This is a genomic window from Pseudoduganella danionis, from assembly GCF_009720775.1.
Taxonomy (GTDB): domain Bacteria; phylum Pseudomonadota; class Gammaproteobacteria; order Burkholderiales; family Burkholderiaceae_D; genus Rugamonas; species Rugamonas danionis.
On record NZ_WNKW01000004.1, the window covers coordinates 1 to 461,373 of the forward strand.

Sequence of the window (461,373 nt, forward strand, 5' to 3'; positions counted from 1 at the left end):
GCAGTTTGCGGAACATTTCCACGCCGGTGCAGGTGGTTTTCACGGTGTCTTTGATACCGACGATTTCGATCTCTTCGCCGACTTTGATGATACCGCGCTCAACACGACCGGTTACCACGGTACCGCGACCCGAGATCGAGAACACGTCTTCTACTGGCATCAGGAAGGCGCCGTCCACTGCGCGCTCTGGCGTAGGGATGTAGCTGTCCAGTGCTTCGGCCAGTTGCATGATAGCCTGTTCGCCCAGAGGACCGGTGTCGCCGTCCAGAGCCATACGAGCCGAACCTTTAACGATAGGCAGGTCGTCGCCTGGGAAGTCATACTTCGACAGCAGCTCGCGCACTTCCATTTCAACCAGTTCCAGCAGTTCTGCGTCGTCAACCAGATCGCACTTGTTCAGGAACACGATGATGTATGGAACGCCAACCTGACGGGCCAGCAGGATGTGCTCGCGGGTCTGTGGCATTGGGCCGTCAGCTGCGGAGCAAACCAGGATTGCGCCGTCCATCTGAGCAGCACCGGTAATCATGTTTTTGATGTAGTCGGCGTGGCCTGGGCAGTCAACGTGAGCGTAGTGACGGCCAGCGGTTTCGTACTCAACGTGAGCGGTGTTAATGGTAATACCACGTGCTTTCTCTTCTGGAGCAGCATCGATCTGGTCGTATGCTTTAGCTTCGCCGCCGAATTTTTTCGACAGAACAGTAGCGATTGCAGCGGTCAGGGTGGTCTTGCCGTGGTCAACGTGGCCGATGGTGCCGACGTTAACGTGCGGCTTGGTCCGCTCGAATTTCTCTTTTGCCATTTTAGACTCCTAACGATTTGGTGTGATTACCTGGGCTGACGCCCGACTGTCTTGATAATACTGGGTAGTTTCTGTGACGCCAGCCTTCGGCGCCTTGGCCGCTGCAAGTGCAACGACCGGACCTGCGGGATACTGCGAATTCTGGTGCCCTTGACGTGGATTGAACACGTGGCCTCTCCCTTACCAAGGGAGTGCTCTACCACTGAGCTACAAGGGCTTATGGGATACTGCTGCGATGCCTACGCATCAGACTGCAAACCAACTGGAGCGGGTGAAGGGAATCGAACCCTCGTCGTAAGCTTGGAAGGCTTCTGCTCTACCATTGAGCTACACCCGCGAGGATTTCAATTCAACTTCTTTTACTGCATCACTCAGTTTTTTTGCAAAAACTTGGTGGAGGGGGCTGGATTCGAACCAGCGTACTCGAAAGAACAGATTTACAGTCTGTCGCCTTTAACCACTCGGCCACCCCTCCGCAATGAGCCGCAGAGTATGAAGCAACTACTTTGACTTGTCAACCCCGTTTTGCGTTCGTCTTTTTATTTACGCCGCACTGTTGTGATCAACTGTCTGCTTCGGGGCGAAATTGTAAACGACCCTTATGCAAATGTGCAAGTGTTGTTTTTGCGATGAACAATTTACTATACAATCTTTCATCTACCCGAGCCCCGGAGCCCTGCAGTTGAAGCCGCGACCACGTCACTGGTACAGCACGATTTTGGCCAATCTGGTCCTGTGGACCTGTTACTTCATTGTTGGCCGGCTGGGCTTGCTACTAGCCCTGCCCCCCCGGCTATGCCGCACCGATCTTCCTGCCTGCCGGTATCGCGCTGGCCGCTGTCGTAGTGGGCGGCATGCGGCTACTGCCGGCCGTCTGGCTGGGCTCGCTCAGCATCAATCTGGTTTATCCGGCCCTTGCGCCCGAAGGCATTAGCGCCAGCGCCTTGCACGGCGCCAGCGCTGCCGCACTGGGCGCCCTGCTGCAGGCCTGGGCCGGCAGCCAGCTATTCCGCCGCTACATCGATCCGGCCATCGCGTCGGGCCGCGACGTGGTGCGCTTCATTCTGCTGGCCTGCGGCATTACCCTGATCAGCAGCACCGTATCGGTCTGGGGCAAGGCGCTGGTAGGCGTGGTCCAGCCCCAGACCGTGCTGGCCGACTGGCTGGCCTGGTGGATGGGCGACACCATCGGCATTCTGCTGGCAGCACCTCTGAGCTGGATCGTGATCGGCCGCCCGCGCGCACTGTGGTCGCGCCGGCGCCTGCTGGTGGGCCTGCCGCTGCTGCTGTCGACCGCGGCCTTCATCGCCATCTACCTGCAGGCCGACCGCTGGGAAAACATCCAGCAACTGCAAACTTTCCGCCTCAAAGCCCAGCAGACGGGCGACCTGCTGCAGGAACAGTTCAGCGAACACGAACGCTTCATCTATGCCATCGGCAAGGCGCTCAACGACCCCCAGCGCAGCCTCAACACCGAGCACTTCGCGTCACTGGCCCATGGCTATCTGGACCAGCGCCCCGAACTGCTGTCGATGGCCTGGCTGACGCCGATCAAGGATAGCGAGCGGGCCGGTTTTGAAGCGTGGGGCAGACGCCACATCGCGCCGAATTTCGAAGTGCGCCAGCGTGGTGCGCAAGGCCAGCTAGTGCGCGCCGAGCGGGCCGAGCGCTATGTCGTCTCGACCTATATCGAACCGAAAGAACGGCACGTGCTGCTGGGCTACGATCTGCTCACCGAACCCTTGCGCCGCGCCGCCATGGAACGCGCGCTGGCTTCGGGCCAGCCCACTGCCACGGCGCCGTTGGCCATCATCCAGGGCAGCGCCGTGCCGGGCATGCTGCTGTTGCAGACTGTCTATCCCAACAAACAGCACAGCGAACCGGTGGGCGCACTGTTGATCGCCATGCAGTATCAAGCCCTGCTGGAACAGACGCTCAAACGTTCCGAATTCCCCCACTTCCTGCTGCGCTTCGAAGATGGCGATGACGACGGCCCTGGCCACGTCATCCACGACACCCTGCTGCGCAGCGCCCACGAAGGCGACTTCCAGCGCCAGCTACATTTCGGCGGCCGCATCTACCAGCTCACGCTGGCGCCCACGCCGGCCTATGTGCTGCAGCAGCGCGGCTGGCAAAGCTGGACCGTGCTGACCTGCGGCCTGCTGCTCTCGGGCCTGCTGGGCACACTGATGCTGCTGATCAGCGGCGAACGGGCCCGCATCCAGGCGCAAGTCACGGACAGCACGGCGCGCCCGCGCGAACGCGAAGCGCGCCTGCAGGCTATCCTCAACAAGGCAGCCGACGCCATCCTCACCATCGATAGCGACGGCGTGCTGATGTCGGCCAATGCGGCAGCGGGCCGGCTGTTCGGCTACAACGCCAGCCATATGACGGCGCTGCCCCTGTGCCAGCTAATCCCCATAGGCGTGGGCGAAGCGGCCGGGCTCGATGCGCCAGGCTTGCTGCGCATGATAGCCTGCGGCGTCACCCATGAATACGAACTGACCGGCTGGCGCAGCGACGGCAGCGAATTCCCGCTGGCGATGTCGGTCAGCGAAGTGGAGCTGCCGGACGAACACCTGTTCGTCACCATCCTGCACGATCTGACGGAACAGCAGATGGCGCAGGAGCGCATCCACCATCTGGCCCATCACGATACGCTGACGGGCCTGTCCAACCGGCTGTCGCTGAATTTGCGGCTGGACCAGTTGCTGGCGCAGACGCGCCGCAGCAACGGCCGCTGTGCGTTGCTGTTCATCGATCTGGACCACTTCAAGAAAATCAATGATACGCACGGCCATCAGGTGGGTGATCTGCTGCTGGTGGCGGTAGCCCAGCGCCTGAAAGAGCTGCTGCGCGATGTCGATACCATCGCCCGGCTGGGTGGCGACGAATTCATCGTCGTCACAGCCGGTGATGTGACGCCGGCGGCCACCTCCAACATCGCCGTGCGCATCGTCGAAGCGCTCAACGCGCCCTATCAACTGCAGGGTGTGTCGGTACACAGCGGCGCCAGCGTGGGTGTGGCCATGTTCCCCGATGACGGTAGCGATGCCAGCACCCTGCTGCGTCATGCCGACACCGCCATGTATGCGGCCAAAGGCCGCGGACGTGGCAACTTCCAGTTCTTCTCGGCCGAGATGAACCGCGCCACACACGAACGCCTGATGCTGGAAAACCGCCTGTGGCTGGCGCTCGAGCAGAATGAATTCGAGCTGTATCTGCAGCCGCAGGTAGATCTGGCCAGCCAGCGCATCATCGGCGCCGAAGCGCTGCTACGCTGGCACCATCCGGAACTGGGGCTGGTGCGGCCCGACCGCTTCATCCCGATCGCGGAAGAATCGACGCTGATCGTCAGTCTGGGCGAATGGGTCTTGCAGCGCGCCTTTGCCATACTGGCCGGCTGGCGCGGCAGCGAACTGGCGCACTTGCGGCTGGCCGTCAACCTGTCGGCGCGCCAGTGCCACAGCCCGGCCCTGCTGCCTTATCTCGACAGCCTGCTGGCCAGCAGCGGCATCGACCCTACCCGGCTGGAACTGGAGATTACTGAATCGGCCGCCATGCAGGACCCGGAACGCAGCCGCGCCCTGCTGGTGGAACTGCGTTCGCGCGGCATCCGCGTGGCCATCGACGATTTCGGCACCGGCTATTCTTCGCTCAGCTATCTGAAGCTGTTCGAGATCGACCGCATCAAGATCGACCGCAGCTTCGTCAAGGATATCGAGACCGATCCGGACGATGCCGTGATCGTGGCCGCGACTATCGGTCTGGCCCATGCACTGGGTCTGGCCGTGGTGGGCGAAGGCGTGGAAACGACAGCCCAGCGCGACTTCCTGCGCGCCAAACAGTGCGATGAAGGTCAGGGCTATCTGTGGTCGCAAGCCGTGCCGCTGGCGCAGTTCGAAACCCTGCTGCAGCACAGCTACAGCGACGCCGCCTGAGCGGCATCAGCCCGATAAAAAAGCCGCTGCACGGGCAGCGGCTTGTTGATGATACGACCCGGCTTAATCGGGCGTATGGCCGATTTGCGGATCGCGCTCGATCAGGTCGAGCAGCGCGGCCACCACTTCCGGATCGAACTGCTTGCCGGCACGCTCGGTGATGTAGCTCATCACCTGGGTATGCGGCCACGGCTCCTTGTACGGACGCTCGTGCAGCAGCGAATCGAACACATCGACCACGGCCACGATACGGGCCGATATCGGTATCTCCTGCCCCTTGAGCTGATTCGGATAGCCATTGCCATCGAAGTGCTCGTGGTGGCCGCCTGCAATCTCGGCACCATAGGTCAGATAGCTGACGCCATCGACCATATTTGCTGCGCGCTCCAGTATCGACTTGCCGACAGCCGCATGGGTCTGCATCTGGCTGCGTTCGTCCGGCGTATGCTGGCCCGGCTTGAGCAGGATGTGATCGGGCGTGGCCACCTTGCCCACATCGTGCAAGATGCTGGCCAGACCTATCATGTCCAGTAGCTGCGGGGTCAACTGCTCAGGATAGACGCCGCGTTCGGCCATGCGCTGCGCCAGCGCGGACGACAGATTCTGCACGCGCCGCACATGGCCACCCGTGCCGCTATCGCGGAATTCGGCCAGATCGGCCAGCGCCACCACGGTCGCTTCCTGTGCCTTGCGCAGTTGACCGAACATGTAGAGATTGTCGAAGGCTGCAGCGATACGCTGGCAGAACACTTCCAGCAGATCGCGCTGGATCTGCGCCAGCGGCCATGGCGGCGTGACGGAGATCGCCACTTCGCGGTTTTCCTGGGTGTGGATGAACAGCACATTGGCCGGATGATCGAACTGGCTTTTCTTTTCCGCGAAGGCCTTGGCTATCGTAGGCCACAGCGGGTGCTCGTGCGGCATCAGTTCGTGCTCGCTGAGCGGAGTGTAGTTGCCGGTGGCAGCCACCACGGTGGTCATGCCGGTATCGCCCTGCATCAGGCACAGCACACCATCCGCACCCACATCAAGAATCGCGCTGACCTGATTCAGCACGCCCGACGCAAATTCGCGCAGCGAATGGATCTGGTACAGATTGGTCGCGCCAGCCAGTATCTTGCCCAGCCCGATGCGGCTGCGCTCGAGCATGTTCAGGCTTTCATAGGCCCGCAAGGCCGAGATCACGGTGGTAAACAGCTTCTGCGTGGTCAGCTCGGTCTTGGCCTTGTAGTCGTTGATATCGTATTCGATGATCACACGCTGCTCGGGCGCCTGGCCGGGCTGGCCCGTGCGCAGCACCACCCGCACGATGCCGTTATGCAGCTCTTCGCGGATGCGGCGCGCCAGCAGCAGGCCGGCGTCATCGGTTTCCATCACCACGTCCAGCAGCACCAGCGCGATATCGGGCGTGGTGCGCAGGAATTCGTAGGCTTCCTTGCCGCTATAGGCCGAGTACAGCTCCAGCTCGCGCCCTTTGAAAGAGACATTGCGTAGCGCCAGCCGGGTTACGGCATGGACATCGACATCGTCGTCGACGATCAGCACACGCCACAGCCGCTGTTCTGGCGATTCCTGTCCGGCGGCGGGCGCTTCGTCCTCATCCTCCTGAATCAGCCAGTTGTCGTCTGCGTTGGAATCGGTCATACACATCTCCAGAGGTGCGTTGTCGTTCTAGCATAAACAGATTCCCCCCCTATGACAACCTTTTTGCAAGGGCGGGCCGACTCTGTTACGCTGCCGTTATGGACAGCCGTGACAGCAGCGTGCGCGCATTGCCGCCGGCCCACAACCATTCAAGGAACCCCATCATGCAAGAGACAGCAAGCGATATCACGGGCCGCGAATTCCTCGCCTTCACGCTGGGCGCAGAGGAATATGGCATCGATATCCTCAAAGTGCAGGAAATCCGTGGCTATGAAACAGTGACGCGTATTGCCAACGCACCAGCCTTCATCAAGGGCGTGATCAATCTGCGCGGCATCATCATCCCGGTGGTGGACATGCGCATCAAGTTCAATCTCGGTGAGCCCGTGTATGACCAGTTCACTGTGGTCATCATTCTCAACATCGGTGGACGCGTGGTCGGCATGGTGGTCGACTCCGTATCGGACGTGACCACGCTGATGCCGGAACAACTGAAACCGGCGCCCGATATGGGCAATGCCTTCAGCCATGAGTACATGATAGGCCTGGGCACCATCGACGAGCGCATGCTGATACTGGTCGATATCGACCGTCTGATGGCGAGCGAGGAAATGGGCTTGTCCGACGTCGAAGCGTAAAGCCCCAACAGTCCGGCGCCAGTGCGCCCTGCCTGCGGCAGCCGGACTAGTTGCTGACCGGTGGCGTCAGTGCCGCGGGTGTGGCCGCCGCCGTGCGGCTATTCGCGGCACAGCCGCTGCGGTTGGCGCCCTGATCGAGATTCTGGTAGCGCACTTCGTATTTGCCGTTGGCCAGCTTATCCACCACCAGCTTGTCATGCGCCTGCACATAGGCGTAGCGCACATTCGAGTGCCGCTCGGTATCGTAAATCTTGATGAACACGGCCGAGGCATTGGCGCCGTTATCGAGCAGTAGCTGCATATCGTCGCCCTTGTTGGCGACCGGGAAGCCCGTCATATAGCCCGACTGTTCCGGCCACGGTTCGCCATTCGGCGCCACCAGTGACTGCGGCTCGACTTCGCATTCGGGTGCGGCATTTGGCAACTGCACCTGCGACAACGCCTGCACCTTGATGGGCGCCGCCTTGCTGCTATTCGCTTCCGGATAATACGGCTGGGCTGCAGCCCAGGCTTCGCGCATTTCCGCCTTGGGATCGCGCGGTGCAGCACGGGCTGCCGCGCGCGCTGCCCGTTCCGGATTTTCGGCCTTGTTGCCCCAGGCCGCAGCCAGTGCGCTCGACAGCAGATGCGGCTCGTTGACCATGGTCACACCGGCTACCCAGCCCAGCACCAGACAGGCGGCCATGCCACCCCACCAGCGCCACGCACTGCGACGGAACGGCCGCGGCGAGTCATCCACCGGCTCCGGACTCCAGGCCCGCTCGGGCGCATCGTGACGCGGCTTGTCGCCGCTACGCTGGTCTTCGTTACGGGTACTTTCCAGCCATTCGATTTCCCACTCTTCGGCCGCAATCCACTCGTCATGCTCTTTGCGCCGCTGCGGATCGGACAGGGTGTTATACGCCCCGTTCAATATGGCCATGATGCGCGCAGCCTTCTCATCACCCGGATTCTTATCAGGGTGGTATTTTTGACTGAGTGCCTTGTAGGCAGCACGTATGACCTCCTGCGGTGCCATACGGGACACCTTCAGATTGTCATAGTGAGTGTGTATCTTTGCCATCGTTCCAATTATTGTCCGGCTAGCGCGCGTCCTTCATGATAGCCGATCTGGCGTGGTGCAACGCAATGATCTGGCATGGAAAGGCCTTGCTATTCTAACCACTGTGCTTTTCTGTCTACAGGCGGTGGCTACGGTCCTGCGCCAGCAGCGTTTCCGGCAGGCTCACGGCATGACCAATCAGCAGTACTTTGAACAATTCTCCCATTTCGGCCGGCGACAGCAGCTTCTGCAACGCCCTAGCCTGCGGCAGATAGCGCAGGCTATCGGCCGGGTCTGTACGCAACAGCAATTCGCTGGCACCCGCCGCAAGCAGGAAGCCCGCTTGATTCAGATAGCCTAGTACTTCTGCGCCGGCATCCTGCGCGGCCAGGGCCATCGCCGTGAAATCCACGTGGGCCGTAATATCCTGCAAGCCCGGATAATAGAACGGGTCCGGATGGGCATGGTGGCGGTAGTGGCACATCAGCGTGCCCGTGGCGCGCTGGAAGAAATAGTATTCGTGGCCGGGGAAGCCGTAATCGAACAGCAGGGCCGCGCCGCCGCGCCCGCGCGTCAGCATCTGGCTCAGCGTGGTCATGAAGGCGCAGGCCACGCTGTGCACTTCCGTCACATAGCCCACGGGCAGGCTGTCGTGCTCGGGGATCTGGCGCGCGATCTGGGCCAGCACGGCCGCGCTGGCCGGCACTGGCAGATAGTCGAAGCGGCCATCCTTGATGGTGACCTTGAGCTCCTGCCAGCCTTCCGGATGGCGGATCACCAGCTCCACCGGCATGGCATCGAGTACTTCATTGCCCAGCACCACCCCTTCGAACGATGCCGGCAGCGCATCGAGCCACTCCACCTGCGGGAAGTCCCGCAGCTTGTCCTGCTGGCGGCCACGCAGCTCGCCCGACAGTTCGACGATCACATAGCGTTCGATGGCAATGCCCAGCACAGCCATCTCGCTCAGCACATCGAACGCCAGTTGCCCCGTGCCGGCGCCGAATTCGAGGATCTGCGGCGCAGTTTGGGCGATAATAGCGGCTGCCGCATGGGCTAGCGCCGCACCGAACAAGGGTGTGAGCTCGGGCGCAGTTGTAAAATCGCCATCTTTTCCCAGCTTGGCCGAGCCGCCGCTGTAATACCCCAGACCGGGGGCGTACAGCGCCAGTTCCATATAGCGGGCAAAGGAAATAGCACCATCGTGGGCCGCAATCTCGGCGGCGATCTGCTGCTGCAGGGCGTGGGACGCGGCCAGCGCGTCACTGGTAGGGACAGGTAAGGACATAGGCGGCATTGTAACGAATCGGCAGGCCGCGCCGCCATTTTAAGCATCACAACAGCTATGAATCATCCACAACACAGCGCGCCAGCGGCTTCGGCCGGCACATCGGGCGTACCAGCGTCAGCACCGGTGGCATTAGTCACTGGCGCGGGCCGCCGCATCGGCCGCGTAATCGCTCTGGCGCTAGCGCGCGCCGGCTGGGATATTGCCGTGCACTACCGCAGTTCGGCCGGCGAAGCGCAGCAACTGGTGGAGGAAATCACCGCGCTGGGCCGCCGCGCCGTGGCGCTGCAGGCCGATCTGGCCGACGAAGCAGCCGTGCGCACGCTGGTACCGGCCTGCGTGGCCGCGCTGGGCAGCCTGCGCTGCGTGGTCAACAACGCTTCGCTATTCGAATATGACAGCGCGGCTGATTTCTCGATCCGCATGCTGGACGCCCATATGCACGCCAATCTGGCCGCCCCGATACTGCTGGCGCAGGCCCTGCACGGTGTCACGGACGCCGGCCAGCAGGCCGTGGTGATCAACCTGCTGGACCAGAAACTGTACAATCTCAATCCGGATTTCCTGTCCTACACCCTGTCCAAGGCAGCGCTGCACACGGCCACCACCATGCTGGCCCAGCAACTGGCGCCCAAAGTACGGGTGGTGGGCGTGGCGCCCGGCATCACCATGGTATCGGGCGATCAGACCGAAGCCGGTTTTGCCAGCGCCCACCAGCAAACCCCGCTGGGCCGTTCCAGCACCCCGGAAGATATCGCCGACAGCGTGGTCTACGCTGCTTCGGCCCGTGCCCTCACCGGCACGACCCTGCTGGTCGACGGTGGCCAGCACCTGATGCCACTGCCGCGCGATGTGATGTTTATGGCGCAGTAAGCGCCCGCGCTGACCCGATAATTTAAACGAAAGAAGGTATACCCCATGCTGTCCGCCCTGTACCACCCGCAACTGAGCGACTGCCGTCGCCTGTTCCTGCGCAACTATGAAGTGCTGATCAATATCGGCGTGTACGAATTCGAGAAAAAGGGCGAACAGCGGCTGCTGATCAATGTGGACCTGTACATTCCGCTGGCCGTCTCCACCCCGACCCACGACCAGCTCGATGAAGTAGTCGACTACGACTTCATGCGCGACACCATCGCCAAGCTGATGGCACGCGGCCATATCCAGCTGCAGGAAAGCCTGTGCGACGACATCGTCCAAGCCATGCTGGCGCACCCGCATGTGCGCGCCGCCCGCGTTTCCACCATGAAGCCGGATGTATATCCCGACTGCGAAGGCGTGGGCGTGGAAGTCTTCAACATCAAGGAGGGCGTATGAGCGTCGCCAGCATCACGCCGGACAGCAACGTCAGCACCAAGGCCGCGGAAAAGATCGCGCTGGAGAATAACAAGCTGCACAAACGCCTGTGCCGTCTGGTCGGTCAGGCCATCGGCGACTTCAACATGATAGAAGACGGCGATAAAGTGATGGTCTGCCTGTCGGGCGGCAAGGACAGCTACGCCCTGCTCGACATACTGCTCACGCTGCGCGAGCGCGCACCCATCCACTTCGACGTAGTGGCCGTGAATCTGGACCAGAAGCAGCCGGGCTTCCCGGAAGATGTGCTGCCGACCTATCTGACCAGTCTGGGCATCCCCTTCCACATCGAAAATCAGGATACCTATAGCATCGTCAAGCGCCTGATCCCGGAAGGCAAAACCACCTGCTCGCTGTGCTCGCGCCTGCGCCGCGGCATCCTGTACCGCGTGGCCGATGAACTGGGCTGCAACAAGATCGCGCTGGGCCACCACCGCGACGACATCCTCGAAACCTTCTTCCTGAATATGTTCTTCGGCGGGAAGCTGAAAGGCATGCCGGCCAAGCTGGTGTCCGACGACGGCAAACACATGGTGATCCGCCCGATGGCCTACGTGAAGGAAGAAGACACCGAGCGCTATGCAGAAGTGAAAAACTTCCCCATCATCCCGTGCAATCTGTGCGGCTCGCAGGAAAACCTGCAGCGCAAGCATATCAAGGCCATGCTGCGCGAATGGGAGAAGAAGCATCCGGGCCGGGTAGAGAACATCTACTCCTCGCTGTCGACCGTAGTGCCGTCGCACCTGATGGACCGCAATCTGTTCAGCTTCACCGATCTGCAGATCGACGGCGTGGCCAATCCGCTCGGCGATATCGCGTTCGACGAAGATCCATGCTCGACGCCGAGCACCGTACCGGGCATCATTCCCCTGCAGCGCGACCTGTAAGCGCTTCCTGCTCCCCCGGCATCAGCGTGGTGGCGCAGCAGCCTGCGCCACCACCACTAATCAGGGATAAGGAATACACATGAACCTCAAAATACAGAGCGATGCCTTGCAAGCGTCCATGCAGGCGAATTTTTCCGCCAACCGCAAAAGCGGCGACAGCAGTTTTCAAGCTGCGCTGGAAAAAGCCAAGAAGCCCAGCGCAGCACAGGAGCTGGACGAGTACATGAAAAAATCGTCGACCGAACGCATGGTCGACATGATCCTGAAAGGCATGGGGCTCACGCGCGAGGACCTAGCCACCAAATCGCCGCAGGAACAGGCGGCCATCATGCAGAAGGTCACTCAGATACTCAAACAGAAGATGGAAGAAGCCGCTGCCAAACAAAACAGCGGCACTCCGGCGCTGTAGCGGGCAGCGGCTAGCCGCGCTCAGTAGGTCTGCGCAGTGCGCAGCACCGGATACAGATTGAAGCGCTCGTCCCACGAAGCGTGGCGGCGAGCGAAGAACTCCAGCCGCTTGGCCGGGCTCTGGTTGAACTCTGCATCGCTGTCGCGCTTCTTCTGGAACTCTTCGCGCAGGGCAGGATCGGCTTCCAGTTGTTCACGCGCCACCTGCTCGGCCACGTACTCCTCCATATACTCTTTGCGCTCGAAGGCGTTATTGAACTCGCCCCATGCCAGCAGCGAATCGGCACCGCGCGGCTCCAACATGGTCATCACCAGCCGCGCCTTGGGCTGGGCGATCGGCACAAACAGCGAACCTTTGAGCACGCTGCGGCGCTCGCGGGACCAGTTGCCCTCCACCGCCAGGCCCTGATGGCCTTCGAATGACTGCTTGGCAAACGTGGCTTTGCTAGCACGGAAGCTTTCCACTTCAGCCGCCATCTGATCGGCACCGAGCACCTTGTACTGTATGCCATGCAGCTTCAGGCGCGCAGCCACGCGCGCCGCTTCGGCCAGCGGTACCAGATACCCGCCCTGGGGCGCTGTCACGCGCAAATCCGGCACGACTTCATCGCGCAGCGGCACAGTCCAGACCTGCGGCTTGCTTTCGTCGTACACCGTCATGGTGCCGCCCGAAACATCGGAATAGCCGCGGGTATATTCATAACCGGGGAACTCGATAGTCTTGCTGTTGAAGGTAGTGCGATAGCTGAGCGGGAATTCGGCGCCGCCCAGTGTCGTTGCACGCTGGTCGGCCTGCTGCACCAGCTTCTGCCACGCCTTGCCATGCTGGGCCACTTGCGACAGCAGCGAGACGATGGTGTTACGGGTGATGCGCACGCGGGTCGGATAGTCTTTCCACGAATGGGTTTCCACCAGCATGGCGAAGCGGTTACGCATAGGGAAATAGCCAGTCGAGAAGCGCGGCGTGGACATCGAATCGACGAAGCCCGACATCGGATCATCTTCCTTGGCAAACGAGATGTAATACGGCTTGGGATCGGAACCCTGCTGCTTCAGATCAGCCATCACGGCAGTCTGCAGGGCCAGGCCGGCGCGCTTGAGTTCTTCGTCGCCGCCATGCACAGGTTCCACCTGTATCGACACGTCGGGCTGGAACTTGGCGCCATCGGTCACGTGCAGATCGACGTAGGCCAGCGGATCCCACGCGTTTACCAGCGCCAGCATGGCCTGCATTTCCGGCGCATCGGCTTTGACGTAATCACGATTCAGGTTGTAGTTCTGCGCCGTGGTGCGCCAGCCCATTTCCACCGGACCGCGCTGGTTGGGACGGTTCCACTTGCCGAAGCGTTCGTGGCCGTCGACGTTAAATACCGGCACGAACAGCAGCACCTGCTTATCCAGCGCGCCGGCCGCCGCCTTGTTCTCCAGCGCTTCGCGCAGCGCGAGGAAACCGGCATCCTTGCCATCGATTTCGCCAGCATGAATACCACCCTGCACCAGCATCACGGGCAGGCCGCGTTGCTTGGCCTGCTGCGGCGTCAATGCGCCCGTGCGCGAAACGGCCATGGCCAGCATAGGGCGGCCTTCGGGCGTGCGGCCGAATTCGAAACAGCGCACGGCTTGCGGATAGGCCTTCTGGAAACTGGCGCACAGGGCGATGACTTCGTCATAGCGGCCCGTGTGCTGGAATCCGGAACGCTCGGATATGGTACTCAGCGCAGCACCTGCGCTATTGGCTGCATGGCTTGCGCTCAGCGGCGCAGCAGCAAGGGCAATGGAAAGAGATAGTAACAATTCAGAACGTCGCATCGGCATGGCTCCGGTTAAATGCCGGTGTACTCATAGGCACCGGTCAGAGCGAAAATTATAATCGCGTTTACCGTAGCGCGCCGCAGTAGCGACCACGCCAGCCCCAGTCCGGACCAGCGGCCCTGTTCGGAACGCAGCTCCTTGCTCCCCGTTTGCACATAGTCTGCACCGCACGACTGGTTGGCCGCCACCTTAACGAACGCCTGGCCGAAACAGAACGAATGATTCCGTACTTGGTTATGCCAAAAAAGACGGGGCCAGTTGCGGCAGCTTGCCGGAACTGGCCCCGTCGCGGGATTGCCGATTAAGCGGCGTGCGGTGCCGCTTGTTTATCCGCTTTGGCGAAATCAGCCAGCAGCGCGGCCTCCTTGCGTTTGGCGGCAGCGAAGTGACGCTCCTTGACGTGGCCATAACCGCGGATATCTTCCGGAATGCTGGCGATCGCCACGGCTTGCGCCAGATTCTCGGCCGTCAGCTTGGGCAGCAGGCCAGCCACCGTCTGGCGGTAATCCACGATCAACTGGCGCTCCATGCGACGCTCCGCCGTGTAGCCGAAGATATCCAGTGCCGTCCCACGCAGGCCTTTGAAGCGCGCCATCACGGAAAACGCTTTCATCAGCCACGGACCGTATTCCTTCTTCACCAGATGACCTTGCGCATCGTGCTTGGCAAACATCGGCGGCGCCAGATGGAACTTCAGCTTGATATCGCCATCGAACATGCCGGCGATCTTCTGCTGGAACGCGCCATCGCTGTACAGACGTGCCACTTCATACTCGTCCTTGTAGGCCAGTAGCTTGTAGTAATAGCGTGCTACGGCTTCGGTCAGGCGGGTAGTCTTGCCCAGCTTGGCTTCTTCGGCACGTACCTGATCGACAAACGATTTATACTGTTTAGCATAATTCGCATCCTGATAGGCCGTCAGCAGTTCCACCCGCTTGCTGATGATGTCGTCCAGCGTCTGGATACGTTTGAACTCGATCACCTTGGCCGGCGTGGTCATACGGGTAACAGCGGCCAGATCCTGCGCCGCCGTACGGCCCCAGTTGAAGGCCGCCTTGTTGAAGCCGACCGACACGCCGTTCAGTTCGATGGCTTTCAGCAGCGATGCTTCGCTGAGTGGCACATGGCCTTTCTGGAACGCGTAGCCCAGCATGAACATATTGGTCGCAATCGAGTCGCCCATCAGAGCGGTGGCGATCTGGCCCGCATCGACGAAGTCCACCTGATTGCTGCCGCAGGCACGGGTGATCTCGTTGCGCGACGGTTCGTCAGGGAACTGCCAGTTCGGGTTCTTGACGAACGCCGCCGTGGAAGAGCCGGTCGAGTTGATCATCGCGTGGGTACGGCCTTCACCCATGCGCGACAGCGCATCACGCGAAGCCGTCACGATCAGGTCGCAGCCGATTACCAGATCAGCACTGCCAGTGCCGACGCGGGTCGAATGCAGGTCGCTCTGCTGGTCGGCCAGACGCACGTGCGACATCACCGGGCCGCCCTTCTGGGCCAGCCCGCTCATATCGAGCACAATCGCGCCCTTGCCTTCCACGTGGGCCGCCACAGCCAGTATCTGCCCCACCGTCACCACACCCGTGCCACCGATACCGGTGATCAGGATGCCGTAAGGCTGGGCCGTCGATGGCAGCACCGGTGTCGGTAGCGCCACTTGCGGCGCTTCACCCGTTGCAGCCTTTTTCGGTTTCTTCAGCGCACCGCCTTCCACCGTCACAAAGCTCGGGCAGAAACCGGTCACGCAGGAGAAGTCCTTGTTGCAGGAGGACTGGTTGATCTGGCGCTTGCGCCCCAGTTCCGTTTCCAGCGGCTCCACCGACAGGCAGTTCGACTGCACCGAGCAGTCACCGCAGCCTTCGCACACGGCTTCGTTGATCACGGCGCGTTTGGCCGGATCAGGGTATTCATTGCGTTTGCGGCGGCGACGCTTCTCCGAAGCGCAGGTCTGATCGTAGATCATGGCCGACACACCGGGTTTATCACGCAGCTCGCGCTGCACATCCATCAGCTCCGAGCGGTGGCGTACGGTGACACCGGACGCCCAGTTGTAATCGGATGGATATTTTTCCGGCTCGTCGGTGACAACGATAATCGGGCTCACCCCTTCGGCCGCAATCTGGCGCGAAATCATGCCGGGATCGAGCGGACCGTCGAAGTTCTGGCCGCCCGTCATGGCCACGGCGTCGTTGAACAGGATCTTGTAGGTGATGTTGACCTTGGCCGCTACCGCAGCGCGGATCGCCAGTATGCCGGAGTGGAAGTAGGTACCGTCACCGAGGTTGGTGAACACATGCTTCTCGTTGGTGAACGGCGCCTGTCCTACCCACGTCACGCCTTCTGCCCCCATGTGGGTGAAGGTGGAAGTTTCGCGGTCCATCCACAGCACCATGTAGTGGCAGCCGATACCGGCCAGCGCACGCGAGCCTTCCGGCACTTTGGTGGACGAATTGTGCGGACAACCCGAGCAGAAGTAAGGCGTGCGGTCGGTTTCCGGATTCGATTTGAGCGGCAGCGACTTCAGCGCCAGCTCTTTCGCTTCGAGGAAGGCCACGCGTTCGCGCACACGCTCGGCCACCGGATGGCCGTCGCAATAGTGGGCGATACGCGAAGCAATGGCGCGCGCGATCTGGGCCGGATTGAGTTCGTAGGTAGCCGGCAGCAGCCAGTCGCCGTGACCAGTCTTGCTGTTCTTGCTCCACTCGCCAGTATCATCGAACTTGCCCACCACGCGAGGACGCTTACCGTCCGGCAGGTTGTACAGCTCTTCTTTCAGCGCGTATTCGAGGATCTGGCGCTTCTCTTCCACCACCAGAATCTCGTCCAGACCTTCGGCGAATTCCTGCACGCCTTCCGCTTCCAGCGGCCAGGTCATGCCGATCTTGTACAGACGGATACCGATATCGGCCGCGGCCTGCTCGTCTATGCCCAGATCGGCCAGCGCCTGACGGGTATCGAGATAGGACTTACCGGCCGTGATAATGCCGATCTTCGGCTTCGGGCTATCCCAGATGATCTTGTTGAGTTTATTCGCGCGGCAGTAGGCCAGCGCGGCATACCACTTGTAGCTGTTCATCCGCACTTCCATATCCAGTACGGTGTCGGGCCAGCGGATATTCAGGCCGCCTTCAGGCAGTTCGAAATCTTCCGGAATCTTGATCTGTACGCGATCCGGATCGAAATCGATCACGGCGCCAGATTCGATGATGTCGGTCACGCACTTCATCGACACCCACAGCCCCGTGTAGCGGCTCATGGCCCATGCGTGCAGGCCGTAGTCGATGTATTCCTGCACCGAGGATGGATACAGCACAGGGATGCCGCAGGCATTCAGGATATGGTCGGACTGGTGCGCCGTCGAAGACGACTTGGCCGCGTGGTCATCACCGGCCAGCACCAGCACGCCGCCATGTTTGGCCGAACCGGCATTATTGGCATGTTTGAATACGTCGCCGCAGCGGTCCACGCCGGGGCCTTTGCCGTACCACATGGAGAACACGCCATCGTACTTGGCGTCTTCGAACAGATTGGTCTGCTGCGTGCCCCATACGGCGGTGGCAGCCAGATCTTCGTTCATCCCGGGGTGGAATTTAACGTGGTGCGCGTCCAGATATTTTTTGGCCTTCACGGCCGTCATATCCACACTGGTCACCGGGGAACCACGGTAGCCGGTGATGTAGCCGGCCGTATTCAGGCCAGCTTTGAGGTCGCGTTCGCGCTGCATCATGGGCAGGCGGATCAGCGCCTGCGTGCCCGTCATAAAGGCACGGCCGCGCTCCAGCGTCCACTTATCGTCGAGGGAAATTTCTTGGTCCGAGTGCGAGCCCGGCTCCAGTTGCGAGCCCTTGTGAGGTGCGTTCATATTGTCTCCATTATTGTTTTGACCATGCACTGCAGGGCCGTGTTCGGCCCGTTCGTGCGCGCCGTGCGAACTCTTGTGAAGCTCTCCCGGCGGTTATGTATGTGGTTTAGTTTAGGGTACCACAGGCCGCTGCCCCGTTCTGTGCGGGACTCGCGGCTTTTCACCCTTGTTGTTTAAGCGGCTGCAGGATCTTTCAGCACGCCACGACGGATCTGATCGAGCTCGATCGATTCGAACAGCGCGCGGAAATTACCTTCGCCGAAACCTTCATCGCCTTTACGCTGGATGATCTCGAAGAAGATCGGGCCGATCACGTTCTGGCTGAAGATCTGCAGCAGCAGTTCGCGCGAGTGCTCGCTGCTACGGCCATCGATGAGGATGCGCAGACGGCGCAGCTCATCCAGATTCTCGCCATGCTCGGGCAAGCGGCGGTTGACCAGATCGTAGTAAGTCTCGATGGTGTCCTGGAAGATGATGCCCGCGTTTTTCAGCGACTGCACGGTCTTGTAGATGTCATCGGTACCGAGTGCGATGTGCTGAATGCCTTCGCCGTGGTATTCGTCGAGGTACTCGGCGATCTGGGATTTGTCATCCGACGATTCGTTGATCGGAATGCGGATTTTGCCGCATGGCGAAGTCATGGCTTTCGACTTCAGACCGGTCAGCTTGCCTTCGATGTCGAAGTAGCGCACTTCGCGGAAGTTGAACATCTTCTCGTAGAAGTCGGCCCATTCTTTCATGCGGCCACGGTAAACGTTGTTGGTCAGGTGGTCGATATAAGTCAGGCCATGGCCGACCGGATTGGCCACGGTGCCCGGGATGGCCACGAAGTCCACATCGTAGATACTGATATCGCCGATCGCACCTTCGGTGCCACCGTTCTTGCCGCGCCAGCGGTCGACCAGATACACCAGCGAATCGCCCACGCCCTTGATGGCAGGGATATTCAGTTCCATCGGACCGGTCTTGTTATCAAAGCCCCAGGCGCCCTGCTCGAGTGCGCGGTTATAGGCAAATGCGGCATCCTTGACGCGCAGTGCGATCGCGCAGACGGACGGCCCGTGGGTGCGGGCGAAACGCTGAGCGAAGGAATCCTGCTCGGCGTTGATGAGGAAATTGATATCGCCCTGACGGTACAAGGTGACGTTTTTATGGCGGTGGCGGGCGATGGCGGTGAAGCCCATGCTCTCGAACAGCTTGCCCAGCGCGACAGGATCAGGGGCAGCGTACTCGACGAACTCGAAGCCATCCGTGCCCATCGGGTTATCCCAGGGGGTAAATTGCATGCTAGTCTCCTTGTTTGAATGACGCACAGTATAGTGGCCTTCCGACGGCATTAAATTGCAAACAATTCCCCAAGTTCGCGCTTATGCGCAATAATATTGCATGTTTTTCCGAATTCAGAGGGTTTTATGACCAAAATTACGCTAGACAAAACTGACCGCAAAATTTTGGGGATCTTGCAGGCCGATGGACGCCTGTCGAACCAGGACGTGGCCGAGCTGGTGGCGCTGTCACCCTCGCCTTGCCTGCGCCGCATCAAGCGGCTGGAAGAAGCGGGCGTGATCCGCCAGTACGTCGCCCTGCTCGACCCCGACAAGATAGGCCTGGGCCTGCTGGCCTATGTCAACGTACGGCTCGAAAAGCACAGCGAAGCAGGCGCGCACAGCAATGCCCGTGCGCTGGGCGCGCAGAACGCCCCCGCCTCGCCGCGTGCCGACTTCGCAGTTTCTGTTGAACAATGGCCAGAAGTAGTAGCCTGCTACGCCATGACAGGCGAAATGGATTATTTATTGCGCGTCCATGTAGAAGACATGGACCACTTCTCGCGCTTCATGATGGCCACGCTGCTGCGCCATCCGGCCGTGCTCGACGTCAAATCCAGCTTTGCCCTGCAGCGCATCAAAGACACCACCGCCCTACCCCTCGTCTAAAACTCGGGGGTAACTTCGGGGTCAGGTCTGTCATTCGGACATCCAAAGCACACTTTTGAGACCACTCAACGTGTGCTTTTTTTCGTTTATCCGGTTTCGCGCTTAAAATCTGCTGATAGGCAAATCGCTAATATATAGACGCGGTAATGGGTTGATACAGGTATTGAGCTAACTCAAAGGTGTAGCGGCAATGTCCTAATGACAGACCTGACCCCGAACTTATTTACGGCCCCGCAGGCGGTCCAGCCATTTGAGGGCGAAACGCTTGTTGGCTTTGAGGGTGTAATCGAGCGTGGCGAATTGCTCGTCCAGCGCTTCCTGCAGCACGCTGGCCGGATTGGCCGGCGGCAGTTTCAGATAGGCGTCCGCTTCGCCGTAATCACGGTGGATTTCCATGCCGGCCTTGCGGGCGATATGCATCATGGTCTTGTTCGACGACAGGCAGTGCATGTATAAGGTGTCCACGTCGTCGTTGCGGCAGTGGATGGCGGCCCGCTCGAACAGCTTGGAACCCACGCCCTTGCCGCGCGCCGAACGGCTAACGGACACGCCAAATTCGGCCACCCGTTCTTTTTCCGTCGCGCCGCCGCGGCTTTCGTCGCGCGGGGCAAACGCCAGATGCCCGACCGCCACCAGTTTGAACATGCGGTTATATACGCCGAAGACCATGTCGCGCGCGAAATCGATGCCCTTGGCATAGTTCTCTACCTGCTCGTCCGGCAGCATGCTGCCAAAGCGTAGCAGTCGGTCGCTGGCTTCCAGCCCGAGGAAATGCTGGACCACACGGCGGCGGTCGCGCTCGTGCAACTCCTTGACCAGCACCGTAGGCCGGCGCTTGCCAGCGCGCCAGCGGCGCAGCGGGTTCTGAAACAGATCAGGCGATTCCATAGGCGTTCAAGTGGTTTGTGCGATGCAGCATATGTGGCATTGTACCCTGCTTTCAGGACGTGGCCGCGTCGTCCACCCCGGCCGATGGCAGCGCTGCCGCTACCGCATGCACGCGCGCCTGATGCACGCGCTGCGGAATCTGTGCCGGCTGTTCGCTGCAGCTGCGCGCAATCGCCCCCGCATCCACGGCACGGGCCGCCGCAAGGGCCTGTTCCAGATGGGCGCGCTGCGGGAACGGCGTATCGCGGTAGCTAGCCTGTGCACCGATGCGGCCGCGCGAATCGCATTCGGTGGCCGCCAGCATCTGGATGAAGCGCGCCGGCTTGCGGAATGCGTCGCAGCGCTCCAGCAGTTTCACCATGGTGTTGGCACGCAGTTGCAGGGCTCGCCCCACATTGCCATGTTCGCGCGTGGTCATCACGGCCAGATCGCGGCATTCGGTCGGCACACGTAGACGCTGGCACACGGCCTCCACCAGCGGCACGCCCAGATCTTCATGGCCATGGTGGGCCGGCCAGTTGGCCGCCGGCGTGACGCCCTTGCCCAGATCGTGCAGCAGGCAGGCTACCCGCACGGGCAGTTCCATGCCCAATTCGGCCGCACAGTCCAGCACCTGCAGCACATGGCTACCCGTGTCGATTTCAGGATGCCACTTCTCTGGCTGCGGCACGCCCCACAGCGCGTCGAGTTCGGGCACGATGCGCGCCAGCGCGCCACAGGCGCGCAGCACTTCCAGCATGCGCGAAGGCTTAGCTTCCATCAGTCCGCGCGACAGTTCCTGCCACACCCGCTCCGGCACCAGCGCATCGACTTCGCCTTTGGCTACCATCTGCTGCATCAGTGTCAGGGTTTCCGGCGCTATCGTGAAATCGGTAAAGCGGGCCGCAAAGCGCGCCACCCGCAGTATGCGCACCGGGTCTTCTTCGAATGCGGGCGAGACATGGCGGAACAGCCGCAGTTCCAGATCGCGCACGCCGCCATACGGGTCGGTCAGCGTACCGTCTTCGGCACGGGCGATCGCATTGATAGTGAGGTCACGCCGGATCAGGTCTTGTTCCAGCGTCACATCGGGCGAAGTGTGAAATACAAAGCCTTTGTAGCCGGGCGCGGTTTTGCGCTCGGTACGGGCCAGCGCATATTCTTCCTGCGTTTTCGGGTGCAGGAATACGGGGAAGTCCTTGCCGACAGGGCGGAAGCCTTGCGCCAGCATGTCTTCCGGCGTGGCGCCGACGACCACGTGATCGTGATCCTGCACGTCCAGCCCCAGCAGGCGATCGCGCACGGCGCCACCGACAACATAAATCTGCATGGGCTTAGTCCGGCATGTCGGCGTCGTGCTTGGAAGCGCGCTCGGTTTCGGCCAGCGCTTCGCTGACCCAGCGCGCCACGGCCGGATGGGCAATCACGCGCTGGCAATAGGCTTCCAGCGCGGGCGCGAGTGCCACGCCATAGGTGCGGAAGCGCATCACCACGGGCGCGTAGAAAGCGTCGGCCAGCGAGAAATCGCCGAAAAGGAACTGGCGGTGACCGAAGCGCGACAGGCATTCTTCCCAGATTTCGCAGATACGGCCGATGTCGGCCTGCGAGCCGTTGGTGCGGCCCTTGCCCGGATAGCTGGCGCGGATGTTCATCGACATGGCGTTACGCAGATCGCTGAAACCGGCGTGCATTTCGGCGCAGATGGAGCGGGCCATGGCGCGCGCTGCCACGTCCTGCGGCCACAGATGCAGCTCGGGGAACTGCTCGGCCAGATATTCGCAGATGGCCAGACTATCCCAGATGGTCATCTCGCCGGCCAGCAGCACGGGCACGCGGCCACTGGCCGTGTATTCGCAGATGCGGTTGGCCGTGTCGGGCTGGTCCAGCAGCACGCGCACCTCCTGGAACGGAATGCCGAATGCCGTCATGGCCACCCATGGCCGCATCGACCACGAGGAGTAGTTCTTGTTACCGATGACCAGCGTCAGGCCGGGAGCACGTGCGGCGGCCAGAGTCTGGGTCAGGCTAGGATCGAGTTTGGTAGTCTGCATGGCGGTTCCGTATGAGTGGTGCTTCAGCGTGCGCCGAAGCTGCTTTCCTGCTGTTCCTGTTCGCTATAGCCTTTGGGCGCGACATTCCCCAGCCGCAGCTTGAGCGACTGTGGCCGGCCTTCAAACAGGGCGGCGTAATAGGCGGTATTCGACATCACGTTTTTCACATACACGCGCGTTTCGAAGAAGGGGATCGATTCGATGAACACGGCGCCCTCCATCGGTTTGCTCAGTGTGCTGCGCCAGCTGCGCAGACGGCCCGGCCCTGCATTGTAGGCGGCCGTGGCCAGCACCTGCGAGCCATCCATATTCCCGAGCACCATATTCATGTAGTTGGCACCGAGCAGAATATTGGTACGCACATCGCTGAGCATTTCCTGGGCAAAGTCGGTCAGGCCGATTTTCTTGGCCACCCAGCGCCCCGTCGATGGCATCACCTGCATCAGACCGGACGCGCCCACGTGCGACTGCGCATCCATGATGAAGCGCGATTCCTGCCGGATCAGGCCATACACCCAGGCTTTGTCCAGTCCCAGTGTCTGGGTGGTCGGATGCATGATGTCGTTATGCGGCGCCGGGAAGCGCTGGGTGTAATCCACCTGCAAGCGGGTACGGTCCGAGGTGTTGACCATGCGGTCGAGGATGTTGTTCTGACGCGCGAATTCGGCGGCTGCCAGATGTTCGCGTTCGCTCAGGCCGCGCAGGCCCCAGTTCCATTCGCGCGTGCCTTCGAAGCGCAACCGCATGGAGAAGAATTTGAGCGCGCGCTGGAAGTTGGGATTGCTGGCAAACGGCGCCACCTCGGCCTGACTGATGGGTAGACCCGGTAGCGGAATGGTGACCAGCTTGCCCAGTTCTTCACCGGCTAACTGGCCATAGAAGCTCGGCAGTTCGGCGATGCCGCGCAACAGTTGGGCTGCTTCGCCGCTAGGCTGGCTGCTGCCATTCTCGGCCATCTGGGCGCGTGCCAGCCAGTACACCCATACCGGTTCGCTGCGCAGCGAAGCAGGCATCGCACGTATGGTCTGACGTACAGTTTTCCAGTCGCCGTTACGCAGCGCGATACGGGTTTTCCATTGCTGCTGATCGATGGACAAGGCCGCGCCCTGTGATTTGTGCCAGTAGTCGCCAGTCTCCGGCGCCAACGTGTAGGACGATTGCAGCGCAATCGCGGCCCAGGCTTCCTGCTGTTCCAGCGCGCTCAGCTTGGGCGCGGCACGGTGCAGCGCAATGGTCGCCAGTTTGACACTGGTCTTGGCCATGCGGCCCAGCGCGACGATGAAGATTTCATGTTCGGTGCGGCCGCTGCCCACGCCCTTAGTCAGGGCAATGGCTGGCAAATCCACGGCCTGTACGGCGCGCTTCTCGTTGCCGTTGAGGAGAGCGACGATGCGGCGCGCCTGCCCGGTGGCGTTGTATTCGCCGGACAAACGCAACTGTACGTACAGGTCGTCGGTATTGAACTGGCCGGCCGCATACAGCGTGGCGATCAGGCCCGCGCACGGCTCGCCATAGCCATTCGGCGCCGTCAGCACTTCGCGCGCATCGCTGGCGACTTTGTGGCCTTTGAGCGCACGCGATTGCAGCGCATAGCATTTCACCTGCACGTCGTCGTTGAGCACAAACAGCGGCAGTTGTTCGTCGAAAGTAGCCCAGTCGCGCTTGCGCCCCAGTTCCAGCAGCCAGTCGTTACGCAGACGGTCGACAATGGCCTGGCCTTCGTAGCGCTTGAGAAAATCGCGGATTTCGGCGTTGCCGGCATCTTTCAGCCGCGGTTTCAGCCGATAATAATCAACGTAGGACGGAATGGAATAACTGGCCAGACGATTGGCATAGAAATCAGCCTTGGCCGCATCATCCTGCCGCACCGCGTCGCGCAGCAGCAGGAAGGCATCATCGGCGCGACGGCCGTCATCACCGATGTCGTCGGCGTGGGCCGTCAGGGTCAGCGCCAGCAGGGCTGCGCTGGCGATCCATTTCAATGCATAACTCAATGTACAACTCTCTAAAGTCTGAAAAACCACAGCGATGACCAGCGACCCTAGAATACCATGCGCCACGACGGAACTACCAGCCCTGCCGGCAGAGCAGAAGGCGCTATTACGCAAGCAACTGCGCCTGCGCCGCCGCGCCATCGATGCGGCCAGCAAGGTGGAGTGGGATCAGGCCATAGGCCAGCACCTGCTTGCATGGTGGCAGCAGGTGCAGCCAGCCTCGCTGGGGGTGTACTGGCCACTCAAGGATGAGCCTGATCTGCATGCAGCGTATGCGGAGCTGGCCGCGCGCGGCGCGCGCCTGCTGCTGCCCGTGGTGCTGGAAAAAGATGCGCCGCTGGCCTTTACGGAATGGCGTATCGGCGAAGCGATGGTGCAGGATGCGATGGGCGTGGCAGTGCCGCAGGACTTGCGCCTGCAGGCCGTCTATCCGGCCGCCTTGCTGGTGCCCTGTCTGGGCTTTAATGAGGGGAGATACCGTATGGGTTACGGCGGTGGCTATTACGATCGCACGCTAGCCGCTACGCCACGGCCACAGACACTGGGCATAGCCTACCAGTGCCTGCGCGCCGATTTTGCTGCGGACAGCCATGATGTGGCGCTCGACCACATCATCACTGAATAGCGGCGCCAGTCGCCGGCCGCGGGCCATCATGGCGCGGGCCAGCGGCTAGCTAGCGCAGTTACTTCACCAGACGCTGCCACAGCGCCGTGGTGGCCGCTGCCTGATTCATGCTGTAGAAGTGCAGCCCCGGTGCGCCGCCTGCCAGCAGGCGTTCGCACAGCGCGCTGACCACGTCCAGACCGAAAGCCTTGATGGACGCGCTATCGTCGCCGAAGCTGGCCAGCTTCAGACGTACCCAGCGTGGAATCTCGGCACCGCACATATCCGAGAAGCGCATCAGCTGGGTGTAGTTGGTGATCGGCATGATGCCGGCCACGACAGGTACATCGATCCCCAGCTTCTGGGTCTGCTCGACGAACTGGAAGTAGGCGTCGGCATTGTAGAAATACTGGGTGATGGCGGAATTGGCGCCGGCTTTCACCTTGCGCTCGAAGGCCAGCAGATCATCCTGCGGCGAACGGGCTTGCGGGTGGACTTCCGGATAGGCCGCCACTTCGATGTGGAACCAGTCGCCCGTTTCGGCCCGGATGAATTCCACCAGCTCATTGGCGTAACGGAATTCACCGGCCGCACCGTAACCGCTGGGCAGGTCGCCGCGCAAGGCCACCAGACGGCGGATATTGTGCGACTTGTACTCGTTAAGAATCTGACGGATCGATTCGCGCGTGCCGCCCACGCAGGACAGGTGGGGTGCAGCGTCTTCGCCGGCCGCCAGAATTTCCACCACGGTATCGAGCGTACCGCGCTGGGTGGTGCCGCCAGCACCAAACGTCACCGAAAAATACTTGGGATGCAGCTCGGACAGCTTGGCGCGCGTGACGCGCAGCTTTTCCGCACCTTCCGCCGTCTTGGGCGGAAAGAATTCAATACTGAAATTATGATTAGCCATCGGAGTTCTTCAAGAAAAGAGTCGTAAGAGCCCAGGAAATCACGCTATACAGCAAAGCACCGCCTATGGCCGACAGGAAGCTGTCGACATGGAAGCCGTCCACCCACTGGGCAACCAGCCAGAACATGAAGCCATTGATGATGAAGATGAACAGGCCCAGCGACACCAAGGTCACGGGCAAGGTCAGCAGCAGCAAGACGGGGCGGATCAGCGTATTCACCAGACCCAGAACCAAAGCCGCGACGAGGGCTGCACCGAGGCTTGTGACCTCGACGGAATGCATCAGGTAGGGAATCGCCAGCAAGGCAATTGCATTGATTAACCAGGTAAGGACCAAACGCATAATAGAGACTCGCTGCAAGTGGGAACGCTGTGGCAGCGCCCGCCATTGCGGGCGGGCGGCAGCACAGCGCCGGCCTAAGCCGGATTACGGATTAATAACGGTAGTGCTCAGGCTTGTACGGACCTTCCTGCGACACGCCGATGTAGGCGGCCTGTTCGGCGGTCAGCACGGTCAGCTGGGCATTCAGTTTCTTCAGCTGCAGACGCGCTACTTTTTCGTCCAGATGCTTAGGCAGCACGTACACGCCGACCGGATATTTATCGGTGTTAGCGTACAGCTCGATCTGGGCGATGGTCTGATTGGCGAACGACGACGACATCACGTACGAAGGGTGACCCGTACCGCAACCGAGATTCACCAGACGGCCTTCGGCCAGCAGGATGATGCGTTTGCCCGATGGGAAGATCACGTGATCGACTTGCGGCTTGATGTTTTCCCAGGTGTACTTCTTCAGCGCAGCAACGTCGATCTCGTTGTCGAAGTGACCGATGTTGCAGACGATGGCCTGATCCTTCATCTTCAGCATGTGCTCTTCGGTCAGGATGTGATAGTTGCCGGTGCAGGTGACGAAGATGTCGCCGTGTTCGGCAGCGTAGTCCATGGTCACAACGCGGTAGCCTTCCATCGCGGCCTGCAATGCGCAGATCGGATCGATCTCGGTGACCCAGACTTGTGCCGACAGCGCGCGCATGGCTTGAGCCGAACCTTTGCCCACGTCACCGTAACCGGCGATCACGGCGATCTTGCCGGCCACCATCACGTCGGTCGCGCGCTTGATGCCGTCGACCAGCGATTCGCGGCAGCCGTACAGGTTGTCGAACTTGGATTTGGTCACGGAGTCGTTGACGTTGATCGCAGGGAAGTGCAGCTTGCCTTCCTTGTGCATCTGGTACAGGCGGTGCACGCCGGTGGTGGTTTCTTCCGTCACGCCCAGAATGTGCGGCAGACGCTTGGAGTACCACTGCGGATCTTGGGCCAGATGGGCTTTGATGGCGTTGAACAGGCAGATTTCTTCTTCCGAACCGGGGTTGGCCAGCACCGAGATATCGGTTTCGGCACGGGCACCCAGATGCAGCAGCAGCGTTGCGTCGCCACCATCGTCCAGAATCATGTTGGAATACACGGCATTGCCGGCGGCGTCGGCTGGCCATTCGAAGATGCGGTGGGTGTAGTCCCAGTATTCGTCCAGGGTTTCGCCCTTGATGGCGAACACCGGCGTGCCGTTGGCAGCGATAGCGGCAGCAGCGTGATCCTGGGTCGAGTAGATATTGCAGGAAGCCCAGCGCACTTGCGCGCCCAGCGCTTCCAGCGTCTGGATCAGCACGGCGGTCTGGATGGTCATGTGCAGCGAACCGGTGATGCGCGCGCCTTTCAGCGGCTGGCTGGCGGCGTATTCCTCGCGGATCGCCATCAGGCCCGGCATTTCGGTTTCTGCAATCTTGATTTCTTTATTGCCCCAGCCTGCCAGCGAAATATCGGCAACGAGGTAGTCCTGGGAAGATTTGAGTACGGCGTTCATCACGCCCTCCTTTCATGTTTAGAAAAAAGTAACGTGAGCGCGGTTTGAGACTCCGAGCCTGGCGCATCAAGCGGCTGATTCAGCACTTATTGACGCGTCGCAACGCTCCTCGGAATGCGGATTTTACCATCAAATGCAGCAAAAATCAGCAAGACGGTGCTGCGACGGGAGCGAAAACCATGGTAACCGATCCACGTGATGCAATCTGGGCAGAAGCCTACCAACTGCACTATCAGGTGCACTACGCCGTGCAAATCGAACATCAACTACTCTCCCGCTGGGTGAAGCTGGATAGCACGACACGTATCATGCTGGCCATTGCATCGGCAGGCTCTGCGCTTGCCGGACTGATATTCTGGAATAACGCGAGCTACACTGTCCTGTGGCCGTTGCTAACATCGGCCAGTACGCTGCTCGCCATCATTTCGAAGCAACTTAATGTCATCGAACGAGTCAAACAGCACACTGCTTCGGCATCTGGTATGAAGACACTAAAGATCGACGTAGAAACACTCATGGTACGAATGCGCATCAATACACGCTTTCCCATCGTGCTGTTTGAGCGTCGCTTACTGGCACTGCGCGAACGTTTTCGCGCCGAATTGCAAAGTACGGATTTCGACCTGTTGCTGACTCGTGGCATACGGCAAGCCGCTCAGAGCGCCGTCGATGCAGAAATCAAAAACCGGAGTACTTTATGAATCGCGATGAATATCTGCGGCGCTATCTGCCGCTTAAACCACCGCCACCGCCGCCACCACGTCCCAAATAAAACGCCCCGCTGGCGCAGGGCGAGCGGGGCGTTGTTATGGCAGGCGGCGGGCCGCCGCGCTGGGCAGGATTACTTCAGGCCGGCGGCGTCGCGCAGGATGGCAGCCTTGTCGGTGCGCTCCCAGGTGAACTCTGGCTCTTCGCGGCCGAAGTGGCCGTAAGCCGCGGTCTTGCCGTAAATAGGACGCAGCAGGTCCAGCATCTGCACGATGCCTTTCGGACGCAGGTCGAAGTGGGCCATCACCAGTTCGGCGATTTTCTCGTCCGGAATCACGCCCGTACCTTCGGTGTACACGGTGATGTTGATCGGACGGGCCACGCCGATCGCGTAGCTGACCTGTACCTGGCACTGGCGCGCCAGACCGGCAGCCACCACGTTTTTGGCCACGTAACGGGCTGCGTAAGCCGCCGAACGGTCGACTTTCGATGGGTCTTTACCGGAGAACGCACCGCCGCCGTGCGGGCTGGCGCCACCGTAGGTATCGACGATGATCTTGCGGCCGGTCAGACCGCAATCGCCCTGAGGGCCACCGATCACGAAACGGCCGGTCGGATTGACCAGGAAGCGCGTGTTGGTCAGCCATTCACGTGGCAGCACCGGCTTGATGATCTCTTCGATCACGGCTTCTTCGATCTGCTTGTGTTCCATTTCCGGCGCGTGCTGGGTCGACAGCACGACAGTGTCGACCGCCACCGGACGGCCATTGACGTAGCGCAACGTCACCTGCGATTTGGCATCCGGACGCAGCCATGGCAGACGGCCATCTTTGCGCAGTTGCGACTGGCGCTCGACCAGACGGTGCGAGTAGTGGATGGCGGCTGGCATCAGCTCGGCCGTTTCATCGCAGGCGTAGCCGAACATCAGGCCTTGGTCGCCCGCGCCTTGATCGAGATCAATGCCTGCGCCTTCATCCACGCCTTGCGCGATGTCGGGCGACTGCTTGTCGTAGGCCACCAGCACGGCGCAGCCTTTGTAATCGATACCGTATTCGGTGTTGTCGTAACCGATACGTTTGATGGTTTCGCGCGCAACTTGAATATAATCAACATTGGCGTGGGTGGTAATTTCACCGGCCAGTACGACCAGACCGGTATTGCACAGAGTTTCTGCAGCAACACGGGCTTTCGGGTCCTGGGTCAGAATCGCGTCCAGAATCGCATCGGAAATCTGGTCGGCAACTTTATCGGGATGGCCTTCCGAGACGGATTCGGAAGTGAAAAGATAATCATTAGACATCGCAAGCTCCTGTAGATTGGTTAAGAATAACGGTCGCTTACCAATACGGCTTGCGACGCTTTAGCGACATTTATATTCCGCTTCGCAAGTTGTCTGTTAACTCAGCGGTTACTGCTACGTGGTATTTTACGCTTCTTTGAAATTTTTGGCACAGCAACACCGGCCCGCAGCACCGTTACCTAGATGAATTTCTCATGTTAGTTCCCATATTTCGCGCTCTTTCCATCTTACCTTTGCCAATATTGCATGCTCTGGGCAGCGTGCTCGGCTGGCTGGTGTACCTGAGCTCGGCCTCCTACCGGCGCCGCATGCGCGACAATCTGCGTCAGGCCGGCTATGGCCAGCACCTGTCCGCCGCCATCGCCGAAGCGGGCAAATCCATTGTCGAACTGCCCTTCATCTGGTGCGCGAAGCCTGAGCGGGTTTCGCGCCATGCCAGCGACGAAGGCTGGTCGCTGGTGCAGACGGAACTTGATGCAGGTCGTGGTATTGTGTTTTTAACACCCCATCTGGGCTGCTTCGAAATCGTCGCGCAGGAGATCGCCCTGCGCACGGAACTGATGGTGATGTACCGCCCGCCCAAAAAAGCTGCGCTCAAGCCGCTGATCGAAGGCGCCCGCGCGCGCGACAACCTGCTGCTGGCCCCGGCCAATATGTCGGGCGTGCGCATGCTGGCCAAGACGCTCAAAAAAGGCAAGCCTATCGGCCTGCTGCCCGATCAGGTGCCGCAGGAAGGCGAAGGCGTGTGGGCCACTTTCTTTGGCCGCCAGGCTTACACCATGACGCTGCCGGCCAAGCTAGCGCAACTGGGCGACGCCACCATCATCGTCACCTATGCGGAGCGTCTGCCGGGCGGACGCGGTTATGTGATCCGCTTCGTGCCATTCGAGGGTACGCTGGACGGCAGCGCGGCCGAACAGGCCCAAACCATCAACCATGCGATGGAACGCCTGATCGCGCGCTGCCCGACGCAATACTTCTGGAGCTATAACCGCTACAAGGTGCCGGCCGGTATCAGCGCTCCGGCAGAAGGAGCGTCGGCATGAAGCTGCTACTCGGTTTTATGTGGCTGCTGCACTGGCTGCCGCTGCCTGTACTGGGCCGCTTCGGTAATCTGATCGGCAGCCTGCTGTTCATCCTGCTGCCATCACGCCGCCACATCACCCTGACCAATCTGCGCTTGTGCATGCCGGAATTGACGGAAGCGGAACGCGTGATACTGGCGCGCCAGCATTTTCAAGCTTATTCACGCAGCGTGTGGGAACGCGGCATCCTGTGGTGGGCTTCGGAGGCGCGCCTGCGCCGTCTGATCCAGCTCGATCCGGGCAGCGTGCCGGTAGAACAGATGACGGCCCAGCCGACCATCCTGCTGTGCCCGCACTTCGTCTGCCTCGACGTGGCCGGTGCAGCCGTGGCAATGGAAACCAGTGCGTCCTCGATGTATGTGCAGCAAAAGAATCTGGCCTTCGACCGCGTGCTGCGTGCGGGCCGCTCGCGCTTCAAGCCCGTCAAGCTGTTTACGCGTCAGGATGGCATCAAGCCCATCATGCGCGCGCTGCGCGACAAGCTGCCCTACTTCATGCTGCCCGATATGGACTTCGGCGAAAAAGATGCCGAGTTCGTACCCTTCTTCGGCGTCGATGCCGCTACCCTGACGGCTACGGCACGCATTGCCGCCACCACCGGTGCGCAGGTGCTGCCCGTGATTGCGACCTTCCTGCCGAATTTCCAGGGCTGGCGTGTGAAATTCTATCCGGTGTGGGACAATTACCCAGGCACCGACATGGTGGCCGCCACCCGCCGCATGAATGCCTTTATCGAGGACCGCGTGCGCGAAGCCCCGGCAGAATATTTCTGGACCCATAAGCGCTTCAAAACCCGTCCGAATGGTGAACCGTCGCTATACCAGCGCGCACCGAAACCGTAAGCACAGACTATTGCGATGAAACTCAAATTCACCAAAATGCATGGCGCCGGCAATGACTTCGTCGTCATCGATGGCATTAATCAGGATATCCGCTTCACGCCCGAACAATGGAAGCTGCTCGGCGACCGCCGCTTCGGCGTCGGTGCCGACCAGATACTGCTGGTGGAAAAGCCGACCGCAGCAGGCTGCGATTTCCGCTATCGGATTTTCAATGCGGACGGTGGCGAAGTGGAACAGTGCGGCAATGGTTCGCGTGCCTTCGTGAAATTCGTCGCTGAGAAGGGCTTGACCAGCCAGCGCAGCATCACGGTCCAGACCAAGGCCGGCATCATCGCGCCGCGTCTGGAAGACGATGGCAGCATTACCGTGGACATGGGCGCGCCCGTGCTGGAACCGGCCCGCGTACCGTTTGATGCAGAAAACCTGCAAGGCCAGCCGCAAGGCGGCGACCTGCTATGGCCGCTGATGCTGGAACTGGGCGGCGCGCGCGAAGAAGTGCTGATCTCGGTAGTTTCGATGGGCAACCCGCACGCCGTGCAGGTAGTCGACGACGTGGATACCGCACCCGTCGAACTGAGCGGCCCGCTGATCGAGCGCCATGCGCGCTTCCCTAACCGCGTCAATGCGGGCTTCATGCAGATCGTCGACCGCCATCATATCCGCCTGCGTGTATTCGAACGGGGGGTGGGTGAAACGCTGGCTTGCGGCACGGGCGCTTGCGCTGCAGCCGTGGCCGGCATTCGCCGCGGCCTGCTCGATAGCCCCGTGCAAGTCGATGCGCGCGGTGGCCAGTTGTCCATCAGCTGGGCTGGTCCGGGCCAGCCCGTATTCCTCACCGGTCCCGCCGTGACCGTCTTCGAAGGCGAAATCGAGATTTAAGCGCGCAGTTTAAGCAGCCAGCAGGTCATCCACATGGGCCGCTACCGGCGCCCAGGTTTTCAGACGGTACAGACGCTGGCGGTAATTGCCTTCAATCCCATCGGCACTGTTATTGAACGGTTCGAACAGCCGCACCAGCCGGTCCAGTGCCTGCCGCTCGCGCGCCGTGCGCAGCAGCACCAGCCGGCGCTTGCTGCGGCCGTAAGTCGCACGGATATCGATCACCAGACAATGGCCCTGATCGGCCGCGGGAATATCGAGCAGCAGCGCTTCCGGCCGGCTCAGGCCGAACAAACAAGCCAATTCCAGCCGCGCCGTCAGCAAAGGCTGGCATTCCAGCGATTCACGGCTCAGGCTATTGAGTATGGTTTCTGCCCACAGCGCAGGTTTGGGTGCGGCGGCCACGCGCGCCAGCGCCGCTTCGGCGGCACGACAGCCTTGCGCTACGGCCTTCTGCAGCCAGTAGGCCGCGCGCACATCGCTCTGCTCGTCCGTACGGCGGTTACGCCAGGCATACATGCCGCATTCGAGCTGGGCACCGCTGTGTCCCATCTCTGCCGCCCGTTCCAGATAGCGCTGGGCCTCGGCCACACAGCGCTGGGAAAATTCCGGTTTCAGATAGATGCGCGACAGCGCAAACCATGCTTCGGCCAAGCCCTGCTCGCCGGCCAGCGTGAGCCAGCGGATGGCGCGCTTGAAATTGGCGGCGGCAATGCCGTGCGTCTGGCGCCGTCCTTCGCCATCCATGCGGGCATACCAAAGCCCTAGCGCCAGCTGGGCCTGGCGGTCGCCGCCATAGGCTGCCAGCTCGCGGTATTGCAGCAATTCGGCCTGCACTTCGTCGCGCTCGTCGGCACGCGCTTCGAGCAACTCGGCGCAGCGCGACAGCATGATCAGTTGCACAGGCAACACAGCCCAGTCCATATTGCGCGCCGCTTCCGCATCGATGGGTGCGCCGGCCAGCAACTGGCGCGATAAGGGCAGTGCCCGCTCCAGATACGCGTCCGGATCACTATTCCAGGCCTGCTCCAGCACAGCATACTGGGCCGCCGCCAGTCCGCTATCCGCGGCCCGTGCCAGCCACTGCTGACCACTTGCCGCCGCCAGCGTCGCGCTCTCTAGTCCGCCATCCTCGCACTCGCTATCGGCTGCCGTCAGCACTGCCCGCGCAGCCGGCTGCTGGGCCAGCAGCCACTGGGCTTCAGCGCAACCGCTACGGGCCGACACTTCGAGCAGTTGCAGCGCTTTGTCCTGCAAAGCCTGCACGGCCGGCGCCGCCCCGCCGTTCAATACCAACTGGGCCAGCACCAGTCCGGCCTGCTCAATACCGGCTTCATAAGCACGTTCATACCAGGCCAGCACTTCCGGCATTTTGTGCTGTGCGTGATCATAAGGAATGTAACTGCCAATCAACATCCAGGCTTCATCTTGCTGCTGGGCCGCAGCACGATCGAGCCAGTGCAGTGCCGTCGGCAGGCTGCACGGCAGGCTGGCACCACCAAACAAATATAGCTTGCCAAGTGCCAACTGGCACGCTGCATCCCCTGCGCGCGCGCCACGTATGATCCCTAGTTCTTCTCGATTCGCCATCGTCTCTCTATTACTCCGATTCATAGAAGCGGATGGTGCTCCCCGCCTGTCTGCTCAGGTCTATGGCAACCATTGGTAACGGAGAGTGTAGCGTGCCATTGGCGCCACACAGCAAACAATATGCTGAACATTTTGATATCGCTCAAAGGCGCTTTGCAGCGGAACGGGGTACGCTAGAGGCAAATAGATGCCTGTGTGAAAGGAATTGATACCTTGAACAGGGCAAGTCGGTAGACAGGGGCGCGTTTCATTAATACAACAGGAACTCCGTTTTAACGGGCTTTCGACCAAAATTAAGCGTCCTAATCGACCATTTCGACGATTTAAAGGCGGCAGCAGATTAAGGTTTCAGCATCCGCGGGGCTGCAACCACGCCCTTCAGCTTCAGAAGTATTGATGTTCACTCTTAAAGGAATAGCTAAAATGAAAAAATCTTTAGTGGCTCTGGCGCTCATGGGCGCATTTACGGGCGCAGCGTATGCCCAATCGTCCGTGACCATCTATGGCACTCTGGATGCAGGTATCTCCAAGCTGACTGGCGGCACCACCTCGGTCGGCAAGCGCGATAACAACAAACTCGGCTTCAAAGGCGTAGAAGATCTGGGCAGCGGCCTGAGCGCTCTGTTCCAGCTGGAAATTCGCTACGAACCAGACACCGGCACCATCGAGAACACTTCGGGCGCCAACAGCCGTCCACTGTTCCAGGGCCAGAGCCGCGTTGGTCTGCAAGGTGACTTCGGTACCGTACGTCTGGGCCGCGGTCTGACCGCCTTCCAGGAAACCAGCACCCAGTTCGAACCATGGAGCGGCATGCCTGCCGTGGCTGGTTACCAGACCGACCTGCAAGTAGCCGGCTACACCACCGACCCGATGAGCCCAGTAGGCAACTCGCGTAACCGTTTCTCCAACGCAGTGTTCTATAACAGCCCTGTGGTAGGCGGCATCTTCCAGGTCAACCTGACCGTGCAAGCTAAAGAAGCCAACAACAACCCTGCCATCGTCGGCAAAGGTACGGCTGCCGCCCCGCAATTCCCGGCCAACTCCGCACCAACCACCACTCCTTACTCGCTGAGCGCAACGGCCATCAACGGCCCGCTGGGTGTGTACGGTGCGTATGAAAAGAATGCCATCCAGAGCAAGATCTGGTCGGTCGGCGCGTTCTACAAGGCTATGCCTGAGCTGAAACTGATGGGTTCCTACCAGTCGCAAGACCAGACGGAAAACGTCACCATCAATCCTAAGACCAAAGCTTGGCTGGTCGGTGCTAACTACACCGTGGGCGCCGGTCTGGTACGTCTGGGCTACGGTCAGAAAGATCCGGACAATGTCCTGAACAGCCCAGCCATCGCCAAAACCAAACAGGTTTCGATCGGCTACGACTACAACCTGTCGCCACGTACCTATCTGTACATCGATGCCTCGAACAAGAAGGCAACTACCACGGCTAACTTCTACAGCCTGGGTATCCACCACAACTTCTAAGCAAATTACCGGCCCTACGGGGCCGGTTGCGGGCGAAGGGAAGCACGGACATGGGTGACCATGTCCGTTTTTTTCGTTTAGAATGAAGCTCGATCTTTCACCTAGTAAATAAAGCACCACCATGACTGTCCCACTGGATTCCACCCTCGTCGCCCAGTACCTGAGCGACAATCCGAAGTTTTTCGAAGAACACGCTGACCTGCTGGCGGAAATCAAGCTGTCCAGCCCGGTAACTGGCCGCGCAGTCTCGCTGCAGGAGCGCCAGATGGAAGTCATGCGCGACAAATACAAGACGCTGGAATTGCGCATGGGCAACCTCATGCGTCTGGCCTCGGAAAATGAAGCCATCGCCAACAAGTTCCACCGCTGGACCAAAACCCTGCTGGAATCGGAAGATGTGGGTTCCATACCACACGCTGTCACCAGCGGTCTGAAGAGCGCTTTTGATGTGCCGCAAGTGACTTTGCGCATCTGGGGTGCCGAGGCGGACTATCTGGACGAATGGTTTGTGCGCGGCGTTTCCGACGATGCGCGCATCTTCGCCAACAGCCTGCAAGCACCGTATTGCGGCACCAACAAGGACTTCGAAGCCGTGCGCTGGCTGGACGATCCGACCGGCATCACCTCGACCGTGATCATCCCGCTGCGCAAGCCCGGCAACAAGGACGCCTTCGGCCTGCTGATCCTCGGCTCGGAAGACCCGGCCCGCTTCACCTCGCTGATGGCGACTGATTTCCTGGTCCACATCGGCGAAACCAGCAGCACGGCACTGGCCTGGCTGCTGGCCTGATCTGACCATCATGAGCGACTATCCAGACCCACGGCTGGGCTGGATAGACGGCTATCTGGCGCAGCTACGCTCGCAGCGCCAGCTTTCCCCCCACACCGTCAGTGCCTACGGGCGCGACCTGCACGAACTGGCCAGCCTCACGCCGGGGCAGGACTGGCCCGCCATTGAACACACACAGATCCGCCGGCTCGCTGCCACCCTGCACGCACGCGGGCTCGATCCGCGCTCGATCGCCCGCAAACTGTCGAGCTGGCGCGGCTTTTTCGACTGGCTGGGCGAACAGCAACAAGTCTCCAGCAATCCGGTACACAACGTGCGCCCGCCAAAACGCGCCAAGACCCTGCCGCGCGCGCTGTCCGTCGACGATGCCGTGGCCCTCGTCAGCGGCGCCGCAGTGCACGCCGGCACCAGCCCCGAACCGGCCCAGTTGTGCAACCGCGCCATGTTCGAACTGCTGTACTCAAGCGGCTTGCGGGTATCCGAACTGACGGCGCTCGACCTGCAGGCCAGCCCGGGCGCCAAAGGCTGGCTACTGCCCGACAGCGGCGAAGTCATCGTCACCGGCAAGGGCAACAAGCAGCGCGTGGTGCCCGTCGGGCAGGCCGCGCTGGACGCGCTGCACGCCTGGCTGGCCGTGCGCCCGGCTCCCAGCGATGGCAGCAATGCCCTGTTCCTCAGCACGCGAGGCAGCCGCATCAGCCCGCGCGTGCTGCAGCAGCGCCTGCAGGCACAGGGACTGGCGCAGGGCCTGCCCGTGCATGTGCACCCGCACATGCTGCGCCACTCGTTCGCCTCCCATGTGCTGCAATCCTCGGGCGATCTGCGTGCCGTGCAGGAAATGCTCGGTCATACCAGCATCAGCTCGACACAGGTCTACACGGCCCTCGATTTCCAGCATCTGGCAGCCGTCTACGATCAGGCCCATCCGCGCGCCAAAGTAAAGTAGCCGCAACTGGCAGCGCCCTGCGCTGGCTCAATCGTGCGGTTTGCTCGCTTCGGCAGAATTCCGGCATAATCAGGCGCTTGCATTTTCGCACTTCACCCCCATCTAGCTTCCCCCTAGACCAGACTGGTACGCACCATGGCACTGATACCCACCACCATCCTCACCGGCTTCCTCGGCGCCGGCAAAACCACCCTGCTCAACCGCATCCTGCAGGAGCAGCATGGCATGCGCATCGCCGTGATCGAAAACGAGTTTGGTCAGGAAAATATCGACAATGAAATTCTGGTGCAGGACAGCAGCGAACAGATCATCGAAATGAATAACGGCTGCATCTGCTGCACCGTGCGCGGCGATCTGATCGTGGCTCTCAGCAAGCTGGCCCAGCAGCGCGAAGCCGGTACCCTGCAGTTCGATCGCGTCGTCATCGAAACCACCGGCCTGGCCAATCCGGGCCCGGTCGCCCAGACCTTCTTCGTCGACGAAGAAGTGGGCACTTACTACATGCTCGATGCCGTGGTCACGGTGGTGGATGCCCGTCATGCCATGGATCAACTCGACCAGCATGAAGAAGCCCAGCGCCAGGTGGGCTTTGCCGACAAGCTGCTGCTGTCCAAGACTGATCTGGTGACGCCCGAGCAACTGGCCACCCTGACGGAACGCCTGAAACGCATCAATCCGCGTGCTGCCATCAGCACCAGCGACTTCGGCCGCGCGCCGCTGTCGGAAGTGCTGGACCTGAAAGGCTTCATGCTCAACGACAAGCTGGAACTCGATCCGGACTTCCTGCGCACCGAACAGACCCATGAAGAAGGCCATGTGCACGACGAGCACTGCGGCCACCACCACCACGAGCACGAACACTGCGATCACCACGAGCATGGGCATAACCACCACCATGCCCACCACAGCGACGATATCGCCGCGTTTGTGTTCAAAAGCAACCGTCCGTTCGATCCCGCCAAGCTCGACGATTTCCTCGGCGGGCTGGTGAATGCCTACGGTCCGCGCATGCTGCGCTACAAAGGCGTATTGTGGATGCGTGAGGCCGACCGCAAGGTGGTATTCCAGGGCGTGCATCAAATCATGGGCAGTGATCTCGGTGCCAAATGGGGAGAAAACGACGTTCGTGGCAGCAAAATGGTATTTATCGGTAAAAATCTGCCGAAAGACATCTTTATTAGCGGTTTAGAACAATGTCTGGTATAAACTATCGGGGTTTTGTGGGGATGGCTAAAAAGCCACAAAATTCGGGCTGATTAAATGTAAACTCTGTCGTATCGAAGGTAAGCGAAGTTATGACCAAAACTAATAAATCGACCCCCGCCGCCGAAGCCGAACGCATCCTGACTGAAGAAGAAATTCTGAAGATGGATGAAAAGGATTATATGAATCCGGCACAAATGGCCTTTTTCAAAGCCAAGCTGCAAGCGCTGGAAAAAGAGCTGCTGAAGAACGCTGGCGAAACCACCGAACACCTGCGCGAAACCGTGCTGGTGCCGGATCCGGCCGACCGTGCGACCATCGAAGAAGAGCATGCGCTGGAATTGCGTACGCGCGACCGCGAACGCAAACTGCTGAAAAAAGTCCAGCAATCCATCGTAGCCATTGATGGCGGCGACTATGGCTGGTGCGAAGAAACCGGCGAACCGATCGGCATTCCACGCCTGATCGCCCGTCCGACGGCCACGCTGTCGCTGGAAGCCCAGCAACGCCGCGAACTGAAACAGAAGCTGTACGGCGATTAAGGCCGCGCTTCCCGAAAAAAGCACGCAGCCGCGTGCTTTTTTTTACTCTGCGTCACGAGGATCACTGTGGGACTGTTTTCCCGTTTCGGCAAGAACTCCAACCCGCCCGCCGCCGGCGAAGGCAGCGCCACGCCCCTGACGGCGGAACAGCAGCAGCAACGCCAGCGCGAACTGGCACGCGAAGCCGCGCGCAAGATCGACGAAATCGAAGCGGCCATGGCGGCCGACCTCTTCCCATCGGCGACACCAGCGGCTCCGGTTTCTGCCCCGGCATCGGCCCAGCCCGCCGCGCCGGCAGCGGAAGAAGACCTGCCGCACGCGGCCGCAGCGCCGGAAACAGCCGCCGTGGTCGACGAAGTGGCCATCCTGTATGCCCAGGGCCAGCTCGAGCTGGCCGCCGAACTCTTGCGCAACAACCTGCAAGGCAGCGCCGGGCGCGATTTCTGGTGGCTGCTATTCGACCTGTATCAGCTGGACGGCCAGCGCGATGCTTTCGACGCGCTCTCGCTCGACTATGCGCGCCGCTTCGAAACGTCGCCACCCGGCTGGACCGGCGCAGCGCCGGCGGCCCAGCCCTTGCCGCGCCTGACACTGGGCAGCCAGCACATCGCCAGCGCCGAAGAACAGGCCAGCCTGCTGGCCACGCTGCGCGCCAGCCCGCCCGAACTGCGCCTGAGCGGCGCCGAAGCACTGCTGGCACCGCTGCGCAGCAATCTGGCAGCCGACACGGAAACCCCGTGGCTGCTAGTGCTGGAACTGCTGCAAAGGCTGGGGCGGGAAGAGGAATTCGACCAGCTCGCGCTCGACTATTGCATCACTTTCGAAGTTTCACCGCCAGCCTTCCGGCCCGTGCCAACCAAGCCGGCAACCGGCGCGGGCACGGCTGTCTCTACGGCAAGCAGCGATAGCTTCGAACTGCCGGCCGCCATGCACGCCCCGCTGGCAGGGCTGCAAAGCCGCATCATCGTCTACGCGGCGCAACACCCGCGCCTGATCTTCGATGCTAGCCGTTTGCAAACGCTGGATTACCTGTGCGCCCAGCAACTGCTAGCCTGTCTGGGCAATCTGTCCTGTACCAGCATCGAGTTCCGCAACGTCAACCATCTGGTGGCGGCCCTGCTGCATCTGCTCGGCTTTGCTACGCTGGCGCGCATCGTGCCGCGGCAATACTGAAGCTTGCAATCGGCGTTTCCTGCCCCATATTGAACACTACGGCAGTTCGCTTATTCTTAGAGGTCACTATGGAACAATTTCACGGCACCACCATCCTGTGCGTGCGACGCGGCAACGATGTCGCGCTGGGCGGTGATGGTCAGGTAACGCTGGGCAACATCGTCATGAAGGGCACGGCCCGCAAAGTCCGCAAAGTCTACGGCGGCAAGGTGCTGGTCGGCTTCGCCGGCGGCACGGCCGACGCCTTTACGCTGCTGGACCGCTTTGAAGGCAAGCTGGACAAGCATCAGGGCAATCTGCTGCGCGCCTCCGTGGAACTGGCCAAGGACTGGCGTACCGACCGCGTGCTGCGCCGGCTGGAAGCCATGCTGCTGGTGGCCGATGCCAGCTCGACGCTGGTGATCACCGGCAATGGCGATGTGCTGGAACCGGAAGGCGGCGTAGGCGCCATCGGCTCGGGCGGCACCTATGCCCAGTCGGCTGCCAAGGCGCTGGTGGAAAACACGCAACTAAGTCCCGCCGAAATCGTCAAAAAGTCGCTGACCATCGCCGGCGAACTATGCATCTACACCAATCTGAACCACATCATCGAAACACTGGATCCAGCATGAACATGACTCCGCAAGAAATCGTCGGCGAACTCGACAAGCATGTGGTCGGTCAGGCCAAGGCCAAGAAGGCCGTCGCCATCGCCCTGCGCAACCGCTGGCGCCGGCAACAGGTGGCCGAGCCGCTGCGCCACGAAATCACGCCCAAGAACATCCTCATGATAGGCCCGACCGGCGTGGGTAAAACGGAAATTGCACGCCGCCTGGCCAAGCTGGCCGACGCGCCCTTCATCAAGATCGAAGCCACCAAGTTCACCGAGGTCGGCTACGTGGGCCGCGATGTGGATACCATCATCCGCGACCTGATCGATATCGGCGTCAAACAGACGCGCTCGGCGGAAATGGCCAAGGTGCGCGCGCGCGCCGAAGATGCGGCGGAAGACCGCATCCTCGACATCCTGCTGCCGCCGGCACGCGACTTCGGCTTCAATGCGGCCAGCGAAGCGCCGAAAGAAGGCGACAGCACGCGCCAGACCTTCCGCAAGCGTTTGCGTCAGGGCGAGCTCGACGATAAAGAAATCGAAATCGAACTGGCCGAACCGGGTGCGCAGATGGAAATCATGGCGCCACCGGGCATGGAAGAAATGACGGAGCAGATCAAGAGTATGTTCTCGGGCATGGGCAATGCGCGCAAAAAAGCCCGCAAGGTGAAAATCCGCGAAGCCATGAAAGTGCTGGTGGATGAAGAAGCCGCCAAACTGGTCAACGACGAGGAAATGAAGCAGAAGGCCATCCAGAACGTCGAACAGAACGGCATCGTCTTCCTCGACGAGATCGACAAGATCGCGTCGCGTTCGGAAGTGGGCGGCGCCGACGTGTCGCGCGCCGGCGTTCAGCGCGACCTGCTGCCGCTGGTGGAAGGCACCACCGTCAACACCAAGTACGGCATGATACGCACCGACCACATTCTGTTCATCGCGTCCGGCGCCTTTCATCTGGCCAAGCCGTCCGACCTGATCCCCGAACTGCAGGGCCGCTTCCCGATCCGGGTGGAACTGGAGTCGCTGTCGATTGCCGATTTCGAACGCATCCTGACCAGCACCGATGCCTGCCTGACGCGTCAGTATGCGGCCCTGCTGGCGACGGAAGAAGTTCAGGTGGAATTCGCGCCGGACGGCATTACCCGTCTGGCCGAAATTGCCCACTCAGTCAACGAGCGCACGGAAAACATCGGCGCGCGCCGGCTCTACACGGTGATGGAAAAACTGCTGGAAGAGCTGTCCTTCAGCGCCAGCGAAACCAGCGGCAGCACCATCACCATCGACGCGGCGTATGTGAATGCCCGCCTCGATGCGCTGGCCGTCAACGAAGACCTGTCGCGCTACGTGCTGTAAGCTTGGGGGGCAGACATGGCCAACAAGGCACTGGCAACACGGCAGAAAATGCGCATACGGGTGGAACCGTCGCAGCAGCCGCCACGTAACCCCGTGGCGCTGGCTGCCAAGGCCCGCTCGGGCGGTGCCGGCCCCCATGCCAAACCCCACGCCAACGAACGCCAGGCCGCCAAGCGCCTGCTGGCACGGCTGACCCAGAAGCTCGATCCCGATCCGGACGCCTGAGAGCTTGCACGGCAATGCTCCGGCAAAGTCCTTCCTTACGGAACTGTCCGCTGCTGCCGGTAGCGTGATACGATACCTTTTGTTCTTTTCACAAGGGTCTTCATGAGCTCACCGGAAATCATCCTGCAAGTGCTGCGCAGCCATCTGCGCGCGGCCAATGTCACCTACAAGATGCTGGCCGAGCGCATCGATATGAGCGAATCTAGCGTCAAACGCATGTTCGGCCAGGCCGATATGCCGCTATCGCGGCTGGCGCAGATCTGCAAGGCAGCCGGGGTGGCCATGGAAGACGTGCTACGCGCCGCCGCCGACGCCACGCCGCAGGCCGACACGCTCACGCTGACGCAGGAAAAATCACTGCTGGCCCAGCCCCATCTGCTGCTGATGGCGATCTGCTGCCTGGGTCACTGGACGCTGGAACAGGTGCTGGAAACCTATAACTTGACGGAACCCGAATGCATCTTGCTGCTGGCTGAACTGGACCGGCTAGGCTTGATTGAACTAAAACCGTTGAACCGCTACCGCCTGCGCGTCTCCAACGCGTTCCGCTGGCTGCCGGACGGCCCTGTGCAACAATTCTTCCGCGCCCACGTGGTGGACGACTATTTTGCGGGCAGCTTCAACGGCGCCGGCGAAACCCTGCTGTGCCTGCCCGCGCGGCTGTCGCTGCCCAGCGCGCAGGAACTGGTGGGCCGCATCCAGCAACTGGCGGGAGAACTTGCACGGCTACACCAGAGCGACCGCCGGCTCGCCGCGCAGGAACGCGACGGCTTCACGCTGCTGATCGGCTTCCGCTCGTGGGAGTTTTCCGCCTTTACGGCGCTACGCCGCAGCCCCGCTGCGGCGCCCGCTACCAGATAGGACCGAGGAACAGATAGCCGCTGCTATTGCCGCCCTTGGTAGTGCCGGCACCAAAATACAGCGGACCGAAACGGGTATCCACCGCCACGAAAGCACTCGCGGCTTGATGCAACGCGCCCCAGCGCAGCGGACTATCCGGGCTGTAGGCGCCGCCCGCCTCCAGCGAAAAGCCCAGCCGCACATCGCCGCCCAGCGCAGCCGGCATGGCCCCCACGCTGCGCGCCATCACCAGCCGTCCCAACACGGTCCGGCTGCCCATGACCGAACCCGGGGTCGATCCCGACAGGCGCAGGAAGCCACCCAGCGTATTCGCATTGATGTTGCCAAGGCTGCGCGACCACTCGGCGTACAGATGGCCGGCCCAGCGATTCATGTGGAAAGCTTGCAGGCCCTGTACCGACTGGCGGGCCAGCACGGGACCTTCAGTCTTGGCATGCATCAGGCGCTGCCAGTTCAGCGAGAACAGCGTGCCGCGTGTGGGAAAAGCCACTGTATCGAGGCTATCCACATTGAACGACAGCTCCTGCACCGTGCGCACTTCGCTCAGTTCCGCTGGGTTTTCCGGTATCGACTGGCTCAGCACCTGCTTGAGCCGCCCGACCGAATAGCGCAGATCGCCCCAGCGTCCAAGCTGGCGTCCCAGCGCCGCCAGCGCCATGCCAGACTTGACACGATAACGGGCCTGACGGAAGCCGCTGTTATCGAACACGTCGCCGCCTGTCGAGCTATAGCTGAGTTCCGGCGCGATATACCACGGCGACCCTATGCCCAGCGGCTGCCAGAACTGGGTGCCCAGCGCACGCTCCGTGCCCACCCGCGCGACGGTGCGTAACTCGCCGCCCCAGTCGTTAATCGAGGTCAGCACATGCATGCCTTTGAGCTCGAAGGAATTATTGTCGGCAAAGTCGCTGGTCAGTTCCAAGCCCACGCGCAAGCGGCTATGCGTCCAGTCAGCCTCGGTCGGTTTGATCAGCACCGTGCGGCCATCGCGATTGTCGCGGATTTCCGTTTCCACGCGCGCCAGATCGCCGCGTCCGAACAGGTAGTTGGCGGCCTGCTGCGCCTGTTCGCTGGTGACCTCGGTGCCCACTTTCAGGCCGGACTGCACCAACAGTTCCTGCGGATTGATGCGGCCACTGGGTGCTACTTCCACCTTGGTCAGCATCACCGGGTGGTCTATGCCCACCGGTGCCGACAGGCGCTTGATTTCATATGCGGCATACTGCGCTTCCGGCAGCGCCAGTTGCAGCAGGCGGGCGCTCATGGCGCGCACGGCCGCTTCGCCCGACTTCATGGCGCGATCATGGCGGGCGAAGTCGAGGAAGCCGATGCCTCCCAGATCGGGCTGCACCAGCACATCGCCGGGGCGCAGCTCCTTGAGCGAACGCTGCACATTCTGTTCAGTCAGGATCTGCAGCATCTGCTGCGCCACGCTGACTGCGCTGACCAGTTCCTTCTCCTGCGCCAGCGGCGTGCCCACATTGACGGCGATGATGATGTCGGCGCCCATTTCACGTGCCACATCGACCGGCAGGTTGCGTACCAGACCGCCATCGACCAGCAGGCGCTGGTTCACCCGCACCGGCGCAAACACGCCCGGCACGGCCAGCGATGCACGCATGGCCAGAAACAACGGGGTGTCGCTCAGCTCTACCAGCTCGCCAGTCACCAGGTCAGACGCCACGGAACGGAACGGCAACTGCAGCAGATTCACCGGCTTGTCGCGCGCACCATGAGGCAGCACCCGCGTCAGCGCCAGTTCCAGCGCCTCATTGCCGGCTGCCGCGGGTGGCAGCGAAACCCCATCCATGCGCGCACCGAACTCGATGCGCGAAGGCAGCAGCAAATCTTCTTCACGGCGGCGGTACACCAGCTCATCGCGCGGCGGCCGGTCGGCCACCACCGCACTCCAGTCGGTGCGCCGCACCAGCCGCTCCATCTGGTCAAGCGAACTGCCGGCCGCATAAGCGCCGCCCACCACGCTGCCCATACTGGTGCCGACTACGATATCGACCGGCACCCGCAGCTCCTGTAAAGCACGCAGCACGCCGATATGCGCGAAACCGCGCGCGCCGCCGCCGGACAGCACCAGCGCTACTTTCGGGCGCGGCTTGAGCGCTGCATCGGGAGCTACCGAGCTGGCAGCAGGCATATGGTCCTGCGCCACGGCAGGCTTGAGCGGACTGGAAAGCAAAAGGCCGCAGCAGAAAGCTGCGGCCAAAATACGGGAGATCAGCATAGAGGGCCTATTGCAGACGGTCGAAGCCGGGTACGGGGGCTATCGGAGCGGGAGTACTGGCCGGGTGTACGGCCGGTGCCGGTACGGCCGGCGTTGTTGGGGCGCCTGATACTGGCGGCTGCGGCATCGGCGTAGCCTGCAGCGGCGATGGTGCCGGCGTCGTGCTGGCAGTAGCATCACTGGCCAGTTCGATGCGCTTCAGGGCACCGCCTTCGGACAGCACCACATATTTGGCCTGCACTTCCTTGATGGTGACGCCGGGGGCGATTTCGCGGCCCTGCCCGTATGCCATCGCCGGCTGGCCATCGACCGAAATGATGGCGGCACTGTCGCTGCCATGCGCCGCCACCACACCTTTGAGCTGGTAGTTGCTGGCCGCAACCACGCTGATCTGGCCGCCGAACAGGCCCTTGGCCGCTTCCAGATTGAGCGGCACAGCCAGCGGCTGCGGTGCTGCCGCCAATGGGCGCTGGGCCGGCTTGAATAGCTGCAGCGCCCAGTAGGCCAGCGATGCCGACAGCAGCACCACGGCGAAAACAGTGAGGATTAAGGGCAAACGCTTCATGGTCTAAAGTTTTCCGGTTTAGCGAACCAGCTGGTTAATTTCGATAATAGGCATCAGCACTGCCAGCACGATCAGCAGTACCACCACACCCATGGCCAGAATCAGGGCCGGCTCCAGCAGGCCGGCAATGGTCAGGGTGCGGCGTTCCAGATCGGATTCCTGTGCCGCCGCGGCGCGGTTCAGCATGGCGGGTAGCTCGCCCGTGATTTCGCCGGCCCGTATCATGTGGATCAACATGGGCGGGAAGTGCTTCTGCGCCGACAGGGCACGCGCCAGACTGACGCCTTCGCGCACCGCATCGCTGGCCTGTTCGACCAGTTCGCGCATGGCCACGTTGGACAGGGTATCGCGGCTGGTTTCCAGCGCGCGCAAGATCGGCACACCGGAACCGGTGGTAATCGCCAGCGTGCTGGCAAAACGGGCCGTATTCAGGCTGCGCTCGAATTTGCCATACAGCGGCGCCGTCAGCAGCCAGGTATGCCAGCGCCGCTTGAGCACGGGATTCTGCAGCGCACGGCGCCAGCCTACCCACGCGCCCACCAGTGCGATCGCCACCACGATGCCGTAGTGGCGGACGAAATCGGAGATCGCCAGCATCACGATGGTCAGCAACGGCAGCTTCTGTTTGGTGTTGGCGAACACGGAAACGATCTGCGGCACCACATAGGTGAGCAGGAAAATCACGATGGCAAACGCCACCACCGTGACGATGGCCGGATAGGTGAACGCCAGCCGTACTTTCTGGATCAGCGCATTGCGCCGTTCGATGTAGTCGGCCAGCCGCGATAGCACGCGCGACAGCTGGCCTATCTGTTCGCCCGAGGCCACCAGCGCACGGTAGATTTCGGCGAAGTCGCGCGGGTGGCGCGACAGCGTATCGGACAGTGCTGCACCGCCTATCACTTCGGAACGGATAGAGGCGATCAGGTCGCGCACATAATTGCGCTCGGCCTGTTCCAGCAGCGCCGTAAAGGCTTGCTCGAGCGGCAGCCCGGCTTCCAGCAGGCTGGCCAGCTGGCGCGTGAACAGGGCCAGCTCGTTGGCCGACAGGCGCTCGCCCAGACCGTGGCTGCGTGCTGCGCCGCTGGCATCGACCTGCGCGGCGATGACATCGACTGCGAGCGGCACCAGTCCCTGCGCGCGCAGCTCGGCGCGGGCCGAACGGGCGCTATCGGCATTGAGGACGCCTTTCTTGCTGGCGCCACCGGCATCGACGGCTTCATAACGGAATGCTGGCATGGTCGCTCGTCTAGTCCTTGGTCACACGCAGCAGTTCGGCCGGCGTAGTTACACCCTGCTCGAGCCAGCGTTCGCCATCGGCGCGCATGGTCTGCATGCCGCCCGCAATCGCGCTGGCGCGCACTTCCGCTTCCGAGGCACGGTTGTGGATCTGGGCCCGGATCTGCTCCGTGGTCTGCAGCAGTTCGTATATCCCCACCCGGCCCTGATAGCCCGTGTGGCCGCAGTGCTCGCAGCCGACCGCATGCCACACACCCTGCTCGTGACGCTTGCAGCTACCGCACAGTTTGCGCACCAGCCGCTGCGCCAGTACGCCCAGCAGCGATGACGATAGCAGGAAGGGTTCTATGCCCATGTCCAGCAAGCGCGTCACGGCCGCAGCGGCATCGTTGGTGTGCAGCGTGGCCAGCACCAGATGGCCCGTCAGCGAAGCCTGCACGGCAATCTGCGCCGTTTCCAGATCGCGGATCTCGCCTATCATGATCACGTCCGGGTCCTGACGCAGAATCGCGCGCAGGGCCTTGGCAAAAGTCATGTCGATACGCGGGTTGACCTGGGTCTGGCCCACGCCATTCAGGTCGTACTCGATCGGGTCTTCCACCGTCATGATGTTGGTGCTGGTGGCGTTCAGCATGGACAGCGCCGCATACAGCGTGGTGGTTTTACCGGAACCGGTAGGCCCGGTCACCAGCACGATGCCGTGCGGCTGCTTGATCAGCGCATCGAAATCAGCGAGCATCTCGCGGCCCATGCCCAGATGCTGCAGATCGAGCCGGCCCGCTTCCTTGTCCAGCAGACGCAGCACGGCGCGTTCGCCATGGCCGGTCGGCAAAGTAGAGACCCGTACATCGACCGGCTTGCCGCCTATGCGCAGGGTGATACGGCCATCCTGCGGCAGACGTTTTTCGGCGATGTCGAGCTGCGCCATGATCTTGATACGCGAAATCAGCGAACCGTGGATGGCCTTGCGCGGCCGCACGATGTCGCGCAGCGCGCCGTCGATGCGGAAGCGCACCACCGAGGTCTGCTCGAACGGTTCGATGTGAATGTCCGAGGCGCTATCGCGCAGCGCCTGCGTCAGCAGCGCATTGATCATGCGGATTACGGGCGCATCGTCGGACGATTCCAGCAAGTCCTCGATGGCCGGTACGTCCTGCAGCAAACGGGTCAGATCGAGGTCGGCATCGAATTCTTCCGCCACCACCGAGGCATTGCCGCCCGAGCTGGCGTAAGCGGCGGCGATGGCAGCATCGAGATCGGCCCGCGCCAGACTGGTGAGCTGGATGCGGCCAAACCGGCGCGACACTTCGGCGATGGCTGCTGGCGCCGTGGCACCGCACACGCGTACTTCGACCGTACCTTCGGCCGTGTCGCTGGGTTGGGCCAGCAGCAGAAAATCGCGTGCAAACGCGTAAGGTAACAGGTTGCTCATGTTACTGCTGCTTGCCAGTTTCGCCTGCACCCGGTGCGCGCGCCGGCACTGGCGCCGGCGGTACGGGGCGCGCTACCGCACCGCTACCGACAGGCACACCATCCTGCAACTGCGGCAGCAGCGGCTGGCCCAGATCCTTGACCAGTATGCTATCGGCCGGTTTGACGGCTTCCTGCGCCGCACGCATGTAATCATAACGGTCAGTGGCCAGCGAAGTGCTCTGCTCCTTGTTGCGGATGACTACAGGGCGCAGGAACACCATCAGGTTGGTCTTCTTGCGGGTGCGGCTCTGGTACTTGAACAGATTGCCCAGCACAGGAATATCACCGAGGCCGCGCACCTTGTCCGTGCCATCGCCTTCAGTATCTTCAATCAGGCCGCCCAGCACAATGATCTGGCCATCGTCGGCAATCACATTATTCTCGATCACGCGCTTATTCAGAGTAATGCCGGAGGCTGCCGTCAGCGTCGATTTATCAACGCTCGAAGTCTCGTGATAGATCGCCATCTTGATGGTGCCGCCTTCGGAAATTTGCGGCCGCACTTTCAGCGTCAGACCCACTTCGCGCCGCTCTATGGTCTGGAACGGATTGCTGGCGGTGCCGGAGGTGGTGGTGAACTGGCCGCTCAGGATAGGCACGTTCTGGCCTACCTGTATCGATGCCAGCTCGTTATCCAGCGTGATCATGTTCGGCGTGGACAGAATATTGGCATTGCCGTCCGATTCCAGCGAGTGCGCCAGCGCACCCAGTCCGAGACCGCCCGCCACCTGCTTGAACACGCCGATCGACAGGCCGTTGCCGGGTAGCGTGGAACTGCTGGAGGTACTGCTGGTCGAGGTCTTGCCGCGCAGCGTGCTGGCGATAGTGGCGATATTGTTGTTGGTACCGCCCGTCGAATACGACTGCAGGCCACCCACGCGGTAGGTGCTGTTTTCGTTGCCGGTTGCGCCTACCCACTGTACGCCGAATTCGGAAGCCTTGTCCGACGAAACTTCGACGATCAGCGATTCGATATACACCTGGGCGCGGCGCACGTCGAGCTGGTCGATCACGGCACGCAGATTGCGGTACACCGATTCCGGCGCCGTGATGATCAGGGTGTTGGTGGTGGAATCGGCCTGAATGTAGCCGGCAGTGCCGCCACCGGCCTGTTGCTGCTGCGAGCTATTGCTCAGCAGCGGATTGGTAGGACCACCGGACGAGCTGCCGCTGCTGCCGCTGTTCTGGCTATTCATGCTGCTCTGGTTCTGGCCCGACTGGCCGCTGCTCTGCAAGCCGGTGGCCGTGGCGGCCGAGGTATCGCCCGACATTACGGAGCGCAGCGTCTGCGCCAGCTTGGCCGCTTCCGCATTCTTCAGGTAGACCACGTGCACATTGCCCAGTTCTGCGGTGGGCTGATCGAGTTTCGCGATCAGCGACTTGGCCAGATTGGCACGTGCAGCCGATGGCGCGCGCAGCACCAGCGAATTGGTACGAGGGTCGGCCAGCACACTGGTCTTGCCTGCATCGCCAGCACTCGCGCCGCCTTCGAGCAGCTTGTTGACCATGGTGGCCAGATCGCTGGCGATGGCATAACGCACCGGGATCACATCGAGATCGGCCACGGCCGGTACATCGAGCGCCGCCACAATCTTGGCCAGACGCTTGACGTTGTCGGCGTAATCCGTCACCACCACGCTGTTGTTGCCGGGGTTGGCGTTAATCGTGTTATTCGGCGAAATCAGCGGACGCAGCACCGTCACCACGTTGGCGGCTGATTCGTAATTGAGCTGGAAAATCTGGCTTACCACCTGATCGCCTTTGGCGGCGGCCTGTCCAGCCCCCACCTGGGTAGGACCGGCCTGCAGCTTGGCGTCGGCTTCCGGCACCACCTTGGCATAGCCGTCGCCGCTGACCACGGCGAAGCCCTGCAGGCGCAGTGCGGAAGTGAGCAGATTGAAGGCCTGCGCCTTGCTGATGGATTTTTCCGACACCAGCGTCAGCGTGCCTTTCACGCGCGGGTCGATCACGAAGGTGATATTGGTGTAATGGCCCACGGCCTTGATCACGGATTCGATATCGGCGCCGACAAAGTTCAGAGCCGCTTCTTCCGCTGCCTGCGCGCGCAATGGCAGCAGCATGAGGGCGGTGGGCAGCGTGCCGAGTGCGCAGCACAGCATCGCACCAGCGCTCAGGCGACGCAGCGCAGGAAGGTGGGTTCGTTGCAGGGACGGTGTTTTCATTGTCTGAACTTTTTCTGAACTTAGTGGAACTCTAAAGCGATGATGTTGCGCTCACTATTCGGCTTGCGCTGGCCCAGCAGATTAAGCAGGTTGGCCAGTGCTTCTTCACTTCCTCGTGCTGCTTCGGCCTGGCCGGAAAACTGCAACCGGCCATGATCGAGACTACCTTTGCCGCTTAACAGCAAAGGCCCGCTGGTCGAAGCCAGCGTCAGCGCCGCCGACTGGCCCTGCCAGTCCAGCGCCAACTGGTAACTACCAAGCGGCCGCACGGACGACAGGCGCGAAGCCATCTCGCGCATCTCCAGCGTGGTGCGGCCCTGCACTGTTAGCTGACGCTGTTCCAGCGCCAGCTCCAGCGTGGTCCACGACAGCCGCATCACGCCACTGGGCGCAATCGTATTCAGCGGCGCGCCCAGTCCGGACAGGCTGGTGGCCGGCAGCAGCAGCGCCGAAGGACTCAGTTGCCAGTGCGTCCAGCCACCTTTGACGGTCAGCGGCTGCGCCAGCGATACACTGTTCACTAGCTGTACTTCCACCATGCCCAGCAAGGCCAGCGGCGATATCGACCAGCTAAAACGTCCGGGCAGCAGCGGCGTCACGGCACTGTTATTGCCCGGTGCTCCGCCGATAAACGCCGAACCGCGCCACAGCGTACCCTGCGCATCCCCCAGCGTCAAACGGCCGCCGCTCTGCTGCTCCACCAGCACCCCCAGCCAGCTAGCCGGCAGAAACACGGCCAGCGTCAGCAGCCCGCTCAGGAGCACGGTCAGCAACCATAACATGCTACGCTTCATAAACCCGCTTTCCGCCTAGCGACCGGCACTGCTCTGGCGCAGCGTCAGCGTGGCATTCACCATGCCCGCGGCGTCCTGCGCGCTGATGCTGGCATCCTGCAGCTGGATCTTGCTTTCCACCCGCACCGCATCGAGCCATACCACCAGCGCGGCAAACGGCACACCATTCAGCTGCACCTTGGCGTATTCCCCCGTAATCGCCAGCGACTGGGGATTCAGGCCACGCGTCGTCAGGCTGCTGTTCAGCGTATCGCGCGACATGGGCGAAGGCGCAATGCTGTTCTGGTTGCGCAGTGCTGCCGCCTGCGCGGCCAGCGCCTGCAGCTCGGCCGCCTGCTGGCGCAGTTCCGGCAGTGCCTTGCGCAGCTTGTCGCGTCCTTCCAGCGCTGGTCCCACCAGCACGGAATAGAACAGGGCCGCCCCCAATACCAGGCCACCGACGCGCAGGAAAGTGCGTTCCTGTTCCGTGCGCGCACTCCAGAATGCCGCTGCGCGGGCCCGGTAGTCACTGATCTGCTGATTCATCTGCTGCGTCATAGCGCTCATGATTTTCCTCCGGCGGCACCACGCAATACCCGGATCTGCCAGCTACCGGCAGAACTTTCCACCAGATCGAGCTGGCGCGCCGTCAGCGCGGCCCGCAATTGCCCCAGCGCGGCCGCATCCACCATATTCGGTTTCACTTTCAGCAACAGCGCACGTTCGCGATACTCCAGCGTGGCGATAATGTCTTTACGGGGCAGCACGGCCAGTGCCTCGCCCAGCGCCGCACTGAGGGTGGTAAATTCGTCGGCACCCGCTTCGCCACCATCGGCCTTGGCCAGCGCGATATTCTTGCGCATCTGTTCAAGCGGATAGATCGCCGGTTCATTCGGATAGGCCGCTTTGAACGTCTGCAGCATGGTCTGGCGTACACTTTCGGCATCACGCCGCAAACCCAGCCACTCGACATTCAGCCCGATCACATTCACCAGTATCGCCAGCACACCTATGCGCAGCGGCCAGCGCCAGCGCTGCCACTGGCGGCCGGCATTGCCGGTAGTGCCCAGCGCAGGCGCCAGATCAAGTGCGCTGGCACGGGCCGCAGCGATCCAGTGCACCCACTGGTCTTCCAGTACGCTGATGCCATGCACAGCGTCACTGCCCGCCTGCAGGGCGGCAAACTGGGGCAGCAGGCCGGCCGGCAGATACAGCGTGACCGGATCGCTGCCGGCCAGTGCGCGCAAGGTCTGTAATGCCGCCTGCGGCTGGGCCGGCAGGGTCATGCCGAAACCGGCCGACTGCGCTGCGCGCACGGCCAGCTCGTAGCCGGCGTCGCTGACGCCCAGCGCCGCCGTTACCGTGCCCGGTTGATAGGGCAGGCAGAGTTGCGCAGGCAGCAGCGCAATGCTGTGCGCGCCCTGCGCCAGCAAAGCTTGCGCCAACCGCTCCAGCCAGACACGCTGCGCCACCGCCACCGTACGCAAGCCCTGCGCATCCGCCGCGCTGGCCGCCAGCACGCATTCGGCCGGATCGCCCAGCACCTGTTCTTCCACCAGACCGGGCAAGGCCGCTTTCAGACGGGCCGGCGACAGCGGTGGTGCCGTCACTTGCAGCAGCGTGACATCGGCCGCAGCCAGCAGCAGCACCACGCGACGCGCTGCAGCCACCAGATCAGCCAGATTGCCCAGCGGCGCAGCGCCTTGCTGCATCAAATTGCCGGCATCGCCCACCAGCGCAAACGCGCAGCTCTGGGCCGCGCCGTTTTCGACGCTGGCCTTGGCCGGATAGCGGATAAAAAGTGTACTCAAAGGGTCTCGCTTTCGTTCTTGCCTGTTCTAGTTTTCCCGTATCCACAGCACCGTGGTCGCACCATTATTACCGGCACGCTTGAGCAATGACACCGTATCGAGCGTGGCACGATCAAGTTTCACCTTGCTCAGCGCCAGAAAATAATTACTTTTTACATCAACGGGGATGCTCGCCTTCAGAGCGCCGTTCTGAAACATCTGCATCTGTTCCTCGAAATTCTGCCGGTTCTGGAACGGCGTACGGCGACGCACATTCACCAGCGTGGCAGCATCCGCCAGCGACAGCCGGTCCACTGCGGCCGCCAGCAATTCTGCCGGTGCGGTGTTCACGTTCAGATCGGTCCGTTCCGGCAGCACGATCACCAGCTCGCGCAAGCGCTCGATGGCCGCCGGCGTGAAACCGCTGATTGCCAGCAGATCCTCCACCCGCAACATGCCCAGCGGCTGCGGCCCGTTAGCCTGCTGGCCAGTCTGCTGCGGGTTGGCAGTGCCGCCCGTTGGCAAGTTAGGCGGCGTTAGCGGCGCCGTCACGCCGGTGTTGGCCGCGCTTCCCGCAGCATTACTCGCCGCATCCTGTGCCAGCGTCTGCAGCGACTGTGCATTCACCACCGTCGTGGCCACCGTCTGTGCCAGCGCGGGATCAAGCTGCACATGCTTGAGCAAGCGCTGGAATGCCGCCACCTGCTGCGGATCGGGTGCGCGCTGCCCGAGCTTCACCAGATTAGCCAGATTGTAGCGCGACTGGGCATCCATCATGCGGCCGGACAGCGTGGCATTGAAATTTTCTGCCTGCGCGCGCTCCCGTTCGATGTAGTCATCCAGCCGGGTCTCTTCCAGCGGGGTGGCCCACACGCCGTTCAGCCGGGTTTGGCTGGAAGAGTCGATAAAGTCCTGATACAGCACCAGCCGGCTCAGATCGAGCGCACCGCGTACGATCCAGCGTGTCTGCAACTGCAGCCGCTGGTTCTCCATCGAGCGCACCTGCACCTGCTGCTGCCAGAACAGGCTGGCGACGATGGTCACCGCCAGAGTGGTCAGCAGCAGCGCTGTCACCACTGCCACCCCGCTTTCACGCCGGCGCATCATAAAGCCCCCAGCAGGAATGATTTCACCAGCGGCAGGCCGCCGTCCTGCAGGGTCAGCGCCACTTCCATCCCGGTTGGCTCATTGGCGGGCTTCAGATTGCCGGCGGTGGAAATGCCGGCCGCAGACACCCAGCCCGTGCCTATCCAATAGCGTACGCTCAAGCCCTGCACACCGCTCTGCAGCGCCACACTGCCCTGCGGTTCCTGATCGTCATTGCCCAGCGCCGCCTGCCACAGCGCGTCGAGCTGCTGCAGCTCGCGCGTGGCGACCGATTCGCGCCGCAGCAGTTCGCCGTTGCGCAAACGGTAGGACACCACCTGCAAGCGGGTCGGCTGCATATCGTTGAGTACCAGCCGCACCAGCGTCAGGCGCTGATTTTCCGCCTGCAGATAGGCCCGTCCCTGCAGCAGCGTGGCCGGTGCCAGGTTGGCAGCATCGCTTTGCAGCTGGGCGAAAGCCAGCTGCATGCCGCGCGTCTGGTTCATCTGCTGCGTCAGCGCGCTGCGCGAGCGGATGATGCCATCAAGGCCGCGCCAGCCCAGCACGGCGACGATGGCCAGTATCGAAATCGCCACCAGCAGTTCGATCAGCGTGAAGCCGCGTGCACGCGGCTTTGCACAGGCAGGCTGGGGGGGCAGACGGGTAGGCATCATTGATTGAGCACCAGTTGCACCAGCTTGACGATGCGCCGCTCTGGCGCGGCCTGATCGTAGACGCTCACTTCCACGCGGCGGAAACGGGGATTCGGGCTGGCGATGACTTCTTCTTCGCACATCAGCTTCAGATCGGCCTGCGGGCATTCGTAGGTCTGCTTGCCCACGGCGGGGAACTGTTTACTCAGGCGCATCTGCACCATGCGGTTCTCCGCCGACCACGTCGCCATCATGGAACTGCGCAAGCCATCGCTATTGGCCGTCAGGCTGCCCACCGCGCGCAAGGAAGCGCCCAGCGCCGTGCCGACGATCACCAGCGCCACCAGCACCTCCAGCAGGGTAAAGCCGTTCTGTTTGGTCGCGCCCATGCTAGTCCACCGTGAAATGGCCGACGCCATCGGCGTGGATGGCAACGCTGGCCTCGCCGCTGCGCAGCGACAGCACGAAGGGCTTGTCCACCGGCTCGCGGCCGAACACGATGCGCAGGCCGGGATTAACATCGTTCGGCGGCGGATCGAGCACCAGCGTCAGGGGGCTGTGCTTGAAACTGCGTTCGCGCAGCATGTCGTCCTGCTGTGGCAATTCCCACTGCGTGTCGTTACGGATCATGAAGCGATAGCCTTCCGTGCCCGCTTCGAAAGCGATCTGACGGTTGCGCACAATGGCTTCATCCCGCGCCACCTGCAGCAACAGGGCGATACGCTGGGCGTCCTCGCGCATGCCCTGCTCCTTGCCCGGCAAGGCGTTCAGGCTCACCAGCCCCAGCGTGATGCCGAGGATGACCATCACCACCAGCAGCTCGATGAGCGTAAAACCGCGTGCCGGGGCGGTCTGCATGATCAGGCTTCCAGACCGGCTCAGTTATCCCACGAACCGATGTCGGCATCGTCGCCAGTACCACCGGGCGCGCCGTCAGCGCCATAGGAAAACACATCCACTTCGCCATGGATGCCGGGCGAGAGGAACTGGTAGGGATTGCCCCACGGGTCTTTCGGCATTTTTTCCAGATAGCCGCCCGCCTTCCAGCCGTTGGCAGCAGGACCGCCCGTCGGCTTGGTCAGCAGTGCCTGCAGGCCCTGCTCGGTGGTGGGAAAGCGCTGGTTATCGAGTTTGTACAATTTGAGCGCCTGCATCACGGTAGCGATATCGACCTTGGCCGCCGCGATCTTGGATTCACCCGTACGGCTCAGCAGCTTGGGCACCACCAGCGCTGCCAGCACGCCCATGATGACCACCACCACCATGATTTCGATCAGCGTGAAACCACGTGCAGCACGACGCGGGAAGGAGAATTTTTTCATAATCAGAATACGGGCAAGTACAAAAAGTGAGTGCGAAAGTATAAATGGGATTCATGACAGCTTGACTAAATACCAGCAATTTTTGCGTTGCCTGCCTTAGCTGCCACTTAAACGGGCAGCAGGGCTGCCCATTCTTTACGCCGTTTTACCTGTTAGTCGTGTTTGCGGGTGGTTGCTTCGAGGCGCTGCATGGCCCCCTCATTGCCACCGCCGGCTGCTGCCGCCACGGGCGTGGTCACCAGTTTGGGCGTGGCACCGACGAAAGGCGCAATGCCCAGTGCCGCATCGATTTCGCGCGGCGAAACCAGATAGCCGCGGGTAATCACTGCCGCCACTTTGCGCAGATCGGCGATATCCTTGGTCGGATCGCCATCGACCAGCACCAGATCGGCCAGCTTGCCCGGCGTGATGCTGCCACGATCATTGCTGGTGCGGGTATAGCGCGCACCATTACGGGTGGCCACCTGCAGCGCCTGCGCCGGTGTCAGGCCGGCTTGCACCAGCAAGGCCAGTTCGGAATGCAGGGTGAAGCCGGGGATGTCGTCCGTTCCGGCCACGATAGGCACGCCGGCGCGGTACATGATGCCGACGAATTCGATCATCTTGCCGTAGGACTTCTGATAGCGCTTCCACACCGCGTCATTCTCGATCTTCATGCCGCCCACGGAGAAGCCGCGCGCCACATCGGGCGGCATATTGGACGCAAAGCCGCGATACGGCTCATTCATGTCGCCGTCACGCTGCTGCAGGAAGGCGAAGGCCGTCAGGGTAGGATCGATGGAAATCTGCTTCTTCACCAGCCCTGCCACGAAATCCTTGTAGGGTTTGCTGTTGAAATCCATATCCGCCACTTTCTCGGCCGGCAGCACGAAGCGGTTCAGGTTACGGGTTTCCGTGTCCGGCTTGACGAGGAAGTTCAGCAGCACCTGATTGATGTGCTGGATTTCGTCGTAACCGGCATCCAGCGCTTGCTGCGCGCGCAGGCCGGCCGGAATGTGGCCGGAGACGCGCATGCCGCGGCTGTGCGCATAGGCCACCGTGTCCTTCAGGATGGCTTTGGGGAAGGAGTTATAGATTTTCAACTGCGGGTAGCCATGCTGGGCATACCAGTCTATGGCTTTTTTGGCTTCGGCCAGATCCTTGATGACAAAGCCGTTATTTGCGCTGAACGGGCTCTCGCCTTCGAGGAAGCCGGCCGGCACCACTTGCGGCGCCAGCAGCTTGCCAGCCGCCGTTTCATCGAGCATGGCCTGCAACTGGGTGTTATCGTTACCCATGTCGCGCACACTGGTCACGCCCGTCGACATATTCAGCGCACCAGACCAGCGGTCCACGTGGCCGTGCATGTCGAACAGGCCGGGCAGCACGATGCGGCCTTCCGCATCGATGCTGTTGACCACGCCCTGCGCCGGCGAACCGGCTGGCAGCACCGAAGTAATGCGGCCACGCAGCAGATAGATATCGGACAGCGCGCCGACCACGGCTTTTTCGCTATCGAACACGCGCGCATTGCGCACCACCGTCAAGCCGTTGAGCGGATGCTGCAGTCTGCTGGCCAGATCTTCCAGCATCTTGTTCTCGGCCTGCTTCTGGCGCACGGCCATCTGTGCCGCCGCGCCCTGCCAGCCCTCTTCGAGGATATTCGCAAAGCCGGGAATGATCACGCCGAACAGGCGCGGTTTGCTGCCTGTGGTGGCCCAGTAAAACGCCGGCGACAGGCCCACGCCCGTCTGCGCTACCAGTTGCACGGTCTGTTTGGCACCGCTTGCGCTGCTCACTTCCAGCGTATCGAGCACGCTCTGGCTCAGCGTACCGGAAGGCAGCAGTGCCATCTTGTGGTCCGGCGCAGCAGCCAGCACACCGATATAGGCCGACACCACTTCGAACGAACTATTCAGCGGCAGATAGCCGGCTGCGCCCTTGACGGTTTTCTGGCCCTGCTCGGAAGTGGACTTCCATTCCGCCTGATCGCCGTTGCGCTCGAAGCGCTCGTTGACCACGGCGCCGAAGGTGGAATTACCCTGCACGCTGTAGCTCGTCATGCTGCCATCGGCCGCCATGCGGAACTGTTCCGTCAGATCCGGTCCACGGCCATTGTTCTTGAACTCGAAGCGCACCTTGGTGCTGCCGTCGTCAAGATGCTCGGTGACCTGTGCGCCTATCTGCTTGGCGTTTTCGGAGATGATCAGATACTTGGTAGTACTGGCAGCATGTGCACTGAATGCGGCGGCCAGCGCCAGCGGCATAATGGCGAGTCGTTTGAGCAGCAAGATAGTCCCCTTAACTGGTTGATTATTTGGCAGCGCCGCTCGCGCAGACGGGACAATCGCCGTTGCGTGCCACGCTGATACTGGTCCACTCCATATACAGCCCGTCGAGCATCAGCAGCCGGCCGGCCAGTGAGGTCCCGACGTCCATCAACAGCTTGAGTGCTTCGGCCGCCTGCATGGCGCCGATCACTCCTACCAGAGGCGCAAACACGCCCATGGTCGAACAGGCTACGTCTTCGAATTTCTGATCCTGCGGGAACAAACAGGAATAGCAGGGCTGGGTGCCGCTGCGCGGGTCGAACACGCTGATCTGGCCGTCGAAACGGATCACGGCGCCCGAAACCAGCGGCTTGCCCAGCGCCACACAGGCGCGGTTGACGGCATGGCGGGTGGCGAAGTTGTCGGTGCAGTCCAGTACCACATCGGCTTCCGCCACCAGCGCGTGCAGGCGCGCTTCGTCGGCGCGCTCATTCAGCGCGATGACTTGAATTTCAGGATTGATCTGGCCCAGCGTCTGGCGCGCCGATTCTGCCTTGGGCTGGCCTACCCGCTCGGTAGTATGGGCGATCTGGCGCTGCAGATTGGTCAGGTCCACCGTATCGTTATCGACCAGCGTGATCTGCCCTACCCCGGCTGACGCCAGATACATGGCAGCAGGTGAACCTAGGCCGCCTGCACCAATCACCAGCGCACGCGCGGCCAGCAGCTTTTGCTGGCCTTCGATGCCGATCTGGTCGAGCAGAATATGGCGCGAATAGCGCAGCAGTTGCTGGTCGTTCATGGCCGTGGCGCTGGTGCGGACTTGGCACTGGCAGCGGAAGCCGCCTTGGCGGCAGCCGAGGCCGATGCTGCAGCGGAGGCGGAAGCCGCCGAAGCAGCCGTTGCGGCCACGGCCGGTCCGTCCGCCTTGGACAACTGCACCGGCAAGCCTTTGAAGTGGCGCAGCGCCTGCTGCAGCTGGAAGTCATCCTTGGAGCCGAATTCCACCGGCTTGGACTTCTTCGCCAGCGCGGCGGCACGCAGATCTTCTTCCAGCTCGTCGCGCTGCGGCCCTTGCTGCTGGGCGGCCGCGCCATCGCCTTCGTTATTCAGGTGCTTCTGCAGATCGGCTTCGCGTACGCGCAGGCCTTTCATGGCATCACCATCAGCGCTTTCATCCACCAGCACGTCGGGCACGATGCCGCGCGCCTGGATCGAACGGTTGAGTGGCGTGTAGTAGCGCGCCGTGGTGAGTTTGACGGCAGTATCCGCCGTCAACTGGCGCAGCGTCTGCACCGAGCCTTTGCCGAAGGTCTGCGAACCCATGATGATGGCGCGCTTGTAGTCCTGCAGCGCACCGGCGACGATTTCCGAGGCCGAGGCCGAGCCGGCATTCACCAGCACCACCATGGGCACATCTTTCAGCGCGGCGGGCAGCTTGGCCAGCGGGTCGTTCTTGCCGCGCACGATGTAATACTCGGGACGCGCATAAAAGGTCTGTTTGGAATCGGCCAACTGGCCATTGGTGGAGACCACCACCGCATCTTTCGGCAGGAAGGCGGCGGAGACGCCGATCGCGCCCGACACCACGCCCCCCGGGTCATTGCGCAGATCGAGCACCAGCCCTTTCAGGTGGGGGTCCTGTGCATACAGCGCACTGAGCTTCTTGGCCATGTCATCCACCGTCGGCTCCTGGAACTGCGAGATGCGCAGCCAGGCGTAGCCGGGCTCTATGATCTTGGCCTTGACGCTCTGCACGCGGATTTCTTCGCGCATGATGGTCAGCACCAGCGGCTTGTCTTCATCCTTGCGGCTGATGGTGACCACCACCTTGGTGCGCGGCTCGCCGCGCATTTTCTTCACGCTTTCATCGAGCGACAGGCCTTTGATGGGCGTGCTGTCGATGCGGGTGATCACGTCGCCAGCCTTGATACCGGCCTTGAAGGCAGGCGTATCTTCAATCGGCGAGACCACCTTCAGATAGCCATCTTCCATGCCCACTTCGATGCCGATGCCGACGAACTTGCCTTCGACAGTCTCGCGCATTTCCGCAAAGGCCTTCTTATCGAGGTAGACGGAATGGGGATCGAGCGAAGCCACCATGCCGGAAATGGCTTCCGTCAGCAGCTTCTTGTCATCGACGGGTTCCACATAATCGCTTTTGATCAGGCCGAACACATCGGATAACTGGCGCAGTTCTTCCAGCGGCAGCGGCGAGCCGCTGGCTTTCTGCGCTATCGCGGGATATTGCAGGGAGATGGCCACACCAGCCACCATTCCCAGTCCAACCAGGACCATGCTTTTGACTTTGTTGCCCATTTTTCCCGCAAACCTTAAAACTTGATCCAGCCAGCCGGATCGAATGCTGCGCCCTGATGGCGTAGCTCGAAGTATAGACCCGATTCTTCCTGCCCGCCGCTGTTACCGGCCGTGGCGATCTGATCGCCGGGTTTGACGATTTCGCCTATACGTTTAAGCAGCGTCTCGTTATTCCCGTAGATGCTCATGTACTGGCCACCGTGATCGACGATGATCAGGTTGCCGAAACCGCGCAGCCAGTCGGCGAACACCACCCGCCCTGCGGCGATGGCCTGTATGCCCGTGCCTTCGCTGGCGCGGATGAACACGCCCTTCCAGCTAGGCCCATCCCCGCGTTTGCTGCCGAAGCGGGCGGCGAGTTTGCCGCTCACGGGCGGGCGCAACTGCCCTTTCAGGCTGGCGAAAGCGCCGGCCGGCGCGGCAGGCGCGAGCGCAATATCGGCCGGTTTGGCCGCTGCTTCCTCGCGTGGCTGCGGCTTCGGTGCTTCCACCGGCTTCTGCACCACCACTTTCGGCTCGTCCGCCGGTTTGACGCTGCCGGCCTTGCTGCCGTTCGCGCGTGCCAACCGCTGGCGCTCGGCCTCGGCGGCGGCGGCCTTGGCCTGTGCACGCGCTTCCGCTTCGGCCTTGGCCTTGGCTTCGGCCCGTGCGGCCGCTAACTGTTCCTGACGTTTTTTCTCGGCTGCCGCGGCGATGGCCTGTTCCTGGATCAGCTTGTTGAGCTTATCCACCAGCCCGCCCAGACGCTGTTCATCGCGTTCCAGATTGCCCGCTTCCTTGCGCTGGGCCACCAGTTTTTTCGACAGATTGGCCAGCAGCGTGGCGCGCCGGCCTTTTTCCTGTTCCAGTTTCTGCTTCTGCTGCTTCTGCTCTTCGGCGATTTCCTGCAGCTCTTCCTTGGCGTTTTCCGCGTCGGCCTGATTGGTTTCCACCGCTTTCAGGTTGGCGCGCAGCGATTCCAGCAAGCGCGCCTGAGCCTGCGACACATAGGCCATCATCTGCAGATCGCGGTTGATGCGGTTGGGGTTATCGCCCGACAGCAGCAGCTTGATGCGGTCTTCGTTACCGGCCACATACTGCTCGCGCAGCAGCCTGGCTAGCTGCTGCTTCTGCTGCCCCACCACCTGTGCCAGCCGCTCATGTTCGGCCGCCAGTTGCTGTAGCCGCACATTGGTAGCGTCCTGCTCCTGCGCCAGCTCGCGCAGCGAACGGTTGGCGTCGGAAATCGCCTGCTCCGATTCGGCCAGCGTATCGGCCGCATCGTCCTTGGCACTTTCCGTCTTGCTGATGTCCTTCTTGAGCGCACTGAGCTTCTGCTGCAAGCCGGCGCGCTCGGCCTCGGCCGCCGCCTTCTGCTTGCTGCGTTCCGTGGTCTTGCCGAAGGTGACAGCGTGCGCACCCTGCAACGGCAGGGCAAGCAGCAGCGCGGCGACTAACGATGGCACTGCGGCGCGCTGCAGGGCGGCGCGCCAGCGTGGGAGAGCAGTATGAGACAAATTACTTGGCCTTACCCTGGTTAGCCACAGCAGCCTGCGCTGCAGCGATGGCTTCGGCGTCGCCCAGATAGTAGTGACGGATCGGTTTCAGGTTCTCATCCAGTTCGTACACGAGCGGCTGACCGTTAGGGATGTTGAGGCCGACGATATCGTTATCGCTAATGCCATCCAGCATCTTGATCAGCGCGCGCAGGCTGTTGCCGTGGGCCGAAATGATGATTTTCTTGCCAGCGCGGATGGCCGGGGCGATTTCTTCTTCCCAGGCCGGCATGACGCGCGCGACGGTGTCTTTCAGGCACTCGGTCAGCGGAATCTGATCCTTGGAGAGGCCGGCGTAGCGCGGGTCGTTGAACGAGGTGCGGTCGTCACCGGCTTCCAGCGCTGGCGGCGGGGTGTCGTAGCTGCGGCGCCATACCAGCACCTGATCGTCGCCATATTTGGCCGCCGTTTCAGCTTTGTCCAGACCCTGCAGCGCGCCGTAGTGACGCTCGTTCAGGCGCCAGTCGTTTTTCACTGGCAGATACATCATATCCATCTCGTCCATGGCCAGCCACAGCGTGCGGATCGCGCGCTTGAGTACCGAGGTGTAGGCCAGATCGAAGCTGTAACCGGCATCTTTGAGTACTTTGCCGGCGGCTTTGGCTTCGCTCACGCCTTTCTCGGTCAGATCAACATCGGTCCAGCCGGTGAAACGGTTCGAGAGGTTCCAGGTGGACTCGCCATGGCGCATGAATACGATTTTATACATGTGAACTATCTTCAAAAAGTGTGAACGGGACGGAAAACCGGTACTGCAAGAACTCTTCCAGCTTCTATTTTATAATGCGCGGATTAAGTTAAACCATTGGATCCCTGTGAAATTCTTCATTGATAATATTTTCGTCATCGGCATCGTGGCTCTTTCGGGCGGTGCTCTGCTCTGGCCTGTGCTCACCCAGCGCGGCAAACGCGCCACGGCACACGAAGTCACGGTCTTGATAAATGGCGGCAAAGCCACCATTGTTGATGTACGCGACGCAACGGAATTTGCTACTGGTCATTTGGCTAACGCTAAAAATATTCCGCTGGCCGATCTGGACAGCCGTATCGGCGAACTGGAAAAAGCCAAGAGCAAATGCGTGATTCTGGTCTGCCACAGCGGTGCGCGCTCCGGTGCGGCTGCGGGCAAACTGCTGAAAGCGGGCTTCACCGACGTGGTCAATCTGGATGGCGGTGTTGCTGCATGGCAAAAGGCCAACCTGCCGCTGGTGAAATAAAGGAAGGAAATCTCATGACTGCCCGTGTAATCATGTACACCACTGCCGTATGCCCATATTGCGTACGTGCCGAGCGCCTGCTGGAAGCCAAGGGCGTGACCGCGCTGGAAAAGATCCGCGTCGATCTGGACCCGGAACAGCGCATGGCCATGATGGAGAAGACTGGCCGCCGTACCGTGCCGCAGATTTATATCGGCGACACCCACGTGGGCGGTTTCGATGATCTGTATGCGCTCGATCAAGCGGGTGGCCTCACCCCCTTGTTAAATGGCTAAGCGCCACCAAATACAACGTCGGCAGGGTTGAAAAGCTTTGAAATCATAATGATTTTGATACAATTGCCCTCGCGTTTGGATGGCAGTTCAACCAAGCAAACATTCTCGGAGCGGCGCCAGCCGCTCGATTTCACTACAACGAAAGCGTTCCATGTCCGACGAAAATCAACAACCAGTTTTCCAAATCCAACGCGTCTACCTGAAGGACCTGTCGCTGGAACAACCAAATTCCCCAGCGATCTTCCTGGAACAAGAAGCTCCTAGCATCGAAGTCGCTCTGGACGTAGGCGCTACGCCACTGGCCGAAGGCATCTTCGAGTCGACCGTCACCATCACCGTGACCGCCAAAGTCAAAGACAAGGTCGCTTTCCTGGTAGAAGGCAAACAAGCCGGTATCTTCGAAGCACGCAACATTCCTGCTGAACAGCTGGATCCGCTGCTGGGCATCGGTTGCCCTAACATCGTTTACCCTTACCTGCGTGCCAACATCGCTGACGTGATCACCCGCGCTGGTTTCCCTCCAGTACATCTGGCCGAAATCAACTTCGAAGTGTTCTACCAGCAACGTCTGCAAGCAATGGCTGAAGCCGCTGCTGCTGCACCAGCTGAAGGCGCTGACGGCGCTACCACCCACTAAGCAAGTCTTAGCTGGCTGGTTCCTGCTGCCGGACGCCCGTCCGGCAGCTGCAACACCCCCGATACCGATAGTGAGCACCTGCGCTCCCATCCGTTGCTAGGCATGCCATGACCCTTCCCCGCTTTCTGATCAGTCTATCCCTGATGCTGGCCGCGACCAGCAGCCATGCGTTCGACTTCAAAACCGTGGGTGCCGCCCCTGTGATCCTGTATGACGCGCCGTCGTCCAAAGGCGGCAAGCTGTATGTCGTGCCGCGTGGCGCACCACTGGAAGTGGTGCTGGCCTATGGCGACTGGCTCAAGGTACGCGATGTGAACGGCGAACTGGCGTGGACTGAAGCCAAAGGCCTCAGTGCCAAACACAACGTCATCGTCCGCGTGGCCAATGCCAAAGTGCGCGCTACGGCCGAGGACAATGCCAGCCCTGCTTTCAGCGCCGACAAAGGCGTACTGCTCGAAGTACTGGAACCGGCCGCCAATGGCTGGATCAAGGTGCGTCATCGTGACGGCCTGAGCGGTTACGTCAAGAGCAACGAAGTCTGGGGCATATAATGTTGCCACGGCGCGCGTGCGCCGTCTGGCCAACGAGGTAGTATGCAAGATTCAACTAAACAAACGACGGGCGTCCGTCAGGTCACCGTGCTGGGCGCTGGCGCCTGGGGCACGGCCGTTGCCATGGCGCTGGCCCAGCGTCACGATGTGCTGCTGTGGGGCCGCAACAGTGCTGCCATGGCCGCCATGGCCGCAGCGCGCGTCAACCAGGATTACCTGCCCGATCAGCCCTTCCCTGCCGGCCTCAAGGTCAGCGGCGATTTCGCTGCCGCGCTGGCCCACGTGGCCAACCCTGACAGCCTGCTGATTGCGGCCTGCCCCGTGGCCGGTCTGCGCCCCCTGCTGGCGCAACTCAAGGCTTACCCGATACCGAATGTGGTGTGGCTGTGCAAAGGCTTCGAGTACGAGACGGGCCTGCTGCCGCACCAGATCGTGCGCGAGCTACTCGGCGACAGCGTGGCCGGTGGCGCCCTGTCCGGTCCTTCTTTTGCGCAGGAAGTGGCACGCGGCCTGCCTTGTGCCCTGACCATTGCATCAAATGACGCCGCTTTGCGCGAACGCGTGGTGGCCACTGTGCACGGCGGCAATCTGCGCGTCTATTCGAGTACCGATCTGGCAGGCGTGGAAGTCGGTGGCGCCGTCAAGAACGTGCTGGCCATCGCTACCGGCGTGGCCGACGGGCTGGGGCTGGGCCTGAATGCGCGTGCCGCCCTGATTACGCGCGGGCTGGCCGAAATCACCCGTCTGGGCACCACGCTGGGCGGGCAGACGGAAACCTTTATGGGCCTGACCGGCATGGGCGACCTGATCCTGACCTGCACGGGCGATCTGTCGCGCAACCGTCGCGTGGGTCTGGGGCTGGCCCAGGGCAAGGCGCTCGAGCAGATCGTGCAGGAGCTGGGACATGTGGCCGAAGGCGTGCCTTGTGCCAAGGCCGTGCGCGAACTGGCGGCCAAACTCGGCGTAGACATGCCGATTACCAATGCCGTGGCCGGCGTGCTGTTCGATGGCGACCAGCCGCAAGTGATGGTGGCGCGCCTGCTCGCGCGCGATCCGCGCGACGAAGCCGTACAGCGCTAATCTGGCACGAGTCCGGCAACACTCAGGCCAAGGCCAGCCGTGCCGGCTGGCCGCTGGCGGGGCGAGCGCCCCGCCACCCCTTATTCCTCGCTAACTTCCTCTTTCGCCGTGCGCATCCACTGCACCAGCGGATAGGCATCTTTCAGCCCGCTGACCAGCGTGGGCACCAGCAGTTCCGGCTGGTTCAGCGGCAGATCGATTTCAGTCCAGACGAAGAAACTCTTGAGCTTGATGTACTCGATGTGCTCGTGCTCGGGATCGAAGCCTTTGGGCGGGCGCTGCAGCTTGCCTTCGTTCTGGATATCGCCGAAAGTCGCGCGCAACTTCTTGTTTTTCAACACTTTAGTGAAACCGGCCGCATCGTCCACCATCAGCTGGCGCAGCGCTTTCAGGCGCGGTGGCGGCGGCATGTATTCACCGGCGCCGAACAGCAGACGGCCCGCAGCATCGATCTGCATGTAGTAGGTCGGGCCACCAGCCTTGCTCGGGCGGCGCATGTCGTTGGGCGCTACTGCCGCCGAAAAGCGCGTCTTGTACGGGCTTTTGTCGTGGGCAAAGCGCACGTCGCGGTTGATGCGGAACATGGCTTTCTTCGGATCGCAGAACTTCACGGCCGGATCGAATTTGCCGAGTTCGGCAATCATCTCCGTCACAACCTGCAGGAATTCCGCGCGCAGGATGTCGTAACGGGGCTTGTTCATGATGAACCATGGCCGGTTATTGTTCTCGGTCAGTTCGGACAGAAAATGTTTGAGATCGCGTAAATGCATGGGCTTCCTTATCGCTTGCTGCTGGGACGCTTGCCCACCTGTACGGTGAGCGTGCTTTCCTGATTCTTGCGTAACACTTTGAGGCTGGCTTTTTCGCCCGGCACCAACTGGGCGATCACGTTCAGCATCTGGTTGGTATCGGTAATCGCCTGCTCGTTCACGGTCAGCAGGATATCGCCCGGTTTCACGCCGCCATGATCGGCCGGACCATTCTTCACCACACCGGCGATGATGGCGCCGCTCTGGCGTTTGAGGCCGAAGCTGCTGGCCAGTTCCGGCGTAATTTCCTGCGTCTCCACGCCGAGCCAGCCACGCACTACCTGCCCGTTCTTGATGATGGCTTCCATCACCGATTTGGCGGTGGAAACGGGAATGGCAAAACCTATGCCTATCGAGCCGCCCGTCTGCGAATAGATGGCGGAATTGATACCGAGCAGATTGCCATTGGTATCGATCAGCGCGCCACCGGAATTACCGAAGTTGATGGCAGCGTCCGTCTGTATGAAATTCTCGAAATGGTTGATGTGCAGATTGTTGCGGCCCAGCGCGGAGATGATGCCCATGGTCACTGTCTGGCCCACGCCGAACGGATTGCCGATTGCTAACACCACATCGCCCACCTGTACCTGTTCCACCTGCCCCAGCACCATCACGGGCAGTTTTTCCAGGCTGATCTTGATGACGGCCAGATCGGTTTCCGGGTCCGTGCCCACCACCTTGGCCGCAGCTTTGCGCCCATCGGCCAGCACCACTTCGATTTCGTCGGCCGCTTCCACCACATGGTTGTTGGTGAGGATATAGCCTTCGGCCGAAACGATCACGCCCGAACCAAGACTGGACTCGTCTTCATCGGCCTCGCCGTCATGGTCGCGGTCGCCAAAGAATTTCTTGAAGAACGGATCGCGCAGCAGCGGATGCTTGCCGCGCTTGGGCTTCTTGCTGGTCAGGATGTTGACCACGGCCGGCATCGCGCGTGCCGCGGCCGCGCGATAGGAACCGGCGGCGGCAGTCGGCGCCTTGGCCGGCCGCGCTTCCAGCATCACGGCCGGATGCTCGGCATCGCCCATCTGCTGCGGACGTGCGGGCTGGCGCCGCTCCGGTCCTACGGCGGTGTACACCATATACAGTGCCAGTAACACGGTCACCGTTTGGGCAAACAATAACCAGAGTCGTCGCATCGCCGTAGGCCTTGCCGTCACACGGACGGCAGCTGGTTATTTTTTCAGGGAGTCGCGGATTTCGCGCAGCAGGGCGATGTCTTCGGGCACCGGCGCTGGTGCCGCCTCGGCGGCCTCTTCTGCCTGCTTGTGGCTGAGGTTGCGCGCCTTGTTCATCAGCCGCACCATCTGGAAGATCACGAACGCCAGAATGATGAAGTTGAGCAGGATGGTGGCGAAGTTACCGTAAGCGAATACGGCGCCCAGTTTCTTGGCTTCCACCAGACTCAGATTCGAGGCCTGGCCGTTGAGGCCGATGTAGTAGTTGGCAAAGTCCAGACCGCCGAACAGCTTACCGATAGGTGGCATGATGATATCGGCAACCAGCGAGTCCACGATCTTGCCGAAAGCTCCGCCGATGATCACACCGACGGCCAGATCGACCACGTTGCCCTTCATCGCGAATTCTTTAAATTCCTGCATCATTGCCATAGTCTTTATCCCCGCTGTGTGGTCAATTGTGAACAAAACCGCGCTTGGATCATACTATTTTTTCAATCAGATTCAAAACACCGCTATCAGATGCGCTTTTTGGTGCGGTTTTAGGCTATAAATTTGTCTTGCATCAATATCTACCGTTTGTGCGCCCCCAAGTAGGGCATCACCCTGCAGAATTCAAGCGCACAACGGCGCATTCTGCAGCAACATGCGGGGCCCGAGGAGGATTTTTTCTTTAGTTCGAAATCTGCTTACCCTATAATTTAAGGTTGCAAGAAGCTCCGTATAGGGAGTTTTCGCTTCCGATTTTGGTGTATGCGGTTTCGGATTTTGTTCGCACTTTGACTGATTGGGGTTTGTATGAGTAACGAAAAGCAGGTCGATTCCGGCCGACGCGGATTGCTCGTCGCTACTGGCGCGGCGGGTGGTGTAGTGGGGCTGGCAACCGCTGGCGCGTTGGTAAGTACGTTCCAGCCGTCCGAGCGCGCCAAGGCCGCCGGCGCACCGGTAGAAGTGGATATTGGCAGCCTCAATCCGGGCGAAATGAAGACCGTAGAATGGCGCGGTAAGCCGGTCTGGATCATCAAGCGTACGCCTGAGATGATCGCCTCGCTGAAAAACACCGACGGCAAAGTGGCCGACGCTGAATCGAAACGTAATCCGGACGAATTCACCCCGGAATATGCCCGCAATGAACACCGCTCGCGCAAACCGGAAATTCTGGTGGCCGTCGGTATCTGCACCCACCTGGGCTGCTCGCCATCGTCGAAATTCACCCCGGGCCCGCAGCCATCGCTGCCGGACGACTGGGAAGGCGGCTTCCTGTGCCCATGCCACGGTTCGACCTTCGACATGGCTGGCCGCGTGTTCAAGAACAAACCGGCACCGGACAATCTGCAGGTTCCGCGTCACATGTTCCTGAGCGACACCAAGCTGGTGATCGGTAAAGACGAGAAAGGCGAGGCATAAATCATGGCGGCTTTCAAAGAGACCAAATTCCCGGCCGACGCGCCGGCTGCACAAAAAGCCCTGGGCTGGGTCGATGACCGCTTCCCGCTGAGCAAACTGTGGAACGACCAATGGGGCAAATACTACGCTCCTAAAAACTTCAACTTCTGGTACATCTTCGGCTCGCTGGCCATGCTGGTACTGGTGCTGCAGATCGTCACCGGTATCTTCCTGACCATGCACTACAAACCGGACGCGCTGCTGGCCTTCGCTTCGGTGGAATACATCATGCGCGAAGTACCGTGGGGCTGGCTGGTGCGCTATATGCACTCGACCGGCGCTTCGTCGTTCTTCATCATCGTCTACCTGCACATGACGCGCGGTCTGCTGTACGGCTCGTACCGCAAGCCCCGTGAACTGATCTGGCTGTTCGGTTTCGCCATCTTCCTGTGCCTGATGGCCGAAGCGTTCTTCGGCTACCTGCTGCCATGGGGCCAGATGTCGTACTGGGGCGCCCAGGTGATCGTCAACCTGTTCGGTGCGATTCCTCTGATCGGCCCTGACCTGTCGCTGTGGATCCGTGGTGACTACGTGGTGTCCGACGCTACCCTGAACCGCTTCTTCGCCTTCCACGTGATCGCGATTCCGCTGGTTCTGCTGGGTCTGGTTGCAGCTCACCTGATCGCACTGCACGAAGTGGGTTCGAGCAACCCTGACGGTATCGAAGTAAAAGAAAACCTGGGCGCCGATGGCCACCCAGTGGATTCGATTCCTTCCCACCCTTACTACACCGTGCACGATCTGTTCGGCGTATCGATCTTCCTGACCATCTTCAGCGCCGTGGTGTTCTTCGCGCCGGAAATGGGCGGTTATTTCCTGGAATACAACAACTTCCTGCCGGGCGATTCGCTGAAAACCCCGCTGCACATTGCGCCTACCTGGTACTTCACGGCGTTCTACTCGGTGCTGCGTGCAACGACCGCAGACTTCATGTGGGTACTGATGTTCTTCGTCGCTGGCTACGTCAGCTTCGTGTGGCTGAAGTCGAATCTGGCCCGTACCACCAAGACCGCGATCGCCGCGATCGCTCTGGTGGCCGTGGTCGGCATGCTGCCACAGGTACTCGATGCGAAATTCTGGGGCGTGGTGTTCTTCGGTGGTTCGGTGGTGATTCTGGCCTTCCTGCCTTGGCTGGATAAATCGCCGGTCAAATCGATCCGCTATCGTCCAAGCTGGCACAAATATGTGTACGCCGTGTTCTTCCTGAGCTTCCTGACGCTGGGCTACCTGGGTACCCTGCCTCCAACGGAAGGCCGTACAATTATTTCGCAAGTCTGCACGCTGCTCTACTTTAGCTTCTTCCTGTTCATGCCTTGGTGGAGCGCCATGGGCACGTTCAAGAAAGTGCCGGACCGCGTGGTATTCCACGCGCACTGATCGACTTGGCTAAAGTATAAAAAGGACATTACATGAATTTCCCTAAAAAACTGCTCGCCATGCTGGCTCTGGTGCCGGCACTGGCACTGGCCAACGAAGGCGGCGTCGCTCTCGACAAGGCCCCGGACCGTTCCAACAACATGGCTGCCCTGCAGAATGGCGCGAAACTGTTCGTCAATTACTGCCTGAACTGCCATAATGCGTCCTCGATGCGTTACAACCGCCTCAAGGACCTCGGTCTGACGGAAGACCAGATCAAGGCTAACCTGTTGTTTACTGGTGAAAAAGTGGGCGAAATGATGACCACCACCATGCAGGCCAAAGATGCGAAAGCATGGTTCGGCGTGGTACCACCGGATCTGTCGGTGATCGCCCGTGCCAAGGCATCGAACGCCGGCAGCGGCGCCGACTACCTGTACACCTACCTGCGCACGTTCTACAAGGATGACACCCGCCCGACCGGCTGGAACAACCTGGTTCTGAACAATGCAGCGATGCCGCATGTGCTGTGGGAGCTGCAAGGTGAACAAAAGGTTAAAATGAAGGAAGTGCCGGATCCGCACGAAGCCGGTAAAATGACGCACCAGTTCGATGGCTTCGAACAAATTACTCCAGGGAAACTGAGCAAGATCGATTACGACAATGCTGTCGGCGATCTGGTCGGTTACATGGAGTGGATGGCCGAACCGGCTGCTGCTACCCGTAAGAAACTCGGTGTCGTGGTGGTCATGTTCATGGCCTTGTTCGCCTTCCTGGCATGGCGTTTGAACGCGTCCTTCTGGAAAGAAGTGAAGTAAAACCAAATCGAGAGCGCCGGTTCGCCGGCGCTTGTTTTTGCGATGCCCGCACTGGCGGGCGATCGATTCAGGATGAGCCGTTCGCGGCGTCATCCTTTTTGTTTCTAAGGAACTATAAAAAATGATGGTTCTCTACTCGGGTACGACCTGCCCATTTTCGCAACGCTGCCGTCTGGTCCTGTTTGAAAAAGGCATGGACTTCGAAGTGCGCGACGTTGACCTGTTCAACAAGCCGGAAGACATTTCGACCATGAATCCTTATGGTCAGGTGCCGATTCTGGTGGAACGTGAACTGATTCTGTACGAATCGAACATCATCAACGAGTACATCGACGAGCGTTTCCCGCACCCGCAACTGATGCCGGCCGACCCGCTGATGCGCGCGCGTGCCCGTCTGATGCTGTTCAACTTCGAAAAAGAACTGTTCGTGCACGTGCACACGCTGGAAAGCGAGCGCGCCAAGGGCAACGACAAGAGCCACGACAAGGCCCGCGCTGAAATCCGCGACCGCCTGACCACGCTGGCACCGCTGTTCCTGAAGAACAAGTACATGCTGGGCGACGAGTTCTCCATGCTGGACGTAGCCGTGGCCCCGCTGCTGTGGCGCCTCGACCACTACGGCATCGAACTGTCGAAAACCGCGGCACCGCTGATGAAGTACGCCGAGCGCATCTTCTCGCGCCCAGCCTATATCGAAGCGCTGACCCCGTCGGAAAAGGTAATGCGCCGCTAAGCGCAGCACCGCTGTTCTTGAAGTCTATCGGCGCGTTTGCTGGCTCGGTCTGGCGGCGCGCCGGGTTTTATCGCAGTCTGGAAACCCATGTCTGAAATTTCTACCAAGCCCTATATGCTGCGCGCCATTTACGAATGGTGCACCGATAGCGGCTACACGCCGTATCTGGCCGTCAAGGTCGACCGTGCTACCACGGTGCCAATGGAATACGTGAAAAACGGCGAAATCGTGCTCAACATCAGCTTCGGCGCCACTTCGGGCCTGAAGATGGACAATGATGCGATCCGCTTCCACGCCCGTTTCGGCGGTGTGTCGCGTGAAATCTTCGTACCGGTCAACAATGTGATCGCCATCTACGCCAGCGAAAACGGTCAGGGCATGGCCTTCGAAGCGATGCTGGGCATGGCCGACGCCGAGCCGGAAGAAGAGCAGGAAGATAGCGCGCCGACGCTGTCGCTGGCCCCCGCGCCCAGCCCTGCGCCGGCCACGGAAAGCGCGCCTTCCGGCACGCCGGACGACGATGGCACGCCGCCCAAAAAGGGCGGCCGCCCCACCCTTACGCGTATTAAATAGCGTATAATTCGCCCCGTACAAGTTTCGCCGACTTAGCTCATTTGGTAGAGCAGTTGATTTGTAATCATCAGGTGGCCAGTTCGAAACCGGCAGTCGGCACCAGAATTCAGCAGCAAATTCAAAGGGTTACGCGCTTCGGCATGTAACCCTTTTTTGTTCTGGGCATGTAGAAATGCTCCTTGTAACCGTTGTGTTACCTGATTGAGTGAATGCGGCGTAGGGAATGCACACCTTAATCATATTCTTTGGGGAATGAATACCATGAACGACGATATCGAGAATACCTCTCAGTTTTTGTTCTACGGCGCCAGACGGAACCGTGAAAGTGCAAGTGATACTCGGTGACGAAACCGTTTGGGCTTCGCGAAAGGGGATGGGAGAAATCTTTGGTGTAACGCCGTACTCTTCAGCCAAGGCAAGCAACACAACCAAGCATTAATAGCTCTCGCTCGGCGCCGTTGCGGCGTGATCTACGCCATGATGTGAGACGGGACATTTTATTGCCCCGCACTGTTGATTTGCACCGAACACTCACCCACTTTTCCGCATAATTTGCATCGAAAATTGACCCACGTTTAGCGCACAATCCCACTCATCAGAATGAGTAGGGGAACGGAGTGATTGACGTGGTATTACCAGGAATAATCAGACGCTGGCACCTTCGTGGCCAGGTCCCGCTTAGGGAAATCGCCAAGAGGCTCGGCATCTCCCTCTACACCGTCCGGCGCCACCTGCTGTCGGAAATCACCGAGTCCGCCTATGCGGAGCACCAATCCGCCAGCGCCATCGATCCATACGCCTTCCAGCTTTCCAGCTGGCTCAAGACCGTGACGGCCAAATCCCGGAAGCAGAGACGCAGCCTCAAGCAACTCCACGAGGAGCTTATCAATTGGGATTTTAAGGGGGCTTACGAAAAGGTCGCGGCGTTCGCCAGGCAGTGGCTGGTGGGTCAAACGGAGTAGGTCAATTCAGCGCGCAAACGAACAGTAGGGTACTTATTTTTGCAATTTCTGACTTTTGCTCTTCTATGCTAAAGCCATTTTCTGGCTCATAGTATTTACTGGCTCCTAGAGCATCCCGAACAAGATTTTCAGTCTTTTTTTCACTAATGTTCTGCCTTTATGATTATTTGACCAGCTTGGCTGCATAAGCCATATGGTATATATTTTCTAATACGCGTGCATTCTGGCGCTGATTGCCAATACATATCAATCAGTGACAGATCGACTCATTTTTGTTAAAACGGGAATTGTTTTTTGATCGAGTTGGAGGCCAAAGACTCATTGGCTACTTCTTGTATGACGTTTGAGCTATTAAACCGATCCGCTTCAGGCAGTTATCGCAACGGAGAGGAACGGGGCGTATCAATTAAAATATTTATTCATGTGAAAACAAACAACCCTGTGGTGAAAACGAAAAATTCCCATCCTGTTGCTGGGATAAGAAAACTCTAAGATTTCTTACGTAAGAGCTAGAAACGTCATCGAGCTTAACCATATCAATGTGATTAACGATATATTCCCCCAACCTCGGTGTTACTGCTAATTCGTTACTAATGGCCAACTTTATCGCTCTGCGAACCATTCCAGACGGACTAGGATTTTCTTGTAAATTAAGATCAAGCACACGGCGTTGGAGGGAATCGATGTAAGATTCAGAACAAAATAGTTGTCTTTTCCCCAGATGAAAAACAGCCGCATCTAAATTAAAAAAGGTTGTTTTGAATATATCCTGAATTGAACTTCCTTCGACTAGACCATTCTTGAAAGCCCACGTATCGTCAAAAGACCAGATATCATAAAGCTGTTTTCCTACGATAAATCTATAACCACCAAATTTATTCACGCTAGGGTGATAATTTTTTATCGCTGCGAAGATATCGTTTCTGCCCGCTCTCGATACAATATCAATATCAGAGTTGAAACTTCTTGTATTACCAAGTGCAAATTCTCGAATCATTCCGCCAAAAATTACGGCGTCTTCTAAGCAGCTTGCAATGTGCTCAAGTGTACGACGCAGATCATCGCGCTCTCTCGATTGATGTTCGAGGAAGCGACTGACACTACTTGCAACTTTTTTTCTATCTCTCACTTGCAATTCTTGATATTTCAGCATCGTATTGCTTCTTCATCGGCGCCAGCTCCTTGTATAACGTCATGGCATATGAGTCAGTCATACCTGAAACCATGTCCGTAAGTAAAACGCACTCATCGTATCGGCATGTCCTACCTGGCTGAATCGACTCGAACACGCGGCGATAATTCTCCGAAATACGACCGTAGATATAGCGAGTGAACGGGTGTCGGCGCCGGGATTTGGAACAAGTAGAATCTTCAACGTCTGTAATAGCCGCCCAGAAAATATCCATCAGCCCCCTGATCACATTATACCCATCAAGCTCTAACTCTAAGACCACACGATTCGTGTAAGCATGTTTCAAAGCAAAGTCCTTCAATGCTTTACGAAGCTGCTCTCCTTCGCTTAATGCGATCAAGCTCTTGGGTTGCGTTCCCGCCAAGAACGATGCATGGTGTGTGGCGCTAACAAACGTGCTTGTGGCCGCTCGAACCAGCGCCCCGATAGCAAACACACGGAAGCGCTGCATGGAAACATCATTGAGTTCGGCGGGTGACAAAGAAGGCGCATCCATGCGGTATTGTTGATGTTTCTCCTTACTATGCTGCACAACTTCTCGAGTCAGTTGATCATTTGACGCGTGGTGATCCAGGTAAGCACAGAGGTCGGAGAATGAAGCTAGCCCTTTTTTTATAGCGTCTTCGACATCTAAAACGACATACGCAATATCGTCGCAAGCCTCCATGACATATGCCAGAGGGTGGCGCAGTCCAATTGCTAATCCAACACGCTCCTGGACTGCTGCTGCGATTGCTTGTTCAGACGAAAAAAATCCGTGCTTTTTCGTTGCAGCCACGGTTCCCTTTGGATTTACGCCAATGGAACTTGTCGGATACTTCATCATCGCCGAAAGTGTTGCGTAAGTAAGATCTAGACCGAAATCGTCATTCAATAGTTGCAATCTAGCAACTAACCGAAAGGCCTGAGCGTTTCCTTCAAATTTCAAAAAATCTTGCTTTTGCTGTTCTGACAACGGACGGTTACTATCGTCCAGCACTTTTGCTTTGCGGTCCTTAAACCAGCTTTGAATTGCGGCTTCCCCCTGGTGTCCGAAGGGTGGATTACCCAAGTCATGGACAAGCCCGACAGCAGCCAGCAAGGCCGGAATATTCCTCTTGGCGTTGTCGTTGTCTCCGGCAATCTTGTGCTTGAACGCAAGGGCAGTTCCGATACTCCTCGCAAGATTGGAAACCTCATGCGAATGTGTCAATCTTGTTCTTACACTATCATTTTTTTCAAGCGGAAAAACTTGAGTTTTGTCGGCCAAGCGACGCACCGGCGTTGAGAACAAAATTCGATCATAGTCTCGTTCAATCTCAGTGCGAGTCTCGTCAGCATCCGTGCTGGAGGTGCTTACTTCACCTTCCTTCTTTCGGCGACCGGACGCAAGTAGTTTAGCCCAATGGTGATCAAGACTGTCCGACATGTTGTTCCCTTGTTAAGTTTTTTTACGATGGAAGCATGCGGTATACTACGTGAGGCTAATTCTTCCCACAAGAAACATCACACTGCTAACCTATCGAGAAGCCCTAGGAAGAATCCAATCTGTGGGTGCGGGAGCATCGATTTTCGCCCATCATTAAGCCGTCATCCGGCAAATTTTCTCCGAGCAACTAAAATAATTAACCACTGGAGGATAATTAACCTTGACAGGATAATTTCGTTAACCTATGATGGTTACGTGGCTGAGGCTGCTAAACCTGAGGGGGTATATATGATTACGGAATTTGGGAGATTTTTGCGGGACTTGAGGCACTCACACACGGAGTTACTGAAAGACATGGCCCAGAATTTGGGTGTTTCACCCGCATTTTTATCGGCGGTAGAATCCGGAAAAAAAAGCATTCCCATAGAAATGCAAAAGTCTGTCGAGCGATTCTATGCATTGCCACAAGTGAAGATTTTGGAGATGCGAAAGGCAGTTGATGAGTCGCAGCGGTCAGTAACTATTGACTTGGATAAGATGGATCACGCGGCCAGAGGAGTTGCAGTGGCTTTCGCACGGCAGTTTGACCAACTGAATCAAGCAGAGTTGGATGCATTAAGGAAGACTATGGATGCAGTTCGAAATCGAGTGAAGGATGAATAATGCACAGCTTCAAAGCGACACCGATTAAGCGATCAGCAATTCGCGAGCTGGCTCTGAACCTGAGGAAGACCTTTGGGTTCGAGCAGGATTTGAGGTTTCCTATCTTGGAGGTGGCAGAGCTACTTCTTCCTCAGCTTGATCGACACTACTCATTCGAGGTCGTTGAAGCTGATGTACTTGGGTCATCCCATGGATTGACTGAAAGAGAAGGGGAGCACGTCACGATCAAAATTAGAGACGACGTGTACGAGCTGGCGTATCAAGGCGCAGGCCGGGACAGGGGGACGGTGGCCCACGAAATTGGGCACTACTTGATGCACGCCCGGTCTACGACGCTGCACCGCCATTTTGGTGGGAAATTGGACACCTGTGAGGACCCCGAATGGCAAGCAAAATGTTTTCAGGGCGAACTGCTAGTGCCTAAACATCTGGTCCAGGGTATGACTGCTGCCAGGGCTGCGGAAATATGTGGAGTATCCGTCTGCGCTGCAGAATACCAGCTGAGATTATATGAATCAGGGAAGTAAAAAGCACCTAAGGAGTGGGGACTCCAAAGGTGCTCAGGTAAAAGGAAACTAAATCGATCTCTAGTTTTCTCTTGAAATGCTTGCTCGTCGAGAGCAGCGGAAGTTTAGTCTGGAAACCGCTGTTTTGCAAGCGTCAAGTCGTGATTGAGATCAATACATCACGAAGGGAGGATTGCGATGAAATCTTGTCACTATCCCAAGTCCGTGCATGTGAACACGTACAAACGTTTCCGCAAAGGGAAGTTTGAGACCGTACGTGAACACTGCCGATCCGCACGTAGCTAAGCAAACAGCGGGGAGCGGCCACGCCGCTCCCTCACGAAGTTCTTTTTTTGAGGCTTTCAGAATGAACAAAAAATCACCACGCGTCATCACAAACCATCGCAGTGCTGTGACTGGAAAATTTGTCACCGAGCACTTTGTGAAGACTCACCCCGCAACCACTGTAACTGAGCGCAATCGTTTACCTACCAAAGGGAAGCCTAATAGATCGTAGGCACCTGGAGGAATTCGCCACGGCGCAAAAGTGTCGTGGTCTAGCGTGCGATCGCTCAGGCTGTTTGACAGTGGATGCACAAATTCAGTACAGTAATCGGTTATCGTCATTTTTGGAAAACTACGGTAAGTTACTGATTTTAAAATACTTTTAACTTCGCGTGTTTACGGTACGAGTCGTCTAATAATCAAAGACATACAGTTTTCTTTACTAATTTGTAATCATCAGGTGGCCAGTTCGAAACCGGCAGTCGGCACCAGCATGTCAAGAAAGCCCAGCCCTCACCGGCTGGGCTTTTTGTTTTCCCGGCCGGGAAATCGCTAGCGCACGATTTAAGCTAGTGCAAGTTGCATTGTATTTTTCTAAAGTATCACCGCGTCCTGACGTAAATAGAACACGAGCGTCTTTTTGCCAAATCCGCCATCTTGGTAAAAATGCACTTCGCTTCGGAACCACGTACAGGCCGCTATCCCATGTCTACCATCGCCGCGCTCGCTCCCGTCGCCGCGCCATCAGCGCCGGCTGTGACGAACACCAGCCGCACTACCACTACCAGCGCAGCTCCGGTCTCCGGCGCGGCCAGCTCGACGGTGGTGCGTCTGGGCGAACAAGGCGAAGCCAGCTCCAGAGCACTGGTCTGGGAGAACCGCACGCACAGCACCTCGGCCACGCTGATGGCCCGCAATATGGGCAATGACGAACTCTCCACCCGCCTGAGCGGACTTGGTAGTGAGCTACTCAAACAGGTTGCCTACGATGGCGCCGACTTTTCCCAGTCCGTGCAGCAACTGCCGGCAGGGGCGGCGTCCGACACTTATGCCTTGCAGGTGTCACCCGCGAAAATATCCCAGCACGGGGTGGGTGACAACCAGATCAGCCTAAGCATCACTACCACCAGCGGCATCAAGGTGGACTTGAAACTCGATGCCAGCGATGGCAGCATCGCCGTCGAGGCGCACAGCAGTGGCAAGCTCAATGAAGTGGAGCGTAAAGCACTGGGCAAGTTATCCGAAGCGTTCCAGAAATCCATCGATGGCCTGACCGAGAACCCGCCCCGCATCGACCTTGCCGGACTCACCCAGTTCGATAGCAATGTGCTGGCTTCAGTGGACCTGAAAGGCCAGATCAAGATCGATGCCAAGGATACCCAGCGGCTGGAATTTCATGCCGATAGCATGGGGCGCAGCCTGAGTTTCAGCGGCCCTGCGGGCGTGGCCAACATCGCCGTCGATCTGAGCAAACCGGCTAGCTGGGGCAGCAAGGAACAGCAGGCGGGCGCGCTCGAACATTATCTGCAGCAGGTCGATCAGGCCGCCACGCGCGGTCAGGGCCGTGGCGCCATCATCGGCATGTTTAAACAAGGCTTCAGCGCCCTCAACAGCGATTACGGCAGCCGCCTCGTGGCACAGCAAGCCAACGCGCTGAACCAGCAGGACCATGCACTGACGACAGGGCTGGCCGACTTCAATGCGTCGTTCGCACAGACCGAGGAGTTTCCCAATCCTGCCCGCAGTACGGAGAAGGATAGCTTTGCCTACGAGCTGGCGCAGAAGACCAGCATCAGCGGCAGCTCGCAACTCGATCGCAGCATCTCGCAAGAACAAAGCTCGCATCTCAAGGCACGCTACCATGCGCCCATCAAGGCCGATGCCAGACTGGCACTGGATCTGTCGCCTAATTCGCAGAACTACAACTATGTGACGATAGACGATGCCGCTTCCAGCACTACCGAGATCGCCTATAGCAAGGGTGTGCTGGCCAAAGCCACGCTCGATATGCAGGCCAGCCAGTCGACCCGCACTTTGCGCTACTCGCTGGGCAAGCTGCAGGACGACCACACCACGCCGCTGGGCAAGCACAGCACACGCGATCTGCTGGCGACGCTGGAACCCGAGCGCACAGGGCGCGATCCGCTTTCCGCTAGCGAGCAAGCGCAAATGCTGGCAACCCTGCATCAGCAGATACTGCTGCAGCAGAATCCGGACGCGCTTTCCGCCAGCCCTCTTCCCGAGTACCTGCGCACTGGCCGCTAACCCGCAGGAAGGCGCACACGGTCGCCTCTCCGGTAGCAGCACACGCTACCCCTCAAGAAATTCCGGCCGCGTGAGAATGTACGTATTTCGTTCCAGCCTGATCTGATAGGCTTGCTTGCTTTCGGACTTGCATAGGTGCCGAGTCTAGCTCGGGCCAGCGCAGGCATGCGTCTGCTACACCTCAGTCCTCATTACAGCCTCAGCAGGAGTTTAAACATGCAATTCATCAAAGGCGTGCTGATCGCGCTGCTCGTCACCAGTTTATCGGGCTGCGCCTTCTGGGGCTCCGGCCACCGCGTGCAGCAGAACGGCAGCGTGGTCGATTACCTTTATCCCAATGCCAAGCAGCCCACTGCCATGGTGCCTGGCGTGACCCAGCTGCGCCCGCCGGTGCGGGTAGGCATCGCTTTCGTGCCGGGTGGCGGCTGGGGCAACGGGCCTTCGGAACAGCAGAAGATGAAGCTGCTCGAGCGGGTCAAAGCTTCGTTCTCCAAACATGCTTACATCGGCAGCATAGAAATCATCCCGTCGGCCTATATGCAGGCGCGCGGCGGCTTCGATAATCTGGATCAGGTGGCGCGCATGTTCAACGTGGAAGTGATCACGCTGCTGTCCTACGATCAGGTGCAGTTCAATGATAGCAACCGCCTGTCGCTGCTTTACTGGACCATCATCGGTGCCTACGTCATCAACGGTAATCAGTACGATATCCAGACCATGCTCGATGCCTCCGTGTTCGATGTGAAGAGCCGCAAACTGCTGTTCCGCGCACCGGGCACCAGCCGTGTGGGCGGCAATGCCACCATGGCCGGCTTCAGCGAGAAATCGCGCGCGGCCCAGATCGATGGCTACAACCAGGCCGTCGATCAGCTGATCCCCAATCTGCAGACGGAACTCGACAGTTTCCGCGAGCGGCTGAAATCCGACAGCACTATTCAGGTGAGCAACAAAGAAGGCTACCACGGCGGCGGCGCCGCTGACTGGAGCCTGCTGGCACTGGCTGCCGCACTGGCCGCTCTGTACTATGGTCAGCGCCGCCGCGCCCGCTAAGTGGCCTAGCGCCAGCGCCGCGCTGGCACTGGCCGCGCTGGTACTGGTGTATGCCCCGCCCGAGTTGATCGAACTGCTAGCCTACGACCGGCAGGCCATCCTGTCCGGCCAGTGGTGGCGGCTGTGGAGTGGCCACCTCGTGCATTACTCGGCATGGCATGCGCTGATCGATACCGGCGTACTGCTGCTGTGCGGCGCGGTGCTGGAACCGCTAATCGGCACCCGGCGCCTGTGCCGGACGCTGGGCTGGTCCGCCGCAGTGGTCGCGCTGGCACTGCTGCTGGGTTTGCCTGCACTGCAGGAATACCGCGGCCTGTCCGCGCTCGATGTATTGCTCGTCACCATGACACTGACAGCATTCTGGCGCCAGCAGCGCCTGCCACGCCGCTGGCTGGTACTGGGAGCAGCCATGCTGGTGCTGAAAACCGCTGCCGAAGCGCTCGGCTTGAGCGGCAGCAGCACGCTGCCGCAAGGCGTGCACGTCATGTGGCAAGCCCATGCACTGGGCCTGCTGTGCGGACTGCTCGATGCTGTCTTCGTGTCGGCCCGGCCTCAAGCCGGCTCAGACTTGGCGATATAAAAATATTTTCAGCTTTTCATTAAATTTAGCTTGCTATTAAATAGCGTGCGATCTATTATTCCATCCAGTCGCAACTTGCTCAGTTCCGCAGCCTAACAAGCTACCGGGCCTCAGCAATATGCCCAAGCAAGGCCGGCCCTACAGCTCCGCCATCATGCGGCGGAACCGCTTAAGTGCCGTTTTTTTAAACCATTTATATAGCACGCTATTTAATAGTCGACTATCAACATCGCACAAGGACAACATCATGCAACGCACTCCAAAACTCATCGCCGCTCTGGCACTGGCATTCAGCACGCAACTCGGCATGGCCGCCGGCGCTCCGGGCGTGGAACAGCATACTCAGGCCTTCCTCGACGTACTGGCCCATAGCGGCGGCCAGCCACTGGAAACTCTCAGCCCCGTTGCTGCGCGCCAGGTTCTGGTTGGAGCGCAAGCCGGTGCCGCCCTGCCACCTGCTGAGGTCAGCGAAAAGACCATCAGCGTGGACGGCAAGGCGCTCAAACTGCATATCGTGCGACCGCATGGGGCGCAAGGCGTGCTGCCCGTATTCATGTTCGTGCACGGTGGCGGCTGGATACTGGGCGACTTCCCTACTCATGAACGCCTGGTACGCGATCTGGTCGCCGACTCGGGCGCTGTAGCGGTCTTCGTCGATTACACCGCTGCGCCGGAAGCACGCTATCCGGTCGCCATCAAGGAGATCTATGGCGCTACCAAATGGGTGGCCGAACATGGCGCGGAAATCGGCGTGGACGGCCAACGTCTGGCCGTGGTCGGCAATAGCGTAGGCGGCAATATGGCGACCGTCACAGCGCTGATGGCAAAGGATCAAGGCGGCCCGCAAATCCGCTCGCAAGTGCTGCTCTGGCCTGTCACCAACGCCAGCTTTGAAAATGCATCCTATGATGAATTCGAACAGGGCTATTTCCTGACCCGTCCCATGATGAAATGGTTCTGGGATGCCTACACCACGGACGCCAGCCAGCGCCGCGAGATCTACGCCGCACCGTTGCTGGCCACACCGGCCCAGCTCAAAGGCCTGCCACCGGCACTGGTTATCACGGCCGAGAAGGATGTGCTGCGCGACGAGGGCGAAGCCTATGCCCGCAAGCTTGATGCTGCGGGTGTGCCGGTGGTCGCTACCCGCTACAACGGCATGATCCACGACTTCGGCTTGCTCAATGTGCTGTCGGATGTTGCTGCCACCCGTAGTGCGCTGCATCAGGCCGCAGAAGAGCTGAAAACCCGGCTCAAATAAACGCCAGCACTATTCTTCCATGCGCCAGTGCGAGCGCTTGGTACGCAAGGTATGCAGCTTGCGGTATTCGCCGGGACTCATGCCCATGGACCGGCGAAACAGCTTGCTGAAGGTACTGGCATTCGCATAGCCGCAGGCATGGGCAATGGTCTGCAGGCTGTTGATGCTGATTTCCAGCATCACCTTGGCGCGCTGGATACGCAGCTCATGCAAAAACTCCAGCGGCGTCATCCCCAGCACACTTTGAAAGTGGCGTAGCAGCGTACGCTCGCTGGCCGAGGCGACGGCTGCCAGTTGCGGCAGGTCATATGGCTGCTCCACATGCATCTCCAGCCACTGCTTGGCGCGGTACACGGGACTATCGGCCGTGCGCGACAGCCATTGCTGCGTCAGTTGCTGGCTGTGCATCTGCTGGCGCTCGGGCTGGAACAGCAGCAGGCGCGCACAGCTCTGCGCCACTTCTTCATCGAAGCAGTCATGCAGCACGCGGATCAGCATTTCGCTCTGCGACGGCGGTACCACGCAGCTATACAGCCGGCCATTCACGCTGATCGCTTCGCTGGCCGAAAAATCAGCCTGCGGCACGATACGCATGAAGAAGGACTTGAAGGCCCAGTGTGCATCGAGCCGCGCCTGCTGCAGCAGCCCTGTCTCGGCGGCGAAGATCAGCCCGGTAGCACACACAGCCAGCGCACCGCCGCGCTGCACATGACTGCTTATGCGTGCCAGCACATCGGGATATTTCTGCGCCAGCGCTGGCAATTCCAGCGCGTTGGCCGCATACACGGCCGGCACCACCAGCAGCGTGCGCTCCGGCACCGGTGCCAGCAAGGGCGGTTCGCTCGACAGTTGCGCCAGTGCGGCAGGCGTCAGCATCGCGGCACTGCCGTGCGGCAGCCAGACCGACCACGTCAGCGCCGGTCCGGCGTGGCGATTACGCAACTTCAACACGAGCGCGGCCAGTTGCAACACGTCGATGGCGCTGAACACGGTTCCCGGCATGGCCTCGGGCAAAGACAGCACTTCGACGTGCAAAGGCGCGGCAGTGGTGGCGGCATCAGTCATCATTATGGCGATATTGCACCTATTTTAATCAGATGGCAAATCCTAGAATCGGCCTCAGCGGGCAAGTGCCGGCGTGATGAAGAACTGATAAACGGGAGATTGCAGTGAACTTGAAACAGCAACGCGCGCAGGTCTGTACCAGCGCAGTCAGTCTGGCGCTGGCCAGCATGGCGGCACCCGCCGCTTTTGGTCAGGATACCCAGGTGGTGGTGGTGACGGCACAGAGCCGTAGCCAGCAGATTCAGAACGTACCGATTTCCGTCCAGACCATGTCCGGTGCGGCCCTGAAAGATCAGGGCGCCGCCAGCCTGGCTGACATCGACGCGTTTGTGCCCGGCCTCGCCATCGATACGGCACAATCGACCCGCCCTTCCGTGTTCCTGCGCGGCGTAGGCACGGAAGATTTCGGCATCGGTACGGATTCACCTGTGGGCATCTACACGGACGGCGTGTACACGGGCAAGACGGGCGGCTCCATGCTCAACTTCAATGACGTGAAACGCATCGAAGTACTGAAAGGCCCGCAAGGCACGCTATTCGGCCGCAACGCGGCGGCCGGCGCCATTTCCATCGTCACCAACGAACCCGTCAACCGTACCGAAGCGAGCGGACTGGTACGGCTGGGCAGCTACGGCAGCCAGCACGTGGAAGCGTTGGTCAACACGCCGCTCAGCGATGCTGTGGCACTGCGGGTTTCCGCCATCAGCCAGCAGGACCGTGGCTGGGCCTACAACCAGTGGAACGTCAGCCACATGGGCGACTCCGGCGACCGTGGTCTGCGCGCCGCAGTGCGCTGGCAGGGCAACGGCAGCAGCGCCATCCTGGGCTTCGAGCATGAAGTGATGCGTGAAGCGGGACCGGCCGTATTCTCGGTCACTGGCGGCAAGATCAACTTCGGCGCGCCCACTACGTGGACTGATCCGCTCAAGCAGCCGCTGATCAACGATGCCACGCCGAATATGCAGTCGCGTACCTTCGATGGCGTCAATCTGCGCATCGAGCATCCGCTCTCATTTGCCACCCTGAGCAGCACCACGGCCTACCGCCATTTCAATTCGCAAAACTGGCAGGACAACGATGCATCGGCCAATCCGGCCGCCTACCTTGCCACGGGCAATGTGGAAAGCAACGCGACATGGCAGCAGGAATTCAAGCTCAGTGGCCAGAGCGGCGCGCTGGACTGGGTCAGCGGCATCAGCGCTTTCCGCGAACGCGCCACTGAAACGGAAAGCGTGGATGCCACCACCACCTCGCTCGACACCATCATCAAGGCCGCTTCCGGTCTGGCACCGTATGCCACCCTGACCCAGCTGGCACAAGGCGTGGGCAAGGCCACCGGCAACAGCACGCTGCAAGGCTTCAGCCTGATGGGCCAGCCATGGCGCGAGGCCGTGATCGACCGTGGCGATTACCGCGCCTACGCCATCTACGGCGACGTGATCTGGCACGCCACGCCCAGCACCAATCTGACGCTGGGCGGGCGCTACACGCATGACCAGAAGTCCTTTAGCTGGTACAACCCCGTGCGTACGGCCGCAACGCTTGATGCGCAACTGGCCGCGCTCAAGCAGCTAAACTTCTTCAACACGCTGGTAGCACTCAAGCAGCTCACGGCACAGCAGGCCGCCCTGCTGCAAAAAGTCACCAGCAGCAATGTGGAATTCAACAACCCCGGTTCGACCAGCGCGCCCTACGCTTCTTCGCGCAGCTGGAACAACTTCAGTCCGCGCGTGGTGCTCGATCACCACCTGAACGCCGACACCATGCTGTTCGCTTCATGGAGCAAAGGCTATCAGGCGGGCGGCTTCGATGCAGTGGGCGTCAACGGCCACTACGACGAAGAACTGGTAACCAATCTGGAACTGGGTATCAAGGGTCAGCTCAAGGCCATCGGCCTGACCTACGGCGCTTCCGTATTCCGCTACAAATTCACCAACCTGCAAAGCCTGACGCTGGTGCCAGCCAGCGCTACGAGCGGCATCCCCAGCTATCAGGTGGTGAATAGCGACCAGAAGGCCACCGGCATCGATCTGGAAGCGCAGTGGAAAATCGACCGCATCTGGCGCCTGACCGGTTCGCTCGAATACCTCGACCAGACCTACGACCACTACCTCGCGCCCACCGGCGTCACGCTGGACGGCCAGCCCGCAGGCGCGCCCTTCCTCAGCGCCGCAGCAGGCGTTGCGGCACGCTGGCCGGTACTCAGCGGCAAAGCCGATTTCAGCCTGCAGTACGGCTACATGGGCAACAAGCGCTGCAACGACGACACCCGCAAACTGGGCACCTGCCTGTTCAGCAATGATGTAGGCGCCGGCAAGCCGCGTGAAAAAATCGATCTGCGACTGGGCTGGACGGCCGCTTCCGGTCACTGGGGCGTAGCGCTGATTGCCAACAACCTGAGTAACAAGCAATATGTCTCCATCAGTACGCTGGGCGCTGCGACGGGCTCGCCCTATGCCTACGTCAGCAAGCCGCGCGTAGTCGCGCTGGAACTGCGTGGCGATCTGTAAGCTCGGGGAGATATAGCAATGCAAAAAACCACACTACTGGGCAAGGCAGGCAAGGCGCTGTCCGTAGGCGTACTGCTGCTGGGCGGCAGCCTGCTGGTCAACACGCTGCGCCTGCCGGCGCTGCCGGCCAGCGACGGCAAAGCACCTGCGGCGCCGGCCGATCTGACCGAAGCCGTGGCACGGCTGGCTACCGCCATCCGTATGCCCACCGTCTCGCACGGGCCGGAGGCGGGCGCCATCGCCAACCCCTTCCCGGCTTTCCACCAGCTACTGGCCAGCAGCTTCCCGCTCACTCATGCGCGCCTGACGCGCGAAGTGATCAGCGAAGCCAGCCTGCTGTACACCTGGCAGGGCAGCGATGCCAGCCTGCCGCCGCTGCTGCTGACAGCGCACATGGATACCGTGCCGGTAGAACCGGGCACGGAGGGCAAGTGGCAGCACGCGCCGTTCAGTGGTGATATCGCGGATGGCTATGTGTGGGGCCGCGGCACCATGGATATGAAGCACGGCGTAATGGCCACGCTGGAAGGCGTGGAGCACTTGCTGGCGCAAGGCTACCAGCCGCGCCGTACCATCCTGATCGCGTTCGGCCACGACGAAGAAATCGGCGGCGTGCAGGGTGCGGCCAAGATCGCCGCGCTGCTCGAGCAGCGCCGCATCAAGCCGTGGTTCTCGCTCGATGAAGGGCTGGTCATCATCGATGGCTTTATTGCTGGTGCCCAGCGCCCGATCGCGCAGATCGGGCTGGCGGAGAAAGGTATGCTCAGTTTGGCCCTGACGGCCAAGGCCGATGGCGGCCATTCTTCCATGCCGCCGGCAATGACGGCAGTGGGACGGGTCAGCCGTGCCGTGGCCAAGCTGCAGGCGCAGCCCATGCCGGCCACGCTGGCCGGCCCCGGTGGCGCCGGCATCCGCGCCATGGCGCCGGCACTGCCGCTGGCCAGCCGCGTGGTGATCGCCAATAGCTGGCTGCTGGAACCACTGCTGCTGCGCCAGCTCGAAGGTGCACCGGCCACCAATGCGCTGATCCGAACCACCACGGCGCCCACCATGATCAGCGGCGGCGTGAAGGAGAACGTGCTGCCGTCCGAGGCGCGCGCGATTGTCAACTTCCGGCTGGCACCGGGCGACACGCCCGCCAGCGTGCTGGCCCATGCGCGTGGTGCGATCGACGATCCGGCCATCGACATCCGCAGTTACGACGGCGAAGGCGTCGCTGCCAGCGCCGTGGCCGACCAGAGCTCGCCCGGCTTCCGCCTGATTGCGGAAGCTGCGCGCAAGGTGGAACCGGCGGCGGTGGTGACACCGGGGCTGGTGGTGGGCGCGACGGATAGCCGCTACTACGGCCGCATCAGCGGTGCGGCCTTCCGCTTCCTGCCGGTGCACTACACACCGCAGGATGTGCCACGCGTGCACGGCACGGACGAGCGCATCAGCATTGCCGATTATGGCGGCCTGATCAATTTCTACATCGAGCTGATACGCAGCAGCACCGGCGCACCTTAAGTAGCGTGCCCGCGTGCGCGACGCGGCGCCAACCTCTTAGCCCAGACGCTACACCCCGTACTGTCTGGGCGGACGGCTGCGTCGTCAGCCGCCCGTGCTTGGCCCCAGCTACGCGCGGATACCTGCGAGCCGGTGATTGAAAATACAATATGTTGATTTTGATATTTCACTCAGCGCGGTTTCGATGCACAATCATATTTCCCCAAGGAAATTGTTACTTCGGAATTGAAAGCTTGAGCCCGACTGCTACTGCCCCGCGCACGTCCCTGCCGCTGTATCGCCGCGGCTTGAGCTATCTTGCTGCCAGCCTGATCGCGCTGCATCTCGCCCCCAGCCGGGCCGAAGACAGCCCTATGCTGGTACGCATGGAACGCGCAGGCGAAACGGATAATCCCGTCATTACCTACCGCAAGGAGCTGCTTGAAAAAGCCCTGCAGGCAGCCGGCAAGCCTTACACCATCAAGAGCTGCGATTTTCCTGCCAGCGTAAGCAGCGACGCACGCGTGCGCTACGGTGTGAACATGCAGCCTTATTGCGATGTGATTGCGACCTCGGCCGGCGGCAGAGCCAGCCGGGAACTGGCGCTAGTGCCTATGCCGCTCTATCTTGGTGGCAACGGTTACCGCGTCTTCATGGCCAGCCAGCAAGGGCTGGCCAAGGTAGGCAAAGTGCGTAGCCTGCAGCAACTGGGCCAGCTTGCCATCGGCAGCGGCAACGACTGGCCCGACAGCGACATCATGGCCGACGCCGCGTTACAGGTGGTCAGGGACGATACTGCCCTACTGTTCGAGTTGCTGGCACAAAAGCGTTTCGATCTGCTCACGCGCGCCATCTACGAAGTGGGCAGCGAATTCCGCCAGATCGGTCTGGAAGATGGCATCCTGCTCGAGTCCAAGCTGATGCTGCACTATCCCAACGATCTGTTCTTCTATGTCGCGCCCCAGCGCAAGGAACTGCAACAGGCGCTCAGCACAGGCATGAAGATTCTCTACTGCAACGGTGAACTCGATCGTCACCTGCGCGAACATGTATCCACCCGCAATATGCGCGCTATTATCCGGCCAGAGCAGCGCAAACTCTTCGAACTGCCTAACCGCCATCTGAATCAGCAAGAAGCGCGTGCATTGCAGACCTACACGCCCGCCACACCTGTGCAGGGCAACACCCGTTCCTCCGCGCGCCAGCCGGCGCCACATGCCTGCAACGGCATCCAGCACTAGACTCATACGGCCCTTTCGCGCCGTTTTTCCGCATTCTGCTCCCTGTTTTTTGCAGTTCGTCACATGCCGATGGAAGCGCCGCAGGTGCTTGTTTATAGTTCACTCATCGCAAGACAAAACGTAGTTCAACCCACCACCAAGGAGCTGAAAATGAACATCGCAAAAAACATGGAAGCCATCTTCCTCGCCGCACTCGTGATCGCTGGTGCTACCTCGTTCGCCACTGCCGCCGTACCTGAACAAGTCGTCGCGGCCAAAGCAGACACCGCCACCATGCAAGTGGTACACGTAACGGCCAAACGTCTGAGCGCTGCAGAAAAAGCTGCCATCTAAGCCGCCTACCATCACCACCACGACGGAGCATAAGATGAAAAAAATTCTGCAGGCCGCCATGCTGGCCACTCTGATCGGCAGCGGCGCACACGTAGCGCAAGCGGCCGACGTCAGCAGCGAGAACCGCAGCGTCGATGCACGGACCGTCAACGTTGATCTCGATGGCGTGATCAACCTGAAACTCAAACAAGGACCAGTCGCGTCGCTGACTCTATACGGAGAGGCTGACGCGCTGAAAAAAGTGACGGTGGAGCAAAGCGGTGACACGCTGCGCATCGGCACAGTAAAACAGCGCAGCATCAGTTTCGGTCATAACCGCGAGCTGCGCGCCGAGTTGACGCTGCCGAATCTGCGTCAACTCACTTCCGGCGGCGTGGGTGCCGCCGAAGTCAGAGGCTTTAGCGGCGACAGCCTGCGGCTCGCACTGGAAGGTGCGGGCGCCGTCAACGTCAACTCGCAGTACCGCAACGTCAACGTGCGGCTCGGTGGCGTCGGCAGCATGAACGTCAATGCAGGCAACAGCGACAACGTGGAGCTCGATCTGCACGGTGCCGGGCATATCGAAATGAGCGGCCAGACCCGGCTACTGCATGTGAGCCTGGGCGGCGTGGGTGGACTCGATGCGCAGAAGCTGCGCGCTGATACCGTCGATGTCAATCTGACGGGTCTGGGCAGCGCTTCCGTGTATGCCAAAAATAGCGCGGCCATGAGATTAACGGGACTGGGCTCGGCCACCGTGTATGGCAACCCGGCCCAGCGTAGCGCCACGACCAAAGGTATGGGCAGTATCAGCTGGCAGTAGACCGCTGATCGTAAGGAATGCGGTAGTCCGCAGCAGTAAACACATGGGTGTGTTTTTCACCGTCCGCCTGGTTTCCCCCAAGCGGACGGTTTTTTTATTTGCCCAGCATGGCAGGCAGCATGTGATACACCTGTATCCCCGCTGGTCCGATCAGCACCAGCATCAGTGTGGGGAAGATACAGAACACCAGCGGGAACAACAGCTTCAGCGCGATCTTGGCCGCCGCTTCCTCCGCGATCACACTGCGTTTGGCACGCAGATTTTCCGAATGCACGCGCAGCGACTCGCCCATGCTGGTGCCGAAGCGTTCGGACTGGATCAGCATGGCCACCAGCGTATCCACATCTTCCACTCCGCTACGCAAGGCCAGATTGCGCAAGGCTTTCTCTTTGCTGAAGCCGGCCCGCATTTCCATCAGCACCAGTTGCAGCTCCTGCGCCAGCGCCGCGCTCTTGATATGGATTTCGCCAGCCACCTTGGCCAGCGCCCGTTCCAGACTCAGGCCCGCTTCCACGCAGACGGTCAGCAGATCCAGCGCATCGGGAAAATTCTCGAAGATGTCGCGGCAGCGATGCGCAGCGCGCCGCGCCAGCACTACATTCGGCAGGTAGTAGCCGAACGCCGCACCGGCCAGCAGCAGCGGAAACAGGCCACGCGAAAGCTGTAGCTGCCATAGCGTTGCCGCGGCCAGCATCAGCAAGGCCGGTAGCACCAGTGCCAGCACGGTCTTGGTGGCGAAATACAGCGAAGGCGCCGAGGCGCCGCGCCAGCCCGCATTCATGAAGCGGGTGCGCAGCGGCGAACGATCCCAGCCATCTTCCGGCAGGGACAGACGTGACAACGGCTGCGCCACCTGGGCGACGCGCTCCACCCAGGCCTGCGGGTTCTGCGGCGACGGCGCCTGTGCTGCCAGCAGGCCTAAGCGTGTGCGCAGGGCGGCGGACGAAAACAGCAGCAAAGCCAGCAAGGCGATGCCGGCTACCACCAGAAACACGATTAGTAGAAAAACGATATGGCCAGTCTGCATGACGTCTCCTAGACACGGATGCGGATCAGCTTGCGCATCCACAGCACGCCGACAGCCGCCATGCCCAGCGCATACCAGGTCAGGCGTATGCCTATGGGATCCGTCCACAGCACACGCACGTAGACAGGATTGGTGACCATCATCAGCAACAGCGTTCCGAGCGGCAGCAGGCACAGTATCCACGCCGACATGCGCCCTTCGGCCGACATCACCCTGACCTGCGCCAGCAGGCGCAATCGCGCGCGGATCAAACGGCTGATACTGCCCAGCACTTCGGCCAGATTGCCGCCTGACTCACGCTGGATCAGCACAGCGATGACCAGATAGCGCAAGTCCGTCAGCGGCACCCGCAGCGCCAGATTGTGCAGGGCTTCGTTCATGGGCACACCATAGTTGATTTCCTCGTAGGCGAATTTGAATTCGCCCGCGATGGGCTCGGGCATTTCCTCGCCCACCATCTGCATCACATTGGCAAACGAATGGCCGGCACACAGGGCGCGGGCAAAGAAGTCTGCCACTTCCGGCAACTGCTCTTCCAGCTTGATCAGGCGGGCCTGACGCCGCTGCCATATCAGCAGCAACGGCAAACATGGCAGGCCCAGCCACAGGCCAGCACGCAGCAGCCAGGGCAGTTGCAGCAGCAAAGATGCAGCCGTACCGGCCAGCAGCAAGGCCAGCATGCTGCCCAGCGTCTGCGCTACCGACCATGGCACACCGGCCTGCAGCAGCAAGCGGTCCAGCAAAGCCGGCGTGCGGTAACGCCGCAGCAGTTGCTCGAGCAGCGCATGGCGGCTGTAGCTGCGCTGCTTGAGGATGTCGATGCGTTCGCCGTGGCGCTCGCCGTGCGCTGCCATCAGGCGCAAGCGCTTGCTGATGCGGCGCGCTGCGCTGCCATGCGCCGCCGACCACCAGATCCACAACGCTTCGAGCAGCAGGATCAGCGCAGCAAACAGCAGGACGAAAAAACCGGCCAGCAGGGCACTCATGACGCTACTCGAAGATGCGGTCAGGATCGAACACGCTGTCGGCTACGGCAGCACCGAACATGCGCAGGCGATCGGCAAAACGGGGCCGCACGCCAGTGGCGGAAAAGCGGCCCTGCACCTTGCCGTCGGCCGCCACGCCGCGCTGTTCGTAGCGGAAGATTTCGTGCATGGCGATCACGTCGCCCTCCATGCCGGTGATCTCCTGCAGGCTGACCAGCTTGCGCGTGCCATCGGTCAGGCGCGAGACCTGCATCACCACCGTCACGGCAGAGCAGATCTGCTGGCGGGTTGCGCGCGGCGTCAGGTTCAGGCCCGTCATGCCCACCATGTTTTCCAGCCGCGCCAGCGCATCGCGCGGTGTATTCGAGTGGATGGTGGCCAGCGAACCTTCATGCCCCGTATTCATGGCCTGCAGCATGTCGAGCGCCTCCGGTCCGCGCACCTCGCCGAGGATGATGCGATCCGGCCGCATACGCAAGGCGTTGCGCACCAGCGAGCGCTGATTCACTTCGCCCTTGCCTTCGATATTCGGCGGACGGGTTTCCAGCCGCACCACATGGGGCTGACGCATTTGCAGTTCGGCCGCATCCTCGATGGTGACAATGCGCTCGGCGGCCGGAATGAAGCCGGACAGTACATTGAGCATGGTGGTCTTGCCGCTGCCGGTGCCGCCCGAGATCAGGATATTCACCTTGGCCTGCCCGAGTGCCTGCAGCACTTCCATCATGGGCGGCGTCAGGCTGCGGTAATCAAGCAGATTCTGCACCGTCAGCGGCTGCACGGCAAAGCGGCGGATCGACAGGATAGGGCCATCGATGGCCAGCGGCGGAATGATGGCATTCACGCGCGAGCCGTCGGGCAGGCGCGCATCCACCATGGGGCTGGATTCGTCTACCCGCCGGCCCACCCGCGAGACGATTTTTTCGATGATCTTCATCAGGTGGGCGTTATCGTTGAAAGTGACATCGGTCAGCTCCAGCCGGCCGCCACGTTCCACATACACCCGGCTGCAGGTGTTGACCAGAATATCGGACACGCCGGGATCGGCCAGCAGCGGTTCGAGCGGGCCGAAGCCCAGCATCTCGTGCTGGATATCGAGCACCAGACTATGCCGCTCGTGCTGGTTCAGTACGATGCGCTCGTCTTCAATGATGCGCTGGACCAGCAGCGCCAGCTCGTGCTTGAACTGTTCCGGCGTGAGGCGCTTCAGGCGTTCCAGATCGATGCGATCGAGTATGGTCTGATGCATACTCTTCTTCAGTTCCTGATAGGCGGCAGCGGCCAGTGCCGGCGCATCCTGCGCCGGCTGGCGCGCCTCCTCCGTCACGCTCAGGCGTTCACGCAAGCTCATACTTCCTCCCTCAAGGTAGCGCTACGGTGGCGATGCCTATTCCGCCTCGTGACGGCCGAACAGGCGGTCAAACAGGCCTTTGCTTTCCGGCGCACGGCGCGCCGTCACCAGCTCTACCAGTTCACCCAGACTGCGCGCCACCGCACTGCTGCGCGAAAGCTGCAGCACCGGTATGCCCTGGTTGACGGAGTCGGTGGCGGACAGATAATCATTGGGCACGGTGTGCATCACGTCGGCGCCCAGCGCCTGTTCCAGATCGGTCAGGCGCAGCTTGCCGCCCTTCTCGTAGCGGTTGACGATCAGGCGTATGCGTTCGGCCGCATAGCCGAGCGAGCGGAAAATATCGAGCAGGCGGCGGCCATCGCGGATATCGGGCAATGCCAGCTGCAGCACGGGATGGATGGCGTCGGCCTGATCGAGCGCGCGCAGCGAAATGGCATCGATCTGGCGGCCCACATCGAGCACGATGTAGTCGTAATACTGGCGTGCCACGCGCAGTATGGTGTCCATATGCTCGGGCTTCATGTCCACTGTATGCTGGGGATCGTCGGCCGCAGCCAGCACGCCGAAGTTGGAGGCCACGTGCACCAAACAGGATTCCAGAAACGCCCCGTCCATGCGGCTGATCTGGGCGCAGATATCGGACAGCGTCATGGCCGGTTTCTGGTCCGAGACATACAGCGTGGCATCGCCGAACTGGCCATGCAGATCGATCAGCAGCACTTTTTTATCAGCCAGCGCGGCCAGCGCATAAGCGAAGTTAGTGGATAAAAACGTCGCTCCGCTACCGCCCTTGCAGGAGATGAAGGCCAGCACCTTGCCGCTGCGTAGCTGGCCACAGCCTGCGGCCAGCTCGATGCGCCCGAGCGCTTCATGAAACGCGCCATGCACCAGCGGCAGTTGCAGCACTTCGCGGATGCCGGCACGCATGGCGCGGATCAGCAGCTCGGGCGGCGGCTCGCGTGTCAGCAGCAGCACGCTGGTGGCCGGATACAGCTTGCACAGGCGTTCCACCAGCTCTGCTTCGCTGGCAGTAACGGCACTCGCATCGATGATGGCCAGTTCCGGCAGCTCTGCCAGTGGCCGCTCTACCGCTTCGCGCAAACCCTGCCGCGTGGCCACCAGCTGCAGGCCCGGCATGCGCGCCGACCCTTGCGCCGCCACTTCCGCATGGAGCAGACTATCTGCGCTGACCATCAGTGCTTTCATCGCCTATCCTCACTTGTTATTGGCACTCTGGCCGGACGCCGGCGGGGCCGCATCAGCCCCGGCTTTCTGATAGCGCTCGTAAGCGGCTCTGGCCTTGCGCCCGTCCATGCCGGCGGCCGTATCACTGCTGGCCGCCGCGGGATAGGCCACCTGCAGGGCCAGCGTGGCCCGTGCGCGGCTGCCGAAATGCTGATCCCAATCCGGTGTACTGGTCGAGAGCTGGGTGCTGCAGCCGCAGCACAGGGTTGCCAGCAGCAGTGCTGGTACGGGGAGAGAAAAGACAGCCATGGCAGTTATCCATTCAGCGCGGTGGATTGTCGGGGGCCGGCAGCGGCGCGGGTGCAGTGGCCGGCGCCGCTTCCAGCCGGCCCTGCAGGTTGAGCTGCACGCGGTCAGGCGCTTGCAGTCCGTCGGTCGGCAGGGCGTAACTGGCGGGCAGGGGCTTGACCAGATGCGGGGTCACGACAAACAGCAATTCGGTGCGATCCTGCTGGAAGTCGGTGCTGCGGAACAGCGCGCCGAGCACAGGCAGATCGCCCAGCACCGGCAGGCCACGCAGGCCGCTGCTCTGGCTGTCGCGTATCAGGCCGCCGATGGCAAAGCTCTGGCCATCGTACAGCTCCACCGTGGTGGCAGCGCGGCGCGTCGTAATCAATGGCAGCAGCGCATTGCCGCTGATGCCGTTGGCGGAGATGCCTATGCCCTCGCGCGACAGCTCCGACACTTCCGGTGCCACGCGCAGATTGATGCGCCCGCCGGCCAGCACGGTAGGCGTAAAGCGCAGCCCCACGCCGAACTCTTTTTCTTCCAGCGTCACCTTGTTGTTGTCCTGCCCGACGGGGATGAAAATCTTGCCGCCGGCCAGAAAGCTGCCTTCCTGTCCGCTCAGCGCCATCACCGTGGGTTCGGCCAGTATGCGTACCAGACCATCCTGCTTTTCTGCCGCCAGCGCCACATGGTTGCCGGCCGCGCCGCCTATGCGCAGCAGTCCGCGCAAGGTCCCGCTCAGAAAACTGGACGACAGGGCCGAACTCCAGCTGCCACCACCAAAGTTCAGCGTGCTGCCTGTTTCCAGCTTGTCCAGCAGGGATTTGGAGACTTCGGCGATTTTCACTTCCAGCATCACCTGCTGGGGCGCACGCACGGACAGCAGGTTGATGATGGCAGCACCGGCGGGCGCCGCAGCCGTCGCCACTGCACGGCTACTGCCGCCGCCTGGGCTCAGGCTGTTACTGCTGGCCGCCGCTGTGGCGGTGGGCTTGCTGCCATCGGGTGCCGGCGGCTGGCGCCGCGCGAAAGCGGTCGCCACTTCCATCACCCGCTCCACCGTAGGCGCATCATCCACCGTGCCGCTGATGACCAGCGTATCGCCCGCAGCGCTGACCCGCAGTTCCTTCTGCTCGGGCAGCAGCGTCGCCAGCGCATTCTGCACGGCGCCCGCATCCAGCCCCACCACCACTTCGATCAGCGTACACAGGCCGCTGCGCCCCTGCACCATCATATTGCTGCTGCCTATCTCCAGCCCCACCACATACAGCGCATCCGGCGCCACCAGCTTGGCATGCAGCACGGCCGGATTGCCGACACTGCGCGCTTCGACGGTTTCCGGCATCTGCATCAGTTTGGCCTTGCCCAGCGCCAGATTCAGGCTGACAGGCGCCGCCACCTGACCATTGCAGTGCAGGCGCGCCTCTGCCTTGCCGGCAGCATGCGCCGCTCCGGCCCCCACAGCCAGCACCAGCACAGCAAGATAGGGCAGTAGCTTCATGGCAGCCTCACAGACATTCCTGCACCTGCTGCGTGCCTGCGATCACGCCTATGCAGTGGCGCCGGGGCTGAACCGGAACCGCTGTCGCCCGTGCCTGCGGCACTGGATCGGCCTGCACCGGTGGCGCCTCGATATGCAGCAAGGTGTTTCTGGTCGCACCCGTGGTGACACCGGGCAGCGGATCGACCTGATTGCGCAGCACCAGCGACAGGCTGCCTACGCTGCGCGCCAGATCGATGCTCTCGGCCTGGGCCGGTGTGACTTCCAGCGTCACGGCATTCACCACCTTGGGACGGGTTTCATCACGCCCCACTTCCTGCGCCACGGCCAGCACCAGTATGCGTTCCAGCACGATGCGCGAGATGGCATGCTCGCTGCCGCTGGCACTGGCCTGCATATTCACCAGAATGTCGACGAAGTTGCCCGGCAAGGCAAAGCCGGCCACCCCTACCACATCATTCACCCGCACCGTGATGGCGCGCTTGCCCGTCGAAATCAGCGCCGACAGGCCGCCCGTGGTACCGGCCGGCGCCAGCTTGGCTAGACTCAGTGGTTCATCGCGCAGCACGCTGGTGCGCAGCACCCGGCCGACCAGCGCAGCGCTATCGTGCACGGCGCCGTACGGCATGCTCTCTGCGGGCCAGTCCAGCGTCTTGAGCAGCTCCGGCGTGAGGCGCTGGCCCAGACTGATATCGCTGGCCGCCACGATGATGTGGTTGGCGGCAGCCGGTGCAGGCCGCAGCAGCCAGCGCGCCGCCAGCAGCACTGCAGCGAGCCCGAATAGCAGGGCCAGCGCCAGCATGATCAGGGCGCGCCGCTTGTTCATATGGCACGCTGACTAACCGGCGCTGCGCCCGCCGTCGCCGGCAAGGCCGGATCGGCCGCGAACATGCTGATCCACGCCTGATCGAGCGTAGCCACAGTGACGCGTGGCGCTTCGCCGAGAAAGCCGGCAAAGTCGCGGATGCGGCCGACGATTTCGGCCGGATAGCAGGCCAGCAAAGGCAAACCGCTGCCGCCGTGCAGTTGTTCGATCAGATAGCGCAGCGCCACGTCATCGAACACCACGCCGCTATGCACGCAACGGTGACGGAACAGCGTGCGGTAGCTGGCAGCATCGAGCGCATCGATGCCTATCTTGTAACTGAGCCGGCGCAGCGCGGAAGCATCGAACAGGCTGGCCGGCTGCATGCTGGTGACGAACACCAGTTGCAATCGGCAGGCCACCGCCACCGCGCTGGCTGCGCCCATACTCAAGCTGCTGCGCCCCAGTTCCTGCGCCAGGGTCAGGCGGTTCAGCAGATCGCTGGCCGGCATGTGCTGGCGGCCCAGATCATCCACAATCAGCAAGCCATTATTCGCCTGTAGCTGGGGCGGTGCGCGATAGCAACCGGCCTGAGTATCGGCCTGCAGTTCCAGCTGCGCGCTGGTGAGCTCCGCATCCAGCGTCAGCACAGGACGCTGGCACAGCACCCAGCGCGGATCGCAGCTACGCCGCTCGCCCAGCTGGCGCAGCTGGTAGGGCTGGGGTGCACGGTGCAGCATGGCGTCATACACCTGCACGATATCGCTGCCGATCAGCAGCGCATGGGGCACGGCCACCACCCCCTGTAGCAGGCTGCCGAGACGGCGCGCCAGCGTGGATTTTCCGCTACCGGAAGGCCCGTGCAGCAACACCGTGCGCCCCGCATACAGGGCCGCGCCCAGCATGCGCTGCTGGGCCGTGGCGAGAAACACGTCGCCCAGTTCGTGGGCCAGATCTTCCGCGCTGAGCGACAGCATCTGCGCAGCCTGACGTTCCACCAGCGCCGCATAGGCAGCCAGCGGCACGGGCGCCGGCCCCACATAGGCGCAGCGTTCCAGCCATGCGGTGGCGCGCTGGCGACCGGTGGCCGTGAGCTGGTACTGCACGTCGAGGTCGGAATCGCCGCGCCACGCCACTTCCAGCACATGTTCGGCCACCAGCAAATCCAGCACTTCGCGCAGCACATTCAGCGACAGGTGCATACGGGTACTCAGCTGGGACAGCGGAGTTTTGCCGGATTGCAGTATCGCTTTGGCGATCAGCTCGGCAATCAGGGCGGCCGGCAAGCCCGCTTCGCGCACGGAGCGTGGCGCCGCCGGCCACAGTTCGGCCAGCGCCAGCGCTGGATCGGACGCGGTTTCAGTAGCAGCAGACGTAGCCAGCGCAGTCATGGTGCACTCTCCGTGTGATTAGGAAACTTAGTCTAGCGAGCCCTGCCTTGTAGACATTGACGCGGAGCAAAGCCGCGTTGCCCGCAGTGCTAGCGCTACAACACTGACGCCACAACACCAGCGCTATGCCAGCAGCACCGTGCTGGCCGTGGCCAGCGCAATCGCCACGCCATACGGTATGCCGCCCACGCTGGCCACTGCCGGCAAGGGCACGGCCTGCATGGGTACGCCAAGACAGCGCCAGCACACTGGCGCACACAGCGTCCACACATTGCGCCAGGCCTGACGCCAGCGCCCCGTCCACAGCAGCATGACCAGCGCCAGCATGCCGCCAAACAGCGTGGCCAGCGCCGCCACCTTGAGCGTGGCCAGCGGCCCCAGAAATGCGCCCACCATGGCCAGCAGCTTCACATCGCCAGCCGCCATGCCGCGCAACAGATACAACGGTAGAAAAAGAAAAAGGCCGGTGACAGCACCGGCCAGCCACTGCTGGGCGACTGCGCCGTGATGCCCGGCCAGACTGTGCAGGATCAGCGCCAGCAGCAGGCCGCTCAGGATCAGCACATTGGGAATTTTGCGTAGTGTCAAATCCGTCAACGCGGCTTGCGCCACCAGACAGACCAGTATCATTTCTAACGCTGTGAGCATGATCAATTCTCCCTGACTGGCTCTCCGGCCCGACTGCTGCCGGAGAGTGGTTTAGGCCTGATGGGCTTAGGTATGGATCTTGCTGGCGATATCGGTGAAAGCGTTGGTCAGTGCCGGCCCCAGCAGCCCGAACACGGTGGCCACCAGGCCTACCATGGTGGCGGCAATCAGACCGTATTCGATGGCGGTAATGCCGTCGTCATCGTGGGCAAAAGCTTTTACTGCGGTGATCAGTGCTTGCATGATGTGCTCCCGAGAGTAGTGTAGGAAAACCCCTGATGCAGCGGGCCGGCGGTGCCGTTTTTTCCCTGTGCTGCAGCATTGGATCCACTATACAAAAGCTGCCGTAGGGCAAGTTGACGTGACGCAAGTTTTCCGTACGGAATCCTTTTTCGCTACTGATGAAATTTATTCACCTATGCACCCGAACAGTGCTGGCTTATGTCAAACTGCGCCGTGATCAGCATGGTTATGCTGCTGGGCAGAGCTGTTGTCGGAAAAAAGTTGCACTCGTTTAGAAGAGATGTTTTTTTTCACACACATGAATTGCTTTGATTACAAAAAGCCATTATCCTGCCTAGCTGTTCTTTGGAAAGGCTCCCCGTTGCTGCTTCACTGTGCGCCTGACTATCAAAGATATGGACTTGATAGGCGCGAAGCTAGCCTGGCTCAACACAAGGTTGTGTGATTACTCTCCAAAGAAGACGATGGATTCCCTACTGAAACACATGGTGGACATGACTGGCCACCGCGATCACACGATGCTCGACATTTCGGTGATCTCGGCGGTGCAGGAGCTGGCCAATGCCAGCCAGACCCGCGTGCTCTCGCTGGTCACCATCCGTGGCAAGACCTTTGTGCGTCCGCGCGCCAGCATACGCGCCGGCGAAGTCGCGCACATGGTCGAGAACAACGATCCGCACCAGCCGGGTGAACCACTGGCAAATCTGGCGCCGCTGGCCCACTGCATCAGCCACCACGAAGCGAGTGCCGACATCGCCAACGACGTGGGCGGCCATACGCTGTGGCTGCCGATCTGGATGGGCGACAAATGCGATACCTGTCTGGAAATCATCAACCCCACGCCCTACACCAGCGATACCATCCACGTGATAGGCGGCATCGTCAGCGTGTACCGCAATTTCCAGAATCTGCTCGATTACAGCGAACGGGATTCGCTCACGGGCCTGCTCAACCGCAAGACTTTCGACGACCAACTGGCCAAGATGCTGGCTTCCAGCACGGACAGCCATTCCGTCGCCGTGCTCGGCGAACCGGAACGGCGCAGCCAGCGCGATCAGGAAAAGCAGTGGCTGGCCGTGGTCGACGTCGACCACTTCAAGCTGGTCAACGACCGTTTCGGCCACCTGTATGGCGACGAAGTACTGATTCTGATCGCCAACCTGCTGACCTCCTCGTTCCGCAGCCAGGACCGCGTGTTCCGCTTCGGCGGCGAAGAATTCGTCGTGCTGCTGCGTTCCACCACGCTGGAAAACGCCAAGAAAATCATCGAGCGCTTCCGCATGAGCGTGGCCGCGCATGATTTCCCCCAAGTGGGCAAGGTGACGGTCAGTGTGGGCTTTGTCAGCATCAGCGCGCTCGATGCGCCCGTGATGATCCTCGGCCATGCCGACCAGGCGCTGTACTACGCCAAAAGCCATGGCCGCAACATGGCCTGCCATTACGACGAGCTGGTGCAGGAAGGCTTGCTACAGGCCGTCGCTTCCAACGATACGGCGGAATTCTTCTAAAAAAAACAGCCTCGGACGAGGCTGTTTTTGATTCGGCAGGACGCTTCAGTTCAGGCTCAGGAAGCGCATCGGGTCCACATTCCACTTGCTCGGCGATTCGTGGCCGACGATCTTGTCGCCGCCGCCGAAGCCGAGCCCGCGCGACAGGTCCACGGTTTCCGGTTTGATGTACAGGTTCTGCTTGGTATTGAAGAACACATTGACCTTGGGCGCCAGCAGATTGGTTTCATGCGGTTCCACCACCACGCCCAGACGCCCCGATTCCAGCATGACCATGGTACCGACGGGGTAGATTCCCACGCAGCGCATGAATTCCTGAGCGTACTGCGGATTGAAGTGGAATTTACTCCACTCGTAAATCTTGCGCAGCGCAGCCGCTGCCGACATGCCCTTGTGATAGCAGCGGTCCGCCGTAATCGCATCGTACACATCGACAATGGCCGCCATCTGGGCCAGCTCGCTGATGCCGTCGCCGCCGAGTTTTTCCGGATAGCCGCTGCCATCGCGCCGCTCGTGGTGGTGCAGCGTGATGTCGAGCGGGATGGGACCGATTTCCGGCGACTTCAGCAGAATGTCGTAGCCATCTTTCGGATGGCGCTTGATGATGGCAAATTCTTCGTCCGTCAGCGGGCCCGGCTTGTTAAGGATTTTGTCCGGCACCAGCGCCTTGCCCGTATCATGCAACAAACCGCCCAGACCGGCCTGATGGGTACGCTCCGCTTCGAAGTTGCGCGAGCGGCAGAACGCCACCAGCAAGGTACAGACGCTGACCGAATGCAGGAAGGTGTAATCGTCTTTGGTCTTAATCCGCAGCAAACCCACCAGTGCACCCGGATTGCGCAGAATGGATTCAGTGATATTCTCCACCACCGGCGACACCTGATCGAGTTCCACCGCCTTGCCCAGACGTGCATCCTGCATCACGGTGCGCACCAGCGTCGAAGCCTGATGGCGGATCTGTACAGCACGCTGCATTTCTTCGCCGAGCGACACGCGGGTGACGATGGGAGATTTCGTGGCAATTTCGACAATTTCACGCTCGGTGGCAGCCTGTGCCTCGGCCAGCGTGGGCGCGTCCTGAACGTCCAGGCCTTTGTCGTTGTCAATGACAACGTCGTGGATACCGGCGTTGATAATCTTGCGGATTTCATCTTCGCTGCTCAGCAGAAAGCGGTTACGCACAAACGGATGGGTCATCCAGTCGCAACTCAGGTCATGTATGTACATGCCTACTTTAAGTTGGGAAGAATCGACTTTCTTTAACATGCGGAACCTGCTGAGAGTGGGGCGTAGTCTGCCGGACGGGACGATTTGAGTATAACAAATAGTTGCCTGTCGGGACTAAATTTCCAGATGCTATCATCTGTTTGTACCCTGGGAGACACTATTATCATGGAACTTCGTCAGCTTCGTTACTTTGTTGCCATTGTTGACCACGGCTCTTTGTCCAAGGCAGCCGTGGTTTTGCATATTGCGCAACCGGCGCTGACCCAGCAATTGCGCCAGCTCGAAGACGAGCTCGGCGTGCAGTTGCTGCACCGTAGCGCGCAAGGCGTGCTGAGCACCGATGCAGGCAAGGTTTTCTATGAGCACGCGCAAGCCATCCTCAAACAGGTGGCCGACGCTCGCTCGGCTGTCACCCAGTGCAGCGAGCGTCCGAGCGGGGTGGTCACGCTGGGCCTGCCGCACAGTATTTCCGGCGCGCTCGCCCTGCCCCTGCTGACGGCGGCACGGGCCCAGTATCCTGAAATCACCCTGCAACTGACCGAAGAAATCACGGGCAATCTGAGCGAGCAGCTCAAGTCCGGCCGCATCAATCTGGCCGTGCTGTTCGATGATGGCCAGCTCGGCGGCTTTGCCAGCACGGCGCTAGTGGAAGAAGAACTACGCTTTATCTGTGCCAGTCCGGCACAGGAAGGCAACGCGGATGACGATAGTGAGCAGTCACTAACACTGGCCGAGGCGGTGCAGCACACACTGATCCTGCCTAGCCCCCTGCAAGGCGTGCGCCCGCGCATCGATAGCGTAGCCCATCAGACTGGCCTGAGCCTGCAGCACGTTATCGAGATCAATTCCATCGCCATCCTCAAATCCGCCATCCTGGCCCATCTGGGTGCCACCATCCTGCCGGCCGCCCCAGTGCTGGACGAGCTGAAACGAGGCAGCATGCGCTCGCGCCGGATCGAACAACCGACCATTTCGCGCACCGTGGTGCTGTGCGCCTCGCGCAATATCCCGCTCACCAATGCGGCGGAAGCCATCCGCAAACTGGTGCAGCAAGTAAGCCAGCAACTGTGCGCCGAACAGCTGTGGCCGGGCGCGCGCATGCTGCCATAAGTTTTACTTATACCACCATCGTCAAACGCTATTTCCGTATACGTCAACTAGCGCCCATACTCCGCGCCAGAGTGGATAGTCGCGTCGTACTGCATGTCTGCAGTTCTGACCTAAACTGATCCCAGCGCCGCTAACCATGCGGCTCATGGCCTGTTCCCGGCGTGCCTACCCGGCACCACCCAGAACAGGCGCGATTCTGATACCAAACCGGAGACACGCCATGCCCGATACCACGGCAAACGGCCCAGCAACGTCGCACGACGGCGCCGCCAGCACCCCTAACCCTTCCACGCCTTCCCGCCTCACCACAGTCAGCCTCGACGACAAATATACGGCCACCAGTGGCGATATTTTCCTGTCCGGCATACAGGCACTGGTGCGCCTGCCGATGATGCAGCGTGTGCGCGATCAGGCCGCCGGCCTGAACACGGCCGGCTTCATTTCCGGCTACCGCGGTTCGCCGCTGGGTGGCCTCGATGAAAACCTGTGGAAGGCCAAAGGCCATCTGGAAGCCCACCACGTGCAGTTCGTACCGGGCGTGAACGAGGATCTGGCCGCCACCGCCGTATGGGGTTCGCAGCAGGTCGATCTAATCGGCGAAGCCAAGTACGACGGCGTGTTCGCCATGTGGTACGGCAAAGGCCCCGGTGTAGACCGCTGCGGCGACGTGTTCAAGCACATGAACCATGCCGGTACCTCGGCCAAGGGCGGCGTGCTGCTGGTGGCCGGCGACGACCACGGTGCCTATTCGTCTACGCTGCCGCACCAGTCGGACCACCTGTTCTCGGCTTCCATGATCCCGGTGCTGTACCCATGCAATGTGCAGGAATATCTGGATCTGGGCATCCACGGCTGGGCCATGTCGCGCTTCTCCGGCTGTACCGTGGCCTTCAAGGCACTGGCCGATACGGTGGAATCGTCCGCTTCGGTGGATGCCAACCCGTTCCGCGTCGACGTGAAAATCCCGCAGGACTTCGTCATGCCCGAGGGTGGCCTGAACGCCCGCCTGTCCAGCATTCCGCTCGGTCAACAGGCGCGCAATCAGGAAGCCCTGATGCAGGACTACAAAATCTACGCGGCGCTGGCCTATGCGCGCGAGAACAAGCTCAATCACACCACCATCACCAGCCCGAACGCCAAGCTGGGCATCATCGCCTCCGGCAAATCCTATCTGGACGTGCTGGAAGCGCTGGAAGAACTGGGCATCGATGAAAAACTGGCGGCCGAACTGGGCCTGCGCCTGTTCAAGGTCGCCATGCCATGGCCGCTGGAACCGGACAGCGTGCGCGAGTTCGCACAAGGTCTGGACGAAATTCTGGTGGTGGAAGAAAAACGCCAGATCGTCGAATACCAGCTCAAGGAACAGCTGTACAACTGGCGCGACGACGTGCGTCCGCGCGTGATCGGCAAATTCGATGAAAAAGGCGAATGGGTGGCACCGCGCGGCGAATGGCTGCTCACCTCCAAGGCCGACTTCTCCGTGTCGCAAGTGGCACGCGTGATCGCCAGCCGCGTCTCGCGCCTGATCAGCGATCCCGTCACCTGCGACCACATCAAAGCCCGTCTGAGCTTCCTCGATGCCAAGGATGCGGTACTGAAGAAGGCCATCAACACGCCATTCCGTCCTGCCTTCTACTGCTCCGGCTGCCCGCACAATACTTCGACCAAAGTACCGGAAGGCAGTCTGGCGCTGGCCGGTATCGGCTGCCACGTGATGGCCACCTCGATCTACCCCGAGTTCAACAAGCTGACTACCCACATGGGCGGCGAAGGCGCGCCGTGGATAGGTCAGGCTGCGTTTTCCAAGATCCCGCACGTATTCCAGAATCTGGGCGATGGCACGTACTTCCACTCCGGTTATCTGGCGATCCGCGCTGCGGTAGCGGCTAAGGTCAACATCACCTACAAGATTCTGTACAACGACGCCGTCGCCATGACAGGCGGCCAGCCGGTCGATGGCACCACCTCGGTGCCGATGATCGCCCAGCAGATGGCGGCCGAAGGCGTGAAGCGGATTGCGCTGGTCACGGAAGACCTGAGCCGCTACACCGACCGCAGCGCCCTGCCGAGCATCGTCAGCCTGCACGACCGCAAGGATATGGATGCGGTGCAGCGCGAGCTGCGCGAAATCGGCGGCACTTCGGTGCTGATCTACGACCAGACCTGCGCGGCCGAGAAACGCCGTCGTCGCAAAAAAGGCGAATTCCCCGACCCTGCCAAACGCATGGTCATCAACGAAGCCGTGTGCGAAGGCTGCGGCGATTGCGGCATCCAGTCCAACTGCGTTTCCATCCTACCTAAAGAAACGGAATTCGGCCGCAAGCGCACCATCGACCAGTCGTCCTGCAACAAGGACTACTCGTGCGTGAAAGGCTTCTGCCCGAGCTTCGTCACGGTGGAAGGCGGCAGCCTGAAAAAATCCAAAGCCGGCGTCAGCAAGGACAATAGCGACGACGGTTTCGGCGCATTGCCGGAACCGGCCCTGCCGAACTGCGACCAGCCCTACAACATCCTGATCAACGGTATCGGTGGCACCGGCGTGATCACTGTCGGTGCGCTGATGGGCATGGCCGCTCACCTCGAAGGCAAAGGCGCTTCCGTGCTGGACATGACGGGTATGTCGCAGAAAAACGGCTCGGTGACGTCGCACGTAAAAATCGCCCGCAGCCCTGCGCACCTGCGCGCCCAGCGTATCGCTACCGGCGAAGCCGACGTGATCCTCGGCTGCGACATGCTGACGGCCGGTGCTGCCGACGCAGTCTCGAAAATGCGTCCGGGCCGCACGCTGGCCGTGGTCAATCTGCACCAGCAGCCACCGGGCACCTTTGCCCAGAAGCCGGACTGGCAGTATCCGGTGGAAGAGGTGCGCGCGCTGATCGAGGAATCGGTCGGTGCCGGCGCTGCGGACTTCATCGACGCCACCAAACTGGCTACCGCGCTGATGGGCGATTCGATCGCCGCCAACCTGTTCATGCTCGGTTACGCATGGCAGAAAGGCCGCATCCCGCTGGCCGAAGCCTCGCTGCTGCGCGCGATTGAACTGAATGGCGTGGGCATCGCTTCCAACAAGAAGAGCTTCCTGTGGGGCCGCCGTGCCGCCGTCGATCTGGCCAAGGTACAGCGCGTGGCCGCACCGGCCCAGCCGGTGCTGATGCAGATGCCGCAAAGTCTGGACACCATCATCAGCAAGCGAGTGGAATTCCTCACCGCCTACCAGAACGCGGCCTACGCTGCCAGCTACCAGCAACTGGTAGAGCAGGTGCGCGCGCGCGAAAGCACTCTGGGTCTGGGCAACAAGCTGTCGACCGCTGTCGCCAAGTACGCCTTCAAGCTGATGGCCTACAAGGATGAATACGAAGTGGCACGCCTGTACACGGATGGCCGCTTTGTCGAACAGCTGCAGCAGCAGTTCGAAGGCAATTTCTCGCTCAAGTTCAATCTGGCGCCGCCGCTGTTCGCCAAGAAGGATGCCAAAGGCCACTTGGTCAAGGCGGAATTCGGCTCGTGGATGTGGCAGGCCATGAAGCTGATGGCCAAACTCAAAGGCTTGCGCGGCGGTGCTTTCGACCTGTTCGGCCATACTGCGGAACGCAAAATGGAACGTGCGCTGATCGTGGAATACCGCGAACTGGTGCAGCACCTGCTGGCCGCGCTGTCGCCGGAAAACCACGCGCAAGCGGTGGAACTGGCCAGCCTGCCCGAAAAAGTACGCGGTTTCGGCCACGTCAAAGAGCAGGCTGTGGCTACCTTCCGTAGCGAAAAAGCGCGCCTGCTGGGTCAATTCGGCCTGCAACGCGCCGCTTAATGCAGCTAAATAACTGATAAACACCGTATAGGGGCCGGATTTCACCATCCGGCCCGGTGCTTTGTGCTTGCCGGTCATCACAATTGACGTTTACGTAAAGGGAAACGTAAACGGCATATAATGGCCAAACGACGCAGATCGCCACCAGCATTCAAGGGACATCATGACTGACCTCTCCACACCGAATATGGCTGCCGTACCAGACCAGCCACGCCTGAATAACAAAATCCGCTTCGTCACGGCGGCCTCGCTGTTCGATGGCCACGACGCTTCCATCAACATCATGCGCCGCATCCTGCAATCGAACGGCGTGGAAGTGGTGCACCTCGGTCACAACCGCTCGGTCGACGAAGTCGTCACCGCAGCGCTGGCCGAAGACGTGCAGGGGATTGCCATCTCCAGCTATCAGGGTGGCCACGTCGAATACTTCAAATACATGATAGACCTGCTGCGCCAGCGCGGCGGCGCCCACATCAAGGTGTTCGGTGGCGGCGGCGGCGTGATCGTGCCCGATGAAATCGCCGACCTGCATGCCTATGGCGTAAGCAAAATCTTCAGCCCCGAAGATGGTCAGCGTATGGGTCTGGTGGGGATGATCCAGTGGATGGTGCAGCAGTGCGACATCGACCTGTCCGACTATTCGCCGACCACGCTGGAACCACTGCGCGCGGGCAGCATCGAAAGCCGCCACCGCCCGCTGGCCCAGCTGATCACCGCACTGGAAAACGACAAGGCCGCACCAGCCCTGCGCGCCGAACTGCTGGCCGCTGCCGAAGGACTGGCCGTGCCGACGCTGGGTATTACGGGCACGGGCGGTGCCGGTAAATCCTCGCTGACGGATGAACTGATACGCCGTATCCGCCTCGATCAGGGCGACGCGCTGAACATCGCCGTGATCTCGATCGACCCGTCGCGCCGCAAATCGGGCGGCGCTCTGCTGGGCGACCGTATCCGCATGAACGCCATCAACCCGTGGGGCGGTCAGGCACGCGTGTTCATGCGCTCGCTGGCTACCCGTGAAGCGGGTTCCGAAATTTCGCAGGCGCTGCCGGATGTGATCGCTGCGTGCAAGGTGGCCGGTTTCGATCTGGTGATCGTGGAAACCTCCGGCATCGGTCAGGGCGATGCGGCCATCGTGCAGCACGTCGATGTGTCGATGTACGTGATGACGCCAGAATTCGGCGCCGCCTCGCAGCTGGAAAAAATCGACATGCTCGATTTCGCCGACTTCATCGCCATCAACAAGTTCGACCGCAAAGGCGCACAGGATGCGCTGCGCGATGTGGCCAAGCAGTACCAGCGCAACCGCGAACTGTGGAGCAAGCGTCCGGAAGAAATGCCCGTGTTCGGCACGCAGGCATCGCGCTTCAACGATGATGGCGTGACCGCGCTGTATCAGGGTCTGCTGCCCAAGCTGGCCGAATTCGGCCTGCAGGCCAAGGCCGGCAAACTGGCAGCTATCGATGTACGCTATTCGAGCGGCAAAAACGTCATCGTGCCGCCAGCCCGTGCGCGCTATCTGGCCGAAATCGCCGACACCGTGCGCGGCTACCACCGCAACACCAGCAAGCAGGTCACGCTGGCACGCGAACGCCAGCAACTGAGCGAAGCCAAGCGCATGCTGGCCGCCGCGCATAAAAACGCCGACTTCGATGAGCTGATCGCCGAGCGTGACAGCAGCATGGATGCGGGCGCCAAGAAACTGCTGGCGCAATGGCCGGATCTGCAGGCTGCCTACGCCGGTGACGACTATGTGGTGAAAATCCGCGACAAGGAAATCCGTACGCGATTGATCCACCACACCCTGTCCGGCAACAAGATCCGCAAGGTGGCGCTGCCGCGCTATGAAGACCACGGCGAAATCCTGCGCTTCCTGATGGCGGAAAACGTCCCGGGTTCGTTCCCGTTCACGGCCGGCGTGTTTGCCTTCAAACGCGAAGGCGAAGACCCGACCCGTATGTTTGCCGGTGAAGGCGATGCCTTCCGTACCAACCGCCGCTTCAAGCTGGTTTCCACCGGCATGGACGCCAAGCGTCTGTCCACCGCGTTCGACTCGGTCACCCTGTACGGCGCCGATCCGGCGCTGCGTCCCGACATCTACGGCAAAGTGGGTAACTCGGGCGTGTCGATCGCCACGCTGGACGACATGAAAGTGCTGTACGACGGCTTCAATCTGTGCAGCCCGAGCACCTCCGTGTCGATGACCATCAACGGCCCGGCGCCGACGATTCTGGCGATGTTCATGAACACCGCTATCGACCAGCAGGTAGAAAAATTCAAGGCCGAGAACCAGCGCGATCCTAGCGCCGACGAAGCCGCCAAGATCAAGGCCTGGGTGCTGCAGAACGTGCGCGGCACGGTGCAGGCCGACATCCTCAAGGAAGATCAGGGTCAGAACACCTGCATCTTCTCCACCGAGTTCTCGCTCAAAGTCATGGGCGACATACAGGAATACTTCGTGCACCATCAGGTGCGCAACTTCTACTCGGTGTCGATCTCGGGCTATCACATCGCCGAAGCGGGTGCGAATCCGATTTCGCAGCTGGCCTTCACGCTGTCCAACGGCTTCACGTTTGTGGAAGCCTATCTGGCGCGCGGCATGCACATCGACGACTTCGCACCGAATCTGTCGTTCTTCTTCTCCAACGGCATGGACCCCGAATACACGGTGCTGGGCCGCGTGGCACGCCGCCTGTGGGCCGTCGCCATGCGCGACAAATACGGCGCCAACGACCGTTCGCAGAAGCTCAAGTACCACATCCAGACTTCGGGCCGCTCGCTGCACGCGCAGGAGATCGACTTCAACGATATCCGCACCACGCTGCAGGCGCTGATCGCCATCTACGACAACTGCAACTCGCTGCACACCAACGCCTACGATGAAGCCATCACCACGCCAACCGACGAATCGGTACGCCGTGCGCTGGCGATCCAGCTCATCATCAACCGCGAATGGGGTCTGGCCAAGAACGAGAACCCGAATCAGGGCTCGTTCATACTGGAAGAGCTGACCGATCTGGTGGAAGAAGCCGTGCTGCAGGAATTCGAGCGCATCGCCGAACGTGGCGGCGTGCTGGGTGCGATGGAAACCGGCTACCAGCGCGGCAAGATACAGGAAGAGTCCATGCTGTACGAGCACCAGAAGCATGACGGCACGCTGCCTATCATCGGCGTCAACACCTTCCGCAATCCGAAAGCCGGCAGCGAAGCGCCGCAGACCATCGAGCTGGCCCGTTCCACCGACGACGAGAAGCAATCGCAACTCACCCGTCTGGAGGACTTCCACGCCCGTAACGCCGCTGCTGCGCCGCAGGCGCTGGCAGCGCTGCAGCAGGCCGCCATCGACAACGCCAACGTGTTCGACAAGCTGATGGACGCCGTGCGCGTCTGCTCGCTGGGCCAGATCACCACGGCGCTGTTCGAAGTGGGTGGCCAGTACCGCCGCAATATGTAATCGGCCCCTCTGCCAGTACCCGCAAGGGTACTGGCTAGCCTGCCGCTAGCCTCGCTGCGCTGAGCCCGCTTCTTGCCTTTTTCGGGATTCTGTCCTACTCTTGGATTGATCGTATAGCACGCGATTCTGCGTCTATACGCCTGGAAATATTGCCTAGAGGTTAATCGTGCCTTCCGTCTCTTCCGTCAACGCGCTGCAAGCTTCGATTGCACAAGCCGAAAGGCAGGTGCAGCAGGATCAGGTGCGCGTGAATCAGGATGCCAGCCGGCTCGAACAGAGCCGCCAGCAACTGGCGGACGACAAGCAGACGCTCGATGACACCAAACGCCAGAGCGTACAGGCCAGCAATGCAGCGCCAGCACGGCCCGCTGCCGCACCCAATCTGACGCAGGCTATCGAAAAGCCTAGCCGCGCCGAGCAGATACTGCCGGCCGAGCTGAGCGCCCAGCCCAAAGCGCAGATCAATGCGCAGGGTCAGACCATCGGCAAACTGATCAACATCACAGCGTAAGCACAGGCTAAGCCTCGCTGGCCGCACCTCGTCGGCCGCACCTGCCCTACACGGGGCTGGCGCGCGTCTCGCTCGCCAAGGTGGCAGCCGGTACGCTAGTGCCCAGCCCTTCCTGCTGCTTGACGGCTTCCCACCATGCTTCCCCGCGCGCCGGCTGTGCAATATCAAGCCGCTGACCTATGGCCGGTGTCGCCAGCGCCACACCTTGCGCGGCCGCCAGCTCCGTAATGCGGTCAAACGGGTCGTGCCATGCGTGCAGCGCCAGATCGAAAGTGCCGTTATGGATGGGCAGCATGACCTTGCCGCGCAGATCCAGATGGGCCTGCAACGATTCGGCCGGCTGCATGTGCACATCGGGCCACTGCGGATCGTAAGCACCCGTTTCCACCATGGTCAGATCGAACGGCCCGTATTTCTGGCCGATTTCCTTGAAGCCGGAAAAATAGCCACTGTCGCCGCTGAAAAAGATGCGCAGTTCGCGCTGCTCGATCACAAACGATGCCCACAGCGTGCTGTTGCGGTCATTCAGGCCGCGGCCCGAGAAGTGCTGGGCCGGGGTGGCCACCAGCTTCACGCCATCCACATGGGTGGCTTCCCACCAGCCTAGCTGACGTACTTTGGCCGCATCGATGCCCCACGCAATCAAACGGTCGCCCACGCCCAGCGGCGTAATGAAATGCTCGACCTTGGGTGCCAGTTGCAGCACGGCCGCATGGTCCAGATGGTCATAATGGTCGTGCGACAAGATCACGCCCTTGATGGGCGGCAGCTCATCTATGCTCAGTGGCGGCGCATGGAAGCGCTGCGGCCCCATCCACTGGAACGGCGAAGCACGCTCGGAAAACACGGGGTCGGTCAGCCAGAAGCTGCCGTCGAGTTTGAGCAGCATGGTGGAGTGACCAAGGCGGAACAGGCTGCGATCCGGAGCAGCCAGCAATTGCTGCTGCGTGATCGCGTGAACGGGAATGGGCTGGCGCGGCACCGTGTTGCGCGGCTTATCGAACAGAAAACGCAGCATCAGGCCCAGCGTCTTTTTCAGCCCCATCTTATGCATGGCGACGGGATTGCGGTAGCGCCCCTGATGACGGCGCGGCTGGCTGGCCGCCGCCCAGCTATCGAAACTGTTGGCTGCGTCTGCAGCAATAACGGATGGATGATTCATATTCGGCAACCCCGTGGCTAGGCCACAAAGTTGTGGCTACCCTGTGTAGACGGGGCTGGCCGCGCCATATTGCATGGCGCGGCAAAAAATTTCTACGCCGTGGCGCTAGCCGAAGCTGACGGCATACACGGGCGGCAGATGGGCAGCGATGGTCTGCCATTGGCCGCCGCCATCTTCAGACAGCCAGACCCCGCCCGTGGTCGAGCCCATCAGCAGCACGCGGCCATCGGCGCTCACATCGAGGCCATGGCGGTACACCAAATCGTAGCAATGCTGCTGCGGCAGGCCGCCGCGCCACGCAGTGAAACTCTGGCCGCCATCTCTGGTATGGGTCACGGCGAGGCCCGCCTTCGGTGGGATGCGCTGGCTATCGGTGCTGGCCGGCACAAACCATGCCGTTTCGCCATCCCGCGGGTGTACGGCGGTGACGAACCCAAAGTTGGAAACCTGCTGCGGACGCACTTCCTGCCAGTGCGCGCCATTGTCGGTCGAGCGCCAGATGCCGTTATGGTGCTGGCACCACAGCTTGTCGGGCTCGGCGGCGCAGCGGACGATGCGGTGCGGGTCCTGCACAGCCTGCACACCGGCCAGCTCGGGCGGCATATAAGTAGCGCGCATGCCTTCGGCGCGCATTTGCCAGCTAGCGCCACCATCAGTCGTCAGCCAGACACCGCCGCAGGAAATGCCGACCAGTACGGCATTGCTGTCGCGCGGATCGACACAGATGCTGTGTATGCCCGGCACATCGTAGCCGCCACCCATCCACTGGGCCCGCTCCGGCACCTGCCATAAAGCTTCCACCAGTTGCCAGCTCTCGCCATAATCGTCCGAACGGAACAGGCCACCGGGCAAGGTGCCGGCCCACAACACGCCGGGCTGGTCCGGCCCACCAGCCGCCAGCGACCAGATCTGCTGCACTTTCCACTCCACGGGATCCTCGGACTCGGCCGGCTTGACGGGGAAGGCCGGTACTGCCACTTCCGTCCACTGTTCGCTGCCGGACCGGCGCCGGTGCAGCTTGGGGCCGAAATGGCCCAGATGCAGGGCAGCGTAGAGCGTGCCATCGCGCTGGTCGGCCAGCAGCATGGACACGGGGTCGCCAAGAAAATGGCACTCGCCCAGTTGCCAGGCTACTGCAGTGCGGTGCAGTTCGAATAAACCTTTACGTGTCGCCAGATAGGCGCGATCGGACATATCAGCCTCCTGAAAGGGCTTGCAGAATATACACCTGGGAATCTGGCCGCAATGCATCGTCGAGCCGTTGGCGCTCGCGCGTACGCTGACCATCGATGAAAATCACCACATTGGCGCGCAGATGGCCCTGTTCGTCGAGCACATAGCTGCGCAAGCGCGGCTGGCCCGTAAACGCTTGCTCCAGCGCCGTGCGCAGCTCGCGTGCGTCGCTGGCCACCTGCGGCACCGGCAGAAAACGCGCCAGTTGCTGGGTAAAGATGAGTTGCGCCATGAATGCCGTATTCCTGTTGCGAACACCGATAGGGGATTCTATGCCTATTCCTCTACAATGAAAACGCCACATTCAAGGGAGTGCACCATGTCAATTACCCCGCAGGAATTACAGCAACTGATGGTGGAGGTAGAACGCGAAGATCCTATCGATTTTGCCGATCTGCCATTCGAGGAAGACGAATTGCGTGCACTCATCGCCAGCCATCTGTGCGACATGGCCGATGCCATGGAAGGCTTTAGCGAAGCCGACCGACAGCTGACGTTGCTGGCCGTGGCCGCCAAACTGGTGCTGGAAAATATGGTGCTGAACATCCAGCTACTGCGCCGCCATGGCCTGCCCATGACGGAATCGGCTGCAGCCTTGCTGAGCCGGCTACGCCAAGGGGGCAACTAAAGCAGTTTGAAACAAATTATTACGTTTATTGCATGCAAAAAATATAATAATAACGTTCTCGATAAAAATTCAGGAGACTGGCGTGGCAACCATCAATATCAATCTGGGTAGCAGCACGATCCAGAATATATTCAATACTCAGGGCAGCCCGGAATCGTTCAATCTGGCGGATCTGGTCGACCCGTTTTTCGTAGCAAACTACAGCTTTACGGCCTTGCATCCGCGCTATTTTGGCCGTGGCTATAGCGCAACCGAAGTCCAGCTCGACTATCTGGACGGGGCCAGCAGCGATTTCACGGGTGTGGTACTGGCCAATCCGACGGCCAACGAAGGCGATGCCACGCTGACCCAGCTGGTGCACAACATGCCCAATTACTTCCGCCTGAGTGCCAGCGGCAAGCTTAACTTCCATTACAACAACGATGCGGGTCTGTTCTATGGCACTTCCGCCATCCTCAACGATGCCGAACTGAAGTCCCAGTTGCCGGAAAGTGCAGCGGAATACAACAAGGTTTCTGGCAATGCCACGCTGGGGCTGCATGGCGCCGTTACGCTGCTGCAGTCGGATAACTTCAGCGGCACGCTCAACTCCATCACCCTGAGTACCGAGAAAACCATCGCCAGCGCCGCCATCAACGGCAGTTTCACCATAGGCGGCAATAGCACCTCCATTGCCTATGAACGCAGCACCACGGCCCTCAAGGGCCAGCTCGATAGCGTACTCATCAACTATCGCGACGGTAGCCAGATCAAGCTCGATCAACTGAATATGGCTGTCGACAGCCATAGCGAAATCAACGAAGCCATGCTCACCAATGCTGCGAATTTCAGCGGCAACGATACCTTCAATGTCACGCTGGCCAGCCGCCTCGATCATACCGTGCAGCTAGCCACCGGCAGCGGCAACGACCGTGTCACGCTCAAAGGGGGGGCTGAATCGCTGGCCGTGAATGCCGGCAGCGGCAACGATGTGATCACCCTGCTAGATCACTTCCACCTCGTCGATGGTGGTAGCGGTAGCGATACGGTGGTGCTGCCCGGGCCCCGTGACAGCTACCAGATCAACCAGAATGGCAGCAGTCTGCTAGTCCAGTCGAAAGCTTTTGCCGGCGGCACCGATACGCTGACCAATGTGGAGCGGCTACTGTTCGATGACGGTGCCGTGGCCTACGATATTGCCGGCATCGGCGGCCAGGTCTACCGCCTGTATCAGGCCGCCTTCGACCGCGCGCCTGACGCGGGCGGACTGGGCTTCTGGATGCACCAGATGGATGAAGGCATGTCGCTTGACGCCATCGCCGGCTTCTTCGCCAGCAGCCTGGAATTCCAGTCCCTGTATGGCAGCAATCTAAGCAATGCCGCACTGGTGGACAAGCTGTACCAGAACGTGCTGCACCGTGCCGGCGATGAAGCTGGCATCAAATTCTGGAATAACTATCTGGATCACCAGGGTGGCACGCTGGCCCAGACGCTGGCCTATTTCGGCGAGAGTCCGGAAAATCAGGCGGCGCTGGCCACCATCATCGGCAACGGCTTCAGCTATACGCCTTACGGCTGAAGCTGGGCAGCGGGAACCACCAGCGTGAGGTCGGTTTCCGCTTCGGCCACGCAAGGCAGGATGTAGCCATCGCGCTTTTCTTCCTTGCTCAAGCCGGGCCACTCCACGTGGTAACGCACTTTGCCACGCGTGCTCAGACACATGCAGGTGCGGCACGCGCCCGTGCGGCAGGAACTGGGCAGGATCACCCCCGACCATTCCGCCGCCTCCAGTATGGTCTCGCCCGCACGCGCCTCAAACACCCAGTTCTGTCCCGACAAGGTTACCTGTACCGACCTGCTCATACTGCCACTCCGCTCTATCGTTGGAACCGCATGATAGCGCGTTCACGGGCTGGCCGGTCAGACCAGCAACTTCACTTTCTTTTGCTCCACGGCCGCGCTCTGGGCCCGGTGTTCGTCCGCCGCCGTCTGGGTTGCCACGGCCACCGAGGTGCGCGCACCATGGCGCTCGTGCAGTTTGAACACGGCTATGGCCTGCGACACGCAGCGCGTCTGCAAGGCCAGATTGCCTGCTGCTGCCGCCGCTTCTTCCACCAGTGCCGCATTGCGCTGGGTGATGTCATCGATCTGGATTACGGCCAGATTGACCTGGCCTATGCCATCGCTCTGTTCCTGGGTAGCGTTGGAAATCTCGTCCATGACCTGGGTCACGCGGCTGACGGCTTCGATCACCTGATTCATGGTGGTACCCGCGCTACTGGTCAACTGTGTACCCGCCTGTACTTTTTCCATAGAAGCGTTGATCAATTCCTTGATCTCCTTGGCCGCTGCTGCCGAGCGCTGCGCCAGCGCGCGCACTTCGCTGGCCACGACGGCAAAGCCGCGCCCTTCTTCTCCGGCACGGGCCGCTTCCACCGCAGCATTCAGCGCCAGAATATTGGTCTGGAATGCAATGCCATCTATCATGCCGATGATATCGAGGATCTTGCTCGACGAAGAATTGATCGCGTCCATCGTGGCCACTACCTGCGCCACAATGTCGCCACCCTGGGCCGCCACCTGGGCCGCCCGCTCGGCCAATTGGTTGGCACTGGCCACATTGCTGGCACTTTGCTGCACGGTGGACGTAAGCTGCTCCATGCTGGCCGCCGTCTGCTGCAGGCTGGAACCCTGCGATTCCGTGCGCCCCGACAGGTCCATATTACCGTCGGCAATTTCATCGGTCGCCATGGAAATCTGGTCGAAGTTGGCACGCACATCGCCGATGATGCTGCGCAAATTCACATTGGTCTGGCGCAGCGCTGCCAGCAACTGGGCCATTTCATCTTCGCCCTGTACCTTGATGGTAGAGGTCAGATCGCCGCCGGCCATCATGCGCGCCGCGTAAGTAGCACGCTTGAGCGGCATGGCCACCTTGAAGTACAGGCTGCGGCCCAGACACAACATGCCCAGCGCGGCGACCAGGGCCAGCATGCCCAGCCAGCCTTGCATCACCGCCAGCCGGCTCGGATCGACGCTGAACAGCAGTCCCGTCAGCACCAGCATGGCGCCGGCCAGCAAGGTCGTGGCGCTGATCACCTGTTTATCGAGCGACATGCGCACGGCTTCGCGCGCACGGGTCCACCAAAAACTGCGCAAGGCCCGGCCATGCACGATGCGCAGACGACGCGGATTGCCTTCGCGGATTTCACGGTAGAGTTTTTCGGCCCCCAACACCTGTTCGCGGTCCGGCTTGGTACGCACAGACAGATAGCCGACAGGCTTGCCGCTTTCGATGACGGGCGTCACATTCGCCAGCACCCAGTAAAAATCGCCATTCTTGCGGCGGTTCTTGACCATGCCCGTCCACGGCGTGCCACTCTGTATGGTCTGCCACATGTCGGCAAAAGCTTCCGGTGGCATATCGGGGTGGCGCAGGATGTTCTGCGGCGCCCCTATCAGTTCCTGCTCCGTGTAACCGCTGACCTGGATGAAGTACTGATTCGCGTAGTTGATATTGCCTCGCAAGTCAGTGCTGGAGACGATGGTCTTACCATCCTCCATCACGTATTCGTGCTGTGTTACAGGATGATTGACCCGCATCGCCGCTTCCTTTCCAGAGAAAATAGAAGAAACACGGAAACCAGATTACTGGAACTACGCCTACAGAATAATCACCAATTGTCTCAGTTCGAGTTAAGTAAAAAAATATACCGATCGTTATTATTCTAAACAACAATGTTTCTGTGCTTACGCAGCAACAAACTCAGTCCGGTTTGAAGTTTTGCCCCAAAGAAACCGGCTTGTTGAGCAAAATCGTCTGCGGATTGCGGCAGATAATCATCAGCACCACGATGGTAGCCAGATAAGGCAGCATGGACAGGAACTCGGCCGGAATCGCCAGCCCCATGCCCTGGCCGTGGAATTGCAGCACCGTCACGCCGCCGAACAGATAAGCACCGACCACCACGCCACGCGGTTTCCAGGTAGCAAATACCACCTGTGCCAGTGCAATCCAGCCGCGGCCTGCCGTCATGCCTTCCACCCACATGGGCGTCAGTGCCAGCGATAGATAGGCGCCGCCGAGGCCGGCCAGCGCGCCGCCGAACAGCACCGTGCCGTAGCGCAGACCGATCACGGGGTAGCCGATGGCATGGGCGGCCTGAGGTGATTCGCCGACCGCGCGGATCAGCAGACCCAGCCGGGTGCGCGCCAGCACATACGCCACCAACAGCACCAGCACCAGCGAGGCATACACCATGGCGTCGAAACGGAACAGCAACGGCCCGACGAAGGGCAGTTGCGACAGCACGGGAAATTCCAGATGCGGCATCGGCGTCACCGTCTGTCCCGCCAAGCCGCGTCCCAAATAAGCCGACAGGCCGATGCCAAACAAGGTCAGGGCCAGCCCCGTGGCCACCTGATTGGTCTGCAGTGTCAGCACCAGAAAACCGAAGATCAGCGCCATCGCCATGCCGGCCAGCATGGCCGCCAGCAAGCCCAGGCTCATCTGGCCCGTACTCAGGGTGACGCCGAAGCCCACCACGGCACCCACCAGCATCATGCCTTCCATGCCCAGATTCAGCACGCCGGAGCGCTCGGTCACCAGCTCGCCCATCGAGGCCACCACCAGCGGCGTGGCCGCACCGGCCGTACTGGCGAGGAAAGCGATTAATAATTCGGTAGTCATCAGGCTTGCTCTCCGGAGGTAACAGGCAGGCGGCGCATGCGCGGCTTGAAGCGGTAATGGATAAACAGGTCGGCGGCCAGCAGATAGAACAGCAGCAGGCCCTGGAACATGCCGGTAATCGCAGATGGCACTTGCAGCTCGATCTGCGCTGTTTCACCGCCGATGTAAAGCAGCGACATCAGCAGGGCCGACAGCACCACGCCGAGCGGATGCAAACGCCCGACATAGGCCACGATGATGGCAGCAAAGCCGTAGCCGGCCGAAACGGAAGGCTGCATCTGCCCGAGCGGGCCGGCCACTTCGCCCACCCCGGCAATGCCGGACAGCGCGCCGCTGACCATGAAGGCCAGCCAGACATTGCGCGGCTCGCTGAAGCCCGCATACAGCGCGGCAGCCGGCGCCATGCCGCTGACCTGCATGCGGTAGCCGGCAAAGCTATGTTTGCAGAAGAACCACGCGCCCAGCGCGGCCAGCAGCGACAGGATGAAAGCGCCATTCACGCGCAAGCCTTCCACCAGCAGCGGCAAGGTGGCCGAATCGCTGAACATTTTCGACTGCGGGAAATTGAAGCCGGCCGGATCACGCATGGGACCATGCACCAGATAGCTGAGCAGGTGGTAGGACACATACACCAGCATCAGGCTGACCAGAATCTCGTTGGTGTTGAAGCGCGTGCGCAGCAGCGCGGGAATGGCGGCCCACAGCATGCCGCCCAGCGCACCGGCCAGCAGCATTAGCGGCAGCACCCACCACGCTTGCACCTCATCGAAATACAGCGCCACGGCGCCCGCAGCAATCGCGCCTACGGTCAGTTGGCCATCGGCGCCGATGTTGTTGACATTGGCACGGAAACCCAGCGCCAGCCCCACGCCGCACAGGATCAGCGGGGTGGCCTTGAGCAGCAGCTCGCCCACGCCATACAGCGTGGTCCACGGTTTAATGAAATACACATAGAAGGCATACAGCGGTTCCTGCCCCATCAGGAAGAACAGCACGGAGCCGCTCAGCAGCATGGCCACAGCGGCCAGCAGCGGTGACGCCAGCATCATGCGGCGTGAAGGTTCGGGGCGGCGTTCAAGCCTGGACATGGTGGGCTACTCCTTGCTGGGAACTGAAATCGCCGCTCATCCACACGCCGATCTGGTTGATACTGGTGGACGCCGCGGGCACGGCTTCCGATAAACGGCCATCGGCCAGCACGGCGATGCGGTCGCTCAGCATGAACAGTTCGTCCAGCTCTTCCGACAGCACCAGCACGGCCACGCCCTGATCGCGCATATCGATGATGGCCTGACGGATCAGCATGGCCGCTCCGATATCCACGCCCCACGTGGGCTGGGCAAACACCATCATTTTCGGCGCCAGCGCGATCTCGCGGCCGACGATGAATTTCTGCAGATTGCCGCCCGACAGACTGGTGGCGGCCGACAGCTCGTCGCCGCATTTGACCTTGAAGCGCTCGATGACCTTGCGCGCAAAGTCGCGCACCACGCCGCGCTGGATCACGCCACGGCGCACCATGCCCGTCTGCGCGGCCGGCAGATAGCCGGTCAGCAAGGCATTATCGGCCAGCGACATATCGGGCGCGGCACCGCGCCCGAGCCGCTCTTCCGGCACGAAGCCCAGTCCTAGCTGGCGGCGCTGGGCTGCATCGAGCGCGCCCACATCTTCGCCACTGAAGCGGATGGTGCCTTCGTCATAGGCCAGCAAACGCTCGCCCGAGATCACCTTGAGCAGCTCCTGCTGGCCATTGCCGGAAATGCCTGCAATGCCGACGATCTCGCCGCTGCGCAGCTTCAGGCTGATGTCTTTCAGATGCGTGCCGAACGGATCGGCGCTGCGCACGTTCAGATACTCGAGCGTCAGCAGCTCTGCGCCCGGCTCGCGCGGCGCATGCACGCACACGGGCAGCTCGCGGCCTATCATCAGTTCCGCCAGCGATTTGGCGCTTTCCTGTTTCGGATTGGCCGTGCCGGACACGCGCCCCGCGCGCAGCACGGTGGCCTTGTCGCACAGCGACTGGATTTCATCGAGCTTGTGGCTGATGTACAAAATGCTCACACCTTGCGCGGCAAGCTGGCGCAGCGAATCGAACAGGCTCAGTACCGCATCGGGCGTAAGCACGGAAGTCGGTTCATCCATGATCAGCAAACGCGGCGACTGCAGCAGGCAGCGCACGATTTCCACGCGCTGGCGCTCACCCACCGACATGCTGTGCACCAGCCGCGCGGGATCGAGCGGCAGGCCATACTGTTCGGCCACGGCGCGTATGCGCGGCGCCAGTTCGGCCGGCGTGACATGGTCGTCCAGCGCCAGCGCGATATTCTCCGCCACAGTCAACGTTTCAAATAAGGCAAAGTGCTGGAACACCATGCCTATGCCCAGCTTGCGCGCAGCTTGCGGCGAACTGATGTCCACCTGCCGGCCTTCCCACATGATCTGGCCTTCGTCGGGCTGCGTCACACCGTAAATGATCTTCATCAAGGTGCTCTTGCCGGCGCCGTTTTCGCCCAGCACGGCATGTATCTCGCCCGGCATCACGCTCAGGTTGACGCCGGCATTGGCCACCACCGACGGGTAAATCTTGGAAATGCCTAGCAATTGCAGGCGCGGCTCGCTCATCGGCGCTTCCTCTTTCGTATACAAAATGGATATCCTTTCAGAGGCAAGTAATGTGCCACAGCCGGCACAGTGCTGCCCCCTTAAATCGACGCCAGTGTGCACCAAATCTGACACTTGGGCTCACCAACAACGTGCGGCACGCCCGAAATGAGGACAAAACAAAGTCGTTTCGTACACAATAGCGGCTACCCTAACACGACAGCGTGTACACAATCTGCCTAGCATGGTTCCTGCTTTATCCAGCGTGAGCACACTCTCACGGAGAATTTCACAATGCCATCCACTGGTTCTGCAGACCGCGCAAAACGCGGCACCACGGCGGTCGACATGCGCATCTATCGTGCCGTGATCAACGCCGTCATGAGCCACCGTCTGCCGCCCGGCACCCATCTGGGGGAAGCCGACTTCTGCGAACTGTATCAGGTCAGCCGCACCACGGTGCGCAAGGCGCTGCTGCGGCTCGCGCACGAACACATCATCGAACTGCGGCCCAACCGCGGCGCCGTGGTCGCATCGCCCACGCCGGAGCAGGCGCGCGACATTTTCGCCGCACGCCGCGCCATCGAACGCGAGATCATACCCCTAGTGATACGGAATGCCACAGCTAGCTCGATCCGCCAGATCCGCAGCGCGCTCGAAGCGGAAGATCAGGCGCGCCGCAGCGGCGACCGCGCCGCGTGGATAAGGCTAGGCGGCGAATTCCATCTGCTGCTGGCCCAACTGGCCGGCAATCAGGTACTGCAGCGCTATATGGCGGAGCTGGTGTCGCGCTGCTCGCTGATTATCGCGCTGTACGAACCACCGGGCGCCAGCATGTGCGAGAACGACGAACACCAGGATCTGGCCAGCCTGATCGAACAGGGCAAGGTCCAGCAGGCTACCGACTTGATCGAACACCATCTGCTGGAAATCGAAGCGCGCCTGCGCCTGGGCGCACAGGAGAAAAAAATCCGGCTGGCCGATGCGCTGGCCGGCTGCTAGATCACACTGCCATGCAAGCTGCAACACACATGAATGCATGGCGCACTAATTGCTTTAGAACCTGGCATGAGTAATCAGCCATACCGTATAAATTGTTTTAACTTTACTATCCTTAGAATGGAGTCACACGATGTCGCAACTCGCTCGCCGTACCGCCCTTGCCCTACTCATTTGCAGCAGCTTCGCCGCCCAGGCAGCCGATTGGAGTGATACTTCCCTCAGCTACCGTTACGGCACCAAGTACGCCGAGCCCTTCAACAATCAGGACATTAGCAAAAACATCTTCAATCTGACCAGTGTCTCCGGTTACAAATACGGCAAGAACTTCTTCAGCATCGACTTCCTGCTGTCGTCGGAAACCGATCCATCGTCGGCCGGTGCCAAGGATGGCGCGCACGAAGCCTATGCCGTGTACCGCCACACACTTGATCTAGGCAAGATCAGCGGCAGCAATCTGGCCTTCGGTCCTGTACGCGGCGTAGGTGCCACCGCCGGCTTCGACTACAACACCAAAACTGACGCAGGCTACAACTCGAAAAAGCGCATGCTGGTGGCCGGCCCTACCCTGATGCTGGACGTGCCGGGCTTCCTCGATGTCAGCCTGCTGGCTCTGCGTGAAAGCAATGCACCGTACAACACCTTCAGCCACGTGCAGACCCCACGCTACACCTACAAGACCCACGCCATGCTGACCGCAGCATGGGGCATTCCGTTCGAAGTGGCCGGCGTACCGCTGTCGTTCGAAGGCTTCGCCAACTACATCGGCACCAAGGGCAAGAACGAATTCGGTGGCGACACGGCGCGCGAAACCAATATCGACATGCAGATCATGTACGACATGAGCGCAGCCGTCAGCGCACCGAAGAACACCTTCAAGGTCGGCGTCGAGTACCAGTACTGGAAAAACAAGTTTGGCAATCCGGACACCAACAACCCCGGTGCAACCGCCAAAACGCCTATGGTGCGTGCCGAGTACCATTTCTAATGGCAACCTGAATTATCTGGCCCGATACACTGCTTAACTTTAAAGGAAACCGAATAATGAAACGTCGCACTCTGCTCGCCCTGACCGCCTGCGCTGCCGCCATCGGCCTGTCCGCCTCCGCCTTCGCCGCCGAACCGCTGAAAATCGGCTTCGTCTACGTCGGCCCGGTGGGCGACGCTGGCTGGACCTATGCCCACGACCAGGGCCGTCTGGCCATGGAAAAGGAACTGGGCGCCAAAGTCAAAACCACCTTCGTCGAAAGCGTGCCGGAAGGCGCGGACGCGGAACGCGTGATCCGCAAGCTGGTTGCCGAAGGCAACAAGCTGATTTTCACCACCTCGTTCGGCTATATGAACCCGACCGAGAAAGTGGCCAAGTCGGCACCGGGCGTGGTGTTCCTGCATGCTACCGGCTTCAAGTCGGGCAAAAACATGGGCACCTATGAAACCCGGTTGTATGAAGGTGCTTATCTGAACGGCGTCATCGCCGGCAAAATGAGCAAGACCAAGACGCTGGGCTTCATCGCGTCCTTCCCTGTGCCTGAAGTAATCCGCAACATCAACGCCTTCACGCTGGGCGCGCAAAGCGTCAATCCGGCCATCAAAACCAAGGTGATCTGGGTCAATTCGTGGTACGACCCGGCCAAAGAACGCCAGGCTGCCGAAACGCTGGTGGCACAGGGCGCCGACATGATGGCGCAGAACACCGACTCGCCGGCCACGCTGCAGGTCGCACAGGAAAAAGGCGTGTACGCCTTCGGCTGGGACTCGGACATGTCCAAGTTCGCGCCTAAAGCCCACCTGACGGCAGCCACCAATAACTGGGGTCCGTACTACACCGAAGCGGCCAAGGCTGTGCTGGCCGGTACCTGGAAAACCAGCGAAGTGCACGGCGGCATGAAGGAAGGCATGGTCAAGATGTCGGGCCTGAACGCCGTCGTACCAGCCGACGCGGCCAAGATCTTCGAAGAGAAGAAAGCGGCGCTGACAGCCGGTACCCTGAGCCCGTTCACGGGTCCGATCAAGGATCAATCGGGCACCGTGCGCTACGCTGCCGGTGTGGTGGTGCCGCTGAAAGACCTGCTGACGATGAACTTCTACGTGCAAGGCGTGGAAGGCTCGATACCGAAGTAATCGCCCTGCAGGGTTGCCCGATAAATGGCTAAATTGGTCCGGCAACCCTGCAAATACAGCAATTCTGCCGAAATGACACGGTTTCAGCATTTCGATGCGGCAGAGCAACACTGCCGCATTGCAGCACCGTCTTTCGTTGCTTAATTCCTCTGAACGTTGCACAGTAGTGCTATCAGCCACGCGCCGGGCTCTAAAAAGCGGCGTTCAAAGGGGATACCATGCAACCGCTTTTCCACGCCGCAGCCGCCACCGTGCTGGCCTGCAGCGCCACCCTGGCACTGGCCCAGCCCATTGCGCCGGCCACCAATCCTGTCAGCCTGACGGACGTGCTGCCCTACAAAGGCTCGCCCGATAAGGCACTGCTGCAGTACCGTGCTATGCAGCGTCTGAAAAAACGCTTCGATGAAGCCGATACTGACGGCAGCGGCAGCCTGAGCCGAGAAGAGGCCAGCCGAGCCGGCCTGCGCTTCGTCCAGCATAATTTCGAACACATCGACACGCGCCAGCGCGGCGATATCAGTTTCGACGACCTGAAAGCCTACGTCATACAGCGGCGCGAAGAGGCGCGTTCGCGCTAGCCGGACCTCGTGCGCGCAAGCGCATCAAAAATTTCTAGACGACTGGTCTAATTGTGCTATAGTTCAGTCCATGAAAGCCGAATACACCGACGTCCGCCAGCATATCCTCGATCAGGGCAAAGCCATCATCACGCGCAAAGGGTTCGCGGGCGTAGGCCTGAACGAAATCTTGACGGCCGCCGACGTGCCCAAGGGTTCGTTCTACCACTACTTCAAATCCAAGGAGCTGTTCGGTGAAGCCATGCTGGCCGATTACGTGCAGCAGTACCGCATCGAAATGGATAGCCTGCTGGGCCAGAGCAGTAAAACGGCGGCACAGGGACTGATGGATTACTGGGCGAGCTGGTTCAGCGACAGCAGCGAACACAGCGACGGTTGCCGCTGTCTGGTGGTGAAACTCAGCAGCGAAGTGGCCGATATGTCCGAGCCCATGCGCACGGCCTTGCGCGACGGCACCAGCCGCATCATCGAACGCCTGACCCGTACCATCGAGCAAGGCATGGCCGATGGTTCGCTGGCCCATGTGGCCGATCCGGCCCGCATGGCGCAAACGCTGTACCAGATGTGGCTGGGCGCCGCCATGCTGACCAAGCTGCGGCGCGAACCCAGCGCCCTGCAGTCGGCCTGGCTCAGCACCATGGAATTATTGCAGTTACCGCCAGCGCCGCCGCCAGTGCCGGCAGCAAACTGAAACGGGCAACAGCATCACGCAACGCGAGTGTGCAAGTACTCGCGTTTTTTTGAATCGCACACTAGACGACTGGTCTAATACATGAGGAAGCTCACATGAAAAACTTCGAATTCCACAACCCCACCCGCATCGTGTTCGGCGCCGAGACCGTAGGCCGGCTCGACCAGTTGATCCCGGCCCAGGCCCGCGTACTGATTCTGTACGGCGGCGCCAGTGCCGAAAAAACCGGCACACTGGCCGAAGTACGGCAGGCGCTGGGTCAGCGCAGCGTGCAGGAATTCGGCGGCATAGAACCCAACCCGAGCTACGAAACGCTGATGCGTGCGGTCCAGCTGGTGCGGGCGGAACAGCTCGACTTTCTGCTGGCCGTGGGCGGCGGTTCCGTCATCGACGGCACGAAATTCGTCGCCGCCGCCGCGCTGTACGACGGCGAGCCCTGGGAGATTGCCGAACAGGGCGGCGCCAATATCAAGCAAGCCCTGCCGATCGGTACGGTACTCACGCTGCCCGCCACCGGCTCGGAAATGAATAGCGGCGCCGTGGTCACGCGCAAAGCCACGCAGGCCAAGCTGCCGTTCCGCAATGCGCTGCTGTATCCGCGCTTTTCCGTGCTCGACCCGAGCAAGACTTTCACCCTGCCCGCCAAGCAGATCGCCAACGGACTGGTGGACGCCTATGTGCACACCATCGAGCAATACCTGACCTATCCCGTACAGGCCCATGTACAGGACCGCTTTGCCGAAGGTCTGTTGCAGACCCTGATCGAGATCGCCCCCCAGGCCGTCGCCACGCCGGACGATTACGCCACCCGCGCCAATCTGATGTGGACCGCCACGCTGGCCCTCAACGGCCTGATCGGCGCCGGCGTGCCGCAGGACTGGGCCACCCACATGATAGGCCACGAGCTGACGGCGCTGTACGACATCGACCACGCGCGCACTCTGGCGCTGGTGCTGCCCGCCCTGCTCGACGTACAGCGCGACAGCAAGCGCGCCAAGCTGCTGCAATACGCCGCACGGGTATGGGATATCCGCAGCGGCAGCGAAGACGAGCGCATCACGGCCGCCATCGCCAGCACCCGCAACTTCTTTGAAGGACTAGGCATCCCTACCCGTCTATCGGCCTATGGCCTGGGACAGGACGCCGTGGAAGCCGTGCTGCGCCAGCTACAGGCACACGGCATGACCGCACTGGGCGAACACCGCGACATCGACCTCGCGCGTAGCCGCCGCATTCTGGAGGCGGCCCTGTAATTGGCAGGCCGCCCTATCAACCCGCACTACTTGTAAAGGAAACGACATGAACATTCTGATGGTACTCACCTCGCACGACCAGCTGGGCAACACGGGCAAGAAAACCGGCTTCTGGCTGGAAGAATTCGCCGCCCCCTACTACGCGCTGAAAGCGGCCGGCGCCCACATCACGCTGGCCTCGCCGCTGGGCGGCCAGCCACCGCTGGACCCGAAGAGCGATGCACCAGAATCGCAGACGGAAGCCACGCGCCGCTTCAAGGAAGACGCGCAGGCACAGGCGCTGCTGGCCAGCACTGCCAAGCTGGCCGACATGCAGGTGGCCGATTTCGACGCCGTGTTCTATCCGGGCGGCCACGGCCCGCTGTGGGATCTGGCCGAAGACCGCGCGTCCATCAAGCTGATCGAAGCCATGCTGGCCGCCGGCAAACCGGTAGGCGCCGTGTGCCATGCACCGGGCGTGCTGCGCCATGTTAAGGCGGCCGATGGCACGCCGCTGGTGCGCGGCAAGAAAGTCACGGGCTTCACCAACACGGAAGAAGACGCCGTGGGCCTGACCGATGTGGTGCCCTTCCTGGTCGAAGACATGCTCAAGCAGCATGGTGCCGACTACTCGAAAATCGGCGACTGGCAATCCTATGTCGTCACGGACGGCCTGCTGGTCACGGGGCAGAATCCGGCATCGTCGGAAGATGCTGCGGCCGCGCTGCTCAAGCTGCTGGCCTAAACGGGACCGGCTTCAGCAGCCATTCTGATTTAGGGTCATAATCCGGTTCCACGGTCTGCGTAGCGCAGACCGGCAGCGGCGATCAGCAGCACACTGCCGATCGCCGCACTCATAGCCCCGATTCCTATGTCCCAGAACAGCACGCCCGCGGCCAAACATCAGGCCTTTGAAGCTTTAAAAATCCCCAGTTTTCCCATCTTTGTCGCCACCTTCGTATTGACCATGATGGCCGATAACGTCGAGCACGTTATCAGCTACTGGGTGGCCTTCGAAAAATTCCAGTCGCCCACACTGGGCGGCTTTGCCGTGATCTCGCACTGGCTGCCCTATCTGCTGTTCTCGGTGGGCGTAGGTGCGCTGAATGACCGCTACGATTCGCGCCGCCTGATACAGATAGGCGGCGCGCTGTTTGCGCTGGTTTCGCTGGGCTGGGGCTATTTCTTCATCACCGATAGCCTGACCATACCGGCAGCCATGATCCTGCTGGCGCTGCACGGGCTGGCCGGTGTGTTCTGGATGACCTCGAGCCAGGTGCTGCTGTACGACATCGTCGGTGTCGACAAGCTGGCCAGCGCCGTGCGCCTGAATTCGACGGCGCGCTATTTCGGCGTGCTGGTAGGACCGGGCGTAGGCAGCCTGATCATGTCGACGCTGGGGCCCTCCAAAGGCATACTGCTAAATGCCGCGCTATATCTGCCGCTGCTGATCTGGCTGATACGGGCACCGGCACCGCATCGGGGCAAACGCCTCGAACAATCGGCCGCACGCCGCGTGAACGGTCTGGCCGATATCTGGCAGACCATCGTCGCCGTGAAAAAAGTCCCCACGCTGGGCGTGATGATTCTGCTGTCCGGTGCAGCCTCCTTCTTTGTCGGCAACAGCTATCAGGCCCAGATGCCGGGCTTTGCCAGCGCGCTGGGCGGCATCTCGCCGGGCGTGGCCTATTCCATGCTGCTGGCCGCCGATGCGGCTGGCGCCCTGTTCGCCGGCATTACGCTGGAAGCCGGCTTCCGCTTCACGCGGGTCACACCGACAGCGGCCATGGGCTTTGCCATCGCATGGGCCGTGTCGCTGGGCAGCTTCGCCATGACGCACAACTATGTGGTGGCACTGGTCTGCCTGTTTGCGGCAGGCTTCTGCGAACTGTCCTTCAGCAGCATGAACCAGACCATCGTGCAGATGAAAGCGCCGGACGCGATACGCGGCAAGGTACTCGGTCTGTTCGGCATGTCCTCCTCCGGCCTGCGCCTGTTCAGCGGGATTTTCGTCGGCCTGATCGGCAGCAAGGTCGGCATCCACTGGTCCATGCTGGGCGCTACCGTGGTATTCGTCTGCGTGACGCTGGGCCTGCTCTACCTGAACCGCGAGAACAAAGTCTGAGGCCGGCTGCCCGGATAGCAGGTCTGACCCACCCTGCGATTTTTGACGCAAGTCAAAATATTGGCGGCGCAAATTGACGGCGGGGATGGAATCTGGCTGGACGGAAAATAATTCATTTGTGAGGTATCGAATGCTGCGAAGCAGCATCGAATTGCCAGCTAGCGGCAACGGAATCCGTCATCAGCAAGCTCACTGCCGGCTGGCATCAGCGCCGTCGAATAGCCGTACGAACACTCGCTAGCCATGCGCTAAGTATTTGAAATGATGGGGATTTTCTGGTGCGGCTGGCGGGGATCGAACCCACGACCCTTGGCTTCGGAGGCCTAGCGTCTATTGAGAAAAAGTGGCTTAGTTCACCGTAACTCCTTGAGTTTTCATCATATTCCAAAGCTGCGAAGTGAGCAAGTTGAGGAAGCAATGGGAAGAAAATCGGCGATTTTCTTTCCCAAAAACTTTCCCAAGAATTTGACCAACTAGCCCACGTTGAACCTTCATTCGCATGCGCTCCTTTCTCCGAAAAACATCGTTAGCAAATGACTTCGTTTAGCTATCCATGACGTCTTGCACGACAAAATAGGGCAACTACCCGACATCTCCGGACGACATATGCAACTGTGGAGTGTTTGGTCGACGTCGTTCCAAAAAGCTTCCTTTCTGAGCGGCCTGCAATGCAGTGAGTTACATGGCCCACAATGCCCGTCACTAGCCAACGCCCTTCCCTGAACCCATTATGCTTAGACACTTGGGCAGCTCCCCCCGCCTCCTATCAAACACTTCAATCCCATACTGATGGAATGGCGGTTTATCTATATGGGTACGAGTCCTTGCTGGTAGGCCGCAAGGTCAAGGTGCTGTTGAAGGATGTAGATAGGGTGCGCTGGCGTCAGGACCTGCAAGAAGACCGCAACCGCCTTGCCACGTTACTCTCAGCCGCAGAACAAATATCGGCGGACCGCGATGCCAAGCTCGCGGCACTACGCAAGCTGATTGGCGACAAGGCCACTCAGCCTATCAATACGGGCAACAAGAAAGTCATCATCTTCACCGCCTTCGCCGACACAGCGACGTAGCCGCCCTGAAGCCCACCAACATAGGCGTTCCGTCGTTCCGGGACAGCGAGCGCGAGTATCTGGAAGTGGCCGTACTCACGGTACAGTTCCGACCTAACGCCAAAGTGCCCCGACTGCTTGAACTCATCCACAGAGCGATTCCATACCCGTTGCTACTGGTTGCGTCGTTTCATGATGAGGGAAAGGCGTCCTTGAGCGTTTCTGTCGCCCATAAGCGCTTCAATCAGGGCGAAGCAGGCAAGTTTGTGTTAGATGAGATACTAACTACCTCCGCCATTGAGCTAGATGCTCTACCTTCCGCAAGCGCGCAATGCTTTATGGCTGCGATGAGCTTATCGAACCAGCCCAATAAAGACCTGTATGCCCTGTATCAAGGTTGGGCGGACTGCATCATTGGCTTAGCGATTGCTGGGATAGTTGGGCGATTTGTACTGCCCGCTTCGCCTGAACAGACAAAGGAGATGCGAACATTCATGCAAAACCGCGCGCTCCTGCTGAGCGAGTTATCTAACTTACGCAGTCAAGCCATCAAAGAAAAGCAGATGAACCGCCTCGTCGTATTAAATCTATCTATCAAGCGGTTGGAATCCCAACTTGTCGCTAATCAATCCGTACTGTTTGCCCCATAATCAGAACCCATTTATTTGAAGAACACGACATGAAAAAAATCGAAGCGAACGACACTGAAGCCAAGTCTGCCGACATCGTTGCTGACAACCTCTCCCAACTTAAGGCGCTGTTCCCTGAAGCCTTTGCTGAAGGCAAGGTACAGTTCGAGACGCTGCGGCAATTGCTCGGGGATGCTATCGAGGAGACTAACGAGAAATTCGGACTAAATTGGCATGGAAAACGTCAAGCTAAGCAGATTGCATTGACGCAGAGTACAGGTACATTACGCCCGTGTCCCGAAGACAGTGTCAATTGGGACACTACGCAAAACATCATGATTGAGGGCGACAATTTGGAAGTGCTCAAACTCTTGCAAAAGAGCTACGCCAATAAAGTTAAACTTATTTACATCGACCCCCCTTATAACACTGGGAAAGACTTCGTCTATCCCGATAACTTCCACGACAGTATTGCAAATTATTTGGAAATTACTGGGCAAACCGAAGTCGGCGCGCGGATTATCGCAAACACTGAGGCTAGCGGTCGGTTCCATACTGACTGGCTAAACATGATTTATGAAATGGCAGTAATTGGATATGCTCGCGTCAGCACTGTCGAACAGACACTTGACTTGCAAAGGGACGCGCTCGCCAAAGCCGCGGTTGAGTGTGTATATGAGGAGAAGGCAAGCGGAAAGTCGGCCGATAGGCCTGAACTCGCACACTGCTTAAGGGCACTGCGAGATGGAGATACGCTCGTAGTATGGCGGCTAGACCGCCTAGGGCGCAATCTCAAGGACCTAGTCCAAATCGTCACCGACATTGAGATGCGCGGCGTGAAGTTCAAATCGCTGACGGAATCAATCGATACCTCCGGTCCCACCGGCAAGCTTGTCTTTCATATGTTTGCGGCACTAGCCCAGTTTGAACGAGAGCTTGTCCGAGAACGGACACTGGCAGGACTCGCAGCAGCTCGAGCTCGCGGCCGAAGAGGCGGAAGGCCGCAGCTTCTAAGTGACGGTAAACAACGTATAGCGCTGGCAATGCTCAAAAACAGAGAAATGTCGGTTGCAGCAATCGCCGAACATCTTGGCGTTTCCCGCTCCACACTTTACAACCTGCAAAACGACAATTACAAGGCGGTGGTTAGTGATTAACGCCTAGTACAGACGGCCGTCTTAACAAAGTGACTAGGCGCAGTATGGTTTGCATCTGGGATTGTCCGGTGTTCGACAAGTAAAACCAATCGAAAAATACCGTCTCTACGAACGCCTCGCGTTAGCTCGATGTCCGCGGGCCGTTTGCAGATGAATATTGAGCTCCCGAGCAACGGTGCTGATGGGCCTTGATTTGTCGGCTATCAACGCAAAACCTGCTGCGCTAATTTTACAGCGCTTATCATGTTTAGCGTCAAAATCCCGATGGTCTTCTTCGCCGGTTAGGCACAGATGGTAGGGATTCAAGCAGGTATGCTCGTTATCACACGTGTGGCTGACTATGCCATAGCGGTTATGCGGTCCTACGAACAATTCATAGATTTTTCGATGCGCGCCTACAAATTCTCCAGAATATTCCGACGCGCAGAATTGTCGGTAACCATCAAACGTCGAGGGCAGCCAATCTGCGAAGAAACACTTGTCTGGCGAAAAGCCCGCAAAGGGTTTAGCAATTCGAGATGGCTGTTGACTGAGAGCAAGTGGCTCGGGCATATGCACAGAAGGAAAACTCAATCCATGTGGCCCAAACTGTCCACGAGTATCATTATGAAGTAGCCTATCAAGATAATTCTCCGTGGGTCCAGCGACATAGAGGTGATACGGGTTACGACAGGCCGCAACGCCACAACGATGGAGCACGTAATCATCGCTGGTAATTTCTCCGACAAGCAGAGCGACAACCAACCGGTGCGCAGACATCGGCTTATTTGCCTCTTTAACTTGAATACTGCCGTATCCAGACGAAGTGTGCCATTGGGGAATAAAACACAATTTAGGATGGAAGCCAACGAAAGTTGGCACTGCCGCCGCTACATTTTGGTGCAAAGATGCTGAAGACCACATAGAAATCACCTCTCTCAGAATTTCCTTAGTTCGACTGAACTTACCGAGTTGCCATGTAGGTCGCTCCCCCAACATTGGCATCACATTGAAACCAATAATACAGCTTCACCTCGGACTCAGAAAGAGATTTTTGAAAATTTTCCTTTAAAAATCAAATATATACAATAGAATTCGCAAAACGCAAGTGAGAATTACGCCGGCAAAGTTACCATAACCAAATATTACAATTTGAGGTGTACAGTGGAGACGTTTTGGCTCACTTACAGCCAACTCATTGACTCTCGCAGGCGCACGCAAACGCAAGCGCCTAGATTGTGTTACCGTCGGCATCTCCAAACCGCTAAGAGGGTTCTCAAGCTAAATCGGAAAGCTAGGGTTGTGTCCTAGTTGGCCCCCCCCCCAAACATAGAACCCTAACTCATGCCGCAAACAGAGTCTTCCGGGGACGCCCTCGCTTAACGGGGCACCTATCACCCACTTGAGTGGCAGTGTGAGCTACGCTTCGCAGCAACTCAGCTTCATCCCACAGAAGAATTCGGCCAACTCTCTTCGGATGCGGTATTACCCCTTGCTTCATGTAAGTGGTAATCGTTCGAACTGTGACGCGCAACATTGCAGCCACTTCCTTCTTTTTCAAATACATCGCTTCTCCCTAAATTTGAGTATAGGAAGAAATTCACGATGAACATCAGATTCTAGGAAAAAGATTGATAGCGTTCGGCAGCTCCGCAAGTCGCGAGGCAGTCGTGCTTGCGTCGAGCCGAATGTAATGCTTCTCTAAAGTACGAAGGTCCTGATGCCCCGAAAACAATGCTGCCTCAGGCAAGTTCAAGCCACAATCCTGCACCAGCCGACTTAGCGCCTCACGTCGACAGTCGTGAAGCCTCACATCGAAAATATCGGCCTTATCAGCAGACTGTCTCCAGATGCTACTAAAGTTTCCGGGTGAAATTGTGAAAATGGAACCGAATTTTTGAGGCTTCAATTCTTGCAAAATTCTAATTGCTCCTGGTAGCAAAGGTACGTCGCGTGCATGTACTTTAGTTTTCGTCCCATATCCCGGGGCTTGTAAACGTACAACGCTTCTTTTGAAATCAACGTCTTCCCAACGCAATGAAACTACTTCAGAGCGACGAAGCGAAGTGAGAACTGCAAGAAGTACAGCTGCCTTAGCTTCAGGATTGCTTATGTTGCTGAGGATGTCATTCAACTCATCATTAGCAATGCGCCGGCTTCGAGGTTTGGCGGCCTCAGGGAGCTCCATGTGCATCAAATAGTGTGATTGCCATTGAGCACCAAACGACGACCAACGAGGGCTGATTCTTAAATATTTTGTAATCGCTCGTCTTAGTAAATTCAACTCATGGCGTACAGACTGCGAGCTAACAGGATGAACTTCGCTAGGAAACTCTCTGCCCTTCTTCCGACGTGCATAACGTTGATGCTTTGTAAGCGGCTTACCATTCTCGTCAACGCCTAAGGCAAGGACTCTATTGGGCGGGCGCCCCGAGCCATATTTCCCGCTCAAACGGTCAAGTTTCCAGGTGCCAATCAATTTCTCATTAAGCTGGTCAAGCGTATTCTGGCCAAAGCACTTGCGCAGTAAGGCAAGACGCGATTTCTCAGAGGCTTTACCAGCAAGTTTTGAAAGCTCGGAGCTTTCAAACTCGTCAAAAACGTCAGACAAATGGATAGATGCCAGAGGGTTTTGCGGCCCCGTTGGTAGGCGAGCTTGGCTCAAATAGTGGGCAGGACTATAAGGCTCTGAAGGTTTGGCGAGACCGGTAATTTCTTCGAGGAACTCAACTCGACGCCGACGAGCCCATGCAAGACCCTCTGCCTTTACATCACATGTGTAGCTATCTTTTAGGTGACGGACTTGGACTTTGAACCTAAACGCTCCACATCGAACTTCGAGGTAGATGTTCTTTTCGATTGTGCAGCTTTTTTGTTTTGACATAGCGTAACTCCTTAAGGTGGAGTGACGTATAGGCAGATTTGTCCTATGTCATGAACCAAGATGGCAAATATATTTGCCCAGAATCTTTCCCAAAAACTTTCCCAAATCATGAGAAGGAATCCCAGCATGCCGAAAAAGCATACTAAAAGCCCGTCATTATTGGTGCGGCTGGCTGGAATCGAACCAGCGACCCTTGGCTTCGGAGGCCAATACTCTATCCACTGAGCTACAGCCGCGCTGGAGGGGATTTCTGAAGTGAGCCGTAGGATACCGTTTTATTCGTTCTGCGTCCATGGAAAGTGTCGTTTTGCGCGCTAACTCGTTTCCTAGCAGGCATTTTTGAGTCTATAATCGCCGATCAAGTAGAGCCTTTGCTCGGCTGTTGGTTGATCTTTTCACCCCCATCCGACTCTCAAATCAGTCTGTTAAGGAAATCATGAGCGACGCACATAACGAACACGAATCCGCCATCAAAACGCCTAAGCAGCTGGTCGCTGCTGTTATCGGCTTCTTCGCCGTAGTCATCATCGGTATCGTCCTGCTGGTTCAGTATGTCACCACCGACAAGCTGACCGGCCGTGGTTCGAACAGCCAGGAACCGGATGAGATCGCTGCCCGTCTGGCACCGGTTGCCGACAACGGCTTTACGCTGAAAGATGTGAGCGGTCCTAAAGTGCTGCAAACGGGCGAAGCCATCTACACCTCCACTTGCGCAGCCTGCCACGGCAGCGGCGCAGCCGGTGCACCGAAATTCGGCGACGCAGGCGCATGGGGTGCCCGTATTGCTCAAGGTTTCGATACGCTGGTTAAACACGCTAACGAAGGTCTGCGCGCCATGCCAGCCAAAGGCGGCAATCCTGAACTGGCCGACGTGGAAATCGCCCGCGCCGTAGCCTACATGGGCAACGCTGCAGGCGGCAAGTTCAAAGAACCGGAAGCACCAGCTGCTGCCGAAGCCAAATAAGCGCTATCAGCGCGCAGAAAAAAACCGGCCAGATGGCCGGTTTTTTTTCGTCCTCACCCAGCCTTAGCTGCACAGGCCCGGCGCCTTGCGCTCGGCGAAATAGCGGTAGGTAAAGGTGCGCATCGGGTACTTGGTCAGCGCGATCTCGAACGCGGGCGGCTGCACATCGAAACGCTCGGGCAGTTTTTCCTTCACGCGCAGACGCACACGCCAGATGGTTTCATCACCCGTCGCACCGGCCACCAGCATGTCCGGCACTTTCGGGATCACGTCGACGATTTCGGCGCGCGAATTGGTGGCGCGCTGATAGAAGCTGACCAGTTCGGCCTTGGCCAGCACGGGACCATGCGGTGCTGTCACCAGATATTCGCGGCTCAGGAACATGGCGCGTTCACCGCGCGGCACCAGATACACAAAGGTGAACTCGGTGCTGCCATCGGCCTGCACCTGCGGCGAGGTGGTGGAGATGCTCACGCCACGGGGCAGGTTGTAGCGCGAGCCTTCCTGCCAGTCGCGGCATTCGGGCGTTTTCGCCATGTACAGATCGACGGGCGTAAAACTATCACCGCAACCGGACAGCAGCACAGCAGTTAAAACAGGTACGACATAACGCAGACGCATGGTTCAACAACTTCCTCGATGATCAAGCCGCTAGTGTACCGCACAATAAAAAAGGGCCGCATCGCTGCGGCCCTCTTACTCGGCTAGTACCGGCTTACCACATGATCACGCGGTCTTTCGGTGCCAGATACATCTTGTCGCCCGGCTTCACGTCGAACGCGTCGTAGAAGCCCGGCTGGTTACGCATGGTGCCGTTGGCGCGGAATTTACCCGGCGAGTGCGGATCGGTCTTGATCTGCACGATCTGCTGGGCTTCACGCATTTTCATACGCCATACCTGAGCAAAGCCCATGTAGAAGCGCTGGTCGCCCGTCAGACCGTCGATGACGGGAGCTTTCTTGCCTTTCAGCGACAGCTTGTAAGCTTTGTAGGCAATCGCCACGCCGCTGTTGTCGGCAATGTTCTCGCCCAAGGTCAGTTCGCCGTTGACGTTATAGCCAGGCAGCGGGCTGAACTGGTTGTACTGCTCGACCAGCATCTTGGTCTTGGCCGCGAAGTTCTTGTGGTCGGCAGCCGTCCACCAGTCACGCAGATTGCCGTCGCCATCGTACTGGGCGCCCTGATCGTCGAAGCCGTGGCTGATTTCATGGCCGATCACGCCGCCGATGGCGCCGTAGTTGACGGCATCATCCGCATCCGCATTGAAGAACGGTGCCTGCAGTATCGATGCAGGGAACACGATTTCATTCATTTCCGGATTGTAGTAGGCATTCACGGTCTGTGGCGTCATGCCCCACTCGTCGCGGTCGATCGGTTTGCCCAGCTTGTTCAGTTCCTTGTTGTATTCGAACTGGCGCGAACGCAGCATGTTACCGACCAGATCATCCTTGGCGATCACCAGCTTGGAGTAATCGCGCCAGTGGTTAGGGTAGCCGATCTTGGTGGTGAACTTGGCCAGCTTGGCTTGCGCCTGCTTCTTGGTGGTCGGGCTCATCCAGTCCAGCTTGTCGATGCTGGTCTTATAGGCGGCCAGCAGGTTTTTCACCAGCACTTCCATGCGGGCTTTACGCTCGGCCGGGAAGTATTTCTCGACATACAGCTTGCCCACGGATTCACCCAGTGCGCCTTCGGTGGTCGAGACGGCGCGCTTCCAGCGTGGACGCATTTCCGTGACGCCGCTCAGCACGGTGCCGTAGAAGGCAAAGTTCTCATCCACGAAGGCTTTGCTCAGGTAAGGCGCACCAGCGCGCAGCAACTGCCACTGGAAGTAGGATTTCAGCGTATCGACCGGCGTTGCGGCCAGCAGCGCGGTCATGCCCTTCAGGTAGCTAGGCTGGCCAACGATCACATAATTGACCTTGCCAGCGATGCCGGCAGCGCTCAGGTAAGCGTTCCAGTCGTAACCGGGTGCCACTTCGGCCAGCTTGGCAATGTCCACCTTGTTGTAGGCTTTGACTGGATCGCGCAGTTCCACCTTGGTCCATTGCAGCTTGGCCAGTTCGGTTTCGAACGCGACGATCTGCTTGGCGGTAGCAGCGCTGTTGGCGTCGCCGGCCAGTGCCAGCATCTTGGCTATGTGCTGTTCGTATTTGGCCAGTGCGTCCGCCAGTTTGGCGTCGTCGGCTTTCAGGTAGTAATCACGGTCCGGCAGGCCCAGACCATCCTGGCCCAGATCGACCACGTATTTGGTGGAATCCTTGTTGTCCTGATGGATGCCGAAGCCGAACGGGGCCGACACGCCGATTTCACCCATGTGGGCGATCAGCGCTGGCAACTGGCTCTTGTCCGAGAACGCAGCAATCTTGTCCATCTCGCCTTTGAGCGGGCTCAGACCCAGTTGCTCCAGACGGGCTTCATCCATGAAGCTCGCGTACAGGTCGCCGATGCGCTGGGCATCCGCACCAGCCGACGGATTGGCGGCAGCGTTTTCGATAATCGCGCGCAGTTGCGGCTGGATGTCATCGCGCAGTTTGGCGAAGCTGCCCCAGCTCGATTTGTCGGCGGGGATTTCCGTGGTCGCCAGCCATTTGCCGTTCAGGTGGGCAAACAGGTCGTCCTGTACACGGACGGCAGGGTCGATGTATTCGACGGCGATACCGGAAGCCAGGGTTTTAGGAGCAACTTTGGCACTGGCCGGAGCAACACTTTTGGTATTGTCGGCAGCACCTGCGAGACCCGCGATCAGGCTCAGGGTCAGGGCACTTACGAGATGACGTTTCACGTTTTATCCTTCTTGATAGGGAAACAAAGAGGCCGATACACAATGATGGGCCGGACTAATTTATAGCACACGGCCCACCCCGGATAAAGGCTTACCACATATTGACGCGTTCTTTCGGCGCCAAATACATTTTATCGCCGGGTTTTACCTCAAAAGCGTTGTAAAAACCGGCTTGATTACGCAGCGTGCCATTGGCGCGGAAGCGGTCCGGCGAGTGCGGATCGGCTTTCAGATAAACGATTTGCTGGGCATCGCGGATCTTGCTGCGCCATACCTGGGCAAAGCCCATGTAGAAGCGCTGGTCGCCCGTCAGGCCGTCGATCACGGGTGCGGGCTGGCCTTGCAGTGACAACTGGTAAGCTTTGTAGGCAATCGCCGCACCGGAATTGTCGGCAATGTTCTCGCCCAGCGTCAGCTCGCCATTCACGCGGTAACCGGGCAGCGGGCTGAACGCGTTGTACTGCTTGACCAGCATCTTGCTGCGCGCGGCGAAGTTTTTGTGATCGGCTGCCGTCCACCAGTCGCGCAGATTGCCGTCGCCATCATACTGGGCGCCCTGATCGTCGAAGCCGTGGCTGATTTCATGGCCGATTACGGCACCGATGGCGCCGTAGTTAACCGCATCATCGGCTTCCGCATTGAAGAACGGCGGCTGCAGGATCACGGCCGGGAACACGATTTCGTTGAGTTCAGGGTTGTAATAGGCGTTCACCGTCTGCGGTGTCATGCCCCACTCGGCACGGTCGATAGGCTTGCCCAGCTTGTTCACTTCCTTGGCATACTCGAAAGCGTGCGAACGCTGCACATTGCCCACCAGATCATCGGCCTTGACCGTCAGCGCCGAATAGTCACGCCACTTGTCGGGATAGCCTATCTTCACCATGAACTTGGACAGCTTGTCCTGCGCCTGCTGCTTGGTGGCAGGCCCCATCCAGTCCAGCGTCGTGATGCTTTGCCTGAAAGCGGCCAGCAGGTTCTGCACCAGCGCTTCCATGCGCGCCTTGCGTTCGGCCGGGAAGTACTGCTGCACATACAGCTTGCCCAGACTTTCACCGAGCGCGCCATCGGTCGCGTTGACGGCGCGCTTCCAGCGCGGCTGCTGTTCCTTCACATCGCTGAGCACCGTGCCATAGAAGGCAAAATTCTCGCGCGCAAACGGCTGCGACAGATAGGCCGCATGGGCATGGATCACCTGCCAGCGGAAATACGCCTGCCAAGTGGCCAGCGGCGTAGTTTGCAGCAGCCCGTTCACGCCCTTGATAAAGCTGGGCTGGCTCACGATCACGTAATCGACCTTGCCGCCTATGCCAGTATCGGCCAGCCAGGTGGTCCAGTCGAAACCGGGCGCCAGCTTGTTCAGCTGGGCCAGCGGCACCTTGTTGTAGGCTTTGACAGGATCGCGCAGCGCCACTTTGTCCCACTGCAGCTTGGCTAGCGCCGTTTCCAGCGCAACGATGGCGCGTGCCTCGGCATCGGGCTGGGTGCTGCCGGCCAGCGCCAGCATGCGACTCACATGCTGCTGGTATTTGGCCAGCGTGTCGGCCATCTTGCGGTCCGACTTTTTCAGATAGTAGTCGCGGTCCGGCAGGCTCAGGCCATCCTGAGCGAGATCGGCCACGTAGCGCGTGGAATCCTTGTTGTCTTGATGGATCAGGAAGCCGAACGGCGCCGTCACACCGAGTCGGTGGTAATGGGCAAACAGTGCTGGCAACTGGGCCTTGTCACGCAAGGCGGCCACCCGGTCCAGCTCTGGCTGGATGGGACTCAGGCCCAGTTGCTCCAGCCGCGCTTCATCCATATAGCTGGCGTAGAAATCGCCAATGCGCTGGGCATCGCTGCCAGCCTGCTTGTTGCTGTCATTCGCCGCCGCTTCGATCAGGGCGCGCAGCTGCGGCTTGGTGTCGTCATCGAGTTTTTCGAACGAGCCCCAGCTCGATTTATCGGCCGGGATTTCCGTCTGCGCCAGCCAGCGGCCATTCACGTGATTAAAGAAATCATCCTGCGCACGCACACTGGTATCGGCACCGGCACGGTCCACGCCGGCCAGTTTGGGCTGGGCCTGTACGCCGGCCGTGGCCAGCAGCCCCAGCATCAATGCACTCAACAGATAGGTTTTCAAAGCGGACTCCCGTGATGGACGGTGAAGGAATGGAACATAGCAAAGGCAGAACAATAACAAAAAGGCCACGGTATGTGTCATACCGTGGCCTTTTTTATTGCGTGGAAACGATTACCAGATATTTACCCGCTGTTCCGGCGCAACATACATCTTGTCGCCCGGCTGCACGCCGAACGCTTCATAGAAGCCGGCCTGATTGACCAGCGTGCCATTGGCGCGGAACTGGCCCGGCGAGTGCGGATCGGTCTTGATCAGCACGATCTGCTGCTTGTCGCGTACTTTGGCGCGCCACACTTGCGCAAAGCCCATGTAGAAGCGCTGGTCGCCCGTCAGGCCATCGATCACGGGGGCAGGTTTGCCACCCAGCGACAGCTTGTACGCCTTGTAGGCAATGGCCAGACCGGAGTTGTCGGCGATGTTCTCGCCCAGCGTCAGTGCACCGTTCACGTTATAGCCTTTGACAGGGCTGTAGGCGTCGTACTGCTTGACCAGCGCATCCGTCTTCAGCTTGAAGTTGGCGCGGTCCTGCTTGCTCCACCAGTCGCGCAGATTGCCGTCGCCATCGGACTGGCTACCCTTGTCGTCGAAACCGTGGCTGATTTCATGACCGATCACGGCACCAATGGCGCCATAGTTGACGGCATCATCAGCGCGCGCATCGAAGAATGGCGGTTGCAGTATCGCGGCCGGGAACACGATTTCATTTTTCGACGGGTTGTAATACGCATTCACCGTCTGCGGCGTCATGCCCCATTCTTCACGGTCGACCGGCTTGCCCAGTTTCTCCACCATGCGCTGGTAGGAGAAAGTCGTCGCGCGCATGGAGTTACCGATCAGGTCATTCTTCTTGACGGCCAGCGCACTGTAGTCGCGCCATTTGTTCGGGTAGCCGATTTTCGGCGTGAACTTGGCCAGCTTGGCCTGCGCTTCCGTCTTGGTTTCAGGGCTCATCCAGTCCAGCGCATCGATGCTGGTCTTGTAGGAAGCCAGCAGATTCTGCACCAGCACTTCCATGCGAGCCTTGCGCTCAGGCGGGAAATGCTGCGCCACGTACAGCTTGCCCAGCACTTCACCGAGGCTGCCCTCCACCAGACTGACGGCCGACTTCCAGCGCGGCGGCTTGACGGCCACGCCCGTCAGCACGGTGCTGAAGAAGGCGAAATGGGCATCGGCGAAATCATGCGACAGATACGGCGATGCACGGCGCAGCAGCGTCCATTCGAAGTAAGCCTTCCACGTGGCCAGTTCGGTCTTCTCCATCACGCTGTTCAGCGCCGTGAGGTAGCTAGGCTGGTTGACGATCACGTAATCGGTCTTGCCGGCCACGCCCGCTGCGGCCAAAGCGCCCTGCCAGTCATAGCCGGGCGACAGCGCGGCCAGTTCCTGCAAGCCCATCTTGTTGTAGCGTTTGACGGGATCGCGGTTCTCGACTTTGGTCCACTGCACTTCGGCCAGCGCCGTTTCCAGTGCCACGATGGCTTTCGCGCTGGCTTCCGGCTCGCTATGGCCGGCCAGCTTAAGGATGTGGGCGATGTGGGCCTGATACTTGGCCAGCACGCTGGCCATTTCGGCGTCATCTTTTTTCAGATAGTAGTCCCGGTCGGGCAGACCCAGACCGCTCTGGGAAATACCCACCGCGTACATGGTGGAGGCACGCGCGTCCTGGCTCACATAGATGCCGTAAGGCGTGCTCACGCCGATTTCGCTCAGGTGGGCGATCAGGCGCGGGAAGGCTTTCTTGTCCTTGATGCCGCGGATGTGATTGAGTTCGCCCGCGAGCGGTTTCACGCCCAGCGCATCGAGCTGCTTCTCGTCCATGAAGCTGGCATACAGATCACCGATCTTCTGCGCATCGCTGCCAGCCTTGTGTTTCTTGTCGGCGTCGGCCGCTTCGATAATGCTGCGCAGTTGCGGCAGCACGTCGTCGCGCAGCTTGGCAAACGTGCCCCAGCTGGATTTGTCTTCAGGGATTTCGGTGGTTTTCAGCCACGTACCATTCAGGTACTGGAAGAAGTCATCCTGCGCGCGTACGCTGCGGTCGATGAACTGGGTGTCGATGCCCGAAATCGGCGCCGCATCATGGGCGCTGGCAAAAGCAGCCATCAGGCTCAGGGCCAGCGTGCTCACAACAAAACGTGTTTTCAATTGAGGTCTCCGTTAGAACTTCAGTTCGTATTTGACGCTCCAGGCCACATAGGTCTGGTTGCTGGTGTAGGCTGCTTGTGACAGCCCGTTGGTGGTGACGATATTGCTACCGAGCGCGCTTTCCGCCATCAGGTTATTGGCCGAGATGCGTAGCTGCTGCAGGCTGTCGATTTTCCACAGGCCGTAGACATCGAACGAGCGCTTGCGGCTGGTGCCGATTTCCTGCGTCAGACTGCTCTGCACCAGCGTCGGTGCGGTCCAGTTCATATTCGCGCCCAGCGTCAGCGGCAGCGCCTTCATGCGGTAATCCATGCCCAGATTGGCGGTCTGCTTGGGCTGCGAGTCCAGATGGTTGTTCGGGCCGGGAATGTCGTCCACGCTGGACCAGAAGCGGCTGTAGTTGGAACGCAGATCGATGGCCGGGCCCTGCTGCAGCAATTCCTGCAGCTGGAACTTGGCTTCCAGTTCTATGCCCTTGGTGCGGGCATGGCCGATGTTCTGCGGCGTGGAGACCCAGCGTAGCCCGGTCGAGGTCTGTTCCTGCTGCACGACACGGCGGATCAGATTATCGATGTTACGGACAAAGCCCGTTGCGCTGATGATGCCGCTGCGGCCCACATAATGTTCATAGGCCAGATCGAGGCCGGTGGCCAGTTCCGGCTTCAGGTTCGGATTGCCCGTGCGGTCGGGACGGGTGGCGCTATTCAGGCGTGCGATCGATGGCAGCGCAATCAGGTCCTGCACATTGGCCGCCTTGTAGCTACGCGTCAGACTGGCGCGCAACTGGTCCTTCTCGCGGCCCGGGATGCGGTACACCGCATGCAGCAAGGGACTGAACACGCTGCTGCTGTTGTTGATATCGCCCGTAGCGCGGCTGCTGGTGGTGCGTATGCCTTCCCAGCGCAAGCCGCCATAACCCGACCATTGCGAGGAGATATCCCATTCATCCTGTGCGTACAGGGCCAGACGGCGGCTATCGGCCGTCAGGTTATCGCCCGATTCGGCAAACTGCGGCACGCCGTTCTGGTCGACCGATACCTTGGTTTCCACACGGTGGCCCAGTTCCACATCCCAGCCCGCGGCCAGACCGTGGTTGCGGCCCAGCGGCGTGGTGTATTTGCCGCCGCTATTGAAACTGTGCTCGCGCACGGACGAGGTATCGCTAAAGCTGTCCTGCAACTTGCCCGCGCCATCGTACTGGGCGCGCTGGGTATCGTTATCGCTGCTGCCATGACCGAAGCCGAACTTCACATCGAGCTTGGAGGCGCCTTCCAGCTTGTGGATCCAGTTACCGAAGCCGCGCATAAAAGTGCCCGAGTAATGGGTCTTGCTCAGCGCCGCCACATATTCGGGCGGCTGCTGCAAGGCTGGCGGCACCAGTCCCGTGTTCTGGCCCAGATCGCTGCGCGCATCGCCATGACTGCGGAAACTCATGATGAAGGGCTGGAAGTTGAGCGTATCGCCCCCCTCGAATTTATACGACAGGCGCGGCGTGAAGTGCACGCCATAGGCCGTGCGGCGGCTCTGATCAAGTACGTTCTGGTCCTTGAGCACCACGCCATCGGCGCGGGTGTCGCGGTTATAGGTCAGGGTGTTATCGTGGGGCAGATTTTCGAACAGCGATGCCGACAGCAGATAGGTGAGCTGGCCCACTTTGCCGGGCGCCGTCAGCGATACGTTCGGCGCATGGCGGCCCTGTTCTATGGTGTCGGTCAGCTTGAGCTGCTTGTCGCGCTGCTGGTAGCCATCGCGCAGCACGATGTTGATGGTGCCGGCAATCGCTTGCGCGCTGTGTTCAGCCACAGGGCCGCGCATGATTTCTACCCGCTCCACCTGATCGGGCGACAGCGATTCCATGGAAAAACCGGCCGGCGGCCGTTCGCCATTCAGCAGCACCTGGGTATAGCCATTGCCCATGCCGCGCATGCGCACATCACCGCCACGGCCGGGACGGCCACCGAGCGTCACGCCGGGCAAGCGCTTGAGCACATCGCCCAGATTGCTGTCGCCATTGCGGTCCAGCTCTTCGCGGCTAAAAATCTGTTTGCCGGCAACGGAGTTGCGGCGCTCATCGAGATCGCTCGCGCGTCCACCCGTGACATTCACCTGTTGCACGGGCTTGCCGTCCGGTCCCAGCAGGGGCTTGCTGGCGGAGCCGCCCAGTTCGTTTTGCGCGATCGCATTGGACGCGCCCAGCAGTGCCATACAGGCGTAAGGAATCAGTTTGCTCATAGGGCCGCTATTTTACTGGCAGCCCTCAGGACAAACGCATACCGTCGCAGAATGTTACTTTACGATACACAGCCGCTGGCAGCAGCCGTGCTCAGCCTTAGTTTTAGCTGTTATTTCATCAGCCACCACCACCGGGCATGTGCAGGTTCAGGCTGCTGCCACCGGGGCCGCTGATACTGGCGCCGCCACCGCCACGCCGGCCGCCGCCATGACGCCCGTCGCCGCCTTCTTCGCGGCGCGGGCCAGCACCAGCGCCACCGCCACCGCCATGCTCAGGCACGCGTAGCAACTGCTCGGCCACCAGTTGCACCACCGTCTGACGCTGGCTTTCGCTCAGCGCATCATTGACGGTCAGCCACCATTCGCGCAACAGCTTTTCCTCGTTCGCGGCCGAGGCCGCTTCTGCTTCGACGGCGCGGGCCAGATCGCGCAGTTCCACATTCGTGCCCTTCAGGCCATCCTGCAAGGCCGATTGCATCTGTTCGCGCCGGCTCTGGCGTTCGCGCAACAGGTTGCGCGTCTTGTTCTCCGTCTGCTGCCACAGGATCAGCTGGTTGCTGTTCAGGTTGAGCGACTTTTTCAGCTCGGCAGCCATGGGCAAATAATCCTCGGCGCGCATTTCCATCGCTGGCAAAGCCCAGGCAGGCGCCAGCGCAGCGCCCAGCACCAGCGCGGCCATACTACGGCGCCAGCCCCTCTTCATTCTTGCTTGCATACACACTCCATCACTTGGGGTCAGGTCGGGCAAAGGGGCCTCTGCACCAACGCCCGACCTGACCCCGCCGTAAAAAAAAAAGCCTGCGCTTGGGGCGCAGGCGGAAAACCACTTCAGGGTAGAGAGAAATACGAGTTCAGTGTAGGCCGCGTTTTCGCAGGCGGAAGGGCTTCTTACATTTGCTTACCGACCTTTACGCCATCTATACAAGCTGCAAGAAATTGCAAATTTATTAGCCGCCTAGACGCTGCTGGTGTGCCGGTTTTGTCAAGCCGGGCCGTGGTAAATCCGGGTAAAGGTATAAATCATTTCGTGACGGCTAAAACGCTTTCCGGAAATCAGGTTTATACTGAAATCCAGCACGTTGCCGCGAATACTCAAGGGCGGCCACTGCACTCTGCAACATTAGATAGGTGGCAATATGGGCAAGAAACTCAAGAATACTGGCCTGATCGGCCTCGGTGTCGTGGCCGGCATTGCCGTGTCGCTGCAATTCTCGGCCATGGCGCAAAAGCCGGTGGAACAGCCGCTGCCGCTGGAAGAATTGCGCCAACTGGCCGATGTGTACGGCCTGATCAAATCGGACTATGTGGAAAAAGTCGATGACAAGAAGCTGCTGACGGAAGCCATTTCCGGCATGGTGGCTTCGCTCGATCCCCATTCCGCCTACCTCGACAAGCGCGCCTACGCCGAACTGCGCGAAGGTTCGCAAGGCAAGTTCGTCGGCCTCGGCATCGAGATCGGCGAAAGCGAAGATGGCTATATCAAAATCGTCGCGCCCATCGAAGATTCGCCGGCCTGGCGCGCCGGCATCAAGCCGGGCGACCTGATCAGCCGGCTCGACAACAGCCCCGTCAAAGGCATGAGTCTGGAAGACTCGATCAAGAAAATGCGCGGCGAGCCCCATAGCAAAGTCAGCCTGACGGTGCTGCGCAAGGGCGAGCCGGAGCCGCTGGTATTCCAGCTCACGCGCGAAGAAATCCAGCAGAAAAGCGTGAAGGGCAAAATCGTCGAACCCGGCTATGCCTGGCTGCGCATTGCCCAGTTCCAGGATCCCACGGTAGACGATCTGGCGGCCAAGATCACCGAACTGTACAAGCAGGACCCCAATCTGAAAGGGCTGGTGCTCGATCTGCGCAACGATCCGGGCGGCGTGCTGCAAGGCGCCATCGGCGTGGCGGCGGCCTTCCTGCCCAAAGATGCGGCCATCGTCTCGACCAATGGCCAGCTATCCGACTCCAAGCAGATTTTCTATGGCCGCCCCGAATACTATGCCGTGCATAACGAGAGCGATGCATTGGCCAAGCTGCCCGCCGCCATCAAGCAGATCCCGCTGGCCGTGCTGGTCAACAGCGGTTCCGCCTCGGCGTCCGAAATCGTCGCCGGCGCACTGCAGGATTACAAACGGGCCCAGATCATCGGCAGCCAGACTTTTGGCAAGGGCAGCGTGCAGACCATACGCCAGCTCACGGCCGATACGGCCGTCAAGCTGACCACGGCGCGCTACTACACGCCGAACGGCCGCTCCATCCAGGCCAAGGGCATAGTGCCCGATCTGGCCGTGGACGAATATGCCGATGGCGACGGCCTGAATGCCCTGCGCCCGCGCGAAGCTGATCTGGACAAGCATCTGGTCAATGACCGCGATCAAGAAGGTGTGCGGGCGCGCCACGAAGAGCCGGAAGAGCAACTGCGTCTGGTGGCACAGGAGAAGAAGCGCAAGCCACTCGAATACGGCAGCGGCGAAGACTTCCAGCTACAGCAGGCGCTCAACCATCTGAAGGGCTTGCCCGTGCAGATGGCCAGACCGGAAACCAGAGTGGTGCAGGCTGGCGCAGCTTCCGCCGGCCATGGCGGCGGCAAATAAGCCGTCTGAGGCTGTGGCTAAAATGGCGGCGCCTGCGGGGCGCCGCTTTTAATTTCGCCTATCGTGCAGTCATTGTGTAGAATTTGCGTCATTAATGGTGCAAGCCATTGCCTAATTTGAAAGTTTAACTATGAAACAAGCCGTCATCAGCGGTACCGGTCTCTACACCCCAGCCCAGTCCATCTCGAATGAAGAGCTGGTGCAGTGCTTTAATACGTACGCCGAGCAATTCAATGCCGAGCATGCCGCAGCCATTGCCGACGGCAGTGTGACGGCGCTGGAACTGTCCAGCGTGGCCTTCATCGAAAAAGCTTCGGGCATCAAGTCGCGCTTCGTGATGGAGAAAAGCGGCATCCTCGATCCGCAGCGCATGGTTTCGCGCATCGCCGAACGCAGCGACGACGAACTGTCGCTGCAGGCGGAAATCTGCGTGGCCGCAGCCCGTCAGGCACTCGAGCGCGCCAACCGCACTGCGGCCGATATCGACATGGTGCTGGTGGCCTGCTCGAATATGCAGCGCGCCTATCCGGCCATGGCGGTGGAAGTGCAAGGTGCACTCGGTATCGAAGGCTATGGCTTCGACATGAACGTGGCCTGCTCCTCGGCCACCTTCGGCATCCAGCAAGCCGTTGCGGCCGTGCAGAGCGGCCAGGCGCGTGCCGTGCTGGTACTCAATCCGGAAATCACCAGCGGCCACCTGAACTGGCGCGACCGCGACAGCCACTTCATCTTCGGCGATGCCTGCACTGCCATGGTGATCGAAGCGGCCGACACGGCCACCGGCGCGCAGCGCTGGGAAATCGTCGAGAGCAAGCTGAAAACCAGCTTCTCCAACAACATCCGCAACAACTTCGGCTTCCTCAACCGCTTCGACGAGACAGGCGTGGGCCAGCCGGACAAACTGTTCCGCCAGCAGGGCCGCAAAGTGTTCAAGGATGTCTGCCCGATGGCGGCCGAAATGATCAAGGACACCATCGCCGGCGCCGGTCTGGAAGTGCCGCAGGTAAGCCGTTACTGGCTGCATCAAGCTAACCTGAACATGAACCTGCTGATCAGCCGCATGGTGCTGGGCCGCGACGCCGAACCGGGCGAAGCACCGGTGATTCTGGACACCTACGCCAACACCTCGTCGGCCGGTTCCGTGATCGCCTTCCACAAGCACTCGGACGATATGCAGCCGGGCCAGCTCGGCGTGATCTGCTCGTTCGGCGCCGGTTACTCGATCGGCTGCGTGGTCGTCAAACGCCTGTAATCAGGCTTCTTCACCACTGGCCGGCAGCCTGCCGGCCAGCACTCGGCAGGCTGGCGCAGTAGACCATGAAATTTCTCCCCCTCGATGCCAGCGCCAGCGAACCGCTCTACCGCCAGATCTACACGCGCCTGCGCAATGCCATCACGGAGGGCCTGTTGCAGGCGGGCGACCGGATTCCTGCCGCGCGTGCGCTGGCACTGGAACTGGGGCTGGCACGGGGTACGGTGGAATCGGCCTATGCCCTGCTGGTAGCGGAAGGCTATGTCGAAGCGCGTGCTCAGGCCGGCTCCTTCGTCACCAGCGCGCTGGCCCGCCGCACAGCCGTCACACCATCTCAGCCGCCACTGCCGGCGCACGATAATCTGGGCCATGCTGCCAGCTCCACCCTGCCCTTCCAGATGGGCATACCGGCGCTGGACGCGTTCCCGCGCAAGCTGTGGGCGCGGCTGGCTGCACGTGCCGTACGCGCCACCGGAGCGGACGACATGATCTACCCGGCCTGGGCCGGCCTGCCCGAACTGCGCAGCGCGATTGCAGCCTATCTGCAGCTATCACGTGGCATCAACTGCACACCGTCGCAGGTATTCATCACCAGCGGCTACCGCAACAGCATGGAGCTGGTAGCGCGCGCCCTGCTGCAGCCGACCGATCAGGTCTGGGTGGAAGACCCCGGCTATCCGCCCACGGCCGAACTGCTGCGCGCAGCCCACCTGCAGCCGGTCCCCGTGGCCGTCGATGGCGAAGGTCTGATGGTGGCGCACGGCATCGCCAGCGCGCCGCGCGCGCGTGCCGCCATCGTTACGCCGGCCCATCAGAGCCCGCTGTGCGTTGCGCTGTCGCTGCCACGCCGGCTCGCCTTGCTCGACTGGGCCGCGCAAGCCGGTGCCTGGGTAGTGGAAGACGATTACGACGGCGAATACCGCTATCAGGGCCGGCCTCTGCCCGCACTGCAAAGCCTGGACCGCAACGGCCGCGTGCTGTACTCGGGTACCTTCAGCAAGGTACTGTTCCCGGCCATACGGCTGGCCTATCTGGTGGTGCCACCGGCACAGGTGCCGCGCTTCGACGAAATCAGCCGCACCTTTGCGGCCGGCGGCGCCACGCTGATGCAGCAGATCGTGGCCGACTTCATCAACCAAGGCCATTTCGCCCGCCATATCCAGCGCATGCGCCGCCTGTACGGCGAGCGCCGCCAGTTGGCCGCCAACGCACTCACTGCCGTACTGGGCAAGCACATGCTGGTCGATCCCCAGCCGGGCGGCATGCATCTGGTGCTGCGCATGAAGGGCCGCCATACCGACCGCACGCTGGCAGCACGCATGCGCGCGCATGGCATGGCGGCACATGCGCTGTCCGAGCGCGGCATGCTGCCGCACGGCGCCTCGGCGCTGCTGCTGGCCTTCACCAACATCGATACGCCGGCCCGCGCGCGGGCACTGGGCCAGCGCATACTCAAACTTATGGACTAGACTGAATCCCACTTCTTGGCTCTACTGCACTAGGCCATCAACCCGCACAATGATTCCATCGTAACCACCCCAGGAAGGGAATCATCATGAGCAAACGTCTGGAAGTCTTCAAACTGGCAGCACAACCCTACCAGCACCTGCTGGCCATCAAGGACTACGTTTCCGCCGCGCTGCCGGCCGAGCTGCTGGAACTGGTCTATCTGCGCGTGTCGCAAATCAATCACTGCGCCTTCTGCATCGATATGCACACGCGCGATCTGCTGAAGCTGGAAGTGGACACGCAGAAGATCGCCCTCCTGCCCGTGTGGGATGAAGCGGCACCGCTGTTCAGCGCAGCGGAACGTGCTGCGCTGGCCTGGGCCGAGAGCGTCACCCGCGTCGAGCAGACCCGCGTGCCGGACGATGTGTACCAGCACGCACTGGCCGTGCTGGGCGAACAGACCCTGGCCGATCTCACCGTCGCCGTCACGCTGATGAATGCTTTCAACCGCTTCAGCGTCAGCATGCGCCGCGCACCGGCCGCGCTGGCTGCACTGGCCTGATCCTGCCAGAACCGGCCCTTGCGCCTTCTGTCATGACGCGCTGAAGGCCAATCCGGCCAGTGCGGCCCCGGCAACGCTCCAGCTTGTGCTACGCTGCGGCTTTCAGCCCGCCTTTAGCCACAGGAGCCGCGCCCGCATGCATCACAACCTCAGCCTGATCACCACCATCGCCGCAGCACTAGGAACCGGGCTGCTGTTCGGCTATATCGCCACCCGCCTCAAGCTGCCGGCACTGGTCGGCTATCTGGCGGCCGGCATCATCATCGGCCCGGCCACACCGGGCTTCGTGGCAGATACGGTGCTGGCCGGCCAGCTGGCCGAAATCGGCGTGATGCTGATGATGTTCGGGGTCGGCCTGCACTTCTCGCTGGACGACCTGTGGGCCGTACGCAAGATCGCCCTGCCCGGCGCCATTCTGCAAATCGGCTTCGCGACGGCACTCGGCATGGGGCTGGCGCTGTACTGGGGCTGGAGCGTGGGCGGCGGTCTGGTGTTCGGGCTGGCGCTATCCGTGGCCAGCACGGTGGTGCTGCTGCGCGCACTGGAAGAACGCAGCATTCTCGATAGCCTGAACGGGCGCATCGCCGTGGGCTGGCTGGTGGTGGAAGATCTGGTGACGGTACTGGTACTGGTGCTGCTGCCGGCACTGGCCGGTCCGCTCGGCGGCAGCCTGCCCGCCACAGCCCAGCATGACGCAGGCGGCAGCCTGTGGACCACGCTGGCCATCACACTGGGTCAGGTGGCGGCCTTCATCGCCCTGATGCTGGTGGTAGGCCGCAAGCTGTTCCCTTGGATACTCTGGCAGGTCGCGCGCACCGGCTCGCGCGAGCTATTCACGCTGTGCGTGATCGCCGCCGCCGTGGGCATCGCCTACGGCTCCACCCACTACTTCGGCGTATCGTTCGCACTGGGCGCCTTCTTTGCCGGCATGGTGCTGCGCGAATCGGCACTGGCCCACCGCGCGGCGGAAGAATCGCTGCCCTTGCGCGACGCCTTCGCCGTACTGTTCTTCGTCTCGGTCGGTATGCTGTTCGAACCGGCCATCATCATCGAACAACCTTTGAAACTGCTGGCCGTGGTGTTCATCATCGTGTTCGGCAAATCCATCGTGGCGTTTTTGCTGGTACTGCTGCTGCGCTATCCTGCCAAGAGCGCGCTGCTGATCTCGGCCAGTCTGGCGCAGATCGGCGAGTTCTCCTTCATTCTGGCGGCGCTGGGCCTGTCGCTGGGACTGATGCCGGCCGAAGGCCAGAGCCTGATCCTGGCTGGCGCCATCATCTCGATTGCACTCAACCCGCTGGTGTTCCATACCCTGACGCCGCTGGAGCGCCTGCTAGGCCTCAACAGCAAGCTGGCGGCACGCTTCGAACGCACCACCGACCCGCTGGCCATGCTGCCCATGTCGGTGCCGCAGGAGCAGCTCTCGGGCCATGTTGTGCTGGTGGGCTATGGCCGCGTAGGGCGGCGCATCGCCGATGCGCTGGAAGCACAAGGCATCGCCGTGGTGGTGGCGGAGCAGAACCGCGAACTGGTGGATGCACTGCGCCAGCGCGGCATCCACGCCGTGGCCGGCAATGGCGGCGAAACGTCCGTGCTGATACAGGCCCACGTGGCGCGCGCCGCCATGCTGGTGATCGCCACGCCCGACACTTTCGAAGTACGCGCCATGATAGAAACGGCGCGCACGCTGAACCCGCACATCCAGACCGTGGTGCGCACCCACAGCGACAGCGACGCGGAACTGCTGCGCAGCGAGCGCGCTGGCGAAATCTTTATGGGCGAGCAGGAGCTGGCCAAGGGCATGAGCGCCCACGTACTCGCACAGTTCGCACAGAAACAGCAACGGCCGCACTAAACTAGCTGCGGCCGTTGCGCTGACAGGTTGCCCGCAGCAGTAATGCTAGCGGGCGGCTACATTCAGAAGCGCGCGGCCAGTTCGGCACCTTCGCGGATGGCGCGCTTGGCATCGAGTTCCGCCGCCAGCGCAGCGCCGCCTATCTTGTGGAAGCGCGGCCAGCCCGGATGGCCTTTGATTTCCTCTTCGCTCGGCATCAGCTCGTTCAGGCTGTCCTGACCGGCGCACACCACCACGTTATCGACCGACAGCAAGCGCTGTTCGCCGCCCACGGTGATATGCAGGCCCTGATCGTCGATGCGGTCATACTGCACGCCGGACAGCATCACCACGCCGTTACGTGCCAGCACGGCACGGTGTACCCAGCCCGAGGTCTTGCCCAGCCCAGCACCCGGCTTGGAAGTCTTACGCTGCAGCAGATACAGCTGGCGCACCGGCTCCGGCTGTTCGGCCGGGGTCAGGCCACCGGCCGTATTGCCCTGCAAATCCACGCCCCATTCGCGCGCCCATACGTCGAGCGCCAGCGGCAGCGGGTGGCGGCTGTCATGCAGCAGGTATTCGCCCATATCGAAACCGATACCGCCCGCGCCGATGATGGCCACGCGCTTGCCCACCGGCGCCTTGTTCTGCAAGACATCCACATACGACAGCACTTTCGGATGGTCTATGCCCTCGATAGGCGGACGGCGCACCTTGATGCCGGTGGCCACCACCACTTCATCGTAGCCATCCTGTATCAACTGTTCGCGGCTGACACGCACGCCGAGGCGCAGCTTGACGCCGGTGATTGCCAGCTTGCGTTCGAAGTAGCGTATCGTCTCGCGGAATTCTTCCTTGCCCGGCACCTGCATGGCGATGCGGAACTGACCACCGATTTGTTCATTGCCATCGAATAGCGTCACGTCATGACCGCATTCGGCTGCCACCGTGGCGGCCGACAGGCCGGCAGGACCGGCACCCACCACGGCCACGCGGCGCTTCTTCTGCGCCGGCGCATATACCAGTTCCGTTTCGTGGCAGGCACGCGGGTTCACCAGGCAGCTCGCGCGCTTGTTCGAGAAAGTGTGATCGAGGCAGGCCTGATTACAGCCGATACAGGTATTGATTTCGTCGGCGCGACCTTGCGCGGCCTTGTTGACGAAGTCCGCATCGGCGAGGAAGGGACGGGCCATGGAAATCATGTCGGCATCGCCGCGGCGCAGTATGTCTTCCGCTTCGTTCGGCATATTGATGCGGTTCGAAGCCACCACAGGGATGGTCACTTCGCGCCGCAGCCGGCCGGCCAGGCTGGCAAAGGCGCCGCGCGGCACCGACGTCACGATGGTCGGTACGCGCGCTTCGTGCCAGCCGTAGCCGGAATTCAGGATGGTCACGCCGGCATGCTGCAGCGCCTTGGCTACTGTCACCACGTCTTCCCAGGTATTGCCGCCTTCGACCAGATCGAGCAGCGAATGGCGGTACATGATGATGAAATCAGGGCCCACTTCGGCGCGTATGCGCTTGACGATTTCCACCGGCAGGCGCATGCGGTTTTCGATACTGCCGCCCCAGCGGTCGGTGCGCAGATTGGTGCGCGCACACAGGAACTGGTTGAGCAGATAGCCTTCGCTGCCCATCACTTCCACGCCGTCGTAGCCGGCATCACGCGCCAGCTTGGCGCAGCGCGCGTAATCGCGGATAGTGGCTTCGATGCCGGCTTCCGTCAGTGCGCGCGGCTTGAACGGCGAGATCGGCGATTTTTTATCCGAGGCCGACACCACCAGCGGCTGATAGCCATAGCGGCCTGCATGCAGGATCTGCATCAGGATCTTGCCGCCTTCTTCGTGCACGGCTTTGGTGACGCGGCGGTGATTCAGCACGTCGCCCTTGAAATTGAGCGTGCCGCCGAACGGCAGCAGCCAGCCGGACCGGTTAGGCGAGATACCGCCCGTGACGATCAGCCCCACGCCACCACGCGCCCGTTCGCGGTAGAACGCGGCCAGTTTGCCGTAGTGGTAGAAGCGGTCTTCCAAACCGGTGTGCATCGATCCCATCATCACGCGGTTGCGCAATTTGGTGAAGCCGAGATCGAGGGGGGCCAGCAGATGAGGATAATTTGTCATTGTCGTTGTTATATCAGACCTAGGGATCACGGCATTAAAACCCAAATCTCTAGATCCGGGCTTCTAAAGTCCCCCTGCAAGAGGTGGAATAGCCGTGAGCGTGTGCTCGCGCACTTGTATTCTGCACCCCTTTCCCTTACGCTGACACGATGACGCGATTCTTTCTGTTTCTGTTGTTTTCCGTGAGCTGGGCCCCGCTGGTGCAGGCGCAGACGGCGCGCCCGGAACTGCCCAAGCTCGAAGTCTCGGTCAACCGCATCGAAATCGACGGCCAGAAAATGTATGAAGTCGATGCCACCGGCACCGTCTCGACGCCGCTGCCGCGCGTGTGGAAAACCCTGACCAACTATGAACGCATGGCCGACTTCGTGCCCGATATGGAGTCGTGCAAAGTCCTGTCGCGCAATGGCAATGAAGTGGTGATCGAACAATTCGGCGTGGCCCGCTTCCTGTTCATGACGCGTGCCATCCATCTGATCGTGCGCGCCACCGAGCAGCCCATGTCGTCTATCGACATTGCGCTGGTTTCGGGCGATATGAAGCACTACGAATCGCACTGGGAGCTGATCCCCGTGCCGGAAACGGGCGGCACCAAGGTGGTGTACAGCGGCCGCCTGATGCCGAACTTCTATGTGCCCGGCATCCTTGGGGCCAAGATGGTGCGCGGCGATATCGAGCGCATGATGGGCGCCGTGCTGGCACGGCTAGAACGGCGCGAGGACGCCCGCTGACGTGCGGGCCTAACCTGAAAATCAGGCCAGATAAGTATCGCGCTTGCGCAGCTCGGCGAAGTTTTCCAGACTGCCAACCTTGATCAGCACAGGATTGAGGCTCAGATTGGCCTGCATGGCGCGCCATGCAAACTGCCATTCCTGCTCCGGCGCTTCGGCCGCCGTCTTGCTGAAGGCTGCGCCCAGAGCCGCGCGCACGCCATATTCCACCGCACCGTCGATGCCCGCCCAGCTAGGCAAGGCACGCTGCACGGCACGGTGTACACGCTCGCCGAATTCTTCCGTGTTATGGATGATCAGGCAGCTATCGGCGGCAAACAATTCAAACAGCTTGGGCTCCCATACTTGCGAGAAGCTCAGCGTCAGGCAGTTGGCCGCCGGGGTCAGGATGAACTGGCCCTGCGTGAGCGCCAGCTCCAGATCTTCGTGGATGCCATAGCGGTACAGGGTGGGGGGGCGTTGATAGTCGTGCATAAAAACTCTTACTGGTCAGGTTATTTGAGCGGGCGGCGCACGTGGCGGTGCGAACGCATGGAAGCCGAGGCGATGAAAATCTCGCGCAGCAGATAGTAGAAGCTGCCGATCAGCGCCAGCATGGCCACGACGAACATGCCCGCAATATATTTGTCGAGCGCGATATTGGTAATATCGCCCAGGAATAGCATGGCAATCACCAGACAGATCAGCAGCCCGCAGGCAGTCGACAGGGTGATCGAAGAATTGATCAGGTGCGAACGCTGGTAGAGCACGTCCAGCTCGTTCAGATAGACGTCGCTATAGCCCACATCGAGGCGGTCTTCCAGCACACGCGAGCGGTCGATAATACGCGCCAGCCGGTTGGTCAGTACCATCAGATTGGTACATACCCCCGTCAGCAGGAACACCGGCGCAATCGCTAGCTGGATGATATGGCCTACGTCGCCAACTTGTATATTCATGGAAACAATGAGTAGTGAAGTACCGCTAGTGTAACAGCCCGCCAGCACGGCGGGCGGGGCTTCAGTCGAAGCGGCGCTGCCGCTTGAACTGCTCGGTGGCCTGCACCAGCGCCTGCGAAATGCCGTACTCCATCGCGCCATGGCCGGCGTCGGCCACCATTTTCAGCACGGAACCGGGCCAGGCCTGATGCAACTGCCATGCCGTTACGGGCGGACAGATCACGTCGTAGCGGCCCTGCACGATCACTGCCGGCAGATGGGCGATACGGTCTATCTGGCGCAGCAACTGTTCCTCCGTGAAAAAGCCCAGATTGGCCATGTAATGGGCTTCCAGCCGGCCCACGCCCAGATCGAGCGCATCGGACGACGCTTCGTCCGGCTGCGGCAGCAGGAATACGCGGCGCCCTTCGAAGCGGCTCCAGGCCCGCACGGCAGGCAGGTGCACGTGGGGATCAGGGTCCATGATGCGGGTCAGATAGGCCTGCAGCAGGTCGCCGCGCTCGGCTTCGGGTATGTGGGCGATGAATTCCTCGTGGATTTCAGGATGGAACCAGCGCGCGCCATGCAGGAACCAGTCCACTTCGCGCTCGGTGCACAGGAATATGCCGCGCAGCACGAAGCCGAGGCAGCGTTCCGGATGCGCTTCGCCGTAGGCCAGCGCCAGCGTCGAACCCCACGAGCCGCCGAACACCAGCCACTGTTCGATGCCGGCCTGCACGCGCAGGCGTTCGATATCTTCGATCAGCAACTGGGTGGTGTTGCGGCGGCATTCGCCCAGCGGCAGCGATTTGCCCGCGCCACGCTGGTCGAACAGGATCACGCGGTACTTTTGCGGATCGAAAAAGCGCCGGTGCTGGGGCGACAGGCCGGCGCCAGGGCCGCCGTGCAGAAAAATCACGGGTATGCCGGCAGGATTGCCTACTTCTTCCCAGTAAATCGTGTGCAGTTCATCCACCGCCAGCATGCCGTGACGGCTAGGCGTGATAGGTGGAAACAGCGGCGTGGTCGGCTCAGTCATGGCAGTCCTTGTTCAGTAATAGCGCGATTGTAACGGCGCCGGCGCAGCCGGACTACTGTAAAGAAGTGTAATACTTGACAATATCAAATTGCCATCACTTCACAATGGCGTCCTTACCCGGGTCCATGCCCCTGCGATTGCGACGCCACAAGCGTGTGCAAGCTTATCAACATATCACTTACCAAGGATATTTCATGAAACTCACACGCACACCGGCGACTTTATTCGTGTCGCTGCTACTGCCCATCCTGAGCGCCTGCGGTGGCGGTACAAGCAGCCCCACCAGCAACACTGCCCTGAACAAGTCCGATCCCACACCCGTCCCCGGCGCGAGCTACGATGTGCGCAAAGCCGTACTGGAACTGTATGGCAAACCCCATAGCTGGACCATGAAAGGCACGGCCTGCTGCGCCAGTGGCGACGTGCTAGCCAGCCTGACACTGCAACCACGCCCGAGCGACGGCGCCAGTGTCACCTTCGGAGGCGAAGAGGTCAGCGGCACCGATATCACGCTACAACTCCAGATTCTGCTCGGCGACACCCAACCCAGCCGCAGCACCGCCCACCTGTGGTATTCCGCCAAGGGACAGCAGATGCTGCTCAACGGTCTGGTGGAAAACCGCATGGAAGTGCTCACTAGCCAGGGCAACCTGCCCACCAGTGCCATACCCGGCGAGAGCGGCGGCAATGGCGAGACTGCCACCTTCGAAACCACGGCAACTGGTCCACGCACGATCAGCACCACCAGCTATCGCTGGGAACTGAAAAAAGATAGCAGCGCCCGGGTGCTGATGTGCCTGAACAGTGTGGAAACACCGGATCCCGCCTATGCCGGCAGCAATCCGGCACTGGCCGCCAAGACCACGCGCAGCTATTGCTACGGCCTCAATGCGGACAGCACGCTGAGCGGCTACGTTACGGCCAGCCAGCATGGTTACACTAATCTGGGCTGGGACATCGCCACCCAGTAAGGCGGCCCGGGCAAAAAAAAACCAGACCTGCGGGTCTGGTTTTTTTACGCGCGAGCGCTGTTTACGACATGTGCTGGCCGCCGTTGATGGCGATGTTGGCACCGGTCACGAACGCTGCTTCATCCGACGACAGATAGGCCACCAGACCGGCCACTTCTTCCGGCTTGCCCAGACGGGCCATAGGGATCTGCGGAATGATCTTGGAGTCGAGCACTTCCTGCGGGATCTCCATCACCATCTTGGTGCCGATATAGCCCGGCGAAATGGTGTTGACGGTCACGCCTTTGCGCGCCACTTCCAGCGCCAGCGCCTTGGTGAAACCGTGCATGCCGGCCTTGGCCGCCGAATAGTTGGTCTGACCGAAAGCACCTTTCTGGCCGTTCACGGAAGAGATGTTGATGATGCGACCCCAGCCACGCTCGACCATGCCGTCGCAGACGGGTTTGGTCATGTTGAAGACGGAATCCAGATTGGTGGCCATGACGGCGTCCCAGTTCGGTTTATCCATTTTCTTGAAAGTCATGTCGCGCGTAATACCGGCGTTGTTCACCAGTACGTCGATCGGGCCGATGTCTTTCTCGATGGCAGCAATGCACGCCTGGGCGGAGTCATAATCCGCCACGTCGCACGGGTAAGCGCGGAAGTTATAGCCCTGGTCACGGGTAGTGGCCAGCCATTGTTCTGCCTTGGTATTGCCGGGGGAATACGTCGTGACGACGGTATAGCCTAGTGCCGACAGTTTGAAACATACGGCTTCACCCAGACCACCCATGCCACCGGTTACTAATGCAACTCTTGCCATTTCTCGTCCCCTCTTAAATTGACACAAAAAATCAACACAGAAAATCCGGGCTGCGGCGTAGGGGCCGCAACCCGGTGATACCTTCTATTGCTTAAGCGCGTTCGATTGCCAGCGCCACGCCCATGCCGCCGCCTATGCACAGCGAGGCCAGACCTTTTTTGGCGTCACGACGCACCATTTCGTGGATCAGCGTGACCAGAATACGGGCGCCCGATGCACCAATCGGGTGACCGATCGCGATCGCGCCGCCATTCACGTTGATCTTGCTGGTATCCCAGCCCATTTCCTTGTTCACGGCCACAGCCTGGGCAGCGAAGGCTTCGTTAATTTCCATCAGGTCCAGATCGTCTGGCGTCCAGCCGGCTTTTTTCAGGCACAGCTTGGCAGCCGTGACAGGGCCCATGCCCATGATGGCTGGGTCGATACCGGACGAAGCATAGGCTTTGACCTTGGCCAGGATAGGCAAGCCCAGTTCTTTGGCTTTGCTTTCGGACATCATGATCACGGCGGCCGCGCCATCGTTGAGGCCCGAAGCATTACCAGCCGTAACGCTGCCATCCTTGGCGAAGGCCGGACGCAGGCCGGACAGGGCTTCGATGGTGGAACCCGGTTTGATGTATTCATCGCTATCGAACACGATGCTGCCCTTCTTCTGGACGATTTCCAGCGGCAGGATTTCATCCTTGAATTTGCCGGCTTTCTGCGCGGCTTCTGCTTTCAACTGCGACTGCAGCGCGAATTCATCCTGCTCGGCGCGCGAAATGTCGTATTTCTTGGCCACGTTTTCGGCCGTGGTACCCATGTGGTACTGGTTGTACACGTCCCACAGGCCATCGACAATCATGCTGTCGGTCATCTTGAAGTCGCCCATGCGGAAACCGTCGCGCGAACCGTTCATGATGTGCGGCGAAGCGCTCATGTTTTCCTGACCACCGGCGATGACGATCTCGGCATCACCAGCCTTGATGGCTTGTGCAGCCAGATGGGTGGCCTTCAGACCGCTACCGCATACATGGTTGATGGTGAACGCTGGCACCGAGTTCGGCAGGCCAGCCTTGATCACGGCCTGACGGGCCGGATTCTGACCCACGCCGGCCGTCAGCACCTGGCCCAGTATGGCTTCGCTGACCAGATTGCCGTCCAGACCGGTTTTGGCCAGCAGGCCCTTGATGACGTGTGCGCCGAGTTCGGCAGCCGGCGTCTTGGCCAGCGAGCCACCGAATTTACCTACGCCAGTACGGCCAGCGGCCACGATAACTACATCATTCATTTGATTCTCCAATGTGCCGGCAGCAGCCAGCGAGGTTGAGCAACATCATGAGCAAACAGCAAGAGCCAAAAACATGAACTTTTATCATACGCCCCAGCGCCACCATCGTGCAGGGTTTCGATGTTGCGGCGCCGCGAGAAATACCGGAATCTGTCTAGCTCTTCTCAAGCAGCAAGCATGCCAAGATCACCACGTCATCCATCGTAAGCGCGCGATAACGCGCATTCCTTGAGACGCATCAAGCATTTCTGAAATATTTTGAATAATCGCTAACTTTTTGTCACGATAATAATTTGATACCGTCCAGCGAGCTCGCGCACTGTTCGCGTATCACATGGACGAAATCGCGCACATAGGCCTTGTGCTGCTGGGCGGGCGGAACCGACACGAACAGGTCGCTCCACAGGCCGGCCTCGCCGATGGGGCGGGCGATCACGTAGTCGTAATCGACGTAATTCTTGATGGCCCAGTTAGGCAGTGCCGCGATGCCGCGCCGGCTGGCCACTAGTTGCAGTACGGCCACCGTCAGTTCGGCCGTGCGGCGCTCCACTTGGATACCGGCCGGTTTCAGCACTTCGCGGATCAGGTCTATACGCTGCTCGGGCACGGGATAGGTGATCAGGGTTTCACCTTTGAAATCAGCCGCCTGCAGGCGGCGCTGGGCTGCCAGCCGGTGCTTCTGCGCCATCACCACCAGAATTTCGAAACGGAACAGGGGGAAGGTGGCAAATTCGGTGCCGTAATTCGAACCTATCACCAGATCGGCGGCGCCAGTGCGCAGCAGGTCGGCCGGTTCACTGTGGAAGCCCGACACCAGATCGATTTCCACATCGGGCCAGCGGCGGCGGAATTCATCCATCACCGGCATCAGCCAGTCGAAGCAGGTATGGCATTCGAGGACCACGCGTAGCTGGCCCGTATCCCCTTGCGTCAGGCGGGCCACATCACGCTCGGCCAGTTCGATTTCGGGCAACAGCAGATCGGCCAGTTGCAACAGCCGGGCCCCCGTGGCCGTAAAGCTGATCGGTACCGATTTGCGCTCAAACAACGGTCCCTCGTAGCGATCTTCCAGCAACTTGATCTGATGTGACAAAGCAGACTGGGTCAGGTTCAGCAACTGTGCTGCACGGACCAGGCTGCCAGCCGAACGCAGCGCACTCAGGGTGCGTAAGTGTCGAAGTTCTAGCATGGTCTATTAGAAATATTCATGTTAAGCCGCAAAATCTTTCGTTTTTATTATAGACCGGAATGCCGCACACTTTAGCGCACCAATATGAAATGCTTATGACAACATTATGCAAACTACTTTCAATACCTCTACCATCCTCAGCCACGTCCCCGGCTATCCGCGCATGGGCGCCGCGCGCGAACTCAAATTTGCCCTCGAGCGCCACTGGCGCGGCGAGATCGACGAAGCGGCCCTACAGGCCGTAGGCCGCGAGCTGCGCGCGCGCCACTGGGAGGAACAGCGATTAGCCGGGCTCGATTTCGTCAGCGTGGGCGATTTCGCCTACTACGATCAAGTGGCCAACCACATCCAGCTACTCGGCTGCGAACCGGCGCGCTACGGCTTCAGTCCCCAGCAGTCTGAACTGAGCCGCTATTTCCGCATGGCGCGCGGCGCCGCGACGGCCACGACCGCAACAGCCGGTGCCGCCCAAGCCGAGGGGCACAGCAGCGGCTGTGGCCACGGCCAGTGCCAGCATGAACAGCCGGACGGCGCGCCCGCTGCCGACGCAGCGCTGGAAATGAGCAAATGGTTCGACACCAACTACCACTATCTGCTGCCCGAATTCAGCGCCGAGACGAGCTTTGCGCTGGCCAGCCAGCGCCTGTTCGATGAAGTGGAAGAAGCGCAGGCACTCGGCCATCCCGTCAAGGCTGTGCTGCTGGGTCCGCTCAGCTTCCTGTGGCTGGGCAAAGTCCGCAGCGCACAGCCATTCGAGCGGCTCGAACTGCTGGAACGCCTGCTGCCCGTATACGGTGCCCTGCTCAGCCGCCTCAAGCAGCAGGGTGTGAGCTGGGTGCAGATCGACGAACCCATCCTCGGCTTAGACCTGCCGCCGGCCTGGCGCAGTGCCTTCGAAACGGCCTACTGGCAGCTCAATCAGGCCGGCGCCCAGCTGCTGCTGGCCACCTATTTCTCGCCGCTGGAAGAAAACCTCAGTCTGGCCTGCCGCCTGCCCGTGGCCGGACTGCATGTGGACGGCGTGCGCGCGGCGCACGAACTGATCAGCATTGCCGACTGGCTGCCCGTGCATAAAGTGCTGTCGGTTGGCATCGTGGATGGCCGCAACATCTGGCGCTGCGACCTCGATGCCGCGCTGGCCCTGCTGCAACCGCTGCTGGCCAAACGCCAGGGCAAGCTGTGGCTGTCGACCTCCTGCTCGCTGCTGCACGTGCCCTACACGCTGGCTGCCGAAGCGCACCTGGACCCGGAAGTACGGCCATGGCTGGCGTTTGCCCACGAAAAACTGGCGGAACTGGCCGTGCTCAAGCAAGCTCTGCAAGGCGCTGCCGATCCGACCGCGCTGGCCGCATCACGCACCGCACAGGCCAGCCGCGCCCACAGCCTGCGCCTGCACCAGCCCGAATTGCGCGCCCGTCTGGCCGCCCTGCCGGCCAACGCCGACCAGCGCCCCTCGCCGTTTGCGCTGCGCCAGCCGCAGCAGCAAGCCAGGCTGCAACTGCCGGCCTTCCCGACCACCACCATAGGCTCCTTCCCGCAAACGCCAGCCATCCGCGCCGCCCGCGCTGCCTACAAGCGCGGCGAACTCGATGGCGCGACCTATGCGCAACGCATGCGCGCCGAAATCGCCGACGCCGTGCAGCGGCAGGAAGCGCTGGGGCTGGACGTGCTCGTGCACGGCGAAGCGGAACGCAACGATATGGTGGAATATTTCGGCGAACAACTGGAAGGTTTCCTGTTCAGCAGCCATGGCTGGGTGCAATCCTACGGTTCGCGCTGCGTCAAACCGCCCATTCTGTTCGGCGATGTGCGCCGCCCGCAAGCGATGACGGTGGACTGGACGGTGTACACCCAGAGCCTCACGGACAAGCCCGTGAAAGGCATGCTGACGGGCCCCGTCACCATCCTGCAATGGTCGTTCGTGCGCGAGGACCAGCCGCGCCGCGATACCGCGCTGCAGCTGGCACTGGCGATCCGCGACGAAGTGGCCGATCTGCAGCAGGCCGGCATTGCCATCATCCAGATCGATGAACCGGCCGTACGCGAAGGCTTGCCGCTGCGGCGCAGCCGCTGGGATGCCTATCTGGACTGGGCCACCCGCGCCTTCCGCATTGCCGCCAGCGCAGCGGCCGACGCGACCCAGATCCATACCCATATCTGCTATGCGGAGTTCAATGAAATCCTGCCCCAGATCGCTGCCATGGATGCCGATGTGATCACCATCGAAACCAGCCGTTCCGATGCAGAATTGCTGCAGGCACTGCGCCGCTTCCCCTACCCTAACCAGATCGGTCCCGGGGTGTACGACATCCACAGCCCGCGCGTACCGGCGCAAGCGGAAATGGTGAGCCTGCTGCAGCGCGCGGCCAGTGTGGTGCCCGCCGCCCAGTTGTGGGTGAATCCTGATTGCGGCCTGAAAACGCGCGGCTGGAGCGAGACGGAAAGCGCACTGCGCAACATGGTGGCGGCGGCACGCCAGCTACGCGCCGAGCTGGCGCCGGCCTGATCCGGCCTGTTCAGGCGGCGGCCACACGGCACGGCCGCGCAACGCGGCCGTCGTTACGCGGCTAGCGGCCCAGCCCGCCCGGATCGCCATCATCCGGGCGGATCGCGCTGAAAGCCGCGCATTTGCTGGCCTTGCCCTCCCCAGCGGCCGTTTTCCACAGTAGAATGCTGGAGCCCACGCGGGCTTAACCTCATCACTGTGTCGCCCATGTCCAAGAGCCAGTTTCAAAAGCCCATAGAAATCAAGATTTCCACTGTCGTCGCCGTGTCCGCCATACTGGCCACTTCCGACCGTCTGGCGCTCGACGCCGCCATGGCCGAAATGACCGGCGGTAGCACCGACTTTTTCGAAGATGATCTGGCCGTGATCGACGTCGGCGCGCTGCCGGCCGGCGGCGCAGACATCGACTGGGGCGGCCTGATCGCCCTGCTCAAGAAATACCGCCTGAATCCTGTCGCCGTGCGCAATGCTGCGCCGGAAATGGGCGGCGCGATTGCCGCCCACGGCCTGAGCCTGGAAACGGCCGCGCCCCAGCGCAGCGAAGCGGAAGCGCCTAAAAAAGTGGCAGCTGCACCGGCGCCAGCGCCAGCACCTGCGCCCGTGCCGGCCGCCAGCGAAGCCATCCCCGGCGGTGCGCGCGTGATGATTATCGACACCCCGGTACGGGCCGGCCAGCGCATCTATGCGCGCGGCTGCGATCTGGTGATTACGGCGGTGGTCAACAATGGCGCGGAAATCATTGCCGACGGCAGCATCCACGTCTACAACACTTTGAACGGTCGCGCGCTGGCCGGCGCTTCGGGCAACCCCGACGCACGTATCTTTGCTATGGGCATGGCGCCGGAGTTAGTCTCCATTGCCGGCGTTTACCGCACATTTGAAGACGGTTTCCCCGCTGAATATGCACGCACGCCTGCGCAAATTCGCCTCAACGGCGACCGAATCGATATACTATCTGTCAATTCAGCAACCCGCGCCTAAGCACGCGCTGGCGTATCCACTCTCTGAAAAGGAATTTTTGTGGCGAGAATTATTGTTGTAACGTCCGGCAAGGGCGGTGTCGGTAAAACGACTTCCAGCGCCAGCTTCTCCACCGGTCTGGCCATGCGCGGCCACAAGACTGCCGTGATCGACTTCGACGTCGGTCTGCGTAACCTCGACCTGATCATGGGCTGCGAGCGCCGTGTGGTGTACGACCTGATCAATGTGATCAATAAAGAGGCAACCCTGACCCAGGCCCTGATCAAGGACAAGCATTGCGACAACCTGTTCATCCTGCCGGCGTCGCAAACGCGCGACAAGGATGCGCTGTCGGAAGACGGCGTGGAAGCCGTACTGGCCGAACTGATCACCATGGGCTTCGAGTTCATCATCTGCGATTCGCCGGCCGGTATCGAGCACGGCGCGCTGATGGCGCTGACCTTCGCCGACGAAGCCATCATCGTGACCAATCCGGAAGTATCGTCGGTACGCGATTCGGACCGTATTCTGGGCATCATCCAGGCCAAATCGCGCCGCGCCCAGACTGGCGGCGAACCCGTCAAGGAACACCTGCTGATTACGCGCTACTCGCCAAAACGCGTCGAAGCGGACGAAATGCTGTCCTACGAAGATGTGCAGGAAATACTGCGCATACCGTTGATCGGCATCATTCCTGAATCGGAATCGGTCCTGCACGCTTCGAATCAGGGTAATCCGGCCATCCATTTCAAAGGTACTGATGTAGCGGAAGCTTATGAAGACGTGGTATCGCGCTTCCTCGGCCAGGAATTGCCGTTGCGCTTCACCACCTATGAAAAGCCCGGCCTGCTTCAGCGTATTTTCGGGAGCAAGTAATCATGGCACTGCTTTCCTTCCTGTTCCCGCAAAAACCGAAAACCGCCACGGCGGCCAAGGAGCGGTTACAGATCATCATCGCCCGTGAACGCAATGGCCGTGCCGGTCCGGACTTCCTGCCGGCCCTGCATAAAGAGCTGATCGACGTGATTTCCAAGTACACCAAGGTGAACGCGGACGACATCAAGATTTCGCTCGACCGCCAGGGCAACCTGGAAGTTCTGGACGTCAACGTGGTACTGCCGGACGCTTAAGTCCGCGCTACACCCGCTAGGGACGGCCGGCACCGGCCGTCACCAGTTGCTGCGCCACCGCCGCACAGGCTTCCACATGCTGGTTGCCGATGTGGCGGAATACGGCAAAGCCTATCCCCGCCGACGCCAGTTGCCCCGCCAGCGGCACCAGTTTGCCAGCCTGACGCGCCACCAGTTTCACTCCGCTACGCTGCAGCAGCGGCACCAGCAGTTCCCGCGTAATCAGTTTCCCGACCAGCATACCGCCCACACCGACCGCCGCTTCGTAAGCCAGCATGCGGTATTCGGGCTGCAAGCCTTCGATCTGGGCCGGGGTCAGGCCGAATGCCTGATTAATATCATCGATCAGGCGGGTGAACAGGTGCAGGTCCGAAACCACGTCCAGTCCCGGCACGGGGATGGCGGCCACGCCGGCTGAAAGCAGGGCACGCCGTTTCACCAGTCGGCGGCATTGCTGGCGCAACTGCGCCACCTGGTCCGGCGTGGCACGCGCGAGCGGCCATGTTTGCTGTTGCTGTGCTGTCATGCTGACTCCGGAGCGCTGAACTAGCAGCACCATTCTGTTTCTGATTTACAACTTTCTCATTGAAAACCATCTTTTTCCAGTGTACCTTGTATTCATCGTGTCCGCGCACGCGCTACGGCGATCACTTTCTATCAAGAAAAAAGTGATTCTCTGATGAAAAAAATTCAGCCAGTTTGACCAGTTTTTTTTTGAATCCCTGTTATATTCCGAGTGACTATCGCTCAATTTTTTCCCAACAGGCAGCCGGATGAGAATCGCCGTACTCGACAATGACCGCAGCCAGTCCGACCTGATCTGCCAGGTGCTGGGCTCGGTCGGCCATACCTGCCACGGCTACCAGAATGCCAAAGACACGCTGCTGCACCTGCGCAAGGATAGCTACGACATGCTGATTCTCGACTGGCAGGTGGTGGATCTGGGTGCGGCCGAAGTGCTGCGCCGGGCGCGCGAAAAACTGCCCGATGCAGCCCCCGTGATGTTTCTCACCACCAGCTCGGGCGAAGACGATATCGTGGCCGGCCTCGATGCGGGCGCCGACGATTACATGATCAAACCGCTGCGCCGTGGCGAACTGGTGGCGCGCGTGCAAGCTTTGCTGCGGCGCGCCTATCCGGCCCAGAACGGCGCCGAACAGCTGCAATTCGGCCAGTATCTGTTCGAAACCCGGCCCGGCCGCCTGCTCATGGAAGGTGCCGTGCTGGACGTGACGCAGAAGGAATTCGCGCTCGCGCTGTTATTTTTCCGCAACATTGGCCGGCCTTTGTCGCGCGCGTATATCCATGAAGCCGTGTGGGTCAAGGAAAGCGCCGTGCCTTCGCGCACCATGGATACCCATGTTTCGCGCGTGCGCAATAAACTGGCTCTGAAACCGGAAAACGGCTACCGCCTCGTGCCCGTCTACAGCTATGGCTACCGGCTGGAGAAACTGGGCGGCTAGTGCCGCCGGGCGCGCTAAGATCAGCTCCTAGCCACTACACGGTATAATGTCCGGTAAATCAACATTCGGATCTGCAATGCAGCTGCTTGCCGTCGGCCTCAACCACCATACCGCCCCTGTCGCCCTGCGCGAACGGCTGGCGTTCGCACCAGACCAGCTTGGTCCTGCCGTGCGTTCGGCCCGTGCGTGGTTCGAGCGGCTGGACCAGCGCGGCAGCGATGAAGCGGCGATTTTGTCGACCTGCAACCGCACCGAACTGTATGCGGCCAGCCATGCGCCCGATCCGCTCGATGCCGGTGCCCAGTTCCTGGCCGATTTCCACAAAGTTAATTACGGCGAACTGCGCCCCCACCTGTACATGCTGCCCCAGCACGATGCCGTGCGCCACACTTTCCGCGTGGCTTCGGGGCTGGACTCGATGGTACTGGGCGAAACCCAGATTCTGGGTCAAATCAAGGATGCCATCCGTACGGCCGACGAAGCCGGTGGGCTGGGCACCTATCTGCACCAGCTATTCCAGCGCAGCTTCTCGGTCGCCAAGGAAGTGCGCAGCACCACGGAAATCGGCGCCCACAGCGTGTCCATGGCGGCCGCTGCCGTACGCCTGTCCCAGCGCATCTTCGACAAGATTTCAGAACAGAATGTACTGTTCATCGGTGCCGGCGAAATGATAGAACTGTGCGCCACCCACTTTGCCGCGCAAAATCCGCGCAGCATCACGGTGGCCAACCGCACGCTCGAACGCGGTGAACAACTGGCGCACCGCTACGGCGGGCAAGCCATCCGTCTGGCCGAACTGCAGGACAAGCTGCACCTGTACGACATCGTGATTTCCTGCACGGCTTCCTCGCTACCCCTGATCGGTCTGGGCATGGTGGAACGCGCCATCAAGGCGCGGCGCCACAAGCCCATCTTCATGGTCGATCTGGCCGTGCCGCGCGATATCGAACCGGAAGTGGGCCGCCTCAACGACGCCTTCCTGTACACGGTGGACGATCTGGGCAAGGTGGTGCAGACGGGTCTGGAAAACCGTCAGGCGGCCGTGGCACAGGCCGAAGCCATCATCGAAACCCGCGTGCAATCGTTCATGCACTGGATCGATGACCGTGCGGTCGTGCCCGTGATCCAGAGCCTGCACGAAAACGGCGAAGCGCTGCGCCAGCTCGAACTCGAACGCGCGCGCCGCATGCTGGCCAAAGGCGAGGATATCGACGCCGTACTGGAAGCCCTGTCCAAAGGCCTCACGGCCAAGTTCATGCACGGCCCGCAGCAGGCGCTGCACCGTGCCCACGGCGAAGAACGCGCCCATCTGGCCGCCCTGCTGCCCCAGTTGTTCCGCGGCCGCCGTTAGCGCACCTGCGCGATCACTGTATTGCACGGCTGCCCGCTATGGCGGCACCGGGACTTCACACTGCTACCCCAACTTACGAATTCGCTATGAAACCCTCCATGCTGGCCAAGCTCGATCAACTGGCAAACCGCCTGACCGAGCTCGATGAATTGCTGATGTCCGAAGGCGCCACCAACAATATGGACGCCTACCGCAAGATGACGCGCGAACACGCGGAACTCGGTCCGCTGGTGGCGCTCTACCACGACTACCAGCAGGCGCTCGGCGATATCGCCACGGCGCAGGAAATGCTGTCCGATCCCGACATGAAAGAGTTCGCCCAGGACGAAATCGATGCGGCCAAAGCCCGTCTGGCCGAGCTGGAACTGGAACTGCAGAAAATGCTGCTGCCCAAGGATGCGAATGACGAGCGCAACATCTTCCTCGAAATCCGTGCCGGCACGGGCGGCGACGAATCGGCCCTGTTTGCGGGCGACCTGCTGCGCATGTACACGCGCTTTGCCGAACGCAACCGCTGGCAAGTGGAAGTGGTGTCCGAGTCGCCATCCGATCTGGGCGGCTACCGCGAAGTCATCGTGCGGCTGGTCGGCAACAGCGTGTATTCCAAACTCAAGTTCGAATCAGGCGGCCACCGCGTGCAGCGCGTGCCGGCCACCGAAACCCAGGGCCGCATCCACACGTCTGCCTGCACGGTGGCGGTGATGCCGGAAGCGGACGAAGTGGAAGACGTCAACATCAATCCGGCCGACCTGCGCATCGATACCTTCCGCGCTTCGGGCGCCGGTGGTCAGCACATCAACAAAACCGATTCGGCCGTGCGGATTACCCACCTGCCGACCGGCATCGTGGTGGAGTGCCAGGATGACCGCTCGCAGCACAAGAACAAGGCGCAAGCGCTCAAAGTGTTGGCTGCACGCATCAAAGACGTGCAACTGCGCGAACAGCAATCGAAGGAAGCGGCCACCCGCAAGAGCCTGATCGGCTCGGGCGACCGCAGCGAACGTATCCGCACCTACAACTACCCGCAAGGCCGCATGACGGACCACCGCATCAATCTGACAATGTACAAGCTGGATTTCATCATGGATGGCGACCTGACCGAACTGACCAATGCGCTGGCCGCAGAACATCAGGCCGAACAGCTAGCCGCGCTCGGCGACTGATCACCCAGCCTGCCAGCCGTCTATCTTCGTAAGCAAGAAATAAGGCGGAATTGGCAACTCTGTGCGAGAATCATTCATACTATATTTGAACCCTCAACCGGATTTATTTATGAACCCATCGCGTACACCGTTGCTGCTTATTTCCGCCATCAGTTTCGCCATGCTGGCCGTCGCGCTGATCCTGCAGCACGTACTGGATATGCTGCCTTGCCCGCTGTGCGTGATCCAGCGCTATCTGTTCCTCGCCATCGGCATCGTCACGCTGGTGGGCGCCTACCGCAAGCCGGTGTTCTACACGGGCCTGGGCCTGCTGGGCGCGCTCGGTGGTCTGGGCACGGCTGGCAAACATCTGTACGTGCTGGCCCATCCGGGCCTGTCCTGCGGCATCGATCCGATGGAAACCGTGCTCAATAAACTGCCGGCTGCCACCTATCTGCCTTTCCTGTTCCGCGCGGACGGCCTGTGCGAAGACGCCACCGCGCCTTTCCTCGGCCTGTCCATCCCGCAGTGGTCCTTCCTTGGCTTTGCCGCCGTCACGCTGGCACTGGGCTGGGTGTTGCTGCGCCGCCGTCACGCATGATACGCAGTACGGACGAGATAAGCGCCGGCCTCAGCCTGGCCGCTGCACAGGTTCAGGCGCTGCTCGATCCGCTCGACAACCGCATACTGCTGTGCCACGCACTCAATCTGAGCCGGGTCAGCCTGATTACTCAGTCCGAGCGCGCGCTGAACGCCGAGGAAGCGGCGCGCTATGGCGCGCTGGTGCAGCGCCGCCTGCGCGGCGAACCGGTGGCCTACATCGTCGGCCAGCGCGAATTCTTCGGCCTGCCGTTCGAAGTCAGCAGCGCCGTGCTGATCCCCCGTCCCGATACCGAACTGCTGGTGGAGTTGGCGCTCGAACGTTTGCCGCCGCAAGGCCGCGTGCTCGACATGGGCACCGGCAGCGGCGCCATCGCCGTGGCGATCGCCCATAGCCGCAAGGATGCGGCCGTGACCGCGCTGGATGTCAGCGCCGAGGCGCTGGAAGTGGCCGGCCGCAATGCGGCGCACAACCATTGCCACATCAATTTTTTGCGCAGTGACTGGTTTGCCGCTCTGGCGCACCAGCCGCGCTACGATCTGATCGTCTCCAACCCGCCGTATATCGCCAGTGGCGACCGCCATCTGGGCGAGGGCGACCTGCGTTTCGAACCGAGCGGTGCCCTGACCGATTTTGCCGATGGTCTGACGGCACTGCGCACCATCATCGCCGGTGCCACCCAGCACCTGCATGACGGTTGCTGGCTGCTGCTCGAACACGGCTACGACCAGGCCGAGGCCGTACGCGCCTGCCTGACCCAGCACGGCTATTTCGAGGTGCAGAGCTGGCAGGATCTGGCCGGCATAGCCCGCGTCAGCGGCGGCCGGCTGGCCATGCCCGCCCTTTCTGCCTGAGCCGCGCGCATTTGATACACTAGCCAGCGGATTGCGCACGACCCGCGCACTGCCCCGAAATGGGGCGCTTGCCAACACGATTTCGCGTTTTCGGTTAATCTCGCTGCGCATCGCCGATTTGCGATGCGGCCGTCACCCTGCTGCACAAACGAAAGGAAAACCGAGTGTCTCCAACCTTGACTCGCCGTCTGGCCCTGCTGGCCCAGCCTGAGCACCACGCGCTGCTGGGTGGCCTGCGCGGCATCGAACGCGAAACCCTGCGCGTGGACGACCACGGCCATCTGGCCAGCACGCCCCATCCGCTGGCACTGGGCTCGGCCCTGACGCATCCGCAGATCACCACCGATTACGCCGAGACGCTGCTGGAATTCATCACGCCGGCTGAAACCGACATCGCTAGCACGCTCGCCAAGCTCGATGGCATCCACCGCTATGCCTACAGCAAGCTGGGCCAGGAACTGCTGTGGAGCCAGTCCATGCCGGCCACGCTGCCGGCCGAGCAAGACATCGCCATCGCCTGGTATGGCACTTCGAATATGGGCATGCTCAAGCATGTGTACCGGCGCGGTCTGGCGCTGCGCTACGGCAAAGCCATGCAGTGCATCGCCGGCATCCATTACAACTACTCGCTCGACGAAGGCCTGTGGCGCCTGCTGGCCGCCAGCGAACCGTCAGCCCGTCCGCTCACCACCAAGGCTTACCAGTCGGACGCCTATCTGGCCACCATCCGCAATTTCCGCCGCTATAGCTGGCTGCTGATGTATCTGTTTGGTGCCTCGCCGGCACTGCAGAAGGGCTTCCTGCGCGGTCGCCCGCACCAGCTCGAAACTCTGTCGGATGACACGCTCTACCTGCCCTATGCCACCAGTTTGCGCATGAGCGATCTCGGCTATCAGAACGATGCCCAGTCCGGCCTGAGTCCGCACGAAAACTGTCTGGACAGCTATGTGGCAGCCCTGACCAAGGCCGTCAACCAGCCGTATGCACCGTATGCCGCGCTGGGCACCAAACGCGATGACGAATGGATACAACTGAGCACCAACGTGCTGCAGATCGAAAACGAGTACTACGCGACCATCCGGCCGAAACGCGTGATCCAGACGGGCGAGCGGCCCATCCAGGCATTGTGCTCGCGCGGCGTGCAGTACATCGAAGTGCGCTGCATGGATGTCGATCCGTTCGAACCGATAGGCATCAGCCTGACGGCCGGCCGCTTCCTCGATACCTTCCTGCTATTCTGCGCGCTCGAACACAGCGCCGCCATCACGCCCGAAGAAGGCCTGCGCCACACGGCCAACTTTGCCCGCACCGTCAAGGAAGGCCGCCGTCCGGGCCTGCTGCTGGACCGCGGCGATGCCGAAGTCACGCTGCAGGAATGGGGCCAGCAATTGCTGGCGCAGATGGCGCCTGTGGCGGCCCTGCTCGACACCCGCCATGGTGACAACGCGCACAGCGCAGCGCTGGCCGAACAGGCTGCCAAGCTGGCCGATCCTGCCCTCACACCATCGGCCAAGGTGTTGGATGCGCTGCGCACGCATGGCAATTCGTTTGCCGCTTTCGGAATGGCGCAGAGCCAGCGCCATGCCGCCTACTTCCGCAGCCATGCACCAAGCGCAGACGAGAACGCTTACTTCGACCAACTGGCCACGGCCTCGCTGGACGAACAGGCCGCCATGGAAGCAGCGCCGCGCATCGCCTTCGACGACTACGTGGCAGCCTACCGCGCCAGCAATCTCTGCCACTCCAGCGGCGAATGCGACTAAACTAGGGGCTTGATCACCGCATCTTCTGCGCGAGGCCCCTTTGCTCACCTTCTACAACGAACTGCACGCCCAGCATCGCGGCCGCCACGAATTCTTCCGTGGCGAGCTGAAACCCTGCTTCGAGAAACCGGAGCGGGTCGACAGCGTGCTGGCCGAGCTGGGGCGGCGCGGGCTGGGGCGCATCGTCACGCCGCAAGGCGTGCCACTGATGTCGCTCGAGCGCATCCACACGCCGCGCTATCTGCACTTCCTGCGCCACGCGTGGGCTGACTGGCTGGCACTCGATCCGGCCAACGCGGACAAGGATGCGTTTCCGGCCGTGTGGCCCGTGCGCTCGCTGCGCAGCGATATCGAACCCGATAATTTCTGCGCCAAATTAGGCCTGTATTCGATGGATAGCGGCACGCCGCTGACGGCCGGCACGTGGACGGCTGCCAAGACGGGCGCCGATTGCGCCGTCAATGCAGCCCATGCGCTGCGCCTTGGCGAACGCGGTGCGTTCGTACTGAGCCGCCCGCCCGGCCACCATGCCGGCGCGGATTTCTACGGCGGCTACTGCTTCCTCAACAATGCCGCGCTGGCAGCCCAGCACATGCTCGACGATGGCGCGCGCCGCGTCGCCATCCTCGATCTGGACTACCACCACGGCAACGGCACGCAGAGCATCTTCTATCACCGCAACGATGTGCTGTTCATTTCCATCCACGCTGATCCGCGCTACGAATACCCGTTCTATCTGGGTCATGCCGATGAAAAAGGTGTCGGGGCGGGCCAGGGATGCAATCTGAATCTGCCGCTGCCGGCCGGCAGCAGCGCAGCTAGCTGGTTCAGCGCGCTGGAAACCGCCTGCATCCGTCTGGGTAGCTTCGCGCCCGATGCGCTGGTGGTGTCGCTGGGGGTGGATACCTTTGCCGGCGACCCGCTGTCGCGCTTTGCACTACAGAGTGCCGATTACCTGCGTATAGGCGAGCGCCTGGCCTATCTGAACCTGCCCACTGCCTTCATTTTCGAAGGCGGCTATGCCGTCAAGGAACTGGGCACCAATGTAGTCAATGTGCTGGAAGGCTACGAGACCGCCTTGTAGTTCGCCAGAATACAGTGGGGGCCGGAGCCTAACTCAAGTAGTCCGTCTCTGGAACGAACTCCCTGCCTTCAGCAGCGACACCTCTTACACAAAAAATTTGAATTAAATCGCTTGCTATTTAGTTTTGTGCGATATATATTGTGCACATGGACGCGAGAAAACGTCCGGAACTGAAAATCAAGTAGCACACTATACAATCGCAAGCAATTTACTTTCATCTTAAAAGGAAGCCATCATGTCGATCAAACAAGTTCTGTACCGCGCCAATGCCAAATCCACCGGTGGCCGCGAAGGCCGCGCTGTCTCCTCGGACGGCGTACTGGATGTGAAACTGACCACCCCGAAAGAACTGGGCGGTGCCGGTGCCGTGGGCACCAACCCTGAACAGCTGTTCGCGGCTGGCTACTCGGCCTGCTTCATCGGTGCACTGAAATTCGTCGGCGGCCGCGACAAGATCGCCGTACCGGCTGATGTGGCTATCGACGCCACCGTCGGCATCGGCGCCATCGAAACGGGCTTCGGCATCGAAGTGGAACTGAAAATCTCGCTGCCGGGTGTGGAACGCGACGTGGCCGAGAAACTGGTGGCCGCTGCCCACATCGTCTGCCCTTATTCGAACGCGACCCGCGGCAACATCGACGTCACCCTGACCATCGTTTAAGCAGAACGGTGACAGCGCAGCAGCGCCCTGCTGCTGCCGCTTCAATCACGCCAGCCTTTGCCCTACAATCAGGCTTTCCCCTTTACAGGAAGCTGTGATGATTGAATGGCAATGGCTGGCGTTTGACGACATACCCCGCCTCGACTGGTATCAGGTGCTGCTGCAGCGCCAGCAGGTGTTCATCCTCGAACAGACCTGTCTCTATCCCGACATCGACGGATGCGATCCGCTTTGCCACCATTTGATGGCCTGGCGCGAGATCGCCGGCGTACGCACACTGGTCGCCTATCTGCGCTGCGTGCCGCCCGGTGTGAAATACGCAGAAATGTCGCTGGGCCGCGTGCTGACCACGCAGGCCGGCCGCGGCAGCGGCATAGGCCACACCTTGCTGGCCAAAGCGATTCCGCTGGCCGAAGCACTGCATCCGGGCCATGGCTTCCGCATTGGTGCCCAAGCCCATCTGGAAAAATTCTACGGCAGCTACGGCTTCCGCAAAGTCACCGAGCCGTATGACGAAGACGGCATCCTGCACATCGACATGGTGCGATAAAAAAAGGCAGCCGAAGCTGCCTTCTTTTATCCGCCAGATGGCTTACTTCACCGTCACCAGCTGGATATCGAAGATCAGCGTGGAGTTAGGCGGAATATTGTTCTGCTGAGTAGAACCATAAGCAAGGCTAGGCGGAATGGTCAAGGTACGGGTGCCGCCCGCCAGCATGCCGACCAGACCCTGCTCCCAACCCTGGATCACTTTACCGCTACCCAGCACGAAGTCGAAGGTGGCGCCGCCTACATTCGATTCGATCTTGTTACCGCGCAGACTAGGCTTGGTACCGTCATACAGGTACAGGGTGTAGTACACGCTCAGATTCTTGCCCGAGGCCGCGGCAGTGCCGCTGCCGATCACCACATCCACACTGGTGAGCGTAGTAGGCGGTGGCACAACGACAGGGATAATGCCCTTGGTCACATCCACCAGTTCGAAGTCGTACACCAGCGGGCTATTGGCCGGAATCGCCGGATAGGTGATGCCATTGGCCTTCACTTCCACGCGTGAGTTGGTGCCATAGGCCATATTGGCCGGCAGGATGGCCGTGCGCTTGCCGCCTATCTTCATGCCGATGATGGTCTGGTCCCAGCCCGTCACCACATTGCCCACGCCCAGCGTGAACGGTGCGGCCGGCTTGCCCGTATCGACCGAGCTTTCTACTTTGGCGCCTTTGAAATCGGCTTTGGTGGCGTCATACAGATAGCCCACCATATTGATGGTGACCAGATCGCCAGCGGCTGCCACAGCACCCGTGCCCACCAGCGTTTCCGTCACTTTGTAGGCAGGCTGCACAATGACTGCTGCTACCGGAGTCTTGTCCGTACCTGCACCGCCACACGCGGTCAGGGCTGCCGCGCATACCGCTGCTGCCACGATTTGAAACGTCGATTTCATGATCACCTTCGAGGAGTATTCGTTATAAGCTGTGCGCCGCTGACGGCGCAGCGGCATTACGGAGCAGAAGTGTAGCAGACGGCGCGGCTTGCGCCCCGGCCACTACATTCAGTTACATCTTTTTAACACGCCAGCGGGCTTAAATTTCCACCTGCGTGCCCAGTTCGATCACGCGGTTGGTTGGAATCTGGTAGTAGTCCGCCGCGCCGCGGGCGTTACGCGACATCGCCACGAACAGGTGTTCGCGCCACGTGGCCATGCCCGAACCCGGGGTCGAAATCACCGTCTGACGGGCGATGAAGAAAGAGGTCTCCATCATCTCGAAGGTCATGCCCAGACGTTCGCACTGCGCCAGCGCCTTCGGAATATCGGGTTCATCCTTGAAGCCATAGTGCACATTGAGCTGATAGCACTGGTGGCCCAGTTCCGTGATCTTCACCTGATCGTCAGCCGGCACCCAAGGTTCTTCCACCACGTGTACGGTGAAGAACACCACGCGCTCGTGCAGTACCTTGTTGTGCGACAGATTATGCAGCAGCGCATGCGGTACGCCATCGCTCTCGCCACGCAGGAAGATGGCGGTGCCGTACACGCGGGTAGGCGGTGCCACGAACAGCGAGGACAGGAAGTCTTCCAGCGGAATCGCGTGTTTCTGCAGATTCTGGAACACCAGCGCGCGGCCGCGTTTCCACGTCAGCATAGTCGTGAACAGCACGGCGCCCAGCAGCAGTGGGAACCAACCACCATGGAACAGTTTCAGCGTACTGGCCGAGAACAGCAGGATGTCCATGGTCAGGAAGAAGCCGGTGGCAGCCAGGCACAGGGCCAGCGGCAGATTCCAGCGGTAGCGCGTCACGAAGAAAGTCAGCACGGTGGTGCACAGCATGGTGGCCGTCACGGCGATACCGTAGGCACCGGCCAGCTTGTCGGACGAACCGAAACCTACCACGGCCAGCAACACCACGCTCAGTTGCAGCCAGTTCACGGCCGGAATATAGATCTGGCCGATTTCGCTGGCCGAGGTGTGCATGATGCGCATGCGCGGCAGCAGACCCAGTGCAATCGCCTGCTTGGTCATCGAGAAGGTGCCGGAAATCGTCGCCTGCGAAGCAATCACGGTAGCCGCAGTGGACAGGATCACCAGCGGGTACACGCTCCAAGCGCCGAGCTGCTGGAAGAACGGGTTATCGACGGCGGCCGGATTGACGATCAGCAGCGCGCCCTGGCCCAGATAGTTGAGCGCCAGCGCCGGGAACACGACCAGGAACCAGGCCGCGCGGATCGGCGACTTGCCGAAGTGGCCCATGTCGGCATACAGCGCTTCCGCACCCGTGAACGCCAGTACCACGGCGCCCAGCGCCACGAAGGCGATCATGCGGTTTTCGAACATGAAACGTAGCGCATGGAAGGGATTGAGCGCAGCCAGAATCTGCGGCGCTTCGATGATATTCACCACGCCCATGGCCGCCAGCGCAGCAAACCAGATCACCATGATGGGGCCGAACCAGCGGCCGATACCGGCCGTGCCTTGGTGCTGCAACGCGTACAGCGATACCAGCACGATGATGGTGAGCGGCACGATGTACTGCTCCAGCCCCGGCGCGGCCACTTCCAGACCTTCGATCGCACTGAGCACGGAAATCGCAGGCGTAATCACGCTATCGCCATAGAACATGGTGGCGCCGAATACGCCCAGCAGCATCAGCGGGTAATGCGCGCGCGGTGCGGCCTTGCTGACGGAATTCAGCACCAGTGCCATCAGCGCCATGATCCCGCCTTCGCCGCGGTTATCGGCGCGCAGCACCAGCGTGACATATTTGAGGGAAACGATGAAAGTCAGACCCCAGAAAATCAGGGAGATAATGCCCAGCAGATTGGCTTCGTTAAGTGCCAGTCCATGTTCGGGATCGAAAATGGTCTTCAGAGTGTACAGCGGGCTGGTACCGATGTCGCCGTAGACGATGCCCACGGCCGCCAGCGTGAGCGCGGCGAGACTACTTTTCTTGTGATGCTCGGTCAAGATTGCACCTGTTGTTGTTTTGGTGCATTGCACAATAGGCCAACTATTTGCAAAAGGCAAGGAGATTTTCGCATGACGAATGGTTCGAAATTTCGATATCGACAGTGTACGCCGCTGGCCTGCGAGTAGCGAGTTTTAGCGCGTCTTTAGCGAACTTGTGGCGCGCTCTTGCGCAGATTCTGGGCCGGCCCGCAGCGCCGATGCACCATTTCAGCGATAATGGCCGACCCGCCACATCCGCGCCCCCCGTTAGTCATGAACACCGGTATCTTATTCGCAACACTGTCCTTCTTCTGCTGGGGCATGTTCCCGCTGTATTTCCACGCGATAGGCGAAGTGCCGCCCATGGAAATCCTCGCGCACCGCATGCTGTGGTCGCTGCTCTTCCTCGCCATCGTGCTAAGCGTACGCCAGCAATGGGGCTGGCTGCCCAAAGTGCTGCGCCAGCCGCGCGTGCTGGCCAGTTTTATCGCCTCGGCCATCCTGCTGTCGGCCAACTGGTTCGTCTACATCTGGGCCGTCAATAACGGCCACATCATCGATGCCAGCCTCGGCTACTTCATCAATCCGCTGATTAATGTGCTGCTAGGGCAGCTCGTCCTCAAAGAACAACTACGCCGTGGTCAATGGCTGGCCATAGGCGTAGCGGCGACGGGCGTCATCTGGCTCACGTGGCAGGCGGGACAACTGCCGTGGATAGCCTTAATTTTAGGCATCACCTTCGGCGCCTACGGCCTGCTGCGCAAAACCGCCGCACTGGCCGCACTGGAAGGGCTGTCGCTGGAAACCATGCTGCTATTCCCGGCCGCGCTGATCTATGTGCTGTGGCTGACCAGCCAGGGCGCCAACACCTTCCTCAACACGCCGGCCGACAGCACACGCTGGCTGCTGGCCGCGGCCGGACCGATCACGGCGATTCCGCTGCTGCTGTTTGCCGCTGGTGCGCGGCGCATTCCGATGGCCGTGCTGGGTCTGCTGCAATATCTGTCGCCCAGCATGCAGGCCCTGCTGGGCGTGTGGGTATTCCACGAAGCGTTCCCGCAGCCGCGCCTGATCGGTTTCCTGATCATCTGGTCGGCCCTGCTGCTGTACGTGGCGGAAGGCCTATGGCAGAGCAAACGCGCTAAATAGTGGGCGGGCGGCAGGATTTATCGTATCCTGTCGTCCTCTCCTGCATTTGATTGCATCCCTCACACTTTATCGAGATTTACATGGCAAATTACGTCTATACCATGAACCGCGTGGGCAAAATCGTCCCGCCCAAGCGCCAGATTCTGAAAGACATCTCGCTGTCCTTCTTCCCGGGCGCGAAAATCGGCGTGCTGGGCCTGAACGGCTCCGGTAAGTCGACCTTGCTGAAAATTATGGCAGGTCTGGATACCGACATTCAGGGCGAAGCCGTGCCTATGCCGGGCCTGAACATCGGCTACCTGCCGCAGGAACCCCAGCTCGATCCCGAAAAAACCGTGCGTCAGGAAGTGGAATCGGGTCTGGGCGAAGTGTTCGAAGCACAAGCCAAGCTGGAAGCCGTGTACGCTGCCTATGCGGAAGAAGATGCCGATTTCGACGCACTGGCCACCGAACAGGCACGTCTGGAAGCCATCATCTCCACCGCCGATGGCGGCAATCTGAACCTGCAACTGGAAATGGCCGCCGACGCGCTGCGTCTGCCACCATGGGATGCCAAAATCGGCGTGCTGTCGGGCGGTGAAAAACGCCGTGTAGCGCTGTGCAAACTGCTGCTGTCCAAACCCGACATGCTGCTGCTCGACGAACCGACCAACCACCTGGATGCGGAATCGGTGGAATGGCTGGAGCAGTTCCTGCTGCGCTTCCCTGGCACCGTGGTCGGCATTACCCACGATCGCTACTTCCTCGACAATGCGGCCGAGTGGATCCTCGAACTGGACCGCGGCCATGGCATTCCATGGAAAGGTAATTACTCCTCGTGGCTGGACCAGAAATCCAACCGCCTGAAGCAGGAAGAAGCCAATGAATCGGCGCGTCAGAAAGCACTGGCCAAAGAGCTGGAATGGTCGCGCCAGAATCCTAAAGCCCGTCAGGCCAAATCGAAAGCCCGTCTGGCCCGCTTCAACGAACTGAGCGAATACGAATACCAGAAACGTAACGAAACCCAGGAGATCTTCATCCCTGTGGCCGAACGTCTGGGTAACGACGTGATCGAGTTCAAGAATGTGTCGAAAGCCTTTGGCGACCGTCTGCTGATGGAAAACGTTTCGTTCACCATTCCGCCCGGCGCCATCGTCGGTATCATCGGCCCTAACGGCGCCGGTAAATCGACGCTGTTCAAGATGATTGCCGGTCTGGATACGCCGGACAGCGGCGAAGTGGCCATCGGCCAGACCGCCCGCATCTCGCTGGTGGACCAGAGCCGCGACAAGCTCAGCGACAGCAAGACCGTGTTCGACGACGTTTCCGGCGGCGCCGACATGCTGACCGTGGGCCGCTTCGACATGCCGTCGCGCGCCTATCTGGGCCGCTTCAACTTCAAGGGTTCCGACCAGCAGAAGATCGTCGGCAATCTGTCCGGTGGTGAGCGTGGCCGTCTGCATCTGGCCAAGACCCTACTCAAAGGCGGCAACGTGCTGCTGCTGGACGAACCATCCAACGATCTGGACGTGGAAACCCTGCGTGCGCTGGAAGATGCGCTGCTGGAATTCGCCGGCTCCGTGCTGGTCATCTCGCACGATCGCTGGTTCCTTGACCGTATCGCCACCCACATTCTGGCGTTCGAAGGCAACTCGCAAGTCACCTTCTTCGACGGTAACTATCAGGAATACGAAGCCGACAAGAAGAAACGTCTGGGTGAAGAAGGCGCCAAGCCTAAGCGTATCCGCTACAAGCCGCTGACGACCTAAGCCCGCAAGCCGGAGAAAAAAAAGCGCAGCCCCGGGCTGCGCTTTCTGTTTGCAGCAGGGCCGCCTATGCTTGCAGTTGCAGCAGTATATAGGCCGACAGCAAGGCCCAGACCAGCGCCCCCACGCCAAACACCTGATAGGCCAGTGCTTGCGCCTCAAACTCCTCATCCAGTTTCAATACCACATACATGCCGTGATATAGCAGGCTGGCCGCCACCATCAGGCCGACCACCCCCAGCCCCAGCATGCTCCCCAAGTCCGGCAGCAAAAGACCGAGACTGGACAAGCACATGGGAACGGCAACGATGGCCGCCAATAAGAACGTGTCGCGGAAGCTAGCCGCGATCTTGCGTTCCGCAGCGCAGCCCCTGATCAGCCAGCCCATCAGCGGAACCGTCAGCAATTCGGCCACCAAAAACACCAGCGCAATCTCGTGCCAGCGAACTGCTGCCGAATTCAGCCGTAGTACTGAGCCCGGTTCAATACTGGCATACAGCAGGACTAGCGGCGGCAACAGCGAACATGGCAGCACCAGCAGCAGAAAAGTCTTGATGATGGGATGTTGGCCCACCACCACTTCATCCCAGCCGGCATGAAACGAAAAAGGCATCTTGCTCAGATTTACCAGGTTCATGGTTATGCTCCCAGAGAGAGTCGGACGGCTAGTCAGGGCTCACTTTGCCTGATCCGTAGCCGCGACATTTGTATCATCATATGATATAAAATCAGAAAGGCAAGGCCCGTCTGCCGAGCCGGGAAACTAACGTCAGCGCCCTTACTGCAAGCAATAGTCAACCGGCGGTGGCATGGCAGGGATATCCATTTCCCCCATCATTTCGCGCGCCGAAATTTCTATGCCATAGCTCAAGGCCGTGAGCGGCAAATCATTGGGCGTGAACCCAAACGGCTCTTCGATCTCGTCGCCGATGGCATCGAGTCCGAAGAAGGTATATGCCACCACCCCCACCACCACGGGCGTCAGCAAGCCTATCGAGTCGACCAGGCCAAATGGCAGCAAATAGCAGTACACATACACGGTACGGTGCAGCAAAACGGAATACGAAAACGGTATGGGCGTGTTCTTGATGCGCTCGCAGCCGCCCAGCGCTTCACTCATCTGGCTCAGGCTGCGGTCCATCTCCTGGGCCAGTGGCGCAGCCAGCCAGCCTCTGGCGAGAGCACGTCCGATATCGCTGCCGATAGCCTGCAATATTGCGGCCGCCGGATGTTGCAGCCGCTGCCAGTCATGGACGCGCTCGGCCGGCAACAGGCGGGCGATTTCCTCACCCCAGCGTTCCTCACGTAATTGGTGCCGCAGTGCATGGGCAAACGCGATCGCCGCGTAAGCCATGTTCTTGCGCAACTGCGATAATTGCGCCTGTTCCTGCGGGCAGTCGCTGCTCGAAGCCTGTGGGTAGGCGTAGACCTGGCGTAGCAGATTTCGGCTGGCCGTCCCGAGGCTGCCCCACAGCCTGCGGCCTTCCCAATAGCGCTCGTAACTCGCGGAATTACGAAAGCCCAGAAAAATCGCCAGCGCCAGTCCCATCAGCGTAAATGGGATGGTGGTGAGCCTGATCTTGACGTGATAAAGCGCACCATGCATGAGTGTGACGACGATGGCCATGACGATGGTGACGGCCAGCTTGCGCCAGATATTCGGCAAGATCGACCCGCGCAATAGCAAGAAGTACTCTATACCTTGGGGTCTGGGTCGGATAATCATGATCGGGCAAGGTCGGCTGGCCGCCCTGTCAATAACCGCGGCGGCAAGCTTGCGTGACAAGCAGAAAGAAATTAATTATATCATCTTGTGATATATATTTAGGTAACTGCTCACCGCGGTGCAGGCAGAAATTGTTACGCCCGGCTGGGGCAATCAGCTATGATCGTCGGCTAATCCAATCTGCCCTACGTCCATGTCCTCACCTGCTCCACAGCCGCCCCTCAGCAAACACGATTACGAACGGCTGGCCGATTTCCGCTATCGCTTGCGCAGTTTCCTGCGCTTTAGCGAGGAATTGACGCTGGCCCATGGCATCACCCATCTGCAATACCTGCTCATGTTGCAGATTAAAGGCTTTCCGGGCAGAGAATGGGCCACCATTGCAGAACTGGCTGAACGCCTGCAATCCCATCATCACGGCGTGGTCGCGCTGGTTTCGCGCTGCGAAAAAGCCGGGCTGCTCGAGCGGCGACCGGGCCGCGACGACAAACGCTGCGTGGAAGTACATCTGAAGGAAAAAGGCGAGCAACTGCTGCAGCAGATCGCCGTGCTGCATAAAAATCAGCGCGTGGAACTACAGCAAATGCTGCAGGCGCTGTTCAGCGCATGAGCGCCGGGGGGAAGCGGGACGCATGGTCTGGGCCGGCAGAGCGGCCGAGCAGGATAAAAAAATGCCGCTCAGCCTGAACTGAACGGCATTCATCGGATTTACGACAGCAATAACTTAGAAGTTGTAGCGCAGACCGGCCGTAATGGCGCCGTTTTTGCGGCCGAGATCAATGTTGTTCTTGCCGTAGTTTTCGTACTCGAGCGAGACTTTCACGTTCTTGTTGACAGCATATTCGGCACCGATGGAACCGTACAGCGCACTCTTGTTATCGCCACCGCTGACGGAGGCGATGCCCGTGGTGCTGACGGCATTGTGGTTGCGTGCCACACCGAGTTTGCCGAACAGGGAGACCTGTTCGTTCACGGCAAAGCTGCCTTTACCAGCGACATAGTAGGAATACGCATCGGTCTGGATATGGCCGGCACCCGTGCCTACCGTGTAGTCATAACCTTTCTTGCCGAAGTCGGTATAACCGCCTTCAATGGCCCAAGTCTTGTCGATGTTGTAGCCAGCGTAGATCTTGCCGGTAGCTTTGTCACCGCTACGGTCGCTGCTGGTGGTGGTGTTCGGTACGTCGAACTTGTAGTGGCTGCCCACGACGCCGAGACCGATGTAGCCGGTGCCGGCGTCATCAGGTGCAGCAAAAGCGGAAGAAGTGGCAAATACAGCAGCGCTAGCGGCTACAGCAAACAGAATTTTTTTCATGATCGTGATCTTTCAGCAAAAATGATTAAGGACTTGCTTGGGATCGCAGTTCTGCGAAGTGCGATGTAGCCACAATAGCACTGCAGGGCGGCGCTGTGCGCGCCGAATCGGTAAGAAGTGTTACACGATGTAAGCCAAATAAAACTTGGCACTAGAGGATTTATTCCAAACTTAAAGCAGGCTTAAGGCGCGTGCAGAATATTCCTGAAAGTCAGGTTGATGCGCTCGCCGCAGGGCCGGGTCTGCTTGTTGATGCCATGCTGCCAGTGCTGTTGCAAGGTACCGGCCATCAGCAGCAAAGCACCGTCGCCGAGGTCGATTTTGACGGTCTGGCCAGTGTGGCGGTGCTTGAGGATGAAGGTACGGGCCGCGCCAAAACTCAGCGACGCGATGGCCGGTTGCGGCCCCAGTTTCGGCTCGTCATCGGCATGGAAGCCCATGCTGTCGCGTTCATTGCGGTAATAGTTCAGCAGCACGCTGTTGAACTGCCGCCCCGTGGCCTGCTCGACGGCCTGTTTCAGTTGCCGTTGCAAAGGCGTGAAAGGCAGCGGGTGGAAAGTCTTGCCCGAATAGCGGTAGCTGGCCTCACCATGCCAAGCCATCAGACGCGGCTGCAGATGCAGCTTGCCCCATACCTGGATATGCTCGGCGCGCCACGCGGTTTCCTCGCGCAGGCGCTGCATGGCCTGCTCGGGCGTGATGGCCAGCGGCAGGCGCGGCGTGAACCACAGTTCGCCATCGGCAATGGGAAGCTGGCGCAAGCTGGTATCGTCGGCAAATAAGTCCATGAGCGTGATGATAGCCGTTCAGAGCCCGGGCCACGCAAGCATACACGCCAGCAGAAAAAAATACGGCGAGCCAGAACGGCTCGCCGCAATACATGTGAGATGCTGACGTAACTTAGGCGTAGGCTTCTGCCAGGCTCATCACGCGTGGCGTGATGGTGATGCCGATGCCGCTAAACAGCGCGGTAATGGCCGCCATATTGGCTTCCATTTCTTCCGCTTTCCAACCCTGGAACAGGTCGGTGCCATCTTTCTGGAAATGCAGATCCAGCACCTTGCCGCGATCCTTGTGGGTGTAGCCGCCGCTATAGGTATTCTTGAAGCCCATGGCTGCCAGCGCTGCCAGCACTTCGGCCGGCGGATTATCCGGGTCGGTTGCCATAAACACGCCGAAGGTCTTGCCTGGGGGTTTGGCAGCGATATCCACGTCATAAATTCCAGGCGCTTTTGTCACGGTGGTACTTTTCAGAAATAACATGATCTAACCCCTATCCTCGGCGCGCCGGCTCAAATATTGATTCTGTAAGAAAACATTCCAAGAGACAAGCTTATTGCTAATTACTGGATTTGTCGACTAATCCGGCCACTTATTTGTGAATTCGTACCAATAAAACTGCAAAGTTGTCAGCTAATCTTGTCCGGGACAGTGCGCATCTCAATCAGAAATATACCCGCTCAGTACTGATTTGCAAGAAGATCAGGCTGGCAGTGGTATAGAGGCATCACTCGCCGCCTACTGCGGCCTTTTTACGCAGTGCCAGTGCCGTGGTCGGCGCGATCAAAGCCTGATACAGATCACCACTGGGCCCATCCCATGCACTGACCGCCTGGAATTGACGCTCGACAGTTGCCATATCCCCCCTTGCGATCGGCCCGCTCAACGCTGTGGCCGCGCCAAGCCGGAATACATTCGCCATCGATTCGCTGGCCAGCGGCTGCACTAGCTGGCGCGCCACTGCTTCCGGTATGCCGGCCGCCTGATAAGCCCGCAGCGCTGCATCGAGCACTGTCACCAGATAATTACTCGCAAACACGGCAGCAGCGTGATACACGGTCTTGGCTGCCGCATCGATAGGCACAGGCTGGGCGCCTATCGCTTGCAGCGCCGGCGTGAGTACGGCCAGCGCTGCGACATCGCCCTCCAGGCCGCAATAGGTGCCGGCAAAAGCTTGCGCCACGGCCTGCGGGTCGGCAAAGCTGCGGATCGGGTGGACGCTGGCAACCGCACCACCGGCCGCGCGCACGGCCTGCAGGCGGTCCGAGGCCAGCGCGCCGCTGCAATGGAATACCACGCTGCCGGCCAGCGGCACGGCCTGCGCCAGCGCCTCACTGGCTGGCACGATCTGGTCATCGCCGACGGCCAGTATGAACACCCGGGCTGGGGCCAGCGCTGCGTAGGCGTCTATCGCGCTGCCGCTACCGATAAATTCCACCGCCTGTGCGGCCGATGCGGCCGAGCGGGTCAGCACCTGCTGCAACTGCCAGCCGGCCTGCGCTACCAGCAGCCGGCCCAGCACGCGGCCCACGTGGCCCGCACCTATCAGAGTAAAGGTCGTCATGACTGCGCTACGGTACCGCTCTAGTTACGGGCGTGCGACAACTGGAAGCTATCGATCCCTTCAAATACGGCCAGTTCCGCCGACAGCGTGGCCAGCGGTGCGCCACTGCGCTTGCTCAGGGCTATCGCCACAAAGCGCCATTCCTGCGTACCGCTATCGCCGCTGATCATCAGCGAACCGCCAGCAATTTCATAGCCGCGCTGCAGTGCCATGGCACGCAGCGCTTTCTCCTGCGGCATAAAGCCCTGCTTGAAGCGCATGGTGATGGCAATCGCATGGCGTGACGGCAGCCAGGCTTCCACCTTGGTCAGGAAGATCATCGCGCCTGCGCACAGCATGGCCAGCCCCATGGCACCGAGATAAAAGCCTATGCCCACCATCACGCCGATTACGGACGAGGCCCAGATCGATGCGGCCGTGGTCAGGCCGCTGATGTTGAAACCTTCGCGCATGATCACGCCCGCACCGAGGAAGCCGATGCCGGTGACGATGCCCTGCACGATACGGGTAGGGTCGGACACGGCCACCGTGGCCGTGCCGTGGCCGCCGAACCAGTCGGCCGGATAGCCGCCGATCACGGTCAGTGCGGCCGAGGCCATGCACACCAGCCCATAGGTACGCATACCGGCCGCGCGGCCATGGTAGGAGCGCTCGTAGCCGACCAGCAGCCCCAGTAGCAGGGCGCCGATCAGATTCATCAGAATCACCGCATTGGTGGCCAGCTCCTTGTGCGACCAGTAGGCAAACAGCATATCGATGGAGGGCATGGGTGCGACCTTTCTGTGCGCTTAAGGCGCTTTTTTGACTAATTGTTTTTCGAAGGCGACGTCGAGTTTGCTGACCCGTTTGGGCGCAGCCGGGGCAATGCCGTTCACAAAGGCGACGAAATCGTCGAGTTCCAGCGGTGCACACAGCGGCGGTTCGCCTGCGCCCTCGCTGAGGAAGTAATGGCCGCTGCCGGTGCGCGACATGGAATAGCGGTTATTGCCGCTGCGTTTTTTCAGGCGGTCCACGGCTGCCGTGGCGCGCGTGGCGCGGCCGCTCATACGGCCTCCGTGCGCAGTTGCAGCCATGCCAGCGCAGGGCCGGACAGCAGCGGCGCCAGACGGGCGCGCACCGTGGCGTGGTAGTTATTCAGCCACGCGCGCTCATCCTCGCGCAGCAGTGCCAGTTCCACACAGCGCGTATCGATAGGACATAGGGTCAGCGTCTCGAATTCGAGGAAGTCGCCGAACTCGGTCTGGCCGGCAGGCCGGTTATGCACCAGATTCTCTATCCGTATGCCCCACTGGCCGGTGCGGTACAGACCCGGTTCGATCGAAGTGATCATGCCCGCTTCCATGGCCGTATGCGGTTCCGGCATGGCCGATGGCGAAATCGACTGCGGTCCTTCGTGCACATTGAGGAAGTAGCCCACGCCGTGACCCGTGCCGTGGCCGAAGTCCAGACCGGCGGCCCACAGCGGTGCACGGGCGATCGCATCGAGCATGGGCGACTTGCAGCCACGCGGGAAGCGCGTGGCCGACAATGCCATCATGCCTTTCAGCACCAGCGTGAAATCGCGCTGCTGCTCGGCCGTTATCGCCCCCACCGGCACCACGCGCGTGATGTCGGTGGTCCCGCCCAGATACTGGCCACCCGAATCGATCAGCAGCAGGCCGTCACCTTCGATCACCGCATGGTGCTCAGGCGTGGCGCGGTAATGCATGCTGGCGCCGTTGGCGCGGAAACCGGCTATGGTAGAGAAACTGGGGCTGATGAAGCCGGGACGGCGCGCGCGCGCAGCCGTGATTTCACGGTCGATATCGAGTTCCGTCAGCGGCACACGGGCGCTATCGGCCAGCGTCTGTTCCAGCCAGCAGAAGAATTCGCACAGCGCAGCACCATCCTGTTCCATGGCAGCGCGCACATGCACCAGATCCGCTTCGCTCTTGCGCGACTTGGCGAAGATGGCGGGGTTGATGGCATCGATCACGTGTACGCGGGCCGGTATCCACTGGCGCGTGCCATAACTGATGCGGCGCGGATCGATCAGCAGCGTGCTATCGGCCGGCAGTTGGTCGAGCCGCGCGGCCAGCGTATCGTAGGCCACCACTTTGACGCCGTCGGCTGCCAGCGCAGCATTCAGGGCCGCGTCGATCTTGCCGGCCGTGACAAACAGCGTGGCCTGCTCCGGTTCGATCAGGGCATGGGCAAGGAATACAGGGTTGTACGAGATATCGCTGCCGCGCAGGTTGAACAGATAGGCGATATCGTCGAGCGCGGAAATCAGGTGCAGGCGTGCGCCCAGTTGCTGCATGGCCGCGCGTACCTGCGCCAGCTTGTCGGCACGGCTTTGCGTGGCATACGGCGGCAGGTGCTCGAACACAGGCGCCAGCGGCATGGCAGGACGGTCCTGCCACACTTGCTGAAGCAGATCGAGCTCGGTACGCAACGTCACATCCTTGGCCTGCAGCGCCAGTGCCAACTGGCGGCCGATGGCCAGCCCCAGCACATTGCCATCCACCGCCACCGTCTGGCCGGGCTGCATGGTGGCGGCCAGCCAGTCCACATACTGCACGCTGGCGCCCGAGGTCAGCTTCATCAGGCTGATGCCGGTACCGGCCAGTTGCTGCTCGGCCTGAGTCCAGTAGCGCGCATCGGTCCAGATGCCGGCAAACTGCGGCGTGACGATCAGGGTGCCGACCGAGCCGGTAAAACCGGACAGCCATTCGCGCCCCTGCCAGCGGCTGGGCAGATATTCGGACAGGTGGGGATCGGCAGAAGGAACCATCAGCGCATCGATCTGCTGCTGATGCATGGCCTCGCGCAAGCGCGCGATGCGCTCGACGATGGTAGCGGTATGAGTTGTAGGCATGGGTGTTTCGTTATCCGGTGCGCCGCCAGTGCGGCCTTGCTGTCTGCAATCATACCGCGATTGCCCGCCGCTGCGGCAGCCAGACTGCGGCGGCGCACGCCACGCGCGCCCGGGCATGCTGACTAAAACGCTGCTGCGCTAGCGTGTCGCCGCGCTGCTGTCGGCCTGATAGCGGCGCAGCCCTTCCAGATCGAGGATGCAGATGCCGCCGTAATCGAGCCGCAGCAGGCCCTGTTTTTCCAGCAGTTGCAGCGCCTGATTGGCGCGCTGGCGCGACGCGCCCGACAGCAGGCCCAGCTCTTCCTGCGAGATCTGGATCAGCTTATCGGGCCCCGGATCCAGTCCCGGAAACAGATGGGAATTGAACATGGAACCGAGGCAGCGCGCCACGCGCGTATCGGGATCGAGCAGGCGGTCGTTTTCCACCATGCCAATAAATTGACCCAGACGCTCATTCAACTGCATCAGCAAAAAGCGCGTGAACGGCAAACTTGATTCCAGCAGCCAATGAAAAGTGTCTATGGGCATGCGCAAGATGCGGCTATCGCGCAACGCGATGGCATCGTATTTGAGAATTTCGCGTTTTAACAACGATCCTTCGCCAAACCAGCCACCGGGCGGCACACCGGAAAAGGTCACGCTTTTGCCATTCGCCGAGAAGTTGGTCATCTTCACCATGCCGTCCATGATGCCCAGCCAGTTCTCCACCCTCTCGCCTTTGCGGCACACGTAGCCGCCTTTAGGCACAAAGGTTTCAAAGGTATCCGCTTCCACCCGCGCCATCTGTTCAGGCGTGAGCTGCTGCGCCCAGATGGCACTGCGCAAGGCTTGCTGCATGGATATACGCGGTTCGGTCATTGCTGCTTTGCACCATGAAAAGTCGGCCAATTGTCGTCGAAATGACATCTTCAGGCCCGTCATCAGGCTACTATCATCACACAAAAAGGCTGAGGCACAAAAAAAGGCGGCATGACCGCCCTGCCCGTTTGCCATACAAGCACATCGCAACAGGAGACACTGGTGCAAGCACAGAACACGACTTTTCCGCGCTGGCTGCAAACCCATGCGCAGACCCGGCCCACCCGCCCCGCATTTCGCGAGAAATATCTGGGCATCTGGCAAAGCTGGAACTGGGCACAGGTGCAGGACGAAGTCCGCGCACTCGCCTGCGGGCTGGCCGCCATCGGCTTCCAGCGCGGCATGAATCTGGCCATCATCGGCGACAACCGCCCGCGCCTGTACTGGTCCATGCTGGCCGCGCAATGTCTGGGCGGCGTGCCCGTGCCGCTATATCAGGACGCGCCAGCCGCCGACATGGCCTATGTGCTGGAAAACGCGGAAATCCATTACGCCATCGTGGAAGATCAGGAGCAGGTCGACAAGCTGCTGGAACTGAAAAGCGTGTATCCGCACATCGCCCACATCGCTTACGACGATGAACGCGGCATGCGCCATTACCGCCAGCCGGAGCTGACTTCCTTTGCGGCCTTGCAGGCACTGGGGCGCGAGTGGGACCGCCAGCATCCGGGCGCCTTCGACGCCGCCGTACAGGCAGGCAAAGGCAGCGACAACGCCATCATCCTGTACACCTCGGGCACCACCGGCAAACCCAAAGGCGTGTGCCAGACCCACGCTGCGCTGATTGCGGCCGGCACGGGTGGCGTAGGCTTCGAAAAGCTCACCGATCAGGAAGACATCCTGTCCTATCTGCCGATGGCGTGGGTGGGCGACTGCCTGTTCTCATTCGCGCAGGCCATGACAGCCGGCTTCACCGTCAACTGCCCCGAATCGGGCGATACAGTGATGACGGACATGCGCGAAATCGGCCCCACCTACTACTTTGCACCGCCGCGCGTATTCGAAAACATGCTGACCACGGTGATGATACGGATGGAAGACGCCGGTGCCATCAAGCGCCAGCTATTCCACCGCTTCATGGCCGTGGCGCGCCGCGTCGGTGCCGACATCCTCGACGGCAAACCGGTGGCGTTCGGCGACCGCATGGCGTATGCGCTAGGTCAGGTCCTCGTGTATGGCCCGCTAAAAAACGTGCTGGGACTGTCGCGCGTACGCGTCGCCTACACGGCCGGTGCTGCCATCGGCCCCGACCTGTTCCGCTTCTACCGTTCTATCGGCGTCAACCTCAAGCAGTTCTACGGCTCTACCGAAACCTGCGCCTACATCTGCCTGCAGCCCGATGGCCACATCAAGTTCGACAGCGTGGGCCTGCCCGCGCCGGGTGTGGAAGTGAAACTGGCCGATAACGGCGAAGTGCTGGTCAAGTCGCCCACGCTGATGTACTGCTACTTCAAGCGCCCTGACGCAACGGCCGAAGCGATCGACGCCAATGGCTACTTCCATACCGGCGATGCCGGCCTGTTCGACAGCGAAGGCCATCTGAAGATCATCGACCGCGCAGCCGATGTGGGCAAGATGAACAGCGGCGCCATGTTCGCGCCCAACTACATCGAGAACAAGCTCAAGTTCTTCCCCTTCATCAAGGAAGCGGTGGCCTTCGGCGACCAGCGCGATCAGGTCTGCGCCTTCATCAACATCGACATGGAAGCCGTGGGCAACTGGGCCGAGCGGCGCAGCATTGCCTATTCCGGCTATACCGATCTGGCTGCGCACCCGCAGGTATATGGCCTGATTCGCGACTGCATCGAACAGGTGAATGCCGATCTGGCGGCCGAGCCTATGATGGGCGACACCCAGATCCACCGCTATCTGGTGCTGCACAAGGAACTCGATCCCGACGACGATGAACTGACCCGCACGCGCAAAGTGCGGCGCAAATTCATCGCCGAAAAATATGCCGTGCTGATCGCCGCGCTGTATGAAGGCAAGGCATCGCAATACATCGAGACGCAGGTGAAATTCGAAGACGGCCGCACCGGCATGGTGGCCGCCGATCTGAAAATCGACGCCTGCAAAACCTATCCGGCCGTGCAGGCTGCAGCCTGAGCGCCAGCGCGCATGACCAAGGAAGCCATCATGCTGATGAATGAACCTGAAACCCGCTTCGAGGCGGCACCGGCAAACGACAGCGGCGGCCGCAAGATCGGCCCCGTGATTCTCGACATGCAGAATATCTCGCTGTCGTTCGGCGGCGTACGTGCGCTGACCGATATTTCCTTCAATGTGAAGCAGCACGAAATCCGCGCCATCATCGGCCCTAACGGCGCCGGTAAAAGCTCGATGCTGAACGTGATCAACGGCGTGTACCGCCCGCAGCAGGGCGAGATCATCTACCGCGGCCAGCACCGCAAGAATATGGACTGCTACGCGGCCGCCAAATCCGGCATCGCCCGTACCTTCCAGAATATCGCCCTGTTCAAGGGCATGACGGTACTCGACAACATCATGACGGGCCGTAACCTCAAGATGAAATCGAACTTCCTCATGCAGGCGCTGTACTGGGGCCCGGCACGGCGCGAAGAAATCGAACACCGCGTGAAGGCCGAAGAAATCATCGACTTCCTCGAAATTCAGGCCATCCGCAAAACCCCCGTCGGCCGCCTGCCTTACGGCCTGCAGAAGCGCGTGGAACTGGGCCGCGCACTGGCGGCCGAACCGGAAATCCTGCTGCTCGACGAACCCATGGCCGGCATGAACGTGGAAGAAAAGCAGGACATGTGCCGCTTCATCCTCGATGTGAACGACCAGTTCGGCACCACCATCGTGCTGATCGAACATGACATGGGCGTAGTGATGGATATCTCCGACCGCGTGGTGGTGCTCGACTACGGCAAGAAGATCGGTGACGGCACGCCAGACGAAGTGCGCACCAATCAGGACGTGATCAATGCTTACCTCGGGGTGGCCGAATGAATCTGAATTTTTTCTTTGAAGTGCTGATCGGCGGCCTGCTGTCCGGCGTGATGTATGCGCTGGTGGCCATCGGCTTTGTATTGATCTACAAGGCTTCGGGCGTATTCAACTTCGCCCAGGGTGCCATGGTGTTCTTTGCCGCCCTCACCTGCGTGGGCATGGTCGACCAATTCGGCTTTTCGCTGTGGCTGGCCGTGCCGCTCACCATCGTCGTGATGATCATCCTCGGCATCGCCATCGAACGGGTGGTACTGCGCCCGCTCGTCAACCAGCCGGAAATCACCCTGTTCATGGCCACCATCGGACTGGCCTTCTTCATCGAAGGTCTGGCGCAACTGGTGTGGGGCGCACAGGTGCACAAGCTGGAACTGCCGATCGAAGACGTGCCATCCGAATACCTGATGGAAAAGTTCAACATCCTCGTGTCCCAGTTCGACATCATGGCCGCCGGCGTGTGCGCGCTGCTGGTCACTTCGCTGGCCCTGCTGTTCTCCCAGACCAAAGTGGGCCGCGCACTACGCGCCGTGGCGGATGACCATCAGGCCGCGCTGGCGGTGGGCATACCGCTGCAGCGCATCTGGGCCGTGCTGTGGGCCGTGGCCGGTCTGGTAGCACTGGTGGCCGGCATGCTGTGGGGAGCCCGTAACGGCGTGCAGTTCGCGCTGACCTTCGTCGCACTCAAGGCGCTGCCCGTGCTGATCCTCGGTGGCTTTACCTCCATGCCGGGCGCCATCGTCGGCGGCCTGATTATCGGCGCTACGGAAAAAATGGCCGAGGTGTATATCGGCCCGCTGGTGGGCGGCGGCATCGAGGGCTGGTTCCCGTACGTGCTGGCCCTGCTGTTCCTGCTGGTACGGCCGGAAGGCCTGTTCGGCGAAAAAATCATCCGCAGAATCTGACCGGAACAAGGACACTCCCATGCTCTACCGTGAAGCAGGACAATTCAAAACCAGCTATCAGGCCGACAGCCAGATCTTCCCCATCCTGCAGGACCGCATTGCGCTGCTGTCGCTGCTGGTGGTGGCCATCGTGGTGGTGCCGCAGCTGGCTTCCGCCTATACGCTGTCTGCCATCCTGATCCCCTTCCTGATCTTTTCGCTGGCAGCGCTGGGTCTGAACATCCTCACCGGCTATGCCGGCCAGCTCTCGCTGGGTACGGCCGCCTTCATGGCCGTGGGCGCGTTCGCCTCGTATAACTTCATCGCCCGTCTGCCCGGCCTGCCGATACTGCTGGCCTTTGTTCTCGGTGGCCTGAGCGCCGCCATGGTGGGCATCGCCTTCGGCCTGCCCTCGCTGCGCATACGCGGCTTTTATCTGGCCGCTTCCACGCTGGCCACCCAGTTCTTCGTGGTGTGGTGTCTGACCAAGATTCCCTACCTGACCAACTACAGCACCTCCGGCGTGATCACGGCACAGAAGATCGTCATCTTCGGCTACAGCTTCGATACGCCGGCCAGCAAATACCTGCTGGTGCTGGCCGTGGTCGCGCTGATGGCGCTGCTGGCCAAGAACATGATCCGCTCCAACGTGGGCCGCTCATGGATGGCCGTGCGCGATATGGACGTGGCAGCAGAAGTGATCGGCTTCCGCCTGATGCGCACCAAGCTGCTGGCCTTTGCCGTCAGCTCGTTCTACTGCGGCGTGGCCGGCGCGCTGTATGCGTATGCCTATCTGGGTACGGTGGAGCCGGAAGCCTACAGCCTCGACCTGTCGTTCCGCATCCTGTTCATGGTGATTATCGGCGGCGTGGGCTCGGTGCTGGGCTCCTTCCTCGGTGCCGCCTTCATCGTGCTGCTGCCCGTGTTCCTCAACATTGTGGCGCACAGCTTCGCCCTGCCCACCAGCGTGGCTTCCAATCTGGAGCTGATGGTGTTCGGTGCGCTGATTATCTTTTTCCTGATCGTCGAGCCGCATGGCTTGGCGCGCTTGTGGCAAATCGCAAAAGAGAAACTGCGACTGTGGCCGTTCCCGCACTGATCGCGCATAACTTCAAACCAGAGGAGACAAGTATGAAATCAAATATGAAATTCATCGCAGCAGCAGTTCTCGGCCTGACCCTGGCAGCAACTGGTAGCGCCTATGCAGACGACCAGTATGTGGCCCTGCCGTCCTACCGCGTCGGCCCTTACGCCGCTGGCGGTTCCGGCTTCTACGGCGGCATCATCGACTACTTCAATCTGGTCAACCTGTCGGGCGGCGTGAACGGCGTGAAGATCAGCTGGGAAGAATGCGAAACCGAATACAACCCGTCGCGCGGCGTGGAATGCTACGAGCGCCTGAAAACCAAGAACGGCGGCGCCACCATGGTGGAACCGCTGTCCACCGGTGTGGCCTACGGCGTGCTTGATCGTCTGGCGACCGACAAGATCCCTATGACCACTATCGGCTACGGCCGTTCCGATGCGGCCAACGGCAAGGTGTTCCCGTATGTATTCCCGCTGATTACCAGCTACTGGAATCAGGCTGCCGCCATGATCAAATATCTGGGCGACAAAAACGGCGGCATGGATAAGCTCAAGGGCAAGAAGATCGTCCACCTGTACCACGACTCGGCCTTCGGCAAGGAACCTATGCCGGTACTCGACGCCCTGTCCAAACAATATGGCTTTGAACTGATCAAGATTCCTGTCACGCCACCGGGCACGGAACAGCAATCGCAATGGCTGCAGATCCGTCAGGCCAATCCCGATCACGTGATCCTGTGGGGCTGGGGCGCCATGAATGCCGTCGCCATCAAAACGGCACAGCGTAACGGCTTCCCGCGCGAGAAAATGCTGGGCGTATGGTGGGCTGGTTCGGAAGAAGATACCGTACCAACGGGTGATGCGGCCAAAGGCTATAGCGCCATGACCTTCAACACCCCCGGCAGCTACCCGCTGATGGACGACATCCACAAAAAGCTGTACGACGCCGGCAAAGGCAATCTGGCTGACCGCAGCCGCATCGGTTCGGTCTACCATATGCGCGGCGTCAGCGCCGCCATCCTGTGGGTAGAAGCCATGCGCACGGCGCAGGAAAAATTCGGCAAGGGCAAACCTGTCACGGGCGAACAGATGCGCTGGGGTCTGGAGCACCTGAACGTGGACGAAGCCCGCCAGAAAGCCATCGGTGCGCTGGGTATGCTACCAGTCGTGAAAACCAGCTGCGACGACCACGAAGGTTCGGGCGCCGTGAAAGTCCAGCAATGGGATGGCAAGAAATGGAACGCCATCACGCCGAACTGGATCATCGGCGACAAGGCGCTGACCCGCAAGCTGCTGGAAGAAAGCTCGGCTGCCTATGCGGCCGAGAAGAAAATCACTCCAGCCTGCGCCAAATGATGAACCACGCTGCCAACACTGCCAACGCCGCCGCTACGGCGGCTGCAGCGGCGCCCTATCTGTCCGTGAATAACGTGGAAGTGATCTACGACCACGTGATTCTGGTGCTGAAAGGGGTGTCGCTGCAGGTCCCGCAGGGCAAGATCGTGGCCCTGCTGGGCGCCAATGGCGCCGGCAAATCGACCACCCTGAAAACCATCTCCACCCTGCTGCGCGGTGAGCGCGGTGATGTCACCAAGGGCGAAGTGCAGTTCAAGGGTGAACGCATAGACCAGCTCACGCCGAACGAACTGGTGAAGCGGGGCCTGTCGCAAGTGATGGAGGGGCGCCACTGCTTCGGCCACCTGAGCATAGAAGAAAACCTGCTGACGGGTGCCTACACGCGCAACGCTTCGCGTGCTGAACTCAAGGAATCGCTGGAGAAGGTCTACCACTACTTCCCGCGTCTGCGCGAGCGGCGTACCAGCCAGGCTGGCTACACCTCGGGCGGCGAGCAGCAGATGTGCGCCATCGGGCGGGCACTGATGGCCAAGCCTTCCATGATTCTGCTCGATGAACCGTCGATGGGCATCGCGCCGCAGATCGTGGAAGAGATCTTCGGCATCGTCAAAGACCTCAACAGCAAGGAGAACGTGTCCTTCCTACTGGCCGAACAGAACACCAGCATCGCCCTGCGCTACGCCGATTTCGGCTACATCCTCGAAAACGGACGGGTGGTGATGGAAGGCGCGGCGGCCGAGCTGTCGGCCAACGAAGACGTCAAGGAATTCTATCTGGGCGTGTCCGGCGCGGGCCGCAAGAGCTTCCGCGACATGAAGTTCTACCGCCGCCGCAAACGCTGGCTGGCATAGTTCAAAGGATAGTTAGCATGGCCGATCACCTCGCAACGCTCGATCAACTGGAAACCCGCGCGCCGGAGCAGCGCGAGCGCGATCTGCTGGCGCGCCTGCCGCAACTGGTGGCACGCGCCAAGGCCGCCAGCGGCTGGGCGCGCATACTGGAGCACGTCAACCCGGCCGACATCACCAGCCGCGCGGCGCTGGCCACCCTGCCCGTTACGCGCAAATCCGAGCTGCACGGCCTGCAGCAGCAGAGCGCCCCGTTTGGCGGCCTGAATACCACGCCGGTAGGCCAGCTATCGCGCGTGTTCATGTCGCCTGGCCCCATCTTCGATCCGGAAGGGCGCGGTGCCGACTGGTGGCGCTTTGCCCGTCCGCTGTTTGCTACCGGCGTACGCGCCGGTGGCCTGCTGCAGAACTGCTTTGCCTACCACTTCACCCCGGCCGCCTTCATGGTGGAAGGTGGTGCTGCCAAAATCGGCAGCGCCGTGATACCGGCCGGCAGCGGCCAGACGGAAATGCAGGTGCAGGCCATCAGCAGCCTGCGGCCCGATACCTATGTGGGCACGCCCTCCTTCCTCAAGATCATCATCGAGAAGGCCGAGGAAATGGGGGCCGACATCAGCAGCATCAAGCAGGCCATGGTGGGCGCGGAAGCGCTGCCGGAATCGCTGCGCCAGTGGTTCGTGGCGCATGGCGTGCCGCGCGTGCTGCAGATGTATGCCTCGGCCGATATCGGCAACATCGCCTATGAAACCCGCAGCGGCGCGGAGCGCGATGCCGGCATGGTGCTCGACGAAGACATCATTCTGGAAATCGTCCGTCCCGGCAGCGGCGACCCTGTGGCAGCGGGCGAAATCGGCGAAGTCGTGGTCACCGTGTTCAATCCCGACTATCCGCTGATCCGCTTCGCGACGGGCGATCTGTCGGCTGTCATGCCAGATGCTCCGGCCACGGCCTGCGGCCGCACCAACACCCGCATCCGCGGCTGGCTTGGGCGGGCCGACCAGACCACCAAGGTGCGCGCCATGTTCGTCCATCCCTCGCAAGTGCATGCGATCACGCGCCGGCACCCGGAAATCGTCAAGGCGCGGCTGGTAGTATCGGGACAGATGGCGCAGGATGTGATGACTTTGCAGTGCGAAGTGGCCGATCCAGCCAACGCAGGCAACGCCGCCGCCATCGTCGACACCATCCGCGACCTGACCAAGTTACGCGGCGAGGTGGAGTTTGTTGCCATCGGCAGCCTGCCCAACGACGGCAAAGTGATCGCCGATATCCGCGATTACAGTTAAACAACCGCGCGCTGCCACTGGCGGCGCGCTGTGGTGCAAATCCAACGCCGATACAGGCTTAGAGCAGATCGCGGATAATAGAGCCTCGATTAGCCGTTTTAAAGAAGCCGGAACCTACCATGCAAGATTTTCACCACAACCGCGCCCGCGCGTTGCTGCAGAACGCCGAAGAACTGTTCACCAAAGAGCAGGTGGACAATGCCGTCAAAGCCATGGCCAGTACGCTGAACCAGCGTTACGACCGGCCTGACGCCGAGGCCTTCCCGCTGGTGCTGGGTGTGATGGGTGGCGCCGTGGTCTTCACGGGTAACCTGCTGCCGCAGCTGACCTTCCCGCTCGAATTCGATTACATCCACGTCAGCCGCTACGGTGACGAAGATCAAGGCGGACAAGTGGTGTGGAAAGTGGTGCCGCGCTCGAATGTGGCTGGCCGCACCGTGATTGTGCTGGACGATATTCTGGACGAAGGCGAAACGCTGGCCCACGTTAAACAGCGTCTGCTGGACATGGGCGCGGCGGAAGTAATCCTCGCCGTGTTTGCCGATAAAGCCATCGGCAAGGCCAAACCCGTCAAGGCCGACATCGTCGGCATCACGATCCCTAACCGCTTCGTGGTGGGCTTCGGCATGGATGCCTATGGCTACTGGCGTAACCTGCCGGGCCTGTGGGCGATCCAGACGGAAGCCTGAACGATGACGGGCTAGTCCCGCCCGATACAAAACTGCGCCGACCGGCTCCGGTCCGCGCAGTTTTTTTTGCGCTTGGCGCGCCAGCTTACAGCGCCAGACGGGCGCGCGCTGCGTCGTACTCGGCCTTCAGACGGGCTACCATCTCTGCGGTGGTCGGCACATCATCCATCAGGCCCACACCCTGACCAGCGCCCCAGATATCGCGCCACGCCTTGGCGCTGCCCGAACCGAAGTTCATCGCCGTCTTGTCGGAAGTCGGCAGCGCATCCGGATCGAGGCCGGCTGCGACGATGGACTTCTTCAGGTAGTTACCATGCACGCCGGTGAACAGGTTGGAATAGATGATGTCGGCCGCCGTCGATTCGACGATGGCGTTGCGGTAGTCTTCGCTGACATTCGATTCCTTGGTGGCCAGCCAGCGCGAGCCGATGTAGGCAAAGTCGGCGCCCATGGCCTGTGCTGCCAGAATCGCATCGCCGGTGGCGATAGAGCCGGACAGGGCGATCGGGCCCTTGAAGAATTTGCGCACTTCGCCCACCAGCGCGAACGGCGACAGATTGCCCGCGTGGCCGCCCGCCCCGGCCGCCACCAGAATCAGGCCATCGACGCCCGCTTCCAGCGCTTTTTCCGCGTGACGGATGGAGACCACGTCGTGCATCACGATGCCGCCGTAGCTGTGGATAGCGTCCAGCATCTCTTTCGGTGGCGCGCGCAGCGAGGAAATGATGATAGGCACCTGATGCTTGACGCAGACTTCCACGTCATGGGCCAGGCGGTCATTCGACTGGTGCACGATCTGGTTGACGGCGATCGGGCCAACGCGCTTATCGGGATGAGCGGCCTGATACTCGGCCAACTCTTTTTTCAGATCCGTCAGCCACACATCCAGCAATTCGGCCGGACGGGCGTTCAGCGCCGGGAAGGAACCGACGATGCCGGCCTTGCACTGGGCCGCCACCAGCGCCGGACCACTGGCGATGAACATCGGGGAAGCTATGACGGGAAGGGAAAGATTCTGCAACGCTGCTGGCAGGGCCATGGCGAACTCGCTCACAAAAGTTAATCGGGGAACAGCGGTCGATTATAGAGCAGAAAATAGTACGATCGTGCAGAAACTAGGGGTGAACCTCTACATTTCGTGATTAAGTAAGTACTCACCCTCGCGGCGAGCTGCACCGGCACGTATAAGTTGCTGTGCCACCCACTCGCCTAATTCCTGTGGCGTCTGACGCAGATGGTTGCGGTTGGCCGCTTCGAAGACGGGCATGGAGAGCAGCAGGGTGGGCACATCTCTCAGCGCGATGCGCTGGCGTTCCAGCAGCAGGAACTTGAGCAGCACCTTGAGCGCGTTCTGGGCATTGCGCACCGGATCGGCCGAGAGGTAGTCGAGACGGGTGCGGGCGCGCGCCAGCGCACCGGCCACGTCGGTGAACGGCCGGCCATGGCCGGGCACCACCAGCCGCACATCGAGGCTGGCGATCAAGTCCAGCGTGGCGGCCGCTTCGGCAAAGCCCGATTCGCCATCGAGTTCGGGGAAGATCACGCCGAAGCCGTTTTCCCACAGCGCATCGGCCGACAGCAGCAAGCGATGTTGCGGGCAATAGAAAATCACGGAACTGGGGTCATGGCCGGGCGCGCCCAGCACCTGCCACTCCATGCCGCCCAGTTGCAGCACTTCGCCGCAAGACAGCGTGCTATCGAAACTGAAGCGGTCGCAGCGCTGGCCCGTGGCCTTGAAGCTCAGCGCTTCCACATCCCAGCGCCGCACCTTGTCCGCTTCGGCCACAGGAATGGCCGTGTGACTGGCGTAATGGGCTTGCAGGATGGCATTGCCGCCGCAGTGGTCGGAATGCAGGTGGCTATTCAGGATGCGGTCCAGCGGGCGCTCGCCCAGTGCATGGCGCACCAGCGCCAGCGTCTGCTCGGCATGGCTGACATAGCCGGTATCGAACAGTGCCGTGTCGTCCGGCCCCACCAGCAGCACATTATTCGAGGAAAGCCAGCCGCGCTGGAACACCTTGATGCTGTCTGGTAGCTCGTTCATGCCGCGTCCGCCGGCTGACTAGCGCGACGTTCCGGCAACTTGGCCCAGACGGCGCGTTTGTAATCATCATCGGCCTTGGACCAGGCAATGATTTCTTCGATGGTACGCATGCAGCCCAGACAGTACTGGCGGTCCTGATCCATCTTGCACAGGCTGACGCAGGGCGAAGGCACGGGAGCAGCAAGACCGGAAACTGCGGCGTTGCTAGCTGTGGGGATGTTAGCGAATTCACTCATGATGCGTATTTTATCGTGATTGTGAATTCATGCTTGCAGCCCAGCCCGACAGTCGGCTTCCGCCCCATAGCCGTCAGTCACGACAAGCGCTTTTTCGATGCGATATGCATTTACAAAATGACTAACTAGGTGCGTCAGAGGTTGCGAAATCCGTCCTGTAGCCCTGATCTGATCAACCCACGCCAACTTCATCGTCTCCCCGTCGCTTCACGCACGGCTTCTCACACGCGCCTTCGAGAGTGCCTTCGTGCTTCCGAAGCTTAGTCAACGACTACGCGACGGTAGATGCCGATTTCCGATTGAATCGTCAGATTCATTTCGTCCAACACCAGCGTGTTGTTGAAGCGCAGTGAGGAGGGCTTTGCAGTCTGCAAAAGGTACGTGCTCAGGCGCGGAAACTCGATGGTTGCCAGCCCCCCAAAGCTGTTCTGGAAGGTGCTGGTCGGATTCAGCGTAGTGTGTACCTGTTGATACCCGCACATGCCCGTTCGTTTGACGTTGTCGCTCACGAGTTGGGCATGCTCGTGAATCCAGTACCGTTGAGCTTCCTCCCGTGTTTTGTTCCAAGGCGTACGCGTGATGACCGTCAGGTACACGGACTCGCCCATCGAGGGCGGAGAGCCCAACACGTTGTATCGACGGTCACACTCACATGTCGAGACCTCCTCGCAAAGCGACTTGAGCGTTTCGTGAGCCCAGTGAAGAGCATCGATTTGCTCTCGCGTAGGTGCGTGGTCGAACTTGACTTCGACGAATGCGTCGTAGCGCGGTGTGAGGTTCGACGTGAACTTCGGCGGCGTCGGCATGCCCCCAAGCATGGCGGGAAGTTTCAGTGCTCCGTGGCTGCGAACGGCCGCAAAAGGCAAAACCTCGAGCCCACCCTTTGTGGCTAGGTGAAAAAGCGCGACGCTTGTTTGGGTGAGCGCCGCTTGCCTACGCCAGTTGGGCAAGACGTTCTGAAGCAGGACTTGCATGAACTGCTTTCGCTTGATCGCACGCTCTCGCCTCAGCAAGAAATAGACAGTCGTTCCTGCGATCAGCTGTGGCGAAACAGGACCGGCGCTGACCTTGCTGCGCGGGAAGAACAGATCGTGGAGGACTCCGCTTGCATGGCTCATCTCAATGTCCTCCATGTTCAGCGGGTACGAATCGGGCAAGGAAGTCGAGTTGGTCCTGCACCACTTTTTCGAATGCACGGCCAACGTAGATATCGAAGTGGCCTTCGTTGTAGAGCTTGATCTCTCGATTTGGCGTTCGACGTGCATGCCTTAGGGCCGCGTCAGCCGGAGCCACTGTGTCCTTCTCGCAGATGCAGTAGAGAACCGGCGCGGCAATTCGCCTGGTAGCACGACCGGGCATATAGCGGGCGACCTGCAGAGCAACCCGCGCCGCGACACGGTTCACAAATCCACCCGCCGAATTCGACGGCACGAGCTGCATGTAGCCCGGCAATGCATCCCAGGACGTCATCAAAGCCAGTCCGCCAGGGCGGCCCGCTGTGTCGATGAGCACAGGCTTTGCGCCGAACCACGAAAGAACCTGATCCAGCAAAGCGAGGCTCGTCACCTTGAACGACGTGACGGGTGAGATGGCCAGACTTGAAGCGAGGCCGTCGGTGAAGGGGCATTGAGAGATCACCGCAGCAAGCCGGGGATCGTCCGCTGCCGTCGCAAGCACATGACCACCACCAAACGAAGTGCCCCAGATGATCACCTGATCGCCGTCCACCTCCTTGAGGCTGCGAGCAAATGCCACTGCGGCCTTCCAATCCTGCAGTTGCTTCTTCACATCCAGCAACTGCCTGGGCAGCCCTTCGCTGTCGCCAAAGTGCCGATAGTCGAAGACCAGGCAGGCGTAGCCAGCAGCCTGGAAGCGCTCGGCATAGGCAGGCAGGCGCATTGTCCGCACACTGCCCAAGCCGTGCCCCATCACGATGATCGGCGCGGGTTTCTTGGTGTCTGGCAGGTACAGCCATGCCGCGCACGAAGTGCCATCCGCAGAGCTAAAGCGCACATCTGAACTCTTGAACATTTCCATCTCCTAATGTAGAATTGATTCCAATGTTGGAAACAATTCTAATATTCACATGAGCTACGGTCAAGACATGAGTGAACGCCCGACAACACGAACACAGCGAAGAACCCTAGAGGCGCGCGAAGCGATCCTCGACGCGGCTGAATCCATCCTCAGCGAGGGAGGCATCGCGGCACTGACGACGGAGGAGGTGGCCCGGCGTACTGACATGGCGATTCAGACCGTCTACAACCGTGTGGGCGGCAAGCAAGCGCTCTTGATTGCCATCGCTGAACGAGCACTCGAAGCGACGCGGGCGTTCTTGGATGTGGCCTACGCTGAAGGTGGTCCGCCAGACAAGCAGATTCGTCGCGTCAGTCTGGCCTATGCACGGCTGGCGTTTGAGCGGCCCCACTCTTTCCGGATTTTTGCGAACCCTCCTGAAGAGCCGGAGGCCATCAAGAGGGTTGCGGAACTCGCAAACGAACAGCATGCGAAGCTGGCAAACATCATCCAGCAAGGGATCGACGCTGGATTGGTGCGCACCGTACTCAACCCAGAGGTCACGGCCACTGCGCTGTGGGCCATGATGAACGGGTTGCTCACTATCGCACTGCGCAACGACGCTATGCGCCCATCGATGGTTAGTCCTCAGGCTTTGGTCGAGATGGCGCTCCTAGTTCTGGAGAGTGGCCTCCAATATCTTAGCCCGGAGACGTCGAGCCCCAAGGAGGGGAGGCAACTCCTGCAGGGATGACCCTATTCGTGTAGCGGTGGAAGCAAATGACTGGTGGGCGCCATGTTGCCCAGATGTATGGTGATTGCCTTGGCCAACACAGGCAACGTCGGCAATTCAAAGTTCCTGCGTTCGGATGCTCAAGTCGAAGTTCTCGCAGATTGGCTGGAGCACTTTTCCACCAGCATGAGATAGTGATTGTTCATAAGACCCGCCATGAAAACCTTGGCCGCGATCAATCAACTGCTTGACTGCTGCAGCCCTGCATTCTTCCGTGCACCGATTTCCACTCAAGATGACTCTATGCATAGATTTCCTGCTCAGAAATGTCTGGTGTTATGGAGGCGATTCAAACCTCTAGAATCTCTATCAGCTATTTAGCAGCAAGTTACCTGTGACTGGCAGCTAATGGCCGGGTGCGGCCTACCCGAAGCCGCCGTTAGAGCAGACGTTATACTCCATTCTGCTTACAAAGCGACCTCGGGGACTCAGCACGCCACGCAATTCCAACTGTCAACATCACAAATACCAAGAACAACGCTTGTGCAATAAACGAAGCGATGTCAAAGCCGTACGCCACTCCAACCCAAGAATTGATGACGACATCGGACACTATAATCACGGCGGTGAGCCCCAGGCCGAGTTTGGGATTAATCATCAGTAAAAACACAGCGAGCGCGTCGACAAATGTCAATCCAGTCCAAAAAAAGCACACGAACACAGGCAACCCACCATAGTTCCAATCCAAGCCATGTTCGGCAACTGTCCTGGCATGATTATAGAAAGCACCTGCCAAACAAATGGCATATAGAAGGCGTATTAAAAACGGACGGTTTCGCAATGGCTTCAATCATTTCCTCATTCTTTCGTACCACGACGGGCTGCTTCTGGCCGACAACAGAAGCAGTGCTTCATTCATCACGCGCCGATTCCCGGCGCGCAGTTTGAAGCCGCTGTATCTCAGCTTGCAAGTCTCGGATCTGTTTTTGCATTGAGTAGGTGACCATACCTACAAAGAAGAAGCACATCGTGAGCCAAATGGCGACATACTTCCAATTGTCGAGCGATGCCGCTCCATTGCCGACATATAGATACACAATAAGCGCACAAAATGCGGCCGGCACCAAATGACGTACTACTTGCTGAGTAGACATAAACGCTCCTATATCGTTTGCACCACATTAGTCTGCCGCCGGCCGAACCCAGCCTTATGTGCAAAAGAATAGCATCTTGCACATCTGGAAAATTCACGCATTCTCACTGCTGGGGCGGCGCTAAATTGGCCGACAGTAGGCCCTTGTGCTACCCGCAACGCAGCTCCAATTTCAGCGAAGTCCGGCCTGAGTGCCGCTACAACCAAACCTGGTTTCCACGCGCAACCAAAATGCGCATACAAAGACATCGGTAAGTTAAGTACCGCACTCATGCGCGTTAGTGCTTGCTATGCAGCGTTTCAGTCCTATACTACCATCCATATAGATGGTGATTGGATGGAGATCATGGCCAGACAGGAACTCAAGGAGCGCACCGCCGAGGCGGAAAAAATCACCATCAACCTCGGCCCCATCGATCTGGGCCAGATCGACCTGCTGGTGCAGGAGGGGTTTTATGCCAATCGCAGCGATCTGATCCGCACGGCCATCCGCAACCAGCTGGGCCAGCATGCCGACGTGGTGAAACAGACGGTAGCACGGAAAAGTCTGGTGCTCGGTATGCAGCATTACTCAAGGGCCGATCTGGAAGCCCTGCAGGCCGCCGGAGAGCGGCTGCACATTCATGTACTGGGTCTGGCCAGCATCGCCAGCGATGTTTCTGTCGAACTGGCACTGGCCACCATCGAATCCATCTTCGTACTGGGCTCGCTGCATGCGAGTGCAGTCCTCAAAACGGCGCTGGCCCCGCGCATACGCTAAAGGGACATCATGAAACTACCTCTGTTTTCGCAGCTGCGCTCGAGCGCACAGAAACTGTTCAACCGCAGTACCCGTCAGGCCGTGGAGCAGGCCATGGACACGCTGCGCCAGCACCAGAGCAGCCTGCCCGTGATCGATCTGAGTTCGCTGCTGCAGCCGGCCCCCGTAGCGCGGGTGCCGCGCGATGCCCGTTTCATCGAAGGCAGCTACACCAACCATGCGGGCAGCCGCCAGTACAAGCTGTATGTGCCGGCCAGCTACCACGGCCAGCCCATGCCGCTGCTGGTGATGCTGCACGGCTGCACGCAGGACCCCGACGACTTTGCCGCCGGCACCCAGATGAACCAGCTGGCCGAGGAAAACCAGTATTTCGTGCTGTATCCGGCACAAAGTCCGGCAGCCAATCAGGCCAAGTGCTGGAACTGGTTCAACGCCATCGACCAGCAGCGCGGTCAGGGCGAACCGTCCATCATCGCCGGCATGACGGAGCAGGTGATGGCAGACTATCCCGTGATCGAAGAGCAGGTGTATGTGGCCGGGCTGTCTGCGGGCGGCGCCATGGCCGTCATCGTCGGCACGCTGTATCCCGAACTGTTTGCCGCCGTGGGCGTGCATTCGGGCCTGCCCTACGGTTCGGCGCAGGATCTGCCCTCGGCACTGTCGGCCATGAAGCGGGGCGCCAGCAGCATGGCCGTGGCGTCCTCACCGGCCAGCCAGCCCATCATCGTGTTCCATGGCGACAGCGATACCACCGTCAATCCTCGCAATGGCGAACAGCTGCTGGCCCAGCGCCAGCTGCCCCAGCATGGCAAGGCTGAAATCCGCAGCGGCGGTGTGCCCAATGGCCACCGCTACACCCGCACAACCCACATGGGCAGCAACGGCAAACCGCTGGGCGAGCACTGGCTGGTGCACGGCGCCGGCCATGCATGGTCGGGCGGCAGTGCGAACGGCAGTTATACGGATGGGCGCGGGCCGAATGCCAGCCGCGAAATGCTGCGCTTCTTCCGTACCGTACGCTAACGCTTGAGTTCAGCCGTGCTGCCGCCGGCGGTGGCCGCGCGCTGCTGGGCGGCGATTTCGGCACGCAGGCAGTCCGGGCACCAGCAACCGGCGGCACCGGCTAGCGGCACCGGCAGCAGCATGGGCAGTGCGGTACACCAGCAGGGCGCTTCCGCCACAGCAGAACTGCCGTCCTGCACGGGCGCAGCGTCGCTGGCACGCCCTGCGCCGTCAGCCATCGTACAGTGGAATTCGGCGCCGCAGCGCGTGCACAGGCTCATTTTCCGTGCTCGTCGGGGAAGCGGCGCATGGCTGTGCGCAGCAGCGCCATCTGGCCGTTGAAGCGGGTGCAGCCATCGCACACCATCAAGTGCAGGCGCAAGCGGGTACGCTCGACAAACGACAGTTCGCGATCCATGCCCTCCGATACCAGCCGGTGCGCTTCGCGGCAGGTCGGTTTCAATCCGGTTTTATCAGGCTTCGTCATATTCGGCTCGATTCATTGAGGACTGCGCTGGCCGAACCAGTTCAGGTCCAGACATTCGCGCAGGCGCAAGCGCGCCCGATAAAGCAGCACCCACGCATTAGACGAAGTAATCGCCAGTTCCTTACAGATTTCTTCCGTTTCAAGTTCCAGCCATTCGCGCATCATGAACACGCGGGCCGTCTGGGCCGGCAGTTTTTCCAGGCACAGCTCGAGCGTGCGGAAGAAATCCTTCTGCTCCAGTGCCGTATCGGGGTCGCCCCAGGCCTGCGGCGGCGCGACCGTGTGACCGTTGGCGGTGAACAGCGCATCGATCAGCTCATCGTCGCCCTGCCCCTCGTCCGTATCGAACTGGCGCTCGCGGGTGGAAGAGCGCAGGCAGTCGATGATCTTGAACTTGAGGATGCCCGTCACATAGGTGCGCAGCGAGGATGCCCCGGTAAAGCGCTCGGGCTTTTCCAGCACGGCGATCAGGGCATCCTGTACGGCATCCTCGGCCAGCGTCTGATTCCTAATTTGCAACTGTGCAAATCGGACAAGCTGGGGACGCATCTGTTCCAGTTGGCGGTGCAAAGTGTCGGGAGCGCTCATATGGCGGCCAGCGTAGCGGAGGATCTAAGAAAATACAACCGGATAGCCCTATAATGCGTGGTCTACGGTCGCTACAGGCTGTAAAATTGCACAAAATTTTTTTCCGGACTCGCCATGACCCAACTGACCAACCTGAACTTAGGCATGAATGATGACCTGACTGCGGTTTCGCCGCAGATCAAGGCGCAGATTCTGGCTGAGGCCCTGCCCTACATCCGCAATTTCCATGGCAAGACCATCGTGATCAAATACGGTGGCAATGCCATGACGGACGAGCGCCTGAAACACGGCTTCGCGCGCGATGTCATCCTGCTCAAGCTGGTGGGCATGAATCCGGTGGTGGTGCACGGCGGCGGTCCGCAGATCGACAACGCGCTGAAAAAAATCGGCAAGCAGGGCACCTTCGTGCAGGGCATGCGTATCACCGACGAAGAAACCATGGAAGTGGTGGAGTGGGTGCTGGGCGGCGAGGTGCAGCAGGACATCGTGATGCTGATCAATCACTACGGCGGTCAGGCCGTGGGTCTGACGGGTAAGGACGGTGGTCTGATCCGCGCCCGCAAAATGGCCATGCCGGACCGCGAGAATCCGGGCGAGTTCCTCGACATCGGCTTCGTGGGCGAAATCGAGGCGATCAATCCGGCCGTCGTGAAAGCCCTGCAGGACGACGCCTTCATTCCTATCATCTCGCCTATCGGCTTCGGTCAGGATGGCCAGGCCTACAACATCAATGCCGACGTAGTTGCGGGCAAGATCGCGGAAATCCTGAAAGCGGAAAAGCTGATCATGATGACCAACATCGCCGGCGTGCAAGATAAGCAGGGCAATCTGGTGACCGACCTGTCGGCCCGCGAGATCGACGAGATGTTCGCCGACGGTACAATTTCGGGTGGTATGCTGCCTAAAATTTCATCGGCACTCGACGCAGCCAAGTCCGGCGTGAACACGGTTCACATTATTGATGGCCGGATTGAGCACTCTTTATTGCTGGAAGTCTTGACCGAACAGGCTTTTGGCACTATGATCCGGTCTCACTAAAAATTTGGCGGTGCTGTTAAGCCTCAGTTTTAGCGTACCGCCACATTCAATGCCCTTGTAGCTCAGTGGTAGAGCACTCCCTTGGTAAGGGAGAGGCCACGTGTTCAATCCACGTCAAGGGCACCATCCTGCTGCACCCTCCCCGCTCTAAAATTTTTATCCGACTGCCCTGTCAGGCTTTGTCACGCCCTGCGCTAGTACGCTAGTACAGCCGTTCGACCTTCAGGCCGCGCTTGCGCAGCAGTTCCGGCACGCTGTACTGCCCCACCAGATGCAGGATGCCGACTGCGGCTACCGCATTGTCGGCCTGCTGCATCAGCCGCTGCATGCCGTCGGCCAGCCCCGGATTGCGCCCTTCCAGAAGAACCTTCTGCACGAAGCGCCCGGAATGGCTGTCATCCTGCTCGGCCTTGCTGGCGAGTTCCTCGAGCGCCGCTGCATCGGCATGGCGCCATGCATCGCCAATGGCGCGCGCCTGGCTGGCCTGTTCGCGCGATTCGATGCCGGCAATGGCTTCCTGCAAAAAGATCAACTGCTGCGACCCGCCCATGCTGTCAAACAGCGCCATCTGGCTTTCGGCCGATTCCAGCTCCACTACTTTCTGCCCGCGCTTGTGCGCCTGCTTCGACAGATAGGCATCGACCGCCAGCGCCGTGCTGTAGCCCTGATTGGAAAATTCGGAAATCGTCAGCACGCTGGCCAGTAGCCACGGCTTCATGGCGGCCACACTATTCGCCTCGATGTGATACTCGCGCAGCAAACGCTCGAGCCGCAAGCGCCACGACGCCGACAGCGTGGGCGCATTGCCTCCTCTGCCCTGCATGCCGTAACGCTGCACGACTTTGGCCAGCGCCTGCTGATCGCCCAGCGGGTCGATCTCCAGCGCCAGCACGGGCGCCTGTTCCAGCAACTGCGCCAGTTGCGGCTCGAGCGGATAGAAATCGGCAGCACCCACGTGTATGGTGCCAAACAGGTAGAGCGTGCGGCCGGACTGCTCGATCTTGAACAGCGCGCCATGACGGGTGCCGCTATTTTCAGCATGGGCTGCAACGGGCGAGAGCAGCAGCGCGAGCAAACTGCAGAACATCACTATAATCTGACGCAGCATGACACCCTTTTTCAGCAAATCCGACGTGAACAATTGAAGTGAGCATTATTACCCGCAAAGACACGGTGTGGCTATTCGATCTCGATAACACCCTGCACAACGCCTCACATGCCATCTTCCCCGCCATCATGGGGCGGATGAACGACTACATCGCCCGCGTGCTGGGTGACGGCACCACGCCGGCCACACCGGAGCAGGTGGAAGCTGCACGCACCGGCTACTGGCGCCGTTACGGCGTAACGATGCTGGGACTGGTGAAGCACCATAACGTGGATGCGGCCCATTTTCTGCACGAGACCCACAATCTGGAGCAGCTGCACAGCATGATCCGCGCCGAAACCGGCTTGCGCCAGCTACTGCGCCGCCTGCCCGGCCGCAAAATCCTGCTGACCAATGCGCCGCACCGCTATTCCACCAAGGTGGTGCGCCATCTGGGCCTGCAGCGCCAGTTCAGCCACCATGTGGCAGTGGAAGCGATGACGGTGCACGGCAAGATGCGTCCCAAGCCTTCACGCCTGCTGCTGCGTAGCCTGCTGCGACGCCAGCAACTGCGCCCCGGCCGCTGCGTGCTGGTGGAGGATACGCTGGCCAATCTGCGCACGGCCCACCAGCTAGGCATACGCACGGCATGGGTCACCCAGTACCTGACGCAGGAGGATACGGCCGGCATGGCGCACCAGCAAAAACGCTTAATTCGCCCCGCTTACGTCGATGTCAAAGTAAAATCTGTCCGACAGCTGCCGGCCCGCCTGCACCATTTGCGCTAACACCCTGCTAGCAGCCTTACCGATTCGACCACCACCACTGCGAGATCACATGGCAAGCACACCGCCGGGCCAACGCCGCATGCAGATACTGCAAGCACTGGCCGAAATGCTGGAACAGCCCAAGGGCGACCGGATTACCACCGCTGCGCTGGCGCGCAAGCTGGAGTTCTCCGAGGCGGCGCTGTACCGCCATTTCGCCAGCAAGGCGCAGATGTTCGAGGGGCTGATCGAATTTATCGAATCGACCGTGTTCGGCCTGATCAACCGGATTACCGAGCAACAGAACGACGGCCTGCTGCAGGCGCGTGATATGGTGGGCATGCTGCTGAATTTTTCAGCACAGAACCCCGGCATGACGCGCGTACTGACGGGCGAGGCGCTGGTCAACGAGGACGAACGGCTGCAACTGCGCATGAACCAGTTCTACGACCGCGTGGAACTGGCGCTGAAACAGGCCTTGCGCATCGCCGCCAGCGAAGGCCAGACGCGCGAGGCCGATGTGCCGGCGCGCGCCAGCATGCTGGTCAGCTTCGTGATCGGACGCTGGCACCGTTATGCCAAGAGTGGCTTCAAGAATAACCCCACACAGGATGCACCGCTGCAAATTGCCTTGCTGCTGACTTCAGTTTAACCATGGATGTAGATGTATTCGCGCTGCTGGACGACGCCAGCCCGCACAACGCACCGGCCGCCGCTGGTGCGCCGCACCGCTCACGCCTGTACACCGGCCATCTGGCCACGCTGCGCTGCCAGCACATAGGCCAGTGGCCGCAACTGCTGGAACAGATGCAGACGGCGCTCACGCTGGGCGCCTACGCCGTCACCGTCTGCCAGTACGAACTGGGCGAGCAACTACTGCAACTGGATGGCATCGATGCCACGCCGCCTGCAGAACTGGCGCAGATACTGCTGTTCTCGCGCTGCGACCTGCTCGATAGCGCACAAGTCGGCGCATGGCTGGCCGCCCGTAGCGGCACGCCGGAGAACGCCAGCGCTGCGACCGCGCCAGCCGGCATCGCCAATATCCGCCCGAATATCGACCAGTCCGCGTTTGGCGCCGCGCTGGCGCGCATTCACGACTACATCGCGGCGGGCGACACCTATCAGGTCAACTACACCTACCGGCTGCGCTTCGACGCCTATGGCAGCATCTACGCGCTGTACGCGCGCCTGCGCGAACGCCAGCCCGTGCCTTATGGCGCGCTGCTGCAACTGGACGATGGCAGCGCCATCCTGTCGCTGTCGCCGGAGCTGTTCGTGCGCCATCAGGATGGCGTGCTCACGGCACGCCCCATGAAAGGCACGGCGCCCGCCAGCAGCGACGACGCCGAAAACCAGCGCCGCGCGCAGGCACTGGCCGCCGACAGCAAGAACCGCGCGGAAAACCTGATGATCGTCGATCTGCTGCGCAACGACGTGGCGCGTATCGCCACCACCGGCAGCGTGCAGGTGCCGGCGCTGTTCGACGTGCAGCGCTACAGCAGCGTGCTGCAGATGACCTCTACCATCACCGCGCAACTGCGCGACGATGCCACGCTGGCTGACATCTTTGCAGCGCTCTACCCTTGCGGCTCGATCACGGGCGCACCCAAACGCCGCACCATGGAAATCATCCGCGAACTGGAACCGGACCCGCGCGGCATCTACACGGGCGCCATCGGCTGGTTCGATCCGCGCAGCGATGGCAAGGTAGGGGACTTCTGCATGTCCGTTCCCATCCGCACGCTGGCATTGCAGGCGCCAGATGCCGCGCTCGGTGTGCGCCACGGCGAAATGGGCGTGGGCGCCGGCATCGTGTTCGACAGCGACGCGACCGAGGAATATGCGGAATGCCAGCTCAAAGCCCGCTTCCTGACAGGGCTGCAAAGCCAGTTCGAAATTTTCGAAACGCTGCAGGCCAGCCATGCCGGCGCCCAGCATCAGGCGCGCCATCTGGCGCGGCTGGCTGCTTCGGCGCAGTACTTCGGCTATCCGTGGGATGAGGCAGCGGCAGCAGCAGCGATTACGCAGGCCTGCGCCAGCATGGCCGTACAACAGACCTACCGCCTGCGGCTGGCGCTGTCTGCCAGCGGCGATTTCTCCGTGCAGCAGGCTGCCATCACGCCGCTGGCGACGCCCGTCAAGCTGCTGCTGGCGGCTGATGCGACCAGCGCCAGCGAGCTATTCCTGCGCCACAAAACCAGCATCCGCACACGCTACGACGCGGCATGGCGTGCCGCCGAAGCGGCCGGCGGCTTCGATACGCTGTTCTTCAACGAACGGGGCGAACTGACGGAAGGTGGGCGCAGCAATGTGCTGGTGAAAATCGATGGCCGCTGGCTCACGCCGCCGCTGTCGTGCGGCTTGCTGCCGGGCGTCATGCGCGCCGTGCTGCTGGACGATCCGCAATGGCAGATCGAACAGGCCGTGATCACGCGCGCCATGCTGCAACAGGCCGAAGCCATCATGGTCTGCAACGCCTTGCGCGGCGTATTGCCTGCCGTGCTGGCCAGCTAGCCTCGCTGTGCCGCGCTCGCGCGGCGCAGCCTACCTTGCGGCCTTACAGATCGATCATCATTTCGAAGCCGCCGTAGATCATGCGCTTGCCATCGAAGGGCAGATTTGTCGGGTCCATGAAATGCGCCATGCGGGGATCGTTCATGGCTTTATCGTTGATGGCATCGCGCTCGGCGCGCGAGGCATAGACTATCCATGAAAACACCACCACCTCGCCCTCTTGCAAATCCACGCTGAGGGGAAACGAAGTGACTTTGCCCGGTGGTATGTCGTCACCGACACACTCACGGAACTCGCGCGCACCGTACTCTTTCCAGATCGCGCCGCACTGACGCGACATATCGAGATAGGCCTCAAGGTTTTCCTTGGGCAGCGGAATCACAAACCCATCGACATAAGCCATGCTGTTCTCCTTCCCCGTCTAGAGTTCCAGAGTAGCCAGTTTGGCGCACAACCACAAGCGCCGCACGATACGGCCAGACAAGCACGCCTCGCTACGAAACTGGTTGCGCTAGGCCGCCGCAAAGCGCTTGCGGTAGGCGCCAGGCGAGGTGGCGGCCAGACGGCGGAAATGATGGCGTAGCGATTCTTCCGAAGCAAAGCCGGTACGCTCGGCAATCTGCGCCAGCGGCACGTCGGGCACTTCCAGCATTTCCTTGACCAGCGCCACGCGCTCGCGGATCAGCCATTCCAGCGGCCCCATACCGGTCGCCTGCTGGAACTGGCGTTGCAAGGTACGCGGGCTCATGGCCGCCTGCTCGGCCATGCTGGCCACCGTATGCGGCAGCGCCGGATGGCTGCGCAGCCAGTCCATCAGGCGCGACAGCCGCCCTGCTTCGCCATGCGCCATGGGACGTGGCAGAAACTGCGCCTGTCCGCCTTCACGGTGCGGCGCCACCACCAGCCGTTGCGCCACCTGATTGCCCACTTTGGCGCCATAGTCGCGCCGCACCAGATGCAGCAGCATGTCCAGCCCTGCGGCCGAGCCTGCCGCCGTAATCAGCTGGCCGTTATCCACATACAGATCATCGGGCTGCACCTGTATCTGCGGGTAGCGCTGCGCCAGCTTGGCCGCATAGCGCCAGTGGGTGGTGGCAGGCAGACCATCGAGCAGCCCCGCCGCTGCCAGCACGAATACGCCGGAACAGATAGAGCACAGACGCGCACCGCGCTGATGGGCGGCCCGCAACTGTTCCAGCAAAGCCGCTGGCGGCACTTCGTCGGCATCGCGCCAGCCCGGAATCACGATGGTACCGGCCTGCGCCAGCAGCTCCGGCTGGTAGGGCGCTTGCACCATGATGCCGCCCGCAGCGCGGATCGGCCCGTCTTCGATGGCGCACACGGCAAAGTCGTACCAGTCCACCTCCAGTTCGGGGCGTTCCAGTGCAAACAGTTCCACCGTGCAGCCGAATTCGAAGGTGCACAGACGGTCATAGGCGAGAGCTACCACCAGATGTTTTTTCATGGCGCAATCTTAACGCATCTTGGCTGATGCGCCACTACTTTGCCGCGCTGGCCAGCGCCACAATGGCAGCATCAACCACCCCACCAGGAGATCACATGTCCCCAGCTTCGCGCGTGAGCGCCATACCCGCCGCCAGCAGCAACGCCGCCCTCAGTTATTTCGAAGACCAGTTCCGCTACGAGACGGACTGCTGGGATGTGCACGATGCCCTCAGCAACGGTCCGCACGACTTCGTGCTGCTCGATGTACGCGGTACGGAAAAATATCAGGCCGGCCATGTGGCCGGTGCGCTCGATCTGGCCCACGGCAAGATCATCGCCTCGAAACTGGCGCACTACCCGCAGGACACGCTGTTCGTGGTGTATTGCGCGGGCCCCCACTGCAATGGCGCAGCGCGCGCCGCCGTACGGCTGGCGCAACTAGGGCGGCCCGTAAAAGTGATGCCAGGCGGGATTACCGGCTGGCTCGATGAAGGATTTACGCTGGTCAGCGGCGCCTAGACGACTCTGGCCCCGCCAACCAGCAAGCCGGCTCACATGGCCAGCGCCTTTTCTACGGCGCTGACCAGTTGCTTATCGGTCGGAGTGATTTTGCTGCCATAGCTATCCACCACATTGCCCTTACGGTCGATCAGGTATTTGTGGAAGTTCCACGCTGGCGCCTTGCCCGTCGCCTTGATCAGATTGACGTACAGCGGGTTAGGTTCCTTGCCCGAGACGATGGACTTGGCAAACATGGGGAACTTCACGCCATAGGTGTTGAAGCAGAAATCGGCGATTTCCTTGCTGCTGCCGGGTTCCTGCTGGCCGAAGTCGTTGGACGGGAAGCCCAGCACCACCAGACCTTTAGCGCTGTATTTGGCATACATGGCTTCCAGCCCTTCGTACTGGCCCGTGAAACCGCAATAGCTGGCCGTATTCACCACCAGCACCACCTTACCCGCGTACTGGCACAGGTCCTGCGGCGAGTCATCCTGCAGGCGCTTGAAAGTCTGCTTCAGTATCGCCGGGCAACTGGCCGCAGGCGCGCTGGCAGCAGGCGCGGCCGCCGAGGCGGCACGGCTGGCCGCCGGCGTCTGCGCCCATGCCGAAGTACTGAGCAGCATGGTCAGAGAAGAAACCAGGCACAACTGGGCAAAGTTCTTGGACATGATAGGTCGCCAAAATATGAAAAAAAATAATTCTATTCCAAAAGTAAACACTGCGCTTTGCTTAGGCATTTTTGCTGCCCGCCGCCTGCGCACGATTGAGGCACATTAAACCTCCTCTGGTGCCAAACTACACACTGGGTAGCAGAAGCACAAGGGGAACGACTATGGAATGGTGTACCACATGGCGAAGCTGGCTAGCTGCCCTGCTGGGGCTACTGCTAGGGCTACTGACCGCTGCCGGTGCACTGGCACAGGTGGAGCTACTGCCGCCCATGGCAGCGGGACAGGTCAGCGTATCGGGGCTGTCATCGGGCGGCTACATGGCCGTGCAGTTCGAAGTCGCGTTTTCCGCCACCGTGCGCGGTGCGGGCATCATTGCTGGCGGACCATATTTCTGTGCACAGGGCAGCGTCTACACGGCCACCACCCGCTGCAGCTGCACCAGCGACGTGTTTGCCTGCCGCGTGCATCCGGGCGGCACCCGCATTGCCGACCTGATCGTGCTGACCGACTGGTTTGCCGCCGACGGCGCCATCGACCCGCCCGAAGGGCTGGCCAGCCACAAGGTCTGGATGCTGTCGGGCAGCGTGGACAGCATCGTGCCGCAACCTGTCATGACCGACCTGTACAACTACTACCGCCATTACATGGCCGCCAGCCAGATCGTCTACCGCCGCATGCTGCCGGCCGAACACGCGCTGCCCACCGACCAGTACGGCAATCCCTGCGCCCATCTGGGCAGCCCCTACCTCAACAACTGCACCTATGACGCGGCTGGCCAACTGCTGCAATGGATTTACGGTCCGCTACTGCCGCGCAACAGCGGCCCGCCCGCCGGCCGCGTGATGGCTTTTGTGCAAAGCGAGTTCCTGCCCTTCCCTACGCTGCATGGCATGGCTACCGTAGGCTATCTCTATCTGCCGAAAAGCTGCGAAGACAGTGCCGGCGCAGGCTGCCGGTTACACGTCGCCTTCCATGGCTGTCTGCAGGATATCGACAGCATAGGCACCACCTTCATCGACCATGCCGGCTACAACGCCTGGGCCGACAGCAACCGCCTGATGATCCTCTACCCGCAGGCGTCCGCCATCGCGCCCAATCCGGAAGCGTGCTGGGACTGGTTTGCCTATGACGATGCGCGCTACGCGCTCAAATCCGGCCACCAGATGGCGGCCGTAAAACGCATGGTGGACCGGCTGACAGGGGTGCAGCCAGCCGCCAGCGTGAGTCCGCCTAGATGCCGCCCAGACAGATGTATTTGATGACGAGGTAATCATCGAGGCCGTAGTGCGAACCTTCGCGACCCAGCCCTGATTGCTTGACGCCGCCGAAGGGCGCTATCTCGTTCGAGATCAGCCCCGTGTTGACGCCCACCATGCCGCTCTCCAGCCCTTCCGCCACACGCCAGATGCGGCCGATATCGCGCGAATAGAAATAGCTGGCCAGCCCGAATTCAGTGGCGTTGGCCAGCGCCAGCGCTTCCTCATCCGTATGGAAGCGGAACAACGGCGCCAGCGGGCCAAAGGTTTCCTCCGTCGCCACCAGCATGGAGTTATCCACATCGGCAATCACGGTCGGCTCGAAGAAGCCGTGACCGAGCGCGTGGCGCTGGCCGCCCAGCAGCACGCGGCCACCTTTGGCCGTGGCATCGGCTACATGCTGCTCCACTTTCTGCACGGCCTTCTCGTTGATCAGCGGCCCTTGCGTGACGCCGTCTTCCACGCCATTGCCCACTTTGAGCTTGCCGACGGCCGCCACCAGCTTGTCGGCAAACTGCTGGTACACGCCATCCTGCACATAGATGCGGTTGGCGCACACACAGGTCTGGCCCGCGTTGCGGTACTTGGAAGCCAGCGCGCCCTCGACGGCCGCATCGAGATCGGCATCGTCGAATACGATGAAGGGCGCATTGCCGCCCAGTTCCAGCGACAGCTTCTTGATGGTGGGCGCGCTCTGCGCCATCAGCAAGCGGCCTACGGCGGTGGAACCGGTAAAGGTCAGCTTGCGCACGATAGGGCTGGCACTGAGTTCGCCGCCTATGGCCAACGGGTCGCCCGTCACCACGCTGAACACGCCGGCCGGCACACCGGCGCGCTCGGCCAGTTCGGCCAGCGCCAGCGCGCAGAACGGCGTGGCTTCGGCCGGCTTCAGCACCATGGTGCAGCCAGCGGCCAGTGCCGGGCCAACTTTGCGGGTAATCATCGCGATGGGGAAGTTCCACGGCGTGATGGCCGCGCACACGCCTATCGGCTCCTTGGTCACCAGCAGGCGCCGGTCCGGCCATGGCGATGCCAGTGTTTCGCCTGCGATGCGTTTGGCTTCCTCGGCAAACCATTCGATAAACGAGGCGCCATACGCCACTTCGCCGCGTGCTTCGGCCAGCGGCTTGCCCTGCTCGGCCGTCATCAGTTGCGCCAGATCTTCGGCATTGGCCAGTATCAGATCATTCCAGCGGCGCAGGATGGCCGCGCGCTCCTTGGCAGTTTTCTTGCGCCATGCGGGCCATGCGGCTTGGGCGGCAGCGATCGCGCTGCGGGTTTCGGCAGCGCCCATCAGCGGCACGCTGCCCAGTTGTGCGCCCGTGGCGGGATTGTGCACGGCCAGCGTGGCGCCATTGTCGGCATCGCACCATGCGCCATTCACATAGGCCTGCTGGCGCAGCAGGCTGGTATCTTTGAGTTGCAGCATAGCTTCTCCTGTCAAAGAACTACTATGCCACAGACTGCGGCGCGCTGTTTTACTCCACCGTGAAGGAGGACAGGTCCGGATGGGGCGGCGGATAGTGCAGGTCCATATGCTCCAGCGTTTCCAGCAGCAGGCTGGCGATCACCAGATTGCGGTGGGTCTTGGAGTTAGCCGGCACCACATACCATGGCGCATGGGGCAGATTGGTTTCGCGGATCGCGTCTTCGTAAGCGCGCTGATAGGCTGCCCATTTTTTACGCTGCTCGATATCGGCCGGATTGAATTTCCACTGCTTGTCCGGATCATCGAGCCGCTCCTGCAGGCGCTGGCGCTGTTCCTCTTTCGAGATATGCAGGAAGACCTTGACGATCACCGTCCCCGTCTCGGCCAGCATGCGTTCAAAATCGCGGATCTGGGCATAGCGGCGCTGGCATTCTTCCATCTCTATCATGCCCTGCACGCGGGTAATCAGCACGTCTTCGTAATGGCTGCGGTTGAAAATGGCGATCTCGCCTTTCACCGGCACCTGCTGGTGCACGCGCCACAGATAATCGTGCGCCAGTTCGTTATCGGTGGGCGACTTGAAGGCCACCGCGCGCACGCCCATAGGATTGACGCGGCTGAACATGGCGCGCACCGTGCCATCCTTGCCGGCCGTATCCATGCCCTGCAACACCAGCAGCACTTTCTTGTTGTGCTGGGCGTAGAGCTTGTCCTGCAAGGCCGAAATGCGGTCTATCAGCTCGCCCGTGCGCTTGATGTCGAGCGCCTTGGCTTTGGCCTTGGTCAGCTCGGGATTGGCCGTGCGGCTGGAAAATACCGCCTTGCCTGCGTCAGCTTCACGCAGTTTCAGGCGGGACGAGGCGCGAAAGCGCTGGCGGGCATTATGGGTCATGCAGCTAGCATACCACTGGCAGCGAGCTGTGCCGCACGGCAGCCCCACCATGCCGCTTCCTCGAACACGGAAAAGCCCGACAGATCGGCATGGGCGAACAGAATACGGCCCTCGTGCTCGCGCAGCGCACGCACGCCAGCATTGCTGCGGAAATGCGGCAACGGCGCCGCCATGGCGTGGCCGCGCAGAGTGATATCGACGCGCTCCACACAGGATACGAACTCGCTGCCGTAGGCCGTATGCAGATCGGCGCTGGCCAGCGCCAACAGTTCATCGGGCCTGGCCGCCAGCAGCCATTTGCGCGCGCTGACAGGGTCGCGGTCGGACAGCGCCACATAGGCGCTGAACACGGTCTTTTCCGGTGGCCGCACGCGGATATCCTGATGGGTGGACACCACATAGCCGAGGCCCGGTTCGCTGTACACCACGTTATCCCAGCACAGCGGCTGGTCCGGCAGTTCGTGCGGGAAGCGCTTGAGCAGGAAGTTCGCCACCAGCCACGGCGCATACGCAGGGCTATGTTTGACCGGATCGAAACCGTAGGCGGCGATATTCTCCACCACGCGCGCCGCCACGTACAGCGGCATGGCGCAGATGGCTTTGCGTGCCCGCACCAGATAGCTGTGCGGCTGGCCATCCTTGAGCGTAAAGCACAGCGCTTCGATGCCCGTCGCCGTTTCCTTCAGCGACAGCACAGTGCCGCCGCGGCGCTGTATGCCGGATGCCCGTTCGAGTCCGCTGGCCAGCGGCTGCAGACCGCCCGGCCACGTCAGCCACGCACCATTGCCCGCATTGGCTGCCTGCCCCCAGCGGCTGCAGTAGTAGTGCAGCCCGGCCCATGCCGACACCTGATCGTAACGCGTGCCGTAATCATCGCGGCAGCAGTAGTTGAGATACCAGTGCAGCGTGGGCGCCGTGTAGCCGTTCTGGGTCAGCCAGTCTTTCAGGGTGATCTGATCCAGCGCCTGCCACTGCGGGTCTTCTGACGACAGCACAGTGGGAAATACGAACACACGGCGGCCATCGCTGCCACGGGTCTGGCGCAGGCGCGCCACCTCGGCGAAAAAGCGCATGTGCTGCTCGCGTTCCCATTGCGGCACGCCTTCGGTAGGAATAAAGCCTTCCTGCCAATGGCCGTCTTTGAGCAAGCGTTCTTCCGGCGCATGCAGGATGTAGCGCTCATCGTAGGTGGGCTGCTCGGCATAGGCATCCTTCTGGATGATGCCCAGATCGGCCAGTATCTCGCGCACATGCACAGATTCGGGCGACGGCAGCGGCAGATAGTGGGCGCCAGTGGGATAGGCATATTCGCCGAACGCGCCGCCGGCCGCATTGCCATATGGTTGCGGGCCATCGATCATCAGCATGTCGCGCACACCGAGCTTGTTGAGCTTCCACGCCGCTGTCAGTCCGGCCACGCCGGAGCCGAGGATGGCCACGCCCGTCTCTATCACTTCGGATGGCGGCGGCACGGCGCGGTGGTCGCGCAGATAATGGCCTTCGTCACGCCCCGGATAGTGCACGGTAGGCGTAACTTCGCGCCAGCGCAGAAAACCAGCCACGCTGCCTGCGGCCAGCGCACCGGAGGCGCCAGCCCACAGCAGAAACGAACGGCGCAGCATCAGCGTATCACCCTGCGCCAGTCCTGCTCGAATTCATGCACGAGAGACTGGGTGTTCAGGCGATTCGGTGCCATCGGCAGGCGCTGCATATCAGGCGGGAAGCTGAACATTTCGCGCGTGGTATCGGCATTCAGGTAGCGCATCGGCAGGCGGTAGCTGGTGGGCGCCTTGTATTCCGCCTGCGGCGTGGCGAGGATGAAGCCCCATTCGCCGAACGAGGGTACATAAGCGTGGTAAGGGTAGGTTTTTAGCCCCACTTCGCGCAAGGTGGCATCGATGGTCCAGTAGGCATGCGGCGCAAAGAACGGCGAAGTCGATTGCACCACCATCAGGCCATTGGCCGCCAGATGCTTTTTCACCATGCCGTAGAACGGCACGGAATACAGCTTGCCCAGTGCGAAGCTGGACGGATCGGGGAAATCGACGATCACGGCATCAAACATATCATCGTGCTGTTCCAGCCAGATCGCCGCATCGGCATTAATCACCCGCACGCGCTTGTCGCTGAACGAGCCGTGATTGAGCTTGACCAGTTCTTCGCGCTTGCTGAAAGCGCCCGTCATGGCCGGATCGAGATCGACCAGCGTCACGTGCTCGATCTGTGGATAACGCAGGATTTCGCGCAACGCGAGGCCGTCGCCGCCACCCAGCACCAGCACCCGTTTGGCCCATGGCAGCGGCTGCAGTACCGGATGCACCAGCGCTTCGTGATAGCGGTATTCGTCGCGCGAGGAAAACTGCAGATTGCCGTTGATGTACAGGCGCAGATCATCCTTCCAGTGCGTAATCACCAGCCGCTGGTAAGGCGTGGTGGTGGCAAACACGATTTCATCGCCGAACAGGCCATGCTCGCCCCAATAGGTCAGCTTGTCGGCAAAGGCAAAGCCGAACACCAGCACGCACAGCACGCTGGCTGCGCGCAGCATACGCCCTGCCACATTCTGCAGCTCTGTGCGGAACACGGTAATTGTCCACAGGGCCACGCCCACATTGAGCATGCCGAACAAAAAACCCGTACGTACCAGCCCCAGATACGGCGCCAGCACCAGCGGGAACAGCAGCGACACGGCCAGCGCACCCAGATAATCGAAAGTCAGCACACGGCTAACCAGTTCATTGAACGCGGTCTGGCGCGCATTCAGCGCACGCATCACCAGCGGCACTTCCATGCCGACGAAGGCACCGACCAGAAACACCATCACATACAGCAGCGTGCGGAACGGCGCGGCCATCCACGAAAAAGTCAGGAACAGCAGCGCCGCCGACAAGCCACCGACCAGCCCCACCGCCAGTTCGATATCGACGAAACGGGCCAGCACATCTTCATCGCGCACATATTTGGACAAGTGGGCGCCCACGCCCATAGCAAACAGATAGCAACCGATGATGGTGGAGAACTGCAGGATAGAATCGCCCAGCAGATAACTCGACAGCGCACCGGCGATCAGTTCATAGGCCAGCCCGCAGGAAGCCACTACGAAGACGGACAGGATCAGAATCTTTTTGTTCATTCGTCGATTTTGCACTATTATCAAGTCAACCACTTTAACTGAAGGTGTGCCGTGCCCGCCATCCTAAATTATCTGATCCACCTGTTACTGGCCGCCGTGCTACTGGCGGTGTTCTTCAAAGCCTACACTTCCTGGACTCCGTTTAACGAAGTACTGCTGATCCGCCAGGGTAATCTGGCAGCAGCGCTGTCGCTGGGCGGCGCGCTAATCGGCTTTTCCATCACCATCGGTTCGGCCCTCGTGCACACGGCCGACTACCGCGAATTCGTCATGTGGGCCGCCGGTGCCATGGTGGTCCAGATGCTGGCCTATGCCGTCACCACACGGCTGCTGAACATGGCCAAAGACCAGATCGAGGGCAACAACGCAGCCTTTGGCGGCCTGCTGGGCGCCATTTCCATATCCATCGGCGTCATCAACGGCGCCTGCATTTCCTAACAACGCGAGGACCATTATGGGCATCGGTAGCTTTATCAAGAAGCAGTTTATCGACGTAATTCAGTGGAACGAAAGTGCCGACGGCGTACTGGCGTGGCGCTTCCCCATGCAGGATCAGGAAATCCAGAATGGCGGCGTGCTGATCGTGCGCGAATCGCAGATGGCCGTCTTCGTCAACGAAGGCCAGATCGCCGACGTGTTCGGCCCCGGCACCCACAAGCTGAGCACCCAGACCCTGCCCCTGCTGACCAACCTGATGAACTGGGACAAGCTGTTCGAATCACCGTTCAAATCGGATGTGTACTTCTTCAGCACGCGCGTGCAGACGGCGCGCAAATGGGGCACGCCGCAACCGATCACCATCCGCGACAAGGATTTCGACATGGTGCGCGTACGCGCGTTTGGCATGTATTCCTATCGCGTGACGGACCCGCGTCTGTTCTTCAAGGAGATCAGCGGCACGCGCGAGCTGTACACGCGCGACGAGGTGGAAGAACAGCTGCGCGGCATCCTGATGGCCAGCATGGCCGGTTCGCTGGGCAGCTCGCAAGTGCCCTTCCTCGACATGGCCGCCAACCAGATGCTGATGGCGCAGCAGATCAAGGGCGATCTGGGCACGGCCTTCGCGCGCTACGGCATCGGCCTCGATGAATTCAACGTGGCCAGCGTCAGCCTGCCGGAAGAACTGCAGTCGGCACTGGACGAACGGATTTCGGCCGGTATGAAAGGCGGCATGAGTGCCGACAAGATGACCGGCTATACCCGCTACCAGACCGCCAACGCGATTCCGCTGGCCGCCCAGAACGAAGGCGGCGTGGCTGGTCTGGGCATGGGCCTCGGTGCCGGCGTCTCGCTCGGTCAGGTGATGGGTCAGGCGCTGGGTGGCGCGATCGCGCCCGCAGCAGCAGCGAGTACGGCACCTGCCACTGCAGCGGCCGAAGACAGCATCGAAGCGCGGCTGGAAAAACTCAAAGGCCTGCTCGACAAAGGCCTGATTTCGGCGACCGACTACGACAGCAGCAAAGCCGAACTGCTGAAAAAACTCATAGGTTAAGCGGGGCGCCAGCAACTACATGCAAACCGTTTCCTGTCCTAGCTGCGGTGCGGAAGTCCATTTCCGCTCGCATGCTTCGGTCATGGCTGTCTGCGAATACTGCAGCACCAGCGTACTGAAAGATGCCGATGCCGTACGCGATCTCGGCAAGATGTCGTCCGTACTGGAGGACTACTCGCCTATCCAGATCGGTACCAGCGGCGTGCTGGGCCAGCGCCCGTTCACGGTCGTGGGACGGCTGCAGCTACGCTACGATGCGGGGCTGTGGAACGAGTGGTATCTGCTGTTCGATGATGGTGCCACGTCATGGCTGGGCGATTCGTCCGGCCTGTACACCATCACCGCCGAGTACCGTGGCACGGCGGCCTTGCCGCCGTTCGACGCACTGCATCCGGGCTATACCTACGATCTGAATGGCGCGCCCTACACGGCGGCCGAAATCCGCGTGGCCGACTGCGTGGGTGGTCAGGGCGAGCTGCCGTTCAAGGTAGGCGATGGCTATCAGGCACGCGTGGCCGACTTCCGCCGCGGCAGCGAATTCATCACGCTCGATTACTCGGATGGTCCGCAGCCCGTAATCTACACGGGGCTGGCCGTCACGCTCGACAGCCTGCAATGCCAGCTACTGCGTGACGACGAGGCGATCCAGTGCGCAGCGGGACGTTATCGGGGCAAACTCAGTGCGCTCGACTGCCCTGCCTGCGGCACGCAGATCAAATACCTGCCCGGCGTGACCACCACGCTGGTGTGCCAGTCCTGCCACAGCCAGATCGATGCGGCCAGCCCCAAAGCGGCCGTGCTGGCGGCCGGCGAGCAGCTGGCCAGCGTACCGATGAGCATAGAACTGGGTGCCACGGCACGCATCAACAATCAGGATTTCACCATCATCGGCATGATGCGCCGCGCCGATGATGAAGGCACGCAGTGGAACGAGTATCTGCTGTACGGCACGCGCGCCGGTTTCTCGTGGCTGGTCGAAACGGATGAAGGCTGGTCCGGCGCCAATGTGCTGTCCGAATGGCCACTCAGCTACCAGCCCGGTGCACCGGGCGTGGTGGTGGAGCGCACCCAGTACAGCAAGCTGTATGACTACGGCTCGGTGGTCACTTTTGCCGCCGGCGCCTTCAACTGGCGCGTGGCCGTCGGCGACCGTACCCAGGTATCGGAATACAGCGCCGGCCAGCTCAGACTGGCCAGCGAAACCACCGCGCAGGAAATGACGTGGTCACGCTCAGCCCCGGTTGCGACCGACCAGCTGGCGGCCTGGTTTGGCAGCCAGTTCAAAGGCGCACCTCGCCGCGGAACAGCGACAGCGGCGGGCAGCGGGCGCGATGCGCGCTATCACCGCAGGCTGGCCCAGCGCGTCATCTGGGTGATGCTGGCTTTTAATGCGATCCCCTTGCTGATCAATTTTTCTTCCACCTGGTTCCTCAGCCTGATAGGCGCGGCGGCAATCTACCTACCTGCCTGGTTCCTCGATAACGGGGAGTCGTCATGAGCAAATATCTGCTGTACGCCATCGTGGTGGCGTTCGTGACATCGGCCAGCAGCTGGATCAGTTTTGGCAGCGGCAGCAGTGCCAGCCATGGCTATCGCGGTAGCACCTGGAGTTCGCACACGGGCGGCGGGGGCGGCAGCTATGGCGGCGGCTCCGGCGGAGGCGGCCACAAATGAAGCGCGTCGCTTTGCCCGAGCTAGCTCCAGCGGCGATCCATCAGCCAGCCGGCCAGCATCTGCTGGCGGATCTGAGCGGCATAGCACCTCAGCGCCTGAGCGATTGCGCCACGCTGGAAAGCCTGCTGCGTGAGGCCGCGCTGGCAGCCGGTGCGCATGTACTGTTCAGCCATTTCCACGGCTTCGGTACGGAGCTCGGCGTTACAGGGGTGGTGCTGCTGGCCGAGTCCCATATCACCATCCATACGTGGCCTGAAAATGGCTACGCCGCAGCGGACATTTTCATGTGCGGTGCGGCGCAGCCTGAACTGGCACTGGCCGTGATCGAACAGGCGCTGGCACCGGCCAGCCGCCAGATCAGCATCATCGAACGACGCGCTCAGCCGTCCGGCAAGTAGCCCGATACAGCCTAGTGGCGCACGCCCAGCGACACGACCGTGCTGCTCAGGTCTATGCCGCGCACTTCCACGCTGCCGAAGCTGCCGCCGCTATTGCCGCGTACGTGGACATTGTTGAAGCTGAGCGCACCGATGGAAGTGGGCATCTGCAAAGTCAGCGAACCATCGGCCTGAATGGCGGCACTGGCATTGCGCGCATCATAGACGACGTTACGGGCGCTGCTCTCCGCTTCCAGAAAACCCAGCACGGGGTTGACCAGCTTGGCCATGTCGCCGATGACGGCGATGCCGTTCACGCTGGCCGGCTGGCTGATCTGCGCCACCAGATCGGCGCTCAGGCCCTGCGCGGAACTGCCGCGCATTTCGCTTTCGCTTAGCTGCTGCATGGCTGCAGCAGGCGCACTGGCCGGCGTTTGCGGCGCGACGGGCGCAGCGAAGGCCGTCAGCGGCGACAGTAAAGCGACAGCCATGGCGGCAGCAGCGCGCATGTTGTACTGGCTATGCAGCAGCTCATCGAGATGCTGGTGGGTGATCACATCCCACTCGGTAAAGATTTCACCGAGGCGGCGCCCCGTCTCTTCCTGATGGGCGATGGCCCGGTCCAGCTGTTCCTGCGTAATCAGCCCGCGTTTGACCAGCAACTGGCCAAACCTCGATCGACGATGAAATTCGTGCAGCCATGCCATGCTCGTTCTCCGCTCAATGTCAGCAATATCAGCGCCTAAGATAGCATTAAAACAAGGCCGTACTAGCCGTCCAGAGTGGAGGCATTCATCTAGAAAAGTGCGGGGTCAGGTCGGGCAAAGTGCAAGGGTCAGGTCGGGCAGCGGTGCACTTCTTGATTTTTCTCAAAAGCCGCACCAATGCCCGACCTGACACCTGCACTTTGCCCGACCTGACCCCCAAATAAAAAAGGCAGCCGAGGCTGCCTTTTTGCTGTGCTGCTTGCGTTGCTTAGTGCTTGGCGCGCAGTTTGGCGATGGCGGCCAGTTGGCCGATCGCTGCTGCCAGTTCCGCCTGCGCTTTCGCGTAGTCGATGCCGGCAGTGTTGTTCGCCAGCGATTCTTCGGCACGTTTCTTAGCCGCTGCCGCTTTGGCTTCGTCCAGATCCTTGCCGCGAATCGCGGTATCCGCCAGCACCGTCACGGCGTTCGGTTGCACTTCCAGCAGACCGCCGGCGACGAAGACGAACTCTTCTTCTGCCTGGCCTGGGATCTGGATGCGCACTGCGCCCGGACGGATGCGGGTGATCAGCGGCGTGTGCTTGGGATAAATCCCCAGCTCGCCCTGTTCGCCCGGCAACGCGACGAATTCGGCTTCGCCCGAGTAGATCAACTCCTCGGCGGAAACCACGTCCACGTGTATAGTGTTTGCCATGTCTATCCTGTCGGTTGTGATGCGGTTCCGCGTACGGAACCGCTCAGCAATAGCTCAATGATTAGTTGAGTTTCTTGGCTTTTTCGATGGCTTCATCGATCGTGCCAACCATGTAGAACGCTTGTTCTGGCAGGTGATCGAGTTCGCCCGATGCGATCATCTTGAAGCCTTTGATCGTATCTTTCAGCGAAACGTATTTACCTGGCGAACCGGTAAACACTTCAGCAACGTGGAATGGCTGCGACAGGAAACGCTGCATCTTACGTGCACGGGCTACCAGCAGTTTGTCTTCCGGTGCCAGTTCGTCCATACCCAGAATCGCGATAATGTCGCGCAGCTCTTTGTAGCGCTGCAGGGTACCCTGAACCGCACGGGCGGTGTCGTAGTGTTCCTGACCAACGACCAGAGGATCCAGCTGACGCGAGGTCGAATCCAGTGGGTCCACAGCAGGGTAGATACCCAGCGAGGCGATGTCACGCGACAGAACCACGGTCGAATCCAGGTGACCGAAGGTGGTCGCTGGCGATGGGTCGGTCAAGTCATCCGCTGGAACGTACACGGCCTGGATCGAGGTAATCGAACCGGTTTTGGTCGAGGTAATACGCTCTTGCAGACGGCCCATTTCTTCGGCCAGGGTAGGCTGGTAACCCACTGCGGAAGGCATACGGCCCAGCAGTGCGGATACTTCGGTACCGGCCAGCGTGAAGCGGTAGATGTTGTCCACGAAGAACAGAACGTCTTTACCTTCGTCACGGAACGATTCCGCGATGGTCAGACCGGTCAGCGCAACGCGCAGACGGTTACCAGGTGGTTCGTTCATCTGACCGTACACCATCGCTACTTTCGAGTTGGCTGGGTTTTCCAGGTCAACTACTTTAGCGTCGGCCATCTCGTGGTAGAAGTCGTTACCTTCACGGGTACGCTCACCCACACCGGCGAACACGGACAGACCCGAGTGCGCTTTAGCGATGTTGTTGATCAGTTCCATCATGTTCACGGTCTTACCTACACCTGCACCGCCGAACAGACCCACTTTACCGCCTTTGGCGAATGGGCAAACCAGGTCAATCACTTTGATACCGGTTTCCAGCAGATCCTGCGATGGCGACAGCTCGTCGTATGCAGGCGGGGTACGGTGGATCGAAGCGATCTGGTCGTGAGCAACTGGACCGCACTCGTCGATCGGGTTACCCAGCACGTCCATAATACGGCCCAGGGTAGCTTTACCTACTGGAACCATGATTGGTTTGCCGGTGTTCTGGATTTGCATGCCGCGACGCAGACCGTCCGACGAACCCAGAGCAATGGTACGGACCACGCCGTCACCGAGCTGTTGTTGTACTTCCAGGGTCAGGTCGGAGCCTGCCATTTTCAAGGCATCGAATACCTTGGGCATCGCGTCGCGTGGAAACTCAACGTCCACCACAGCGCCGATACACTGAACGATTTTGCCATCAGCCATGTTCGTTCCTTCTATATTGAATGTTTTGTTTAAACCGCTGCCGCACCGGCGACGATTTCAGAGAGTTCTTTGGTAATCGCAGCTTGACGAGTCTTGTTGTAGATCAGCTTCAGTTCGCCGATCACATTACCGGCGTTATCACTTGCCGCCTTCATCGCCACCATCCGCGCCGATTGTTCCGACGCCAGATTTTCCGCAACCGACTGGTACACCAGCGCTTCTACATAGCGCTCCAGCAGTTCATTGATCACGCTGGCCGCATCAGGCTCGTAGATGTAATCCCAGTTGTGATTACCTGCATCTGCCTGTTTCTTGGCCGCTGGCAGTGGCAGCAATTGCTCCACAACCGGCTCTTGTTTCATCGTGTTAATGAACTTGGTGTAGCACAGATAGACTGCGTCGATTTCGCCGTTCTCGAACTTTTCCAACATGACCTTGACAGGTCCGATCAGTTTGTCCAGATGCGGGGTATCGCCGATCTGCGTTACTTGCGCAACGACAGGAACGCCTACGCGATTCAAAAAACCCAAACCTTTGTTACCGATAGCTACCGCAGCAATCTTGTTGCCAGCCGTTTCCAGCTCACGGGTCTTCGCCGTCACCATACGCAGCACGTTGGTGTTCATACCGCCGCACAGACCTTTATCGGTCGTCACAACGATGAAGCCAACAGCCTTGGCCGATTCCTTCTGCTCTTCAGCCAGGAACGGGTGGGTGAATTCCGGATTTGCGGTGGCCAGATTAGCGGCGATATTGCGAATCTTCTCACTGTAGGGACGGGCGGCGCGCATACGATCCTGCGCTTTGCGCATTTTCGATGCAGCGACCATTTCCATCGCCTTGGTGATCTTCTTCGTATTTTCTACGCTCTTGATCTTGCCTCGTATCTCTTTGCCTACTGCCATGAGTCCTTACTCCTTCTGCGCTGAGGGCGATCCCGCAGGATCGCCGTATCGCTTAAAATGCGCCGGATTTTTTGAAGTCAGCAATGGCAGCCGACAGCGCAGCTTCGCCGTCTTTGTCCAGTTGCTTGGTTTCTTCAATCTTCGCCAGCAGCGCAGCTTGTTTGGTCTTCAGGTAGCTGTGCAGGCCAGCTTCGAAGGACAGTACTTGTTTCACTGCTACGTCATCGAGGTAACCCTTGTTGACGGCGAACAGCGAAGCAGCCATCAGCGAGATCGACAGTGGCGAGTACTGAGCCTGCTTCAGCAGTTCGGTCACGCGCGCACCACGGTCCAGCTGTTTGCGGGTCGATTCGTCCAGATCGGAAGCGAACTGCGCGAACGCAGCCAGTTCACGGTACTGTGCCAAGTCGGTACGGATACCGCCCGACAGGTTTTTGATAACCTTGGTCTGCGCTGCACCACCCACACGCGATACGGAAATACCGGCGTTAATTGCAGGACGGATACCAGCGTTGAACAGCGAGGTTTCCAGGAAGATCTGACCGTCGGTAATCGAAATCACGTTGGTAGGCACGAAGGCCGACACGTCACCCGCTTGGGTTTCGATGATAGGCAGTGCGGTCAGCGAACCGGTTTTACCTTTGACTGCGCCGCCGGTGAAGGCTTCAACGTAGTCGGCGTTCACGCGAGCAGCACGCTCCAGCAGACGCGAGTGCAGGTAGAACACGTCACCTGGGTATGCTTCGCGGCCTGGTGGACGACGCAGCAGCAGGGAGATCTGACGGTAAGCCACAGCTTGTTTCGACAGGTCATCGTAGACGATCAGTGCATCTTCGCCACGGTCGCGGAAGTATTCGCCCATGGTGCAGCCCGAGTAGGCCGAGATGTACTGCATAGCAGCCGATTCAGCAGCCGAAGCAGCCACCACAATGGTGTACTCCAGTGCGCCGTGCTGTTCCAGCGAACGCACGATGTTCTTGATGGTCGATGCTTTTTGACCGATCGCGACGTAGATACAGGTCATGCCCTGACCTTTTTGGTTGATGATGGCATCAACGGCTACGGCGGATTTACCGGTCTGACGGTCGCCAATGATCAGCTCACGCTGGCCACGACCGATAGGTACCATCGCGTCGATCGATTTCAGGCCGGTCTGCATAGGCTGCGACACGGATTCACGAGCGATAACGCCCGGAGCGATTTTTTCGATCGGCGAGGTCAGTTTGGCATCGACAGCGCCTTTGCCATCGATAGGCTGGCCCAGAGCGTTGACCACACGGCCACGCAGTTCAGGACCAACTGGCACTTCCAGAATACGGCCGGTGCATTTCACCGTGTCGCCTTCGGAGATGTGCTCGTAAGCACCCAGAATCACGGCGCCGACGGAGTCACGCTCCAGGTTCATTGCCAGACCAAAGGTGTTACCTGGGAATTCCAGCATTTCGCCCTGCATTACTTCGGACAGACCGTGAATGCGGACGATACCGTCAGCAACGGAAATCACCGTGCCTTGGTTACGTACTTCAGCGCCACCATCAAGGCCTTGAATACGGCTCTTGATCAGCTCGCTGATTTCAGATGGGTTGAGTTGCATACTAACTCCTAAAAGTGTTTCTCTCAGCTTACGCGAGATGAAGAATCTGTTCTAAGCGACGCTTACGCCACCAGCGCAACACGCATTTGCTGCAGCTTGGCGCGTACCGAAGTGTCCAGCACTTCATCGCCGACGACCACACGCACACCACCGATCAGGGCCGGATCCACGGTAACTACCGGGTTCAGCTTGCGGCTGAATTTCTTTTCCAGCGTGGTAACCAGTTCGGTTACCTGAGCCGAGCTCAGATCGAATGCGCTAGTGATTTCCGCATCAGCTGCACCTTCCACGGCGTTTTTCAGCGCCTGGAACTGGCTGCCGATTTCCGGCAGCAGACTGACGCGGCCGTTTTCGACCAGCATGTTCAGGAAGTTTTTCGCTTCCTGATTCAATGGCGATTTCACCAGTGCCGTAATGGCGGCGCTCACATCGCTAGCCGAAGCTTTCGGATTGCGGGCGAATGCTTGTACCTCGGGGTGGGCACCGATCTGGGCCAGTTCGGCGACCAGTTCGGACCACGCCGCGAGGGTGAACGATTCCTTACCTGCTTGGGCTACGCGGAACAGAGCTTCCGCGTAGGGACGGGCGACGGTTGCGTTTTCTGCCATGATTACAGCTCGACAGACAGGCGCGACAACAGATCAGCGTGAGCCGATGCATTGACTTCGCGCTTGAGGATTTGCTCGGCGCCCTTCACAGCCAGGTCAGCCACCTGAGCGCGCAGCGCTTCACGCGCCTTGGCCAGTTGCTGATCGGCGTCGGCTTTAGCTTGCGCAATGATGCGGTCTGCTTCGGCTTGTGCATTAGCTTTGATTTCTTCTGCGACCAGTTGCGCACGCTTTTCAGCGTCTGCAACGCGTTGCGAAGCTTCTTCGCGCGCACCGGCCAGCGCTTCGCCGGCACGTTTTTCAGCCATGACCATCGCAGCCTGGCCTTGGTCGGCCGCAGCCAGACCATCAGCGATACGCTTGGCACGCTCATCCAACGCTGCATTCAGCGAAGGAAATACGAACTTCATCGAGACCCAGACCAGCACCGCGAAGGTGATCATCTGCCCGAGAAGAGACATATTGATGTCCATACCTTTGCTCCTAACTAAAAGTTTCTCCTAGAAGGGAGCGAATTACTTACCAGCAGCGGCGATGATAGCGGCCAGGAATGGGTTGCTGAAGGTGTACAGCAGAGCAACACCAACGCCGATCATCGAGATCGCGTCCAGCAGACCAGCGATAACGAACAGTTTGGTTTGCAGTTGTGGCATCAGTTCAGGTTGACGTGCCGAAGCTTCCAGGAATTTGCCGCCCAGAATTGCGAAACCGAGAGCGGTACCGATAGCGGCCAGGCCGATGATGATAGCTGCGGCCAGAACGGTCATGCCTTGTACTTGTGCGATCAGAGCTTGCATTTATTTCTCCTAAGATTTTAAAAAAGACTACAGATACTAAGAAAGTGAAAACAGATTTTTAAACTTAATGTTTCTCAACCGCGAGGCTCAGATACACCACAGTCAGCGCCATAAACACAAACGCTTGCAGGGTCACCACCAGGATGTGGAAGATAACCCATGGACCACCGAGCAGCCACTGCGCCCACCATGGCAACAGAGCGATCAGGATGAACAGCAGTTCGCCGGCGTACATATTGCCGAATAACCGCAGCGACAGCGACAGTGGCTTAGCCAGCAACTCGATCATCTGGAAGATGAAGTTGACCGGTGCCAGAACCACTGCCATGAAGCCATGAGCGTGGAATGGTGCGGTGAACAGCTCTTTACCCCAGCCGCCGAGACCTTTGGCTTTGATCGAGAAACCAATAATGCACAGCATGACGCCGAACGACATGCCGAAGGTGTGGTTGACGTCGGCGGTCGGCACAACGCGCAGCTTGTGGACGCCGAAATTGCTCAGCAGCTGAGGCAGCAGGTCGACTGGCAGGAAGTCCATGGCGTTCATCAGCCAGACCCAGCAGAAGATGGTGATGGCCAGCGGGGCGATCACGGCGCTCTTGGCGTGGAATGCGGAATTCACTACTTCATTGACCAGATCCATCACGGCTTCAACGAAGTTCTGCAGCTTGCCCGGTACGCCGGCGGTGGCGCGACGCGCTGCCAGGTAGAACACACCGAGGAAAATAAAGCCCAGAATGGCCGAAACCCAGAACGTGTCCAGGTTGAAAGTACCGTCAGCAGACTTGAGGTGGCTCAGGTGGTGCTGGATGTATTCGATGGAAGTCGGCGCGTGGTGCGCTCCCTCAACAGCATTTTCTGTGGTCATAATAGTATTAGATTTTGGTGATTAAACTGCGAGCAGTGAGAACCAGTATGCCAAGGTTGCCACCGCGAAACCTAAGATCAGCCATAACCATGCGGCCGACTGAAACAACACTAGCGCGACGATGAACAGCACTACTGTTGTAAAAATTTTCATTACTTCGGCCCGTACATGCGACCGGAACACTACTTTGGGATCGTTTGATCCGCGCGTGACGAAAATCGCGTACATCAGACTACCGATGACTGCGACTGCTCCGCCATACGCGGCCGACCATGCTTTGTTGGGTCCGGCCCAGATCCATGCCAATAAGGCAAATGCGGTGACGATCACCAGCTGCAGGGCCACAACCTTGAATATCGGTCTGGAATCACTCGTCACATCTCTCAATTTGACTAGCTCCCAAGCCGCCGATAAACCACAAAGACACGGGATTATATGTGTCTTTAATGTAGTGCGTCAAACTTTGCTGCACCGCAGCAGAGCATTTGGTGCACGAAAGCGACGCTTTTAAAACCATTTCGGACCGCTTTGCACCAAATTGGAACCAGATAGCTTGCGGACCAATTTATGTGCAAAATGACAATAAAGTGGTCCGCAAGAAAAATCAGGCACGCAAACGGGCCAGCACGCCTTCAAGAATGTCGAGGTCGGCAAAGTCGATGATCATCTGACCACGGCCTTTGCTACCCATCTTGAATACCACCGGCGTGGCCAGCGTATCGGACAGTTCTTCTTCGAGACGGACGATGTCGCCCGACTTTTCTTTCTGGCGTGCTTCGGCTGGTGCAGCCTTCTGCTCTTCCAGCGTCTTGTTGACCAGTTTTTCCGTTTCGCGTACCGACAGTCGCTTGGCGATGACCAGATTGGCCAGCGTGATCTGGGTGGCGCCATCGACGGCCAGCAGCGCACGCGCATGGCCCATATCGATATCGCCGGCCATCAGCATGGTCTGCACGGCCGAGGCCAGATTCATCAGACGCAGCAGATTTGATACTGCACTGCGAGAACGGCCGACCGCATTGGCCGCCTGTTCATGCGTGAAAGCAAAATCCGTAATCAGACGGTGGATACCTTGCGCTTCTTCCAGCGGATTGAGATCTTCGCGCTGCATGTTTTCGATCAGCGCCATGGCGGCGGCGGCCAGATCGTCCACATCGCGTACCAGCACGGGCAGTTCTTCCAGCCCTGCTAGCTGGGCGGCACGGAAGCGGCGCTCGCCGGCAATGATTTCATACTTGGTGTTGCCGCTCTTCTTGTCCGTGCCGACCGGACGTACCAGGATCGGCTGCATGATGCCCTGCGTCTTGATCGACGCGGCCAGTTCCTGCAAACCGCCCTCGTCCATGCGGGTACGCGGCTGATACTTACCTGCCTGCATCTGTGCGACAGGCAAAGTGGATGGGGTGTTCGCATCTGCCGTGTTCAGATCGCCATTTCCGCCCAACAGGGCGTCCAGGCCGCGACCGAGGCCTTTCATTTTTTTGGTTGCCATGAGATTGCCTTACATTTTCTTGATGCGTTTGACCATCTCGGCGCCGAAAGCGATATAGGCCTGCGCACCTTTCGAGCTCGGGTCGAAAGTCACGCCCGGCACACCGTAGGACGGCGCTTCAGCCAGACGTACATTACGCGGGATGATGGTTTTGAAAACCTTGTCACCGAAGTGCTGCTCGAGCTGGGCCGAGACTTGCTGCGACAGCGTCATGCGCGGATCGAACATCACGCGCAGCAGACCGATGATCTTCAGGTCGGGGTTGAGATTGGCGTGGACTTTCTTGATGGTGTTGACCAGATCGGACAGCCCTTCCAGTGCATAGTATTCGCACTGCATAGGAATGATCACGCCGTGCGCTGCGCACAGACCATTCAGCGTCAGCATGGACAGTGCCGGTGGACAGTCGATCAGCACGAAGTCGTATTCCTTGTCGACCACGGCCAGTGCATCCTTGAGGCGACGCTCGCGGTTATCCAGTTCCACCATCTCGACTTCGGCACCAGCCAGTTCGCGGTTCGAAGGCAGCACATCGAAGTGGCCCGGTTCGGAACGCTGACGCGCCGTAGCGACATCGGAGGTGCCCAGCATGACTTCATAAGTGGATGCCGACAGGCCGGCCTTGTTAATGCCAGCGCCCATCGTTGCATTGCCTTGCGGGTCCAGATCCACCAGCAGCACGCGCTGGTTCAGCTTGGCCAGGCCGGCGGCCAGATTCACCGTGGTGGTGGTCTTGCCGACGCCGCCCTTTTGATTCGCTACGCAAAAAATTTTCGCCATGTATTTCTTCTTGTTACTCTCGTGGTGTTTTTAAAAATCGCCACTAATTATTTATACTATTAAAACGGTATAAACGATTTATATTATTTATACTTAATAAACTATATAAACCGTTTATACCGTATAGATTGTTTATGCCGCTTCAGCCTGTATGAATACCAGATGGCGCTCTGCGTCCAGCCCCGGTACTGCCAGAGGCTGTAGTTTCTGCACTTTCCATGGCGCTGGCAGTCGCTCGCGCTCGTCCTCCGGTGCCGTGCCTTTCAGGGCGATGAACTGGCCGCCCTCCTGCAGCAGATGACCCGACCAGTTGACGAAGTCCGACAGGTCGGCAAAGGCACGTGAAGTAATCACATCGAACTTGGTCTTCACTTCCAGCTGCTGCACCTGCTTGGTGTACACCGTTACATTGCTCAGTTCCAGCTCGGCTTTCACCTGATTCAGGAAAGCCGTCTTCTTGTGCACCGTATCGATCATCGCCACCTTCATATCGGGCCGGCTGATGGCCAGCACCATGCCGGGCAGACCGCCACCGGCACCTACATCGAGCACGTTCTGCGCACCGGCAAACGCTGGCACGGCGGCTAGCGAATCCAGTACATGCAGGGTGACCATCTGCATCGGATCACGCACCGACGTCAGGTTGTACACCGAGTTCCACTTGTTCAGCAGGGCCAGATAATCGAGCAGTTTGGCTACCTGTGCCTCGTTCAGATTCAACTCCAGCGCGGTAATGCCCTGCTGTAAAACGTCCGCTATTGCAGCGCGGTCAAACACCTTCATTGAACAGCCTCATCCTTCTTTGCATCGGCTTCGGCGATGAAGCCGCCATAGCCCGTCTTCTTCAAATGCACCAGCAGCAGCGAGATCGCAGCCGGCGTCACGCCGGAAATGCGCGATGCCTGACCCAGCGTTTCAGGGCGCTGGGCATGCAGTTTCTGGCGTACTTCCACCGACAGCGCGGTGATGTCCAGATAGCTGAAACCTTCCGGCAGCTTGAGGTTTTCGTAGTGCTCGTGGCGCTCTACTTCGCGCAACTGACGGTCGATATAGCCCGAATATTTGAGCTGGATTTCTACCTGTTCGCGCACCGCTTCGTCGGTCACACCGGGGCCGGCCAGTTCGCGGCCATCTACGCCGGACAGGCTCATCAGCTTGTCATAGTCCACACCGGGACGGCGCAGCAGGTCGGCCAGCGAGTATTCACGCTCGATGGCTTGACCAATCACACGCTCCGATTCAGCCGCTGCGAGGATGCGCGGGTTGACCCACGTCGAGCGCAGACGCTCGAGTTCGCGCGCCACGGCTTCGCGTTTTTCTTCAAATGCCTGCCACTGGGCATCGCCCACGCAACCGAGTTTGCGACCGATTTCCGTCAGGCGCATGTCGGCATTGTCTTCGCGCAGACTCAGGCGGTACTCGGCGCGGCTGGTGAACATGCGGTACGGTTCCTGCACGCCCTGCGTAACCAGATCATCCACCAGCACGCCCAGATAGGCTTCGGAACGGGCCGGCGTCCAGGCTTCGCGGCCCTGCGTCTGCAGCGCGGCATTGATGCCGGCCAGCATACCCTGCGCCGCCGCTTCTTCGTAACCGGTGGTGCCGTTGATCTGGCCAGCGAAATACAGACCGTTGATGGCCTTGGTTTCGAGCGAAGCTTTCAAGCCACGCGGGTCGAAATAATCGTATTCGATGGCATAGCCGGGACGCAGTATGTGGGCGTTTTCCATGCCCTTCATCGAGCGCACCAGTTCGATCTGCACGTCGAATGGCAGGCTGGTAGAGATGCCGTTCGGGTAGAACTCGTTGGTGGTCAGGCCCTCCGGTTCCAGGAAAATCTGGTGCGATTCCTTGGCCGAGAAGCGGTGGATTTTGTCTTCGATGGACGGGCAGTAACGCGGGCCCACGCCTTCGATCACGCCCGTGTACATGGGGCTGCGATCGAGACCGGCACGGATGATGTCGTGCGTGCGGGTGTTGGTATGCGTCACCCAGCAAGGCATTTGCTGCGGGTGCATAGCGGCATTGCCCATCACGGAAAACACGGGCACGGGATCGAGATCACCGGGCTGCTCCGTCATGGCAGCGAAGTCGATACTGCGGCCATCGATACGCGGCGGCGTACCGGTTTTCAGACGGCCTTGCGGCAGCTTGAGTTCCTTCAGACGGGCCGACAGCGAGATGGCTGGCGGATCGCCGGCACGGCCAGCGGAGTAGTTCTGCAGGCCCACGTGGATTTTGCCGTCGAGGAAAGTACCAGCCGTCAGCACCACGGCCGGCGCGAGGAATTTCAGACCGATCTGGGTAACGGCGCCGACTACGCGGTCGCCCTCCACCATCAGGTCGTCCACAGCCTGCTGGAACAGCCACAGGTTAGGCTGGTTTTCCAGCCGCGAACGGATGGCCTGCTTGTACAGAATACGGTCGGCCTGCGCGCGCGTAGCGCGGACAGCAGGGCCTTTGGAAGAGTTCAGAATACGGAACTGGATGCCCGATTCATCGGTTGCGATGGCCATAGCGCCGCCCATGGCGTCGACTTCTTTGACCAGATGGCCCTTGCCGATACCGCCAATGGACGGGTTGCACGACATCTGGCCCAGCGTCTCGATATTGTGCGTGAGCAGCAAAGTCTTCTGTCCCATGCGGGCAGAAGCGAGCGCAGCCTCGGTACCGGCGTGACCACCGCCGACGACGATGACGTCGAATTGAGTAGGAAATAACATGTTGGAATGCTTTAAAGCGTGGGGATCAAGGTCAGATTATAGAGTCTTTTTACATCTGCGACTTTTTTAGGCACAAATTTTTCTGTTTTTGTTCCACGTGAAACAATGAAAAAGGGCACAGGATGGTGGTCCTGTGCCCTCACTCTGATGCCAATATTGTTTCACGTGGAACAGTCGGGTGCTGCCGCTACCACCTCAGCCATGCATCGTAGCCCGTTTTCAGAATCAGCAAGGACACCACGATCAGGAACAGTTGCCGGACAAAACCGCTGCCATGCTTCATGGCCAACCGCGAACCAATGAAGGCACCGGCGATCTGGCAGACCGCCATCATCAGCCCCAACTGCCAGATCAGGTGGCCGCTGTAGCCGAACCAGATCAGCGCGGCGAAATTGCAGGCCACATTGACCACCTTGGCCACGGCCGACGCGCCGAGAAAATCGAAGCCGAAGATGCGTACGAACAGGAACACCAAAAAGCTGCCAGTACCGGGACCGAAGAAGCCATCGTAAAAGCCGATGCCGGAACCAACCAGCAGCGCCAGCGTCTGTTCCTTCGTCCCGCTGTGCACGGGTGCATGGACCGAACCGAAATCCTTGCGGGCGAAGGTATAGGCCGCGACGGCAACCAGCACGACGGGCAGCAGCAGGCGCATGAACTCGGCCGACACCTGCGTCACCGTGTAGGCGCCGAGGAAGGCAAACACCAGCGCCGCAATCGCCGCCGGTGCCGCCACCGACCAGGCGATCGTTACCCGCCGTGCATAGCTGACCGCCGCAACGCTAGTACCGAAAATACTGGCCAGCTTGTTGGTCCCGATCAGTGTAGCCGGCGCCATATTGGGGAACACCGAAAACATGGTGGGCAACTGTATCAGCCCGCCGCCACCCACCACTGCATCCACCAGACCGGCACTGAATGCCGCCACGCCCAACAACAGATAATCAACCATAAGAACCTTCAGCTATCCTGCACTACCCCATCTGGGCAAAGGCTACATTGTACGGAAGAAATTTCACCGCGTTCATGCCGATCACGCATACATGGAGTAAGCTAGAACGGTCTGCCAAAACTCAGCTAAACGAGGAAATCCCATGCCCGAATTCCCCCCGTTTGCCTTCAGCACCGTCGCCCACATCGTTGCCGAACCGGGTGCTGCAGCCAACCTAGGCGCCCACCTTCGCCAGCACTTCCCACACGCCCGCCGTGCACTGTTCATCACGGATGCCGGCTTTCTCCGTACCGGCCTGGTGCAGGCGCCCGTGGCCAGCGTTAAGGCGGCAGGTCTGACCTGCGAGATCTATTCGGAAGTCATCGCCGACCCGCCAGAAAAGACCATACTCGATGCGCTGGAAGTGGCACGGGTGGCTGGCAGCGATATCATCATCGGCATAGGCGGTGGCAGTTCCATGGATGTGGCCAAGCTGATCGCCGTGCTCGCCAATAGCGATCAAGCACTTAGTGCCATCTACGGGATCGGCAATGTGGTCGGCCACCGGCTACCGCTGGTGCAGATTCCCACTACGGCCGGCACAGGTTCGGAAGTCACCAACATCGCCATCGTGACGACGGGCGCTACCACAAAAATGGGCATCGTCGCGCCGCAACTCTATGCCGATCTTGCATTGCTCGATGCCGAGCTGACGCTAGGATTGCCACCCGCCGTGACGGCGGCGACAGGTATCGATGCCATGGTGCACGCCATCGAGGCCTACACCACGCGCCATAAAAAGAATCCGCTGTCGGACATGCTGGCGAAACAGGCGCTTAGCCTGCTGTCGGCCAATCTGCTGCATGTCTGCGAACACGGGCGCGATCTGGTGGCCCGTCAGGCCATGCTGCTGGGTGCCATGCTGGCAGGGCAGGCCTTCTCGAATGCACCAGTGGCCGCCGTCCATGCGCTGGCCTATCCCATAGGCGGCAACTTCCATGTGCCGCACGGCCTGTCCAATTCACTCGTGCTACCCCACGTGCTGCGCTTCAATATGCCAGTGGCCATGCCGCTGTATGCCGAACTGGCCGAGGTGGTGGTGCCACAGGCCAGCGGCAGTACGGAAGCGCGGGCCGAAGCGCTGGTGGTTGCAATGGAGCAACTAGCGGCTTCTGCCGGTATCGAACGGCGGCTACAGCAGGTCGGTATTACGGAACAAGATCTGGACAAACTGGCCGACGACGCCATGCTGCAGACCAGGCTGCTGGGGAATAATCTGCGCAACATTGAACGCGCCGATGCGCGCGCCATCTACGCCGCAGCACTGTGAGCCTGCCCCCGCGCCAGCCGGAGACAGCACGCTAGCTCAATCCGGCACCGTCACGGTATTGCCGCTGACGATGATGGCGTCCGCCAGCGGCGGCGCCGTGGCCAGCGCGGGTACATTCAGCAACGTAATAGGCGTACTGTTATCGCTACGCACCAGCGTGCGCACCACCTGTGAAGGCGGCAGTGCCTGCGCCGGATTACGCAGATGAGCCAGCATGGCATCGAGTGCGCGGAACAGATACACGTGCAGCGGCACGATATTCGCAGGCAGCGCGTTGCTAAAGGAATCGAAGTGGTTGGCATTGAGCACTTCGACATAGCGTAGCTGGCTGCTCGCCCCTTCCACCGACGCGTTCAAACCCAGATAGGCGCGCGAAGCAAAGTTCACGGGGATCAGCGTATCGCTGCGTCCCTGCACGATGATGGCCGGCTTGCCATGCAGGTCGCCGCTCGCCTGCACCTCGGCCATGCCGGCCTTGACCCGTGCGCTCTGTGCGGCCAGTGCAGGGCTGAGCGCCGCACCGCTCACAGGGTCTACCCCCGTAGCCAGTGCGCGCAGACACAGAAAACCATCAAGCGACTGGTCAGCCAGATTGCTGCTGGGCGAAACACCGAACTGATAGGCCCGGGCGCCGCCTACAGCATCTTCGTAGACCACATTGCCGACGATACCGTTCTGGCTGGCGAAACTACTGGCGCGCTGGGCGGCTGTCAGGGCGACCGGAATCCCGCTGGCATCCGTCGCTGCGAAGGAAAAACCGCACAGCTTGTCCGTCACGGAAAACTTGCCATAAGCATAAGCGTAAGTCACGGCCACCAGCACATTGGTGCCTGCGTGGGCAGCCTGCAGGGGATCGGAATCAGCTAACCAGCCATAGGCTTTCAGACGTGCTCTGGCATCCGCCTGCTGTGCAGCCAGATCGGCACCAACCAGCAAACCTTTCGCTACCAGCGCCGTACACCGCCCGGGCGCCGCGGGCAAGGCGGCTATGCAGGGCTGATACAGCGCCGCATAGGTGGAATAATCAAACAGCGCCTTGCCATAACCGCTCACGGCAGCAGTGCCCTGCCGCACCGTGTAAGTGCCCGTGCTAGCCGGTTGCACTTGCGGCTCGCTGACCGCCACACCGCTGATCAAGCCCTTGCTATCCTGTTCGGCCGCCCGCAAAGCTGCACCGGCGCCATTGGATATGCTGGAGGCTATCGTGATGGTGTTGTTCGGAGAAAAGCGCTGCAGGTGGTGCTGGCCATCGCGCGCCAGCATGCCGTACTTTTCGTTGAGCACATAGAAAGCAAATTCCACTGCCTGCAGCGTCATCCTGCCCCAGTCCTTTTCGGGATTCTGCTGCGAATGGGCATGCTTGAACGCTATGCGCGCGGGGAAAGCCGCAGCGTAGGCGGCACGCGCCGCATCATCGAGCGCCGGTACAAAACTGGCGGCCTTGCCTGCCGACAGGCGCGTTGCCCGCACCCCGTTCTGCAGGTTCACACTGTCGTCGTCGAAGGTGTACAGCCCCGTACCGCTGCCCTTGTCGCTGTACGCCACGGCACAGCGATTCTTCAGCCCCCACTCGCCTGCGCTGCCGATGGCACCATACACGCCACGCGAACCGCTGGAGGTGGCCGTCACGATGCAGGGCTGGGCCGGATCGAAGCTGGCAGGCACTTGCACCATCAGCGTGACGTTCTGCTGGCCGCTGCCGTCATCGGCATAGGCCAGATACTCCGTTCCCGCCACCAGCCCCTGGCCGCTGCCTGCTATCCCGGCCGCATCCACATTCGGGCCGTACAGCGTGCCATAGCCGCTATTGGCGGCGATATCGAGCACGGCACGGTAGTTGGCATAGATAGCGTTACGACGCAGCTCAGAGGCCGTAGGACGCGCCGGATCGGCATAGGCAGGGGTAGGCCCTGCCAGACCGCCGGCGCCCAGCCCAGCGGTCAGCAAATCGTCGCTCTGGCCATCGTAACTGGTCGAGGTCATGGCGCCCAGAAAAACAGGCGCCAGATTCAGCGCTTCAGGTTCATCATCATGGTGGTGATGTGCACCGCAAGCGACCAGCGCACAGCCCGTCAGCGCCAGCCCAATCGTCCTGATCGACATATCTACCTCGGCAGAAAAAAGGTGGACTGCCAATGTACGCCGGACGAAAAAAAAGCGCCGGACTGTTCGTCCGGCGCCTGTGCTGCATCAAGCCTGAAGCCCTGTCCAGCTTCTCTATGCAGCTTTCTTGCTATTGCCATTCGGCAGGCGGGCAATAATTTCGCCCACTATGCCGCGGCGGAACAGCAGCACGCAGGCAATGAAGATCAGGCCCGTCACCATGCTGACCGCTTCACCGAGCGTGTTAAACCATTCGATGCCGCTGCGGCTAGCCAACGCGATGCCCAGATCGCCCAGCTTGTTTTCCAGAGCGATGATGATGATGGCGCCCAGCACGGGACCGGCCAGCGTGCCCATGCCCCCTACCAGCGTCATCAGAATCACCAGACCCGACATACTCCAGTGCACATCGGTCAGCGTTTCAAAACCCTGCACCAGCATATTCGACGCACCGGCCAGCCCGGCCAGCGCAGCGGACAGCACAAACGCCAGCAGCTTGTAACGGTCCACGTCATAGCCGAGCGAAATGGCGCGCGGCTCGTTTTCCTTGATAGCTTTCAGCACCTGCCCGAACGGCGAATGGATGGTGCGCACGATCAGCATAAACGCGAGTATGCACACGGCCAGCACGAAGAAGTACAGCGCCACATCGTTGCCCAGATCGATAGCGCCGAACAGCTTGCCACGTGGAACACCCTGCAGCCCATCTTCGCCGCCCGTGAACTCACCGGCGCGCAGTGCACCGAAGTACACCATCTGCGCCAGCGCCAGCGTGATCATGGAGAAGTAGATGCCCTGCCGGCGGATCGCCAGCGCGCCCATCACCAGACCGATCAGCGCGCCAGCGGCGACACCGGCCAGCAAACCCAGCTCGACGGGCCAGCCCCAGACTTTCATCGCATTGCCCGCCACATAGCCGGCGGCGCCGAAGAAGGCCGCGTGACCAAACGAGAGCAAGCCCGTATAGCCGATCAGCAGATTGAAGGCGCAGGCAAACAGCGAGAAGCACAACAGCTTGGCCAGAAACACGGGATAGCCGATAAACGGCGCCAGCAGCGCCACCAGTAGTGCGAGGGTATAAGCAATTTTCTTATGCATAGTCGGCCTCTTATTTTTCTTTACCGAACAGGCCAGCAGGACGGATCAGCAGCACGATCACCATCACCAGAAATACCACGGTCGAAGAAAACTCGGGATAGAACACTTTGGTCAGGCCTTCGATCACGCCCAGCCCCAGCCCCGTCAGGATGGAGCCGATAATCGAGCCCATGCCGCCGATCACCACCACGGCGAACACCACGATAATCAGGTTCTGCCCCATCAGCGGCTGCACCTGGATCACAGGCGCGGCCAGCACGCCGGCGAAACCGGCCAGTGCCACGCCGAAGCCATAGGTCAGGGTGACCATCAGCGGCACATTGATGCCGAAGGCTTCCACCAGCTTGGGGTTTTCCGTACCGGCGCGCAGATAGGCGCCCAGCTTGGTTTTTTCGATCACGAACCAGGTACCGAGACAGACGGCCAGCGAGGCCAGCACCACCCAGGCACGGTAATTGGGCAGCATCATGAAGCCGAGATCAGTTGCTCCCGCCAGTGCTTCCGGCACTTCGAAACGCTGGCCCGAAACGCCGTAGAACGAGCGGAACACGCCTTCCAGCAGCAAGGTAATGCCGAAGGTCAGCAGCAGGCCATACAGGTGATCTAGCTTGTACAGCCAGCGCAGCATGGTCTTTTCGATGATGATGCCGAACACGCCCACGATCAGCGGCGCCAGTACCAGCATCACCCAGTAATTGAGGCCGAAATACGCCATGCCCATCCACGCCAGAAACGCGCCCATCATGTACAGCGCGCCGTGGGAAAAGTTAATCACGTTCAGCAGGCCGAAAATCACGGCCAGACCGAGCGACAGCATTGCGTAGAACGAGCCATTGACGAGCCCCAGTAGTAACTGGCTCAGCATCGCAGGCAAAGGAACGCCGAAGATTTCCATGAGATCACAATATAAAGATCGCCTGCCCGGACGGGCAGGCGTGTAGCAGGGAAACGGCCGGACTCGCTCCGGCCTGTGCACAACTCAGCTTATTTCCACAGCGAGCATTTGGTTTCCGCCTTGGTGGCGTAGGCCTGATCACCCGGTATGGTGGCCACCACTTTGTAGTAGTCCCATGGGTACTTCGATTCCGACTGCTTCTTCACTTCCATCAGATACATATCGTGCACCATGCGGCCGTCCGGACGGATCACGCCGTTCTTGGCGAACATGTCGTTGATCTTGTTGGCTTTCAGGTAGGCCATGACTTTTTCCGTGTCATCCGTACCGACGGCTTTCACGGCTTTCAGGTAGTTGCAGGCGGCCGAGTAGTCGGCAGCCTGCAGCATCGAAGGCTCTTTCTTCATCTTCTCGAAATAGCGCTTCGACCAGGCGCGGGTTTCCGCATTCGCATCCCAGTACCAGCCGTCGGTCAGATACATGCCCTGGGTCATGTTCAAGCCCAGCGAGTGGATATCGTTGATGAAGATCAGCAGACCGGCCAGCTTCATTTTCTTGGTGATGCCGAATTCGTTGGCGGCCTTGATGGAATTGATGGCATCGCCACCGGCATTGGCCAGTCCCAGTATCTGCGCGCCCGAGGACTGGGCCTGCAGCAGGAAGGACGAGAAGTCGGAAGCCGACAGCGGGTGCTTGACTGAGCCCAGCACTTTACCGCCCGAGGACTTGACCACATCCGACGTATCTTTTTCCAGCGAGGCACCGAAGGCATAGTCAGCCGTCAGGAAATACCAGTTCTTGCCGCCCTGCTTCACAATCGCGCCGCCCGTACCGCGTGCCAGCGCGATGGTGTCGTAGGCGTAGTGGATGGTGTAAGGCGTGCACTCCTCATTAGTCAGACGGGCCGAACCCGCACCAATGGAAATGAAGACTTTTTTCTTCTCGGCGGCCACTTTGGCCATGGCCAGATTGGCGCCCGAGTTGGTGCCACCAACCAGCATGTCCACGCCCTGCTGGTCGAACCATTCGCGTGCTTTGGAGGCGGCGATATCAGCCTTGTTCTGGTGGTCGGCGGAAATGAACTCGACTTTTTTACCGGCAATGACGACACCTGCATCGGCTATCGCCATCTTGATGGCTTCGGCGCCACCGGCACCGTCGATATCGGCATACAGACCGGACATGTCGGTAATCAGACCGATTTTGATGGTGTCGCCCGATACCTGCGCCTGCGCGGCAAAGGACAGGCCGAAAGTGCAGGCAGCAGTCGCTGCAAGGGTGATGGCTTTGAGTTTCATGGTGTCTCCGTCTCTAAAAAAGGTGTGCTTGCTTATTGTTTTACACAGACCAGAACCTGCTTCACTTACTTAATTTGCTGAATTTACCTAGACGCCCAGTAGCTCGGTCAGTACCGGCATCTTGGCGCTCAATTCCGATGCAACAAACGTCTCGACTATCTGACCGTGTTCCATCACATAGAACCGGTCCGCCAGCGGCGCAGCAAACCGGAAATTCTGTTCCACCATCACGATGGTGTAGCCCTTGGCTTTGAGGGTGGTAATCATGCGCGCCAGCCCCTGCACAATGACGGGAGCCAGACCTTCCGAAATCTCGTCGAGCAACAGCAAACGTGCGCCCGTACGCAGGATGCGGGCCACCGCCAGCATCTGCTGTTCGCCACCGGACAATCGGGTGCCCTGGCTATGTTTGCGCTCGGCCAGATTGGGGAACATGGCGTAGATTTCGTCCACCGACATGCCTTTTTCGCCCGTCGCCAGTTGCGGCGGCAGCAGCAGGTTTTCTTCCGTCGACAGCGAGGAAAAGATGCCGCGTTCTTCGGGGCAGTAGCCCACGCCCAGATGGGCAATCTTGTGGGTAGGCAGGCCCAGCGCTTCTACGCCGTTGATCTTGATGGAACCCGTGCGGGCCCCCGTCAGACCCATGATGGCGCGCAACGTGGTGGTACGGCCGGCGCCATTGCGGCCCAGCAGCGTAACCACTTCACCGGGCTGCACCACCAGATTCACATCATGCAGAATATGCGATTCGCCATACCAGGTATGAAGCTTGGAAATTTCCAGTGCGGCCGTCATCAGTGCGCTCCTTCCAGCACTGTGGCTTCCGTACCCATATAGGCTTCCATCACCTGCGCATTGCTGGAGACTTCCGCGTAACTGCCTTCGGCCAGCATGGCGCCCCGCTGCAGTACGGAGATCTTGTCGCAGATGCCGGACACCACTTTCATATTGTGCTCCACCATCAAAATGGTGCGCCCGGCCGACACTTTCTTGATCAGTTCCGTTACGCGGTGCACATCTTCGTGGCCCATGCCCTGAGTCGGTTCATCGAGCAGCATCAGTTCCGGTTCCATCGCCAGGGTGGTGGCAATTTCGAGTGCACGCTTGCGGCCATAGGGCATATCCACCGTAATCGTGTCGGCAAACTCGCTCAGGTCTACATCGGCCAGCAACTGCATGGCGCGGTCATTGAGCGCATTCAGGGAACGTTCGCTCTGCCAGAAATTGAAACTGTTGCCGAGCTGGCGCTGCAGGCCGATGCGGACATTCTGCAGCACGGTCAGGTGAGGGAAAACGGCTGAAATCTGGAAAGAACGGATCACGCCCATGCGGGCGATCTGGGCCGGTTTGGCGGCCGTGATGTCCTTGCCGTTGAAGAGTATCTGGCCCGAAGTAGGTACCAAAAACTTAGTCAGCAGATTGAAGCACGTGGTTTTACCGGCTCCGTTGGGGCCGATCAGCGCGTGGATGTGGCCGCGCTGTACTTTCAGGTTTACATCATTGACCGCAGTGAATCCTTTGAATTCCTTGGTCAGATGCTTGGTCTCCAGAATAAAGCCAGACATCCTGTCTCCTAGTAATTTTTTCTCAAACTACTTATTTTTTTTCATCATACACAGTAACAAATTGGCTAACAATACAGTATAACTACGGTTAACTTTTGATCTAAACCTAGCGTACGCGACGATTCATTTCCGGCCCGAAATGATCAACTCCGAGGCTTTCTCGGCAATCATCACGGTAGGGGAATTGGTATTGCCCGAGGTAATAAAAGGCATGATGGAAGCGTCGGCCACGCGCAAATTCTGTACCCCGATTACACGCAAAGTGCTATCGACTACGGCCATCGGGTCATCGCGCCGCCCCATTTTGCAGGTGCCCACCGGATGAAAAATCGTTGTGCCGATATTGCCAGCGGCCTCAGCTAACTCCTGTTCCGTCTGGTATGCCACACCGGGTTTGTATTCTTCCGGCGTGTACTGCTGCATGGCGGGCGCGGCCACAATGCGGCGCGTCAGTGCCAGCGCATCGGCCGCCACTTTGCGGTCTTCCGGCGTGCTTAGATATTGTGGGGCGATTTTCGGTGCGGCATAACTATCGGCACTGGCAACGCGCACATGGCCGCGTGCCGTCGGGCGCAGATTGCACACGCTGGCCGTAAACGCAGGGAAAGCGTGCAAGGGATCACCGAATTTTTCCAGCGACAGCGGCTGCACGTGGTATTGCAGATTCGGCGTAGCCTGGCTGGCATCGGAACGGGCAAACGCGCCCAGTTGGGAAGGCGCCATAGACATCGGCCCGCTCTGGAACAGCGCATATTCGAGGCCGATGCAGAACTTGCCCCACGCCGTGGCCGCCATGGTATTGAGCGTGCGGGCTTTGCCACCAAGTTTGAATATCATGCGCAGCTGCAGATGGTCTTGCAGATTTTCACCCACGCCCGGTAGATCGAGCTGCGGTTTGATATCGAGCTCGCGCAGCATGGCCGCCGCACCGATGCCGGAACACTGGAGTATCTGCGGTGTACCGATGGCGCCAGCCGCCAGCACGGTCTCCTGTGCCGCCTGAGCACTGTAGCGGCTGCCACCCGAAGTAAAAATCACGCCGCGGCACACGGCTCCCCTCGCCTCATTTTCTATTTGCAGCCGTTCCACGTGACACGCCGTCATGATGGTCAGATTCGGCCGCCCCATGGCCGGCTTGAGGAAGGCCTTGGCCGTATTCCAGCGTATGCCGCGCCGCTGATTGACTTCGAAATAGCCGCAACCGGCATTGTCGCCACGATTGAAATCATCGACCTTGGCGATGCCCGTCTGCTCCGCCGCATCACGGAAAGCATCGAGCACCTGCCACGACAAGCGCTGTTTTTCCACCCGCCACAAACCACCAGCGCCGTGCAGTTCGGACGCTCCGCCGTGGTAATCCTCACTCTTCTTGAACAGTTCCAGCACGGACGACCAGCGCCAGCTATCGTCATCAGCCAGCTCGGCCCAGCGCTCATAGTCTTCGCGCTGACCACGCATGTAAATCATGCCATTGATGGAAGAACAGCCGCCCAGGACTTTACCGCGCGGATATAGCAAGCTGCGTCCATTCAGGCCCGCATCGGCTTCCGTGCGGTAGCGCCAGTCGGTACGCGGATTATCAATGCAGTGCAGATAGCCAACAGGAATATGGATCCACAGATAATCGTCCTTGCCACCTGCTTCCAGCAGCAGCACGCGCTTGCTACTGTCGGCGCTCAGACGGTTGGCCAGCACACAGCCGGCAGAACCGGCACCGATGATGATGTAATCGTACGTACCTGCAGAATCCAAAGCGTCTCCTTCCAGCGTCGTATTTTTTGTATTCCGGTCAGGCGGCAGCAATCTCCGCCAGTAAAGTGCTGATTAATTGTGCAGCGGGCAGGCTGCGGATGCGCGCTACGCCCGTGCCGCACCACAGCGACATCCATTCCGTCTCGCCGCGTCGGGCTGCCTCGGCACGGATCGCACCCGTCAGCGCATTCTGGATAGGGTAAGGCGGTACTTGCAGTTCATGCGACGCCATCACCTGCATGAAACGGTTGTCCAGACCGCGTGCGTAGCGGCCAGAAAAACTGCGGGTCAAACGGGTAGGATGATCACCTGCATCAAGCAGGCGCTGTTTGTAGATGGCCGGTATGGCAGATTCGCTACAGGTCAGAAACGCCGTGCCCATCTGCACCGCCTGTGCACCAGCCCGCAGTGCCCGTTGAATATCGACACCCGTCATAAAGCCGCCGGCAGCAATCACAGGAATGTTCACTGCAGCCACGACCTCAGGCAGCAACTGGTCTATGCCCAGCTGGGCATCTTCTTGCCGGCCTATGAAAGTGCCGCGATGGCCGCCCGCTTCGATGCCCGAAGCAATCACCGCATCGGCGCCGCGTTCCTGCCAAGCGAGCGCCTCGGCCACATGGGTAATGGTTCCCACCACCAAGATGCCCGCATCATGGAGCCTTTTGATCTGTTCTTCGCTCAAAATCCCGAAAGTAAAGCTTGCCACCGCAGGCCGCAAAGCCAGCAAGGTTTCAAACTGGGCGGCAAAATCTTCGCACCATTTGGCCGGAGTGGGCAATTCCGTCCAGCCCAGTGCTGACCATACGGGCCGTAAATATTCGGCGGCTTGCGCCACTTGCGCCGGATCCGGTTGCGGTGTTTCCAGCACAAAGAAATTCAGGCAAAACGGCCGGTCTGTCAGTGCACGAATCTGCTCTGTCTGACTACGGATAGCGTCGGGACTCAGTAAGGAACAGGCCAGACTGCCCAGTGCCCCCGCATTGGATACGGCAGCTACTTGCGCAGGCGTATTACAACCACCTGCAGTGGGCCCTTGGACTATGGGATGGGGAAAAACTGTTGCGAGCTTCATCAGATTTCTCACTTTTGCGGCGAAATCTTCTGTGGATAAGTGTTTGGATATCCACAGGCACCAAATGTGAGTAAACAAAATTATTTGGGACAGGCTTTTTCTTATCCCAAAACAGTTCTCTGCTCATACACGGCTTGCTCGCCTGCTTATGCAGCTCGTAAACAGCTGATTCTAATCCAAAATCAAGACTTATCCACAGAATAGTGTCTGCGTTAACAACTACTACTATTTTTTATGTATACATCTTTAAAGTAAACCATAACCGCAAAAGCCGCAGGCGACACTACCCAACAGCGAAAAAATTCCATGACTACGAAATAAGAATTCGGTATAAATAGCGTTAGTCACATTTCGTAAAGCAACAAAGCCTTTGCCGGAGATGACTTGCCTGAATTGCGCAACAATCCACGGTCGTCCGGCTATTTGAAATTCCGGCGACGCTTGCTGACTGGCCTGTTTTTGATGGCAATACTGGCTATCGCCGTCGTCATTTCCCAGTTCCGCACCAGCTACAACGAACGCGAACATGCTGTTCGCAGCCAAACTGAACACTACGCCAAGGCGATGGAAGCCCATGTGCTGTATTCCATCCAGTCGGTCGACCTCTCTCTGCTCAGTTTTTCCAGTGCCATCAAGGTACTGACACGCCAGCAAAGTCGCTCCAGCGCCACCATGTCGGAATTGCTGTCTTCCCATAACGCCAATTTCAGAGGCGACTACACCATCATTTTTCTGGATAACCACGGCAACAGCATTGCTTCTTCCGATGGCAGCAAATTGGCCCATATGCAGTACCAGGACAAAGACTTTTTTAAAGTCCATCTGGATAGCAATATGCACGGTCGTCTCTACATCGGTGAACCGATACTGACGCCGATCAAAAAAATCCCCATGTTGTTTCTGAGCCGGCGAGTGGAAAACGACCAAGGCGAGTTTCTGGGGGTGATAGTCGCTCCCATAAATATCGAACGCTTTGTGACGGTATTTGAAAATTCGCGTTTTGATACGGACATCGTGATCGCCCTGATCCATGGCCAAGGCAAAATTATCGTGCGCGTGCCCAATTTCATCTCGTCCTTTGGACGTAATCTATCGCCTAGCCGATTATTCGAATCGTTGCAGCGCAGTAGTACGGGAACCTATCGTGATGTCAGTACCATCGATGGCTTGCAACGGGTCTATAGCTATCGAGCGCTCGACGATATGCCGTTGATTATTGTGGTGGGAAGTAATGACGCGGAAGCTAACCGCATACTGCAACAGAATTATCTAATCGCCGGTGCGGGACTGACGGTTCTTTTATTGCTGATGATAGGTGCCGGTCATTTTTCTTTGCGTACTTACCGCCGGCAAGAAGAACGCGAACAGCGCTACCGCGCGCTGTACGTGGCCAGCAGTGAAATGGAGAAAAAACTTCGCGCCAACGAAGAATCCATGCGACTTGCCGCCCTGCTATTCCAGAATAGCAGCGAAGCCATGATGGTGACGGATGTGGAAGGCAAAATTCTAACCGTCAATCCAGCCTTTTCTCTGCTATACGGCTATCTGGAAAAAGACTTGATCGACCATCGCGGCTACGAGCTGGCTGCTGGCCAGCAGGAACAAAGCGTATTCGACCGCATGTATGAATCCATCCTCGAGCACGGCGAATGGGAAGGTGAAATCTGGCAACAGCACAAAGAGGGCGATACTTTCCTCGTTTCGATGCGGGTCAACACGGTATTTGATGAATTGGGAAATCCCATCCGGCATGTAGCGCTGTTAAGAGATATCACCAAGAAAAAGGCGTCAGAAGAGCTGATCTGGCGCCAGGCCAATTTCGATGCCCTGACTAGCTTGTCGAACCGACGCATGTTCCATGAGCATCTGCGCCAGGAAATGAAGAAAACTGATCGCTCTAAGCTGCCGATGGCGCTGGTATTCCTCGACGTGGACCATTTCAAGCAAGTCAATGACACGCTGGGCCACGATCAGGGTGATTTGTTGCTGAAAAAAGTAGCACAGCGTCTGACTTCCTGCGTACGTGGCACCGATATCGTTTCCCGTCTGGGTGGCGATGAATTCACCATCATCCTCAGCGAGTTGCGTAACGCCAGCGATGTAGCGCGGATAGCCCAGGAAATTCTGCGTCAGATGAGCACGCCGTTCGAACTGGACGAACATACGGCCCATGTTTCCAGCAGCATAGGCATCACGCTCTACCCTGAAGATGGCAAGGATGCTGAAACTTTAATCAAAAATGCTGATCAGGCAATGTACATCGCCAAACATGAAGGCCGTAACCGCTTCCATTATTTCGCACCCTATATGCAGGAAGCTACGCGAGTCAGGATGGAATTGATCGGCGAACTGCGAGAAACCGTGGCACGCAATGAATTGCGCATACTGTTCCAGCCCATCGTCGATCTGCAGACGGGGAAAATCTGCAAAGCGGAAGCACTGGTGCGCTGGGAACATCCGGAACGGGGCCTGCTCAATCCGGCAGAATTCATCAGCATAGCCGAAAGTAGCGGCATGATCGTCGAAATCGGTGACTGGGTTTTCCAGCAGACAGCACGCGAACTGCAGCGCCTACGACAGGCAGGCCATCAAGACTTCCAGATTGGCGTCAACAAATCAGCCTGGCAATTCCGTGAAAACGGCAGCAACTACCAGAGCTGGCTGGAGCTCTTGCGTGAACTGGAGGTTCCAGCGGAAAACATCATCATCGAAGTGACGGAAAACCTGCTGCTCGATAGTACCTATCAGGTCGCCCAGCGGCTGGCCGCCTTCCAGCAAGCCCATATGCAGATTTCTCTCGATGATTTCGGTACCGGTTATTGCTCGGTTGCCTTCCTCAAGCGTTTCAATGTCGATTACATCAAACTGGATCGGACACTGATCACGGATATCAGCCATGAACGGTCTGGCCATGCCTTGTGGGAAGCCATTATCGTGATGGCGCACAAGCTGGATATCAAAGTCATCGCCGAAGGCATAGAAACACCGGAACAACTGGCGATTTTGCAGCAGGCCGGTTGCGATCTGGGGCAGGGATATCTGTTTTCCCGCCCTATTTCAGGTACCGAACTGGAGGAAAAACTGAAAAACGGCTAAGCGTCTGTGCATAACTCGCTGAATATCCACAGGACGAGTTGTGAGTAAGGACAAAGTTTTCCAAACGGCCGCATTTTATACAGAATTGCTCCTGAAATGGTACAGCGCTTATGCAGATCCTTATCTTTCGCGTAAACAAATGATTTGTAAACGTATACAAGACTTATCCACAGCTACTTATACGTTTACTACTACTACTATTTTTATATAAAACTTTTGTAAACTACTAAACCGCGAAAACGCGAACTTTGCGTGAAATTTGGAGCCCTGCTCGCTATCGGTATCGCCACTAAGCCATAAGAAACGCCTTAAAATGCACCGTTTTAAGCACTCGACTGTGGAAAAATCGTGATTGATCCACAGTCTTTAGGGAAAAAAGTATGCGTTTAGGCATCATCAGTGCATTGGCCGAAGAACAGCATGGCTTGATAGAAGCCATGGAAAGCCCCGCCAAGCGTTTTCACGGCATGCGTGAGTACACAGCCGGAAAACTGTGGGAAATCGACGCTGTGTGCGTTTTATCGCGTATAGGCAAGGTTGCCGCAGCCATGACAGCTGCCATCCTTGTGGAAAAGTTCGAAGTTACCCACATCATCTTTACCGGCGTCGCCGGTAGCGGGGATAAAAACGTCCATGTAGGCGATATCGTTGTGGCGGAAGATCTGATCCAGCATGATTTCGATGCCAGCCCATTGTTTCCCCGCTTTGAAATCCCTTTAACGGGCTTAACCCGGTTTGCCAGCGACCGTGCGCTGACGGAGCGATTAGCCGCTGCCGCGCAAAAAACTGGCCGCGTGCATCGCGGCCTGATCGCCAGCGGTGATCAATTTATCGGCAAACGTCACCAGATCGAAGCTTTGAAAGCCGCGTTACCCGATATTCTGGCAGTGGAAATGGAAGGCGCCGCCGTGGCGCAGGTGTGTTTCGAGCTCGGTATCCCGTTTGCCGTGATCCGCACCATATCCGACAACGCCAATGATGATGCAGCCGTCGATTTCATGCGTTTTGTGAAAACCGTCGCTTCGCGCTACGCCTACGACATCATCGAAAACTTCTGCAAAGCAAGAGCATAAAAAAAAGGCCGGAATTTCTTCCGGCCTTAAGACAGCAACAGGTAATCGGTCTATTCAGCGGCGGGTTTATGCGTCCAGCGTCATCAGGCTGGCATTGCCGCCCGCTGCAGTGGTGTTGACGCACAGGGCACGCTCGGCCAGCAGACGCCACAGAGGGATGGCATCGTTAGCATTGGTGTCGATCACGCCTACCAGCGCGCCCTCACGGGCCGCCAGACGGCTGCGCAGGCTGGCCGTCAGCGCTGATTCCACCAGGGCGATCTGGAACTCGGCATCGAAGTGATCGAGCTGGGCAATCACCTGTATCCGGTCTTTGACAGCCGCTGGCAGGTCGTGAGGCAGAAATTGCGCCGTTTCCGTGCTCATCAGCGCGATATTGCCGGTCGCCAGCGTAGCGGCCAGCTGGTTGAGCAGTACGGGCTGGCTGGTAGCGGCACAGGCGATCGCGCCACGGGCCACCAGTGCCAATGTATTGCGCTCGCCCGTAGGGCCTGGCAACAGCGTTAGTTGCCCCAGTTGCGTCTGGCGGCCATAGGCTTCTGCCAGTTGGGCCAGATGGTCGTGGCCATGGGTGCTGGCCCAGGCTTTGAACGTATCGAGCGCTGGCGAATCGCTGACGCCGCTAGCGTGGCTGGCGGGGTTGGTAAAGGCATCGCGTTGCAGACGTTTCAGGTAGAGCGGACCGCCTGCTTTCGGGCCCGTGCCTGATTTGCCTTCACCACCGAAGGGCTGAACGCCGACGACGGCGCCCACAATGTTACGGTTCACGTAGATATTGCCCACATGCGCGCGGCTGGTGATGTAGTCGATGGTTTCATCGATGCGTGAATGCACGCCCAGCGTCAGGCCGAAGCCGCTGCCATTGATCTGGTCGACCAGCTTGGGCAGATCGGCGCGCTTGTAACGGATCACGTGCAGCACAGGGCCGAAAACTTCCTGCGTGAGTTCTTCCAGCGAGCGGATTTCCAGCACCGTAGGCGGCACGAAGGTGCCGGCCGACGTAACATGGGCCGGCAGATCGAGCGAGAAATAAGTGAGGGCCGTAGCTTTCAGCTTGTTGATGTGCGAAAGCAGATTCTGCTGGGCTTCCGCATCGATCACGGGGCCGATATCGGTCACCAGACGATCAGGGCTGCCCACATTCAGTTCCTGCATGGCGCCTTTGAGCATTTTGATGGTCTTGTCGGCGATATCTTCTTGCAGGAACAGCACGCGCAGCGCCGAGCAGCGCTGGCCGGCGCTATCGAAGGCCGACGAAATTGCATCTTGCACTACCTGTTCGGGCAATGCCGAGGAATCCACGATCATGGCGTTCTGGCCACCCGTTTCGGCGATCAGCGGAATGTCGATGTTTTCGCTGACGGCGCGTTTGGCCAGCGTGCGGTTGATTAGCTGAGCTACTTCGGTCGAGCCGGTGAAGATCACGCCTTTGATGCGGCTATCAGCCGTCAGCGCTGCACCAACCACTTCGCCGCGGCCGGGCAGGAATTGCAGGGCGGCGCGCGGAATGCCGGCTTCGTGCAGCAGTTCTACGGCACGGTGGGCGATCAGCGGCGTCTGTTCGGCCGGTTTGGCCAGCACCACGTTGCCGGCGGCCAGCGAAGCGGCAACCTGACCCGTGAAAATCGCCAGCGGGAAGTTCCACGGACTGATACAGGTGACGGGGCCCAGTGCCAGCGTATTCGTGCCGCCGCGCACTTCCTGCGCGTAATAACGCAGGAAATCGACCGCTTCGCGCAGTTCGGCGATGGCGTTCGGCAGCGATTTGCCTGCTTCGCGAATCGCCAGTGTCATCAGCTCCATGGCATTGGTTTCGAACAGCTCGGCGGCGCGCTCCAGTGCTGCCGCGCGGATGGCTGGTTCAGTTACCTGCCAGTCCATGGCGTACTGGCTGGCGCTGGCCAGCGCCGTTTCCACATCGGCTGCGCTGGCTTCTACCAGTTGGCCTACCACATCGCTGCGCTGGGCCGGATTGGTGACGTTCTGTACCGGCTGGCCGGCGCTGACACCGCCGGCCAGCAGCGGCGTGGCGTACCAGCTACGTGGTTCGGCCAGTTCGGCGGCAACACGGCGCAGCACATTTTCATTGGCCAGATCGAAGCCGGACGAGTTTTTACGTTCCGTGCCAAACATATCGAGTGGCAGCGGAATGCCGCGGTGCGGCTGGCCACCCTGCTCGCGTGCCAGCGCAACGGGATCCTTGATCAGCGATTCGACGGGTATTGCTTCATCGACGATCTGGTTGACGAAGGACGAGTTGGCACCGTTTTCCAGCAGACGGCGTACCAGATAGGCCAACAGCGTTTCGTGGGTGCCGACTGGCGCGTAAATACGGCAAGCCTTATCCAGATTGTCCTTGCCTACCACCTGGTCGTACAGCGATTCGCCCATGCCGTGCAGGCACTGGAATTCGTAGTCGGTCACGCCATCGCGCTTGGCCCAGGTGTAGATGGTCGACAGCGTTTGCGCATTGTGGGTAGCGAACTGCGGATAGATTACGCTGGTCGCGCCCAGCAGCTTCTGTGCGCAGACCAGATACGACACGTCGGTGTAAACCTTGCGCGTGTAGACCGGATAGCCGCTCATGCCATCCACCTGGGCGCGTTTGATTTCCGCATCCCAGTACGCGCCTTTGACCAGACGCACCATGAATTTGCGGCCGCTGCGCTTAGCCAGATCGATCAGGTAATCGATCACGAACGGGCAGCGTTTCTGGTAAGCCTGCACCACAAAGCCTATGCCTTCGAAACCGGCCAGGGCCGGATCATGTGCCAGTGCTTCCATCAGATCGAGCGAGAGTTCCAGACGATCGGCTTCTTCGGCATCGATGTTCAGGCCGATGTTGTACTGCTTGGCCAGCAGCACCAGTGCACGCACGCGCGGCAGCAGTTCTTCCATGACGCGCTGGCGCTGGGCGCGGCTGTAGCGGGGGTGCAGTGCCGACAGTTTGACGGAAATGCCGGGGCCGTTTTTGATGCCGCGCCCATTCGAGGCTTTACCGATGGCGTGGATGGCGGTTTCGTAGGAAGCGTAATAGTTTTTCGCGTCCGCTTCCGTCAGCGCCGCTTCACCCAGCATGTCGTAGGAATAGCGGTAGCCGCGCGCTTCATTGGCCTGGCCGTTCTTGATGGCTTCGTCGATGGTCTGGCCCGTGACGAACTGGTTGCCCAGCATGCGCATGGCCAGATCTACACCTTTGCGGATCAGTGGTTCGCCGCCCTTGGAAATCAGCTTGGTTAGGGCCGAGCCCAGACCGTTTTCGCTGCTGGTGCTGACCAGTTTGCCCGTGATTAGCAGACCCCAGGTGGCGGCATTGACGAACAGCGAAGGCGATTCGCCCAGATGCTTGCGCCAATCGCCCTTGCTGATCTTGTCGGCGATCAACCGGTCGGCCGTGGCATTGTCGGGAATACGCAACAGTGCTTCGGCCAGACACATCAGTGCCACGCCTTCTTCCGACGACAGCGAAAACTCGTGCATCAGCGCATCCACACCGGAGGCGCGCGTGCGCTGCGCGCGCACCGAGCTGACCAGTTTATGCGCGAGCTGTTGCGACTGCTTCAGCGTGGCATCGTCATTCTTGGTTATTTGTTCCAGCAGCCATTGCACGGCGCTGACTTCGTCGCGCCGGTAGGCAGCGGTCACAGCGGCACGCAGGGGAATTGGATCGCGCAGGATCTCGTCCTGTAGCGCGGAGAACGGGGTAAAACGGGGGCTGATGGCAGCGGACATGGAATAACTTTCAGTAAGAAATTTTGGCGCCGTACATTAGAAAAAACGCTCGACCGGCGGGTGCTGGCGAGCGTGTTTCGAAGTGAACTGCTGATGATTCGATTGTAAAGCGATTTCTTCTGGATTAATTCTGGTATTACAAGGGGCTAGCAATAGATTGTTTTTAGTGAGACAATTTAACCAAATAATATTAATTTTGGAGTCCCCGGAAATGCTAGACAAGATCAGTAAAAAAATCTTGATGGAATTGCAGAGCGATGGCCGCATCAGCAACGTAGAACTGGCTGCGCGGGTGAACTTGTCACCAGCAGCCTGCCTGGAACGTGTGCGCAAACTGCACGAATCCGGCTACATCATGGGTTACACGGCCCAGCTCAATCCCCAGTTACTGGACGTTTCCTTGCTCGTTTTCATAGAGGTAGTGCTCGATCGCACGACTCCAGAAGTCTTCGATGCCTTCAAACATAGCGTTCAGCTGATACCAGAAGTATTAGAATGCCACATGGTTGCTGGCGGTTTTGATTACTTGGTTAAAGCCCGCGTCAAGGACATGGCGGCGTACCGTGAATTCCTTGGCAAAACCCTGCTCCAGAAAGGCGTACGTGAAACCCACACTTACGCCGTTATGGAAGAGGTGAAGAATACCACCAAGTTGCCTATAAAATAGCAGCGAAGAACGAAATTTACACCGTTCTCCCGCTGTACACCTTAACGGGGGAGACAGATGAAGCTTTTACAGCAGCCTTGGCTGTTCAGGGGACTTTGGCTGGGCGCGGCAACGCTGCTCGGTACGGTGATCGCTCTTGTTGTGAGCTGGCTAGCAGATAGCCAGTTATCCCTGCTGGCCACAGCAGGGTTGAGCTTCCCTGCTGCACTCGCTGCTGCACTGCTGATCCGCTGGCAAACCACGCGCCAGCACAGCGAGGACGGCGCGCGCCGCTTTGCCCATGTGGTAGGCGATGAGATCGACGCCATCATGATAGGCGCTGCGGAAACCTCGTTCTTTGTCGACTCCGTCAAAGCCAAAGTGGCGCTCGACGTCGGCACCAGCGCCGATATTGCTGATCGCGCCACAGAAAATCTTGAAGCGTCCAGCCTGATTGCCGCCAATGCCGAACAGGCCGCCCGCATCGCAGCGCAGGTCAAGGGCGAAACGGTGGCAGGCCGCAATGAAGCGGATCTGGGCTTGCAGCGTATCAAGGCGGCACGTTCGGAAGCCCAGACCGCAGCGGCCATGATGGCCAGCCTGCAGAGTAATGCGCGCAAAATCTACAGTTTTACTGAAGCCATCAGCGAAATTTCCGCCCGTACCAATCTGCTGGCACTGAACGCGGCAATCGAAGCAGCACGCGCCGGCGAACAGGGGCGGGGATTTGCCGTGGTCGCCAATGAAGTGCGCCAGCTGGCTTTCCGGACCAAGGAAGCCACGGATGAAATCAGTGCCATGGTGCGCGAAATTAATCAGCAGGCCGAGCAGGCCGCCAGCGGCATGACTACGCTGGCCCAGAGTGTGAGCGTGGCGGCTGGCAACGTGGAAACCGTGCATGGATTGCTGAGCAATATAGAACAGTCGTCCGGCGTATCGGAGCAGCAGATAGGCCAGATCGCCCATGCCGCGCGCGAGCATGTGGATACCAGTGAAATCATTGCGCAAGGGGTGGGCAGCATCCGCGATAGTCTGCACTCGACCGAGCAGCAACTGCCGCGCGCGGCCGGTTCGGCCCAGGCTCTGGCGGAACGGGCCGAAGTGATTACCCGCGCACTCAGCGTATCGTCCATCGAAAGCTCGCACGATCCGATCCGCATAGTCGCCCAGCAGGCTGCGCGCGATATAGGACGGTTGTTTGAATCGGCCATCAGCAGTGGCCAGATCAGTCAGGAAGCCTTGTTCGACCGCCGTTACACACCCATCCCTGACACCAATCCGCAAAAACATAAGTCGCGTTTCGACGACTTTACCGACCGCGTGCTGCCGTCGCTGCAGGAAGCGGTGCTGGAAGCCATGCCGCAACTGGCATACGCGGGTGCGGTGGATAACAATGGCTATTTCCCCACCCATAACCGCAAATTCTCGCAGCCGCTGACGGGCAATTACGAGATCGATATGGTGAATAACCGTACCAAGCGGATCTTTAGCGACCGTACCGGCAAGCGTTGCGGCAGCAACACCCAGCCATTTTTGCTACAGACTTACAAACGCGATACGGGCGAAGTGATGCACGATTTGTCCGTGCCGATCTATGTGAATGGCCGCCACTGGGGCGGCTTCCGCGTGGGCTACCGCTCCAGCCACAGCTAGGACGCGGTGGCGGCCGGAGTTTAATACGTATCGCTACGCGGTGCCGTACCGGGCGCCGTGCGCTGGGCCACGCTGTTCATGCCTTCCAGGTGGCGGCGCAGCCATTTGTGGGCCGGGCTGCGCGCATCGCGCTCGTGCCACAGCATGTCGAGGTGCACGGCCGGTAGCTGGAATGGCAATTCCTTGGAAATCAGCGCATCCGTCATGCCCGTCGAGGCGATCAGATGGCGCGGCAGCACGGTAATCAGGTCGGAGTTGGCCACCACCCGTCCGGCCGTGAAGAACTGGTTCACCGTCAGCAGGATGCGGCGTTCGCGCTGGATCTGCGCCAGTGCTTCATCCACCAGGCCGTGGGCGCGGCCGGAGAAACTCACCAGCAGGTGATTCGCCGCGCAATAGTTATCCAGCGTCAGGTCGACTTTGGATAAGGGGTGGTCGCGCCGCATCACGCACACATAATGGCCCGAATACAGCCGTTCGTGGCGGATAGGCGAACCTGTTTCATACGACAGCTGGGCGGCTACGCCGGGGAAGAAACCTACTGCCAGATCGATATCGCCACGCAACAGCATGGGGCGCGGTTCACGCGTGGTCAGCGGCACCATGCGCACATTCACGCCCGGTGCTTCGTTTTCGATCGAGCGCATCAGCGCCGGCAGCCAGAAGGCTGCCGTGGCATCGGCCATGGCCATGCGGAAGGTGGCGTGGGCGGCCGAGACGTCGAAGGTTTCCGGTGCGACGGCCGCTTCCAGACTGGCCAGCGCACTGCGCACGGATGGCCACAGCGATTCGGCGCGCGGCGTGGGCTTCACGCCGTAGGCGGTGCGGATCAGTAATTCGTCGCCCAGACTTTCACGCAGGCGCTTGATGGCGTTGGAGACGGCCGGTTGCGTCATGGCCAGATGGCCGGCCGCGCGGGTCAGATTTTGCTCGGTCATCACGGCGTCAAAGACGCGTAACAGGTTCAAGTCTAGCGTCAGGAAGCTCATGGCAGCTCAGTCGTGGCTCAGGTCGTGAAATGGTAAAGAAATATCATTTTTTATCAATGATACGACATTCCATTCACCAAATGAATAATTGTTATCGGGGAAGTAAATTGGCTACTTATGTTGCACTGCACTATAGTACCGCCTGATTCTAAATGCCTTGTAACCACATGTCTACCCTGATTTCCGCTGTACAAAATATCTCCTTGATTAGCGCAGGTGAGCTGGCGCTGGTCAGCGGTGCTGTGTGCGCCGTGCTGCTGCTGTTCAAACCTCTGCTGATGGGGCTGTGCCGTGCGGCCATGCTGCTGGTGCGCCCGAAACTGAGCAAGGAAGAGCAGCTCCAGCGTCGCCAGATGCGCGACGCCATGCTGCTCAAGCGTATGCTGAATTCCATCGAAGGCGAACCCAGCCACGTGGCTGAACTGCGCGCGATTGCTTCGCGCGTCTAAGTAGGTACTTACTTCCCGCCTAACAGCGCTGGCTTCAGGTCGCTATCGACCGGATGTTCGCCCAGCCAGATGCGTAGCACAGCGTTGTAGAACGCTACGTCGGGCATCAGTTCACCGATTTTCTTCCCGTTCAGATAGCACTGGGTGCCCTCGCCCGGGGTCCAGTCCAGCGTCAGCTGGTCGCCCTTTTTCAGGGCCGGAATCTGGGCAAACACTTCACCGAACTTCATGGTTTGCGGCAGGATGCGGGTGCGCTCGTTCTTGTCGGTGTTGTTGTTCAGACCGTCCATGAAGGCTTTGCCGAAATCTTCCGAGCTGACTTCGCGCAGCATGGTAATGGCTACGCGGCGCGGCCCGCTGGTGGCCAGCACATCGGCGACACTGCTTTTCTTTTCCGTCAGATACAGGCCGGCCGCATAGACTTTGAAGATGACTTTGGTGCGCACGCCGGCGCCATTCAGTTTGAGCTCGCTGCCCGCAACCTTGATGCTGTCGTCAAACTTGACGCCCGCTACCTCGACTGCGGCCAGCGCGGGCAGGCAGAAGCTGCCGGCCAGCATGGTGGCGGCAAACAGGCTTTTCAGGATATTTCTGCGTTTCATATAAGGTCTCCGAAAGGTAGTGGGGCCGGCGCACAGGACGGGCAGGACTCGATCGGAATATACCACCGCTAAGGCGGCATCACGCAGGGAAAAGCGCACGCGGCCGCGTTTGGCCGCTGCGGCACGGTGGTCTGGCCTGTCAGGCCTTGGCAGCCTGCAGGCGCTCGAACTTGGCTTGCAGTTCTTCTTTGCTTTCCCGCATGGCAGGATTGAAGGGGATGCAGCTGACCGGACACACTTGCTGGCACTGGGGCTCGTCGAAGTGACCCACGCATTCGGTGCATTTATCGGGGTGGATCTGGTAAATCTCGGCGCCCATGAAAATCGCATCGTTCGGGCACTCGGGCTCGCAAACGTCGCAATTGATACAGTCGTCGGTAATCATTAAGGCCATGCTAGTACTCGCTGCTTACTGGTCACGGGTGGCGGCAATTTTCTTTTGCAGCCAGCGGTCGACCGAAGGGAAAACAAATTTGGACACATCGCCACCGAGCACGGCAATTTCGCGCACGATGGTGCCGGAGATAAATTGATACTGATCCGATGGGGTCAGGAACATGGTTTCGACATCGGGCAGCAGGTAGCGGTTCATGCCCGCCATCTGGAACTCGTATTCGAAGTCGGACACGGCGCGCAGGCCGCGCACGATCACGCGCGCATCATGTTCGCGCACGAAATCTTTGAGCAGGCCGGAAAAGCCCTGCACTTTCACATTCGGATAGTGGCCCAGCACTTCGTTGGCGATGGTCAGGCGTTCTTCCAGCGTAAAGAAGGGCTTTTTGCTCTGGCTATCGGCCACCCCGACCACCAGCGTGTCGAACAGACCCGATGCGCGACGCACCAGATCCTCGTGACCACGGGTCAGCGGATCAAAAGTTCCCGGATAAACAGCTACGACCATGTCGGCTCCTTGCAGTGCACCAATTTAGAACGCGCCATTATGCCTGAAAAATGCCGTCTGCCTACATTTGGGGCAGTTCGGCGGCCGGTTTATGGCAGGCGTGGCCGTTAAACCTTGCGTTTTAGTAAATGGAAATGCACCATGCCCGCTTTATCGGCGCGGATAACTTCCCAGCCGGCCATCCATTCAGGCGTGGCGTCATCGGCAAATTCCAGTGGAATGCCCGATTCAGCATACACCAGTCCATCCTGCTCCAGCAGTTTGCTGCACAGCGGCAGAGCGCGTTCGATAAAGCTCTGTTGGTAAGGCGGATCGAGGAAAATCAAATCATAGCGCTGGCCGCGGCTGGCGGCCGACTGGGCCACAGCCAGTGCATCGCCACGCATGATCTGGACATTCTCGGCCTTGAGTTTCTGCTTGATGGCTTCCAACTGCTGTATCACAGGCGTGACAGTATCGACCATGGTGACACTGTGGGCGCCGCGGCTGGCCGCTTCGAAGCCCAGTGCACCGCTGCCGGCAAACAGATCGAGCACCCTGGCGTTGGACCAATTGGCATCGCGCTGGTGGTTGATCCAGTTGAACACGGTTTCGCGCACGCGGTCCGGCGTCGGGCGCAGGCCGGAAGCACTGAGTACGGGCAAGGGTGTGCGTTTCCAGCTACCGCCAATGATGCGCACCTGATGGCTGTGCTGCGGGCCATGGACGGGGACTTTGGCTGGTTTGGCAGGTTTGCTGGTGGGCTTTCTAGGCATGATGCAGGCGCTTGCGCTGATGATACGCAGGTGATTGTTTGTCAGGCGCGACTATAACATATGGGGCTTCAGGGGCTGCCGCTCTGGCCTTCCTGCGCCAGCACCCGCAGGTCGTGTATCCAGCCCTGGATCTTGTGGTTGGCATGGGCTTTCTGTGCCGGGGTGGCGAGCTGGATCACGTTGTAGACCATTTGCGCCGTGGCTTCTTCGTAATCATCGAATTCGGGTGCGCGGGCGCCCGTCTCCATGTGCTGGAAGCTGGTGTTGATCTGCTGGCGCAGCAACTCCATGGTGCTGTCGCGGTCGGGCTTTTCTTTCTGGATTTTACGGGCCAGTGCGACGATTTCGTGCTGGCGCCGCACACGGTCTTCCAGTATCTGGGCATTGATGAGCGGACGTTGATCGGAGTAGCGGCGGATTTGCGCTTCCTGGGACCGGCTGAAGTCGCCAAACCACAGTTCGAACTGGTCCAGTGCCTGCTGGTAACGCACTTTCTGCTGGGCTTCCAGATCGCCCTTCATGTATTTCTGCCGGAATTCGGCATTGTTGGCGGTGAATTTTTTCTCCAGCGCTGTGATCTGTTCCGGCCGCAGCGAGCGTAGCAGATCGGCCAGTTGCGGCACTGCATGCAGCATCAGCACGCGGCTGCGCTGGCGTATTTCACCCCAGCTGGCGCGCAGCCGGGCCGTATCGGTGGGGTTATTCAGGTGCTGCTGCTGGCTGACTTGCAGCAGCAGCGCGTAATCCTGCAACTGGGTGCTGCGGTGCCACTGGAATAGCTGATCGATATCCTTTTTGACCCAGCTTTTCTGCTCGCGGTCCAGATCGACATAGCCGTCCAGCCACCAGTAGATCAAGGTATCGCCATGGTTGTAAGCCAGCCGCAACGAGCTGCAGGCGCCCAGCGCCAGCATCAGCAGTAATCCACAGGCATAACGCCAGAGTATTCGGGTAGCAGGAAAGGCCATGTTAAACTTTCGTATTGATTAACTCTTCTTGAACTGGCACCTATGAACGTAGTGATACTTGCAGCAGGCATGGGCAAGCGCATGCAGTCCGCTTTGCCGAAAGTTTTGCATCCGCTGGCAGGCAAGCCGCTGTTGTCGCATGTACTCGATACGGCGCGCAGCCTCGCGGCCAGCCGATTATGCGTGATTTACGGTCACGGTGGCGCAGCCGTACTGGAAATGCTGGCCAGGCAGCCGGAAAAAGTCGCGACGGCGCTGCAGGAGCCGCAACTGGGCACGGGTCATGCAGTGATGCAAGCCTTGCCGGAACTCGATGATCAAGCCCCTACCCTGATACTGTATGGCGACGTGCCGTTGACCACGGCCGCTTCGCTGCAGCGCCTGATCGATGTCGCTGGCCACGACAAACTCGGGATACTGACCGTGGTGCAGGATGATCCGTTTGGCCTGGGCCGCATCGTGCGCGAAAACGGCGAAATTAAACGCATCGTCGAGCAGAAAGATGCGACCGAAGCCGAGCGTGCCATCAAGGAAATCAACAGCGGCATCATGGTGGTGCCTACGGTCCGCCTCAAGCAATGGCTGGGTGCACTGAAAAATAACAATGCCCAGGGCGAGTACTACCTGACCGATATCGTCGCCATGGCAGTGGCCGATGGCGTGCCTGTGGTGGCGGCCCAGCCGTCGGCCCAGTGGGAAGTGGCCGGCGTGAACAGCAAAGTGCAACTGGCCGAGCTCGAGCGTATTCATCAGGGCAATATTGCCCTGCGCTTGCTGGAACAGGGCGTGACGCTGATGGATCCGGCCCGGATCGATGTCCGCGGTGAGCTGGTCTGTGGTCGTGACGTGGTGATCGATGTCGGCTGCGTATTTGAAGGCAAGGTGGAACTGGCTGATGGCGTACAGGTGGGCGCGCATAGTGTGCTGGTCAATGCCCGCATCGAAGCGGGGGCCCAGATCAAGCCTTTCTGCCATATCGAAGAAGCCGTAGTGGGCCCGGTTTCCATCATCGGCCCGTATGCGCGCCTGCGTCCTGGCACGGTGCTGGCGGAAGACGTTCATGTGGGTAACTTCGTCGAAATCAAGAATGGCCAGGTGGCCGCACATAGCAAGGCCAATCATCTGGCCTATATCGGTGATGCCACCGTGGGTTCGCGCGTGAATATCGGCGCCGGCACGATTACCTGCAACTACGATGGCGCCAATAAATTCCGTACCGTGATCGAGGATGACGCTTTCATTGGCAGCGATAGCCAGCTGATCGCGCCCGTGACGGTGGGTAAAGGCGCTACGCTGGGGGCCGGTACTACGCTGAGCAAGGATGCGCCGGCAGGAAAGCTGACCATCTCTCGTCCGCGTCAGGTGACGATAGAGAACTGGAGCCGTCCGGTGAAGAAGCCGAAATAAGCACTAGCGTGTGTAGAGCCAGGCCGGGATTAGTCCCGGCCTTTTTTTTTGCGGCGGGCCTATTGTGCATGGTGCATGTATTGTGGATAAACGTGTGGAGAAGCCTGCGTATATCAGGTGATTAGCTGGCGGATAAGCACGGGATAAGACGTGGACAAGTCATATAACGGGGATATGGAAGGGTTTCCGGAATACTGTTTCAGGCATGTTTTCAGCTTTTGTGGATAAGGCTGTTGAAAACACTGTGAGTTAAGCAGGATAAGTTTTTCCTGTGGATAAAGCTGGGTATAAGCCTCTGTATAGGGTGGGTATAAGCGGTGGGAAAAGCGGGAAAACTCTCCCCGCCTTCTATTCCCTGTGTGTAAACCTGTGGGCAAGCACGGGTATAAACAGGGGATAGACGGGGGATAAGCTGTCAGAGCAGAATGCGGGTTTCGAATTTGCTGCGTAGCGTGGAAAAATACGCTTTGACATTGCGTACATTGCGATGGGCCGTGAACAGGCGATGCGCTAGCGCATGGTAGGCCGGCATATCGCTCACCTGCACGATCAGCACGAAATCCGGTCCCGGCGCCACGCGGTAGCACTGCAGCACCGCGCTTTCATCGGCAACATGGGCTTCGAATTCGCTCATGCGTTCAGCGGCCTGATTGTCCAGCGAGATTTCGACGATGGCGGTCAGGCTGGGGCCCACCTTCTCGGGCGCAATGATGGCCACCTGTCGCTGGATCAAGCCGCTTTCGGTCAATTGCTTCACGCGGCGCAAACACGTGGGGGCGGAAACGTGGACAGCCTGTGCCAGCTCGGCATTGGTTTGCGACGCGTCAATCTGTAGCGCGTTCAATATGCGACGATCTATCTCATCCATAAAATTTTTCCATAAAAATGAAAGAATATTTCACGCATGTTGATTGGTGAAATAATATTCCACAATATACATTAAATAGAAAGCATATTTCATAACGACTGAACTAGCATGACGATTCCTTTTTCTAGTCGAGGTATTCTATGTGCGGCATCGTCGGCGCAGTTGCGCAACGTAACATCACCCCCATCCTGATCGAGGGCCTGAAGCGCCTGGAATACCGCGGCTATGACTCTTGCGGCGTGGCGCTGCATCTGGATGGTCAGCTGCAGCGTTCGCGCAGCACCTCGCGTGTGGCCGATCTGGAAAAGCAGATCGACGAAGCCGGCATGCACGGTTACACCGGCATTGCCCACACCCGCTGGGCGACTCATGGTGCGCCAGCCTCGCACAATGCGCACCCGCACTTCTCGCCGAGCACGGAACAGGCCCGCATCGCGCTGGTCCACAACGGCATTATCGAAAACCACGATGAACTGCGCGCGGAATTGATCGCTCTCGGCTATGTATTCCAGAGCCAGACCGATACGGAAGTGATCGCCCACCTGGTTGACCACATGTATAACGGCGACTTGTTCGATACCGTGCAGCAGGCCGTCAAACGTCTGCATGGCGCTTACGCCATTGCCGTGTTTGCGCGTGAAGAACCGCACCGCGTGGTAGCAGCCCGTCAGGGGTCGCCGCTGATCGTCGGTCTGGGCAAGGGCGAGAATTTTGTCGCATCGGACGCCATGGCGCTGGCCGGCACCACCGACCAGATCATCTATCTGGAAGAAGGTGATGTGGTCGACCTGCAACTGGGCCGCATCTGGGTGGTCGATAGCACCGGCAAACCGGTCGAGCGCGAAGTGAAAACCGTGCATGCCCATACGGGCGCGGCTGAACTGGGTCCTTACCGCCACTACATGCAGAAAGAAATCTTCGAGCAGCCGCGCGTGATCGGCGATACGCTGGAAGGCGTAACGGGCATCATGCCCGAGCTGTTTGGTGACGGTGCCTACCATGTCTTCAAACAGATAGACCGCGTGCTGATTCTCGCCTGCGGCACCAGCTATTACTCGGGTCTGACGGCCAAGTACTGGATCGAATCGGTTGCCAAGATACCCGTCAATGTGGAAATCGCCAGCGAATACCGCTACCGCGACAGCGTGCCGCACCCGAATACGCTGGTGGTGACGATCTCGCAAAGTGGCGAAACGGCCGATACGCTGGCCGCCCTGAAACATGCCCGCAGTCTGGGCATGGAACATACTCTGACGATTTGCAACGTGGCCACCAGCGCCATGGTGCGTGAATGCAAACTCGCCTACATCACCCGCGCAGGTGTCGAAGTGGGCGTGGCTTCTACCAAAGCGTTCACCACCCAGCTGGCCGCACTGTTCCTGCTGACCTTGTCACTGGCGCAAGTCAATGGTTTGCTCAGCGATGCGGACGAAGAAGCCCATCTGAAAGCCATGCGCCACCTGCCCGTCGCGATCTCCTCGGTGCTGGCGCTGGAACCGCAGATCATTGCATGGGCAGAAGATTTCGCCCGCAAGGAAAATGCGCTGTTCCTGGGCCGCGGCATGCACTACCCGATCGCACTGGAAGGCGCGCTCAAGCTCAAAGAGATTTCCTACATCCACGCAGAAGCCTATCCCGCTGGCGAACTGAAGCATGGCCCGCTGGCACTGGTTACGGAAGAAATGCCGGTGGTCACCATTGCGCCTAACGATACCCTGATCGAGAAGCTCAAATCGAATATGCAGGAAGTGCGTGCACGTGGCGGCCAGCTGTATGTGTTTGCCGACGTGGATTCGCGTATTACTTCGGGCGAGGGCTTGCACGTGATCCGTCTGCCGGAACACTACGGCCTGCTGTCGCCTATCCTGCACGTGGTTTCGCTGCAGTTGTTGGCTTACCATGCCGCGCTGGCACGTGGCACCGACGTGGACAAGCCGCGCAATCTGGCCAAATCCGTCACAGTAGAATAAAACTGTTCCGGTCCACAGCCGGATGTTCCGTACAATTATAGTCGGAGACATGCAATTACAGTCTGAGACATGTAATTAAAGTCTGAGACAAGCGATTTAGCGGCTCAACGACCGAAAATTCTAACATCGGTGGTTGGGTTGAGATTGGGGCGCCAGAGCATTCTTCATCATCTCAAAATCCGCATGTCTACCAGACAGTGCGGGTCTTTTATTATGTTTTGGCGCCTCATTAAGTCTCATCTCACTGGTTCGCTTCGACGGATACTCCAGCGAGAGCTTCCACGTTCAGACTTTCCAGCAGTTGTTGTTGCTACAAATTTAGCGGTATGGCGTACCCGATGCGCAGAGACTAAAGTCCTGCAAGTCGATTGAGATAAACTCGAGCGCATCATGGTAGCAATGGTAAACCTAGCTCCTTAAGGAATTCATTGTGGTGCGCGGTGGTCGCCTTGATTTTTTGGTCAAGAGAGAGCAACTCAGCGTGCACCGCCTTCAAGTCAATCTCCACCTCGCCAATGGCTGTACTGATATAGCGAGATATGTTCAGGTTGTAGTCGTTTTTTTCAATCTCGGACATGTCCACGCAACGAGCGTATCGATCCTCAGGCTCACGTGTCTGATAAGTTCTGATGATTTTGGCGATGTTCTCGTCAGTTAGCTGGTTCTGGCGCTTGCCTTTGGCGAAGTGATCGGCAGCGTTGATAAACAACACGTCGTCCGGCTTCTTGCATTTCTTGAGAACCAGAATGCATACTGGGATGCCTGTAGAATAGAACAAGTTGGACGGCAAGCCGATCACAGTGTCAATGTGGCCATCTTTGAGAAGCTTGGTACGGATTTTTTCCTCGGCGCCGCCACGAAAGAGTACCCCGTGGGGCAGGATGATGGCCATCACGCCGTCGTCTTTTAGGAAATGAAAACCGTGCAGCAAAAAGGCAAAATCCGCCGCCGATTTAGGTGCCAGTCCGTAATTCTTGAAGCGGACGTCATCAGCGAGCGTGCCGGACGACTCCCAGCGGTAACTGAACGGTGGGTTCGCAACAATTGCATCGAACGCGGGTTTTTTGGCAGGATTTAGCTCGCGCAGCATCTCCCAATCGTTGGTCAACGTGTCGCCGTGGAAAATCTCAAACTCAGTGTCCTTTACCCCGTGTAGTAGCATGTTCATGCGCGCTAAATTGTAGGTGGTGATGTTCTTTTCCTGACCATAAATCTTGCCGATGCCATGCGGTCCCATACGCTTGCGCACGTTTAGCAGCAGCGAACCCGAGCCGCAGGCGAAGTCCATCACGCGTTCTAGGCGTTGTTTTACGCCCATCTTAGGCTCTTGGCTGTCTAGTGTGACGATGGAGGAAAGAATGTCGGATATTTGCTGCGGCGTATAAAATTCGCCAGCCTTTTTCCCCGAGCCTGCGGCGAACTGGCCGATCAAGTATTCGTAAGCATCACCTAGCGAGTCTACATCGGTCGAAAACTCAGCTAGGCCTTCGGCAATCTTCTGGATGATGGTGCAGAGCTTACTATTGCGCTCAGTGTAGTTCTTGCCCAGTTTTGGTGAGGCCAGGTCAATCTCTGAAAACAAGCCCTGAAACGTACTCTGGAAGGACTCTGTCTCAATGTATTTGAACCCCGCCTGCAAGATGTGCAGCAACTCAGCGTCTTGCGTGCGTGCCATCTTGGCGATGCTGCTCCATAGATGCTGAGGTTCAATCACGTAATGCACCTTGCGGCGCATTTGCTTCTCAAACTCGGGCACATCATCCTGGTTACCCTCGTACCAGAGTTGCAAGGGTGTCGCTACAGCACTGTCGATATTTGCTGGGTAGTCGCCACCGAGCTCCTTCTTTGCTGCCGCTTCATAGTTATCAGACAGGTAGCGGAGGAATAGGAAGGACAGCATATAGTCGCGGAAATCATCCGCATCCATGGCCCCCCGCAGTTGGTCGGCAATGGCCCAAAGGGTCTTGCCCAGTTGTTTTTGGTTTTGTTCAGTCATTTTTTCGGGCAACGTTTAATCGTGTTTTCTAGAGACTTCAGATCAGCCTCGCTTTTTTGTCTGCTTACACTTCATGCAATACAAAGTTGTACTTGGCTCTAAGCCCATCCATTACCTCATCGAAAATATCCAAGTTATCTTTAACAACAATATCCGATTCATAGTAGTAGACTTTCTTGTGTGACAACGCATTGACAATGTCTGCGACACGATTAGGCTCATTGATTCCAATTTGATTCAGTACGTAGCTGAATTGTCCAACACCTAGGAACGACGCGACGTTCTCCAAAACCTGCCGGAGCAACGCAAAGTGGTATGTACGGATATCCTTTGCATCGCGAGCCAAGGACAACAACTGGAGCACGCGCAGGTGATACAGGAACACATCATTTCGGCAGTTCTCTAGTTCAAGTTCTCCCGATTTTGAACTCAAGATGTGCAACTTGTAGAGAGGTTTATTATTCCTCTTGAATTTGTCGCTCTTTTCACCCTTGGCGATCCAATCGCTTAGGATTGAAAACAATCCAAGGTGGTGCGTGGTGATGATGATCTTGCGCTTCTCAAACTGCTTCTCGATTAGATCGTACAGCGTGGCAGCTGTAATAAAAATGTTGTGGTCATCCAGGCTGGAAACGGGATCGTCGATAAAGAAGTGGCTTGACTGCTTGTCGCTCCAGCCTTCGACTTCGAACAATGCAAGGAAAAAGCACCAGACAAAAATTCGTTCTTCCCCGCGTGACACTTTGATTGGCTGTTGCGGCAAGTCTGGGTTCTGATTTGGGATGAAGAAAGTAATCGACTCAATCCCTTTCTCCGGATCGTCTTTATGCTGATTGAATGCGAACCCGAATTTTGGCTTGTATGCGTTAAGCTTGTCGCGAACGTTATCCTCAGACATCAAGGAGTGGAACTTGCTGAGGCTGCTAGGCAATACGGTTAGTCGAGCACTGGTTCCATTATTTTCTTCATCGTTGTCCCAAACAAAGAGGTCTTCGCTGTAAGCGTTGTAGTAGACCCCGGTGTGTACACCGTCTTCTTGCTTCGTGGCGTTCTTATATGCAACGCTGAGTTGCGTTTTGCCTGTTGCGTTGAAAGCGTAAATGAGTGTGGCCCGCGCGGAATCATTTCGAAGTGACTTCGCAATTTCATTAAGCGTCATGTGAATCCTCAGATGATGGGAAGAGCTGTTGCATTAGCCCTTTTTTGTGTGTTCTTAGCGTGTCAAGTTGTTGGCTTTCGCCAAGTATTACCTCATCAAGTGATGACAGAAAATTTGCAATGCGTTTCTGCTCCGGTAGTTTTGGAACAACCAAGCTGAAAGATGAAAACAGAGTTTTATTTACGATGGGAACAGCCTGCTTTCCGGCAATATTGGCAATCTTGCCCGCAATTTGGCTGAGCGCGTAGTAAACAAACCCTTCAAAATTCTCAGAATTTGGTGTAACTGCATTGATTTGTTGATTGGTTGCACATTCTTCTCGGTTCTGCGCAATTTTTCCGATGGTTGAGCCAATACAAACGAATAAGATGCTATTGGCCTTTATAGGGCGAGTTTCAAAAAAACCTAGCTCAGTCAATGTGGTCTTGGTCTTCTCGATGAATCTGCTTTCTGAGATGTCGGAGGGGGAAACAAAGTGCCTGTCGCCGCCGTAGTATTCGGACTTAGTGGTGCTGGGAGTGTTTCCGGTTACGACTTCGCCCAGTTGCCCGATTGTTTTGGGCACCCACTCCCCAGCGCTATTGAACTCAGGGAATCTCAAGCGTGGCTTGGTTTCCCCTTCGCGGGGAAAAAGCTGCTGCATCAGTCCTTTTTTATAGGTCTTTAGAGTGTCCACTTTGCGGGCTAGCGCAGCGATCAGATCATCGACCGAATTCAGGGCGTCCGCGATTTTTCGTTGCTCTGCCAGGGATGATTTCCCTTCAGGAAGCGGGATAGGCAGTGCTAACAAGTCGCTATCATTAATGCTCAATGAACCGTGGGCTCGTGCGCCGACCTGAATGAATTTTCTCAGCCAGCGACCATGCAAATTTCCTAGGAACAGGTAGTTCAGATACCGAGGATCTGTTGAATCCCCCTTAACTCGGAAACAGGTAAATATGCTGTTTGGCACGGCAGCAAGCCTATCACCAGAGTACATTGCGAGGAATCCTTCTGGGTACTCCTTGGTAGCACTCTTGTTGTAGGCAAAGTCGCTTGGTTCTAGCAACAAATAGTTCTTGTAAGAGTCCCCTGCAATAACACGTCCAAACTTGTCTTCTTGACTCACCAGTCCAACGCCGGATGTGATGCTCATGGGCACACAAACCTTGCTTCCAACCTTTTCTGTGCTGATCGACGCCAATGAGCCTAGCTTTTCTTTCGTCCATTCTCCAGCGTATTGAAATTCTGGAAAGCGAAGTTTGGGTACCAGTGTGGTCTTGGCCTTATCATTCATATGCACTCAACCCCGAAATCTCGCGTCCCTGTGCGCGCTTGTTCAACAGAGGCGCCAGCTCTTCCATTAGTGCCAGTTCAGCCTGTGCGCGGGCCTTCCAGCCCAGCGCTAGCGGCACCATTAGGTCGCTAAGCGCCTCGCCATCAAAAATCATGCGCGACAAGATGCCATCCACAAAGGCTTGCAGGCAAATCGGAACCAACTTGTGCCGGATAGCAATGGCCGCCAGCTCTGCAGTGTCTTTCTCTTTCTTGAACCGAGTGTAGCCCTCGCGGATGGCGGTTTCGCTCAAGCCCTCTCCGGCCTTTAGGGTGTTAATGTAGTCGGCAATATCCTCGCGCTCGTTGATGAATTTGGCGTCACTTTGGATGAGACCGATCAGCTGCTCGCGGCTCATCTTTTGCTTTCCGGGCCCCTGCTGCGAGTAGCGGGCCATCAAGCCCATGATGTAGTCGTAGTCAATTACGGCACTGGCGAACAGCACAAACTCAAAATCGAGTTGGTCCACGTCGGCAGTTGTGCAATCTCTCTCTTTATCGCCTTTGTCTTGCTGGGATTGTTGTTGCTTCAGGCGTTGGGCCGTTTCCAGATACGCACCACGGAAGCCCTGTAGGTCGTCCTTAGGCAAGATGTGGTCGATTGCTGCGGCGTTGTCTTTGGTCAGGTCGGTGTATTGATCGAGTTGGGTTTTAAGACGCTGTACTTCTTTGAAGTTTTTGATAAAGGCGGCACGAGCGTCATCACCCTTGAGACTGTGCACGGCTTCGGGTTTGCAAGCGAGGCCTTGGGACTGCATGAAGTCGACCAGCTTTTGTACAGCAACGTCGAGCTTCTGTATCACTACCGGGGCTTTGTCTACCAACCAAATTTCGCGGGCTTGCTCACCGGTTTTCTCGCCAGAGAACAGGGCAATCGCGGCGTCCACATTGGCTTGCTGTTGGCGAAAGTCGAGGATGTTGCCGTAGGGTTTGCTGCCGTTGAGCACGCGGTTAGTGCGAGAGAAGGCCTGTATCAAGCCGTGGTGCCTAAGGTTTTTGTCCACGTACAGAGTGTTGAGGTACTTGCTGTCAAAGCCCGTCAGCAGCATGTCCACCACGATGGTGATGTCGATCTTTTTTGTGTGCGGATGGTCGGCATTCGGCCACTGCTGGTCTTTGATGCGTTTTTGCACGTCCTGGTAGTACAGGTCGAATTCGCTGATGCTGTGATTGGTGTGATAGCGGGCGTTGTAGCTGGTCAGGATGGCTTTGAGAGCGGCTTTCTTTCCCTCAGGATCAACCTCGTTATCTTTTTTTTCCGTAGGCAAGTCTTCTTGAATCTGTTTCACATCGGCATCGCCCTCGGCTGGTGGCGAAAACACGCAGGCGATGTTGAGCGGCACGAAGCTGGGGTCGGCTTTCTGCTTCGCTTCTTGCAAGCTTTGAAAAAGGTCGTGGTATTCGATGGCGTCGTTAATGCTGGCAGTGGCCAACACGGCGTTGAAGCGCCGCCCAGCGGTAGCGATGTCGTGCTTGGCCAGGATGGCGTCGATGACAGCTTTTTTTGCCAAAGCCTCGCCCGGCTTGGGCAGGTTGTTCCCCTCGGGTTTGAAGTAGTCCACATGGAAGCGCAACACGTTGGAGTCTTCAATCGCGTGGGTGATGGTGTAGGCGTGCAACTGTTTTTGGAACAGGTCTTCCGTAGTTTTCATGGAAGCCTGCTCGTCTTCAATCTGGGTCCGGCTGGAGTTTTCTTCAAAGATGGGTGTGCCGGTGAACCCGAATAATTGTGCTTTTGGAAAGAATTCTTTGATGGTCTGATGGTTCTCGCCAAACTGCGAGCGGTGGCATTCGTCAAAGATGAAGACAATGCGCTTGTCGCTCATCGGGGCTAGTTGCTCCTTGTAGGTGGCCTTACCATCTTTCTTTTGTTGCTTGTTGCGTTTGCTATTTTCATCCAGTGCGAGGCCCAGCTTCTGGATGGTGGTGACGATTACCTTGTCGGCGTAGTCGTCGGACAGCAGGCGGCGTACCAGTGCGGCAGTGTTGGTGTTCTCCTCCACGCAACCTTCCTGGAAGCGGTTGAATTCCTCGCGGGTCTGGCGGTCCAGGTCTTTTCGATCCACCACGAACAGGCACTTTTCAATGTCGGGGTTGTCTTTCAGGAGCGTGGAGGCTTTGAAGGAAGTAAGCGTTTTGCCGCTGCCGGTGGTGTGCCAGATGTAGCCGTTGCCGCAGTTCTGATGTATGCAGTCCACGATGTGCTTGACCGCATACACCTGGTAAGGGCGCATCATCAGCAGCTTTTGCTCACTGGCCACCAGCACCATATAGCGGCTGATGGTTTGGCCCAGAGTGCATTTGACGAGGAACTTGTCGGCAAACGCATCAAGCTGGTTGATCTTGATGTTGTTCTCGTCCGCAAACTGGTAGATGGGCAAAAAACGTTCGTCTGCATTGAACGCAAAGTGACGTGCATTATTGTTGGCAAAGTAGTAGGTGTTGGTGCGGTTGCTGACGATGAAAAGCTGCAAAAAGCACAGCAGGGTTTTGCTGTATCCGTTGCCGGGGTCGTTTTTGTAGTCAACGATCTGCTCCATGGCACGGCGCGGGTTGATGCCGAGCGTCTTCAGTTCGATTTGCACACAGGGCACGCCATTGATGAGGATGAGCACGTCATAGCGGTGGTGGCTGTAGTCGGTGTTGACCCGCAGCTGGTTGACCACCTCAAAGGTATTTTTGCACCAGTCTTTGATGTTGACCAAGGTGTAGTTTAGCGGCGTGCCATCCTCGCGGGTGAAGGCGTTGATGGTGCGCAGAGTGCGCGCGGCTGTGAACACATCGGGGGTGACGATCTCGTCCAGCAATCGTGTGAACTCGCCATCCGTCAGCTTGACCCGGTTCAGCACCTCGAACTTCTCTCGGAAGTTCGTTTCGAGCGCCGCGCGGTCGTGGATATCAGAACGGTAGGTGTATTTGAGTTCGCCGAGCTTAGCAATCAGGTCGAGCTCTATTTGGTTTTCTGTCGTGGTCATGGATTGGTTCTTGTTATTTCGCTACTCTTCCGATCCAGCTTTAGGTCGTGTGTCTTTGCGTACTCAAGCACCAGAATTTCAATCATGGATGCAACCGAACGTCGCTCACGCTCGGATGCCAAACGCAAGAGCTGCTTGATCTCCGCAGAAGTTCGGATGGACAGAGTTTCGTCTTTTAGACGCGACATGATGATGCCTTGTAAGTTTTGTGATGCCAATGTACTGCCTTTGCACTTTTTTTGCAACGCAATTACAGACGACACTATAGGCTCATCACGTTGAACGATTACGAATCACCTGAGCCGCAGTAAGCTTGCAGTGATTAGGGGCTAGTAGCATTGCTCTGGTGTCCGTGGCATTGAATTGATGGCCCTGACTTTAATGCCTCCGGGCGTCTTTTGTACAATTCCAACCTCAGCCTGCGGCGCACGCTAACCTCGGATTCATTAGTCTTCAGATCTTCAAGCAACGCCTACGAAATTCCGACTATTGACGGTGGAAAGCCGGGCAAGATGATGCAAACATAAGAATTCATACGAATTCATACGAATTCAGACTAGAGGCACGCGTGTATAACGTTGACCAGGCAAGGCTAAACGAAACACGGCTGGCATTTGCGCAGCGAGGCGAATCGATTGCCGACTGGGCAATACGGCACAACTTTCGTCCACAGATGGTGTATGCCGTCTTGGCAGGACGCAACAAGGGACTGAGAGGCGAAGGCCACCGTATAGCCGTTGCGTTAGATCTAAAGCCTACCTCTGGTCCGTCTACTGCCACTGACGAGCCCCCATCACCTTAGCAGCAGACATTCCATCCTGCAGACGGAATTTTTAAGGACACAGCTATCGCATACAAAACCACACAAACAAAAAAGCACCAAGGTCGGCAAACCGTTGGCGCTTTTCGCTGGGATTGACCCAGATTTCTTCTCACACTTGAAATCTACACGCCTGTTCTAGGCGCGTCAATCCCCTTTTCTTTCCAAATTTCGAACACATAGGTGGGCGATGGATACGCTCACCCTGAAGAAAGGGACATCGTGAGACGAGGACAGAGGTTTACCACAACCAAACTGGAGAACTGGACAAGACAAGGACGGGGGACCGGCACGCTGACGGACTACTCGCCGTGGCATCAGGTAACCCGGAGTGACCCCTCAAGTCGAGGTCGATCACAGTTACTTCAATGGTCGCATACCGGAAGAAGTCATCACTTCTTATCTGACGGTGAGTCAGACGCCTTCGCATTCATCTCCATGCTACCAAATATTGTCGACGTGCGAGAGCAAGTCCCGCTTAATCTGGAAGAGCATACTGCCCAGGTCGCTGCTTATAGCGCAAAGCATCAGCACCAAACCGCTCGCGGCACCCTCGCCTGCGCAGAAATGCTGGGATTCAAACACCCAGTGTTGCGAAGCAGTGGTGAGACGGCGCCTTGGGTTATGACAACTGACTTCGTCGTCACGTTGGAGGCCGGCGCAGGCCAGTACGAACTACTGGCCATCAGCGTGAAGCCGGACAATGATTTGGTGGTTACCCTTGACGAAGTCGATTTCTTGAGATTTGCGGACCACCTAGACACCTCGGTATTCCTGACCAGTAAATTTCGACAGTATCTGAGCAAAGGTGGGAAGCGCTCTCGGGAGTCAAGGCGATGATACTTTCCTCTGCCTTTCCCTTCCTTGCCCCACTTGGCGCCGGCGAGCTAATCGGGCATTACATACTGAGAAATGCCAGGTACACGACCTCGGCGTCTTCACGGATGGTGTTCAAAGAACTGCTTGGAAGAAAGCCTGGCCTTTATGGAATGCCCAGTGGACTTGGGCATTTCCATGAAGTTGTCGGTCATGTATTTGGCTCGCTGGAAATGCTCCTTGAAGGGCATACAGAATTGAACTGGTATTGCCGTGGCTTGCCAGTAGAGAAGTATGCCCAGCAGCGCAGAAACTTGGTTGAAAATCTCAAGGGGCCTGTGCGCCTATGCCGTCCAGAAGTTACGCTCGGAGCGACCGATGAGGTTGAGCGATATTGTCCAGAATGTGAAGAGATACAACTTCGGGACAACGGGTTCCGATATGTTCACCGAGAACTATGTGCACCGTATGTTGTAGCTTGTGGTGTCCACGGTATCGAGCTTCGATGGAAAGGCAAGCAAGGACGATTGTTCGATGCTGAGTGCCACCATCCGCTCGAACCAAGTCAGTTATCAATATGTGTGGAGTTCGCGCGTCGTACTGCACACTGCTTGAATACAACGTCCGAAAACGGAGCCTTCACGAAAGCTGACACACTAAGTCACCTTATGAAAGCGGGGTATCTCAGCGAGACTGGACGATTGGCTGTCGGGGATACTGTACGGACTTTCATCAGCACGTTTGGTGAAGCATTTCCGGATGAGCGCATGAAGTATATGTGTTCCACAGAAAAAAACATCATGGACGCACTTCGCAACCTGATGAGACCGGACCGAGCAGTCTTTCCTTTGTACTGTATTTTGTTGTCGTGGATGGCTCAAGAGAGAGCTTGTTCCAAGCAGAGAAAATCCGTATCAGTGAGCTCGACTCACCGGCGTACGCTATCGCCAGTGACTGAGGACCAAGTTCGTATGGCGATGGCTGAGCACGGCTCCTTGCGAGCGGCCTCGACCGCTCTTAACGTAAATATTAAGAAGCTCACAGCTCTTTGTCTACTCCATGCCATTCCCTTTGCGCGCCGGACAAAGACGCTAGATGTGGTTCTAGTAGAAAACATCCATGCTGCTTTCGACGCTCGGCAAACACCGGCGCAGATAGTTAGACGATTCGGCGTCTCGCTTTCAACTGCTCACTGGATTCGGTCATGTCGTGCCGACTTAGCTGAGCTAAAGGAGCACCGCGTTCAACAGAGAGTGCGTGAAGACAAGGCGCTTTGGGAGCAGGTTGTCCGCGCGAGCCCGGGAGAAACGACAACTGCGTTGAAGTTGATGAACTACTCGCTCTGGGCTCGACTGCGGCGTAATTCGAAATCTTGGCTTGAGGACCATGGCGCTGTACCGGCCTTAATTCGAGGCCCGCGTCGTAGCTGTCGTTCTATGCCGTTGGAACCGACTGTCAACAGGGTGATAGCTAGGGTCGCAGCGGCTAGTGAAAAAGGCGGACGGCGGCCAGAGTGGAAGACGCTGGGCCGGCTGCAGCGGGCTACTGGTATGACGGAGTACGAATTGCACCGGCTTTATCAGTTGTCAGCATTAAAAAAATATCTGGAAACTAAAGCCAGTTTTGTTCATCGCAGGCTCATCTGGGGCAATGCGACACCTGAAAGATTTAAGTTGTGGAAAATCGCGCGGAAAGCTGGATTAAGGGAATCCACGATTAGGTTTGTCCAGCACAGCTTTATGAAAAATTATGACACAAGGAATAGTGAAGATTGAAGTCGACATCACCAGAATTATTACTTTTTTCCCCATCAATACTTCCAGAAGAATTTGTCGTTGGATACGTTTTTAGGAAGTCCTATTCAGAAGCTCGAAATTTTAATCAAGCAAAAATTATTTTTGGTAAGGGACGCAAACCGGGCTGGCTCTTTCCTTCAAATCTTAAGGCGGTTTCGAATGCCAGCAGAGTGGCTGCCATGGCAATCAGTACGGAGGACTTGTTGAAAAATCATACCTTGCTACCAGCGCTTACTGCATTTTTGCCAGAGGAAAGAAAGCAGCAGCTCATTGCACATCACTTGGGAAAGCCTGCGATTGGCATGTGGAGCGTAGCGGGATTACATGGCGCATCCCGTAGCCGCAGAGGAATTTGCACCTCTTGTTTGAAAGAACAATATATGGATAACGGATTTGGTATATGGCAGCGTCTTTTTTTTATGCCGAGTGTGTTTGCGTGCCCATGGCATAAACGTCCATTGGAGACGTTTTGTGCAGCCTGCGAAAGCGTGAGTTCACCGGCCTGGTTCTGGAAGCCTTCGCTCGAGTGCTTGTGCGGTCGCAGTCTTTGTACTATTGCAGACCTTGACGACCGCGCGCTCGAAGTTTCAGTAGAGAACGCGTCTATTCTCAGCCGTGTACTTCGCGATGGGCTTCCCGCTGAAGTGAACATAGCGACCTTCAGTCAAGTCCTGGGACGTCGATTTTTGCGGGGTGCCGCGGAAGTAGAGTCAGCGCTAAAGGATGCGGTTGGGGAGAGTTCTTTGAAGTTATATGGATTTCAAAAGCACACCTACCGGCGACTAACACAGGAGTGCAGCCTTGGCAGTTTGGCTGCGAATCCAGTACAAAATCTATTAGTTATTCAAAAAATATTAGGCGGACTCGATAACTTAAAGCTCGATATCGGGCGCCTTCAATCTTTAGATACTAGTTCTGAGAATAAAACAATAAAAGGTAAACGAATTCGTGGGCGAGAAAATTATTTAAATAGTATTAGCGGGTGGTCTGCCTCGCAGCTTGAAAACACGACTGAAAACTATAGAAAGCGTGTTATTTCCAAATTAAAACTTTTTCCAGGTGCCACTGGAAGTGAGCTACACCGTATGGGGTTATGGGATGAAGTCCGGCATTTAAGGGCTGTCGACCCTGTGTGGTCTCAGCAGCATATTGGTCAGTCGCAGTCGTACAAAAATTTTTTAGATTATATGTCGCCTGAGCGTATACGCGGCCTCGTTATTTCTATTCATACGATGTATCTCCGGTTGATTTCGAGAGAACCCGAAAAACGAATTTCGAGAAGTTACTTGCTCGAGGATACAGCCTTCAGAAATAACATGCGTTACGTGAACCAAATACCTGAAATTGCCGTCATTCTCGACGCGTCAGTTGATGATGACGAACGCTATTTCGCAAGAAAGGCTGCCGCAATTGCACTTCGTGTGGAAAAAGCTAGGCCCCACACGAAATATTCCAACCCCAAGTGGTATACCGAGGCCGCTAAACGTACCACCACTGCTGCACGCTTTAAGGAGGCATATAAATGGCTCAACGAAGCAGAGTGATTTTTGGTGATACCACGGGTCTTCAATTTGAAAATCCGAAGTTGAAAACTGCCAAGAGAACTCGTCCCTTAGTCGAATATCTTTCCTCTGATGACGAAAACACTCCTGTGCAAAGACTTCGAAATTTAGGTGGTGAAACTGTATTGGAATGGCCTCCAGTAGTTCCTGACTTTGACCCGCGCGGGCATCGAAGTGTTAGAAATAACTATCGACCAGGGAAGAATGCGAAAGCTAGTAAAACTGGACTTCCTGGTTACGTATATAGCCATAAGGCTGCCGGCAACGTGCCATTTCACTCAAACCTTGAAGAGCGATTGATTATAGCGTTGGAATTATGCCCGTACGTGGTAGAGATTCGCGTGCAATACCCTGAGTGGGACGAGGCCCGTTTGGTCCGAATTGTTGAGCAAGGCGGGCGAATGTCCAAGAGCGAAATTATGACCCTAGACATTGTGGCCACCTTGAAGTTACCTGGCTGTGCCGAGCCGAAATACCATGTCATTTCAGGAAAGCCGAGCAGTCTAGTTGAGAAACCAGAAAATCAGAGGCGACACTCTAGGGAGCGTGATGCGGTATGTAGTTGGGATGCAACGCATGAAGTTATGACTGAACTGACGGTTTCGTATAGCGAACATGGCAGTAATCTTTTGCTTCTAGCCTTTATGAGGGATGTCAAAAATATTGAGGACTGGACTGATTCCGCGAAAGCATTTGCTAATGCGTTGAAACGAACACGAATACGCGGTTCCCTTGACCGGGTATTAAATATCGTAAGTCGTAGATTTAATTGGGACATTAATACTGGTTACCGGATTTTTTCAATCGCGCACTTTTTAGGATATTTGGCTTGGGACCATAACTACAAGCTGGCAATCGATAGGCCAATGATGTTGAAAGGGATACGACGATGAATAATAATCATCTAGACGGTCTATATCCAATAGTGAGTCGAGATAACGATTTTCATATATCGGCAATTCCGGATATAGCGCGACCGGAAGGTATTGAGCAACCCGTCTATAACAGGTACTCGACCTGGGTATTAATTGACAATCGTGGACCTCAAAGTATATATCGAATTTTACTTGCAGACGAAGAGCACTTGTACTTGATAAAAGTCGGAGGAATGGATGGAGCCAAGCCAATCTATTTTTCTCCGTCTAAGCGTGCATCTGACCGTATTCGTATGGATAGGTCAAAGTGTGACCAGCTTTATTATTCACAGCGTTTTAGAGCCGTTCATGATAGTTTTATTCCAGAGCAAATGGAATCCGGCGTATGCCTTCCAAATCGTGAAGACAAATTTAAAAAGAAGAATGAGGTGGTGACTTATGCTTTGTCTCAATGGGGCGACCTTCTTCTCTTGGATAAAAATATTTATGCAGATGCGATTAAGTCGTTGGTATTGCAATTTTGCGTCTCTGATGTATCAGTTCGGCGATGGCTTGAAACATCCTATTTTTATCGTGAGCATCCAAATGCTTCGTTGGATAGAGTTTGGGAGCAAGGTCATTGCAATAAAGGCAGTGTAGAAGAGCCAAAACGAAAAATAAAAACAAAAATCCCTTTTAAGAAAGATAATTTTAATGTTGGCAGACCTATTTCAAGTAAACGTATTGGAATGCCTGGGACTCATAACAATAGAAGGTTAGCACCAAGGATAGCTACAATTATAAAAAATTTCATCTATAAAGAAGTTAAAGAGACTACTGACACATTTTTAATTATTTATCAACGAGTAAATGACATCTGTCTTGTTTCCTATAATAGAGATTCAAATGGAGATGTAAAAAAATACAAAATCGATGAAGGCAAATTACCGCCCCCAAAGCGGTTAAAAGAAATCGCTAGAAAATATTACAACGAAGCACTTGGTGAATTAGTAAAGCAGACAAAAAAAATTAGAGGTCGAAAATTTCAAAAGACTGGTGGTAGTGCTAGTGATATTGTTCATGAAGGCCTACCTATATATGACATAGATGCCACTATTGCTGATAATTATCTTTTGTATGGAGATGATATTATCGAAATTGATGGTTGCAGAAAGCCTACGGTAATTATTGCAAAAGATAGATTAAGCAAAGCCATTGTTGGGTTATATGTAACCTTCCGCTCAGAAAGGTCTGAAGGATATTTGGCGTGCATTATGTCTGCGTGTATGCGTAAGGAAACAGAACTGGATATGTGGGGTTTGGGCGAATTAGGTGGAATGGTATATGGTTGTCCTTATGCCATTTTTGTCGACCGTGGAGCTGGAAGTTCTGAAATAGTTACGAACAAAGCGGCAGAAGACCTACGTGTGACCACAATCATTGCTAAGCCAGGCACTCCTCAAACTAAAGGCGGTATAGAAAATACGATGGGAAGTTTTCAAAGATGTATTTCTCATGTTCTAAGTGGTTCTTATTATCCAAGCGGGGATATTGAGTATGACAAGCATCGAAAACGGTATGCAGAGGATGGTGCTGTTCCTGTGAAGGTTTTCATGCGAGCTTTATGGATGATGGTAAGTGAGCATAACTTAAAGCCAATTACATCGCCCGAATTATCACTTGATATGCTTAAAAATTCAAAGTTTTCGGCTAATCCGCAGGGAGTATTTAATTATTATCGAGAGCGGCGTCGAGGTGATATAGCATGGGATTGGCCATTGGAAACAGCAATTAGAAAATTTGGACTTGAAAAAAAATGTCATGCACCAAATGGTATTGTTACTAATGATTCTACGAAATATTCGTGTCCTCAATTGATTGAGCATTCGTACGCATATGAACAACAATTTAAAAAAACCTATGTGGCAACGATTTTTACTATACTTAACTGGTCTTTCGTAGTTTATTGGGACTCTCCGAGTGGTCATCTTATTGAGCTGAAGGAAAAAAAATTACCATTTTCAGATGAAATTATTGGCCCCCAATGGTACCGCGATTACATAAATATGCGAAAAAGACACGCAATTGGAAATGGGTATAAGGAGCATGCTGCTGGCAAGAAGATGATATGGGAGAAAAGTAAGAACCACGTATCTAAAGAAACCCAGAAGAATATGGTTTCAGTAGATAAACGTTCAACAAGAAAACAAGATAAAGATATGACCGTGCAAGAGCGCGAGTCAGCAAAACAGGATGGAGCTGAATATCTGGAGCGGCAACAGTATGAGGCTCTTTATGGCCAGTTGCGTCCCACGAAAGATGCTGAAAGGAATACAGACAGCATAGCTGAAGATGCTATTTTTTCGTTGGGTTTTGATAACAATCAGGTGTTACGCTTAGAGGATTAATATTCTTATCGTAAGCTTATCCAGCACCTTTAAGCGCTTATTAATTACTATGCAGCAATGCATATTCCGGCAACGCTGTTTGAATCTGAGCTGCAGGGCACGCGCATATTGAGACCAGTGATGTGACTCGTTCCCTTGGCATTAGGGATTCTCTAACGGAATGTATATCGACCATTTAAAGCAGGGTTTATAGGGACATAATCATGAACTATGTCATTGAGGAGACACCGATTTGCGTGCTCGATTTTGACGGGTGCCTGCATCATGATGAGGTTTATTATAGGCCTGGCTCGGGAGTGTACATGCGGGAACCTGGTCACCACCTCTTTGAATGGGCACATGTTCTTGTCGACCTATTAGAGCCGTATCCAAGTGTGCGCATCGCACTGAGTACGTCTTGGGTTAGGTCGCGCGGCTTTCAATTCGCGAAAACCGCACTTCCATGTCCATTACGAGAAAGAGTCATCGGCGCTACGTACCATACCCGCGAAGTTCAAAAACGTGATTTCGATTTTATGAGTCGCGGCGAACAGGTCTTAAATTACGTTGAGCGCCGCAATCTCAAACGCTGGTTTGCTATCGACGATGATGTGGCGGGCTGGCCGACTTGGTGCCTACATCGCCTAGTGCAGACGCAAGGACATAGCGGCCTGAGCGACCCAAGTGCGCAGAATGCTGTTCGTAGAATTCTCGAGGTACTTTAAATGAGTATTCTCATCAATCCGGACAGCGATTCTCGCGGTAAGTCGGAGGCATAATGACACGTCAAACCGGACACCTGTTCTCCTATCGGGACATCAAATTGCATTTTGGAGTAAGCGATGCTGAGGTCCGCTTACGCCCCAAATCCAGCAGTTCGCGGCAGCCAGGGGTACTGGCTGCCTCGCGCTGTTAACGGACTGCCCTTGGTTCATTTCACCCCTCCATCGCAGCCAACATTGACGGACAAACCTGCTCAGCCCTTAATCCGTCAATGACGCCCTGGCGGTCGACGGGCATCCGGTTCTGACTCACCTTCCATTTCCCTTCGATTGAACTGATGGGAATCTCGATTCCCACAATGGCTTTGAGTTGTGCCGCGATAAAGTCTTCCGGGGCATCGGAGACCGTCCAGGGATGTTCGCGATGACGCTCGTGGTTGTTGGTCATTTCGTCGATTTGCTCCCGAACCCAAGTCACATCGTCGAAAACTTGGGGCCTGCCGCGAACCTGGACCATTGCAAAGTTCCAAGTAGGCACGACTTTGCCGTTTTCAGCTTTGGACGGATACCACGAGGGTGTCACATAGCATTCGGGGCCTTGAAAAACCACCAAGGCCTCGGCTCCCTCACGAAGAGCATCCAGCTGCTTGTTTCTCCGCGCCAGATGCGCACGCAGTATCCCGTGTTCTCTTCCGACGTGAAGCGTGAAGGGAATCAGGTTGGCTATCAGGCCATCGCCCCCGGCGGTAATTAGTGTAGCTAAGGGGTGCGCGGTAATCAGGTCATGGAGAACATCAAGACGCTCTTCTCTAAACATCGATGGGCAGTGCATTTCGGGTCCTTTCATCGGTCAATTCGTGGGTGTATTTTTCCGGAAAACCGGACTATTATTAAGAGCCAGTTATCCAATATTTAAATGGTCCAGTTTTCTGGGTAAGGGGAGCCTGTTCATGCCGCGTCGTCAGTTGGTGATAGAGATTCCTGCCCTTGGAGCGATTGACCGCAACCGAGGCGGAATTGGTCGGCAACTTGCAGAAGCGCTGCGCAACGCTATATCTAGAGGGGAGTTGGCTGCTGGCGAGCGGCTACCATCCACCAGGGCTTTGGCCGAGTCCTTGGGCCTGTCACGAGGTACCGTGACGGAAGCCTACGAGCAGTTGATGGCCGAAGGGTGTCTGGATGCACAGCCCGGTGCAAGCACAAAGGTACCTGCCGTCCGCGCTGTATTTTCAACGGAGCTATTGGTGCTTACTCCAACGAGAACAATGCTCGATTCACCACGTGCATGAAGCCAGCGCTCAAGCCCTGTGTTAATGAAGGCATCGGGTACGTTCTTTTCTACTACATGCTCATGTGTTAATGGGGAAAATCTCGGTTGAAACTCTACGCCAGGTTGGCCAGGCCAAAACGGCGAGTTAGGCGTTCTAGAGATATGGCGTACGTGAACCACTGGCGCTTTTCGCTTCCGCCAATCCTCTAGGAGTTTAGCAATCGTATCCTCTGCTTGATGATTATTCCGAACCTCGGCCTTGGGCCAAGTCATTCCAACTTGCATGTCAATGATTAAAAGAGTCGTCATATGAATCGTCTAATTCTTAGAGTGAATCCGTTGGCTGCTTATGGCTGGAGTCAGCCGTTATCAATTGGGGTAACCGACAGCACCTTAACCTTAGACGTCGCGTCGTGAACCTCTTCATCACCATTGAGGTAATTCCAGAAATCCTCATAAGCGATTTCAACATCTCGGATGGTTGCACAGTCTTCGAAAATTCGATTCGTCGCCGTATCAATTATTTCATCGCGCGGGACTGTGAAAGTATGGGGTTCTACAGTCAAATCTACAGACAGTGCCCTAACACTATATTTCATATCTAACCCACTGTTTCTTTAGTTGCAATCGATGGTTCGCTGCTGGCCTGACTCCGGCCACGCTAGTGGCGGTTGCAGCTAAAGAGAATAGCAATTATTGATTCGACAATGTACGCGGATTGTCACCATTCCGAACATAAGGCGAGCACTCACTTTTCCAATATCGACTTGATTTCTTCAGCACTGGGTATGTCACATCAACTCAATGCTGTTAGAATTGTCGAGTCATTGGGGAGTAGCCGCTCTTCATCCACCGAAGAGGCTTACGTCAACATACTTGGTCAGCAGACCATGGCGTAAGCGGACCTCACGCTTGGCAAGACCATTGACCATTACGCTTCCGGTTGGCCGGGGAATCGTGGTGGTCAATCGTCCTTTGTCCGGCCTGGGAGTACATATGGAATCACTACTTGTTTCAACTGGAGTTGTCGCCCTTGCCGAGATTGGCGATAAGACGCAGCTCCTCGCCTTCATCCTGGCAGCGCGCTTCAAAAAACCACTCCCTATCGTTTTTGGAATATTGGCCGCTACCATCATCAATCATGGACTAGCGGGCGCGTTAGGAACATGGATTACGACCTCAGTGAGTCCAGAGATACTTCGTTGGGTCTTAGGTGCGTCCTTTATCGGAATGGCAGTTTGGACTTTAATCCCCGATAAAATCGAAGACGAAGAAACACAGGTAGCACATAAATTTGGCGTTTTCGGTGCAACGCTTATTACGTTTTTCCTTGCAGAGATGGGTGATAAGACTCAGATTGCAACGGTTGCATTAGCCGCACATTACGGTGCGCCCCTGATGGTTGTTGGCGGTACGACATTAGGAATGCTAATCGCGGATGTCCCAGCTGTTTTCATCGGTGACAAACTATCGAAAAAAATCCCCATGAAACTTGTTCATTCCATCGCAGCTGCCGTCTTTGCACTACTTGGATTTGCTACGTTAATGGGAGCAGGTTCCAAGCTGGGTTTCTAGCGGAAAACTGCCACATAATATCGCCTTGTCCGTGCAAGCAGCCGAGGCGATATCAACAAGATTTGGTCTGGGCGGCACGTACCCTCAATTTGAAACTTGCAGGCGCTGCAGCCCCACTGGCTACGCCCCAAGCCACGGCCCATCGCATTGATTTACTCTTTTCCTCACGAGTTAAGGCAGTGCCAATCCGGTCCATGGCTACGCCCATACGAAAGACTCTGTACGCCTGTTTTGTCATCTAACAATTCTCGTCCTATCCTGCAATACAAGCGTTGTGAAAAATCAATGCATTGGCGTTGACTTTGGAGGACGAGATGGTCAAAAGACTTGGTCTGGCATCTACATCTGAAACAGCGTCTCAGATAACTAATCGGGCGGTTGCATACGTTCGTATGTCCACTGAGCGTCAAGAATACTCAACAAAAAATCAATTGGATGTAATCGAGAAATATGCCACTGAACACGACTTATCAATTGTGGCAATTTACGAAGATGCTGGGAAAAGCGGGTTAACCAAAAGTGGGCGACCAGCGCTTTGTCGCTTGATTGAGGACGTACAAACACGCCACGACTTTGCCTTCATTTTGGTTTACGACGTAACTCGATGGGGACGCTTTCAAGACATTGATGAGAGCGCATACTATGAATATCAATGTCGCAGACTTGGCGTATCAATCGCATACTGTGCAGAGCCCTTCGATAACGATGGGTCGCCGTATTCGGCCATCATGAAAATGCTTAAGCGTGCCGCAGCCGCAGAGTTCAGCAGAGAGTTATCTGTAAAAGTGTTTGCGGGACAATGCAGGCTCATCCGAATGGGCTATAAGACAGGCGGTGCAGCCATTTACGGCCTAAGCAGACTACTACTTGGAAAAGATGGGATTCCTGTAGGGATACTCAAATCAGGGGAGTGGAAAGCGATACAGAATCAACGAGTAATATTCGCACCAGGCCCTGAAGAGGAAATCGAAATCGTGAACCTCATTTTCAAGTGGTATGTTGACGATGGTGTCGGCGACCGTCGCATCGCGTCCTTGTTGAACTCACAGAACGTACCTTCAAAATATGGAGGAAAATGGACCCACAATATTATTCGATGCATGCTCAAGAACGAAAAGTACATTGGGAACCTTATCTTCAATAAGGCTTCATTCAAGCTGAAAAACAAAGCCGTTAGTAACCCTCCAGAAAGCTGGGTCCGGTGCGACAACGCATTTCCGGCAATCGTTCCAATTGAACTTTATGATGCAGCCCAAAGGGAGCGTAGACGACGGAACGGTCACTACTCGACCGAAGAACTTATTGCGATTCTTAGGCGAATATATAGAGAAAAAGGGCGGATTTCGAGCAACTTGATTAATCAAGACCCCGACGCTCCCACGGCCACCTTATTCTGGTGCCGCTTTGGAGGGATGTTCGAAGCCTACAAACTGGCTGGGATTCCCTATGTCGGAAACGATGAGGAACTTGGGGTGAGAAAGAGAAACTATGCGTTTAAAGATATCGTTCAGGCCCAAGTCGAGAAGCTCGTGCGCGCAGCAGGCGGGTATAGCGAAAGACAGCTAGGCCACTGGGCCACCAATACCTATAGGATGCGACTAAATGGTTTAGTGAACATCGCAATTCGAGTGCTAAGCTGCCGGCACGAGCCTAAGTACGGCTATAACCGCTGGTGGGTAAATTCGCCCAGCAAATTAGAGGTAGATTTTCTGATTGCAGCCCAACTCGATAAATCGAACACTGAAATCGTTCGGTATTTCCTCTTTCCACGTGAGGACTTTGGAATGTCTGACATTGCATTTACTGAAGCTAGCGTAGGTCGGCTTCAGGGGTACTCAACTTCACATCTAGAGGATTTTTTTGGACCCATCGAAATTCCGGAATCTAAAGATGACTTGGGTGTCTTATGGGCCTCTTAGTCCTATCGTAAGTCACATTAGCCGACTGTCCGCTACTGGCCGAACGCTGCCTGCAGCAAGGGCATCAGCATAGCGATTCAAAATTGGGGAAAGCTCTCTAATTGTCACGTCCCCAATTCTCCCCAAACTGGTGTTGCAATAACTAGCCACTTCGGTTTCTTCGCATCAGACGTGCGACTAATACAGGCAGTAACCGGTTATGATTATGCTAAACAAATCGAGAGAGAGTATATCGGAGCGCGTCAAGGTAGTTGTAGCGCTCCGTAGTAAATATCTTTGAGTTTCTAAGTTTTTTTAGTTTTGTTTATTGCTAGCGAAATTTCTTGTTTAGACCCATAAAGCGACAAAAAATATTTTTTTATAGTCGATTCACAATATGAGGAAAATCATACGAACACCTTCAATGTGAGAGTGAAGCGCGGTCCACTTTCTGGAATAGCGACAGATGGAACTAGGCTAAATATATTGCCGGGTTTGTATACAGTACGAACGGATGGTGCTAACCTTGTTTTCGAGCGAACTGATACGCGTAACGATGGAAGTATCGTCGTGGATATGAATGATTATCCAGAAATTGGCGAATTTCCCAGCGGAATTCATACCAACACTCAAATTGAATTAGTTGACTACTAAAAAATCAGGAACATCATGCAAGGCACAATTCAGATTGGTAATGAGATTATTACATTCATGCGTGGACCAGATTATGATGATGCACATGAATTTGGCCCATCCGATACCGTTTCCTATTCAATAAATACTCTCGGCATAGGAGCAACGCAGCCTCTGACAATGCCACGAAAAGACTTCTTAAAAGTATTGATGCATTTTACGGAAAAGGCCAAGTCTTCCTTTTCATAAAGAACTCGCATTATTAACTTCCCTAGAATTTTGAATGGCTAAGGAGCCTTTGAGAAGGGCTTAAGTACGCGGAGCTCAACGTGGCGTAAGCGCTATCTCAAGAGTTATTGCCACCGTCTATGCCGGGCATCGCCGTAGACGCATATTGCCAAGTATGAAACCTTCAATTACGGCGGATTCCGTCCCAAAACGGACGCCGAAAGAATTACATAGTCATAGGTCGGCATGCAGGCCTTCCAACGACAGCACTCTAGAGGCCAGAATCTTCGCCTCATCCTCTTCCAAATCAAGTTCAGATTCAATGTAGTCCATTATTTGGGGAATGTCTGCATCCCTTTTTACAAATATATATCTCACGTCCTCTGGTGAAAACTTCAAGAGACAAAGGCTTTTACTATTATCATTGGCGCGTCGCAAAACATCAGGTTTTTCATGGTCGTCTTTTTTCAAGTATGGCTCAAGCTTCAGGTGTTTCGGAACGTATCGCCATTCCGACTCTAGATAAAATTTCTTCTTTATAGACTTCTCTCCCCGCATTGTCATACCTTCAGATGGCTTGGAATATGCAAATATATACCTCATGGTTATTTTCGCTTTTTCCTTATCTTCCTTTTCTAGCTTATTAGCATGTGAATTTAAATTCAACATCTCTTTAGTAAGCTCATTGCCAGACGATAAATATAGGATTGGATTTAGACCATTTCTTTCTGCCCAAGAACGGGTGAGCCCGAGGCCAAATTTACCGTAGTACCCAACATGGTCTTTAATTCTTGATAGTGGAATATCGCAAAAACACACCATCGGAAAACTAACGTAATCGAGCTGTTTTGCAGTGAGTTGCGACACGTCCTCACGGCAGTACCTAGGCCAGAATCCGTCTTTCAATATGGATTTGAGAATTCGCAGATTTTTCGTGAAGTGAAATATACTATCCGATTTTGAATTCATTATTTTTGGAATATTGAGAGAGTTTTGTTCGCTAAAGACAAATGATATAAGCCCTGTTGTTCTTACTGAGATGGGTGCTCTACTCACAGTTGTCGTAATATGATTTTCTTAATGGGAAATTTCAGGAATTATCACCACTCAATCGGAGTCCATTTTTAGTACAAATTAACACCTACAGATTGAAATTAATCTTGAAATTTAGGACTGAACAGCTGCTTTTGAGTAGAAGATAAGAGCAGTCCTACAGCCTCAGAAAAGACGGTAAATTTTTAATTTTTTTTAGTTGTATTTCTTTGTTGCAAAGTCTATTAAATAGTGCTCATCCAAATAACCTGTTTTAATATTTTTTTTAAAAATCTATTTGGGTTCAACGCATTCGTCGCAATTAGTTCCAATCATGTTATCAACAGACAATGAAATTTTCTTTGCGCCATTTTTTAACCAAATTACCCAGAGATAACGCTCATCCAATTCTCCTATAAAACGGCTACTTTTAGCAATTATTGCGACTCGCCCTTTAAAGTTTGCATTCAGTACAAATTTTCCTTCGGAATCTGATTTAGTCGAAAAGATAGTAGGCACAGAAGAATCAATTCCATCAAAGAACTCTTGATATGAATTGCCGAACGTCGATTTCCTTTCAAGCCTTAGAAGTTTCTCTGTTGCAACCTCAAGATTTGATTCTGAGACCCTGTAGTAATGCGCAAAGTCGCTTGTTGGCGAATGTATATCTTCCCCAGTTTTTTTTGCATCATCAACTTCCTTTTTGTATTTTAATATTTCTTGCTTTGTTTGAATTATTTCTGGAATTAATTCATTGCGTAGCTCTGTAAGTGCTGCTTTTCTGTTTTTTAAATAATTGTTTAATTGATTTTCTGAAACGACTGATATTTTCACTAATGGCAATTTGATTACCTGTTGACCACGTGTGACAATAAATATATCTCCTTCAATGGAAGTATTTTTTTGCTCACTTCTCTTACTTTGATTGATTTCATCAGAAAATGCAGGTGAAGAATACATAAGTAGAGATGCGACTAAAATAAGGAAAAATCTTGCGCTATTAATAATATTTTGTTTCATTTATTGGCCTTCGTCTATTTATGAATTACGACAATAAAGCAATTTTTCGTTAGACAGTCTAACGCGCACTTGTCATATGTGCCACAAAAAATGTAAATCATAAGTCGGGCATCTCGAAAATCCACTCTAGGTAGGTTCTCACGCACACGGCGCTGGCCAGACGTTGACTTATACTGGCACAAATTCGATTAGTGCACGGCTGCCCTCTGCATCCTTTGCAATTGCAGCCATTCGGTAGGTGGGTAGGATTTCGCGCTCAGATGCCACAGCCCAGTCCAACGCTTGCTTTTTTACGTTGCGCGTCTGGTGTAAATCTTCGGGCGCTACTTTGATAGCTTGAGCAAATACGACGATAGAACCATTCATGCTCATTTTTGTGGGAAACATGAAGGCTTTGTTCATTGGCTCTGTCTCTACAAAATAAAGCCAGATGGGAAGTCGAATTGTTGCGATGATAGGGGCCTCATTAATACCAACGTTGGCTAAGCTTCGCGATGAAAGAGCTGAAAGCTTCTAATTCCATCTTGCATTCAGCAGCGGAGGTACCGAAGAGTCTAGGCGTAACGTATGGAGATTTGTCTCCGGCGTCATCAAGGGACTGCTGAATCTCCTTGATGATACGTTCACCGTTATTGCGCCTGCTTCCATATGCGCAAGCTGGCGGAGCCGCCCAGTATGAATCAAGACTCTGTTGCGAGTGATATCCGTAGGACAGCGCTATGAGAATTTCAAGTTTGTCGAACGCCATAGTGAACTGAGCATCTGTGACAGCAATACGCTTACACCATGGTTTTAATCTGTCATGCAACCAATCGCTCAGGGGGGAAAAGCGCTCTTGCATTCCTTCAAGCCCCTTTCCACCGGAGTTACTCAGCAAACATGCCGCAGCAAACATTTTAACTGCAGCCTTGTCCTCTTTATGTTCGCGGGCTACGGTTACGCCGAACAAGTCACTCAGGAAATCGAGGCGCTCGGACAAGGCTGCACCAATTCCAAGTGCGTAGAAGAGCAACGCAGCAGGATACTGCTGTAGCTCAAGCCAAAAAACATAACCACTTCCGCCTTCATGAAGTGTTGCTAACGCAGAGAGTACGCGCAGCCAGATTGGTGTATGGGCAGCTTCGCCCCAGTGTCCGGCCTGCACCGCCATTGGGGCCAATGTTGCACATGCGGCTTCATACGCCCGCACACGCTCCGTAATCGTCTCTCCTGTTGGCACCGGTCCGCCCTGAACTGCAAAGCCAGATGCATCAATGGCTTCGATTGTTCGCTCCAATTCGCTGAACACCAAGTCTGAAAGCTGAATACGGTACTTAGACTCTGACATATACCGCTTTAAGCTGGCGACGGCCGCTTCTGTTGATAGCGGATGAGGACGGGAAAATTCCTCAAGTGATGCAACCTGTTCCTGTACGGATACAAAAAATGAGTCTGCATCTTTTATGGAAATCACTTGCGCACCACGGTGGTCAATCAGTTGTTGTGCAGATGCACTAGGCTCTCCGCGCATAGCCCAGTACGTAGTAAAGCGCCTCGATGGCGCCCTCGTTATCGCCCGCCGCAGTGCTTCATCCCAATCCGCCGACCAGCCGCAAACAATTAATCCAAACTCATCAAAGATGCGGTCAAGCAGGCGGTCAAACTCTACTGGATAAGCGCTGAGCTCTTCAGGTGTATTCAGAATCCGGGTATCAAGATAGTCGCCGTGTACCTTGAATAGACAGCACTGGGTATGGATAAGTGGAAGCGCACCATGCACTTGGTCGGCAGTGCTCAGAATGGTTGGAACGATGCCAACGTCCGCCAGTGCCGTTTCCATCAACCTATCGAAGTTCGTGGTAACGATGACCTTGATAAATCCCTTGGACACCAATTGAGCAATTGCGCGATGCGCCGCTGTTGGCTGCTTCGCACCTTCGTCCCGTTCCTCCTCTGTAGGCTCCCAATACGTCCGCAGGAGCTGCTGCCGCTCAGCTGACGTCTTCGCTACAGCATCAAGCAATTCGGAATAGTCTGGGTCGCACCCATATTTTTCTCGATACCAATCTTCCGGTTTGGCGCCGCAATCTTCGCCAACTACCTTTGCAAGTTTGCGAACTAGGTCAAGTGTAATTGCCCAGCCAGTGGGTATCTTTGCGGCGTGCGAAATTCCTGAGCCTACAAGTACAGCATAGACGCCACGGTTAGCCTGAATTGAGAAGGCAAGCGAATGGATGGGAGCAATCACTGGTGCCTCAAGAGTTGAGTGGCGTGCAATGGGTTTATAGCTTTCAATTAAGAGTTTTCCACAGCGACATTTTCCGGTATGAGGCAAACTTCTGCGCCAGCCTTCCGTAACCCCACTTCCATACCAGGAAGGATTGCATACCAACGTCCATCACCAAATTTAGCGAACATAAGTTGCTGCTTGCCGTCCGACTCATTTGTTTGCATCAATTCTTTGTTCATTATTTTCCATTTGCTCCGTGGTCACTGTTGGACGAATAATGACGAATACTTACCCGCGATGGACGATTGCGTTGTTTAAAGCTGCAATGACATCGCTCATATAGTTACGTTGATACGTTACTAACGCAGTTGTTTCACCAGCAGATGTAGCCAGCAGAATTTGGTAAATAGTCTTTTGTTGATACAAGTAATAGGCGGCAGCGGCGGTGATGAGTAATCCAGTAATCAGACTGGAATTGAACATGATGATTAACCCAATCAGCAGCACTATGACGCCGCCTGTCCGGTTGGGCTTTTTCTCATATGGTTTGACCGAAGTGACATTGTTCATCGCGTAGGTTTGTCCACCATTGATGAAACGCGAACTCGTTACCTTGACATCACCATACTCAAAGAAAATGCGTTCTTCCATATTGTCCCCTTGGAAAATAAAATTGCTGATTCACCATCTTACTTGTTTTGCCATTGGGGAAATACGCGAATTGTCACAATGATGAGCTATCCAGACGTGGTTCGAGCGCTAGAAGTTATTTGATGGGAGTCTTCATACATCAATTTGTTTGAGTTGCTAGGGTAAAGTAAGCTACAACACCCTCCTCGAAGGCGCTGAGAAGAACGGGCATTGAAATAGATGTTAGCGTAGACGCATTCTTGTGCCGAGATATTACGGGTGTTGCTGCTACGTCCAATACGAACTCGCCTTCATGAACGAACTTGCTGCGAAGGTTATACAAAAATTGGGCGACAGCTTTGATGTCAACCGCGGGATTGCCATTTGATATAAACCCTAACCGAAGTTGGGCCTGGCGGGATTCGGGAAGTCGCTGAAAAAATTGAACGCAACGGCGGATGGAACCGTACGTTGTCTTGTATTCGTCTTGCAGCGACCTGAGGTGTGTTGTATCAGTAATTGGAAAAACGGCGTGCTCTTTTTTCCTTAACCAATCGTAAAAGTCTTCATGCTTTTCGGAGGATAATGATTCAATTAAAGCAAAAATAGAGACCAATTTAAAAGAGTTCGTAAGGTAGTCGATGACTGGATTGCAATCTTTGATTTCGACATGCCAGTCGCCATTCTTCACTAAAAAAACATACTTCGACGCGACGCCTAAAAATAAATCCTTGTTCTCATCCGTTAACTTACCGTAAAAATTCGCGAACGCATCGGAACCTCCGAAGTGCCCTTCGAATACTGCTACGGCATAGGGAAGATAGATTTCTTCGCGATATAGATTGGATAATTTGAGACCGCCTTTTGTAGGATTCATACTTGCCTTTTCTTGACTCTGGTCTTGCCGAAGCTAGTCGCGCTTTGGGATAATTTTACTTGAGCTTACCAGCGTCGGAACGAGGACGGCGTTACACTAACGGGAAACGGCGTGTCTATCTATTGTGCCAATGTCAGTCTCAACTTTAGATACCTCATCCTTCCATTTGTTGAGTAAGGTTGTGCTCTGTCATCTTCCCTTTCACTGACATTCTTTAGCGGCGTAGACTAAAGGCTTCAATGGTTGGAGTTTCTTCAAGACTTCATTTAATTCCACGCCGATGTCCACAGTCAGTGGCTGGATACGGTCGTGCTCCTTGCGCATGAACTCATACGCGTCGGTTTTCTCAAAGAATTCTTTCCTGTACCAGAATGAGTCCAAAAAAAGAAGCCACTTCTCTTCCCTCGTGCCGGTAACATCTTCGTTCAGTTCTGGGCGGACTATATTGCGGTGCTTTGACGTGTTACTCAGGGCATTAAGGTACTTATAGTCGACACCAGTTGTAATCTCGCGAAACAATCTACAGAGATTTTCGTACTCGGGATGACCTGCATCGCGATGCAGCTCGAGGAGCTTTAGGACTTTGTTGAAATCGATTTCCCTTTCCTTAAGCGCGCTAGGAAGCGTATCTAACGCTAGGGAGTAATAGAGCATGTGGGAACAGGTATCCGCTATGGCATGCAGGCTCTGAATAAAGGCCACGATATTTGCCCTGATTTTCAGCATCAGATAGCTAAATTCATCGTAGTCTTCGAAGACCCCCCACAATCCAGTTAACTCCAGTTTGGATTTGATGTATTCGTTCATCATGTCCAATGCTTGGTGGTAGTAATAGCGGCAGAATTCAGGTCTGTCTGTCATGGACCTCACGCTCGGGTGCGCCTTTTCCCACTGAGCCTGACCGAATACCGCAATGACTAGGTCCCTAGTCGACTTGTTATCCCATTGGGGATGCTTCTTTACTTTGGTATTAGAATCGCCGTCCATTTCACTCCTTGTTTTGAATGAGGCCCTCACCATTTTGAGCCCGCTGGCATAGGCTAAAATGTCCTGAAAAACTTTGTGCGGGTGGTCTGCGATGGGGCGCTAGCAGCCCTTCGCTATCTTTTATGTGCTGACTGCCACCAACGCTGAGCGTTGGCGAGCCGCATGAGAATGGGTGGCGGCGATTCATACTTCAGTAAAACACATATTCTTACTAAAATGAGATTTTGTGACTAATAGGAGGCTCGTATGCTGAAAACGCTACGCAAAGCAGGTGGCTCGCGTGTCATGACTGTACCGCGAGCCTTTATTGAGCAAAATGGCCTTAGAGAAGGCTCTCAAGTAGAGATACACCTCCTCGGCAAGCAGTTGATAGTCGAGGCACCTATTCGCCCGCAGTACAAACTAGAGGACCTCCTAGCGGAAATGCCGGATGGGTTTCCCCGCGTTCAGGGCTGGGATGAGATGCCTCCGTCTGGATTTGAGAATTGCTGATGTCGTAGGAGTGGCTGATTGAATTATTCTTGGCGACTCTCCATTGGATTGTTGGTCTGGGTTTCATGACACCTCTCGTGCAACCGGGCCATTATCCAGTCTTGCTCTTCGACGGTAAAAGTCCACTTCCCTTCGGCAGCCTTTTTTATTAATGCTAGTCGGATTCGCTCTAAATTTTTCTCGTCGCTCCATTCAGGAAATTCCCGTTTCTTACGCTGGAAATAGCTAACCAGTTGCCCAACAATGTCATCTGCAATCGTATACCGGTGGAGAAGTTCTTCTGGCGAACGCTGCGGGCTTTCATACATCCCGTCAGCCCGCCTATTTAAAAGCAGCTTAGGTTGTGCGCCGCCGATGGCACCCGGGCTGCGGCCGGTAGGGAAATCTGGATGTATTTCAGGCTTCGGGGTTTCTGGTTGGGTTGGCATGGTCAGCGGCATCCTAAGGTTAGCGGTTGATGATGCTACGGTCCGCCGGCACCTATTTCGCCGACGGATGGAAGCATCACCGCAAGTCAGATTAATGCTTGCTGAGCCTACGATAACTGGTGTTTTTGGCACTGGTCAATGCTCTAAATAGCCGGGTTGGCAAAGTGAAAATTACGCAGTATATGGATTGTTGCGAGTGCACGACGTTGGCAGTTGGCGTACGAGTAAAAATGGAATCGAGCTGATGGGAGACCAACGGTAGGTCTGTGAAAGTGGTCGATGAGTTTTTACGAAAGCACTAGTTCATCGGCTCAATAGTTGTCATAGCTGGGCTAGTGGCAGCAATTGCCAAGGCTTGGCCAGTGCTGGCAGCCGCAATCTAAGTACAGAGAAAAAATGGCTACGCAATGCACTTGCAGCGGGGGTTGCACGCGACGCGAGCGGCTGAGCTTGAAAAGGCCGTCGCTGCGGCGCAGCTCGTCGCCCCGAAATTCCACACGATATTCCGGATAGCCGAAAAAATAAGATAACCGCTGCCCCTGTAACGAGAAAATATATGGATACGACAGAGGTAAAAATTTAAAGTAACCCAACCTGCATAAGGCTTCTAACCAAAATTGCGTGTCCAACCAGAATTTCACTGAAATTTCAGGGTAGAACGGGGTAAATCCGTTATATAGGTAGGTTAGGAGAAGTGAAATTTTTTAATAATATCAATTGGTTACGATGGGAAATGCAAATCCTTCTAACCTATCTATTTAGCTCTGACAGATGTAGCACCAAGCCGCCCTTCGACGGGGCGGCTGATACGCTAGCCATTGCGCTTACGCAAGAACGCTAAGTCTTGCCTGCCTAAAATCTCTCCTGATAGCAACTTTGGTAGCAGCGACCGGTACCGGCCGCGGTACTGGCAAGGGGAGCGGGATATGCGCACAATCGGACCTGGAGCAGGTTCCAGCCTGCAGGCCTATCAGCGCGGCGCGGTGGTCGTGCTGTTGGTCGCCGTGCTGATGGTACTGGTGGGGATGGCTGGCCTGGCGCTGGAGGCGGGGCAACTGTTTAACCGGCGTGCCGAAGTGCAGAGTCTGACCGAAGCGCTGGCGCTGGCAGCGGCGCGTCAGCTCAATGGCAGTGCGAGCGGTGTAAGCGCCGCGCTGACGGCGGCCAGTGAACGCTTAAGCAGCTCTGACGGGTTGCGTTACCAGTACGGCCGCACTCAGGCTAGCTGGAATGCGGCGGCACTCAGCTTTGCCGCTACCGCTCATGGGCCATGGTTGGATGCATCAACGGCCGCCAGCGCACCTCAGGGACTGGCTTACGTAAAAGTCGATCCTTTTCAGCTTGAAACGGCCCTGACCCAGCTTCCCACCGTCTTCATGCGCGCGCTTTCGGCCACGCTGGCACTGGTGCCGGTGGGCGCGCCGAGCGTGGCCGGCCCCGCTTCCATCAACGTGCTGCCATTGGGTATTTGTGCCATGTCGCCGCAGAGCGCGGCGGCACGGGGCACGGAGCTGGTGCAATATGGCTTCCGCCGCGGCGTCAGCTATGACCTGATGAAGCTCGATCCGGCCGATACGGACGGTGTGGGAGCGCACTATCTGATCGATCCTGTCGCCGCGCCCGGTACCAGCGGTATGCCGGACGACTTTATGCTCGATGCGGTTAAGCCCTTCGTCTGCAGCGGCACGCTGGCCATGGGCCGCGTGACTGGCGGTGCATTAACCGTGCAGGGGCCGTTTCCCCTCGCCGCTTTATATGCCCAGCTCAATTCCCGTTTCGGGCAATATACGGCGCCCTGTAATTCCACCAGCGCTCCACCTGACGCGAACGTCAAAGCGTATAGCGTCAGCACCTTTTTCAATACTGCGGCATCATGGATGAATGTCAGTGTACCGGCCCTTAGCGCGCAGGCGGCGGTAAGCTATCCCGTCACGCCCTCGGGCAGCAGCGAAGCGTTGTGGACGTATGCTGATCCCGCTACGCTGCCGCCCAATACGGGGCCGGACAAATATGGTCCATTGTGGAGCTATGCACGGGCAGTGCCGTTTAGCGCCTATGTGGCAGGCGACGCCGAGCCCGTCAGTGGCTATGCGACCTATAGTGCCACCCAGGCTAACTGGACCTTGCTATATCCCGTCAATAGTGGCGGCGGTGTACCCAGTCTGAAAACTGCAGCCTATCCTTCCGGCGCTGCGGCAACGCCCTACCTGGCTACTACTGGCAATTTTTTTGCAGCCCCTTCCGCTGGTGCGCCAGGCCAGCGTGGCCGACGAATACTGAATGTGGCTTTGCTGCGCTGTCCGGTACCGGCTACCGGTATCAGCACTGCAAGTGTGCTGGCGGTAGGAAAATTCTTCATGACAGTGCCGGCCAATAGCAGCCATTTGTATGCCGAATTTGCCGGCATAGCCGCTGAACAGACTTTGAGCGGGACACTGGAGATATTGCAATGAGCAGGCCTGCTGCCGGGCAAATTCAGCGTGGTATCGCTACGCTGGAAATGGTATTGATTCTGCCCCTGCTTTTGCTGTTTTTAGTGGGGATGGTGTATTTCGGCCGATATTTCACGTATTACAGTGCTGCGCGCAAGGCAGCCCACGACGCGGCGCGCTATCTGGCCACAGTGTCGCGGCGCGAAATGAAAACCCAGTTGCAGGGGGCTGCGCAAGTGCCGGCCGTATTGTTAGCGCAGAACATTGCCCAGCGGGAGATTGCAGGTTTGCATCCAGGGCCGGCCGCAGTCGCGGTGGCGGTTGATTGTCTACCGAATGTTTGCGCGGGACTGAGCTTGCCGGACAAGGTAAAAGTCTTGGTGCAGATGCAAGTGACCGATGAATTGTTTGCGCCGTTTAGTGCCGCATTTCTGGGCGATGAAGGCTTGCTATTGCAGGCAGATGTAACGATGTTGTACGTGGGGCAGTAGATGCAGCTCCGTACACAGCGGCGGCGCCATCAACGCGGAATATTGGCCGTGGAATTTGCCATCGTGCTCAGCGTGTTGCTGCTGCTGCTATTTGGTCTGATGGCGGTTGCTCAGGGCTTGTATGCGTTTAACACCGTACAGGAAGTGAGCCGGCGCGCTGCCGCGGCGGCCGCGAAAACAGACTTCAACGACGCCGCCGCGCTGCAGCAGATCCGCCAGAGTGCGGTGTTCCGTAGTAACCCCGGCGTGCTGGCGTTTGCAGCACCGATTAGTGATGCCCATGTACGCATAGACTACCTGAGTATCTCCCGGGCCGCAGACGGCAGCCTGAGCCTGCTACCGATGGCTTTGCTGCCTGCTACACCGGCGGCCAACCGCGTGGCCTGCGCGGCCGACCCCTATGATACGCAGTGTGTGCAGTTTGTGCGTGTACGTTTATGCGATGTGGCGGATGCGGTGTCGTGCCAGCCCGTCACGCTGGATAGTATTTTTCCGTGGGTGCAGCTGAATATAACCCTGACTACGGCGACCACCATCGTCAAGACAGATGGACTAGGCTATGTCGCCTCGCCACTCTAGGGCGCAGGCCCGGGCGGATTTTCCCCTGTCGGGCGGGCCAGGCTACATCTTGCTATCATCGTGGCTATCGGGCTCTGCCTGGCCACTATGAAAGCAGCGGATGGATACCAATAAATTTTCCCCTGAGTTTTTCAATCAACTGGGGCAGGCTACGCTGCCCGGTCATCTGGGCATTAGCATTACCGGCGTGAGCGAAGGTGTCGTGGTGGGCCAGTTCCAGGTAGCCCAGCAGCATTTGGCACCCAATGGTTTTCTGCATGCAGGCAGCGTGGTTACGCTGGCCGATACCGTCTGCGGTTATGCCTGTGTGGCGCATTTGCCGACCGGTGCTGAGAATTTCACCACCATAGAACTCAAGTCCAACCATCTGGGTACGGCGCGTGATGGCGTGGTGGTGGCGACGGCTAAAGTAGTACATCTGGGCCGCACCACGCAGGTGTGGGATGCTACCGTGGTGAATCAGGCGACGGGCAAAACCATGGCGCTGTTCCGCTGCACGCAGATGATACTGTATCCCAAATAAGCCTGAGGCCAGCCATGCGAGCACTGACTACTTCGCTGGCATTGGCCCAGGCTGAGCACACAGGATCACCGGCTGGGCTTAGCCGTGCAGCGATTCTTCCAGCAGCTTGTGCAGGGCGGCGAAATCCGGTTCGCCCAGATAGCGCTTGAGGATGGTGCCATCCTTGCCGATCACGAAGGTGGTTGGAGTCATGGCCACGTTGCCATAGGCGCGGGCCGCCGAGCCATCCGCATCGAGCGCCACCTTGAATGGCAGTGCGCGCGTTTCCGCGTAGTTCAGCACATAGTTAGGCGGGTCGTAGCTCATGGCCACGGCCACGAATTCCAGGCCCTGATCCTTGAACTTGTTGTAGGTCTCGACCATCTTCGGCATTTCAGCCACGCAGGTAGCACAGGAGGTGGCCCAGAAATTGACCATCACTACCTTGCCCTTCAGGCTATCCGGCGCGATCTTTTCGCCTTTGATGCTGACAAAGGCTACCTGCGGCGCGGCCGGACGTTTGTTCAGGCTGACGTAGGTGCCAGCACCGGCTAGCGCCAGTACGACGGCGGCCAGTACGGGCTTGAGCCAGCCCTTGGAAGCTTGAGAGGTGGACATGATCAGGAGTTGTTAGCAGGACGAGGCTGGAACGATTTCCATTCTTCTTCGGTGATGTACTCGAACACCTTGACCACTTTGGCCACGCCGCTGACGCCACGCGCGATATCGGCAGCAATCTGGCCTTCGCGCTGGGTCACGCGGCCTTGCAGATACACATTGCCGCGCTCCGTTACCACCTGGAAGGAGTTGGCCGAAATATCCTTGCGGTCGATCAGGCTGGCTTTGACCTTGGTGGTAATCATGGTGTCGTTCGAGCGCGAGGAGAAGCTCGAATTACCGGCGATTTCCAGTTCGTTCACCACCGATAGCACACCTTCGATACCGGCAATTTCACGCTCGGCCTGCGCGCGGGTGGCTTCATCGCGCACTTCGCCCGTCAGCAGCGCACGGCGGTTAAAGGCATTGACGTTGATGTGGCCGGCCGAGCCGATCACATTATTGAGTTTGATTTCACCTTTGACTTCAATGGCGCGGTCTTCCGTCTGGGCACCGAAAGTGCGGCGATCGGTGGCGGCCAGCGTGCCGGAGATGGCACCGCCCGCGACCAGCGCGACGCAGCCCGACAGCGAGCTGACCAGACCGGCACACAGCAGGCTCATGGCCAGCGGCCGGCGCACGGTTTGCCAGATGGCGGACGGCTTACTCATTCACATCTCCTCCGAATAGGGCGACGTCGATCCCGTCGCAAATGCAGTGTATGGTTACCAGATGCACTTCCTGGATACGTGCCGTGCGGTCGGCCGGTACGCAGATATGTACGTCGGCATCGGTCAGCATTTTGCCGATGGCGCCGCCGCCTTTGCCGGTCAGCGCCACCACGCGCATTTCGCGTTCCAGCGCAGCTTCGATGGCGGCCATCACATTGGCCGAATTGCCCGAAGTAGACAGCGCCAGCAGGATGTCGCCTGCCTGACCGAATGCCTGTACCTGCTTCGAGAAGATCTCGCGGTAGCTGTAATCATTCGCCACTGCCGTCAGGATGGACGTATCGGTGGTCAGCGCCAGTGCCGGCAGCGGGAAGCGCTCGCGTTCGAAGCGGCCCACCAGTTCGGCAGCAAAATGCTGGGCATCGGCCGCAGAACCGCCATTGCCGCAGACGAGAATCTTATTGCCATTGGATAACGCCGAGAACATCAGTTCGATCGCCTGAGCGATATGCGGCGCCAGCACGGTGGCAGACTGGATTTTGATTTCGGCACTTTCGTGGAAGTGCGAGAGGATGCGTTGATTATTCATAGTGTGCTGATTATAGTGCAGGCGTTCAGAATGCCGGACAAGTGCTGAAAAAAATGCTTACATTTCGAGCACGTTTTGCATCCAAGACAAGTTTTCCCCGTCGATAGCGAGCAGATCGAAGCGGCATGGCGGCAGTTCGGCATAGCGTAGCAGAAAGTACTGGGCCGCGCGCAACAGCCGGCGCTGCTTGGCCGGAGTGACGCTGGCGGCCGCCCCGCCATAGCGGGCACTGGCGCGCTGGCGCACTTCGACAAATACCAGCACCGCGCCATGCTGCATGATCAGATCGAGCTCGCCCACCTTGCAGCGGAAATTGCGCTCAAGCAGACGCAGCCCCTGCTGCTGCAAGTAGGCCAGCGCCCTGTCTTCGCCTTGCTGGCCCAGCCGCTGTTGCAGGGTGCTGGCCATACGCTGCCTAAGGAATCAGCACCTGCGGCTGGCCGTTGCGGAATTCGGCCGCTGCTTCATGCCGCTCGAAGCGCGCCGGACCATGGCCGAAATCCACCCTGAGCTGGCCCGTGACACCGTCCAGACGGATCACCCCGTCCGGCTGGCGGCTGATGGCGCGCGCCACGCGGTAGGCATCGATGCCCAGCGCGTACAGCCGCTCCAGATCGGGCCCGATGGTGCTGGTGGGATGGGGATAACTCATCACGGCCGCATGGTCGGGCTGCAGCGACCATGGCAGATCGAGCAGGCGCAGCCCGTTCAGGGCGGGCAGCGCGCTGCCATTATTCAGCGCCGAAGTGCCATACAGACGTAGCCGTGGCAGTACGGGATCGGCTTGTGCCGCGTCGGCATCGGCCAGTACGGCCAGCACATGACGCGTCTGTTCGGCGCCCATGGCGGAGAACAGCAGGCCCGGACGTTCGGTCCGCAGGCGGGCATACCATTGCAGGATTTCGGCTTGGCCGATTTCTCCGTCGGGGGTACCCAGCTCCTCGATATTGGCTACCTTGCCATCATCCTGCCACTGGTCGGCAAACGCGCTGGCCACGCGGCGCTGCCATGCCGTGGTGGTGCTGACTATGCTGGCGCTGGCCTTCACTCCATCCTGCAGGGCGCGGCGCGCCAGCTGGCGCGCCTCGTCTTCCAGCGACAGGCCCATGGCCAGCATCAGCGGTGGCAGCGGGCTGGCGCTGCTATGCCCTTCCGGATAATTGAGGGCGATGGTGGGTTTGGTCACCAGCACGCTTTCAGCCAGCGTGCCCACTGCCGCGCGCGACAGCGGGCCTATCACCACATCGTATTGCTGCACGGCGTGGGCATAGCTGTACAACACGTCCTGCGGCACGTCGCTGGTGGCGATGGCCGTGAGGGTGATGTTGTCGGGTTCGCGTTGCCATGCTGCCTGTACGCCGTCGCGCACGGCGGCTGCGGCCTGCGCCAGTGCTTCTGCCTGCAGCGGTAGCAGCAGGGCGATGCGCAAGGGCGGGCCTGACTTCGCACTGGCAGCGGAGGTGCCGCTGTTGTCGGCACTGGTAGCAGCGTCGGCCCGCGCGCGCGCGGCCGCATCGTTGCCGGCTGGCGGAGCCGAAATGTAGGATGGATTGGTGCCAGTGCTAGGCGCCGGTGGCGGCAACTGGACGGCGAAGACCTCGGCGGCCTGTACTTCCGGCTGCGCTTCGGTGGTTGCCGGCGGCGCCGGGGTGACCGCAGGCACACGGCTAGCTGCCACCGGCGCCGGCACAGCACTTGTATTTGCCTGGCCGGGCGCGCACAATCCACCGGGCGCGTTGCAGAACGGCGTGCTGCAGGCGCTCACCAGCGCCGCGACGATGCTGAACTGCCACCACTTCATTCTTTTCATCCGACCTCCATGACTGCTCAAGCCACCAGCTCCATTGCCAACCTGCCCGTGCTGGGCGAAATGGCACACCAGACCTATCCTAGCGCAACCCTGTACGTGGTGGCGACGCCGATCGGCAATGTGACCGATATAAGCCTGCGCGCGCTACATGTTTTGAGTCTGGTCAATGCGGTGGCCTGCGAAGACACGCGTAACACGGCCCAGCTGATGACGCGCTTCGGTTTGCACCAGCCCTTGATCGCGGCGCACCAGCACAACGAGCGCGAAGTGGCCGAGACGCTGATCGCCCGTCTGCAGGCCGGTGAACGGATCGCGCTGGTGTCCGACGCCGGCACGCCGGCCGTGTCCGATCCCGGTGCGCGCATCGTCGATGCCGTGCGTGCTGCCGGTCTGCGCGTGCTGCCCCTGCCCGGCGCTTCGGCGGCGGTCACGGCGCTGTCGGCCAGTGGTCTGGTGAATGACCAGTTCTATTTTGTCGGCTTCCTGCCCGCCAAAGCCAAGCAGCGCGAGAACTTCCTCACCACGCTGCGTTCCGTCACGGCCACCATGGTGTTCTACGAAGCGCCGCACCGCATCCTTGATTGCGCCAGCGCGCTGGCGGCCGTGTTCGAGCCGGAACGGCAGGTGGTGTTTGCGCGCGAGCTGACCAAGATGTTCGAAGAGATCCACCGCTGCCCGCTGTCCGAAGCTGCCGCGTGGCTGAAGGCGGACGGGCATCGCGAAAAAGGCGAGTTCGTCGTGCTGCTGGAAGGCGCGCCTGCGGCGGATGAGGAAAACGATGCCGAGGCCGAGCGCATCCTGAAGATTCTGCTGGCCGAATGTCCGGTCAAGCAGGCGGCCAATCTGGCCGCGCAGATTACGGGGCGCAAAAAGAATGCGCTGTATGAGCGCGCCCTGCAACTCAAGGACGAAGCCTGATCAGGCAGTGCTGGTGCTGCATAGCCGATTCGCGCGGCTATGCCAGCAATACAGATTTTCATAGAGACACTTGACGAGGGGCGCGGTAGCTTGTATTATCTTGCTTCTTCGGAGTGTGGCGCAGCCCGGTAGCGCACCTGGTTTGGGACCAGGGGGTCCAAGGTTCGAATCCTTGTACTCCGACCAAGATTCAAGAAAAAAGACTCAAGAGTTTCGGCTCCTGAGTCTTTTTTTTATTCCCGCGACAGAATCTGAACCTTGCGCGGCGCAATGGCCGCGCAAGTTATCCAATTTAGCTCACGCGTTTGGCAGCAATCGCATTGCCCGCTCTGCTATTGCCTTTACGGCCGAGGAACTGGGCAATGTACTGGCCCGCATCGACCACGATGTCGAGATCGATACCCGTTTCAATACCCAGCCCCTGCATCATGTACAGCACGTCCTCCGTGGCCACATTGCCAGTGGCGCCCTTGGCGTACGGGCAGCCGCCCAGGCCCGTGACGGACGAGTGGAAAATTGAGATGCCCACTTCCAGACTGGCATAGATATTCGCCAGCGCCTGACCGTAGGTATCGTGGAAGTGGCCGGACAGGCCATCGATACGGAAGGCGCGGATCGCCTCTTCCATCACGGCCTGCGTTTTGCGCGGTGTGGCCACGCCGATGGTATCGGCGATGTCGATTTCGTCGCAGCCCAGATCGCGCATGCGCCCCACCACATCGGCCACTGCGGACAGCGGCACCTCGCCCTGATACGGGCAGCCGAAAGCGCAGCTGATACTGCCACGCAGACGCAGACCGTGATCCTTGGCGGCCTTGGCCACGCTTTCGAAGCGGGCGATGGATTCGGCGATCGAACAGTTGATATTCTTTTGCGAAAACGCTTCCGAAGCGGAACCGAAGATCACCACTTCGTCAGCCTTGGCGGCCAGCGCTGCTTCGAAGCCCTGCATATTTGGCGTCAGCGCGGAATAGATCACGCCGGGGCGGCGTTCGATAGCGGCCATGACTTCGGCGCTGGTGGCCATCTGCGGCACCCATTTCGGCGACACGAAGGATGCCGCTTCGATATTGCGGAAGCCGGCGCTGGTGAGGCGGTTGACCAGCTCGATCTTGACTTCGGCCGGTACGTTTTCCTTCTCGTTCTGCAGGCCGTCGCGCGGCCCTACTTCGACGATTTTGACCTGCTTGGGCAGGCTAGTGTTCAAGCTCATATCAGTACCCCTTGCTACGGTCGACCACACCGGCCACGCTCTGGCCGGCACCGAGTGCGCGTATCTTGTCCGCCATCTGCGCAATGCTTACGCTGCGCAGCGTCAGCGCCGAGATATGCGGCGTGATGGTAATGCGTGGCTCCTGCCAGAACGGATGCTGCTGCGGCAGCGGTTCGTTGCGGAACACATCCAGCGTGGCAGCACTGATATGGCCGGATTTGATTAGCGTGAGCAGATCCGGTTCGGCCACGTGGGCACCGCGCGCCACGTTGATCAGGTAGGCGCCAGCAGGCAGCTTGCTCATATTGCTGCGGTCCAGCAGGTTGCTGGTTTCCGGCGTCAACGGCAGCATGCAGACCAGCACACGGCTACCGCGCAGGAAGGCGTCCAGACCATCCATGCCGTGGAAGCATTCCACACCATCCACCTGTTTCGGGCTGCGGCTCCAGCCGCGTAGCGGGAAGCCGAACGTCTTCAGCGCTTCCAGCACGCGGCTACCGAGTACGCCCATGCCCAGCACACCGACGCTGAAATCGGCACGCTCATATTGGGCCAGCGGTTGCCAGACACCGGCGCGCGACTGCGCTTCGTATTCATCCAGACGGCGGAAGTAGCGCAGCACGGCGTAGCTTACGTATTCGGCCATCTGCGCGGCCATACCGGCATCTTCCAGCCGGATCACAGGTATGTGGGCAGGGATTTCATCGTTGTAGCGCATCAGCGCATCGACACCGGCGCCGGTGAGAAAAATCGCCTTGACCTGTGCCAGCTGCGCCAGCATGGCCTGCGGCGGCGACCACACCACGGCGTAGTCATACGGCCCCTGACTATGTTCCTCGCTCCATACTTCCACCCGTGCCTCCGGCAGATGGCGGGCAAAGTCTTCTATCCATGGCCCCGTGTTGCCATCTGCGCGATGCAAAAGAATCCGCATACCTACTCCTTAAGCCGTTTTGAATGCCAGCAGCGGTGCGCCGTCGGCTACCTGATCACCCACACCGTACAATACTTCTTCCACCACGCCGTCATGCGGCGCGGCGATGGTGTGCTCCATCTTCATCGCTTCCATGATGACCAGCGCATCGCCCTTCTTCACACTCTGGCCGGCGCTGGCCATCACCGCCACCACCTTGCCCGGCATAGGCGCCGTCAGGCGGCCGCCTTCTGCTTCGCTTTCGCCCGCATGGGCCATCGGGTCGTGATAGTGCAGAGGATAGTGGGCGCCGTTGCAGAACACATGCAGCAACTCGCCATCGCGCCGCACGCTGCCATGCACGGCCAGATCACCGAGTTTGATGCTGTAATCGCAGCCCTGCTGCGACATCAGGCTCAGAACTTGCGGCTCGGCCTCGCCCACACCAAACAGCCAGTCGTGCGCGCGGTAGCGCACGCCCACGCAGTAGGGCTGCTCTGCGCTGAATTCGTCGCTGAACGACAGCTTGCGCAGATAAGCCTGATTCATGCGCCAGCCCAGCGCCTGACCCCACGGATCGGCGGCATTGGCGCCCGACTGGGCAGCCGAGACTTCCTTCTCCGCTTCGATCAGCGCCACGGCGGCCAGTGCCAGCACGCTGGCCGGCGCCGCTGCCGCAGCAGGGAACAGGCTGGCGTGGTGACGCTCGATCAGCCCCGTATCCAGATCAGCGGTGGAGAAAGCCTGCCCTTCCACCAGACGTTTGAGGAAGGCGATGTTGGTGGCCAGACCGACGATCTGGTACTGCGCCAGCGCCTGCGCCATACGGGCTAGCGCCTGCTTGCGGTCGGCACCCCAGACGATCAGCTTGGCGATCATCGGATCGTAGAACGGCGAAATCGCATCGCCGCTACGCACGCCGGAATCGACCCGCACAGCGGCCGGCTCGAACGCCGTGTCACCGAGCTCGAAGCTGACGGCAGCAGGCGTCTGCATGTGGCGCAGCGTGCCGATCGACGGCAGGAAGCCTTTTTCGGGATTCTCGGCGTAGATACGGGCTTCGATGGCGTGACCGTGGATGGTCAGCTCGTCCTGCTTCTTCGGCAGTGCTTCGCCAGCAGCCACGCGCAACTGCCATTCCACCAGATCGGTGCCGGTGATCATTTCCGTTACCGGATGCTCCACCTGCAGGCGGGTGTTCATTTCCATGAAGTAGAACGAGCCATCCTGATTGGCGATGAATTCCACCGTACCGGCGCCCACGTAGCCGACCGCCTTGGCAGCTGCCACGGCGGCTTCGCCCATAGCGGCGCGACGTTCGGCCGGCATGTTCGGCGCTGGCGCTTCTTCCAGCACCTTCTGGTGGCGGCGCTGTACCGAGCAATCGCGCTCGAACAGGTAGATGCAGTTACCGAGCGTGTCGGCAAACACCTGAATTTCGATATGGCGCGGGCGCTGCAGATACTTCTCTGCCAGCACCTTGTCGTCGCCGAAGGAGCTGATCGCTTCGCGCTTGCATGAGGCCAGCGCATCCTTGAACTGCTCCGAGCTTTCGATTACGCGCATGCCTTTGCCACCGCCGCCAGCGGAAGCTTTCAGCAGCACGGGATAACCGATGCGGTCAGCCTGCGTGTGCAGGAAATCGGCATCCTGCTGGTCGCCGTGGTAGCCGGGCACCAATGGCACATTAGCCTTTTCCATCAGCGACTTGGCGGCCGATTTGGAACCCATGGCGCGCATGGCCGAAGCCGGCGGGCCAATGAACACCAGACCTGCTTCCGCGCAGGCGTCGGCGAATTCCGCGTTCTCGGAGAGGAAACCATAGCCGGGATGGATGGCCTGAGCACCGGTGGCTTTGGCCACCTCGATGATCTTGTCGGCGCGCAGATAGCTTTCCTTGGCAGCGGCAGGGCCGATCAGCACAGCTTCGTCGCACACGGCGACGTGCTTGGCGTTGGCATCCGCTTCGGAATACACGGCGACAGTCTTGATGCCCATGCGGCGCGCAGTAGCGGCTACACGGCAGGCGATTTCACCCCGGTTTGCGATCAGTATTTTTGTGAACATGGTCTCTCTCTTTGCAGCTTATGGCTGGAAGTTTTTTTATTGTGGTGCGATAGAGGTCGGCGCGGATAGCGGCTTGGGCTACTTAGCAGCCGCACTTTTCCTTCGGTGCCGATTCCAGCACCGTACCGCGGGTTTTCAGGCCCAGTTTGGCCAGCAGCTTGCGGTCGTCGTCGGCTTCCGGATTGTCGGTGGTCAGCAGCTTGTCGCCGTAGAAGATCGAGTTGGCGCCAGCCAGGAAGCACATGGCCTGCACCGCTTCGCCCATCTGGCGGCGGCCTGCGGACAGACGCACGCGCGCTTTCGGCATGGTGATACGGGCCACGGCGATGGTACGCACGAATTCGAAGGGATCGAGCGGATCGAGACCGTGCAGCGGCGTGCCTTCGACTTGCACCAGATGGTTGACGGGCACCGATTCCGGATACGGATTCAGGTTGGCCAGCTGGGCGATCAGGCCGGCGCGCTGCAAACGGGTTTCACCCATGCCGACGATGCCACCACAGCAGACTTTCAGACCGACTTCGCGGATGCGGCCCAGCGTGTCCAGACGGTCCTTATATTCGCGGGTGGAGATGACGTTGTCGTAGAACTCCGGCGCCGTGTCCAGATTGTGGTTGTAGTAATCGAGGCCGGCGTCTTTCAGGCGCTGGGCCTGCTGTTCTTCCAGCATGCCCAGCGTGGCGCAGGTTTCCATGCCCAGTGCTTTCACTTCGCGCACCATTTCTTCGACCTTGTCCATGTCGCGGTCTTTCGGGCTACGCCATGCAGCGCCCATGCAGAAACGGGTAGCGCCGTTGTCCTTGGCCTGACGGGCTGCTTCCAGCACGGTGTCGATGTCGAGGATTTTTTTCGCTTCCACGCCCGTGTCATAGCGTGCCGCCTGCGGGCAGTAGCCGCAATCTTCTTCGCAGCCGCCCGTCTTGATCGACAGCAGGGTGGCCAGTTCCACATCGCCATCGGGGAAGTTGGCACGATGGGTATCCTGAGCGCGCGCCATCAGCTCGGTGAACGGCAGATCGAACAGGGCCATCACTTCGTCCAGTGGCCAGGTAGCTGCTTCCGGCAGCTTGATGGCGGCGGCAGGACGGTGCAGCTCGACGGTCTTAAGTTCTTGCAGGGTGTTCTGGGACATCGTGTTTCCTTCTAGTTTCAGAGTTTGGTGTGAGCTGGCCAGTTGGGCAGCTGCGTAAAATCGAGATGGGCCGCTGCTGCCTGCGCAGTCGGCTCGGCCAGACGGGGCACGCGGCCCAGCAGCGGCGCGGCGATACGCTGCTGCAGGGCTGTTACGTTTTCATCGGCAAAAGCCATATCGGCCACGGTTTCATTGGCGACCCAGCCAACCAGCTTGAGCCCGCGCGCGGCGATGGCTTCCACCGTCAGCAGCGCGTGGCTGATGCAGCCGAGGCGCAGACCGACCACCAGCACGACTGGCAGTTCCAGTTGCGCCGCCAGATCGGCTGTATCGAAATCGTCATTCAGCGGTACGCGGAAGCCGCCCACGCCTTCGACGACCGTTGCGTCAGCGGCGGCATTGATTTCCACGAATGCGGCCAGGATAGGCACAGCGGTGATGGTCTTGCCTTCCAGCGCAGCGGCGATATGCGGCGCAGCCGGTTCCTCCAGCAGGAAAGGCGTGGTGATGGACTGCGGCAGGTGCACATTGCCGGCAGCGGCCAGCTGGTCGCAATCGTCGTTATGCCATACGCCGTCGCGCAGTTCCGCACCAGCGGCAATCGGCTTCATGCCGCAGGCGCGCACGCCGCGAGCCACCAGCGCATGCAGCATGGCCGAGGAAATCAGGGTCTTGCCGATTTCCGTATCGGTGCCCGTCACGAAGCAGCTGAAACGGGGTGGCAGACCAGCAGCAGCGGGCTGGGTCTGGGTTTGTGGTTGGGCGATTAGCGGATCATCGAGACTCATCTCAAGTCCTTTCGAGCGCGTTGAGCGCGACTATCAGTTGTTCTACATCGGCGCTGGTGTGGCCGGCGCACAGCGTCGCGCGCAGCCGCGCCGTACCGGCTGGCACGGTGGGCGGGCGTATCGTGCCCAGCCACAGTCCTTGCTGGTACAGGGCGGCGCCAGCCCGCATGGTTTCAGCATTATCGCCGATCACGATGGGCTGGATGGCGGTGCTGGATGGCATACGCTGCCAGCGCTGCAGTTGCAGGCCGCTATCCAGTTGCGCGATCAGGCTTTGCAGGTGGGCGCGGCGCGCCACGCCTTCATCGCCTTCGATTAGATCGAGGCTGGTGAGTAGCGCGTGCGCCAGTGCAGGCGGCGTGGCTGTGGTGAATATGTAGGGGCGGGCTTTCTGGATCAGCGTTTCGATCACGGTTTCGTGGGCGGCGACAAAAGCACCTGAGACGCCGGCGGCCTTGCCCAGTGTACCCATGTAGACCAGATACGGCGAGCGCAGATCAAAGTGTTCGAGCGCACCATGGCCGCGCGCACCGAGCGTGCCGAAGCCGTGCGCGTCATCCACCACCAGCCATGCGCCGTACTGCTCGCACAGTGCCAGCAATTGCGGCAGCGGTGCCAGATCGCCATCCATGCTGAACACGCTGTCCGTCACCACCAGTTTGGTGGCAGCGTTGGAATCGGCCAGCAGCTGCTTGAGCGTGGCCAGATCGGCGTGGGGATAGACTTGCACGCGCTTGCGCGACAGCCGTGCACCGTCGATCAGCGAAGCGTGGTTGAGCGATTCGGAGAAGATGGCGGTGTCGGGATCGGCGACCGTCAGCCCCGTGATGATGGCCAGATTAGCCATATAGCCGGTGCAGAAAGTCAGCGCGCGCGGCGCTTCCAGATGATCACCGATGAAGGCGGCTAGCCGTTCTTCCAGCTGCACGTGGGCGCGGCCATGGCCGCTGATCAGGTGCGAAGCGCCGCTGCCGGCGCCATACAGTTCCACGCCCTCCTGCAAGGCCTGTTTGATGGCCGGATGGTTGGCCAGACTCAGATAGTCATTGCTGCAGAAGGCCAGCAGTTCGCGGCCGTCCACCTGCACGCGCGGGCCACACGGCGAGTCCACCGTGCGGCGCTGGCGGATTAGATTATGCTGATCCAGCGTCTGCAGTTGCTGGTTTAATTGTCGGAGTAGTTCCATCGTTACCCCGCCATGACCTGATTGAACACGGCCAGCGTGTTGTTGGCGAGCGTGTCGATTTCTTCGTCGCTCAGCACATATGGCGGCATCATGTAGACGCTGGCGCCGATCGGGCGCATCAGCAGTTCATGCTCGACAGCGGTGGCAAAGAAGCGGCGCGAGAAGTCCGGCGTCGCGTCGATGGCATCGAACGCCCAGATCATGCCGCGCTGGCGGAAGTTGCGCACTTTGTCATGTTGCGCCAGTGGCTGCAAGGCCGCGGTCAGGCGATCCGCCTTAATGCGGTTGGTGCGCAGCACATCGTCTTCTTCGAAAATCTGCAGCGTGGCCAGCGCCGCGCGGCAGGCCAGCGGATTGCCCGTGTACGAGTGCGAATGCAGGAAGCCGCGCGTGACATCGCTGCTGTAGAAAGCCTGATAGATTTCGTCGCGCGTGAGCACCAGCGAGAGCGGCAGATAGCCGCCGCTGATGCCTTTCGACAGGCACAGGAAGTCGGGCCAGATGTCGGCCTGCTCGCAGGCGAAGAAAGTGCCCGTGCGGCCACAGCCAACGGCGATTTCGTCGAGGATCAGGTGCACGGAATAGCGGTTGCACAGCTCGCGCACCAGTTGCAGATACAGCGGATCGTGCATGGCCATGCCGGTCGCGCACTGCACCAGCGGCTCGATGATGATGGCGGCGATGCGATCGCTCTTCTCTATGAACAGGCGCTCCACGTCGGCCGCCGCGCGGCGCGCGACATCGGCCGCCGTTTCGCCTTCGGTGGCCTGACGTGCGTCAGGCGACATCACCGTTTGCGAGGCGCGCAGCAACGGGCCGTAGGCATCCTTGAACAGTGCCACATCGGTGACGGCCAGCGCACCGATGGTCTCGCCGTGGTAGCTGCCTTTGAGGCAGACGAATTCCTGCTTGGCGCTATGGCCGCGATTGCGCCACGAATGGAAACTCATTTTCAGGGCGATTTCCACGGCCGATGCACCATCGCTGGCGTAGAAGCTGTGGCCGAGCACATGGCCGGTCAGCGCCGACAGTTTTTCCGACAGCTCGATCACCGGCTCGTGGGTAAAGCCGGCCAGCATGGCGTGTTCCAGCGTATCGAGCTGCTGTTTGAGCGCCGCGTTGATGCGCGGGTTGGCATGACCAAACAGATTGACCCACCACGAGCTAATGGCATCAAGGTAGCGCTTACCCTGATGGTCATACAGCCAGACGCCCTGCCCCCGGCTAACGGGGATCAGGGGGACGGTTTCGTGGTGCTGCATTTGCGTGCAAGGGTGCCATACGCTGCGCAGGCTGCGGGCTACCCAGTCACTCTGTTGATTCAATTCCAAAACGACTCCAGACTCTGTTCTACCGCGTTACAGCAGCCACGCGGGTTTGCGCTTCTCGAGGAAGGAGGCCACGCCTTCGCGGCCCTGTTCCGAAGCGCGGATATGGGCAATGCGCTGGGCCGTATCGGCCAGCAGCGCATCGTTGACGGTTTGCCCGCTCACTTCGCGCACCAGCACTTTGGCTTGCTGCACGGCGTGCGGGCTGTTATTCACTAGCGCTTTGACGATCTCGGCTACTTTTTCGTCCAGTGCTTCCACGGCTACCACTTCGTGGGCGAAGCCGAGGCGCAGCGCTTGCGCTGCATCGAAACGTTCCGCCGTGAGGAAGTAGCGGCGTGCCGCCTGCTCGCCCATGGCTTTGATCACATACGGCGCGATGGTGGCAGGGATCAGACCCAGACGCACTTCGCTCAGGCAGAACTGTACCGGCTCGGCGGCGATGACGATATCGCAAGCCGCTACCAGCCCCATGCCGCCGGCATAGCAATCGCCCTGCACACGCGCCACTACCGGGTGCGGGCACAGGTAGATGGTGCGCAGCATTTCAGCCAGTTGCAGTGCATCGGCCTGATTTTCGGCGTGCGTATAGCCCGCCATTTTCTTCATCCAGTTCAGGTCTGCACCGGCGCAGAAGGCGGGGCCATTGGCCGCCAGCACGATGGCGCGCAGATCGCGCTGCTCGCCCAGTTCGCGGAATGCGCGGGTAATCTCCGCGATGGTAAGTTCGTTGAACGCGTTGCGCACGTCGGGACGATCCAGCGTAACGGTGGCAACGTGGCCTGCGCGGCTGATGTTGAGGGTGGTGTAAGTCATGGTCAGCCCCCTATTACATCCGGAATACGCCGAATTTGGTATCGGGGATTTCCGCATTCAGCGCTGCGGACAGGCCCAGACCCAGCACCATGCGGGTGTCGGCCGGATCGATCACGCCGTCATCCCACAGGCGCGCCGTGGCGTAGTAAGGGTGACCCTGATGTTCGTACTGTTCCTTGATAGGCTGCTTGAAGGCGGCTTCTTCTTCCGCGCTCCAGCTACCGCCTTTGCTCTCTATGCCGTCGCGTTTGACGGTGGCCAGCACGGACGCGGCCTGATCGCCACCCATGACGGAGATGCGCGCATTCGGCCACATCCACATGAAGCGTGGCGAGAAGGCGCGGCCGCACATGCCGTAGTTACCGGCGCCGAAGCTACCGCCGATAATCACGGTGAATTTCGGCACAGCGGCAGTGGCCACGGCCGTCACCATCTTGGCGCCATTGCGGGCGATACCTTCGTTTTCGTACTTGCGGCCCACCATGAAGCCGGTGATATTCTGCAGGAACACCAGCGGGATTTTGCGCTGGGCGCATAGCTCGATGAAGTGGGTGCCTTTCAGCGCCGATTCAGAGAACAGAATGCCGTTGTTGGCGATGATGCCGACCTTCATGCCGAAGATGTGGGCAAAGCCGCAGATCAGTGTGGTGCCGTAGCGTGCCTTGAATTCATCGAATTCGCTGCCATCGACGATGCGGGCGATCACTTCGCGCACATCGAAGGGCTTGCGCGTATCGACAGGAATCACGCCATATAGTTCTTCGGTCGGGTATTTCGGTTCTTCGGCTGGACGCAAAGCGCCCTGCTGGGGTTTGCTGCGGTTCAGATTCGACACGATCGTGCGCGCCAGCGACAGCGCATGCAGATCATTTTGCGCCAGATGGTCGGCCACGCCGGACAGACGGGTGTGCACATCGCCGCCGCCCAGATCTTCTGCCGTCACCACTTCGCCGGTAGCGGCTTTCACCAGCGGCGGGCCGCCGAGGAAAATCGTGCCCTGTTCCTTGACGATGATGGACTCGTCGCTCATGGCCGGCACGTAAGCGCCACCGGCCGTGCAGGAACCCATCACCACGGCGATCTGAGGGATGCCTTTGGCCGACAGATTGGCCTGATTGTAGAAAATGCGGCCGAAGTGATCGCGGTCGGGGAACACGTCATCCTGATTGGGCAGATTGGCGCCGCCCGAATCGACCAGATAGATGCATGGCAGGTTGTTCTGATCGGCGATTTCCTGCGCGCGCAGGTGCTTTTTCACCGTCATCGGGTAGTAGGTGCCGCCTTTGACGGTGGCGTCGTTACAGACGATCACGCACTCCTGCCCCGCTACGCGGCCTATGCCGGTGATGATGCCCGCTGCCGGTGCGGCATCGTCATACATGCCGTAGGCGGCCATCTGCGACAGTTCGAGGAAGGGCGTGCCGGGATCGAGCAGCATCTGCACGCGGTCGCGCGGCAGCAGTTTGCCGCGTGCCACGTGCTTGGCACAGGCTGCGGCACCACCGCCTTCGGCGATGCGCGCCACTTTGGCGCGCAAATCGTCCACCACGGCCTGCATGGCGGCGGCGTTGGCCTTGAAGTCCTCACTGCGGGGATTGAGTTTGCTTTCGATCTGCGGCATTGCTTTTCCTTTATGCGCGTGGTCTCCGACGCGTCGTCTGATTTATTCTGGAAAACTACCGTCAACGTAAAACCAGCGCAGTCCGCCTTCAGCCGGCTCGCGCACGAAGTTGCTGATTTCGTGCAGCCGCTGGCCGCGCCCATTCACCCGCAAGCGGGCCACAAATTCGACCGTATCGCGGTTTTCATCGTCTTCTGCTTTACGTTGACGTAAACGTAAAGCAGATTTTACCTCAAGTCCCAGCCACTGCAATTTTTCTTCGCTATTGATGATGGGCTCGGTTGGTCGCGTGCTAGCATGCCAAGTTGACAACAGATAGGCTTCATTGCCTTGCACATAAGCCGTATAGCGCGAGCGCATCAGGGTTTCGGCCGTGGGCGGGATGGCGGCGCCGCTCAGATACGGGCCGCAGCAGGTGGCCAGCGTAGAGCCGCCACAGGGGCAGGCAGAGGCGGCGGAGGTCTTTTTGGACATGGCAGCAAGGTCGGGCTGGTGTAACAAGCCAGCATTATCCGTCAAATGGCGGCCCCGCGCCGCCTTGCCCCGACTGGTAGTTGAATAAATATTGCTAAATTCATGGAGACAGGGTCACACCTTTTCTGTAACGCTATTACACTAGAGGAGTGAGGAGAATTTTTGCATGAGCCAGACCAGTTTCGAATTCAAAGCCGACGCCAACGATAGCTCGCCCCTGTATATGCAGATTGCGCGCAAGTTGAGCGAAGATGTGCACAATGGCCGCTACCAGGTGGATCAGGCGCTGCCGTCCGAGCGCACCCTGTCGGAGTTGCTGAACGTATCGCGCGTGACGGCACGCAAGGCCATCGACCAGCTGGTTGATCAGGGGCTGGTGGTGCGCCGTCGCGGTTCGGGCAACTATATTGCCCCGCGCATCGAGCAGCCGCTGTCCAATCTGACCAGTTTTTCCGAGCAGTTGCAGCAGCGCGGCCACGTGCCGGGCTCGCGCTGGCTCAAGCGTGCCGTGGTCACGCCGACGCCGGAAGAGCAGCTTAGTCTAGGCCTGTCGCCATATTCCAAGGTGGCGCGGCTCGAGCGTCTGCGTCTGGCCGATGATGTGGTGATGGCTTACGAAGTGTCGGTGCTGCCACAGACGGTGCTCAATGATCCGAACGCCGTCGGCGCTTCGCTCTACCAGTATCTGGAGAGCATAGGCCAGGCGCCCGTGCGCGCTTTACAACACATCCGTGCCATGAATGCTTCGGCCGATCTGGCGCGCCAGCTCGGCGTGCCGGAAGGCCAGGCGGTGCTCTACATTACCCGTATCGCCTATCTGGAATCGGGCGAGGCGATGGAGCTGACCCATTCCTACTGTCATAGTGACCACTATGACTTCGTTGCGGAGATGCGCCGCGCCACCTGAGGCCCGGCAGAACGCCACCATGCTCAAGACCGAAACCAACAGCGCCGAACACGCCGAACTCGATCTGTACGGCGTGGATCAGCTGGTGGCGGCTTTGGTGGACGATCATGCGCTGGCCGTGCGGGCCGTGCAGGCAGCGGCACCGGCTATCAGTGCAGCCGTGAATGCCATGGCACCGCGCATCGCCGCTGGCGGACGCCTGATCTATGTGGGCGCAGGCACTTCCGGCCGGCTCGGCATACTCGATAGCGTAGAACTGTTCCCTACTTTCTCGTGGCCCCATGAAAGGGCTGTGCCCCTGCTGGCCGGTGGGCTGGGTGCCATGTTCGATGCGGTCGAAGGGGCGGAAGACAATGACAGCAAAGGCGCTTCCGACCTGCGCCTGATTTATCCCGTGTATAACGATGTGGTGCTGCTGATTGCGGCATCCGGCACCACGCCTTATGTGCTGGGCGCGCTCAGAGCCGCGCGTACGGTAGGCGCGCTGACCATCGGTATCGCGAATAACCCCGATACACCGCTGCTGCGCGATGCCGATGTCGGCATCTGTCTCGATACGGGGCCGGAGGTGATTGCCGGAAGCACGCGGCTGAAAGCGGGTACGGCGCAGAAGATCGTACTGAATACGCTGTCGAGTGCATTGATGGTGCGCCTGCATAAGGTGTACGGCAATCTGATGGTGGACCTGCATGCCACCAATGCCAAACTGCTCGAGCGGGCGCTGCGCCTGACCATGCGCGTGGCGGGCGCCGACGAGCCTAGTGCGCGGGCTATGCTGGAGCGCAGCCACTATCAGGTAAAGCTAGCCATCGTGGCGCTGCGTAAGGGCGTCGATGTGGAGCAGGCGCAAAGCCTGCTCGAACAGGCCGGCGGCGATATGCGCCGCGCACTGCGCTAGTTCTATTGCATAGCCGTCAGGGCGAGATGGCGAATAATTCCAGACGTAGATCGGTAAGCGTGGCTGGCGCATAGATGGCGATGGCCTGTGCCTTGAGTATGGCGTCGTATAGATCACCTCTATGCTCGAGCGAGAAGTAATACGTCTCGGGGCGTACCGGCACTTCCATCGGCACCTGCGGCATGTGCGAGAGCGGCACGCCGGGCAAGGCGCTGCGTACCAGCGCGTCAATATCGTGCGGCGAAGCGATCTTGAGCTGGCGCGGTACTTCGGCCACCAGATTCAAGGCGGGCATGCTGGCGTTGACGGCAATGTAGAGCGCGGCCTTGCGCTCGATCAGCGTGGGATCCAGCGTGGCGTGGTGGTAGCGCATGCCCTGATCGCTGATGGACAGCGGAATGCTGATGTACTTCGACGACACCACAGTGTCGAGCAGATCGCGAATGATGTCGTTGAGCGTGTGGAAGCCGCTGGCGGGTTCTTCGTGGTGGTAGCTGGGCAGATCGGTGATGGTGTATTTGCGTGAGAACGCCATCAGGCCGCCCGCCAAGGCCATCAGACGTTCGAAAAGGCGCTCGGGGTGGCAGTGGCCGCTGCGTGACAGATGCATCAGCGTGGCGCTGGCAGACATGATGGTTTGCAGCATCCAGAATGTTGCCACGTCACTCGAGTGCAGTTCGACCACGTTACCACGAGGTTGGCGCTGCAGGCGTTGCAGCGATTCGCACTTGGCGCCGAGTCTGGCCAGCACGCTGCGCAGCAGATCCTGCATGGCGGCGTCGGCGGCGATGGTGACGCATGGCGGCATGAAGTGTGGGTCGAGATCGAAGCTGCCATCGGCACGGCGTTGCAGACGGATCACGGGCAGGCAGTCGTAGCCTTCGCGCACATCGAAATCGGACAGCAGGCGTATGGCCTTGCGCAGATAGCCGATATGGGCTGGCAGGCTTTCCGAAAACAGATCCGGTGTTTCGTGATTGACGAGCGTGTAGCGCGCCTCGCTGCGCGGGTTGTCATCGGGTGCGAGATTGCCGCCGTGTGCGCGTGTGACGGGGAGTGCAGCGTAGAAGGTCACGCTGTGTGCGTCGGCGGGGAGTTTGCTCAGATCGATGGCTAGAGGCAGTGCATCAGCCAGTGGGGCCTGATAGATTTCGCCGTCTTTGAAGATGAGGCTAAGTGCCTGCGCGTAGAGTGTGTTGCTGGTGATGTCAGGTAGCGCCCAGCGTGCGCTTTGTACGCCCCAGTGGTTTGGCTCGATGGTGGCAGCGATGTGCTGCAAGCGTGATTCGTGATAGCGGTCCTGTTGCTGCAGGTGCTGGGCGTCGAGAGTGAGCCCTTCGGTCCACAAGACTTTGAGTGTTGCGGTCATGGTCTACTCCATCAGTGGGTGCGTCGTTCGTCTTCCGTTTGTACAGACTTGAGTGATCCCGTTGCGACGGCATTCGGACGTACGCGGATGGAATTTAGCAGCTTATCCCATAGCGCTAGTGCTTCTTCATCGGAAAGGCTGGGTTCTTTGGAGGCGGATTGATTTTCGACGACGCCGGTGTCCAGAGTCATCTCCACATAAGGATGAAGAGGGTCATCTTCAATGCATAGTGCACGGAATACAAACTTATGATACGAAGGCTTTCCGTTCCCACTAGGGACGTGCAAGAGCATTTCTTCGCCGTGCCAATCATTGACGGTGCGTTTGCCGAGTCGGAGGACTTTGAGCTTTTTCACCCAGGCACCAAGGCCTGTAGCTCGTGCGTTCTGCTTCCCTTCCTCTAAGTCTTTCTTGAGCTCTAACTCCATGCCCAGGTTGCCACTTTTTATGGACTGGAAGGAGAAGTGTACGTCTGGAAAATCGGTGAGTCGAACGCCGAATTCTATAGATTCGTATGGCGTCTCGAGGGTCGAAAAGGCGCCATCGATGCAGATCCCCGGCTCAGTAGGTATCTCATCATCTTTGCGTGCGCGCAAGTGTTTAAACACTTCGATATCGCTAAGAAAATATTCACGAACATCGTGACCTATTATGCTGGAGCCAGTGCTGATGTAGACGTCCTGTGCTAACTTTAAATAGCTTCGCAAAATATATGTGTCAATTCCATTTAATGTTATTAATTGTTTTATGTCCGGATTATCTGTTGAAATAATTTTCTCAGTTATTTCTGTTATTTTATTATATTTTTTAAATAATTCAGCATCTTTTTGACTATTTTTTATGTCAAATTTAATTATTTCATCTATTTTATTGGCGCCACCTTCAATTCTAGTCAACTCGGCACCAGCAGATAGCCTACCGTACACAGTTTGTGAATTTTTAGGGATATCTATTGTAAATCTGGTGAAGCAAAGAGCTTTTGATTTTGTAAAATATTTATCCGACTTATTCATAACACTATGCCCATTCATATTTTTCGAGTCTGCAATTGACGGGACAGAAAATAATGTTGAAATCATAAGAAGTATCGATATTATATCGTGAGTAATTTTCATGTCGTACTCCATTTCATTTCTTGAATAATTCTGATTATCGATTAAAGAGTCGCCAAAATAGGCGCTCTATACTTTAATCCGGACTGATGCTCGTAGCAGATCTGTTGAAAAATGGCTTTGCATGAATTATCTTGACTGCTTGAAGATCTTATAGGTATGGTTTTGTCGCCTGGCTCACTTGGTGGAGCTAAAGTTACTTTAGGATTTATAGTATTTTTAATTAGAGAACCAAATTTCTGTATTTTCTGCGCGTCAATAGATCTGAACTGTATCGTTCCATCTGCATTATCTACAGAAATACTAAATTCTTTGAAATCAAAAGAGGTTATATCAGAATCGAATTGCCAGACTACATCACCGCAAGTCGGTGGTCTTGGGTCTGATCCATAAATGGCATAACTATTTTTGTGGTAGTAACCATCAATGGTATGGTGAAATTCTTCAGCTCGGTCGATATACTTGAATGTCCGAGTTATGCATGAAAAAGGAAGATTTGCTGGGTTAATCCATTGTGGATTAAATAGTCGATACCATTTGTTTGTGATCTTGTATATTTCTTTTGCAGGATCATTTGTTTTTGGGAGAGTAAAGAGGACCTTATCTTCGAAAACGATTTTCAGCCATGAGTTCCCGTATTTTTTTGTTGGAAGCAATAGCATTACTGCTATTGCAGTTGTTGAGCGTCAAGCGTTAGTCCTTTGGTCCACAGGACTTTTAGCGTTGCCGTCATGGTCTATTTCTCGGTTGGGAATGACTTAAACAGTGATTCATCCAAATTGCTGGTCGTTGCTGCACTAGGCGCCACAGCATTCGGACGGACACGTATAGAGTCGAGCAGGCTATCCCAAAGAGCGATTGCATCTTCGTCCGAAAGGCTAGGCTTTTGTGCTGTGGACATGTTGCCTTTGACTCCAGTATCCAGAGTCATTTCAACAAAGGGATAAAGTGCAGCGTTAGTTTTTCCGCTGGCCCTGAATGTGAATTTATGCACGGAGGGTTTTCCATAACCGCTGGGAATTCGAAGTAGAGCCTCTTCTCCGTCCCAATTATTCACTCCTCGTTTTCTCAGTCTAAGAACTTTGAGATGAGTTGCCCATTCACCAAGTCCTTTTTCCGCAGCTTCTTTTTGTCCATCAGTTATATCTTTTGCTAGATCAAATTTTTGTAAAGAGTTGCTATTTTTCATCGTGGTTATCGAGAAATGAACATCAGGATGATCATGTAGTCTGATCCCCATTTCGATGCCCTCGTAAGGCGAATCTATGGTGGAAATTACTCCGTCAAGACATATTCCTGGATCATCTGGAATTGTCTTTTCTTCCATAGATATTAAATGCTTTGCGGTGGAGAGATTTTCTTCCAAATATTCCCTGACCAGACTCTTGGGCATGCCCTTCGCTTCAATAACATAAGCATCGCTTCCGATTTTTATAAAGGTGTATATGTCGTAGTAGGAAAACCCGACAATGTTAACTAAGTGAGTGATATTCTCTCCATTTATCAGGATAGGTACATCTACCGCAAAATCGACATCTTCATCTTTTGGAAATAAAAAAAGGTTTCTTTCATTTTCTTTGATCATTTCTTGAATTATATTTCCTACATTTTTAGCTTGATTTTTAAGCCTACTTAATTCTCCACCGGCAGTAAGCCGGCCATAAACGATAGTAGTATTTAATGGCACAGACATCAAAAATCTCGTAAAACAGATATCATGAACTTTTAATTTATTTGTGAATCTATCTTTCATTTGACTCTTCACGATTTCTGTCTTTCTATATTCTGATGAAAGCGCAAAATCATGTTCTATAAAGAACATGATCAAAAATACCTTCAAAAATTTTTTAATAAAAATTTTTTTCATTCTTCAGCGTTTTATACTTTGAATAATTTTAATTAACGAATAGAAGGTGGCTGCAATAGATTTTTCGTCTTTGAAACTCTCTTGGTGTTCGTAACCCGTTTGGCGAAAGACTGCTTTGCAGAATTTCATTTGGCTATCTGAGGAGCATATTGCAACAGTCTCATCACCTGGATCTTGAGCTGTGGCAAGGTTGGCTTTGAATGGCCCGAGGTCGGTGCTTAATTTTTTTAGTGCAAGCTCGTGAGTGAAATAGATTTCACCTATGCCATTGTCGATAGACACGCAGAGGTCCAGATTCTCTTTTGGCGTAACTTCAAAATCGAGTTGCCACGTCACCTTGCCCCAAGCGGTTTTTTTTCTGTCAGCCCCATATATTGCATAACTATTGGGGTGGAAGTATTCATTTAATTTTTCATGAAAGGTCTTTGCTTCATCTAACAGAGCGAAGCTTCGATCGATATTTCTTTTATTTAGACGGGCCGGATTTATCCATTCTTCTTTTAATAACCGGAACCATTTGTCCTTCAATTTATATATTTCGCTATACGGATCCCCATTTTGTGGAAGATTGAGAATTAACTGATTTTCATGTATTACTTGTAGCCAGCCATTTCCGTATGCTTTACTGGGGAGCAGTTCTAGCCCGCCAGGTGCATTTGCAAGCACAGAAGTTACTTCCGCTCCTGTCGCGCCCAAAACATTTCGAACAATACTGAGGGAATAGCCTTCAAAGCCGCAGCGCATGCGCTTGTATGCTGTACCCGCACCCAAGGCTGGCATGGCTCCATGAATTACACCATGCACACTTTTTTCGATTTTTCCGATTGCCGGATGCATGGCAGCGCGAGCAGCCAAGCCGCCCATTGAATGCGTGATTAGAATTACTTTTTCACACTTATAGACTGTGTTGTTATATTTTGAGATAAGTGCACTGATTCTTTCAGATAGTTTGATGCCTGAAATTGAATTTGATTCTAGCCAGTTATAACCCATCGCATGTGTCGGGAACCATCTCTTGGATAGAGCAGCAATGATATCTGTGTCTTTTAATTGTGAGAGATCTGGGGGTAATACGTTTCCCCAGCTTGTTGGACTAATCTGGACTAGAGTGTTTTTCCACCACTCTGATAATTCAGATTCCGAACACATAGGTTCGTTCAGATGTCTTTCTAGGAGCTGCAATAGCTCGCCATAGCTGTCAAAAAGAATTTCACCCCAACCACGCTCTAATGCTTTTTCCAAGTGGGTTTTTCTTCTTTTTGATCCTGAAGGATCAGGGGCAAGCAGAACGCCGAAATTATTAGGGATGTGTTGCTGGAATACGTTTTTGAGCGTGACACCGCTATTTCGTTTTAATGGCGTCTCACTAGGATTGCCAGTTTCACTATGGCCTTCATCATAGGTATCAACACATGTCTCGCTGGGATCGAGCTGCTTTTGTCTTTCACCCGCAGTTAATTTAATGAAGCGAGCTGTTTCATACGTTGAGTCAACGCGCCATGCGATGTTATTGTTCTTATTCAACAGCGCCTGTCGTTTGGCTGACATGCGCAGGTTCGATCCCATGATGCCAGGGATAAATATGATCGGTATCACCTCCGTAGGTGGTATGTGCACGACCTGGGTTCTCTGATCAGCTAGCGGTGTACAAAAGCCACTTGCACATTTTCGTGCGTTAAATGGGTCTATTGGTAAATGCTGGCCGTCTGCCATGGTTTCCTCACTATTAATCTAGTAATTCGATGTCGTAATGAGCGAAGGCTTCCTTGGTAGTGAAGCGCTCAGTCAGCCCATCGCTACCAGATAGGCCTTCATAGATAGTTCCGTCTTCTACAGTTATGCGGTAGCGCTGGTTCGGTAAAGGGGCTTTGGTTTGCAGATCACGTAACTGAACCTGCTGATTATGTTCGATGTCGCTGTGCGGCAGCTCGAGTGTTTCGCTGGTGGAGTCGCCCGCTCCTAGCTGGACATACTCTGCGCATTTGACGGTGTAATTGGCTTTGCATTCATCGACGATCTGGCCATCGACATAGCTGGTCTTGGCGCCCTGCGAAATCAGTTGCAGTGTGGGCGCTTCTAAGCGTACGCATTCATTGGATATCAGGTGGATGCGTTTGAGGGATTTGATGATGATTTCGCCCTCGTGCGCTTCGATCTGGATATTGCCGGCTCCAGCAATCAGGCGCATACCTAGCCTAGCGGCGAATAATTGCACTGCCTGAGTCGCGCGCAGAAACAGGCTGCGCCCCGCTGAAGCCTGATGGTCGCCTATGCTGCTAGTCTCGAAATTTTTCTGTGTGCCGACCAGCACCGTGTCTGCGCTACTGATCAAAACGCCCGCATCGCCATGCGCTGCAATGAGCGGCGCACCACCCATGGTGCCGGTGTCAGTCGCTCCAGCGCTGCTCTGCGCGATGTTGGATACGCTGTCCCAGTGCTCAATTTTTCTGACCAGATCCGCAACGCTTGCTCCTTGCGCGTGGGCGATTTCGTGCGCCGTAGCCAGGCGGTCCAGCTCTTTGCGCACGCTCTCGGCATCGCCCGTGACAGCAGCTAGCGCCTGTCGTTCAAGCTGTCGACTTGCCCTGCTACCCGCGACCAGATAAACGCCCTGCACGCCACGTAAGGCCACGGCCTGATCCGAACGTAGTTCCGCACCTTCGCCCCGAGGTTCTGCGCTGCCATGCAAACGGGGAGTGGTGAGAAAGCCGAGATTGAGTTCGCTCGCGCCATGATCACTGGCTAGCTGTGCGCTGATTTGCCCCTCCGTGTCGTCCAGCCTTAGCTGATTGCCGCGCGTTCCACCTAGCTCGCGACTGCGTAGGCCGGATAACGCAGCATTGCCCGGTAGTGCACCGGTGCGGCTGAAGGCCGGCGGTGGCGCCGCGCCGTTGAAAAGCTGGCCGATGATGACGGGCTTGTCCGGATCGCCGCCGAGAAAGTCCACCAGCACTTCACTGCCGACGCGAGGCAAATGCAGTGCGCCGCATTGTGCGAGATTGCCCGCACCATCGCCGGCCCAGTTGGAGACTACGCGCACCCAAGCCGAATCCGACTCGCCGTCACTAGCGCCTATCCCGCCAGCATGTTGATGATCATCAGCGCGCGTGGCTGGAAAGCGGATCTTCACGCGGCCGTACTCGTCGCACCAGACCTTGTGTGGTTCCGGCCCGACCACCATGGCACTCTGCAGGCGTGGCTGGGGCATATCGGCGCGCACGTCGTAAGCTGCGACGATCGGTGTTCCCCGGCGCACGCAGCGAAAGCGCGTCAGGAAGCGCAGGGGCTGGCCGTGCTGCTGAAACACACGATAGCGGCCAGTGCTCCAGCCGCTGTCCGCGAACAGGCGGGCGATACGTTCATTCATTTCTTTGGGCAGATTATTGTCGGCCGCAATCTCTTGTGCGGTAATGACGAATTCGCGCTGTTCTACGGCATGACTGTCCAGTTCCGCATGACCGCATAGTTCTACCCATGTGCCCACTGCCAGATCGCGTACGGTACCCTCGCCGCGAAAGTGCTTGGCTGCGTAATCATGGCTATCCAGTCGTAGCGCTGTCTGACTATCGAAATCTGCCTTGTCGTCACTGCAATGCGGCGCTTGTACCAGATGGCTTTGCAGTTCATCCGCCAGTCGGCTGCCTAACTCACCCTGATCACTGGCGCTGGCGGCAGAACTGCGCATGTCGTCGCGCGCGGATGGTTGTAGATAGTCCCAGCTGAAGTTGTGTACCTGTGCGCTTTGCAGTGTTCTTACTGCGCTCCATCCGGTAATTGCATCGCTCTCCATGGTGGCGAGGTCGCGCTGGAATGCTACGGTGCTAGCCACATTGCGCGGTAGGCGCATGCTGTCATCGAACAGTGCCAGCGTGTGCACAGGTGTGCCGGAACCATGCAGGTGTGCGGGGAGATCAGCGTCGCCAAGGCCGGACTGGAAATACCACGCGATACCGCGTCGCTTCATGAGTCGGCGTATGAAGTTGGCATCCGATTCGTTGTGCTGGAAGGTGAATTCGCGTGCCGGATGATCGCGGCTGGCCAGTACGCTATCGATCTGCAGCGCGAAACTGCCACGCATGACGCTGATCTTCTGCTGCCATTCGTTCACCAGCGTGGTGATGATGTCGAGTTCGTTCATGTTGCGGAACACCCGTGTGTTCAGGCGTTGCTCCATGATCTGCAGCGCATCGGTGATGGTTAGCTCATAGCTTGCCAGTGCGCCGTCGCTTTCGCCGCTGGCGGCGCTGGCGACTATGCCGCAGATGCTGCGCAGGTCACCCGTTGCCGTGACGATCTGGATTTCTGCTGGTACGCCGATGAAGTCCTTGAGCGCCAGCATGGCCGAGTCGGCGATGCACAGCAGGTGATAGGTGTGGCCGTTAAAGATGGCCTCGTGGCCAACTAGCCGCTGTGGCAATAGCAGATCATCGTGCACGCCATCGGCCATGGCCAGACGTAGACGCAAGGGGCGCTGTGCCGAAGTAAGGCGCGTGAATGTGTCATAAAGACTGGCAACTGCACTGTCCAGATTCATGGGGTTTCCCCTGTTCCGATGGTGGCGAGCGCATAGCGTATGGCTCCGTAGTGGGGGCCACGTGCGGTCAGTCCGAGGTGGTAGCCATGGCCCAGAGCGGTCTTGCCGAGACGGCATTGACGGGCCTCTCTCTGTTCTAGAAAAAGCAGAACCTCGCACTGAAGACTGCTCAATTTGAATAGGCAAACAAAGTTCCTCAAAGCCCGCCATTTCTCCCGCTCTGGCAGCAGCTGGTCGTATTGCTGACGCTTCAGTGGGCCGATACACAGGCGGATACGGCGCTGGAAATTGGGAATCCGGCAGCCAAGCGTGAGCGTCCTGCCGAGACTATGACTGCGCTTACCCAGTTGAGCTCTTTCTTCTCTATCTAGTTGGTATTGGTCAGGCAGAAACTGAATGACTTCGACAGGCAAGCCGAAGTAGTGGGCAAGCGCTGGCGCGAGTCTGGCGGCCGATGTGGTGGGGCGCTGCAGTATCGCAGCGTAGCTGGCGATTGCTGCATCGGGTATGCCGCCTCGCTTTCCTGATCCGGCATGCACTCCGGTAAGCGCCACCAGCAACGGCAACAATGCCGGCTTGCCTTCCGCTGTGTTCGTGCGGAAGATGCGGCTACGGTTGCTGGCGATATAGTGCAACTCGATAGACCGGTGAAACAGCATGTCGTAGAACGCCTGTGTGCTTTCCATGCGTCCCTGGCTGTGCGTTTCCATCAGGCGATAACTGGCGGCATAGGGTAATTCGCCGGTCGAGCCGAATAGGCTGGGTAGGGTTGGGGTGAGGGTGATTCTGGGTAGCCGCCCTGTATCTGTCTCGGTAGCTGCGGCGTAGTCGAGCGCGATCGCATCAATCTGGCTCGGCGCAAAACCAAGCCGGATACGGCTTTGAAAGCGGATGCAGGAACTCAGTTGGTCCGTATCGCTGCGCCCTAGCCAGCCGTCGAGCAGCCTCACCGCCTGTACGAATTCGAAGCGATAGGGGGCATTGACGAGCCGCGCCATCACAGTATGTTCTGGTAGCCGCTGCGTGCAGGACATAGCATCAGTTCCTTGCCGGTTTGCGCTGATCGCAAGCTAAGACGCACAAAGGTGTTGAGCTGGGTACTCAGGCCGAACAGGTGATCGAGTAATTGGCCGAACAGATATAGGCCGCTGGTGTGATAGGCGTCTTCATTGATGGTGATGGCTATGCGCACGCCGAACAGATAACCACGGGCTCCGGCGCCGCGGTAGGGCAGAAAGTCAGCTCTGGTATTTAGGGCCATCAGGCCATGGATCTGGCTGCGGCTGGCGGGATTCTGTACGGGGTCATGCAGTACCAGCATTTCCTTCAAAGGTGCGAGATCAGCGTGCAGCAACGATTGCTGGCTGCAGGCGAGGTGGGAAATCAGACGCCAGTAGTCGGTGGCTGCAAGACGGCGTGGCGGGGTCGGCTGACGCAGCATGCGGATGGGATAGGCCCCCTGCCCTCTGGTGAGCTGGAAATCGCCATCGACGTGACCTAGCGGCAGGCGTGAGCATAGACTCCGGTTGGTGCAGCTCAGGTCAACGGAGACGGTGCTGATGTCCGTATCGAGGGGATCGAGCGCATGGTCCACAAAGGCAATGCGGGTTTCGTAGCCGGGGCTGATTTCCGCCAGATGTTCGTCGCGCCGCGCGAACCAGTGGCGCCCCGTCTGGTCGCTGGTTTCGCCATGTTTGAGGGAATAGTAGGGATGATATTCATCCATGCGGATGCCACTGCGTGATTTCTTTACCGCAGTGACCCGATCCACGCTGTAGATTTCGTAATCGGCCGGATGCTGGGCATGTGCTAGCAGAACGTATTCGGATTTGCTGTAATCCTGATAAATGGGGCAGGCACTGATGGAGAACAGATTCACCACCGGCGTACAGCCTGTGAGCAAGTGATGTGCTGCGAGAGGCATCAGGGTGCGGCTAGTTGCGCTGCTTTGCCCATCTTGCGCCAGCAGAAAGCGTAGCGTGAATGTATGACAGTTCGGCCCTAGTAACGACCGGATCTCGTCTAGCGCTATATCGAAGAAGTTGTACTTTTCTGGATAGGCAAAATACTCCAGTAGTAGCCTAGCCGTAGCATGGGCTCTTGGCTCATCTGGTGTTGCTGCCTGATCTTCGGCAAAGCCCACCGGCTGCAGTGGAGAATGTTGGAACTGCAGCCAGTTCTGGCTGCCCGGTGATTGCAGGTAGACGGCGGCAGAGCGCAGGAACAGGCTGTCGCGCAGAGTGGCAGCAAATGCGGGATCGGCATCGATAAACAGGCGCAGATAAGGCAGCGCGCGATCCGGACCGACGCCGATAGTCAGTGTGATTTCGCCGCCTAGCGGTCCCGGTGCCACGATGCCCGCAGGTAGGTTGATCTGATTCCGGAAGCTGGCCTGCTGTACCTGGGCCGAACCTAGTTCGAGTTCGTAGACGGTGCGAAATTGGCAGCGGGTATGGCCTAGACGTGGGGATAGCAGCGTGGTGCCGCGCGGGATGAGGCTGCTTGCTGTCACGGAATGGCTGCAGTCGAAGTGCGCGATGGTGAGCGGTGGTAGTGGCCGTATGGCTTGCGGATAGATGACGGAAAGTAGATCGCTGGGTAACTGTTGCTGACTTTTATCCAGACACTGCTGCGTGCGCGCATTGGTAAAGCTGATGGCATCGAGCAGAGCACGGGTTTGCGGATGCTCGGCGCTGCCACTGCTCAAGCCGAGAGTAGCGGCCTCGGCGGGGAAGCGCTGGGCAAATTCGCGGGCAATGCTTTGCTGATCGATACGCTCGCGTTCGTAGCGATGCAGCAGATCGGTGAAAGGCGACGTCATACGCTCAGCCACCAACAAGGCGAACGGTGTAGTGCTGCGCGGCAGGCTCCAGCACGCCACCAAACTTTACCGGCGTGGTGTCAGGCGTGTCTTTCAGTTGCGCCTGCAGGATAAAGCCGAGCCGGTTAATCGAACTGGTTTCGGAATGCAGCTGAACCTGTAGTTTGGTGAGACGGGGTTCGTGGCGCTGTATGGTCTGCTGGACGGCCGCGCAGATCGCGCGCCGGTCCGGTTCGCTGGCGATGCACAGGGCGGAGAAGTCTTGTAGACCGTAGCTGAGGATGGAGGTCTGGAGAGCGGGATGACGGCTGAGTAGCGCATCGGGTAGTGCTTGCCGCGTATTCAGCAGATCTTCCAGTGCGCGGGCGATGGAATTTTTCTGTTGTTGCCGGTTCCATGTGCGATCGGCTGGCGCTTCGCCATACAGCACGGCCCACAGATCTGCAGTACCAGTGTTCGCCATCTGCCCACTCTCCTTGAAACGATGTTGCACCGAGCCAGAGACAGATTATTCGCGTTGTTTCCTCTTCTTAAGTTGTGGTTGCTCAATAAATTGGCATGCTGCCTTAGCGGCGCGCCGTCAGCAGCACCAGGGCGATGCCGCCGAGGATGGCCAGCGAAGCGGCGATCAGGCGGACGGTGATGGACTCGCCCAGAAGCAGGATGGCGCCGCCGGCAGCGATCACGGGCACGCTCAGTTGTACGGTAGCGGCCGTGGTGGCTTTCAGAAACGGTAGTGCTGTGTACCAGATGGCGTAGCCGACACCGGACGCCAGCGCGCCCGATAGCAGGGCGTAGACATAGCCACTGGCATCGTAACGGGCATCTTGCAGCAGGATTAGACTGAGCAGGATAGCCATGGGCGCTGTGCGCAGGAAATTGCCGGCCGTGACTTTGAGCGGATCACCGCCCGCTTTGCCGCGTAGCGAATATACACCCCATGCAATACCGGCCCCCAGCATCAGCAGTGCTTCCGGCAGGGGCGGCGCGGATAGCCCCGGCAGCAGCAAGCCCAGTAGCCCCGCCGCTGCCAGCAGCAGGCCGGCTAGCTGGGTAGGACGCAGGCGTTCGCCGCGCCACAGGCCATAGCCGATCATGCTGGTCTGCACGGCGCCGAACAGGATCAGCGCACCGGCAGCCGCCGGCAGTTGGCGATACGAGAAGGAGAAGCCGACGGCATAGGCAAACAGGGCCAACGCCGAGCGCCAGTTGCCCTGCCCCTGCTGCGTTCCGCCGCGCAGGCGCACCAGCATCCACAGCATCAGCGCGCCGGACAGCATGCGCAGGGTGGTGAAGCTGGCGGCGTCGATTTGCGTGTGTGCCAGAGCGGCACGGCATAGCAGGGAGTTGCCGGCAAAGGCGGCCAGGGCAAGCAAGGTCAGAATGACGAGGCGCACAATCGGCATAGGTGCAACTCCTAATGAGGCAAGTTGATGAGTATGCGACGCCCCATGGGATAGCACAATCTTTTTGAGTAGGTCACCCGCTCGCGAGCTAAGTCGCGCAGACTCTTCTTGCCGTTGTGCATGATCAAAAGGTGCGAGAGCGATGGACTGATAATGCTTAGCTAAATGCCTCATTTTCCAAAGACTGCATAGGCGTACCGATCAGGGATTTGTTGCCGTATTTCGAGCGTAAGCTGGTGCAGTTGCGCCAGCTTGGGGGAAAAAGGCGGAGCGTTTTTCGGGTGTTGGCGGAGGCCTGCAGCTAGATGGCGATAGTTGCCCCGAATTCATAGAAGTTCTGTCGTCTTGAGCCTATTCATGTCATTAACAGAAGGAGCTCATTTCTCTATTGCATATTTATATGTGGAAGCTTTGGACTCTTTACCTTCCGAGTTTAGGAAATATAGCTTGAGCGATCCGCCGTCAACATGCGCTCACTGGAAAGATAATTTGCCTAGGACCTGTGATTCGAAGGCTTATCTTCTTAATATCGAGGCGTGCAAAGATTGGAGAAGCAAGATATGCGTTTCGCAGATGATACCGGCAGTGCAATTCGTACATATCACATTGATAATTTTCTTGGGACGGGAAACGATGTTGTGAAAGCATGGATGCACGGTGGAGTAAATGGCACTAGGCGCCAAGTAAAATATATAGGTGAAAAAAATGAAAAAACTTATATCTGCCTTGCTGTTGATATTTTCACTAGATTGTTTTGCTGACCATGGAAGCATTAGGAGAGTATATATTGATAAATCAAAAAATGTTCACATAATATTTTCCGATGGATTGAATAGAAAAGTAACTAATAATGGCCGCGCTACCGAAGCAACGCTAGCGCCAAATAAGCGCACAGCGGCTTGGCTCGTGCAAAATTCGTGGATTGCGGAGGGTGATGTTGTACCGGGTTCCGCCCAACTTGCAATTTATAGAGATGAAAAGCTTCGATATATTTCGTGTGAGCCATTCATACGAAACTATTGGTATTGGATGCAAGGTGAGCAGATAGCTATGGACTGTGGAGGTAGGCATTTTTCGGGAACCGAATCTATATACGATACAGCTACTTTATTGATGATTGATTCCTTTGTTCAATCAAATGTTCCAGAAAATCAACGTCCCATTTGGTCTAAATAGATTTGGATTAAACATGCAGAGGGAATTCGCCAATGCTACTAATGAAGACGATTATGCAGAAACTCAAAAAATAGAAAATAGAAGTTATTAGATAAATATTAAAAAATATCGCAACTTCTTTTTTTGGGATAAATCATTAAGGGACGCTTAATAAAAAGTGCTCAATTAGACCGGATTTCAGACTGAGTAGGGAAAGCCAATCCAATCTGTTGCGACCTTTCAAATTGCGCAAAAAATAGACTAATGCTGACGACCCTGTTTGGGGTTGATGTCTTCGTAACCGAGGTATTGGTGATTCGCGAATATTATTTCCATGTTAGTAAATAATAAAAGGCAGGTACTGATCCGGAATTCCGGCTCTGTACCTGCCCTTTGCGCCAGCAGTTCAACTGCGTAGCGGTTTTAACTACTTTTACTGCTTACTCGGTCACTGCCAGCACATCATGCGCCTGCACGTCGGCGTGGTAGGAGCTGCGCACCATGGCGCCCACGGCAGCGTGCTTGAAGCCCATCTTGTAGGCTTCTGCTTCGAACATCTTGAACACGTCCGGATGCACGTAGCGGCGTACCGGCAGGTGGCTGTTGGATGGTGCCAGATACTGGCCGATGGTCAGCATGTCGATGTTGTGCTCGCGCATGTCGCGCATCACCTGCAGGATCTCTTCGTCCGTTTCGCCCAGACCGACCATCAGGCCCGATTTGGTTTTCACGTCCGGATAGCGCTCTTTGAATTCCTTCAGCAGCTGCAGCGAGTGCATGTAGTCGGAACCGGGACGGGCTTCCTTGTACAGACGCGGCACGGTTTCCAGATTGTGGTTCATCACGTCCGGCAGGCCGTCGGCGAAGATGGTCAGAGCCTTGTCGAGACGACCACGGAAGTCCGGTACCAGTACTTCGATCTGGGTTTTCGGCGACAGTTTGCGCGTTTCGCTGATGCAGGAGACGAAGTGGCCGGCACCGCCGTCGCGCAGGTCGTCGCGGTCGACCGAGGTGATCACCACGTAGTTCAGGCGCAGATCGGCAATCGTCTTGGACAGGTTGATAGGCTCGTTCTGGTCCAGCGGATCAGGACGGCCGTGGCCGACGTCGCAGAACGGGCAGCGGCGCGTGCACTTGTCGCCCATGATCATGAAGGTGGCCGTGCCCTTGCCGAAGCATTCGCCGATGTTCGGGCAGCTGGCTTCTTCGCATACGGTCACCAGTTTGTTCTCGCGCAGCACGTCCTTGATTTCGTAGAAGCGCGTCGAGGTGGAGGCCGCTTTGACGCGGATCCAGTCAGGCTTTTTCAGGCGCTCGACCTGCTCGACCGGCACGATCTTGATGGGAATGCGCGAAGTTTTGCTTGCGCCTTTTTGCTTTTCGCTCGGGTTATAAGCGGGGGCAACGTTGGTATCGGTCTCAGAGGTCATAAGCTGCGTGCCCTCGCGGGCAAAGTGAAGTTATTCGGTTGCTGCGGGTTGCGTTGGCTGGGCCAGAACGCGGATTAATTCTTCGGCCAGTTGCTGCTGTACATCGGCCAGTTGCGCCGTTACGCCGACGCTGCGCATATCGACCGTTTCCAGTCCGGCATAGCCGCAGGGGTTGATCCAGGAAAACGGTGCCAAGTCCATCGCCACATTCAGCGACAGGCCATGGTAGGTACAGCCGTTGCCGCGCACTTTCAGGCCCAGTGCGGCAATTTTGGCGCCTTGTTTCGCGCCGTCGGCCATGTAGATGCCGGGCGCGCCTTCGATGCGCTTACCGTTGAGATTATACGCCGCCAGCACATTGATGATGGCTTGCTCGATGCGGTAGACGAACTGGCGCGCATATAGCTTGCCGCCCGGTTTGTTGCGGCGCAGGTCCATCAGCATGTAGATCACCACCTGACCGGGGCCATGGTAGGTGACTTCGCCGCCGCGGTCGGTCTGCACCACGGGAATCGCGCTGGCGCCGGCCAGCAGGTGGCCACGGTCGGCGCCCAGCCCCAGTGTGAACACGGGCGGGTGCTCGACGATCCACAGTTCGTCACGGGTGTCCGGGGTGCGGGCATCCGTGAAGCTGCGCATGGCGGCAAAAGTGCTGTCGTAATCGGCTAGGCCGAGGTGGCGTATCAGTGCCGGCTCGGTGGAGGTTGGAGACGTCATCCCGCCATTATAAATCACGGGGCCATAAAACGCCCCGCAGGGCGCAGCCCGTCTGGCTTTGCGGGCGCTGCCGGCCCGTTGCACAAAAAAGCTACAACTTGCTCGCAAAGTGAAAATTATTCACAAGCGTTAACTTGCTGTTTACCTAAGTATAGAAGTATATTTTGACGTCTTTTGCTAATTTTATTCACAAAGTTATCCACAGCATGCCAGCCTGATGAGCGACTCCCGCTTGCCACATTTTTCCGCACTGCGCGCCTTCGAGGCGGCGGCCCGGCACGAGAATTTCTCGCGTGCGGCGGAGGAATTGCATCTGACCCATGGTGCGATCAGCCATCAGGTGCGGGCGCTGGAACGGGAACTGGGACTGGCGCTGTTTGAGCGCCATGGCAAGCAGGTGCGGATCACTGCGGCGGGGGCGCAGTACGCGCGCCAGTTGGCCAAAGCCTTTGCCGACATGGCGGCGGCCAGCGCGGCGCTACGCCGCAACGCCGTGCACCAGCGCCTGACGATCGCCGCCGTGCCCGCGTTTGCGGCGCGCTGGCTGGCGCCGCGGCTGGGCGGTTTCATCGAGCGCCATCCGGCCATTAATGTGGTGCTGCAGACGGGCGAGCAATGGCTGGCCGATGGGGTCGATGTGGCGATACGGCGCGCGGACGGCGCCTATCCGGGCTGGCTAGTCGCGCCGGTGATGGTCGAAGTGGGAGATCAGGCAGTAAGTCCTCACTACCACGATGGAAGCAAAGGATATCTGATGTTGCTGCCAGCCGTTGCCGAGCAGCGGCCGCAGGTGCAGGCGTTTCGTGACTGGTTGCAGGAAGAAGTGACGCTGTATCAGCGCCAGTTGGCGGCGCGGGCCAGTGACTAGCCCGCGCCTGCCGCAGCATTACATGACGATTTTCACCATAGGGTGGCCGGACAGCTCCGTGTACAGCGCGTCGAGCTGCTCGCGGCTGGTGGCGCGCACCACCACGGTCAGCCCCGTGTAATTGCCTTTGGCCGATGGACGAACTTCCATCTTGCCTTCGTGGAAGCCTGCATCGTGCTTCTGTACCACTTGCACGATGGTGGCGGCGAAATCGATATGAGTCGGCCCCATCACCTTGATCGGGAAGTCGCTCGGATATTCGATGAGGGACTCTGACGGCGGGATCGCTTGCATAGGTATTCCAATCAATAAAAAACTGGCAACACCAACGCGGCGCCGCCAGCCTCTATTGTAGCCAATTCGGCGCCGGCGTCATGGCTGGATCTGATTTCGCTTCTCGCCCCGTTCGCGCCCTTCTTCCTTGCGCCGTTCCTCGCGCTGGTGCTGGCCGTTGTCCCTGGGGGCGGCGGCTGGTACTGGTGCCGGCGGCGGGCTAAATACCGGACGGGCCGGTGCCGGTGCCGGTGCCGGAACTGGTGCAGGCGCCGGCGCACTGCGTACCGGCGGCTGCATGGGCGCTGGCTGGGCGGTGCTGGATGGACCGGGCTGGACTTGCAGCGAGACCGGCGCATCGCGCCGTTCCTCCGGCTGGCGCGCAGGCCGGCGGCCCTCTTCCTGCGGCCGGTTGTCGCGCTGATAGCTGTCGACACGGTTGATGCGTTCATTGCGCTGGAAGCTATCGGCTCTGTCGTTGCGCTCGTTGAGGTCCATGCCGCTGCGCTCGTAGCGCCCGCCCCGTTCGCCGGCGTTATAAGGTTGCGATGGCGTCGCTGCCGGCTGACTGCCAGGCTGCACGGGCGGCTGGGCAGGGGCTGGCAGGCTGGCCGGCGGGCGTGCTACGCCAGGTGGCTGGCTGAGACTGGCCGCAGGTATTGGTGTGGCGGCCGGATGGCCGAGGTTGCGATTGCGGCCATCGTCACGGTAGTCGTGCCGTTCGCCACGGCCATCCTGTCCCCGTTCCGGCCAGTGCGTGCGGCCATAATCAGGCGCGCGGGGTGCTTGGCCATTGCCCGGCAAGGTGGTGACGGGGTTAGCGTTGCCGGCTGACGCAGGGCTATTGCCGGGCCGGCTGGCGGGCAAGCTCGGTGCGGCGCGCGGTGGCACCGCATGGGGCTGGTGGCGTTCGAATTGTTCGCGCGGCAGTACGCTCAGGCCATCATGGCGCGGCGGCTGGCCATTGCGCACTGGCAGTGGCGCGAGTGGGCGGCCGTTGTGGTTCCAGCTCAAACGCTGTTCGCGCTCGGCCGACACGCGGTAGCCGGGCACATAGTGGTCGCGCGGCGTCAGCGGATACCAGCCTATGCCGGGCCGGTGCGTGGGGCCGGGCCCGTGGCCATCCACCCAGCCTACCAGTGCCGGCGCCCACGCGGGGCGGCCGTGCACACGGCCCGGCGCCCAGCACCAGCGCCGGTTCACCACGACCCAGCGGCCATAATGGGACGGCGCATAGCCCCATGGCGCGTTATCGATCCAGGTCCAGCCCCATGCAGTCAGCCAGATCCAGCGGCCGTCGCGGTAGGGGGCCCAGTCGGCACTGACATTACGCGGTGTCCACAGGGGCCCATATTCCACGCTTTCACTCCAGCTACCGTTGCGGTCCAGTTCTTCGTAGCCGGTCATGCCGCTCGAGACGAAACGGGTGCTGACGCTGCCATCGCCGACCCGTTCGCGCTCATCGGCCCAGCGGTCGAAGCCGTCCGTCTGCGCCAGCAGCGTGCGCACATCGTTGCTATTGATTTCAGCGGCGCGGCCGCTGGCAAGTGTCAGCGTGGCGCCGGCGCCAGTAACGCGGGCGCTGCCGGCCAGCAGCCGGATCTGGCTGGTATCAGCCAGTCGCTCGGCATCGACCCGCAGCAGGCCCGGTTCCAGCAGGGTAATGCGGGCTTGCGGCGTTATCAGTTCGAAATTGCGGATCAGTTCGGAATTGCGCAGCCGGATGCTGACGCTGCCGTAATTCAGGCGCAAGCGCAGGATGTCGTCGTCAAGGTCCAGCACTTCCAAGTCGGAATCGCCATCGACGCGTACGGCCGTGGAGCCGGCCCGGACTTCGCTGCGCGCACCGCTGGCCGTGTGGATATGGTTGCCTGCCACCACCGGCCAGTTCAGCCCGGCTGGCATGGCTTCATCGTCGCCCGTCAGCGTCACCAGACCCTGTACGGCGGCAATCCGGCCCACCATGGCGGGCAAATCGTTCTGGGCGAGGACGGGGCTGGCCAGTGCGGCCAGCAGCAAAGTAGTGATGATGCGACGTTTCATGGCAGCGCTCCTGGGTGATATCGGGATTAAACGCTGCAGCACGAAATCCGCCTACTGGGATTACAAGGCCTTACAAATTGGCCTGATCCTCAGGCGCTGGCGCCGCCCCGTTTGACGAAGAACAGTGCCGTACCAACCGCCATCAGCAGGCCGCCGAACACGCGGTTCTGCTTTTTCACGGCATGGGCGTCGCGGAAGAAGCGCTGCATGGACGAGGCCAGAAATGCATAGCTATGCATCACGATCAGGTCGATGCAACACATGGTCACGGCCAGAATCAGCAGCTGTGGCAGCAGGGGTGCTTCGCGCGTAATGAATTGCGGCAGCACGGCCACCATAAAGATGATGCCCTTGGGGTTGGTGGCATTGGTCAGAAAGCCCGTCAGCAGGCGCTGTTTTACCGAAGGCACGCGCACTTCCGCATGGGCCGCTTCGCCGCTGATGCTGACTTTGGCGCGCCACTGGCTCAGGCCCAGATAGATCAGGTAGAGCGCGCCCACGGTCTTGACCACATTGAACGCCACTTCCGAGGCCAGTAGCAGCGAGCCGACGCCGGCGCCGGCGATGAACAGCACCAGCAGCAGGCCTGCCTGCAAGCCCATAATGGTGACGCTGGCCCGTTTCAGGCCATACGACAGGCCGTGCGACATCGACAGCACGGCGCCCGAGCCGGGCGAGATGGCGATAATCCATGCTGCAACGAAGAAGGTGAACCAGGTGGTGAAACTCATGTCATGTCCATAGCGTCAGGTGCAGCCGGCGGCCGCAGCGAATAGCCCTATTTTAGCGGGCTGCGCGGGCGCGCGCTTCGGTTAATATGTGGTGACTTGGGCAAGTTTGCATGCTTGACCTTAATTTATTAACGGGATAACAAGGAGCCTCTATGGCCGGAAGCAGTCTGCTGGCGCTGATAGACGATATCGCCAGCATCCTCGACGATGTTGCGCTGATGAGCAAAGTGGCAGCCAAGAAAACCGCCGGGGTGCTGGGCGACGATCTGGCCCTGAATGCGCAGCAGGTGGCGGGTGTGCAGGCCGAGCGCGAATTGCCGGTGGTGTGGGCGGTGGCCGTGGGCTCGCTGAAGAACAAGGCGATTCTGGTGCCGGCCGCGCTGGGCATCAGTGCGCTGGCGCCGTGGGCGATCGGCCCGCTGCTGATGCTGGGCGGTTTGTATCTGTGCTTCGAGGGCTGCGAAAAAATTCTGCACTCGCTGCAGCATCCTGCCCATGAAGCACCGGCCGGCACGCTGGCCGCCGTGCTGGCCGAGCCCGAGACGGATCTGGTGGCACTCGAGCGTGACAAGATCCGCGGCGCCATCCGCACCGATTTCATCCTGTCGGCGGAAATCATCGTGATTGCACTGGGTACGGTGGCCACGGCGCCGTTTGCCCAGCAGGTGACGGTGGTGGTGGGCATCGCGCTGGCCATGACAGTGGGCGTGTATGGCATCGTGGCGGCCATCGTCAAGCTCGACGATGCGGGCCTGTACCTGAGCCGGCGCGCCAGCGCCGTCTGGCAGGTGCTGGGGCGCATGCTGCTGGCCGCCGCGCCCAAGCTGATGAAGTTGCTATCTGTGCTAGGTACGGTGGCCATGTTCATGGTGGGCGGCGGCATACTGAGCCATGGCATAGCACCGTTACATCAAGTGATAGAACACACGGCAGCGCAGGCAGCAGCCTGGCCTGCCCCGGCCTCATGGCTGGCGCCGTTGATACCGGCCAGCCTCGATGCTGTGGCGGGTTTGCTGGCTGGTGCGCTGGCGCTGGGCGTCTTTACGCTGTTTGACAAGTTGCGTAAAAGCAACGTAAATTGATTGCCATCACGTACTCTCAGTTACATTTAGCGGTATAAATTCGCTGTCGCGGCTTCCAGTAGAGTCACTATACTGAAGCCATGCCCCCAGCCGGGGGCGGCGGTTTTACTCCCCTTATTTGTCTATGTCAAGAAACAAGCTACTGACTGACGTGGCGGACCCGATTATTGTTGGGGCTTAACACAGGCAATCTGGGGAACTTTGATCTAAATCAATCAAAATTCTGGGCAATATCCGTAAACTGACAGGACTATAATTGCGGTAGAGCAATATATCCATCTGGAGAGACAATATGCGCAATAATCAACCGGTGACCAACCGCGAAATAGAAGTACAGGAAGATCAGGCGATCGTATCGAAAACCGATTTGAACGGTAACATCGTCTATGTGAATCCCTACTTCTGCCAGGTGAGCGGTTACAGCGAAGCCGAGTTGATGGGCGCTCCGCAGAATATTGTGCGCCACCCGGACATGCCGGTGGAAGCGTTTGCCGATATGTGGCGCTCCATCCAGTCCGGCACGCCATGGACGGGCATCGTCAAGAACCGCGCCAAGAGCGGTGATTTCTACTGGGTCAAGGCCAACGTCACGCCTATTCGCGAAGCAGGCAAAACCATCGGCTATATGTCGGTGCGTACCAAGGCTGAGCGCAGCCAGATCAACCGTGCCGAAGAGGCGTATCGTGCGATCCGCTCGGGCGGCAAACATAATATCCGTATCAAGAACGGCCAGTTGATCCACGGCCGCAGCGGTTCGCCGCTGGCGCGCCTGACCCGCCGCCTGATCCATTCCTCGCTGGCGCTGCGCATCTGGGCAGCCACCAGTCTGGTCAATGTGCTGCTGGCCGGTGTGGGCGCTGCGGCCCTGTTCGGCGGCGGTAGTGGCCATAACTACATCATTTTTGTGGCCACCGTGATCGGCCTGCTGATTAACGTTTTCCTCTGGTACACCCTGCGCGTGTCAGTGCTGCAGCCATTGGGCCGCGCCGTGCTGGGCGCCCGTGCGATTGCCGCCGGCGACCTGTCGGGCAGCTTCGAAACGGAAGCCACCGATGAAGTGGGCCAGTTGCTGCGTGCCTTGCAGCAGATGAACAGCAACCTGATCGCCACCATCCGCGATGTGCGCACCAACGTGGAAACCATGGCCGTGGCCACGCGCCAGATTGCCGCGGGCAATGCCGACCTGTCGGGCCGTACCGAAGCGCAGGCCGCCAGTCTGGAAGAAACCGCCTCCAGCGTGGAGCAGTTCTCCTCAACCGTGAAGCAGAATGCCGACAATTCGGCCCAGGCCAACCAGCTGGCGCTGAACGCCTCCAATGTGGCCGTGCATGGCGGCGAAATCGTCGCCGACGTGATCGCTACCATGGATGAAATCAATACTTCGTCGCACAAAATCGTCGACATCATCGGCCTGATCGAAGGCATCGCCTTCCAGACCAATATCCTGGCGCTCAATGCTGCGGTGGAAGCGGCCCGTGCTGGTGAACAGGGCCGCGGCTTTGCCGTGGTGGCCGGTGAGGTGCGCAATCTGGCACAACGCAGCGCGACGGCAGCCAAAGACATCAAGAATCTGATCAACGTTTCGGTGGGCAAAGTCAGCGCCGGCATGGAGCAGGTGGGACGCGCTGGCGCCACCATGAAGGAAGTGGTGGCTTCGGTACAGCAAGTCACTTCGATCATGCAGGAAATCACCGTCGCTTCGCAGGAGCAAAGCATAGGCGTCGATCAGGTCAATGCTGCCATTGCCCACATGGATACTGTCACCCAGCAAAATGCCGCGCTGGTCGAACAGGCTGCTGCCGCTACTGCCAGTCTGGCAATCGAAGCGGGCAACCTGACCCAGGCGGTGAGTCTGTTCAAATTCGGCACTGCGCGCACTTCGCGCGCGGCACTGGCCGTTCATAAACCCCAGCCTATGAAGCGCATAGCAGCCTGATTATGTATAACCACGCAAGTAGCACCGGCTCTGCTTTCCCAGCCGTAGAATTTGATGCCGCCATTATTGGTAAGCTGAGCCAGTCGGGGCCGCGCTATACCTCGTATCCGACGGCGGATCGTTTTCAGAGCGAATTTGGCTATGGCCAGTTCCTCGAAGCCGTGGCCGGCTTGCGCATGCGCCGTAGTACGCGCCCTTTGTCGCTGTACATACATATTCCGTTCTGCGATACCGTGTGCTACTACTGCGGCTGCAACAAGATCGTAACCAAAGACCATAGCAAGGCTGCCACCTACCTCGATTACCTGAAGCAGGAAATCGATATGCAGGGCCGCTTGTTTGCCGGCATGGGCAAGCTCGAACAACTGCACTTCGGTGGCGGCACGCCGACCTATCTGAGCGACCGCCAGATGGGCGACCTGATGGCCCACCTGCATGCGAGCTTCGAATTCGCACCGGACCAGCAGGGCGAATATTCGATCGAAATCGATCCGCGCACGGTGAGCGTGGAGCGCGTGCATTCGCTGCGCAAACAGGGTTTCAACCGCATCAGTCTGGGCGTGCAGGATTTCGATCCGGACGTGCAGAAAGCCGTCAACCGCATCCAGCCCGAAGCGGAAACCCGCGCCGTGATCGATGCCGCGCGTGATGCCGGCTTCCGTTCCATCAGTATCGACCTGATCTACGGCCTGCCCAAGCAGACCATGACCAGCATGGAGCAGACGCTGGACAAGGTGATCGCTGCCAATCCGGACCGCATCGCGCTGTACAACTACGCCCACCTGCCGCACCTGTTCAAGCCGCAGCGTCGCATCCACGAAGAAGACCTGCCGACCCCGGCCGTCAAGCTGGACCTGCTGGCGCTGTGCATCCGCCGCCTGTGCGCGGCCGGCTATGTCTACATCGGCATGGACCACTTTGCCAAACCGGACGACGAGCTGGCCGTAGCCCAGCGTCAGGGCCGGCTGCAGCGCAACTTCCAGGGTTATTCCACGCGCGCCGAATCGGAGCTGATTTCGTGCGGCGTGTCGGCCATCAGCGCCGTCGGCGCTACCTACAGCCAGAATGAAAAGACGCTGGAAGGCTATTACGAAAAACTCGATGAAGGTCGGCTGCCCGTAGTCCGTGGCATCAAGCTGGAAAACGATGACCTGCTGCGCCGCATCCTGATCCAGAAGCTGATGTGCAATTTCGAGCTGTCCATCGCTTCGATCGAGCAATCCTTCCCGATCCGCTTTAGCGAATACTTCGCTACCGAACTGCAGAAGCTCAAAGCCTTCGAGGAAGATGGTCTGCTGATCGTGGAACCGGACTGGATCACTGTCACGCCGAAAGGCCGTCTGCTGATCCGTAACATCTGCATGGTGTTCGACCGCTATCTGAGCCAGCCACGTCTGGGCGAAGCGCAGCCGCTGCGCTACTCCAAGACCATCTGAGCCTGTCATGAACGCATTGCAGTTGCTGCCAGTACTGGTAGTTGGACTGGCCGGCAGCGTGCATTGCATAGGCATGTGCGGCGGCATCGTCGGCGCCCTGTCGGCTTCGGCCGCCAGCCCGGCCAACCCAGCCCGCACCGTGATCCCCATCGCCGTGGCCCAGCCGGCCCGTCCGCTCACCCGCGTACTCGCGTATAACGCTGGCCGCATCAGCAGCTATATGGTGGCGGGCGCCCTTGCTGGCGGTCTGGCCAGCGGGGCGCAAAGCCTGAGCGCACTGGCCGGTGTGCAACTGGGCTTCTACTGGCTGGCCAATCTGATGCTGGTGGCGCTGGGCCTGTACCTAATGAACGCATGGCAGGGGCTGGCTCTGCTGGAACAGGGCGGCCGCATACTGTGGCAGGCGGCCCAGCCTGTGATTGCTCCTGCAATGAAAGCGCTGATGCCGGCCACCCGCCCCCATCAGGCCTATATCCTGGGCGCCCTGTGGGGTTGGCTGCCTTGTGGTATGGTGTACAGCGTGCTGCTGACGGCCATGCTGAGCGGTTCGGCCAGCAATGGCGCAGCCGTGATGCTGGCGTTCGGGCTGGGCACGCTGCCCATGCTGACGGGGCTGGGGCTGGTCGGTGCGCGCTTGCAGCGCGCCCTGCAGCGCCCGCCTGTACGGCTGGCCTGCGGCCTGCTGGTGCTGGCTTTCGGCCTGCTGGGCCTGTACCGCGCCGTGGGCGGCTTTACGCCTGACTGGATGACCACCTTATGCCTGACACCTCAACACTGACGCCGCCGCCCGTACTGGGCGCGTCCAGCCCGGCGGCCGCATCCGCAGCGGCGGCCGCTGCTGCCGCGGCGCAGCCGGCCGGCTGCTATCACTGCGGCCTGCCTATCCCGAGCAATGCCAAAGCCGAATGGAAGGTGCATATCGCCGGTGCCGATCAGGCCATGTGCTGCCCCGGCTGCACGGCCGTGGCCCAGACCATCATGGATCTGGGACAGGAATCGTATTATCTGCAGCGTTCCGAATATGCGGCCACGGCGGAAGGCGCGCAAGTGCTGCCGCCGGAGCTGCAACTGTACGACAATGCCGACCCGCGCTTCGTCTGCAGCGAGAACCCCGGCGAACGCGAGACCACGCTGGCCGTCGATGGCATACGCTGCGCTGCCTGTGTCTGGCTGATCGAGCAGCGCCTCAATCAGCTACCCGGTGTGGCCAGCGCCCAGCTCAACGTGGCCACCGAGCGCCTTTACGTGCGCTGGCGTTCGGACGATTGCCGTCCCGGCGATATTCTGGCCGCGCTACACACCATAGGCTATGCCGCCTATCCGTACGACGCGGCGCGCCACAGCGAACAGCAGCAGCAGGCCCAGCGCACGCTGGGACGCCAGCTGTTCGTGGCCGGCCTGTCCATGATGCAGGTGATGATGTATGTGGCGCCAGCCTATATGGCCGAAGACGGCACGCTGGACGACAATATGGCGCAGCTGATGCGCTGGGCCAGCCTGCTGTTGACGGCGCCGGCAATTTTCTATTCGGCCCTGCCGTTCTGGCGCGGCGCCTGGTCCAGTCTGCGCGCGCGCGCACTGGGCATGGATGTGCCGGTGGCGCTTGGCATTGCTGCGGCCTTTGGCGCCAGTGTGCTGGCCACCTTCCAGGGCGGCGGCGAAGTGTATTACGACTCCGTCACCATGTTCATTTTCCTGCTGCTGTGCAGCCGCTATCTGGAATTGCGCGCACGGCGCAAGGCCGGGGCCGCACTCGAGCGGCTGCAACATGCGTTGCCGGCCTCGGCAACGGTACTGGCCGATTATCCGGCCAGCCAGCAGGGCACGCTGGTCAAGGCAGCCGCGCTGGAAGTCGATCAGGTCATCATGATCAAGCCGGGCGAAGCGGTCGCGGCCGATTGCGTGATCCTGCAAGGCCGCACGGCGCTCGATCTGTCGCTGCTGAGCGGCGAGAGCGCGCCGATCGCCAAACAGGTGGGCGACCAGTTGCCCGGCGGCGCCATCAATGCCAGCAATATGATCATCGCCCGCGTGACTCAGCGCGTGCAGGACAGCACGCTGTCGAATCTGGTCAAGCTGATCGACCGGGCCGGCCGCGACAAGCCGCGCATCGCCCAGTGGGCCGATGATGTGGCTGCATGGTTCGTGCTGGCGCTGCTGCTGTTTGCCGTGGCCACTTTTGGCTTCTGGTTCTGGCTGGATGGCTATAGCGCCACTCGTGCCTGGCCGATTGCCATCGCCGTGCTGGTGGTGTCCTGCCCGTGCGCGCTGTCGCTGGCCACGCCGACGGCACTGGCCGCGGGCACTGACCGCCTGCTGCGTCAGGGTGTGCTGGTCACGGGCGCGCAGACGCTGGAAACCCTGCACCGTGCCAGCCACATCGTCTTCGACAAGACCGGCACCCTGACCTATGGCCGTCCCGTGCTGCAGCAGACCACCACGCTGGGCCTGATGGAGGAGGAGTTTTGCCTGCAGGTGGCGGCCGCGCTCGATGCGGCCAGCGCCCACCCGCTCGCGCGCGCCATCGTGCAGGCGGCCAGTGCGGCGGACGCTGCGGCTAGCGGCGCACGTGCCGACTGGCATGCGGCGGCCGTGCAGGAAGTGGCCGGACGGGGCGTGGAAGGCGTGCTGCATAACCGCCTGTACCGGCTCGGCAATGCCAGCTTTGTGGCGGAACTGAGCGGCCCTGTGCCCGAGCACGCAGTGGCCGATGGCGCTACCCCCGTGTATCTGGGTGTGCAGGATCAGTGGCTGGCCTGCTTTGCCCTGCACGACGGCATCCGCGCCGAAGCGGCCAGTACCATCGATTACTTCCGCAAAGCGGGCAAGACGGTAGTGCTGCTCAGTGGCGACCATGAAGCGCTGGCGCGCAAAGTGGGCGATCAACTGGGCATCAGCACCACCATAGGCGGCTATCTGCCTGATGAAAAACTGGCATTTGTGAAAAAATTGCAGCAAGGGGGAGCCGTGGTGGCCATGGTGGGCGACGGCATCAATGATGCGGCCGTGCTCAGTGCGGCCGACGTCTCCTTTGCCATGGGCGCCGGTGCAGCGCTGGCGCAAGCCCATGCCGATGCCGTGCTGCTCAGTGGCCGCATCGATTCCGTGGTCGACAGCGCCGATGTGGCACGCCGCACCATGGGCGTAATCCGCCAGAACCTGTGGTGGGCTAGCCTGTACAATGGCGTGGCCATCCCTGCCGCCGCGCTGGGCTGGCTCAATCCGTGGCTATCCGGCGTGGGCATGGCGCTCAGCTCGGCCGTGGTGGTAGCGAATGCCTTGCGACTCAGAAAGGGAGCGTGATGGAAGCCTTGTTTCTGCTCATACCGCTGAGCGTATTACTCGTATTTGTGGCGCTGTGGATCTTCTTCCGCGCCTCGGACAATGGCCAGTTCGAAGATCTGGTCGGTCCCGGCCTGCGCATCTTGCAGGATGATGACAAGCCGCCGCTGGAAGATTCGGCGAAAACTGACTAGTGCAATGCTAGTCTTTGCTGGAGGGCGCTGCCCCCAGCAACAGTCCCGGCCACGCCCTGTGGCCAGCCATGATGGGGACGAAATTCCTCTACACAATGATTCATGAGAGATATTTTGATCTGTATCAAGGTTTTTTAAGTCTCACCTAAGTAACCTTTGACCCACATCATCAAAGCGTTCTTGGGAGAGCATCAAGTGGACCTTGCACAGAACTACAACTACAAGATTGTGAAGCAATTCGCAGTCGCCACCGTGGTCTGGGGCATCATCGGCATGCTGGTCGGCGTTATTATCGCCGCCCAATTGGCATGGCCGGCGTTGAACCTGGACATTCCATGGTTAACTTATGGCCGTCTGCGGCCATTGCACACCAACGCGGTGATTTTCGCGTTTGGTATTTGCGGCCTGTTCGCAACTTCGTACTACGTGGTACAGCGTACCTGCCAGGTACGTCTGTTCTCGGACAAGCTGGCTGCCTTCACCTTCTGGGGCTGGCAAGCCGTCATTCTGAGCGCCGTCGTCACTCTGCCACTGGGTCTGACCCGCGGTAAAGAGTACGCCGAGCTGGAATGGCCTATCACCCTGCTGATCGCTGTCGTGTGGATTGCCTACGCGGTCGTGTTCTTCGGCACCATCATTACCCGTAAAGTTAAGCACATCTACGTAGCTAACTGGTTCTTCGCTTCCTTCATTCTGGCAGTGACGATTCTGCACGTGGTCAACGGTGCTTCCATGCCTGCAACCCTGTTCAAGTCCTACTCCGCTTACGCCGGTGTACAGGACGCGATGATCCAGTGGTGGTACGGCCACAATGCGGTGGGCTTCATCCTGACCGCTGGCTACCTGGGCATGGTGTACTACTTCATTCCTAAGCAAGCTGAACGTCCTGTGTACTCGTATCGTCTGTCGATCGTGCACTTCTGGGCGCTGATCTTCACCTACATGTGGGCCGGTCCTCACCACCTGCACTACACCGCACTGCCAGACTGGACCCAGTCGCTCGGTATGGTGTTCTCGCTGATCCTGCTGGCACCATCGTGGGGCGGTATGATCAACGGTATCATGACCCTGTCGGGCGCATGGCACAAACTGCGTACCGATCCTATCCTGAAATTCATGATCGTGTCGCTGTCGTTCTACGGTATCGCCACCTTCGAAGGCCCGATGATGTCGATCAAGACCGTCAACGCGCTGTCGCACTACACCGACTGGAGCATTGCTCACGTTCACGGTGGCGCACTGGGCTGGGTTGGTTTCATCACCATGGGTTCGATCTACTACATCCTGCCACGTATGGCTGGCCAGCAGAAAATGTATAGCACCAAGCTGATCGACCTGCACTTCTGGGTAGCGACCATCGGTATCGTTCTGTACATCGCGGCAATGTGGATTGCCGGTGTGATGCAAGGTCTGATGTGGCGCGCAGTCAATCCAGACGGCACCCTGACCTATACCTTCGTCGAAAGTGTCAAAGCCACCTTCCCGTACTACGTCGTGCGTTTCAGCGGCGGCCTGCTGTACCTGACCGGCATGTGCGTGATGGGCTACAACACCTGGATGACCTTGCGTAACCGCGAGACCGCCGTAGCGCGTATTCCTGCGCTGACCAGCGGCCACGCTTGATATCGGAGCACCTATGAAATTTTCACATGACTGGATTGAAAGAAATCCCTGGCTGCTGATCGCGCTGGTAGTGTTGGTAATCAGCGTTGGCGGCGCCGTAGAAATCTTGCCGCTGTTCTTCCAGAAGTCGACTACCGAACCGGTAGCTGGCCTGAAGCCTTACTCGGCTCTGCGTCTGACCGGCCGCGACATCTATGTACGCGAAGGCTGCTACAACTGCCATTCGCAGATGGTGCGTCCGTTCCGTGCCGAGACCGAGCGTTATGGTCACTATTCGGTAGCTGGCGAGTTCGTCTACGACCGTCCGTTCCAGTGGGGTTCCAAGCGTACCGGTCCTGACCTGGCCCGTGTAGGCGGCCGTTACAGCGATGAATGGCACCGTACCCACCTGAACAACCCACGTGACGTGGTGCCAGAGTCGAACATGCCTAACTACCCATGGCTGGCCAAAACGGCACTGGACCCACAGGGCGTGATTCCGAAAATGCGCGCACTGCAACGTCTGGGCCATCCGTACACCGACGCTGAGATCGCTGCCGGTCCGGAAGAGCTGAAAGACAAAACCGAAGAAGATGCTCTGATCGCCTATCTGCAAGGCCTGGGCACGTTAATTAAGTCGAGGAACTAACATGGCAATCGATTCCCTGTTGGACCGTGCCAGCAGCGTGATGACGGTGATTTCTTTCGTCACGTTTGCCGGAATCCTGTGGTGGGCACTGATCCACAATAAAGAAGCTGATTTCGCTCAAGCGGCACACATGCCGTTCGACGACGAAGATTTGGAGGCGCAACATGGCTGATTTTACTAATAGCTTCTGGGACCTGTACATTGTTGTACTGACCATCCTGGGCATCGTCGGCTGCGCCGTACTGCTGTACTCGCAATCGAAAGTGACTGGCAAGTCCGGTGAAACCACCGGCCACGTCTGGGACGAAGACCTGTCGGAACTGAACACGCCTATGCCGCGCTGGTGGATGTGGATGTTCTACATCACCATCGTGTTCGGTGTCGTGTATCTGGTGCTGTACCCAGGTCTGGGTAGCTTCGCTGGCAAACTGGGCTGGAAATCCTCGGGCCAGTACCAGGCTGAAGTACAGGCTGCCGACGCTGAGTTCGGCCCACTGTTCGCCCAGTTCCAGAAACAGGACCTGAAGGCCGTGGCAGCGGATCCGAAAGCCCATGCGATCGGTGAGCGTCTGTTCCTGACCTACTGCGCCCAGTGCCACGGTTCGGATGCCCGCGGTAACAAAGGCTTCCCTAACCTGACCGATAAAGACTGGCTGTTCGGCGGTGCGCCGGAAACCATCAAGGAAACCATCCTGCACGGCCGTAATGGCGTCATGCCACCGATGGGTGCTGCAGTGGGTTCCGACAAAGATGTGGAAAATGTCGCACACTACGTGCTGAGCCTGTCCGGTTCGACTGCTGATCCGATCAAAGCCTCGTTCGGCAAAGAGAAGTTCGCAGCCTGTATGGCTTGCCACGGCGCAGACGGCAAGGGTAACCTGGCCATCGGTGCACCAAATCTGACGGATAAGATCTGGCTGTTTGGCGGCAGTGCTGATACCATCATGGAGACCATCCGCAAAGGCCGTAATACCACCATGCCTGCGTTTGCCGAATTCCTTGGCGATGCTAAAGTGCATGTACTGGCAGCCTATGTGTGGAGCCTTTCTAACGACGTTAATCAACCGGCCGCTCCGGCTCAAGAAGTCGCCCCGGCAGCACAATGAATGAACCTGCACCACAAGTAATCAAGATGTACGCGGCTCGCGAGGAGATCTATCCTCGCGAGATCAAGGGTAAATACGTCAGTCTGCGCTGGCTGTTTGTCTGGCTGACGCAGCTGGTGTTCTACTGCACCCCGTGGCTGCAGTGGAATGACCGCCAGGCCGTGCTGTTCGACCTGGGCGCGCGTAAGTTCTACATCTTCGGTATCGTCTTGTGGCCGCAGGACTTCATTTATCTGGCCGCACTGTTAATCATCAGCGCCTACCTGCTATTCCTGGCAACAGCAGTAGCAGGGCGGGTGTGGTGCGGCTTCGCCTGTCCACAGACGGTGTACACCGAAATCTTCCTGTGGATAGAGCGCAAATTCGAAGGCAACCGCAGCGCCCGCATGGCGCTCGATAAACAACCGCCTTCGTTCAAGAAATTCGCCAAGAAAACTGGCAAGCATCTGACCTGGGCCTTACTGGCGCTGTGGACGGGCTATACCTTTGTTGGCTACTTTACCCCGATTAAAGTACTGGGCAGCGAAGCGTTCACGCTGAGCTTTGGCCCATGGGAATGGTTCTGGGTGGTGTTCTATGCCTTTGCCACCTACGGCAATGCGGGCTGGATGCGCGAGCAGGTGTGCAAATACATGTGCCCTTATGCCCGCTTCCAGAGCTCGATGTTCGACAAGGACACCCTGATCATTTCCTACGATAAGGAGCGTGGCGAACCGCGTGCTCCTATCTCCAAATCGAAACAGCAGACCGGCAACGGTTCCTGCATCGATTGCTCGCTGTGCGTGCAGGTCTGCCCTACCGGCATCGACATCCGCAATGGCCTGCAATATGAATGTATCGGTTGCGCATCCTGTGTGGATGCCTGCAACAGTGTAATGGACAAGATAGGCCAGCCGCGCGGTCTGGTGCGTTACACCACCGAGCATGGTCTGGTGAACAAGTACACCCCGGCCCAGATCCGCGAACGCACCTTCCGTCCGCGCGTGCGCATCTACACGGCGATACTCGGTCTGATCGTCTGTGCTGCGGCTGCTTCGCTGTACCTGCGCACGCCGCTGAAGATGGACGTGATCCGCGACCGCGGTTCGATGGGGCGCGAAGTGGAAGATGGCATGATCGAAAACGTCTACCGTCTGCAGATCATGAATACCTCGGAACGCGGCCATACCTACAAGATCCGCGTCAGCGGCCTGGATACGCTGACCCAGGTAACGGCTGACCAGGTAGTCGTGGCTGCCACCGAAACCAAGGCCTACCCTATCCGTCTGCGCGTGGCGCACGGTGTCGGCAAGCCCGGTTCCAACAAGATCGACGTGGAGCTGACGGCCATCGACCAACCGTCGCTGCATGTGAAAGAACACGCGGTGTTCATCGTCCCGCGCTAAGGAGTTGGTATGACAGTCTCAATGCTGGAGCAGGCGCCAGTGGCGCCGTGGTACAAACACCGTTGGCCCTGGTTGCTCATGCTGGGCCCTGCTGTCGCGATAGTCGTGGGCTGCTATTTCGGCTATCTGGCCTATACCCAGCAGGATGCGCTGGTAGTGGGCGACTACTACAAAAAAGGCAAGGCCATCAATCAGGACTTGCGGCGCGACCACCGTGCGGCCGAACTGGGGCTGTCGGCCCAGCTGTCGTATGACGCTGCCCGCGGCGTGCTGGTGGGCCAGCTGACCCGTGCCGTGGCCCAGACCCAGCCGGAAAAGCTGTTTGTCCATCTGGCCCATGCCACGCTGCCGGAAAAGGACATCAATCTGGTGGTACAGCCCGACGCCAAAGGCGCTTTCGAACTGAATCTGCCCATGCTGGAACAGAGCCGCTGGGTAGTGCTGGTGGAAGGCGAGCAGCGCGACTGGCGGCTGGCAGGCAGCTGGAGCTGGCCTAAGCAGCGCGCCGTATCGCTGCAGGCCGATCTGGCCAAGCCGGTCGACGATTAAACCTCACGTTGAAAAACAAAAAGCGCCCTGCGGGGCGCTTTTGTTATTGTGCTGCAGCTTGCTAATGTCTGCGACTAGTTGCAGGAATGGGTACCGGCCGTAATGGCTTTCAGGCGCACAGGATCGAGCAGTTCGATTTCGCGGTTGCTCACGCGCAGCAGACCTTCTTTCTTGAACTTGGACAGCAGGCGGCTGATGCTTTCGATGGTCAGGCCCAGATAGTTGCCGATTTCTTCGCGCGACATGCGCAGCTGGAAAGTGTGCGGCGAATAACCGCGCGCCTCGTAACGGGACGACAGGTTGACCAGGAAGGCGGCAAAGCGCTGGGTGGCTTGCATATTTCCCAGCAACAGCATGACGCTCTGTTCACGGGTGATTTCCTGGCTCATCATGCGGTGGAAGTGGCGCAACAGGGCCGGCATATCGGCCAGCAGTTGCTGCAGGCTGCCGAACGGCACTTCACACACTTCGCTATCTTCCAGTGCCACAGCGGTGCAATGGTGCAGATCAGTGCTGATGGCATCCATGCCCAGCAGCTCGCCGGCCATCTGGAAGCCGGTAATCTGTTCGACGCCGTCGCGGTTGACCTGGTAGGCCTTGAAGTGGCCCAGGCGGATCGCGTACAGGTTCTGGAACGGATCGCCGATGCGGAACAGGGTACTGCCGCGCGCCACCTTGCGACGCCGACCGATAATCTGATCCAGACGATCCATATCGTCATTGTCGAGGCCCATAGGCAAGCACAACTGGTGCATGCTGCACGTCGCGCACTTGGCTTTGAGCACTTCGAGTGGGGTGCCGGTACTAACCAGCGAGTCAAATTCTCGTATCATCCCGCCAGTGTAGACCATTTGTAGTCCTTTTGGGCTATGTCATAGTTACTATATCGGGTATTCCAGTAAGTATTTTGCTTCTACAGCTCTTGTGTTGCAGTGCCGCATGGTAAAACTACTGTGGCAGATTCAGCACACCGCCATCGGGTGGCCGATTTGTGCTGCGCTGCTCAGCAGCAATTCGGTTAATGGTATTGCTAAAAACTAGCTTTAATAGCAAAATTTACTAACCTCCTACGAGGTCCGTACTCAGTTTTCTGCAGGTTCTACGCTCACAGGGAACACATGACCTCATTAGGCATCAAGGCAAAAGTTGCGCTGGCTACCAGCCTGACATCGATCCTGATGGTGGCACTGGTAACGGTCCTGCAGACGCACCGGCTGCAGGATGATTTCAGCAAAGTACTGTTTGCGCAGCAGACGGCGCTGATCAACCGCACCGCCGAAGAGCTCGACGACAAGCTGCTGATGCTGCGCGATATCATTGCCCAGTCGGCCAAACAGCAGCCGCCCGAACTGGCCGGCTCGCCCGAGCGTTTGCGCGCCTACTATCGCGACCGTGCCGTGCTGGCCCTGTTCGACGATATCCTGATCCTCAGTCCCGAAGGCCGCATCATCGCCGACCTGCCCGAACAGGCGGGCCGGGTCGGTATCAATGCTTCCGACCGCGCCTATTTCAAAACCGTGCTGCACACCCGCATGCCGGTCATTTCCGAACCCATCATCGGCCGCGCCCAGGGCCAGCCCATCGTGCAGATGGTAGCGCCCGTGCTGAACGCACGGGGCGAGGTGGTGTGCGTGCTGATCGGTGTGCTGCGCCTGTACAAGGACAATCTGCTGGGCCACCTGCGCAATGCCAAAGTGGGCCGCACCGGCTATTACTTTGCGCTCACGCGCGAAGCCAACCCGCGCTACGTACTGCACCCGGATGCCAAACGGCTGCTGCAGCCGCGCCAGCCGTATGCCAACCCGGCCACGACGCGCGCGCTCGAACAGGGCTTCGAAGGGACTATCGATGGCATCAACGGCAGCGGCCAGCGCACTCTCAACAGTTACAAGGCGCTGCGCGCGGTGGACTGGGTGCTGGCCGCTTCGTTGCCGGCACAGGAAGCGTTCGAGCCCTTCCATGGTGCGGTAGAACGTTTGCTGTGGTGGAGTGGCCTGGCCGCCCTGCTGGCGGCACTGCTGATAGGCTGGCTGACCATGCACCTGCTGGCGCCGCTGGTGCGGCTGCGCGATGCCATCGTTGCGCTGCGGGCTGCGCCGGCCGGCTACACCCCGCTGCCGGTGGCCACGGACGATGAAGTGGGCCAGCTCACCAGTGCGTTCAATGCGCTGATGCAGGAACGGCTGGCGGCTGATGCGCGTTTGCAGAATCTGGTGGAATATGCGCCCAATGCGATTTTGGTAGTTGATGGCAGCGGCCGCATCGAAACCATGAACCGCGAGGCCGAGCGCTGCTTCGTCTATGCGCGCGCAGAAATTCTGGGCCGGCCGCTGACCATGCTGGTACCGCCGCGCCAGCACGAACTGTTTGATGGCATGCAGCAGCGCTTCTTCAGCCAGGGCGTGGGCGCCGTGCCGGTGCAGATAGGGCGTGAACAGGTGCTGTACGGCCTGCGCCGCGATGGCAGCGAATTCCCGCTGGAGATTAATCTGAGTGCCGTGCGCACGGATCAGGGCGTGAAGATGCTGGCCATGATCGCTGACATCACCGAACGCCACCGCCTGCAGCAGGATGTGGAAGCGCGTGCCGTGGAACTCGAGCGCGAGCGCGACCGGGCCGAAGCGGCCAACCGGGCCAAGAGCGATTTCGTGGCCAACATGAGCCATGAAATCCGCACGCCCATGAATGCCGTGCTGGGCATGGTCTACCTGCTCGGCAATACCCCGCTGACGCCGCAGCAGCGCAAGTATCTGAACATGGTGCGCGAGTCGGGTCAGTCGCTGCTCGGCATCCTCAACGATGTGCTGGACTTTTCCAAGATCGAAGCGCGTCATATGGAATTGTCGCCGGTGGATTTTGCGCTCGACGAAGTAGTCAATGCGCTGGCCACGCTGATGACGCTCAACAGCGGCGAAAAGGCACTGGAGCTGGCCATCCGCGTCGACCCTGCGATTCCGCGCCAGTTGCATGGCGATGCGCTGCGCCTGCAGCAGATCCTGGTGAATCTGGTGGGCAATGCGATCAAGTTCACCGAACAGGGCGAGGTGGCGGTGAACATCGAGCTGATTGCGGCCGATGCGCGCCAGATCCTGCTGCGTTTTGAAGTACGCGATTCCGGCATGGGCATGACGGAAGCCCAGCTAACCCAGTTATTCAATGCCTTCACCCAGGGCGACCAGAGCATCACGCGGCGCTTTGGCGGTACGGGGCTGGGCCTGGCCATCAGCAAGCGGCTGATCGAACTGATGGGCGGCGAAATTGCCGTGGCCAGCGTGCCGGGCCAGGGCTCGCGCTTCTGGTTCAGTCTGGCATTCGGCGTGGCCAGCAGCGCGGCCGAAGAACGCCGCCATCCCGTGCCCGGGCCGCTGTCGGTACTGGTGGGGGTGGAGCACGACAGCAGCCGCGCGATCTTGCTGGAACTGTTGCGCGGCTATGGCTGGCAGGTGGACGAGGCGGCCACGGATGCGGCGGCCCGCCAGTGCTATGCGCGGCGGCTGGGCGCTGGCCAGCACTATGATCTGCTGCTGCTGGACTGGCATCTGCAAGGGGAGGATGGGCGCAGCACGGTGCAGGCCTTGCGGGCGCAGGCCGGTGCCAGCGCGCTGCCGCTGGTGCTGCTGGCCCATCCCGCGGCCCGGGCCCAGGCCGAGAGCGATGAAAATGCCGTGGTGCTGGTCAAACCCGTTACGCCGACCAATCTGTACGACGCGGTCCAGCATGCGCTGGCCGCCTATGGCGAACATGGCCAGCGCATCAGCGCCGAGACCAGCATCGCCGGCAGTCTGGCCGGCGTGCACTTCCTGCTGGTGGAAGATAATTTGCTCAACCAGATGGTGGCGCGCGGCATCCTCGAACATGCGGGCGCCACGCTGGACGTGGTGGGCGATGGCCGCCAGGCCGTCGAGCGCATGCGGGCCGATGCCACAGCCTACGACATAGTGCTGATGGATATGCAGATGCCGGTGATGGATGGCTATACGGCCACGCGCATCCTGCGCCAGCAACTGGGGCTGAAGCTGCCCATCATCGCCATGACGGCCGGTGTGCTGGGCAACGAGCGCCACCGCAGCGAGGAAGCCGGCATCAGCGATTTCATTCCCAAACCTATCGAGGTGGATGAAATGCTGGCCGTGCTGCAACGGCATTTGCCGCTGCAGACCCGGCCCGCCACCACGGCAGTGCCGGCCGCACCGGCCCCGGCGGCAGACGATGGCGTGTTCAATATGGATAGTCTGATGCGGGTGATGGGCAAGGATGCGGCCGGCCGCGCCATGATGGAGCGCATGGTGCGCGGTGCCATCGATAGCGGCATGGGCCCCGTCGAAGTGGCCGGTGTCGCCCTGCAGGAGGGGCGGCTGCGCGATGCCGCTCACGCTTTCCACGGCCTGCGCGGCGCCGTCGGTGTGCTGGGCGCCAAGCGGCTGGTGCAAGCTACGCTGGACGCAGAGCAGGCCATCAACAGCGATGCCGTCAGCAGCGAAGCGGCCGATCTGGCGCCCTACTTCCAGGCCGTGCGGCAGGAGCTGGCGCAAACGCTGGCGCAGGCGCGCCAGTGGCTCGATACACAGTCTCAATCGAATTGAGAATAATTCGCATTTACATTTGTATCCTTCCTTGTTACAATCCTGCTACCCCTAGTAGTTCACCGGCAGCCAGACGCCTTTAGCACGATTGCAACTCTTGCAGCGCAGCCAGCCACCCACTCCCACGGATGAAGGATGCACATGATTAAGAGTCGTAAGCACGCGCCTGCGCGTTTGAATCAGCGTTTAAACCTCAATTGCACGCTGGCCGCGCTGCTGCTGCCGGCCAGTATGGCGGTACAGGCCGGTGAAACCACGCCGCCAGCCCAGAAAACGCTGGAAGAAGTCAAAGTCATGGCCGATGCCATCAACGATTTCAAGGCCGAGCGCGCCAGTTCGCCGAAATACACGGAAAAGCTGGTCGATACGGCGCAGACGGTGACCGTCATCAAGCGCGAACTGGTGGAACAGCAAGGTGCAGTGACGCTGACGGAAGCGCTGCGCAATACGCCCGGCGTAGGCGCGTTCTTCCTCGGTGAAAACGGCAGCACCACCACGGGCGATGCGATCTATATGCGCGGCTTCGATGCTTCGGGCAGCATCTTTGTCGATGGCGTGCGCGATGTCGGCTCGATCTCGCGCGACACCTTCAACATCGAACAGATCGATGTGCTGAAAGGCCCGGCCGGTACCGATAGCGGGCGCAGCACGCCGACCGGTTCGGTGAATCTGGTCAGCAAACAGGCACTGCTGGAAAACGCCAGCAACGCCGCGCTGACGCTGGGCAGTGGCCAGCAACGCCGTGCCACGGCCGATCTGAACCGCGTACTCAATAGCGATACGGGCACGGCTTTCCGCCTGAATCTGCTCGATCAGGATAGCGGCAATCCCGCGCGCGACGTGGTGCGCAACAAGCGCTGGGGCGTGGCGCCTTCGCTGGCCTTCGGCCTGAATGGCCCTACCCGCGTCTACCTCAATTATCTGCACGTACAGCAGGACAATATTCCCGATGGCGGCGTGCTGACCATAGGCTTGCCGGGCTGGACGCCACCTGCGCCGATAGCCGCCACCGCCACCAAGCCGGCCCAGAGCTTTGCCTTCATGGCCGGTGCCAAGCCGGTCGATCCGTCCAACTTCTACGGTTCCGTGCTGGACTTCGACAAGGTGCGCGCCGACATGCTGACCACCCGCATCGAGCACGATTTCGCCGGCGGTGCGCGCTTGCAGAACACCACCCGCTACGGCCGCACCAAGCAGGATTATCTGCTGACGTCCTTCATGTCCTCGGGCGCCAATCTGACTGCCAACGTGGCCGGTTCCGATCCGTCCACCTGGGTCATGGCGCGCACCAATCTGACCTATAAGGACCAGCTCAACGAAATCCTGACCAACCAGAGCACGCTCAGCTTCAATCTGGAAGATGGTTTGTTCAAGCATGCGCTGGTGGCGGGGCTGGAACTGACCAACGAGAAGCAGACCAACTACACCAACGTCAACGGCGCCGTGTCCGTGAATGGCTCCGTGGTCGGCCTGCCGCCGACCAGCATCTACTACCCGAATCCGGACACGCCGATCAGCAAGGCGCAGGTGAACATGGTGCGCAACGGCGCCCGTGGCGATGGCACGACCAACACCCAGGCCGTCTACCTGTTCGATACGGCCAAGCTGGGCGAGCGCTGGATCTTCAATGGCGGCGTGCGGCTCGACCATTACACCACCAGCTACAACGGTGTAACGGTACAGGGCACGGCTACGCCGCAGACCATCCCGGTCGGCACGCTGCTGGCGACTGCGCTCAACAGCAGCGACACCCTGCTCAACGGCAAACTGTCGGCCCTGTACAAGCCGACCGATAACAGCAGCGTGTATGCACTGGCGGCCACCTCGAAAGCTCCGCCCGGCGGCAATACCTTCACGCTGAGCAGTGCTGCCAGCAGCGCCACCAATCCGAACTACGATCCGCAGGTCACCACCACCTATGAAGTGGGCAGCAAGTGGGATCTGCTCCAGCAGAAGCTGTCACTGTCGGCCGCCGCCTATCGCACCGATGTGCGCAACGAGATCGAAGTCGATCCTACCAATAGCGCGCTGTACTACCAGAGCGGCAAGAAGCGCGTGCAGGGCATAGAGCTGGGCGTGACGGGTGAACTGATGCGCAACTGGCTGATCAGCGCAGGTTATACCCGCATGGCGTCGGAAGTGGTATCGGGCAAAATCGTCACCAACAGCGGCGAGAACCGTCTGAGCTACACGCCCAAGCAAGCCTTCACGGCATGGACTTCCTACACCCTGCCAGTAGGCCTGCAGATTGGCGGCGGCGCCCGCTTCGTCGACAAGCTGTTGCGCGGTACTGATGGTGCCGTGGGCACGCCGGCCTATGCCGATGCCTACTGGGTCTTCGATGCCATGGCATCCTACCCGGTCAGCAAGAACATCGACCTGCGCCTGAATGTCTACAACCTGACGGACAAGCAGTATGTGGCAGCGATCAACAAGTCGGGCTATCGCTACACCCCGGGCGCGCCGCGCTCGGCCAGCCTGACGGCCAACTTCCACTTTTAATTGCAGTCCGGCGTTGCGCTAACGGCGCAACGCCCTTTCTTTGCGGAGCAAAATCATGATGTTGCATATCCCCGGTGTACTGAGCCGGGAGCAGGTGGCTTCCATGCGGCGCAGGCTAGATGCCTCCAACTGGGTGGATGGGCGTACCACAGTGGGCGCGCAAGGTGCGCAGGTGAAGCAGAACCGCCAACTGGCCGAAGGCTCGCCGCTGGCGCAGGAGCTGGGCGCGGAAGTGCTGGCGGCGCTGGCCAATAGCCCGCTGTTTTTTTCGGCGGCGCTGCCGCTGCGGACCTGCCCGCCCCTGTTCAACTGCTATGCCGGTGGCGAACACTATGGCGACCATGTGGATGGCGCCATGCGCCGCGTGGCCGCCAGCGGCCAGTGGCTGCGCACCGATGTCTCCACTACGCTGTTCCTCAGCGATCCCGATGAATACGACGGCGGCGAACTGACGGTGGTGGATGCGTATGGCGAGCATGAAGTCAAACTGCCGGCCGGTGATCTGATCGTCTACCCGTCCACCAGCATCCATCGCGTGGCGCCCGTCACGCGCGGTGCCCGCATCTGTTCCTTCTTCTGGACCCAGAGCATGGTGCGCGACGATATGCGCCGCTGCATGCTGCTAGAGCTGGACCAGAATATCCAGAGTCTGCGCGCCCGTCTCGGCGACTGTACGGAACTGGTCAACATTACCGGGCATTACCACAACCTGCTGCGCCAGTGGAGCGAGGTCTAAGCGCCGGCGTGATGCGTACGCTGTGTGCGGCGCTCTATCCACGCGCCGAATGGGCGCAGGCCCAGCATCAGCAGGAATACCAGATTGGCCATGCCGGGCGCCACGGCGCTGAGTGGTATGGCCGAGACGGCGATCAGCAGCAAGCCCAGCCCGCGCGCCAGCACGGCCGCATAGCTGGCCGAGGTGAGCTGGTGGCTGCACAGTTCGGGGTGGCGGTAGATGTAGCGCGCCTGCAGCAGTGTGGCCACGCCCAGCAGCACCATTACGCCCGAGTACACCAGTTGTCCCGTCAGCGAGGCAAACTGGTTGTTGACGGACGAGGCAAATGGCAGCAGCGAAGCGCCGGACAGGCCCAGCATGGTCAGCCACAGCAAGGGTTGATCGACATGGCGCACAAAGCTGTACAGGCGGTGGTTGGCGATCCAGAAATTGGCCAGCACAAAGAAGCTGATCACCCACGAAATCATCACCGGCAGCAACTGCAGCAGCGCGCCACGCAAGGCCGTTTCGCCCGCATGGTGGGCCTGTTCGGGAATGCGCAGCTCGATCACCAGCAATGTCATGGCGACGGCAAAGATGCCATCGACGAGCGCTTCGATGCGGTGTTTGCTCAGTTGCGGCTGGCTGCCGCTGGCTAGTTCGGACATGCTGCTCTTTCAGAGTCGGGGAAGAGCGCACATTCTTGCGGAAAATTACATTAATCGCAATATTGTGTTGCGTAATATTCCCACTGCCGACAGGCAGCGGGCGCCAGCAGGGAAACAACTACGGGACAGCTAGCGTCGCTCAGCAGATTCCGCTGCGTCGCCTGATGTTGCCGGGTTGTTAGTGATGGTCTGGGGCGGATTCTTTTCAAAATGGTCGATTGCTTCGACGGCTTCCTTGAGGCCCAGACCGGTTTGCTGGCGATACAGCCGGAGCGCATCGATGCGTCTGTCCCGCTGAGTAATAAGTGCCGCCACCTCTGGGCTAGGCAGCGGGAAAGCCGGTGCCGTCAAGCCGAAGTGCTGCAGCAGTACATCCAGCTGCTGCTCAAGTTTGCGGCAGCGCTTGTTCATCTCTTGAAGCCGGTGCGACAGGATGAATGCGAACGCGATGGCGAGTACCGCGAGGATGGCGAAGTTAATTTCCATAGCTTTACAGGGTTAGATTGTAGTGAATAAGCAATCGTCCATGAGCAGTCGCACACCCGGCGCGTATCAAGCATAGTCTCTTATTGATTCGAGCGCGCAACAAGAACATCGAGCACCTGCATGGTCGCGGCCAGTGCTTCATCACGCTGCAAGTTGGGATTGGCTTGCGCCACCATGCTAGGCTCGGTCACGTACTTGCCGTTGACAATAATGGTAGGCGTGCCGGTGACGCCATAGTTCTCCGCCATGCGCGCGAGCGACTTGAGGCGCATGCTGACGCCGAAAGAGTTGTAGGCGGAAAGGAATTTTTCCTTGTCTATGCCGTTGCGCAGCGCCCAGTTGAGGTTCTCTTCATCGCTGCGCAGGCGCCGGTGTTCCTGATGCCACGCCTGCAGCACTTTGCCATACAGCGCATCCTGCAGCTGCAAGGCTTCCAGCGTCGCATACAGGTGCGCTTCGAAATCGCGCATATCGCCACTGGAGAGGTGAATGCGGCGGAAGTTGACCTTGCCCTCATGCTGTTTGGCCCATGCCGTCAGCGGTGCATCCACCGCATAGCATGCCGGGCAGTGGTACATAAAGAACTCGATGACTTCAACCTTGCCGTCCACCTTCTGGGTAGGCTGTGGCTGGGCCAGAGTACGGTATTCCGCACCATTCACCGGGATGCTGGGCGAGGCGATGGCGTGTCCGGCGGCCAGTGCCGCAAGAGTCAGTGTCAGAACGAGACGGCGCATGGGGTCTCCGGTGTTAACAATTGGATATGCAATTTAGCACATCCCGCTATCGGACGACAAACCCAGCGCGGCGCGCCAGTTGGCGGGGATAGTGGCACAATAGGCGCGATCTCATCGCGCAGGAGTTTGCCATGTCAGACCGTATCGCCGCGTTTTTTGCCAAAGCCCAGCCATGGCAGCAGGAGTTTGCCCAGTTACGCAGCCTGCTGGACGAGTGTGGCCTCGAAGAAGGTTTCAAATGGGGCTGGCCATGCTATATGCAGGACGGTGCCAACATCGTGCTGATGCACGGCTTTAAGGAATACTGCGCGCTGCTGCTGTTCAAGGGCGCCCTGCTCGACGATGCCGACGGCCTGCTGGTACAGCAGACGGAAAACGTGCAATCGGCCCGCCAGATCCGCTTCACCAGCGTGGCGCAGATACAGCAGCAGAGCGCGGCGATACTGCGCTATGTGCGCGCCGCCATGGCGGCGGAAAAAGCCGGCCTGTCCGTGCAGCGCAAGTCCACCGCGCAATTCGATATGCCGGAAGAATTCGCCAGCCGTCTGGCCGAACAACCCAAGCTGCAAGCTGCTTTCGAGGCGCTCACGCCGGGGCGCCAGCGCGGCTACCTGCTACACTTCGGCCAGGCCAAGCAGTCGGCCACCCGGGTAGCACGGGTAGAGCGCTGCATCCCCCGCATACTCGAAGGCAAAGGAATGGACGATTGAGCGTCGCACTGCGTAATACTCCGGCCTGGGCCTGGGTGCCCACCATCTCGTTCAGCCAGGCCGTGCCCTATGTGGCCGTGATGATGCTGGCCACGGTGATGTACAAGAATCTCGATGTGCCGAATGCGGAACTGGCGTTCTATACGGCGTGGCTGTATTTGCCGTGGGTGATCAAGCCGCTGTGGTCGCCGCTGGTGGAGCTGTTCGGCACCAAGCGGCGCTGGATAGTCGGGCTGCAGTGGCTGTCCGCGGTGGCACTGGCCAGCGTGGCGCTGAGCCTGCATCTGCCTGATTTCTTCCGCATCAGTCTGGCCCTGCTGTGGCTGCTGGCTTTCAGCTCCGCTACGCACGACATTGCCTCGGACGGCTACTACATGCTGGGCCTGCCCGAGCGCTCGCAACAGGCCGCGTTCGTCGGCGTGCGCAGTGCCTTCTACAAGCTGGGCATGATCGCCGGTCAGGGCGGGCTGGTGTATCTGGCCGGCGTGCTGATCGAGCGCCATGGCGATGCGGCGCAAGCCTGGGCCGTGGTGTTCAGCCTGCTGGCGCTGCTACTCCTGCTGCTGGGCGCCTATCACCAGTGGGTGTTGCCGCGTCCGGCGACGGATCAGCCCTATATCGCTCGTGCCAATCTATGGGCCGGTTTCGTCGAAACTTTCCGCAGCTTTTTCCGCAAGCCCGGCATAGGCGTGACGCTGGGCTTTCTGCTGCTGTACCGCCTAGGCGAAGCGCAGTTGCTGAAAATGGCCGCACCCTTCCTGCTCGATAGCCGGGCACAGGGCGGGCTGGGTCTGAGCACGGCCAGCGTGGGCATCGTGTACGGCACGGTGGGCGTGGCCGCGCTGGTGCTGGGCGGCATCGCCGGCGGGCTGGTGATCGCCCGCTTCGGTCTGAAGCGCAGCCTGTGGCCCATGGTCTGCATCATGCATATTCCCGATCTGGTGTTCGTCTATCTGGCCGTGGCCCAGCCTAGCGATACGCTGCTGATCGCGGCCGGGCTGGCGGTGGAGCAGTTCGGCTACGGTTTCGGCTTTGCCGCCTTCATGCTGTACATGGTGACGGTAGCCGATGGCGAGCATAAAACCGCCCACTATGCGCTGTGCACGGGCTTTATGGCGCTGGGCATGATGTTGCCGGGCATGGTGGCAGGCTGGTTGCAGCAGCAGCTCGGCTATCAACTGTTCTTCCTGTGGGCCTGTATTGCCACTTTGCCTGCCTTCGGTATGACGCTGCTGGTGCGGCGCGCGCTGTAAAACTGGCCGCCGCGCTTCCGCTACAATACGGGGGCTTATTCGATACGGGGAACGGTTTTGGTTTTTAATGCAAAAAAGCGGCTGACTTTATCGGTTGCTGCCGCGGGGGCAATTTCACTGTTGCTGGAAGGGTGCTCCAGCTCGCCGGTGGCGCCGTCTGCCAGTCCGGCCGGTGCCAGTGGAGCTCAGCCTCAGCCTCAGCCGCAGTCCCCTGCTGTGTCCGCTGGCGCTGGCCAGCCGGCCGTTGCACCCGTTGCCGTCGATGCCAGCCAGCCGCCGCCCGCGCCGCGCGAATTCCGCGCCGCCTGGGTGTCCACCGTCGCCAATATCGACTGGCCGAGCCGGAATAATCTGGGCATGGCCAAGCAGCAGGCCGAAGCGCTAGCGATACTCGACCGCGCGCAGGCCGTGGGCCTGAATGCCATCGTGCTGCAGGTGCGCCCTAGCGCCGACGCAATCTACCCTTCGCCGCTGGAGCCATGGTCGGAATTCCTCACGGGTCAGCAGGGCCGTGCACCGGCCACGCCGTGGGACCCGCTGCAGTTCTGGATCGAACAGGCCCATGCCCGCGGCATGGAACTGCATGCATGGTTCAACCCCTATCGCGCGCGCCACGCCACGGCCAAGTCGCCGCTGGCTGCCAACCATATCGCCAATACCGATCCGGCCGTGGTGAAGTCGTATGGCCGCTATCTGTGGATGGACCCGGGCGAAGCGGCAGCAGCCCGGCGTACGCTGGAGGTGGTGCTCGATGTGGTGCGCCGCTACGATGTGGATGGCGTGCATATCGACGATTACTTCTACCCCTATCCGGTCGATGCCAGTGCCAACACGGCGGGGCCGGAAGGCGTGGCGCTCGATGCAGGCATGGGTGCGAAGCAGGAACTGGAATTCCCCGACCAGCCTTCGTGGCAGCGCTATCTGCTCGATGGCGGCACGCTGGACCGCGCGGGCTGGCGGCGCCAGAATGTGAACCGCCTGATCGAAGCGCTGTATCAGGGCATCCACAAGGAAAAGAGCTGGGTACGATTCGGCATCAGCCCTTTCGGCATTGGCAAGCCTGAACGCCGCCCGCCCGGTATCGCCGGTTTCAGCCAGTATGACAAGCTGTATGCTGACGCAGAACTGTGGCTGGCCAATGGCTGGCTCGATTATCTGGCGCCGCAGTTGTACTGGCCCGTGTCGCAGGCGCCGCAAGCCTTCGATGTGCTGCTCGATTACTGGGTGGCGCAGAACACCCGCGCGCGCCACATCTGGCCCGGCCTGTACACCAGCCGCATAGACCGCAGCAGCAAGGCCTTTGCGCCGGAAGAGATCCTTAAGCAGATCGCCGTGACGCGCAGCCGAGCCAGCGTGGGCGGTCATGTGCATTTCAGTATCGCTGCGCTGATGGAGAACCGCAAAGGCATTAGCGAACAGCTGAAAGCCCAGAGCTACCAGAGCCCTGCGCTGACACCGGCCACGCCGTGGCTGGGGAATACCGTGCCGCCTGCACCGACGGTGGGCACGCGGCGCGAAGCCAACGGGCTGGCGCTCAAGCTCTCTGTTACCGGTGGCAAGCCGGTGGCGCAATACGCCATCTGGTCGCGCTACGGCAGCGAGTGGCGCTTCAGCGTGGCACCGGCCACGCGCGCACAAGTGCTGCTGGCCGACGATGCTGCGGCTGGTGCGGCGCAAGCCGTCGTTGTCAGCGCAGTGGACCGGTTGGGTAACGAGAGCGAGCGGGTCACCGTTCTGCGCTAAGGCACCCGACCATGCGTGCTTACGGACTGGGCATCGATGCGGGCGGCACGCAGACCCGCTGGGCACTGGCCGCAGCGGATGGGCAGATCGTCGCCGAAGGCACGGTGGCCGGGCTTTCCGTCAACCAGATGCAGAACGAGGCGGGCCGCAGTGCCGTGCAAGCTTTGCTGCAGCAACTGGCAGCACAGGTGCTGGACCATGCGCCTGCGCATGGCCGCCCGCAAGGCGTGTGCGCAGGATTGACCGGCTTCGATGGCGCAGCAGCGCAACCGGCGCAATGGCTGGCCGCGGCGCTGGATGTGCCGCTGGCAGCGGTGCAGCTACGCAGCGATATTGAAATCGCCTACCTCGATAGTTTTGCTTTGGGCGAGGGCTATCTGGTGTATGCCGGTACCGGCTCCATCGCAGCATGGATAGATCCGCAAGGAGCGCTGCATCGCGCCGGTGGACGTGGCGTGCTGCTCGACGATGGCGGCGGCGGGTACTGGATCGCACGCGAAGCGCTGCGCCACATCTGGCGGCTGGAAGATGAAGCGCCGGATAGCTGGCAGCAGTCGGCGCTGGCGCAGGCCATGTTCGAGCGCATAGGCGGTAGCGACTGGGCGCTGTCGCGCCAGTTCGTGTATGGTCAGGAGCGCGGTGCGCTCGGCGAGCTGGCGCTGGCCGTTGCTGCCAGTGCCGACAGCGATCCCGTTGCGCAGGCCATCCTGCGGCGCGCGGGCGAGGAGCTGGCGCGTATCGGGCTGGCGCTGGTGCGCCGCTATGGCGAGCGCCCCATGGTGCTGAGCGGACGGGCGTCCACCCTGCATCCGCTGATTGCGGCCAGCATGCGCGCGGCGCTGCCGGCCACGCAGGTGCTGCAACAAAAAACGACACAGGCCCACCACGCAGCAGCCCGCATTGCACTACACTGCCAGAATTGATCGTACGAGAGCATATATGAGCAAGTTACTTCCGCTGGTGGCGCTGACGGCCGCCGTATCCCTGCTGTCCGGTTGCGCCACGGTGGCACCGGCCGGCCCGCGCATCGATAAAAGCCTGACGGCGCGCGGCCAGAGCGAGCGGATCAAGTACATCATCCTGCACTACACGGTGGCCGATCTGCCCCGCTCCATCAAGATCCTCACGCAGCAGGATGTAAGCGCCCACTATCTCCTGACCGACACGGATCAGCCATTTTTCTATGCGCTGGTGGATGAGTCGAAGCAGTCCAACCACGCTGGCCTGAGTAGCTGGAAGATTTACAACCAGCTCAATTCCGCTTCGATAGGCATCGAAATCGTCAATCCCGGTTTTACCGAAACGCCGCAGGGGCGTGTGTACGCACCGTTCAAGCAGGCCCAGATCGACCAGCTGATCCTGCTGCTGAAGCAGCTGGTGGCGCGCTACAACATCAAGCCGGAGAACATCCTCGGTCACAACGATATTGCGCCCCAGCGCAAGCAGGACCCGGGGCCCATGTTCCCGTGGAAGCAGCTGGCCGATGCGGGATTGCTGGCGTGGCCCGAACCTAGCCGCGTGGGCGCACGCCTGCCCCTCTTTACGGAGCAGCTACCCGATGTGGCGTGGTTCCAGCGCAAACTGGCGCAGGTGGGCTATGCCACGCCTCAGACGGGCGAGCTGGATCAGGCCACGCGCAATGTGCTGGTGGTGTTCCAGTCCAAGTACCGCCAGTCGCTGTATGACGGTACGCCGGACGCGGAAACGGCCGCACTGCTCGATGTGCTGACCAGCCCTGTGCCGGAACTGCCCGTGCCAACACCGGCACCCGTGGCAGCCAGCGCAGCTCTGCCACGCAGCACGTCCAGCCGATAGGGAGCCGCGCCATGACCATCACCAGCGCAAGTACTCTGCCTTGCGAAGCCATCGATGGCCATGCGGCTTTCCGCCACCTCAATAGCATCGAAGGCATAGCGGTCGATCTGCGCTATGCCACGCCGGATAATTTTGTGGGCCGCGACCTGTATAACCCGCTCGATTGCGCCTGGCTGCACAGGGATGCGGCTGCCGCGCTGGAACAGGCAGTAGCATGGCTGGCGCGCCAGCGCCCCGGCTACCGCCTGCTGATACTCGATGCGCTGCGCCCGCAGCGGGTACAGGAACAGTTGTGGCAGACCTTGCAGGGTACGGATTTGCTGGGCTATATCGCCGAACCGGTGCGCGGCTCCATCCATTCCTTCGGCATGGCGCTCGATCTGACCATCGTCGATGAAGCGGGGCAGGAACTGGATATGGGCACGGCGTTCGATGACCTGTCCGAGCGCTCGCAGCCAGCGCTGGAAACGGTGATGCTGGAGCGGGGCGAGCTGACGCGCGCCCAGTGCGACAACCGCCACCTGCTGCGCAATGCCATGCTGCTGGCCGGCTTTTACGGCATCAACAGCGAGTGGTGGCATTTCGATTGCGGCGACCGCCAGCATGTGCGGCGCACCTACACGCGCGTGCTCTAGCGGCTACGCGGCATCATCAGAGCACAATCATCAGGGCGCCGAGCGCGCCACCCATTCGATCAGGCCATCGAGGACATTGCGCCCCGCGCCACCGGCCACATGTTCGTCATTGAGGAAGGCTACTACCACGCAGGGCTGGTTGGCCGCATCGTAGACATAGCCGGCAATCGCCGTAATGCCGTTCAGCGTACCCGTCTTGATACGGGCACGGCGCGTGGCCGGGCTATCCTTGAGGCGTTTGCGCATGGTGCCATCGGTGCCGGCGATCGGCAGCGCGGCGAGGAATTCCGGCATCCATGGGCTGCGCAGGCCGGCCTGCAGCACGGCCGCCATCTGCGCCGGCGTGGCACGCTCGAGCCGTGACAGGCCGGAACCATTTTCCAGTACCAGCCCGTCGGCGCTGATGCGCTGCGATTGCAGCCAGCCACGGATGGCCAGATCGGCCCGCATCTGGGTGCTGGCCACACTGTCGTCGGCCGGTAACGGCTTGCTGCCCAGCGCTGCATCGGCCTGCAGGCTGCCCAGCATCAGGTAGACGGTGCGGGCGAGGGTGTTATCGGAGTGCTTGTTCACATCGCGCAGCACTTCGGGCAACGAGCGTGACTGGTGTTCGGCCAGCAAACGGCTGTCCGGTGCCAGACCTGCCGCTTCGGCCTCGCGTACCTCGCCACTCAGGCTGCCGCCCAGCTTGCGCCACTGGGCGCGCAGCAGACGGGCCAGAAAATCGTGGTGGTCGAGCACGTCGAGACTGGTGGAGCGGTTGCAGTTGCGCGGGTAGCGGCCATGCAGAATCACCGTCAGCTGGTCGCCACGGCGGCGTACTTCCGGCGTGCGCCAGTCTTTTTCCCAGCTGGCGCAGGGTGCATCGACCAGTTGCAGATCGGCCTTGACGCTGACCTGCTCCAGCTCCGGCAGCATCACCACCGATAGTTCGCTGGCGCTGGCACGCAGTTCCACCCGCAGCAGATTGCTGTGGGTGAGCAGCGCATCGGGGATCACGTTGTAATAGGCCCAAGGGAATTCGTCGAACGGCGGCTGGCCCAGATCGGGGCGGGCCGGCTGGAAGAGCTGGCGGTCCAGTATCACGTCACCCTTGATCTTGCGTATGCCCTGATTGCGCAAGGCCTGCAGCAGATGCAGCAGCACGTCTTCATTGAGATCGACATCGGCACCACCGCGCACGATCAGATCGCCTTTGAGTACGCCATGATCGATATCTGCCGTGGTGCCCAGCTCGGTGCGGGCGCGGAAGGCTGGTCCCAGTTGTTCCAGCGCAGCCAGCGTGGTAATCAGCTTCATGGTGGAGGCGGGCTGCATGCTCTGGCTGCTGTTATGGTCGATCAGCGTCTGGTTGCCGCGCATGACGACGATGCCTGCCGCCTGCTGCGGAATATTGGCAGTGCTCAGCAGGGTGCTGATCGCTTCGGGCAGGTCGGCCGCCATTGCGCCGCGCGTCAATACGGCAGTGGCAGTGAACAGGGCAGCGAGGATGGTACGGCGTAGCAACATGGTGCAGGCTCTCTTGCGCTAATCAGTGGAAGAACACATAGGCGACGAAAATCGCCGCAATCACGCCGGCCAGATCGGCGATCAGGCCGCAGGAGATGGCGTAGCGGGTTTTGCGTATGCCTACCGAACCGAAATACAGCGCGACGATGTAGAAGGTAGTATCGGCCGAGCCGTTGAACACGCAGGCCAGCCGGCCGACGAAGGAATCCACGCCATATTGGCGCATGGTGTCTATCATCATGGCCTTGGCGGCGCTGCCGCTCAGGGGCTTCATTAGCGCGGTGGGCAGGGCCGGCACGAAATCGGCGTTGACGCCTAGCTGGGCGAAGATCCAGCCAAAACCTTCGATGACGTAGTTGAGCACACCCGCATTGCGGATCACGCTGATCGCCACCAGCATCCCCACCAGATAGGGAATCACGGTGATGGAAGTCTGGATGCCACCTTTGGCCCCTTCGATGAACGCTTCATAGACATTCACCTTGCGCCGCAAGGCGCCGATGATGAAGCCGACGATCACCAGCAGCAGCACCAGATTGCTGAAGACTTTGGAGACCAGTTCGATTTCCTGCTTGCTCAGGTAGTGGGTGAAGTACCACACCACGCCCGCAATGGCGGCCGTCATGCCGCCCAGCCAGCCCATGACCACCGTGTTGAACAGGTTGATGCGCTGGCGGATAGACACCGCAGTGATGCCCGTGACGGTGGCCACATAGGTAGCGATCATGCAGGGGATGAAGATGTCGGACGGATCGGCCGCACCGAGGATGGAGCGCTGCGCCATGATGGCCAGCGGGATCAGCGTCAGGCCCGAGGTATGCAGCACCAGAAACATGATCTGCGCATCGGTCGGTTCGTCCTTGCTGGGGTTGAGTGTCTGCAGGCTCTCCATGGCCTTCAGGCCGAACGGTGTGGCGGCATTGTCGAGGCCCAGCAGGTTGGCCGAAAAATTCATCACCATGTGGCCGGTGGCCGGATGCTGCGACGGTACGCCGGGGAAGATGCGCGAGAAGAAAGGCGCAATCAGACGCGCCAGCAGATCGATGGCGCCGGCCTTTTCGCCGATGTTCATAATGCCCAGCCACAGCGTCATCACGCCGGCCAGCGGCAGGGCGATATCCATCACGCCGGTGCGGGCCGAATCGAAGGTGCCGTCGATGATGCGCTTGAAGATTTCCGTGTCGCCGGACAGCAGGAACTGCGCCACGGCGGCAATGAAGCCGATCAGGAAAAAGCCGGACCAGATGTAATTGAGCGACATATCGGCAAAAAAGTGGGAAAGACAGGCCAAGTATAGCGGCTGGGAGTGGGTATGCTGGTCAAAAAAGTTATAAGCTGCCGCTTTAGTTTGCGGATGTGGGAAAGCGGGTATGTGGAAACGAGTGGTGGTGGCCGGATGGGCACTGGTAGGCATGCTATGCGCGCCTGCGCAGGCGCAGGTGCCGGAAAGAGTGCCGGAGAAAGTACTGCATGCGTTTCTGAGCACGGGCGAGACGGGGCTGGACCCGGCCGTGGCGTCCGACATTGCCAGTCTGAGTTTGCTGGAAAACTTGTTCGACCCGCTGCTGCGCTATGACTATCTGGCGCGCCCCGTGCAGCTGCAGCCGAATACGCTGACGGCCATGCCGGAAGTGACGGATCAGGGGCTGACCTATACCTTCCATCTGCGCCAAGATGTGTACTTCACGCCCGATCCCGCCTTCAAGGGGCAGCGGCGGCAGGTGACGGCGCAGGATTATGTGTACAGCCTGAAGCGGCTGTATGACCCCGTGCTGAAGTCGCCGTGGCTGTTTCTGCTCGACGGCAAACTGGCTGGCGATGCGGCGCTCAAGCAGCAGTTCAGCTACGAGCGCGAGATCGCCGGTCTGCAGGCGCCTGACCGCTTCACTTTGCGCATCCGTCTGACGGCGCCTGATCCGAATTTCCTGTTCTATCTGGCCACGCCTGCCACGGCGGTGGTGGCGCGCGAAGTGATGCAGGCCTATGGCGCGCAGGCGGGCAATCATCCGGTCGGCACGGGGCCGTTCGTGATGGGGCAGTGGAAGCATAGCGATCGCATTACTTTGCTGGCCAACCGTCAGTTCCGGCCCGTCAGCTATCAGGGCCGGCGCGTGCCGCTGCTGGACCGTATCGACCTGCGCATCGTCGAGGAATACCAGTCGCGCGTGCTGGGCTTCCTGAATGGTGAATTTGATTTCCTCGAACAGTTGCCCGAATCGATGAAGGATATGGTGCTGACAGCCGACGCCCAGCCCACGCTGCAGCCCGCGCTGGCGGCGCGCGGCATCGTGCTGTCGCCCTTCCCTGTGCTGCAGACCTACTACATGTGGATGAACATGGAAGACCCGCTGATCGGCGGCTACAGCAAGGACAAGCTGGCGCTGCGCCGTGCCATCGCCATGTCCTACAACAGCGCGGAAGATGTGGCGCTGCTGAAGAAGGGACTGGCCGTGGCAGCGCAGACGCCGCTGCCGCCGAATGTGCGCGGCTACGATCCGGCCTACCGCAGCCCTGTGCCCTACGATCCGGCGCTGGCGCTGGCGCAGGCGCTGCTGGAGCGCTATGGCTACCGCAAGGGCGCGGACGGCTTCCGCACCCAGCCGGACGGCAAGCCGCTGACGCTGGTGATGCATAGCGAAGCCTCGACGGTGGGACGGTTGCGCGACGAGTTATGGCGCAAGAATTTGAACGCGATCGGTTTGCGCGTGCAGTTCAAGAGCGACAAGAAGACGGAGATCATCAAGGCCTCGCGGCTCGGTTCCGTGATGATGTTCGAGACTAACTGGGTGGCCGATTTCCCCGATGGCGACAATTTCTACCAGTTACTGTATGGCGCCAACCGTGGCCGCGCCAATTACGCGCGCTTCAACCTGCCGGCCTACAACCAGCGTTACGAAGAAAGCCGCCAGCTCGGCGATACGCCGCGCCGCACGGCGCTGTACCGCGATCTGGCCGACATCCTGCATGCCTATACGCCATGGGTGCTGCTGACCCATCCCGTCTCGGCCGACCTGCAGCAGCCATGGCTGCTGCACTACCGCCGCCACCCGGTGGAACTGACCAACTGGCGCTATCTGGATATCGCGCCGCATTAGGCCTAGCGAAGATCTGTAGGCTTGGCCGGCTGCTTGTCTGTGATGATGAAGCCTATCGGTCGCTTCGTGGTTTCCTTGGTCGTCATCAGGGCGCGCAAAGTTGTGATGATCGCTTTTAGTTCATCGCGGGTATGGCGCTCGAATGTCTCTTGCCTAAGTGTGAGTAGATCGGCGTGGTTTTCCAGTTCGTTCAGGCGTGCAGCCAGTTCCTCGTGTGAAGTGATGATTTCACGTAAGCGGACAAAGGCACGGACGATGTAGATTCCAGCCGCGATGGCTTGTGTAGATGCCAGAACATTTGCGGCCTGCATCGCGCCATGTTCCGTAAAAGCATAGGGCAGTACTTTGGAGAATTTCAAGTGCACGAGGTGGTCGCAATTTGCGACCACTTCCTGCTTCTCGATATGGCTAAGCTGCCACATAAAGTCCATTGGAAAACGTGCCCGATTGCGTTTGACCTGTTCGTTAAGGCGTTTGGTTGGTACGCCATAAAGCTTCGCAAGATCAGTATCGAGGATGACTCTTTGCTCCCTGATGATGAGGATGCGATGATCAATATCGGGCGCTAATAACTCCGGTGTGCTCATTTTGTCGGCCTTAAGGAAAATTTTTTCGGAGATATCCGTCGGGTGCGCATTGCGGGTGATTCTGTCGATATTGATCCGTTCAGGGTGCCGGCTTTTTGAGCTTGAATAAGTGCGAAAGCCTTGGAATTAAAAGAGTAAGCGCGATTTTTCCCAACAAAAAAATAATTTGTGCGGCGCACAAATATTGTGGTATAGTTTGTCTGTGGTTGAGGTTTGCAATGCAGACAGTCCCACGCCCGAGGCTAGCGCCGCGGTTCGCTTGGTGTAAGAGCGCATCGCAGCAAATAGAGAGCGCGGGCTTGTAATTCCGGATACGTTGGTCGATTTACACGCTGGAGGCACCTGGCAGATAGTCCTGGGCGTCCATGCAACCGGTTCACTTTGCAGATAGCACTGGATCCGGCACGATTAAAGCATAGGTAATACATTGGAACGAGCCCGCAGCGATGCGGGCTTTTTTTATTCCGGAACGGTTTTTATCTTCATTTCGATAATATTTGAAATATCGAAATGTAAACGCTATCATGGCGTCATGGATACCAAACAAGCATTGTCGGCGCTCGCTTCGCTGGCGCAGGAACACCGGCTGGCCGTTTTCCGCCTGCTGGTGCAGACGGGGCCGGATGGGCTGGCGGCCAGCAAAATCGGCGAACAGCTGGCGCTGGCGCCCTCGTCCCTCTCTTTCCACCTGAAAGAACTCAGCCATGCTGGCCTGATCACCGCCCGCCAGCAGGGGCGCTTTCTGATCTATTCGGCCGATATCGGCGCCATGAATGGCCTGATCGGCTTCCTCACTGAAAACTGCTGCGGCGGCCAGCCATGCTAACCAGCGGGGTCAGGTCGGGCAAATGTGCAGGCTCAGCTGTTCAAGTGCTTGAGGCTGCACATTTGCCCGACCTGACCCCGAATTTTTCTTCTTCACTCTGCCAACCATGAACGTACTGTTTCTCTGCACGGGTAACTCGTGCCGCTCGCTGATTAGCGAAGCCACTTTCAACCATCTGGCACCGGCCGGCTGGCACGCGATCAGCGCAGGCAGCCAGCCCACCGGCGTGCTCAATGCGCAGGCACTGGCGCTGCTGGCCAGCAAAGGCATTGCGACCGATGGCTATTACAGCAAATCGTGGAACGACTTGCCGCTCACGCCCGATATCGTGATTACTGTGTGTGGCAGCGCTGCCGGCGAAACCTGCCCGGCCTATCTGGGCTCCGTGCTGCGCGCCCACTGGGGCGTGGATGACCCTAGCCATGTGGTGGGCACGCAGGCTGAAATCGACGCGGCGTTCGAACGCGCCTATAAGCTGCTGCGTGGCCGCATCGAGGCGTTTCTGGCGCTGCCGCTGGATCAGCTAGTGACTGACCGCGCGGCGTTCAAGCAGGCGCTGGACCGTATCGGCCAGCTGGAGGCGCAATAATGCTGGCAGCAAGCCTGATTTTTCTGGTCACGATCACGCTGGTGATCTGGCAGCCGCGCGGGCTGAATATAGGCTGGAGCGCCGTCGCCGGGGCCATCGCGGCACTGCTGGCAGGCGTGATAAAGGTTAGCGACATTCCTGTGGTGTGGCACATCATCTGGAACGCCACGACGACCTTTGTCGCCATCATTATCAGCAGCTTGCTGATGGACAAAGCCGGTTTCTTCGAATGGTCGGCATTGCATGTGGCGCGCTGGGGCGGCGGTAGCGTCAAGCGCCTGTTCGCCATGTTTGTGCTGCTCGGTGCAGCCGTGTCGGCGCTGTTTGCCAATGACGGCGCGGCGCTGATCCTCACGCCCATCGTGATCGCCATGCTGCGCGAGCTGAAATTCTCCGGCAAGGCCACGCTGGCCTTCGTGATGGCGGCCGGTTTCATTGCCGATACGGCCAGCCTGCCGCTGGTGGTATCGAATCTGGTGAATATCGTTTCGGCCGACTATTTCAACGTCAGCTTTGCACGCTATGCCGCCGTGATGGTGCCGGTGAATTTTGTCGCCATCGCCGCTACGCTGGCCGTGCTGCTGTGGTACTTCGGGCGTGACCTGCCCAGCACCTACGATGTGCAGCAGATTAAAGATCCCGCTACAGCCATCCATGACCGCGCCACGTTCATCACCGGCTGGTGGGTGTCGGTGCTGCTGCTGGTCGGCTTCTTCTGGCTGGAAGACCTTGGTGTGCCGATCAGCCTGACGTCGTCCGTGGGCGCGCTGCTGTTGCTGGTGGTGGCCGGACGCGGACACCGCATTTCTACGCGCGAAGTGCTGCGCCACGCACCGTGGCATATCGTGATCTTCTCGCTGGGTATGTACATGGTCGTGTACGGCCTGCGCAATGCCGGTCTGACGGCCTATCTGACGCAGGCGCTGAATGCCTGTGCTGCGTATGGCGTCTGGGGCGCCGCCATGGGCACGGGCGTGCTGACGGCGCTGCTGTCTTCAATCATGAATAATCTGCCGACGGTGCTGATCGGCGCACTGTCGATCGACGCCACTACGGCGCAAGGCGCGGTGCGCGAAGCGATGGTGTATGCGAATGTGATCGGCAGCGATCAGGGGCCGAAGATCACGCCTATCGGCAGTCTGGCGACCCTGCTGTGGCTGCACGTGCTGGCGAATAAGGGTGTACAGATTTCGTGGGGCTACTACTTCCGCGTGGGGATCTGCCTGACCGTGCCCGTGCTGCTGGTGACGCTGGCCGCGCTGGCGCTACGCTTATCCTGAGAGGACGCTATGGAACTACCGAACATCAATCACGATCTGCTGCCGACACCGACGCTGGCGCAACTGGAACCGGTGGGGAACTATGACCATCCTCCCCGTTTTCTGCTGCTGTATGGCTCGCTGCGCGAGCGCTCGTTCAGCCGCTTCCTGACGGAAGAAGCGGCGCGCATCCTGCAGCATTTCGGCGGCGAAGTAAAAATCTTCGATCCGACCGAACTGCCGATGGTGGGCAGCGTGGACGAAAGCCATCCCAAGGTGCAGGAGCTGCGTGCGCTGTCACAATGGTCGGAAGGTCAGGTGTGGTGCAGCCCTGAGCGGCATGGCGCGATTACGGCCGTAATGAAGAACCAGATCGACTGGATACCGCTGGAACAGGGCGCGCTGCGTCCCACGCAGGGACGCACGCTGGCCGTGATGCAGGTATGCGGCGGTTCGCAGTCGTTCAATGTGGTCAACACCATGCGCCTGCTGGGACGCTGGATGCGCATGTTCACCATCCCTAACCAGTCCTCGGTGCCGATGGCCTACAAGGAGTTCGACGATGCAGGCCGCATGCGCCGCTCGGCCTACTACGAGCGCGTAGTCGACGTGATGGAGGAACTGTTCAAGATGACGCTGCTGATGCGTGGCCGCACCGATTTTCTGACCGACCGCTACAGCGAACGCAACGAGCGGGCGGTCAAGGCCATCAACCGCCAGATCGCCCAGCTCTAGAACGGCGCGCTTACAGGGCGCGCGCGATCAGCAGTTTCTGGATGTCGCTGGTGCCTTCGTAAATCTGGCACACGCGTACATCGCGGTAGATGCGCTCGACGGGGAAGTCGGACACATAACCGTAGCCGCCATGGATCTGGATTGCATCCGAGCAGACCTTCTCGGCCATTTCGGAGGCGAACAGCTTGGCCATGGCCGCTTCTTTCAGGCAGGGCAGACCCGCATCCTTCATAGCGGCGGCATGCTGGATCAGCTGGCGCGCTGCTTCGATCTGGGTGGCCATATCGGACAGGCGGAACTGCACGGCCTGATGTTCGAAGATAGGCTTGCCGAAGCTTTCGCGCTCGCGCGCATAGCTGAGCGCTGCTTCATACGCCGCGCGCGCCATACCCACGGCCTGTGAAGCGATGCCGATACGGCCGCCCTCCAGACCGGACAGCGCGATCTTGTAGCCCTGACCTTCTTCGCCGATCAGATTCTCGGCCGGAATGCGGCAGTTCTCGAACAGTATTTGCGCCGTATCGGACGAGTGCTGGCCCATTTTCTGTTCCAGCCCCGCGACGATGTAGCCGGGCGTATTGGTCGGCACCCAGAACGCGCTGATGCCCTTCTTGCCGGCCGCTTTATCCGTGACGGCCATGACGATGGCCACGTCGGCATATTTGCCGCTGGTGATGAACTGCTTGGTGCCGTTCAAAACGTATTCATTGCCATCGCGCGTAGCGGTGGTGCGCAGCGCGGCAGCATCACTACCCGTATGCGGTTCGGTCAGACAGAAAGCGCCCAGCATCTCGCCCTGCGCCAGTGGCCGCAGCCATTGCTGCTTCTGCTGCTCGTTGGCGTACATCATGGCGATGCTGCACACAGGGCAGTTGTTGACGGAGATAATGGTCGAGGTGCCGCCGTCACCGGCAGCAATCTCTTCCAGCACCAGAGCCAGCGATACATAATCCATCCCCGCCCCGCCCAGTGCTTCCGGCACGGCTACACCGAAGGCACCCAGTGCTGCCAGCTCCTTCAGTTCTTCTTTGGGGAAGTGGTGTTCCTTGTCCCAGCGGGCGGCGTTGGGGGCCAGACGTTCCTGCGCAAAGCTGCGCAGGGCGTCACGGATCATTTGATGTTCTTCGCTCAGTATCATGGTGTCTCGTCGTTATTGTATAAATGATTTCGGACTGCTCGGTGTCTTTACCAGCCTATGGTTTTGCCATCGTAGTTAAGGTAGAGCGCACTGGTGGTCGCGGGTAGCGCCGCCAGCGTTGCGCGCATGCCTGCCGCGCTCTGTTGCACCGACAGGTCGGCTTCGGCGCCGCCCATGTCCGTGCGGACCCAGCCCGGATGGAAGGCCACGCAAGTGGCGCCCTGCGGGCCGAAAGTGTGTGCCGTGTCGATCAGCACGGAGTTCAGTGCTGCCTTGCTGGCACGGTATAGCGAACCGCTAGGGTTGTTACGCTCGCTGAGGGAACCCATGCGCGAGGACAGCACGGCCAGCTTGCCCTTCACGGCGCAGACCAGCGGCGCGAGGATGGGCAGCAGCCGCATGGCGGCCAGCACATTGGTGTGCATCACCGCGTCGAAATCCGTCTGCATGGGGAAGCCGTCGTGGCGCGGGCCGTACACGCCCGCGTTGAGGAAGGCGACGTCGAGCTCCTCGCCATCGAGCTTCCAGCCCAGCCCTGCTACTGCTTCCACGTTGTTGACGTCCAGCGTGTGCACTTCCGCCCCCATGGCGTGCAGGGCGTTGGTATCTTCCGGCTTGCGGGCCGTGGCGATCACGCGCCAGCCATCGGCCAGATACTGGCGTACCAGTTCCTGACCGATGCCGCGCGAGGCACCGATGATGAGTGCAGTCGCCATGCCTTAGGCCAGTTCGATGGCGATCGCCGTGGCTTCGCCACCGCCGATGCACAGTGCTGCCACGCCCTTCTTGCCGCCGGTGCGTTTCAGCGCGCCGATCAGGGTGACGATGATACGCGCGCCCGATGCGCCGATAGGGTGGCCCAGTGCGCAGGCGCCGCCGTGGATGTTGACTTTCTCGTGCGGGATGTCGAGGTCGCGCATGGCGGCCATAGGCACGGCAGCAAACGCTTCGTTAATTTCGAACAGGTCCACGTCCTTGCTGGTCCAGCCGGTTTTCTTGTACAGCTTTTCCATCGCGCCGATAGGAGCGGTGGTGAACCAGTTTGGCTCCTGCGCAAAGGTGGCGTGGCCGTGGATGGTGGCCAGCACGGTAGCGCCGAGCTGTTTTGCGGTCGATGCGCGCATCAGCACCAGTGCGGCAGCGCCGTCGTTGATGGACGAGGACGAAGCAGCGGTGATGGTGCCGTCTTTCTTGAAGGCGGCGCGCAGGGTAGGAATCTTGTCGATCTTGGCTTTGAGCGGGCCTTCATCCTTGTCGATCACCACATCGCCAGCGCGGCTGCTGACGGTCACTGGTGCGATCTCCCAGTTGAAATAGCCTTCCTTGGTGGCGACCTGTGCGCGCTTGACGGATTCGATGGCGAAGTTGTCCTGCGCTTCGCGGGTGAATTCGTACTTGGCCGAGCACTCTTCGGCGAAAGTGCCCATGGAACGGCCTTCGCCGGTTTTCTCGTTGCGCGAGTAGGCATCTTCCAGGCCGTCGTACATCATGTGGTCGAACAGCATGCCGTGGCCGATGCGGTAGCCGCCGCGCGCCTTAGGCACCAGATACGGTGCATTGGTCATGGATTCCATGCCGCCGGCGATGACCACGTCGGCGCTGCCAGCGACCAGCTGGTCGTGCGCGAAGATGGTGGCCTGCATGGCCGAACCGCACATTTTCGACAGCGTGACGGCGCCGGTGGACATCGGCAGACCGGCTTTGAGCAGGGCCTGACGGGCCGGTGCCTGACCCTGACCGGCCATCAGGCAGTTACCGAAATATACGTGCTCGACCAGTTTGCCATCGATGCCGGAACGTTCTACTGCGGCCTGAATCGCGACGGCGCCCAGATCGTGTGCGCTCTTGCTGCTGAAATCGCCCTGGAAGGCGCCCATAGGGGTACGGGCGGCGCCGACGATAACGATAGGATCATTCATTTTCTAGAGTCTCCATAAATGGCGGTGGGGTCACCGCCGGGGCTGAGGTGTGCTGATTGCAAAAACGGATGTATTGCGGATACGGGAACACGTCTTCGACGATGCCCTGCTGTATGCGCTGCTTGCGGGCCTGCCACCATTCGGGCGTGAGCAGGTCGGCATGGTGTTTCATGAAGTAGTGGCGGATGCGCGGATTACCGAGCAGGAAAGCGCCAAATTGTTCGGGGAACACGTCGGACTTGCCGATCGGGTACCACGGCTCGGAAGCCATTTCTTCTTCTTCCGTGCGGGCTTGCGGAATCGCACGGAACTGGCAGTCGGTGATGTACTCGATTTCATCGTAATCGTAGAACACCACGCGCTGGTGACGCGTGACGCCGAAGTTCTTGTACAGCATATCGCCGGGGAAGATGTTGGCCGCCACCAGTTCCTTGATGGCGTTGCCGTATTCGACGATGCCGTGTTCGAGCTGGACTTCGTCGTGTTCCTTTTCGGCGTTGCTGAGCCAGATATTCAGCGGCACCATGCGGCGTTCGATGTACAGGTGCTTGATAATGAGCTGCTCGCCATCTTCTTCGACCAGCGAAGGGGCGAAGTGTTTGAGCTCGTCCACCAGATCGTCCGTGAAGCGGTGGCGCGGGAAGGCCACGTTGGAGTATTCCAGCGTATCGGCCATGCGGCCCACACGATCGTGGTGTTTCACCAGCAGGTATTTTTCTTTGATCAGCGCGCGCGAAGTTTCCTTAGGCGGCGGGAAGAAATCCTTGATCACCTTGAACACATACGGGAAGGACGGCAGTGCAAATACCAGCATCACCAGACCGCGAATACCGGGCGCAATTTCGAACTGGTCGGACGAATGCTTGAGGTGCTGCAGGTAGTCGCGGTAGAACAGCGTCTTGCCTTGCTTCTGCAGACCGAGAATGGTGTAGATTTCGCTGCGCGGTTTGCGCGGCAGCAGCGAGCGCAGGAACTGCACATAGGCCGACGGCACTTCCATATCGACGAGGAAGTAGGCGCGCGTGAACGAGAACAGGATGGTGATCTGTTCGTGATCGAACAGCACCGTATCGAGTACCAGCTGGCCCTGACGATTGTGCAGGATGGGCACGACGAACGGGAATTCGCGGTTGCCGTTAATGCCCTTGCCGACGATGTAGGCGCCCTTGTTGCGGAAGAACAGGCTCGATAGCACCTGGATCTGGTGATTCGGTTCCAGCTTGGCATTGCCGAAGATGGACTTCAGGCGCGCTTCCACGAGGTCGATATCGCGATTCAGATCGGCGAATTCGGCATTGAGCTGGAAGTTGGTGACGATGCGCTTGAGCGTGTAGTGCAGGCCGTCCGTGGCGGGGTAGTAGACGCGGTAGGTCGGCGCGATTTCTTCCGTCTCGATGTATTCGGTCGACACGACGGGACGCACGAATATGAATTCGTTGTGGAAGTAGCTGCGGTGCAGGATGTTGCAGCAGACCGAGTTGAAGAAACTCTCGGCCAGCTCTGGCTGCTTGTGGTCGGACAGCATACCGATGAAGTGCAGCTTGAGCTCGCGCCACACTTCATCCGTCAGTTCGGTCTGCTCGTACTCGTCTTCCAGCATCTGCACGCACTCCTGCACGCGCTTGTCATAGAAGCCGATACGCTCGCGTGCTGCGGTCTGCGCCTCGCCCCACGCGCCCTGCTCGAAATGCAGCTTGGCTTGCTGGCTGGTCTGGCGGAACAGGCGGTAGTGCTTGTCGAAACCGTCGCGGATAGTACGGGCAATATCGAAAGCGATCTGCGAGCGCAGCAGCTTGGGAAATGCAGCCTGGCTTATAGACGACTTCATAGTGAACCTTTATGTGCGTGTTCTAGTGTGCCGTCCCAGCTCACGCACATAGTCTGCTTACTTGGTTTCTGCGAACAGTTCGCGACCAATCAGCATGCGGCGGATTTCGCTGGTGCCGGCGCCGATTTCATACAATTTGGCGTCGCGCCACAGGCGGCCGACCGGATACTCGTTGATGTAGCCGTTGCCGCCCAGCGTCTGGATTGCCTCGCCGGCCATCCAGGTTGCTTTCTCTGCGCTATACAAAATGGCTCCCGCTGCATCTTTACGCAGTTGGCGGACTGCTTCCGGAGTTTTGGCCCGGTCGCAAGCCTGACCGACAGCGTACACATAAGCTTTGCACGCCATCATGGTCGAGTACATATCTGCAATCTTACCCTGCATCAGCTGGAATTCGCCGATAGGCTGACCAAATTGCTGACGATCGTGGATGTATGGCACCACACTATCCATGCAGGCCTGCATGATACCGAGCGGGCCGCCGGACAGCACGGTGCGCTCGAAGTCGAGGCCGGACATCAGCACATTGACGCCCTTGCCCACTTCGCCCAGCACGTTTTCGAGCGGTACTTCGCAATCTTCGAACACCAGTTCGCCCGTGTGCGAACCGCGCATGCCCAGCTTGTCGAGTTTCTGGGCAATCGAGAAGCCTTTATAGCCTTTTTCGATCAGGAAAGCCGTCATGCCGCGCGGGCCGGCCGCCAGATCGGTCTTGGCGTAGACCACCAGTACATCGGCGTCGGGGCCGTTGGTGATCCACATTTTCGAGCCGTTCAGCACATAGTGGTCGCCCTTCAGGTCGGCACGCAGCTTCATGGAGACGACGTCGGAACCCGCATTCGGCTCGGACATGGCCAGTGCGCCGATGTATTCGCCCGAAATCAGTTTCGGCAGGTATTTCTGTTTCTGCGCCTCGTTACCGTTGCGCTTGATCTGGTTCACACACAGATTCGAGTGGGCGCCATACGACAGGCCGACCGAGGCGGAAGCGCGCGAAATTTCTTCCATGGCGATGATGTGGGCCAGATAGCCCATGTTGGCGCCGCCGTATTCTTCGCCGACGGTAATGCCGAGCACGCCCAGATCGCCCATCTTGCGCCACAGGTCCATAGGGAACTGGTCGCTGCGGTCGATTTCGGCAGCACGGGGTGCGATTTCGGCGGCAGCAAACTGCTGCACTGCTTCGCGCAGGGCGGCGATATCTTCGCCGTGGTCAAAGGTCAGGCCGGGCAGATGGAGCATGTCATCCTCATTCTTATCGTGGTTTGGAACGCCACATGATACGCTGATGTGACGTTTACGTAAACGTAACTTGCCTGTTTTCTGTGCAGGTCACTCGGGTTTGGCGGCCGGTGCGCCGATCGCGGCCAGCAGACGTTTGCATTCGTCTTCGTGGGCGGTGATTTCGGCCAGCGACATTTCGATGTCTTCGCGCTGCTGTTCCAGCGTTTCGCGGTGCTGGGCCAGCACGCCGAGGAAGCGATGCATCTGGGCCGCCGTATCTTTCGGCGTTTCGTACATGTCCACCAGACTCTTGATTTCCGAGAGCGACAGGCCGAGGCGCTTGCCGCGTAGCGTCAGTTTCAAACGGGTGCGGTCGCGCGGCGTGTAGACGCGGTTGCGGCCGCCCGCGCCTTCGCGCGAAGGGCTCAGCAAGCCCTGATCTTCGTAGAAGCGGATGGCGCGCGCGGTAATATCGAATTCGCGGGCCAGTTCGGTAATGGTGTAGGTAGGCATTGGTCCTGTGCGCTAGAGTCTGAACTATCGGTCGAGGTCTTGACGGATGTTTCCGTTTACGTCAACGTCAATCCCATTGTAGCCTGAACTTTGGGTCTAGGAGAAAAATTGAGTACTACCGCTAGCCGTGATGCCCTTGCCGCCGCACTCACCTATCCGCTCGGCGACACTTTACCGGCCAGCGGCACTGTGCACTGGCTGGCGCCGGACGTGGGCTGGCTGCGCATGCCGCTGCCGTTCGCGCTCGATCACATCAATCTGTGGCTGCTGCGCGATGGCGAGGGCTGGACCATTGTCGATAGCGGCGTGGCTACGCCCGCCACGCGCGAGGCATGGGAGCAGATCTTCGCCCATGAACTGCAAGGCTTGCCCGTGCGGCGCGTGCTGGCCACCCATTGCCACCCTGACCATATCGGACTGGCCGACTGGCTGTGCCAGCGCTGGCAGGTAGCGCTGTGGACCAGTGCCGGCGAATATGCGTTTGCCCGCATGATGTCGGCAGCTTTGCCCGGAGTTGATAATGCGGCTGCCGTGACGCATTTCCAGCGCCATGGTCTGCGCGATCCCGTGCTGCTCGAGCAGATGAGCGCACGCAAGAACTACTATCCCTCGCTGGTACCGTCCGTACCGGCCAGTTACACCCGTTTGCAGGACGGCCAGTTACTCACGATAGGCGAGCGGGTCTGGCAGGTGGTGTGCGGCTATGGCCACTCGCCCGAGCATGTGGCTTTGTATTGTGAGAAAGATAAATTACTCATTGCCGGCGATATGGTGCTGCCGCGTATTTCCACCAATGTGTCTGTGTTTGCCATCGAGCCGGAAGCCAACCCGCTCACGCGCTATCTTGAATCTTTGGATAAATTTGCCAAATGGCCAAATGATGTATTGGTCTTGCCATCCCACGGGAAACCCTTCCAAGGGTTGCATCAGCGCATTATTCAGCTGCGCGAGCACCATCGCGACAGGCTGGCCGAGGTGCTGCAGGCTTGCCAGAGCGCACAGTCGGCAGCCAGCATCGTGCCACTGATGTTTCGCCGTCCGCTGGATGCTCACCAGTTGAGCTTTGCGCTAGGGGAAGCCTTAGCCCACCTGCATGCCTTGTGGTACGACGGTGTGCTGCAGCGCTGCGTTGCGGTGGATGGCGGCGTGCTATTCCAGCGCACGGATGCCTAGTGTGGCGTAGTCACTAGCACATGAAAATTCTTAGCGAATAATTTCTGGTTTTAAACTAAAATAAACCAAGAGCCGATGTTTCTTTGGAAAAACAGAAACCGAATTTTCTTCAGTTGAAGAATCTGGTGTTGAAGTGGTATTGGATCGGCTAAGTGTGTCGCAAAAGTTCGCAAGATGTCACAAATTGGTCGGTAGTACTAGAGACTGACTTTCATGCCGCAACGTGAAATAGTGCCGATATGAATTCTTCAAATGAACGCGAAAGCTTTAGCCAGCGCCTCCAGCAGGCGCTGAAAAATGCCCATTACTCCCCCGACAGCCCGACCCGGCTCGCTCGGGAATTCAATATCCGTTTCGATGGCCGTCCCATCACCGTCCACGCCGCCCGTAAATGGCTGGTGGGTGAAGCCATACCGACGCAGGAAAAGTTGCGCATGATCGCCCACTGGCTGGGCGTGCCGGCCGACTGGCTGCGTTTTGGTGGTGCCGAAAGCGATACGCCGCAAGGAGATAGCGCTACCGGTCTGTCCCGTTTCGAGTCGGCCGACGTCAAATTAATCGCGGATTTACAACGTCTGGACGAACATCATCGCCAGATTGCACGTGAATTTATCCGCATGCTGGTACGGGTTAACTACCAAAAGTAGCAAAAACCCGTAGTAGTACTTAGATAAATTGACTGTTTGTGACTATTGGATGGCTTGTTCTCTGGTGAAACAAGTTTCACTGGCTGGCCAGTTTTTCTTCGGCATAGGCGCCCACCGGGGCGCCTTTTTTATTTTGTGAACTTCTGCGCAATGTCATGGTTTCGACATCGTTTTGAGGTACAGTGAGGTGTGCAGTCAGTGCATCACATGCACGCAACAACTTCGCATCCACCTTATTCCGGGAGTTACGGTTTTGAGCCATCCGATGAATAGCAATTATAGCAATGTTGCGCAGTTGAAGGATCTGATGACGGCTCCGCCCATGACGGCGGCCCAGCATGCGGAAGTGATGCGCAAGCGCATCGCTCATCGACGTATGGTGGAAGAGGCACGCGAGCTCAAACGGCTCAGTGGCCAGTCATACGACCAGCGCTAACCGCCTAACTGGCGTCAGTGCCGGTGCTGCCGGCCTGCATGCCTTGCCAGCGCGGTGCGAGGCCGTGTTCGATCTGGAACAGGTCGAGCACGCGGGCGACTGTGTGGTCCACCATTTCAGCGATGCTGGCGGGCTGGTGGTAGAAGCTAGGCAGTGGCGGGAAGATAATCCCGCCCATTTCCGTGACGGCCGTCATATTGCGCAGGTGCGCCAGATTGAACGGCGTTTCGCGCACCATCAGCACCAGCCGGCGACGCTCCTTGAGCACCACATCGGCCGCACGGGCAATCAGGTTATCGGATAAGCCATGGGCCACGGAGGCCAGGGTTTTCATCGAGCACGGCGCGATGATCATGCCATCGGACTGGAAGGAGCCGCTGGCGACGCTGGCGCCCACATCGCGCACCTTGTGCACCACATGGGCCAGCGCTTCCACCTCGCGCTTCTGCAGGCCAGTTTCCTGATGCAAAGTCAGGATGGCTGCGTCGGACAGAATCAGGTGGCTTTCGATGCCGGGGGTATCGCGTAAAAACTGCAGCAGACGCAAGCCATACACGGCGCCCGTGGCGCCGGTGATGGCGACGACGATCCGCCGCGGACGATCAGGCATTCAACAGGGCTTTCAGTTCGCCCGATTCGAACATTTCATTCATGATGTCCGAACCACCGATGAATTCGCCGTTGATGTACAGCTGAGGGATGGTCGGCCAGTTCGAATAGTCCTTGATGCCTTGACGCACTTCCGGATCGTCCAGCACGTTGACGGTGGCAATGTTTTCAATGCCGCAAGCTTTCAGGATCTGGATGGCACGGCCGGAAAAGCCGCATTGCGGGAACTGGGCAGTGCCCTTCATGAACAGCACCACTTTGGTGTTGGTCACAGTGTCTTTGATCCAGGTTTGTACGTCGTCGCTCATGGCTACCTCAGTGTAAAGATGTATTGAATCTCGATATTTTATAAGAAAATTCCCAAGACCGTATTTTGGGTCAGGAGCGCAGTTTGGCGAAGGCCGCTGCCATGCTGCCGCCCAGCGGTTCGGCCTTGGCGGTCTGCTTGCTGTGCTGGCCCATGCTGCGGCGGTCGTTGCGGTCGGCACGCTGCTGCGGATTGCTGCCGGCCACGGGCGCGCTGTCGCTCAACCGCATGGTCAGGGCAATACGCTTGCGCTTGGCATCGACTTCCAGCACTTTCACTTTCACCACCTGTCCTGCCTTGACGACCGTGTGCGGGTCTTTGACGAAGGTATTCGACAGCGCCGAAATGTGTACCAGTCCATCCTGATGCACGCCGATATCGACAAACGCGCCAAAGGCCGCCACGTTGGTGACCACGCCTTCGAGGATCATGTCGGGCCGCAGGTCGCTGATTTCTTCCACGCCATCCTTGAAAGTGGCCGTGGTGAATTCGGGACGCGGGTCACGGCCCGGCTTTTCCAGCTCTTTCAGAATATCGCTGATGGTGGGCACACCGAACTGTTCGTCAGCATATTTGGCCGGCTGCAGCGTTTTGATCAGGCTGGTTTCACCGATCACGGCCTTGATGTCCTTGTTTATGTCGCGCAGGATTTTTTCTACCAGCGGGTAGGATTCCGGGTGCACGGCCGAAGCGTCGAGCGGGTTCTCGCCGCCCATCACGCGCAGGAAGCCGGCGGCCTGTTCGAAAGTCTTGTCGCCCAGCCGCGGTACAGCTTTCAGCGCGGCACGGTTGGGGAAGGCGCCCTTGCTATCGCGGTAGTTGACGATGGCTTGCGCCACCGAGGCGGACAGGCCGGACACGCGCGTCAGCAGCGGCACGGAAGCCGTGTTGACGTCGACACCGACGGCATTCACGCAGTCTTCCACTACCGCATCGAGGCTGCGTGCGAGCTGGGTTTGCGAGACATCATGCTGGTACTGGCCCACGCCGATCGATTTCGGATCGATTTTTACCAGTTCGGCCAGCGGGTCCTGCAGGCGGCGTGCAATCGACACGGCGCCGCGCAGCGACACGTCCATGTCAGGCAGTTCGCGCGAGGCGAATTCCGAAGCCGAGTATACCGAGGCGCCCGCTTCGGACACGACGATCTTGTTCATTTTCGGTTCCGGATACAGCTTGATCAGTTCCTGCGCGAGCTTGTCCGTCTCGCGCGAAGCGGTACCGTTACCGATGGAAATCAGCGCAACCTTGTGCTTGATGGCCAACTGGCCCAGCGTGTGCAGCGCGCCATGCCAGTCGTTTTTCGGCTGGTGCGGGTAGATCACGGCCGTGTCGACCACCTTGCCGGTGGCATCGACCACGGCCACTTTGACGCCCGTACGCAGGCCCGGGTCCAGCCCCATGGTGGCACGCTGGCCAGCCGGCGCGGCCAGCAGCAGGGCTTTCAGATTGGTCGCGAACACATTGATGGCCGACAGTTCGGCGGCTTCGCGCAGCGCGCCCATCAGTTCGGTTTCCAGATGCATGAAGCTCTTCACGCGCCAGGTCCAGCGCGCGGTGTCGCACAGCCATTTGTCGGCCGGACGGCCCGCCTGCTTGATGCCGAAACGGGCCGCGATGCGGCTTTCGCACGGGTTATGCGGCGCATCCCATTTCGGTTTTTCCGGTTCGGAATCGAGTCGCAGGGTGACGTCCAGCATGCCTTCGCGGCGGCCGCGCAGCAAAGCCAGCGCACGGTGGGAAGGTATGCTGCTGAGGTTTTCCGTGTAATCGAAGTAGTCGGCGAATTTTTCGCCTTCTTCCTGTTTGCCTTCCACGACTTTGGATTCAACAATGCCGTGCTCCTGTACGTATTCGCGCAAGGATTGCAGCAGGGTGGCGTCTTCGGCAAAGCGTTCCATCAGGATCTGGCGTGCACCGTCGAGCGCAGCCTTGTTGTCGGCCACGCCGGGGTTGTTGCCATCGGCCGATTCGAACGGCGCACGCAAATATTTGCCGGCTTCCGTCTCCGGATCCAATGCGGGATTGCCCAGCAGGCTTTCTGCCAGTGGTGCCAGTCCTGCTTCGATGGCGATCTGGGCTTTGGTGCGGCGTTTCGGCTTGTAAGGCAGGTAGAGGTCTTCCAGCCGGGTTTTGTCCTCGGCGTGCAGGACGGCATCGAGCAGTTCCGGCGTCATCTTGTTCTGCTCGGTAATCGAGGCAATGATGGCGGCGCGGCGCTCTTCCAGCTCGCGCAGATAGCGCAAGCGTTCTTCCAGCAGACGCAGCTGGGTATCATCGAGTCCGCCCGTCACTTCCTTACGGTAGCGGGCAATAAACGGCACAGTAGCGCCTTCGTCGAGCAGGGCGACGGCGGCGACAACCTGAGGGGCTTTGCAGTTGAGTTCAGTGGCAAGACGTTGTTCGATGGTAGGCAGCATGGACGGTATTCCTCAGCAATCAAGCTCGGAATGATACGCAATCGGCGCGAATCTGCCAGTCTTGACAGCCCGTGGCGTCTGTGAACCCGTTGCGTGCAGGGTGCATGGGCACACGAAAAACGCGGAAATATGAAGAATCCGCAAACATAAAAGCGTGTATGGCGGATAATATCGCCTGTTGCTGTTTTTGAACCATCTTTGACCAACAATGCGACCCATGGATTTAACCCGCGACGACGCCCCTGCTGCTCCCGCTGCACCTGCGCGCCCTGCGCCGCCTGCGAATCAATTGTCGTACGCTGTCGCCACCTGGCTGCAGCGGGTGGATGCCGCAGCGCATCCCAAGGCCAAGCTGAATGTTCCGCCGCCTGATGCGGACCCTAAACTTTCCGCACACAAACTGATTTATGTGATGGCGCCTACCAGTGGCGGCCGTCATGTGGCGCTATGCCTGTACAAGGCGCGTCTGAAGCCGAATGGCGATGTAGCCGCCGCTAGCCCTGTCAGCGAAATTTTCTCGCTGCTGTCGGCCCCGCCCAGCTTTTTGTCGGCCGGTGATGAAGACCTGATCCGTTTCTTTGTGGCTATGCGCAGTGGCGCCAGCTCGCAGACCGGTTCGGCCACCGAGCCGCGTGGCAAGATCGGTGCGGCCCTGCTGAGCATGCTGGCCGAGCAGGATAAATTGCTGTGGGCAAATTCGTGGGCCGATGTGGGCAATGGTCTGGTCTATCCGCTCAAAGGCGGGGTGATGCGCGAGGCCCATCTGGCCTGGCGCGAAGAAGGCAAGGGGCTGCGGCTGGGCTGGCAGGTGCAGGCACCGCCGAATGCGCGCCACAGCGGTGCCGATCAGGTCGACTACATGCTGCCGACCGATCCGCCTTGGTATATCGACAATCTGTCCTGCGGCGTGCTGCAACTCAATCAGGGCGGCGCCCAGATACCGCTGGCCGATCTGCAGGCACTGGTAGCGCAAGCACCTTTGCTGACCAGTAACGACAAGCTGCGCGTGTCGCAGTTGCTGCTGGCCCATGGTCTGCAGCAATTGATGCCGCTGCCGCAGCCTTTGCCGCAGCGCCTGCGCGATGATGTGCTGCCGCGCCCCGTGCTGACGCTCGATGCCGCCATGCTGGCCGATGGCTCCATCCAGCGCTGGCATGATTTTGCCGTGCTGTCATTTGATTACGATGGTGAGCGGGTGTCGTTCGATCCGTCCCAGCGCGTAGTGCGCCAGAAGGGCGAAGTGACGGAAATTATCCAGCGCAATGAAGCGGCGGAAACGGCCGCGCTGGCGCTGCTGCAGGAACGTGCGTTTGCCGCACCGACGACCTTGCCGCTGAGCAGCGTCAAAGGCGGATTGTTGCTGCCGACGCAAGCCGAGTGGATACGTTTTGGCCGCGACGGCATCACCGACCTGCGTGCGGCCGGCTGGAAAATCGAAAAGACCACCAAATACCGCTATGACCTGACGGAAGTGGGCGAGTGGTTTGCCGAGGTGGAACAGGATACCAGCGAAGGTGGCCATGCCTGGTTCGAACTCGAACTCGGTATCAACGTCGAACAGGAACGCATCTCCCTGCTGCCGCTGCTGGTCCAGCTGATCCGCAACGCGCCCAACGATTTTGCGCCGAAAGTCATTGCCCAGCATGGCGAAGCAGACCAGATGCTGGCCGTGCTGGCCGATGGCCGCCGGGTGGCGCTGCCGTGGGCGCGCGTGCGGCCTATCTTGAATACGCTGGGCGAGCTGTATTTCAGCGACAAGATCAAGCCTACCCTGCGCATGACCAGCCTCGATGCGGCGCGTCTCGATGAGCTGGCCCGTTCGGTGGAAATGGCTTGGACCGGTGGTGAAGAATTGCGCGAAATGGGCGCCCGCCTGAACCAGTTCGGCTCCATCAAGCGCATCGCCACGCCGGCCGGCCTGCAAGCCACCCTGCGTGACTACCAGACCGACGGTCTGTCGTGGATGCAGTTCCTGCGCGAATACGGTTTCGGCGGCATCCTGGCCGACGACATGGGTCTGGGCAAGACGGTACAGACGCTGGCCCACATTCTGGTGGAAAAAGAAGCAGGCCGATTGACGGCACCGGCGCTGGTGATCGCGCCGACTAGCCTGATGGGCAACTGGCAGGAAGAGGCGGCACGTTTTGCGCCGGGCCTGCGCGTGTTGCTGCTGCAAGGCAAGGAGCGCATGGGCCAGTTCGACCAGATCGCCGAGGCCGATCTGGTGCTGACCACCTATGCGCTGCTGCCGCGTGACGAGGAAAAACTGCGCGAGCATGATTTCCATCTGGTCATCCTCGACGAATCGCACTACATCAAGAACACCCGCAGCAAGGCAGCCCAGAGTGCCGGCCTGCTGAAAGCCCGTCACCGCCTGTGCCTGTCCGGCACGCCGCTGGAAAACCATCTGGGCGAGCTGTGGTCGCAATTCCATTTCCTGCTGCCGGGTCTGCTGGGCGACGAAAAAGGCTTCAACACCGTATTCCGTCACCCTATCGAACGGCAGGACGATCCGCTGCGGCGCGCCCTGCTGAACCGTCGCATCAAGCCTTTCCTGCTGCGCCGGACCAAGGACCACGTGGCCAAGGAACTGCCGCCGAAAACGGAAATGGTGCGCAAGGTGGAGCTCACGGGCGCCCAGCGCGACCTGTACGAAACCGTGCGTCTGGCGATGGACCAGAAAGTGCGCGAGGAAATCGACCGCAAGGGCGTGGCGCGCAGCCAGATCGTGATTCTGGAAGCGCTGCTCAAGCTGCGGCAGGTGTGCTGCGATCCGCGGCTGGTGAAATCGCTGACCGGCAAGAAGGCGGCTGCACCATCGGCCAAGCTGGTCGACCTGATGCAAATGGTGGAAGACTTGCTGGAAGAAAAACGCAAAATCCTCGTGTTCTCCCAGTTCACCAGCATGCTGGAACTAATACAGGAAGAACTCGACGAGCGCGATATTCCGTATGCGCTGCTGACCGGCGATACCAAGGACCGCAGCGCCCAAGTGGCAGCGTTCCAGCAGGGTGCCGTACCGATCTTCCTGATCAGCCTGAAAGCGGGCGGCGTGGGTCTGAACCTGACGGCGGCCGATACCGTGATCCACTACGATCCGTGGTGGAATCCGGCGGCGGAAAATCAGGCCACCGACCGCGCCTGGCGTATCGGTCAGGACAAGCCGGTGTTTGTGTATAAGTTGATCGCCAAAGGCACACTGGAAGAGAAGATACAGGTGCTGCAGCAGAAGAAATCCGATCTGGCCCAGTCGATACTGGCCGAGGGCGAGTCGCAGAAGATGGCACTGACGCAGGAAGACCTGCAGCAGATCTTTGCTCCGCTGGTGGAATAATGACGCGCGCCGCCGAACTGGAGGCCATGCTTATCGCAGCGCAGGCAGAAATGCAGCGCTGCCGCGAATGGCTGGCCTACAGCGAGGAAGCCAGCTTCACGGCTGACGCGGCGGGCCTGATATGGCTGAGCCCCGCCTGCGAGCGGCAGTTCGGCTACACCTTGGCCACTGCGCAGGCACTGGCTGTACCCCTGCTGGCGCAATTGCCGGCCCGGCTGGCGCGTTACGCGGGTGGCGACGCCACGCGCTGGCAGGTGCGGCGCGAGCTGGAACTGGCCCATGCCGGCGGCCATCCCGTTTCCGTGGAAATCACCACCACGCTGCTGCCCGAGACGGATGGCTCGGTGCGGCGCATTCACGGCATCGTGCGCGACCTGACGCTGGCGCGCGAGCTGGCCCTGCGGCAGAAACAGTTCACTTCCATGCTGTCGCATGAATTCCGTACGCCGCTGGCCGTGATCGATGGCGCTGCCCAGTTGCTGGAAATGACGGGCACGGCCCACGATGAGAGCACGCGCAAGCGCTATCGCAAGATCCAGACGGCGGCCGACCGCCTGCTGGCCTTGCTGGACGAACATCTGACACCCGAGCGCATGGCGGAAATCGGCCGCGTACGCCAGCCGGATCAGGTCGCGCCAGCCAGTCTGCTGCAAACAGCCGTACAACAGGCTGCGAGCCAGCGCAGCAACATTACTTTGGCGCTTGGCAATCTGCCGGCGCAGATACGCTGTGATCCAGCCGGTATGCGTTTATGCCTCGACGTAGTGCTGGATAACGCGATTAAATACACGCCGGCCACCAGCGCCATCGAGGTGAGTGGCCAGATGGCTGTCGGTGGCGGGCTGGAAATGCTGGTGCGCGACCACGGCGATGGCGTGGCCGAGAGCGAACTGGGCAGGATTTTTGAAAAAGCGTATCGTGGAAACAACGCTGGCCAGATCGCCGGTTCCGGGCTGGGACTGTACATGGCCAGCGCTGTGCTCGAGGTGCACGGCGGTAGCCTGACGGCACGCCATGCTTCGGGGGGCGGCATGGAATTCCGGATTTGGTTGCCAATTGCTAGCCAGACAGGGAAAGTTCTTGCTTAGTAAGGTTGCAGCAGTGATAATTCCTAAACGCAAGCCATCTTGGCAGGGCGGGGCTGGACACGTGGTCCGGATTTAGCATTCATGGCGCATCAATGACGCAGATACTCATCGTAGAAGACAATCTGGACTATGCCGAGGAAATGGCAGAGTTCTTGGTTGAGCTCAAGCATGAGGTGCGCATAACCAATAGCGCCAGCGAAATGTGGTCGGCCCTCAGCCATGGCAATGTGGGCGTGGTGGTGCTCGATCTGGGCCTGCCTGACGAAGACGGCTTCAACGTGATACCGCGCATGCGCCAGCTCTACCCGCAGATCGGTCTGCTGGTGCTGACGGGGCGGGTGGCTTTCGACAACCGCATCCTGGGTCTGCGTCTGGGCGCCGACCATTATCTGACCAAACCCATCAAATTCCCCGAGCTGGCCGCCCATATCGAGGCGCTCAACCGCCGGGTGGGGCCGCAGGAAACCGCACCCGTGCTCAGCAAATGGACCTTGCGCGTGAGCGCCCGCCAGCTGGAGCTGGAAGGCACCATCATCACGCTGACGGAAAAAGAGTGCAATTTCCTGCATTTGCTGACCATCAATACCCGTCCCGTGCCCCGTCAGGTGATCGTGGCCGGCATAGGTGGCGATGATCCCGATGCAGGACGGCGTGTCGATATGCTGGTCTACCGTCTGCGCAAGAAAGCGCGCACGGGGCTGGGGCAGGATCTGCCGCTGCGCAGCGCCTATGGCGAAGGCTACAGCCTGTCCGCCAGTTTCAATCTTTCCTGAGCTGTTATACACCCCATCGCCGTGTTTCCTGAAAATAGGGACAGAGTCGAGCCGATTTTTTTGATTTTGAAAATTAATCGGGGACAGAGTGGTGTAGAATCGCTGCATACCCACTCTGGAGCAGACTTCCATGGCCCGATTACCGCGCCTGATTGTGCCCGGCCAGCCTCATCACGTGATTCAGACCGGCAATAACGACCAGCTGATCTTCCGTGATACCGACGATTACCAGACTTTTCTGGGCTGGCTGCGCACGGCCGCGAAAAACTACAAGGTCGCCATCCACGCCTATGTACTGATGCCCAACCACCTGCATCTGCTGGCCACGCCGGCCGATGAACTGGGGCTGGGCCAGATGATGCAGTGGATAGGCCGCTATTACGTGCCCTACTTCAACCAGAAATACGGCCGCAGCGGCACGCTGTGGAATGGCCGCTACAAGACTTCGCTGATCGATGCCGAGCAGTATTTCATGGCCACCTGCCGCTACATCGAGTTCAACCCCGTGCGTAACGGCATGGTGGCGCGCGCGCAGGATTATCCGTGGTCCAGCTTCGGCCACCACGCGGGCTTGCGCGCCGACGGCCTGATTATCGACCACGCGCGCTTCTGGCAACTCGGTAATACGCCGTTCGAGCGCGAAGCCGCTTATCTGGCGCTGTCCGAACCGGCGCTGAGCGCGGAAGAAGTGGCGCATATCTCCAAAGCGCTGCTGAAAGGCTGGCCGCTAGGCTCGGAACAGTTCCAGCTCACGCTGCAGCAGCGCGTCAAGCGGCAAGTGCTGCCGGCGAAACGGGGGCGACCATTCAAGCTTAGCCCGAAGACGGAAAATCCCGAATAATCCAGAAGCAGGCGCTGCCAGCGCCGAGTAAACCACCACGGAATCCGCAATTCCGTGGTTTTTTATTCTCCGAATTGTGGCCGTCATCACTCTGTCCCTAATTAATTTTTTCAGCATCTTTTGAAAAATTAATTCGACTCCGACCCTAATTGTTCTTGTTGAGTTTTCTGCTGCATTGCACTACTCTAGTTTTTCGTTAGTCAAATTGCAGTGGAGAACTCATGAAAGCCCAAGGTCTGTACGATCCGTCCAATGAACATGACGCCTGTGGCGTCGGTTTCGTCGCCCATATCAAGGGCAATAAGAGCCACTCCATTGTGGAACAGGGTCTGCTGATCCTGAAGAACCTCGATCACCGGGGTGCTGTGGGCGCGGACGCGCTGATGGGTGACGGCGCCGGTATCCTGATCCAGATTCCGGACCAGTACTACCGCGACGAGATGGCCAAGCAGGGCGTGGAACTGCCGCCACCGGGCGAATATGGCGTGGGCATGGTATTCCTGCCGAAAGAAAATGCGTCGCGCATCGCCTGCGAACAGGAAATCGAGCGCGCCGTGCGTGCTGAAGGTCAAGTTGTGCTGGGCTGGCGTAATGTGCCGATCGACAGCGAAATGCCGATGTCGCCGACCGTGCGTGCCAAAGAACCAGTGATCCGCCAGATCTTCATCGGCCGCGGCGCCGACATCATGGTGACCGATGCGCTCGAACGCAAACTGTATGTGATCCGTAAATCCTCGGGCCACGCGATTCAGGCACTGAAACTGATCCACGGTAAAGAATTCTTCGTGGCCTCGATGTCGGCCCGTACCATCGTCTACAAAGGCCTGCTGCTGGCCGATCAGGTAGGCGTGTACTACAAAGACCTGCAGGATGCACGCTGCATCTCCGCTCTGGCACTGGTGCACCAGCGCTTCTCCACCAACACTTTCCCTGAGTGGCCACTGGCTCACCCATACCGTCTGCTGGCCCACAACGGCGAGATCAACACGGTAAAAGGCAACTTCAACTGGATGCGCGCCCGTGAAGGCGTGATGAAATCGGCCGTGCTGGGTGACGATCTGTCCAAGCTGTTCCCGCTGATTTACGAAGGCCAGTCCGACACCGCCTGCTTCGATAACGCGCTGGAACTGCTGCTGATGGCCGGCTATCCGATCGCTCAGGCGATGATGATGATGATTCCGGAAGCGTGGGAAAACCACGGCACCATGGATGACAACCGTCGCGCCTTCTACGAATACCACGCTGCCATGATGGAACCATGGGACGGCCCTGCCGCCATGGCCTTCACCGATGGCCGCTACATCGGCGGTACGCTGGACCGTAACGGTCTGCGCCCTGCCCGCTACATCGTCACCGACGACGATCTGGTGGTGATGGCTTCGGAATCGGGCGTGCTGCCGATTCCTGAATCGAAAATCATCCAGAAATGGCGTCTGCAGCCGGGCAAAATGTTCCTGATCGATCTCGAAGCCGGCCGCATCATCGACGACAAGGAACTCAAAGACACCTACGCCAACGCCAAGCCATACAAGGCATGGATTAACGCGGTACGGATCAAACTCAACGAAATCAAGCTGAGCGAAAGCCAGCTGGCCGTGAACCGCGTCAAGTACAGCGCAGCGCCGGGCGAAAAAGCCGTGGCTTCCGTGCTGGACCGCCAGCAGGCCTTCGGCTACACCCAGGAAGACCTGAAATTCGTGCTGGCGCCTATGGCCACCAACGCCGAAGAAGCCACCGGCTCGATGGGTAATGACTCGCCGCTGGCCGTCATGTCCAACAAGCTGAAACCGCTGTACAACTACTTCAAGCAGCTGTTCGCGCAGGTGACCAACCCGCCGATCGACCCGATCCGCGAAGCCATGGTGATGTCGCTGGTATCCTTCATCGGTCCGAAACCGAATCTGCTCGATACCAACAACGTCAACCCGCCTATGCGTCTCGAAGTAGCGCAGCCAGTGCTGGGCTTCGACGATATGGCACGTCTGCGCGGCATCAGCCAGCACACGGGCGGCAAGTTCAAATCGTATGAACTGAATATCTGCTACCCGCTGGCTTGGGGCAAAGAAGGCGTGGAAGCCTGCCTCGCTTCGCTGTGCGCCGAAGCCGTGGACGCCGTCAAATCGGGCCACAACATCCTGATCGTGACGGACCGTTCGGTCGGTGCTGACCGTGTGGCGATTCCAGCCCTGCTGGCCACCTCCACCATCCACCAGCATCTGGTCAGCAAAGGCCTGCGTGCTTCCACCGGTCTGGTGGTGGAAACCGGTTCGGCGCGCGAGACCCACCACTTCGCACTGCTGGCCGGCTACGGCGCCGAAGCGATCCACCCGTACCTGGCGATGGAAACCCTGGCCGAAATGGCGCCTGGCCTGCCGGGCGACGTGAGTGCCGAACAAGCTGTCTACAACTACACCAAAGCCATCGGCAAAGGCCTGATGAAGGTGATGTCGAAGATGGGCATCTCCACCTATATGTCCTACTGCGGCGCGCAGATCTTCGAAGCCGTCGGTCTGAACAAATCGCTGGTGAACAAATACTTCCGCGGCACCGCTTCGAATGTCGAAGGTATCGGTGTGTTCGAAGTGGCAGAAGAAGCGCTGCGCCTGCACCATCTGGCCTTCGGCAACGACCCTGTGCTGGCCGATAAGCTGGACGCTGGCGGTGAATATGCGTTCCGTGTACGCGGTGAAGACCACCTGTGGACGCCGGATGCGATCGCCAAGCTGCAGCATTCGACCCGTAGCAACAACTACAACAGCTACAAGGAATACGCCCAGATCATCAACGATCAGAGCAAGCGCCACCTGACGCTGCGCGGCCTGTTCGAGTTCAAGATCGATCCGACCAAGGCGATCCCGCTGGACGAAGTGGAACCAGCCAAGGAAATCGTCAAGCGTTTCGCGACCGGTGCAATGTCGATGGGTTCCATCTCGACCGAAGCCCACGCGACGCTGGCCGTGGCCATGAACCGTATCGGCGGCAAGTCGAACACCGGTGAAGGCGGCGAAGATCCATCGCGTTACACCATGGATCTGAAAGGCATCAAGATCAAGCAGGGCGAAACCATGGCTAGCGTCATGGGCAAAGAGCGGATGGTGGTCGACATTCCGCTGCAGGAAGGCGATTCGCTGCGTTCGCGCATCAAGCAGGTGGCCTCGGGCCGCTTCGGTGTGACCGCGGCTTACCTGAACTCCGCAGACCAGATCCAGATCAAGATGGCACAAGGCGCCAAGCCCGGTGAAGGCGGCCAGCTGCCGGGCCACAAAGTGTCGGAATACATCGCGACGCTGCGCTTCTCGGTGCCGGGCGTGGGTCTGATCTCGCCGCCACCGCACCACGACATCTACTCGATCGAAGATCTGGCCCAGCTGATCCACGATCTGAAGAACGCCAATCCGCGCGCTTCGATCTCCGTCAAGCTGGTATCGGAAGTGGGTATCGGTACCGTGGCTGCCGGTGTCACCAAGGCCAAGGCCGATCACGTGGTGGTAGCCGGCCATGACGGCGGTACCGGTGCTTCGCCGCTGTCGTCGGTGAAACACGCTGGTACGCCATGGGAACTGGGTCTGGCTGAAACCCAGCAGACGCTGGTGCTCAACGGTCTGCGTAGCCGTATCCGCGTTCAGGCCGACGGCCAGATGCGTACCGGCCGCGACGTGGTCATTGCCGCCATGCTGGGCGCCGACGAAATCGGCTTCGCTACCGCACCGCTGGTGGTGGAAGGCTGCATCATGATGCGCAAGTGCCACCTGAATACCTGCCCGGTCGGCGTTGCGACCCAGGATCCGGTCCTGCGCGCCAAGTTCTCCGGCAAGCCTGAGTACGTGGTCAACTACTTCTTCTTCGTGGCCGAAGAAGCGCGTCAGCTGATGGCGCAACTGGGTATCCGTACCTACGACGAACTGATCGGCCGCGTTGATCTGCTGGACAAATCGAAAGCCATCTCGCACTGGAAAGCACAAGGTCTGGACTTCAGCGCCATCTTCTACGCACCGCAAGTGCCGAACGGCGATTCGATCTATCACACGATGGAACAGGATCACGGTCTGGACAAGGCGCTCGATCACAAGCTGATCGCGCAGGCCAAGGCAGCGCTGGAAAAAGGCGAGCGCGTCTCGTTCATCTCGCCAGTGAAGAACTTGAACCGCACCGTTGGCACCATGCTGTCGGGCGAAGTGGCCAAGCGCTACGGTCACGCCGGTCTGCCGGACGACACCATCCACATCCAGTTGCAAGGTACGGCGGGTCAGTCGGCCTGCGCCTTCCTGGCACATGGCATCACCATCGATCTGGTGGGCGAGGGTAACGACTACGTGGGTAAAGGACTGTCCGGTGGCCGCATCATCGTGCGTCCGAACACGGAGTTCCGCGGCTGGGCCGTCAACAACATCATCATCGGTAACACCGTGCTGTACGGCGCGATTGCTGGTGAAGCCTTCTTCAACGGCGTGGCCGGCGAGCGTTTCGCAGTGCGTAACTCGGGCGCTACCGCCATCGTCGAAGGTACGGGCGACCACGGTTGCGAATACATGACGGGCGGTACGGTCGTGGTACTGGGCAGCACGGGCCGTAACTTCGCAGCCGGTATGTCCGGTGGCGTGGCCTATGTCTACGATCCGGACGGTGATTTCGCCAGCCGCTGCAACACCTCCATGGTGTCGCTGGAGCCGGTACTGTCGGCCAAGGAGCAGGATGCCCATGCCGCCACCTTCCACATCCAGCACAAGGATACGGGTCGTGAAGCGGATGAAGTGATCCTCAAGCGTCTGATCGAGCGTCACTTCAAGCACACGGGCAGCACGCGTGCCCGCCTGTTGCTGGATAACTGGGCCGAAGGCCGTAGCAAGTTCGTCAAGGTCTTCCCTAACGAATACAAACGGGCGCTGGCAGAAATGGTCGAACTGGCCGCCGCGCAACCGATTGCTGCTTAATTAAGCTCGGCACAGACTGCAGACAGAACATATTTAAGGAACTATCGTGGGTAAAATCACCGGCTTTATGGAATTCCAGCGTCAGGACGAAGGCTATCTGCCACCTGCTACGCGCCTGAAAAACTATGCTGAATTTGTCATTCCGCTGACCAAGGAACAGGCTACCATTCAGGGCGCACGCTGCATGGACTGCGGCATCCCGTTCTGCAACAACGGCTGCCCGGTCAACAACATCATCCCTGACTGGAATGATCTGGTGTATCGCGGTAACTACCGCGAAGCGCTGGAAACTCTGCACTCGACCAATAACTTCCCTGAGTTCACCGGTCGCATCTGCCCGGCGCCGTGCGAGGCGGCCTGTACGCTGGGCATTCATGAAGCACCGGTGGGTATCAAGTCGATCGAGCACAAGATCATCGACGAAGGCTGGGAACATGGCTGGGTGACGCCACAGGTTGCCGAAGTTAAAACTGGCAAGAAAGTGGCCGTGGTCGGTTCCGGTCCTGCCGGTCTGGCCGCTGCCCAGCAACTGGCCCGTGCCGGTCACGCCGTGACCGTGTTCGAAAAAAGCGACCGCGTGGGTGGTCTGCTGCGTTACGGCATCCCTGACTTCAAGCTGGAAAAATCGCATATCGACCGCCGTGTCGAGCAGATGCAGGCCGAAGGCGTGGTGTTCCGCACCAGCGTGCTGGTGGGTAAAGACTTCCCGGCCAACGTCAACAACTGGGCCAAGGAAACCATTTTCCCGGAAGATCTGGAAAAAGATTTCGACGCCGTGGTGCTGGCCGGTGGTGCCGAACAGCCGCGTGACCTGCCGGTACCGGGCCGCGAACTGAAAGGCGTGCACTTCGCCATGGACTTCCTGCCCCAGCAGAACAAGGTCAATGCGGGCGACAAGGTGAAAGACCAGATCAAGGCCACCGGCAAGCACGTGGTGGTGATCGGCGGCGGCGACACGGGTTCCGACTGCGTGGGTACCTCCAACCGTCATGGCGCCGCCTCGGTGACCCAGTTCGAACTGATGCCTATGCCGCCTGAGCAGGAAAACAAGCCGCTGGTGTGGCCTTACTGGCCAACCAAGCTGCGCACTTCCTCGTCGCACGACGAAGGCTGCTCGCGTGACTGGGCGGTGGCGACCAAGCGTCTGGAAGGCAAGGGCGGCAAAGTCGAGAAGCTGATCGCCTGCCGCGTCGAGTGGAAAGACGGCAAGATGACGGAAGTCGAAGGTTCCGAGTTCGAAATGAAGGCCGATCTGGTCCTGCTGGCCATGGGCTTTGTGTCGCCAGTGGCGAATGTGCTGGAAGCCTTCGGTGTAGACAAAGATGCACGTGGTAACGCCAAAGCCAGCACTGACGGCAACGGCTGCTACCAGACCAATGTGCCTAAAGTATTTGCTGCCGGCGACGTACGCCGCGGCCAGTCGCTGGTGGTGTGGGCGATCCGCGAGGGTCGCCAGTGCGCCCGTGCGGTTGACGAGTTCCTGATGGGTGGTTCGGTACTGCCGCGCTAATTAGCAAGACTTTACCGCTTCGTTCCCACCGGTGGTGTACGGGTGATCCCCGCAGCCACCGGTTTTTTTTATTCTGCGCTGGTATTTCTCACAATATTCCATGCTCGGTATCGTCAGCATAGGGCTGCTGACGCAGCGCTCTAGTGCGGTGCAGCAATGTAACATTTGATGTCAGGTGTAAATTGCTGACTTGAGATTCATTAGTGTTGTATTATCTGCCATTTGGTGGGCCTCGCCAGCCCGTTCAGGGGTGCGTCAGCAGACTTACTCCTTTCTGAACTACAATACGGCATTAAAAACAATGAGTTCTGACGTGTCCAATCTTGTCGAAATCCGTGATTTACACTTTGCATACGGGAAGCGCGCGATTCTTTCGGGCTTGCAGATGGACTTCCCGCGTGGAAAAGTGGTCGCCGTCATGGGCGGTTCCGGTAGCGGCAAGACCACTGTCCTGCGCTTGATCGGCGGCCAGTTGCGGCCCCAGCGCGGCCATGTCAAAGTGCACGGTGAGATCGTGCATAAGTTAAATACTGCCGGTCTGTATCTGTTGCGTCGCAAAATGGGCATGCTGTTCCAGCATGGCGCCCTGTTTACCGACCTGACCGTTTTCGAAAACGTGGCCTTCCCCCTGCGCGAGCATACCGATCTGCCGGAAGAGCTGATCCGTAATCTGGTGCTGATGAAGCTGCACGCGGTAGGGCTGCGCAATGCGGCCAAACTCAAGCCGGGCGAGATATCGGGTGGGATGGCGCGCCGGGTAGCGCTGGCCCGTTCCATCGCGCTCGATCCGGAACTGATTATGTATGACGAACCGTTTGCCGGTCTGGACCCGATCTCGATGGGCGTGACCGCCAATCTGATCCGCAACCTGAATACGGCGCTCGGTTCCACCACGGTGCTGGTGTCGCACGATGTGAAAGAGTGCTTCGCCATCGCTGATTATGTTTATTTCTTATCCCAAGGCAAGATCGTCGCCCACGGTACGCCGCACGAAATGATGGTGTCGACCGATCCGTACGTGAAGCAGTTCGTCAATGCCGAAGCGGATGGACCGGTGCCCTTCCACTACCCGGGTAAATCGCTGGCCGATGATCTGGGTCTGGGAGCACAGGCATGAGAATACACAACGGTTTATCCAGGCTGGGCGCGACCCTGCGCGACTTCATCGAGAGCATAGGCTACGGCACCCGTACCTTCCTGAATGTGCTGAAAGTGTCGCCGGGCCTGCTCAAGCGGCCTAGCCTGATCGTCGAGCAACTGCACTTCATCGGCAATTATTCGATGCTGATCATTACCCTGTCCGGCCTGTTCGTAGGCATGGTGCTGGGGCTGCAGGGTTATTACACGCTGAATAAATACGGCGCGGAACAGTCGCTGGGCCTGCTGGTGGCACTGGGCCTGAGCCGCGAGCTGGGTCCCGTGATTACGGCGCTGCTGTTTGCCGGCCGGGCCGGTACTTCGCTGACTGCCGAAATCGGCCTGATGAAGGCGGGCGAACAGCTGTCGGCCATGGAAATGATGGCGGTGAACCCTATCCAGCGCGTGCTGGCCCCCCGTTTCTGGGCCGGCGTGATTTCCGTGCCGCTGCTGGCTTCCGTGTTCAGCGCCGTGGGCGTGTTCGGCGGCTATCTGGTCGGTGTGCAGCTGATCGGGGTCGATAACGGCGCGTTCTGGTCGCAGATGCAGGATGGTGTGGATATCTGGAAAGATATCTACAACGGTTTCGCCAAGAGCGTGGTGTTCGGCATCGCCATCACCTTTATCGCCCTGTATCAGGGTTACGAGGCCCAGCCTACGCCGGAAGATGTGGCCCGTGCCACCACCCGTACGGTAGTGATCTCGTCGCTGATGATCTGGTGGCTGGATTTCATGATGACGGCGCTGATGTTCAGCAAATAAGCCGCAAGCAAACAAGATAATGTAACGAAGGAATCACTATGCAACGTAAATCTCTGGATGTCTGGGTCGGTCTGTTCATCGTCGTCGGCGTGGCCGCTCTGATGTTCCTGGCACTGAAAGCCGGCAACATGGGATCCATGTCTTTCGCCAAGGTCTATCCGGTCACGGCCAAATTCGACAACATCGGCAGCCTGCGTCCGCAAGCGCCGATCAAGGCTGCCGGTGTGGTGGTGGGCCGCGTGGGCGAGATCCGTTTCGACGACAAGAGCTATCAGGCGCTGGTGACGCTGAATATGGAAGAAACTTACAAGTTCCCGAAAGATAGCTCGGCCAAGATTCTGACCTCGGGTCTGCTGGGCGAGCAGTATGTGGGCATCGAAGCAGGTGGCGACATGAACAATCTGGTGGCTGGCGACAAGATCGCCCGCACCCAGTCGGCCGCCGTACTGGAAGACCTGATCAACCAGTTTATTTACAGCAAAGCTGCTGAAGGAAAGGACAGTAAATGAGCCTGACCGTTGCGAAATCCGCCGTGCCCGCCCGCGCCGCACTGGCGCTGGGTCTGACCTTGCTGCTGGCTGGCTGTGCCGGTCCCAACCCGCGCGATCCGTACGAGAACTTCAACCGTGCCATGTTCACTTTCAATGACACGGTCGATACCTATGCGCTGAAACCGGCCGCCACGGCTTATCACACGGTACTGCCATCGTTCGTGCAGACGGGCGTGAATAATTTCTTCGGCAATCTGGCCGATGCGTGGACGGGCGTGAACAATCTGCTGCAGGGTAAAGGCGAAGCCGGCCTATCCGATGTGACCCGCTTTGCGCTGAACTCTACACTGGGCATCGTCGGCCTGTTCGACATTGCTTCGGAAGCGGGCTTGCCCAAGCACAAGGAAGATTTCGGCCAGACGCTGGGCACCTGGGGCGTGCCCTCCGGTCCCTACCTGATGCTGCCGCTGCTGGGCCCTTCCACCGTGCGTGATACGGCGGCCCTGCCTGTCGACATCACGGGCGATATCTGGCGCTACAAAGAACCTACGTATATCCGCAACACGGGTACGGCCCTGCGCGTGGTCGACCAGCGCGCCGGCCTGCTCGACGCCTCCACGCTGCTGGAAGATGCGGCACTGGATCGCTACGAGTTCATCCGCGACAGCTTCCTGCAGCGCCGCGAAAGCCTGATCCATCCGGACGACGACAATGCGCCCAAGCGCAAACGTAAGAATGACGAGTCGGCTTACGAGGCAGTACCGGCCAGCGAATCTGTTGCTACCGAGGAAAAAACTGCTGCGGCGTCCGACGCGCCCACGCCAAAAGAGGTAAACTCTGGTGCTCTGGCTGCAACTTCTGTCAGCCCGTGAACCCGAAGAACACTTCATAGGTAAAAAACATGACTTTTATTAAACAACTTATCGCCGCAGCGGGCCTGACTTTCGCGGCGACCATGGCACAGGCGGCCGTACCGGCCAACGAAGCACCCGACGCGCTGGTGAAGCGTATCAGCCAGGAAGTGATCGAAATCGCCAAGACGGACAAGGCGATCCAGGCGGGCGACCAGAAAAAGGTCATGGATCTGGTGGAAAACAAGATCCTGCCGTATGTGGACTTCCAGCGCATGACGGCACTGGCAGCGGGCCGCTTCTGGCGCGACGCTTCGCCCGAGCAGCAGAAAGCCCTGTCGGAACAGTTCCGCACGCTGCTGATCTTCACCTATTCCGGTGCGCTTTCGCAGATCAAGGATGAAACCATCGAGTTCAAGCCGCTGCGTGCCGATCCGACCGACACGGAAGTGGAAGTGCGTTCGCAAGTGAACGTTGCGCGCGGCGAGCCGATTCCGCTGAACTACCGTGTGGCCAAATCGTCGACCGGCTGGAAAATCTACGATATCAACGTGCTGGGCGCCTGGCTGGTGGAAACCTACAAGGGTACGTTTGCTTCGGAAATCAACAAGGGCGGCATGGATGGCCTGATCAAGGCGCTGACCGAGAAGAACAAGAAGCTGGCCAACAAACCACTGAAACCTGTCGCTAAATAAGACTGACTGCCATGTCCACTGCTGTTGCCGAAGCCATCGACGATTTCAAATCGGTCACCACTCTGAACGTGCAGAACGCCACGGCGGTGCTCGAGCGCGGTCTGGCCGCCCTCAAGGCTGGCCAGACGGTGTTCGACCTGCGCTATGTGCTGACGGTGGATTCGGCAGCCGTTTCCGTGCTGCTCGCATGGGAAAAGGCAGCGCAGGATGCGGGCCTGACGCTGGAACTGAAAAATCTGCCGCCGGCCCTGCAAAGCCTGACCAAGCTGTATGGCGTGTGCTCGCTGCTGTTCCCTACCTCGGTTACGCTGGAGCCGGGCGAGGCTGCGCCCGCCAACCCATTGCATGAAGAGTTCCACGCCGTGACGGGCCAGCCCGACACGGCCAAGCTGAAAGTGGGCGCCAGCCCCGAACCACAGCATCATCATTGACCCCCGCCTTATGGAATCCGGCCAGAAACTAGCGCTCTGGCTCGGTTCCCGTCAATTTCCCCTATAATTGAAGGTTGCCGCAGCCGAAGTGCCGTGGCTTTCCCAGTAGTCCCCGCCCTCGGGCAGCTCGCGCCGGATTAAAGCCGCCGCACCTTACTGCACTTTACTGAAAACCAAGCATGACAGCGATCCAAATAACGAATGTCGAGAAGCGCTACAAGTCGCTCCAGGCGCTAGGTGGCGTGTCCCTGACGATCGAAGAAGGCGAATTTTTCGGTCTGCTAGGCCCTAACGGTGCCGGTAAAACCACACTGATTTCCATCATCGCCGGCCTGATCCGCCCCGATGCGGGCAAGGTCACCATCCACGGCCACGACGTGACGGGCGATTTCCGGGCTGCACGCAAGAAGCTCGGCGTGGTGCCGCAGGAGCTGGTATTCGATCCCTTTTTCACGGTGCGCGAAACGCTGCGCCTGCAGTCCGGCTACTTTGGCCTGCCGAACAACGACGCGTGGATCGACGAGGTCATGCACAACCTCGATCTGACCAACAAGGCCGATACCAATATGCGTGCGCTGTCCGGCGGCATGAAGCGCCGTGTGCTGGTGGCGCAGGCGCTGGTGCACAAGCCGCCCGTGATCGTGCTCGACGAGCCGACCGCCGGGGTCGACGTGGAACTGCGCCAGACCCTGTGGCAGTTCATCACGCGCCTGAACCGCGAAGGCCACACGGTGGTGCTGACCACCCACTATCTGGAAGAGGCGCAAGCCATGTGCAAGCGCGTGGCCATGCTCAAACTGGGCAAGGTGGTGGCGCTCGACAGCATGGCCGCGCTGATCCGCCGCATCTCCGGCTCGCAACTGGTGCTCAATCTGCGCGAAGGCGAACTGCCGGCCGATCTGCGCCATCTGGTCAGCCATCCCGAGCTGAGCGACGAGGGCCGCAAGTACAGCCTGCGCATCAATGATTATGCCGAAGTCGAACCTATTCTTGCGCGCCTGCGCGAGAGCGGCGCGCAGCTCGATGAAATGCAGCTACAGCAGGCCGATCTGGAAGACATCTTCCTGCAGATTATGGACAAGGGGAGCGTATGAGTTTGATGTCTATCGGGTTCCGCACGCTGGTGTACAAGGAGACCCTGCGTTTCTGGAAGGTGGCTACCCAGACCATCGCCGCGCCGATACTGACGGCCATGCTGTACCTGCTGATCTTCGGTCATGTGCTGGAAGGCCGCGTGACGGTGTACAGCGATGTCAGTTACACCGCCTTCCTGATTCCGGGGCTGGTGATGATGAGCGTGCTGCAGAATGCGTTTGCGAATGCGTCGTCGTCGCTGATCCAGTCCAAGATCACGGGTAATCTGGTGTTCGTGCTGCTGACGCCATTGTCGCACTGGGAGATTTTCTCGGCCTACGTGATCGCGGCCATGGTGCGCGGTATCGTGGTCGGTGCCGGCGTATTCATCGTCACGGCGTGGTTCGCCCATCTGTCGTTTACGGCGCCACTGTGGATCATCGTGTTTGCGCTGCTCGGTGCTGCCATCCTCGGCACCATGGGTCTGATCGCCGGTATCTGGGCGGAGAAATTCGACCAGCTGGCTGCATTCCAGAACTTCCTGATCATGCCGCTGACCTTCCTGTCCGGCGTGTTCTATTCCATCCATTCGCTGCCACCGTTCTGGCTCACGGTGTCGCACCTGAATCCGTTCTTCTACATGATAGACGGCTTCCGTTACGGTTTCTTCGGCCAGTCCGACGTCAATCCGCTAGTCAGCGTGAGCATCGTCGCGGCCTTCCTCGTGGCGCTGGCTTTGCTGGCGATCCGTTTGCTGCAAAGCGGTTACCGACTGCGCCACTAAGCACCCAATCTACAAGGACATCATCATGACTACTACCCCGGAACTGATCCATAGCTACCTGAGCGCCGGTCTCGAATGCACCCATCTGGAAGTGGAAGGCGACGGCCAGCACTTTCAGGCACTGATCGTTTCGCCGGCCTTTGCCGGCAAGCGCATGGTGCAGCGTCACCAGCTGGTGTATGCCGCGCTGGGCGACCGCATGCGTGAAGAAATCCACGCGCTGTCGATGAAAACCCTGACCCCTGAAGAATACCAAGGATAAGTATGGACAAGCTGCTGATTCAAGGCGGTAACCGCCTGCAAGGCGAGATCACCATTTCCGGCGCCAAGAACGCTGCCCTGCCTATCCTGTGCGCCGGTCTGCTGACTTCCGGTGACGTAGAACTGAGCAACGTGCCGCATCTGCACGATGTGGCCACCATCCTCAAGCTGCTGGGCCAGACCGGCCTGAAAGTGCAGCAGGATGGCGACCGCGTGACGCTGAACGGCAGCGCCATCGACAAGCTGGAAGCGCCGTACGAGCTGGTGAAAACCATGCGTGCCTCGATTCTGGTACTGGGCCCGCTGCTGGCCCGTTTCGGTTCGGCCAAGGTCTCGCTGCCGGGCGGCTGCGCCATCGGTTCGCGTCCGGTCGACCAGCACATCAAAGGCCTGCAGGCCATGGGTGCCGAGATCACCATCGAAGGCGGCTACATCTACGCCAAGTGCGCCAAGCTCAAAGGCGCGCGCATCGTCACTGACATGATTACCGTGACGGGTACGGAAAACCTGCTGATGGCCGCCACGCTGGCCGAAGGTGAAACCATCCTCGAGAACGCAGCCTGCGAGCCGGAAGTGACCGACCTCGCCAACCTGCTGGTAGCGATGGGCGCGAAGATCGAAGGCATAGGCAGCAACCGCCTGACCATACAGGGCGTGAGCGAACTGCATGGCGCCAAACATGCCGTGATTTCCGACCGTATCGAAGCGGCGACCTTCCTGTGCGCCGTGGCGGCAACGGGTGGCGACATCACCATCCGCAATACCCGCGTCGACATCATGGATGCTGCGCTGGACAAGCTGCGCGAAATCGGCCTGCAACTGACGATAGGCGATAACTGGATCCGTGCGCAGATGGACCAGCGCCCGCACCCTGTGACCTTCCGCACCACCGAATATCCGGGCTTCCCGACCGATATGCAGGCGCAGTTCATGGCGGTGAATACCATCGCCGATGGCGCCAGCCGCGTGACGGAAACGATTTTCGAAAACCGCTTCATGCACGTGCAGGAGATGAACCGTCTGGGCGCGTCCATCGAGACGGACGGCAATACGGCCTTCATCAAAGGCGTCGAGCAACTGGTAGGCGCGCCTGTGATGGCGACCGACCTGCGTGCTTCCGCTTCGCTGGTGATTGCAGCGCTGGCTGCGCGTGGCGAAACGCTGATCGACCGCATCTATCACCTCGACCGTGGCTACGACCAGATGGAAGTCAAGCTGTCGGCAGTGGGCGCGGACATCAAGCGCATCAAATAAGAACCCAATTAGGAAGAACCATGAGCGGATTTCAGGCCAACTCGCAGCTGATACTGGCGCTGTCGAAGGGACGTATTTTCGAGGACACCCTGCCCTTGCTGGAAGCAGCAGGCATCACCGTGACCGAAAACCCGGAGACTTCGCGCAAGCTGATTCTGTCCACCAATGACCCGGATGTGCGCGTGATCATCGTGCGCGCTACCGACGTGCCGACCTATGTGCAGCATGGCGCGGCCGATTTCGGCGTAGCCGGCAAGGACGTGCTGCTCGAGCATGGTGGTGAAGGCCTGTACCAGCCTATCGATCTGAATATCGCGGCCTGCCGCATGTCGGTGGCCGTGCGCAACGGCTTCGACTACGAGACGGCCGTACGTCAGGGTGCGCGTCTGCGCGTGGCCACCAAGTTTGTGCAGACCGCGCGCGAGCACTTCGCCAAGAAGGGCGTGCACGTCGACCTGATCAAGCTGTATGGTTCGATGGAACTGGCGCCGCTGGTGGGCCTGTCGGACGCCATCGTCGACGTGGTCAGCACCGGCAATACGCTGCGTGCCAACGACCTCAAGGAAGTGGAAGCCATCATGGACATTTCCTCGCGTCTGATCGTGAATCAGGCGGCCCTCAAGCTCAAGCGCGAGCGCTTGCAACCGATTATCGAGGCCTTCGAACGCGCCTCCAAAAAATAAAGCACATTCATCATGTCGATTCAGATTAGCAAGCTAGATTCAAGCCAAGTAGATTTCAAAAAGTCGCTGGATGCCCTGCTGGCATTTGAAGCGAGTACCGATGAAGCCATCGAGCGTGCCGTGGCCGGCATCCTCGCCGATGTGAAAGCGCGCGGCGATGCCGCCGTGCTGGAATACACTAACCGGTTCGACCGCATCCCTAACGGCGGCGCAGCCAGCATGGCCGCCTTCGATATCGGCACGGCCGAACTGCAGGCGGCACTGGCTGCCATTCCTGCGGCCCAGCGCAGCGCACTGGAAACGGCAGCGCAGCGCATCCGCGCCTTCCACGAACGCCAGAAGCAGGAATTGCAAGGCTTCCGTTACACCGAAGCCGATGGCACGGTGCTGGGTCAGGTGATTACGCCGCTGGACCGCGTAGGCATCTATGTGCCGGGCGGTAAAGCTGCCTATCCTTCCTCGGTGCTGATGAACGCGATTCCGGCCCACGTGGCCGGTGTTCAGGAAATCATCATGGTGGTGCCGACGCCGGATGGCGTGAAGAACCAGATGGTGCTGGCCGCTGCGGCAATTGCCGGCGTGACCCGCGTGATTACCATCGGCGGCGCACAGGCAGTCGGTGCACTGGCCTACGGAACGGAAACCATTAGTCCGGTCGACAAGATCGTCGGCCCCGGCAATGCCTATGTGGCCGCTGCCAAGCGCCGCGTGTTCGGCATCGTCGGCATCGACATGATTGCCGGCCCTTCCGAAATTCTGATCATCTGCGACGGCACGACCGATCCGGACTGGGTAGCGATGGATCTGTTCTCGCAGGCCGAGCACGACGAACTGGCGCAATCGATACTGCTGTGCCCTGACGCCGACTACATCGCCAAGGTGGAAGCGAGCATCAATAAGCTGCTGCCGGCCATGCCGCGTGCCGATGTGATCCGCACTTCGCTGACTGATCGCGGCGCGCTGATCAAGGTGGCTGACATGGCCGAAGCCTGCGCGATCGCCAACTCGATCGCGGCCGAACACCTGGAAATTTCGGCCGAAGATCCGCAGCGCTGGGCTGACCAGATCCGCCACGCGGGCGCCATGTTCCTCGGCCGTTATTCGTCCGAATCGCTGGGCGATTACTGCTGCGGCCCGAATCACGTGCTGCCCACTTCGCGCACGGCGCGCTTCTCGTCGCCACTCGGTGTGTACGACTTCCAGAAGCGTTCCTCGCTGATCCACGTCAGCGAAGCCGGCGCCCAGACGCTGGGCAAGGTGGCCGCCGAACTGGCCTACGGCGAAGGCTTGCAGGCGCATGCTCGCAGCGCCGAACTGCGTCTGAAATAAGCTGCCCCACCATGACGGCAGCCGGCTGGATCGATCAGGTATTTTGCGAGGATGCGCTAGCAGGGCTGGCGCGCATCCCCGATGGTGCCATCGATCTGATTCTGACCGATCCGCCCTACAATTTGGGCAAGGATTACGGCAACGACTCCGACAGCCAGACGGTGGAAGACTATCTGCGCTGGACCGAGCAGTGGATCGATGCGGCCCTGCCCAAGCTCAAGCCTAACGGCAGCCTGTACATCTTCCTCACGTGGCGTTTTTCGCCCGAGATCTTCGTGCTGCTGAAACAGCGCATGACCATGATGAACGAAATCATCTGGGATAGACGCGTGCCGTCCATGGGCGGCAGCGTGCGCAGCTTTTCGTCGGTGCATGACACGATCGGCTTTTTCGTACGCCGCAAGGATTACTACTTCGATCTCGATGCCGTGCGCATTCCCTACGATGCCGAGACCAAGAAAGCCCGTTCGCGCTCGATCTTCGTGGGTGCCAAATGGCTGGAAGTGGGCTACAACCCGAAAGACCTGTGGAGCGTATCGCGGCTGCACCGCGAGCATCCCGAGCGGGCCGACCATCCAACCCAGAAGCCGCTGGAAATCATCGAGCGCATGGTGAAGGCCTCCTGCCCGCCTGAAGGCGTGGTGCTCGATCTATTCATGGGCAGCGGCACCACGGCGATCGCCGCCAAGCGCTGCGGCCGCCATTTCGTCGGTTTCGAACTCAATCCCGATTACTGCGCCATCATCGGCGAACGGCTGGCGCGCGAACAGCAGCTAGCCGATGCCGCACTGACCGCCAGCGCTACCGCTACCTCTACCGCGCTGCCCGAGCCGGTGGCCGTGCGGGCTGCCGCCAGCAAGAAAAAATCTGCGCCGCGTACGCGCAAGCCCGTCGTTAAACGAAGTTCTGCCAACTCATAGCTAAGGAGCCCTTGCAAGATGTCCCCCATCGACACCCTGATTAACACCACTATCCGCTCCGACGTGCGCTCCATCCAGAGCTACCACGTTGCCGATGCCAGTGGCTTTATCAAACTGGATGCGATGGAGAACCCTTACGAGCTCCCGCATGCGCTGCGCCAGCAACTGGGCGCGCGGCTGGCCGAAGCCAGCCTGAATCGTTACCCCGTTGCTTCTTATGCCACCCTCAAGCAGCGCGTGCGCGAAACGCTGGGCGTACTGGCCGGCTACGACGTCATGCTGGGTAATGGCTCGGATGAACTGATCTCGATTTTGTGCATGGCCTGCGCCCAGCAGGAACGGCGTGCCGTGGTGGTAGCACCCACGCCATCGTTCGTGATGTACCAGCGCTCGGCCCAGTTTGCCGGCATGGACTATGTGGGCGTACCGCTCAAAGCCGACCTGACGCTGGACTTGCCGGCCATGCTGGCGGCCATCGCCAAACACCGCCCTGCGCTGGTGTTCCTGTCCTACCCGAATAACCCGACCGGCAATCTGTTCGGCGCCGACGACATCGTCGCCATCATCCGCGCATTGGACGGTTTCGGTCTGGCCATCGTCGATGAAGCCTACGAACCGTTCGCCAGCGACACCTTCATGGGCCGCCTGCCCGAGTTCCCGAATCTGGTGGTGATGCGCACGGTGTCCAAGCTGGGGCTGGCCGGTATCCGCCTCGGTTATATGTCGGCCGCGCCGCAACTGCTGGCTGAACTGGACAAAGTGCGGCCTCCTTACAACATCAACGTATTGACCCAGATTGCGGCCGAATTCGCGCTCGAGCATGTGGAGGTGCTGAACCAGCAGGCCAGTGCTTTGCGCGCCGCACGCGCCGATCTGGCAGCCGCTATGGCCGCTCTGCCCGGCGTGGAGGTTTTCCCGTCGGCGGCGAATTTTATCTTGATTCGGGTGCCAAATTCCGATGATGCCTACGCGAAACTGCTGTCTCGCAAGGTATTAATTAAAAATGTGAGTAAAATGCACGGTGTGCTGGCCAATTGTTTGCGTATCACGGTCAGTACGCCGGAAGAAAATCGTGCCTTCCTCGATGCCTTTGCTGCATCGCTGTCGGCCTGAAGTTATCGACATCGCTATCGCGAGCCTTTCATGAACCGCACCGCAGAAATTATCCGCAACACCAACGAGACGCAAGTCCACGTTTCGCTCAATCTTGATGGTACCGGCAAGCAGAAACTGAATACCGGCGTACCGTTCCTCGATCATATGCTGGACCAGATCGCCCGCCACGGCCTGATCGATCTGGAAGTGGAAGCCACCGGCGATATCCATATCGATAACCACCATACGGTGGAAGACGTCGGCATCACGCTGGGCATGGCAGTAGCCAAGGCCATCGGCGACCGCAAGGGCATTGTCCGCTACGGCCACTCGTATGTGCCGCTGGATGAAGCGCTGTCGCGCGTGGTGCTCGATTATTCGGGCCGTCCCGGCATCGAATACCATATTCCATTCACCCGCGCGATGATAGGCACTTACGATGTCGATCTGACGCTGGAATTCTTCCGCGGCTTTGTCAATCACGCCGGCGTGACCCTGCACATCGATAATCTGCGTGGTACCAATGCGCACCACCAGTGCGAAACCGTGTTCAAGGCCTTCGGCCGCGCGCTGCGCATGGCATCGGAACTCGATCCGCGTGCTGCCGGCACCATCCCATCGACCAAGGGCAGCCTGTAATAGCTCAATCAACATGAATAAAATCGTAGTAGTGGATTACGGCATGGGCAATCTGCGCTCGGTCGCCCAGGCTTTGCGCGCCGTAGCGCCGGAGGCCGATGTGGTGATTTCGGGCGAGGTGGCCGACATTGAAAGTGCCGACCGTATCGTTCTGCCCGGACAGGGCGCCATGCCGGACTGCATGCGCAGCCTGCGCGAATCCGGTGTGCAGGATGCCTTGCTGGCAGCCTCGCGCAGCAAGCCGCTGATGGGAGTGTGCATCGGCGAGCAGATGCTGTTCGAGCGTAGCGAAGAAGGCCATGCTGCCGGTCTGGGCCTGCTGCCCGGCGAGGTGGTGCGCTTCCAGCTCGATGGCATGCTGCAGGAAGACGGTTCGCGCTTCAAAGTGCCGCAGATGGGCTGGAATCAGGTGCAGCAGAGCGCTGCCCACCCGATGTGGCAGGACATTCCCGACAATAGCTATTTCTATTTCGTGCATAGCTATTTTGCCCGTCCCAGTGTGGCCGAACACACCGTGGGCGTGACCGTGTACGGTGCGCCGTTCAGTTGCGCCGTCGCACGTGATAATATTTTTGCGACCCAGTTCCATCCCGAGAAGAGTGCAGCCGCGGGTCTGCAGTTGTACAAGAATTTCGTCCACTGGAGTCCCTGATTCCAGCCCAGTGCAAACTTTAACGTTCACCAATTTACAGTTCACTTTACTGATCAAATCATCATGCTGCTCATTCCTGCCATCGACCTGAAAGACGGTCACTGCGTACGCCTGAAACAGGGCGATATGGAACTTGCTACCGTATTCTCCGAAGAACCTGCTGCCATGGCGCTGCACTGGCTCAAACAGGGCGCACGCCGTTTGCATCTGGTCGATCTGAACGGCGCCTTTGCCGGCAAGCCGAAGAACGAAGCGGCCATCAAGTCCATCCTCAAAGTGGTGCAGGAATACGCCGAAGAGAACGATCTCGACGAAATCCCTGTGCAGCTGGGCGGCGGCATCCGTGATCTGGACACCATCGAACGCTACCTCGATGCCGGCATCAGCTACGTCATCATCGGTACGGCGGCCGTGAAAGAACCGGGCTTCCTGCATGACGCCTGCGGCGCCTTCCCCGGCCACATCATCGTTGGCCTCGATGCCAAGGACGGCAAAGTGGCCACCGATGGCTGGAGCAAAATGTCCGGTCACGAAGTGATCGATCTGGCCAAGAAGTTCGAAGCCTACGGCGTGGAATCCATCATCTACACCGATATCGGCCGCGACGGCATGATGGGCGGCGTGAACATCGAAGCTACCGTCAAACTGGCTCAGGCCGTGAAGATTCCGGTGATCGCCTCCGGTGGTCTGCATAACATCGCCGACGTGGAAGCGCTGTGCGCGGTGCAGGACGAAGGTATCGAAGGCGTGATCTGCGGCCGTTCGATTTACGAAGGCACCATCGATCTGGCCACGGCCCAGGTGCGTGCCGATGAACTGAGCGGCGACCTGGTCGACGACGAAGCCGAATAAACCTATGCTCGCTAAACGCATCATTCCCTGCCTCGACGTGACCGATGGCCGCGTCGTCAAAGGCGTCAATTTCACCGAGCTGCGCGATGCCGGCGATCCGGTGGAAATCGCCCGCCGTTACGACGAACAGGGCGCTGACGAACTGACCTTCCTCGACATTACCGCCACCAGCGACAACCGTGGCCTGATCCTGCACATCATCGAAGCGGTGGCCTCGCAAGTGTTCATTCCGCTCACCGTCGGTGGCGGGGTGCGCGAAGTGGCCGATGTGCGCCGCCTGCTGAATGCGGGCGCGGACAAGGTCAGCATGAATTCGTCCGCGGTGGCCAACCCGCAACTGGTGTATGACGCCGCGCACAAGCACGGCTCGCAGTGCATCGTGGTGGCGATCGATGCCAAGCAGGTGGCACCGGGCAAGTGGGAAGTGTTTACCCACGGCGGCCGCAAGGCTACCGGCCTCGATGCGATCGAGTGGGCCAAGAAAATGGAACAGCTGGGCGCCGGTGAAATCCTGCTGACCAGTATGGACCGCGACGGCACCAAGTCTGGCTTTGATCTGGGCCTCACGCGCGGTGTGTCGGATGCCATCAGCATTCCCGTGATCGCTTCGGGCGGTGTGGGCGGCCTGCAGGATCTGGCCGACGGCATCAAGCTGGGCAAGGCTGACGCCGTGCTGGCTGCCAGTATCTTCCACTATGGCCAGCACACGGTGCAGGAAGCCAAACAGTTCATGGCGCAGCAGGGTATCCCTATGCGTCTGGCATAGGGAATTAAAGGAAACACGATGTCTACGCCTACTGCTAGCAGCCTCGCCAAGGCTAAATGGCTGAAAAAAATCCACTGGGACGAGCATGGTCTGGTGCCCGTGATCGCCCAGGAAGCGGGCAGCAACGATGTGCTGATGTTCGCCTGGATGAACCGCGAAGCACTGGCACGCACGGTGGAACTGGGCGAAGCCGTGTACTGGAGCCGTTCGCGCAAGAAGCTGTGGCACAAGGGCGAAGAGTCCGGCCATGTGCAGAAAGTGCTGGAAATCCGTCTCGACTGCGATGAAGACGTGGTGCTGCTGAAGATCGAGCAGGCTGGCGGCATCGCCTGCCACACGGGCCGGCATTCCTGCTTCTACCAGAAGTTCGAAGGCGATGCGCTGGAAGGCGACTGGCAGACGGCCGAGCCGGTGCTGAAAGATCCGGCACAAATCTATGCGGCCGAGCAGGCCGCCAAACCGAAAAAGACCACCCCATGAGCACCATACTAGACCGTCTGGCCGAGATCATCGAATCGCGCAAGCCGGCGCAGGGCGGCGACCCTGCCACTTCCTACACGGCCAAACTGCTGGCCAAGGGCGATGACGCCATCCTCAAAAAAATCGGCGAAGAAGCCACTGAAACGGTGATGGCCGCCAAAGATGTGCGCGCCGGCGCCGATAGCGGTAAAGTGCTGTACGAGGTGGCTGATCTGTGGTTCCACACGCTGGTACTGCTGGCCCAGTTCGACCTCAAGCCGCAGCAGGTGCTGGATGAACTGGCGCGGCGCGAAGGCGTGTCCGGTCTGGCTGAAAAAGCGGCACGCAAGGAATAAACCTGTCTAACCGGAGCTGTTGTGGATAACTGCCTGTTTTGCAAAATCGCTGAAAAAAAGATTCCTGCTACCATAGTCTATGAAGATGATGAGTTGCTGGCCTTCAAAGACATCAACCCGGCTGCCCCGGTGCATCTGCTGGTGATTCCGAAGAAGCATTACGCTACCCTCTCGGCCTGTACGGCGGAGGATGCGCCATTGCTGGGCCGCATGCTGGCACTGGCGCCGAAACTGGCGGCAGAGTTCGGTTGTGGCGTGCAGCACGCAGCAGACGGCACGCCTAGCGCCGGCTACAAGACGCTGATTAACAGCGGTCCTGATGGCGGGCAGGAGGTGTACCATCTGCACATGCACATCATCGGCGGGCCGCACCCGTGGCGCGGCCAGCGCTAGGCGCAGAGCGGGCCGGAAGCGTGTCTTTGTTCATAGTTGCTTGTATGAAAACATTACAAATGCATGACATTGGCGCTTCGCTTATACTGTCGCAGGCGTTTTTTGAATCAACGGAATTTTAGGGCGCGCGCGTCCTGCAAGGGGAATAGAAATGGGTACAGGTAGCTGGTTGCACTGGGCAATTCTGCTGGTGGTCGTAATTCTGATCTTCGGCACCAAGAAGCTCGGTAATGTGGGTTCCGATCTGGGTAAAGCCGTGAAAGGCTTCAAAGACGGTATCAAGGGCGAAGAAGACAAGGCGGCCGCTCCGGCTGCCCCAGCCGCTTCTACGCCGCCGGCACAGGTGGCCGACAAGAGCACCATCGACGTCGAAGCCAAGGAAAAGAGCAAGCAGTAAGCACTGGCCTGCGGGCTGGCTTCCGCATGGGCGGAAGCTGGCTCAAGGCCGGCTCTGATGCCGGATATTTATGATCGATCTTGGTCTGACCAAACTCGCGGTAATCGGTGTGGTGGCGCTGGTCGTCATCGGACCGGAAAAGCTGCCCAAGGTGGCGCGTATGGCGGGTACGCTGTATGGCCGTGCCCAGCGCTATCTGAGCGAAGTCAAATCGGAAGTCTCGCGCGAAATCGAGATGGAAGAGCTGCGCAATATGCAGAAAGAAGTGCAGACGGCAGCACAGAATATCAAGCAGGACGTGGAAGCCTCGCTGGCTGAAAGCGTGGCCGAAGTACAGAATATGTGGCCGGACTCGGTCGCCGAGACGCGCATCATCAGCGCCACCGACGAGGACCTGAAGCGCAAGGCGCGCGAGTTCCGCCGCAAGAAGCTGGTGCGCAATGCCGCAGTGCCGGGCTGGTACAAGCAGATGCACGGCGGGCGCCAGCATGTGGTGTCCGGCGCGGCGCGGGTGGCACGCTTCCGTCCCCGCAATCACACCCCTACCTCGTTTTACTAAATGACTACTTCCAAGCCGGGCGAAGAGACCTTTATCTCTCACCTGATCGAATTGCGCGACCGTCTGGTGCGCGCCACCATCGGTGTGGTGGTGATGTGCGTCGGTCTGCTGATCTGGCCAGGTCCGGCCCGCATTTACGACATTCTGGCCGCGCCCATGATCGCTTCGTTGCCGGTCGGCTCGAAGATGATCGCCACGGGGGTGACTTCGCCGTTTCTGGTGCCGATGAAGGTGACGCTGGTGCTGGCCTTGGTAATGGCCCTGCCGTGGGTGCTGTACCAGATCTGGGCGTTTGTCGCGCCGGGTCTGTATGCGCATGAAAAGCGGCTGGTGGCGCCACTGGTGATTTCGTCCTCGGCGCTGTTCATGGCGGGGGTGGCGTTCTGCTACTTCTTCGTGTTTGGCCGCGTATTCAAATTTATTGCCGAGTTCTCGCCACAGTCGATTGCCGTTACGCCCGATATCGAAAACTATCTCGATTTCGTCATGTCCATGTGTCTGGCGTTTGGCGCGACTTTCGAAGTGCCGGTGGTGGTGGTGATACTGGTGCGTATGGGGCTGGTCAGCGTGGCTAAGCTGAAAGAGATTCGTCCCTATGCCATCGTCGGTGCTTTCGCTGTTGCCGCTGTGGTAACGCCACCGGATGCGGTGAGTATGTTCTCGCTGGCCATTCCCATGTGTCTGCTGTTCGAGCTGGGCATACTGGTTGCGCCCTTATTCGTGCGCATGTCCACGGCGCCGGAAGAGAAAGCCTAAGTTCTCGCTAGCAGCGCCGCGACGCCGAACAAGGTGACGGCGTTGATCAGCAGCGAGCTGCCGACCAGCCAGAAAAGTACCTTGGAACGCTGCCCGAGGCGTTCGATTCGAGCGCTAAGCACTTCCAGTTTGCCATTGATTTCCTGCCGCAACGCATGCAGTTGCTCATGCATTTCCTTGCGCAGGGCCTCCATTTCTCTGCATATCTCATTCACTTCGTTACGCAGGTCGGCCACTTCTTTACGCAGGCTCGCCACTTGGTTACGCAGGTCGGCCACTTCGCTACGCAGACTATCCAATTGGCCATGCAGGCTTGCCACTTCATTACGCAGGCCATCCACTTCGCCATGCAGACCATTTATCTGACCTTGCAGGTCTTTATGCAAGGCGCCTAGCATCGCCAGCATTTCGCTACGCAAAGTCGCGATCTCCGCCCGCATTTCAGCGCGCAAAGCTGCGATTTCTGCACGCATTTCAGCGCGCAAGGTGGCGATCTCCGCTTGCATTTCAGCACGTAAGGCTGCAATCTGCGTCTGCATTTCGGTGCGTAGCGCACCAAGCTGGGCCTGCATTTCATTGCGTAGGATGTCGATGCGCGCCAGCAGATCGGTTTTGAGCAACAGCAGGTCGGCGGGCGTGACGGTGGTGTCGTGCAGGACTTCGGCCAGCGCCTGAGCTTGCGCTTCGGCCTGATCGGACGGCACGCCGGCGTCACCCAGCTTGCGTGCATATTCCAGCGTATTGAAATGGATGGGCATATTCATTACCGCTCCCTGATCGCATGCTAGCAGAACTGGCGATTCCCGCTGCCAGTTCCCCATCGTATCGAATCAGGGGCGGTGCTGTTTGCGGGCACGCAAGCGTGCCGCACCCAGCCGCAGGCTTACTGGTTCATCAGCCCTTTGATGACGCGTACGGGCGCGCTGCCGTAGCTGAGGAACTGCTCGTGGAAGTCTTTCAGGTTGAACTTGCTGCCGAGCGCCTGCTTGCGCTGCTCGCGCAGTTCCATGATTTCGCTGTAGCCGCTGAAGTAGCTGGTTAGCTGCACCGACGAGACCTGCACGCGATGCCATTTTTCCACCGCTTCGCTACGCGTCTGGAATGCCTGACGGGTCAGCAGGTCCAGCGCCTGCTGCTCCGTCATGCCCAGCACGTGCACGCTGTAATCGAGGATGGTGTTGGTCACGCTGCGCAGGTTCCACTTCGAATACATCAGCCACATTTCCGGCGAATTCTCGCCATAGCCCGATTCCAGCATCATGCGCTCGCCGTACACGGCCCAGCCCTCCACCATGGCGCCATTGCCGAAGATGGATTTGACGATGGATGGCGAACGGTTGGCATAGACCAGTTGGGCGTAATGGCCGGGGATGGCTTCGTGGATATTCAGGATCTGCAATATCCAGTAGTTGTACTCGCGCAGGCTGCTTTCGGCCTGTTCTGCCGTGGCGCCATCGAGCGGAGTGACGTTGTAATAAGTCTTGTCCTGCGGACGGTAAGGGCCAGGCGCATCGATGCTGGCACCGGCCACACCGGCCGCATAGGCGGGCGTGGCGCGCACTTCCAGCGGCTTGCTCGGATCGAGTGTGAGCAGATCATGGCTGATCACCCAGTCCTGCAGCAGCGGCACCTGACGGCGGATTTCCTTCACGAAGTCGTCGCGCGCGACATGGCGCTCGGACAGCTTGTCTATCATCATGCCGATGCGGCCATAGCGGTCGGCCGGACGCGGCGTCGCGCCCAGATAGCGTTCCCACAGCTCATCCGTAATCCGGCTCATATTCGACAGCAGCTCTTCCCGTGCTGCCAGCGCCTTCTGGTAAGTTTCCTCGGCCGTGCTGGCCGACTGGATATCGAAGGCGAACTTCTGTTCGTACAGTTCCTTACCCAGACGGAAGCTGCGGCGGCCCGTGCTATCAGACTGTTTATCCAGCTCGGTCAGGAAGGCCACATAGCCATCGATGGCCGTCAGCGCCGCATTGATGCGCTGGGTGTAGAGCTGCTTTTCCACCGGTGTGAGGATGGAGGCCTGCGCCGCCTTGTCCACTTCCGTCAGCAAGGTCTGGATGCCGGGCGCCTGTGCGATGGCCAGACGCGTATGTTCGCGCGTCGGGTTGACGATGTTGGCGCGCGCCGCTTCGTAATAGGCCGGAATGCTGGCGATACGCTTGAGCAGGGTGCGCAGGCGCTGCGGTTGGGCCGCGTATTCCGTGTTGAGGATCAGGTCGATAGGGCCGGCCACGTTGTAGCTGGCCGGATTCCATTCCCATTCCTTGAGGGTGGTCAGGCGGAAGCGGTCGCTCTCGAGCTTGTTCATCAGCAGGGCCAGATCCGTGCGCTGCTTGAGCGCCAGCTTGTTGGCCTCGACGGCGGCGAACTTCATCTTCCATTCATCGATGAAGGCCAGCGCGCGCGCCTGCCCGGCCTTGTCGGGGATGGCCAGCGTCGCGGCCGTATCGTACTTGCCCGCATACACGGCGCTTTCCGAATCCAGACGCCAGAGCGCGTTGAGGAACTGGTTACTCAGGCTGTTGAAGTTGCGGTCACGGTAGCTTTCCGGTGCCACCAGTTTCAGCGATGCCGGCGTGGCAACAGCGGCACCTGCTACCAGCGCCTTGCCGGTGCTGGCATGCTTATCCTTGCCGTGTTTGCTGCTCTTGCTAGTTTTGCTGCCGCTGTCCTTGCTGCTCTTGCCGCTTTTGGATTTGCTACTTTTGCTGCTGCCCTTGCTGCTACTTTTGGTGCTGCTTTTTTCGCTGCCTTTGCTGCTATGGCTGCTTTTACCTGAGCTCTTGTGGTGCTTGCCACTGCTGCTGGTTTCTTCCGTATCCTTGTGGTGCTTGCTGGCGCTGGCCGGTGCGACGGCGAGCGTCGTCATCAATACAGCTAGCGCAATCTTGGTTTTAATCATCGTGAACAGCCTTGTCTAAATAGGCCCGGGTGGGTACCGGACCGAAGCGGAGGAGATTATCATTAAATCGCCTGTTTGCGCGCTTCCGTTTGTAACGGCAGCGCTACTTGATTGCTAGGGAGAGATTAGCGGCGCAAGCCTTCCTGCAGCATGGCCAGCATCTCGCTGGCGGACATACGGCCTGACACATCGGCGCCTTCCAGCAAGCTATCGGCCAGATCGCGCTTATGCTGGTGCAGCTCAACGATGCCTTCCTCGATGGTATGGCGCGCCACCAGCCGGTAAATGGTGACAGGGCGCTGCTGGCCCATGCGGTGGGCACGGTCCGAGGCCTGATCTTCCACGGCCGGATTCCACCAGGGGTCCATGTGGATCACGTAGTCAGCCGCCGTCAGGTTAATGCCTACGCCGCCCGCTTTTAAGCTGATCAGGAAGACTTCGCCCTGACCCGACTGGAATAAATCGACGCGTTTCTTGCGCTCGGCCATGGGTGTGGCACCATCCAGATACTGGTAGGCGATGTTCTGCTGATCCAGATGGGCGCGGATCAGCGCCAGATGGTCGACAAACTGGCTGAACACCAGCACCTTGTGGCGGTTTTCCAGTAAGCCCAGCAACAGGCGCGAGAACGCGGCCAGCTTGCTGCTGGCCAGCCCCAGTTCCGGCGCCACCAGTTGTGGGTTGCAGCAGGCGCGCCGCAGCTTCATGATTTCGGCCAGTATCTGCATGGACTTCTTCTCGGCCGGTCCTTCTACCTGTTCCAGCTTTTCCAGCGCAGCGCGGCGTAGCGATTCGTATAGCGTGGCTTCTTCCGGCGACAGATCGACTTCCAGCGTGATCTCCGTGCGGGCCGGCAGTTCGCTGAGCACCTGCGCCTTGGTCCGGCGCAGCATGAATGGCTGGATCAGGCGGCGCAGACGTTTGCGTGCGCCCACTTCGGCGCGGTGATCCTGCTGGCGCTCGATCGGGCCGGCAAAGCGCAGATTGAACTGGTCCAGATTACCAAGCAAGCCGGGATTGATGAAGCGGAACAGGTTCCACAATTCGCCCAGATGGTTTTCCAGCGGCGTGCCGGTGGCCACCATGCGGAAATCGCCCTTTAGTGCCATCACGGCCTGCGAGCGCTTGGTAGCGCCGTTCTTGATGGCCTGCGCTTCATCGAGCACGATGGTATGCCACTGCACGCCAGTGAAGCGGGCCGCTTCCAGCTGCAGCAGGCCGTAGCTGGTCACTACCACGTCGTAGGGCTGCAAGTCGCCCAGCATGGCGGCACGGTCCCCAATGCCGAACTGGTGGACCTTGAGCGTGGGTGCAAAGCGTGCCGCTTCGCTGATCCAGTTCAGGCAGACGCTGGTTGGCGCGACGACTAATGTCGGCCCCTGCGGTGCGCGCGACAGGATCAGCGCCAGTGCCTGCAGCGTTTTGCCCAAGCCCATATCGTCGGCCAGACAGGCGCCCACGCCCCAGTGGGCCAGCCGCGCCAGCCAGTTGTAGCCTTCCAGCTGGTAGTCGCGCAATTCCGCCTGCAGGGTAGACGGCAGTTGCGGCTGGAACGCGGCCTGCGCCGCCATCTGTTCCAGATGCTGCTTCCAGCGCTTGTCCGACTTCAGCGTGCCCACTTCGCTGGCCAGTTCTTCCAGCGAGAAGGCGGCCAGCGGGTGCAGGCGTACGCCATCGCCATGCAGTTCGCCATAGGCCGCCACTTGCTGCAGGCGGCGGTGCAGCGCATCGGTCAGCGCCAGATAGCGGCCTGCCGACAGTTCGACAAAGCGGCTCTGGCTATTGCGCATCAGTTCCAGCAGGGTTTTCAGATCGATCACCTGATCTTCCGCCACCTTCAGTTCACCGCTGGCGGCAAACCAGTCCTTGTTGCTCTTGATGGCGAGGCGTAGCTGGCGCGTACTGGCCTGCGCCGTCAGCGCGAATGGCTGGCCGTCCGGCCATGCCAGCACCAGTGTGTCGGCCGGCAGTTCCTGCAGCTCGGCCAGCAGTTGCAGACACAGGGCCGGCTGACCGAGCAGCCATTCATCGTGATCCTGCTCGGCTTCTCCCAGCACAGGGCAGCGTTCGATCAGCTGGCGTTCGGCTTCCTTTTCATCGGCCAGTGCGCGCGTGGCGCGGGCCGGTTTGCCATCGATTTCCGCGATCACATTGGCGGCACCGGCGCCGGGCGCGTAGTAGGCGCCATTGGCCAGTGGCCGCACCAGTATCTGCAGCTTGAGGCCGTGCTGATAAGGCAGCAGGTGCAGGTGCAGCCGCGTATCGGCTGGCACTTGCTGCATGTCGGGTGCGGCGCCGCCGATTTCCGACTGTACCGTGACCATGCTGGACATGGCGCTGATGGCTTCCAGTACTTGCGCTTCGGCGCGTGCCGGCACCACCAGCCCGGTGCCGACGATGGCAGCGATGCGGCGGTGTTCGTCGAGGATGCTGATGACGCGCAGGCGGTTAGGCGTCTCGCGGCTGATGATGACCAGCGCGCTATCGTCGGGTATCGGCGGCTGCAGCCGCAGTTCCAGGCTGCCGGCCTGTTTGGTGATCAGCAGTTCCGGTGCACCGGCCAGCAGTTCTACCCGCGTGTCCGGCGCGTCGGCCCAGAACAGCAGCGGGTGGCCTACCAGCAGCGGCGCGGCGCGCTGCGGATCGACTTCGTAACTGAGGCCGCTCGCGTGGTAGTTGCGGTGGGCGACCGAGATGGCTTCCGCTGCGCGTATGTCCTGCGGCGTCAGGTACTCGAACTGTTCGGATTCGAAGCGCAGCCGTTTCAGGCTGACGGCGCGGCCTTTACTCCATGCGCCGCGCGCGTCGCGCTTCTGTTCTACCGCGCTGATTTCATGCAGACCGTAGCGGTTGTCATAGCGCAGCAGCCATGCGAGTCGTGCTGCGCCACTGCTGCTGTCGGCGCTGGCCGGTTGCTGCAGATTGATCAGCGCAGTAAGTTGGCGTTGCCACGCCTCCTGCCGCTCGAACCAGACGGAGAGATCGCACAACCCCAGTTGCGCACGCAGCGCCTGCGCCTGCTGTTGACGCGTGCGGTCGCCCAGTGCACCGAGCAGGCTGGCTAGCTGACCGGCCAGCAGCAGATAGCCTGCCGCTTCCGCTGCGGCCAGTGCATCTTCCATTTCGGCGCGGCGCTCGGCCAGTTGCGGCAGCGAGAGCCAGAAGTACAGCAGGCACTGGAACACCTGCGTCTGTAGCTGGTTGCCCCATGCCAGTGTGGCGGCCGCTTCGGCCGGCAGCGTACCGGCGCGGATCTGGCGCAACAGATCGATCTGCTGGTGAATCGCGCTGTCGTGGTTGTGCCCTGCGCGTACGGCCAGTTCCAGATAGGCGCTGGCGGCCTTGCGGTGCTTGGCGTCGTCGCTGCGCAGCAGGGCCAGCATGTAGAGATAGCTGCCCATGCCGCTGAACAAACGCGTGCGTTTGCCCGTTTCGCGCCGCAGGATTTTGAGTGCCGCTTCATAGCCAGCCAGCGCCGCGCCGGTATCGCCGCGCAGCAGGCGTACGCTGGCCGCCAGATACTGGCTTTGCCAGCCTTCCGTACCGGCCAGATAGCGCTCGGCCTCGTCGCAATGGCCGCACAGGATGGCATCTTCGGCCAGCGCCATGCGCAGCTCCATGCTGATGTCGTCGCCAGCGGCCTGCCGATTTTGCTGGTGCTGCTGGCAGTACAGGCGGATAGTGGGCGCGGTAGCTGGCGCATACTGGGCTGCTTGCAGCAGCACTTCCAGCACATCGTCGCGCAGCAGCGGGTGCACTTGTGCCAGCATCTCTGGCTCGAATGGTCGGCCGAAGATTTCCAGTATGGGGTGTAGCTGCGCAGCTTCGTAGCTGCCCAGACAAAAGGTCAGCACGGGCTGGATCTGCTGCGGCGTGTGGCCGCGCAGATAGCCCATGCGCAGGCGCGCAATGCCGGCGCGGTAGCTGCGCGGCTCCATGCTGTTCCAGGTCTGGCGCAGCGGCGCCAGTGTTTCGTAGGCGCGGCACAGGTCGTCCAGCATGTGCTGGTCTATCGCGGCGCGCAGCGCGGGCCAGCGCAGCTTCGGGTTGCAGACAAAGCCGCGCCCGACCACCACGCTGATGAAGGCCAGCCGTTCCAGCTTCTGCATAGCCTGATCCAGACTGGCCACGGTGAGCGGACGGCACGCTGCATCGAGCACCCGCGCCGAGTCTAGCTGGTCGAGCAAGGCGGTGCGGCCTACCGGTTCGCCTATCAGCGCCAGTTGCGCCAGTATCATCTGCTCGTGCGGCGCCAGCGCAGCGAATTCGTCCAGCAGCATGGAATCACTCATGCAGGCTTAGTCCGGCAGGTTATCGATCAGTACGGGCGCACTGGCTGTAGCATCGTGCAGGCCGAACATGTGCTGGTAGAAGTACAGCTCCGCTTCCAGCGTGCGGATGATGGTATCGGCCTTGCGGAAGCCGTGGCCTTCGCCCTCCAGCGCCACGTAGGCGACGGGCACGCCACGCGCCTTGAGCGCCTGCACCATCATTTCCGACTGCTTGGGCGGCACCACTTTGTCGTCCAGCCCCTGGAAGAAAATCATCGGGCAGGACAGCTTGTCCGTGTGATGGATGGGCGAGCGTGCCTTGTACAGTTCGGCCGCAGCCGGTTGTGGCGCAATCAGGTATTCGTTGTAGTGCGATTCGAATTTGTGCGAATCCGCATCGAGGCCGGCCAGATCGGACACGCCGTAGTAGCTGGCGCCCAGCTTGAAGGTGTCGTGGAAGGTCAGCGCGCACAGCGTCGTCAGCCCGCCCGCGCTGCTGCCGCGGATGATCAGGCGTTGTTCGTCCGCCAGTCCGCGTGCGACCAGTGCCTGGGCACCGGCCACGCAGTCCTCCACATCGATGATGCCCCACTGGCCTTTGAGCAGGTCGCGGTAGGCGCGGCCAAAGCCCGTGCTGCCGCCATAATTCACATCGAGCACGCCGAAGCCGCGGCTGGTCCAGTACTGGGTGGCCAGCTTGAGCGTATTCACCGTCATGCCGGTGGGGCCGCCGTGGCCGATGACGATGACGGGCGGCTTGCTGCCTGCCGGCGCCTGCACGGCCGGATTGCATGGCGGGTAGAAGAAGGCATGTGCGGTGCGCCCGTTAGCGCTCGGGTAGCTGATGCTGGTAGGGATGGACAGGCAGGCTTCGTCCGGCAGTTCGGCGATGGACTGCGCGAGAATTTCCACCCCTTCCTCGGTGAAATCGATGCGCGCCAGTTCCAGCGGGATGGTGGGGCTGCCGGCCAGCATGACGATATAGCCTGCTGCCACGCGCAGCTCGCGGATTTCCGCGTACGGGTTGGCGATGGCTTCGAGCTTGCCGCTGGCGGGCAGCAGGCGTGCCAGATGGCTGACGCCTTTGACGATATAGGTGCAAATGATTTCGCTGGCCGAGCGGAAGCCATACATGCTGTTACCGAAGGTCCAGTGCGGGGTGGCGAATTCGGCCTCCATCGGGCACAGGCCCTCGGTGCGCTGGCCGTCGCGACACAGGCGGTACAGATTCCACCAGCCGCTGCGGTCGGAGACGAAGTGCAGCAGGCCATCCGGCGACCATTCAGGCTGGCAGACCGATTCTTCGCGGCTGCCCGCAATACGGCGCGGCTCACCCAGTGTGCCGTCTGCAGCGATGGCGGCCAGCCACAGGGAGGTGCCCTGCCATGGCATGTCGGGGTGATCCCAGCTTAGCCAGGCCAGCGCGCTGCCATCGGGCGCCACGCGCGGCGAAGAATAGAAATCGGCGCCCTGCACCAGCACCTGTTCGCTGCCGTCGGCGTGGATGGCGCAGAGAGTGTTGTGTGGCTGGCCGTGGTCGTCGCCGTGCAGTTCGCGCACGGCGATCAGGCGGGCGCGCTGACGGTCTATGGCCAGATCGGCAAAGCGCTGGCTGCCGGCGGCCGTGATCACCTGTGGTTCTGGCGTATCTGCTGTCAGATCAAGTCGGTACAGGCGGTTATCGGCGAAATGGGAGAAATACACGGTGTCGCTATCGACGGCATAGGCGCCGCCGCCATATTCGTGCACGCGGCTGCGCACGTTGTAGGGCATGGCGGTGATTTCTTCCTCGTGCACGCCGTGGTAGCGCAGCAGCGTGCTGCGCCCGGCCTGCGCTGCGCGTCCCGCCAGCCAGAAAATATCGCAACCATCGGCCCCGCCCAGCATCAGGCCCGAGAGCGGCGTCGCCCCTGCCGCCACCTGTGCGGCGCTGATCGTCGATGGCCATGCGCCGAATGGTATGACAGGCGCGACGGGGAGGATAGTGTTGCTCATGGGGTCTCCGGGAGGGGGAATTGCACGGTGCTAGGCATGATAGTGAATCGCGCGACGATCATCCAGCAAAAAAGCCCGCGCGGGATGTCATAATAGCCGTTTCACCGCTTTCGATTGCTACCCATGCCACAATTTGCCCCGCTCCAGAATGACAACTTCTTGCGCGCGTTGTTGCGCCAGCCGACCGATTACACGCCTGTGTGGCTGATGCGTCAGGCGGGGCGCTACCTGCCTGAATACCGCGCCACGCGCCAGAAAGCCGGCTCCTTCATGGGTCTGGCCACCAATTCCGACTACGCTACCGAAGTCACGCTGCAGCCTATTGACCGCTATCCGCTCGATGCTGCCATCCTGTTCTCCGACATTCTGACGGTGCCGGACGCCATGGGTCTGGGCCTGTACTTCGTCGAAGGCGAAGGGCCGAAGTTCCAGCGTCCGCTGAAAACCGAAGCCGACGTGATGGCCCTGCGCGAACCGGCCGAAGGCTCGCTCGACTACGTGTTCAAGGCCGTGACCCAGATCCGTACGGAACTCAATGGCCGCGTGCCGCTGATCGGCTTCTCCGGCAGCCCATGGACGCTGGCTTGCTACATGGTAGAAGGCCAGGGCTCGCGCGAGTTCCACACCATCAAGAAGATGCTGTACAACCGTCCGGAACTGATGCACCACATCCTGCGCATCAACGCCAAGTCGGTGGCCGACTACCTGAACGCCCAGATCGACGCAGGCGCACAGGCCGTGATGATCTTCGATTCGTGGGGCGGTGCACTGGCCGATGGCGCTTATCAGGAATTCTCGCTGCAGTACATGCAGCAGGTGGTGTCGCAGCTGAAGCGCGAAAAAGACGGCGTGAAGATACCGGCCATCGTGTTCACCAAGGGCGGCGGCCTGTGGATAGAGCAGATCGCCGACATCGGCGCCGATGCCGTCGGTCTGGACTGGACCGTCAATCTGACCAAGGCACGCCAGCAGGTAGGCGACAAGGTGGCCCTGCAGGGCAATCTGGACCCGGCCATCCTGCTGGCCAGCCCGGAGCAGGTGCAGGCCGAAGTGCGCAAGGTGCTGGATGCCTACGGCAAGCCGTCGGCCGGCCACGGCCACGTATTCAATCTGGGCCATGGCATTTCCCAGTTCACCGCGCCGGAAAATGTGGCGGCCATGGTGGAAACTGTCCACAGCTACAGCAAAGCCCAGCGCGCCTAAGGTAGTTTGCTAACAGAGGGCACGTTTCGTGAGGAAACGTGCCCTTTTTCATTGGTGTATAGAAGAAATCCGTAGCGACTTATACACATTTTTTTCAGCTGTGGAAATATCCAGCACTGTATAACTTTCTACTGGGATGCTTTCGCTAAGTTCATGATTTTAAACGAATAAATTTATTTACCTCTAAGTAACTTTTAGCAAGTCGTAAACTCGGAAATGGAACTTCAACTGGTTTATTTGTTCATTGTCCACAAAGTTATCCACAAAAACTGTGGATAAAAAATAAAAGTACTTAGTAAACCGTGACTTAGCCATAATGTTGTGATTTTTCCTGAAGTTCATGTTGCATTGCACGATTTTTAGGCAGTGATACGATGACTTCGAAGAAGTTGTGAGAGCACAAACCTTGTCGTTGAGGCATGTGTAGAATTCGCCGGCAGCGCAGCCTTATGCTGCTGTGCAGTATTGCTTCACCCTGCGCAAAAAGTGCTTGATTTCGGCAAAAAATTTTTTCTAAATTCGGCACTTATGCACAGTAGAGACGTCACAGCGGTGATTTTTTCTCTCCTAGGAAGCATTTTATAAGTGCTTGATTTTAAATAAAAATAATTGTGAATTTTTAGCCAGTTTACGGGGCATCAAGCTTGTCTGTGCACGTTTCTGGGGATTAAGATTCCTTTGTCCACAAAGTTATCCACAAAAACTGTGGATACATCAAATAGTTGAAGTGGTGTGGGTCTGGCGAGGCTCCCGAACCGCAGCAACGCTACTGTAACGGGAGCTATGTCTGGTCTGTTAAACCATTGCATCTTGCAGATAGTGCTCGATACGCCGCTGCATGCCGTGTTCGATTACCGCTGGCCCTGCGCTGCGGCAGACCGGCCACAGGTCGGACAACTGGCGCTCGTGCCATTTGGCCGGCGCGAAGTGGCGGGCCTGATTGTGGGCGTGGCGGACAACAGCGACGTGCCTGAAGACAAGCTCAAGGATGCGCTGGCCGTGCGCAGCCAGCTCAGTCCCCTGTCGCCCCAATGGCTGGCGCTGGCCGGCTTTGCGGCCGACTATTATCAGCGCCCGCTCGGTGAAGTGGCGCTGCCCGGCCTGCCCAAGAATACCCGTCTGCCCACCACGGTGGCACTTGACCGTGCTCTGAAGAAACTCGCCAAGCTCGATACCGCGCATGACGGCACGCCGCTCAATGTGCCGGCGCTGAATCCGGCCCAGCAGCAGGCGGCCGATGCCATAGGCGGCGCACACGGTTATCTGCCGACGCTGCTGCACGGGGTCACGGGTAGCGGTAAGACGGAAGTCTATCTGCAGGCCTGTGCGCAAGTGCTGGCGCGCGAGCCCGACGGCCAGATTTTGATACTGGTGCCGGAAATTAATTTGACGCCCCAGTTGGAAGGTAATATCCGCGCGCGTTTCCCCGGCGTGATGCTGGCCACCCTGCACAGCAGCTTGTCCGAAGGCGAGCGCATGCTGCACTGGCTGGCCGCCCATCAGGGCCGCGCCCGCATTGTGTTGGGTACGCGGCTGGCCATCCTCGCGTCGCTGCCCGCGCTCAAGCTGATCGTGATCGACGAAGAGCATGACCCGTCCTACAAACAGCAGGAAGGGCTGCGCTATTCGGCGCGCGATCTGGCCGTGTGGCGTGCGCGCCAGCTCGATATTCCCATCGTGCTCGGTTCCGCCACGCCGTCGCTGGAAAGCTGGCAGCATGCCCAGTCGGGCCGCTACCGCTTGCTGACGCTGCGCGAGCGCGCCGTGCAGAATGCCGTGCTGCCCCGTATCAGCCTGCTCGACATGGAGCGTGACAAGCCGCACGATGGCCTGACGTCGGCGCTGGTGGCGGCGCTGCGCCTGCGCATGGAGCGCGGCGAACAGTCGCTGCTGTTCCTCAACCGGCGCGGCTATGCGCCCGTGATCTGCTGCGAAGCCTGCGGCTGGATCAGTAACTGTCACCGCTGCACGGCCTATATGGTGCTGCACCGGCCCGAGCACCGGCTGCGCTGCCACCATTGCAGCCTCGAGATGCGCATTCCCCGCCACTGCCCCGATTGCGGCAATGTCGACCTGCAGCCGCTGGGACGCGGTACCCAGCGGGTGGAAGAAGGCTTGCAGCAACTGTTCCCTGACGCGCGCATATTGCGCATCGATGCCGATTCAACGCGGCGCAAGGGCAGCGCGCAGGCCGCGTTCGACAGCGTGCACAGAGGCGAAGTGGATATCCTGATCGGCACCCAGATGGTGGCCAAGGGCCATGATTTCAAAAACCTCACGCTGGTCGGCATCCTGAATCCCGACACGGCGCTGTTCTCGCAGGATTACCGCGCCAGCGAACGCCTGTTTGCCCAGCTAATGCAGGTGGCCGGACGGGCCGGGCGGGCAGGCCAGAGCGCGGACGGTAGCGTCAGTGAAGTGCTGATCCAGACCCGTTATCCCCAGCATCCGCTGTATGGCTCGGTGGTGCGGCATGACTACGATAATTTCGCCACGGCCCTGCTGGAAGAACGCCAGCAGGCCGCCTTGCCGCCCTTCCTGTATCAGGCGCTGCTGCGCGCCGAAGCGCCGGAGCTGGCCACGGCCGTCGAATTCCTGTCGCAGGCGCGCGATCTGCTGGCCCACCCCGACGTCACGCTGCACGACCCCATCCCCATGAGCATGACGCGCGTGCACAACGTCGACCGTGCCCAGTTGCTGCTGGAAGCGGCCTCGCGCCCGCTGCTGCAGGCTTTCCTCAAGGAGTGGCTGCACCTGCTGCGCACGGTGAAAACCCGCGTCAAGTGGTCGCTCGAAGTCGATCCGGTGGATATCTGAGCCGGTTTTACTGCAGCAGGTAGCGCCTGGCGGTGCTGATGATCTGCTCGCTGAGGGCACGCGTGAACGGCGTATCCAGATTCCAGGCATGCCATTCCAGCGCCACATCGACGGGCTGGCCCGGCGTCAGTTCCACCAGACGCTCCGCCGCCAGTGCAGCGGATACCTGCAGCAGCGGCATCAGGCCGTAGCCCAGGCTGCCATACAGGCATTTCGCGCTGGCAGCCGAGGGCGGCATGCTGTGGTGCGGATAACTGCCCTGCAGGCCCAGCGTCTGGTGCAGATAGCCGGCCATCAGCTCGGCGTCGCTGACGATGGCTGGCGCCAGCCGCGCCGCTTCGATGGAAAAGCCGTCACCGAACCAGTGGGCGGCAAACGCCGGCGTGGCCACGCAGACGTAGCGCAGCTTGCCCAGTGGCGTGACGTCGGCACCGCTGGCCGGCAGCGCGCCGTGGCTGGCGGGAATGATGGCGCCGAACACGCCACCTTGCTGCACTAGCTGCAGCGCCTGCTCGCGCGCTGCGCTGTGGATTTTGAGCTGGCAGCGGGGCGGCGCCAGCAGCGGCTGCAAGCAGAGGGGAAACCATGTGCTCAGGCTGGCGCTATCCACTGCCAGCGCAATTTCCGGCATGCTGGTGCTGTGGCCCAGATCAATGTCGAGTGCGGCTTCCATCAGGCGCACACTGCGATGGTGCGATACCAGCCGCATGCCCAGCCCCGTCGGTACGGCAGGCTGGCCACGGATGATCAGCAGGCGGCCAGCCGTATCTTCAAGCGCCTTGATGCGTTGCGATACGGCCGACTGGCTGATGCCCAGCGCCAGTGCAGCTTTTTCGAAACTGCCCTGACTGACGACAGCATCGAGTACGGCCAGCGCACGGTAATCCAGAGTCCCCATAAGCTGCACTTATAAAAAATGAAAACGATAAGCGATACTAATACTAGTTGCCGCCTACGTACATGAATTCAGTGTTTGCCTGTTGCACTGCGACGCCACAGGGCGGCCCATCAGTTCGCCCCACTGCGGTGAAATATAGTGCAAAAATACAACATTCTCACACATTGTCACTAAAAAACGTCGTATGCTGCAGGCAAGGTGGCTTTCTATTAACAGCAATGAATATACGTAAAGTGACGGCGGCCGATCTGCATCTGGGCATGCCCATGCCATGGAATGTGTACGGTGAAAATGGCGACTTAATGGTACGCAAAGGCCATATGCTGGCCAGCGTGAGCCAGATCAGTTCGCTGGTGGCGCAGGGCGTGTACGAGGATTACAGCGGCCAGAGCAGCGTGCCTGCTTCGGCCGTGCGCAAACTCAATGCCGCCGGCCAGCAGCTGGCCGCCCTGTTGCCTCTGATCGAGCAGGGCACGGCGCCGCATGATGTGCTGGTACGGCTGGAAATGGTCGCCGGTCTGGTGGCCAAGGCGGTGGCAGTCGACACCGATGTGGCCGTGGCAGCCATCCTGCACAACCAGCAAAGCCTGCCCTACAGCATACGTCACAGCCTGAACAGCGCCATCATCGTCCATCTGCTGGGACAGGCGCGCCAGCTGGCGCAACCGGAGGTGCGCAGCCTGACGCTGGCAGCCCTGACCATGAATGTGGGCATGCTGGCCCAGCACCAGCGCCTGCAGGAATGCAGCGAGGAGCTGTGCAGCAGCGACCGCGCCATGGTGCTGCATCATTGCGAGCGCGGCGTGCAATTGCTGCGCGCGGCCGGCATCGACGATGCCCGCTGGCTGGAATGCGTGCTGCACCACCACGAGAACGAAGATGGCAGCGGCTATCCGCTGCGCAAAGCGGGCGCCCAGATCCCGCCGCTGGCACGGCTGCTGGCGCTGGCCGACCGCTATTGCGCACGCGTCAGCGAGCGCGCCTACCGCAAGACCATGGCACCGAATCTGGCCCTGCGCGATCTGCTGCTCGATGCCAATGTCACGGTCGACGGCAATCTGGCGCCCATGCTGATCCGCGCGCTAGGCATCTATCCGGTGGGCACCTATGTGCGGCTGCTGAATGGGGAAGTGGCAGTGGTGGCACGGCGCGGCCTGCAATCGACCACGCCGCAAGTGGAAACCGTGCTGTGCCCGCGTAGCGGCCCGCTGGCACGCAGCCAGCCGCGCGACACGCGTACCGGCGTGCACGGCATCCGAGATGCGCTCACCATGGCTCAGGCGGCGGCCCTGCAGGCGCCACCGCTGCGCATGGAACAGGTGTGGGGCGGGCGCGCGGCCGCCTGATCAGTTCAGCAGCGAATCGAGCCGGCCCTGCTCGGCCATATCGCGCAGCACGCGGATGGTATCGAGATCGGCCGCATGGTAGGCCGAGCGGCGGTAATCGTCATACATGCTGTTGGCCGCATCGGTGGCGGCATCGTGGCCATCGTCGTACTGGAAGCGCACGAACAGCGCACCCTCGGTCGGGCTTTCGATACTCATGATCAGGCTGGAAGCGCTGATTTCACCTTGTGCCGCGATCAGATAGCGCACCTGCCGCATGGGCTCGAACTCGACCCGGTCTTCCACCACCAGCTCGCCGTAGCGCAAACGGCGGCGCAAGCCTTCCACGTTGCGTTCATCGATCAGGCATTCATCGAGATGGGGCATGAATAGCTGCGGCGATTCGGCCCGCAGCACCAGACCGCGCCATAGTTGTTCCACGCTCAGCGGTTCGAGCAGCGGGTTGAGCGGGTCGTTAATTTCTATCAGATGTTCGAATTTCATGATCTTTGTGTTTCAGGTCAGGCGCAAGCACCTCGATCCTGCATGGTAACGCAAGTATCCCCAGCTTGTCCGGACCGTTCCGGCGGGCTGCTACAATGCGATTCTGATTTTCCCTGCAAGAGCGCCATCCGATGTCCAAAGCCCCCATGTTCGGCCTGAATGTTCCGCAAAGCGAGGCCGTGACCTATCTGGACGGCCCCTGTCTGGTGCTGGCCGGCGCCGGCTCGGGCAAGACCCGCGTGATCACGCAGAAAATTGCCCACCTGATCGAGGACCGCGGCTATGACCCGCGCACGATTGCCGCGCTGACCTTTACCAACAAGGCGGCGCTGGAAATGCAGGAACGTATCGCCAAGCTGCTCAAGCAGCCGCGTCAGGCCAAGCAGCTGACCGTATCCACTTTCCACTCGCTGGGCGTGAAGATATTGCGGCAGGAAGCCAACGGGGTGGGATTGAAAGACCGCTTTTCCATCATCGACAGTGACGACTGCGGTTCGCTGATCCAGGATCTGGCCATCACCACGGACAAGCAGATCGTGCGCCGCATCCAGACCGATATCTCGCTGTGGAAGAATGGCCTGATCGATCCCGTGCTGGCCTTGAATCAGGCCAAGGATGAAGACCAGGCCCAGTCGGCGCGTATCTACGCCAGCTATGTGGCCACGCTGTCGGCCTATCAGGCGGTGGACTTCGACGATCTGATCCGCCTGCCGGTGGAACTGTTCCGCAACAACGAACCTATCCGCGACAAATGGCAGCGCCGCCTGCGCTACCTGCTGATGGACGAGTATCAGGACACCAATACCTGCCAGTACGAGCTGGTCAAGCTGATGGTGACGGGGCTGGGCAAGAAGCCCATGTTCACTGCCGTGGGCGATGACGATCAGGCCATCTATGCATGGCGCGGCGCTTCGGTGGAAAACCTGAAAACCCTGCAGACGGATTTCCCTGATCTGGCAGTGATCAAGCTCGAGCAGAACTACCGCTCCACCACGCGCATTCTGCAGGCGGCCAATGCCGTGATCGGCAACAACCCCAAGCTGTTCGAGAAATCGCTGTGGTCCGAGCACGGGCTGGGCGAGCCGATCAAGGTGCTGGGCATGGCCAATGACGATCAGGAAGCCGAGCAGGTGGCCATCATGATTTCGGCCGACCATTTCGAGCGCAAGAACAAGTGGTCCGACTACGCCATTCTGTACCGCGGCAACCATCAGGCGCGCGTGATCGAGCAATGCCTGCGCAAGGAGCGCATCCCCTACACCATCTCGGGCGGCCAGAGCTTCTTCGACAAGGCGGAAATCAAGGACATCATCAGCTATCTGCGCCTGCTGGCCAATACCGACGATGATCCGGCCTTCATCCGCGCCGTCACCACGCCACGGCGCGGCGTGGGCCAGTCGACGCTGGAAACGCTGGGTACTTTCTCGGGCCAGTGGCAGTGCTCGCTGTTCGAAGCCGTGTTCAAGGGCGGCATCGAAGCGCTGCTGGCGGAAAAGCAGCTGCGTCCGCTGCGCGAGTTCTGCAACTTCATCAACGATCTGGAATCGCGCGCGAGCCGCCCGGGTCCCAGTGGCAGTGGCGACAATGCGGCGCAGGTGCTCGATGATCTGCTCGAAGCCATCAACTACGAATCCTATCTGTACGATATGTTCGACGAGCGCGCGGCCCAGAGCAAATGGCAGAACGTGCTGGAGTTCACCAACTGGCTCAAGGAACGGGGCCGTGGCGGCAAGGACCGCGATGGCGACGAAAAGAATGTGCTGGAACTGACCCAGATGGTGGCCCTGATGTCCATGCTGGAAGGGCAGGACGAAGATCCCGATGCGGTGCGCATGTCGACGCTACATGCGTCGAAAGGGCTGGAATATCCCCACGTGTTTCTGGTGGGCGTGGAAGAAGGCATCTTGCCGCACAAGGGCGATGCTGACGCGCCGGCCGAGCAGATCGCCGCACGGGTGCAGGAAGAACGCCGCCTGATGTATGTGGGCATTACGCGGGCCCAGCGCACGCTGCACATCAGCTGGTGCAAGAAGCGCAAGCGCGCCGGCGAACTGGTGCACTGCGATCCCTCCCGCTTCATCAAGGAAATGGCACTCGATGTGGGTACGGCCGTACCGGCTGAATCCGAAGTGCTGACGCCCAAAGAGCGGCTAGCAAGAATGAAGGAATTGCTGGCTACACCCAAGTCCTGAAGCAATCATGACGCTTACGCAAATAACGCTGATTTGAGTGTTGCGCGGATGTTGTAAAAACACGCCGCGCCGACACAATTCGCCGTGCCGTCTGTGCACGGGTGGAAGAACAGGACTAGTATGAAGTCGTCGTGCAAATGTTAATGCACGTCAACTTTCATCCTGATTCCATTACAAAAAGAGACATCATGCTAAAGACTACTTCCCTCCGTCTGGCATTGGCTGTGGCTGCTTGCGCGCTGGTGCCGTCTCTCCACGCTGCCGAAGGTGGTGCCACCCGTGCCGATGCCGAAGCCATGGTCAAAAAAGCCGTGGCGCATATCAAGAAAGAAGGAGACGCCAAGGCCTATGGCGACTTCACTGCCAAGGCGCCGCAGTTCATCCTGCATGATCTGTACATCGTCGTGTACCGGCTCGATGGCACGGTGCTGGCGCATGGCAGCAATGCCAAAATGGTGGGCAAGAATCTGATCGAGCTGAAGGATATCGACGGCAAAGCCTTTGTGAAAGAACGGGTCGAACTGGGTAAATCCAAGGGCACGTTCTGGCAGGACTACAAGTTCACCAATCCGGAAAACAAGAAGATCGAGCCCAAGCAGATGTACTGCGAGAAGCTCAACGATACGGTAGTTTGCGGCGGCATTTATCTCTGATTCCTGGTGCCTGCGCGCCGCGCTGCGGCGCGCATCGTTTTGGATGGATAGACCTTGAAGATCGCACATAAATTGCTGGTCGTGCCAGCAGCGGCATTAGCCTGCCTGATGTTCCTCGGTACCGTATCGTACTTCTCCATGCAGGATAACGAGGGCCGCATACAGGACTTGAAAGACACTACCTTCGTGGCGTTGCGAACGGCCAGCCAGCAAAGTAATGTGCTGGGTCAAATTCATTCTGCAAGTTACGCAAAAATCGCCATTGCCGGCAGTCTCACGGAAGCAGAGCTGGCCAGCTTCGGCAAACAGACTTCGGGCGAGCTCGATAAGGTCGCCAGCGAGCTTGGCCGGCTCAAGGATATGACGGGTGCCAACGAGGCAGCGCTAGCCCTGCCCATGCTGGCAGCCTACCGCGCCGGTGTCGCACAGGCGCTCGATCTGGCATCGATGGATGCCAACACGGGTGTGGCCGCCATGCAGAGCGCCGACAGCCAGTACCAGAAGATGCGCGCCGTGCTGGATAAGGTGGTGGGCAATCTGAACAAACAGGCCGACCTGTCGCTGCAGGACGCCAAGACGGCCGATAGCCGCGCCGTATGGATAATTCTGATTGTGATGGGCGTAGGCTCGCTGGTGCTGCTGGCGCTGACCGGCGCCATCACCCGCGCCGTGCTGCATCCTATCGCCGATGCCTGCGCCGCTGCCGAGCGGCTGGCGGCCGGCGATCTGGCCACGCCGGTGGAAATGCGGCGCGACGATGAAATGGGCGCGCTGTCGCGTGCCCTGAGCACGGTGATCGATAACTGGACCCATCTGCTGACGGATATCCGCACGGCCGGCCATACGATTACCCAGGAAGCCAGCGAAATCGCGCAAGGCAATGCCGACCTGTCGGCCCGCACGGAATCGCAGGCCAGCTCGCTGGAAGAAACGGCGGCCTCCATGCACGAGCTGACCGACACCGTGCGCGAGAATGCCGATCACGCCCAGCAGGCCAACCAGCTGGTGGTGTCCGCTTCCGATGTGGCCGTGCAGGGCGGGCAGGTGATGGAGCAGATGGTGGGCACCATGGCCTCCATCAAGGAAAGTTCGGCGCGCGTGGTCGACATTATTTCGCTGATCGATTCGATTGCCTTCCAGACCAATATTCTGGCGCTGAATGCGGCGGTAGAAGCGGCCCGTGCCGGCGAGCAGGGGCGCGGCTTTGCCGTGGTAGCGACCGAAGTGCGCGGGCTGGCGCAGCGCTCGGCGCAGGCTGCGCGCGAAATCAAGGACTTGATCGACGACTCGGTGGCCAAGGTGGAAACCGGCAGCAAGCTGGCCGATACGGCGGGCCAGACCATGGGCAATATCGTGACCTCGGTGCGCCATGTGACGGAAATCATGAATGACATCAGCGTGGCCAGCCGCCGCCAGACTCAGGGTATCGAGGAGGTCAACAGCGCCATCACGGAAATGGACGACCTGACCCAGCGTAACGCGGCACTGGTGGAACAGGCGGCAGCGGCGGCGCAAAGCATGCGCGAGCAGGCGCATGAACTGCTCAAGGCCGTCAGCAGCTTCCAGTTGCCCGCTTCGGCAGGTGCCAACAATGTGCCGGAAGCCGGGGCGGCTGCTGCCGCGGCCAGCGCGCCCACCCTGTTACAGCGGCGTGGCCAAGCTGGCGCCGGCAAGCGGCTGGCGATTGCCAAGTCCTGAAGCGGCGGAGCCGGTAAAATGCATGCTTTCCAGCCGGGAGCATGCCGTGAGCAACACTGAAGACCGATTTATCGACATAGAAATCAAACTGGCCCATCAGGAACATCTGGTGGAAGCGCTGAACCAGCGCGTCTACGAACAGCAGCAGCAGATCGACAAGCTCGAGCAGCTATGCAATCTGCTGGTGCAGCATGTGCGCGATCAGGCGCGCAATGCGGGCGCCGCGCCGCTGGCGCACGAACCGCCACCACACTACTAGGCCGGGCTAGTTCAGCACGGCTTCGAGCGCCTCCACCAGCAGCGCATGGTCCTCGGCCTGACGCAGGCCGGAAACGGCGGCCGTGCCTATCATGCCCGTGCCACGCAACAGGATGGGGAAGGCGCCACCGAAGGCTGCATACTCTTCCGCCGGCAGATGCTTCTGCTGGTCGAAGGCCACACCGCGCTGGCGGTAGTCGCAGCCCACCGCATACGAGCTGCGGCCAAAGCGCAGCACCACATTGCTCTTGCGCCGTATCCAGTCGGCCTGATCGGCCGTGCAGCCCTGCATGGCATGCTGGAATACCAGCTTGCCGTTCAGGCTAATCTGCACCGTGACGTTTTTCTGCCGCTGTCGGGCCAGTTCTATCACTTTCAGGCCCAGCGCGAGCGCCGTATCGCTGCTGAAAGTGGTAAATTGCAATGCGTTTTCCTGCTGCGCCAGAGTCGCCAGCAGTTCAGCTTCGTTTTCCATCAATAAGTCCTGTAGCTTTCATCAGGCTGGCAGTGTAGCGTAAAGCTGCAGCGCCGGTCAGGTGGCACGGGGCAGCCTGATGGCCTTCCACCGTATTCCACAGGAGCAGAACCATGACCCACACTATCAAGCTGCACCGCGTAATGCGCGCCCCGGCCGAGCGTATCTACCGGGCGTTTCTGGATGCCGATGCGCTGGCCAAGTGGCTGCCGCCGCATGGCTTTAGCGGCAAGGTGCATGGCCTCGATGCGCGTGTGGGCGGCAGCTACCGCATGTCCTTTACCCATTTTGCCAGTGGCAATACGCACGCCTTCGGCGGCGAGTATCTGGAACTGGTGCCGAACGAAAAACTGATCTACACGGCCAGCTTCGATGATCCCAATCTGCCCGGCCAGATGCAGACCACGATCGCCCTGCGCAGCGTGTTCTGCGGTACGGAGATGGCCGTGGTGCAGCAGGGCGTGCCGGAAGTGATCCCGCCTGAAGCGTGCTATCTGGGCTGGCAGGAATCGCTGGCCCTGCTGGCCCAGTTGGTGGAGCCGGAAATTCCGCAGTAATTCTGCCATGTTGCATTTGAGCACTGCACATCCCGTAGCTAGGCCACTAGCGGCCAAGCTTTGTTTGGAAAAATAGGGAACTCTCCGACAAAGTGCAGTGCAGCATTTTTTGCCCGTGACGGCCGACCTGAGCCGCTGCTATGATCGCCTTTGCAACTGCTGCGGTTGCCGGCTTTCCGCCTGCGCGTCAGCATCTTCCACCGGCGTTTAATGAAAGAGTTCCCCATGTCCCGTCCTCAAATGCTCATCGTCGCGGCCGCCCTCGGTCTGGCGTTTTCCCAGACTGTACTAGCGGCACCGGCCACCCTGGCCGGCAATCCGCTGGCCACGGCCAGCAAGCTGCCGTTCAACTATCCCGTGTTTGACCAGATCAAGGACGAGCATTTCGTACCGGCGTTTAACGAGGGCATGCGCATCCAGCTGGAAGAAATCGCCGCAATTGCCGGCAACCCGAAGCCGGCCACGTTTGAGAACACCATCGTGGCGATGGAAAAATCGGGCGAGCTGCTGAGCCGCACCCAGACCGTGTTCTACAATCTGCAAGGCGCCAATACCAACGACAAGATGGATGCGGTGGACAGCGAAATGTCGGCCAGGCTGGCCGCCCATGGCGACGCGATTTACCTCAACCCCAAGCTGTTCGCCCGTGTGCACAGCCTGTACCAGCAGCGCGTCAAGCTCAAGCTGGACGCCGAAGCGCGCCACCTGCTGGAGCGCTATCACAAGGACTTCGTGCGCGCTGGCGCCCAGCTATCGGACGCCGACAAGGAAAAGCTGAAAAACCTCAACGCCAGCATCGCCACCCTGCAGACCGCCTTCACCCAGAACGTGCTGAAGGAAGCCAATGCTTCGGCGCTGATCGTGGATAGCCGCGACGAGCTGGCCGGCATGAGCGAGGCCGCCATCGACGCCGCTGCTGCGGCCGCCAAGGCCAAAGGTCAGGATGGCAAATTCCTGGTCGCCATCGTCAACACCAGCGGCCAGCCGGCACTGGCCGAACTGAGCAACCGCGCCGTGCGTGAAAAGCTGATGGCGCTGTCGCTGGCACGCGGTAGCCATGGCGGTGAATTCGATAGCCGCGAGACGGTGCTGAAAATCGCCAAGGCGCGCGCTGAAAAAGCCACCCTGCTCGGTTATGCCAACTTCGCTGCTTATGCACTCGATGACCAGACTGCGCACGACACCAAATCGGTCAACCAGCTGCTCGGTGATCTGGCCAAACCGGCCGTGAACAATGCACGCAAGGAAGCGGCCGACCTGCAAGCCATGGTGGTGGCCGAGGGCGGCAGCTTCCAGCTCGGCGCCGCCGACTGGGCCTATTACGCCGACAAGGTGCGCGCCCAGCGCTATGCCTTCGACGAGAAGCAGATCAAGCCTTACTTCGAGCTGGATAACGTACTGACCAAGGGCGTGTTCTTTGCCGCCAACAAGCTGTACGGCATCTCCTTCAAGGAGCGCAAAGACCTGCCCGTGTACAACCCGGACGTGCGCGTGTTCGATGTGTTCGACGCCAACGGCAAACAGCTGGCCATCTTCATCGCCGACATGTACGCGCGCGGCAACAAGCAAGGCGGCGCATGGATGAATGAATACAGCTCGCAATCCAAGCTGCTCGGTCGTCATCCGGTGGTGGCCAATCACCTCAACATTCCCAAGCCGCCGGCTGGCGAACCGACCCTGCTGACTTATGATGAAGTGTCTACCGCCTTCCACGAATTCGGCCATGCGCTGCATGGCATGTTCTCCAACGTGACCTATCCGCGCTTCTCGGGCACCAGCGTGCCTAGCGACTTCGTGGAATACCCATCGCAAGCCAATGAAATGTGGGCCGTGTGGCCGGAAGTGCTGGCCAACTACGCCAAGCATTACAAGACGGGCGAACCGATGCCGAAAGAGTTGCTGGACAAGGTCATCGAGTCGCGCAAATTCAACCGCGGCTTTACCGCCACCGAATATCTGGCTTCCTCGCTGCTGGACCAGCGCTGGCACCAACTGACCCCGGCCCAGATTCCGACCGATGTACTGGGCTTCGAAGCGGAAGCGCTGAAAGATCTGGGGGTGGACTTTGCGCCTGTGCCGCCGCGCTACCGCACCACTTATTTCTCGCATAGCTTCTCGGGTGGCTATGCGGCAGGTTATTACGCCTACCTGTGGTCGGAAAAGCTGACGGCCGATACGGAAGTCTGGTTCAAGCAGAACGGCGGCCTCAAGCGCGCCAGCGGCGACTGGTACCGCAACAAGCTGCTGTCGCGCGGCGGTACGGATGATGCAATGAATCTGTTCCGTAACTTCCGTGGCCGCGATGCCGTCATCGAGCCGCTGCTGGAACGCCGCGGCCTGAAATAAGCCGGCGCCGAGCACAGCTTAAACCTACAACTTACAACAGGAAAACCATGAACCGTCATCTGATGATCGCTGCTGCCGTTGCCATCGTGTGCAATGCCGCGCAGGCCGCCGAACCGGCTGCCATGCTGCCCGCCAGTAATCCGTTCGCCAAGGCCAGCACACTGCCTTTCGGCTACCCGATGTTCGACCAGATCAAGAACGAAGACTATGCGCCGGCGTTTGCCGAAGGCATGCGCATCAACGCTGCCGAGATCGAAGCCATCGCCAACAATCCCCAGCCTGCCACTTTCGACAACACCATCGTGGCGCTGGAAAAATCGGGCCAGCTGCTGTCGCGCGTGAGCTCGGTGTTCGGCAATCTGTCCGGTGCCAACACCAACGACAGCTTCAAGGCGCTCGAGCGCGAGCTGTCGCCCAAGCTGGCCGCGCACAGCGATGCCATTCGCCTCAACGAGAAGCTGTATGCGCGCATCAAGTCGCTGTACGACAAACGCGACAAGCTGCACCTCGACGCGGAAGCCAAATACCTGCTGCAGCGCTACCACACCGACTTCGTGCGGGCCGGTGCGCGCCTGTCGGCCGCCGACAAGGAAAAGCTGAAGAGCATGAATGGCCAGCTCGCCAATCTGCAGACGGCGTTTGCCCAGAACGTGCAGGAAGAAGCCAATGCGTCGGCACTGGTCGTCGATACCCGTGCCGAGCTGGCCGGTATGTCCGATGCTGCCATCGACGCAGCTGCGGCGGCGGCCAAGGCGCGCGGCATGGACGGCAAATTCGTGATCCCGGTGGTGAACACCACGGGGCAGGCCAATCTGGCCGTGCTGACCAACCGAGCCGTGCGCGAACGCCTGATGGCGGCGTCGCTGGAACGCGGCAGCCACGGTGGCCAGTTCGACAACCGTGAAGTGGTGTTGAAACTCGTGCGGCTGCGCGCCGAGAAGGCCGCGCTGCTCGGTTATGCCACTTATGCCGACTATGCACTGGAAGACCAGACTGCGCATGATGCGCAGGCCGTCAACCGCATGCTGGCCGAATTCGCCCGCCCTGCCGTGGCCAATGCCAAAAAAGAAGGCGCCGAAATCCAGCAGGTGATTAACCGCGAACAGGGCGGCTTCGAGCTGGCCGCGCAGGACTGGTCGTTCTACAGCGACAAGGTGCGCGCCGAGCGCTTCAACTTCGACCAGAACCAGTTGCGCCCCTACTTCGAGCTCAACAACGTACTGACCAAGGGCGTGTTCTTCGCCGCCAACAAGGTGTACGGCCTGACGTTCAAGGAACGCAAGGATCTGCCCGTCTACCATCCCGATGTGCGCGTGTTCGACGTGTACGATGCGAATGGCAAGCAGCTGGCCATCTTCCTGGCCGACTTCTACGCACGCAGCAACAAGCGCGGTGGTGCATGGATGAATGCCTATGTGTCGCAGTCCAAGCTGATGGGCACGCATCCCGTAGTGGCCAACCACCTCAACATCCCTAAGCCCAAGGATGGCGAAGCCACGCTGCTGACCTACGACGAACTGCGCACGCTGTTCCACGAGTTCGGCCATGCGCTGCATGGCATGTTCTCCGATGTGACCTATCCGCGCTTCTCCGGCACCCGCGTGCCGCGCGATTTCGTCGAATTCCCGTCGCAGGTCAACGAGATGTGGTCGGTCTGGCCGGAAGTGCTGGCCAACTACGCCACCCACTACCAGACGGGCGCCGCCATGCCCAAGGAATTGCTGGACAAGGTGATCGCTTCGAAGAAATTCAACGAAGGTTTCCGCACCACGGAATATCTGGCCGCATCGATACTGGATCAAAAATGGCACCAGCTCGGTGTGGCGCAGATCCCGAGCGATGTACTCGGGTTTGAAGCGGACGCGCTGAAGTCGGCCGGCATCGATTACGCGCCCGTGCCACCGCGCTACCGCACCACCTATTTCTCGCACACCTTCGCCGGTGGCTACACGGCCGGCTATTACGGCTACCTGTGGTCGGAGAAGCTCGATGCCGATACCGTCAACTGGTTCAACGAGCAAGGCGGCATGCTGCGCAAGAACGGCGACTGGTTCCGCAAGATGCTGCTGTCGCGCGGCGGCACCATGGATGCCATGCAGATGTACCGCAAGTTCCGTGGCCGTGATGCCACCGTCGAACCGCTGCTCGAGCGTCGCGGCCTGACGGAAAAATAAGCCGCCCAGCGCTGCTGCCACGGGTCGCTGTGCCGATTTATGTGAAAATCGGCACAGCGGCCTTTTTTTATGGGTAAGATAAAGTATGAGCAAACAATTGCAGGGCATGACACTGGAAGCGATACTGATCCGTCTGCATGCGTATTACGGCTGGGAGCAACTGGCCCAGCGCATCGCGATCAACTGTTTTATGAGCGACCCCAGCATCAAATCCAGCCTGAAATTCCTGCGCAAAACCCCGTGGGCGCGCGAGCGCGTCGAAGCGCTGTATTGCGCCACCCACTTCAACGATTAGGATTGCAACATGGATAGCAAACTCAAGGCCACACTGAATTCCCTGCACAGCCATCTGGCCCAGAGCGGCCCGCTGGACGAGGAATCGCGTACTCTGCTGGCCCAGCTCGATGGCGATATCAAACAGCTGCTGGCCGCTAATGCTGCCGCCTCAGCCGATGCTGCAGAAGAAAGCAGCACCTATGGTCTGGCCGAGCGCGCGCAGGAACTCGGTGCCAAGTTTGCCGTCAAACACCCTCATCTGGAACCGGCCTTGCGTGAGCTGGGCAATATACTCTCCAGCATGGGCATCTGAACCCCGCACTTCAGCGTCAGGGAAAAGCCAGCGCGGGCGGCTCCATGCCGCCAAAGCTGGCAGCAGGGTGGCGCTGGGCCATCATGGCTTCGATGTCATCGACCCGGGCAGCCGGCAGATCGAGGATGAGCAGAACGCGCCCTTGTGCCAGTGCGGCCGCAAAGCGGCGCAGCCGCGTATTCGGTACGGCCGCCGCATTCATGGCGCTGGCCCAGCTACCGAGCACGGCGCCGCCCAGCATCAGCAGCAAAATGGTGAATGTACCTGCAGTCCAGCCCGCGATCGGATAAAAAGCCAGCCCTATGGCGCAGGCTAGACCGATCACGGCGCCTAGCGCCGCGCCCAACTGGGCACCATGCACGATGTCGGTACGGCCCAGCAGGCCCAGCGTGGGTAGTTCTGCGGCCATGGCCTGACGGGCCAGAAAGTGGATGTGGCGTATGCTGACCCGTGCCAGCAGCAGCTCGTCCAGCACGGCACGGGCGCTGCCCGCATCGGGCAGCGTAAAGTAGAGGCGGCGTTGCATGGCATTCTCCCGCGCGAGGTGATGCCTCCTTTATAGCAAACGGCGGCCTGCATGCAAGATCATTCTGACATCATTGCCGGATTGTCCAGCTTGCCTGATATGCCCAAGTGTTTGAATACTAAAAGGTTTTCCGTTTGCACGGCAAGCGGGGGCGGCGCATTTCCGGTACAATGCCGTCCGATATGAACTCCCCTACCAATTTATTTGCGACCGTCCCCAAGCGGTCTGCCCGCGCTGCTGCTGCGCCTTTCCTGCCGATGTCACGCGCCGAGATGGACGCGCTCGGCTGGGACGAGTGCGACGTGATCCTGGTCACCGGCGACGCCTACATCGACCACCCGAGCTTCGGCATGGCGTTGGTCGGCCGTCTGTTGGAAGCGCAAGGCTTCCGCGTCGGCATCATCAGCCAGCCGGACTGGACTTCTGCGGAAGCGTTCCGCGTGCTGGGCAAGCCGCGCCTGTATTACGGCATCACGGCGGGCAATATGGATTCCATGGTCAACCGCTACACGGCCGACCGCAAAATCCGCTCGGAAGATGCTTACACGGCCAATGCCGAGCCGAATAAACGTCCGGACCGCGCCGTCACGGCCTATGCCCAGCGCGCGCGCGAAGCTTATCCGGGCATACCCGTGGTGATCGGTTCTATCGAAGCCTCGCTGCGCCGCATCGCCCATTACGATTACTGGTCGGACAAGGTGCGCCGCTCCGTGCTGGTCGATTCCAAGGCCGACCTGCTGATCTTCGGCAATGCCGAACGCGCGCTGGTGGACCTGACCCACCGCATGAACGCGGGCGAAGAAATCAAGACCATACGCGACCTGCGCGGTACGGCCTTCCTGGTGCCTAGCGGCTGGCTGCCGACGCCTGAATGGGGCGTGCATAACAGCACCCGCGTCGATACGCCGGGCAAGGTGGATGCCCATCCCGACCCTTATCTGATGGTGCAGCCGAACACGCCTTCGTGCGCCAGCAATGGCGGTGCCGAGACGCCTGCAGCGGGGACGGAAGGTGCCGCGGCCGCTGCTGCGCCGGTCGCTCCGGCGGTGGTGGAAAAGCCCATCCGCATCATGAGCCGCGCCGAGCGTCAGGCCATGGAGCGCGAAAAACACCAGCGCACGGTGGTGCGTCTGCCTTCGTTCGAAACGGTGAGCACCGATCCGGTGATGTATGCGCACGCTTCGCGCGTGTTTCACCTCGAATCGAATCCCGGCAATGCGCGCGCACTGGTGCAGGCGCACGGTGAACGCGATGTGTGGCTGAACCCGCCGCCACTGCCGCTGCGCATGGATGAGATGGATGGCGTGTACGACATGAACTATGCCCGTGCACCACACCCGTCCTACGGCAAGGCACGCATTCCTGCATGGGAAATGATCCGCTTCTCCGTCAACATCATGCGCGGCTGCTTCGGCGGCTGCACTTTCTGCTCGATTACCGAGCACGAAGGCCGCATCATCCAGAGCCGTTCCGAGCCGTCGATTTTGCGCGAGATCGAGCACATCCGCGACAAGACCAAGGGCTTCACGGGCACGATTTCCGATCTGGGCGGCCCGACCGCGAATATGTACCGGCTGTCCTGCAAGGAACCGGAGATCGAGAAAACCTGCCGCCGCCTGTCCTGCGTGTTCCCGTCCATCTGCGTCAATCTCGGCACCGACCACAGCAAGCTGATTGCGCTGTACCGCAAGGCGCGCGCGATTCCGGGCGTGAAGAAGATATTGATTTCTTCGGGCCTGCGCTACGATCTGGCCGTGCGTTCGCCCGAATACGTGAAAGAACTGGTGACCCACCACGTGGGCGGTCTGCTGAAAATCGCCCCCGAGCACACGGAAGAAAACACCCTGAACAAGATGATGAAGCCCGGCATCGGTGCTTACGACGAGTTCAAGGAAATGTTCGACCGTTTCTCGCTGGAAGCGGGCAAGAAGCAGTACCTGATCCCGTATTTCATCGCAGCCCACCCGGGCACGACCGATCTGGACATGCTGAATCTGGCGCTGTGGCTGAAGAAGAATAACTTCAAGCTCGATCAGGTGCAGACCTTCATGCCCACGCCCATGGCCATGGCGACCACCATGTACCACTCGCGCCGCAACCCGCTGCACAAGGTCACGGCCGATTCGGAAGTGGTGGAAACCGCCCGCAGCGGCAAGATTCGCCGTACCCACAAGGCTTTCCTGCGCTATCAGGACCCGGAGAACTGGCCTATCCTGCGCGAAGCGCTGGTGGCCATGGGCCGTGCCGATCTGATCGGCAACGGCGAGCGCCACCTGATTCCTGCATGGTCGGCCGGCGAAGCGGCCGGTAATGCCTACAGCGGCGCCGCGCCGGCCAAAGGCAAAGGCGGCGGCAAAGCAGGCGGCTATGCGGCAGCCCCTGCTGTGCCTGCTGCAGCGCCGGCTGGACGGGCTGGACGGGCCGGCAAATCTGGCGTGGTGGTTGCGGCCCAGCCACCGGCGCGCGCTGCCCGGGCGAATGCGCTGACGGGTTCGCTGACGGCGCGCAAATCGCTGGAAACCAAGCCGCGTGCCTCGATACTGGATACTATCAAGGTCAAGAAACCGGCCAGCCCCCGTGGCCGCAAATAAGTTCTTACGGCACTTATTTTTTTCTCATCGCAATCTTGTTTGCCTTCTCAGCCGACCCCCTTGCGGGCCGGCGTCCTAAGGGGCGAGCTAGCCCCGGTTTTCCGCCCTGCTCCAGCGATGCTGGGGCCGGTTTTGCCGCTACACTAGTTCGCAAGCTGGCCACCTATGCGCGTGGCCTCCCTCCTACGGCGAACTGGAAGATCATGAAAAAATTCTGTAAAACCTATTTGCTGCTGCCGCTGCTGGGCGTGTTGGCAGCCTGTGGCGGCGGTGGTGGCGGCTCCTCCACGCCGGCACCGGCTGTGCTGAAATCGATCGCCGTGACGGCGCCGAGCAGCACCATACCGGTCGGCACCACCATGCAGCTGACGGCAACCGGCACGTATTCCGATAACACCACCAAGGTATTGACCACGGCCACGGGACTGGTCTGGGCTTACAAAGGTACGGGCGCAGTGGCCACCATATTCTCCAGCGGTAGCGTGACTGCCAAGGCCGTTGGTGCGGATACCTTTACCGCTACCCAGGAAGGTATTAGCGGCAGTATCAACCTGAGTGTGATCGCGCCATGGGCCAATGTGGTAGCCGGTGGCAACCAGACCCTGGCGCGCAAGGCCGATGGCAGCCTGTATGCATGGGGCTCCAATATCCGTGGCCAGCTCGGCGACAGCACCACGATAGACCGCAATGCGCCAGTACAGGTCAGCGGTGGCAGCCTGCTGTGGAAACAGATCGCCGTGGGCGAACAGTTTGTCGTGGCATTGCGCAGCGACGGCACCATCTGGTCGTGGGGGTTCAACCAGAATGGCCGCCTTGGCGACGGCACGACGGTGGACCATGCCATCCCCGCCAAAATTGGCAAGGATACCGACTGGGCGTATGTAGCGGCCGGCAAAGGCCATGCCTTCGCCATCAAGACCTCCGGCGTGCTGTATGCGTGGGGGCGCAATTTCAATGGCCAGCTCGGTGACGGCAGCACCATAGACCGGCTGGTGCCCACCAAAATCACTTCCCCTACCACGGGCGGCTGGCTGTCCGTGAGCGCGGGCGAAACCCATACGCTGGCCATCACCAAAGACACGCTCAACCTGTACGCCTGGGGTGGCAATGCCAATGGTCAGGTTGGCAATGGCACTCAAGTGGATGTGACGGCGCCAGTGAAGATAGGCACGTCGACCTGGGCTTCGGTTGCGGCTGGTAGCAACCACTCGCTGGCCGTGCGCGCCGACGGTTCCATGTATGGCTGGGGCTATAACTTGAACGGTCAGGTGGGTAACAATGGATCGGCCAGCGTAACGGCGCCCGTGCAGATTTCCACTGCCACGAACTGGGCGGTGGTGTCGGCCGGCGTGGCGCATAGCATGGCGGTAACGCGTGACGGCCAGTTATGGGGCTGGGGAAGCAATGCCGAGAGCCAGTTGGGCAATGGTGGTCCGGACGTGGCAGAGCCGGTGCAGATCGGCACAGCCAGCAACTGGATTTCTGTGACGGCCGGTAACGCCCACACCTTTGGCCTGCGCTCGGACAATAGCTTGTGGGGCTGGGGCCGGAATGTCGAAGGTCAACTTGGTAAAAGTGACTATATACAAGCACCAGTGCCTGTAAGCATCCCTTAATCAGGCCCGATGCAGCGTTCCAGCGGGGACGGCCCAGCTTAGGCTGCGCCGTCCTTTAGTTTTTGCAGCATCAGCTTGCTGAATGGCATGTGGGCAGGCTGAACCGGCTACAATCTGGTTTCCATTGCCGCCCTTAGGACCTCTCGTGCATCCAGCTACACCTGCCATTTTTGCAAGTCTGGCCGCCCGTTTATTGCGGCCGGTGCTGCTGGCGCTGCTGCTGGGCGCAGGCGGGCTGGTGCCGGCACAGGCGCTGGAACAGGTCACGCTGCAGCTCAAGCACCACCATCAGTTCCAGTTTGCCGGCTATTACGCGGCCGTGGAGCAGGGCTATTACCGCGAAGCGGGGCTGGATGTGCGCATCCTCGAAGGTACGGATGGCAACGAGCCCGAGCGCAATGTGGAATCGGGCAAGGCCCAGTACGGCACGGGTGCGAGCAGCCTGCTGCTGGCCCGTGTGGCCGGCAAGCCGGTGGTGGTGCTGGGCGTAATCTTCCAGCATTCGCCGTATGCGCTAGCCATGCGCCAGACCAGCAGCGAGCCGGACCTGCGTCGCATCATCGGCCAGCGCGCCATGATAGGCACGCTCACGGATGAACTCGGCAACTCCGATGAGCTGCTGGCCTATCTGGTCAAGGAAGGCATACCGGCCAACAGTTTCCAGCGCGTCGAGCACAGCTACAACGTCAATGACCTGATCAACGGCAAAGTGCAGGCCATGGCCATCTACACCACCAATGAGCCTGAGCTGTTCGAGCGGCGCGGCTTCCCTTACGAAATCTACAGTCCGCGTTCGGTCGGCATCGATTTCTACGGCGACAATCTGTTCACGAGCGAAAAGGAAATTGCCGACCATCCGGCCCGTGTACGCGCTTTCCGCGAAGCCAGCATGCGCGGCTGGCAATGGGCCATGAGCCACCCGGAAGAAACCGTGGAACTGATCCTCAAGTACTATGCGCGCGGTGGCGACCGTCAACATCTGCTGTACGAGGCGCACCAGATGGTGCCGTTGGTGCAGCCCGTGCTGGTGGAAATCGGCTATATGAATCCCGAGCGCTGGCGCCATATCGCCGATGTCTATGCGGGCCTGGGCATGGTGCCCAAGCAGGTCAGTCTCGACGGTTTTCTCTACAACGTAGACAGCAGCGCCAGCCGCTTGCGCTGGCTGTACCGTGCGCTGGCCGGTGTGGCCGTGCTGCTGCTGGTGGGCGCGGTGATCCATTACAGCATGCTGACGCGCGAACGGCGCCGTACCAATGCGGAAATCCGCGCTGGCGAGCAGCGCTTCCGCACCATGTTTGAAGCCTCTCCGCTGGGTATCGCGCTGATCGATTCCGTGACTTATGAATACCGCGACATCAATCCGCGCTATCAGGAAATTCTCGGCCGCTCGCATGAAGTGCTGAGCAATATGCGCTGGCTCGATTCCGGCCACCCGGACGATGTGGCCCAGGTCAGGACCCAGATGACGCGCCTGATGGCCCGCGAGATCAGCAATTTCAAGGTGAGCAACCGCATGTTCCGCTCCGATGGCGAAATGGTCTGGATCGCCGTCTCCGTGACGGCCATCGAAACCCCGCCGGACAGCCATGCCCTGCACCTGTGCATGATCGAGGATGTGACGGACAAGAAGCAGACGGAACAGCTAGTCTGGCATCAGGCCAATTTCGATCCGCTGACCCAGCTGCCGAATCGCCGCATGTTCCTCGACCGGCTGGCGCTGGATCTGCTCAAGAGCCAGCGCAGCCGTAGCCGCATCGCGATTCTGTTCATCGACCTCGACCACTTCAAGGAAGTCAACGATACGCTGGGCCACCATCAGGGCGATGTGCTGCTGATCGATGCGGCCCGCCGCATCAGCGACTGCGTGCGCAGATCCGATACGGTGGCGCGGCTGGGCGGCGACGAATTCACCGTGATCCTGTCGGAACTCGACAGCACCGAGCGGGTGGAAGCGATCGCGCAGAACATCATCGACCGCATGCGCCAGCCGTTCGCGCTGGGGCAGGAGCAAGCTTTTGTGTCGGCCAGTATCGGCATCACCTTGTATCCCGACGATGCCGACGATATCGACGATCTGCTCAAGCATGCCGATCAGGCCATGTATGCGGCCAAGGGCGCAGGGCGCAACCGCTACAGCTACTTCACGCCGGCGCTGCAGGTGGAAGCCCTGACGCGCATGCGCCTGACCAATGACTTGCGCAATGCCGTCAAAGAGGGCCAACTGGAGCTGTACTTCCAGCCCATCGTGCACCTGAAGACGGGCCGCATCCACAAGGCCGAAGCGCTGATCCGCTGGCGCCATCCTACGCGCGGGCTGGTCAGCCCGATGGATTTCATCCCGCTGGCCGAGGCTAGCGGGCTGATTTTCGACATCGGCATGTGGGTGTTCAGTGAATCGGCGCGCTGGGTACAGCGCTGGCGCAGCGAGCACCATCCGGACTTCCAGATCAGCGTCAACCAGTCGCCGCTGGAATTCCAGCGTGACGATGGCAGTTATCTGGAATGGCAGCGCCAGATGCAGGGCCTGACCCTGTCCGGCCAGGCGCTGGTGGTGGAAATCACGGAAGGCATGCTGCTCGACGCCAATACCACGGTCAGCAACAAGCTGCTGCAGCTGCGCGATGCCGGCATACAGGTGGCGCTGGACGACTTCGGCACCGGCTATTCCTCGCTGTCCTATCTGAAGAAATTCGACATCGATTATCTGAAAATCGACCGTTCCTTCACGCGCAATCTGGCGCCGGATTCGAGCGATATGGCGTTGTCGGACGCCATCATCGTAATGGCCCACAAACTGGGCCTGCGCGTGATCGCGGAAGGGGTGGAGACCGAGCAGCAGCGTGCGCTGCTGGCCGAAGCGGGCTGCGACTATGGCCAGGGCTATCTGTTCTCGCGCCCTATCCCGGCCCAGGAATTCGATGCCATGCTGCGTGCCCAGCAGGTCTGAACGCCGGCGCGGCAGCCGCTGGCGTCATGCGCCGGTCGCTTGAAACAGTGATAATAACTATCCGCCATCACGGGTCGATAGCTAAAACAAATTGATTGTATTGGAACAATCAATTTTCCTAATGGCCGGAAAACCCGTACACTGGCGTCTCAATGATACCCAACCCAAGAGGAAACCACCATGTCTCTGATTAACACCCAAATCAAACCATTCAAAGCTACCGCCTACGTCAACGGCAAATTCATCGACGTAAGCGATGAATCCCTGAAAGGCAAATGGTCGGTTCTGATGTTCTACCCAGCCGACTTCACCTTCGTCTGCCCAACCGAACTGGAAGATCTGGCTGATCACCAGCCTGAATTCGCCAAGCTGGGTGTGGACGTGTACGGCGTTTCGACCGACACCCACTTCGCGCACAAAGCCTGGCACGACACCTCGGACGCGATCAAAAAAGTCAACTACCCGCTGATCGGCGACCCAACCGGCACCCTGTCGCGCAACTTCGAAGTGATGATCGAAGAAGAAGGCCTGGCACTGCGCGGTACCTTCGTGATCAACCCGGAAGGCCAGATCAAAGTGATGGAAGTGCACGACAACGGCATCGGCCGCGACGCTTCCGAACTGCTGCGCAAAGTCAAAGCTGCGCTGTACGTGGCTTCCCACCCAGGCGAAGTTTGCCCAGCTAAATGGACCGAAGGCGCTGCCACGCTGACCCCATCGCTGGACCTGGTCGGCAAGATCTAAGTCTTGAAGACTGCAGCACCATTACAGTAATACCGCGATGCCGGTCCGGGCGTCCGGCCCGGCATACGCCTAAATATTTGTAAGGAAAAGAATCATGTTGGATGCATCGCTCAAAACCCAGTTGAAAGCCTACCTCGAAAAAGTCGTGCAACCGATCGAACTGGTCGCCGCGCTCGATAGCAGCGCCAAGGCGCAAGAGATGGAAGCACTGTTGCAGGACATCGTCTCGCTGAGCGACAAGATTACGCTGGTCAAGCGTGCCGATCCCGGCGTGCGCCTGCCTTCGTTCAGCATCAACCGTGCTGGCAGCGATATCGGCGTACGTTTTGCCGGTGTGCCCATGGGCCATGAATTCACCTCGCTGGTACTGGCCCTGCTGCAGGTAGGCGGCCACACCATCAAATTTGACGACGCCGTGATCGAGCAGATCCGCAATCTCGACGGCGATTACGAATTCGAAACCTTCATCTCGCTGAGCTGCCACAACTGCCCGGAAGTGGTACAGGCCCTCAACGCGATGGCGGTGATCAATCCACGCATCAAAGTGACCACCATCGATGGCGGCGTATTCCCGCAGGAAGTGGAAGCGCGCCAGATCATGGCCGTGCCCATGATGTTCCTCAACGGCGAGCACTTCGGTCAGGGCCGCAGCAGCGTGGAAGAAATTCTGGCCAAGCTGGACACCAATGCCGGTGCCCGCCAGGCTGCAGCAATGAACCAGAAAGACGTGTTCGATGTGCTGATCGTCGGCGGTGGTCCTGCCGGTGCGGCAGCGGCCATCTACGCGGCCCGCAAAGGCATACGCACCGGTGTGGTGGCGGAACGCTTCGGCGGTCAGGTGCTCGATACGCTGGCGATCGAAAACTTCATTTCCGTGAAAGAGACGGAAGGGCCGAAGTTTGCCGTAGCGCTCGAGCAGCACGTCAAGGAATACGCGGTCGACATCATGAATACCCAGCGCGCGGCCAAGCTGGTACCCGGTAAAGTGATCGAAGTGCAGACGGCCAGCGGTGCCACGCTGAAAGCCAAGTCGGTGATTCTGGCTACCGGTGCGCGCTGGCGCGAAATCAATGTACCGGGCGAGAAGGAATACCGTAACCACGGGGTGGCTTACTGCCCGCACTGCGATGGCCCGCTGTTCAAGGGCAAGCGCGTGGCTGTGATCGGCGGCGGTAACTCGGGCGTGGAAGCGGCCATCGATCTGGCCGGTCTGGTCCAGCACGTGACGCTGATCGAGTTCGGCGCCGAACTGCGCGCTGACGCGGTGCTGCAGCGCAAGCTGCGCAGCCTGCCGAACGTGACGGTAATCGTCTCGGCCCAGACCACGGAAATCCATGGCGACGGCAAGATCGTCAATGGCCTCAGCTACAACGACCGCGTGTCGGGCGAGGCCAAGAAGATCGAGCTGGAAGGCGTGTTTGTGCAGATCGGTCTGGTGCCGAATACGGAATGGCTGAAAGGCACGGTCGCCCTGTCGCGTCACGGTGAAATCGAAATCGATAGCCGCGGCCAGACTTCGGTACCGGGCGTGTTTGCTGCCGGCGACGTGACCACCGTACCGTACAAGCAGATCATCATCGCTACCGGCGAAGGTGCCAAAGCTGCCCTGTCGGCCTTCGATCACCTGATCCGTGCCGACGACGACAGCACCGCCGCACCGGCGGCACAGGCGGTCGCCGCCTGAGTCTAGCCGGCAGCAGCAAGTAAGAGGGGCGCCATGTGCGCCCCTTTTGTTTAGCTGACCAGATCGGCGCTGGCCTGCCGCGTGCGCAGGTGGATGGCGTTGCGGTGGCGTGCGCGCAGGCGCGGGTCGGTGATTAGGCGGCCCAGCGTTTCGCCCACCACCATCACCACGCCCAGCAGGGGCAGCACCAGCATCAGGCCGGCCACACCGGCCACCGAACCGCCGATGAAGATCATCAGCACTGTGATCAGCGGGTGGATGTGCAGGCTGCGTCCCAGCGTCAGCGGCATGAAGACGAAATCATCCAGCAGGCGCACGGCGATGAACACGCCGATGGCCATGTAGGCCATGGCCGGATCCGTCGGTGCATCGGTCGACGCCACCATCACCACCAGCATGCAGCCGACGATGGAGCCCACATACG

General features: G+C 59.3%; 422 protein-coding genes, 7 tRNA genes, 1 pseudogene and 2 riboswitches (1 of these 432 only partly in view). Of the genes and pseudogenes, 217 read left to right on the forward strand and 213 right to left on the reverse strand.

Going from position 1 to position 461,373, the window contains the following annotated elements; genetic code table 11:
* From GM655_RS14415 to GM655_RS14430, 4 genes are all read right to left on the reverse strand, one after another.
* On the reverse strand, positions 1–802 hold an 802-nt coding region (locus GM655_RS14415; RefSeq protein ID WP_155435391.1), incomplete at its 3' end, for an elongation factor Tu.
* A gap of 142 nt (positions 803–944) precedes the next feature.
* Positions 945–1,019: transfer RNA gene (locus tag GM655_RS14420), tRNA-Thr, on the reverse strand.
* A gap of 46 nt (positions 1,020–1,065) precedes the next feature.
* Positions 1,066–1,139: transfer RNA gene (locus GM655_RS14425), tRNA-Gly, on the reverse strand.
* Between the two features lie 54 nt (positions 1,140–1,193).
* Positions 1,194–1,277 (reverse strand) — tRNA-Tyr (locus GM655_RS14430).
* A gap of 370 nt (positions 1,278–1,647) precedes the next feature.
* Between GM655_RS14430 and GM655_RS14435 the strand changes: the two genes are divergently transcribed.
* A complete protein-coding gene (locus tag GM655_RS14435; protein ID WP_371866825.1) occupies positions 1,648–4,743 on the forward strand; it encodes an EAL domain-containing protein in 3,096 nt (1,031 codons plus the stop codon).
* Between the two features lie 63 nt (positions 4,744–4,806).
* Here the strand turns inward: GM655_RS14435 and GM655_RS14440 are convergent, their stop codons facing one another.
* A complete protein-coding gene (locus GM655_RS14440) occupies positions 4,807–6,387 on the reverse strand; it encodes a DUF3369 domain-containing protein (protein ID WP_155435392.1) in 1,581 nt (526 codons plus the stop codon).
* Positions 6,388–6,551: 164 nt separating this feature from the next.
* Here GM655_RS14440 and GM655_RS14445 point away from each other — a divergent pair, with 164 nt between their 5' ends.
* Positions 6,552–7,025: a chemotaxis protein CheW gene (locus GM655_RS14445; RefSeq protein WP_155435393.1), complete on the forward strand. Its 474-nt coding sequence runs from the start codon at positions 6,552–6,554 to the stop codon at positions 7,023–7,025.
* A gap of 46 nt (positions 7,026–7,071) precedes the next feature.
* On the opposite strand, the gene GM655_RS14450 is transcribed toward GM655_RS14445, so the two are convergent.
* Both GM655_RS14450 and GM655_RS14455 read right to left on the reverse strand, forming a co-directional pair.
* Positions 7,072–8,088 carry a J domain-containing protein gene (locus tag GM655_RS14450; protein WP_155435394.1) on the reverse strand — a complete coding sequence of 339 codons (1,017 nt, stop codon included), beginning with the start codon at positions 8,086–8,088 and terminating at the stop codon, positions 7,072–7,074.
* Positions 8,089–8,203: 115 nt separating this feature from the next.
* Positions 8,204–9,355, reverse strand: a complete 1,152-nt coding sequence (locus GM655_RS14455) for a class I SAM-dependent methyltransferase (RefSeq protein ID WP_155435395.1) — start codon at positions 9,353–9,355, stop codon at positions 8,204–8,206.
* A gap of 57 nt (positions 9,356–9,412) precedes the next feature.
* Between GM655_RS14455 and GM655_RS14460 the strand changes: the two genes are divergently transcribed.
* The 4 genes from GM655_RS14460 to GM655_RS14475 all read left to right on the forward strand — a co-directional run bounded on the left by GM655_RS14460 (position 9,413) and on the right by GM655_RS14475 (position 12,007).
* The gene (locus tag GM655_RS14460; RefSeq protein WP_155435396.1) at positions 9,413–10,228 is read left to right on the forward strand and encodes an SDR family oxidoreductase; all 816 of its coding nucleotides are present in this window, start codon (positions 9,413–9,415) and stop codon (positions 10,226–10,228) included.
* Positions 10,229–10,273: 45 nt separating this feature from the next.
* Positions 10,274–10,672, forward strand: coding sequence for a dihydroneopterin aldolase (locus GM655_RS14465; RefSeq protein ID WP_155435397.1), 399 nt, complete (start codon positions 10,274–10,276; stop codon positions 10,670–10,672).
* Complete coding sequence (gene ttcA / locus GM655_RS14470; protein ID WP_155435398.1) at positions 10,669–11,598, forward strand: tRNA 2-thiocytidine(32) synthetase TtcA; 930 nt, start codon at positions 10,669–10,671, stop codon at positions 11,596–11,598. The genes GM655_RS14465 and ttcA overlap by 4 nt, the downstream gene beginning before the upstream one ends.
* 79 nt (positions 11,599–11,677) lie before the next feature.
* Positions 11,678–12,007, forward strand: a complete 330-nt coding sequence (locus GM655_RS14475) for a hypothetical protein (RefSeq protein ID WP_229632585.1) — start codon at positions 11,678–11,680, stop codon at positions 12,005–12,007.
* A gap of 20 nt (positions 12,008–12,027) precedes the next feature.
* On the opposite strand, the gene GM655_RS14480 is transcribed toward GM655_RS14475, so the two are convergent.
* The 3 genes from GM655_RS14480 to hppD all read right to left on the reverse strand — a co-directional run bounded on the left by GM655_RS14480 (position 12,028) and on the right by hppD (position 18,972).
* On the reverse strand, positions 12,028–13,815 hold the full coding sequence (locus tag GM655_RS14480) for a M14 family metallopeptidase (protein ID WP_229632586.1): 1,788 nt from the start codon (positions 13,813–13,815) through the stop codon (positions 12,028–12,030).
* A gap of 304 nt (positions 13,816–14,119) precedes the next feature.
* Positions 14,120–17,686 carry an indolepyruvate ferredoxin oxidoreductase family protein gene (locus GM655_RS14485; RefSeq protein ID WP_155435400.1) on the reverse strand — a complete coding sequence of 1,189 codons (3,567 nt, stop codon included), beginning with the start codon at positions 17,684–17,686 and terminating at the stop codon, positions 14,120–14,122.
* Between the two features lie 173 nt (positions 17,687–17,859).
* Complete coding sequence (hppD, locus tag GM655_RS14490; protein ID WP_155435401.1) at positions 17,860–18,972, reverse strand: 4-hydroxyphenylpyruvate dioxygenase; 1,113 nt, start codon at positions 18,970–18,972, stop codon at positions 17,860–17,862.
* 126 nt (positions 18,973–19,098) lie between these two features.
* On the opposite strand from hppD, the gene GM655_RS14495 reads away from it, so the two are divergent.
* Positions 19,099–19,620 (forward strand): Lrp/AsnC family transcriptional regulator, encoded by a 522-nt coding sequence (locus GM655_RS14495; RefSeq protein WP_155435402.1) that lies wholly within the window; start codon positions 19,099–19,101, stop codon positions 19,618–19,620.
* A 219-nt stretch (positions 19,621–19,839) separates the two neighbouring features.
* On the opposite strand, the gene GM655_RS14500 is transcribed toward GM655_RS14495, so the two are convergent.
* From GM655_RS14500 to GM655_RS14515, 4 genes are read right to left on the reverse strand one after another with little or no spacing between them, the layout of a single operon-like run.
* Complete coding sequence (locus tag GM655_RS14500; RefSeq protein ID WP_155435403.1) at positions 19,840–20,508, reverse strand: GNAT family N-acetyltransferase; 669 nt, start codon at positions 20,506–20,508, stop codon at positions 19,840–19,842.
* A gap of 52 nt (positions 20,509–20,560) precedes the next feature.
* Entirely contained in the window at positions 20,561–21,817 is a 1,257-nt protein-coding gene (locus GM655_RS14505) for a multifunctional CCA addition/repair protein (RefSeq protein ID WP_155435404.1), read from the reverse strand.
* A 4-nt stretch (positions 21,818–21,821) separates the two neighbouring features.
* Positions 21,822–22,538 (reverse strand): glutathione S-transferase family protein, encoded by a 717-nt coding sequence (locus GM655_RS14510; RefSeq protein ID WP_155435405.1) that lies wholly within the window; start codon positions 22,536–22,538, stop codon positions 21,822–21,824.
* 23 nt (positions 22,539–22,561) lie between these two features.
* Positions 22,562–24,532 carry a lytic transglycosylase domain-containing protein gene (locus GM655_RS14515; protein WP_155435406.1) on the reverse strand — a complete coding sequence of 657 codons (1,971 nt, stop codon included), beginning with the start codon at positions 24,530–24,532 and terminating at the stop codon, positions 22,562–22,564.
* A gap of 34 nt (positions 24,533–24,566) precedes the next feature.
* On the opposite strand from GM655_RS14515, the gene GM655_RS14520 reads away from it, so the two are divergent.
* Entirely contained in the window at positions 24,567–25,157 is a 591-nt protein-coding gene (locus GM655_RS14520) for a 5-formyltetrahydrofolate cyclo-ligase (RefSeq protein WP_155435407.1), read from the forward strand.
* 58 nt (positions 25,158–25,215) lie between these two features.
* Here the strand turns inward: GM655_RS14520 and metF are convergent, their stop codons facing one another.
* From metF to ahcY, 3 genes are all read right to left on the reverse strand, one after another.
* Positions 25,216–26,046 carry a methylenetetrahydrofolate reductase [NAD(P)H] gene (gene metF, locus GM655_RS14525; protein ID WP_155435408.1) on the reverse strand — a complete coding sequence of 277 codons (831 nt, stop codon included), beginning with the start codon at positions 26,044–26,046 and terminating at the stop codon, positions 25,216–25,218.
* Positions 26,039–26,389, reverse strand: coding sequence for a phage holin family protein (locus GM655_RS14530; protein ID WP_155435409.1), 351 nt, complete (start codon positions 26,387–26,389; stop codon positions 26,039–26,041). The genes metF and GM655_RS14530 overlap by 8 nt, the downstream gene beginning before the upstream one ends.
* Positions 26,390–26,480: 91 nt before the next feature.
* Positions 26,481–27,908, reverse strand: a complete 1,428-nt coding sequence (ahcY, locus tag GM655_RS14535) for an adenosylhomocysteinase (protein ID WP_155435410.1) — start codon at positions 27,906–27,908, stop codon at positions 26,481–26,483.
* 28 nt (positions 27,909–27,936) lie between these two features.
* Positions 27,937–28,025: riboswitch (S-adenosyl-L-homocysteine riboswitch) on the reverse strand.
* A gap of 62 nt (positions 28,026–28,087) precedes the next feature.
* On the opposite strand from ahcY, the gene GM655_RS14540 reads away from it, so the two are divergent.
* Entirely contained in the window at positions 28,088–28,609 is a 522-nt protein-coding gene (locus GM655_RS14540; RefSeq protein WP_155435411.1) for a hypothetical protein, read from the forward strand.
* Positions 28,610–28,749: 140 nt separating this feature from the next.
* Here GM655_RS14540 and metK read toward each other — a convergent pair whose 3' ends face one another.
* Positions 28,750–29,916 carry a methionine adenosyltransferase gene (metK, locus tag GM655_RS14545; RefSeq protein WP_155435412.1) on the reverse strand — a complete coding sequence of 389 codons (1,167 nt, stop codon included), beginning with the start codon at positions 29,914–29,916 and terminating at the stop codon, positions 28,750–28,752.
* Between the two features lie 194 nt (positions 29,917–30,110).
* On the opposite strand from metK, the gene GM655_RS14550 reads away from it, so the two are divergent.
* From GM655_RS14550 to dapF, 3 genes are read left to right on the forward strand one after another with little or no spacing between them, the layout of a single operon-like run.
* Entirely contained in the window at positions 30,111–30,962 is an 852-nt protein-coding gene (locus GM655_RS14550) for a lysophospholipid acyltransferase family protein (protein ID WP_155435413.1), read from the forward strand.
* On the forward strand, positions 30,959–31,843 hold the full coding sequence (locus GM655_RS14555; RefSeq protein WP_155435414.1) for an LpxL/LpxP family acyltransferase: 885 nt from the start codon (positions 30,959–30,961) through the stop codon (positions 31,841–31,843). Before GM655_RS14550 ends, GM655_RS14555 begins: the two co-directional genes overlap by 4 nt.
* Positions 31,844–31,858: 15 nt before the next feature.
* A complete protein-coding gene (gene dapF, locus GM655_RS14560) occupies positions 31,859–32,722 on the forward strand; it encodes a diaminopimelate epimerase (RefSeq protein WP_155435415.1) in 864 nt (287 codons plus the stop codon).
* Between the two features lie 9 nt (positions 32,723–32,731).
* Here dapF and GM655_RS14565 read toward each other — a convergent pair whose 3' ends face one another.
* A complete protein-coding gene (locus tag GM655_RS14565; protein WP_196308775.1) occupies positions 32,732–34,312 on the reverse strand; it encodes a tetratricopeptide repeat protein in 1,581 nt (526 codons plus the stop codon).
* Positions 34,313–34,735: 423 nt separating this feature from the next.
* On the opposite strand from GM655_RS14565, the gene GM655_RS14570 reads away from it, so the two are divergent.
* The 10 genes from GM655_RS14570 to GM655_RS14615 all read left to right on the forward strand — a co-directional run bounded on the left by GM655_RS14570 (position 34,736) and on the right by GM655_RS14615 (position 43,476).
* The gene (locus GM655_RS14570) at positions 34,736–35,794 is read left to right on the forward strand and encodes a porin (RefSeq protein ID WP_155435417.1); all 1,059 of its coding nucleotides are present in this window, start codon (positions 34,736–34,738) and stop codon (positions 35,792–35,794) included.
* A 121-nt stretch (positions 35,795–35,915) separates the two neighbouring features.
* Positions 35,916–36,584: a DUF484 family protein gene (locus tag GM655_RS14575; protein ID WP_155435418.1), complete on the forward strand. Its 669-nt coding sequence runs from the start codon at positions 35,916–35,918 to the stop codon at positions 36,582–36,584.
* 10 nt (positions 36,585–36,594) lie between these two features.
* Positions 36,595–37,530 carry a tyrosine recombinase XerC gene (locus tag GM655_RS14580; protein WP_155435419.1) on the forward strand — a complete coding sequence of 312 codons (936 nt, stop codon included), beginning with the start codon at positions 36,595–36,597 and terminating at the stop codon, positions 37,528–37,530.
* A 135-nt stretch (positions 37,531–37,665) separates the two neighbouring features.
* Complete coding sequence (locus GM655_RS14585) at positions 37,666–38,736, forward strand: CobW family GTP-binding protein (RefSeq protein ID WP_155435420.1); 1,071 nt, start codon at positions 37,666–37,668, stop codon at positions 38,734–38,736.
* Between the two features lie 89 nt (positions 38,737–38,825).
* Positions 38,826–39,275: an RNA polymerase-binding protein DksA gene (gene dksA, locus GM655_RS14590; protein ID WP_155435421.1), complete on the forward strand. Its 450-nt coding sequence runs from the start codon at positions 38,826–38,828 to the stop codon at positions 39,273–39,275.
* 66 nt (positions 39,276–39,341) lie between these two features.
* Positions 39,342–40,448 (forward strand): hypothetical protein, encoded by a 1,107-nt coding sequence (locus GM655_RS14595; protein ID WP_155435422.1) that lies wholly within the window; start codon positions 39,342–39,344, stop codon positions 40,446–40,448.
* A gap of 68 nt (positions 40,449–40,516) precedes the next feature.
* Positions 40,517–41,059 (forward strand): ATP-dependent protease subunit HslV, encoded by a 543-nt coding sequence (hslV, locus tag GM655_RS14600; RefSeq protein WP_155435423.1) that lies wholly within the window; start codon positions 40,517–40,519, stop codon positions 41,057–41,059.
* Positions 41,056–42,390: an ATP-dependent protease ATPase subunit HslU gene (gene hslU, locus GM655_RS14605; RefSeq protein ID WP_196308776.1), complete on the forward strand. Its 1,335-nt coding sequence runs from the start codon at positions 41,056–41,058 to the stop codon at positions 42,388–42,390. Before hslV ends, hslU begins: the two co-directional genes overlap by 4 nt.
* A 15-nt stretch (positions 42,391–42,405) precedes the next feature.
* Positions 42,406–42,615 (forward strand): hypothetical protein, encoded by a 210-nt coding sequence (locus GM655_RS14610; RefSeq protein WP_155435424.1) that lies wholly within the window; start codon positions 42,406–42,408, stop codon positions 42,613–42,615.
* Positions 42,616–42,717: 102 nt separating this feature from the next.
* Positions 42,718–43,476: a helix-turn-helix domain-containing protein gene (locus GM655_RS14615; RefSeq protein ID WP_155435425.1), complete on the forward strand. Its 759-nt coding sequence runs from the start codon at positions 42,718–42,720 to the stop codon at positions 43,474–43,476.
* On the opposite strand, the gene GM655_RS14620 is transcribed toward GM655_RS14615, so the two are convergent.
* The 18 genes from GM655_RS14620 to gpmA form a co-directional block, all read right to left on the reverse strand.
* Complete coding sequence (locus GM655_RS14620; protein WP_155435426.1) at positions 43,466–45,715, reverse strand: patatin-like phospholipase family protein; 2,250 nt, start codon at positions 45,713–45,715, stop codon at positions 43,466–43,468. The two genes, GM655_RS14615 and GM655_RS14620, sit on opposite strands and share 11 nt — an antisense overlap.
* Before the next feature lie 7 nt (positions 45,716–45,722).
* On the reverse strand, positions 45,723–46,280 hold the full coding sequence (locus tag GM655_RS14625; protein ID WP_155435427.1) for a type II secretion system protein N: 558 nt from the start codon (positions 46,278–46,280) through the stop codon (positions 45,723–45,725).
* 18 nt (positions 46,281–46,298) lie between these two features.
* Positions 46,299–47,519, reverse strand: coding sequence for a type II secretion system inner membrane protein GspF (gene gspF / locus GM655_RS14630; protein WP_155435428.1), 1,221 nt, complete (start codon positions 47,517–47,519; stop codon positions 46,299–46,301).
* Positions 47,520–47,529: 10 nt separating this feature from the next.
* Positions 47,530–48,951: a type II secretion system ATPase GspE gene (gspE, locus tag GM655_RS14635; protein WP_155435429.1), complete on the reverse strand. Its 1,422-nt coding sequence runs from the start codon at positions 48,949–48,951 to the stop codon at positions 47,530–47,532.
* Between the two features lies 1 nt (position 48,952).
* A complete protein-coding gene (gene gspD, locus GM655_RS14640) occupies positions 48,953–51,175 on the reverse strand; it encodes a type II secretion system secretin GspD (protein WP_155435430.1) in 2,223 nt (740 codons plus the stop codon).
* A 20-nt stretch (positions 51,176–51,195) separates the two neighbouring features.
* Positions 51,196–51,969: a type II secretion system protein N gene (gene gspN, locus GM655_RS14645; RefSeq protein ID WP_155435431.1), complete on the reverse strand. Its 774-nt coding sequence runs from the start codon at positions 51,967–51,969 to the stop codon at positions 51,196–51,198.
* A gap of 15 nt (positions 51,970–51,984) precedes the next feature.
* Positions 51,985–52,515 carry a type II secretion system protein M gene (locus GM655_RS14650; protein ID WP_155435432.1) on the reverse strand — a complete coding sequence of 177 codons (531 nt, stop codon included), beginning with the start codon at positions 52,513–52,515 and terminating at the stop codon, positions 51,985–51,987.
* A complete protein-coding gene (gspL, locus tag GM655_RS14655) occupies positions 52,512–53,759 on the reverse strand; it encodes a type II secretion system protein GspL (RefSeq protein ID WP_155435433.1) in 1,248 nt (415 codons plus the stop codon). The genes GM655_RS14650 and gspL overlap by 4 nt, the downstream gene beginning before the upstream one ends.
* A 27-nt stretch (positions 53,760–53,786) precedes the next feature.
* Positions 53,787–54,845 carry a type II secretion system minor pseudopilin GspK gene (gene gspK / locus GM655_RS14660; protein WP_155435434.1) on the reverse strand — a complete coding sequence of 353 codons (1,059 nt, stop codon included), beginning with the start codon at positions 54,843–54,845 and terminating at the stop codon, positions 53,787–53,789.
* Positions 54,842–55,498, reverse strand: coding sequence for a type II secretion system protein GspJ (locus tag GM655_RS14665; RefSeq protein WP_229632587.1), 657 nt, complete (start codon positions 55,496–55,498; stop codon positions 54,842–54,844). Before GM655_RS14665 ends, gspK begins: the two co-directional genes overlap by 4 nt.
* Positions 55,495–55,866, reverse strand: a complete 372-nt coding sequence (gspI, locus tag GM655_RS14670; RefSeq protein WP_155435435.1) for a type II secretion system minor pseudopilin GspI — start codon at positions 55,864–55,866, stop codon at positions 55,495–55,497. The genes GM655_RS14665 and gspI overlap by 4 nt, the downstream gene beginning before the upstream one ends.
* Position 55,867: 1 nt before the next feature.
* Positions 55,868–56,335 carry a GspH/FimT family pseudopilin gene (locus GM655_RS14675; RefSeq protein WP_155435436.1) on the reverse strand — a complete coding sequence of 156 codons (468 nt, stop codon included), beginning with the start codon at positions 56,333–56,335 and terminating at the stop codon, positions 55,868–55,870.
* A gap of 20 nt (positions 56,336–56,355) precedes the next feature.
* A complete protein-coding gene (gene gspG / locus GM655_RS14680; protein ID WP_155435437.1) occupies positions 56,356–56,799 on the reverse strand; it encodes a type II secretion system major pseudopilin GspG in 444 nt (147 codons plus the stop codon).
* A 152-nt stretch (positions 56,800–56,951) separates the two neighbouring features.
* On the reverse strand, positions 56,952–59,069 hold the full coding sequence (locus GM655_RS14685; protein ID WP_229632588.1) for an amidohydrolase family protein: 2,118 nt from the start codon (positions 59,067–59,069) through the stop codon (positions 56,952–56,954).
* A gap of 22 nt (positions 59,070–59,091) precedes the next feature.
* Positions 59,092–59,850 (reverse strand): HesA/MoeB/ThiF family protein, encoded by a 759-nt coding sequence (locus GM655_RS14690; RefSeq protein WP_155435438.1) that lies wholly within the window; start codon positions 59,848–59,850, stop codon positions 59,092–59,094.
* Complete coding sequence (locus tag GM655_RS14695; protein WP_155435439.1) at positions 59,847–61,367, reverse strand: S41 family peptidase; 1,521 nt, start codon at positions 61,365–61,367, stop codon at positions 59,847–59,849. The genes GM655_RS14690 and GM655_RS14695 overlap by 4 nt, the downstream gene beginning before the upstream one ends.
* A gap of 14 nt (positions 61,368–61,381) precedes the next feature.
* Positions 61,382–62,791, reverse strand: a complete 1,410-nt coding sequence (locus tag GM655_RS14700) for a murein hydrolase activator EnvC family protein (RefSeq protein WP_371866864.1) — start codon at positions 62,789–62,791, stop codon at positions 61,382–61,384.
* 73 nt (positions 62,792–62,864) lie between these two features.
* The gene (gene gpmA, locus GM655_RS14705; protein WP_155435440.1) at positions 62,865–63,611 is read right to left on the reverse strand and encodes a 2,3-diphosphoglycerate-dependent phosphoglycerate mutase; all 747 of its coding nucleotides are present in this window, start codon (positions 63,609–63,611) and stop codon (positions 62,865–62,867) included.
* Between the two features lie 106 nt (positions 63,612–63,717).
* Between gpmA and GM655_RS14710 the strand changes: the two genes are divergently transcribed.
* The 5 genes from GM655_RS14710 to GM655_RS14730 all read left to right on the forward strand — a co-directional run bounded on the left by GM655_RS14710 (position 63,718) and on the right by GM655_RS14730 (position 66,662).
* The gene (locus tag GM655_RS14710; protein ID WP_371866830.1) at positions 63,718–64,119 is read left to right on the forward strand and encodes a rhodanese-like domain-containing protein; all 402 of its coding nucleotides are present in this window, start codon (positions 63,718–63,720) and stop codon (positions 64,117–64,119) included.
* A gap of 14 nt (positions 64,120–64,133) precedes the next feature.
* A complete protein-coding gene (gene grxC, locus GM655_RS14715) occupies positions 64,134–64,394 on the forward strand; it encodes a glutaredoxin 3 (RefSeq protein ID WP_155435442.1) in 261 nt (86 codons plus the stop codon).
* Positions 64,395–64,545: 151 nt separating this feature from the next.
* On the forward strand, positions 64,546–65,031 hold the full coding sequence (secB, locus tag GM655_RS14720; protein WP_155435443.1) for a protein-export chaperone SecB: 486 nt from the start codon (positions 64,546–64,548) through the stop codon (positions 65,029–65,031).
* Between the two features lie 107 nt (positions 65,032–65,138).
* A complete protein-coding gene (locus GM655_RS14725; RefSeq protein WP_155435444.1) occupies positions 65,139–65,582 on the forward strand; it encodes an SH3 domain-containing protein in 444 nt (147 codons plus the stop codon).
* 42 nt (positions 65,583–65,624) lie between these two features.
* A complete protein-coding gene (locus GM655_RS14730; RefSeq protein ID WP_155435445.1) occupies positions 65,625–66,662 on the forward strand; it encodes an NAD(P)H-dependent glycerol-3-phosphate dehydrogenase in 1,038 nt (345 codons plus the stop codon).
* 80 nt (positions 66,663–66,742) lie between these two features.
* Here the strand turns inward: GM655_RS14730 and GM655_RS14735 are convergent, their stop codons facing one another.
* Genes GM655_RS14735 through mscL form a run of 3 tightly spaced genes read right to left on the reverse strand, consistent with a single transcriptional unit; the run spans position 66,743 to position 69,081 of the window.
* A complete protein-coding gene (locus GM655_RS14735; RefSeq protein WP_155435446.1) occupies positions 66,743–67,432 on the reverse strand; it encodes a DUF2461 domain-containing protein in 690 nt (229 codons plus the stop codon).
* 8 nt (positions 67,433–67,440) lie between these two features.
* On the reverse strand, positions 67,441–68,610 hold the full coding sequence (locus GM655_RS14740) for a Do family serine endopeptidase (protein WP_155435447.1): 1,170 nt from the start codon (positions 68,608–68,610) through the stop codon (positions 67,441–67,443).
* A 36-nt stretch (positions 68,611–68,646) separates the two neighbouring features.
* Positions 68,647–69,081 (reverse strand): large conductance mechanosensitive channel protein MscL, encoded by a 435-nt coding sequence (gene mscL / locus GM655_RS14745; protein ID WP_155435448.1) that lies wholly within the window; start codon positions 69,079–69,081, stop codon positions 68,647–68,649.
* Positions 69,082–69,447: 366 nt separating this feature from the next.
* On the opposite strand from mscL, the gene petA reads away from it, so the two are divergent.
* The 7 genes from petA to GM655_RS14780 all read left to right on the forward strand — a co-directional run bounded on the left by petA (position 69,448) and on the right by GM655_RS14780 (position 74,537).
* Positions 69,448–70,056, forward strand: coding sequence for a ubiquinol-cytochrome c reductase iron-sulfur subunit (gene petA, locus GM655_RS14750; protein WP_155435449.1), 609 nt, complete (start codon positions 69,448–69,450; stop codon positions 70,054–70,056).
* A gap of 3 nt (positions 70,057–70,059) precedes the next feature.
* Complete coding sequence (locus tag GM655_RS14755; protein ID WP_155435450.1) at positions 70,060–71,472, forward strand: cytochrome b; 1,413 nt, start codon at positions 70,060–70,062, stop codon at positions 71,470–71,472.
* Between the two features lie 32 nt (positions 71,473–71,504).
* A complete protein-coding gene (locus GM655_RS14760; RefSeq protein ID WP_155435451.1) occupies positions 71,505–72,269 on the forward strand; it encodes a cytochrome c1 in 765 nt (254 codons plus the stop codon).
* 121 nt (positions 72,270–72,390) lie between these two features.
* Entirely contained in the window at positions 72,391–73,002 is a 612-nt protein-coding gene (locus GM655_RS14765) for a glutathione S-transferase N-terminal domain-containing protein (RefSeq protein ID WP_072788101.1), read from the forward strand.
* 87 nt (positions 73,003–73,089) lie between these two features.
* Entirely contained in the window at positions 73,090–73,575 is a 486-nt protein-coding gene (locus GM655_RS14770; protein WP_155435452.1) for a ClpXP protease specificity-enhancing factor, read from the forward strand.
* 26 nt (positions 73,576–73,601) lie between these two features.
* Positions 73,602–73,677 (forward strand) — tRNA-Thr (locus GM655_RS14775).
* A gap of 515 nt (positions 73,678–74,192) precedes the next feature.
* On the forward strand, positions 74,193–74,537 hold the full coding sequence (locus tag GM655_RS14780; RefSeq protein WP_155435453.1) for a hypothetical protein: 345 nt from the start codon (positions 74,193–74,195) through the stop codon (positions 74,535–74,537).
* A gap of 415 nt (positions 74,538–74,952) precedes the next feature.
* Here the strand turns inward: GM655_RS14780 and GM655_RS14785 are convergent, their stop codons facing one another.
* The gene (locus GM655_RS14785; protein ID WP_155435454.1) at positions 74,953–75,690 is read right to left on the reverse strand and encodes a hypothetical protein; all 738 of its coding nucleotides are present in this window, start codon (positions 75,688–75,690) and stop codon (positions 74,953–74,955) included.
* Positions 75,656–77,137 carry a dGTP triphosphohydrolase gene (dgt, locus tag GM655_RS14790; RefSeq protein WP_155435455.1) on the reverse strand — a complete coding sequence of 494 codons (1,482 nt, stop codon included), beginning with the start codon at positions 77,135–77,137 and terminating at the stop codon, positions 75,656–75,658. The genes GM655_RS14785 and dgt overlap by 35 nt, the downstream gene beginning before the upstream one ends.
* A gap of 354 nt (positions 77,138–77,491) precedes the next feature.
* Here dgt and GM655_RS14795 point away from each other — a divergent pair, with 354 nt between their 5' ends.
* The 6 genes from GM655_RS14795 (at position 77,492) to GM655_RS14820 (ending at position 83,747) form a co-directional block, all read left to right on the forward strand.
* On the forward strand, positions 77,492–77,800 hold the full coding sequence (locus GM655_RS14795; protein WP_155435456.1) for a helix-turn-helix domain-containing protein: 309 nt from the start codon (positions 77,492–77,494) through the stop codon (positions 77,798–77,800).
* Positions 77,800–78,327 (forward strand): ImmA/IrrE family metallo-endopeptidase, encoded by a 528-nt coding sequence (locus GM655_RS14800; RefSeq protein ID WP_155435457.1) that lies wholly within the window; start codon positions 77,800–77,802, stop codon positions 78,325–78,327. Before GM655_RS14795 ends, GM655_RS14800 begins: the two co-directional genes overlap by 1 nt.
* Positions 78,328–79,296: 969 nt before the next feature.
* Entirely contained in the window at positions 79,297–80,856 is a 1,560-nt protein-coding gene (locus tag GM655_RS14805) for a hypothetical protein (protein ID WP_196308777.1), read from the forward strand.
* A gap of 216 nt (positions 80,857–81,072) precedes the next feature.
* A complete protein-coding gene (gene rhlP / locus GM655_RS14810; RefSeq protein WP_155435458.1) occupies positions 81,073–81,906 on the forward strand; it encodes a rhombotarget lipoprotein in 834 nt (277 codons plus the stop codon).
* A complete protein-coding gene (gene rrtA, locus GM655_RS14815; RefSeq protein WP_155435459.1) occupies positions 81,881–82,486 on the forward strand; it encodes a rhombosortase in 606 nt (201 codons plus the stop codon). Before rhlP ends, rrtA begins: the two co-directional genes overlap by 26 nt.
* 247 nt (positions 82,487–82,733) lie before the next feature.
* Complete coding sequence (locus GM655_RS14820; protein WP_155435460.1) at positions 82,734–83,747, forward strand: alpha/beta hydrolase; 1,014 nt, start codon at positions 82,734–82,736, stop codon at positions 83,745–83,747.
* A 9-nt stretch (positions 83,748–83,756) separates the two neighbouring features.
* Here the strand turns inward: GM655_RS14820 and GM655_RS14825 are convergent, their stop codons facing one another.
* Entirely contained in the window at positions 83,757–84,815 is a 1,059-nt protein-coding gene (locus GM655_RS14825) for a GlxA family transcriptional regulator (RefSeq protein WP_155435461.1), read from the reverse strand.
* A 107-nt stretch (positions 84,816–84,922) separates the two neighbouring features.
* Between GM655_RS14825 and GM655_RS14830 the strand changes: the two genes are divergently transcribed.
* The 5 genes from GM655_RS14830 (at position 84,923) to GM655_RS14850 (ending at position 91,183) form a co-directional block, all read left to right on the forward strand.
* Entirely contained in the window at positions 84,923–87,322 is a 2,400-nt protein-coding gene (locus GM655_RS14830; RefSeq protein ID WP_155435462.1) for a TonB-dependent receptor, read from the forward strand.
* Between the two features lie 18 nt (positions 87,323–87,340).
* Entirely contained in the window at positions 87,341–88,828 is a 1,488-nt protein-coding gene (locus tag GM655_RS14835; protein ID WP_155435463.1) for a M20 family peptidase, read from the forward strand.
* Between the two features lie 233 nt (positions 88,829–89,061).
* Entirely contained in the window at positions 89,062–90,048 is a 987-nt protein-coding gene (locus GM655_RS14840; RefSeq protein WP_155435464.1) for a hypothetical protein, read from the forward strand.
* Between the two features lie 150 nt (positions 90,049–90,198).
* Complete coding sequence (locus GM655_RS14845; protein WP_155435465.1) at positions 90,199–90,381, forward strand: hypothetical protein; 183 nt, start codon at positions 90,199–90,201, stop codon at positions 90,379–90,381.
* A gap of 34 nt (positions 90,382–90,415) precedes the next feature.
* Entirely contained in the window at positions 90,416–91,183 is a 768-nt protein-coding gene (locus GM655_RS14850) for a GIN domain-containing protein (RefSeq protein ID WP_155435466.1), read from the forward strand.
* 94 nt (positions 91,184–91,277) lie between these two features.
* On the opposite strand, the gene GM655_RS14855 is transcribed toward GM655_RS14850, so the two are convergent.
* The 10 genes from GM655_RS14855 to GM655_RS14900 all read right to left on the reverse strand — a co-directional run bounded on the left by GM655_RS14855 (position 91,278) and on the right by GM655_RS14900 (position 100,611).
* Entirely contained in the window at positions 91,278–92,210 is a 933-nt protein-coding gene (locus tag GM655_RS14855) for a type II secretion system F family protein (RefSeq protein ID WP_155435467.1), read from the reverse strand.
* 8 nt (positions 92,211–92,218) lie between these two features.
* Positions 92,219–93,196 carry a type II secretion system F family protein gene (locus GM655_RS14860; protein WP_155435468.1) on the reverse strand — a complete coding sequence of 326 codons (978 nt, stop codon included), beginning with the start codon at positions 93,194–93,196 and terminating at the stop codon, positions 92,219–92,221.
* A 4-nt stretch (positions 93,197–93,200) separates the two neighbouring features.
* Entirely contained in the window at positions 93,201–94,547 is a 1,347-nt protein-coding gene (locus GM655_RS22760; RefSeq protein ID WP_196308778.1) for a TadA family conjugal transfer-associated ATPase, read from the reverse strand.
* A gap of 36 nt (positions 94,548–94,583) precedes the next feature.
* Positions 94,584–95,756, reverse strand: a complete 1,173-nt coding sequence (locus GM655_RS14870) for a CpaE/TadZ family protein (RefSeq protein WP_155435470.1) — start codon at positions 95,754–95,756, stop codon at positions 94,584–94,586.
* Between the two features lie 9 nt (positions 95,757–95,765).
* Positions 95,766–96,044 (reverse strand): hypothetical protein, encoded by a 279-nt coding sequence (locus tag GM655_RS14875; RefSeq protein ID WP_155435471.1) that lies wholly within the window; start codon positions 96,042–96,044, stop codon positions 95,766–95,768.
* A 13-nt stretch (positions 96,045–96,057) separates the two neighbouring features.
* Positions 96,058–97,524, reverse strand: coding sequence for a type II and III secretion system protein family protein (locus tag GM655_RS14880; protein WP_155435472.1), 1,467 nt, complete (start codon positions 97,522–97,524; stop codon positions 96,058–96,060).
* A 7-nt stretch (positions 97,525–97,531) separates the two neighbouring features.
* A complete protein-coding gene (cpaB, locus tag GM655_RS14885; RefSeq protein WP_155435473.1) occupies positions 97,532–98,350 on the reverse strand; it encodes a Flp pilus assembly protein CpaB in 819 nt (272 codons plus the stop codon).
* Positions 98,347–99,720 carry a DUF8689 domain-containing protein gene (locus GM655_RS14890; protein WP_155435474.1) on the reverse strand — a complete coding sequence of 458 codons (1,374 nt, stop codon included), beginning with the start codon at positions 99,718–99,720 and terminating at the stop codon, positions 98,347–98,349. Before GM655_RS14890 ends, cpaB begins: the two co-directional genes overlap by 4 nt.
* Positions 99,721–99,843: 123 nt before the next feature.
* Positions 99,844–100,368, reverse strand: a complete 525-nt coding sequence (locus GM655_RS14895; RefSeq protein WP_155435475.1) for an A24 family peptidase — start codon at positions 100,366–100,368, stop codon at positions 99,844–99,846.
* Positions 100,369–100,434: 66 nt separating this feature from the next.
* The gene (locus tag GM655_RS14900) at positions 100,435–100,611 is read right to left on the reverse strand and encodes a Flp family type IVb pilin (RefSeq protein WP_155435476.1); all 177 of its coding nucleotides are present in this window, start codon (positions 100,609–100,611) and stop codon (positions 100,435–100,437) included.
* 464 nt (positions 100,612–101,075) lie between these two features.
* Here GM655_RS14900 and GM655_RS14905 point away from each other — a divergent pair, with 464 nt between their 5' ends.
* Positions 101,076–102,119 carry a GGDEF domain-containing protein gene (locus GM655_RS14905; RefSeq protein WP_155435477.1) on the forward strand — a complete coding sequence of 348 codons (1,044 nt, stop codon included), beginning with the start codon at positions 101,076–101,078 and terminating at the stop codon, positions 102,117–102,119.
* A gap of 45 nt (positions 102,120–102,164) precedes the next feature.
* On the opposite strand, the gene GM655_RS14910 is transcribed toward GM655_RS14905, so the two are convergent.
* Positions 102,165–103,385 carry an HD-GYP domain-containing protein gene (locus GM655_RS14910; protein WP_155435478.1) on the reverse strand — a complete coding sequence of 407 codons (1,221 nt, stop codon included), beginning with the start codon at positions 103,383–103,385 and terminating at the stop codon, positions 102,165–102,167.
* Between the two features lie 126 nt (positions 103,386–103,511).
* Here GM655_RS14910 and GM655_RS14915 point away from each other — a divergent pair, with 126 nt between their 5' ends.
* From GM655_RS14915 to GM655_RS14930, 4 genes are all read left to right on the forward strand, one after another.
* A complete protein-coding gene (locus tag GM655_RS14915) occupies positions 103,512–104,456 on the forward strand; it encodes a LysR substrate-binding domain-containing protein (protein ID WP_155435479.1) in 945 nt (314 codons plus the stop codon).
* A gap of 220 nt (positions 104,457–104,676) precedes the next feature.
* Positions 104,677–108,261: an indolepyruvate ferredoxin oxidoreductase family protein gene (locus GM655_RS14920; protein WP_155435480.1), complete on the forward strand. Its 3,585-nt coding sequence runs from the start codon at positions 104,677–104,679 to the stop codon at positions 108,259–108,261.
* 163 nt (positions 108,262–108,424) lie between these two features.
* A complete protein-coding gene (gene icmF, locus GM655_RS14925; protein WP_155435481.1) occupies positions 108,425–111,715 on the forward strand; it encodes a fused isobutyryl-CoA mutase/GTPase IcmF in 3,291 nt (1,096 codons plus the stop codon).
* 166 nt (positions 111,716–111,881) lie between these two features.
* The gene (locus tag GM655_RS14930; RefSeq protein ID WP_371866834.1) at positions 111,882–112,226 is read left to right on the forward strand and encodes a hypothetical protein; all 345 of its coding nucleotides are present in this window, start codon (positions 111,882–111,884) and stop codon (positions 112,224–112,226) included.
* Between the two features lie 46 nt (positions 112,227–112,272).
* Here the strand turns inward: GM655_RS14930 and GM655_RS14935 are convergent, their stop codons facing one another.
* From GM655_RS14935 to GM655_RS14945, 3 genes are all read right to left on the reverse strand, one after another.
* Positions 112,273–113,388 (reverse strand): MBL fold metallo-hydrolase, encoded by a 1,116-nt coding sequence (locus GM655_RS14935; RefSeq protein WP_155435482.1) that lies wholly within the window; start codon positions 113,386–113,388, stop codon positions 112,273–112,275.
* A gap of 105 nt (positions 113,389–113,493) precedes the next feature.
* Complete coding sequence (locus tag GM655_RS14940) at positions 113,494–114,582, reverse strand: WD40/YVTN/BNR-like repeat-containing protein (RefSeq protein WP_155435483.1); 1,089 nt, start codon at positions 114,580–114,582, stop codon at positions 113,494–113,496.
* A 1-nt stretch (position 114,583) separates the two neighbouring features.
* Positions 114,584–114,853, reverse strand: a complete 270-nt coding sequence (locus tag GM655_RS14945; RefSeq protein WP_155435484.1) for a MoaD/ThiS family protein — start codon at positions 114,851–114,853, stop codon at positions 114,584–114,586.
* Between the two features lie 87 nt (positions 114,854–114,940).
* On the opposite strand from GM655_RS14945, the gene GM655_RS14950 reads away from it, so the two are divergent.
* Positions 114,941–115,249: a hypothetical protein gene (locus GM655_RS14950; protein WP_155435485.1), complete on the forward strand. Its 309-nt coding sequence runs from the start codon at positions 114,941–114,943 to the stop codon at positions 115,247–115,249.
* An 82-nt stretch (positions 115,250–115,331) separates the two neighbouring features.
* Entirely contained in the window at positions 115,332–116,807 is a 1,476-nt protein-coding gene (locus GM655_RS23315; protein ID WP_155435486.1) for a DUF4214 domain-containing protein, read from the forward strand.
* On the opposite strand, the gene GM655_RS14960 is transcribed toward GM655_RS23315, so the two are convergent.
* From GM655_RS14960 to GM655_RS14980, 5 genes are all read right to left on the reverse strand, one after another.
* Positions 116,798–117,091, reverse strand: a complete 294-nt coding sequence (locus GM655_RS14960; RefSeq protein ID WP_155435487.1) for a 2Fe-2S iron-sulfur cluster-binding protein — start codon at positions 117,089–117,091, stop codon at positions 116,798–116,800. The two genes, GM655_RS23315 and GM655_RS14960, sit on opposite strands and share 10 nt — an antisense overlap.
* Before the next feature lie 57 nt (positions 117,092–117,148).
* Positions 117,149–118,831: a methyl-accepting chemotaxis protein gene (locus tag GM655_RS14965; RefSeq protein ID WP_155435488.1), complete on the reverse strand. Its 1,683-nt coding sequence runs from the start codon at positions 118,829–118,831 to the stop codon at positions 117,149–117,151.
* Positions 118,832–118,994: 163 nt separating this feature from the next.
* The gene (locus GM655_RS14970) at positions 118,995–119,918 is read right to left on the reverse strand and encodes an ABC transporter permease (protein ID WP_196308779.1); all 924 of its coding nucleotides are present in this window, start codon (positions 119,916–119,918) and stop codon (positions 118,995–118,997) included.
* The gene (locus GM655_RS14975) at positions 119,918–121,006 is read right to left on the reverse strand and encodes an ABC transporter permease (RefSeq protein ID WP_155435490.1); all 1,089 of its coding nucleotides are present in this window, start codon (positions 121,004–121,006) and stop codon (positions 119,918–119,920) included. The genes GM655_RS14970 and GM655_RS14975 overlap by 1 nt, the downstream gene beginning before the upstream one ends.
* Positions 120,993–122,540: an ABC transporter ATP-binding protein gene (locus GM655_RS14980; RefSeq protein WP_155435491.1), complete on the reverse strand. Its 1,548-nt coding sequence runs from the start codon at positions 122,538–122,540 to the stop codon at positions 120,993–120,995. Before GM655_RS14980 ends, GM655_RS14975 begins: the two co-directional genes overlap by 14 nt.
* Positions 122,541–122,813: 273 nt before the next feature.
* On the opposite strand from GM655_RS14980, the gene GM655_RS14985 reads away from it, so the two are divergent.
* The 11 genes from GM655_RS14985 (at position 122,814) to GM655_RS15035 (ending at position 133,100) form a co-directional block, all read left to right on the forward strand.
* A complete protein-coding gene (locus GM655_RS14985) occupies positions 122,814–123,521 on the forward strand; it encodes a GntR family transcriptional regulator (protein ID WP_155435492.1) in 708 nt (235 codons plus the stop codon).
* A gap of 130 nt (positions 123,522–123,651) precedes the next feature.
* Positions 123,652–124,506, forward strand: a complete 855-nt coding sequence (locus GM655_RS14990; RefSeq protein ID WP_155435493.1) for an outer envelope protein — start codon at positions 123,652–123,654, stop codon at positions 124,504–124,506.
* A gap of 56 nt (positions 124,507–124,562) precedes the next feature.
* Positions 124,563–125,639 carry a BMP family ABC transporter substrate-binding protein gene (locus GM655_RS14995; RefSeq protein WP_155435494.1) on the forward strand — a complete coding sequence of 359 codons (1,077 nt, stop codon included), beginning with the start codon at positions 124,563–124,565 and terminating at the stop codon, positions 125,637–125,639.
* A 218-nt stretch (positions 125,640–125,857) separates the two neighbouring features.
* The gene (locus GM655_RS15000) at positions 125,858–126,217 is read left to right on the forward strand and encodes an EF-hand domain-containing protein (RefSeq protein WP_155435495.1); all 360 of its coding nucleotides are present in this window, start codon (positions 125,858–125,860) and stop codon (positions 126,215–126,217) included.
* Positions 126,218–126,287: 70 nt separating this feature from the next.
* Positions 126,288–126,908, forward strand: a complete 621-nt coding sequence (locus tag GM655_RS15005; RefSeq protein ID WP_155435496.1) for a TetR/AcrR family transcriptional regulator — start codon at positions 126,288–126,290, stop codon at positions 126,906–126,908.
* 95 nt (positions 126,909–127,003) lie between these two features.
* Complete coding sequence (locus tag GM655_RS15010) at positions 127,004–128,161, forward strand: iron-containing alcohol dehydrogenase (protein WP_155435497.1); 1,158 nt, start codon at positions 127,004–127,006, stop codon at positions 128,159–128,161.
* Between the two features lie 46 nt (positions 128,162–128,207).
* Positions 128,208–128,885 (forward strand): type 1 glutamine amidotransferase domain-containing protein, encoded by a 678-nt coding sequence (locus tag GM655_RS15015; RefSeq protein WP_155435498.1) that lies wholly within the window; start codon positions 128,208–128,210, stop codon positions 128,883–128,885.
* A 126-nt stretch (positions 128,886–129,011) separates the two neighbouring features.
* Positions 129,012–130,265: an MFS transporter gene (locus tag GM655_RS15020; RefSeq protein ID WP_155435499.1), complete on the forward strand. Its 1,254-nt coding sequence runs from the start codon at positions 129,012–129,014 to the stop codon at positions 130,263–130,265.
* Between the two features lie 824 nt (positions 130,266–131,089).
* Positions 131,090–131,335 carry a hypothetical protein gene (locus tag GM655_RS23000; RefSeq protein ID WP_229632589.1) on the forward strand — a complete coding sequence of 82 codons (246 nt, stop codon included), beginning with the start codon at positions 131,090–131,092 and terminating at the stop codon, positions 131,333–131,335.
* A gap of 5 nt (positions 131,336–131,340) precedes the next feature.
* Positions 131,341–131,964 carry a DUF4391 domain-containing protein gene (locus GM655_RS15025; protein ID WP_267874304.1) on the forward strand — a complete coding sequence of 208 codons (624 nt, stop codon included), beginning with the start codon at positions 131,341–131,343 and terminating at the stop codon, positions 131,962–131,964.
* Positions 131,965–132,524: 560 nt separating this feature from the next.
* A complete protein-coding gene (locus GM655_RS15035; protein ID WP_155435800.1) occupies positions 132,525–133,100 on the forward strand; it encodes a recombinase family protein in 576 nt (191 codons plus the stop codon).
* A 105-nt stretch (positions 133,101–133,205) separates the two neighbouring features.
* Here GM655_RS15035 and GM655_RS15040 read toward each other — a convergent pair whose 3' ends face one another.
* The 4 genes from GM655_RS15040 to GM655_RS15055 all read right to left on the reverse strand — a co-directional run bounded on the left by GM655_RS15040 (position 133,206) and on the right by GM655_RS15055 (position 136,199).
* A complete protein-coding gene (locus GM655_RS15040; RefSeq protein WP_155435501.1) occupies positions 133,206–134,003 on the reverse strand; it encodes a hypothetical protein in 798 nt (265 codons plus the stop codon).
* A gap of 418 nt (positions 134,004–134,421) precedes the next feature.
* Positions 134,422–134,646, reverse strand: a complete 225-nt coding sequence (locus tag GM655_RS23320) for a helix-turn-helix transcriptional regulator (RefSeq protein ID WP_155435502.1) — start codon at positions 134,644–134,646, stop codon at positions 134,422–134,424.
* A gap of 45 nt (positions 134,647–134,691) precedes the next feature.
* Positions 134,692–135,963 (reverse strand): site-specific integrase, encoded by a 1,272-nt coding sequence (locus tag GM655_RS15050; RefSeq protein ID WP_155435503.1) that lies wholly within the window; start codon positions 135,961–135,963, stop codon positions 134,692–134,694.
* 160 nt (positions 135,964–136,123) lie between these two features.
* Positions 136,124–136,199 (reverse strand) — tRNA-Arg (locus GM655_RS15055).
* A 200-nt stretch (positions 136,200–136,399) separates the two neighbouring features.
* Between GM655_RS15055 and GM655_RS15060 the strand changes: the two genes are divergently transcribed.
* Positions 136,400–136,927 (forward strand): c-type cytochrome, encoded by a 528-nt coding sequence (locus GM655_RS15060; RefSeq protein WP_155435504.1) that lies wholly within the window; start codon positions 136,400–136,402, stop codon positions 136,925–136,927.
* Positions 136,928–136,990: 63 nt separating this feature from the next.
* On the opposite strand, the gene GM655_RS15065 is transcribed toward GM655_RS15060, so the two are convergent.
* From GM655_RS15065 to GM655_RS15090, 6 genes are all read right to left on the reverse strand, one after another.
* Entirely contained in the window at positions 136,991–137,548 is a 558-nt protein-coding gene (locus GM655_RS15065; RefSeq protein ID WP_155435505.1) for a hypothetical protein, read from the reverse strand.
* Positions 137,549–137,642: 94 nt separating this feature from the next.
* Positions 137,643–139,709, reverse strand: a complete 2,067-nt coding sequence (locus tag GM655_RS15070; protein WP_371866835.1) for a M13 family metallopeptidase — start codon at positions 139,707–139,709, stop codon at positions 137,643–137,645.
* A gap of 91 nt (positions 139,710–139,800) precedes the next feature.
* Positions 139,801–141,801, reverse strand: a complete 2,001-nt coding sequence (locus tag GM655_RS15075) for a M13 family metallopeptidase (protein ID WP_196308791.1) — start codon at positions 141,799–141,801, stop codon at positions 139,801–139,803.
* Positions 141,802–141,939: 138 nt separating this feature from the next.
* Positions 141,940–143,931, reverse strand: coding sequence for a M13 family metallopeptidase (locus GM655_RS15080; protein ID WP_155435802.1), 1,992 nt, complete (start codon positions 143,929–143,931; stop codon positions 141,940–141,942).
* 54 nt (positions 143,932–143,985) lie between these two features.
* Positions 143,986–146,205 carry a TonB-dependent receptor plug domain-containing protein gene (locus tag GM655_RS15085; protein WP_155435507.1) on the reverse strand — a complete coding sequence of 740 codons (2,220 nt, stop codon included), beginning with the start codon at positions 146,203–146,205 and terminating at the stop codon, positions 143,986–143,988.
* Positions 146,206–146,323: 118 nt separating this feature from the next.
* Positions 146,324–146,920: a hypothetical protein gene (locus GM655_RS15090; RefSeq protein WP_155435508.1), complete on the reverse strand. Its 597-nt coding sequence runs from the start codon at positions 146,918–146,920 to the stop codon at positions 146,324–146,326.
* 421 nt (positions 146,921–147,341) lie between these two features.
* On the opposite strand from GM655_RS15090, the gene GM655_RS15095 reads away from it, so the two are divergent.
* From GM655_RS15095 to GM655_RS15115, 5 genes are all read left to right on the forward strand, one after another.
* The gene (locus tag GM655_RS15095) at positions 147,342–148,787 is read left to right on the forward strand and encodes a S41 family peptidase (protein WP_155435509.1); all 1,446 of its coding nucleotides are present in this window, start codon (positions 147,342–147,344) and stop codon (positions 148,785–148,787) included.
* A gap of 130 nt (positions 148,788–148,917) precedes the next feature.
* Positions 148,918–150,039, forward strand: a complete 1,122-nt coding sequence (locus tag GM655_RS15100; protein ID WP_155435510.1) for a beta-ketoacyl-ACP synthase III — start codon at positions 148,918–148,920, stop codon at positions 150,037–150,039.
* 65 nt (positions 150,040–150,104) lie between these two features.
* On the forward strand, positions 150,105–151,508 hold the full coding sequence (pdxR, locus tag GM655_RS15105; RefSeq protein ID WP_155435511.1) for a MocR-like pyridoxine biosynthesis transcription factor PdxR: 1,404 nt from the start codon (positions 150,105–150,107) through the stop codon (positions 151,506–151,508).
* An 86-nt stretch (positions 151,509–151,594) separates the two neighbouring features.
* On the forward strand, positions 151,595–152,050 hold the full coding sequence (locus GM655_RS15110; RefSeq protein WP_155435512.1) for a carboxymuconolactone decarboxylase family protein: 456 nt from the start codon (positions 151,595–151,597) through the stop codon (positions 152,048–152,050).
* Between the two features lie 136 nt (positions 152,051–152,186).
* Complete coding sequence (locus GM655_RS15115) at positions 152,187–153,905, forward strand: cation:proton antiporter domain-containing protein (RefSeq protein WP_155435513.1); 1,719 nt, start codon at positions 152,187–152,189, stop codon at positions 153,903–153,905.
* Positions 153,906–153,967: 62 nt separating this feature from the next.
* On the opposite strand, the gene GM655_RS15120 is transcribed toward GM655_RS15115, so the two are convergent.
* On the reverse strand, positions 153,968–156,007 hold the full coding sequence (locus GM655_RS15120) for an NADPH-dependent 2,4-dienoyl-CoA reductase (RefSeq protein ID WP_155435514.1): 2,040 nt from the start codon (positions 156,005–156,007) through the stop codon (positions 153,968–153,970).
* A gap of 149 nt (positions 156,008–156,156) precedes the next feature.
* On the opposite strand from GM655_RS15120, the gene GM655_RS15125 reads away from it, so the two are divergent.
* Positions 156,157–156,738 carry an SRPBCC family protein gene (locus GM655_RS15125; RefSeq protein WP_155435515.1) on the forward strand — a complete coding sequence of 194 codons (582 nt, stop codon included), beginning with the start codon at positions 156,157–156,159 and terminating at the stop codon, positions 156,736–156,738.
* Between the two features lie 21 nt (positions 156,739–156,759).
* Here the strand turns inward: GM655_RS15125 and GM655_RS15130 are convergent, their stop codons facing one another.
* The 3 genes from GM655_RS15130 to pip all read right to left on the reverse strand — a co-directional run bounded on the left by GM655_RS15130 (position 156,760) and on the right by pip (position 158,694).
* Positions 156,760–157,212, reverse strand: a complete 453-nt coding sequence (locus GM655_RS15130) for a hypothetical protein (RefSeq protein WP_155435516.1) — start codon at positions 157,210–157,212, stop codon at positions 156,760–156,762.
* Positions 157,213–157,232: 20 nt separating this feature from the next.
* Complete coding sequence (locus tag GM655_RS15135) at positions 157,233–157,676, reverse strand: DUF2721 domain-containing protein (RefSeq protein ID WP_155435517.1); 444 nt, start codon at positions 157,674–157,676, stop codon at positions 157,233–157,235.
* Between the two features lie 61 nt (positions 157,677–157,737).
* The gene (gene pip / locus GM655_RS15140; protein WP_155435518.1) at positions 157,738–158,694 is read right to left on the reverse strand and encodes a prolyl aminopeptidase; all 957 of its coding nucleotides are present in this window, start codon (positions 158,692–158,694) and stop codon (positions 157,738–157,740) included.
* A gap of 194 nt (positions 158,695–158,888) precedes the next feature.
* Between pip and GM655_RS15145 the strand changes: the two genes are divergently transcribed.
* A complete protein-coding gene (locus GM655_RS15145; RefSeq protein WP_155435519.1) occupies positions 158,889–159,665 on the forward strand; it encodes a hypothetical protein in 777 nt (258 codons plus the stop codon).
* Positions 159,666–159,726: 61 nt separating this feature from the next.
* Here GM655_RS15145 and phbB read toward each other — a convergent pair whose 3' ends face one another.
* The 3 genes from phbB to GM655_RS15160 all read right to left on the reverse strand — a co-directional run bounded on the left by phbB (position 159,727) and on the right by GM655_RS15160 (position 162,926).
* Positions 159,727–160,467, reverse strand: a complete 741-nt coding sequence (gene phbB / locus GM655_RS15150) for an acetoacetyl-CoA reductase (protein ID WP_155435520.1) — start codon at positions 160,465–160,467, stop codon at positions 159,727–159,729.
* Positions 160,468–160,558: 91 nt separating this feature from the next.
* Positions 160,559–161,737, reverse strand: coding sequence for an acetyl-CoA C-acetyltransferase (locus GM655_RS15155; protein WP_155435521.1), 1,179 nt, complete (start codon positions 161,735–161,737; stop codon positions 160,559–160,561).
* A 280-nt stretch (positions 161,738–162,017) separates the two neighbouring features.
* Complete coding sequence (locus GM655_RS15160; protein ID WP_155435522.1) at positions 162,018–162,926, reverse strand: LysR family transcriptional regulator; 909 nt, start codon at positions 162,924–162,926, stop codon at positions 162,018–162,020.
* A gap of 106 nt (positions 162,927–163,032) precedes the next feature.
* Here GM655_RS15160 and metE point away from each other — a divergent pair, with 106 nt between their 5' ends.
* The 4 genes from metE (at position 163,033) to minE (ending at position 167,522) form a co-directional block, all read left to right on the forward strand.
* Positions 163,033–165,432, forward strand: a complete 2,400-nt coding sequence (metE, locus tag GM655_RS15165; protein WP_155435523.1) for a 5-methyltetrahydropteroyltriglutamate--homocysteine S-methyltransferase — start codon at positions 163,033–163,035, stop codon at positions 165,430–165,432.
* Between the two features lie 207 nt (positions 165,433–165,639).
* Entirely contained in the window at positions 165,640–166,413 is a 774-nt protein-coding gene (minC, locus tag GM655_RS15170) for a septum site-determining protein MinC (RefSeq protein WP_155435524.1), read from the forward strand.
* Positions 166,414–166,452: 39 nt separating this feature from the next.
* Positions 166,453–167,268: a septum site-determining protein MinD gene (gene minD, locus GM655_RS15175; protein WP_161035880.1), complete on the forward strand. Its 816-nt coding sequence runs from the start codon at positions 166,453–166,455 to the stop codon at positions 167,266–167,268.
* 2 nt (positions 167,269–167,270) lie between these two features.
* Entirely contained in the window at positions 167,271–167,522 is a 252-nt protein-coding gene (minE, locus tag GM655_RS15180; RefSeq protein ID WP_155435525.1) for a cell division topological specificity factor MinE, read from the forward strand.
* A gap of 16 nt (positions 167,523–167,538) precedes the next feature.
* On the opposite strand, the gene GM655_RS15185 is transcribed toward minE, so the two are convergent.
* On the reverse strand, positions 167,539–168,048 hold the full coding sequence (locus GM655_RS15185) for a DUF697 domain-containing protein (protein WP_155435526.1): 510 nt from the start codon (positions 168,046–168,048) through the stop codon (positions 167,539–167,541).
* Positions 168,049–168,295: 247 nt separating this feature from the next.
* Here GM655_RS15185 and GM655_RS15190 point away from each other — a divergent pair, with 247 nt between their 5' ends.
* The 9 genes from GM655_RS15190 to GM655_RS15230 all read left to right on the forward strand — a co-directional run bounded on the left by GM655_RS15190 (position 168,296) and on the right by GM655_RS15230 (position 176,991).
* Positions 168,296–168,985, forward strand: a complete 690-nt coding sequence (locus tag GM655_RS15190; protein WP_155435527.1) for a response regulator transcription factor — start codon at positions 168,296–168,298, stop codon at positions 168,983–168,985.
* Between the two features lie 76 nt (positions 168,986–169,061).
* A complete protein-coding gene (gene hemA / locus GM655_RS15195) occupies positions 169,062–170,336 on the forward strand; it encodes a glutamyl-tRNA reductase (RefSeq protein ID WP_155435528.1) in 1,275 nt (424 codons plus the stop codon).
* 86 nt (positions 170,337–170,422) lie between these two features.
* Entirely contained in the window at positions 170,423–171,499 is a 1,077-nt protein-coding gene (gene prfA, locus GM655_RS15200; RefSeq protein ID WP_155435529.1) for a peptide chain release factor 1, read from the forward strand.
* Between the two features lie 109 nt (positions 171,500–171,608).
* Positions 171,609–172,079 carry a disulfide bond formation protein B gene (locus GM655_RS15205; protein ID WP_155435530.1) on the forward strand — a complete coding sequence of 157 codons (471 nt, stop codon included), beginning with the start codon at positions 171,609–171,611 and terminating at the stop codon, positions 172,077–172,079.
* Positions 172,076–172,933, forward strand: coding sequence for a peptide chain release factor N(5)-glutamine methyltransferase (gene prmC, locus GM655_RS15210; RefSeq protein ID WP_155435531.1), 858 nt, complete (start codon positions 172,076–172,078; stop codon positions 172,931–172,933). The genes GM655_RS15205 and prmC overlap by 4 nt, the downstream gene beginning before the upstream one ends.
* 164 nt (positions 172,934–173,097) lie before the next feature.
* Positions 173,098–174,696, forward strand: a complete 1,599-nt coding sequence (gshA, locus tag GM655_RS15215; RefSeq protein ID WP_371866837.1) for a glutamate--cysteine ligase — start codon at positions 173,098–173,100, stop codon at positions 174,694–174,696.
* A gap of 40 nt (positions 174,697–174,736) precedes the next feature.
* Entirely contained in the window at positions 174,737–175,780 is a 1,044-nt protein-coding gene (locus GM655_RS15220) for a histone deacetylase family protein (RefSeq protein ID WP_155435532.1), read from the forward strand.
* A gap of 235 nt (positions 175,781–176,015) precedes the next feature.
* Entirely contained in the window at positions 176,016–176,441 is a 426-nt protein-coding gene (locus GM655_RS15225; protein WP_155435533.1) for an organic hydroperoxide resistance protein, read from the forward strand.
* A 97-nt stretch (positions 176,442–176,538) separates the two neighbouring features.
* Positions 176,539–176,991, forward strand: coding sequence for a GNAT family N-acetyltransferase (locus GM655_RS15230; protein ID WP_155435534.1), 453 nt, complete (start codon positions 176,539–176,541; stop codon positions 176,989–176,991).
* A gap of 42 nt (positions 176,992–177,033) precedes the next feature.
* Here the strand turns inward: GM655_RS15230 and GM655_RS15235 are convergent, their stop codons facing one another.
* Both GM655_RS15235 and GM655_RS15240 read right to left on the reverse strand, forming a co-directional pair.
* Complete coding sequence (locus tag GM655_RS15235) at positions 177,034–177,885, reverse strand: FKBP-type peptidyl-prolyl cis-trans isomerase (protein WP_155435535.1); 852 nt, start codon at positions 177,883–177,885, stop codon at positions 177,034–177,036.
* 139 nt (positions 177,886–178,024) lie between these two features.
* Positions 178,025–179,905, reverse strand: a complete 1,881-nt coding sequence (locus GM655_RS15240) for a potassium transporter Kup (RefSeq protein WP_155435536.1) — start codon at positions 179,903–179,905, stop codon at positions 178,025–178,027.
* A gap of 255 nt (positions 179,906–180,160) precedes the next feature.
* Here GM655_RS15240 and rarD point away from each other — a divergent pair, with 255 nt between their 5' ends.
* Together rarD and ettA are read left to right on the forward strand one after the other, a co-directional pair.
* The gene (rarD, locus tag GM655_RS15245; RefSeq protein WP_155435537.1) at positions 180,161–181,036 is read left to right on the forward strand and encodes an EamA family transporter RarD; all 876 of its coding nucleotides are present in this window, start codon (positions 180,161–180,163) and stop codon (positions 181,034–181,036) included.
* Positions 181,037–181,116: 80 nt separating this feature from the next.
* The gene (gene ettA / locus GM655_RS15250; RefSeq protein ID WP_155435538.1) at positions 181,117–182,784 is read left to right on the forward strand and encodes an energy-dependent translational throttle protein EttA; all 1,668 of its coding nucleotides are present in this window, start codon (positions 181,117–181,119) and stop codon (positions 182,782–182,784) included.
* Positions 182,785–182,848: 64 nt separating this feature from the next.
* Here the strand turns inward: ettA and GM655_RS15255 are convergent, their stop codons facing one another.
* Positions 182,849–183,418 (reverse strand): YIP1 family protein, encoded by a 570-nt coding sequence (locus GM655_RS15255; RefSeq protein WP_155435539.1) that lies wholly within the window; start codon positions 183,416–183,418, stop codon positions 182,849–182,851.
* A 141-nt stretch (positions 183,419–183,559) separates the two neighbouring features.
* The gene (locus GM655_RS15260) at positions 183,560–184,447 is read right to left on the reverse strand and encodes a bestrophin family protein (RefSeq protein WP_371866838.1); all 888 of its coding nucleotides are present in this window, start codon (positions 184,445–184,447) and stop codon (positions 183,560–183,562) included.
* Positions 184,448–184,700: 253 nt separating this feature from the next.
* On the opposite strand from GM655_RS15260, the gene GM655_RS15265 reads away from it, so the two are divergent.
* On the forward strand, positions 184,701–185,117 hold the full coding sequence (locus GM655_RS15265; protein ID WP_155435541.1) for a MarR family transcriptional regulator: 417 nt from the start codon (positions 184,701–184,703) through the stop codon (positions 185,115–185,117).
* Positions 185,118–185,231: 114 nt separating this feature from the next.
* Here GM655_RS15265 and GM655_RS15270 read toward each other — a convergent pair whose 3' ends face one another.
* The 8 genes from GM655_RS15270 to GM655_RS15305 form a co-directional block, all read right to left on the reverse strand.
* Positions 185,232–185,822 (reverse strand): outer membrane beta-barrel protein, encoded by a 591-nt coding sequence (locus tag GM655_RS15270; protein WP_155435542.1) that lies wholly within the window; start codon positions 185,820–185,822, stop codon positions 185,232–185,234.
* 182 nt (positions 185,823–186,004) lie between these two features.
* Complete coding sequence (locus GM655_RS15275; protein WP_155435543.1) at positions 186,005–186,610, reverse strand: alpha-ketoglutarate-dependent dioxygenase AlkB family protein; 606 nt, start codon at positions 186,608–186,610, stop codon at positions 186,005–186,007.
* Between the two features lie 112 nt (positions 186,611–186,722).
* Entirely contained in the window at positions 186,723–187,085 is a 363-nt protein-coding gene (locus GM655_RS15280; protein ID WP_155435544.1) for a hypothetical protein, read from the reverse strand.
* Positions 187,086–187,329: 244 nt separating this feature from the next.
* Positions 187,330–188,166, reverse strand: coding sequence for a Rossmann-like and DUF2520 domain-containing protein (locus GM655_RS15285; protein ID WP_155435545.1), 837 nt, complete (start codon positions 188,164–188,166; stop codon positions 187,330–187,332).
* Between the two features lie 20 nt (positions 188,167–188,186).
* Positions 188,187–188,933, reverse strand: coding sequence for an MgtC/SapB family protein (locus GM655_RS15290; RefSeq protein ID WP_155435546.1), 747 nt, complete (start codon positions 188,931–188,933; stop codon positions 188,187–188,189).
* A 21-nt stretch (positions 188,934–188,954) separates the two neighbouring features.
* Positions 188,955–189,212, reverse strand: a complete 258-nt coding sequence (locus GM655_RS15295; protein WP_155435547.1) for a hypothetical protein — start codon at positions 189,210–189,212, stop codon at positions 188,955–188,957.
* A complete protein-coding gene (locus GM655_RS15300; RefSeq protein ID WP_155435548.1) occupies positions 189,209–191,023 on the reverse strand; it encodes an aminopeptidase P family protein in 1,815 nt (604 codons plus the stop codon). Before GM655_RS15300 ends, GM655_RS15295 begins: the two co-directional genes overlap by 4 nt.
* A 138-nt stretch (positions 191,024–191,161) precedes the next feature.
* Positions 191,162–191,881 carry a Crp/Fnr family transcriptional regulator gene (locus GM655_RS15305; RefSeq protein WP_371866839.1) on the reverse strand — a complete coding sequence of 240 codons (720 nt, stop codon included), beginning with the start codon at positions 191,879–191,881 and terminating at the stop codon, positions 191,162–191,164.
* A gap of 111 nt (positions 191,882–191,992) precedes the next feature.
* On the opposite strand from GM655_RS15305, the gene GM655_RS15310 reads away from it, so the two are divergent.
* The 8 genes from GM655_RS15310 (at position 191,993) to GM655_RS15345 (ending at position 200,997) form a co-directional block, all read left to right on the forward strand.
* Positions 191,993–193,987 carry an AMP-dependent synthetase/ligase gene (locus GM655_RS15310; RefSeq protein WP_155435549.1) on the forward strand — a complete coding sequence of 665 codons (1,995 nt, stop codon included), beginning with the start codon at positions 191,993–191,995 and terminating at the stop codon, positions 193,985–193,987.
* Positions 193,988–194,017: 30 nt separating this feature from the next.
* Positions 194,018–194,854: an ABC transporter ATP-binding protein gene (locus GM655_RS15315; RefSeq protein ID WP_155435550.1), complete on the forward strand. Its 837-nt coding sequence runs from the start codon at positions 194,018–194,020 to the stop codon at positions 194,852–194,854.
* A 2-nt stretch (positions 194,855–194,856) separates the two neighbouring features.
* Positions 194,857–195,753, forward strand: a complete 897-nt coding sequence (locus GM655_RS15320) for a branched-chain amino acid ABC transporter permease (RefSeq protein WP_196308792.1) — start codon at positions 194,857–194,859, stop codon at positions 195,751–195,753.
* Positions 195,754–195,772: 19 nt separating this feature from the next.
* Positions 195,773–196,831: a branched-chain amino acid ABC transporter permease gene (locus tag GM655_RS15325; RefSeq protein WP_155435552.1), complete on the forward strand. Its 1,059-nt coding sequence runs from the start codon at positions 195,773–195,775 to the stop codon at positions 196,829–196,831.
* Positions 196,832–196,875: 44 nt separating this feature from the next.
* Positions 196,876–198,174 carry an ABC transporter substrate-binding protein gene (locus tag GM655_RS15330; RefSeq protein WP_155435805.1) on the forward strand — a complete coding sequence of 433 codons (1,299 nt, stop codon included), beginning with the start codon at positions 196,876–196,878 and terminating at the stop codon, positions 198,172–198,174.
* Positions 198,174–199,025 (forward strand): ABC transporter ATP-binding protein, encoded by an 852-nt coding sequence (locus GM655_RS15335; RefSeq protein WP_155435806.1) that lies wholly within the window; start codon positions 198,174–198,176, stop codon positions 199,023–199,025. The genes GM655_RS15330 and GM655_RS15335 overlap by 1 nt, the downstream gene beginning before the upstream one ends.
* A gap of 17 nt (positions 199,026–199,042) precedes the next feature.
* On the forward strand, positions 199,043–200,308 hold the full coding sequence (locus GM655_RS15340) for a phenylacetate--CoA ligase family protein (RefSeq protein WP_155435553.1): 1,266 nt from the start codon (positions 199,043–199,045) through the stop codon (positions 200,306–200,308).
* A 119-nt stretch (positions 200,309–200,427) separates the two neighbouring features.
* Positions 200,428–200,997 (forward strand): hypoxanthine-guanine phosphoribosyltransferase, encoded by a 570-nt coding sequence (locus tag GM655_RS15345; RefSeq protein ID WP_155435554.1) that lies wholly within the window; start codon positions 200,428–200,430, stop codon positions 200,995–200,997.
* An 85-nt stretch (positions 200,998–201,082) separates the two neighbouring features.
* On the opposite strand, the gene GM655_RS15350 is transcribed toward GM655_RS15345, so the two are convergent.
* The 5 genes from GM655_RS15350 to GM655_RS15370 form a co-directional block, all read right to left on the reverse strand.
* Positions 201,083–202,036, reverse strand: a complete 954-nt coding sequence (locus GM655_RS15350; protein WP_155435555.1) for an NAD(P)H-dependent flavin oxidoreductase — start codon at positions 202,034–202,036, stop codon at positions 201,083–201,085.
* 90 nt (positions 202,037–202,126) lie between these two features.
* Positions 202,127–203,041 carry an MBL fold metallo-hydrolase gene (locus GM655_RS15355; protein ID WP_155435556.1) on the reverse strand — a complete coding sequence of 305 codons (915 nt, stop codon included), beginning with the start codon at positions 203,039–203,041 and terminating at the stop codon, positions 202,127–202,129.
* Complete coding sequence (locus GM655_RS15360) at positions 203,038–203,277, reverse strand: DUF1289 domain-containing protein (RefSeq protein WP_155435557.1); 240 nt, start codon at positions 203,275–203,277, stop codon at positions 203,038–203,040. The genes GM655_RS15355 and GM655_RS15360 overlap by 4 nt, the downstream gene beginning before the upstream one ends.
* 260 nt (positions 203,278–203,537) lie before the next feature.
* Complete coding sequence (locus tag GM655_RS15365; protein ID WP_155435558.1) at positions 203,538–204,395, reverse strand: hypothetical protein; 858 nt, start codon at positions 204,393–204,395, stop codon at positions 203,538–203,540.
* 1 nt (position 204,396) lies between these two features.
* Positions 204,397–205,308, reverse strand: a complete 912-nt coding sequence (locus tag GM655_RS15370) for an alpha/beta hydrolase (RefSeq protein WP_229632590.1) — start codon at positions 205,306–205,308, stop codon at positions 204,397–204,399.
* A 73-nt stretch (positions 205,309–205,381) separates the two neighbouring features.
* On the opposite strand from GM655_RS15370, the gene GM655_RS15375 reads away from it, so the two are divergent.
* Positions 205,382–206,047 (forward strand): TetR/AcrR family transcriptional regulator, encoded by a 666-nt coding sequence (locus GM655_RS15375; RefSeq protein ID WP_155435807.1) that lies wholly within the window; start codon positions 205,382–205,384, stop codon positions 206,045–206,047.
* A 430-nt stretch (positions 206,048–206,477) separates the two neighbouring features.
* Here the strand turns inward: GM655_RS15375 and GM655_RS15380 are convergent, their stop codons facing one another.
* Together GM655_RS15380 and GM655_RS15385 are read right to left on the reverse strand one after the other, a co-directional pair.
* A complete protein-coding gene (locus GM655_RS15380) occupies positions 206,478–206,876 on the reverse strand; it encodes a hypothetical protein (RefSeq protein ID WP_155435560.1) in 399 nt (132 codons plus the stop codon).
* A gap of 61 nt (positions 206,877–206,937) precedes the next feature.
* Positions 206,938–207,180, reverse strand: a complete 243-nt coding sequence (locus tag GM655_RS15385; protein ID WP_155435561.1) for a hypothetical protein — start codon at positions 207,178–207,180, stop codon at positions 206,938–206,940.
* Between the two features lie 345 nt (positions 207,181–207,525).
* Between GM655_RS15385 and GM655_RS15390 the strand changes: the two genes are divergently transcribed.
* Together GM655_RS15390 and GM655_RS15395 are read left to right on the forward strand one after the other, a co-directional pair.
* Complete coding sequence (locus GM655_RS15390) at positions 207,526–207,939, forward strand: ribbon-helix-helix domain-containing protein (protein ID WP_155435562.1); 414 nt, start codon at positions 207,526–207,528, stop codon at positions 207,937–207,939.
* Between the two features lie 9 nt (positions 207,940–207,948).
* A complete protein-coding gene (locus GM655_RS15395) occupies positions 207,949–208,962 on the forward strand; it encodes an extracellular catalytic domain type 1 short-chain-length polyhydroxyalkanoate depolymerase (RefSeq protein WP_155435563.1) in 1,014 nt (337 codons plus the stop codon).
* Here the strand turns inward: GM655_RS15395 and GM655_RS15400 are convergent.
* Genes GM655_RS15400 through GM655_RS15410 form a run of 3 tightly spaced genes read right to left on the reverse strand, consistent with a single transcriptional unit; the run spans position 208,959 to position 210,016 of the window.
* The gene (locus GM655_RS15400) at positions 208,959–209,222 is read right to left on the reverse strand and encodes a hypothetical protein (protein WP_155435564.1); all 264 of its coding nucleotides are present in this window, start codon (positions 209,220–209,222) and stop codon (positions 208,959–208,961) included. The genes GM655_RS15395 and GM655_RS15400 overlap by 4 nt on opposite strands.
* Complete coding sequence (locus tag GM655_RS15405; protein WP_155435565.1) at positions 209,219–209,428, reverse strand: zf-HC2 domain-containing protein; 210 nt, start codon at positions 209,426–209,428, stop codon at positions 209,219–209,221. Before GM655_RS15405 ends, GM655_RS15400 begins: the two co-directional genes overlap by 4 nt.
* 12 nt (positions 209,429–209,440) lie before the next feature.
* Positions 209,441–210,016: a sigma-70 family RNA polymerase sigma factor gene (locus GM655_RS15410; RefSeq protein WP_155435566.1), complete on the reverse strand. Its 576-nt coding sequence runs from the start codon at positions 210,014–210,016 to the stop codon at positions 209,441–209,443.
* A 144-nt stretch (positions 210,017–210,160) separates the two neighbouring features.
* Between GM655_RS15410 and argB the strand changes: the two genes are divergently transcribed.
* Positions 210,161–211,054, forward strand: a complete 894-nt coding sequence (argB, locus tag GM655_RS15415) for an acetylglutamate kinase (protein WP_155435808.1) — start codon at positions 210,161–210,163, stop codon at positions 211,052–211,054.
* A 51-nt stretch (positions 211,055–211,105) separates the two neighbouring features.
* A tRNA-Thr gene (locus GM655_RS15420) sits at positions 211,106–211,180 on the forward strand.
* A 76-nt stretch (positions 211,181–211,256) separates the two neighbouring features.
* On the opposite strand, the gene GM655_RS15425 is transcribed toward GM655_RS15420, so the two are convergent.
* Positions 211,257–212,162: a TraB/GumN family protein gene (locus GM655_RS15425; protein WP_229632591.1), complete on the reverse strand. Its 906-nt coding sequence runs from the start codon at positions 212,160–212,162 to the stop codon at positions 211,257–211,259.
* A 38-nt stretch (positions 212,163–212,200) separates the two neighbouring features.
* Here GM655_RS15425 and GM655_RS15430 point away from each other — a divergent pair, with 38 nt between their 5' ends.
* From GM655_RS15430 to pabB, 3 genes are read left to right on the forward strand one after another with little or no spacing between them, the layout of a single operon-like run.
* Positions 212,201–212,929, forward strand: a complete 729-nt coding sequence (locus tag GM655_RS15430; protein WP_371866841.1) for an HAD-IA family hydrolase — start codon at positions 212,201–212,203, stop codon at positions 212,927–212,929.
* A 49-nt stretch (positions 212,930–212,978) separates the two neighbouring features.
* On the forward strand, positions 212,979–213,560 hold the full coding sequence (gene slmA / locus GM655_RS15435; RefSeq protein ID WP_155435567.1) for a nucleoid occlusion factor SlmA: 582 nt from the start codon (positions 212,979–212,981) through the stop codon (positions 213,558–213,560).
* 2 nt (positions 213,561–213,562) lie between these two features.
* Positions 213,563–215,425 (forward strand): aminodeoxychorismate synthase component I, encoded by a 1,863-nt coding sequence (gene pabB, locus GM655_RS15440; RefSeq protein WP_155435568.1) that lies wholly within the window; start codon positions 213,563–213,565, stop codon positions 215,423–215,425.
* Between the two features lie 43 nt (positions 215,426–215,468).
* Here pabB and GM655_RS15445 read toward each other — a convergent pair whose 3' ends face one another.
* Together GM655_RS15445 and ftrA are read right to left on the reverse strand one after the other, a co-directional pair.
* The gene (locus GM655_RS15445; protein WP_155435569.1) at positions 215,469–215,828 is read right to left on the reverse strand and encodes a DUF1428 domain-containing protein; all 360 of its coding nucleotides are present in this window, start codon (positions 215,826–215,828) and stop codon (positions 215,469–215,471) included.
* A 108-nt stretch (positions 215,829–215,936) separates the two neighbouring features.
* On the reverse strand, positions 215,937–216,890 hold the full coding sequence (gene ftrA / locus GM655_RS15450; protein ID WP_155435570.1) for a transcriptional regulator FtrA: 954 nt from the start codon (positions 216,888–216,890) through the stop codon (positions 215,937–215,939).
* A 95-nt stretch (positions 216,891–216,985) separates the two neighbouring features.
* Between ftrA and GM655_RS15455 the strand changes: the two genes are divergently transcribed.
* Positions 216,986–217,390: a rhodanese-like domain-containing protein gene (locus GM655_RS15455; protein WP_155435571.1), complete on the forward strand. Its 405-nt coding sequence runs from the start codon at positions 216,986–216,988 to the stop codon at positions 217,388–217,390.
* Positions 217,391–217,422: 32 nt separating this feature from the next.
* Here the strand turns inward: GM655_RS15455 and GM655_RS15460 are convergent, their stop codons facing one another.
* Entirely contained in the window at positions 217,423–218,040 is a 618-nt protein-coding gene (locus GM655_RS15460) for a glutathione peroxidase (protein WP_155435572.1), read from the reverse strand.
* A gap of 164 nt (positions 218,041–218,204) precedes the next feature.
* Between GM655_RS15460 and GM655_RS15465 the strand changes: the two genes are divergently transcribed.
* The gene (locus GM655_RS15465) at positions 218,205–219,302 is read left to right on the forward strand and encodes an extracellular catalytic domain type 2 short-chain-length polyhydroxyalkanoate depolymerase (RefSeq protein ID WP_229632592.1); all 1,098 of its coding nucleotides are present in this window, start codon (positions 218,205–218,207) and stop codon (positions 219,300–219,302) included.
* Here the strand turns inward: GM655_RS15465 and GM655_RS15470 are convergent.
* From GM655_RS15470 to GM655_RS15485, 4 genes are read right to left on the reverse strand one after another with little or no spacing between them, the layout of a single operon-like run.
* Positions 219,274–220,728, reverse strand: a complete 1,455-nt coding sequence (locus tag GM655_RS15470) for an NAD-dependent succinate-semialdehyde dehydrogenase (RefSeq protein ID WP_155435573.1) — start codon at positions 220,726–220,728, stop codon at positions 219,274–219,276. The genes GM655_RS15465 and GM655_RS15470 overlap by 29 nt on opposite strands.
* A 49-nt stretch (positions 220,729–220,777) precedes the next feature.
* Complete coding sequence (locus GM655_RS15475) at positions 220,778–221,620, reverse strand: PPK2 family polyphosphate kinase (RefSeq protein ID WP_155435574.1); 843 nt, start codon at positions 221,618–221,620, stop codon at positions 220,778–220,780.
* A complete protein-coding gene (locus tag GM655_RS15480) occupies positions 221,617–223,242 on the reverse strand; it encodes an NAD(P)-binding protein (protein WP_155435575.1) in 1,626 nt (541 codons plus the stop codon). The genes GM655_RS15475 and GM655_RS15480 overlap by 4 nt, the downstream gene beginning before the upstream one ends.
* Positions 223,242–224,753 carry a polyamine aminopropyltransferase gene (locus GM655_RS15485; RefSeq protein WP_155435576.1) on the reverse strand — a complete coding sequence of 504 codons (1,512 nt, stop codon included), beginning with the start codon at positions 224,751–224,753 and terminating at the stop codon, positions 223,242–223,244. Before GM655_RS15485 ends, GM655_RS15480 begins: the two co-directional genes overlap by 1 nt.
* 51 nt (positions 224,754–224,804) lie before the next feature.
* Here GM655_RS15485 and GM655_RS15490 point away from each other — a divergent pair, with 51 nt between their 5' ends.
* Genes GM655_RS15490 through speD form a run of 5 tightly spaced genes read left to right on the forward strand, consistent with a single transcriptional unit; the run spans position 224,805 to position 228,317 of the window.
* The gene (locus GM655_RS15490) at positions 224,805–225,191 is read left to right on the forward strand and encodes a DUF350 domain-containing protein (RefSeq protein WP_371866843.1); all 387 of its coding nucleotides are present in this window, start codon (positions 224,805–224,807) and stop codon (positions 225,189–225,191) included.
* Between the two features lie 16 nt (positions 225,192–225,207).
* Positions 225,208–226,245, forward strand: a complete 1,038-nt coding sequence (locus GM655_RS15495) for an SPFH domain-containing protein (RefSeq protein ID WP_155435577.1) — start codon at positions 225,208–225,210, stop codon at positions 226,243–226,245.
* Positions 226,246–226,264: 19 nt separating this feature from the next.
* Positions 226,265–227,743, forward strand: coding sequence for a DUF4178 domain-containing protein (locus tag GM655_RS15500; protein ID WP_155435578.1), 1,479 nt, complete (start codon positions 226,265–226,267; stop codon positions 227,741–227,743).
* The gene (locus GM655_RS15505) at positions 227,740–227,919 is read left to right on the forward strand and encodes a hypothetical protein (protein WP_155435579.1); all 180 of its coding nucleotides are present in this window, start codon (positions 227,740–227,742) and stop codon (positions 227,917–227,919) included. The genes GM655_RS15500 and GM655_RS15505 overlap by 4 nt, the downstream gene beginning before the upstream one ends.
* Positions 227,916–228,317 (forward strand): adenosylmethionine decarboxylase, encoded by a 402-nt coding sequence (gene speD, locus GM655_RS15510; RefSeq protein WP_155435580.1) that lies wholly within the window; start codon positions 227,916–227,918, stop codon positions 228,315–228,317. The genes GM655_RS15505 and speD overlap by 4 nt, the downstream gene beginning before the upstream one ends.
* A gap of 11 nt (positions 228,318–228,328) precedes the next feature.
* On the opposite strand, the gene GM655_RS15515 is transcribed toward speD, so the two are convergent.
* The 15 genes from GM655_RS15515 to GM655_RS15585 all read right to left on the reverse strand — a co-directional run bounded on the left by GM655_RS15515 (position 228,329) and on the right by GM655_RS15585 (position 241,875).
* Complete coding sequence (locus GM655_RS15515) at positions 228,329–229,003, reverse strand: cyclic di-GMP-binding domain-containing protein, MshE-related (RefSeq protein ID WP_155435581.1); 675 nt, start codon at positions 229,001–229,003, stop codon at positions 228,329–228,331.
* Positions 229,004–229,271: 268 nt separating this feature from the next.
* A complete protein-coding gene (locus GM655_RS15520) occupies positions 229,272–229,694 on the reverse strand; it encodes a F0F1 ATP synthase subunit epsilon (RefSeq protein ID WP_155435582.1) in 423 nt (140 codons plus the stop codon).
* A gap of 61 nt (positions 229,695–229,755) precedes the next feature.
* The gene (gene atpD, locus GM655_RS15525; RefSeq protein ID WP_155435583.1) at positions 229,756–231,156 is read right to left on the reverse strand and encodes a F0F1 ATP synthase subunit beta; all 1,401 of its coding nucleotides are present in this window, start codon (positions 231,154–231,156) and stop codon (positions 229,756–229,758) included.
* Positions 231,157–231,185: 29 nt separating this feature from the next.
* Positions 231,186–232,061: a F0F1 ATP synthase subunit gamma gene (gene atpG, locus GM655_RS15530; protein ID WP_155435584.1), complete on the reverse strand. Its 876-nt coding sequence runs from the start codon at positions 232,059–232,061 to the stop codon at positions 231,186–231,188.
* Positions 232,062–232,113: 52 nt separating this feature from the next.
* Positions 232,114–233,655: a F0F1 ATP synthase subunit alpha gene (atpA, locus tag GM655_RS15535; protein ID WP_155435585.1), complete on the reverse strand. Its 1,542-nt coding sequence runs from the start codon at positions 233,653–233,655 to the stop codon at positions 232,114–232,116.
* 62 nt (positions 233,656–233,717) lie between these two features.
* Positions 233,718–234,263 carry a F0F1 ATP synthase subunit delta gene (locus GM655_RS15540; protein WP_155435586.1) on the reverse strand — a complete coding sequence of 182 codons (546 nt, stop codon included), beginning with the start codon at positions 234,261–234,263 and terminating at the stop codon, positions 233,718–233,720.
* 2 nt (positions 234,264–234,265) lie between these two features.
* A complete protein-coding gene (locus GM655_RS15545) occupies positions 234,266–234,736 on the reverse strand; it encodes a F0F1 ATP synthase subunit B (RefSeq protein ID WP_155435587.1) in 471 nt (156 codons plus the stop codon).
* A gap of 42 nt (positions 234,737–234,778) precedes the next feature.
* A complete protein-coding gene (atpE, locus tag GM655_RS15550; RefSeq protein ID WP_155435588.1) occupies positions 234,779–235,060 on the reverse strand; it encodes a F0F1 ATP synthase subunit C in 282 nt (93 codons plus the stop codon).
* Positions 235,061–235,124: 64 nt separating this feature from the next.
* Complete coding sequence (gene atpB, locus GM655_RS15555; protein WP_155435589.1) at positions 235,125–235,928, reverse strand: F0F1 ATP synthase subunit A; 804 nt, start codon at positions 235,926–235,928, stop codon at positions 235,125–235,127.
* 21 nt (positions 235,929–235,949) lie between these two features.
* The gene (locus GM655_RS15560; protein WP_371866844.1) at positions 235,950–236,306 is read right to left on the reverse strand and encodes an ATP synthase subunit I; all 357 of its coding nucleotides are present in this window, start codon (positions 236,304–236,306) and stop codon (positions 235,950–235,952) included.
* Between the two features lie 226 nt (positions 236,307–236,532).
* Positions 236,533–237,420, reverse strand: a complete 888-nt coding sequence (locus GM655_RS15565; protein WP_155435591.1) for a ParB/RepB/Spo0J family partition protein — start codon at positions 237,418–237,420, stop codon at positions 236,533–236,535.
* A gap of 9 nt (positions 237,421–237,429) precedes the next feature.
* The gene (locus GM655_RS15570) at positions 237,430–238,200 is read right to left on the reverse strand and encodes a ParA family protein (protein WP_155435592.1); all 771 of its coding nucleotides are present in this window, start codon (positions 238,198–238,200) and stop codon (positions 237,430–237,432) included.
* Positions 238,201–238,332: 132 nt separating this feature from the next.
* Positions 238,333–238,983, reverse strand: a complete 651-nt coding sequence (rsmG, locus tag GM655_RS15575) for a 16S rRNA (guanine(527)-N(7))-methyltransferase RsmG (protein WP_155435593.1) — start codon at positions 238,981–238,983, stop codon at positions 238,333–238,335.
* A complete protein-coding gene (gene mnmG, locus GM655_RS15580; protein ID WP_155435594.1) occupies positions 238,980–240,923 on the reverse strand; it encodes a tRNA uridine-5-carboxymethylaminomethyl(34) synthesis enzyme MnmG in 1,944 nt (647 codons plus the stop codon). Before mnmG ends, rsmG begins: the two co-directional genes overlap by 4 nt.
* Positions 240,924–241,110: 187 nt before the next feature.
* The gene (locus GM655_RS15585; protein WP_155435595.1) at positions 241,111–241,875 is read right to left on the reverse strand and encodes a sulfite exporter TauE/SafE family protein; all 765 of its coding nucleotides are present in this window, start codon (positions 241,873–241,875) and stop codon (positions 241,111–241,113) included.
* Positions 241,876–242,017: 142 nt separating this feature from the next.
* On the opposite strand from GM655_RS15585, the gene GM655_RS15590 reads away from it, so the two are divergent.
* A complete protein-coding gene (locus GM655_RS15590; protein WP_155435596.1) occupies positions 242,018–243,184 on the forward strand; it encodes an iron-containing alcohol dehydrogenase in 1,167 nt (388 codons plus the stop codon).
* A 36-nt stretch (positions 243,185–243,220) separates the two neighbouring features.
* Here GM655_RS15590 and GM655_RS15595 read toward each other — a convergent pair whose 3' ends face one another.
* The 8 genes from GM655_RS15595 to GM655_RS15630 all read right to left on the reverse strand — a co-directional run bounded on the left by GM655_RS15595 (position 243,221) and on the right by GM655_RS15630 (position 252,970).
* Entirely contained in the window at positions 243,221–245,287 is a 2,067-nt protein-coding gene (locus tag GM655_RS15595; protein WP_155435597.1) for a 3-hydroxybutyrate oligomer hydrolase family protein, read from the reverse strand.
* Positions 245,288–245,401: 114 nt separating this feature from the next.
* Positions 245,402–246,385, reverse strand: a complete 984-nt coding sequence (locus GM655_RS15600; protein ID WP_155435598.1) for a branched-chain amino acid ABC transporter permease — start codon at positions 246,383–246,385, stop codon at positions 245,402–245,404.
* A 10-nt stretch (positions 246,386–246,395) separates the two neighbouring features.
* Complete coding sequence (locus GM655_RS15605; protein ID WP_155435599.1) at positions 246,396–247,280, reverse strand: branched-chain amino acid ABC transporter permease; 885 nt, start codon at positions 247,278–247,280, stop codon at positions 246,396–246,398.
* Positions 247,281–247,369: 89 nt separating this feature from the next.
* A complete protein-coding gene (locus tag GM655_RS15610; protein WP_155435600.1) occupies positions 247,370–248,578 on the reverse strand; it encodes an ABC transporter substrate-binding protein in 1,209 nt (402 codons plus the stop codon).
* An 87-nt stretch (positions 248,579–248,665) separates the two neighbouring features.
* Positions 248,666–249,373: an ABC transporter ATP-binding protein gene (locus GM655_RS15615; RefSeq protein ID WP_155435601.1), complete on the reverse strand. Its 708-nt coding sequence runs from the start codon at positions 249,371–249,373 to the stop codon at positions 248,666–248,668.
* Positions 249,373–250,143 carry an ABC transporter ATP-binding protein gene (locus GM655_RS15620; RefSeq protein WP_155435602.1) on the reverse strand — a complete coding sequence of 257 codons (771 nt, stop codon included), beginning with the start codon at positions 250,141–250,143 and terminating at the stop codon, positions 249,373–249,375. The genes GM655_RS15615 and GM655_RS15620 overlap by 1 nt, the downstream gene beginning before the upstream one ends.
* A 123-nt stretch (positions 250,144–250,266) precedes the next feature.
* Complete coding sequence (locus GM655_RS15625; RefSeq protein WP_155435603.1) at positions 250,267–251,895, reverse strand: GMC family oxidoreductase; 1,629 nt, start codon at positions 251,893–251,895, stop codon at positions 250,267–250,269.
* 37 nt (positions 251,896–251,932) lie between these two features.
* A complete protein-coding gene (locus GM655_RS15630) occupies positions 251,933–252,970 on the reverse strand; it encodes an NAD(P)H-dependent flavin oxidoreductase (protein WP_155435604.1) in 1,038 nt (345 codons plus the stop codon).
* Positions 252,971–253,432: 462 nt separating this feature from the next.
* Between GM655_RS15630 and GM655_RS15635 the strand changes: the two genes are divergently transcribed.
* Positions 253,433–256,066, forward strand: a complete 2,634-nt coding sequence (locus tag GM655_RS15635; protein ID WP_155435605.1) for an EAL domain-containing protein — start codon at positions 253,433–253,435, stop codon at positions 256,064–256,066.
* 380 nt (positions 256,067–256,446) lie between these two features.
* Positions 256,447–257,139, forward strand: a complete 693-nt coding sequence (locus GM655_RS15640) for a 5'-methylthioadenosine/adenosylhomocysteine nucleosidase (RefSeq protein WP_155435606.1) — start codon at positions 256,447–256,449, stop codon at positions 257,137–257,139.
* Between the two features lie 66 nt (positions 257,140–257,205).
* Here the strand turns inward: GM655_RS15640 and putA are convergent, their stop codons facing one another.
* A complete protein-coding gene (gene putA, locus GM655_RS15645) occupies positions 257,206–260,871 on the reverse strand; it encodes a trifunctional transcriptional regulator/proline dehydrogenase/L-glutamate gamma-semialdehyde dehydrogenase (protein ID WP_155435607.1) in 3,666 nt (1,221 codons plus the stop codon).
* 211 nt (positions 260,872–261,082) lie between these two features.
* On the opposite strand from putA, the gene GM655_RS15650 reads away from it, so the two are divergent.
* Positions 261,083–261,538: an Lrp/AsnC ligand binding domain-containing protein gene (locus GM655_RS15650; RefSeq protein WP_155435608.1), complete on the forward strand. Its 456-nt coding sequence runs from the start codon at positions 261,083–261,085 to the stop codon at positions 261,536–261,538.
* Positions 261,539–261,595: 57 nt separating this feature from the next.
* Positions 261,596–263,170, forward strand: coding sequence for a methyl-accepting chemotaxis protein (locus tag GM655_RS15655; RefSeq protein WP_155435609.1), 1,575 nt, complete (start codon positions 261,596–261,598; stop codon positions 263,168–263,170).
* 20 nt (positions 263,171–263,190) lie between these two features.
* On the opposite strand, the gene GM655_RS15660 is transcribed toward GM655_RS15655, so the two are convergent.
* Positions 263,191–264,159, reverse strand: a complete 969-nt coding sequence (locus tag GM655_RS15660; protein ID WP_155435610.1) for a LysR family transcriptional regulator — start codon at positions 264,157–264,159, stop codon at positions 263,191–263,193.
* Between the two features lie 167 nt (positions 264,160–264,326).
* Between GM655_RS15660 and GM655_RS15665 the strand changes: the two genes are divergently transcribed.
* Positions 264,327–264,608 (forward strand): hypothetical protein, encoded by a 282-nt coding sequence (locus GM655_RS15665; protein ID WP_229632595.1) that lies wholly within the window; start codon positions 264,327–264,329, stop codon positions 264,606–264,608.
* A gap of 8 nt (positions 264,609–264,616) precedes the next feature.
* Here GM655_RS15665 and GM655_RS15670 read toward each other — a convergent pair whose 3' ends face one another.
* From GM655_RS15670 to GM655_RS15690, 5 genes are all read right to left on the reverse strand, one after another.
* Complete coding sequence (locus tag GM655_RS15670) at positions 264,617–265,210, reverse strand: chalcone isomerase family protein (RefSeq protein ID WP_155435612.1); 594 nt, start codon at positions 265,208–265,210, stop codon at positions 264,617–264,619.
* A 139-nt stretch (positions 265,211–265,349) separates the two neighbouring features.
* Complete coding sequence (locus GM655_RS15675; RefSeq protein ID WP_155435613.1) at positions 265,350–265,604, reverse strand: YfhL family 4Fe-4S dicluster ferredoxin; 255 nt, start codon at positions 265,602–265,604, stop codon at positions 265,350–265,352.
* Positions 265,605–265,619: 15 nt separating this feature from the next.
* Positions 265,620–266,111, reverse strand: coding sequence for a pantetheine-phosphate adenylyltransferase (coaD, locus tag GM655_RS15680; protein WP_155435614.1), 492 nt, complete (start codon positions 266,109–266,111; stop codon positions 265,620–265,622).
* 107 nt (positions 266,112–266,218) lie between these two features.
* Positions 266,219–266,866: a 16S rRNA (guanine(966)-N(2))-methyltransferase RsmD gene (rsmD, locus tag GM655_RS15685; protein WP_155435615.1), complete on the reverse strand. Its 648-nt coding sequence runs from the start codon at positions 266,864–266,866 to the stop codon at positions 266,219–266,221.
* Between the two features lie 68 nt (positions 266,867–266,934).
* Complete coding sequence (locus GM655_RS15690) at positions 266,935–267,834, reverse strand: DUF6279 family lipoprotein (RefSeq protein ID WP_155435616.1); 900 nt, start codon at positions 267,832–267,834, stop codon at positions 266,935–266,937.
* A gap of 42 nt (positions 267,835–267,876) precedes the next feature.
* Between GM655_RS15690 and glmU the strand changes: the two genes are divergently transcribed.
* The gene (glmU, locus tag GM655_RS15695; RefSeq protein WP_155435617.1) at positions 267,877–269,241 is read left to right on the forward strand and encodes a bifunctional UDP-N-acetylglucosamine diphosphorylase/glucosamine-1-phosphate N-acetyltransferase GlmU; all 1,365 of its coding nucleotides are present in this window, start codon (positions 267,877–267,879) and stop codon (positions 269,239–269,241) included.
* A gap of 415 nt (positions 269,242–269,656) precedes the next feature.
* Here glmU and GM655_RS15700 read toward each other — a convergent pair whose 3' ends face one another.
* A complete protein-coding gene (locus GM655_RS15700) occupies positions 269,657–270,109 on the reverse strand; it encodes an Lrp/AsnC family transcriptional regulator (protein WP_155435618.1) in 453 nt (150 codons plus the stop codon).
* Positions 270,110–270,249: 140 nt separating this feature from the next.
* Here GM655_RS15700 and glmS point away from each other — a divergent pair, with 140 nt between their 5' ends.
* Entirely contained in the window at positions 270,250–272,079 is a 1,830-nt protein-coding gene (glmS, locus tag GM655_RS15705; protein ID WP_155435619.1) for a glutamine--fructose-6-phosphate transaminase (isomerizing), read from the forward strand.
* A gap of 388 nt (positions 272,080–272,467) precedes the next feature.
* Here glmS and GM655_RS15710 read toward each other — a convergent pair whose 3' ends face one another.
* The 4 genes from GM655_RS15710 to GM655_RS15725 form a co-directional block, all read right to left on the reverse strand.
* Positions 272,468–274,075 (reverse strand): type I restriction-modification system subunit M, encoded by a 1,608-nt coding sequence (locus tag GM655_RS15710; RefSeq protein ID WP_155435620.1) that lies wholly within the window; start codon positions 274,073–274,075, stop codon positions 272,468–272,470.
* Between the two features lie 64 nt (positions 274,076–274,139).
* The gene (locus GM655_RS15715; RefSeq protein ID WP_155435621.1) at positions 274,140–275,234 is read right to left on the reverse strand and encodes an AAA family ATPase; all 1,095 of its coding nucleotides are present in this window, start codon (positions 275,232–275,234) and stop codon (positions 274,140–274,142) included.
* The gene (locus tag GM655_RS15720; protein WP_155435622.1) at positions 275,224–276,510 is read right to left on the reverse strand and encodes a restriction endonuclease subunit S; all 1,287 of its coding nucleotides are present in this window, start codon (positions 276,508–276,510) and stop codon (positions 275,224–275,226) included. The genes GM655_RS15715 and GM655_RS15720 overlap by 11 nt, the downstream gene beginning before the upstream one ends.
* The gene (locus GM655_RS15725) at positions 276,503–279,523 is read right to left on the reverse strand and encodes a type I restriction endonuclease subunit R (protein WP_155435623.1); all 3,021 of its coding nucleotides are present in this window, start codon (positions 279,521–279,523) and stop codon (positions 276,503–276,505) included. Before GM655_RS15725 ends, GM655_RS15720 begins: the two co-directional genes overlap by 8 nt.
* Positions 279,524–280,091: 568 nt before the next feature.
* On the opposite strand from GM655_RS15725, the gene GM655_RS15730 reads away from it, so the two are divergent.
* From GM655_RS15730 to GM655_RS15760, 7 genes are all read left to right on the forward strand, one after another.
* Entirely contained in the window at positions 280,092–280,325 is a 234-nt protein-coding gene (locus tag GM655_RS15730; protein WP_371866847.1) for a DNA-binding protein, read from the forward strand.
* Between the two features lie 456 nt (positions 280,326–280,781).
* Positions 280,782–281,183 carry a TnsA endonuclease N-terminal domain-containing protein gene (locus GM655_RS15735; protein ID WP_155435624.1) on the forward strand — a complete coding sequence of 134 codons (402 nt, stop codon included), beginning with the start codon at positions 280,782–280,784 and terminating at the stop codon, positions 281,181–281,183.
* Positions 281,184–281,287: 104 nt separating this feature from the next.
* A complete protein-coding gene (locus GM655_RS15740) occupies positions 281,288–282,934 on the forward strand; it encodes a hypothetical protein (protein WP_155435625.1) in 1,647 nt (548 codons plus the stop codon).
* Entirely contained in the window at positions 282,931–284,499 is a 1,569-nt protein-coding gene (locus GM655_RS15745; RefSeq protein WP_155435626.1) for a TniQ family protein, read from the forward strand. Before GM655_RS15740 ends, GM655_RS15745 begins: the two co-directional genes overlap by 4 nt.
* Positions 284,478–285,410, forward strand: coding sequence for a PDDEXK family nuclease (locus GM655_RS15750; protein ID WP_155435627.1), 933 nt, complete (start codon positions 284,478–284,480; stop codon positions 285,408–285,410). The genes GM655_RS15745 and GM655_RS15750 overlap by 22 nt, the downstream gene beginning before the upstream one ends.
* Positions 285,407–287,779 carry a TnsB C-terminal domain-containing protein gene (locus tag GM655_RS15755; RefSeq protein ID WP_155435628.1) on the forward strand — a complete coding sequence of 791 codons (2,373 nt, stop codon included), beginning with the start codon at positions 285,407–285,409 and terminating at the stop codon, positions 287,777–287,779. The genes GM655_RS15750 and GM655_RS15755 overlap by 4 nt, the downstream gene beginning before the upstream one ends.
* Before the next feature lie 203 nt (positions 287,780–287,982).
* A complete protein-coding gene (locus tag GM655_RS15760; RefSeq protein WP_155435629.1) occupies positions 287,983–288,483 on the forward strand; it encodes an HAD domain-containing protein in 501 nt (166 codons plus the stop codon).
* Positions 288,484–288,694: 211 nt separating this feature from the next.
* Here GM655_RS15760 and GM655_RS15765 read toward each other — a convergent pair whose 3' ends face one another.
* Positions 288,695–289,327, reverse strand: coding sequence for an FMN-binding negative transcriptional regulator (locus tag GM655_RS15765; RefSeq protein WP_229632596.1), 633 nt, complete (start codon positions 289,325–289,327; stop codon positions 288,695–288,697).
* Positions 289,328–289,430: 103 nt separating this feature from the next.
* Between GM655_RS15765 and GM655_RS15770 the strand changes: the two genes are divergently transcribed.
* Positions 289,431–289,769, forward strand: coding sequence for a GntR family transcriptional regulator (locus GM655_RS15770; protein ID WP_229632610.1), 339 nt, complete (start codon positions 289,431–289,433; stop codon positions 289,767–289,769).
* On the opposite strand, the pseudogene GM655_RS15775 reads toward GM655_RS15770, so the two are convergent.
* Both GM655_RS15775 and GM655_RS22765 read right to left on the reverse strand, forming a co-directional pair.
* Positions 289,688–290,059, reverse strand: a pseudogene (locus GM655_RS15775) (isochorismatase family protein); the annotation flags it as partial. The gene GM655_RS15770 and the pseudogene GM655_RS15775 overlap by 82 nt on opposite strands.
* A gap of 50 nt (positions 290,060–290,109) precedes the next feature.
* Positions 290,110–290,349, reverse strand: coding sequence for a hypothetical protein (locus GM655_RS22765; RefSeq protein ID WP_196308780.1), 240 nt, complete (start codon positions 290,347–290,349; stop codon positions 290,110–290,112).
* Between the two features lie 218 nt (positions 290,350–290,567).
* Positions 290,568–290,744: riboswitch (yybP-ykoY riboswitch) on the forward strand.
* Positions 290,745–290,746: 2 nt separating this feature from the next.
* On the opposite strand from GM655_RS22765, the gene GM655_RS15780 reads away from it, so the two are divergent.
* The 3 genes from GM655_RS15780 to GM655_RS15790 all read left to right on the forward strand — a co-directional run bounded on the left by GM655_RS15780 (position 290,747) and on the right by GM655_RS15790 (position 294,105).
* Positions 290,747–291,325, forward strand: coding sequence for a TMEM165/GDT1 family protein (locus tag GM655_RS15780; RefSeq protein ID WP_155435631.1), 579 nt, complete (start codon positions 290,747–290,749; stop codon positions 291,323–291,325).
* Positions 291,326–291,639: 314 nt separating this feature from the next.
* Positions 291,640–293,244 carry a recombinase family protein gene (locus GM655_RS15785; RefSeq protein ID WP_155435632.1) on the forward strand — a complete coding sequence of 535 codons (1,605 nt, stop codon included), beginning with the start codon at positions 291,640–291,642 and terminating at the stop codon, positions 293,242–293,244.
* Positions 293,245–293,892: 648 nt separating this feature from the next.
* Positions 293,893–294,105, forward strand: a complete 213-nt coding sequence (locus tag GM655_RS15790; RefSeq protein WP_155435633.1) for a hypothetical protein — start codon at positions 293,893–293,895, stop codon at positions 294,103–294,105.
* 213 nt (positions 294,106–294,318) lie between these two features.
* Here the strand turns inward: GM655_RS15790 and GM655_RS15795 are convergent, their stop codons facing one another.
* The 8 genes from GM655_RS15795 to GM655_RS15830 all read right to left on the reverse strand — a co-directional run bounded on the left by GM655_RS15795 (position 294,319) and on the right by GM655_RS15830 (position 300,839).
* A complete protein-coding gene (locus GM655_RS15795) occupies positions 294,319–295,053 on the reverse strand; it encodes an abortive infection system antitoxin AbiGi family protein (RefSeq protein ID WP_229632611.1) in 735 nt (244 codons plus the stop codon).
* Positions 295,054–295,410: 357 nt separating this feature from the next.
* Positions 295,411–296,136: a hypothetical protein gene (locus GM655_RS15800; protein ID WP_155435635.1), complete on the reverse strand. Its 726-nt coding sequence runs from the start codon at positions 296,134–296,136 to the stop codon at positions 295,411–295,413.
* Positions 296,137–296,304: 168 nt separating this feature from the next.
* The gene (locus GM655_RS15805; protein ID WP_155435636.1) at positions 296,305–296,538 is read right to left on the reverse strand and encodes a hypothetical protein; all 234 of its coding nucleotides are present in this window, start codon (positions 296,536–296,538) and stop codon (positions 296,305–296,307) included.
* A gap of 64 nt (positions 296,539–296,602) precedes the next feature.
* Entirely contained in the window at positions 296,603–298,450 is a 1,848-nt protein-coding gene (locus tag GM655_RS15810; RefSeq protein WP_196308783.1) for an SIR2 family protein, read from the reverse strand.
* Positions 298,411–298,584 carry a hypothetical protein gene (locus GM655_RS15815; RefSeq protein WP_155435638.1) on the reverse strand — a complete coding sequence of 58 codons (174 nt, stop codon included), beginning with the start codon at positions 298,582–298,584 and terminating at the stop codon, positions 298,411–298,413. Before GM655_RS15815 ends, GM655_RS15810 begins: the two co-directional genes overlap by 40 nt.
* 49 nt (positions 298,585–298,633) lie before the next feature.
* Entirely contained in the window at positions 298,634–298,996 is a 363-nt protein-coding gene (locus GM655_RS15820) for a DUF6232 family protein (RefSeq protein WP_155435639.1), read from the reverse strand.
* 139 nt (positions 298,997–299,135) lie between these two features.
* Positions 299,136–299,852, reverse strand: a complete 717-nt coding sequence (locus GM655_RS15825) for a hypothetical protein (protein WP_155435640.1) — start codon at positions 299,850–299,852, stop codon at positions 299,136–299,138.
* 201 nt (positions 299,853–300,053) lie between these two features.
* Complete coding sequence (locus GM655_RS15830) at positions 300,054–300,839, reverse strand: hypothetical protein (protein WP_155435641.1); 786 nt, start codon at positions 300,837–300,839, stop codon at positions 300,054–300,056.
* Between the two features lie 246 nt (positions 300,840–301,085).
* Between GM655_RS15830 and GM655_RS15835 the strand changes: the two genes are divergently transcribed.
* On the forward strand, positions 301,086–301,331 hold the full coding sequence (locus tag GM655_RS15835; RefSeq protein WP_155435642.1) for an AbrB/MazE/SpoVT family DNA-binding domain-containing protein: 246 nt from the start codon (positions 301,086–301,088) through the stop codon (positions 301,329–301,331).
* A 23-nt stretch (positions 301,332–301,354) separates the two neighbouring features.
* On the opposite strand, the gene GM655_RS15840 is transcribed toward GM655_RS15835, so the two are convergent.
* Complete coding sequence (locus tag GM655_RS15840; protein WP_155435643.1) at positions 301,355–301,759, reverse strand: hypothetical protein; 405 nt, start codon at positions 301,757–301,759, stop codon at positions 301,355–301,357.
* A gap of 926 nt (positions 301,760–302,685) precedes the next feature.
* Between GM655_RS15840 and GM655_RS15845 the strand changes: the two genes are divergently transcribed.
* From GM655_RS15845 to GM655_RS15860, 4 genes are all read left to right on the forward strand, one after another.
* A complete protein-coding gene (locus tag GM655_RS15845) occupies positions 302,686–304,212 on the forward strand; it encodes a pilus assembly protein TadG-related protein (RefSeq protein ID WP_155435644.1) in 1,527 nt (508 codons plus the stop codon).
* The gene (locus tag GM655_RS15850) at positions 304,209–304,682 is read left to right on the forward strand and encodes a TadE/TadG family type IV pilus assembly protein (RefSeq protein WP_155435645.1); all 474 of its coding nucleotides are present in this window, start codon (positions 304,209–304,211) and stop codon (positions 304,680–304,682) included. Before GM655_RS15845 ends, GM655_RS15850 begins: the two co-directional genes overlap by 4 nt.
* Positions 304,683–304,730: 48 nt before the next feature.
* On the forward strand, positions 304,731–305,261 hold the full coding sequence (locus tag GM655_RS15855) for a TadE/TadG family type IV pilus assembly protein (RefSeq protein ID WP_196308784.1): 531 nt from the start codon (positions 304,731–304,733) through the stop codon (positions 305,259–305,261).
* A 100-nt stretch (positions 305,262–305,361) separates the two neighbouring features.
* A complete protein-coding gene (locus GM655_RS15860) occupies positions 305,362–305,784 on the forward strand; it encodes a PaaI family thioesterase (protein WP_155435647.1) in 423 nt (140 codons plus the stop codon).
* A 78-nt stretch (positions 305,785–305,862) separates the two neighbouring features.
* Here GM655_RS15860 and GM655_RS15865 read toward each other — a convergent pair whose 3' ends face one another.
* The 5 genes from GM655_RS15865 to GM655_RS15885 are packed head-to-tail and all read right to left on the reverse strand — an operon-like array spanning position 305,863 to position 309,430.
* Positions 305,863–306,381 (reverse strand): TlpA disulfide reductase family protein, encoded by a 519-nt coding sequence (locus tag GM655_RS15865; protein WP_155435648.1) that lies wholly within the window; start codon positions 306,379–306,381, stop codon positions 305,863–305,865.
* A gap of 2 nt (positions 306,382–306,383) precedes the next feature.
* A complete protein-coding gene (locus tag GM655_RS15870; protein ID WP_155435649.1) occupies positions 306,384–307,031 on the reverse strand; it encodes a BON domain-containing protein in 648 nt (215 codons plus the stop codon).
* On the reverse strand, positions 307,024–307,620 hold the full coding sequence (locus GM655_RS15875; RefSeq protein ID WP_155435650.1) for a phosphoheptose isomerase: 597 nt from the start codon (positions 307,618–307,620) through the stop codon (positions 307,024–307,026). Before GM655_RS15875 ends, GM655_RS15870 begins: the two co-directional genes overlap by 8 nt.
* 57 nt (positions 307,621–307,677) lie before the next feature.
* Complete coding sequence (locus GM655_RS15880; protein ID WP_155435651.1) at positions 307,678–308,028, reverse strand: YraN family protein; 351 nt, start codon at positions 308,026–308,028, stop codon at positions 307,678–307,680.
* 7 nt (positions 308,029–308,035) lie between these two features.
* Positions 308,036–309,430 carry a penicillin-binding protein activator gene (locus GM655_RS15885; RefSeq protein WP_155435652.1) on the reverse strand — a complete coding sequence of 465 codons (1,395 nt, stop codon included), beginning with the start codon at positions 309,428–309,430 and terminating at the stop codon, positions 308,036–308,038.
* Positions 309,431–309,439: 9 nt separating this feature from the next.
* On the opposite strand from GM655_RS15885, the gene rsmI reads away from it, so the two are divergent.
* Positions 309,440–310,348: a 16S rRNA (cytidine(1402)-2'-O)-methyltransferase gene (gene rsmI, locus GM655_RS15890; protein ID WP_155435653.1), complete on the forward strand. Its 909-nt coding sequence runs from the start codon at positions 309,440–309,442 to the stop codon at positions 310,346–310,348.
* A 109-nt stretch (positions 310,349–310,457) separates the two neighbouring features.
* Positions 310,458–310,534, forward strand: a tRNA-Pro gene (locus tag GM655_RS15895).
* A gap of 106 nt (positions 310,535–310,640) precedes the next feature.
* On the opposite strand, the gene GM655_RS15900 is transcribed toward GM655_RS15895, so the two are convergent.
* From GM655_RS15900 to GM655_RS15945, 10 genes are all read right to left on the reverse strand, one after another.
* Positions 310,641–311,561, reverse strand: coding sequence for a hydroxymethylglutaryl-CoA lyase (locus GM655_RS15900; RefSeq protein WP_155435654.1), 921 nt, complete (start codon positions 311,559–311,561; stop codon positions 310,641–310,643).
* A 1-nt stretch (position 311,562) separates the two neighbouring features.
* Complete coding sequence (locus GM655_RS15905) at positions 311,563–312,495, reverse strand: 2-hydroxyacid dehydrogenase (protein WP_155435655.1); 933 nt, start codon at positions 312,493–312,495, stop codon at positions 311,563–311,565.
* A 9-nt stretch (positions 312,496–312,504) separates the two neighbouring features.
* Complete coding sequence (locus tag GM655_RS15910) at positions 312,505–314,541, reverse strand: acetyl/propionyl/methylcrotonyl-CoA carboxylase subunit alpha (RefSeq protein ID WP_155435656.1); 2,037 nt, start codon at positions 314,539–314,541, stop codon at positions 312,505–312,507.
* 82 nt (positions 314,542–314,623) lie between these two features.
* Positions 314,624–315,673 carry a biotin synthase BioB gene (gene bioB / locus GM655_RS15915; protein WP_155435657.1) on the reverse strand — a complete coding sequence of 350 codons (1,050 nt, stop codon included), beginning with the start codon at positions 315,671–315,673 and terminating at the stop codon, positions 314,624–314,626.
* Positions 315,674–315,690: 17 nt separating this feature from the next.
* Positions 315,691–316,461 carry a dethiobiotin synthase gene (gene bioD / locus GM655_RS15920; RefSeq protein ID WP_155435658.1) on the reverse strand — a complete coding sequence of 257 codons (771 nt, stop codon included), beginning with the start codon at positions 316,459–316,461 and terminating at the stop codon, positions 315,691–315,693.
* Position 316,462: 1 nt separating this feature from the next.
* Positions 316,463–317,647 (reverse strand): 8-amino-7-oxononanoate synthase, encoded by a 1,185-nt coding sequence (gene bioF / locus GM655_RS15925; protein ID WP_155435659.1) that lies wholly within the window; start codon positions 317,645–317,647, stop codon positions 316,463–316,465.
* A 2-nt stretch (positions 317,648–317,649) separates the two neighbouring features.
* Positions 317,650–318,978: an adenosylmethionine--8-amino-7-oxononanoate transaminase gene (gene bioA / locus GM655_RS15930; RefSeq protein WP_155435660.1), complete on the reverse strand. Its 1,329-nt coding sequence runs from the start codon at positions 318,976–318,978 to the stop codon at positions 317,650–317,652.
* Positions 318,979–319,005: 27 nt separating this feature from the next.
* The gene (locus GM655_RS15935) at positions 319,006–319,791 is read right to left on the reverse strand and encodes an enoyl-CoA hydratase/isomerase family protein (RefSeq protein ID WP_155435661.1); all 786 of its coding nucleotides are present in this window, start codon (positions 319,789–319,791) and stop codon (positions 319,006–319,008) included.
* Positions 319,792–319,804: 13 nt separating this feature from the next.
* Positions 319,805–321,412: a carboxyl transferase domain-containing protein gene (locus GM655_RS15940; RefSeq protein ID WP_155435662.1), complete on the reverse strand. Its 1,608-nt coding sequence runs from the start codon at positions 321,410–321,412 to the stop codon at positions 319,805–319,807.
* A 42-nt stretch (positions 321,413–321,454) separates the two neighbouring features.
* Positions 321,455–321,886 (reverse strand): YchJ family protein, encoded by a 432-nt coding sequence (locus GM655_RS15945; RefSeq protein WP_155435663.1) that lies wholly within the window; start codon positions 321,884–321,886, stop codon positions 321,455–321,457.
* A gap of 166 nt (positions 321,887–322,052) precedes the next feature.
* On the opposite strand from GM655_RS15945, the gene GM655_RS15950 reads away from it, so the two are divergent.
* Entirely contained in the window at positions 322,053–322,793 is a 741-nt protein-coding gene (locus GM655_RS15950) for a GntR family transcriptional regulator (protein ID WP_155435664.1), read from the forward strand.
* A gap of 19 nt (positions 322,794–322,812) precedes the next feature.
* On the forward strand, positions 322,813–323,691 hold the full coding sequence (murQ, locus tag GM655_RS15955) for an N-acetylmuramic acid 6-phosphate etherase (RefSeq protein WP_155435665.1): 879 nt from the start codon (positions 322,813–322,815) through the stop codon (positions 323,689–323,691).
* A 16-nt stretch (positions 323,692–323,707) separates the two neighbouring features.
* On the opposite strand, the gene tssK is transcribed toward murQ, so the two are convergent.
* The 10 genes from tssK to GM655_RS16005 form a co-directional block, all read right to left on the reverse strand.
* On the reverse strand, positions 323,708–325,060 hold the full coding sequence (tssK, locus tag GM655_RS15960) for a type VI secretion system baseplate subunit TssK (RefSeq protein WP_155435666.1): 1,353 nt from the start codon (positions 325,058–325,060) through the stop codon (positions 323,708–323,710).
* A gap of 11 nt (positions 325,061–325,071) precedes the next feature.
* The gene (locus tag GM655_RS15965; protein WP_155435667.1) at positions 325,072–326,175 is read right to left on the reverse strand and encodes a T6SS immunity protein Tli4 family protein; all 1,104 of its coding nucleotides are present in this window, start codon (positions 326,173–326,175) and stop codon (positions 325,072–325,074) included.
* A gap of 41 nt (positions 326,176–326,216) precedes the next feature.
* Positions 326,217–326,834: a hypothetical protein gene (locus GM655_RS15970; protein WP_155435668.1), complete on the reverse strand. Its 618-nt coding sequence runs from the start codon at positions 326,832–326,834 to the stop codon at positions 326,217–326,219.
* 74 nt (positions 326,835–326,908) lie between these two features.
* A complete protein-coding gene (locus tag GM655_RS15975; RefSeq protein ID WP_155435669.1) occupies positions 326,909–328,039 on the reverse strand; it encodes a T6SS immunity protein Tli4 family protein in 1,131 nt (376 codons plus the stop codon).
* A gap of 3 nt (positions 328,040–328,042) precedes the next feature.
* A complete protein-coding gene (locus GM655_RS15980; RefSeq protein ID WP_155435670.1) occupies positions 328,043–329,752 on the reverse strand; it encodes an esterase/lipase family protein in 1,710 nt (569 codons plus the stop codon).
* A gap of 13 nt (positions 329,753–329,765) precedes the next feature.
* Positions 329,766–332,573 (reverse strand): type VI secretion system Vgr family protein, encoded by a 2,808-nt coding sequence (locus GM655_RS15985; RefSeq protein ID WP_196308785.1) that lies wholly within the window; start codon positions 332,571–332,573, stop codon positions 329,766–329,768.
* On the reverse strand, positions 332,570–333,607 hold the full coding sequence (gene tssG, locus GM655_RS15990; RefSeq protein ID WP_155435672.1) for a type VI secretion system baseplate subunit TssG: 1,038 nt from the start codon (positions 333,605–333,607) through the stop codon (positions 332,570–332,572). The genes GM655_RS15985 and tssG overlap by 4 nt, the downstream gene beginning before the upstream one ends.
* Positions 333,571–335,394: a type VI secretion system baseplate subunit TssF gene (tssF, locus tag GM655_RS15995; protein ID WP_155435673.1), complete on the reverse strand. Its 1,824-nt coding sequence runs from the start codon at positions 335,392–335,394 to the stop codon at positions 333,571–333,573. The genes tssG and tssF overlap by 37 nt, the downstream gene beginning before the upstream one ends.
* A gap of 4 nt (positions 335,395–335,398) precedes the next feature.
* On the reverse strand, positions 335,399–335,857 hold the full coding sequence (gene tssE / locus GM655_RS16000) for a type VI secretion system baseplate subunit TssE (protein WP_155435674.1): 459 nt from the start codon (positions 335,855–335,857) through the stop codon (positions 335,399–335,401).
* Positions 335,858–335,960: 103 nt separating this feature from the next.
* A complete protein-coding gene (locus tag GM655_RS16005; protein ID WP_155435675.1) occupies positions 335,961–336,800 on the reverse strand; it encodes a DMT family transporter in 840 nt (279 codons plus the stop codon).
* A 560-nt stretch (positions 336,801–337,360) separates the two neighbouring features.
* Between GM655_RS16005 and GM655_RS23325 the strand changes: the two genes are divergently transcribed.
* On the forward strand, positions 337,361–337,561 hold the full coding sequence (locus GM655_RS23325) for a 3D domain-containing protein (protein WP_155435676.1): 201 nt from the start codon (positions 337,361–337,363) through the stop codon (positions 337,559–337,561).
* Entirely contained in the window at positions 337,506–337,976 is a 471-nt protein-coding gene (locus tag GM655_RS16015) for a hypothetical protein (protein ID WP_155435677.1), read from the forward strand. Before GM655_RS23325 ends, GM655_RS16015 begins: the two co-directional genes overlap by 56 nt.
* 419 nt (positions 337,977–338,395) lie before the next feature.
* Here the strand turns inward: GM655_RS16015 and lipA are convergent, their stop codons facing one another.
* On the reverse strand, positions 338,396–339,385 hold the full coding sequence (gene lipA, locus GM655_RS16020; RefSeq protein WP_155435678.1) for a lipoyl synthase: 990 nt from the start codon (positions 339,383–339,385) through the stop codon (positions 338,396–338,398).
* 30 nt (positions 339,386–339,415) lie between these two features.
* On the reverse strand, positions 339,416–340,102 hold the full coding sequence (lipB, locus tag GM655_RS16025) for a lipoyl(octanoyl) transferase LipB (RefSeq protein WP_155435679.1): 687 nt from the start codon (positions 340,100–340,102) through the stop codon (positions 339,416–339,418).
* Between the two features lie 217 nt (positions 340,103–340,319).
* On the opposite strand from lipB, the gene GM655_RS16030 reads away from it, so the two are divergent.
* The gene (locus GM655_RS16030) at positions 340,320–340,970 is read left to right on the forward strand and encodes a LysR family transcriptional regulator (RefSeq protein WP_229632597.1); all 651 of its coding nucleotides are present in this window, start codon (positions 340,320–340,322) and stop codon (positions 340,968–340,970) included.
* Positions 340,971–340,988: 18 nt separating this feature from the next.
* Here the strand turns inward: GM655_RS16030 and GM655_RS16035 are convergent, their stop codons facing one another.
* From GM655_RS16035 to GM655_RS16045, 3 genes are all read right to left on the reverse strand, one after another.
* A complete protein-coding gene (locus GM655_RS16035; protein WP_155435681.1) occupies positions 340,989–341,264 on the reverse strand; it encodes a DUF493 family protein in 276 nt (91 codons plus the stop codon).
* A 78-nt stretch (positions 341,265–341,342) separates the two neighbouring features.
* Positions 341,343–343,286, reverse strand: coding sequence for a DUF6600 domain-containing protein (locus GM655_RS16040; RefSeq protein WP_155435682.1), 1,944 nt, complete (start codon positions 343,284–343,286; stop codon positions 341,343–341,345).
* 89 nt (positions 343,287–343,375) lie between these two features.
* Positions 343,376–344,017: a LysE family transporter gene (locus GM655_RS16045; RefSeq protein WP_155435683.1), complete on the reverse strand. Its 642-nt coding sequence runs from the start codon at positions 344,015–344,017 to the stop codon at positions 343,376–343,378.
* 152 nt (positions 344,018–344,169) lie between these two features.
* On the opposite strand from GM655_RS16045, the gene GM655_RS16050 reads away from it, so the two are divergent.
* The 12 genes from GM655_RS16050 (at position 344,170) to GM655_RS16105 (ending at position 357,238) form a co-directional block, all read left to right on the forward strand.
* Positions 344,170–345,099, forward strand: coding sequence for a DUF808 domain-containing protein (locus GM655_RS16050; RefSeq protein WP_155435684.1), 930 nt, complete (start codon positions 344,170–344,172; stop codon positions 345,097–345,099).
* A 292-nt stretch (positions 345,100–345,391) separates the two neighbouring features.
* On the forward strand, positions 345,392–347,035 hold the full coding sequence (locus GM655_RS16055; protein ID WP_155435685.1) for a methyl-accepting chemotaxis protein: 1,644 nt from the start codon (positions 345,392–345,394) through the stop codon (positions 347,033–347,035).
* Positions 347,036–347,037: 2 nt separating this feature from the next.
* Positions 347,038–348,471, forward strand: a complete 1,434-nt coding sequence (gene hemN, locus GM655_RS16060) for an oxygen-independent coproporphyrinogen III oxidase (protein WP_155435686.1) — start codon at positions 347,038–347,040, stop codon at positions 348,469–348,471.
* Positions 348,472–348,478: 7 nt separating this feature from the next.
* Positions 348,479–349,249: a sulfite exporter TauE/SafE family protein gene (locus tag GM655_RS16065; RefSeq protein ID WP_155435687.1), complete on the forward strand. Its 771-nt coding sequence runs from the start codon at positions 348,479–348,481 to the stop codon at positions 349,247–349,249.
* On the forward strand, positions 349,228–351,774 hold the full coding sequence (locus tag GM655_RS16070; protein WP_155435688.1) for a heavy metal translocating P-type ATPase: 2,547 nt from the start codon (positions 349,228–349,230) through the stop codon (positions 351,772–351,774). Before GM655_RS16065 ends, GM655_RS16070 begins: the two co-directional genes overlap by 22 nt.
* Positions 351,774–351,947, forward strand: a complete 174-nt coding sequence (gene ccoS / locus GM655_RS16075) for a cbb3-type cytochrome oxidase assembly protein CcoS (protein ID WP_155435689.1) — start codon at positions 351,774–351,776, stop codon at positions 351,945–351,947. The genes GM655_RS16070 and ccoS overlap by 1 nt, the downstream gene beginning before the upstream one ends.
* A gap of 195 nt (positions 351,948–352,142) precedes the next feature.
* Positions 352,143–353,570, forward strand: coding sequence for a cytochrome-c oxidase, cbb3-type subunit I (gene ccoN / locus GM655_RS16080; RefSeq protein WP_161035769.1), 1,428 nt, complete (start codon positions 352,143–352,145; stop codon positions 353,568–353,570).
* 13 nt (positions 353,571–353,583) lie between these two features.
* Positions 353,584–354,198, forward strand: coding sequence for a cytochrome-c oxidase, cbb3-type subunit II (ccoO, locus tag GM655_RS16085; RefSeq protein ID WP_155435690.1), 615 nt, complete (start codon positions 353,584–353,586; stop codon positions 354,196–354,198).
* A gap of 1 nt (position 354,199) precedes the next feature.
* Positions 354,200–354,370 (forward strand): cbb3-type cytochrome oxidase subunit 3, encoded by a 171-nt coding sequence (locus GM655_RS16090; protein ID WP_155435691.1) that lies wholly within the window; start codon positions 354,200–354,202, stop codon positions 354,368–354,370.
* A complete protein-coding gene (ccoP, locus tag GM655_RS16095; RefSeq protein WP_155435692.1) occupies positions 354,363–355,304 on the forward strand; it encodes a cytochrome-c oxidase, cbb3-type subunit III in 942 nt (313 codons plus the stop codon). Before GM655_RS16090 ends, ccoP begins: the two co-directional genes overlap by 8 nt.
* Positions 355,301–356,689, forward strand: a complete 1,389-nt coding sequence (gene ccoG / locus GM655_RS16100; protein WP_155435693.1) for a cytochrome c oxidase accessory protein CcoG — start codon at positions 355,301–355,303, stop codon at positions 356,687–356,689. Before ccoP ends, ccoG begins: the two co-directional genes overlap by 4 nt.
* Positions 356,690–356,698: 9 nt before the next feature.
* Positions 356,699–357,238 carry a FixH family protein gene (locus GM655_RS16105; protein ID WP_155435694.1) on the forward strand — a complete coding sequence of 180 codons (540 nt, stop codon included), beginning with the start codon at positions 356,699–356,701 and terminating at the stop codon, positions 357,236–357,238.
* A gap of 74 nt (positions 357,239–357,312) precedes the next feature.
* Here GM655_RS16105 and fnr read toward each other — a convergent pair whose 3' ends face one another.
* The gene (fnr, locus tag GM655_RS16110) at positions 357,313–358,071 is read right to left on the reverse strand and encodes a fumarate/nitrate reduction transcriptional regulator Fnr (protein ID WP_155435816.1); all 759 of its coding nucleotides are present in this window, start codon (positions 358,069–358,071) and stop codon (positions 357,313–357,315) included.
* Positions 358,072–358,356: 285 nt separating this feature from the next.
* On the opposite strand from fnr, the gene GM655_RS16115 reads away from it, so the two are divergent.
* The 3 genes from GM655_RS16115 to GM655_RS16125 all read left to right on the forward strand — a co-directional run bounded on the left by GM655_RS16115 (position 358,357) and on the right by GM655_RS16125 (position 365,059).
* Positions 358,357–361,821, forward strand: a complete 3,465-nt coding sequence (locus GM655_RS16115) for a response regulator (RefSeq protein WP_155435695.1) — start codon at positions 358,357–358,359, stop codon at positions 361,819–361,821.
* A 135-nt stretch (positions 361,822–361,956) separates the two neighbouring features.
* A complete protein-coding gene (locus tag GM655_RS16120) occupies positions 361,957–364,323 on the forward strand; it encodes a catecholate siderophore receptor Fiu (protein ID WP_155435696.1) in 2,367 nt (788 codons plus the stop codon).
* Positions 364,324–364,378: 55 nt separating this feature from the next.
* The gene (locus tag GM655_RS16125; RefSeq protein WP_155435697.1) at positions 364,379–365,059 is read left to right on the forward strand and encodes a Fe2+-dependent dioxygenase; all 681 of its coding nucleotides are present in this window, start codon (positions 364,379–364,381) and stop codon (positions 365,057–365,059) included.
* Here GM655_RS16125 and GM655_RS16130 read toward each other — a convergent pair.
* The 3 genes from GM655_RS16130 to GM655_RS16140 form a co-directional block, all read right to left on the reverse strand.
* On the reverse strand, positions 365,056–365,706 hold the full coding sequence (locus tag GM655_RS16130) for a TMEM175 family protein (RefSeq protein WP_155435698.1): 651 nt from the start codon (positions 365,704–365,706) through the stop codon (positions 365,056–365,058). The two genes, GM655_RS16125 and GM655_RS16130, sit on opposite strands and share 4 nt — an antisense overlap.
* Positions 365,707–365,835: 129 nt before the next feature.
* Complete coding sequence (locus GM655_RS16135) at positions 365,836–366,192, reverse strand: hypothetical protein (protein ID WP_155435699.1); 357 nt, start codon at positions 366,190–366,192, stop codon at positions 365,836–365,838.
* A gap of 80 nt (positions 366,193–366,272) precedes the next feature.
* Complete coding sequence (locus GM655_RS16140) at positions 366,273–366,929, reverse strand: thiol:disulfide interchange protein DsbA/DsbL (protein WP_155435700.1); 657 nt, start codon at positions 366,927–366,929, stop codon at positions 366,273–366,275.
* 131 nt (positions 366,930–367,060) lie between these two features.
* Between GM655_RS16140 and GM655_RS16145 the strand changes: the two genes are divergently transcribed.
* The 6 genes from GM655_RS16145 to GM655_RS16170 are packed head-to-tail and all read left to right on the forward strand — an operon-like array spanning position 367,061 to position 373,085.
* Positions 367,061–367,639: a YdeI/OmpD-associated family protein gene (locus tag GM655_RS16145; RefSeq protein WP_155435701.1), complete on the forward strand. Its 579-nt coding sequence runs from the start codon at positions 367,061–367,063 to the stop codon at positions 367,637–367,639.
* Positions 367,636–368,892: an MFS transporter gene (locus GM655_RS16150; RefSeq protein ID WP_229632598.1), complete on the forward strand. Its 1,257-nt coding sequence runs from the start codon at positions 367,636–367,638 to the stop codon at positions 368,890–368,892. The genes GM655_RS16145 and GM655_RS16150 overlap by 4 nt, the downstream gene beginning before the upstream one ends.
* A 57-nt stretch (positions 368,893–368,949) precedes the next feature.
* The gene (locus tag GM655_RS16155) at positions 368,950–370,635 is read left to right on the forward strand and encodes a glycoside hydrolase family 10-like protein (protein WP_155435702.1); all 1,686 of its coding nucleotides are present in this window, start codon (positions 368,950–368,952) and stop codon (positions 370,633–370,635) included.
* 11 nt (positions 370,636–370,646) lie between these two features.
* Positions 370,647–371,558 carry an N-acetylglucosamine kinase gene (locus GM655_RS16160; protein ID WP_155435703.1) on the forward strand — a complete coding sequence of 304 codons (912 nt, stop codon included), beginning with the start codon at positions 370,647–370,649 and terminating at the stop codon, positions 371,556–371,558.
* A 16-nt stretch (positions 371,559–371,574) separates the two neighbouring features.
* Positions 371,575–372,450, forward strand: coding sequence for an N-acetylmuramoyl-L-alanine amidase (locus GM655_RS16165; RefSeq protein ID WP_155435704.1), 876 nt, complete (start codon positions 371,575–371,577; stop codon positions 372,448–372,450).
* Positions 372,451–372,461: 11 nt separating this feature from the next.
* On the forward strand, positions 372,462–373,085 hold the full coding sequence (locus GM655_RS16170; protein WP_155435705.1) for a M15 family metallopeptidase: 624 nt from the start codon (positions 372,462–372,464) through the stop codon (positions 373,083–373,085).
* 30 nt (positions 373,086–373,115) lie between these two features.
* Here GM655_RS16170 and dacB read toward each other — a convergent pair whose 3' ends face one another.
* Together dacB and GM655_RS16180 are read right to left on the reverse strand one after the other, a co-directional pair.
* Positions 373,116–374,594 carry a D-alanyl-D-alanine carboxypeptidase/D-alanyl-D-alanine endopeptidase gene (gene dacB / locus GM655_RS16175; protein ID WP_155435706.1) on the reverse strand — a complete coding sequence of 493 codons (1,479 nt, stop codon included), beginning with the start codon at positions 374,592–374,594 and terminating at the stop codon, positions 373,116–373,118.
* A gap of 22 nt (positions 374,595–374,616) precedes the next feature.
* A complete protein-coding gene (locus GM655_RS16180) occupies positions 374,617–375,855 on the reverse strand; it encodes a spore maturation protein (protein WP_155435818.1) in 1,239 nt (412 codons plus the stop codon).
* 151 nt (positions 375,856–376,006) lie between these two features.
* Here GM655_RS16180 and GM655_RS16185 point away from each other — a divergent pair, with 151 nt between their 5' ends.
* On the forward strand, positions 376,007–377,689 hold the full coding sequence (locus GM655_RS16185; protein WP_229632612.1) for an ABC transporter substrate-binding protein: 1,683 nt from the start codon (positions 376,007–376,009) through the stop codon (positions 377,687–377,689).
* 2 nt (positions 377,690–377,691) lie between these two features.
* Here the strand turns inward: GM655_RS16185 and GM655_RS16190 are convergent, their stop codons facing one another.
* Positions 377,692–378,276, reverse strand: coding sequence for an ORF6N domain-containing protein (locus tag GM655_RS16190; RefSeq protein ID WP_155435708.1), 585 nt, complete (start codon positions 378,274–378,276; stop codon positions 377,692–377,694).
* Between the two features lie 532 nt (positions 378,277–378,808).
* Between GM655_RS16190 and GM655_RS16195 the strand changes: the two genes are divergently transcribed.
* The 4 genes from GM655_RS16195 (at position 378,809) to arsH (ending at position 381,685) form a co-directional block, all read left to right on the forward strand.
* A complete protein-coding gene (locus tag GM655_RS16195; RefSeq protein WP_155435709.1) occupies positions 378,809–379,102 on the forward strand; it encodes an ArsR/SmtB family transcription factor in 294 nt (97 codons plus the stop codon).
* 106 nt (positions 379,103–379,208) lie between these two features.
* Positions 379,209–379,691 carry an arsenate reductase ArsC gene (locus GM655_RS16200; protein WP_155435710.1) on the forward strand — a complete coding sequence of 161 codons (483 nt, stop codon included), beginning with the start codon at positions 379,209–379,211 and terminating at the stop codon, positions 379,689–379,691.
* Positions 379,691–380,971, forward strand: coding sequence for an arsenic transporter (locus GM655_RS16205; protein ID WP_155435711.1), 1,281 nt, complete (start codon positions 379,691–379,693; stop codon positions 380,969–380,971). The genes GM655_RS16200 and GM655_RS16205 overlap by 1 nt, the downstream gene beginning before the upstream one ends.
* Before the next feature lie 9 nt (positions 380,972–380,980).
* Complete coding sequence (arsH, locus tag GM655_RS16210) at positions 380,981–381,685, forward strand: arsenical resistance protein ArsH (protein ID WP_155435712.1); 705 nt, start codon at positions 380,981–380,983, stop codon at positions 381,683–381,685.
* Between the two features lie 10 nt (positions 381,686–381,695).
* On the opposite strand, the gene GM655_RS16215 is transcribed toward arsH, so the two are convergent.
* The 6 genes from GM655_RS16215 to GM655_RS16240 form a co-directional block, all read right to left on the reverse strand.
* Positions 381,696–382,823 carry an acyl-CoA dehydrogenase family protein gene (locus GM655_RS16215; protein WP_155435713.1) on the reverse strand — a complete coding sequence of 376 codons (1,128 nt, stop codon included), beginning with the start codon at positions 382,821–382,823 and terminating at the stop codon, positions 381,696–381,698.
* A 47-nt stretch (positions 382,824–382,870) separates the two neighbouring features.
* Entirely contained in the window at positions 382,871–383,539 is a 669-nt protein-coding gene (locus tag GM655_RS16220) for an SDR family oxidoreductase (protein WP_155435714.1), read from the reverse strand.
* 3 nt (positions 383,540–383,542) lie between these two features.
* The gene (locus GM655_RS16225; protein WP_155435715.1) at positions 383,543–384,742 is read right to left on the reverse strand and encodes an acetyl-CoA C-acyltransferase; all 1,200 of its coding nucleotides are present in this window, start codon (positions 384,740–384,742) and stop codon (positions 383,543–383,545) included.
* Entirely contained in the window at positions 384,735–386,570 is a 1,836-nt protein-coding gene (gene aceK / locus GM655_RS16230) for a bifunctional isocitrate dehydrogenase kinase/phosphatase (RefSeq protein WP_155435716.1), read from the reverse strand. The genes GM655_RS16225 and aceK overlap by 8 nt, the downstream gene beginning before the upstream one ends.
* A 57-nt stretch (positions 386,571–386,627) precedes the next feature.
* Positions 386,628–387,812, reverse strand: coding sequence for an isovaleryl-CoA dehydrogenase (locus GM655_RS16235; protein WP_155435717.1), 1,185 nt, complete (start codon positions 387,810–387,812; stop codon positions 386,628–386,630).
* Between the two features lie 90 nt (positions 387,813–387,902).
* Entirely contained in the window at positions 387,903–388,307 is a 405-nt protein-coding gene (locus GM655_RS16240; RefSeq protein WP_155435718.1) for a MerR family transcriptional regulator, read from the reverse strand.
* A 108-nt stretch (positions 388,308–388,415) separates the two neighbouring features.
* Here GM655_RS16240 and GM655_RS16245 point away from each other — a divergent pair, with 108 nt between their 5' ends.
* Both GM655_RS16245 and GM655_RS16250 read left to right on the forward strand, forming a co-directional pair.
* Positions 388,416–389,480 carry an MBL fold metallo-hydrolase gene (locus tag GM655_RS16245; RefSeq protein ID WP_155435719.1) on the forward strand — a complete coding sequence of 355 codons (1,065 nt, stop codon included), beginning with the start codon at positions 388,416–388,418 and terminating at the stop codon, positions 389,478–389,480.
* A 239-nt stretch (positions 389,481–389,719) separates the two neighbouring features.
* On the forward strand, positions 389,720–390,127 hold the full coding sequence (locus GM655_RS16250; RefSeq protein WP_155435720.1) for a hypothetical protein: 408 nt from the start codon (positions 389,720–389,722) through the stop codon (positions 390,125–390,127).
* A gap of 76 nt (positions 390,128–390,203) precedes the next feature.
* Here GM655_RS16250 and GM655_RS16255 read toward each other — a convergent pair whose 3' ends face one another.
* On the reverse strand, positions 390,204–390,359 hold the full coding sequence (locus GM655_RS16255) for a hypothetical protein (RefSeq protein WP_155435721.1): 156 nt from the start codon (positions 390,357–390,359) through the stop codon (positions 390,204–390,206).
* Positions 390,360–390,392: 33 nt separating this feature from the next.
* Here GM655_RS16255 and GM655_RS22770 point away from each other — a divergent pair, with 33 nt between their 5' ends.
* Positions 390,393–390,563, forward strand: coding sequence for a hypothetical protein (locus GM655_RS22770; protein WP_196308786.1), 171 nt, complete (start codon positions 390,393–390,395; stop codon positions 390,561–390,563).
* A gap of 4 nt (positions 390,564–390,567) precedes the next feature.
* On the opposite strand, the gene GM655_RS16260 is transcribed toward GM655_RS22770, so the two are convergent.
* From GM655_RS16260 to GM655_RS16270, 3 genes are all read right to left on the reverse strand, one after another.
* Entirely contained in the window at positions 390,568–391,173 is a 606-nt protein-coding gene (locus GM655_RS16260; protein WP_155435722.1) for a UbiX family flavin prenyltransferase, read from the reverse strand.
* The gene (gene grxD / locus GM655_RS16265; protein WP_155435723.1) at positions 391,166–391,480 is read right to left on the reverse strand and encodes a Grx4 family monothiol glutaredoxin; all 315 of its coding nucleotides are present in this window, start codon (positions 391,478–391,480) and stop codon (positions 391,166–391,168) included. Before grxD ends, GM655_RS16260 begins: the two co-directional genes overlap by 8 nt.
* Before the next feature lie 70 nt (positions 391,481–391,550).
* Positions 391,551–393,899 (reverse strand): Tex family protein, encoded by a 2,349-nt coding sequence (locus GM655_RS16270; protein ID WP_155435724.1) that lies wholly within the window; start codon positions 393,897–393,899, stop codon positions 391,551–391,553.
* A 217-nt stretch (positions 393,900–394,116) separates the two neighbouring features.
* Here GM655_RS16270 and GM655_RS16275 point away from each other — a divergent pair, with 217 nt between their 5' ends.
* The 30 genes from GM655_RS16275 (at position 394,117) to tatC (ending at position 423,972) form a co-directional block, all read left to right on the forward strand.
* A complete protein-coding gene (locus tag GM655_RS16275) occupies positions 394,117–397,233 on the forward strand; it encodes a DEAD/DEAH box helicase (protein ID WP_155435725.1) in 3,117 nt (1,038 codons plus the stop codon).
* The gene (locus tag GM655_RS16280; protein WP_155435726.1) at positions 397,233–398,321 is read left to right on the forward strand and encodes a PAS domain-containing sensor histidine kinase; all 1,089 of its coding nucleotides are present in this window, start codon (positions 397,233–397,235) and stop codon (positions 398,319–398,321) included. The genes GM655_RS16275 and GM655_RS16280 overlap by 1 nt, the downstream gene beginning before the upstream one ends.
* Before the next feature lie 92 nt (positions 398,322–398,413).
* Complete coding sequence (locus GM655_RS16285; RefSeq protein ID WP_155435727.1) at positions 398,414–399,094, forward strand: response regulator transcription factor; 681 nt, start codon at positions 398,414–398,416, stop codon at positions 399,092–399,094.
* A 130-nt stretch (positions 399,095–399,224) separates the two neighbouring features.
* Entirely contained in the window at positions 399,225–399,935 is a 711-nt protein-coding gene (locus GM655_RS16290) for an REP-associated tyrosine transposase (protein ID WP_155435728.1), read from the forward strand.
* A gap of 221 nt (positions 399,936–400,156) precedes the next feature.
* Entirely contained in the window at positions 400,157–404,866 is a 4,710-nt protein-coding gene (locus tag GM655_RS16295) for a glutamate synthase-related protein (RefSeq protein ID WP_155435729.1), read from the forward strand.
* 46 nt (positions 404,867–404,912) lie between these two features.
* Positions 404,913–406,376, forward strand: coding sequence for a glutamate synthase subunit beta (locus tag GM655_RS16300; protein WP_371866858.1), 1,464 nt, complete (start codon positions 404,913–404,915; stop codon positions 406,374–406,376).
* 313 nt (positions 406,377–406,689) lie between these two features.
* A complete protein-coding gene (locus GM655_RS16305) occupies positions 406,690–407,493 on the forward strand; it encodes an ABC transporter ATP-binding protein (RefSeq protein ID WP_161035733.1) in 804 nt (267 codons plus the stop codon).
* Positions 407,490–408,275, forward strand: a complete 786-nt coding sequence (gene mlaE / locus GM655_RS16310) for a lipid asymmetry maintenance ABC transporter permease subunit MlaE (protein WP_155435731.1) — start codon at positions 407,490–407,492, stop codon at positions 408,273–408,275. Before GM655_RS16305 ends, mlaE begins: the two co-directional genes overlap by 4 nt.
* Before the next feature lie 38 nt (positions 408,276–408,313).
* Positions 408,314–408,784 carry an outer membrane lipid asymmetry maintenance protein MlaD gene (gene mlaD / locus GM655_RS16315; protein WP_155435732.1) on the forward strand — a complete coding sequence of 157 codons (471 nt, stop codon included), beginning with the start codon at positions 408,314–408,316 and terminating at the stop codon, positions 408,782–408,784.
* Positions 408,781–409,638 (forward strand): MlaA family lipoprotein, encoded by an 858-nt coding sequence (locus GM655_RS16320; RefSeq protein WP_155435733.1) that lies wholly within the window; start codon positions 408,781–408,783, stop codon positions 409,636–409,638. The genes mlaD and GM655_RS16320 overlap by 4 nt, the downstream gene beginning before the upstream one ends.
* A gap of 29 nt (positions 409,639–409,667) precedes the next feature.
* Complete coding sequence (locus GM655_RS16325) at positions 409,668–410,312, forward strand: MlaC/ttg2D family ABC transporter substrate-binding protein (RefSeq protein ID WP_155435734.1); 645 nt, start codon at positions 409,668–409,670, stop codon at positions 410,310–410,312.
* 11 nt (positions 410,313–410,323) lie between these two features.
* Complete coding sequence (locus GM655_RS16330; protein WP_155435735.1) at positions 410,324–410,743, forward strand: STAS domain-containing protein; 420 nt, start codon at positions 410,324–410,326, stop codon at positions 410,741–410,743.
* 179 nt (positions 410,744–410,922) lie between these two features.
* Positions 410,923–411,837 carry an ABC transporter ATP-binding protein gene (locus GM655_RS16335; protein WP_155435736.1) on the forward strand — a complete coding sequence of 305 codons (915 nt, stop codon included), beginning with the start codon at positions 410,923–410,925 and terminating at the stop codon, positions 411,835–411,837.
* Complete coding sequence (locus GM655_RS16340) at positions 411,834–412,601, forward strand: ABC transporter permease (protein ID WP_155435737.1); 768 nt, start codon at positions 411,834–411,836, stop codon at positions 412,599–412,601. The genes GM655_RS16335 and GM655_RS16340 overlap by 4 nt, the downstream gene beginning before the upstream one ends.
* Positions 412,602–412,626: 25 nt before the next feature.
* Entirely contained in the window at positions 412,627–412,863 is a 237-nt protein-coding gene (locus tag GM655_RS16345) for a BolA family protein (protein ID WP_155435738.1), read from the forward strand.
* A gap of 2 nt (positions 412,864–412,865) precedes the next feature.
* Positions 412,866–414,116 (forward strand): UDP-N-acetylglucosamine 1-carboxyvinyltransferase, encoded by a 1,251-nt coding sequence (gene murA / locus GM655_RS16350; protein ID WP_155435739.1) that lies wholly within the window; start codon positions 412,866–412,868, stop codon positions 414,114–414,116.
* Between the two features lie 20 nt (positions 414,117–414,136).
* Positions 414,137–414,799 carry an ATP phosphoribosyltransferase gene (gene hisG / locus GM655_RS16355; RefSeq protein ID WP_155435740.1) on the forward strand — a complete coding sequence of 221 codons (663 nt, stop codon included), beginning with the start codon at positions 414,137–414,139 and terminating at the stop codon, positions 414,797–414,799.
* 12 nt (positions 414,800–414,811) lie between these two features.
* Positions 414,812–416,128 (forward strand): histidinol dehydrogenase, encoded by a 1,317-nt coding sequence (gene hisD / locus GM655_RS16360; RefSeq protein ID WP_155435741.1) that lies wholly within the window; start codon positions 414,812–414,814, stop codon positions 416,126–416,128.
* 11 nt (positions 416,129–416,139) lie between these two features.
* Positions 416,140–417,048: a DNA-methyltransferase gene (locus tag GM655_RS16365; protein ID WP_229632599.1), complete on the forward strand. Its 909-nt coding sequence runs from the start codon at positions 416,140–416,142 to the stop codon at positions 417,046–417,048.
* A gap of 18 nt (positions 417,049–417,066) precedes the next feature.
* Positions 417,067–418,161, forward strand: coding sequence for a histidinol-phosphate transaminase (hisC, locus tag GM655_RS16370; protein ID WP_155435742.1), 1,095 nt, complete (start codon positions 417,067–417,069; stop codon positions 418,159–418,161).
* A 30-nt stretch (positions 418,162–418,191) separates the two neighbouring features.
* Complete coding sequence (gene hisB, locus GM655_RS16375; protein WP_155435743.1) at positions 418,192–418,782, forward strand: imidazoleglycerol-phosphate dehydratase HisB; 591 nt, start codon at positions 418,192–418,194, stop codon at positions 418,780–418,782.
* 13 nt (positions 418,783–418,795) lie between these two features.
* On the forward strand, positions 418,796–419,434 hold the full coding sequence (hisH, locus tag GM655_RS16380; RefSeq protein ID WP_155435744.1) for an imidazole glycerol phosphate synthase subunit HisH: 639 nt from the start codon (positions 418,796–418,798) through the stop codon (positions 419,432–419,434).
* A gap of 63 nt (positions 419,435–419,497) precedes the next feature.
* Entirely contained in the window at positions 419,498–420,286 is a 789-nt protein-coding gene (gene hisA, locus GM655_RS16385; protein WP_155435745.1) for a 1-(5-phosphoribosyl)-5-[(5-phosphoribosylamino)methylideneamino]imidazole-4-carboxamide isomerase, read from the forward strand.
* 4 nt (positions 420,287–420,290) lie between these two features.
* Positions 420,291–421,052: an imidazole glycerol phosphate synthase subunit HisF gene (gene hisF, locus GM655_RS16390; protein WP_155435746.1), complete on the forward strand. Its 762-nt coding sequence runs from the start codon at positions 420,291–420,293 to the stop codon at positions 421,050–421,052.
* A gap of 18 nt (positions 421,053–421,070) precedes the next feature.
* Positions 421,071–421,532, forward strand: a complete 462-nt coding sequence (hisI, locus tag GM655_RS16395; RefSeq protein ID WP_155435747.1) for a phosphoribosyl-AMP cyclohydrolase — start codon at positions 421,071–421,073, stop codon at positions 421,530–421,532.
* Entirely contained in the window at positions 421,529–421,867 is a 339-nt protein-coding gene (locus GM655_RS16400) for a phosphoribosyl-ATP diphosphatase (RefSeq protein ID WP_155435748.1), read from the forward strand. The genes hisI and GM655_RS16400 overlap by 4 nt, the downstream gene beginning before the upstream one ends.
* 21 nt (positions 421,868–421,888) lie before the next feature.
* Positions 421,889–422,260, forward strand: coding sequence for a histidine triad nucleotide-binding protein (locus GM655_RS16405; protein WP_371866859.1), 372 nt, complete (start codon positions 421,889–421,891; stop codon positions 422,258–422,260).
* Between the two features lie 151 nt (positions 422,261–422,411).
* Positions 422,412–422,657 carry a Sec-independent protein translocase subunit TatA gene (tatA, locus tag GM655_RS16410; RefSeq protein ID WP_155435749.1) on the forward strand — a complete coding sequence of 82 codons (246 nt, stop codon included), beginning with the start codon at positions 422,412–422,414 and terminating at the stop codon, positions 422,655–422,657.
* Between the two features lie 70 nt (positions 422,658–422,727).
* Positions 422,728–423,216, forward strand: coding sequence for a Sec-independent protein translocase protein TatB (gene tatB / locus GM655_RS16415; protein ID WP_155435750.1), 489 nt, complete (start codon positions 422,728–422,730; stop codon positions 423,214–423,216).
* Positions 423,217–423,972, forward strand: coding sequence for a twin-arginine translocase subunit TatC (gene tatC, locus GM655_RS16420; protein WP_155435751.1), 756 nt, complete (start codon positions 423,217–423,219; stop codon positions 423,970–423,972).
* Here tatC and GM655_RS16425 read toward each other — a convergent pair.
* The 4 genes from GM655_RS16425 to GM655_RS16440 form a co-directional block, all read right to left on the reverse strand.
* Positions 423,969–424,736 (reverse strand): coiled-coil domain-containing protein, encoded by a 768-nt coding sequence (locus GM655_RS16425; RefSeq protein ID WP_196308787.1) that lies wholly within the window; start codon positions 424,734–424,736, stop codon positions 423,969–423,971. The genes tatC and GM655_RS16425 overlap by 4 nt on opposite strands.
* A 119-nt stretch (positions 424,737–424,855) precedes the next feature.
* The gene (locus GM655_RS16430) at positions 424,856–426,883 is read right to left on the reverse strand and encodes a DUF885 domain-containing protein (RefSeq protein ID WP_196308788.1); all 2,028 of its coding nucleotides are present in this window, start codon (positions 426,881–426,883) and stop codon (positions 424,856–424,858) included.
* Between the two features lie 125 nt (positions 426,884–427,008).
* Positions 427,009–431,175, reverse strand: coding sequence for a DEAD/DEAH box helicase (locus tag GM655_RS16435; RefSeq protein ID WP_155435753.1), 4,167 nt, complete (start codon positions 431,173–431,175; stop codon positions 427,009–427,011).
* Between the two features lie 6 nt (positions 431,176–431,181).
* Positions 431,182–433,149: a S9 family peptidase gene (locus GM655_RS16440; RefSeq protein ID WP_155435754.1), complete on the reverse strand. Its 1,968-nt coding sequence runs from the start codon at positions 433,147–433,149 to the stop codon at positions 431,182–431,184.
* Positions 433,150–433,272: 123 nt separating this feature from the next.
* On the opposite strand from GM655_RS16440, the gene hemE reads away from it, so the two are divergent.
* Both hemE and GM655_RS16450 read left to right on the forward strand, forming a co-directional pair.
* Complete coding sequence (gene hemE / locus GM655_RS16445) at positions 433,273–434,352, forward strand: uroporphyrinogen decarboxylase (RefSeq protein ID WP_155435755.1); 1,080 nt, start codon at positions 433,273–433,275, stop codon at positions 434,350–434,352.
* A 783-nt stretch (positions 434,353–435,135) separates the two neighbouring features.
* On the forward strand, positions 435,136–437,169 hold the full coding sequence (locus GM655_RS16450; RefSeq protein WP_155435756.1) for a primosomal protein N': 2,034 nt from the start codon (positions 435,136–435,138) through the stop codon (positions 437,167–437,169).
* A 7-nt stretch (positions 437,170–437,176) separates the two neighbouring features.
* On the opposite strand, the gene GM655_RS16455 is transcribed toward GM655_RS16450, so the two are convergent.
* Positions 437,177–438,067, reverse strand: coding sequence for an ArgP/LysG family DNA-binding transcriptional regulator (locus tag GM655_RS16455; RefSeq protein ID WP_155435757.1), 891 nt, complete (start codon positions 438,065–438,067; stop codon positions 437,177–437,179).
* Positions 438,068–438,285: 218 nt separating this feature from the next.
* On the opposite strand from GM655_RS16455, the gene GM655_RS16460 reads away from it, so the two are divergent.
* The gene (locus tag GM655_RS16460; RefSeq protein WP_229632600.1) at positions 438,286–439,413 is read left to right on the forward strand and encodes an HD-GYP domain-containing protein; all 1,128 of its coding nucleotides are present in this window, start codon (positions 438,286–438,288) and stop codon (positions 439,411–439,413) included.
* On the opposite strand, the gene GM655_RS16465 is transcribed toward GM655_RS16460, so the two are convergent.
* On the reverse strand, positions 439,414–439,896 hold the full coding sequence (locus tag GM655_RS16465) for an SRPBCC family protein (RefSeq protein ID WP_155435758.1): 483 nt from the start codon (positions 439,894–439,896) through the stop codon (positions 439,414–439,416).
* A gap of 131 nt (positions 439,897–440,027) precedes the next feature.
* Between GM655_RS16465 and GM655_RS16470 the strand changes: the two genes are divergently transcribed.
* From GM655_RS16470 to GM655_RS16485, 4 genes are all read left to right on the forward strand, one after another.
* Positions 440,028–442,088: a UvrD-helicase domain-containing protein gene (locus GM655_RS16470; RefSeq protein ID WP_155435759.1), complete on the forward strand. Its 2,061-nt coding sequence runs from the start codon at positions 440,028–440,030 to the stop codon at positions 442,086–442,088.
* 188 nt (positions 442,089–442,276) lie between these two features.
* Positions 442,277–442,741 (forward strand): cache domain-containing protein, encoded by a 465-nt coding sequence (locus GM655_RS16475; RefSeq protein WP_155435760.1) that lies wholly within the window; start codon positions 442,277–442,279, stop codon positions 442,739–442,741.
* A 54-nt stretch (positions 442,742–442,795) separates the two neighbouring features.
* Entirely contained in the window at positions 442,796–444,439 is a 1,644-nt protein-coding gene (locus tag GM655_RS23250) for a methyl-accepting chemotaxis protein (RefSeq protein WP_308807414.1), read from the forward strand.
* A 46-nt stretch (positions 444,440–444,485) separates the two neighbouring features.
* Positions 444,486–444,698: a SlyX family protein gene (locus GM655_RS16485; RefSeq protein WP_371866861.1), complete on the forward strand. Its 213-nt coding sequence runs from the start codon at positions 444,486–444,488 to the stop codon at positions 444,696–444,698.
* A 6-nt stretch (positions 444,699–444,704) separates the two neighbouring features.
* Here the strand turns inward: GM655_RS16485 and GM655_RS16490 are convergent, their stop codons facing one another.
* Positions 444,705–445,172: a heme-degrading domain-containing protein gene (locus GM655_RS16490; protein ID WP_155435762.1), complete on the reverse strand. Its 468-nt coding sequence runs from the start codon at positions 445,170–445,172 to the stop codon at positions 444,705–444,707.
* A gap of 113 nt (positions 445,173–445,285) precedes the next feature.
* Here GM655_RS16490 and GM655_RS16495 point away from each other — a divergent pair, with 113 nt between their 5' ends.
* From GM655_RS16495 to GM655_RS16515, 5 genes are all read left to right on the forward strand, one after another.
* On the forward strand, positions 445,286–445,729 hold the full coding sequence (locus GM655_RS16495) for an SRPBCC family protein (protein WP_155435763.1): 444 nt from the start codon (positions 445,286–445,288) through the stop codon (positions 445,727–445,729).
* Positions 445,730–445,954: 225 nt separating this feature from the next.
* Positions 445,955–448,075 (forward strand): M3 family metallopeptidase, encoded by a 2,121-nt coding sequence (locus tag GM655_RS16500; protein ID WP_229632601.1) that lies wholly within the window; start codon positions 445,955–445,957, stop codon positions 448,073–448,075.
* A gap of 47 nt (positions 448,076–448,122) precedes the next feature.
* Positions 448,123–450,249: a M3 family metallopeptidase gene (locus tag GM655_RS16505; RefSeq protein ID WP_155435764.1), complete on the forward strand. Its 2,127-nt coding sequence runs from the start codon at positions 448,123–448,125 to the stop codon at positions 450,247–450,249.
* An 85-nt stretch (positions 450,250–450,334) separates the two neighbouring features.
* Entirely contained in the window at positions 450,335–450,544 is a 210-nt protein-coding gene (locus GM655_RS16510) for a VF530 family protein (RefSeq protein ID WP_155435765.1), read from the forward strand.
* A gap of 9 nt (positions 450,545–450,553) precedes the next feature.
* The gene (locus GM655_RS16515) at positions 450,554–450,838 is read left to right on the forward strand and encodes a DUF4404 family protein (RefSeq protein WP_155435766.1); all 285 of its coding nucleotides are present in this window, start codon (positions 450,554–450,556) and stop codon (positions 450,836–450,838) included.
* A 16-nt stretch (positions 450,839–450,854) separates the two neighbouring features.
* Here the strand turns inward: GM655_RS16515 and GM655_RS16520 are convergent, their stop codons facing one another.
* Entirely contained in the window at positions 450,855–451,364 is a 510-nt protein-coding gene (locus GM655_RS16520) for a DUF1269 domain-containing protein (protein WP_155435767.1), read from the reverse strand.
* Between the two features lie 182 nt (positions 451,365–451,546).
* Here GM655_RS16520 and GM655_RS16525 point away from each other — a divergent pair, with 182 nt between their 5' ends.
* The 5 genes from GM655_RS16525 (at position 451,547) to ahpF (ending at position 460,949) form a co-directional block, all read left to right on the forward strand.
* Positions 451,547–453,955: a YgiQ family radical SAM protein gene (locus GM655_RS16525; RefSeq protein ID WP_155435768.1), complete on the forward strand. Its 2,409-nt coding sequence runs from the start codon at positions 451,547–451,549 to the stop codon at positions 453,953–453,955.
* A 203-nt stretch (positions 453,956–454,158) separates the two neighbouring features.
* A complete protein-coding gene (locus tag GM655_RS16530) occupies positions 454,159–455,571 on the forward strand; it encodes an RCC1 domain-containing protein (protein WP_155435769.1) in 1,413 nt (470 codons plus the stop codon).
* Between the two features lie 145 nt (positions 455,572–455,716).
* A complete protein-coding gene (locus GM655_RS16535) occupies positions 455,717–458,521 on the forward strand; it encodes an EAL domain-containing protein (protein ID WP_371866862.1) in 2,805 nt (934 codons plus the stop codon).
* Positions 458,522–458,701: 180 nt separating this feature from the next.
* Positions 458,702–459,265 (forward strand): alkyl hydroperoxide reductase subunit C, encoded by a 564-nt coding sequence (ahpC, locus tag GM655_RS16540; protein ID WP_155435771.1) that lies wholly within the window; start codon positions 458,702–458,704, stop codon positions 459,263–459,265.
* Positions 459,266–459,359: 94 nt separating this feature from the next.
* Positions 459,360–460,949, forward strand: coding sequence for an alkyl hydroperoxide reductase subunit F (gene ahpF / locus GM655_RS16545; protein ID WP_155435772.1), 1,590 nt, complete (start codon positions 459,360–459,362; stop codon positions 460,947–460,949).
* Positions 460,950–460,999: 50 nt separating this feature from the next.
* Here the strand turns inward: ahpF and GM655_RS16550 are convergent, their stop codons facing one another.
* Positions 461,000–461,373: the end of an AI-2E family transporter gene (locus GM655_RS16550; RefSeq protein ID WP_155435773.1), read on the reverse strand. 754 nt of this gene lie beyond the right edge of the window; the window shows 374 of its 1,128 coding nt (coding positions 755–1,128); the start codon falls outside the window, past its right edge; it ends in the stop codon at positions 461,000–461,002.

Excerpts from the sequence above, each read along its gene's own strand:
- hisA (WP_155435745.1), top strand. The coding sequence starts at position 419,498 with ATGCTGCTCATTCCTGCCATCGACCTGAAAGACGGTCACTGCGTACGC.
- GM655_RS16105 (WP_155435694.1), top strand. The coding sequence starts at position 356,699 with ATGACAGTCTCAATGCTGGAGCAGGCGCCAGTGGCGCCGTGGTACAAA.
- GM655_RS15280 (WP_155435544.1), bottom strand. The coding sequence starts at position 187,085 with ATGTTATTTCTGAAAAGTACCACCGTGACAAAAGCGCCTGGAATTTAT.
- GM655_RS16200 (WP_155435710.1), top strand. The coding sequence starts at position 379,209 with ATGAACGTACTGTTTCTCTGCACGGGTAACTCGTGCCGCTCGCTGATT.
- GM655_RS16345 (WP_155435738.1), top strand. The coding sequence starts at position 412,627 with ATGACTACTACCCCGGAACTGATCCATAGCTACCTGAGCGCCGGTCTC.
- GM655_RS15670 (WP_155435612.1), bottom strand. The coding sequence starts at position 265,210 with ATGAAACGCAGAAATATCCTGAAAAGCCTGTTTGCCGCCACCATGCTG.
- GM655_RS15340 (WP_155435553.1), top strand. The coding sequence starts at position 199,043 with ATGGCCGATCACCTCGCAACGCTCGATCAACTGGAAACCCGCGCGCCG.
- mlaE (WP_155435731.1), top strand. The coding sequence starts at position 407,490 with ATGAGAATACACAACGGTTTATCCAGGCTGGGCGCGACCCTGCGCGAC.
- bioB (WP_155435657.1), bottom strand. The coding sequence starts at position 315,673 with ATGTCCCAGAACACCCTGCAAGAACTTAAGACCGTCGAGCTGCACCGT.
- grxD (WP_155435723.1), bottom strand. The coding sequence starts at position 391,480 with ATGAGCGACGACGTACAAACCTGGATCAAAGACACTGTGACCAACACC.
- pdxR (WP_155435511.1), top strand. The coding sequence starts at position 150,105 with ATGAAATTTCTCCCCCTCGATGCCAGCGCCAGCGAACCGCTCTACCGC.
- GM655_RS14805 (WP_196308777.1), top strand. The coding sequence starts at position 79,297 with ATGTCTACCATCGCCGCGCTCGCTCCCGTCGCCGCGCCATCAGCGCCG.
- GM655_RS15395 (WP_155435563.1), top strand. The coding sequence starts at position 207,949 with ATGAAACTACCTCTGTTTTCGCAGCTGCGCTCGAGCGCACAGAAACTG.
- GM655_RS14565 (WP_196308775.1), bottom strand. The coding sequence starts at position 34,312 with ATGGCGAATCGAGAAGAACTAGGGATCATACGTGGCGCGCGCGCAGGG.
- ccoG (WP_155435693.1), top strand. The coding sequence starts at position 355,301 with ATGAATGAACCTGCACCACAAGTAATCAAGATGTACGCGGCTCGCGAG.
- GM655_RS15495 (WP_155435577.1), top strand. The coding sequence starts at position 225,208 with ATGGGCATCGGTAGCTTTATCAAGAAGCAGTTTATCGACGTAATTCAG.
- tssG (WP_155435672.1), bottom strand. The coding sequence starts at position 333,607 with ATGTCCTGCACGCAGCGGCTACCAGAACATACTGTGATGGCGCGGCTC.
- ccoP (WP_155435692.1), top strand. The coding sequence starts at position 354,363 with ATGGCTGATTTTACTAATAGCTTCTGGGACCTGTACATTGTTGTACTG.
- GM655_RS15950 (WP_155435664.1), top strand. The coding sequence starts at position 322,053 with ATGAGCCAGACCAGTTTCGAATTCAAAGCCGACGCCAACGATAGCTCG.
- GM655_RS14825 (WP_155435461.1), bottom strand. The coding sequence starts at position 84,815 with ATGATGACTGATGCCGCCACCACTGCCGCGCCTTTGCACGTCGAAGTG.
- GM655_RS16130 (WP_155435698.1), bottom strand. The coding sequence starts at position 365,706 with ATGTCCGAACTAGCCAGCGGCAGCCAGCCGCAACTGAGCAAACACCGC.
- GM655_RS14480 (WP_229632586.1), bottom strand. The coding sequence starts at position 13,815 with ATGCGACGTTCTGAATTGTTACTATCTCTTTCCATTGCCCTTGCTGCT.
- GM655_RS16125 (WP_155435697.1), top strand. The coding sequence starts at position 364,379 with ATGATGTTGCATATCCCCGGTGTACTGAGCCGGGAGCAGGTGGCTTCC.
- GM655_RS15570 (WP_155435592.1), bottom strand. The coding sequence starts at position 238,200 with ATGGCGAAAATTTTTTGCGTAGCGAATCAAAAGGGCGGCGTCGGCAAG.
- rsmG (WP_155435593.1), bottom strand. The coding sequence starts at position 238,983 with ATGAAGGTGTTTGACCGCGCTGCAATAGCGGACGTTTTACAGCAGGGC.
- GM655_RS14510 (WP_155435405.1), bottom strand. The coding sequence starts at position 22,538 with ATGCAGACTACCAAACTCGATCCTAGCCTGACCCAGACTCTGGCCGCC.
- GM655_RS15845 (WP_155435644.1), top strand. The coding sequence starts at position 302,686 with ATGCGCACAATCGGACCTGGAGCAGGTTCCAGCCTGCAGGCCTATCAG.
- gspD (WP_155435430.1), bottom strand. The coding sequence starts at position 51,175 with ATGAAAACACCGTCCCTGCAACGAACCCACCTTCCTGCGCTGCGTCGC.
- GM655_RS16330 (WP_155435735.1), top strand. The coding sequence starts at position 410,324 with ATGTCCACTGCTGTTGCCGAAGCCATCGACGATTTCAAATCGGTCACC.
- GM655_RS14665 (WP_229632587.1), bottom strand. The coding sequence starts at position 55,498 with ATGATGCCTACCCGTCTGCCCCCCCAGCCTGCCTGTGCAAAGCCGCGT.
- secB (WP_155435443.1), top strand. The coding sequence starts at position 64,546 with ATGTCCGACGAAAATCAACAACCAGTTTTCCAAATCCAACGCGTCTAC.
- glmU (WP_155435617.1), top strand. The coding sequence starts at position 267,877 with ATGAACGTAGTGATACTTGCAGCAGGCATGGGCAAGCGCATGCAGTCC.
- GM655_RS14650 (WP_155435432.1), bottom strand. The coding sequence starts at position 52,515 with ATGAGCGCTATGACGCAGCAGATGAATCAGCAGATCAGTGACTACCGG.
- GM655_RS16500 (WP_229632601.1), top strand. The coding sequence starts at position 445,955 with ATGTCCCGTCCTCAAATGCTCATCGTCGCGGCCGCCCTCGGTCTGGCG.
- gspE (WP_155435429.1), bottom strand. The coding sequence starts at position 48,951 with ATGAGCAACCTGTTACCTTACGCGTTTGCACGCGATTTTCTGCTGCTG.
- GM655_RS14845 (WP_155435465.1), top strand. The coding sequence starts at position 90,199 with ATGAACATCGCAAAAAACATGGAAGCCATCTTCCTCGCCGCACTCGTG.
- GM655_RS16510 (WP_155435765.1), top strand. The coding sequence starts at position 450,335 with ATGAGCAAACAATTGCAGGGCATGACACTGGAAGCGATACTGATCCGT.
- GM655_RS16275 (WP_155435725.1), top strand. The coding sequence starts at position 394,117 with ATGGATTTAACCCGCGACGACGCCCCTGCTGCTCCCGCTGCACCTGCG.
- GM655_RS23325 (WP_155435676.1), top strand. The coding sequence starts at position 337,361 with ATGCGTTTCGCAGATGATACCGGCAGTGCAATTCGTACATATCACATT.
- GM655_RS14960 (WP_155435487.1), bottom strand. The coding sequence starts at position 117,091 with ATGAGCAGGTCGGTACAGGTAACCTTGTCGGGACAGAACTGGGTGTTT.
- tatA (WP_155435749.1), top strand. The coding sequence starts at position 422,412 with ATGGGTACAGGTAGCTGGTTGCACTGGGCAATTCTGCTGGTGGTCGTA.
- GM655_RS15300 (WP_155435548.1), bottom strand. The coding sequence starts at position 191,023 with ATGCCTACAACTCATACCGCTACCATCGTCGAGCGCATCGCGCGCTTG.
- GM655_RS14875 (WP_155435471.1), bottom strand. The coding sequence starts at position 96,044 with ATGGCTGTCTTTTCTCTCCCCGTACCAGCACTGCTGCTGGCAACCCTG.
- GM655_RS14850 (WP_155435466.1), top strand. The coding sequence starts at position 90,416 with ATGAAAAAAATTCTGCAGGCCGCCATGCTGGCCACTCTGATCGGCAGC.
- hisI (WP_155435747.1), top strand. The coding sequence starts at position 421,071 with ATGTCTACGCCTACTGCTAGCAGCCTCGCCAAGGCTAAATGGCTGAAA.
- GM655_RS15040 (WP_155435501.1), bottom strand. The coding sequence starts at position 134,003 with ATGTGGTCTTCAGCATCTTTGCACCAAAATGTAGCGGCGGCAGTGCCA.
- GM655_RS15470 (WP_155435573.1), bottom strand. The coding sequence starts at position 220,728 with ATGCTGCAACTCAAAGATACCAGCCTGCTGCGCCAGCAGGCCTATGTG.
- GM655_RS15615 (WP_155435601.1), bottom strand. The coding sequence starts at position 249,373 with ATGACGGCCGCACTGGAAATTTCCAAGCTTCATACCTGGTATGGCGAA.
- GM655_RS16490 (WP_155435762.1), bottom strand. The coding sequence starts at position 445,172 with ATGGAAAACGAAGCTGAACTGCTGGCGACTCTGGCGCAGCAGGAAAAC.
- GM655_RS14460 (WP_155435396.1), top strand. The coding sequence starts at position 9,413 with ATGAATCATCCACAACACAGCGCGCCAGCGGCTTCGGCCGGCACATCG.
- GM655_RS15865 (WP_155435648.1), bottom strand. The coding sequence starts at position 306,381 with ATGTCCACCTCTCAAGCTTCCAAGGGCTGGCTCAAGCCCGTACTGGCC.
- GM655_RS23320 (WP_155435502.1), bottom strand. The coding sequence starts at position 134,646 with ATGTATTTGAAAAAGAAGGAAGTGGCTGCAATGTTGCGCGTCACAGTT.
- GM655_RS16185 (WP_229632612.1), top strand. The coding sequence starts at position 376,007 with ATGCTATGCGCGCCTGCGCAGGCGCAGGTGCCGGAAAGAGTGCCGGAG.
- grxC (WP_155435442.1), top strand. The coding sequence starts at position 64,134 with ATGACTGCCCGTGTAATCATGTACACCACTGCCGTATGCCCATATTGC.
- GM655_RS14910 (WP_155435478.1), bottom strand. The coding sequence starts at position 103,385 with ATGTTAAAGAAAGTCGATTCTTCCCAACTTAAAGTAGGCATGTACATA.
- GM655_RS15460 (WP_155435572.1), bottom strand. The coding sequence starts at position 218,040 with ATGTCCAAGAACTTTGCCCAGTTGTGCCTGGTTTCTTCTCTGACCATG.
- GM655_RS16170 (WP_155435705.1), top strand. The coding sequence starts at position 372,462 with ATGACCATCACCAGCGCAAGTACTCTGCCTTGCGAAGCCATCGATGGC.
- GM655_RS15095 (WP_155435509.1), top strand. The coding sequence starts at position 147,342 with ATGGGCAAGAAACTCAAGAATACTGGCCTGATCGGCCTCGGTGTCGTG.
- GM655_RS15850 (WP_155435645.1), top strand. The coding sequence starts at position 304,209 with ATGAGCAGGCCTGCTGCCGGGCAAATTCAGCGTGGTATCGCTACGCTG.
- GM655_RS14835 (WP_155435463.1), top strand. The coding sequence starts at position 87,341 with ATGCAAAAAACCACACTACTGGGCAAGGCAGGCAAGGCGCTGTCCGTA.
- GM655_RS16220 (WP_155435714.1), bottom strand. The coding sequence starts at position 383,539 with ATGGCGACTGCACTCATCATCGGTGCCTCGCGCGGCATCGGTCAGGAA.
- GM655_RS15965 (WP_155435667.1), bottom strand. The coding sequence starts at position 326,175 with ATGAAAATTACTCACGATATAATATCGATACTTCTTATGATTTCAACA.
- GM655_RS15100 (WP_155435510.1), top strand. The coding sequence starts at position 148,918 with ATGAAACAAGCCGTCATCAGCGGTACCGGTCTCTACACCCCAGCCCAG.
- GM655_RS15205 (WP_155435530.1), top strand. The coding sequence starts at position 171,609 with ATGAACCCATCGCGTACACCGTTGCTGCTTATTTCCGCCATCAGTTTC.
- GM655_RS15630 (WP_155435604.1), bottom strand. The coding sequence starts at position 252,970 with ATGAAGCTCGCAACAGTTTTTCCCCATCCCATAGTCCAAGGGCCCACT.
- GM655_RS15770 (WP_229632610.1), top strand. The coding sequence starts at position 289,431 with ATGCCGCGTCGTCAGTTGGTGATAGAGATTCCTGCCCTTGGAGCGATT.
- GM655_RS15135 (WP_155435517.1), bottom strand. The coding sequence starts at position 157,676 with ATGAATATACAAGTTGGCGACGTAGGCCATATCATCCAGCTAGCGATT.
- fnr (WP_155435816.1), bottom strand. The coding sequence starts at position 358,071 with ATGATACGAGAATTTGACTCGCTGGTTAGTACCGGCACCCCACTCGAA.
- GM655_RS15755 (WP_155435628.1), top strand. The coding sequence starts at position 285,407 with ATGAATAATAATCATCTAGACGGTCTATATCCAATAGTGAGTCGAGAT.
- GM655_RS14730 (WP_155435445.1), top strand. The coding sequence starts at position 65,625 with ATGCAAGATTCAACTAAACAAACGACGGGCGTCCGTCAGGTCACCGTG.
- GM655_RS16425 (WP_196308787.1), bottom strand. The coding sequence starts at position 424,736 with ATGAATATGCCCATCCATTTCAATACGCTGGAATATGCACGCAAGCTG.
- GM655_RS14970 (WP_196308779.1), bottom strand. The coding sequence starts at position 119,918 with ATGACTACCGAATTATTAATCGCTTTCCTCGCCAGTACGGCCGGTGCG.
- icmF (WP_155435481.1), top strand. The coding sequence starts at position 108,425 with ATGACTGACCTCTCCACACCGAATATGGCTGCCGTACCAGACCAGCCA.
- GM655_RS15230 (WP_155435534.1), top strand. The coding sequence starts at position 176,539 with ATGATTGAATGGCAATGGCTGGCGTTTGACGACATACCCCGCCTCGAC.
- GM655_RS16400 (WP_155435748.1), top strand. The coding sequence starts at position 421,529 with ATGAGCACCATACTAGACCGTCTGGCCGAGATCATCGAATCGCGCAAG.
- GM655_RS15830 (WP_155435641.1), bottom strand. The coding sequence starts at position 300,839 with ATGGACGGCGATTCTAATACCAAAGTAAAGAAGCATCCCCAATGGGAT.
- GM655_RS14965 (WP_155435488.1), bottom strand. The coding sequence starts at position 118,831 with ATGCGGGTCAATCATCCTGTAACACAGCACGAATACGTGATGGAGGAT.
- GM655_RS16190 (WP_155435708.1), bottom strand. The coding sequence starts at position 378,276 with ATGAGCACACCGGAGTTATTAGCGCCCGATATTGATCATCGCATCCTC.
- glmS (WP_155435619.1), top strand. The coding sequence starts at position 270,250 with ATGTGCGGCATCGTCGGCGCAGTTGCGCAACGTAACATCACCCCCATC.
- coaD (WP_155435614.1), bottom strand. The coding sequence starts at position 266,111 with ATGGTCGTAGCTGTTTATCCGGGAACTTTTGATCCGCTGACCCGTGGT.
- GM655_RS15330 (WP_155435805.1), top strand. The coding sequence starts at position 196,876 with ATGAAATTCATCGCAGCAGCAGTTCTCGGCCTGACCCTGGCAGCAACT.
- GM655_RS16225 (WP_155435715.1), bottom strand. The coding sequence starts at position 384,742 with ATGAATGATCCTATCGTTATCGTCGGCGCCGCCCGTACCCCTATGGGC.
- GM655_RS15160 (WP_155435522.1), bottom strand. The coding sequence starts at position 162,926 with ATGCTAGAACTTCGACACTTACGCACCCTGAGTGCGCTGCGTTCGGCT.
- GM655_RS16145 (WP_155435701.1), top strand. The coding sequence starts at position 367,061 with ATGTCAGACCGTATCGCCGCGTTTTTTGCCAAAGCCCAGCCATGGCAG.
- GM655_RS16205 (WP_155435711.1), top strand. The coding sequence starts at position 379,691 with ATGCTGGCAGCAAGCCTGATTTTTCTGGTCACGATCACGCTGGTGATC.
- GM655_RS16030 (WP_229632597.1), top strand. The coding sequence starts at position 340,320 with ATGAGCGACTCCCGCTTGCCACATTTTTCCGCACTGCGCGCCTTCGAG.
- GM655_RS15720 (WP_155435622.1), bottom strand. The coding sequence starts at position 276,510 with ATGAATGATAAGGCCAAGACCACACTGGTACCCAAACTTCGCTTTCCA.
- hisF (WP_155435746.1), top strand. The coding sequence starts at position 420,291 with ATGCTCGCTAAACGCATCATTCCCTGCCTCGACGTGACCGATGGCCGC.
- GM655_RS15110 (WP_155435512.1), top strand. The coding sequence starts at position 151,595 with ATGAGCAAACGTCTGGAAGTCTTCAAACTGGCAGCACAACCCTACCAG.
- GM655_RS15515 (WP_155435581.1), bottom strand. The coding sequence starts at position 229,003 with ATGGCATGGCTGCACGAATTTCATCGTCGATCGAGGTTTGGCCAGTTG.
- gspK (WP_155435434.1), bottom strand. The coding sequence starts at position 54,845 with ATGATGCGCCGGCGTGAAAGCGGGGTGGCAGTGGTGACAGCGCTGCTG.
- tatB (WP_155435750.1), top strand. The coding sequence starts at position 422,728 with ATGATCGATCTTGGTCTGACCAAACTCGCGGTAATCGGTGTGGTGGCG.
- GM655_RS16290 (WP_155435728.1), top strand. The coding sequence starts at position 399,225 with ATGGCCCGATTACCGCGCCTGATTGTGCCCGGCCAGCCTCATCACGTG.
- minE (WP_155435525.1), top strand. The coding sequence starts at position 167,271 with ATGGCACTGCTTTCCTTCCTGTTCCCGCAAAAACCGAAAACCGCCACG.
- GM655_RS14675 (WP_155435436.1), bottom strand. The coding sequence starts at position 56,335 with ATGCAGACCGCCCCGGCACGCGGTTTTACGCTCATCGAGCTGCTGGTG.
- GM655_RS16505 (WP_155435764.1), top strand. The coding sequence starts at position 448,123 with ATGAACCGTCATCTGATGATCGCTGCTGCCGTTGCCATCGTGTGCAAT.
- GM655_RS15075 (WP_196308791.1), bottom strand. The coding sequence starts at position 141,801 with ATGCTGGGGCTGCTGGCCACGGCCGGCGTACAGGCCCAGCCCAAACTG.
- GM655_RS14995 (WP_155435494.1), top strand. The coding sequence starts at position 124,563 with ATGAAACGTCGCACTCTGCTCGCCCTGACCGCCTGCGCTGCCGCCATC.
- GM655_RS14945 (WP_155435484.1), bottom strand. The coding sequence starts at position 114,853 with ATGGCGCAACTCATCTTTACCCAGCAACTGGCGCGTTTTCTGCCGGTG.
- GM655_RS14575 (WP_155435418.1), top strand. The coding sequence starts at position 35,916 with ATGACTGTCCCACTGGATTCCACCCTCGTCGCCCAGTACCTGAGCGAC.
- GM655_RS15115 (WP_155435513.1), top strand. The coding sequence starts at position 152,187 with ATGCATCACAACCTCAGCCTGATCACCACCATCGCCGCAGCACTAGGA.
- GM655_RS15120 (WP_155435514.1), bottom strand. The coding sequence starts at position 156,007 with ATGACAAATTATCCTCATCTGCTGGCCCCCCTCGATCTCGGCTTCACC.
- hslV (WP_155435423.1), top strand. The coding sequence starts at position 40,517 with ATGGAACAATTTCACGGCACCACCATCCTGTGCGTGCGACGCGGCAAC.
- GM655_RS15385 (WP_155435561.1), bottom strand. The coding sequence starts at position 207,180 with ATGTCTACTCAGCAAGTAGTACGTCATTTGGTGCCGGCCGCATTTTGT.
- petA (WP_155435449.1), top strand. The coding sequence starts at position 69,448 with ATGAGTAACGAAAAGCAGGTCGATTCCGGCCGACGCGGATTGCTCGTC.
- GM655_RS15875 (WP_155435650.1), bottom strand. The coding sequence starts at position 307,620 with ATGAATAATCAACGCATCCTCTCGCACTTCCACGAAAGTGCCGAAATC.
- GM655_RS15485 (WP_155435576.1), bottom strand. The coding sequence starts at position 224,753 with ATGAACAAAAAGATTCTGATCCTGTCCGTCTTCGTAGTGGCTTCCTGC.
- GM655_RS15760 (WP_155435629.1), top strand. The coding sequence starts at position 287,983 with ATGAACTATGTCATTGAGGAGACACCGATTTGCGTGCTCGATTTTGAC.
- hisC (WP_155435742.1), top strand. The coding sequence starts at position 417,067 with ATGTCCCCCATCGACACCCTGATTAACACCACTATCCGCTCCGACGTG.
- GM655_RS16340 (WP_155435737.1), top strand. The coding sequence starts at position 411,834 with ATGAGTTTGATGTCTATCGGGTTCCGCACGCTGGTGTACAAGGAGACC.
- rarD (WP_155435537.1), top strand. The coding sequence starts at position 180,161 with ATGAACACCGGTATCTTATTCGCAACACTGTCCTTCTTCTGCTGGGGC.
- GM655_RS14975 (WP_155435490.1), bottom strand. The coding sequence starts at position 121,006 with ATGTCCAGGCTTGAACGCCGCCCCGAACCTTCACGCCGCATGATGCTG.
- GM655_RS16180 (WP_155435818.1), bottom strand. The coding sequence starts at position 375,855 with ATGTCGCTCAATTACATCTGGTCCGGCTTTTTCCTGATCGGCTTCATT.
- atpA (WP_155435585.1), bottom strand. The coding sequence starts at position 233,655 with ATGCAACTCAACCCATCTGAAATCAGCGAGCTGATCAAGAGCCGTATT.
- GM655_RS15225 (WP_155435533.1), top strand. The coding sequence starts at position 176,016 with ATGTCGATCAAACAAGTTCTGTACCGCGCCAATGCCAAATCCACCGGT.
- hisB (WP_155435743.1), top strand. The coding sequence starts at position 418,192 with ATGAACCGCACCGCAGAAATTATCCGCAACACCAACGAGACGCAAGTC.
- ftrA (WP_155435570.1), bottom strand. The coding sequence starts at position 216,890 with ATGAAAAAACATCTGGTGGTAGCTCTCGCCTATGACCGTCTGTGCACC.
- GM655_RS14450 (WP_155435394.1), bottom strand. The coding sequence starts at position 8,088 with ATGGCAAAGATACACACTCACTATGACAATCTGAAGGTGTCCCGTATG.
- GM655_RS15410 (WP_155435566.1), bottom strand. The coding sequence starts at position 210,016 with ATGAGCGCTCCCGACACTTTGCACCGCCAACTGGAACAGATGCGTCCC.
- GM655_RS14795 (WP_155435456.1), top strand. The coding sequence starts at position 77,492 with ATGGCCCAGAATTTGGGTGTTTCACCCGCATTTTTATCGGCGGTAGAA.
- GM655_RS15790 (WP_155435633.1), top strand. The coding sequence starts at position 293,893 with ATGCAAGGCACAATTCAGATTGGTAATGAGATTATTACATTCATGCGT.
- GM655_RS14860 (WP_155435468.1), bottom strand. The coding sequence starts at position 93,196 with ATGAGTGCCCTGCTGGCCGGTTTTTTCGTCCTGCTGTTTGCTGCGCTG.
- GM655_RS16135 (WP_155435699.1), bottom strand. The coding sequence starts at position 366,192 with ATGGAAATTAACTTCGCCATCCTCGCGGTACTCGCCATCGCGTTCGCA.
- GM655_RS15715 (WP_155435621.1), bottom strand. The coding sequence starts at position 275,234 with ATGACGCTTAATGAAATTGCGAAGTCACTTCGAAATGATTCCGCGCGG.
- GM655_RS15425 (WP_229632591.1), bottom strand. The coding sequence starts at position 212,162 with ATGCTGCGTCAGATTATAGTGATGTTCTGCAGTTTGCTCGCGCTGCTG.
- GM655_RS16495 (WP_155435763.1), top strand. The coding sequence starts at position 445,286 with ATGACCCACACTATCAAGCTGCACCGCGTAATGCGCGCCCCGGCCGAG.
- GM655_RS15765 (WP_229632596.1), bottom strand. The coding sequence starts at position 289,327 with ATGAAAGGACCCGAAATGCACTGCCCATCGATGTTTAGAGAAGAGCGT.
- GM655_RS16465 (WP_155435758.1), bottom strand. The coding sequence starts at position 439,896 with ATGAAATTCGAACATCTGATAGAAATTAACGACCCGCTCAACCCGCTG.
- metF (WP_155435408.1), bottom strand. The coding sequence starts at position 26,046 with ATGGCTAATCATAATTTCAGTATTGAATTCTTTCCGCCCAAGACGGCG.
- minC (WP_155435524.1), top strand. The coding sequence starts at position 165,640 with ATGTCCAAGAGCCAGTTTCAAAAGCCCATAGAAATCAAGATTTCCACT.
- lipA (WP_155435678.1), bottom strand. The coding sequence starts at position 339,385 with ATGACCTCTGAGACCGATACCAACGTTGCCCCCGCTTATAACCCGAGC.
- GM655_RS15125 (WP_155435515.1), top strand. The coding sequence starts at position 156,157 with ATGACGCGATTCTTTCTGTTTCTGTTGTTTTCCGTGAGCTGGGCCCCG.
- GM655_RS15870 (WP_155435649.1), bottom strand. The coding sequence starts at position 307,031 with ATGAGTAAGCCGTCCGCCATCTGGCAAACCGTGCGCCGGCCGCTGGCC.
- GM655_RS14770 (WP_155435452.1), top strand. The coding sequence starts at position 73,090 with ATGTCTGAAATTTCTACCAAGCCCTATATGCTGCGCGCCATTTACGAA.
- GM655_RS16475 (WP_155435760.1), top strand. The coding sequence starts at position 442,277 with ATGCTAAAGACTACTTCCCTCCGTCTGGCATTGGCTGTGGCTGCTTGC.
- GM655_RS14760 (WP_155435451.1), top strand. The coding sequence starts at position 71,505 with ATGAATTTCCCTAAAAAACTGCTCGCCATGCTGGCTCTGGTGCCGGCA.
- gspI (WP_155435435.1), bottom strand. The coding sequence starts at position 55,866 with ATGGGCGCGACCAAACAGAACGGCTTTACCCTGCTGGAGGTGCTGGTG.
- atpE (WP_155435588.1), bottom strand. The coding sequence starts at position 235,060 with ATGCAAGCTCTGATCGCACAAGTACAAGGCATGACCGTTCTGGCCGCA.
- GM655_RS16455 (WP_155435757.1), bottom strand. The coding sequence starts at position 438,067 with ATGGGGACTCTGGATTACCGTGCGCTGGCCGTACTCGATGCTGTCGTC.
- ttcA (WP_155435398.1), top strand. The coding sequence starts at position 10,669 with ATGAGCGTCGCCAGCATCACGCCGGACAGCAACGTCAGCACCAAGGCC.
- GM655_RS14985 (WP_155435492.1), top strand. The coding sequence starts at position 122,814 with ATGCCATCCACTGGTTCTGCAGACCGCGCAAAACGCGGCACCACGGCG.
- GM655_RS16035 (WP_155435681.1), bottom strand. The coding sequence starts at position 341,264 with ATGCAAGCGATCCCGCCGTCAGAGTCCCTCATCGAATATCCGAGCGAC.
- GM655_RS22760 (WP_196308778.1), bottom strand. The coding sequence starts at position 94,547 with ATGAGCTTGCGTGAACGCCTGAGCGTGACGGAGGAGGCGCGCCAGCCG.
- GM655_RS15000 (WP_155435495.1), top strand. The coding sequence starts at position 125,858 with ATGCAACCGCTTTTCCACGCCGCAGCCGCCACCGTGCTGGCCTGCAGC.
- tatC (WP_155435751.1), top strand. The coding sequence starts at position 423,217 with ATGACTACTTCCAAGCCGGGCGAAGAGACCTTTATCTCTCACCTGATC.
- cpaB (WP_155435473.1), bottom strand. The coding sequence starts at position 98,350 with ATGAACAAGCGGCGCGCCCTGATCATGCTGGCGCTGGCCCTGCTATTC.
- GM655_RS15265 (WP_155435541.1), top strand. The coding sequence starts at position 184,701 with ATGTCCTCACCTGCTCCACAGCCGCCCCTCAGCAAACACGATTACGAA.
- prfA (WP_155435529.1), top strand. The coding sequence starts at position 170,423 with ATGAAACCCTCCATGCTGGCCAAGCTCGATCAACTGGCAAACCGCCTG.
- GM655_RS16050 (WP_155435684.1), top strand. The coding sequence starts at position 344,170 with ATGGCCGGAAGCAGTCTGCTGGCGCTGATAGACGATATCGCCAGCATC.
- GM655_RS15665 (WP_229632595.1), top strand. The coding sequence starts at position 264,327 with ATGTCTACCCTGATTTCCGCTGTACAAAATATCTCCTTGATTAGCGCA.
- GM655_RS16090 (WP_155435691.1), top strand. The coding sequence starts at position 354,200 with ATGGCAATCGATTCCCTGTTGGACCGTGCCAGCAGCGTGATGACGGTG.
- GM655_RS14625 (WP_155435427.1), bottom strand. The coding sequence starts at position 46,280 with ATGAAGCGTTTGCCCTTAATCCTCACTGTTTTCGCCGTGGTGCTGCTG.
- GM655_RS16470 (WP_155435759.1), top strand. The coding sequence starts at position 440,028 with ATGTCCAAAGCCCCCATGTTCGGCCTGAATGTTCCGCAAAGCGAGGCC.
- GM655_RS14755 (WP_155435450.1), top strand. The coding sequence starts at position 70,060 with ATGGCGGCTTTCAAAGAGACCAAATTCCCGGCCGACGCGCCGGCTGCA.
- ahpF (WP_155435772.1), top strand. The coding sequence starts at position 459,360 with ATGTTGGATGCATCGCTCAAAACCCAGTTGAAAGCCTACCTCGAAAAA.
- GM655_RS14555 (WP_155435414.1), top strand. The coding sequence starts at position 30,959 with ATGAAGCTGCTACTCGGTTTTATGTGGCTGCTGCACTGGCTGCCGCTG.
- GM655_RS14550 (WP_155435413.1), top strand. The coding sequence starts at position 30,111 with ATGTTAGTTCCCATATTTCGCGCTCTTTCCATCTTACCTTTGCCAATA.
- GM655_RS15620 (WP_155435602.1), bottom strand. The coding sequence starts at position 250,143 with ATGTCTGGCTTTATTCTGGAGACCAAGCATCTGACCAAGGAATTCAAA.
- GM655_RS15020 (WP_155435499.1), top strand. The coding sequence starts at position 129,012 with ATGTCCCAGAACAGCACGCCCGCGGCCAAACATCAGGCCTTTGAAGCT.
- GM655_RS15650 (WP_155435608.1), top strand. The coding sequence starts at position 261,083 with ATGCTAGACAAGATCAGTAAAAAAATCTTGATGGAATTGCAGAGCGAT.
- GM655_RS15805 (WP_155435636.1), bottom strand. The coding sequence starts at position 296,538 with ATGAACAAAGCCTTCATGTTTCCCACAAAAATGAGCATGAATGGTTCT.
- GM655_RS15940 (WP_155435662.1), bottom strand. The coding sequence starts at position 321,412 with ATGCCGCAGATCGAAAGCAAACTCAATCCCCGCAGTGAGGACTTCAAG.
- GM655_RS15035 (WP_155435800.1), top strand. The coding sequence starts at position 132,525 with ATGGCAGTAATTGGATATGCTCGCGTCAGCACTGTCGAACAGACACTT.
- GM655_RS15310 (WP_155435549.1), top strand. The coding sequence starts at position 191,993 with ATGACCGCCCTGCCCGTTTGCCATACAAGCACATCGCAACAGGAGACA.
- metE (WP_155435523.1), top strand. The coding sequence starts at position 163,033 with ATGCAAACTACTTTCAATACCTCTACCATCCTCAGCCACGTCCCCGGC.
- GM655_RS15350 (WP_155435555.1), bottom strand. The coding sequence starts at position 202,036 with ATGGCCCTGCCAGCAGCGTTGCAGAATCTTTCCCTTCCCGTCATAGCT.
- bioD (WP_155435658.1), bottom strand. The coding sequence starts at position 316,461 with ATGAGTCTCGATGATCCGCTAATCGCCCAACCACAAACCCAGACCCAG.
- GM655_RS14445 (WP_155435393.1), top strand. The coding sequence starts at position 6,552 with ATGCAAGAGACAGCAAGCGATATCACGGGCCGCGAATTCCTCGCCTTC.
- atpB (WP_155435589.1), bottom strand. The coding sequence starts at position 235,928 with ATGACCACAGAAAATGCTGTTGAGGGAGCGCACCACGCGCCGACTTCC.
- GM655_RS15295 (WP_155435547.1), bottom strand. The coding sequence starts at position 189,212 with ATGAGCGGCCGCGCCACGCGCGCCACGGCAGCCGTGGACCGCCTGAAA.
- GM655_RS15910 (WP_155435656.1), bottom strand. The coding sequence starts at position 314,541 with ATGTTCACAAAAATACTGATCGCAAACCGGGGTGAAATCGCCTGCCGT.
- GM655_RS14920 (WP_155435480.1), top strand. The coding sequence starts at position 104,677 with ATGCCCGATACCACGGCAAACGGCCCAGCAACGTCGCACGACGGCGCC.
- GM655_RS15275 (WP_155435543.1), bottom strand. The coding sequence starts at position 186,610 with ATGGACTTATTTGCCGACGATACCAGCTTGCGCCAGCTTCCCATTGCC.
- GM655_RS14735 (WP_155435446.1), bottom strand. The coding sequence starts at position 67,432 with ATGCATTTACGCGATCTCAAACATTTTCTGTCCGAACTGACCGAGAAC.
- GM655_RS16520 (WP_155435767.1), bottom strand. The coding sequence starts at position 451,364 with ATGCAACGCCGCCTCTACTTTACGCTGCCCGATGCGGGCAGCGCCCGT.
- GM655_RS15345 (WP_155435554.1), top strand. The coding sequence starts at position 200,428 with ATGCAAGATTTTCACCACAACCGCGCCCGCGCGTTGCTGCAGAACGCC.
- GM655_RS14520 (WP_155435407.1), top strand. The coding sequence starts at position 24,567 with ATGACCAGCGACCCTAGAATACCATGCGCCACGACGGAACTACCAGCC.
- GM655_RS16015 (WP_155435677.1), top strand. The coding sequence starts at position 337,506 with ATGAAAAAACTTATATCTGCCTTGCTGTTGATATTTTCACTAGATTGT.
- GM655_RS15475 (WP_155435574.1), bottom strand. The coding sequence starts at position 221,620 with ATGACCCATAATGCCCGCCAGCGCTTTCGCGCCTCGTCCCGCCTGAAA.
- GM655_RS14855 (WP_155435467.1), bottom strand. The coding sequence starts at position 92,210 with ATGCAGACTGGCCATATCGTTTTTCTACTAATCGTGTTTCTGGTGGTA.
- hisD (WP_155435741.1), top strand. The coding sequence starts at position 414,812 with ATGTCGATTCAGATTAGCAAGCTAGATTCAAGCCAAGTAGATTTCAAA.
- GM655_RS14765 (WP_072788101.1), top strand. The coding sequence starts at position 72,391 with ATGATGGTTCTCTACTCGGGTACGACCTGCCCATTTTCGCAACGCTGC.
- GM655_RS15365 (WP_155435558.1), bottom strand. The coding sequence starts at position 204,395 with ATGAGCCATGCAAGCGGAGTCCTCCACGATCTGTTCTTCCCGCGCAGC.
- GM655_RS16295 (WP_155435729.1), top strand. The coding sequence starts at position 400,157 with ATGAAAGCCCAAGGTCTGTACGATCCGTCCAATGAACATGACGCCTGT.
- GM655_RS15400 (WP_155435564.1), bottom strand. The coding sequence starts at position 209,222 with ATGAGCCTGTGCACGCGCTGCGGCGCCGAATTCCACTGTACGATGGCT.
- hisG (WP_155435740.1), top strand. The coding sequence starts at position 414,137 with ATGAGCGGATTTCAGGCCAACTCGCAGCTGATACTGGCGCTGTCGAAG.
- GM655_RS14900 (WP_155435476.1), bottom strand. The coding sequence starts at position 100,611 with ATGCAAGCACTGATCACCGCAGTAAAAGCTTTTGCCCACGATGACGAC.
- GM655_RS15505 (WP_155435579.1), top strand. The coding sequence starts at position 227,740 with ATGAGCAAATATCTGCTGTACGCCATCGTGGTGGCGTTCGTGACATCG.
- GM655_RS14570 (WP_155435417.1), top strand. The coding sequence starts at position 34,736 with ATGAAAAAATCTTTAGTGGCTCTGGCGCTCATGGGCGCATTTACGGGC.
- GM655_RS15690 (WP_155435616.1), bottom strand. The coding sequence starts at position 267,834 with ATGGCCTTTCCTGCTACCCGAATACTCTGGCGTTATGCCTGTGGATTA.
- GM655_RS15305 (WP_371866839.1), bottom strand. The coding sequence starts at position 191,881 with ATGACCGAACCGCGTATATCCATGCAGCAAGCCTTGCGCAGTGCCATC.
- GM655_RS14465 (WP_155435397.1), top strand. The coding sequence starts at position 10,274 with ATGCTGTCCGCCCTGTACCACCCGCAACTGAGCGACTGCCGTCGCCTG.
- hisH (WP_155435744.1), top strand. The coding sequence starts at position 418,796 with ATGAATAAAATCGTAGTAGTGGATTACGGCATGGGCAATCTGCGCTCG.
- GM655_RS14495 (WP_155435402.1), top strand. The coding sequence starts at position 19,099 with ATGACCAAAATTACGCTAGACAAAACTGACCGCAAAATTTTGGGGATC.
- GM655_RS15290 (WP_155435546.1), bottom strand. The coding sequence starts at position 188,933 with ATGCCCTCCATCGATATGCTGTTTGCCTACTGGTCGCACAAGGAGCTG.
- GM655_RS15085 (WP_155435507.1), bottom strand. The coding sequence starts at position 146,205 with ATGAGCAAACTGATTCCTTACGCCTGTATGGCACTGCTGGGCGCGTCC.
- GM655_RS15565 (WP_155435591.1), bottom strand. The coding sequence starts at position 237,420 with ATGGCAACCAAAAAAATGAAAGGCCTCGGTCGCGGCCTGGACGCCCTG.
- GM655_RS14785 (WP_155435454.1), bottom strand. The coding sequence starts at position 75,690 with ATGCTGAAATATCAAGAATTGCAAGTGAGAGATAGAAAAAAAGTTGCA.
- GM655_RS15840 (WP_155435643.1), bottom strand. The coding sequence starts at position 301,759 with ATGCCAACCCAACCAGAAACCCCGAAGCCTGAAATACATCCAGATTTC.
- GM655_RS15315 (WP_155435550.1), top strand. The coding sequence starts at position 194,018 with ATGCTGATGAATGAACCTGAAACCCGCTTCGAGGCGGCACCGGCAAAC.
- metK (WP_155435412.1), bottom strand. The coding sequence starts at position 29,916 with ATGTCTAATGATTATCTTTTCACTTCCGAATCCGTCTCGGAAGGCCAT.
- GM655_RS16070 (WP_155435688.1), top strand. The coding sequence starts at position 349,228 with ATGCCTGACACCTCAACACTGACGCCGCCGCCCGTACTGGGCGCGTCC.
- GM655_RS16040 (WP_155435682.1), bottom strand. The coding sequence starts at position 343,286 with ATGAAACGTCGCATCATCACTACTTTGCTGCTGGCCGCACTGGCCAGC.
- murA (WP_155435739.1), top strand. The coding sequence starts at position 412,866 with ATGGACAAGCTGCTGATTCAAGGCGGTAACCGCCTGCAAGGCGAGATC.
- GM655_RS15370 (WP_229632590.1), bottom strand. The coding sequence starts at position 205,308 with ATGTTCAAGAGTTCAGATGTGCGCTTTAGCTCTGCGGATGGCACTTCG.
- GM655_RS15015 (WP_155435498.1), top strand. The coding sequence starts at position 128,208 with ATGAACATTCTGATGGTACTCACCTCGCACGACCAGCTGGGCAACACG.
- GM655_RS15050 (WP_155435503.1), bottom strand. The coding sequence starts at position 135,963 with ATGTCAAAACAAAAAAGCTGCACAATCGAAAAGAACATCTACCTCGAA.
- GM655_RS15285 (WP_155435545.1), bottom strand. The coding sequence starts at position 188,166 with ATGACGACCTTTACTCTGATAGGTGCGGGCCACGTGGGCCGCGTGCTG.
- GM655_RS16515 (WP_155435766.1), top strand. The coding sequence starts at position 450,554 with ATGGATAGCAAACTCAAGGCCACACTGAATTCCCTGCACAGCCATCTG.
- GM655_RS15735 (WP_155435624.1), top strand. The coding sequence starts at position 280,782 with ATGCTACCAAATATTGTCGACGTGCGAGAGCAAGTCCCGCTTAATCTG.
- GM655_RS14980 (WP_155435491.1), bottom strand. The coding sequence starts at position 122,540 with ATGAGCGAGCCGCGCCTGCAATTGCTAGGCATTTCCAAGATTTACCCG.
- GM655_RS15795 (WP_229632611.1), bottom strand. The coding sequence starts at position 295,053 with ATGAATTCAAAATCGGATAGTATATTTCACTTCACGAAAAATCTGCGA.
- GM655_RS15970 (WP_155435668.1), bottom strand. The coding sequence starts at position 326,834 with ATGCTATTGCTTCCAACAAAAAAATACGGGAACTCATGGCTGAAAATC.
- GM655_RS15390 (WP_155435562.1), top strand. The coding sequence starts at position 207,526 with ATGGCCAGACAGGAACTCAAGGAGCGCACCGCCGAGGCGGAAAAAATC.
- rsmI (WP_155435653.1), top strand. The coding sequence starts at position 309,440 with ATGACTGCTCAAGCCACCAGCTCCATTGCCAACCTGCCCGTGCTGGGC.
- GM655_RS15980 (WP_155435670.1), bottom strand. The coding sequence starts at position 329,752 with ATGGCAGACGGCCAGCATTTACCAATAGACCCATTTAACGCACGAAAA.
- GM655_RS16215 (WP_155435713.1), bottom strand. The coding sequence starts at position 382,823 with ATGATACTGAGCGAAGAACATCAAATGATCCGTGACGCCCTGCGCAGC.
- GM655_RS15500 (WP_155435578.1), top strand. The coding sequence starts at position 226,265 with ATGCAAACCGTTTCCTGTCCTAGCTGCGGTGCGGAAGTCCATTTCCGC.
- dacB (WP_155435706.1), bottom strand. The coding sequence starts at position 374,594 with ATGTTGCTACGCCGTACCATCCTCGCTGCCCTGTTCACTGCCACTGCC.
- GM655_RS15675 (WP_155435613.1), bottom strand. The coding sequence starts at position 265,604 with ATGGCCTTAATGATTACCGACGACTGTATCAATTGCGACGTTTGCGAG.
- GM655_RS15800 (WP_155435635.1), bottom strand. The coding sequence starts at position 296,136 with ATGAAACAAAATATTATTAATAGCGCAAGATTTTTCCTTATTTTAGTC.
- GM655_RS16325 (WP_155435734.1), top strand. The coding sequence starts at position 409,668 with ATGACTTTTATTAAACAACTTATCGCCGCAGCGGGCCTGACTTTCGCG.
- GM655_RS16280 (WP_155435726.1), top strand. The coding sequence starts at position 397,233 with ATGACGCGCGCCGCCGAACTGGAGGCCATGCTTATCGCAGCGCAGGCA.
- argB (WP_155435808.1), top strand. The coding sequence starts at position 210,161 with ATGAATGATGACCTGACTGCGGTTTCGCCGCAGATCAAGGCGCAGATT.
- GM655_RS15885 (WP_155435652.1), bottom strand. The coding sequence starts at position 309,430 with ATGAAAAGAATGAAGTGGTGGCAGTTCAGCATCGTCGCGGCGCTGGTG.
- prmC (WP_155435531.1), top strand. The coding sequence starts at position 172,076 with ATGATACGCAGTACGGACGAGATAAGCGCCGGCCTCAGCCTGGCCGCT.
- GM655_RS16285 (WP_155435727.1), top strand. The coding sequence starts at position 398,414 with ATGACGCAGATACTCATCGTAGAAGACAATCTGGACTATGCCGAGGAA.
- arsH (WP_155435712.1), top strand. The coding sequence starts at position 380,981 with ATGGAACTACCGAACATCAATCACGATCTGCTGCCGACACCGACGCTG.
- gspF (WP_155435428.1), bottom strand. The coding sequence starts at position 47,519 with ATGCCAGCATTCCGTTATGAAGCCGTCGATGCCGGTGGCGCCAGCAAG.
- GM655_RS15190 (WP_155435527.1), top strand. The coding sequence starts at position 168,296 with ATGAGAATCGCCGTACTCGACAATGACCGCAGCCAGTCCGACCTGATC.
- GM655_RS15270 (WP_155435542.1), bottom strand. The coding sequence starts at position 185,822 with ATGAAAAAAATTCTGTTTGCTGTAGCCGCTAGCGCTGCTGTATTTGCC.
- GM655_RS15545 (WP_155435587.1), bottom strand. The coding sequence starts at position 234,736 with ATGGACATCAATATGTCTCTTCTCGGGCAGATGATCACCTTCGCGGTG.
- mlaD (WP_155435732.1), top strand. The coding sequence starts at position 408,314 with ATGCAACGTAAATCTCTGGATGTCTGGGTCGGTCTGTTCATCGTCGTC.
- tssF (WP_155435673.1), bottom strand. The coding sequence starts at position 335,394 with ATGACGTCGCCTTTCACCGATCTGCTGCATCGCTACGAACGCGAGCGT.
- GM655_RS14440 (WP_155435392.1), bottom strand. The coding sequence starts at position 6,387 with ATGACCGATTCCAACGCAGACGACAACTGGCTGATTCAGGAGGATGAG.
- GM655_RS16450 (WP_155435756.1), top strand. The coding sequence starts at position 435,136 with ATGTCTGGTCTGTTAAACCATTGCATCTTGCAGATAGTGCTCGATACG.
- GM655_RS15985 (WP_196308785.1), bottom strand. The coding sequence starts at position 332,573 with ATGAATCTGGACAGTGCAGTTGCCAGTCTTTATGACACATTCACGCGC.
- GM655_RS15325 (WP_155435552.1), top strand. The coding sequence starts at position 195,773 with ATGCTCTACCGTGAAGCAGGACAATTCAAAACCAGCTATCAGGCCGAC.
- GM655_RS16530 (WP_155435769.1), top strand. The coding sequence starts at position 454,159 with ATGAAAAAATTCTGTAAAACCTATTTGCTGCTGCCGCTGCTGGGCGTG.
- ccoS (WP_155435689.1), top strand. The coding sequence starts at position 351,774 with ATGGAAGCCTTGTTTCTGCTCATACCGCTGAGCGTATTACTCGTATTT.
- GM655_RS15815 (WP_155435638.1), bottom strand. The coding sequence starts at position 298,584 with ATGAACAAAGAATTGATGCAAACAAATGAGTCGGACGGCAAGCAGCAA.
- slmA (WP_155435567.1), top strand. The coding sequence starts at position 212,979 with ATGGCAAGCACACCGCCGGGCCAACGCCGCATGCAGATACTGCAAGCA.
- lipB (WP_155435679.1), bottom strand. The coding sequence starts at position 340,102 with ATGACGTCTCCAACCTCCACCGAGCCGGCACTGATACGCCACCTCGGC.
- GM655_RS14895 (WP_155435475.1), bottom strand. The coding sequence starts at position 100,368 with ATGCTCACAGCGTTAGAAATGATACTGGTCTGTCTGGTGGCGCAAGCC.
- GM655_RS15540 (WP_155435586.1), bottom strand. The coding sequence starts at position 234,263 with ATGGCAGAAAACGCAACCGTCGCCCGTCCCTACGCGGAAGCTCTGTTC.
- GM655_RS15375 (WP_155435807.1), top strand. The coding sequence starts at position 205,382 with ATGAGTGAACGCCCGACAACACGAACACAGCGAAGAACCCTAGAGGCG.
- GM655_RS15975 (WP_155435669.1), bottom strand. The coding sequence starts at position 328,039 with ATGAAAAAAATTTTTATTAAAAAATTTTTGAAGGTATTTTTGATCATG.
- GM655_RS15255 (WP_155435539.1), bottom strand. The coding sequence starts at position 183,418 with ATGAACCTGGTAAATCTGAGCAAGATGCCTTTTTCGTTTCATGCCGGC.
- atpD (WP_155435583.1), bottom strand. The coding sequence starts at position 231,156 with ATGGCTGATGGCAAAATCGTTCAGTGTATCGGCGCTGTGGTGGACGTT.
- GM655_RS15710 (WP_155435620.1), bottom strand. The coding sequence starts at position 274,075 with ATGACTGAACAAAACCAAAAACAACTGGGCAAGACCCTTTGGGCCATT.
- GM655_RS14580 (WP_155435419.1), top strand. The coding sequence starts at position 36,595 with ATGAGCGACTATCCAGACCCACGGCTGGGCTGGATAGACGGCTATCTG.
- ahpC (WP_155435771.1), top strand. The coding sequence starts at position 458,702 with ATGTCTCTGATTAACACCCAAATCAAACCATTCAAAGCTACCGCCTAC.
- GM655_RS16320 (WP_155435733.1), top strand. The coding sequence starts at position 408,781 with ATGAGCCTGACCGTTGCGAAATCCGCCGTGCCCGCCCGCGCCGCACTG.
- hslU (WP_196308776.1), top strand. The coding sequence starts at position 41,056 with ATGAACATGACTCCGCAAGAAATCGTCGGCGAACTCGACAAGCATGTG.
- GM655_RS15465 (WP_229632592.1), top strand. The coding sequence starts at position 218,205 with ATGGAATGGTGTACCACATGGCGAAGCTGGCTAGCTGCCCTGCTGGGG.
- GM655_RS16335 (WP_155435736.1), top strand. The coding sequence starts at position 410,923 with ATGACAGCGATCCAAATAACGAATGTCGAGAAGCGCTACAAGTCGCTC.
- GM655_RS14800 (WP_155435457.1), top strand. The coding sequence starts at position 77,800 with ATGCACAGCTTCAAAGCGACACCGATTAAGCGATCAGCAATTCGCGAG.
- ccoO (WP_155435690.1), top strand. The coding sequence starts at position 353,584 with ATGAAATTTTCACATGACTGGATTGAAAGAAATCCCTGGCTGCTGATC.
- mnmG (WP_155435594.1), bottom strand. The coding sequence starts at position 240,923 with ATGTTATTTCCTACTCAATTCGACGTCATCGTCGTCGGCGGTGGTCAC.
- GM655_RS14485 (WP_155435400.1), bottom strand. The coding sequence starts at position 17,686 with ATGAACGCACCTCACAAGGGCTCGCAACTGGAGCCGGGCTCGCACTCG.
- GM655_RS16055 (WP_155435685.1), top strand. The coding sequence starts at position 345,392 with ATGCGCAATAATCAACCGGTGACCAACCGCGAAATAGAAGTACAGGAA.
- hppD (WP_155435401.1), bottom strand. The coding sequence starts at position 18,972 with ATGCAATTTACCCCCTGGGATAACCCGATGGGCACGGATGGCTTCGAG.
- GM655_RS15355 (WP_155435556.1), bottom strand. The coding sequence starts at position 203,041 with ATGAACGAGCTACCAGACAGCATCAAGGTGTTCCAGCGCGGCTGGCTT.
- GM655_RS15635 (WP_155435605.1), top strand. The coding sequence starts at position 253,433 with ATGGCAATACTGGCTATCGCCGTCGTCATTTCCCAGTTCCGCACCAGC.
- dgt (WP_155435455.1), bottom strand. The coding sequence starts at position 77,137 with ATGTCGGACAGTCTTGATCACCATTGGGCTAAACTACTTGCGTCCGGT.
- GM655_RS16435 (WP_155435753.1), bottom strand. The coding sequence starts at position 431,175 with ATGAGTGATTCCATGCTGCTGGACGAATTCGCTGCGCTGGCGCCGCAC.
- GM655_RS14725 (WP_155435444.1), top strand. The coding sequence starts at position 65,139 with ATGACCCTTCCCCGCTTTCTGATCAGTCTATCCCTGATGCTGGCCGCG.
- rsmD (WP_155435615.1), bottom strand. The coding sequence starts at position 266,866 with ATGCCTAGAAAGCCCACCAGCAAACCTGCCAAACCAGCCAAAGTCCCC.
- ettA (WP_155435538.1), top strand. The coding sequence starts at position 181,117 with ATGGCAAATTACGTCTATACCATGAACCGCGTGGGCAAAATCGTCCCG.
- GM655_RS14620 (WP_155435426.1), bottom strand. The coding sequence starts at position 45,715 with ATGCTGATCTCCCGTATTTTGGCCGCAGCTTTCTGCTGCGGCCTTTTG.
- gspG (WP_155435437.1), bottom strand. The coding sequence starts at position 56,799 with ATGAAAAAATTCTCCTTCCCGCGTCGTGCTGCACGTGGTTTCACGCTG.
- GM655_RS14915 (WP_155435479.1), top strand. The coding sequence starts at position 103,512 with ATGGAACTTCGTCAGCTTCGTTACTTTGTTGCCATTGTTGACCACGGC.
- bioF (WP_155435659.1), bottom strand. The coding sequence starts at position 317,647 with ATGGAACTACTCCGACAATTAAACCAGCAACTGCAGACGCTGGATCAG.
- GM655_RS14500 (WP_155435403.1), bottom strand. The coding sequence starts at position 20,508 with ATGGAATCGCCTGATCTGTTTCAGAACCCGCTGCGCCGCTGGCGCGCT.
- phbB (WP_155435520.1), bottom strand. The coding sequence starts at position 160,467 with ATGGCAAGAGTTGCATTAGTAACCGGTGGCATGGGTGGTCTGGGTGAA.
- GM655_RS16065 (WP_155435687.1), top strand. The coding sequence starts at position 348,479 with ATGAACGCATTGCAGTTGCTGCCAGTACTGGTAGTTGGACTGGCCGGC.
- GM655_RS15455 (WP_155435571.1), top strand. The coding sequence starts at position 216,986 with ATGTCCCCAGCTTCGCGCGTGAGCGCCATACCCGCCGCCAGCAGCAAC.
- GM655_RS14870 (WP_155435470.1), bottom strand. The coding sequence starts at position 95,756 with ATGAAAGCACTGATGGTCAGCGCAGATAGTCTGCTCCATGCGGAAGTG.
- GM655_RS16250 (WP_155435720.1), top strand. The coding sequence starts at position 389,720 with ATGAATTCTTCAAATGAACGCGAAAGCTTTAGCCAGCGCCTCCAGCAG.
- rrtA (WP_155435459.1), top strand. The coding sequence starts at position 81,881 with ATGGTCAGCGCCGCCGCGCCCGCTAAGTGGCCTAGCGCCAGCGCCGCG.
- hemN (WP_155435686.1), top strand. The coding sequence starts at position 347,038 with ATGTATAACCACGCAAGTAGCACCGGCTCTGCTTTCCCAGCCGTAGAA.
- GM655_RS16120 (WP_155435696.1), top strand. The coding sequence starts at position 361,957 with ATGCACATGATTAAGAGTCGTAAGCACGCGCCTGCGCGTTTGAATCAG.
- GM655_RS14695 (WP_155435439.1), bottom strand. The coding sequence starts at position 61,367 with ATGGGCAACAAAGTCAAAAGCATGGTCCTGGTTGGACTGGGAATGGTG.
- GM655_RS15005 (WP_155435496.1), top strand. The coding sequence starts at position 126,288 with ATGAAAGCCGAATACACCGACGTCCGCCAGCATATCCTCGATCAGGGC.
- ahcY (WP_155435410.1), bottom strand. The coding sequence starts at position 27,908 with ATGAACGCCGTACTCAAATCTTCCCAGGACTACCTCGTTGCCGATATT.
- GM655_RS14615 (WP_155435425.1), top strand. The coding sequence starts at position 42,718 with ATGAGCTCACCGGAAATCATCCTGCAAGTGCTGCGCAGCCATCTGCGC.
- GM655_RS15235 (WP_155435535.1), bottom strand. The coding sequence starts at position 177,885 with ATGAAATCGACGTTTCAAATCGTGGCAGCAGCGGTATGCGCGGCAGCC.
- hemA (WP_155435528.1), top strand. The coding sequence starts at position 169,062 with ATGCAGCTGCTTGCCGTCGGCCTCAACCACCATACCGCCCCTGTCGCC.
- GM655_RS16140 (WP_155435700.1), bottom strand. The coding sequence starts at position 366,929 with ATGCGCCGTCTCGTTCTGACACTGACTCTTGCGGCACTGGCCGCCGGA.
- GM655_RS15060 (WP_155435504.1), top strand. The coding sequence starts at position 136,400 with ATGAGCGACGCACATAACGAACACGAATCCGCCATCAAAACGCCTAAG.
- GM655_RS15905 (WP_155435655.1), bottom strand. The coding sequence starts at position 312,495 with ATGCGGATTCTTTTGCATCGCGCAGATGGCAACACGGGGCCATGGATA.
- GM655_RS15090 (WP_155435508.1), bottom strand. The coding sequence starts at position 146,920 with ATGCAAGCAAGAATGAAGAGGGGCTGGCGCCGTAGTATGGCCGCGCTG.
- dksA (WP_155435421.1), top strand. The coding sequence starts at position 38,826 with ATGACCAAAACTAATAAATCGACCCCCGCCGCCGAAGCCGAACGCATC.
- GM655_RS15740 (WP_155435625.1), top strand. The coding sequence starts at position 281,288 with ATGGTGTTCAAAGAACTGCTTGGAAGAAAGCCTGGCCTTTATGGAATG.
- GM655_RS15335 (WP_155435806.1), top strand. The coding sequence starts at position 198,174 with ATGAACCACGCTGCCAACACTGCCAACGCCGCCGCTACGGCGGCTGCA.
- GM655_RS15655 (WP_155435609.1), top strand. The coding sequence starts at position 261,596 with ATGAAGCTTTTACAGCAGCCTTGGCTGTTCAGGGGACTTTGGCTGGGC.
- tssK (WP_155435666.1), bottom strand. The coding sequence starts at position 325,060 with ATGACCGCAACACTCAAAGTCTTGTGGACCGAAGGGCTCACTCTCGAC.
- GM655_RS15935 (WP_155435661.1), bottom strand. The coding sequence starts at position 319,791 with ATGACTTACACCACCCTCAACATCAGCCGCGCAGGCCACGTTGCCACC.
- atpG (WP_155435584.1), bottom strand. The coding sequence starts at position 232,061 with ATGGCAGTAGGCAAAGAGATACGAGGCAAGATCAAGAGCGTAGAAAAT.
- GM655_RS14950 (WP_155435485.1), top strand. The coding sequence starts at position 114,941 with ATGTCAATTACCCCGCAGGAATTACAGCAACTGATGGTGGAGGTAGAA.
- GM655_RS15155 (WP_155435521.1), bottom strand. The coding sequence starts at position 161,737 with ATGAATGATGTAGTTATCGTGGCCGCTGGCCGTACTGGCGTAGGTAAA.
- mscL (WP_155435448.1), bottom strand. The coding sequence starts at position 69,081 with ATGGCAATGATGCAGGAATTTAAAGAATTCGCGATGAAGGGCAACGTG.
- speD (WP_155435580.1), top strand. The coding sequence starts at position 227,916 with ATGAAGCGCGTCGCTTTGCCCGAGCTAGCTCCAGCGGCGATCCATCAG.
- GM655_RS15820 (WP_155435639.1), bottom strand. The coding sequence starts at position 298,996 with ATGGAAGAACGCATTTTCTTTGAGTATGGTGATGTCAAGGTAACGAGT.
- pip (WP_155435518.1), bottom strand. The coding sequence starts at position 158,694 with ATGACTGAGCCGACCACGCCGCTGTTTCCACCTATCACGCCTAGCCGT.
- GM655_RS16240 (WP_155435718.1), bottom strand. The coding sequence starts at position 388,307 with ATGCCTACCTACACCATTACCGAACTGGCCCGCGAATTCGATATTACC.
- GM655_RS15945 (WP_155435663.1), bottom strand. The coding sequence starts at position 321,886 with ATGTCCAAAAAGACCTCCGCCGCCTCTGCCTGCCCCTGTGGCGGCTCT.
- hemE (WP_155435755.1), top strand. The coding sequence starts at position 433,273 with ATGCCACAATTTGCCCCGCTCCAGAATGACAACTTCTTGCGCGCGTTG.
- GM655_RS14540 (WP_155435411.1), top strand. The coding sequence starts at position 28,088 with ATGGTAACCGATCCACGTGATGCAATCTGGGCAGAAGCCTACCAACTG.
- GM655_RS15405 (WP_155435565.1), bottom strand. The coding sequence starts at position 209,428 with ATGACGAAGCCTGATAAAACCGGATTGAAACCGACCTGCCGCGAAGCG.
- GM655_RS22770 (WP_196308786.1), top strand. The coding sequence starts at position 390,393 with ATGAATAGCAATTATAGCAATGTTGCGCAGTTGAAGGATCTGATGACG.
- GM655_RS15585 (WP_155435595.1), bottom strand. The coding sequence starts at position 241,875 with ATGGTTGATTATCTGTTGTTGGGCGTGGCGGCATTCAGTGCCGGTCTG.
- GM655_RS15605 (WP_155435599.1), bottom strand. The coding sequence starts at position 247,280 with ATGGAAATCTTCGGCGTTCCTTTGCCTGCGATGCTGAGCCAGTTACTA.
- GM655_RS15725 (WP_155435623.1), bottom strand. The coding sequence starts at position 279,523 with ATGACCACGACAGAAAACCAAATAGAGCTCGACCTGATTGCTAAGCTC.
- GM655_RS15065 (WP_155435505.1), bottom strand. The coding sequence starts at position 137,548 with ATGCGTCTGCGTTATGTCGTACCTGTTTTAACTGCTGTGCTGCTGTCC.
- GM655_RS15835 (WP_155435642.1), top strand. The coding sequence starts at position 301,086 with ATGCTGAAAACGCTACGCAAAGCAGGTGGCTCGCGTGTCATGACTGTA.
- GM655_RS15130 (WP_155435516.1), bottom strand. The coding sequence starts at position 157,212 with ATGCACGACTATCAACGCCCCCCCACCCTGTACCGCTATGGCATCCAC.
- GM655_RS15480 (WP_155435575.1), bottom strand. The coding sequence starts at position 223,242 with ATGCTGCGCCGTTCGTTTCTGCTGTGGGCTGGCGCCTCCGGTGCGCTG.
- GM655_RS15595 (WP_155435597.1), bottom strand. The coding sequence starts at position 245,287 with ATGTCGATCAGGACGATTGGGCTGGCGCTGACGGGCTGTGCGCTGGTC.
- GM655_RS14610 (WP_155435424.1), top strand. The coding sequence starts at position 42,406 with ATGGCCAACAAGGCACTGGCAACACGGCAGAAAATGCGCATACGGGTG.
- GM655_RS15010 (WP_155435497.1), top strand. The coding sequence starts at position 127,004 with ATGAAAAACTTCGAATTCCACAACCCCACCCGCATCGTGTTCGGCGCC.
- GM655_RS16365 (WP_229632599.1), top strand. The coding sequence starts at position 416,140 with ATGACGGCAGCCGGCTGGATCGATCAGGTATTTTGCGAGGATGCGCTA.
- GM655_RS15445 (WP_155435569.1), bottom strand. The coding sequence starts at position 215,828 with ATGGCTTATGTCGATGGGTTTGTGATTCCGCTGCCCAAGGAAAACCTT.
- GM655_RS14890 (WP_155435474.1), bottom strand. The coding sequence starts at position 99,720 with ATGACTGCGCTGGCTACGTCTGCTGCTACTGAAACCGCGTCCGATCCA.
- GM655_RS14880 (WP_155435472.1), bottom strand. The coding sequence starts at position 97,524 with ATGAAGCTACTGCCCTATCTTGCTGTGCTGGTGCTGGCTGTGGGGGCC.
- GM655_RS14585 (WP_155435420.1), top strand. The coding sequence starts at position 37,666 with ATGGCACTGATACCCACCACCATCCTCACCGGCTTCCTCGGCGCCGGC.
- GM655_RS14905 (WP_155435477.1), top strand. The coding sequence starts at position 101,076 with ATGGATTCCCTACTGAAACACATGGTGGACATGACTGGCCACCGCGAT.
- GM655_RS14820 (WP_155435460.1), top strand. The coding sequence starts at position 82,734 with ATGCAACGCACTCCAAAACTCATCGCCGCTCTGGCACTGGCATTCAGC.
- GM655_RS15780 (WP_155435631.1), top strand. The coding sequence starts at position 290,747 with ATGGAATCACTACTTGTTTCAACTGGAGTTGTCGCCCTTGCCGAGATT.
- GM655_RS15785 (WP_155435632.1), top strand. The coding sequence starts at position 291,640 with ATGGTCAAAAGACTTGGTCTGGCATCTACATCTGAAACAGCGTCTCAG.
- pabB (WP_155435568.1), top strand. The coding sequence starts at position 213,563 with ATGGATGTAGATGTATTCGCGCTGCTGGACGACGCCAGCCCGCACAAC.
- GM655_RS16045 (WP_155435683.1), bottom strand. The coding sequence starts at position 344,017 with ATGAGTTTCACCACCTGGTTCACCTTCTTCGTTGCAGCATGGATTATC.
- GM655_RS16160 (WP_155435703.1), top strand. The coding sequence starts at position 370,647 with ATGCGTGCTTACGGACTGGGCATCGATGCGGGCGGCACGCAGACCCGC.
- GM655_RS15900 (WP_155435654.1), bottom strand. The coding sequence starts at position 311,561 with ATGAGCTTGAACACTAGCCTGCCCAAGCAGGTCAAAATCGTCGAAGTA.
- GM655_RS15360 (WP_155435557.1), bottom strand. The coding sequence starts at position 203,277 with ATGAGTGAATTCGCTAACATCCCCACAGCTAGCAACGCCGCAGTTTCC.
- GM655_RS14990 (WP_155435493.1), top strand. The coding sequence starts at position 123,652 with ATGTCGCAACTCGCTCGCCGTACCGCCCTTGCCCTACTCATTTGCAGC.
- GM655_RS15825 (WP_155435640.1), bottom strand. The coding sequence starts at position 299,852 with ATGAATCCTACAAAAGGCGGTCTCAAATTATCCAATCTATATCGCGAA.
- GM655_RS14530 (WP_155435409.1), bottom strand. The coding sequence starts at position 26,389 with ATGCGTTTGGTCCTTACCTGGTTAATCAATGCAATTGCCTTGCTGGCG.
- GM655_RS16165 (WP_155435704.1), top strand. The coding sequence starts at position 371,575 with ATGAGCAAGTTACTTCCGCTGGTGGCGCTGACGGCCGCCGTATCCCTG.
- GM655_RS15600 (WP_155435598.1), bottom strand. The coding sequence starts at position 246,385 with ATGCATAAGAAAATTGCTTATACCCTCGCACTACTGGTGGCGCTGCTG.
- putA (WP_155435607.1), bottom strand. The coding sequence starts at position 260,871 with ATGTCCGCTGCCATCAGCCCCCGTTTTACCCCGTTCTCCGCGCTACAG.
- GM655_RS14935 (WP_155435482.1), bottom strand. The coding sequence starts at position 113,388 with ATGAATCATCCATCCGTTATTGCTGCAGACGCAGCCAACAGTTTCGAT.
- GM655_RS14505 (WP_155435404.1), bottom strand. The coding sequence starts at position 21,817 with ATGCAGATTTATGTTGTCGGTGGCGCCGTGCGCGATCGCCTGCTGGGG.
- GM655_RS15880 (WP_155435651.1), bottom strand. The coding sequence starts at position 308,028 with ATGGCCAGCACCCTGCAACAGCGGCTGGGCCAGCAAGGCGAAGACAGG.
- GM655_RS15700 (WP_155435618.1), bottom strand. The coding sequence starts at position 270,109 with ATGGATGAGATAGATCGTCGCATATTGAACGCGCTACAGATTGACGCG.
- GM655_RS22765 (WP_196308780.1), bottom strand. The coding sequence starts at position 290,349 with ATGAAATATAGTGTTAGGGCACTGTCTGTAGATTTGACTGTAGAACCC.
- GM655_RS16235 (WP_155435717.1), bottom strand. The coding sequence starts at position 387,812 with ATGCTCCATCTGCCCGGCCTGACCTTTGACCACGGCGAAGATATCGCC.
- gspN (WP_155435431.1), bottom strand. The coding sequence starts at position 51,969 with ATGAAGCGTAGCATGTTATGGTTGCTGACCGTGCTCCTGAGCGGGCTG.
- GM655_RS16195 (WP_155435709.1), top strand. The coding sequence starts at position 378,809 with ATGGATACCAAACAAGCATTGTCGGCGCTCGCTTCGCTGGCGCAGGAA.
- GM655_RS16270 (WP_155435724.1), bottom strand. The coding sequence starts at position 393,899 with ATGCTGCCTACCATCGAACAACGTCTTGCCACTGAACTCAACTGCAAA.
- GM655_RS15860 (WP_155435647.1), top strand. The coding sequence starts at position 305,362 with ATGGATACCAATAAATTTTCCCCTGAGTTTTTCAATCAACTGGGGCAG.
- GM655_RS16525 (WP_155435768.1), top strand. The coding sequence starts at position 451,547 with ATGAACTCCCCTACCAATTTATTTGCGACCGTCCCCAAGCGGTCTGCC.
- GM655_RS16260 (WP_155435722.1), bottom strand. The coding sequence starts at position 391,173 with ATGCCTGATCGTCCGCGGCGGATCGTCGTCGCCATCACCGGCGCCACG.
- GM655_RS14475 (WP_229632585.1), top strand. The coding sequence starts at position 11,678 with ATGAACCTCAAAATACAGAGCGATGCCTTGCAAGCGTCCATGCAGGCG.
- gpmA (WP_155435440.1), bottom strand. The coding sequence starts at position 63,611 with ATGTATAAAATCGTATTCATGCGCCATGGCGAGTCCACCTGGAACCTC.
- GM655_RS14740 (WP_155435447.1), bottom strand. The coding sequence starts at position 68,610 with ATGCGACGACTCTGGTTATTGTTTGCCCAAACGGTGACCGTGTTACTG.
- dapF (WP_155435415.1), top strand. The coding sequence starts at position 31,859 with ATGAAACTCAAATTCACCAAAATGCATGGCGCCGGCAATGACTTCGTC.
- GM655_RS16005 (WP_155435675.1), bottom strand. The coding sequence starts at position 336,800 with ATGCCGATTGTGCGCCTCGTCATTCTGACCTTGCTTGCCCTGGCCGCC.
- tssE (WP_155435674.1), bottom strand. The coding sequence starts at position 335,857 with ATGGCGAACACTGGTACTGCAGATCTGTGGGCCGTGCTGTATGGCGAA.
- GM655_RS16440 (WP_155435754.1), bottom strand. The coding sequence starts at position 433,149 with ATGAGCAACACTATCCTCCCCGTCGCGCCTGTCATACCATTCGGCGCA.
- GM655_RS14940 (WP_155435483.1), bottom strand. The coding sequence starts at position 114,582 with ATGTCCGATCGCGCCTATCTGGCGACACGTAAAGGTTTATTCGAACTG.
- GM655_RS15660 (WP_155435610.1), bottom strand. The coding sequence starts at position 264,159 with ATGAGCTTCCTGACGCTAGACTTGAACCTGTTACGCGTCTTTGACGCC.
- GM655_RS15750 (WP_155435627.1), top strand. The coding sequence starts at position 284,478 with ATGGCTCAACGAAGCAGAGTGATTTTTGGTGATACCACGGGTCTTCAA.
- GM655_RS16430 (WP_196308788.1), bottom strand. The coding sequence starts at position 426,883 with ATGATTAAAACCAAGATTGCGCTAGCTGTATTGATGACGACGCTCGCC.
- rhlP (WP_155435458.1), top strand. The coding sequence starts at position 81,073 with ATGCAATTCATCAAAGGCGTGCTGATCGCGCTGCTCGTCACCAGTTTA.
- murQ (WP_155435665.1), top strand. The coding sequence starts at position 322,813 with ATGCTCAAGACCGAAACCAACAGCGCCGAACACGCCGAACTCGATCTG.
- GM655_RS15145 (WP_155435519.1), top strand. The coding sequence starts at position 158,889 with ATGAAACTCACACGCACACCGGCGACTTTATTCGTGTCGCTGCTACTG.
- GM655_RS15640 (WP_155435606.1), top strand. The coding sequence starts at position 256,447 with ATGCGTTTAGGCATCATCAGTGCATTGGCCGAAGAACAGCATGGCTTG.
- GM655_RS16115 (WP_155435695.1), top strand. The coding sequence starts at position 358,357 with ATGACCTCATTAGGCATCAAGGCAAAAGTTGCGCTGGCTACCAGCCTG.
- GM655_RS15185 (WP_155435526.1), bottom strand. The coding sequence starts at position 168,048 with ATGACAGCACAGCAACAGCAAACATGGCCGCTCGCGCGTGCCACGCCG.
- aceK (WP_155435716.1), bottom strand. The coding sequence starts at position 386,570 with ATGAAGTCGTCTATAAGCCAGGCTGCATTTCCCAAGCTGCTGCGCTCG.
- GM655_RS15610 (WP_155435600.1), bottom strand. The coding sequence starts at position 248,578 with ATGAAACTCAAAGCCATCACCCTTGCAGCGACTGCTGCCTGCACTTTC.
- GM655_RS14690 (WP_155435438.1), bottom strand. The coding sequence starts at position 59,850 with ATGAACGACCAGCAACTGCTGCGCTATTCGCGCCATATTCTGCTCGAC.
- GM655_RS14455 (WP_155435395.1), bottom strand. The coding sequence starts at position 9,355 with ATGTCCTTACCTGTCCCTACCAGTGACGCGCTGGCCGCGTCCCACGCC.
- GM655_RS15590 (WP_155435596.1), top strand. The coding sequence starts at position 242,018 with ATGCCCGAATTCCCCCCGTTTGCCTTCAGCACCGTCGCCCACATCGTT.
- GM655_RS16460 (WP_229632600.1), top strand. The coding sequence starts at position 438,286 with ATGAATATACGTAAAGTGACGGCGGCCGATCTGCATCTGGGCATGCCC.
- GM655_RS15520 (WP_155435582.1), bottom strand. The coding sequence starts at position 229,694 with ATGGCAAACACTATACACGTGGACGTGGTTTCCGCCGAGGAGTTGATC.
- GM655_RS15080 (WP_155435802.1), bottom strand. The coding sequence starts at position 143,931 with ATGGCTGCTTTTGCCAGCGCCCATGATGCGGCGCCGATTTCGGGCATC.